This window comes from Flavobacterium jejuense (assembly GCF_006491595.2).
GTDB lineage: Bacteria > Bacteroidota > Bacteroidia > Flavobacteriales > Flavobacteriaceae > Flavobacterium > Flavobacterium jejuense.
In genome coordinates, this window is record NZ_VEVQ02000002.1 from 57,091 (window position 1) to 501,695 (window position 444,605).

Below are 444,605 nucleotides of genomic sequence, written 5' to 3' on the forward strand. Positions count from 1 at the left end.
ATAAAGAGGAAATAGGAGAAGAATAACTATTGTCTTCTTTGAGAGTTAAAAAACCATTATCAAGTAATTTGTAATTACTCATTAAGTATACCGCTTTGTTGTAATCGTAGTTGTTAGCGTATTTTTCATATTTAATAATCTCCTGATACTCAAAAATAGCATTGAAGAAATTATCAAAATTATAATCTTTTGGAATGAAAATTTTTGACACATTTCTACAGCCTAAACCAAAATATCTAAAAATGTCTTCTCCTAATGGAATCAAATCTTCTTTCGTTTCTTTTCCTGTTAAAATGGCAACCGAATTTCTGTTTTTTCTTATGATACTTGGTTTTTCTTTAAAATAATATTCAAAATAACGAGCAGTATTGTTGCTTCCAGTTGCAATCACAGCATCGAAGTTTTCTAATTTTCCTTCTGCAAATGTGATTTTTTCCTTTAATCTATTATCTAAAGAAATTAAGTATTTTGCTAAGAACTCTATTAAATGTTGGTCGCTTGATGAGGTTTTTATCACTACTTTATGACCAGATATTAAAACACTTAAAAAATCATGAAACCCTACTAACGGAATGTTCCCAGCTAATATCAGTCCAACATTCTTTTGTTTTACAGCACTAAAATTATAAGAAGAAAGCCATTTGTCTAAATTTTCTTTAGTTAAAGCATTAGCCAATGAGGCAATAGAGAAACAAACATTATCTTTTGTAAACCAACCATTGTGAGATTGAGATAATTCTATTAATTGAATAAAGTCGTCATGAAATAAGGTATTGTTTTTTACAGTCTCATTTTTTATATAATTTTCATTGGAAAACTGTTTTAAAAATCGACCCAATTCAATAAAAGATTCTTTTATTTCATTTTGTAACATTTGTTTTTTGTTTTTAAGTGGTTTACGTTGTATTTTTGCACAAAAATAAGTAATAAGTTAGAAAGTTTTAGAGAAAAAGTGTATTTCTTCCAACTTCTAATTTCCAAAACAAAATTTAACAAATGGCAATAAAAATAACAGACGAATGTATCAATTGTGGTGCATGTGAACCAGAATGTCCAAATACAGCCATATATGAAGGAGCTGATGACTGGAGATATAAAGATGGTACAAAATTATCAGGTAAAATAGTTTTGCCAGACGGAACTGAAATTGATTCTGAAGCTGCTCAAACTCCTTTATCGGATGATGTGTATTATATAGTTCCAGGTAAATGTACCGAATGTAAAGGATTTCATGAAGAGCCTCAATGTGCAGCAGTTTGTCCTGTAGATTGTTGTGTTCCAGATGAAGAACATGAAGAATCTGAAGAAACACTTTTAAACAGGCAATCATTTTTGCACAATGAATAAAAAAAACTCCTCTATTTTTAGAGGATTTTTTTTATAATGGATTTTTTTATGTAAATATCTATTAGATAAAGGATCGTTTTTAAATATTCTGTATTTTTAAATTTGCTTTGAAAAAATGTCGGAATAAATTATATTTTGCTGTTTTTACTACAAAAGACGCTTGGTTTAGGGAAATATTTTTATTTTTGTTAAAATTGTTATGTGTAATGAAGAGAATCTTTTTTCTTTTTTTAGTTATTCTATGTCTAAATAGTTTTTCTCAAGAGAAAGAACTTACTATTTTATTTAAAGATATTGAAACTCAATTACCTGTTGATGAGGTGACTCTTACTGTACTTAGGACTAAAGAAAGTTTTGTTTCAAATATTGACGGTGTAGTTAAAGTTTTATTAAAAAGACCTTCCTATTTAGAAGTGAGTCATTCTTCCTATAAAAAGTTTATAGTAAAATCAATTACATTAAATGAAGAAGAAAATGTTATTTATTTAGAAAATACAGTAAATAAACTTCCTGAAATTATTTTAACAAAAGATCATCCACAAAATATTTTAAAAGGATTAGTAGAAAATTCAAGAAATAAATTGTCAGTGCCTTCAAATTTGAGAGTTTATATTAGAGAGTTTTTTAAAAAGAATAACAAAAATATTTTATATAATGACGGATTAGTTAATTTTCAAATTCTTAAAGATAAATCTTCCATTAAAACGGATATACTAGTTGAACAAAATAGAGTATTGGGAATTCTTAATGAAAAAACAGATAAAGATATCTATGGTTATAATTTAAATAACCTAATGGAGAATTATTATAAATTTAAATATTTAGAAGAGATTTTAGATAGTAAGGTTAAGGATAAATACGATTTCCAAATTAAGTCTTATCCTGAAAACGAAGATTATTACCAATTACTAGTGAAACCATTAGAAGGAGAAGAAGGGTATTTATTTAATTATACTATTCTATATGATCATAATAAAAGAATCATTGTTGAAATTGATAATTTTATAGATTCAGAGAGAGCAGAGCGAAATTCAGATTATTCAATTTCGGGTAAGAAAAATGTATACAAGTCAGCTTTTAAAATGAGTTATAGGGTAAAAGGGAATGAAGAATATTATTTAGTTTACGCTAAAGAAGAAATAGGTTTTATAGCAAAACAAGATAAAGAATTAATTAAAACTGAAGTGAGAAACTACTTTGTAACAAATAAGTTTACCAAAAGACTATTCACTTACAATATTAAAGATATTTTTAAAGAAAAAACATTGTTAAATAGATCTAATACTATTTTAACAGACTTTTGGAATATTGATTCAGGTTTAGTTTTAACTCAAGAAGAACAAGATTTTATAGATAGTTTGACTGAAGTGGTAGAAGAATAAAAAAAGACCATCCTTTTTTGGATAGTCTTTTTAAAATTTAAAAAAAGGAGAGACTATTGTTGCTCTATCTTTTGACTTATTCAATAATTACTTTTGCAGTATATAGTTTTCTCGAATGAATTTTTATAATGTAAATTCCTTTAGCTAAATCTTGTGTTAGTAAGGAATATTTATTGTTGTTTACATTCTTAGTAGCATATAGTAATTGACCTTCAGTATTAAATAATTCGATTTCATCAATTGGATAATCGCATTGAATGAAAGTCTGCTTGTTGTTGCTAGTTGGGTTTGGATATAATCTAATTCCATTATCAATTTCAAACTCCTTATTTTTTAAAGGAGAAATTACTTCAAACGAAACCCTGTTTGAAACTTCATTATAAGAGTCGTTTGTGAACATAACAATAAAGTAATTGCCATCTTCTGTTGGCATATTTTGATTTTCAATTTGTGTGTTACCATTAGCCAAACCTTGAAAATATTGATAGCTGATTAAAGGTTGAATATTAGGGTCGTCTCCTTCATTATAAATACCTAGCCAGTCTTTGACAATTCCAGGAGCATCAGTCCAAGAAGCATTTATTTGTTCTCCAAGTTGATAAACTGGTTTGTCAATCCATAGTTCGGTAACAATATCACCAACTTTAAAGAAAGTTTTATTTCCTATATTATTATAACTATCTTGCAAGTAATATGACGCATAATAATATCCTTTTGGAAGGTTTTGGAAGGTCAACGAACCATTTGTGCTAGTTATATATTCATAAGCGGTAGATTGAGCATCTCCTGCGTTAATTCCCATTTTATAAATACCAATCCAATCATTTGATAAATTAGGACCATTTGTGAAAGAAACTATTACATCTGTTCCTAATGCATATTCAGTTTCATCAGTATTTAATGAAGGAACTGAACCTACATAGAAGTAGATTCTATCAGCCACTTCAGTGTACCCATTATTAACAAATAATGCTACATAATATCTACCACTATTTGCTAAACCAGAAGTAAAATTAATTGTTCCGCTTGGTGTTCCATTCGTATATTGCCATGTTTGAGACGATATTGCTCCTGGTGTTTGACCTTCTTTATAAATTCCTATCCAAGTGTTATTTGTTGTTGGAGCGTTTACATAGTTTACATTGATTGCTTGGTTTGTGTTGTAGGTATTGGTTGGACTATCAATAGATAAAGACACTGTACCTATATTGCTATTTATAATTTCAAAAGTAACAACATCACTCCAGTCAGACCATTCTAAATTTCTATCTCTGTATCTTAATTTAGCAAAGTAGATTCCATTATCTAATGAGTTTGAAGCGATTTCCATTTTAGTAATGTCTACTCCAAAATTGATATCTACAGTAGAATCACGTTGGGTAGCATATTTTCCAAATAAATTTTCATAATCTCTATAAGATTCTTTATCAATTATATTAAAATCTGAAAATTTAGAAACAACAAATTGAGAAGTGTTTAATAATTCCGATTCATTAGTTGTAAATGGACTACCTTCTAATGTGATAGGTAATTGAATTGGGTTTGAAAAAGTATTTGTAATTGACGGTTTGTTAGGTTTTGTTTTGTTTTTATAACGATGAAATTCATCCATCAATTGATTGTTTTTCCATTTATAAATACTTCCAATAGAATAACTTTCAACATCCATTTTTCCATTAGTTACATCTATATCTACAATTTGATACATCCAGTTACTAATCGTTTTTTGAACATCTTCAAAGTCTTGTTCAGTAGACATTGACCAATATTGATCCCAAGCCGTTCCACCAGAAATGATATTGTAGGTTGGAGTGTTTTTTAATTGACCTCTATGATATAAATGATGATGAGCACCAACATGCATGATGTATTTATCTGAAGTGGTTAAAAGTGGAACAGCTGTTTCTCTTACCCAATTTGAAATATCACCTACATATTGTTCTGCCTGATAAGGACGATGACTTAGAGAAAAAATCCAATCTACTGAAGTATCATTCTCAGCAGCAGTTAAAACTTGTTGTAACCAATTTAATTGAGTTGTTCCAGTGTGCTCTGAACTAAGGCTTATAAAAAGGACATTACCTGCTTGTTGTGCATAATAATTTTCAGAATTAGAAGAAATTCCTTGGTAAGATAATTCACTCATATAAAAATGACTATAATAGGAATTCATACCTAAGGTTCCATAAGTTTCATGGTTTCCTACAGTGGTCTGGATAGGTAAATAACCAGATAATGCTCTGTTTTTCTTAAAATGTACATTTTCATAATGGTCTAATGTTCCTACATCTACTTGATCACCGACCATGAATGTCATGGCAATATTGTCATCAGGAGAAAGTGATGAACCCCATTTTTCTTTGATTTTTCTTTTTGCAGCAGCAACTAACGAATCATATCTTGGTTCATTTTTTAATTGATTATCTCCCATGATTAAGAAACGTATGTGACCATCAGATGTAGCAGCTTCACCAGGATTAGGAAGTGTTTTAAAAGAATAAATCGTAGACGTTTCACTACCTGTTTTTATTTTGTAATAGTATTTAGTATTAGGTGTAAGGTTGGTTAATTTGGCAGAATGATAGTAGTAATTACTAGGATAACCTACATCTGTTAGAATATTAGTGTTTCCTGTAACAGTTACATTTAAATTTGTAGTATTTAAACCATATTCTACTATGGTTTCATTATTGCTACTTGTTTTCCAATTTATATAAATAGAGGTTGGAGTAACATTCTGTAAATAAGGATGTAATGTTTGCGAAAAGCTTAAATTAAAAAGCAAAAAGCTAACAAAAAGTAATAGTTTTTTCATTTTTACATGTTTTTGTTTAGTAACCACGAAACTACTTTTACTGTTTAATTGAAAGTTATTTTTAATGTTATAAATTAATAGTTAACTGTTAAAAAAAGGTTATCTAGTTTAATTGAAGTTTAACAGAATGAATAAAAAGGTTATCCATAACTTTATGAATAACCTTTTCCTTATACTAAAATAGTTAATAGCTACTTATTTTAAGCAATATTACTAATAATCAATTTTTGAAAAACTTGATTTTTTAGAATGCTCTATTGTAATTTTAGTAGGCTTATACTATTATTATTTTTCAATCATATATTTTTCCATAGTAATTTTATCCTTTTCATAATCATATGTTTCTAATATAAGATTTCCTTCGTTATCGAAATAACCAAAAGAAACTTTATCATTACTTCTGTAGATGTAATTGTTATTAGACGTTTTTCTTAGAATTCCAGCTTCTGCATCAGATGGATTTATCATAGAATATCCATTTCCTTTTTGAATTATTTGGTATTTATTTCCATTCGAGTTGTAATATGCGGATAAATCAACATCATAATATTTAGTTTCTCCATCAATTTTTACTTTTGTTGTTTTGGTAACATCTACTTTAGATTCTTCTTTAATAGGGATGTTTTTCCCTTTTTGCTCAGACATAGCAAGTTCTACATCCTGAGTTTCTTTAGTTTCTACAGTTTTAACAATTTTCTTTTTTCCTTTAGAATCTTTAATTGTAGTTGTAGTAGTTTCAGTTTCTTTTTGAACATTTTTATTTTGAGCCGTGATTTGTAAAGTGGCTAATAAAAATATTGAAGACAATAATAAATTTTTCATAATTCCCTGTTTTTAAGTTATAGTACAAATTTAGGGGCTATTATAAATTTAATGTTACAACATTTTGTCAGCTTATTACATAATTAAGACTTTATACGGCATGATATTTTTCTTAAGTTCTTTTATTTAGTCGTTTGTAATAAAAAAATCTGTTTATCTGTAATTGTAAATATAAAATAGAAGCTATGTAGTTGTTTTTTGTAATTCAAAGAATAAATCACTAAAACAATAGCAACTTTGAGACTTTGCAACTTTTAAAGTATATTTGCAAACTTTAAAATGAATTAGTTATAAAAAATATATCATGAAAGCAGGAATTGTAGGGTTACCAAATGTTGGAAAATCAACACTATTTAATTGTTTGTCAAATGCAAAAGCACAAAGTGCTAATTTTCCATTTTGTACCATAGAGCCTAATATTGGTGTAGTAAATGTACCAGATCCTAGGATTGCTCGTTTAGAAGAGTTGGTGAAACCAGAACGTGTTCAAATGGCAACTGTAGATATTGTTGATATTGCAGGTTTAGTAAAAGGAGCTAGTAAAGGAGAAGGTTTAGGTAACCAATTTTTAGGAAATATTAGAGAGTGTAACGCAATTATTCATGTCTTGCGTTGTTTTGATAATGATAATATTGTTCACGTTGATGGAAATGTGAATCCAATTCGAGATAAAGAAACTATAGATATTGAATTACAATTAAAAGATTTAGAAACCGTTGAAAAGCGTTTGGAAAAAACCAATCGTGCTGCAAAAACTGGAAATAAAGAGGCGCAAGCTGAAAAAGCACTTTTAGATAGAATTCGTGAAACTTTATTACAAGGGAAATCAGCTCGTACAGTTGTTCCTCAGAATCAAGATGAAGAAGAATTAATGGAAGAATTTCAATTAATTACTTTAAAGCCTGTTTTATATGTTTGTAATGTAGATGAAGCTTCAGCAGTTTCTGGAAATAAGTATGTAGAGCAAGTAAAAGAATTAGTAAAAGATGAAAATGCTGAGGTAATTATACTTTCTGTTGGTGCAGAAGCAGATATTACTGAATTAGAAAGTTACGAAGAACGTCAAGTTTTTCTTGAAGATATGGGACTGACTGAACCAGGTTCTGCAGTTTTAATTCGTGCCGCTTATAAATTATTAAACTTACAGACCTATTTTACGGCTGGTGTAAAAGAAGTAAGAGCTTGGACCATTCAAGTAGGAGACACAGCTCCAAAAGCAGCAGGTGTAATTCATACCGATTTTGAAAAAGGATTTATCCGTGCTGAGGTAATTGCTTATGAAGATTACTCAAGTTTTGGTTCAGAAGCTAAAGTAAAAGAAGCAGGTAAATTAAGAGTTGAAGGTAAAGAATACATCGTAAAAGACGGTGATGTAATGCATTTTAGATTTAATGTGTAGTTTTTTTTGAAGCAAGAAAAAAGAAACAAGAGAAAAGATAGAACCTGTAAAGAAATTTGCAGGTTTTTTTATTTATATTTGAGTCAATATGATTGAAATTTAGGTTTAAATGTTTCAATTCAAATTCTTTATTTAAATTGAATTGCATATGTAAGGCTTTTAAAGAAATAAATATTTTTAATTTAAAACAGTGAAAAATGAGAATAGTGCTAATTTGTTTTTCTTTATTTAGTTTCTTTTCTTTCTCCCAAGAAAAGAAAGTGGTTGACTTATTAAATAAGCAACTTATGAAAGAAATTAAAAACTTTGAAGACGAGGATTCTTTGAAAATTATTCAACCTTTTCACATTGATGAAAGTAAAAAGTTAATTCTCGAAGTCGAAAAATACAATAGTTATGTTGAACAATGGGAAGTAATACATGCAACAGTAGCTTTAGATAAAATTTCAGGTTTTATAAAGGATATTAATGTTATTTTTCTAACAGATGATAATGACGTTTTAGAAACCATTACATCATATGACAAAAACAGAGTACTTTTAAAGACCAATACCCATAAAACCAATTTGTTTTTTACTCAAATTAGTAAAGAAATTAATAATGAATCTTTTGGTAAGGCAATAGTAAAAGCACTAAAGAAGGCTGGTTTTGAAATTGATTTAGAGGTTTGGGCTGATTAATCCTTGCAAATGAAACTATCTAAAAGCAGAGAAAAATATTTGTTGCAAAAATATTTCAACACTAAAAATGATAAGAATATTCCAACTCACCTGAGTCAGTTTGGGATGCGTTCAGGTGATACAACTGATGAAGATTTGTATTTTGTTACCCAATATGTCACCGAAATAGATAGACTTTCTATCGGAGATTCTTTCGTAACTATTCATGGATTACAATATCTTAAAAAGCTTAAAAAAGTTATATATTTAGATTTAAGAGGTGTTGCTTTGAAAGATGATTCGCTAGATTGCATTCTTCATTTCGCTGAATTGGAATATTTAGATATTAAGGATTCAGAAGTTACTGCAGCTGGTATTTTGAAGATTTTAGTGTCTTTTCCAAAACTAGAAACATTAAGAATTGATATTCCTATTGAAGAGGAAGCACATTTAAATAGTTGGAAAAAGAAGTTTATCAATTGCGAATTATTGATAAACTTGAAATAAATGTATTTTTGTTTTATTTTTAGTCATCTATTATAAAATCGTTTCATGAAAGGAATAGGGGTCATTTTTTTATTAGTTTTTATTTCTTGTAAAAACGTCTCAGGAGATCTTGAAATCGCTGGAAACACTTTTTATTTTGAAGAGCCTCAACCTATTAATGATTTCGAATTAAAAACGTTTCCAAATAAATTTTTAGGGAGTTACATGAATGAAGATTCCATAAGTTTAAATTTTCAGAAAGATGTAATCTGCAGAGAATATATTTGGAAAAATAAAATACCAAATACTGATTTAGATTCGCTAAAAGTAGGATTTGATTTCACTGATGATAAAATAGTGTCAAAAGATGGTAGTTTTAAATTTTTATACAGACAATTAAAAGATTCAATTGAAATTTTTAATAAAAGAATTGATACTATATTTAGATTCTCAAATACGCAAAAAGCAAAGCGCATAAATGGGAATTTAGTTATCAGTAAAAAAGATTCTATTTTTTGGAATATAAAATTATATACTTTTGATAAAGAAAAACTAACGGTAAAACAATTATATTCTGATACTGATTTAAAGAAAATGGATTCGATTACCAAAGTAAAAGCTAAAATGCTAGATTCTTCTACTTATATAATTGCTCCATCAAGAGCAGAATTTAAGCAATTTTATAAGCTAAAAGATTTTGGTAATGACACTAATTATAAAAAAGTAAAAGAATGAAAATAGCAAAAAAAACATTTAAAACACTGCTAAAAACTATCTTAGGATTGCTAGCTTTTTTACTAATTTATACAATAGTCATTTTCTTTACTTCTATTATTTCGGTAAACGAAAATAATTCCGAAACCAATAAAACCATTCCCATTTATATTCTTTCCAACGGAGTACACACCGACATCGTTTTGCCCTTAAAAAACGAAATAAAAGATTGGTCAACTCAAATTTCGTATTTACATACTAAAGCAAAAGATTCCACCAGACAAAATCTAGCTTTTGGTTGGGGCGATAAAGGATTTTATTTAGACACTCCTACTTGGGCTGATTTAAAAGTTTCTACAGCAGCAAAAGCTATCACAGGATGGAGTTCTTCAGCCATGCATATTACTTTTTATGACAATCTCAAAGAAGATGAAAATTGTAAAAAGTTTTTTATTTCTGAAAACCAATACAAAAGCATGATTCAATATATCGAAAACAGTTTTGCATTGGATACAACAAATAAAATCCAACGTATTGGAACCCATTCCTATGGGAAACACGATGTTTTTTATGAGGCTAAAGGCAGTTATAACTTATTTTTTACCTGTAACACTTGGGCAAACCAAACTTTAAAAGCTGGCAATCAAAAAGCAGCACTTTGGACGGTTTTAGATAAAGGAATTTTTTATCATTATGAATAAATACTTATAACTAATGATTTTCTAACAATTATCGATTTCAAATTTCAAAATACCATTTTTGCGTTTTATAATAACAGGTATTTTTTCTAATGTACAACGAGGTTCAATAGTAAACTGAATATAACCTCCAACTGCAAAATCTTCTGTAGTTGTGATTTCTAGTTGCTGTTTGTAATGTGTATTTACACGAATCCAATCTGTCATGCCATTATCTGCTGTTTCGGAATTAGGTTCTCTAATAGTGAGCGGTGTTTCAACAAGATTGCTTTTTAGTGTAAAGAAATTAGTGTCATCCATAAAGAAAGTAAATTTACCCTTCAAACTTTTCTTAGTATTTGAAGAGGCATAATAAGCATTGTTGTAAAGTAACATTTGAATTTCTAAATCATAATTTCCGTTACTTAATTGATGTGTATTAAGTTTTAGTTCATAAGGTTTAGAGGCTAAATTTGGTCCGTAAACAGATTGTATATTATAAACGGAATCTTGAATTTGAGCTAAATTTGATTCGGGTTTTGGATGATCTACTTTACAACCTAGAGCAAATAATAAACAAAAGGGAAAAATGATTTTTTTCATTTTTTAATAATTTATGTGGATTTAAAAGTGACAACAAATTTTTAGTATTTGCTGACACTGTAAAACTACTATTCACTTCATCTCTAAGTGTCAAATGAATGTAAAAAAAGTGTAAATAGTTGTAAAATGTAATGTTTACCAAAATATTATTTGGTAGAAGTGTTATAATGTAAGGACAACAAAGTAGCCTATCCTATATTCCTTGTAGTGGAAGACAATTAAAAAAAGACAATTGTTTTATAAATGTAGGATTTACGAAAAAATAGCAATTATTCCTATTTATGGCTACTTTATATTTTCTTTTTTTGATTTTTTGTAGGAAGAAGTTTGGATACTTATATTTCAAAACTACGAATTAAATTAAAAGCCGATGAATCTGTCAAATTAATAAACATTCATGGAGTAGGGTATAAGTTGGAGATTAACTGAATAAATATTTTTTTTAATCTTTAAATATAATCAACGTTTTTTAAAGAGATTTATTTAATCTTGTACTTATTTAAGGGATGATTCTTACTTATTTCGACCCCTTTTCTATATTGTACTAGTCTGTTATCTAATTTAATAGCAATAGAATTTGACGATAAGTTTATTTTCTGAATTAATAAATTAGTTTTTAAATCAGTAACTCCAGCTTCAAGTATTTCTTCGAAAGGTTTTATTCCTCCTTTTCCATCATCAACTTTATGTATATTAATAAAAACTTCATTTGCTTTTTTATAGGATTTAGATTTTTTAAATAAAGTTTTAATGTAATGTTCTGAAACTTTATGATTAAAACTTATCGTATCAGTCGAATTCAAAAATTGTAGTATGTTTAATTGATTTATGCTATTTTCATCTGTAATTTCAACTATTTTTTCTTTTTTGTTTCCGACTTTATAAATTTCAGCATCATAAACTATTAGCATATAAGAATCATTAATAGGTAAAAACATTTGTAATCCTTTAGAACCATAACCACGTTGACTAACAATGTTCCATTTTCGTTTTTCTAAAAATTGATTGTACATAACAAGAGGATTGTCTGAAATTATAAAAGGAATATTTGTTGTGTTTTTTAAAAGTTTATATTTCAAATCTATTAAATCAGGTACAATTTTTACTGCTGTTTTTAATTGAAGTTTTTTTCCTTCTTCATTTTGTAAGTATTTTAAAGATTCCAACAACTCAGGAGGTAGATTTTTTTTTGTAATATCTGAATTAGTTTCTTTAATTAATTCTTCATAATCTCTAAGATTATTAAATCGTATAGGATTTCTTAAGTCAAGAATTATTAAAAAATGTAGCATTTCTAGTTGGTCTATACTCTCATATTCTGGTAAAACTTCTTTTTCCCACATTTTTCTAAAAATTGGAGCAGATTTACTCTCTAAATTTCCAAGCCAAGTTTCTAAATCACCTGATTTTCCATAAAGGAAATTGCTATACAATTGAGTCCTAATTGGAGTTGATGAAATGTAAAATTCGTTATTAACATTAAAAATGCCAATTGTTTTTCCATTATTATGATAGGAAAAATATTTTTGAAAAAATTGAGGCACAAAATGTTGTATTTTGGTTACTCCTGTTTTATCAGACATCAGAATTTATGTTCAAGTTACATTAATTTATTTATTAAAACGATTTAGTAATTTATATGAAACCAAATATACCAAAAAATTGCTCAAACTTTTATTCCAATTTTTCTTCTTTCAACTCAAACCCACAACATACAACCTACAACCTACAACCTCTTCACTCTTTTGTCAATAACTTATAAACCTGTCTCTTTTATTTTTTATAGAGAAATAGTATATTGCACAAAATCCGAAATCTGTTTATGCTAGAGCAAAATCAATACACCGAAGACAATATTCGTTCACTCGACTGGAAAGAGCATATTCGTATGCGTCCAGGAATGTACATTGGAAAACTGGGCGACGGTTCCTCACCAGATGATGGAATCTACATTCTACTCAAAGAGGTAATGGACAACTGTATCGATGAATTCGTTATGGGTGCTGGAAAAACCATCGAAGTAACCATTAAAGATAAACTAGTTACCGTTCGCGATTATGGTCGTGGTATTCCCTTAGGAAAAGTAGTCGATGTGGTTTCCAAAATGAACACAGGAGGGAAGTACGATTCAAAAGCCTTTAAAAAATCGGTAGGTTTAAATGGAGTGGGTACCAAAGCGGTTAATGCACTTTCCAATTTCTTCAGAGTAGAATCGGTTCGAGATAACCAACAAAAAGCAGCCGAATTTTCCGCAGGTAACCTAACCACTGAAGATGAAGTATCAGAAACTACAAAACGCAAAGGAACAAAAGTATCTTTCATTGCTGATGAAGCCATCTTTAAAAATTACAAGTATCGTAATGAGTACATCATTAAAATGCTTAAAAACTATTGTTATTTAAATCGAGGCTTAACGATTTATTATAATGGTGAAAAATATGTTTCAGAAAACGGATTAAAAGATTTACTAGACGAGAATATCACAGAAGAAGATATGGTGTATCCAATCATTCATTTAGAAGGAGAGGATATTGAGGTTGCCATTACACACAGTAAATCGCAATATTCAGAAGAATACCATTCGTTTGTAAACGGACAAAATACCACACAAGGAGGAACGCATTTAAGTGCTTTTAGAGAAGCCATTGTTCGTGCCATTAAAGAATTTTACAATAAAAACTTTGAAGCTTCTGATATTCGTAAATCGATAGTTTCGGCAGTTTCCATTAAGGTGGAAGAACCTGTTTTCGAATCACAGACGAAAACTAAATTAGGTTCAACGGATATTGGTCCAAATGGGCCTACGGTTCGTACTTTCGTAAATGATTTTATCAAAACCAAATTAGACAATTTCTTACATAAAAATCCAGAAGCTGCGGATTTGTTACTACGTAAGATTTTGCAAGCAGAAAGAGAACGAAAAGAATTATCCGGAATTCGTAAATTGGCCAAAGACAGAGCAAAAAAAGCGAGTTTACACAATAAAAAATTACGCGATTGTAGAGTACATTTGGCAGATGCCAAAAACCCAAGATGTTTAGAAAGTACGCTTTTTATTACAGAGGGAGATTCCGCTTCTGGTTCCATTACCAAATCACGTGATGTAAATACTCAAGCTGTTTTCAGTTTGCGTGGAAAACCTTTGAATTCGTATGGAATGTCGAAAAAGATTGTATACGAAAACGAAGAATTCAACTTATTACAAGCTGCGTTGAATATTGAAGAAGATATGGGTGATTTGCGTTACAATAACATTGTAATTGCAACCGATGCCGATGTCGATGGAATGCACATTCGCTTGTTATTAATCACTTTCTTTTTACAGTTTTTTCCAGAATTAATCAAAGACGGTCATTTATATATTTTGCAAACACCCTTATTTCGTGTGCGAAATAAAAAAGAAACGATTTATTGTTACAGTGATGAAGAAAGAGTAAATGCGATTGAAAAATTAAAACCAAAACCAGAAATCACACGATTCAAAGGATTAGGAGAAATTTCACCCGATGAGTTCAAACATTTCATTGGAGAAGACATTCGTTTAGATCCTGTAATGTTAGATAAAGCAACTTCAATAGAAACTTTATTAGAATTCTACATGGGTAAAAATACACCCGACAGACAAGAATTCATCATCAATAATTTGAAAGTAGAGTTGGATGTAATTGAGAAAGAGTAGTTCACAGCTTACAGTTTTAAGTGTACAGTTTTTTGTCAACTTGTAACTGTTAACCGTTAACCAAAAAAAAATGAAAGACGAAGAAGAAAACATAAACCCAGAAGAACAAAACGAATCAGGAAGTGAATCTCAAGAAACAGAAGGTTTTGATGATATAAAAACATCAGGCCATCATTTCTATGATAATAATGAAAATCCAGAAGATACGATTACAAAAGTAACCGGAATGTATAAGGATTGGTTTTTAGATTATGCTTCCTATGTAATTCTAGAACGTGCAGTTCCAGCGATTGAAGACGGTTTTAAACCGGTGCAACGTAGAATCATGCATTCCATGAAAGAGTTGGACGATGGTCGTTACAATAAAGTAGCAAACATTGTTGGTCACACTATGCAGTATCATCCTCACGGAGATGCGAGTATTGGAGATGCTATGGTGCAAATTGGTCAAAAAGACTTGATTATCGACATGCAAGGAAACTGGGGAAATATCCTCACAGGTGACAGTGCTGCAGCTTCTCGTTATATTGAAGCACGTATTTCCAAGTTGGGTCACGATATTTTATATTCTCCAAAAATTACCGAATGGGGAACTTCTTATGATGGTCGTCGTCCTGAACCTGTAAATCTTCCAGTAAAATTCCCATTGCTTTTAGCACAAGGAGCTGAAGGAATTGCAGTTGGGTTGTCAACCAAAGTTTTACCACATAATTTCAACGAATTAATCGATTCGTCCATAAAAATATTAAAAGGAAAACCTTTCACATTATATCCAGATTTTCCAACAGCAGGAATCGCAGATGTTTCCAATTACAACGATGGTTTACGTGGAGGAAGAGTTCGAGTTCGTGCCAAAATAAGTCAATTAGATAAAAATACTTTAGTTATTACTCAAATTCCGTTTTCCACAAATACATCAACCTTGATTGATAGTATTTTGAAAGCGAATGAAAAAGGGAAAATTAAAGTCAAGAAAATTGAAGATAATACGGCTGCTGAGGTTGAAATCTTAATTCATCTTACAGCTGGTGTTTCTCCAGACAAAATGATTGATGCTTTGTATGCATTTACAGCTTGCGAAACTTCGGTTGCGCCTTTGGGATGTGTAATTGAAAACAATAAACCTTTATTTGTAGGTGTTTCCGATATGTTGAAGATTTCAACCAATAGAACGGTTGATTTGCTAAAACGTGAGTTGGAAATTCAATTAGACGAATTAGAAAATAAATGGCATTTCTCAACTTTAGAAAAAATATTCATTCGTGAAGAAATGTATATTGATTTCAAATTGTATGGAGATAGAGAAAGTCTTTACGAATATTTATACAAGAAATTCGAACCTTTCAGAAAATTGCTAGTTCGTGATATTCATGATGATGATTTGCAAAAATTAACGCAAATACCAATGATTCGTATAACGCGTTTCGATTCAGATAAGGCTGATGATGCTATTGCAAAATTGGAAGCAGAAATGGAGCAAGTCAAACACGATTTAGAACACATTATCGACTTTACTATTGCCTTTTTTACCAAATTAAAAGAAAAATACGGTAAAGGACGTGAACGTCAAACCGAATTGAGAAGTTTTGAAAATATTGAAGCTACAAAAGTAGTGCTACGTAATATTAAACTATATGTTAATAAAGAAGAAGGTTTTCTAGGAACTGGATTAAAGAAAGATGAATATGTAGCGGATTGTTCTGATATTGATGATGTTATTGTTTTTCTACGCGATGGTCGAATGGTTATTACTAAGGTTGATGACAAGAAATTCATTGGAAAAGATATTATTCACATTGCTATTTTTGACAAAAATGATAAAAGAACTATTTATAATGTCATTTATAGAGATGGGAAAAGTGGTGCGACTTTTGTAAAACGTTTCAATGTTTCAGGTGTAACTCGTGATAAAGAATACCACATTACACAAGAAAAACCAGGATCGCAAATTCTCTATTTTTCTCATAATCCTAATGGTGAAGCTGAAGTGGTAACTATTTTATTACGCCAAGTAGGAAGTATTAAAAAACTGAAATGGGATTTAGATTTTGCAGAAATTTTGATAAAAGGAAGAAGTTCCAAAGGGAATACGGTTTCAAAATATCCAATTAAGAAAATCGAATTAAAAGAAAAAGGTATTTCAACACTTCGACCAAGAAAAATTTGGTTTGATGAAACAGTCCAACGATTAAATGTTGATGCAAGAGGAGAATTATTAGGAGAATTTAAACCAAATGATCGATTGTTAATCATCAATCAATCGGGTAAACTAAAAACTATTATTCCGGAATTAACTACTCATTTCGATCAAGATATGGTGGTTTTAGAAAAATGGAAACCCAATAAGCCTATTTCGGCTATTTATTTTGATGGTGAAAAGGAACGGTATTATGTAAAACGTTTTGTAATTGAAAATGAGAATAAAGAAGAAATTTTTATTACAGAGCATGAAAAATCACAATTAGAAATTGTATCAACAGATTGGAAACCGATGGCTGAGGTTATTTTTGCCAAAGTAAAAGGAGTTCAAAAAGAAACTTTACAAGTAAATTTAGAAGATTTTATTGCAGTAAAAGGAATTAAAGCATTGGGTAACCAATTAACGGCTGATAAAGTGAAACAAATTAACTTGTTGGAACCACTTCCTTTTGAGGAACCTGTAGAACCAGAACCTGAAAAAATGGAAGTTACTGATGAAGAATCGGTTTCTGATGATGTAAAAACAGATTTAGATGACGATGGTCAAATCACTTTAAGTTTGGATTAACCAAAAATAAAAAAGCTGTATCTCCTTGATACAGCTTTTTCTTTGAATTAGAATAAATCGTAAGCTGGAAATCCAGAAACTCCCTTTACTGCTGTTGAAATATCATTTAATAATTTACTAAGATTAGAATCATTGGATGGTGCATTGTTAACAATTATTGCTATGCTGTAACCGTCTCCTATTTCTGCTAACCATGATCTAGAACCTCCGTGTGCTCCATTGTGTCTTTGTTTATCACCTGAAATTGTCCAACCACAACCATAATTTGGTGACAATGGAGTATCTTGTGTTAATATTGCATGTGTGCTAGTTTTTATAATATCAGGAGGTGTATTGCTTCCATCTACTTTCCCTAAATACTTCACAAGGTCAATTGGTCTAGCAACCCAACCACCAAAACCTGCCCATAATTGCATGTTCTGTTTAGTTTCTGGAGTATAATGTGCTTCATTAGATTTCACACTACCATTAGCTAAACCAACATACATTCCTGAGCCAACTCCAGCTGGATTCAAAACGTTAGTTCTTATAAAGGTTTCATAGGATTGACCACTTATTTGTTGGATTACAACTGCTAAAATAAAATAGCCGGTGTTTGAATAAGAAGATTTAGTATTTGGTGTAAATTTTAGTAAATCGGATGATTTTAATAGCATTTTCATAGTATCATCATATGTTTTGTCTTTGTTCCAAAATTCTGATTCTCCATTGCAAGTTCGCAATCCTGAAGTATGATGTAATAATTGTGAAATTGTAATGTCATTTAGTTTCTTTTTATCAGATGGAGTAGCATATTTAGATCCTAAGATACTGTTTGGACCAAATACCTTTTGATTCATGCTAATTTTATTTTGTTCCAAAAGTTTCATGATTCCTGCAGCAGTTACGGATTTGGAAACACTCATAATTCTCATCGAATGATTGGGAGACATAATCTCATTTGCAGCCTTATCGGCATATCCATAAGATTTTGCAAAAACTAATCTTCCATTTTTAGTAACTGCAAAAGAATAACCATTCACACCTTGTGTAGACATGTAATTTTCAACTGCTGTATCCATTTTATTAATATCAGCATATTTCATTACCTTATTAACCCAAATAGCATTATAATTATCCGCTCCACTTGAAGCAAATGCATTTACAAAAACTGGTACATACCCTTGATAATATAAGTTGTCAAATGTGTGTTGGTAGTTTTTTCTACTTAAACCATGTTTAGCCATAGCTAATGGATAGGCAGATTTTTCCCAAATAGCTGCATACAAATCAGTACGTCCTTTTTGATAACCACTAACGCATTTTAAATGGTATCCTTTGCTAGTAAAGTCATTAAAAGCTTTTTGATAATCAGCTGAATTTAGATTGTGTCTAGCGATTATAGAACCAGATTTCTTTTCCCAAAAGGCTGCAAAATATTCTTTTCCATTAATTACATAGCCTGAAACTTGTTGTAATTGATAACCACTTCTACTATAATCATTAAACGCTTTTTGATAGTCAGATGCTGTCATATTGTGTTTTGCTTTCCAAGCTCCACCAGAACTTTTGTCCCAAACGGCTGCAAATTTAGCTTGATTTCCTACAGCATAACCTGATAAACAAACTAATCGATATCCTTTGCTTACTTTATCGTTAAAATCTTTTTGATAATCTGTAGCTGACATTCCATGTCTTGCTGACCATGCTGGTCCAGCTACTTTGTTCCAAATAGCGGCATACAATTCTTTTCCATTACTAGTATAACCTGAAAGAGATGTAACCCTGTATCCTTTAGCATTTAGATTGTTAAATTCTGTTTGATACTGTGACGGACTCATAGCATGTCTTGCTACAAATTGTGAAAACACGGTTCCAGTAATAAATAATAGTGCTGCTACTAGAATTTCTTTTTTTAATAATTGTTTCATTTTTTTCATTTTTATTTACCTGTTTAGGTATTTGTTTTTTTTAACGGGACAAAGGTATAGTTGCACCACATTCTAGGAAAGAGTAGTATTACCTTTTATTATGGGCATATTCCCCTTTTTTATTAGTGTAGTTTATACTATAATTAATAGGGATAAATTACTTTAAGTTTAGATTAACACATGGAAATTCTGCTTCGGTAGGTTTTTTTGTACCTTTGTTTTATAAATGAAGCATCCTTTTTACATAGTAATATTGATAATCATTGGATTTTTAATAAATCCAACAGAAAGTTACGGATGTTCAAAAAAGAAGTTTGATACAGAAAAAACATGTTGTTCTTCACAAAATGATTTAAATTTTCATAAAAAAGAGTGTTCTGATAAAGAAGAACAAAAATCTTGTGATGGAAGCTGTAATTCTTCAAATTGTAATTTTTCACCTATCTATTCAAGTATTATTACTGAGGAAATAGTTTCAATTTTTCAAAAAAATGAAATTATTCTTACAAGTGCTTCTAATTTTTTTTACTTAGAAAAAAATACTTCATTGAATTATTTTGCAATTTGGTCTCCACCAAAAATAAGCTGATTTATTTCTTTGTATAGCCAATTTTACGGCTAATTTTCATTAGTTTCTTTCTTGTTTCTTGAAGAAAGAAAAACTATTAAATCATTTACATTAAATTTATTAAAAATGAAATCAATAAATAACATATTGATGCTAACGGTTATGTTTGCATCATTCACATTAAGCAATGCACAAATTAAAAATCAGAAAATTGTTTCCGAAAAAATTTTAGGAAATTGTGGTATTTGCAAGAAAACGATTGAAAAAGCAGGAAATATGAAGAATATAGCAACTGTAGAATGGGATAAAGAAACAAAAATGGCAACTATTTCTTACGATGCTAAAAAAACAAATAAAGAGGAAGTGCTTAAAAGAATAGCTCTTGCAGGTTACGATAGTAATTCTTTTTTAGCACCAGATGTAGCTTACTTTGGTTTGCCAAATTGTTGTCAGTACGAAAGAGTAAGCAAAACAGCTATATCAGAAAAACCAAAAATGGAAATGAAAGCAATGATGAAAGAGAAAATAAAATCATCCGAGAATACTAAACCATTGTCAAACGTTTATTCAAATTACTTTGAACTTAAAGATGCTTTGGTAGCCTCAGATTCAAAATCTACTGCTGTAAAAGCCAATGATTTACTAGCTGCTGTAGAAAAAGTCGATATGAAAACATTAGATATGGATTTGCATATGGTTTGGATGAAAATTTTAAAACCACTAAAAGAAGAAGTTAAAGCAATTACAACTTCAAAAAATAGGGAAGACCAAAGGTTTCAATTTGTAGATTTATCGGAGAACATGTTCAAATTGATGAAATCAGATAAATTAGAAACTACTATTTATTTACAGCATTGTCCAATGGCTAATGATGGAAAAGGAGCAAATTGGTTGAGTAAAGAAAGCATTATTAAAAATCCATATTATGGTTCAATGATGTTGAGTTGTGGCAAAACAATAGAAACTATCAAGAACTAGTGATAACATTATAAATTTTATAATTAATTATGTAACTAGTTTTATATTTGGACGAATTACTTTTATAATCAATTAAAAATCAAATAAATATGAAAAATTTAACTTTTCTTTTACTAACAATTATGGTTTCTGTTTTGTTTTCTTGTAAACAAAATAACAATAATGAAATAGAACATGACAATCACATGCATCAAGATTCAACGATGATGCATGATAATAAACATATGATGAATTCTAAAGCAATGTACTCTTGTCCAATGCATCCTGAAGTTCACGGTCATAAAAGCGACAAATGTTCTGAATGTGGAATGGGTTTGACAATGTCAAATCATGAAACTTTGGAAAATAATAAATAATGTACCTTATTTAATGGATTTGAAAATTAAAACTAATTTATGACAAAGATTCATATAAAAAACATGGTTTGTAATCGGTGTATTTTAGTTGTAAAATCTGAGTTAGAGAAACTAGGATGCAAAATAGATACGATTGAATTAGGGGAAGTTATTGTAAGTAATGATATTTCTGAAAATGAAAAACAAATAATTGCAACTAAACTTGAAACTTTTGGTTTTGAAATATTAAATGATTCAAGTAGCAAAACCATTGAAAAAATAAAAACCGTATTAATTGACTTAGTTCATAATAAAAGTAATGACATTAATCTTACTTTATCTGAATATTTGATTAAAAACATACATCAAGATTATAGTAAATTAAGTAATTTGTTTTCTAATGTAGAAGGAATCAATATCGAAAAATATTTTATTAATCTAAGAATTGAGAAAGTAAAAGAACTGATTGTTTATGATGAATTATCGCTTTCTGAAATTGCAGATGTATTGAATTATAGTAGTGTAGCTCATTTGAGTAATCAATTTAAAAAAGTTACTGGTTTTTCACCAACTTATTTTAAGAAGATAAAGGAGAATAAGAGAATTGAACTCGATCAATTATAAATTTTGCAAAATCCTTCCATAATTGTGTAAGTTTTTGGATTTGCTATTTCCGAAATTTGTAATAAAGAAATTAAATCATGAAACATACTTACCATATTGAAGGAATGACCTGTTCTGGCTGTGAAGCGAAAGTTAAAAAAGACTTGTCTACTGTTGAAAATATAACTGATGTAGAAGTTTCAAAAGAGGATAAAAAAGCCAAAATCACCATGTCAAAACATGTTGAACTAAACGTTTTACAAGAATCTATAGGTGGAAAAGACAGTAAATACCAAATTTCGTTACCAAATAGTCATTCTAAAGAAGAAGTAACTCCAAATAGTTGTTGTTCAACGGATAAAAAAGAACAGTATTCACACCAACACAATCACCAACCAGGAAAATATTATTGTCCAATGCATTGCGAAGGTGACAAAGTCTATGATAAACCAGGTGATTGCCTTGTTTGCGGAATGGATTTAGTTCCAATGAAACCAACGGATTCTGAAGAAGATAAAACCTATGAAAAATTATGGCATAAAATGAAAATAGTGTTACTTTTTAGTATTCCTGTTTTCATAATTTCTATGTCAGATATGATTACAAATAATCCACTTTACAATGTAATGAGCTTAGAAAAATGGAATTGGGTTCAATTTGTGTTGACAATTCCAGTTGTATTTTATGCGTGTTGGATGTTCTTTGAAAGAGCTTGGAAATCCATTATTAATTGGAATTTAAACATGTTTACTTTAATTGGAATTGGAACTGGAGTTGCTTTTGTATTTAGTGTTTTCGGAATGCTTTTTCCTCATGTTTTTCCCGAACAATTTAAAACTGCTGATGGAACAGTACACTTATATTTTGAAGCAACGGCAGTAGTTTTAACATTAGTTCTATTGGGTCAATTATTGGAAGCCAAAGCACATAGCAGAACTAGTGGTGCGATTAAAGAATTATTAAAATTAGCACCAACAGATGCAACTGTAGTAATAGATGGAGAAGAAAAGAAAATTTCTATTCACGACATTAAAAAAGGAGATATAATTAGAGTAAAACCTGGAGAAAAAGTACCTGTTGATGGTACAATTACAGAAGGAAATAGTACCATTGATGAATCAATGATTACTGGTGAACCCATTCCAGTTGATAAAAAAGAGGAAGATGAAGTTAAATCGGGAACCATTAACGGAACCAAGTCATTTTTAATGGTCGCTGAAAAAGTAGGTTCAGAAACCTTATTATCTCAAATAGTTCAAATGGTTTCAGATGCTAGTCGTTCCAGAGCACCGATTCAGAATTTAGTGGATAAAATTGCTAAATATTTTGTTCCAATTGTAGTTGTTATTTCAGTTATAACCTTTATCATTTGGTGGCAATTTGGACCAAATCCAAAATTAGTATATGCTTTTGTAAATGCGATTGCTGTATTAATAATTGCCTGTCCTTGTGCTTTAGGATTAGCAACTCCAATGTCGGTAATGGTTGGAGTAGGGAAAGGAGCAAAATCAGGTGTGTTAATCAAAAATGCGGAAGCCATTGAAAAAATGGATAAGATAGATGTTTTAATTACTGATAAAACAGGAACATTGACTGAAGGAAAACCATCTGTTGAGAAGATTGTAGTTAAAAAAGGTGATGAAAATGAGGTTTTGGGAAAAATTGCTTCATTAAACCAAAGCAGTGAACATCCATTGGCTACAGCCATAGTAACATTTGCCAAATCTAAAGATGTTACTTTTTCAAAAGTAGAAAGCTTTGAATCGGTTACCGGAAAAGGAGTGAAGGGAAGTATTAACCAAGAAGTAATTCTATTAGGAAATAAAAAACTGTTAGAACAAGAAGAAATCAAAGAGTTTTCAGCCATTGAAGAACAAGTGATTTTGGAACAAAAACAAGGTAAAACGGTTTCTTACATTGCTATTGGTAAAAAAGTGGTGGGTTATATTACCATTACAGATGCCATTAAAAAAACGAGTTTTGATGCCATTCAAGAATTAAGAAGACAAGGTGTTGCCGTAATCATGTTGACTGGTGATAACGAAAATACAGCTAAAGCAGTCGCATCAGAATTAAACTTAACCGACTTTAAAGCCAGTTGTTTACCTCAAGATAAATTAGAATACATTAAAAAGTTACAAGAACAAGGGAAAATAGTAGCCATGGCTGGTGACGGAATTAATGATGCTCCAGCTTTAGCACAAGCAGATATAGGAATTGCGATGGGGACTGGAACTGATGTTGCCATTGAGAGTGCAAAAATAACTTTAGTGAAAGGGGATTTACAAGGCATTGTAAAAGCTAAAAACTTAAGTCATGCTGTTATGAAAAACATCAAGCAAAATCTATTTTTTGCTTTCATTTATAATTCTATTGGAATTCCAATTGCAGCTGGAGTTCTATTTCCAGTTTTTGGATTGTTACTTTCTCCAATGATTGCCGCTTTGGCTATGAGTTTTAGTTCAGTTTCTGTAATTGCAAATGCTTTGCGATTGCGAACCATTAAAATTTAAAGAATGAAAAGAGTATATTATTTACTATTTACACTATTAATAACAACAACACTTTTCGGACAAAATGTAGTTCGATATGATTTACATGTTAGAGATTCCGTTGTGAATTTTTCAGGTAAAGAAAAAAGAGCCATTGCTGTAAATGGACAAATTCCAATGCCTACCTTAACTTTTACTGAAGGAGACATTGCTGAAATTCATGTGTACAATCATTTAAAAGAAGGAACTACATTGCATTGGCACGGTTTGTATTTGCCTAACAAAGAAGATGGAGTTCCATATTTAACACAATTACCAATTGAACCAGGAAAAGAACATCTATATCGCTTCCCAATCATTCAATCGGGAACACATTGGTACCATAGTCATCAAGGATTTCAAGAACAAATAGGAATGTATGGTTCGTTAATTCTGAAAAAAAAAGCTAATGATCCAACCTTCCGAAAAGGAATTGATGATATTCCTCAAGTTCCAATTGTTCTTAGTGAATGGACTGATTACAATCCAAAAAATGTTCATCGATTATTACACAACGCATCCGATTGGTTTGCCATAAAAAAAGGAACTACACAAAGTTATGCTGAGGCAATTAAAGCGGGACATTTCAAAACCAAAATCAATAACGAATGGAAACGCATGTTGGCCATGGATGTTAGCGATGTCTATTATGATAAATTTCTAATCAACGGACAAAATGAAAGTCAATTATCCCAATTTAAAGCAGGTGATAAAGTACGATTACGAATAGCAAATGGTGGTGCATCGTCTTATTTTTGGTTAAAATATGCTGGAGGAAAAATGACAGTGGTTGCCAATGATGGAAATGATGTTGAACCTGTTGATGTTGATCGGTTAATCATTGGAGTTTCTGAAACCTATGATGTAATTGTAACGATTCCAGCGGAAAATACTTCGTATGAATTTTTAGCAACTCCAGAAGACAGAACGAAATCTACATCTATTTATATTGGTGAAGGAATCAAGCAATTAGTAAGTCCAATGCCAAAGTTGAAGTATTTTGAAGGTATGAAAATGATGAATGACATGATGAACATGGACGGAACCATGGATGATATGGGAATGGAAATGAGTTTTCAAAAAATGGATATGAATGCGGTAATGTATACTGAAATTAGTGGAAAAAGCGAAAAGTCAGAAGTGAAAAGTGATAAAGAAATGACTATGAATGCTGACATGGACATGAAAAAAATGAATTCGGATATTGTTACTTTAAATTATGCGATGTTAAAATCACCAACAAAGACTACTTTACCAAAAGATGCTCCTGTTCGGGAATTACGTTTTGAATTAACAGGAAACATGAACCGTTATGTTTGGAGTATGGATAATAAAGTGTTGGCAGAAACGGATAAAATTTTAATTAAAAAAGGAGAAAATGTTCGTATCACTTTATACAACAATTCCATGATGCGTCATCCAATGCATTTGCACGGACATGATTTTAGAGTTTTAAATGGTCAAGGAGAATATGCTCCTTTAAAAAATGTATTGGATATCATGCCAATGGAAACAGATGTAATCGAATTTGAAGCGAATGCTGATGGGGATTGGTTTTTTCATTGCCATATTTTGTACCACATGATGGCTGGAATGAATCGTGTGTTTAGTTATGAAGATTCAAAACCAAATTCTTTGATTTCGGATAAAGTGAAAGCTTACAAAAAACTACAAGCAGAAAGTAATCAATTTCATTTTATGGCAGAAAATGATTTTGCAACCAACGGAAACGATGGTAAAGCGATGTTGCAAAACACACGTTGGAGTTTTGGAACTGAATGGCGATTAGGTTATCATGACGAACACGGATATGAATCAGAAACACATATTGGTCGATATATCGGAAGAATGCAATGGTTTATGCCGTTTATTGGTTTTGATGCTCGTTATCGAAAATTAGATTCAGGTGAAGTAGAAGAAAATATTTTTGGACAAAAAAGTACAAAAGACAAACGTATTCAAGCTAGTTTGGGTTTTAATTACACATTGCCTATGTTGGTTATTTTCCAAGCCGAAGTGTTTCACGATGGAAATGTTCGTATGCAACTAATGCGAGAAGATATTCCAGTAGCAAAAAGGCTACGAATGGCTTTTATGGTGAATACAGACAAAGAATATATGGCTGGTTTCAAATATATTGTTGGTAAGAATGCTGCTTTAACGACGCATTATGATAGTGATATGGGGATAGGTTTAGGTATAAATTTTAATTATTAATTTCTTAAAAATTAAATTCATCTTTTCTTAATGAAAAGTTAAGATAGTAACCTTTTTGTAACCTTTTCATAATTTATAGGTATAGGTATGATAATGGTTGATTTACTTTTTGTTTACAATTGGGGTTTAGTTTTGTTCAACGAAATAAACAACCAATTATTTATTATGAAAACAAATTTTAAATCACTTTTTTTAGTTGCTTTATCTTTTACAGTATTCTCTTGTAATGATGATGATACAGCAAGCGAAGTAGAAACAACAGAAAAAGTTACACTTAAAAATCATTCTGTAACTAATGCTTTTTTGAAAAAGAAAACAGGCTTTGAAAATTTAGAAATCTATTCTTTACTAAGTTCTGAAGATCAATTGTCTGAATCTCCAAATTTTGTTTATGGATCTATGGCTGACGGAATGGGATTAATGAAAATGAGTGATGGTACATTTACTTTAATTAATAATATAGAAGCACATTATTCTATTGCTAGAATTTCATTTGATAAAACCTTTAAGCCAGTAAAAGGAGAATATATATTAAACTCTTTAGCAACAACTGGTACAGCACAATGTTCAGGCTCTTTAATCATGCCAGAAGAGCATGGATTTGGTCCTTTATTTTTATCTGGAGGTGAATGGGATGGTTCTTCGCAAGGAGTTTTTGCAACAGATCCTTTTAAAAATGCTGATGATGCAGAATTAGCAACGATGCTTCCTGCTTTAGGACAATGGTCAACCGAAAATGCTGTAGTTATAGGTAAGGATGCTTACCCAAGTAAGACAGTTGCATTTATTGGAGATGATACAGGTGATAATACAACACCATCGGGACAATTAGCAATGTATGTTGGAAACAGAGGTGATTTAGCAGGAGGAAAACTTTACGGATTAAAAGTAACTACAGCTGGAATTGATTTTGAAATGGATATGGCTGAAGGTACTACGTATCAAGCCGAATTTGTTGAATATACAGAAAGAACTTTAGATGCTTTAGAGCAAGAATCTAGAGATAAAGGTATTATGGGCTTTTCAAGAGTAGAAGATATAGATTATAGAAAAGGTTCAGGTAGTACAAATAGAGAAGTTTATTTTGCAGTAACAGGTAGAAAATCAACTGCATTAATGGGGAAAGGTACTATTTATGGAAGAATTTATAAAGTGGTTTTAGATGCTAATGACCCAACTATAGCAACAATTACGTGTGTATTAGATGGTGATAAAGCTACTGGTGTAGCAAAACAATTCCATAGCCCAGATAATATAGTAGTAACTAAAGATTATGCTTATATTCAAGAAGATCCAAATGGGTATCCTGACAATGCAGACAAGACTCATTATTCTTATTTATACCAATACAATTTAAATACAGGAGCCTTAAAAGTGGTTTTAGAATGTGATCAAGTTGCTGCTGAAGCTGCAGGTGTAGGATCTGCATCAAGTATGTGGGAATTAACAGGGATGATTGATGTTTCTGATATCATAGGAGTGGAAGGAAGTTTCTTAATTTGTACACAAAATCATGGTTGGAACAAAGATGCTTTTGTGGATCCAAATGCAATTTTAAACACTACAAGAAAAGAAGGAAGTCAATTATATCTTATCAAAGGTTTAGAAAGATAGTATGTATAAAGTAATGAAAATTAAAAACTTAAAGGCTATATTTTTATATGGCCTTTTGGTTTTTTTAGCGTTTGGTTGTAAGGATAAAGAAGAATATAAAGAAATAACACCTTTAGAAAAATTAGAAAGTTATTTTAAAGAAAATTTGTGGAATGCTTCAGTAGCTTTAGATCAACTTAATAAGACAAAAAATATTGAAGAAAAAAAAGAATTCTTTTTAAAAGCAAGAATGTTCTTTAAATCAAGTGAATCTATTTTGGCTTTTGTTGATGCAAGTAATTATGGATATTTAAATCAACCCAATATTTTAAAAATTAAAGAAGAAGATTTTACAGATGTTAAAATAGATCAACCAGCTGGATTTCAAGTAGTGGAGGAGTTGCTTTATGATGATGAAATGGATTCTATTATTTTAAATAAAAATGTGGAAATTATTTCGAGTAGACTAAAATTAATTCATAAAAATCAAACCTTACAGTTTTTAAAAACACACCATATCCTTTGGATTCTTAGAGACGCCATCAACAGAGTGGCTTTAACAGGAATCACTGGTTTTGATTCTCCTGTTTTAGAAAATTCATTGGAAGAAAGTAAAACGGTTTATAAAAGTTTGAAGGAGATACTTACTATTTATGAAAATGAGTTTAAAAACAAAGAAATTTATAAGAATTGGCTTAGCCAAATTGAAATTAGTTTAACTTTTTTAGATAGTGCCAATTTTGAAAAATTCGACAGATATACTTTTATTAAAGATCACACGCATAAAGCACTTGAAATTTGGAAGGAGACGGTAAACGATTGGAAAGTTGAATTTCCATTTAAACAAGCTATCAATTATGAAGTAGCTAATTTGTTTACCAATGTTACTTTCAATATCAATTATTTTACAGATCAAAAAGGAAATCCTGTAGCAACAGATAAAGTAGCTTTAGGAAAATTATTATTTGAAGATAAATCCTTATCCAATGATAAAAGGATAAGTTGCGCTAGTTGTCACAAACAAGAATTGTATTTTACTGATGGTGTGTCTAAATCACCAAAAACTACTAGAAACTCTCCTACTTTGTTCTACGCGGCTTTGCAAAAAGGTTTTTTTCATGATAAACGAACGGGTAGTTTAGAAGGACAAATTGTTGATGTGGTAAATAATCCAAATGAATTTCATTTGTCTTTGAATGATTTAGAAAATAGAGTTTTAGAGAACCCTGAATATGTGAATGCATTTAAAAATGTATACCAAAAAGAAATTGACAATCATTTAATACGTAACGCTATTACCTCTTATATTATGTCTTTAACTCCTTTCAATTCTAAATTTGATTTGAATATGCAAGGGAAAGAACAATCCTTGAGTGAAAGAGAAATTAATGGTTTTAATCTTTTTATGGGGAAAGGGAAATGTGCTACTTGCCATTTTGCTCCTTTATTTAATGGATTAGTTCCCACACAATTTAAAGAATCTGAATTAGAATTAATAGGTGTACCAAAATCAAAAGACACTATACACGCTGTGATAGATGACGATTTAGGACGTTACAATATATATAAAACTGAAGAGAGAAAATTCTTTTTCAAAACACCAACGGTTCGTAATATTGAAAAAACAGCTCCTTATATGCATAATGGAGTGTATACAACCTTAGAAGAAATTGTTGATTTTTATAATAAAGGTGGTGCAAAAGGATTAGGTATTGAATTGGAATATCAAACCTTGCCTTTTGATAAACTCAATTTGACGAATAAAGAAAAAGAAGACTTAGTACTCTTTATGAAAACACTAACTGATAAGTTTTAAAAGATTTTTTTTGATTTCTATTACATTTCTAGAAATTCAAAACGTCTTTTCTAGCCCTGATAGGAACGGCATCCTTTTCTTTTTTCTATCAAGGAAAAAGAAAAGATATAGTGGATAGCAGGACTATTTTTCTATAGAAGTACTGTTTTTGTGCTCCTAAAAATAAAACTCAAGTTAAAAGCAAAAAAAAACTCCCATAATTTGGGAGTTTTTTATATCGATTGGTGTGATAATTAATCTAAAAAATCATCATTTTTCAAATTTTCATCTACAATAGTGCTGTTTTTTAATTGAACAGGTTTTCTGTTTTTCTTCATTTTTAAATTTAAGAATTCAACAAATAAAGAGAAGAAAATAGCAAAATACAAATAGCCTTTTGGAATACTATGTACTTCAATGTCATTACCAAATCTAAAGTTTGCTAAATGAGAACCTTCTGCTAAAAGCATTACGCCAATTAATATTAAGAATGATAACCCCAAAATTTGGATAGTTGGATGTTCGTTTACAAACTTGCTAACAGGACCAGCAAAAGCAAGCATAACAATAATGGATAAGATAATAGCCATAATCATAATTTCTATTGCTCCAGCAGGACCAAAACCAGCAGGCGGTTCTGCTGAACTTACTAATCCAATAGCCGTTAAAATACTATCAAACGAGAAAACAATATTTAATAACGCTATTTGAATGATTGCAGCCGACAAACCATTACTTGCTTTTCCAGATGTGCTTTCTTCTTCTCCTTCTAATTTATGATGTATTTCTGAAACTGATTTGTATAATAGGAATAAGCCACCTCCAAAAATAATTAAACTTTGTCCTGACAAACCTCCTGAGAAGAAGCCAAAATCAAAATCATAGAAAGATTCTTTTAAACCCATTACCCAAGTGATTCCAAAAAGTAAAATAATTCTAAAAACCATTGCTAATAACAATCCTATTCTTCTGGCTTTAGGTTGATCTTCTTCTCTTAATTTTCCAGAAACAATAGATAAAAAAACAATGTTATCAATTCCTAAAATAATCTCTAAAAAGGTTAAAGTTAAAAGTGCGATCCATGCATCTGGATTGGTTAATATTTCCATAGTCTGTAAACGTTAATTGGTTTTGTGTTTTAAAAGTAAAGTTGTTAAACGTAAATTATTGCTTTTTTGTTACAGTTCCACGTTGTTTTTTTGTTGTTCCTACAATGTTATACTCAAAAGTATAACCATTCTCAGTAGTAGTAAGGATTTTTATTTGAACCGCATTTTTTTCGCTCATCGATTTTGGATTCACCTTTTTTAGAATAAATTCGCAATCATTTACCCATCGTACTGTTGAGGTGTCTCTTTTTTCTCTAAAAGTTTCAATTTGTAAGGAGTCGTTTCTTTCAAAATAAGAGGTTTCCATTTTTCCATCTATTTCTCTTGTAAACTCAAAATTTCCAGTTTTGTAATCGTTGCAGTTTCGTTCTTGTTCGTAACAAGAAATTAAAAATAAAGGCAATAAAAAAAAGAAAATTTTATATTTTTTGGTAAACATTTGAAGTTATTTTTTTGAAATTGAAATTGATTTTTGAAATAACTATTGAAGTTTCTTAAGTTCGTCATCTGTAAAATGCTTCAAGCTTTTCTCTTTGGCAAACTTATCTGCATTATAACTATTCGATTTGTTTTTAGGTATAGTTAAACTATTCCAAGCTGTTTGTTTGAGCATTTTAGCATAAAACACAATTTGTCCTACATGATAAGGATAATGTGCTAGTTGACGATTAATAGCATCTAAAGCCGTCTGACCTTCATTTCTGATGTAAATAATTTTAGATAAGTCTTCGGGTTGCAATGTGTTTAAAGTATTAAAAAAGCAATCCCAACCTTCATTCCAAAGTTGGAGTAAGTTTTCCTTATTTTTTTCAGTAAAAAGCGCATCAAATTCACCATCTCGTTGTCTCCATTCTTTCTCTCCATCAGTAGTTAAAAAATCAGTCCAGCGCGAAAGCATATTGCCATGCATGTGTTTGATTATGGTTGCTATAGAATTGGTATCCTCATTTACTGTAATAAAAAGTTGATCCACTTCTAATTGATCAATTGCTTTTTCTGCTACGGTTTTGTAATAGAGCATTTGCTTTTTTACACTTTCTAGATAAATGTTACTTGTTTCCATCGAATAAACTTTTCATTATAATATTAATTCCTTTAAAACCGAGATAAACTGCTGTGCAACAAATTATAATTCCTATAGTTAGTACGTAAGGATATAAAGGTCTGCCTTCATTTTTAAACGAACTATTAATCACTATTGGTCCAATTGCCATTAAGGGCAAACAACCCGATAAGTATTTAATGCCTTTAGCTAATAATTTTCTGTTTGTTCCCATGTCGTTATTGTATTGGAGGTGGAGGAGGTGGTTCGGAAATTCGATTTCCTACTCCAAGATAAATACTTGATTCTTCTCTTTTTATTGCTTCAGTTTCTTTTTGGGTAAGTTCGCAAATTGGTTTTCCAAATTTTTGTAAAGCTATTTCTTCATAATACAATTGGTATCCTTTTTTTATATCGATAAAAGCCTGTTCTATAGATTCTTTATTTGTGGTTAAATCCCAATCTAGCATACAATTTTCAACGTAATTATAATCTGAATCTGATTTCTTTAAAAATTCATAAATATAATTTGCTAAAGAATCACTTGCAATAGGTCTTTCATTAACTAAAGCCAAATTATCTCGATTGATTAAAACACGAGTAAATGAATACTCACCACAAATAACACCACAACTTCTACAATAATTGAAAAGTGTTACATTCACCATTTCATTAGTACTCAATTTCAATAGGAATTCATTTTTTTTACAACAGGTTTCTTTATTTAATTTTATTGTAATTTCTTCTAAAATATCATTTCTATAATTGTTATAATTAATTTCAATTATAGGTAACGAATCATGAATGCCTAGCAAATAATTTTCATTGGAACAATATTGAAACGTTTTATTGGAAAATAAAAAATAGCCACTTACTAAAAAGATAGTAAGTAATGCAGCAAAAAGAAAGCCTTTGCTGTTGTAGTATTTTCTTCTTTTCCTCAAAATTTAAAAGGTTATATTCAAACCTATTCCATTGGTATTTGTAATCACTTTCATATCAAAATTATATCCTAATGTAGGAGTGTTCCCTTTTACACTTTCATTATATAATTCAATACTTTTATTACGCATTCTAGTTCTTCCAGAAAGTATCGGAATAGAAACTGCTACTAGACCAGCACCTACATAAGTAAAACCAGAAGGATAATCGGCATCAGAAACTAAGCCTTTCACTATATCTCCAACAATTAAACCAATTCCACCTCCTAATAAAAGACCTCCAACCGATTCTTTAGTTCGCGATTTTTTATATAAGTTTAATGCTGCTGGATTGGCTGCTAATGTTTTTGTGATTTCATGTTTATATACTAAATTATCATCGATATAAAATTTATTGTCTCTAACTTCAATTTGTTGCGAAAAAACGAAACTAGTAATCAATAAAGTAAGTAGTATAACTATTTTTTTCATTCGTTTGTTTATTTAGGGTTTATAATTGGTAACAGCATTTCTAACACTGCCATATTGTAGTAACAATTTTTTTGCCAGTTCATAATCAACTGTAATCTCATCCATTATCATTTTTGTGCCTCGATCGACTAATTTTTCATTGCTCAATTGCATATCGACCATTTTATTGCCTTTTACTTTACCCAATTGAATCATCGTTGCTGTCGAAATCATGTTTAATACCAATTTTTGAGCGGTTCCTGCTTTCATACGACTACTTCCAGTAACAAATTCAGGGCCAACGACAACTTCTATTGGGAATTTTGAAGTCAATGCTAGCGGACTTCCAGCATTACAAGTAATACAGCCAGTACTAATTCCATTCTCATTGCATTTTTCTAGGCCTTTAATTACATAAGGAGTGGTTCCGGAAGCAGCAATTCCTACAACTACATCATTTTGATTGATATTCCATTCTTTTAGGTCTAACCAAGCTTGAGTAGTACTGTCTTCTGCATTTTCTACCGCTTTTCTAATGGCTAAATCTCCTCCAGCAATAATTCCAATGACCAAATCAAAGGGAACTCCAAATGTGGGTGGACATTCAGATGCATCCACAATACCTAATCTTCCAGAAGTTCCTGCTCCAATATAGAAAAGTCGTCCGCCTTGTTTCATTTTAGTAACAATTTCAGAAACTAAAACTTCAATTTGTGGCATCGCTTTTTCAACCGCTAATGGCACAGTTTGGTCTTCTTTATTAATATTGGTCAACAAATCCTGTATCGACATTTGTTCTAAATGTTCGTATTTGGAAGATTGTTCTGTCGTTTTTGTAAAGCTCATTATTAGATATTGAAAGAAGCTAAAATACGAAGATTTATTTTGGAATATAGAATTTTAATATTGGAATTTATCCTTTAAATAAAATAAGCCAAAATAATTCCCAAAACAATAACTGAAAGCTTTGCTAAATTAAACTTATGACCTTCACTACTTTCAAAAATAATAGTAGAAGAAATATGAAATAAGATACCAATCACAATTCCTGAAATTTGGGTGTAATATTCTTGTAAAAAGTGAAGATTATCCGCTAAAAAGGTTCCAATTGGAGTCATAAAAGCAAAAATAATCATGAAAAATAAAATGGCTTTTTTGTTTAAATGAGCATTAATAAAGAAAGTAGTTAAAATAATAGCAATAGGAAAGTGGTGAATGGCAATTCCATAAGCCAAATGATTTTGTTTACTTATTGGCATTCCTTCCAATAATGCATGTAAACACAAACTAAAAAATAACAACCATGGAATTTGATTTAGGGTTTGATGACCGTGAACATGACCATGTTCGGCTCCTTTTGAGAAGTATTCTAAGATGATTTGGAATACAATTCCAATCATTATAAAAATACCTATAGCACTATTATGATTGTGATGATGGGCATGATTGTGATGTAAGTCGGTTTCGTAGACTTCTGGTAACAAATGCATTACTGTTAATGACAATAGGAAAGCTCCACTAAAAGCAAGCAGTAATTTTAAGTTTTTTTTGCTTTTTGGACGTAAAAAAAGAGCAATAAAATAGCCTATCAATACAGATAGCAAAGGTAAAATATAGATACTGTAATCCATTATTTGAATATCATAATTAAACGTTCCGATTCGTTTTTAAAGAATTTTTGTAATTTATAGTTACCAAAAATATCTAATAAGTAAATGCCTGCTTCCTCCATCATTTGTTCAAAATCAGTCAAGCGTAAGGCTTGTACTTTTTCTGTAAAATGATAGTCTTCTCCTTCAGCAGTAAATCGAATTTCCTTATAAATATGGTTTTGCTTTACATATCTTTTTATATGAAAGTCAATGTTTTCAACAGTTTTTACTTCTTCTGGAACTAAATTAGCAATTACATAATCCACATTCATAAAATCGATACAAGCAAAACCAGTCTCAGTAAGACTATTATGTATGGCTTTTAGTGTGGTTAAATTATCTGCATCATTTTCAAAGTACCCAAAACTGGTAAAAAGGTTAAATATGGCATCATATTTTTCCTTGCAAGTATCACGCATGTCGTGCACTTTAAAATGCAAAGTTTCATTTGCTGCTTTTGAAGCTTCTGCGATACTGTTTTCTGATAAATCTGCACCAGTAACATTATAACCGAGCGAATTTAAATAAATAGAATGTCTTCCTTTTCCACAAGCTAAATCTAAAATTTTAGCTTCTTCGGGTAAATTCAAATAACTCGTTAAATTATCCATGAAGTGTTGGGCTTCATTGTAATCTCTGTCTTTATATAATATGTGGTAAAATGGGCTATCAAACCATGAAGCATACCATTTTTGTGTACTTAAATTTTTATTTTCAGTCATTATTCTTTTGCTCACCAAATTAATTTTGCAAAATTACATATTTTTTTCCTCTCAAAGGGACATATCTGCTTTCATTCTTTTCAAATAGAAGAAATGCTACATTTAGAATAAAATTAATGTATTTTTGCACTTTAAATCTAAATATTTTTTTAGATATTGGTTTTAAAAGTATTTCACACATTTGCAATTGGTTTTTTGCAATTGAAATTGATTTTTGAAAATGGAAAATTTTAAGATGGTTGCCAAAACCTTATTTGGATTTGAAGAATTATTAGCTAAAGAATTAGTGCAATTAGGAGCTCAAAAAGTGGAGCAAGGAATTCGAGTAGTGAGTTTTATTGGTGATAAAGGGTTCATGTACAAGGCTAATTTAGCTTTGCGCACAGCTTTAAAAATATTGAAGCCAATAAAGACATTTAAAGCTTATAATGATAAAAGTTTGTATGATGGGATTCAAAAAATAGATTGGTCAGATTATCTTACCGAATATAAAACATTTGTGGTAGAAACGACTTTGCATTCGGAACACTTTAATCACAGTCAGTTTGTGGCTTTAAAAACGAAAGATGCTATTGTAGATCAATTTAGAGATAAAACAGGAAAACGACCTGATATAGATAAAGATTTCCCAGATGTACGTATTCATGTCCATATTGATAGAGATGTAGTAACTGTTTCTTTGGATAGTTCAGGAGAATCTTTGCATAGAAGAGGGTATAAAACGGCTACAAACATTGCACCAATAAATGAAGTGCTAGCAGCAGGAATGTTGTTGCTTTCTGGTTGGGACGGAACCACTCACTTTATTGATCCTATGTGTGGTAGTGGAACAATTCTAGCAGAAGCGGCAATGATTGCTTGTAATATTCCTGCCAATATTAATCGTAAAGAATTTGCTTTTGAAAAATGGCAAGATTGGGATAGCGAATTATTCGATAAGGTTTTAGAATCTTTATTAAAGAAAGCGCGCGAGTTTCATTATACTATTACTGGTTATGACAAAGCACCAAGTGCTGTAGCTAAAGCCAAAGATAATATTAGTAATGCTAATTTAGATGAATATATTTCTATTCGTCAAGCGAATTTCTTTGAAACTGAGAAAATGACAGAAGGACCACTGCATATGGTTTTTAATCCACCTTATGGAGAACGTTTGGATATTGAAATGGAACGTTTTTATAGAGAAATAGGTGATACTATGAAACAAAAATATCCAAATACAAATGCTTGGTTTATTACAGCTAATTTGGAAGCTTTGAAGTTTGTGGGTTTAAAACCAAGTCGAAAAATTAAATTGTTTAATGGAAAATTAGAGGCGCGCTTTGTGAAATATGAAATGTATGCAGGAAGTAAGCGAACAAAATTTCAAGTTGAAAATCAAGATTAAAATATAAAGTATTATGAGTAAAAAAACGAAAGCATTTTTATACAACCTTTTTGGTTTTTCCTTTTTTTATATTCCAGCTTATTTGTTGATAATGACCTTTACCACTTTAATAGGTTTTTGGATTGCAGGACCAGCTTTTATCGTTTCATTAATTCTTTCTCCAAAATTTCAGTATATGAAAACCAATGATGGAGAAAAGATATTTATGAAATGGATATTTAGAAAAGGAATTAGGGAAATAGAATAGCATTTTATAATTCAGTTATTAAAATAAAAAATCACCAAAAATGGTGATTTTTTTGTTTTAGAAAAAGGTGATTTTTGCTAGAAATTAATTAATAAATAAAATAAAATGATTTTAAAAAAAATTAAAGCAATTTTACTTTGCTTTTCAATGGTAGTATTGTCGAGTTGTTCTGTTGATGATGGAAAAGACGGTTTAAACGGAGTTGGTTTTGATGAGTTAACAAAATTTGGTTCAGTAAAAATGACTTTTTCTGGAACAAGACCAGATGATGTAATTTTTACAAACACTTCTGACTTTAAGTTTACTTCTGTAGAAGGTTCGGATTATAATAATAGTAATTCTGTTCAAAGTAATGGAGATGATTTAGCATTTACAGTTTTAAGATTTTTAAGTTCTCCAGATGATGTTTACCAAGAATCTACTGTGTCTTTTAGATTGAACGTTACCGATGCAGGATTAGAAACCCAGTCTTTAGCTTTAAATTCATTTCGAATCGAAAATTTTGCTGTAATAGGTGATGATTTAAAATATTTTGTACTTTCTGATAGTTATAATACAACCAGTACAAGTGCTAATTTCCAAATTTTAAATTATAGTTTTAATGATGAAACAAATAAATTAGAATTTACATTCTCATTTGATGTTCCAGCATCAGATAATGATTCTGGTAATGATATGACTGTGAAGGGCGAGGTTAGTGTTGTCGTTCTAGAAGAAATATAATACAGATACAGATATAAAAAAAAGACCTCTTACTTAAAAAGAGGTCTTTTTTTTATATCTTAATTCCAGGAGGAAGCATTTCTTGGTATCTTCTGTTCTTTCTAAAAAACTTGATTAACTTTAAATGAGTTGGAACAACTTTTAATTTTCGTTCTTCAGCAATTGCTAAAACATTTTTGATGAACTCTTCATGCAATTCTTCATCTGAATTTTCGTTTTCGCAAAATTTAGTTAAAAAGATTTTACGTTCTTGTAACGAGTATTCGATAGATACCAATCCTGTGTCAGTACTAATTTCAAATTGTCTTAATAACTCATTGTCTTTAATTTCCATCGGTTAATGCTTTTAGTTTTAATTTTAACAATCAATAAAAATATATTGATTGGGTATAAGTATACAATGCAAAGTTAACGATTTGACAATCAATTTCAAATAAATTTAACTTTTATGATTTTTTATTCTTAAAAGTTAAATAGTTGTCGAATAATAAAAGAAATATAGTACTTTTACTAGGATTAAAGTTAACCACTGTTACAATGTCTAGAATACCTGTTTACTTCATGCCTGGTTTGGCAGCAAGTCCTATCATATTTGAAAATATAAAATTACCCGAAGACGAATTTGAAATGTATTTCTTAGAATGGTTTGTTCCAAAATCAAAGGAAACTTTAGAAGAATATGCGTTAAGAATGACTAAAGAGATTAAGCACGAAAATCCAGTTTTAATTGGAGTGTCTTTTGGAGGTATTTTAGTCCAAGAAATGTCAAAATGTATAAGTACAAGGAAGACTATTATTATCTCTAGTGTAAAAACAAATAAAGAGATGCCAAGTCGAATGAAGATTGCAAAAAAAACTTTGGCTTATAAATTGATACCAACTAGTTTGTTAGCCAATGTAGAAACTTTAGTCAAATACGCTTTTGGAGAAAATATTATATCCAGTAGATTGAAGTTATATGAAAAATATTTGAGTGTTAGAGATAAAAAATATTTGGATTGGGCGATAGAAAGTGTAATTTTATGGTCTAGAGACCAAGTTGATGAAAAAATAATACATATTCATGGTGATGCTGATGAAGTTTTTCCAATACAAAATATAAAAAATGCTATTGTTGTAAAAGGCGGAACACACATCATGATTATTAATAAATACAAGTGGCTTAACGAAAATTTGCCAAAAATGATTTACTAAACCGAAAAGAAATTAATTATGAAGAAGGATGTTATTAAAAGAATCGTATTAATTTGTGCTGTAATCTCAATCAGTGCTTTGTTTATTTATGCTACAAAAACTAATGTTGTACAAATAGCACACGTAGATTATCCTACACAAATGAATTTTGCTCAAGAAGAAGTACCTACCTTTATGGCGGATGTGGAAGAGCGTTTGGATAGAGAAATGGTTACTAATATGAATTACCATACCAATACTACATTAGTGATTAAAAGAGCGAATAAAGTATTTCCTGTAATTGAACCTATTTTAGCTAAAAATGGAATTCCTGATGATTTTAAATACTTAGCAGTTATCGAAAGTAGTTTAGTGAATGCAGTTTCACCAGCAGGAGCTAGAGGTGTTTGGCAATTTATGCCTACAACAGCTAAAGAAAAAGGGATGGAAGTAAATGATTATGTAGATGAACGTTATGATCTAGAAAAAGCAACAGAAGCAGCTTGTGCTTATTTGAAAGAAGCTTATTTAAAATTTGGAAATTGGACCTTAGCCGCTGCTTCCTATAATGGAGGAATGGCTGGTGTACAACGTCAATTAGAATCTCAAAAAGTAAACAGTTATTATGATGTTCTATTAACAGAAGAAACGGCTCGTTATGTATACCGTATTTTGGCTTTAAAAGAAATCATGAAAAATCCTCAAAAATACGGTTTCGAAATACCAGCTCATGCTTTGTATTCTGAAATTCCTGTTAAGAAAATAGAGGTTGATTCAACCGTTACTGATTTAGCTGATTTTGCCATTTCTCAAGGAATTAATTATAAGATTTTAAAAATTCACAATCCTTGGTTGAGAGATAAATCATTGCCAAACAAATCAAAAAAGAAATATCAGATTGCTATACCTACATCAGGATATTCAAAGTAATACTATAAATTTATAAACACAAAAAAAGCACTCATCGAGTGCTTTTTGTTTTTATTATAGTGAAGAACAATTAGATTTTCTTCATTTGATCTTTCATCATTTTAATTTGATCTTTCAACATACCGTGTTTGTCTAATTTTTTAGCTTCCGTTAGTAAGTTGTTTGCTTCCATTTTACGTCTTTTCGTCATGGCAATTCCGGCCAATTGTAATTTAGCTAAAGCCAAATCTTGATCCATTGACAATCCTAATTGAATGGCTTTCTTAAAAAACTTTTCAGCAAGTGTTAGATTAGTTTGCGAAACCATAATTCCGTTTAAATAGTTGTAATATCCTTGTTGTTTTTGAATTAAAGCACTCTCTGGATTTTTAATTTTGTCTAACCATTTTTTAGCTCCATCCATATCTTGCTTTCTCAATTTTAAAAAAGCCAATAAAATCATTTCATTTTTAAAATATAAAAAGATAAAAATAGTTGATAATAAAATAAGGAAAATTCCATTCCCTATATTACTTTCTATAAATTGATAGATTCCAAAAGCGATGATTAAACCAGCTAGAACTAATTTGATATTTTTATTGAACATAATTATTTTTTTAGTGTTGCAAAGGTAATAAAATCAATTAAAAATATTTTTAAAAAAGTACTTGCGAATGAAAAAAGTCTTTGTATATTTGCACTCGGTTTTACAGGAAGGTAAGCCAAGTGATAAAAATTCGATTTATTTATAGATTTTAAAAATAAAAGTAATGAGCAAAAGAACATTTCAACCATCGAAAAGAAAAAGAAGAAACAAACACGGATTCATGGACAGAATGTCTTCTCCTAATGGAAGAAAAGTTCTAGCTAGAAGAAGAGCTAAAGGTAGACATAAATTAACTGTTTCTAGCGAACCAAGACATAAAAAATAATGATTAGTTTCTAATCAATATTAAGCCGTTACTTTTATTAGTAGCGGCTTTTTTTTAAACTTGTTTATAAAATTTAATAAGTTTTTGGAGCTATTTCCTGCTGTTCGTTGCAATCTTTATTATTTTTATACCACTATAGCAATAAGTTAGCGTGCACGTTATAAAAATAAAAAAGGATTTCCACTGCCATCAGGGCTAGGTTTAAACAATAAAAACAACCATACATAACTACACAACAATAACTACAAAATGCCAAAAGACAATTCTATTAAATCGGTTTTAATTATAGGTTCAGGTCCTATTGTAATTGGTCAAGCTTGCGAATTTGATTACGCAGGTTCACAATCTGCTCGTTCTCTTCGTGAGGAAGGTTTAGAAGTCATTCTTATCAACTCTAATCCTGCAACTATAATGACAGATCCATCAATGGCCGATCATGTTTATTTATTACCCTTAACCACAAAATCATTAATCCAAATACTAAAAGAACATCCACAAATAGATGCTGTTTTACCTACAATGGGTGGACAAACTGCTTTGAATTTGTGTATCGAAGCCGATGAAAAAGGAATTTGGGATGATTTTGGAGTAAAAATGATAGGAGTTGATGTTAACGCTATTAATATTACTGAAGATAGAGAAAAATTCAAACAACTTTTAGAAAAATTAGGTGTTGGAGCTGCACCAGCAAAAACGGCTACTTCTTTTTTACAAGGAAAAGAAATTGCTCAAGAATTTGGATTTCCATTAGTAATTCGTCCTTCATTTACACTTGGTGGAACTGGAGCAGCTTTTGTACATACTAAAGAAGAGTTTGACGAAAAACTAACCTACGGTTTAGAAATGTCTCCTATTCATGAAGTGCTAATTGACAAAGCACTTTTAGGATGGAAAGAATACGAATTAGAATTATTAAGAGATAAAAACGATAACGTAGTCATTATCTGTACCATCGAAAATATGGACCCTATGGGAATTCATACTGGAGATAGTATTACAGTGGCACCTGCGATGACTTTATCGGATAAAACGTATCAAAAGATGCGTGATATGGCTATCTTAATGATGCGTGCTATTGGTAATTTCGCAGGAGGATGTAACGTTCAGTTTGCAGTTTCTCCAGATGAAAAAGAAGATATTGTTGCCATCGAGATTAATCCTCGTGTGTCTCGTTCTTCTGCATTGGCTTCAAAAGCTACTGGTTATCCTATTGCAAAAATTGCTACTAAATTGGCTTTGGGTTACAACCTAGACGAATTACAAAATCAAATTACAAAATCGACTTCGGCTTTATTTGAACCAACATTAGATTATGTAATTGTAAAAATACCGCGTTGGAACTTCGATAAATTTGAAGGTTCTGACAGAACTTTGGGTTTACAAATGAAATCAGTAGGTGAAGTTATGGGAATTGGACGTTCGTTCCAAGAAGCGCTTCACAAAGCCACACAGTCATTGGAAATCAAAAGAAATGGATTAGGAGCAGACGGAAAAGGCTACAAAAACTACGAGCAAATCATCGAGAAATTGACTTTCGCGAGTTGGGACAGAGTTTTTGTAATCTATGATGCGATTGCGATGGGAATTCCTTTGAGTAGAATTCATGAAATTACTAGAATAGATATGTGGTTCTTGAAGCAATATGAAGAGTTGTTTATTTTGCAAAAAGAAATTGCTAACTTCACGGTAGATACTTTACCAAGAGAATTGTTATTAGAAGCCAAACAAAAAGGATATGGTGACCGACAAATTGCTCACATGATGGGTTGTTTGGAAAGTCAAGTCTATAAATTACGCCAGGAGCAAAAAATTAATAGAGTTTATAAGTTAGTAGATACTTGTGCTGCGGAATTCAAAGCATTGACGCCTTATTATTACTCTACTTTTGAAGCTGAAATTGAAAAAGCAGACGGAACACGTTATGTTCACAATGAAAGTATCGTTACTGATAAAAAGAAAGTAATTGTTTTAGGTTCTGGACCTAACCGAATTGGACAAGGAATCGAATTTGATTATTCTTGTGTGCATGGTGTTTTAGCAGCAAAAGAATGTGGTTACGAAACCATCATGATTAACTGTAACCCTGAAACCGTTTCAACTGATTTTGATACGGCTGATAAATTATACTTCGAACCGGTTTTTTGGGAACATATTTACGATATCATCCAACACGAAAAACCTGAAGGGGTTATTGTACAATTAGGTGGACAAACCGCTTTAAAATTAGCAGAAAAATTATCGAAGCATGGTGTAAAAATCATTGGAACTTCTTTTGAAGCTTTAGATTTAGCTGAAGATAGAGGTCGTTTCTCTGATTTGTTAACCGATTTGAAAATACCTTTCCCACAATTTGGAATTGCTGAAAGTGCGGAAGAAGCTTCACAATTAGCTGATAAACTAGACTTTCCATTATTAGTACGTCCTTCTTATGTATTAGGAGGTCAAGGGATGAAAATTGTGATTAACAAACAAGAACTAGAAGAACATGTAATTGATTTATTAAAATCGATTCCTGGGAATAAATTGCTTTTGGATCATTATTTAGATGGTGCCATAGAAGCAGAGGCAGATGCCATTTGTGATGCTGATGGCAATGTGTATATCATAGGAATTATGGAACACATTGAGCCTTGTGGTGTGCATTCTGGAGATAGTAATGCGACTTTACCTCCTTTCAACTTAGGAGAATTTGTAATGCAACAAATAAAAGACCACACGCATAAAATTGCAAGAGCGTTGAAAACTGTTGGTTTAATCAACATACAATTTGCGATTAAAGACGATACGGTTTACATTATTGAAGCGAACCCAAGAGCGTCTCGTACCGTTCCTTTCATAGCAAAAGCATACAAAGAGCCTTATGTGAATTACGCCACAAAAGTAATGTTGGGTCACAATAAAGTAACCGACTTTATGTTCAACCCACAATTAAAAGGCTACGCGATTAAGCAACCGGTATTCTCTTTTAGTAAGTTCAAAAACGTAAACAAGGCTTTAGGACCAGAAATGAAATCAACTGGAGAAAGCATTTTGTTTATAGACGACTTAAAAGACGACCAGTTCTACGAGTTGTATTCTAGAAGAAAAATGTATTTGAGTAAATAGTAGAAAGTAACCAAAAGAAATGTCTATATAAATGACTGACGAAATCTTATTGATTCCTGATAAAATAGATATTGAGCGTGATTCAGTTGCGGAAATTTGGAAAAATAATGGTGGTGAAATTAAACGGATTGGGAAATTTTGGGAACAACCTGATATTGATTTGACAAAAAGAATTACAATATATGGTATTGATACCTTTAGTTTAGTTTTAGCACAAATCGTGGGAGTAAAACTAGTTGAACCGAAAGATGAAATGATAGGTCAACTCGATTTTGATTGGATTAAAAGAAAAATTGATATTTTAAGAATTTATGACGTTAATGAATCTTTGTTTCCAGCTTTTATAAAACCAGTTAAACCTAAAACTTTTAAATCAAAAGTGTATGATGATTTTACTAGCTTTTTAAAAGAGGTAAACGGAATTGATCAAGCTGAAAAAATAATAAAGTCTAGTATAATTTCTATAGAAAGTGAAGTTAGAGCCTTTATTTTGAATGAAGAAATTCTTGATATGGCAATTTATGAAGGTAATTCTGATTTGATTTCAGCAAGAAAATTTTTAAACGATTTTTTAAAAATCTATTCTATTGATTTACCTAAAACTTATGTTGTTGATTTGGGTTATAATAAGGTTGATGGGTGGTTTATTATTGAGTTTAATTCTAGTTGGGGAGCAGGACTAAATTTATGTGATCCAAGTAAAATTATTGATGCAATTAGAGAAGCTACAATAAACTAGTAAATTTGGTTTAGAATCAGAATTGTATCTCTTGTTATACGTTTCTTTAATTAGATGAAATAGAAATCCCAATCGAGAGATTGGGATTTTTTTATGGTTTTTAAACTCATACTTAATACTAAGAATTTTTTAAGAGTTGCTATAGTTATTAGTTTTTATTCCGTCATAAAAATAATCTAGGATATAGTTATCAAATTCATCTAACATAGCATTTTTTTTAATTTCATTTTTATCCAAAGAATTAAAAATATCTATCACGCTGTGAATTGTTAATTCTTGATTATAAAAATTTATTATTCCTAATTTATGAATTTTTTTTGAAATCATTCTTGGTAATCCATATTCTTCAAGTTGAAAAACTACAGTCGGTAAAAAGGCGTGAGAAATGTAGGCAATAAATTTAGATATGTCATAATTTTTACCTTTAAGTAATTCTTTTTGAAGTACATTGACATCTTTTAAAAGAGACGCAAATTTAAAAGTTACATTTTTTTCAAGTTTAAAAAACTCATCAATACTAACATCGTATGGTTCTAAATCTTTTAATAATTCTGGAATTGATTTAAACCAATTATTACGTAAAATTTTAATGAATTCCACAAATGTATTATTTTTCGTTTCCCAGTTACCAGGCTGTAAATTGATTATTTTGTATAATGATTTATCCCATTGACTTCTATTTTTAGAATTTAAATAAGAAAGACCGTTCCAACTTTCAGGATTTATCGACATATCAATTGCAATAGATTTTATCAATTCTGAATTGCTAGATTGGAATACAGATTCATCTTTTAGTCTATTGTACACTTCTACACCAAGAATTCCTTCCATTTCATCTTTATAAAGGATTAGTTTTGCAACTTGTTCTTTAGTCAACAGTTTGTCATATTTTTGACTATCTAAATCTCCTAATATTTCTTCTGGAAATTCGATATTCAAAGCAGTTTGTGTATTCACAGGTGGTTTGTCTAATATGTAGACTTTACCAATGAAATGTTGAAACATTCTGCCACTTCTACCAATAATGTTTCTATATGTAAAATCATTTAAGTTTGAACTACCATTTTTATTCATCCAAATTATTACATTTTCTGCTGATGTGTTAACTCCTTCAATAATAGAAGATGTAGAAATTATATTGCTTATTCCTTTTTTATCTTCAAATAATTTAACTTGTATTTGACTTAAAGAGCGATGCAACCTGCCGTTGTGTATTCCAGTTCCTCTTTTTATAAGATTTGTTAAATTCCAATTGTAATCGTAATTCTTACCTAACCAATTTGCAAATTGGTCCAGTAGTATATTATTTTTTTCTGAATATGTAGTTAATATTAGATTAGATATGTTCTCTATATTTGTATATGTACCAGCATATATTAATGATTTTGTTTGTTTTTGGTTTAAAATATTAATTAAAAATTTGCTTTTTAACTCTATATTTTTATTTATTTCTTTATAAAGTTCATGTTTTTCCAAAAAAACTGTATTAAAGTCTAGTTGTATAAATTCCATATCTGCTGTAAATGGATTATCTTCTAAAGTTGATATGTTGGGAGCTAAAAAATATTTTTGTTTGGATTTACTGCCAATTTTTATAATTGCTTTAACTAGACTTGGGGATCTTACTTTATCAAATAAACTACTTGCTTTATAAAATTCATCAATAATCATTATATCAAAGAATTCAACTTTTTCCAAATAATTTATAGCTCTTTCTTGTGGAAAAATAAAAATGTTCTTTTCTGCAGGTTCTACTTCGGTTGTAGTAATGATTTTGTATTCGTTAGCGAATTTTTTATATAATCTCCTTCTAGTTTCATCTGTCAACGCAATTGTTGGAACAATTATTATTACATTTTTTGGTTTTTTGATTTTTATAAAAGCATCTATAACAAAACTTTTTCCAAAACTTGTTGGTGCGCTCACTGCTATGTTTTTGCCTTCTAAAAGTTTTTTCAATAAAAAAGATTGCTCGCGATGTAATGTAACAGGTTTTTCTTCTCCAATATTAACTTTGAAAATTTCATAAATATATCTTTCTTCCCAATTAGAAGTTTCTTGTTGTAAGTATGGAAATAAGCCAGTTTCTCTAATTAAATGATTTACTAACGGTGTGTATTCTAACTTTTGTGTTTTATGATAATCTAAGAGTTTAATTAGTTCTTCTCTTGCTTCATTATCTTTGTTAGAAATTAGTAAGTCGTTTATTTTATGACAATTATCAAATATTATATCTTCCATAATTAATTTCTATATACTTGTGCTTTCTCAATAAATTTATCAACTATTGGTTTTTTTTCAGGAACTGGAAAAAGAATGATATGAAACTTAATTTCTGAATATAAATCAACCTCGTTGCATTTATTTATTTGTCTTTTAAAGTATTCAGTTGCTCTTTCTTTATGATGATTTATTATCTGGGTTTTATATTCTTCTGTTAAATGAGTTGTTTCTTTTGTGATGCTACATTCATATAATAATAGGATTGGTATATTTAAAATTGGCTTTATTGAATCTATAGATTGTTCTTGTGAAAGAGATTGGATAATTTTTGCTCGTAATTCTGTAGAAATCTCTTCAAAATCATTTATATCTGAAAGATTGGTAATTAACATATTTTCTTTCTTTATTTTTCTCAATGTCAAAGAGTCTTTTACAGAATCAATGATTACATCTAATCTTGCATTTTCAATTGAATTATAAAATTTAGATTCGCCAAACCATAAGGAAAATTCATTTTCATTTTCAATTACAATGTGAACACTGTCAGCACCTTTTGCATTATCTTGTGTATTTTGTTTGTAGAAAATTTTTGGAATTATTGGTAAAGCATGATAATATTTTTTCATTATTCCATAAAGTAGAATTTCAGATATTTCACTTCCTCTACCAATATCATTTTCACTTTCTGAAAGCCTTAAATTTATTGCTGCTTCTGTTAATAATGAGTCTTCGCCTTCTATAGCCAATGAATTTCTTTCTCTATGATTTAATGCAGTTTCTTTTATGTTATTCCATATAAATTTTTGAAACTTATTATAGTTCCAAAAGCCATTTTCAAAAGTATTTATTAAACTAAGAACCTTTTTATTAGTAATTGGATTTAGATCTTTATCATTAGTGATAACTGAAAAAGCATCATTAATTAGAACTTCAAAATTTATCATGATTTATCTTATTCAATTTTATTTTAATAAAATGTCTTATTTAATAATTTGACTTTATTATTCTGTCAAATCTAACCTTTCCAATCCACTTCCACAATACGTATAAATACGTATTTTTCATGGTTTTTTGTACGTATTTATACGTAGTTTTTGTTTTTGAGGGGCTTATTTTGGTAAAAATAGGAAGACGGTTTTTGTGTTTTTTACGGGAAAACGTAATTTTTTAAAATAGTTTTTAAATAGACGCGTTCTCGATACACTGTTTCTAAAATTGCTGTTCGCTTTTTAAAAACAGCACTCGAACTGACGGTTTGAGAGATAAGTAGGTTTTCAATACATAATCCACGTCACTTCGAGTTTTTTCAATAGAATGCAATGGAATTGAAAAAGCCTGTTCGCCTCTGGAGGATATCGAGAAGTTTATGTTTAAAAATTGTTTTCAGAACTAGAATTTGACATTTTTTAATTTTATTACTAAAAATCTTGTCTACCAATTATAGTAATAATTTCTATAGTATCGGCTTTGATATTGTAATAAATAGTGTCAACTCCACAAACACAATAACGTTCTGCATTTTTATAATTTGAAACTACTGGAAATAGAAAAGGATTCGATGCAATTTTGCTAAAACAGTCAAATAACATCTCATAATATTTATTTGCTTGTAATAAGCCAAATCTTCCTAAACCATATTCAAAAATTCTTATAATATCTTCTTCTGCTTCAAAAGATAGCTTATAATTAAACATTTAAACGATTTTTTATTTCGGTTAAAAGTTCTTCTTTAGTTTTTGTGCTAAAACCACTTTTCAAACCACGATCAATTTTTGCTTGTACAAATTCGTGATAGTCTTCACGATCTCTTGCTTGTTTGATTAAATAATTAACAACTTCACTTTTGCTTGTGAATTCTTCTTTCGCTACTTGTTCTTTTAACCATTCATCATTTTGATTGGCTAATGTGATGCTTTGTCTTGACATAAGAAAATCATTTAGTGATGTAAATTTACACCAAATAAATTAAAAAATCAATTTCCCAGATAGATGTAAAAAAATATTTTTCCTTCAAATTGGACTTTTATAGCATTAAAAATGCTACAACATCCTTGCAATTCCATAATTTTGTAGTGTATTACATAATTCAATTTCCTAATCAAATATTATGAGCCATACATTTTCTGAAAGCAACCAAATTGGAAAAGTATCGAGTTTTGAGGAACTGGTACAAACGGATTTTGAGGGAGATAGAAATGCCTTGTGTTGGTACAGAAATTTGGAAGGTGATTTTAAAGAGATTGTAACCCAACTGCAATTAAAGGAGGATATAACAGAAGTGTATCCTGAAGATTTAGTAGCACTCCAACTATCGGAAAAGGGAAATGTAGCAAGAGCCATTATTTTAGAGGATTTTCAATTATTAGCGGATTACGGAGCTTCTCCAACGCTTAATTTACTGAAATGTTATGAACGAGATGATGTCTTTGATTTCATAACTACGGATGTGTATTCCTTTCATGTGGATCGTTCACCTGTTGCTACAGATACTTTTTTATGCACCTATTATGGAGCAACGAGTGAGATTATTGCTAATGTACAAGCGCAACAAAAAATTCTAATTCCAGAAATTAGAGCAAAGCTTAACGAGTTACATGATGGTCCAGCGGATGAATTTGAAGATTTTTTAACCGAAAATTATTTTGATTTGCATTATGAAGTCCAACCTAATGCAATTCCTATTTCTTTAGGAGTAGGGCATCTTTGTCGCCTCGCTGTAGATTATCCGGAACAGCAGGTGTTGCCTTGTATTCACAGAGCACCCGTAGAAAATGAAGGGGAATATCGTTTGTTGTTGATTTGTTAGAAAGAATTTTGGTGTGAAGTTTTTGTTTCCAGCAGACGAGTTCTCGATACATTTTTTATTCCATTGTATTCCATAAAAACAATCGAACTGACGGTTTGATGGTTATATATTTTGTTGGCATGAGCTATATCACTTCGAGTGGCCCCGAAGCTTTGGGAGTATCGAGAAGTTTTGTTTTTAATTACTAGGTTTTTGTTTTTTTCTGTAAAACAGAAAATTTTTATTTATACTTCTTAATTCCACATTTTATCATATAACTTTGGGCAAATCGCTTTCATGGTTTCTGGTTTTTCTTCTTCCCAAGTAAATTCAAAATCAGGATAATTACCTTCGTTAGTTTTAAAATCATCCGCTATGTAGTCGTATAGGTCTTTACCAGTTTTGTTTTCAAAAGCAGTTAAAGCTACGTACCAAAATCCTTCAAAATCATAATATTCTTCTTCTTCGATATATTCTGCAATCAGACTATCTGGATTTTCTTTAGCTTTGTAATACGTCTCTTTGCCTCGAGAGATAATCCAATTTCTAAAATATTCAAAACCATCATCAGAACAACCTCCATTCATGATATAACCAGCACACCACATTTCGGAATTATAAGTATCAAAAAGTAGTTTGTCAGTTCGTAACCTAAAACCAATTATTTCTTTAGGAGATAGTTTTTCGATTTCTTTTACCAAAACAATTTCTTGTTCTTCTTGAGTTTTACTCTTCTTAAGGGATATGTCAATAATACTCCAAAATAGCGCTTCATCTAATGGCTCACTAGTCTTTTCAATTTCTTGACTTTTATTAGAATTTCCTTTTCCGAAAAATTTGTCAAATAGTCCCATTTGATTCTTTTTTTTTTTGATGATGAATTACAAGTTTTAATTAAAAATGATGTTATAATTAGGTTCATTTTTAACTATTGATTTTTTTATTGTTACAGTCTTTATTCTTGCAAAGTTAACCTTTACATTCAACTTCAACAATATGTATTTATATTTACTTTTTGTTTTTGAGTTTTTTATTTGTGTGAAAAGAGGAAGATGTTTTTTTGTTTTTTACGGAGAAACTTATTTTTTTTTGTTATTTATCTATAACTTTTCAATCAAATCTATTAATTTATCTTTAGAAATAGGTTTAATGAGATAATCGGTAACTTCGTTAATGGATTTTGCTCGGGTAATGTCGTCCTGAGAAATAGAGGAGGAGCATATGTAAATAGTGATATTTTTCCCCATTTTAGGATTTAGTTTGGTGTACTCCTCAAGAAATTGCCAACCATTCATTATAGGCATACTAAGGTCTAAAAGAATAATTTCAGGTAGCACATCAAAGTTGTTTTTATTTTCTTTCAAAAAATTTAAAGCATCTACTCCATTACCAAAAACCCTAATTAAGCTTACAAGGTTGGTTTTTTCAATGGTTTTTTTAGTTAAGAAAACGAAAACATCATCGTCATCAATAAGTGTGAGGTTTTTTACATGTTTCATATAGTTTGTGTTTTAAATTCTATGAAAAAAATACTGCCTTTTTTGGGTTGGCTTTCAGCCCATATTTTTCCATTCATTGCTTCCACCTGTGTTTTTGTCATGAACAAACCAAATCCTTTTGCATCTGGATGTTTGTGAAATGTTTTACGAATTTTGAAAATCTGATCTTTATGTAGCACTAAGTCAATACCTAATCCATTATCAGCTACCGATAATACTACACTATTTAGCTCTTTTTTTGTTTTTATTGTAATTACAGGTTTCCTATTTGGCGATTTATATTTAAGGGCATTGCTTATTAAATTGGATAAAATACTTTCGATATTTTTTTGAGGAAAATAAATTGTTGATGCTTGTTGTAAATCGATTTGAATAGTTGCATCGTACTCTTGAATTTGGGTTTCAAAACCTCTCAAAACCTTTTCTAAACAATCTTTTAAAATGATATGGTCTGCTTTTATTTCAGTGTCTTGTTTTATTTGTATCGATTCTACTAATTCATTGAAAACATCCATTAAATGATTTACTACAGGTTTAATTTTTGTTAGCACTTCCATACGTTCCTGTTCCTCTTCACTTTGTTCTACATAATCTACTAACATAGAAATATTGATTAATGGTGCTCTTAAATTATGGGAAACAATATTGCAGAAATCTACCAATTGGGTGTTTTTTAATTCTAATATTTGAGCATGTTCAATTGCTTTGGCATTATTTAACTTGATTTGTTCTTCTCCTTCTTTTCTTTCTGTAATATCGGAACGAATGGCGACATATTGATAGGGTTTATTTTCTTGGTTTAAAAAAGGAACAATCGTAGTGTCTACCCAATAAGTAGAACCGTCTTTTGCTCTGTTTTTTAGTTCACCTTTCCATACTTTGCCATTTGCAATAGTTTTCCAAAGTTCTTTAATAAATTCTTTTGAATGATACCCTGAGTTTATAATGCGATGGTCTTGCCCAATTAATTCTTGGGTAGAATATTTGGATATTTTACAAAAGTTATCATTTACATGTGTAATGAATCCTTTTTGGTTTGTAATGGCAACAATAGCCGATTCGTCAAGTGCATATTTATAATCAGAAATCTCTTTTAAAATCTTTTTAAGTTCTTCTTCACCTTCTTTTCTTTCTGTAATATCGGATCGAATGGCAATATATTGATAAGGTTTACCTATTTGATTTAAAAAAGGAACAATTGTAGTGTCTACCCAATAAGTAGAACCGTCTTTTGCTCTATTTTTCAGCTCACCTTTCCATACTTTACCATTTGCAATAGTTTTCCAAAGTTCTTTAATAAATTCTTTTGAATGATACCCTGAGTTTATAATGCGATGGTCTTGCCCAATTAGTTCTTTAGAAGAATACTTTGATATTTTACAAAAGTTATCATTTACATGTGTAATAACTCCTTTTTGATTTGTAATGGCTACAATAGCCGATTCGTCAAGTGCATATTTATAATCAGAAATCTCTTTTAAAATCTTTTTAAGTTCTTCTTCACCTTTTTTTCTATCTGTAATATCGGATCGAATGGCGACATATTGATAAGGTTTGTTTTGTGAATTTAGAAAAGGGACTATTGTGGTGTCAACCCAATAAATTGTTCCATCTTTCGCTTTATTTTTTAATTCTCCTTTCCATACTTTGCCATTAGCAATAGTAGTCCAAAGTTCCTTAATAAATTCTTTCGAGTGATGTCCTGAATTTATAATGCGATGATCTTGTCCAATTAGTTCTTCTGCAGTATATTTTGATATATTACAAAAGTTATCATTTACATAGCTAATGATTCCTTTTTGGTTGGTAATAGCAATAATTGACGATTCATCGAGGGCATACTTATAGTCTGCTATTTTCTCCATGTCAATTATATTTAGCATTAATTAATTTACTGGTCAGCTAAAATTATTTATAGTATTCCTTTTTAGCTGAATCATTAGCCCTAATTTTTTGCTTTAGTCAGTTAAGTAAATTTAAGACAAAAGATTACAAGAACAAAGCTCATTTTGCATTTTTGAAGAAAATTCTTAACAAATCTAATTCTAGTAGCGAAGAACAGTAGGAATATTTTTTATAGGGAATGTAATTTTTTGAAATTATGCCTCTGAAGTAGTGTGGTTCTCAATACATGTTTATTTGAGTGTATACTGACTGTATAAAGAAGTTTTTGCTTTAGGTAGTTAAAAAAATACAAATTTAAATATTGACTTTTTTGTGGCAATCTAATTTTTTTATTTTGGATTGCCACAAAAGTGTGGTGTTTTTAAAAAAAAAATTTAGATTGCCACAAAAATGTAGTAAATTGATTTTTTTTCAGTTTACCACAACTAATAAGTTTCATTTAGTAAAATAATAAAAGATGAAAAAGCGATCGGTTTTCAACAAAAAACTATTAATTACATATGACGAAATGGCTATGTTGTTACAGACTACCAGAACACAATGGTCTATGTTTCAAATCAGACAACGCAGTTTACCAGACAAATCTATGGATAGACTTGTAGCACTTGTAATTTTGTCCAACTCAATTTCAGTTGATAGTAGTAGTAAAAAAGAAGAGGTTCTCAAACAAGAGGCAACTAAAAAGAAGTTGTTGGAAGTCGATTTAAAAGAGGTATTATACAAACAAAAAAAGTTTGAAAGAAAATTGAATCAATCAAAAGAAAAGTATGAAGCCGCTATGAATACTTTAGACTTTGTAGAAGTAGTGCAAACCCAAAAAGAAAATGATTATTTTGAAGCTGGTGCATTAGGTATCATTAAAACGAATGCCATAAGAACTTTAAAAACACATAGCTTGCTTAAGCTAACTCAATTAGAAATAAAACTAGCGTCTTTACAACTAGAGAAAGAATTGATTGAAAAAGCTATAGAATAGTTTAATCCACTGAATGAACAAAATGATTAAAGATTTTTACAATTTCATCTGCATCTTTAACATCAGTAAATGTAAGACAATCAAAAGCATAATCTAATTTATTATCTTTAGTTCCTTCAATTGTTAAGGGTCTAGAATGTAAGATGGCAACAAGATTTTTATTTTTAAAGACAAGTCCAATTCGCATCATTGGAGAGGGATCATCTATCCAGTTTTCATAATTGTAATAAACTGTCATTCCTTCAAATTGAGTTTCTTTTTCTAATTTAAAGTTGGTTATAAAACTTTTAAAGTCCTCTAAATTTCTTTTGTTCTTTTGCTTTTTGAAAAGATCCATTAAAATATTTTCAATGATGGAATGGGCTTTTATGTTTTCTTTATGAGTATAACCAATTAACCCCATAGATAACTCAACGTCTTTTTTAGTTTCTCCAACGATTTGACCATCTACTATGATTTTAACTCCTTTTTTTAAGTGGTCGTTTTCAAAATCAGATTTAGGATTTGTTGGTAGTATACCAATTTTATTCCAGTCATTTTCTTTAGGTGTACTTTCTACAAAAGTATTATCATATAGTGTGAAAAGAACTTCACCATCAATGGTATCTCTAACATTAGCTGGGCCATCGATTCTTTCACCAATGATTGGTTCTGTTTCTTTTGGAGTTGTTATTTCTTCTTTAAGATTAGTATTTTCTTTTTCTTGTTCCTCTTCTTGTTTCTTTTCTGAGAGACAAGAAATAAAGCAAAAAACCATTAAAATAAGGCTGTATTTTTTCATTTTTATTTCCATTTTTATATTATTCGACTACTTTAAATTCTGTATCTGTCCAAATTTCTTGACTTACTTCACAGTACGCACAAACTTTAATTAGGTTTGTAATTGTATCTAACGCACCAATATTCTTAATAATCATTCTACTGTCTTTCTTGAATTTTGAACCAAGAGATGTACCATAACCACCATATATTTTTCCGGTTTTTCTGTCAACAAGAACTCCACTTTGACAAGGTGAACCACAACCCCAAGTAATTAAAGTATAATGTCCGGCAAAGTTGATACCATTAGCACACTCTTTTTTTATGTTTGTTTTAAATCTTTTAGCTTGTAAATTAGTTGAAAAATCGGGTTCGGATAACTTTCCTTTATAAATTGCTACTTTATAATCTTCAAAAAAAGTTTTTGGATTGTTTTTTCTATATATCTCAACTTCATTAAAACTAATTTTCTCTGCTATTATTACATCATCTCGATAACCAATTAAAACTTCATAAGTTGGAAAATCGTCAATTTTATCTTTTTGTACGACTTTTACTTTAGTTGTTTTCTTGCCAAGAATTAAATAGTCATTTGTGTTTAATAAAGTATCAAGCTGATTCTCGTTTCTTCCAATTTTATTTATAACAGGATCTCTACTTTCATTTTTACAAGAAAAATAGATTAATAAAACCAGTAAAATAGATAAGTGATTTCGTTTATCTCTCATGATGTAAAATAGTGATTACTAGATTTTTTAGATTCCTAATGTTATTAAGTGTTTTACGTTATGATAGGTTAGCGTAGCTTTGATACATTCTTTTAATGCATTTTTAGGAATTTTTTGATTGGTTTGAAAGAGGATTGCTCGGTTTCCTTCATATTCAAATTTAGTTCCGAAAACCAGTCTAAATGTTGTAACTAGCCTACTTGAACATTGAAAATAAATAGCATATTGATTAGGTGTTTTTTCTTTCCAATCCATTCGTAAAGTACTTCCTTTTTTGGTAATAAAACTAGGTTCTCCCCATTTTAAGGTTTCTTCTATATGGGAAATTTCTTCAATCTCTTCAGCAGTTTCAATTACTAATTCTCGAAGCTGTTGCATTTTCTCCTTTACAAAGTAGGGATAATTAGCAAAGACCGCATCTACTTTTGGGTTTGTTGTTACCTTCAATTCTCCCATTCCATTGTTTTTTTACTAAATTAAGAATTATTTAGTTGTTTAAAGAGGTATTGCTTTTAGTTTAATCGTTTAATCCTTTTCCTTCAAGAATTTTTGGAATGCATTTTTGTACTCTAGATTCACGAGTTTTTGATTGTTTGGCTTGTGAAAAATATAACAAATAGCCTCTTTGTCTTCTAGGTGTAAGTGACTGAAATGCTGTTTTAAGGTTGGAATCATCTTCTAAAACTTTTTTGAATTCATCGACCATGGTAAATTCATCAGTCTTTTTCATTTTTACTTCTAAACCTGCTTTTTCAACTTCAATTGCTTCATAAATATAAGCTTTAATGGTTTGTTCTAAATCAATTATTTCCTGTAAGTTGGTAAAACGAATTTGACGAGCTGATTGAACATTTTCGGTTTGCTGAATTAAAATAGTATCAGTGTCTTTTAATAACGCACCTTTATGGATTAGAAGAGCACAGTAATCCTTAAATTCATGAATTAAAACAATATTTTTACCTTGATAAGTATAACAAGGATGCATCCATTTAAATTCTTCAGTTAGTAAGCAATCCAAACAAATTTTTCTTAATAATGTCATTTCATCTTTCCAGTTTTTGGCTCTGTTCAAAAACCTATCAATAAGTTTCGAATTCATGTTTATGTTGTTTATTGAAATTCATATTTGTCTCTCAAAATTAGTTTTTTTTAATTACGTAACTAAGAATTTCAAATTAAAAAGGGGTGAATTTTATTTTATAAATGGTTGAATAGGAAATAATTTACTGATAAATAGTCAATTAAACTACTGAAACTACCTAAAAACGGATTTTTTTAGACTATTCCTAAACTAGTTGATAGCATGCCGTAATCTTAAATAAAATTTTAAAAGGAGTCTATGAATTAGTAGTATTACTTGAATTGTAAATCCTCTAGTTGTAATTTTATGGTGAACTAAAATAAATAGTATTTCATAATTTAAAAACTTATTTTATGTGTAATTGTTATTTTTTTAGCTTTAAAATGTTATTTTGATTAAAAAATATCTAAAATTATTTATAAATTCTTTTTTTTATATATTTACTAATCAAACATTTAATTAGAAATATAATGAAAAAAAATTATTTTAATTTTATGGGTGTTTATTTAAAAACCCTTGCTTTATTTAGTTTGTTTTATTTTTTAACTGGATTTTCTTCAAAAGAACATGAAAATTCCAACACTAATAAACCTGTTAGAGCTCCTTCTTTAATTTTTGATCCAGCCAGTTATATGGCACTCACCATTAACGGATTCAATGCTGATGTTATAGCGAATGGATTAGGTGATTTAAGTGCTACATCAACCAACGATGTTGATGGAGCTAATTTTTGTTACTTGGCTCAAGGAACACAAATTACAAGTGGTGCTACACCTATTACATATGGTTTGCCAACCAATGGAGTATTGCCAATGGCTAATAGTGATTTGTTTTTTAATTTAGCTTCTTATGATAGTAATAATTCTTTGCGAATTGAGACTAATGGAGCTGCAGGTCTATCTGCAATTACTTTTGCAGAAAATGAATCTTTTGAAACGCTTTCTTTAGCTGTTACTTCTGGAAGTGGTGCTTCGAGTGTTACAATAACTGTTACTTTTTCAGATGCAACTACACAAGTTTTTTCAGCTTTAAATATACCAGATTGGTTTAATTCTAATGCTTTACCTACTATTATTTCGGGTATAGGTAGAGGAAGTAGATCTGATAATGGTTTGGAAAACCCCAATAATAATCCAAGAATTTATAGATTAGATTTAGCAATTGATGCTGCAAATCAAACTAAATTAGTATCGGGAATGTCTGTTGAAAAAAGTAGTGGAGGTGTATTTAATCTTTTTGCAGTAAGCGGGAAGTTAGTACCAGATTGCACAGGACCAACGAATATTGCTAGTACAGCAGTAAATGCTTTTGATGCTTCCATTTCTTGGACAGCTGCTAATGTGACTGATACTTTTGAAGTTGCTCTAGTAGCTTCAGGAGCTACTATACCAGCTACAGGAGAGGTAAGTGCTACGAATTCATTTAATTTCTCAAGTTTAACTCCTGAAACAACTTATGATGTGTATGTCAGAACTATTTGTGCAACTACTGGTTATAGTTTTTGGACAGGTCCATTTACTTTTACAACAACTGTTGCTTGTGTGGCGCCCACTGGAATAGTTTTTTCTTCGATAGGGACAACATCGGCAACTGTAACTTGGAGTGCTGGTAGCAATACGAATTGGGAATTTGCTTATGTTTCTTCAGGAAGTCCAGCACCAACATCTGGAACAGCTTTAACAACAGCTACTACAAATCTTTCATCGTTAACACAAAATACAGTTTATGATGTCTATATCAGAACAGATTGTGGGGCAAGTGGGTATAGTTCATGGTCTATGGCTTCTTTTACAACTGCTTGTACTACTGGTATAAGTATTAATGAAGATTTTGAAGGAACTACTATAGGAGAAATTCCAAATTGCTGGTCTTTAATTAATGGAGGAGATGCGAATACTTGGGGTGTTCAGAATAATTTTCCGAATTATCCTCATTCAGGAACCAAATTCGCTAGAATAAATTATAGTTCTACTGCCCATAATGATTTTTTAATCACACCTCCTTTCACCGTTACAGCTAATGTAAGTGATATCATTAGTTTTTGGTCAAGAAATTATAATGCTACTTATATTGATCGATTCAATGTCTTAGTTTCAACAACTGGAAATCAAGAATCTGATTTTACTAATGTATTAGCTTCTAATGTAGGTCCATCAACTACTTATACAGAGTATACCTATGATCTTTCAGCATATGTGGGACAAACTATTTATTTTGCTATACAAGCTATATCTACGGATCAATATTATCTGTTTATAGATGATTTAATGACTTCTGGAATTCCAATTTGTGATGCACCTACGAACTTAACCGCATCTGATATAACTGAAACTACTGCAGTATTGTCTTGGGATGGTGCGACTGCTTCAGAATGGGAAATTGCTGTTCAGAGTTTAGGTGCTGGAGCACCTACAACAGGAGATGTTGTAGCTTCTACTACCTATAATGCTACTTATACTGCTGGCACTACTGTAGAATTTTATGTGCGTACCGTTTGTGATAATAATAGTGGTTATAGTCCATGGTCTGGACCGTTTGTCTTTGGAGGTTATTTAAATTTAGAAATAAGTTCAGGTTTAACAGATGATGTAATCGCTAATGGAGTTGGTCCATCTGCTAATTCTACTACAAATGATATTGATGGGGGTAATTATGTGTATTTATCTAGAGATTATAAGTTAAATTCAACAGATGCTGATTTAACGTATGGTTTGCCAGTAAATGGGGTTATTAATAGCTCAAGTTTACCTGGATTAATTTTTAAAATGAATCCTTTAAATACACCATATGATGGAAATAATTCTTTACGTATAGCTACCGCTGGTGCTGCTAATGCTGGAACATTAACATTTGAAACTATTTATCCAGCTGAGAAAGTTTATTTTTTAGTTACTTCTGGAGGAGGAACAAGTACTGTTTCTGGAACGATTCATTTTGATGACGGTTCAAGTCAAGTAATTCCAAATACACTTATACCAGACTGGTTTAACCAAACTAGTTTACCGGTGGCAATTTCTGGAATAGGGAGAGTGAATACTACTAATAATGTATTAGAAAACCCTAGTGGAAATCCTCGTATTTATGAACTTTCTGTAGCTATTGATGTTGCCAATCAAGGAAAAACATTTTCTTCAATAGATTTTCAAAAAGAATCAGGTACGGGTGTTGTTAATATTTTTGCAGCAAGTATTAAATTTCCATCAACACCATTATCTACTGATGGATTTGTTAAAGAAAATAGTATAAAATTCTATCCAAATCCTGTTAGTTCCATTTTAAATTTAGAATATAATGCTGAATTCTCAAAAGTACAAGTGGTTAATTTAGTAGGGCAAATTCTTATTGATAAAGTAGTTAACAATGAGAGTTCCACTCAAATTGATATGTCATATTTAACTTCTGGAGCTTATATGGTTAATGTGACAATTGATGGAAAAGTTGAAACAATAAAAGTGATTAAGAACTAATAAAAATCTTAAACTATCATTTTTATGAAAAAGGCTCAATTTATAATCCTTTTTGTAAGTGTAATTTTTAGATAAAAAAAACGGAGAAAATTTTCTCCGTTTTTTAATTAATTCTTTTTCAATAATATTTTTTCTTGTGTTAGTTGATATGCAGCATCTAAAAAGGCAATCATTTTTTGCCAATTTGCAACGGGTTCGTAGGAGTGACTGTATTTTTTAGTAGCTTCCAAATGTAATTTGCTATCAATTATACTAGCTTTACTGATAAAACTTCCTGTTTCATTTTCAACCGTTTTGTTTAATTTTTCTAAACCTGTAACGGAGTAACCTTCAGGAATTGAAAACTCAATTTTGTAGTTAAATGCTCTTGGAAAAGATGTATAAATATTATTTTCTCTTTTGTATTCTTTCTCTTCAATTTCAACTTGAGAATCTATTAATTTCCCTATTTCAATAATAAAATTTGGTCCAGCTTTTTTAATGAAATCATCTTTAATTGTAAAGTTTTCTTTATACTGAAAGGGTTCGGTTTCTCCATATCTACCAGTATTAACTATTTCAAAAGAAAAATCGTCTACTTTAACATTGTATTCTCTTTCAGCAGCTTTTTTAAGACTCTCTTTTTGTTTGTCTTTCATTTTTTGCAATAAAGCATCATACTCCTTTCTGTACTTTTCTTTCATTTTTTTATTTCGAACTAAATCTAATAAAGGAGTTGTCCCATATTTTTCATAATCTTCTGTTATGTAATCATAAAAGTTCATTTTGTCAGATTGTTCAAAACTTTTATTATTTCCAAAAAGGGAAGTTTCTTTATTGATTTTTAAGGTATTTAAAGTAACATCAAAAGCAACATTTAGTGCTACTTTTGAAACATTATCGTCATTTGTTGAAGTAGGTAGCTTTACTTCTTCAATATCTGTTACTTTTTTGTTTTTAGACACTTTCAACGCGTAAGCATTTGTGTTTTCCAAAGAGGTATCAAACTGATTCGGTAATGAATAAGGAGTGAAAATACCAAAGTATATAGGTTCTGCAGTATTTATTTTTAATAAAACTCTAGCATTCTGTTGGATTAATATATCTTTTATAGGTCCATTTTCTCGTCCTGTAGCTACAATGATATCATAATTTATATCATTTTTTTTCAAATAGGCCATGAAGTACCTAATAAATTGTTCTTCTGAATTAAAAAATATTGGATAAGAATCATACAACGCATAAGGATAAGACATAATTTTTGTTTCGCCTAAAATATAGGCTTCAATATATCGAGTATAGAATTGATGACGTGTAAAGTAGTAAATTTCTTTAATTTTTTCTTCATCAGAACTAAATGATTTTCCTTTTAAGAAGTCGTTTACATCATTTAGATTTCCGCTTGGATAAAATTTGGTATTATAGTAATCAAGTATATCTTCTTTAGATACAGTTTTTTTAATGTCACTTTCTTTATCTGATAGAAAGGCATCAGCTCTTTGTTCAAATTTACCAGATCTTGCAAAAAATACTTGGAATTTATAACAAGGCAATTCTACCAGAGGTAAAAACCATCTTGGAAAATCATTCTTTGCTACATCAGATGCTGAAAGGACATATTTTCTTTCGTTACTTTTTTTAGTTTCTATTTTTTTTAATTCTGGAGCACCATTATACGAATTAAAATTTACAAAGAAATCGTTTTCAGTTTCAAATGTAATTTTTAAATCTAAAATAGGGTAACTTTCTCCTAAAGTTGTTTCAACGGGTTCAAAACCAAATTCTAAAGAGGATTTAAAAGGTTCGACCGAATGGTAGTAGAAATCAATAATATCACCTACTTCTAAGTTGGAAATAGCTACTTTCTTAGATTCGTCTTCTTCAACAGATTCTTTGTTCACATCTATCTCTATTTCTTTCCCGTCTGGTTTTATAATTTTAATACCTAGTGTAATTGTTCCTTTCTTAAAAGAAAAACCTTTGTTGCTATAAAAGCGGTCTTTGAAAGAGAATTCTGAAAATTCAGTTACAGCTGCTTGGTCTTGTAGTTTTATTCTTTTTCTAACGGAAGAAGTGTAGGTAACGCTTTTTCCAAATTTATGAAAATCATAGTTTTCATTTTTGTAAATTATAACGGCTGATTCGTTTTTATACTTTTCTGGTACAGCTACAATAGTGCCGAATTCGTCATTGGTATTCCAAAAAAGATTTTTTATTTCTTCTTTTTTTTGTGCATTAGTTATTGAAAAACAAAAAAGCAGCAGGAATAGGTAATTGTATTTCATAAATGTAAAATTTAGTTTTTTTTCAAAAAAACTTTTGTTAAGGGCTATTCTATAGGGTTATTTGGTTAAGACAATTTGTTCAGCATAAAGGTTTTTAATATTCTCAAAATTTTTCTTAGCTGATTCAAAATCATTTTTGTTGATGGTTCCGTTTTTAAAATTGAAAACTTTGTGATACGAAATACTATTATTTTTAACTTCAAAACTTAATGCAATTTCATAATCATCAGTTTTGATGTTGATGTTTTCAGGTAATTTTTTAATAGTGAAACCTGATGGAATTTCTAAGGTTATAGTAACATCGTCATAACTTTTGTAACCAAATACTATATTCTCTTTTCTTTCGGAAAAATCTAGATAATTATATTCTTTATCATAATCTAAATCAATGTATATTTCATTGTCAAATGAAGAAACATGGTTGTCTAATGCTACATCATAACTGATTTTTACATTTTTATCTCTGTTAGATAAATCAGAAGTGATTATATTACTAACATTATAATTTTTGTTTCCAGAGTTGATGTACCATTTTAGGGCTTCTTCTTTTTTATCGTTTTTAATACTGTTGTAAGTGTATAAAAAAGAAGCTCTACTTTCACCAAAAAATTCTTTGTTCACTTTTCCTTTTAAGGTTTCATTTTCTAATTTATAGTTTACTGTATAAATTTCTTTATTAGAAACCGCATCATGAGTCGGAATCTTGTCAATAATAAATTTATCTCCATCTTCAATTAAGACTTCTTTTCCTTGAATTCTATCAGCATATTCTTTAAAGGAATTGAATTTTTCGGTTCCATCTAAGAAGTATTTCTTACCTTCTTTTATAACCACACAAATCATGTGATTGTCCACAGACAAAGAAGGAATACTATAATTATAAGCAATGTGTTTTGTTCCAATCCAACATAATCTTGCATCAAAACCAGCAACTTTTAGCATTTGTTTGGTAAGGTTTGCCATTCCTTTACAATCACCATATCTTTTAGTAAATACATTTTGAGAATCATCAGGTTTAAATCCAGCAATTCCATCTTCAAAAGCGATGTATCTAATGTTATCTTGAACCCAATAATAGATGTTTTTTATCTTTTCATCATCCGTCTTAGCTTCTTTGGTTAATTCTTTTACTTTAGCTTCAAAAATGGAAGGATCATCTTTCATGTCATTTACTAATGATTTGTACCATTTATACAAGTCTGCAGTTTCATTAAATAAAGTAGTTTTTTCATTTTTAAATGTAAACGATTTTGCTACAAATAAAATATGTGGATAAATATAACTTGGTCCAGGAGCTAATTTTTCTCTAGCAATAGGAGGCATGTTTTTAATAGTATATTTATATACTATTGCTTCAGCATTTTTAGTCTCGGTTTTGGTAATTTCAAAGCCATCAAAATTAAATTCTTTAATCTCAAGGTTTAACCATTTTGGAATAGTTATTACTATTTCTTTGTTGATTACTGGGAACTCATCGTTAAAATAGATAGAAGTAAAGTATTTTACATCTTTAATTTTTTTCTCTAAATCATATAAATAAGTATATCCTTGAATAGGAAAATCCAAATCAAAGTATTTCACTCTAGCATCATTGTAGAACAAATCATTACTTTTATAAAATTCGTCTTTAGGATAAATGTTAGCAGGTTTATTATTTTTATATTTTAAAGAAAAAGTATTTATTAAAGACTGACTGTCATAAAACTCATATTTTTGAATATCAGCTCTATGGTTGATATTTAGTAGTACTTCAGAAATGGCATAGTTAACTTCTACATTTTTTTTATCTTTTGCTATTTCAAAGCTCACATTTTCAGTGCTTTTTAAAATAGCAACATCCGATTTGTCAAATTTTTCTCTTAATTCTTTGGCTGTTTTAATTTCAGTAGGAGAGGGCTCTGTGTTTTTTTGACTCCACATATTTAGTGAAATTAAAAAAACGAAAAGTAGGTTACTTTTTTTCATTCTTAAAATTTGTGCAATATTAAATAAAAATATGTTTATTTATGTGTTTTTTATATAAAATATTGTTAGACAGTTTTTTAGCTTGTATTTCTATTGTTTCCTAATGTAAATATGTTTCACATTAGGATTATTAGTATCTCTTACGTCAATATCAAATTTTTGCATACTTTTTATTAATGGTAAGAGTTTGCTGAATCCATAATTTCGTGGATCAAAATCGGTTTTCTTTTTTAAGATTAGATTACCTAAATCACCCAAAAAAGCCCAACCATTTTCATCTTCTAAATCATCTATACTAGTTGCAAAAAGTTTGATAATTTTAGGATCGATTTTACTTAATGGTGTTTTTTGTTTAGAAACATTAGTTTTAGTTGCTTTTTTGGAAGAAGTTTCTGTTTGATTTTCAGAATCATCTTTTTTCAATATTTCTATATAAATAAACTTATCGCAAGCTGTTATAAAAGGTTTTAATGTTTTCTTTTCACCTATTCCTATCACTGTCATACCAGCTTCTCGAAGACGAGTAGCTAATCGAGTAAAATCAGAATCACTAGAAACGATGCAAAAGCCATCTACTTTTCCAGTGTATAAAATATCCATTGCATCAATTATTAAGGCACTATCACTTGCATTTTTACCAGTTGAATAACTATATTGTTGAATAGGAGTAATGGCATTCTCTAACAGTACATTTTTCCAACCAGAAACGGTAGGTTTAGTCCAATCGGCATAGATTCTTTTAAAGGTTGGTGTTCCATATTTTGCTATTTCTTCAAACATCTCTTTTACATTAGCATAGGGAACATTATCGGCATCAATAAGTACGGCTAATTTTAAGTCTTTTTTAATTTCCATTTGCATTTTGTTTCATAATAGTAAATGTACTACAAATGATTGATGATGCATAATTAATCTTACCTTTGATAGCTAATAATATTTTATAGATTTGTAAAAAAATAAAAATGGCATTGTTTAAAACGATAAATTCTAAAGCTAAAACGATAAATTCTTCAGGTTTTGGTACTAATGCATCCAATTATGGAGGTCGTTTTGTAAATAAAAATGGAGATGCAAATGTCAAAAAAAAAGGAATTGCTCTTTTAGAAAGTATTAGTTGGCATCACTTTATGCTAAATATTCCGAGATGGCATTTTTTAGGAGTAATAGTGTTATTTTATTTTGTAGCCAATCTTTTTTTTGCATCGATTTATTATTGGATTGGGGTAGAAAATTTAAACGGAATTGTTGCCAATACTAATTTGGAAAAATTTGGTCAAGCTTTCTTTTTTAGTATTCAAACCTATACTACTGTTGGTTATGGACATATTAACCCAACAGGCTTTTGGGCAAGTTTTGTTTCTTCAATAGAAGCTTTGACAGGTTTGTTAACTTTTGCTATTGCAACAGGTTTGTTTTATGGACGCTTTAGTAAACCACAAGCTTTTGTGAAATTTTCTGAAAATGCAGTAATTGCACCTTATGAAAATGGAACTGCTTTAATGTTGAGAATGACACCTTTTAAGAATGCTAATTTAACTGATGCAGAAGCTCGACTTACTCTTGGTTTAAGTGTTGAAGAGAATGGTATTATGGTCAATAAATTTTATCAATTGCCTTTAGAATTAGACAAAGTTAATGCGCTAACGTTGAGTTGGACATTAGTTCATCCTATAACAGAAAAAAGTCCTTTGTATAATTTTACGGCTGAGGATTATGCGTCAATTGAAGGAGAAATATTGGTGTTTATAAAAGTATTTGATGATATTTATAGTACACATTTGGTAAAACGAACCTCTTATATTTTTAAAGAGGTGGTTTATGGAGCCAAATTTAATATCATGTATAATAGAAATGAAGATGATAGTAAAACTATTTTAGATTTACAAAAATTGAATTCATTTGAAAAAGTAACTTTACCTTAATATTATTTTTCGTAAAATTCAATAGGTAATCCATCTGGATCTTGAGTAAATGTGAAACGTTTTTTGGTTATTTCATCAATTCGAATAGGTTCCACTTCAATTTGATATTGATTTAAATGTGCAATTATGGTTTCTAATTGTGTTACTTCAAAAGCTAAGTGTCTTAAACCAGTAGCTTCTGGTCTTGAAGTTCTTTTTGGTGGATTAGGAAAAGAAAATAATTCAACACAATAGTGACCGTTTATAGCAAGATCTAATTTATAAGACATTCTTTCAGCTCTATAAGTTTCTTTAAGCACTTCTAAGCCTAAAATATCAATATAAAATTTTTTTGAAACTTCATAATTGGAACAAATAATGGCAATATGATGAATTTTATTAAGCATTTTATGAGTTAAAGTTTAGTATTTAGTTTTTAAACAACAAATCCTCATTTATGCAATGAGGATTTGTTTATAGGGTAATCAATTTATTTTCCGTCTTTGTCTACTACTATTCTTTCGTCTCTATTAGCTAATTCCCATGCTAAAGTGAAAGCTAATTGTGCTCTTTTGGCCAAAGCATCATATTCAATTTTATCAGGTGTGTCTGACGCTTTGTGGTAATCAGCATGAACACCATTAAAGAAGAAGATTGCAGGAACTCCTTTTTTTGCAAAATTATAATGATCAGAACGATAATAAATTCTTTCAGGATCATTACGATCATTGTATTTGTAATCTAAAGTTAGATTGGTATATTTTTTATTTGCTTCTTCATTAATTGTATGCAGTTCAGAACTTAATCTATCAGAACCAATTACATAGATATAGTTATTGGTGTTTGGGTGTAGTGTATCTCGTCTTCCAATCATATCAATATTAATATCTGCAATGGTATTTTTTAATGGGAATAATGGATTTTCTGAATAAAATCTAGAACCATGTAATCCGTGCTCTTCACCAGTAACATGTAAGAAAAGAATTGAACGTTTTGGACCAAAACCATCTTCTTTAGCTTTTTCGAAAGCTTGAGCAATTTCAAGTAATGCAACAGTTCCAGAACCATCATCATCAGCTCCATTGTAAACCTCACCATTTTTTGTACCTACGTGATCGTAATGTGCTGAAATGACTAAAATTTCTTCTGGTTTTTCTGATCCTTTTATGAAAGCCCAAATGTTTTCTGAATCATTTAATTTTGGAGAAAATCCTTTTGCCATAAATTCAGAAGGTATTTTTTGATACCAATCACCCGCTTCAGCTGGAAAACTCAGCCCATTTTTTTTATATTGTTCAATAAGATATTTTCCTGCTTTTTTCTGACCTTCGGTTCCAGTATCTCTCCCTTCCATTTCATCAGAAGCTACAATGTGTAAATGTGTACTTAATTCGTCAGAAGTTATTGTATTCATATATTTGGAAACATTCACCTCTTTTTTTGCTTTGGGAACCGAATTACAACTTACTAAAAATAGGGTTAGTAGTGCTCCAGAAATTAATTTTTTCTTCATTTTATTTGAACTAATTTTGTTGAATAAGTTAGTAAAAATAGGCTATTTATTATAGAATGTAAATAACTGTTAACATTTTTTTATAACTAGAGAACCTCTTGAAACGTATTTGTTTTTATAAGTTGAAGTAAGTTTTATTTCAATACCTTTACTGACTATTTTAAGATTTATGGATTTTCAATACGAGTATTTACTTTTAATTCCTGTTGGTTTTATTGCTGGTTTTTTAAACACTGTAGCAGGTGGAGGAACATTATTGACATTACCTACTTTGATTTTAATGGGTTTGCCAGCTCCTTTAGCGAATGGAACAAATAGAATAGCAATATTAGTTCAAACTTTTACAGCAGTTAGAGGTTTTAAAAGTAAAGGTGTTTCTTCTTATCCATTTAGTTTGTATTTAGGTTTATCAGCTTTGGTAGGATCTTTTATAGGTGCTAAATTAGCTATTGATATAAAAGGAGAATTATTTAATAGAATTCTTGCAGTTATTATGATACTAGTTTTAATAACAATTCTATTTAATCCAAAAAAGAATTACACAGAAATTATAGAGAAAACATCAGGAAAACCTTTATATATTTCTTTGTTTATTTTCTTTTTTTTAGGAATTTATGGTGGTTTTATAAATGCAGGAATTGGTTTTTTAATGTTATTAATTTTACCTTATGTAAATGGTTTGTCTCTATTAAAATCTAATGCAACAAAAGTTTTTGTTGTATTTGTTTATACAATAGGAGCAGTAATTGTTTTTGCTTTAGAAGATAAGATTAATTACACATTAGCACTTACCTTAACTTTAGGAAGTGCATCAGGAGCTTGGTTTGGGAGTCGATGGTCTGTAAAAAAAGAGGATAAAGTAATTCGATTGTTTCTTGTAATTACTGTATCCTCTCTTGCTATTAAATTATGGTTTTTCTAATTAGTAATTTACATATTCTGTAATTTCTAAACCATATCCTATCATACCTACACGTTTAGTGTGGTCTGGATTATTAGATAATAATTTTATTCTTGAAATATCTATGTCATGAAGAATTTGAGCACCTATTCCAAAATCTTTTGAATCCATTTTTACTTGAGGAGCTTTAATAGTACCTTCTTCTTGCAATTTTTTCAATTCGGATAATCTAGATAATAATTCTAATGATTTTACTTCCTGATTGATGAAGACTATAGCACCTTTTCCTACTTCATTAATCTTTTTAAACATAACATCTAACTTTTTATCCGCATCATTTGTTAATGTGCCTAAGATGTCATTATTGACTTGAGTTGAATTGATCCTAGTATGGATTGATTCACCATTACTCCAAGTCCCTTTTGTTAAAGCCAAGTGTACTTGTTTGTTTGTAGTTTGAAGATAAGCTCTTAATCTAAAGGTACCAAATCGGGTTTCTATTTCAAAATCTTCTTTCTTTTGAATTAAGCTATCATGCTGCATTCTGTAAGCTACTAAATCTTCAATAGAAACTAATTTTAAATCAAATTTTTTAGCTACTTCTACCAATTGTGGTAAACGTGACATGGTTCCGTCTTCATTCATGATTTCGCAAATAACACCTGCAGGAGTGAAGCCAGCTAATCTAGCAAAGTCAATAGCTGCTTCGGTGTGACCTGTTCTTCTTAAAACACCACCTTGTTTAGCGATTAAAGGAAAAATATGTCCAGGTCTTGCTAAATCAAAAGGTTTTGTTTCTTCATCAACTAGTGCTAATACTGTTTTAGCTCTATCTGCAGCAGAAATTCCGGTAGTAACACCGTTTCCTTTTAAATCTATGGAAACAGTAAAAGCGGTTTCCATATGGTCAGTGTTATTTCTCACCATAGCATGTAAATCTAAATCTTTACATCTGCTTTCTGTAAGAGGCGTGCAAATTAAACCTCTACCGTGGGTAGCCATGAAGTTAATCATTTCTGGAGTACATTTTTCAGCAGCAGCTAAAAAATCACCTTCATTTTCTCTGTCCTCATCATCGACTACGATTATAATTTTTCCTTGACGGATATCTTCTATGGCTTCTTCAATGGAGTTGAGTTGTATGTTTTTTGACATTTTTAAATGGTAGTTTATTTGTTAAACTCAGATAAAACTTCTTTAAGTTTTGATTTATTATATAAATAGATAAAAATATAAAATGGAAAACCAGCTGTTAATTCTAGGAAAGGACTTAAAAAAAGATTTTTATTAATCATTTTATCAATTTTTGAATGACTTTGAGAAGCTTTATAAATGTTTATATATAAAAGTATAATATTGATTATACTTAAAAATATTAAGATTATATTTTCAGTTATTTTTATTGAAATGGAAAAGATAAAAGCTATTATATATAATAAAAGGGCTGTTTTACTGAGGCTTTTAAATTCTTCAATGTGAAAATTTAGTTCTAAATATTCTTTGTTATATAGGTTGTTCTCTAGTAGTAATTGTTCTTGATTAATTCCTCTTGTTTCTAATATTTTTAAAGCCTTTATTCTTGATTCACTTGAGTATCCAAATTGATCAGCATTTTTTACTATATTTTTTAAAACTGAATCTTCTTTTTCTTCAAAAGATAAATATTCTTTATCTGTTTTGTCCAAATTAAGGGTATCTAGTACTATAATATCTTTAGAAAATTTAATTTCACTTGGCTTTTTAAATATCTTTTTGAAAGGTGTGGTCAACCAATCAAAATTAATCATGATTCCAATGTCATTTGTTGCTCTATAAGTTAAAAATAAGGCTAAAGGTGTTAAAAGAATAGAGGATAACCACATTCCTAAAACGATAGGAATAGTATCTTCTTCGGCTAATTTTTTTCCAAAAGTATTTGTGAAATGAAAACCAATAAAAATGACGATAGCAAAGACTATGGGTAAACCAATACCTCCTTTTCTAATAATAGCTCCTAATGGGGCACCAATGAAAAACATTAGTAGACAAGAAAAAGCTATGATGAATTTTTCGTGTACAACTATCCAATGTGAATTTAAATTTTTCTTTTTATAATCTAAATCATTTTGACTATTTTGAACACTAAATTCAGAACTAGAAGTATTGCTTTTAGCCATTTCTAGTATTTTTTGTTTTTCCTTATTGTTGAAAATAGATAGTAAATCGTTGACTTTTTTTTCTTTATCAATTTTTTGAACTCTATTTAATTGGAAAACATAGTCATTTCTTTGAACAGTATTTTCAGCATAGGAAACAATGTCTTTGTTATAATTGCTTTGTAGTGAATCTATAGTATAGTTTAATTCGCTTAACGTTAGCATTTTTTCTGAGGTAATATCTGAATTATCACCTGAGTTTTCATCTAGTTTTGTTAAATCTATATTTAAAGTATATTTCTTAAAACTACTTTTTGCAAAAGGGTATTTATTTCTGTCTTCATATTTTTTTGGAATTACATTTTCATAATAATTACCATCTAATAATTCTAATTGAAGATAATTTGAATTTTCATCACTTCTTAAAATACCATTTTTTGCTTTAATAACAGTATTTGCCCCTAATCCTGCATTTGTATTTTTAATATGCATGGTCACATCTTCAAGAAACTGACCATTTGCTCCAGTTTTTTTCTCTACTTTAATATTAATAGTAGATCCAATAGGGTTAAATTGTCCTTCTGCAATAGCCATAGCTGGTCTTTGTTGCACAATTGTCTTTCTTAGATTTAAGAATTTGTATTGCGCTTTAGGGATTACATTATTAGCAAATACAAATGAAATTATACTTAAACCTACAATGAATAGTGTTAATACTCGCATGGCTCTTTGTAAAGAAATTCCTGAAGATTTCATTGCTGCAAACTCATAATTTTCAGCAAAACTACCAAAAGTCATTATTGAAGCAAGTACTACAGATAAAGGCAAAACGAGAGGGACGATTGTAGGGGCGTAAAAAGATAAAAATTTTATTATTGTAAAAAAATCTAAATCTTTTCCAGCTAATTCAGAAATGAATAACCATATTCCTTGTAAAACAAAAATAAAAAAAAGGATTACAAATACCGAAGTAAATGTAATCATAAATGATTTAACAATGTATTTGTCTAAGATTTTCACCCTTTAGTCTAGTCTATTGATATAGTAATTTGGATATTTTGACTCTGTAAAGGTAAAATGATTATCTGACAAAGGTTGGTTTGTTTTAAAAGAATTAACAGTTAATGTTGTTCTTGTTCCATTTTTTCCTGTTTCTATAAGGTTATAAATGTTTTTAGTTTGAACATCTATGCCTAAAAGGATTTCTTTTCTTTGGTCTTTAGAACTTATAGGAATTAATTTTATATATTGAATTTTTCTACCTTTTATGTCTTGTAAAATATCCCAAGAATATTTGTAACCAGAATTAAAGAAGGTAAGCATTTTAGAAGGAGTTACAGCACTTTCATCTTTGTCATCAAACTTTGAAATAGAGATTTCTTCATCTTCTGGAACAATGGTATATACTTTTTTACCATCAAAAATTTTGGTAACACCCATAAAGTTTAGATTGTATAAATTTCCTTTTAGTGTAACATTTCCTTTACTCTCTTGATTGATGTTTTCTGTTGGATTATTTAAAGCATACTTAAAATCAATAACGATATTTTCATATGTTTTTACTTTAGTTGATACTTCATCTAAAAGGCTTTTAGCTTTGGCAGCATCTTGCGCTTGAATTGAAAAACCTACTAAAAGAAAACTTACTAATTTTAAAAATTTACTCATCTTATTTACTTATTATTTTGTTCATTGTTTAAAAAATGTTCGAGTGCCACTAAGTCAGTAATTAAAACTGATCTAGCTTTACTGCCTTCAAAAGGGCCAACTATACCAGCTGCTTCTAATTGGTCAATTATTCTACCAGCTCTATTATATCCTAATTTTAATTTTCTTTGAATTAATGAGGCACTACCTTGTTGTGCTGTTACAATTACTTCCGCAGCTTCTCTAAATAAGGTGTCTCGGTCTGAAATGTTAATATCAAGAGTCGTGCCACTTTCTTCACCTACATACTCTGGCAATTGATATGCTTCAGGATAAGCTTTTTGGCTGCCAATAAAATCACAAACTTTCTCCACTTCTGGAGTGTCAATAAATGCACATTGCACGCGTACCATATCATTCCCATTGGTATATAATAAATCTCCACGACCAATTAATTGATCAGCTCCACCAGCATCTAAAATGGTTCTAGAATCTATTTTAGACATTACTCTAAAAGCAATTCTAGCAGGGAAATTGGCTTTAATCATACCTGTAATTACATTTACAGAAGGACGTTGTGTTGCAATAATTAAGTGAATTCCTATGGCACGAGCTAATTGTGCTAAACGAGCAATAGGTGTTTCTACTTCTTTTCCTGCGGTCATGATCAAATCGGCAAATTCGTCTACTACTAAAACAATATAGGGTAAAAAACGATGTCCATTTTCAGGATTCAATTTACGCAATTTAAACTTATCGTTGTATTCTTTTATGTTTCTAACCATAGCATCTTTTAATAAAGAATAACGATTGTCCATTTCTATACACAACGAATTTAAAGTGTTGATTACTTTAGTGTTGTCTGTTATGATGGCATCTTCTGTATCAGGAAGTTTTGCTAAGTAATGACGTTCAATTTTATTGAATAAGGTTAATTCTACTTTCTTTGGGTCAACTAAGACAAATTTAACTTCAGCAGGGTGTTTTTTGTATAAAAGAGATGCTAAAATAGCATTTAGTCCTACTGATTTTCCTTGTCCAGTTGCACCTGCCATTAATAAGTGTGGCATTTTTGCTAAATCGACCACAAAGGTTTCATTAGAAATAGTTTTCCCTAATGCTATAGGTAATTCCATTTCTGCTTGTTGAAATTTAGGAGAACTAATAACACTTTTCATCGCTACCATTGTAGGATTGTTATTAGGTACTTCAATACCAATGGTTCCTTTACCAGGAATTGGAGCAATAATACGAATTCCTAAAGCGGCTAATGATAAAGCAATATCGTCTTCTAAATTTTTAATTTTAGAAATACGAATTCCTGCGTCTGGAACTATTTCGTATAAGGTTACTGTTGGTCCAACAGTTGCTTTTATTTGAGAAATTCCGATACTGTAGTTTTTTAAAGTTTCTACAATTCGGTTTTTGTTTTCTTCTAATTCTGTTTGGTTAATGGTAATGCCACCAGTTGTATATTCCTTTAATAAGTCAACAGGTGGAAATTGATAATTAGATAATTCCAATGTAGGATCAAATTCTCCGAAATCTTGTACTAATTTAGTAGATAAATTTCCTTCTAAAATTTCTTCTTCTTCTACTTTTTCTATCACAAAATCATTATCTGATTCGTTGTTTGTTTCAGAAGAATTAACCTTTTCAGTAATACTAAAAGAGTCTTCTTTTTTAGATTTTGGATCTAAATTTAGTTCAGAAGCATTTGAAATAGTAGGTTTTAAAGAATCTTTATTAATTTCAAAGGAGTTGGGTTTTAATTCAATTTTTGAAATAGCCTCTTCATCTTCTCTTATTGTAAAATTGTCTTCTTCGAAAGAATTAGTAGTAGTAATTTTATTTAAACTTTCTTTAGTACTATCTTTTTCTAATTTATCTGTAATTAATTCTTCTTGAAAAGTCTGGTTTGATTTTTCGAAAACATTTTTAACAGTATCTGGAGAAATCTTAATTTTAAAAATTAAATAGATTATTATACCAAAAAGTAATATTAGAGCAGTACCAATTTTGCCAATGTAATCTTGTATATACGAATTAACTTCAAAACCTATAGTTCCTGCTAGTTCAGGAAGATAATCCCAAAAGAATCCAAAAATAACGGAAAGAATGATGATAAGGTATAAATCCCAAAAAAGGGTTCTTTTAAGTTTTCTAATACTAATGTCTAATATTAAATATGTCCCTGTTAAGAATAAAATTCTAACAAATAGAAATGAAGCTACACCAAATCCTTCGTATAAGAAAAAATCAGCCAAGTAAGCTCCAAACTTTCCAAGCCAATTCTTTGTTTGAATAGCTCTATCGAAAAGATCATTTACTTGACTTTGGTCGTAATTTCCTGTAATAAAATAGGAAACAAACGATAACAATAAAGCAACAGAAAGTAAAACTAGTAAAACACCAATAGTAAACTTTTGCTGTCTTGATAGTTTCAACGATTTCTTTTCTTTTGAAGGTGTCTTATTTTCAGATTCTTTTTTACTTTTTCTAGCCATGTAGGATACACTATTTTACAAAAATAGAGAATTTAAAATAAATAGGGAATATATATAATACAACCTATCGTAATTGCAGTTAATGCAGCGAAAAATACTGCACCAGCAGCAATATCTTTTATAAAACCAATTTTTTTATGATAATCAGGATGAATAAAGTCTGCAATTTTTTCTACAGCTGTGTTTATTCCTTCAATACCTAATACTAATCCTGTTGCTAAAGTTTGAATAAGCCATTCTTCTTTTGTGATGCCAAAATAAAAACCAGCTATGACTAAAGTAAATGCGATACTTAATTGCACCATCACACTATGTTCAGTAGTAGCTAATTTGAATGCTCCTTTAACAGCAAATAAAATACTCTTCAATCTTCCTTTTACGAAAGTATTATCTTTTTCAAAACTCATATGCTTATAAAGAAGCTAAGGCAGATTCATAATTTGGTTCGTCAGCAATTTCAGCAACTTGTTCTGTATATGTAACGGTACCGTTTTCATCTAAAACAATTACAACTCTTGAATGTAATCCAGCTAATGGGCCATCTGTAATTTCTAGACCAAAATCTTTTCCAAAATCTCCTGTATTGAAATCCGATAAATTTATAACGTTCTCTAATCCTTCAGCACCACAAAAACGTTTTTGAGCAAAAGGTAAATCACGAGAAATACATAATACTTTTGTGTTTTCTAATTTACTTGCTTTTTCATTGAAAGCTCTTACAGATGCAGCACATGTACCAGTATCAACACTAGGGAAAATATTTAAAACTAACTTACTTCCAGTAAAGTCAGCTAAAGTAGTTGTACCTAAGTCAGTTTTAACTAATTTGAAATCAGGTGATTTTGTTCCTTTTTTTGGTAATTCTCCTGAAGTATGTATTGCGTTTCCGCCTAATGTTACTGTTGCCATGATGTCTTTTTTTTATGAAGTTCAAAAGTAATAAATATTATTGAATTGCTATTTATCTATTACCTTCTTTTACTTTTTTTATTTTTTTTTACTTTTTTAAAACCAAGATTCAATTTTTCTCGTAAATGCAATTATAACATGTAACATAACATAAAAAAACTTAAAAATGAGAACGAGAAAAATTGTAGCAATTGCATTAGTAGCTTTTAGTCTTTTAGTAGGAACTGAAATTCAAGCTCAAAAAAAAGAAAAAACAGTTGAAGTAGGTGGAGCACCTATGTATCCTAGTAAAAATATTATTGAAAATGCTGTAAATTCTAAAGATCATACCACGCTAGTTGCTGCGGTTAAAGCAGCAGATTTAGTAGAAGTATTGTCATCTGAAGGTCCTTTTACTGTTTTTGCTCCTACAAATGAAGCATTTGCAAAATTACCAGCTGGTACTGTTGAAACTTTGTTAAAGCCAGAAAATAAAGAGATGTTGCAAACCATTTTAAAATATCATGTAGCTGCAGGAAAATGGAGTGCTGCTGATATAGTTGCTGCTATTAAAAAAGGAAATGGAAAATATGCTTTCAAAACTGTAAGCGGTGGAACTTTAACCGCTTGGATGAAAGGTAAAGACATATATATTACAGATGAAAAAGGAAATAGCTCAAAAGTAACCATTGCTGATGTTAACCAATCAAATGGAATTATACACGTGGTAGATACTGTTGTATTACCTCGTACATAGTTGTTTAGTTTTAGTTTGTTTTTTTTAAGGAAAGCTCTACTAAATTGTGGGGCTTTCTTTTTTGTCTAAAAGTATCTTTTCAACGACAGAATATACTACAGCTGTGTTCCAATCGGAATTGTATTCTAAAATTAGATAAACATTTTTATTGGTTTTAGAAAATAAAGAATATTTATTGTGATATTGCTTAGAGGTTAAATCTTCCCAAAGTATTATTTTGTTGTTTTTTAACTGAATACCTTCTGGTAAAAAATGAATAGACAAGAGTGTGAATTTTTCATTTTTTTTAAATTGATTGAGATAATTTTTAGAGATATCCATAAAATGGAAGTCAAGTAATTGATCAATTATAGTAGCATATTTATGATGCAATTCTTTTTTTCTGATTCCATAAATAGACTTTAACCTTAATTTTATTATTTTACCTTCTTTATTTTTGATATCTATACTATAAATTCTTCCAAAAGTAAAAGAATAGCCATTGAGCCATTTTACTCCAAATCGAAATGATTCTATTTCTTCTTTAGTGAATTTAGTATTTTGTCCATTAACCAAATCATTGTCTTCAAATTCAATACAATCTTTTGTGATTGTTAGCTTTCTTTTTCTGTCATAAAAAGCAGATTTTATAAAACAATTAAAACTTTCCTCCAAAATATTACTTCGTTTGTTCTAGCCAATTTTTAAAATCATAAAAGTTTTGTGGAGCTACACCATGTCCTATAGGGTATTCTTTGTAGACTACTGGAAGACCTAAGTTTTCTAAAAAAGGTTTTGCTTTTCTTGCCCAATCAATAGGAATTACTTGATCTACTGTTCCGTGTGAAATGAAAAACTGTAAGTGTTTGTAGTCCTTTTCTTTGAAGTTTTCTGCTATAATTTGTTCGTTTAAGTAACCACTTAAAACGACTACTTTTGCAATTTTTTCTGGATAAGATAGGGCAGTGGCATAACTTAAAATGCTACCTTGACTGAAACCAATTAGTGTAACTTTATTTTTATCAATAGGATATTTAGCAACCAAATCATCAATGAAAGTAGCGATTAAATCTCTTGATTCTCTAGCTTGTATGTCATCTGAGAATTTATTTTCATCTGAATCAAAATGAATGGCATACCATGCATGACCATACGGTTGTAAATCATATGGTGCTCTAACAGAAATGACATAATATTCCTCTGGTAATTCTGTAGCGAAAGAAAATAAATCTTCTTCGTTGCTTCCGTAGCCATGTAATAAAATTAAAACTGGATTTTGTGCTTGTTGTATTTTTGGTTCCCGAACGAGGTAGTGTAAATTCATTTGTAGTGTATTCTGATTATTTTTTTCAAAATTATCACTAAATTTTAATTTATTCGATTTTGAAGTAATAATTTTAAAAGTATATCTTAGTTGGAATCAATAAAAATGAACTACTATTTTTTAAATTTTCTTATATTAAATTAATTTTCACTCCTGTTTTAGAAGATTTATAAATGGCTTCTATAATTCGAATATCTTTTAAACCTTCTTCTCCTGGCACTATAAAAGGTTTGTTATTGATAATAGCTAAAGCATCATCATCCATCTGTTTGGCTTGCTGGTTTTCAATGTATTGATTTAAAAGTTGGCCATCGCTAGTATTTCCTTTAACACCATTATACATAGAGAAAGGAGCTAATTGATACCAACCTTTTTCACAATCCACATGTAAAAGATGCATGTCTTTTCCTACACTGGTTTTTCCATGTGCAATAGCTCCAGAGGGGAATTCTAGTGTAAAATGAGTGGTTTCATCGGTTTCAGTAAAAATGTCAGGACGTGTGGTCTTTTGTTTGGCCACTACAGAAATAGGTTCTTCTCCAGTAGCATATCTTGAGGCATTTAGTGCATACACTCCTAAATCATACATAGTTCCTCCTCCTAATTTTGAGTCTAATCGCCAAGATTTTTCTAGATTGGTTACATCATATCCTATTTCTGCTTGAACTTCTTTAATTTTTCCATATGGTTTTGTATTAGCCCATTGCATCACTTGTTGGGTATTAGGTTCATGATGCATGCGATAGCCTATGGCTAATTTTACTTTATTTTTTTGACAAGCAGCTATGATGGATTGGCACTCTGCTACTGTTTTTGCCATTGGTTTTTCGCACCATACATGTTTTCCTGTGTTGGCAGCTTTAATTGCATATTTTGCATGTAAACCTGTTGGTAAAACTATATAAATGACATCAATATCTGGATTGTTGGCTATTTGATTCATATTGTCATAATTGTAGACATTTTTATCTTCAATACCGTATTTTTTTTGCCACACTGCTATTTTGGAAGGAGTACCCGTTACTATTCCCATTAATTTACAATATTTTGTAAGTTGGAGTGCTGGAGCGAGTACTGTTGCACTGTAGTTTCCTAAGCCTACTAAACAAACCCCTATTGGTTTCTGATTTTTTGCAGAAAATAATTCTGAAAGTGGGAGTGCGCTATAGCCTAAAAAAAGCCCCGTGTTTTTTATAAAATTTCTTCTATCTAATGCCATTTTGTATCTACATTTATTTATAAGTCTTTTTATAATTAGTTTTGTTGCAGCTAATTTAAATACAATTTTAAATAAAGATACTACTTTTTATTTGTTGGGTTATAAATATCTTTTGGTTGCTAAAAGTAGCTACATCTAAAGACTTGTTATTTACACTAAGGGTTCGATAGAAAAAAAATCGATTTTGGATTGTTTGAAATTTCTTATTTTATTTAAAACCGCATTTCCATTACTGGAACCATCTGAATTGGTGTTGCCTTCTATCGTTTCAATTACGTCTCCATTGACTCCTATGACAATTCCTGTGTGGTACCAGTCATAAGTTGATTTTTGTAATAAGAATAAATCACCTGGTTTAATTAAAGATGGGTTACTTCTTGCTGTTTGGTAACGTGTAAGTATTCTTTTTTGTAATCCAGTGGTGCCAATGGTGTCGCAACTGTAAGATAAAGGCATTAAGTTCTTAAAGTTTTTTCCTTGTAAAGATGCGGCTTGATCTATTATTGTTTGAGCAAAACCCATGCACCAATACCAAGAAGTTCCTTCATTGCCATCCATATAAGCGCGAACCCATGGCCCAGTGTTGCTTTGGTTTCTGATGACTAGTTCGTATGGATTATTTTCTGCATGATTTTTGGCCACATTGACTACTAATTCTCTTAGGTTATTACCTATACTATTATTTTCAAAGGCTCTTTTCATTGGAGTTATTAACGCATCAAATAAGTAATAATCTACTACTCCATTTTGAGGTAAGCCTTTTGCTTTTTGGAAATTAATTACAGCTTGTTCTGTAGCTGGACCAAAATCACCATCGATACCTGTGGCTGTTCCTGCATTTGGATTTTGCATGGCATAGAGTGTTAACCAAGCTTGAATCTTTTCAACATCTTTTTTTACATTGGTACCAAATCTTTTTTGGGTGTTGCTAATGCTAATTTCTTTAAGGTATGATTTTTTTTGCATGACGCTACATTTTAGAGTATAAAAGTAGCCATCGATTTGTATATTGTAAAGGGGGAAAATCCTGTTTTTGAAGGGTAATTATACTGAAAATGAAGTTTTTATTTGTTTTTTTTATTCTTTGTTTATACTTGCAACTGTCTTTTTGAAAGTTCCGTATGTCTTTTCGAAAGTTTCGGATGCGTTTTTGAAAGTTTCGGATAGCTTTTTATTACTTCAGGATTTATTTTTGAATATTTCGAATGTCTTTTTTGAATATTTTGGATATCTTTTCGAAAGTTTTTGATGTGTTTTTGAAGATTGCGGTTATCTTTTTGAAAATTGAAGTAGTCTTTTAGGTGTTTGAGGATTTGTTTTCGGGAATTGTAGTTCTCTTACCAGTAATTTACTGTGTTACTTGTTTTTTATGGATTATCTCTACCAATAAACCGTTCTTTGCCTAATAGAAAATTGATGGCTTTTTCAGTATTTTTTTCCAATGCTTTTTCTGTTTTTAGATTAGTCAAATATTTTACAATCTCTGATTTTCTGGATGCTGGTAGGTTTTCAAAAACGATTTTAGCTTCTTTGTTTTTTGTTAATGCTTTTACAAAAAGTTTTGGAGGTTTAATTTCTCTGCTTTCTGGGTCAAAACTTACTGTGATTTCGATGGTTTCACCGATGCGTTTAGGTGAATTTTTGAGCATAGTTGTATTGATATACAAACGCCATTCTCCATTATATCTTACTAATGTTTGTTTGTAGAGGTTGTCGTTAATTGTTCCCTTTATTGGAATATGTCTTTTGGTTTTACCAGCATCTTCGAAGATTTTTTGAAGAATGTTTTCCGGTACAAAAACAAATGGATTGATTCCTATGACTTCTATTTTTGCTTCAAATTCATACATTATTTGTTAATTTAATGTTCTAGTTTAAAAGGTACTAATTAGATGTCTTATATAATATAAGAGGTTTGTTATTAAATATTTATGGTTGAATTTTATATATCATCCCTAAAGGGATTTTTTGGAATAAGTTTTATTCAAATACTTTTTCGTAAATACCCATTTCACAACCACTACAAGTATTTAAGACAGAGTTGCGATTTTTGATGTTTGCAATTAATTTTTTTTCTAATTCTGTTACTTGTATTCCTTTGTTTTTCTCTAGATAAAGTAGGGCATCTAAACCATAAGTTTGTAATTCAGGGTTAAATGATTTAAGCCAATTTGTAAAGGTTTTTCTGTTTTTTTTCTTGTTAAATTTTAAATTATTGTATTCAGGGACTTTAGTAATTGTTGCTCCATACCCACAATAGTAACTATAGATAAGGTTCTCTAAAACTTGTGATACAAAGTCGGTTGTATTAAAGTTAGTTTGATAGAAAATATTATGAAATTGTAAATAATCGTCTAGTTTTTCTTCCTCAAAATATTGGTTTTTCTTTTTTCTGTGAGCATCATAATTTATTAAACCAAAGATGCTATTATTTTTCTTAAAGATATGAACCTTGTACTCTTTATCTTTGAATGAATGCTCATCTACAAAGTTTATTACAATGTTATAAATTGATTCTTTAATTCCTCCATCTAAAACGCGTTCAAATTCAAAGTCAGTTCTTAAAGATTCAATTTCTTTCACAGCTTTAAATTTCTTTTTTTTTAGCGAATCTAAATTGAATTCAGAATAATTTTTAAAATAGGTTTGCATTTCAAAATCTGCTTCAATTTCATTTTTACTTTGCGAAAATGACATAGTATTTGAAATTAGGAGTAGAAGTATGGATAAGTAGCGCATTCTTTAAAATTATTTTTTTGAAATTAATTTTTCAGTTTGATGATTAAAAATACGAATGAAATTTTCACTATGATGGTTTTTAAAGCATCCACTTTCATCAAAGTTTAAGGTTGTGATAATTATTTCTTTTTTTAATTCTCTCATTATTAATTTGGCGTTGTCATAATTTAAATTAATAGTGTTAAGGATAATTGGTTTTTTTTCTAGAAAAAAAGAAAGAGCTAACCGTTTGACTTGTTCTTCTAACCATTGTCTTTCATTTAGGTTTAATAAGTCATAGAGGTTAAAGGCGTTTTTTAATTTCCAAATTGAATTCAAGTCTGTTTTTACTATTTTATTATGCCATTTGTTTTCTAAATCATTATTGAATTGTATTGGAGTATAATTTAATAGTTCGAAATATTCTTTTTCAGATTTTGAAAACGTTTCTTCCTTTTGCGCTGCGCAAATGGTATTTAAAAGTAAAACGAATAGGAGAAGAATAGTTTTCATTCAAGAATCTACATTGGAATTAATTGTTAAATATACGAATGAAACTTTTTATATATCATTCCTAACGGGATTTTTGTTCTTCGTAGTTTTTTTTGGTAACCAATATATCATCCCTAATGGGATTTTTTGTTCTTAGATTCTTATTTTGTTACCGATATTTTATCCCTAACGGGATTTTAGAGTTGGGCCCTTCTTTTTTATTGAGTATAAATTTCAAATTAAAATTGTTGGTTTTTGTGTCAGTATCTTTCAAGATATTTTAAATCCCTTTAGGAATTTAATATTGGTTGCTAATTTTGTAATCTTTATGATGAAATTCCTTTAGGGATGCTATTTTTTATTTTATTTATAAAGAGTTTTTTTGTTCTTCTAACCAATCTAGTTGAGATTCAATTCTTTTTGGGATTCTTTCATCTTCATCACCATGAATGTCTCTAATTTCATATTTAGGATTTATAAAGTCTTTTCTTTCTTTGAATTCGTTGATTCTAAGGTTAAAAAGTGCTTGCCCAAATCTTATATCTTGATTTGCATTTAGGTAATTAGAAATATGTTCAATAATCTTTTGATGTTCTTTTTTTATTTTTTAGAGCAGAAGAATTTATGAATGCTATCAGTGTTATTTTTTATTGTTTTTAATATGTTTTTTTGGTACGGATTATAAATTAGAGTTATCTGAGTTTAAAATAAAAAACTCCTTTTGAACTATGTTATTGTATGATAGATCTTCTGAATAACGATTAAATTCATCAATAAAAAGGTTAATATCATTATAGCGTTCATTTTCTTCAAAATGAAAAATAGGTATGCTTATTGATTCATTAACTATAAGTACACAACCTTGTACTAATTTCTCTTTTGTAATTCGTTTACAAGCTAAAATTATTCCTCCATTATCAGAACCGATATTTCTGAAAATATTGTAGACTTTTATTTTCAACTAACTTAATCTGTTGTTTATGATTGATAAATCAATTTTGATGCTTTCCTAGGTTTTTGTTAACTTCAAATTACTTTCCTTTTCTAAATAGATTTGTAACTTCTTTTTTAAAGACTCATTATTTACTGAAGTAATCTCTTTTTTATAATTATCTTTTAAAACTACGAATTTGTAAACGGGGTATTTGAACTCAGCAACGGCATTTTGTAAATTAATGTTAGTGTTTTGTTTAGTAAAATTTTCTTTAATAATTATAAACTTTTTATAATTATTGGGTACTACTTTTTTCTTGAAGAGTATTTTATTCTTAAGTGTATAAATAGTATATATGTTTTTTTGATAATCTGATGCTAATGAAACTTTTACAAATGGAATTACTAATAATAAGATTATTATTAGTAAACTAAAACTAGTTGTTGCTAGATCTAAAAACTCATTATTGTTATTAAAAGCTGTATAAATAGTGTTTAAAAACAGTGCTAAAGGAAAAAGTAAAAGAACTATAAATATTCCTTTACTTTTTAGTTTGATTAAATCGTTTAAAATAATTTTAGATTTTATATTATATTTTTTATAGGTTTCCATTTACAAATTCTTAAAGAACTGTTGGTAAAAGTCGCCTACTAAAGGCACAATTTTCTTTTCTCCGTTTAGCATGCCTACAAAACCATATACCCAAAGGACAAAGATAAACACCCAAAAAGCAGAAGAGACCATCCAACTATTGAAATAACCAATAGGATAGCCTAATAAAAAGAAGGTTAGAAATATTCCTAAGGCTTGACGGATGTGAAAACTAGCAAAGTCGCTTTTTTTCTCGTCCTGATTCATAAAAATAGCAATTACACTTCCTATTATGGTTAAGTAGGCTACTAAGGCTGCACTTTTTCCTCTTTCGATATCGTTGTTCATGGTTTTTTTTTTTTTTATTATTGGTTATCTTTTTTGTATTGCGTTTATAAAGTTTGGGTTTTTATCCATTTTTTTGTGGGTTCTGTCCAGTTTTTTAACGGTTTGTATAAAAATCCGTGTCCTAAGTTTGTTTTTAGTTCTAGTTGTTCAAACTTTGTGGTGTTGTTTTTTTTGTTTTTCCAATGGTTGTAATTCTTGCCTGCAATTTCATCTGATAAATCGTAGATACATAAAACTTGTCCATGGAATTTCCAATCGTTATTGGCTTCTTGGTAGTCATTATTTCCAGCTAATAAAACATAGTTAATAGCATTAGTATTTATATCTGAAATATTGGAAGCAATTATAGCTCCTTTTGAAGCTCCAATAACTGTAATATTAATTGGCTGAACACCATTTTTAACTAAATTATCAATTTTTTTTGAAATTTTAATAGCATATTTTTTTGCATCTACATTTTCATTTCTTATTTCAGCATGAACCGTTGAATTATCGACTTTAATAGCTTCAATAATACTATCGAATTCGTATTTTCCGAATTCTTCACTAACAGCATTTTTACCTTGAATTTCGATTATTCTGCCATGAATGTAGAAAATGTGCTTTTTATTATATTGTTTATAGGGTTTTGAATTCCAACTCAATAAAATAGTTGTGAGTAAAAGAAGGGTTGCTATTTTTAAATTGGTTTTCAATTCTCGGTTGTCTGTTCTATGTTGTAAGTTTTCGGTTATCTTTTTCTTAAATCACCAATTTCCCATTATTAAAAATTCCGTATGCTTTTCCTTTTGTTTTTTGTCCTAGGAAAGCGGAATTTTTGGATTTGGAAAGGATGTTTTCTTTGGTGAATGTTCCTTCTGTTTTAGGTGAGAAAAAGGTAAGTTCTGCTGTTGAATTGACTTCTATTTTATTTTGGGGTAACCCAAAGATAGTTTTGGCACTCGTTAATTTTTCAATCACTATTTCTAGAGGTAAAACGGTTGCTAATGCTCCAAAAGCACTTTCTAAACCAATCGTTCCATCTTTTGCCATGTCAAATTCTAGTTTCTTATGTTCGATGTCCAAAGGATTATGATCGGAAGTGATGCAATCAATAGTTCCGTCGATTACTGCTTCTAGTAAGGCTTTTCTGGTTGCTTCATCTCGCAATGGTGGTGCCACTTTATATCTCGAATCGAAACCTGATAAGATTTCTTCGTTTAAAACTAAATGATGTACTGTTACGCTACACGTTACTTGTAATCCTTTGGCTTTGGCTTCTTTAATTAATTGTATGGCTTTTTGAGTAGAAATGGTTGGAATGTGTAATTTTCCACCTGTATATTCTAATAGAAATAAGTTACGAGCGATGTGTAATTCTTCGGACAAGGTTGGAATTCCTTTTAAGCCTAATCGAGTAGAAGCAATGCCTTCGTTTACAACTCCTTTTCCTTTTAGTGAATTGTCTTGGCTATAACTAATGACTAATCCGTCGAAATCTTGCACGTATTGTAAGGCTATTTTTTGAATATTCGCATCTTGAATGGCTTTGTTGTAATCTCCAAAAGCAATGGCACCAGCATTTTTCATGTCGAATAATTCGGCTAAATCTTGTCCGTCACTGTTTTTTGTTAAAGCTCCAATAGGAAAAAGAGTTGTTGCTTGGTCTTTGGCTTTGTCTAAAACAAATTTTATATACGATTGGTTGTCGATTATTGGAGTACTATTGGGTTGCAAAGCTATAGTAGTAAAACCACTTTTTGCTGCTACTTGTAAACCATTCGCAATAGTTTCACGGTCTTCGTAACCTGGTTCTCCAAAAGAAACTGATGAGTCAAACCAACCTTGAGAAACATGAAGGTTTTCTTTTTCAACAACCGTTGCGTTTTCAGGTGTGGCAATTTCTTTTGCAATTTCTGTAATAATTCCGTTTTCTATTTTAATGTCAACGGTTTGGTTGTGAAACGAACTGTTTTTATCTAGTATAGTGGCTTGTTTAATTAAAACGGGTGTCATTTTACAAATTTTTGGATTAGTAGTTCAATCAATAAAAATAGGAGTGTGCCTATGATAAACCATTTCCATAAGGCGGTGTCGGTTCGTTTTGATTGTAAATCGTTCAAAACGGTTTCCACGTTGGTTACAGTAGTGGTTTTATCAAATAAAGTTGTGTTTGCGTTGCTTAAATCGCTTTCTGTTCTAGGATAATTGAAGCTAATTTCCTGAATGGAATTTTTGGCTTGCTTGACATTATAATTTCCTGATTTTGCTGGAAAATCTCCAAACGCTAGTTTTACTTTGGTATTCACAATTTGTTGTTGTGGAATGAAACTACTTTCAGTATTAGTAACACTTACGACTTCATCTTTTGATAAAATAGCATCAATAATAAGTGTTTCGTTTTCACCAATAGTAAAGGTGTTGGTTTTCGAATTATTTTTGGCTTGAGCCATATTATAAAACGTTGGTACAATTAAAGGAGAATTCTGAAAGTTGGAATTTTGTTTGTTGATTGGAGCAGTAAAAATATACAGATTTCCAATTTTATTTGAAATTGAAAAAGTAAAATTTGTTTTGTCTTCAAACTGTAAGATTGGCAACCCATTTCCAGAAATAGTAAAGGATTTGTTTACTTTTGGATACTGAAAGTTACTCACATTTTTTTCAAATACATTTTTATACAAAGGATGATTGAAACTGATTTTTGTGATTTGTTTTTCGGAATCATTCAGTCCTGAAAACTGAAAAGAGCCAAAGTTTTTGCAAAAGCTATTTAAGTTTTGAAGGCTATTTTCTTGAGAAGGAATCAAAATTATGCTACCACCTTTATTATAAAAAGAAAGTAGGGTAGTGCTTAAAGCTTGTGGAATTTCTACTACTTCGTTTAGAACAATTGTTTGTTGGTTTTCAATACTATTATAGTTTAGTTGGGCTAATTCCGTATTGGTTACAACAAATTCATTTTCAGTTAAAATCTTATTTAAGAATTTATTTTTTTCGGGTGTGCCTATGATAATTACGTTTTGTTTTTTAGGTTTGGAAATACTAAAATAAAAGGCATTGTCATATTGCAAACTATTGTCTTGTAAGATTACTTTTCCATGAAAAGCAGTTTTTGGGATATTGATTTTTAGTTGTTTTTCTGTTCTGTCGAAAGTGACTTGCGATTTGGCAATTAAAGCTTTCTTATTATAAACGGCAACTGGAATTGCTTCTGTTGTTTCACCGTAGGATTTTAAATCAATGGTAATTTCGTAAAAAGCATCTAAAACTTGACTTAAAGTTACTTTTTCAATGCTAATGTTGTTTTTGTTTTCTGCTTTAGGATTGATGAAATAAACCTCATTTTGCTTGCTTATATCTTCTATTTTTTTGGAATTCGCTCCAATAGCATCTGTGATAATGATATAATCTTTTTTGGTATTTGGTTTTTTTGAATCGACTTGCGTAAGTAAATAATCTAATTCAAACGGTAGTGCAGCATATTCTAATTTTTGTAATTCGCTTTGAATGGTTTTGCTATCGATATCCCAAAAAGTGGCATCATTGGTTACCAATGAAAAAGTTTGGTTTTCAGGAAACGATTCTAGAATTTCTTGGATGCTTCTTTTTAATAATTCACCACGACTTCCTTTGGCTTGCATGGAAAAGGAGTTGTCTAAGAGTACAATTAACTCGTTGTCTTTACTTTTAGTTTGTTTTGCGTTGAAAAAAGGTTGGGCAAAAGCCAAAATAAGTAACGCTAACAATAATAAACGCGTTGCTAATAGCAACCATTTTTTAATAGTGCTACTTTTTCTAGTTTGTTGTTGGAGTTGACGAAGGAGTTTTACATTAGTAAAATACTCTTTTTTGAAGCGACGTAATTGAAATAAATGGACTAAAATTGGTATGACCAATAGGAACAAAAAGTATAAAATCTCAGGATGTTTAAACTGCATGTATTTTAGGTTTATTTCAAGACCATGAATTTACGGTGTTCAAAAATACAAAAATGAAATGGTTTTTGATAGAAAGAGTGTTGTTGATGTTAATTATTTTTTTTAGGAAATTATTAATTCAATTTTTCATTTATGAATTCAGTAACAATTTTTAATTCTTTATTTTTGTTTGCGAAGTTTAATTCTAATTCTGTAGTTAATTTAATAGGTATTTGATGATTAGTGTAAAATCTAATCTTTGTATTTACAAATTCACTTTTTTTAAGTACATGTTTTCTTAAAACACCATCATATTTTTTTGAGTTTTCATTTCTTGAGATTTGGATAATTGGATAATTTTTAATTATTAAATCTCCAAAAAATGATTTCTTTAATAAAATAAATAGATTTCCTTCAAATAGTATAATTTCTGAAATGTAAAATTTTGTAGTAACAGACATTTTATTACTAGAGTAAATTTCAGTTTCAATATTTTTTATTTCTACGTAATCTCTATTACCAATTTCATTGAATAATAAAACTCTTTTATTTTTATAATAAAAATGGAATCCAAAATTACCAATTATAAATGTGCATAAAAATATTATACCAACTAATATCATTACTCTTTCGGCTTATTCTTTCCGTTTTTGAAACGTACTTTTTCTACCACAGGTTCTTTTTTAGGAAATGGTTTTTTCTTTGGTTTGAAACCTGTTTCTGCTTTTTTAAAAGTAGTATTTTTTGGTTTTTCTTCTTTTCCTTGATTTCTATCACTTCCAGGATAGCCGTCTTTTGGAGGTGTGCTTTTATGACTTTTAATCACTTCCATAGGATTTTTTGGTTCCTCTTTTGTGCCTCTTAAATGAATCACTAAACCGTTTAAGAAGTTACGTAACAATTGGTCACCGCATTCTACATAATTAGGATGCTCTTCATTTCTAAAAATGTTTCCTAATTCTCCTTTTGAAACTCTAAAGTTAACTAGTTCTAGGATTTCTACTATTTGGTCGTCTCTTAATTGTAAGGCAACACGTAGTTTTTTGAAGATATCGTTATTTGTCATTTTTTATATATTGTAAGCTACTTTTAATTAGAAAAGCCAAAGATACGCTTTTGCAAATTCTTTTGCCCAAAGTTTTTCATTGTGTTTGCCATTTTCTACAATGTGTTTTTTGTGCAAGTGTAAACAATCGCATCGTTTTTCTCTAATAAGTTGGATCATTTGGTTCATTTCATCGACCATATCTTCGCTTTCGCTGTCACCACACATGAAATAAAATTTAGTATCCATTTTTTCTGTTGCTTCCGTTAAGGTGTAAATTTCATTGGAAAACCAAAAAGAAGGAGAAAAAACACCTACTTTACCAAACACCTCTGGATATTTTAAACTAGCATAATAAGAAGTTAAACCACCTAATGAACTTCCCATGATTCCCGTGTTTCTTGTATTCTTTTTTGTTCTATAAACAGAATCTACATAAGGTTTTACAGTAGAAACAATAAAATCTAGGTAAGCATCTGCGTTTCCACCACCGTATTTTGAGTTTTTATAAGGAGTTAATTCGCTAAGTCTTTTGTTATTTCCGTGTTCGATTCCTATGATAATTATTTTTGCTTTTAAGCTATCTAGTGTTTCGTCAATTCGCCATTCTCCTGCATAAGAAGATTTTGCATCAAATAAATTTTGAGCATCATGCATGTATAAAACGGGATATTTTTTAGTAGAAGTATCATAATCTAAAGGTAAATAGACCCAAATTTTCTTTATAGTGTCTAATTGTGGAGCTTCCATTTCAAAGGTGGAATAGCGTTTTTGAGCTTGTGTGATATTGGGTAAACAAAAAAAGATAATGAAAAGAAAGCCAAGTTTTTTCATTTTTAATTATATTTGGATGATATTAATCTTCATAAAAGTACTATTTTGATGGAAACCTACCAAGAAAAAATTAGCTTATTGCAAGAAATGATTGCCTTTGCATTGATAGATGGAGAATTGCATGATAGGGAATATGATTTTATAGAAATGGTCTCATTGGAACTTGAGATTGAAAAAGAAGCCTTTCATAAACTTTTTGAAAAAAGAACAGAAGTTAAGGTAATTAAAGATGAATTTAATAGAGTTTGTCAGTTTTACAGATTGGCTTTATTAATGCATTCTGATGGTGTTTTACATGAAAAGGAACAAATAAAAATAAATGAAATAGGCATTAATATGGGGTTGAATCCTTATGCTATGAAACGTGTATTGCATTTGATGAAGAAATCACCTAATCGTATGATTGATGGACAGACTTTATTATCTGTTTTTGCGGAACAGCATAATTAATAATCTGAAATTTAGTCAGTTATGTATTAAATAAATCTTAAAAAAAAGTCAAAATGTCTTTTCTTAAACAAATAGAAAGGACATTTTGACTTTTTTTTGTTTTGGAATATTGTTTGCGTTAAATAATGCAAATAATTGTTTAACTAAAAATTTATAGATATGAACTTAGTAAAATCAAATCCAAAATTCTTTTTTCCTTCAGTAATGGAAGAATTGTTTAAACCTGATTTTATGGGTGGTGTTCAAGGTTTTTCTAACTCAACTGTACCAGCTGTAAATATTAAAGAAACCGAAACCGAATTTAAAATTGAGTTGGCTTCACCAGGGTTAAAAAGAGAAGATTTCAAAATTGAAGTAGATGAAAATGTATTATCCATTTCTTCTGAACGAAAAAATGAATTAGAAGAACAAAGTGAAAACGGGAAATATACTCGTAAAGAATTCAGTTTTTCCTCTTTTAAGCGTTCTTTCACACTTCCAGAAACGGTAAATGAAGACGATATTAAAGCTAGCTATGAAAATGGAGTATTGTATTTGAGCCTTCCAAAAAGAGAAGAAGCTTTGCCAAAGCCAAAACGTTTTATAGAAATTGGCTAAGTACTTAGTTGTTATAAGAATAAAAAGCTTAATTGTAGACATGCCCCAAAAGTTAGACATTATTTGGGGCATTTTTTATGGAAAGTAATAATTTATTTTTGAAGTAATTAAAAATAGGTGATAAACTGTTTGTAGTGCTATGTATTTTTTAGTCAAGTAATATGCACTATCTAAATTCTGTATTTGATTGTAAAAGTTTCTAGCTTTATGTAACAGAATTAAAGTGTTCTTTATTTGCTGTGAAAATACCGAATGAAAGAATAGTAGAGTGAATAGGTAAATTAAACAATTTTACTATGAATATTTTTTATTTAGTTTAACTAATGTAACAAAATTGCTGTTAGATATATTTAGTAATGTATTATGTATCCAGGTTCTGCATCTACTTTGTAAGCAATTTTAAAAGTCTTTTTTTCTTTTAAATCTGAAAATCTATCTAAGTAAATAGGTGTTGTTAAGCCACTTTCATTAAATTGAATCATTTCATTTTCAAAAACTGTAATTCTTGTAGTAAGCATTAATGTTTCGTATAATTTTACCATTTCTGGATAAATAGTTATTTCTTTTTCAGCTAGAACTTGCGTAGTAGTGTCATTTAGAGAATAATGGAGTTCATCGTTTGACTTATTATTAATTTCAATTAATCTATCAAGAACGATACAATAGTCACTTTCAATTGTTTCTAAAGTTTTATTCTCAAAAGCATTGTAATTTATTAAACAAACATCTAGAGCTACCATTTCAGGAATTAAAATGGTGTTTTGAGGAACTTGATTTAATAAATTAATAGTAATAGGTACTTGTTGTTCTCTGACTAATCCACATTGTAAAGTTTCGCTGACAATAATATCAATAGGAAGTTTAGAACTGATTTTTAGGGTAGTTGCATCTTTATTTTCATAATTTACAACATGTCCATCGAATCCTAGTTTTTTAATGATTTGTTGCATGTTGTTAAAGCTTTCTTTATTGATTTCAACTAAAGTCACTTTTACTTTTTGCGGTGAATATGTAGCTAATATGGGTAAAAGTAAGGTAGCAAAAGGTCCAGTTCCAGCATAAAGAATATGTATTGGTTTTTTTCCTTTTTTTTGAAGAGATGCAATAGCTTTGAAAATACTCTTTATAAAAATTTTTGTTCGTAAGATATCGTTCAAACACATCGCTGCCCAAGTTGTACCTATGGCTTTTCCATTATTAAAATAAAGATCTTGCTTATTGTTTTCGTTGTTGTTATCTAATGAAGACAATTCGTGTACTATAGATTTGTATTGATTAATTGCTTCAGTATGTTCGAGAAAATCATTGTTATCATTAGTGAAAATTTTACCTATTTTTTGAAGATTTTCAATATGATTAGACATGAATTTAAGTAAAATTAAAGGGGTTAATATTTTAAATGTAATTATAATTCTTTAAATTTTATTTTAAAAGAACACAATTCCCTAAAGCTTTTTGCCTATTTGCTTGATTTTTCATGGAGTAGATTTCCAATATAAAATTGGGAATTGTGTTAAAGTATTGTAATTACAATAGCAAAAGTAATTAAATTTTTAAAAGTATAACCCCGTATTTTTACCTGTTTTAAGTAAATATAAAAGCTACTTAATTTAAGTAGCTTTTATTAGTTATATGTTCAATTGAACTATTTTTATCTAAATTCATCATATAACCTTCTCAAAGAAGCCAATTTCCAAAATTGACTCCTCTTAAGGTTATAGGGTTTCCATCTTTTAGTATTTTACCTTCTGTAGCAGAAACGGTTAATTGTTGTGAAAAACTTTTACAGATAGTTGCATTTGATATAATGAAGCGTAAACTAACTATTTTTAATCCATTTAATTTTTTTCATACTTTTTTTATTTTTAATGGTAAGTTAATTAAGCAGTAACTATTTTTTTGTTTTTCTAATTTTTAATTAATCAATACACTTTGAATTCCATGTGCTGGGATTTGTAAATTAATTTCTTTGTTAGATATAATAATTTTGTAATCTATTGGCTCACTTGTTTTATTCATAACAACAGAGATTAATTGTTCATCTTTGTTTTTAAATGTAGTACTTTCTATTGTACTTCTACTTGTTGATGTGCTTACTCTTTTTGCATTTGGTTTAATGAATTTTGAAAAGTGACCAATGTAGTAATAAGAGGGAGTATAAATCAATTCGTTCTTTGTCAAATCGGCATGAATAGGAGCGAAGCAAAAGTTTTGAACATGATTTGGCCCACCGTTTTCATTTAATAAGATATTCCAATCTGTCCAACCAACTGTTCCATTATTGAAATCATTAATCATAGCATTGCCATAGCGTTCTGCATTACTCCATTTTTGATAGTTTTCTTGACTAAACTCTTCTTGACAACCTTCTGTGAAAAGTAGATTTTTTGTAGGGAACGATTGATTTACTGTTTTAACGTTATCAAATTTTGGTTCACCACCAGTCCATGTTTCGTACCAATGGAAACCAATTCCCCAAGCATATTTTGCAGCTTCTTTGTCACTAAAGATTACATTAGCTCTATGAGAAATTAGGTCTCTATTATGATCCCAAACCACTATGTTTTTTTCGGAAAGACCTTCTTTTTCCATTATTGGTCCTAAATGATTTTTTAAAAAGTCCCTTTCTTCAGCAGCAGTATAAATACAAGATTCCCATTTTTGAGTTGCCATGGGTTCATTTTGAAGTGTAATTCCCCAAACAGGAAGTCCTTCTTTTTCATATGCTTTAATGAATTTTGTATAATATTTAGCCCAAGAATCATAATATTTAGGTAATAATTTACCGCCTTTAAGCATGTCTTTATTACTTTTCATAAATGCTGGAGGACTCCATGGACTTGCATAAAAAACTAAATCTTCTTTTATTAAATCAGCAGCTTTTTTAATTAATGGAATTTTAAATCTTTTATCTACTGAGATGTCAAAACTGTTTAATTCTGTATCACCATCTTTAATATAGGTGTAGCTTTCTGTACTAAAATCGCAACTATTGATATTAGTTCTTATGATGTTATAATTAATTCCTTCGTTACTATAGTAGGCATTTAAGAATTCTTCTTGTTTATCAGGACTTAATTTCGCAAACACTTCCGCAGATGCATCGGTTATAGCGCCTCCTATTCCTAAAAATTCTTGGAATTCTTTTTCTGGATTAATAGTAACAAAAATTTCAGTTTCTAAAGGTTGGTTAGTATTTTCAAATGTTAATGAGTTAGTTACAGTTAATCGTAAAGTAGTATTTTCTGCAGTTGTATAGACATTTGCAGTTTTATATTCTTTGGTTTCAATTTCAGGAGAGACATTGTTATTAATTGTACCAGAATTTTTCTCTGATTGATTACAAGAAATTAGAATCAATAGGAAAATATGTATATATATTATTTTATTCATTTTACCACACATAAGTTGCTACAGAACCAGCAGGAAGAATTGTTGATATAGGTTCATTTGCTGCATTAATATTAAAAGATTTTTGTGAATCAGTATTATTCAAGACAATAACTACGATTTTTCCTTCTGGAGTTTTGTAAGCCACATTTGGAAGTTCTGTTGAGGTATTTGATTGTATTCTAACGGATCCTGTTGGTACAAATTTAGATGAGTGTCCAATAATATAGTAAGCAGGATTTCTTTCTATTGAGCTACCGTTAATTGTTACAGCACCTAGACATTCAGTACATCCACCTGGAGTGTGAGGAGCATTATTAGGATCAGCAGCTAAATTCCATTGTAGGACAGTTTTACTCCAGTTTCTTGGAGCACCTATCATTAGTTCTCTAAAGTGCCATTTAATATCTGAAGCAAAATTTCCAGGAGACTGAATCCATTGTTCTGTGAAGTATACATTTTTATCTGGGTAGGCATTATGAACTAAACTCATATTGTCAATTTGTCCAGCATATAAATGAAATGCAGAGCCATCTATATAAGCACTTGCAGCATTATCATTTAAAATAGAAATAGGATAGTTAGGATGATCTAAATTATGATCAAAAATGATAATTTTAGTTTGAATGTTATTTGAAGCAAATGTAGGTCCTAAATTATTTTTGATAAAATCGGTTTGTTGAGGAGCAGACATCAACATACTTGGATTATTGTATGGGTTTTCTGGTTCATTTTGAATGGTAATTGCATCAATTGTAACGCCATTAGCTTCCATAGCTTGAATATATTTCACAAAATAATTGGCATAGGTTGCATAGTAAATGGTTTGTAACTCTCCACCAATGCTTGATTCATTAGTCTTCATCCAAGATGGTGCTGACCAAGGAGAACCTACTATTTTTATATTTGGATTAATAGATTTTATTTGCGTTAATACAGGAATAAGATTAGCCAAATCTGGTGTAATTGCAAAATTATTTAAATTTACATCTGTTTGTCCAGGAGGTAAATCATCATAAGAAAATACAGAAGCATCAAGATCAGATGCTCCTATACTTATTCTAAGATAACTAACCCCAATACTGTTTTCGCCTTGTCCAAAAAGTTCTTGTAATAAATCATTTTTTGCAGAAGCGGACATATTGTTTATTAATTGTGCACTTCCTCCTGTTAATGTATAACCAAAGCCATCCATTGTTTGATAGGTTGTGCCTTCAGAAACTGTAATTGTAAAATTATTGTTTTCGGAATAGGGTGATATTCCATTGCTTTGTAATGCTAATAGGCTTGATTTACTAGGTGTAGTTAAATAAAAATCAGTATTAACAGAACCAATAATAGGAGGAGGATAATATGACATGTTTTTATTATCACAGCTGTAATCTATTGAAGTAAGTAATGTAATCAATACTATTTTGAGTGTTTTTGTTGCCGTTTTGGTAAACATAAATATATTTTTAAAAGTTATTGTTGAACAAAAGAATAAGTTCCTGATTGATAAGTACCATCTAAAACAATTGTGACTAAATAATTTCCGTTAGTAGCTACATTAGTTATGTTTGAGCCTGAACCATTAGTGATGTTTCCTGTTAATCCATTAGGAGAATTGCTTCCCATATCAAAGTCCCACGGACTTATAAATTTCATTTCGTAACCTCCATTGATTGGAGTAGTAATTGTATAAGTATTAGGGTGTTGATAAGTCATTACAAGTTCATCTCTATCCTCCCATACTTGCCAATGAAATAATTTAAAATTGTAATATTCCCAATTTAGTGTTGCTTGGCTAAAATCGATACTAAGTTTTAAACCTCTGTCATTATTAATTGTAATATTGGTAGCATTCTCTACTATTGTATTGTTGCCAGTTACTTTATCTCCATCTGGACTTGAAGAAACACCTAGTTGTCCATTTATAGAGTAACTAGTTCCAGTGCCATTAGCATCCGAATTTAAACTATAATTTACAGAAGATTGAAACGGAATAAATTTATCTAAACTAAATAAATCTCCATTTTTACTAAATTCTTCGATCATAGTTCCATTAGCTAGTAAAAACAGTTGATTTGGAGTAGCAATTGGATCTGGAGCACTTGTGTCAATTTGTATAGTATAAGTATAGCCACTTGAAGATAAATTTAAAGTAATCAAATAGTTGCCAATGTTTGATGAAGGTATATCTTCAAAAGTGATACCTTGAGAAGTAGCATCACTTTCCATTACTAATTTGTTAGTGGAGCCTTGAATTCTCTTTAATAAGTATGACCAATCACCATTTGCTCTGAAAACAAAGTTTCCAGTATTTATTAATTGTACAGAAGACTTCCAAATTCCACCACCTTGATATGTTAATGGAGTATCTCCACTCCAACCTCCATTGATTGGGTCTCCTACTATGCTCCAATTGTCAATTTTTAAGAGGTCGTAAGTATTGTTTTCTAAGTCAACAGATATTCTATATTGAGCAGTCTCAGTAATTACTATTGGGTTCCCCGATTTTATTAAATCACCATCATTATTATTTCCATATTGATGGCATGGTAGCGTTTTTTCACTATAAAATTTGAAGCTATTCCCAGCTGTTAATGTTGTAAAAATTTCATGTTTGTTTGATGGATTCCCATCTGAATTATTCAAACGTTTCATTTCAATAGCTGTACTCAAAACAGTATTGTTTTCAGTTGCAGTACCAGACACATAAAGTTTTGTTGGAGTTAATTCTGTAGAAAATCTCTTAAATGAAATATCCTGACTTGCGTATGCCACTTTGTCTAGGCATTTTGCTTTTACAGCCCAAGTAATAGTTGCAATTTCATTTGCAGGATAACCACTATAGGATAAGTATTCATTAATTGTACTATTTGAAATTCCTAATGATAAGTCTTTTCCGTTATTTGCAGAAGATAATTCTAAAATAGGTGAATCAAAGGAAGTTGAACCAATAGTGTCAAAAACTATAGAATATTTTATAGTATAGTTTGCTGTTGAAACAGCAGGTAACCAACTAAATGTAACTGTCTCGTTAGGTGTGAGTTCATCTAATTCGATTGTTGTATTATCAGAAGGTAATTCAATTGTAGCTGGTTTTAATTCCCAATTTCCTAAAGGGTCTAAATTGTCTTGTTCACATGAAAGAAAAGAACATGTTGCAGTAAAAAGTAGTATAATTTGAATATATTTTTTCATAACAGTAGTTTTATAATGGATTTTGAACTAAAGCAGGATTTCTGTCCAATTCTTGTTGAGGAATTGGTAACAAAATTTTTGCTTGAGTCATATTATAATTTACAGGGTTTCCGTTTCTTAAATCAATTTCAACTAAGTTATTCATAGTACTAACTAATTGATTAAATCTTGCTAAATCATCCCATCTATGACCTTCTTGAAATAACTCTAGCCTTCTTTCTTTTAAAATAGTTTCTCTTAATACTTCTTTAGAACTTTTTTGTGATGCAGTTAAATTAGGTAGATTTACTCTATTTCTTATTCTATTTACTTCTGTAGCAGCAGGCTCTAATTGGTTTAATTCGTTTAATGCTTCAGCTTTGAGCAGAACTAAATCACCATATCTAAGTAAATATTGACGATTTGAACTTGCAAAACCACTAGCATTTTTCCATTTATAACTAAATGGAATAGAACTGCCAGTAGTATTTCCCCAATATTCATCTACCCATTGAACACTTTCAAATTTGATACTTGTATTTTTTCTTACATTGTCAGATTGTTCATCAAAAGCAGCTATTAAATTATGTGAGGGTGTAATAAATTTTCTCCAAGAATCACCAGTTAAAGAAGGAGGTAATAATAATTGAGGTCCATAATTACCTTCGTTTGCCCCTAAGAACTGCACTTCTATAATAGATTCTTTGTTGTTGTAATTATTTCCATCAAACAAATTATTATAATTAATTAATGCATAGTTAGCATCGCTATTTTCAAGTGCTACTACATGATCTATAACTTTTTGATAGTTAGGATTTGGTTTTTGAGCATAAGCTTTAGCTATCAAAGCATGTGCTGCACCAGAAGTTGCTCTAGCTTTATTAACAGTATCGTCATTTCCATAAGTGTCAGGAAGCAATAATACAGCTTGCTCTAAGTTATCAATAATAAAATCATAGACTTCTGAAACTGGTCTTCTAGGTATATTAACATCTTCTGGAGCTACCGAAGTTGAATAAGTAGTAACTAATGGTACATCACCCCAAAGCTTTACTAATGTAAAATAATGGTATGATCGTAAAAAAAGAGCTTCACCTCTTATTTGCTGTCTTCTTTCTTGTGTTAGTAAAGGGTCATTTACTCCATCAAGTTTAGCTAAAACTAGATTAGCTTTTGAAATTGCATTGTAAAGATTTGACCAATTTTTAAAAATTCTAGAATTTGTAGGTGTTACCTCTAATTTGTCGATAGAAAAAACTTCAGGATTATCACCACCAGCATAAGCATTATCTGCTCTTACATCTGAAAATAAAATATTATCCCAAACATAATATTCAGCTGATTGAAAGGATTCGTATGCACCTACAAGGGCTGATTCTATTTGACCTGCTGTATTGTATCCATTACCACTTGTTTCTTCAGAGATAGGTTCTAAGTCTAAAAAGTCATCACAAGAAGTTATAGATAAACTTAGTATTGTTAACGATATGATAAGTATTTTTTTCATGAATATATTTTAAAATGTAATATTAAAGCCAAATAGTATTGTTCTTGACTGTGGATAGGTTCCATAATCTATGCCTTGAACAGTATTACTTCCTCCAAAGGCATTTACTTCAGGATCAAAACCTGAATAATTGGTTAAGGTTATTAAATTTTCACCAGTGACATAAAAACGTAGATTAGATAAATTTAATTTTTCCAATGTATTTTGGTTAAAATCGTAACTCAATGTAATCGCTTTGAATCTAAGGTAGGATGCATCTTCAATGAAACGAGTTGACAATCTTGAATTGTCTGTGTTACCAAACGAAGCTCTTGGAATATCTGTTATATCTCCAGGTTGCCTCCATCTATTTAATACTTCTATGCTTTGATTTTTAGGATCAGTCATGCCTTCTGTTTCAATTCTTGTTGCATTTAGCATGTCATTTCCATAAGTTCCTTGTAAAAATATTTGTAATCCAATTCCTTTGTAAGAGAATGAGTTATTAATAGAGTATATGAAATCTGGGTTAGCATCACCAATAATAACTCTATCATCTTCACTAGGATTGAATGTTGACGCACCATTTTTGTCAATATAGTATGCATTTCCACTTGTAGGATCTACACCACCATAAACATAGCCAAAGAAACTTCCTAAGGGCAGTCCTTCTTTAACTAAAATGGCTCCTCCTCTTCCAGCAATATCTCCTAAGTACAATTCTTCTCCAACTAAATTAATTACTTCATTTTTATTGAATGAAATATTAAAAGTAGAATTCCATTTGAAGTTGTTAGTATCAACGTTAACTGTTTTTAGACCAAGTTCAAGTCCTTTGTTTTGAACTTCTCCAATGTTTTGTACAGCTCTATCAAATCCTGTAGTTGTTGGTAAAGGAGCTTCTAATAATAAATCTTTTGTGTTTTTTATATAGGCATCCGCAGTTAATTGGACTCGATTATTTAGTATACTAAAATCAATTCCTATATTTTTTTGAGTAGATTCTTCCCATTTTAGATTGAAGTTTTCAATTGTACCTGGATAAGTTCCTGGTTGTGCAGAACCTCCAATAGGATAATTAGCACCAGAACCTATAATTCCCAAATAAGCGTAATTTCTAATTTGGTCATTACCAACAATTCCGTAGCTAGCTCTTACTTTTAAGTTACTTATTAATGTATTCTCTCTTAAGAAATTTTCATTAGAAATTTTCCAACCAACAGATACTGAAGGAAAATAACCCCATCTTTTATTTGGTCCAAAAACACTTGAACCATCAGCTCTGAAGTTAGCAGTTAATAGATATTTATCATTAAAACTATAATTTAACCTGCTGATGAATGCAGTATTAGATTTTTCTGATTTAGAAGCTGTTGCTGCGATTAGCTCTGAACCACCATTAGGTGTTGTAATTGTTGCACTTGCAAAATTTCTGGTTTCCATGTTTGAATTGTCAAACTTGAATTTTTGAATAACTGAACCAACTAAGCCTTCAACTTTATGATTTCCTATTGTTTTTGAATAAGTAATGGTGTTATCAAAAATATAGTAATCTGTTGTATTAGTCGTTCTTATAGCTTGTCCTTTAATAGCTCTACCATAACCAGTTCTATTAGGATCTAAAAAAGACTCATATACTCCGTTTGAGTTATCAATGCCATAGTTTGTTTTGAATTTAAAATCTTTTAAGAATTTAGCTTCAAAAAATAAGTTTGCTAAAAATCTAGTGTTATTATATTCTCTTTCCAACCCGTCAGTACTTGCTAATGGGTTTTCCCAGTTTTGAAATGGGTTACTTGTAAAACTTCCGTTTGCATTATATACACCAATTACTGATGGAGTTGTTAAAGCACCAAGTAAAACACCACCAGAATTAACACTTGTATTATCTTTAACATCTATATCTGAATATTTTGTATATGAAATTCTTGTGCCAGCAGAAAGCCAATCATTTATTTTTTGGTCTAAGTTAATCTTAAAATTAAGTCGGTTTAATTCAGCGCTTTTTACAGCTCCTTCTTGCTTTATGTTACCAGCTGAAACATAGTAATTTGTTCCTTCTGTTTTTCCTGAAAAAGAAAATTGATTATTAAAAGAATACCCATCTTGAAAAATTTCATTTTGCCAATCTGTATTCTTGTTGTAAGTATTCCAATCTGTAGTTAATCCTAATTCTCCCATTAAATCTCTGTACTGTTCACCATTTAATACTTTTAATGTTTTCCATACTTGAGATACACCTATGTAGGAGTCATATGAAACTTTTGGTTTAGAAGTAGTACCTTTTTTGGTAGTAATTAAAACGACACCATTTGCACCATTTGCACCATAAATAGCGGCAGATGCAGCATCTTTTAAAACAGAAATACTTTCAATATCAGAAGGGTTTATTGATCTTGTATCTGTTGTAGGAACTCCATCAACAACATACAAAGGTTCACTTCCAGACAGTATTGAAGAAGTACCTCTAATTCTTATACTTAATCCCTGAGAAGGTTTTCCAGAGCTAGTTAAAACTTGTACACCAGTAGTTTGGCCTTGAATTAGGTTTCCAATTTGACCAGTTGAACGTGATTCGAAATTATCACCATCTATAACACTAACAGCTCCAGTTAAATCACTTTTCTTTTGTGTACCGTATCCAATTACTATAATTTCTTTAAGTGATTCAACATTGTCTAATAGCGCAATAGTTATGTAAGTTTCATCACCTAAAGGTACTTCTTGTTCTATCATTCCTACATAAGAAATAACTAAAATAGCTTTCGGATCAGTATTAATTTGTAATTCGAATAAACCATTAAAATCTGTATTAGTACCAATTTTTGAATTTTTTATAAATACTGAAGCTCCAGGAATAGGAAGTCCATTTTTATCTGTAACTTTTCCTTTTATAGTTTTAAGTTGTCCAAATGACAATGCAGTAAATAGAAAGAAAATAATAAAAAATCGTGTACTTTTTTGATTGAGTAAAATCATAAAAAACTAAATGTTAGTTAATATTTGTAATTTTTTGTTATCCAATTAAATTTACTAAATCGTTGTAGCGACTTGTTAATTTATTGTTAATTCAAAAGTAGACAAATGTTTAACCTATCTGATTTAGAGTAGAAAAAAAGTAGATTTAAATTAGTTTTTTTTAAAATTAATTAATTGATAATCAAATTTTTAGTATAAAATTTGTTTTTAAAAAAAGTAGTTAAAAATATAGATTTTTATTGATTTATATCAAAATAAATATCTTAAAAATGTAATTTTATTCTATTTTTTTTACAGCATCTTCAAAATTATCTCTATTAATTGCGCTATTTTTAATTTTAACTCTATAATTATATATAGTATTTACTGAATATCTTAATATTTTAGATATTTTAGCACTATTTGTTATACCTAAACGGATTAATGCATAAATTCTCAATTCAGTATTTAATAGTTCTTCACCATTTTTAAGTAGAATTCTTTCTTCTGGTTTTAATAATTCATTAAACTGAGAAATAAAATTAGGGTAAATGTGAAGAAAGGATTCATCAAAATTTTTATAGAAGATTTTTAATTCAGTATCAATAACATGTTTAGATTTAGTTAATTCTAACAATTCATTGGTTTTATTAGTTATAATATATTTTGTTACCGATTTTCTGTAAATGTCTAATTTATCAATATACTCAGAGTAAAGATTTAGAAACATAGCGATGTAATGTTCTTTTATATCGTTTGATTCAGATAATAATTGATATAGTTTACTTAAATCTTCATTTGTGAAATTAAGTTCAGTATTAAGTCGGTTTAATTCTTTATTAGCTTCATTTAATCTGTTTCTTGCACTTGATATTTTTTTATTTTGTTTGAAAATATAGAATAGTACAATTAGTAAAATAAGACTCAATAGACTAATCAAGATAATGAAGTTCTTTAGTTTAGTTTTTTGTTCGTTGCTTCTAGTTTCATAAGCATTAGTTATTGCTGGTAGAATATTTGAAATATTTACAAATCGTAAAGGTGAATTATAGAATTTAGCATCTTCCATTGAAAATGTAATAAAATTATGTGCTCTATCAATATCATTTTCTGAGTACAATAACATTGCTAATTCTGTTAAAGAAGCATTGTCTTTAACATTGGCACGAATATCAGAAATAGCAGATAATATCAGAAACTTCTTTTGATTATCTAAGTCATTATTCAATTGGTACAATAACGATCTTTCAAAAGTAACCATAGAATAAGCTCTATTGCCTATTTTTGTGTTTTGTAATCTTTTGGAATTAATAGCTAAAGCTTTTTTTAATTCTCTATTGTCTCTGTATTTTTTTTCTAATAAAGACAATGTTTCAGAAGAGGAGTTTGCTAATTTTTCGGATAAAGAATCTTTGTATTTTGCATATAGTAAATCATATTCCGATTTACTGTTCTTTACCATCGTATAAAAACTTAGGCCTGAATATGCTTCTTTATGAATAAAATAGAAGTTATTAATTAATTCAGATTTTAGATTTTTAGATTGTATTCCTTTTACTAAATCTAATGACTCTTTATATCTTCCAGAATCTACGAGTAGTCTTCCTAACTTTAGCTTAGATTCAGTTATTTTAAACTGATCACTTAACTTTTTTGCTACTTCAAGATTTTTTTCTGTGTAAAAGAGTGCTTTATCGAAGCTATAATATTGGTATTCATCAATTATTTTTGAAATAATAAAATATTGATTTGCAAGATTTGCCTTTTCGTCTTTTAATAGCGATTCTAAATTTTGTATTTTATTTTCTTTATTTTGAACGTAAGTTTTACTATTTACAATCTCTTTTTCAAGAGCAACAATTAAGGAATCTGTTTCAGTATTTGCAAAACAATATTGAAGTGATAAAAAAAGACTAATTAATAAAGGTAGTTTGGATAGCATGTTGAATAGTACTTTTAAAGACAAAATTTAAAAGTACTATATTTTTTTGTTTTTTGAGAATCTAAGTTTTAAGAATGCAATTTACTTATAATCAAATTCAGTTTGGTTATTCTTAATATAGCTAACAATTAAGGAAACAATATCTTCTTCTTGCTCGTCATTAAAAAAGATTTCATCTAAATCTTCCCAACCAGAAATTACTTTTTCATCTAGTTTAGCAATAGCTTTCTTTCTTTTTTCGATTTCGTCATAATAATTATTTACTCCAAATGAACCAATAGCTTTTGCTATTATATTGGCCGTTTTTGGAGCACCAATTTTTTTATATGCTTCTAAAATTTCTCGTGCATAATCACCAGCTTCTTTTTCAAAAAAGAACGAAAAACCTCCTTCATTCATAGCTCCTTCAAAAATATCGATGAGTACAAAATAAGTTTCTCCTTCAGTAAGTGTGTCGTCTTCTTGTTTTTTATCCCAAATAATGGTTCCTATGGCTTCAATAATTTCGACTTCGTCAGTCAATTGAAGGATTTCTTTTGTATTTTTCATTTTAAGAAGTTATAAGTTTTATGTTATAAGTTGTAAGCACTGCTGAACAAAAAGTTAAAATTATATTTTTTCTTGTAAAGCTTTAATTTCATCTCTTAATTTAGCAGCTTGCATGAAATCGAGTTCTTTGGCTGCTTTTTCCATGGCTTTTCTTTTATCTCGAATTTTCTTTTCAATTTCGGGTTTTGATAAGTATTCGCTTTCAGGCTCTGCAGCTTTGTATTCTAAATTATCGTAATACTGAGTAGATACTGAGTTACCACTCAAAGCATTTCCTAAACTTTTATTTAAAGCTTTTGGTTCTAGACCGTGCTTTGTATTGTAAGCCATTTGTTTTTCCCTCCTGTAAGTAGTTTCGTCAATCGTTTTTTGCATACTATTGGTAATCTTATCCGCATACATAATCGCTTTTCCATTTACGTTACGAGCAGCACGACCAACAGTTTGTGTTAACGAACGATGACTTCTTAAAAAACCTTCTTTATCAGCGTCTAAAATAGCTACAAGAGAAACTTCAGGTAAATCTAATCCTTCTCTTAATAAGTTTACACCAATAAGTACATCAAATAACCCTTTTCGTAAATCTTGCATGATTTCAACACGTTCTAATGTGTCCACATCACTATGTATATAACGACAACGAATGGCAACTTTAGTCAAATATTTGGTTAATTCTTCTGCCATTCTTTTGGTTAAAGTGGTTACCAAAACCCGTTCGTCTTTTTCACAACGCAATTGAATTTCTTCAATTAAATCATCTATTTGATTAGCACTTGGTCTAATTTCAATCACAGGATCTAATAGTCCAGTTGGGCGAATCACTTGTTCTACATAAATCCCTTCCGATTTTTGTAATTCATAATCAGCAGGTGTAGCAGAAACGTAAACTACTTGGTTTTGTAAACTTTCAAATTCTTCAAACTTTAAAGGACGGTTATCCATTGCAGCAGGTAATCGGAAGCCATATTCTACTAAATTTTCTTTTCTACTTCTATCGCCACCATACATAGCATGCACTTGAGAAATAGTAACGTGACTTTCATCAACTACCATTAAAAAGTCATCTGGAAAATAATCTAAAAGGCAGAAAGGTCGTGTTCCTGGAAGTCTTCCGTCAAGATAGCGTGAGTAATTTTCAATTCCAGAACAATAGCCAAGTTCACGAATCATTTCTAAATCAAAATTGGTACGTTCTTCTAAGCGTTTTGCTTCAAGGTGTTTCCCAATTTCTTTGAAATACTCCACTTGTTTGACCATGTCTTGTTGGATTTCCCAAATAGCAGCTTGTAACACATCTGGTGAGGTTACAAACATATTCGCTGGATAAATATTTAGTTTTTCATATTTCTCAATTACTTTTGAATCTCTAGCATCAAAGGCTTCAATTTCTTCAATTTCATCTCCAAAAAAATGAATTCGGAAAGGTTCATCAGCATAACTTGGAAAAACTTCAACCGTATCTCCTTTTATTCTAAAAGTACCAGGAGTAAATTCAGCTTCTGTACGGGAGTATAAACTTTGAACTAATTGATGTAATAATTTCGTACGTGATATCACTTGATTTCTTTCAACAGCAACAATGTTTTTTTGGAACTCAACAGGATTACCAATACCATACAAACAGGAAACAGAGGAAATGACAATAATGTCTCTTCGACCAGAAAGTAGGGCAGAAGTAGTACTTAGTCGTAATTTTTCTAGTTCTTCATTAATGGATAAATCCTTCTCTATATAAGTTCCTGTAACTGGAATGAAAGCTTCTGGTTGATAGTAATCATAATATGAAACAAAATATTGCACTGAATTTTCAGGAAAGAATTGTTTGAATTCAGAATATAATTGGGCAGCCAACGTTTTATTATGAGCTAAAACTAAAGTTGGTTTTTGCACTTCCTGAACCACATTGGCAACAGTAAAAGTTTTACCAGAACCAGTAACACCTAATAGCGTTTGATATTTTTCACCATTAAGAATCCCTTTTGAGAGTTTTTCTATGGCTTGTGGTTGATCTCCTGTAGGTTTGTAATCAGAAACAACTTTAAATTTCATAGGTTTAATTTTTGTTTTTAGTGCTGTATATGAAATTAGCTTATACTATCATTTTTATTTGCTTTCGCAAACTTTTTATACTTAATGATTTCATATAATTTTGCTAAAAAACAAAGATAGTGAATTGTTGACTTTTATCTTATTTTAACAGAATTCTATTTTGAATGCGTTATTTTTGGATAACATATTAAAAACAAACAGATGAGAGTGAATTTTTTTATTGCAATAACTACTACGTTGTTAAGTTTTCAATGTTTTAATGATTCAAAGGTTGAAAAACAAAAAACAAAGTCAACTGAATTAGAATTAGTAGGAATTCAACCAGAAAAAGAAACAGAAGAAATAGTAAAAATAGAATCTTCAAAAGAAATAGTTAATAGGGAAGAATTGGTAGCTTTTGCCAAAACTTTTATAGATGTACCTTATGTTTATGCTACTCAAGATCCCAAAAAAGGATTTGATTGTTCCGGATTTGTGAATTATGTTTTTAAGAATTTTGATATTGTTGTTCCTAGAAGTTCTAGTGGATTTAAAAACTTTGGTAAAAAAATAGATGTAGATGCTATTGCTTTAGGAGATGTTTTAGTATTTACAGGATATCAAGACAGTACTTCAATTGGTCATCTAGGAATTGTTTGCGAGGCAGATGGGTTCAATTCCAAATTTATTCACGCTTCTTCTGGAAAAGCAATGAAAGTTACTATTAGCGAATTAAATTCGGCACATTATTCGAAACGATTTTATAAAGTGGTTGATGTGATAAATAAATAGAAGTTTATGAGATATTATATAATCATAATAGTATTATTTTGTTTGCAAACGAACGCACAAAATAAATTTAAACTTAATATTGATAGTTTCTTGTTAGGAATGTTTGATGATTATAATGGTAGATATATAGCTTTGGATAATACTGAAAAAGGAACATATTTAGCAACTGTAAAATCAGAGCTTTCAGATGTTTTTTTGGATACTTTAACTAAATACCATAAAATTCCCAAAAATGAAATTAAAAAACTTAATTTTTCATTTTACAATAAGCAATTAGCAGAACATTTCAATAAATATTATAAAATAGAAATTGAACCTGATTATGAATATATTGATGAAAAAGATGGAAAAGAATATAGTATTTATAATTTGAGTTTAAATGAACAAAATTTCGATGAAAATAATAAAAAAATATCTTTTTTAATTGGATTTTTTTATAAATGTGGATTCTTAGAAAGTGGAGAGGTAACTTTAAAGACAGCTAATTCACCTGCTTTCGAGAATGCTATTCATTTTATAAGTCAATTAGGATTTAGATATTGTGAACTAGAAAGACCTGAATATAATATACCAACTGTTCAATCAGTAACATTTAAGCCAACAGAAGAATATATAGAGTATTTCAAGTAAATTGTTAGTATGAAAATCACATAAGAATTTTAAGTGCTTTTTTCTAATTGTTGTTATTTAGTTTATTTATAATTGTCTGAAATTATATAATTATTTTTGTACTATTCCAGAGAACTTTATAATTAATCCCAACACTCCATCAGAAGTAAATCTCCAGATTCGTGCGTAATCATAACAATTCCATCTTCAGAAGCATGATTGCTACTTCCAGTTCGGTAACCAATGGTTAAAGAGTCATTTTCTAAAGGATAAAAAAGATTTTTGGAATGAATATTGGATACTTCACCAATTGGAATTAATGAAATGATACTGTTTTTGGGATACCATTTTTCAAACTTTTTAGGTAACAAAAACACTTTCGAATGATCATCTAAAATCACAATTTTCAATTGATTTCTGAATCGAACAATATTGGTAATATTAGTAATCGTATGATCTGCTCTTTTTCCTGTTGCCCAAACTACGTTTACAGCTGGAATTTTTCTATTAATTAGATAGTCAAAAGCTTTTTCTAAATCAGTTTTATCTTGATTAGGAGTATGTGCAATTTCAATTGGATACTGACTTTCTTTATAATAATTGGCATCAAAATCTCTATCAAAATCTCCCAATAAGACATCTACTTTAATGCCTAATTCCAAAACACGTTCAATAGCTGAATCTAATACTATTACTAAAGGAGACCATTCAAGCAATTGTCCTAATAATTCTTCACTACAAGCAGCTCCGTTTGCAATTATTAAAGCTGGTTCTTGGTCATCGCGAACAATATGATGTGAAGACATAGTAGTTTTTTTAAAATAAATACGAATATAAGAAAATGATTATAGTTTTATTGAATTACATAATCTTGCGTATCTATTTCTCCTAAACTAAAATAACCATAGGGGAAATTATCTGGATTAGTTTCATTTACAATATTTCCTCTTAAAGTAGCAGGAGCAGTCGAAAATGGATTTCCTCCATCAGTACCAGCAATATTCAGTAATTTATCCATGTAATTAGCATATCTAAAAGAAATTCCCTGAAGCGATAGAGTAAGTTGGTCGTTAGCTTGTAAATCATCTATATACAATCCAAACATTTGATTGCCTTGAAAAAACTCATCATCAACCACACCATATTCAGGAAAGGAAACAGTACTGTTTTTAAAACCAATTAGATAAAAATTATCTTCAGCACCATTGTCTTGATAAAAGAATTTCACTTGAACATTCTCTTCGCCACCAAATCCTGTGGTTACAGTTTGTTCTACGGATTCAATATCTGGTGTAGGATATAACTTATCAGTTGCGTTATAGATTTGTCCGTTGTAAATGACTGTTAAAGTATAATTTCCATTCAAAACAGGATTAAAGTTAGTACAAATGTAATTTCCTGTGCCAATATCTTCAATAAAATCATAAACAGTAGATTCATCTGTTATTGAAACTGTAGCTCCAGTAACTTTAGGAACTTCATTTGTATAGAAGTTACTAGTAGTTGTTAATCGGATAGTTTGCTCATTTCCAGTTGTTCCTTTCTCCCATTTAATAGCAGCATCAATTACTAGTTTTGGAGCAGCTGTATCTAAGTCAACATTAACTACATCTTCGCAAGCAATCATTGTTATCAAAGTTATGATTACAATCGATATTTTTATTATAATTTTTACCATTGTATTAAAATTTAAAATTATAGGTTATACTAGGAACAATTCCAAAAATAGAAAGTCGAACAGCTTCATTGTTTCCAGAATCAGCATTTTGTCTGAAATTAATTGAGGCTGCATTTTTTCTACTATACAAGTTGTAAATACCAAAAACCCATTCGCCTTTTATCTTTTTAGTAGCATTATTTCTAGGAGATAAAGTAGCAGAAATATCTAAACGATGATATACTGGTAAATTATTAGCATTTCTTTCTCCATAACTAGGAACAGAAATACCTTGGTAAACATATTGACCATTTGGATAGGTTACTGGCTGACCAGTTTGTAATGAGAAAATACTTCCAAAACTCCATTTGTCATTTAATTCATACATTGCTGTTACTGATAAATTATGGGTTTTATCCCAACCGGTTTTGTACCAATTTCCATTATTTATTCCAATTTCTTCTGGAGTTCGACCAGCAGTTTTTTGTTCTGAACGAGATAAAGTATAGGATATCCAACCGTTTAATTTTCCTTCGTTTTTTCGAGCTAAAACTTCTAATCCATAGGCTCTTGATTTTCCGGCTAAAACTACTTGTTCAATAGCGTTGTTGGCAATTAAATCCGCACCATCAATATAATCTAAACGATTTCTTACATATTTGTAAAAGGATTCTACTTCAAAAGAATATTTGCCATTTTTTGTGTTTTTTTGGTAACCAATGGCATATTGGTCTAGAATTTGTGGTTTTAAGAATTCATCACTTGGAGCCCAAACATCTAAAGGAGTAGGAGATTGCGTATTAGAAATAAGATGTAAATATTGTGACATCCTATTATAACTAGCTTTCACAGATTGATTCTCATTTATAATATAAGCCATTGATAATCTAGGTTCCAGATTACTAAAATTAGCTATTACTTCATTACTTCTATATTTTTTTGTACCAATAGGTGTTGCTTTTTCATATATATTCAGATCATTATCGTAAGAAACAGCTTCATTATTTGCATAAACGTTAATTTCTTGTGCTCCTAAACGGTAGAATAAACTGTAACGTAAACCATAATTGATAGAAAACTTACTAGATAGTTTTTGTTCAGCATCAATATATAAAGCAGGTTCAAAAGCATACTTTTTATCCAATTGATCTGGATTTATTGTGGAACTCTCATCACTAGGTTCAATTTTTCCTGGATTAAAATCATAATAAATAGCGTTTACTCCATACGTCAATTTTGTTTTATCGTTTAAATAGTGTTTGAAATCATATTTTAGATTATAATTTTTAATACCACTGTCCCAATTAAACCCTATAAAATCAAGTGTTAATCCGTAATAATAGTCACTATAAATAAAAGATAAATTTGAAAATAATTTATCATCAAATAAATGATTCCATCGTAAATTTAAAACGGAATTACCATAAGTATTTACAAAACTTTGATTTAAGCTAAAAACATCTCTACCGAAATAACCAGAAAGATATAAGTTGTTGTTGTCGTTTAGTTTGTAACTTAATTTAGTATTCAAATCATAAAAATAAGCAGAGTTTTTATTATCTGTTAACTTCAAAAATAAATGAGCATATGAACTTCGTCCAGCTACTAAAAAAGAACCTTTATCTTTTACGATTGGTCCCTCTGCCAAAATTCTGCTGGAAATAAGCCCAATTCCGCCACTAGCATGAAATTTTTTACTATTACCGTCTTTTTGATAAATGTCTAAAACCGAAGCGACCCTTCCTCCAAATCGAGCAGGAACACCACCTTTGTAAAGTTTTAAATCTTTAATAGCATCAGCATTAAAAACCGAGAAAAAACCAAATAGGTGAGAAGAGTTATAGATAGTTGCCTCATCTAATAGAATTAGATTTTGGTCTGCTGCACCACCTCTAACGTTAAAGCCAGATTGCCCTTCACCAGCATTAGTTACACCAGGCAAGGTTAATATCGATTTTAAAATATCCGTTTCACCAAGAATTACAGGCATTTTTTTGATTGTGTTTACCGAAATTTTATTCACACTCATTTCTGGTTTTTCGATATTTGGTTTTTCAATATTTTCTGAAACTATAATTTCATCTAATTGAAAGTCACTTTCTTTAAGACTAATATTTTTTCTAATATTTTCTGTAAGGCTAACTTTCTCAATACTATCTTGAAAACCTATATAAGTATAACGAACGGTATATTCTCCTTTAGGAAGCGTTATGGAGTAAAAACCATATTCATTTGTTGTAGTTCCTGTTTTTAATTCTTCTATAATTATAGTTACACCAATTAAGGTTTCATTTGTGTTTTTATCTGATAGTGTTCCACTTAACGAGAATTTTTCTTGTGCGTAATTCTGATTTAAAAAAGATAATGCTACAAATAGTAAAACTAATTTTATAGATTTGCTCATGGTATGATTTTTGTTGTACAAAAGTGACAAAATATTTTTGTACTTTGAGTATAAAAATTGTTAATGTATGGTTAATTATTAGGCAGAATTGTAGACTAAATTATAGGTTTGCTGTAAATGAATTTGTAAGATGAAAAAAGTAATATTGTTGTTTGTTTTGTTTTCTGTTAGCTTGTTTTCTCAAGTTGATAAAAAGAAACAAGTTTTTAATTTACAACTAAGTAACCCTTTTGAAACCAATACTGCACCTTCACCTTCATCACTTCCTTCTTTACAGTATAAAAGTGTTTTAGATAAAGATGAAAATTATTTAAAAAAGTATTCCGATTTAAATAAAGCAAAGCCGACAAAAAGTGTATTGGAGTTAGAAGATAATAAAAAATTCATTAATCTTGGAGATGAAGTAAGAGATAAACTGAATAAAGAATTAGCTAAAGAAGGAAATTGGGAGGATGTTTTTTTTGGTAAATATAAAGTTTCTACTCCTATTATCAAGATTATGACACGTGATTTTGCTGATCCTGATGGAGATAAAGTACAAATAATATTAAATAATGCAATTTTGGTTTCCAGCATTATCTTGGGAACTAGTTATAAAACCAATTATGTTGAACTAAGAGAAGGAGATAATTTATTAGATATATTAGCTTTGAATCAAGGTTTATCAGGCCCTAATACAGCTACTTTTGCTATTTATGATGATAATGGAAATTTAATAACGATTAATGATTGGAGTTTAAACACAGGTGTTTCAGCTAAATTTATTATTGAGTATATAAAACCGATAGAAGAAGGTAAATAATAGCTTATTAATGCTTTTGATAAACCTACTATATTCAACAAAAAAGCGACCATTTGGTCGCTTTTTTGTTGAATTAAATAATATATATATATTAATTTAATTTATCTAAAATAGTATTTAATGTAATACTAGGACGCATTGCTTTGTCAGTAGCTTCAAAATTAGGATGATAATAGCCACCAATTGCTTGTGGTTTACCTTGAGCTGCTATTAATTCTTCATTTATTTTAACTTCGTTCATATTTAAATCTGCAGCAATAGGACCGAAGGTTGCTTTTAATTCAGTATCTTTATTTTGGTTAGCTAATGCATTTGCCCAATATAAAGCCAAATAGAAATGCGAACCTCTATTATCAATGCTTCCAATTTTTCTAGCTGGAGATTTGTCATTTTGTAAAAACAATTCTGTTGCTTCATCTAAAGTTTCTGATAGAATCAATGCTTTAGGGTTGTTAAATACATTACCTAAATGTTCATATGAAACACCTAATGCTAAAAATTCACCTAATGAATCCCAACGTAAATAGCCTTCTTCTATAAATTGTTCAATATGTTTTGGAGCTGAACCACCTGCACCAGTTTCAAATAAACCACCACCATTCATTAAAGGAACAATAGATAGCATTTTTGCTGATGTACCAACTTCCAAAATCGGAAATAAATCAGTTAAATAGTCACGTAATACATTTCCAGTTACAGAAACTGTATCTAACCCTTTTACAATTCTTTCTAGAGAGAATTTAGTAGCATCCACAGGATTCATGATACGAATATCTAAACCATTTGTATCGTGATCTTTTAGGTATAAATTTACTTTTTCGATAATTTGTCTGTCATGAGCTCTATTTTCGTCTAACCAAAAAACAGTTGGAACACCAGTTGCTCTAGCTCTGTTTACTGCTAATTTCACCCAATCTTGAATAGGGGCATCTTTCACTTGACACATTCTAAAGACATCACCTGATTCTACAGTTTGTTCCATTAAAACAGTTCCATTAGCATCTTTTACTAATACAGTACCATTAGAAGCTATTTGGAAAGTTTTGTCATGTGAACCATATTCTTCTGCTTTTTGAGCCATTAAACCTACATTTGGAACACTTCCCATTGTTTTTGGGTCTAAAGCTCCATTTTCTTTACAAAAATCGATAGTTGCTTGGTAAATTCCGGCATAACATCTATCTGGAATAATTGCTTTTGTATCTTGTGATTTTCCAGCAACATTCCACATTTGACCAGAATTACGAATCATTGCTGGCATGGAAGCATCAATAATAACATCAGAAGGAACATGTAAGTTGGTGATTCCTTTATCAGAATTTACCATTGCTAAAGCTGGACCGTTTTCGATAGCTGTAGTTAAAGCATTTTCTACTTCAGCTTGTTTAGCATTTCCTTTAATTTTAGCATAAACATCACCTAACCCGTTACGAGTATCTACTCCTAATTCTTCAAAAAGAGTTGCATATTTCTCAAAAACATCTTTAAAATATACTTCTACAAAAGCACCAAATAATAATGGGTCTGAAACCTTCATCATAGTTGCTTTTAAATGAACAGAAAATAAAACTCCTTTTGCTTTTGCATCAGCTACTTGTTCAGAAATAAATGATTTTAGTTTGTTCATGTTCATTACAGACGTATCTATAATCTCATTAGCTAGTAATGGGGAACTTGTTTTCAAAATTTTAGTCGAACCGTTTTCATCAGTAAATTCGATGGTAAAACTTCCAGCATCTTTTACTGTAACTGATTTTTCAGTACCATAAAAATCCCCATTTGTCATGTGTGATACATGTGTTTTTGAATCTTTTGACCAAGCACCCATTGAGTGCGGATGGGCTTTGGCATAATTTTTAACCGCTTTAGGAGCTCTTCTGTCAGAGTTTCCTTCGCGAAGTACAGGATTTACAGCAGAACCTAATACTTTTGCATATTTAGCTTTAATAACTTTCTCTTCTTCATTTTGTGGTTCTTCTGGAAAACTAGGAATAGCATAGCCTTGAGATTGCAATTCTGTTATAGCTTCCTTTAATTGAGGAACTGAAGCAGAAATATTAGGTAATTTAATGATATTTGCTTCTGGTGTAGTTGCTAATTGACCAAGTTCAGTTAATGCATCAGCTATTTTTTGATCGTCCTTTAAAAATTCAGGGAAATTGGCTAATATTCTTCCAGCTAAAGAAATATCTCTTGTTTCTAATGTAATGTTAGCTGGTTTTGAAAAGGCTTTTACTATAGGTAAAAAAGAGTGTGTAGCTAACATAGGGGCTTCGTCAGTAATCGTATAAATGATTCTTGGTTGGTTTGACATGAATTATGTGTTTTATTTTAATTAATTTTTAGTGAGACAAATATAAGAAATTCAGACCTTTTTTTTCTGTTTTCAATCGAAAACGTTTGATTTTGTAATTTGATAATTAATCAGGTGTATTTTTACGAATTCATTATTTTAATTGTAAAATCGAGTTGTTTTTTTGATGTTGAACTGTCCTAGTTCTTTAAAAATAGATAAAAACGCTTTTGAGTAAAAAATAATATTTGCAATTGATAAAATAATATATGCTAAAATGATAAAAGTAAGGAACTTAGTTAAGATGCGTTTTGTATATTTGCCGAATATTATAAATTAAATATAATTTTATCGATAATGAAAAGAACATTGCTATTAACCATTGCATGTTGTTTTACTAGTTTTTTATTTTCTCAAGTAGGTATTGGAACCACAACTCCAAGTGCCTCTTCTGCATTGGAAATAAAAAGTAAAAATTCTGGATTATTAATTCCAAGAATAAGTTTATTGTCTACTACAGATACTACTACTATAACTAGTCCGGCAACAAGTTTATTAATTTACAACACAGCTACAGCTTCAGATGTAACTCCTGGATTTTATTATTGGGATACTGTTTGGAAAAAAATAGGGAGTTCAGTAGCCTCTGCTACTGGATCTATTAGTGGTTGGGATTTAACAGGAAATACATTATCAACAGGTAGTGAATATTTAGGTACAAATAATTATTATCCATTACTATTTAAAGTTAATAATTCTAACTTTGGAAGATTTCATCCTAACGGGGGTCTTGCTATAGGAAGTGGTGCTACTTCAAATGATAATAATTCAATTGCAATTGGTACTTCTGCAAATGCATCTACTTCAAATGAAGCTGTTGCAATTGGTAGGTCTTCGATAGCTAGTGGATTTCAATCTTTAGCATTAGGACTTAGTTCTTCAGCTACAAATAATGAAACGGTAGCCATTGGTAAAGTTTCTTCTGCTACTGGTTTTAAATCTATAGCTTTAGGGGTAAGTGCTACTTCATCTAATAATAATACTCTAGCTTTAGGAAATTCAGCAATAGCTTCAGGACAACAAGCAACGGCATTAGGAACTGAGGCGAATGCAAGTGCTCAAAATGCAACTGCAATAGGTTATCAAGCTACAGCTACACAAGCTAACTCTATTATTTTAGGTAGTACAACCAATACTAACAATAAAGTTGGAATAGGAACAAATACACCAGATGAAAGATTACATGTTAACGGTTCAGTAAAAATTGTTGATGGTACACAAGCGAATGGAAAAGTATTGGTTTCAGATAGCCACGGAAAGGCAAGTTGGTCTGATTTAAACGAGTTGAAATTATATGGAGAAATTTATAGAAATTCAGATACAGCTTTAATTTCTGGTCAAATTACTTTAGGTACAAATGGTGTTGTAAGCGGAAGTACAATAGTGCTTGGAACAAATAACATTCAAGTGCAAAAAACAGGATTATATAGAGTATCATATACAATTTCTTTAAAGAAAAATTCAGGAGGTACTATAAATCCAGAATTTTTTTTAGGTATATATGGAACAGAGATTCCTGGTACTAGAACTTATGCAACAATATCGAATGGAGATACTAGAACAGTTTCTTTTGTTAAACTTGTTAATTTAACAGCGTATCAACCAGTAGCTATTTATTCTTCATTAGGTGATTCGAATACAAATATATTAGCTAATGGTTGCAATTTAATTGTAGAGTTAATTAAGTAGATTGTTTTTTAAAATTGTAATTTTGGGTTTTTAAATTATAATTTTAAAATTTGAGAACAGCTATTACAAAATATATTTCAAACCCTAAAGATTTTAAGCAACGTCTTCTACATTGGTCTAGCCAATTTAGAGAGGTTGCTTTTTTAGATTCTAATGAATACCAACAAAAATATAGTACTTTCGATTGTGTTGTTGCAGTTGAAGCTTTTACATCTATTGTAACAGATTATCATAATGCTTTTGAAGATTTGTACCAATATCAATCACATAGTAAAGATTGGTTATTTGGCTATTTATCTTATGATTTAAAGAATGATACAGAAGTCTTACAATCTAAAAATAAAGATGGTTTAAATTTTTCTGAGTTGTATTTTTTTCAACCTAAGAAATTATTTTTCTTGAAAGAAAGTGAATTAGAAATTCATTATTTGAATATGTGTGATGATGAGGTTGAAGGTGATTTCATTGAAATTTCTAATTTTCAAATCTCAGATATCACTTTTAAAACTCCACAAATAGAGCAACAAATTCCTAAAAAAATGTACCTTGAAAAAGTGACTAAAATGTTGGAATATATTCATCTTGGATCTATTTATGAGGCTAATTTTTGCATGGAGTTTTTTGCAAAAGAGGCAATCATTGATCCAGTCGTTATTTATGAAAAACTAGATGCTATTTCAGAAGCTCCTTTTGCTACTTTTTTTAAGAATAATGATCAGTATTTGCTTTCGGCTTCTCCTGAACGGTATTTGAAAAAAGAAGGTGATAAAGTAATTTCTCAACCCATAAAAGGAACAGCAAGAAGAAGTTCTGATTTGGAACAAGATACTTTTTTGAAAGATGAATTGGCTAAAAATGAAAAAGAACGTTCCGAAAATATTATGATTGTGGATCTAGTTCGAAATGATTTGTCACATACGGCTAAAAAAGGCTCGGTTGTAGTTGAAGAATTGTGTGAAGTGTATACTTTTAAACAAGTGCATCAACTCATTTCTACAATAGTTTCTAAGGTAGAGAATACCCTTTCACCAATAGAAATTCTAAAAACGACTTTTCCAATGGGAAGTATGACAGGAGCTCCAAAGATTTCAGCTATGAAGATTATAGAGGAACTTGAAGAAACTAAGCGAGGTTTATATAGTGGAGCAGTCGGTTATTTTACTCCAACAGGAGATTTTGATTTTAATGTGGTCATAAGAAGTATCTTGTATAATGTTAAAAATCAATATGTGTCGTTTTCTGTTGGTAGTGCTATTACATCACAATCTATCCCTGAAAATGAATATGAAGAATGCTTATTAAAAGCCAAAGCGATGTTTGAAGTGTTGCAAAACAATTAATTTCTTATTTTTGGCTATGCTAAAAAAAATCCAAAACCATTTAAATAAAAATTTCTCTGATTTAGAAGACAAACGCTTGCTTCTTGCTGTAAGTGGAGGAATTGATAGTATGGTTCTGTTAAATCTTTGTAAAAAGTTATCATTTGAAATAGCAGTGGCACATTGTAATTTTCAATTGAGAGGAAAAGAAAGTGATGCAGACGAAAATTTCGTAATTGAAAAAGCAACCGAATTACAAATTCCTTTTTTTATTCAAAAATTTGATACTGAGGAATTTGCTAATGAGAACAAACTTTCTATTCAATTAGCAGCTCGAAAATTACGATATGATTGGTTTAATAAAGTATTAGAAAATGAAAACTATGATTTTCTTTTAACGGCACATCACTTAGATGACCAAATTGAGACGTTTTTAATTAATTTGGCTAGAGGTACTGGTTTAGATGGTTTGATAGGAATTCCAGCTCAAAATAATACTATTATCAGACCAATGTTAACAATTTCGCGTGAAGAAATTGAAAACTATGCTAAAGAAAATAAAATATTATGGAGGGAAGATGCTAGTAATGCATCTGATAAATATGTGCGAAATAAGATTAGACATCGAGTTGTCCCAATTTTAAAGGAATTGAATCCTAGCTTTTTGAATAGTTTTCAAGACACATTGGAACATTTAGAAGAAGCCAATACTTTAGTTGAAGATGCTTCTAAATGGGTATTTGAAAAAGTGGTTACGACAAAAGAAGATATTATTCAAATTGATTGCAAGTTATTATTGACCTATACAAATTATAAAAGTTATTTGTACCAATGGTTGAAAAGATATGGATTTACTGCTTGGAATGATATTTATGAATTAATACAAGCTCAGTCTGGAAAACAAATTTTTTCAAATACACACCTGCTTTTAAAAGATAGAAACTTTTTGATTCTTTCTCCAAAAATTATTTCAGCAGAAGAAGTTTTTTTTATTGATAAAAATACTAAAAGTCTTAAATTTCCCTTAAATGTTGCCCTTTGTCAGACAGATGACATTTTAGAACCGACTAACAATGTTATCTTTGTGGACCAGGAAAAGTTAGTTTTTCCATTGCAATTAAGAAAGAGAAAAGAAGGAGATTATTTTTATCCTTCAGGAATGGAAGGTAAAAAGAAGTTGAGTAAATATTTTAAAGATGAAAAATATTCGCTTTTAGATAAAGAAAAGCAATGGTTGCTTACTTCAAATGATAAAATTGTTTGGATAATTGGTAAAAGAGCAGACAAACAATTTTTGGCAAACACAAAAACTAAGAATATATTAAAAATAGAATTAAAATAATGAAGAAATTACTTGTTGCTATCGTATTTCTATTTTCATTTTTCGCACAATCTCAAATTGTTGATGTGGTAAAATGGAAAACCAAACTAGTTCAAAAAACCAATACTGAATTTGAACTGGTTATGGATGCCCAAATTGAATTTGGTTGGCATTTGTATGCTTTAAACACACCCGATGGAGGCTCGCAACCTTTAGTTTTTACTTTTAAAGAAGCTGGTAAAGACTATCAATTAGTTGGAGATACTAAACAAGGAAAATATCAAAAAGAGTATAGCGATGTTTTTGAAGTAGATGAATATTTTTTCACCAATACAGCTCAATTCAAGCAATTGATAAAGGTTACGAATCCTAAACTGAAAGAAATTAAAGTTTTATTGGAAGGACAAACTTGTATAGACGGAAGATGTGTGCAAGAAGATGATAATTTGATTTTTAAACTTCCTGAGATTCAAGTAGAGGAGAAGGTTGAGACAAAAAAGGAAGAGAAAAAAACTGAGATAGTTTCACTAAGTAATAAAGAAGAAAAAAATATTGATGAAGGAGCTACAACTCTAGTTGAAGAAGTAATAATTGATCCTGTAAATACTAGTGCTGAGGAAGTTGAAATAACAAAAGAAATAGTAAAAGTAGCTGATCAGGAAAAAGAGACAATTTTTGAACCAAAGGAAGAGATGAGTAATTGGACATTATTTTTATTGACTTTAATAGCTGGAATATTTGTCACTTTTACTCCTTGCGTCTTTCCAATGATTCCAATGACGGTAAGTTTTTTCTTGAAGCAAAGTGCCAAAGGAGATAAGAAAAAAGGCCGATTCAATGCTTTAATGTATGGTGTTTTTATAGTATTAATTTATGTTTTAATTTCGTTGCCTTTTCATCTATTTCAAAGTTTAAGTCCAGATGTGTTTTATGAAATTTCTACGAATCCTTACTTAAATGTATTTTTCTTTATAGTATTTGTAGTATTTGCTATCTCGTTTTTAGGAGCTTTTGAAATAACAATGCCTTCAGCATTAGCAAATAAAGTGGATAATGCTTCTAATAAAGGTGGTTTTGTTGGTATTTTCTTTATGGCATTGACATTAATAATTGTCTCATTTTCGTGTACTGGTCCAGCATTAGGAGCGGTTATTGGTGGCGTTTTATCAACTGATGGTGGAGCTACTTTGTTAACCATTGCTATGTTAGGTTTTGGATTAGGATTGGCTTTTCCTTTTATGATTTTTGCTCTTTTTCCAAGTATGATGGGTAATTTGCCAAAATCAGGAGGATGGTTAAATACAGTTAAAGTAGTATTTGGATTTATTGAATTGGCATTAGCATTCAAGTTCTTATCTATGGCTGATTTAGTAATGGATTGGCATATTTTAGAACGAGAAGTGTTTATTGTTATTTGGGTTGCAATTTTTATTGGCTTAGCCTTGTATCTTTTTGGTAAAATTATTTTGCCTCATGATAGTCAATTATCTCATATTTCAGTCGGTAGATTGCTTTTAGGATTGTTGTCACTTTCATTTGCCATTTATTTAATTCCTGGTCTTTGGGGAGCACCTTTGAATATAATTAGCGGTTTTCCGCCTCCAATGAGTTATAGCGAAAGTCCTAATGGGGTTGGTTTTAAAAATGAAGTAATTATTGCTAATGTTTCAAAAGAAGCAGATTTACCTGAAGAAGCGCATTATGGACCACATAAGATTGTAACTTTTCATGATTATGACAAAGGCTTAGCTTACGCAAAAAAAGTAGGAAAACCTGTTATGATTGACTTTACAGGGAAAACTTGTGTGAATTGTAGAAGAATGGAGGAATTAGTTTGGGCAAAACCTGAAATACTTTCCATACTTAATAAAGATATAGTATTGGTTTCTTTATATGTAGATGACAGAACTGAATTACCAGATGATAAAAAATACATTACTGCCAATGGTAAAGAAATTAATACATTTGGTCAGAAATGGAGCGATTTAGGAATTACTAAATACAAAGCCAATATTCAACCGTATTATATTTTAATGGGACATGATGAGGAAAATTTAAACAAACCAGTGGGTTATACACCAGATATTCAGGAATACAAAGCTTGGTTAGAGCAAGGAATTGCTAATTTTAATACAAAATAAAATTAATCTAGATATCTTTTTAAATTATATGAAAGCCTTAATCTTTATGGATTAAGGCTTTTTTTATTCCACTACTTTCTCTATATAATCAGAATTTAATAGATAAAGAGCACCCATATATTGTAATTTAAATGTAACTACATCACCAACTTTGTATTTCTTTTTAGAGTTACTAATATCTATAACAGTCATGTCCGAACTGGAATCTATTATAGTTATAGTCTCATCATCTGAATTTAAGTATTGTGGTTGCATGTCTAGTAAACCAAAATCTAAAATAGCTCGTAATGAAGTTTCACTTAAATCTACATTTTCATCTACTTCATAAGTATTTCCAGCTACATTTTCACCTAATTCACCAATAGGGCTATTTGATTTTTCTGTAATTTCTATGATTTCAGCATACAATTTAAAAACATCATTATGTAGGCCTACAATTGTATCATTGGTAAACAAATCTTTACCAAAAAACAAAGCTTCTCCAATTCTAAAATGATTCACTGCCATAGGACGTGCATTTTTAAGCATCAAAGGAATTGCTACAGAAGTTCCTCCTGAAACCCATGGTATTTTCACATTAAACTTGGCTTCAATAAGTTGTTTGTATAAACTTAACTGAATCAATTTATCTTGTGTAGGCATCACACCACTTAAACAATTTAAATTGGTTCCTATTCCAGTAATTTCTATATGAGGTAAACTAAATACTTGTTCGTAAAAATTTAATAATTCTTCTCCTAAAACACCTTCACGCAAATCGCCCATTTCTATCATAATCATAACACCATGCACCTTACCTTGTCTTTTGGCTTCTTCAGAAAGCATTTGAATGGTGTAAATTTCGGTATTAAAACTTACATCTGCATATTTAACGATGCTTTCAATGTTTCGTTTAGAAGGGGGTTTAATATATACGGTTTGAATCTCAGGGTTTAGTTTTTTTATTTTTTTTAGATTACTAATTCTTGAATCATGCATTTCGGTTACGCCTAGTGCTATGATTTCTTTTAAATAAATAGTATTTCCACAAAGCAATTTGGTAACCACACCCCATTCTATATTTCGTTCTTTAAATAAATTATCTAAAAACTTATAGTTCTCTTGTAATTTTTTACGGTATAATTTTATAAATGCCATTATTGTATTATTTTTCTAGGAATAGTCTTAGATATACGTGTTAATAATTCGTAGTTTAATTGATTACTAAAGTCACTAAAAGAAGACACAGTAATAGATAAATTTTTTTGTGTACCAATTAGTGTTACTTCATCTCCTTTTTTAACGTGTTCAATTTCAGAAACATCAATAGTTAACATATTCATATTGACAGTTCCAATGACCATGCAGCGTTGTCCATTTATTAGTACACGTCCTTGGTTACTCAAAGAGCGACTGTAACCATGAGAGTATCCTAATGGAATGGTTGCTATTTTCATGTGTTCTTTTGCCATAAAACTTGTGCCATAACCAATAAATTCTCCTGATTTAACACGTTTTACACTCATAATTTCGCTTTTCCAAGAAATAACGCGTTGTAAAGGGTCATTTTTTGTCTTTTTTGCATTTAGGAAAGTTACGAAAACTTCTGGACTAGGCCACAATCCATACTGAAGAATTCCAATACGAACTAAATCCATTCGGGTTTCTGGAAACATCATCGAGGCAGCTGAACAAGCCGAATGCCTAATTTCTGGTTGTATTCCAAATGATTTTATAATGGATTCTGCTTTATTAAAGAGTTCAATTTGTTTAGACACTCTGTAATAGTTGGAAATACTTTCAGCACCAGCATAATGAGTGCAAAGTCCCTTGAAACGAATATTCTCTTTCTCTTTAATAAGATATTGTGCTACTTTAGCAATTGTTTTAACTTCAAAACCTGTGCGGTTCATGCCCGTTTCTACTTCAATATGAATAATTGCTTTTTGCTTTAACTTTTTGGCTACTTTAGCTGCTTTTGCTAATCTATAACGTTCAAAAACAAAGAACTCTATTTTGTTTTGAATTACCCATTGCATATCATCATCAGCAACAAAACCCATTATTAATATAGTAACAGTACTCTTTAAAGTATCAAAAACAATTTTTGCTTCTTCCACATCAAAAACCGAAAAATGATTCACTCCATTATCAAAAGCCATTTTAACAAATTCGGCTAATCCATGACCATAAGCGTTTCCTTTTACTACAGAAGAAAGTATGACTTTTTTTCCATAGGTTTTTCTTAGAAAATCGATATTCTCTTTATGTGCCTTTTGGCTAATCTCGATCACCGAATTTTTATGCATCTAAAGTTTTTTTAGCAATTTGGTAAAATAAAGAAATACCAGTGGTTATAATTTCATCAGGGAAATCATAATCAGGATTGTGGAGAGCAGGTGTGTTTTCACCAGAACCCAATCCTAACATGGCTCCTTTGAATTTTTGAGTAAATAAACCAAAATCTTCTCCAAAAGTAAAAGGCAATTCTTTTTCTAATACGTTTAAATCGAGATTTGAAGCAGCTTTTCTAATGTAATTCACAGCTTCCAAATTATTTTCATTGGCTTGAAAGCTTTGTGTCCAATGTATATTTGTTTTCAAATTGAATTTCGAAGCAATTTTTCGTACATTTTCTTCCAAATTGGATTCAATGATTCTCATATGTGCATTACTATTACTTCTTATAGTAAAATGAACTTCTCCATAGCCTGCTGAAACACCATACGCTTTTTCACCCATATTGATATGAATAGGAGTAATAAGGCAATATGCTTTAGAAGCAACATCAGTACATATTTTTGAGTTGAAAAGAGTAAGCATTTCGGCTATAGCCAAAGCTGGATTGATGCCGTTTTCAGGTTCGCCCGCATGAGACGTTTTTCCTTCTAATTGAATAACCATACTGTTAACAGCACAAGTAAAAGTAGCTTCTTTAATAACAATTTGATGTTTTTTATAACCAGGAAGATTGTGTAAGGCAAAAGCGAAATCAGGTTGAATGCCTTCAAATTTAGAATCCTTTAAAACTCTTTTAGCTCCATTTCCATCTTCTTCTGAAGGTTGAAACAAAAGTAGTACTGTTCCTTTTTCTATTGGTTTTTCATGTAGCTTTTTAGCTAAACCACACAAAATAGCCATGTGACCGTCGTGACCACATTTATGAGAAACGCCTTCATAAACCGATTTGTAATCAAATGAGTTAATTTCGGAAATAGGTAAAGCATCTAATTCACATCGAAATAATACTGATTTACCAGTTTCTTTTCCTTTATAAATAGCTAAAATACCTTCACCTCCCAAATTTGTAATCATTTGATCGGGTTTGTATTTTGATAGAAAATCTAAAATGCGTTGGGCTGTCTTAGATTCATTGCCTGAAATTTCAGGATATTGGTGTAGTTCTTGTCTTAACTGAATAAGTTCTTCCAAAATGTATTATTTCGTTAAACGCATTTCCAAATATTTATTGGTAAACCCTAATTTCTCATATAAGATTTTAGCAGGATTATCAGGTTCCACATGAAGAGCGATATCACCTTTTACTGTTTCAATCGCTTTTTGCATTAGTTTTTTACCAAAGCCTTTTCCTCTTTGACTATTATCAACTGCGATGTAAACCAAAATATTTTCAGGAATAAAGCCACCCATTCCTGTATTGTTAAGAATAACCACTCCTACAATTTTTTCTTTATCTAAACCTACAATTATACTACCACCTTTTTCAGGATTCATAGCATAAGCAATGCATTTTAGAATGTCTTCCGTTTTGTCACCATATTGTTCTAAATGCGTAAATAAGAAGTTGGCAATAGTTTGGTGTGAATAGGTTTTATTTTCTCCTGTTTCAGGAGTTATGATTTTAAATTCCATTGTTGTTTTTTTTATAATGATAATTAGATAATAAAATGAATGTTATTAAAGATACGCTAATTCCAAAGATATTGGCATCTAAATGTTCGGGTAACGAATAATTTAACGGTAATTTATTACCAGAAAGTATTAAACCTATTGTGGTAGAACCACCTAAAAGCATGCTCCAAAAAGCAGCAACAGGATTGCTTTTTTTCCAAAACAAAGCACCTAAAACAGGTACAAATAATCCCGAAACCATAAAGGCATAGGAGTAGAGCATTAATTCCAATACATTTTGCATTTGGGAAGCCAAAAGAATAGCAAAAACGCCTACAGAAAGTGTCACTATTTGAGAAATTTGCAACATTTTCTTTTCTGAGAATTCTTTTTTAGAGAATTTCGAAATGATATCCGTTACAATATTTCCTGAGGCTGCCATCAAACAACTATCAGCAGTTGATAAAATAGCTGAAAAATAGGAAGACAACATTAATCCCATTAATCCAATAGGCAAAATGGTACTTAAAAGGATTGGTAATCCCATTTCGCTATCCATGGCTGAAGCATCTGTAATACCATCAAACATGCCTTGAGTGGCAGCCACTTTAGCTAACATTCCTAGAATTACACCCATGAAAGCCATTATAGGCCATTCGAATAAACCTGCAATAAACCAAGCTTTTTTTGCCTCTTTTTCATCTTTACAAGCATAAATACGTTGGTACAAAGTCATTCCAATAAACCAAATGGGAATAATGGTTACTGCCCAATTTAGAAGTTGGTGCCAAGTTACATTTGTTAAGGATAAATATTCTGGAGCTAAAGTAGCTTTAATGACATCATAACCACCTACAGCATTGTAAGCAATAGGAATTCCGATGAAAACCAAACCAGCAATTAGGATAATCCATTGAATGGTATCCGTGTAAATTACAGCTTTTAAACCACCAACAGCAGTATAAACCACAGCAATTGCTCCCATAATTACTAATGCCCATTGTAGATCTAAACCATCAATAGTAGCTGAGGCTAATTTGGCTCCAGCCAAAACTTGCGAACTCGTAAAACCAATATATCCTATTGCAGAGATAATCCCTGCTAATAAGGCTACTTTGGCACTATAAAAATGATTGAATATTTGTGGGAAAGTGAAAAATTTATGTTGGTGACCCAATTTACTTACTTTAGGAATTAAAAACACCGCACTTAACCAAGCACCAATTAATCCTGTAAAAAGCATCCACGAACCTGAAATTCCCATGGTGAAACCGAGTCCTCCTAAACCAATGGAAAAACCACCACCTACATCAGTAGCTACCACTGATAAGCCAATGTGCCAACTGCTCATGTTGCGTCCGCTAACGTAAAAATCTTCTGAAGAGGTGTTTTTTTTGTAAAAATAAAAGCCTACACCTAGCATGGCTAGCATGTAAACCACAAAGATTAAATAATCTATCGTGTGCATTATATTCTTTTTTCAAATTAAGTAAGCCCGTACCGGAATTTTTCCAAAGGCTTGATGCAGTTTACTGCAAATCGAATGATCAAAATGAAAGATTTTATTGAAAAAATCTTATAGCTACTAGTTAGATAAACCAGTTATGAAATCATAATAACGAGCGCAAAGGTAAGAAAAAGGAATGGAAATGCCTAATTGGGGTTGATGGTTGTAGGTTGTCAGGTTGTCTGTTGTCTGTTGTCTGTTGTCTGTTCTCTGTTGTAGGTTGTAGGTTGTGGGTTGTCCGTTGTCCGTCCCTGATATAGGTTGACCAAAAAAGTACATTTATACGAAAACTAATTTAAAAACGGCCCACTTTATACAGGGATTGACAAACATACAACCTACAACAGAGAACAGACAAAAAAAAATCCTATTACATTTCATAATAGGAATTGAATTTGCAAACACTTTTGTTTACTGAAAGAAACTAGTTGCCACTTAATATTTCTCTTTTTGAAAGCCCCAGTCTCTTAATTCTTGTTTGTAAGTATCAGGATAATTGGCTTTTAAAGTATAAATAATGGCATTTAATCCTTTTTTTAGATTTTTCTTTAGGATGTTTTTATCACCTACTTTAACCGAAACCTGACCATCTGTGGTTGTAGCTTGTTTTACTAAAACACTATATTGTTGTTGTAATGAGGTCCAGAAAGCCAACCCAAATTCTTTGTCTTCAAACCCGTGTTCTGTTAGTGCGCTAATCATTAATTTCAAGGCTTCCACTCTTTTGTTTTTATCTGTTGGTAACAGGTAGCGGTTGCCTTTGTGTTCAATACCAAAAGTTGCAAAATAGCTGGTACTGTTTTCTTTTTTATATTTGTCTGTAAGGTAACCTTTTACATAAGACAAATGCGTATCCATTGTTTTTTCTAAGGTCTCTAGGGTTTGTGTAATTTGTGGTCGCGTAGCCCCTTTGGATAATCTAATAGATAGGGTGTCGTTATAATTCGTTGCATCCGCCTGAAATTGCGCAACGGTTAACCATTTTAATGTTAGCCAACTAGAAGCGGCCCATTTTTCGCTTACTGTTGTAATGACATTGCCGAAGTTAATATCGGCTACTGGAACATTTCTAGTCTTACTAGGTTTTCCATTTTTTGAATTGTTTGCATTTGTTTCCATAAGTACTAAATTTTAGTTTAAATTAACATTATATCGTGTGATAATTTAAAAACTTAACAATAATAATGCCAAAAAATCAGTTAAAATTGTAGTGAATTTTTGAATAGGAGTGAAGTAATGAACTACATTGCATTTTTGTACAAAAGTAAAAAACAAAAAGCAGGTGCTACCGATACTAAAACATTGCGTTTGGTGTCGGTAGCAACTGCAGTCGATACTAAAACACTGAGTTTAGTGCAGGTAGCAGGTGTAGTTGGTACTAAAACATTGCGTTTAATATTGGTTACAGGTGTAGTTGGTAGTAAAATAGTGCGTTTGGAGTAGGTTGCAGGTGTAAACTGTGTTGATTGACTTTGTTTAAGAGGAGTATAGAATTTGGTAGGTTATTGTATTATTTAAAGATATGAGACTATGCTTAGCTGGTTATGAGTTTTCTGTTGTTGGGTTGTCAAAATTAGTTTATTTTAATAAGTTCAGGATCAAATTTAGTCGTCTCTGATATGTTTTGAATGATTGCATCCATTTCGGCTAGAATTTTAGAATAAGTATCAATAGTGAATGCAGCAGTACCGTATTTCTTTTTAGCAAATTCCTCACCTAATCCTATTGGACTAATGGTATAACGTTTGTTTATTTTATCATTTTTAGCCAACTCTAATAAAGATGAAATAGGAATGTTTTTTTCTTTTGAAGATAGTTCTATTTGTAAATTGATTCCTGAGCCCCAAGTTCTTTTTGTTATTGTACTTTTTAAAGTATCATTTTCTTCCTTGAGTAAAAGAAATTTATAGTTTAAAATTATGTTTTTATTTTTACTGTTTGTTAAAAATAATTTACCATTTACTTTATTTATCGGATGATTTGAAGTTAAAAAAACTTTACTCTTATTATCAAAGTCTTCTATTTTTTCTGGTTTCTCCGAATTTGAATCTGCATTTTTTAAATCGAATATATTTGTAGAATCTATAATTTCAAAATTTTCATCACTTATGTTTAGATTTAAAAAGTAGTTTTTGCATAAATCAGATAAATTATGAATCTTTTTTTCAGTAGCTATTGTTTTAAAGGTATTTTCTAAATCCATGAGTAAAGCTTCTACATCATTTTTTGTATTATCGATATCAACTTTTATAAGTTCATTTTCTTTACTAAATGCATCCAATTCTTTTATTCTTTCCTGAATATCTTCATTTAGTTGTTTGTTTTCTCTTTTTAATTGTTCGTTAATTTTTTTCAATTCTTCACAGGATTGCGAATAACTGGATATAGAAACAAAAAGTAGGATTATGTAATAGATTTTCATAGTGTAGAGAATACAATTTTTATAATAGTTTTTTAATACAGAGATATTCAAATAGGTTCCTTTTTGAATTATTTAATCATTTTGTTTTTTAAAGTATTGACAAATAGTACATTTCCTATGGCATCATATTGATTAAATTGTTCAATCCCTTTTGTTTTAATACTACTTTCATGGAAACCAAGAATGGTTAAATCGGCCATTTTAGATTTCTTATTAATCAATTCCACTTTATCGATAGATTCATCAATAGGAATTACAATGATATTATTGGAAGAAATTGGTAAACGACCAGTAGAAGTTAATTTTATTAAACCTGCTTTTTCAGTTTCAAGATTAGCTTTATCTACTGCTGCAAATATTTTTATTTCTGCTTTTTTCCAGTCGGGGTGCCCCAAAATGATATAAGACAACAAAATCATTAAATTGGCATTTTCATAATCTTCTTTTTTAATCCAAACATGAATTTCGTTTCTGTAACCAAAATTTCTATCAGAACTAGCTAAAATACACAAATCATAATTTGCAGAAGCTATTAAGTTATAATTATCAACAACATCGGTAAGCCATTCGGTTGTCCCTTTTTTAAATTCAAACAGCATCATATTGTTTTCATGACCAGAAATTCCTGGTTGTTGTATTGCTTGAACAATTGCACCCGTATTAGAAGGGTTTATGATAGTTTCTAGAAATACATTCGATTTTGTTGTGTTGGCCATTTCAATAAGCTTGTGTAATTTTTGATCGGCTTCTTGTTTGATAGCTTTAGAAAAATACCCTTTTTCAAAATGGATAAAAGTTCCAAAACCATAGCGATAAGAAATCCATTTCATGATATCAAATGCTGCCAATCGCTCAAAACTATCCTTATTCAAACAAATTACGCCTGGTCTCCAGTAGTCATCCGAATTTTCTTTATCACTTTTTTGAAGAAATACTTGTAGATTTCTATTAAATTGATGGATAACACCCTGAAAGATATTGGCCATCCCTTTTTTACTTGAATTGTTAAAAGTGATATAAAAGTAAATGGCTACCATTAGTAAAATTGAAGCAATAGCATAAACGGTATTTACTTTAAACATTAAATACACACATAAAATAGCTCCTAGAAGTGATAAATACCATTTCGATTTAAAAGAAGGTCGGTAAGATGGATCTGCTGCAAAGTGTTGCATGAATGAAATTAAGCACAAAGAACCGTAAGTGACCATAAAAAACATAGAAATCACCTCTGCAACTGCATTTACATCGCCCATTAAGACAAATACTAAGGCGATTACACTAGTTATTATAGTGGCATTTTTAGGTTCGTTGTTTTTTGCTGTTCCTTTAGAGATAAAAGTATTTACTTTTAGATTTGGTATTACATTATCAGCACCAATAGCTTGTAAAGTTCGTGGAGCAACCATAAAAGAACCTAAAGCAGAAGAAATAGTTGCAGCGGCAAGACCTAGTGGAATTATAGGTCCCCAAAGTGCAATTTTACTCATAATTAGCTGGTCTGAAATTAGATCAGAAGGAGAAGCTGAATAAGAAAGTTTCAAAGCAATAAACACATAAATAATCATACCAATTATGGTTGCAGCCAGTGTTCCCATTGGAATGGATTTTTTTGGATCCTTTAAATCACCAGACAAACCTACTCCTGCTGTCATTCCAGTAAATGCGGGAAAAATAATAGCAAAAACAAAGAAAAAACCTTTTCCAGAATCGATATTTTGAAATAACAAAGAGCTATCAAAAGTGCTAGAATAATCAGTTGACCCTAAGAAAAACATTACCAAAGAGACAAATAATATTGCAACAACAATATATAAGGCTTTCATTCCTAAATCGGCTCCTTTTGTAATCATTAGCCAAATTAATACTAATAAAGCAGGAATACTAAATATTCTATTGTCGGTAATTGTATAACCAAATTCTGCACTTATCCATGGTTTTATAGCTTCAAAGGATTCTGCGAATGCAATGACATAAAAGGCAACGCTGATTGCTTGCGAAAGATAAAGTGCTAAACCTATTGAGGAACCTATATTTAAACCAAAAGAGCGAGAAATTATAAAGTATTCTCCACCACCTTCTACTTTTTGATTGGTTGCAATTTCAGCTAATGCCATTGCTGTAGGTATAGTAACCAAATGTCCAATTAAGATAATTAAAAGTGTTCCCATGAAACCTACTTCGCCCACAGCATAACCAAATCGTAGAAACATTACGGCTCCAAGAATGGTTGAAATGGCTGTTAAAAAAACAGGAAGCGTTCCAAAATTTGCTTTAATCGATTGTAATTTGTTTTCCATGTATCAATAAATGTCATGCAATTTAAAAACAAAAGACTTAAAAAGGAAGGTTTTATCTATTTCTTTTGGTTTAGCAATATTTGGAATAAAACGAATTCAAATCAAAAACTTTTCTATATTTGTATTTATATAAGCCAATTTTTAAAAGTACAAGCCATGTTAGTAAAAGTATTCGGAAGTGCCGTTTTCGGTGTGGAAGCGACCACCATTACCGTAGAAGTAAATATTGATAAAGGAATCGGCTACCACTTGGTAGGATTACCAGATTCTGCGATAAAAGAAAGTAGTTATCGCATTGCTGCAGCGCTCAAAAACAACAATTATAGTCTTCCAGGAAAAAAGATAACCATAAATATGGCTCCTGCCGATTTGCGGAAGGAAGGTTCTGCCTACGATTTAACCCTTGCTGTTGGTATTCTTGCAGCATCTTCCCAAATAAAAACCGACAAAATCACAGAGTACATCATCATGGGTGAATTATCACTTGATGGTGGTTTGCAACCTATAAAAGGAGCTTTGTCTATTGCTATAAAAGCGAAAGAAGAAGGTTTTAAAGGGGTTATTTTACCCATTCAAAATGTAAAAGAAGCTGCTGTTGTAGATGGAATCGATGTGTATGGTGTTGAAAATGTGTTACAAGTCATAGATTTTTTTGATGGAAAAGAAGGCTTAGAGCCAACAGTTATTGATTGCCAAGAAGAGTTCAATAAAAATTTAGATTTTCCAGAATTTGATTTTTCCGATGTAAAAGGGCAGGAGAGTATTAAACGGTGTATGGAAATTGCAGCTGCTGGTGGTCACAATATTATTTTAATTGGGCCACCTGGTTCAGGAAAAACGATGTTAGCGAAACGTTTGCCCAGTATTTTACCACCCATGACGATGCAAGAAGCTTTGGAAACTACTAAAATTCATTCTGTTGCTGGAAAAGTGAAGGAAACGGGTTTGTTAACGCAAAGGCCCTTCAGATCACCCCATCACTCTGCTAGTTCGGTTTCATTAGTTGGAGGTGGTAGTTATCCACAACCAGGCGAAATATCTTTAGCACATAATGGTGTTTTATTTTTAGATGAATTACCTGAATTTAAACGAGAAGTTCTAGAAGTCATGCGTCAACCGTTAGAAGATAGAGAAGTGACTATTTCGAGAGCTAAGTTTACCATTACTTATCCATCCTCTTTTATGCTGGTTGCGAGTATGAATCCAAGTCCAGGTGGCTATTTTAATGATCCTAATGCTCCAGTTTCTAGTTCGCCAATGGAAATGCAACGTTATTTGAGTAAAATTTCTGGACCATTGTTAGATCGTATTGATATTCATATTGAAGTAACACCTGTTCCTTTTGAAAAATTATCTGATACTAGAAAAGCAGAAAGTAGTTCAGAAATACGAAAAAGAGTCAACCATGCTAGGCAAATTCAATCCAATCGTTTTAATGAATTTAAGAACATTCATTATAATGCACAGTTGAGTAGTAAATTAATACGTGAATATTGTGTTTTAGACGAACAATCACTACAATTATTAAAAACTGCAATGGAGCGTTTAAATTTATCCGCTAGAGCGTATGATAGAATTTTAAAAGTTTCTAGAACAATTGCCGATTTAGAAGCCTCTAAAGATATTCAGTCATATCATATTGCTGAAGCTATACAGTATAGAAGTTTAGACAGAGAAGGTTGGTTGGGATAATAAAAACCCAATCCTTTCTTTGAAATATATGATAAGTAGTTTTAAGCGGTTTGACGTTGATGTCTTCTGTGGTAAAAATCCATTACAGTTACATTTACATCTTTTAATTCTGGTGTTAAGATACTTTTTACACCTTTATAATTGTTGGTTAATTCTAGACCGCAGCATTTACATTGGTATTCTTTGATGTGGTTAGTTATGTCTTTGGTTGTTACTAGTTTATGACCAAACACTTTGCACTTTATTTTTTTAGTAAAAAAACTGCCTTGTAGTAGTATATTCATAATCAATAGTTTAGTTTGTTTTGCTAAATTACTAAAAAAATCGACAAAAGCAACAAAAAACCGATAAAATGTAATTTGATTTATGGAATTAAAAAAAAACTGTTAAATTTAAGTTGTAAAAACGTTAGATAACCATTAAGTGGTGGTGTTTTATGATTAAAAAAAATATAAATATCTTTTCAAAATAAATGGAAGAAATTAGTCAATATCTATTATTTTTTTGTGTTTGGACCAATATGGTGTTCCATAACTACAAAATATTTCTTCACCTTGTTTTATTTTTTTGGTTGCTATGATACATATTTTTTTGTTTTCATCTAATGAAATGATAGCATTATTCTTAAATTTAGTAGTAGCAATTCCTTTAGCATCATTGGCATATTTTGCAAAGCAATCGGTATGCATACTGTCTAGAATACCTCCTTCAACTCTGTTGATAAAATACTGGTCTTGGTTAGCGGCTTTTCGTTTTTCAATTTCTGAATCGGTAAGTATTTCTCCATCAAAATACGAAATAATCTCATCTTTATAGATAGTAATAGCTGTGAACAAACCATTGCCTGCGTTAGGTAATTGAGAAGTTTGTACATATAAATAATCAGATTCAAGTACTTCTATGGTATTGTCTTTATTTGACATGCTTAATTTTGGTATTATTTTTTACTTAGTTTTTTGCTCCAGTAGATAATGTAAATGGTTCCAATAAAAGAAGGTAAAAGCCAACTAATTATATTTCCTAATCCTAAACCAGCTACAATAAATGCAGTTATTGAAGCGATAAGCGCACCTACCATTTTTCCAACATGGTTTTGCAACCATTTACTTTTATTGGTGCTTCTAAAAAACTGAAAATCTTTAAGAGTCATAAACAAGCCAAAACTACCAAAAAACACGTATAAAACACTATTATTTAAAGAATTTATCAACCCATAGAACCCTAATAGAAGCATGAGGATTGAAAAAAAAAGCATACTTCCAGATAATAGAAGGTCAATGGAATCAACTTTTACTTTTGATTTGAAAGTTAAGGCTCTGTTTCCTGCTAAAACCAAATAAATTGTAAATAAACCAATTAGAAATAAAAATAAATTTTCATGATTAGGCATCCAAGCTATTACTAACGAAATTAGACAACTTCCTAGCATACTTATAGAAAAGAGTTTACCCATTTTTTTATGAGGTTTACTTCCTTTTTTTAATAAAATACTTCCTAAGCCTGAAATTAGGCCTATTCCTCCTAAAAAAGCATGAATACAAATCGCTATTGTAATTACTTGTTCCATATTATTTGTTTTTAATAAGATAAAACTAAATAAAAAGTGAGGATTAGTTTTTTTTATGTTACCGAAGTGTACTTTTTTTAGGATGAATTGTTGCTTAAATATCCTTTTTTAAGATTTTATAAATGGTATCTGTTATCTCATGAACATTTCCGTTTTTTTGATTGGTTAAAATAACTATTGTAATTCCATCTTGATTGAACCTACTAACAAGGCATTCATAATTTCCTGATGAACCATGATGAGCGTGCTTTATTATGGTATTATTTTTCCAAGTGCAACTTCCTAAAGGAGATTGAATGTTATCACCCGTTATCACTGTTTCAGAAAGTGTTTTAATAGACTCTTTATTTATGATTTTATAAGTATCTAATTGTTCAAACCAGCTTGCTATATCTCTTGCAGTGGTTGTTAGTATTATATTTTTGATGGCTATTTTATAATTGTCTTCTTTAAAGTGGGTATCAAAGGGAATAGCCATTTTATTTTTGTCTATAAAAGGATATTGTTCTTTTAAAATTATATTTTTTAAGTGAAAAGGAATACAGATATGTTTTTGTAAATATTCTTCAAACTTCATATTTGAAACATTTTCAATTATTTTTATTAATAAAATAGGATTGTTATTCGAATATAGATAATTAGTTCCTGGTTCAAATTGCAGCGTGTCTAATGCTTGTAAGTCTTTAAAAACATCTTCAAAAGTTACATTATTTCCTTTACTAAAATATTGATTCCAATTGATTAATGGTAATCCACTTGAATATTGTAGCAGGTTTTTTAGGGTTACTTTTTCTGACCATTGTGGTAAATCTGGAATGTATTTGGATACTTTATCATCTAAATGAATAAGTTTATTCTGTTCTAATTGCATAATAGAAACCGCAGGAAATTCTTTATATACGGATCCAATATTAAACTTATACTCTTTACTTAGTTTTGTGTTTTTTGATCCATCAGTATAACCAAATGATTTTTCATAAAGGGTTTTACCATTTTGAATGATTAGTACATTTCCATTGAGTTTTTCTTCCTTATGGAGCGTATTTAGATAAGTATCGATTGTGTCTTTATTTTGGTTTTGGTAACTCAAAAAAGAAATAAGTAGATTTAGTAAGTAGATTTTAATCATGATTTTTTAAATTTTGATTGAATTAAAGTGATGATTATCTATTAGATGACGCTATTTTTATCTCTTTGTTACAAAAAATAGAATTAAAGCGATAGCTTGTAATTGGTTTAATTACTAGAAGATTGATTCTCATTTGCTTTCTTTTTCTCTAATTTTATCAATATATTCTTTTTCTAACTGGGTAAGTATAATGTCTTCCATTTTTAAATTAGGATTAGGTACATACCAGCCAAATTGTGAAAAATACGCTTTGAGATCAGATGCGTTAAATTCGTATCCATATTGTGCATATATGGTATTTCTTAATAAGCGTAATTCTTCTTTAGAGTAATTGGCTTCTAACCCCATTTTACCTATACTAATGACTTTTCCTTGTCTAATTTTTTCATAATAAACAGGATATGCAATAAAGGAAAGCTTATTTATAATGCCAAATTCAATATTTTTTGTAGGTTGAAAGTTGGTGCATTTAATTTGAAGGTAGCCATTTAAGATGCGTATCATTCTACAAAAATCTTTGTCAATATAATCGAATTTTTCATGAGTTACTTTTCCAGTTCCAATGATAGACCAATCCGCTTTTTGTCCAAAAATATCATTCACATAGAAATAAGTATTGGTTCCCATATCAATAGTAACCGTTAAATCATTTATTTTTCCTCCAGCCCATTTGGAACCAGTAGTTAATATGTAATTATAGAATTCATCCATAGAAACATTACTACTTGAAGGAAAGTTATAACTGTGATTGATTTGATTTAATCCAGGTTTAAAAGTAATTTCAAAAAGAAAGACAAAGATTCCCATTTCAGACTGACTGAATTGTATTTCGTTTTGGTTTTTTAGCTCACAATCTTCACATTCTGCCACTTTTAGTTGATAAGGTAGTATTCTATCGTTTTGAAAAATAGTAAAATCATTGATTTGGTTGCGATTACTTTGTTCATCAGAAACATCTCCTGTAGCTGTTGGAGCTTGAAAGCCAACTAGTAGTTTTCGTTCTCTATTTTCAGGATTATTGAAGGTAAATTGGATATTTACATAAGCAATGCCATCCTTTACTATAAAAGAAAGGATTTCTTTATCTAATGCTATTTTCGTTTCTTTGGTGGGGTAAATAACACCTCCATGGGTTAAATAGGAACCGTCATTTGCGTAAGAGAGATTAAAAAGTAGGATTAGTAGGAATAATAATTTTTTCATTTTATTCTAATTATGATTTCTTAAATCTTATTCAGCATTCTTCGTCTCATTTTTTTCATTGTGTAGTTGTACAGTAGGAATTTTCACAATTTCAAAAGTTGCTGAAGCTAAGATAACCTTTCCATTAGTAGCTTGAATTAGTTTGCCAATTTCTTCGTTTAGGATGTGTTTTGTATGTCTTCTTTTTTTGTAATCTACAATGTATCTTAAGTTGAATTGTATCCAATTATCTGTCATAGTGATGGCAAGAGTAGGATCTACTTGGGCATCTTCTATGTAATATTTGGTAACTACCTCTTTCCAATCGGCAATCGATTCTTGTACGTAATTCGCTAGGTGTTTTTGGGCTACAGAAATTACTATGGATTTAGCTAATTCCATATCGGAACCATAACGAATGGGTAAATTGAATTCATCCCAAACAAAAGGAAAATCTTGCGAATAATTGTAAACAGGACCTTTAAAAACGAAGGCATTGCTTAATTTTACAATTCGACCACTATAATTATCACTAGAAACCCATTCGCCTATTTCCATCATAGTAGTGTAAATGCTATCAATATCAATTACATCTCCTTTTATTCCATTGATTTCTATTCGATCTCCTGGTTGGTACACTTTGACAAAAAAGATATAAAACGAACCCGCAATGCTTAGTATTAATTCCTGAAGGGTTATGGTGATTCCTGCGGTGAGTAAACCAATAGCTAAACCGAAATCTTTTATACTTCCCGTGAAATAAGTGATAGTGACAAGCACTACAATGATATAGCCTATTATTTCAACTCCTTTTTGGGTTTTATACTTGGTGGCATTGTCAGGAAGATGTCTTTTTAAAGCTCTTCTAATCCAACCAATCAACAAAAATAGGAGTACTATCCACATCAAATAGATTAGAATATTTGTTGTAATTGGATGTTCTGTAAACCAAAGCTGTATTTCTGTTAGCACTTTCTTTTTAGTATTAATAAAAGTTGTCTAAAGATACGGAAGTCTTTTGAAAAAGAAAGAAAACGAATTTGTAGATTGATTCTTATTTCAGTTAAAAGTACTTTTTTACTTTTATACTGAATTTTTTTTTAATTAATGATGGGAAATATAGAACAAAAGCTATTGTTGAGATAGTTGTAAAGTATTGTTATGCTAGTCATTTTTGATTGGGTTTCTTTCTTCTTTTAATTATACCTTCTTTCTTGATGCTTATAAATATAACGCAATACTATAAACAAAATAAAGAGCGCAATCAGTATCCAAATAACACCAATTACTAAACTTGGAATACCTGTTAAATCAGCAATACTATCAGCATCACTTCCTATATTGGTTCTGTCTATTATATCCTCTTTGATGTCTACTATTACGTACAAACAGGAAGTAATGCCTATGAATTTCAACCACAAATCGTGAAATATTGGACTAAAGTATTTCACAGATACCAACATAAATAGTCCTAATCCAGCAGTCATAAGCGTTCCAAATACTTCTCCAGATTGTAAGACAAAGTAGGAGAGTCCTAATAAAACAATTCCAATAACCAAAGTAATGTATTTGTCTTTTATGGTTTTAACTGCCGCTATTAAGATTAACGAACCCCATACAAGACTTCCTAAATAACCTGCACTGGCTGTCATAAAACTTCCCCAAAAACTAGGTTCCATTGTGTATTGACAATAGCCACCAATTTGGGAATCAATTTGTATTTGAATAATACTACCTCCAAAAGCGAGAGCCATAAGTCCGTGACTCATTTCATGTAGCATCACCACAAATAATTTAATAGGATAAATGAATAGGGTGTTCCAAAAAGCAAAGGCTAGTAGTAGCATTATTGCTAGATATAGTATTTGAAATTTACCATTTGTACTATTCATGAAAGATTGGAGTTTGTTTTAGTTTCAAACAAATATAGTGAAGTTTTGATTGTAGTAACAGCTTGTAAAATTGTCAACTATTTATGTTATTGTAAATACCAATCTTGAACTACTCTACTAATTCCATAACCATTTTTCTGCTTCCAAAATCAATCTCTTGTTTTAGTATTTCTCTTGTGGATTGATCAATATAATATGTGCTTATTGTAACGTTGTTTGAAATATCATCAGTAGTCTCAACTTTCCAAACTTGTCTTTTCTTTCCATTAAAAGTATAAGTAGTTTCTTCGGTTTTTCTAATTGTTGCTTTAATTACTCCTACTTTTGCTTTAGGATTATAGTCAAAAATAGAGATAGTGTTAGAATATCCCTCTTTTAAAGGAAGTGATCGTATTAATTGTGGATAGAAATTACTATCAAAGAAAGACGAGTTGGTTTTTTCAGAAATCTGTGTTTTACTGCCCGCTTGTTTATCTAAATAATACCCAGTAGTTTTTTTCCCAAATTGCAATACCATTTCTCTTTGTTGGTTAAAAGAGGAATGATATATTGGTTTAAAATGTTGTACTTCCACAATGGTGCTATCGATCCATTTAGTAGGAGACTGTTTCATAACCACTGTTGTTATAATGTATATTTTTTCTTTCTCTTTTTGAATTTGGGTTTCAAGGGTTCCTATTGGAATTTTAAGAGAATCTTTAATCATAAACCAAGTCATTTTAGAGGTTTCAGACTTTATAAGATTTGTGTTTGCTGGATTATTTAACGGACTTATACTTAATATGGGTGCTTCTTGACTAAAAATAGGTGTAAAGTTTCCCAAAATAACTAGTAATACCAATACTAAATTTTTCATTTGTTTAATGCTTTTAATGGTATTAGTAATCAATTTAAACTTTTGTTACATTTTTGTGTAAGTCTTTTTAGGACAAGACAAAATTAGATACAATGTTTATGTATGTGGAAAGTTGCCGTTTCTTATGCAAGGGTTTTTCGAAAGGAAATCAGAAGTTAGAAAATTGCAAGAATTCTTGATTAAGCAATAAACTAAGCGTTATTTTTATACGACTTAAGTTTACATTTTTTTTCTTTGATTATATTTTCTTTTAGTCTTTATTATTCTATATCTTAAATCATCATAAAATAAACTAATGAGTAAAATTAAAGCACCAAAAATCAAAGTGTTTAATTTTAAACCAAGTTTAGAATAAAAATAACCACCTATTAATCCACCACCAAAAAAGAACAAGATAATATAAATTCGTAGTTTAATATTAGCTTTGAGTTTTTCTCTATTTGTATGCAATTTTGGAAAGAATATATGTGAAATATCAATTCCTAAGTCTGTAAAAAGTCCAGTGAGGTGTGTTGTTCTTACTACAGCATTTGAAATTTTGGTTACAAAAGAATTTTGAAGTCCCATTGCAAAAAGTAGAAAACATACTATTAAATTGGAATAGTTCATTTCGACAAAATTGCTTATTAGACCTATTGATATTAAAATAAAACATTCAATTAATGTTGGTAGAAAGTAAATATTTAGTTTTTTATTTTCTCTAAATATTTCAATTAGAAAACTAGATATAAATGAACCTAAGAAAAAAGAAAAAATATAAAGAAAATATATTGTGCCTTTCCAAAATTTAAAATAAGCTACATCATTTATAAATAGAGCAAAATGACCAGTAACATTTGTTGTTAACTGTTTAAAAGATAAGAATCCTGTAACATTTACAATACCTGCAACAAAAGACAGAATAGTTGCAATCTGTAAATTATGTTTTAAAGTTCTGTTTTTGCCTTGATGTCTAAACATTTAATTTTTTCATTTAGATCGTTTTTTTTAATTGGACACAATATTCCGCGGCTTGGATCTGTTAGCTCCAGATTGAATAATCTATTTCTTGCTAATATAAGTTTTCCGCTGGAAAATCGAATGTGTGTTTTATTGGGATGAGCTATTGTGCTAAACCTTTGTGGCTGTTTTACACAGTTTTTTAATATACATTTTCCATAGTTTTGTCAATCTAATTTATTAGGTTTTTACATTTATAATTTGGGTCAGATTCAATTCCGTTTAAGTTATGGTCAAAAATAACTATTGGATATCCAGATTCAGAAGCTCTATTGTCAAAACACCAAAAGGTTACATTGTCTTACCTGAAAGGTGTTAGATATCTAGGGGAATTTTAATTCTGCGTAATCTTTCAGAACTTTCTCCAAATTTATCTTTTTTTAGTTAGTTATGTATGCGAACTGTACGTTTATTGTGAATCAAAAATAGTGAAAAAGAGAATAGAAATTGGGAAACTTATTTTTATTATGTCATAATAAAAGCTAATCTTGTGATTGGTATTATTATTACTACTATTTTATAGGATATGATCTAGAGAAGCGCTGTTTGGGGCTATTTTCTTTTGGTCAATAAATCGGCATAGTGTTTTCTTACTGCATTAAGTACATCTAGCGATTGGTTAAACTCTTCTGTGTCTTTACTTTTATCTATAGCAAGAACATAGGTTGCCATGGCGGTGTAGGTGGTTTTTAAATAGGAACGCAATTTTTTCATTTTATATTGTTTTGAATACTTGTTAAACTAAAATATTTATTTATTCTGAGAAGTAAAAAATGGTATAAAAATTTTAATAGTTCAACCTAGATTTTCAAAATCCAGTTAGAATGGAATGCGTTTCTACTCAGATTTTCAAAATCTAGTTAGAATGGAATGCATTTCTACTCAGATTTCCAAAATCCAGTTAGAATGGAATGTATTTCTACTCAGATTTCCAAAATTTAGTTAGAATGGAATGTATTTCTATTCAGATTTCTAAAATTTAGTTAGAATGGAATGTATTTCTATTCAGATTTCTAAAATTTAGTTAGAATGGAATGCATTTCAATTTATATATTTTTAGAGATAGGTATTCATACAGTAGTTGCTTTTTAAATAAGCTCAAATTTTCCATATTCTAGTACGGAATAAGTATCAAAATAACTTCTTATGGTACAAAATCAAAAATGTTACGACTGTTTATTTGAAGTAGTAGATCTTCTTTACAACTTTGTATTTTACATGTTTCTGGATCACTTGGAAATACATCAATTTCAAAATCAGCTTTATGGTTTGCTACAAAGCGTTCTAATGTCCAAGAATAAAAAATTCGATTTTTATTTTTTCGGTTGTTTTTATTTGGAATCTCTGGAATGTTATTTTTTGATAGTAGTAGTATGTTTTCTAACATCTTTAGGTTACTAATTCAGTTTATAGACTGTTGCGTTTTGCTATTTATTGATTCCGATTATTTCAGTCAATCTCTTGATTCCCTTTTGTGAAACAATTCTAAATCCTAGTTCAATAAAGATAAATTTAAGGACAAGGACAGCTAAGATATATTTAAGAATGTCTTCCCATCTATTGTGAATTATTGCTGTAAGCATTGCAGAAATAGAGATTACAATCATTACAACAAAACCGATTTTAATAACTTTACTAGTATGTATTTGTACAAATGCTTTTTGGTTTTCTAATTTTCCTTTCAATACACAAAAATTGCCATACAATTTTTTTGATAGTTTAATTTCAAATACATGGTTCTCTATTTTTCCAATGAATGCTTGCTTGTCCCAATCGGCAACGAATTGTTCTTTTGATAAAGTTTGATCTTTTAATTTTGAAATGGCTTGCTCACTATTATTGTTTAATTCAATTATACATTCTTTTTGAGGAAATAGTTGCATTTGGTTTAGCATTTTATGCTTACAAATCTAAACTATCCTTTTTACTTTAACAATACCTTTAAAAAGTTCTCTAACTGACCTGACGGAGTGCTAATAATATGAAACATTTATACACAAGGTAGGTCACTTTAAGAACGAAGCGTATCGAGAAGTTTTGTTTTCAGTAGAAATTTTTGATGCTATTTTGGCTTCATTGTATGAAGTAAGAGCGAACTAGCATAAAGGTTGTATCTTTTTATTATAATGAAGAGTTTGGATTAACTACATGAAAAAGCCGTCTTAAAATTTGAGGTTTGTCATAGTGATGAAAATGACAAGTTGCACACTTTTAAGACAGCTTTTTTAAATGTATGTTGCAAATTTAGAAGACTTTGCAGTGTTTTAGTCTATTCTTTTACCGTCGATAGACCAAGTAGAAAGTCTAAACAGTTTAGTGCTAAATTTTCTTTCTTTAATTTCTACACTTATTTCTGGGGCTTTGTTTTCCTTTTTGTCTATAACTATTGAAGAGCAGTAGGCTGTTTCTGCATTAGCTTCTTTCTTAAATTCTTCTGTGGCTTTAGCGACAATTTCTCTTAAGGTGTCGAAGTTAATTTCTTTGGCAGAAAAAAGAAAAGGTTTGTAAGTGTCATAACTATTAGACAATGTTTGATTGACAATATCTCCAACAGAAATATCTACATTGTTAGTAGTTAATCTTCCTTCACTATCTACACCATATGCTATAATGTAATCTTTATTGTCTCCTCTAACAATATTCATAGTAATAGAGCTAGATAATTCATCGCGTTGTGGGTGAATGGAACCACTATACGAAAATTCCATCACTTCGATATTGTCTTTTAAATCTGGAAAGTGCGAATAGATGTAATCAGTAAGTTTTTCATAGCCAGTATTGTCTTGAATCAAATCATTTGGTAATTGTACTTGGTTGCATGCAGTTGTCATGGCTACTAGGATAGAGAAAAGAGTAATTTTAATTAGTTTCATGTTTATGTTTAATTAATTCTAATGTTACTTTGTTTGCGAATAGGGCATTTACCACTAGCTTTTGTAGAGGTCAAATACCATTTGTTTTATTTTGGACAAATGTAAACCTAATCTTACAGTATTGCAATACGTATTTATACTGATTTTATACTGTTTTTTGTACGTGTTTATACGTATAAATGAAGTTTTTAATATAAATCGCTTTGAAATCCTCTTGAGAAGTTTTGTTTTCAATTCAAAAGTTTTCGACATCCGTCAGACAGGTACTTTATATTCTATTGCATAAAAAAAAACTGCCAGAAACGACAGTTTTTTGTTTATATAATAAATAGGAGAACTATAGTGCTTAATGGATTACTAGCTTTTTTTGTTCTCCATTGAAATGTAAGATGTAAATGCCTGTACTTAGGATGGTCATATCCGCTTTTTGTGAACGCCCTGTGGCTACTTTTTTACCAGTAAGATTGTAAACGCTCCATTCGTATTCTTTGTCAAAGTGAATATAATCGGTTGTTGGGTTTGGGTAGAAAGAGCTTGAAGATGTTTTTTCTGAAACTAAACTTTCTCTTGCACTAGAAGAAGTGCTGAAGTTGAACCAGTTTAAATTAAATCCAGATTGTACTACTTCCAACTTCAGTTGGTGCGTTCCTTGAGGTAAGCTAATAGTAGTGTTATAAGTTTGCCAAGTTTGCCATCCACCAGTAACTGGTAAATCGATTGTTTTCTTAATTTGGTTGTCTACTAAAACATTGATCCGACCATTAGAAGAAAGACTGGCTACTCTAATAGCAAAATTGTAATTAGCTGTTGCTGTAACAGTAACCGTGTATTCTAAAATGTCGTTTGTGTCTAAATAGCCCACATTTTGTCCACCACCAGTATCCGAAGTGTTTTCCAATTCTGTTCCAAAAGTAGATGCATAGTTTTCTGCTTCAATCTTTCCAGGAATCACTAACCCAGACGAGTTGGAAGCCACGAAATTGAACCAGTTGATATTGAAGCCTGGAGTGGTAACTTGTATTTTGATAGTATGTGATCCTGCTGGTAAATCGATATCTTCTGTAATAGTTTGCCAGTTTTGCCAACCATTTGTTGCAGGAATACTAATCGTTTGGTTGTATTGGTCATCAATATAAACGTTTAGTGCTCCATTTTGACTCTCACCAGCAACACGTAACTCGAAAGTATAAGTAGCGGTTGAGGCTACATTTACTTTATAAGTTGCCCAATCGTTTGTATCTAAGTAGCCAATATTTTTTCCTCCTCCAGTATCGGAAGTATTTTCCAATTCTATTCCCACTTGATTGGCATATTGTTCCGCTTCTATTTTACCAGGAATGGCGTGCGTAGTAGGACTGGGAGGATTGTTTTGATAGGCATACTGCACTTCTGCTACGATAGGATAATGATCTGAAGCTTTAGGATTATCAATAACCCAAGAGTTTTGTGATGTATATTGGGTACCTTTTGGACAATAGATATAATCGAATTTAGTTTCAAAACCAGTGTTTACAGGGCCTGTTGGATAAACATCTCTATAAGTATCTCTACATTTAATTGGATTATCAGATCCATTTTTCATCCAATTGGTAACAATATCTCCTTCGGTTGAATTGAAATCACCAGTAGCATACACTGGATCTGTTAGTATGGCTCTAGTAGCCATTCGCTCTGCGAGTAGTTTCATGCTATTGAGACGTGCGGTAGTGAAATTTGAAGTAGGGAAGTGGGCGTTAAAAACATAAAATCCTTTACCAGTACTGTTTTCAATTAAATGGACATACGTGCAAATTCGATTGTAAGAACCCTCAAAAGCAGAAGGCACATTAGGAGTATTTGACAACCAAAAGTTACCAGAATTAGCTGTGTCTATTGTATATTTATCTCCTTTATAGAATATCCAAGAACCTTCTCCATTGTCGCCACCATCACGACCCGTTCCAAACCAAGCATAACCTGTTTGTTGTTGTAAATAATCACGTTGGAAATTCACGGCTTCTTGCGTGCCAATCACATCCGCTTGGGTGATGTTGAAGATATAAGCTGCATTTGTTTTTCTGCCCTCCCAATTAGTACCACCAAATGGTTGTTGGACATTAAAAGACATCAATTTGAGATTCAAATTTTGAGCTTCTGTCAAAGTAATTTTGCAAAGGAGCATTACTAAAAGAAGGATTAGTTTTTTGTTTGTTTTCATGTTTGTTTAAATTAATTTGTTGGGGTCTAAAGTACTACATAAATTTTGTACTGCTATAAAAAAAAAGAGGTATATCAATTGAATTAATCTTTTAATAACTATATTGAATAGTTTGATTTTTAATGTTTAGGAATTAAGTCTTATGGGATTTACTAGTACTTTATTTGAAAGTTTTTCGAAGTAGTAAAGGATTGAAGAAAATTAGATTTTAGGACTTTTTATACGCTCTATTCCTATTTCATTGCTTAAAAATTACTTGAACTGATGAAGTTGTTGTGTGATTTTACAATGACTGTAGTTTGAAAAGATTGTAATTTAGTTTATGACTTTTATATAAAAACGCTCACTTACATTAGCTCATTAGTAATTGATCACTTTTAGAACATAAATAGAATTTAAATTAATACAAATCATTTTTTGAAATACCATTTTCTGTCCATTCGGATAAATTAGAAATGGTTGTCTCTGCAATGCCTTGCAGAGCTTCCTTAGTTAAAAAAGCCTGATGTCCTGTTAGTAATACATTAGCATAAGAGCGTAATTTTTCAAATAATTCATCATGTATGTTGGAACTAGAAAGGTCTTTAAAATAGATTCCTTTTTCATTTTCATACACATCCAAGCCTGCTGCTGCAACTATGCCATTATCTAGTGCTTCCATCAAATCTAAGGTATTTATAATTCCACCACGCGCTGTATTGATAATGATAACTCCTTTTTTCATTAGCTGGAAAGCTTTTTTGTCAAGTAAATAGTTGGTAGCGTCATTTAATGGACAGTGAATGGATATTACATCGGATGATTGACATAGTTCTTCAAAGGAAGTATATTTAATGTTTGTTTGATTTATTAATGCTTTGTTTTCCAAAATATCATAGCCCATTAATTTACAACCGAAGCCGTGCATGATTTTAGTAAATACGGTTCCAATGGTTCCTGTTCCTATAATGCCTATTGTTTTTCCATGTAAATCAAAGCCAACTAATTCATCTAATCGGAAGTCATTCTTATACATTAATTCTTGACTTAGGAGTATCTTTCGATTTAAGCTTAGCAATAAGGTTACTGCATGTTCGGCACTTGCGTAAGGAGAATAATTCGGTACATTAGCTACTTTGAGTTCTAACTGTTTGGCTTTTTTTAGATCTACATGATCGTAACCAACAGATCGTAGTGCAATATATCGTATTCCATTTTTATGCAATAGTTCCAATGTTTCTTTGTTGGCTTTATCAGCTGTAAAAAGGGCAACGGCTTCAAACCCATTTGCAAGTTTTGCGGAAGTATCATTTAATGGAAGCTCAGAAAAAGTCAGTTTGTGTTTGTTCTTAGCTGCTTTTTTCAGAAAGGATTTGTCAAAATCATGAGTGCTGTATACTAGTGTTTTCATTTTTTTAGCATTGATGGATTAAGTTCAATTAAGAATTGTTCATTATACATACAGATTATCATTTGTAAATTAGAACTTTTGTTAGTTGTATGCTATTATTTGTTTTTGCTTATCATTCTTGTTCTTAGTTTCACTATTTCGTACCAAATAACTGATACAAAACCTATTCCAATGCAAGTGGATAATTGCTTGATAGTTAATGTTTCAAATTCAAAGAAATTAGTTAATGGAGGTATAAATAATAATAAACCTGTAATGCTAACAGTTATGGCTATAATGAGTGTGACCATGTTGTTTTTGTATCGTAAGGTAGTAAAGATGGAATAATAAAAGGAACGATTTATAAGTGTTAAAAAGATATTTGCAGCTATTAAGACTGTGAAAACCATTGTTCGGGTATGCGTTTCATCTAGACCTTGGTAAATGGAATATTGATAAGTAAAAAGGGTTCCTATTGTAATTATTAAACCTTGAATAATACTAGTCGTAATTTCTTTCCAATTGAAAAAAGTCTTGGTTAAAGGTCTGGGTTGCTGTTGCATGGTGTTTTTTTCCATGGGTTCGTTTTCAAAGATGATAGAGCAAGTGGGACCCATTATTAATTCTAAGAAAATGATGTGTACGGGGGAGAAAATATTAGGATACACCCAACCCAAAGCTAGTGGAATAAAAACGGTAAGTATAATAGGAATATGAATAGAGATGATGTATTGAATTGCTTTTTTTAGGTTGGTATAAATTTTTCTGCCCATTGCTACGGCATCTACCATTTTTGATAAGTCATCTTCTAATAAGATTAATGAAGCGGCTTGTTTGGCTATTTCTGTCCCTTTCTTTCCCATGGCAATGCCAATGTGTGCTGCTTTTAGAGCAGGTCCGTCATTTACTCCATCACCAGTCATAGCTACTATTTGGTTTTGCTCTTTTAAGGCTGTGATGATTCTTAATTTTGCTTCGGGAAACATTCGAGTAAATACATTGGTATGCATCACTTTTTCTTGTAATTCAGTATCTGATAATTTCATCAATTCATCACCAGTTAGGCTATGCTCATGACCTTGAAATGCTATTTGTTTGGCAATAGCAATTGTTGTTGCTGCATTGTCGCCCGTTATGATTTTTACTGCAATACCAGCTTGGTAAAAATCCTCTAATACTTTTTTGATGTTTTTCTTTGGAGGATCGTAGAAGGCTACAACTCCTTTAAATTTAAATTGAAATTCTTGTTGGATTTCTGGATAATCGCTACCCACAAAATTACTTTCGGCAACAGCCAAAACTCTATAGCCTTCTTGTGTAATAGTTTGTATTGCTTCCACTATTTGCTTTTTTTCTTCAGTTGATAAATTAGAAATACCTATTAAAGCTTCTGGAGCTCCTTTTGCAGCTATAATTTTTTTTCCTGAATTGTTTTCAAAAACATGTGTCATCATAGGAGGTTTACCACCTAAGAGGTATTCGTGAACGAGTTTGAAATTTGGTCGTTCGTCAATACTATGTAATTGGCTATATGCATTATGTAAAGCTTCTTCCATAGGGTCAAACGGAATAGGTTCGCTTGCCCACATGGCAGTCTTTATTACTTCTTTTTCATCTTCATTGGCATCGAGAGTATTAACTATTTTTTGTGAAGACAATGAAAATACTTTAGCTAAACTCATTTTGTTTTCGGTAATCGTTCCTGTTTTATCGGTACAAATAATAGTAGCTGAACCTAAGGTTTCTACTGTTTTCATTTGCTTGACAATAATTCCCATCTTCATTAATCTCCAAGCACCAATTGCCATAAAAGTGGTAAAAGCCATTGGAATTTCTTCGGGTAAAATACTCATGGCTAGAGTAAGAGCTTTTAGTAAACTATCTAATACGTTATGCGAATTAAAATAGTTAATTGCCCAAACTATTAGAAATACTATAGCTCCGGTAATCACTAGTTTTTTTACGAAATTATTTATTTGAATTTCTAATGGTGTTTTTTCTTCGTTAATGCTCTCTAGGCTTTTCCCAATTTTTCCTAATTTGGTTTCATTGCCAATCTGTGTTATGCTAATAATAGCTGAACCACTTACTACAGTTGTACCTTTAAAAACATAGGGTTCGTCTTTATCTTTGTCTTTAAAAACGGATAATGATTCTCCTGTTAAGATGGATTCGTTTACCGAAAAATCATTAGAGAGAATAATTTTTCCGTCAGCAGGAATTGAAGTACCTTCTTCTACGATTAGATTATCACCAACTACAATTTCTTCGCTTTTTAGGTCTAAAGTTTCACCATCTCTAATTACTTTACAATGCGGTTGTGTTAGATTTTTTAGTTTTTGCAACGCATTTCTACTTCTAGAATCTTGGAATAAAGCAATTACTGAAACTATTATGATAGCGGATGAAAGAAAAATCCCATCTCCAATTTTTCCACTTACAAAATAGATGAGTGCTGCTACGAGTAATAAAATTATCATTGGCTCTTTTACCAAATTTTTTATAGCATCTAAAACAGTATTTTTTTGCTTATATTTCAATGTGTTTTCTCCAAATTTTTCTCTGGAAAGAAGCACTTGTTCATTGGTAAGACCTTTTATGTCGTAATTATTTGAAGGCATAAATTAAATTATTTAGTAATCTTACTCATTGTAAAATGTGCTTTGTAGTATTAAAGATACCATAAAAATAAATTAGGCATCACTATTTTTTTCTAATGTTAATCTGGCTAATAGATAACTGACAGTACTTTCTGCTCCTTGGTTGAGGTTGACTTGATGCTCTTCTAATCCATCGTAGCAACCACCTGTTATAGGATTGTAAATGATTTGATGTAAATGATTATCGCCTAAAAACCAATTGAAAGCAATTTTCATTTTATTTAAGTATTCTTCATTTTTATAGATTTTATAAAATGTATTTAAAGCTAAAATAGTATAGGCTATTTCAATGGGTTGTTCTCCAAAATGATTTTTATTTTTGCCTTTATGATGCCAACCTCGATTTGAAATGACCTTTATGTTTTTACCTTGGAAAGTGGTTTCTAATAAGAAATGGAAGGTTTTATGTGCAATATCTTTGAACAGTTCACTTTTAGTACATTCAGAAGCCAATAACATAGCTTCTGGAAGTAATGCATTTCCATAAGTAAGGTATTCTTCAAACCATTGCCATTTTTTATCAGAAACACCTCTGTATTTGGATACTAAATTATCAGCTAGTTTTGTGATTAATTGTAAAACCATTTCGTTTTTTTTAAAATGATAATAGTAACATAAGCCTTTTATACAAAAAGCGATGGCACGTGGAGATTGTATGTTATGAATGGTATGAATTGCTTTTTCGAAAGTATTTTCTACTGCTGTTTGTAAATTAAAGTCGAGTAATTGTTTTAGAGATAGGAATTCGCCTAAAGCCCAAATGGCTCTTCCATTTGCATCTTCTAGATTTTCATCATTATTCTTGTAAAAAAAGTGTTTGTTAACTGTCACATAATTCTGGAAAGAGCCATCTTCTTGTTGGCAAAACATTATAAATTTCAAATAAATAATGATTAAAGGTAAATCGCTAAATTTGCCCGTTAATTCAAAGTGCTTGGCTACAGCGACTAAAGCTCTTGCATTATCATCTAAGGTATAGCCTGTCCTTAAGTCTGGGTCGGCTATTTTTGCAAATTGAATCATTCCAAAATGAGTTGTCATCCGATTGATATGCTGTAAATTTATTACTGGAATTTGATACTCCAGTTGCAATTGATTTTTTGTAAGGAATGTTTTAGTTAAATCCATGTGAGCAATGGCTGCATTTTGCCAAGCAGTAGGACTGATTTTATGTAAGGCATTCAATCGCATGTTTTCCATCATTTCTGGATTTGAAAGGACTAAAATGGCAGCATCCGCTAATTGAGAGGCATTTCCAAAATCAAAATTAAGACCCGCACCATCTAATAATTCTAGAGAATGAGGAATAGGAGTGGAGATGACTGGACAAGCAGCTGATAAAGCATAGACTAAAGTACCGCTTACTGCTTGTTGTGGGTCTTTTGAAGTAAAAAAGTACAAATCAGTGCGTTGTAAATATTCTAATAAAATATCTAACGAAAGGTATTTATTGATAAATAGTACATTGTTTTCAATTTTTAATTCTTTTACTTTATCTTGGAGGAAATTTCGGTATTTTTCTCCTTCGTTTTTAATCACTTCTGGATGTGTTTTCCCTATGATTAAGTATAAAACATTGGGGAATTTAGCTTTAATTTCTGGTAATGCTTCTAGAGCTGTTTCAATTCCTTTGCCTTCGCTAATTAGACCGAAAGTAGAAATGATGATTTTGCCCTTAAATGGAATAGTTTCATTTAAATTAAAAACCATTGGTTTAATAAGATGTGTTCCATGAGGAATCGTTTTGATTTTTTCTGCTGGTATTTGATATTCCTTCATTAAAATATTGGCAGAAAGTTGCGTCATTACAATCACTTGACTTGATAAGGTCGCAATTTTTTGAACTATTGCTTTTCTTTCTTCGTTTGGATTAGTTAGGACGGTATGAAAAGTCGTAATCACTGTTTTTTCAATAGTATTTAAAAATTCGAGTATATAATCGCCCAATTGACCACCGTATAAGCCAAACTCATGTTGTAAATAGATTATTTTAATAGCATTGTCTGCATTTACAGTTATAGCTAATTTTTTATAGTCTTCTTTTACATCTGATTTTAAAAAATACTTTACTTCATTAGGATATTGTAACTCGATATCCATTTTTTGTAGCGCACAAACTTTGATAGTAAAACTATCTCTGTATTTATCTTCAATAGCTTTAATTAGGTCTTGGCTATAAGTAGCTATTCCACATTTTCTAGGCGGAAATGAAGTTATCATTAGCATTTCATTCGTAGTCATTTTTAGATTTTAAATTGTAATAATTCCGCAATTAATTCTTCTAAATTTACTGAAGCAGCAGCAATTCGCTTGTCGGCAGCACCATAATAAATGTATAATCTACCGTCAAAAAACGAAGTTCCTGTTGGGAAAACTACATTATTTACATAACCTGAAAGCTCCCATGGTAATTCTGGTTTAAACAAAGGATAAGGTAATCGTGCGATTTCTTTTTTAGGATTTTTTAAATCGAGTAATGCAGCACAAGCTGAATACACATAGCCTTGAGCTGTATCATGAACTCCATGATAGATTAGTAACCATCCCGCTTCAGTTTCAATAGGAGGACAACCACCACCTATATAACCAATTTCATGTTCGTGAATTGAAGTCATCAAAATGTGTTCACTAAAATTTAGTAAATATTCTTTCCAAAACCCTTCCGTTAGGTCTTTCATGCTTTTTACGGCTGCGATTTGAATATCAGGTCTTATTCGGTGTAAAAAAGTATACTTACCATTAATTTTTCTTGGAAAAAAAATTAGATTTTTATCCCAAAGTAAGCTTTCTTTATTTGGATTACTTTCTATATTATTGTGCACATGAAAACGCTCGTATTTTTCATTTAAATGTCCTGCACATTCTGTTAGTCTACCAAATTCTTTGTAGTTTACTTGAGGTACAATTACTCCTTGCTTTTCAAAGTGAATTAAATCTAATGAAGTTGCAAATGAACCTAAAGCATTTCTACCATCATAAGCACAATAGGTTAAATAATAAACGGAATCAATTTTTACTATTCTTGGATCTTCAATGCCATGCACTTCATCTTCCGTTGAAGGAATGATTAGTGGTTCTTTTTTTCTTTTAACTACTTTTAGTGGACCTTCTAATTTGGCATAGCCAATAGTAGAATAATTACCTCTTCTAACTGCTCGATACAGTACATGAACTGTGTTACCTTCTTGAATAATCGCAGGATTTAAAACCCCATCATTTTCAAATTCTAAATCCGTTTCTGAGAGTACTATGCCTTCTTTTTTTACTGTAATCATTTTGTTTATTTTTAATTTTATTGATTAGTCTCTTTATGATTCTTAAAATCAAAAATGAATCTTGTTTCTATGCATGAAAAACTATTAAATTTTAGATGGAACAAGTCAGTCAGAATCTACCTATTTAATCTAAGCAGGTTATTTGACTTTTAAATCTATTTTTTGCCAATGTTCTATTATAGCTAGCATTATAATTTAGTTTTAACTTCTTGACAATTTCGTATTATGGTTTGACAAATTTCATCTATTGGCACTGAGGTTTTATTTTCTTCCAAAGGATCTCCATATAAATTAGCCAATTTATTTATCGTTAAAAAGAGTGTACTAACAATTGCAAACAGAGGAATACTTAATAATTCTAAATTACTTTTTTCACCTCCAATATCAAAATCACCAATAATGAAAGGAATCATTATTACATATATTAGTACCGTTACTCGAGTAAAAGCACTATATATTTTTAAAAAAGGGGTATTATTAATGCGTTCGGCTTTACCTTGAATAGTATAAAATTGATTTATGTGTTGCATTAAGTCACTTTTTTCAATATTTGCTTGTTGTGAAAAACTAGTTTCTATCTTAGAGGCTATTGCAATTAAAATCTCATTACTAACCTTATTGCTAAAGTTTACGGAATAACTAGTGAGGAGTAGCTGTGCTTCTTTTTTGAAATGAGGATGTGCTATTTCGTGTATTTCATTTTTTAATTGCCAGATATAACTACAGGTTAAATCAATTATGTCCTTAGCTATAACTTTATTATTTCTTTCTGCGTCTTCTAATAGGTTAGAAGAAGATTGGAAATAGATATAAATTTTTGCTGAAAAGCTTCTTGAAGTATTGGTTAATTCTCCAAATATTTTACGAGCTTCCCACCATCTATCATAGGCAGAATTCATTCTAAAACCTAAAAAAAATGCAACAGCAAGACCAAAAACAGAACCAATTTGTGTTGAAAATTTAAATATGTGGTCGCCATATTGTTCCTCAATAATCAATACTAGTGATGCGTACAAAATACTAAAAACAAAGTAAGGTAATGCGATAGTAATAAGTTCAAAAAAGCCCTTTTTTTCAGTTTTAATCATAATTAATTATCTTTTAGGTATTTGATTTCTATCACTTTAAAAACTTAAGCTATCAAATCTAATTTTATTAGTTTAGAACTTTTTTGGTATATTATATTCTACTTCAGTTATAATGAATTTAGCATAACTAAAATCTCCTTTATATAATCTCCATAAGACGTCAAATTCTGTTGGCATTAGTATATTGTTGAATTCTTTATAATTTGTGGGTTTTATTATCCAAGTTTCTAAATTAGTTTCACCCATATATCTTTTTGTCTCCATCTCTGTTATTTCTCCTAGCACATTGAACTTGATTTTGAAATAAAGAGAAAGACCATTGTAATTAAATTTAAGTTCAGCAGTATTGGAATCAATTGGAAACCAACTCAACCTTTCATTAGGTAAAAAATTGGTCGGATAAAGTATGCTTTCCCCAAACCAACGTAGTAATTCCCCTTTATCGTATTTTTTATTTTCTTTTGTATTTACTATATTGAAAGTAGAAAAAAGACTTACAATTAATTTCCCTTTATTAGAAATATACAGATCTCTTGCTACGAACATTTTTGTAGTTCCTTTCCATATAAAGCCAGGTTTTTCGGTCGTGACATACTGCTCACCGGTAATATTCATCCAATCCTTGTCAAGGTTTGCTTTGAATTGCCCAATGTGTTTAATTCTTGCATAACTAATATAGGGTTGTCCTTCCTTTAAGATATGGTTGAAGTATCTTTGAACCGGTTCAGGTAAACTATCTAATTGCTCTATTTTAAAAATTTTATTGGAAATGTCTTTTGATTGTCCAAAAAGAACTTTTACTTGTTTGCTGAATTTTATAGCTAAATTTATTTTTCCAATATTAAAAATTAGAAGAAATAGAGCAATAATAGATAGAATGGTAATCATGCTATTTTTGTAGTTCAATATGAAAATTTACAAAGTAACTTTGATGAATAGTTTGGAATCTGTCATAGAAATTTCACAACGACTAGGGGCTGTTGTTGCATAAGTATTTCCGCAGGTTGGACACAAGTAGTAAAGTTTAGCTAAGTTTTTATCTGTACCTGCTTTAAGAGCTGCTAAAGCTTCAATATAAAAATCGCGGTGTTTTTTTTCTACTTTATAAGCATAAGTCAAACTAATTTGAGCCATATAGTTTCCAGCAGTATTGGCATTTGTGATAAATTCTGGATACATAGTATTAAATTCATAACTTTCTCCTTCTATAGCTTCTTTTAAATTTTCAGCAGTTGTCATTACTGTAAACTCAGGTGTGATTTCTGGAATTGATTCCCCCATTCTAATCAAAACTACTTTATGATTATTTGCGTGAATTAATTCTGCACCAGAAGCCGCTTTAAAAAGTAACCCTATTTCTTGGTGACCTTCTTCAATTGCTTTTTTACTGTAGGCTGCATATTTAAAATGCGCAGTGGTTTCCCCTTTGTAAGCATCTTGCATGTTTTGAATAATTACTTTCTGCGGATCTTTTTCTTTAGTTTCAGTATCTGTAACTATTTCTTTTTTTACAGCATTTACATCTTTGACTTGGGTGTTGTCAACTGTTTTATCATTACAGGATTGAAATAATATTACTAATATGAATATTCCCAAAAAGGTTTTTAAAATTGATTTTTTCATGTTGTTTTTTTAAGTAATTATATGTTTTTATTAATTGAATTCACCCTTTTGGTTGGTCTCCAAAATCGGGTAATGCTAATTCTATTCCTGCGCCATGTTTAAAAACTAATTGTCCACCTAGATATGCAGTTCTTGTTACTGAAATGACTAAGACTGTATAGAATAGGAAACTCGACCATTTTAACCAAGTTTTCTCATATTTTAGAGTATGAAAAGCTATGCTTACAATGGAGGTTAAAACGGCAAGCCAAAGCGTCATAAACCCTGCTTCTTCATGTAATTCAATTGGTTCTTGGAGAATCCCATCTGTCATGCCATCACCAGCAGAGCTACCACTTACATAAGCAACTATAACACCAAGTGTTCCGAGTAATAGCAGGTAAAATGAAGATTTATTAAAAAAAATATTTTTGCTAAAGACTCCAATAAGTCTTGATAAGAAACCTGTCATTAGTAGTGCTATTGGAAAATGAATTACCATAGCATGAAGGTGTGGTGCGGTTATCATATATAATTTTGTTTAATTAATGAAACTAATTTTCAAGAAATTTTCTCTTCAGTTTTTTAGAAAGAGATAATAATAATTCAGCACAACTTTAAAAAACAGATTAGTCTTGAAAATGATCTTTTACAAAAGCATCTTTTTCATTATCCGTCATTTTATCGGCAGCTTCAATGTCAATTTGTATGTCTTTAAAATGTAAATCTTCATTTAAGTAATTGTGTAATTCTGTTTTGGCATTTGTGGGTCCAAATAATAACACATGATTGTATTGTAAAATTTTATTAGCAATTTCTTTATAGTAAGCTTCATGCATTTGTTGTCTTTTGTTATGCATACTTTTTTCACTTCTATTCAGTGCTTCTTCTTTTGTGTTAAAAGTAAATTTTGATGTTATGACATGACTCTTTTTTTTCGAGTTTAAATCAATTAATTCTGCATTTGAATGATCCATCCAAATACCTAAGTTTTTTTGTGTTTCCATTGTTTCGTTTTTTTAAGTAATTAATTAAATAATTGTGTGATCTCCTAAAACTTCACTAACAGTTAAGCCCCAATGTGGTATTTTGCCACCAAGTGTGTAATACATTTCTTTAAACTCCATTTTAAGAGCATAGGGTGTAATTCCCATCTCTAAATGGCTTTCTGTTCCGCCCCACCATTCATTAGTTCTCATATAGAATCCTTTAATACCGCCCATATCTCCCATGCACAAGAGTTCAAATTCCATAGGTTTAATTTCCTCATTAATGATGCCTAGTTCTTTTGCTAAAGTATTGGCTAAAACTTCCGCTTCCATGTGTCCTAAAGAGCCTATTTTTGGAACAGTAATGGATGCAGCATCACCAACAGCAAAAATGTTTTGGTAATCTGGGTTTCGCATATATAAATCTGTAATTACAAAACCCATATCATCTGTGAAGGGCAATTCTTTTAAAAAATCATGAGCTTGCCAGTCAGGAAAGAGGATTGCAATTTCGGCTTCTTGAGTACTTCCATCCATAAATTCAATACCCCCTTTGTGTACCTTTTTAATTCCGTTAGTATTAGCCTGATAATTATAGCCCATTTCATCCATCATAGGAACTAATTTGCTTAATATGGTTTCTCCAGCATCTTCTGCAATTACTTTAGCTGGTGTAGAAAGAAAAAAAGTAGTTGCATCTCCTTTTTTATTTTTCTCTAACCAATGTGCCAATGAAAACGCCATTTCCACTGGTGGTCCTTCGCAAGCTGTTAAGGCAATAGGCATATCTTTTGGTAATTTATCACTCTTACCTTGATGAAAAACATCGGATGTTATGGCTATTGGACCTCCTTTATAGTCTTTATGCAGGTAATTACGTAAACGGTTTCCAAGAAATACATCGGTTACACTATGACCGTTTTCACTAAAACCATCAATTTTATCAAAAGCCAAACGATTCCCAAGTGCTATAACTAAATAATCGTAGTTAATTTTACGAACAGGATGTCCCAACCGTTCATTAGGTTGATAAAAAACAGTATTCGTTTCTGGATCAATTGTAGTAATTTCTGCTTGAATGAAAGCACTACCATCACGCTCTAGAAACTTCATGAATTTGTACTGTAAGTCTATTGCTGGATTAACATTTGCTAAAACCTGCATAGGAATATTTGGAACAAAAGTTAGCAAAGACTTACGGTCTATTATGGTAATATCGGCTTTATCCTTAACTGCTGCATGAATATATCTTGCTGTTGTTAAACCCGCAAAATTGCATCCAAGAATAATGATATGTGGCTTTTTCATTTACTTTCAATTAAAATGGGTTTTACTTGTATATTTATTTCAGTGGTTATTTTTGACCTAATGGAACGAGATATTAAACAGGCATTTTTAGCTTTTTTTACAATTCGCATTGCCTTATTAAAGTGAATTTCATTTTGGATAACCACTACAGGTTTAAGAAATATTTCACTAATCATTAATTTGCCCTCTATCATTTCAAGTTTTCCTTTTGCGTGACAACTAAAACTCGTAAAATCTAAAGTGGAATTTTCTGCAATAGCTAAAAAGGTAGTCATTAAACAACCACTAACGGCTGCTATGAATAAGTGTTCAGGTGACCAAATACCAGCAATTCCTTTTGGAAATTCTGGAGGTGTAGCTACTTCAATACAAATACCATTTTTAGTACTCAATTCTGGGGAACACATAATTCCTTTTCGGCTGTTTTGCCAATTGATATCGACGTTATAATAGTGTGATTCCATTGTATGTTCTTTAATATTGTTAGTAATTTTCAACGATTGTATGGAATAATTTTAATAGGCTCTTTTTCTATATTTAGATTTTTTTTTAGTACTTATTTTAAAGAGAAAATAGAGTGGGCAAAAACTGAATAAACTTGTTGCAATTAATACACCTAATACAAGTAATAGAATTAATGCAAGAACACCAGTGATATAATCTGTTAGATATAAAGTAGCTATAATTATAGCTATTCCAACTCTTATCATTTGGTCTACAGCTCCTATATTTTTTTTCATATGTTTATTTTAATTATTTTTACTTGCTATGATAGCCTTATTTCTCAATTAATTCTTTTTTTTCTAAATAGTCTTCCTTACTTATTTCACCTAAAGCTAATCGCTTTTTTAATATCTCTATTGGTGTTTCTTTAGTTGTTTTTTTGTCACTGTTTTTAAAAGATTTATATAAAAAAAAGCAAATCAGTAGCACTATTGCAATGCACCACCAAATTAGATGCAAACCCATAAAATGGTAATTATTGTTCATCATAATCAGAATGTTTAGTTATTTTATATTTAATGCTCTTTTGCATAGGAAGCTATTAGTTCAATTAATGAGTTTAAGTATTCTTTTAAGTCATTATTATTAATTCCTTTATGGTTAAGGGATGCATAATTTTCAGGAATTTCAGTGATGTATTTCATTAGTTCAGGATATTCCTCCTGAATTCTTATAGTTGTTAGTCGAATTGTTTCATTAATGTCATCATAAGTTTCCATAAACTGCTAGTTTTAAAAAGTAAAAGCATCTATTCAGATGCTTTTACTAAATAGTTAGGCTCATTTTTTTTTCTCAACCTGTTCTTTTGCAGTTTCTCTTTTATTATTCTTATCTTTTTTTTGATTTTTACCAATTGGATTTTTTGATTTTTCTTTTTCCGTTTTTATTAGTGTATTTTTCATATTGTTTCTTTTTAAATTAAGTGTGTAATTGTATTAATTAACAAATGCATAGTAATAATCTACTGCTAAGTCATTTTTTACATGCCAAATACCAGGTGTTTTCCAAGCAATACGTTCTGCTTCTTCTTTTTCATACCAAGAATTTACTATTCCTGAAAGTGTAACAGTTGTTCCAGAAACTTTAACTCTAATATCAGAATTATCTATTGACCAGCTTCTTGCAATTGCATTTTCAACTTCTTTTTGTTCGATCTCATCATTAGATTCTGATTTAATTTTAATGCTATTGGTTACTCCTTTAACACCACGTAAATGATGTATTGCATTTTTAGCATCTTCTCTTTGATAATTCCAAGGAAGTTCACCACTTAATGTTACCCAACCATTTTCTACTTTTACAGTCACTTTATTATTTGGTACGGTCCAACTTCTTTTTAGGGCTTTTAAAACTTCATCCACTACTTCTGAATCTGTTTTGCCCCATTTGCTAGGAAATTTTACTTCAATTTTTTCAATTAGAGCTTTTACACCAATTACTTTTTTAGCGGCTGTTTCTGCTTCTATTTTTTTAGCATAGCTATCTACTTCACCCGTAAGAGTAATCACACCGTCTTTTGCAGTTACTCCTATTTCAGCAGCATGTAATAAAGGTTCCCATTTAATAGCATTTTGAACATCTCTTTGTAATTCTGCATTGTTTTTCATCTTGTATATTTTAATACAATGAATAGATTTTCATTGCTATACAAAGGTGAAGGATTATTGATTTAATCTGTTACACAATTAGTTATTAGAATTACATGATTAGGAAAATAGAATACTATTGCAGATTTTCTAAAGGTTTGCGTTTCTTGTTTTTTATATTTTTGAAGAAAGTAGGAGTAAGACCCGTAATTTTTTTGAATTGATTGGATAAATGTGCTACACTGCTATAATGCAGTTGATATGATATTTTTGTAAGACTTAACTCATCATACATAATTAATTCTTTTACCCTTTCGATTTTATGAAGAATAATAAAATGTTCTATAGTAATCCCTTTTGTTTTAGAAAACAAATTAGATAAACTATGATAATCTTGGTTTAATTTATTGGTTAGAAAAATTGAAAAATTGACAGGAGGTACTTCGTCAGAATTATGAATCATGTTTACAATAATGGTAACTATTTTTTCTACTAATATTGCTTTTTTATCATCCATTAGTTCAAGACCATATTCATGAAGTACATTTTTTAGGTGAGTTCTTTCCTTTTTTTTAATTGGCTTAACTAAACTTACTTCACCTAATTCAAGGTTATAGTAATTCAAATCCATTTTTTTTAGTTCTGAAGCAACTGTCATTTTACAGCAAAGACATACCATATTCTGAATATAAAGCTTCATTTATAATTTTTTATTAATTAGCTATAACTTTTTCATTATTAATGAATTATGTATAGTATTATAAAAGTAAGCATATTTTACTCTTTAAGCTATTTATAGTTTCTTTTTTTAACTAAAAGTTCTCTTTTTAATTTGTAAAATGAAATTACAATAGAGAAAGCTATTTTTTTAAGAAAATAGGGTATTTAAGAATGATGAAATAGTTTTTTAATGTTATTTAGGTTCTTAATTTATATTGAGATTACGATTATTTTACCTGAAATAGAACAGGATGATTTAAGAGTGTTAAAAATGGTTCCAAAATTTTCAATATTTTTTTTTAGTAAATTAATATTCAAATTTTTGTCTTCACTGTAAATTGTTAATTCGTAATTGATTTCATCTAGTTTAGGAGGTTTTTCTATACGTATTGCATTGACAATTATTTCGGCATTTGAATATTCGAAATGCATTAGATTAGAAAAACGTTCCACATTTTTAAGTACACAAGCTGAAAGTGAACCTAATAGTAATTCGGCAGGGTTTACCAAAGTATCAGCCGTTTCAGGAGTAATTCCAAAAGCAATTTCAGCTTCCTTAATTTTTATAACAGCTTTGTTTTTAGCAGTAGAATGTGCTTTTGCAGTGTATTTCATAATTTATGGATGATGTTAATTTGATTGCCAAAAAACAGTTGACTTTTATAACTAAACTACTTTATTTTACTTTCAAAAAGATACCTTCGACTGTTGCATTGTGACCAAATTGACTGTTGCAATATTCTTGGGTGTAATTGATGGTTATGAAATCTTTATAAATTGTAACTTCAAACTCACAATCTTCAGTATTTGCTATATTATATATGAAAGAATTAGATGTTAGTAGGATAGTATCTCTCTCAACAACAGCCATATTTCTAGAAGGTTCACCAGTAACACTAAAAATTTCAAAGACTACTTCATTTTTATTTATTTTTTCCATTGAAAAATCACCTTGATAGCCTTCTTCGCTATATTGATAATGATATTTTCCAAACATTTCGTCTGTATCGGGTTTAATACTAGGTGAGACTAATGTGGTGTCTTTCGCAGTTAAGTTTAAAGTGAAATTTTTGCTATTTTTAGGTGAAAACCAATCTCCAGTAAAATGATTGTCATTTGTGATTTTTCCAGAAATAATTCCAGTAATGTTTCCAGAGGATTCAAATTCTAATAAACGGAAATTCCCTTCATTGACAGTACCAATTACTTTTATTGGAAGTTTTTCTTTGGTATTGAGATAGATGATTTCACCCACAGCAATTTTATTTTCAATCTGGTAATGCAAATATATCGGAATTGATTTATTGATATAGCCTTTCCAAAAAGTCTCTTTTTTGAATGTTTTCTCAGATACTGCAACAGTTTCATTAAGTGAGTCTTTTACTAGACTAGGCTTTGTTTCATTTTCTTTTTTGGATTGGCAAGAAAGTAGTAAAATGGTTAGAATTAAAAGAAGTTGTTTCATTTGAAGACTAATTTATTAGCTCAATATAGCATTTTAGATTTACATATTGTTATTGGCAATAAAGAAAAACCCTCAACTTTGCATTTGAGGGTTTGATTTAGTTTATTTGATAGGAAATTAAAATCCGTTTACAATTGCTAAAAAATCATCAGCTTTTAGGGAGGCACCTCCAATTAAGCCACCATCTACATCTGGTTTTGAGAAAATTTCTTTTGCATTATCTGGTTTTACACTTCCTCCATACAAAATAGTAAGATTATCAGCAATGTCACTTCCATATACCTTTGCTACTAAATTTCTAATGAATAAGTGCATTTCTTGAGCTTGTTCAGGAGAAGCAGTTTCTCCTGTTCCAATAGCCCAAACAGGTTCATATGCTAAAACAATCTTTGCCCAATCTTTTTTTTCTAAATGAAATAAACCGTCTCTTAATTGGTATTCTACCACATTGAAATGATTGTCTATTTGACGGTCTTTTAATTCTTCACCAAAGCAAAATATAACACGCATATCGTGTTTTAAAGCAGTATCCACTTTATTAGCTAATAAAGCATCTGTTTCATGGAAGAAAGCACGTCTTTCGCTATGTCCTAAAATTACAGTTTTAACACCTATATCAGTTAGCATATTAGCAGCAATTTCACCAGTAAATGCACCAGCTTCTGTTTGATGCATGTTTTGTGCTGCTACTGTAATTCCTTTTCCTGCTATTTTATCTACAGCTGCTTTTAAGTTTACATAAGTAGGAGCAACTATAATTTCAGTTGTTGTGTCTTGTTTTTTAGCTAGTATTTCGTCTAGCAAAGCTAAGGTTTCTGTATGCGTTTTATGCATTTTCCAGTTTCCTGCAACAATATTTTTTCTCATTATTGTAAAGATTTTAGAGTTTCTATTAGTTTGTTATCGTCAGCTTCAATTACTTTAAATAAAGCTATTTTTCCTGTTTTATCGATGACCATATATCTTGGAATCCAATCTAATTTTATCGATTTTCCAAAAACACCTTTCATTCCGTCTGATGTTAGATAATGTTCTCCTTTTACTTCATATTTTGCGATTCCCTTGATCCAAGCCTCGTAATTTTTATCCATAGAAATGAATAGATAAGTGGCTTCTGGAAATTGTTCTTGTAATTCTTTTACTTTTGGCATTCCTTTTATACAATCAGGACACCATGAAGCCCAAACATCAACTACAACTGTTTGTCCTTTGTATTGATCTATAATTTCTTGAAAGGTAATTGACTTGTTTTCTGTTGTTGTCATTACATTTTCTAAAGCTTCTTTTTTAAATTCGGTATCTTGAGCGTTTGAACAAGAAGTAATGGATAAAGCTAAACCCAATAGTGCAATTATTTTTTTCATTTTGTTTCTTTTGTGTTTCAAAATTACGTTTTCTATTTTAGATCTTTCTTAATTAAAAGTAAAAAACACTAATTGGTTAGCCAACTAACGTTTCTAATAGTACTACTAATAAAATCTAAAAAACTAGATGATACATTTGGTAATTCACTAAATGTAACTTTTCTAGTCTTGAAAGTTGTAGAAATACCTAGTGATAAATTAGAATCTAGACATCGTCTATGAAATAATTCTAATTAGAACCATTTTGAATTTCTACTATTATGAAATCTTCATATTCTTGCAAAAAAAGTGTTTCTTAAGTTGTTTTTATCTTCTATACAAGGTTTATTTTTAAAGGCAATCTACTACAGATTCACAACTGACTAGAAGAAAAGCAAGTAGAAAGATTCCTTTTTTTAAAAGAGTCATTACTTTAAAACTACTTTGTCAATATCATTAAAATGAACCTTTTGAACAATAGTTCCTTTTTCTAATACAACAATTCCAGGATTTGCTCTTACAATAGTTTTTAAAGTAGTTGGGTCACAAAAATAGTAGTCAAATGTTAGTCCAAATTCATTTTTGAAAGCTTCTGAAATAGAAAGATCTGATGCAGTTAATCCAATTACTTGATAGCCTTTTTCAGTTGCTTTTTTATTGAAAGCTTCTAGTTTTTTCATTCCTTTTGCTTTTGATTTACTTAGATCATAAGAAATTAGAAAAATAACTTTTGGCTCATCTAATACACTATCAATATAGTTAGAACCATCTTTTTCGATAGTAAAATCATGAATAGGAGGAATGTAACCTTCTACAATAACTTTGTCTTTTCTGTCTATAAATTCAGCTCCTTCAGGTACTTTATTTGCCATAACATCGGCATAAGGAATTTCAGTTTCTACTCCGTTTACCTTATAGATAAAAACCATTTCATATTCACTTTTAGTAGCTCCTTTTGGAATTTCCATTCCTTTTCTAATATTCGAACCTATTTTGTATGCTCTAAAATCTTTAATGGGTAAATGTTGTAATACATAAAAAGCCATAAATAAACATAACGAATAGGAAGCAAAAACAGTTAGATTAAGTGCTGTTTTTCCATACAAAGGTTTGATGAATTTTTGATTGAAGAACAGTACTAAAATGAGTCCTAATAAAATTAAATCTTTTATAAATGATTCAAAAGGACTCAGTTTTAAAGCATCTCCAAAACAACCACAGTCTTTTACTTTATCAAAATACCAGGAATAGAAAGTAAGGAAAGTAAAAAATACAATCATTACCAGTAAACTCCAAACTGTAAATTTGGTTTTAAAACCAATTAGTAACATGACACCCAAAACGACTTCAAAAACGACAACGAAGCAGGCAATAATTAAAGCATAAGGAATTAAAAACTCCATATTTAATACATTAGCATTAAAATATTCTTCCAATTTATAAGAGAACCCTAAAGGGTCATTTAATTTAATTAATCCTGAAATAATGAATAAAAAACCTACTAAGATTCTTGCTGCTTGTGTAACTATGTTTTTCATAAAAAATAATATTTTCTCAAAAGTACTTTTCTTAAAAGTTTTAAATTGTAAATAAGATGTTAATTAGTTGTTAAGCTAAATTAATCAGCTTTTCCTAAATGAATCAATGCAAAAATAGAATAGTTAATCATATCTTGATAATTGGCATCAATTCCTTCTGATACTAACGTTTTTCCTTTGTTGTTTTCTATTTGTTTTACACGAAGTAGTTTTTGTAAGATTAAATCGGTTAGGCTACTTACTCGCATGTCTCTCCAAGCTTCACCATAATCATGATTTTTGTCTTCCATCAACTTTTTAGTTAAAGCTATTTTTTCCTCGTATAAGGAAAGAGCATCATCATAAGATAAATCAGGTTGAGTTGCAATGCCTTTATCAATTTGTATTAATGCCATAATACAATAATTGATAATTCCTATGAATTCAGAAGTTTCGTCTTCATCTACTTTACGAACGTCGTTTTCTTGTAAACCACGAATGCGTTGTGCTTTAATGAATATTTGATCTGTTAAAGAAGGCAAACGTAATATTCTCCACGCTGTTCCATAGTCTTTTGTTTTTTTTGTAAACAAATCGCGACAAATGGTAATTATAGCATCATATTGTTGTGAAGTATTCTTCATTTATTCGGTATATTTGTATGAAATTTTTTCAAAAATAAAGAATATAGTATTAAGATTGAAGTATTAAGTACAAAGATTTTTTGATTTTATTTTTTAAACAATCAACAATAAAGCCTAAACTCATTTATGACGATAAACTGTAAAGGTAATTTAATTGATTTGAGTATTCCTAAAGTAATGGGAATCTTAAATATTACACCTGATTCTTTCTACGATGGTGGAAAGTATAAAGAGGAATTTGTTATTTTAAATCAGGTTGAGAAAATGTTGAATGACGGAGCTACTTTTATTGATGTAGGAGCGTATTCATCTAAACCAGGTGCTGAATTTGTCTCTGAAGAAGAAGAATTAAATAGAGTGCTTCCTGTAATTGAATTAGTTTTAGCAAAATTCCCAGAATTGATTCTTTCAGTGGATACTTTTCGCAGTACTGTAGCTGAAAAAGCAATAGAGTATGGAGCTGCAATAGTGAATGATATTTCTGCGGGAATGCTTGATGAAAAGATGCTAGAAACAGTTGCTTGCTTACAAGTACCTTATATTATGATGCATATGAAAGGAAATCAGCAAACGATGCAATCTTTGACTGATTATGATGATTTGGTTAAAGAAATGATGTTTTATTTTTCCGAACGCATTCAAAAAGCGAGAAATTTCGGTTTAAATGATATTATTATTGATCCTGGTTTTGGATTTGCAAAAACGTTGGAGCATAATTATGAATTGCTTCAAAAATTAGACTACTTTAGTATTTTAGAATTACCAATTCTTGTAGGGCTTTCGAGAAAATCAATGATTTATAAATTTTTAGAAATTTCGCCTAAAGAAGCTTTGAATGGAACTTCTATTCTAAACACTATAGCTTTACAAAAAGGAGCTTCTATTTTAAGAGTTCATGATGTAAAAGAGGCAGTAGAATGTTTGAAATTAAGTGAAATGTTTAGAAAAAAAAGAAATTAAAATAATTTAAAATGAAGATAAGTATAAAAGTTTTGCTAGTTAGTGTTCTTTTGTTGCCCATTTTACAATCCTGTAAGAAAGAAGATGTTTTGTTGCCTCAAACAAATGTTTCTGTGATGACAACTATTGAAGACCATTCTCCAATATATCTATTTTATGAAGCAAATGGCAAAGATACTTTGGTTGAAGTAAATGCTAAAAATAGTATTAGCACTACTAATTGGATTTTTAATATAGATAAGCGTTTGTCATTAGGCTTAATTATTCCAGAAATAAAAGTGTTACAGTCTAAGAAGAAAAGAAGTGGTCATACAAATGAAGAAGCTATAAATGTGTTTTCTTATTCAGATAGTATTACTAAAAGTTTGGCTTTTTTACCTTTTACTGATGTGCAATATAAATATGATAAAGATTTTTCAAAGTTTTATATTAAAGAGCATACTGATTTATATATTGATTATTTTAATTTAACGGTTAATTTTAATAAACAGAATCAGATTACAGTAGATGGTAATGAGATTGAACGTGAAGAGTTTGTGGCTTATATTAAAGATTTTGCAGATTTTATGAGTAATGGTAAAACAACCATTATTCATTTGAATTTTGATAAGCATTTGTCTTATAATGAATATATTCAGAATAAAGTTTTAGCTTGGCAATTAACGTCGGATAAAATTCAATTGTCTTCTTATGAGTTTATTTATGATAAAGAATTATTACCTGAATGTGGTTGTACTTTATAATAAAAAAGGGTCTCAAAATTTTGAGACCCTTTTTTATATATAATTCGAGTTTTTTTCTTATTTGAATTCTGACATCACATCGTCAGCTTTTTTCTTGTTTTTACTATTTCCTTTTTTTTCAAAAAGTTTGTCAATTTGACTTAAATTGAAAGCTTTAGAAACACCAGTAACTTCGTTATTTTTATTTTTACTCATGAATTGTACAAAAGTGCGATCTAAGTTTTTAGAATAATGTAACCAAACGAACTGATTAGGTAATTCTAATTTTACATCTAATAAAGGATCTGCATTAAAACCAGAAACGATGATTTCTTGTAATTTAGCAAAGTCATTATCTAAATCTTTAAAAGAAAAAGATCTAGTATTTGTTTCTTCTTCTTTTTCAACATTTTTGTAGAAGAAAGTATATTCGTTACCTTCATTTTGTATAAACATATCATTTTGGCCGATAGAACCTAATCTCACAACTGGAGTAGTTTCAATAACTTTAATTTGTGCAAATGCAAGACAATTCGAGATTAATGCAAGGGCAATAATGACTTTTTTCATAACTTTTATTAGTTTGGGTTAAGTGTTATATATTTTTGCTAAATATATGTTAAAAAAAAATAATGGCAAAAAAAAATTAAATGAAAAGGGAATTAATGCCTATTTCATAACTATTTGTAAGAAATAAAAGATAGTTATTAGGAATTTAATTTAAAATTTGAATTTATTGATGGTGATAGGGTTCGTTCCTTAAAATAGTGAAACCTCTATAAATTTGTTCTATGATGAATAATCGTACCATTTGGTGAGAAAAAGTCATCTCAGACAGCGAAACTTTACCTATTGCTTGTTTATAAACCGATTCACTAAAGCCATAAGGACCTCCAATTACAAAAACCAGTGTTTTGATTCCTGCATTCATTTTCTTTTGTAAAAAGTCAGAGAAACCTACACTAGAAAATGTTTTTCCGTTTTCATCTAGTAAAATTAAATGATCTGTTGGTGTTATTTTGGAAAGAATTAGTTCTCCTTCTTTTTCTTTTTGTTGGGTTTCACTTAAATTCTTAACGTTTTTAATATCAGGAATAATTTCTACATCAAATTTGACATAAAAAGACAAACGTTTGGTGTACTCATCAATTAAAGATTGTAAGTTTTTGTTGTCTGTTTTTCCGATAGTTAGTAGTTTGATGTTCATTGGGATAATATGTCAATTTGTTTATGTGACAATTAGTCAATTAGAAAATGTGCTAAATAATTCAATTGTTGACATTACTTTGATTTTGATGTGGCAATTATTTTGTTTGTGATTTTTAATATTTCGAAGATGTCTTGTAATAAATTTTCACAATTTGGATAGTTTTCTAAGTCATTACATAAAAATAACCAAAATTCAGTCTCTTCAGCTTCTTTCATAGCAATTTTTAGTTTATGAATAAAATCTGCTTTACTTTCTGAATTTTGTGCCTCCTTAATATTTGCACCAATGGAAGTACCAGACTTTAATAACTGGTTTGCTATTACAAATTTGCGCTTGGACTCTAATATTTCACAATAGATGACGACTTTCTTAGCAAAATCAAAAGATTTCAAAAGAATTAAATTGTTTTTATATTTCTCTTCAAATTTGATCATGTAATAGTAAATTATTAAAGTATCAAAAATTGACTTATTGGCATATTTCCAAATTGACAGATTATCATAATTTTTCCGCTAAATACTTTCCAGTTATCGAATTCTTATCTTTTGCTACTTCTTCTGGTGTTCCAAAAGCCATTAGTTTTCCACCATGTTCTCCACCTTCAGGTCCAATATCAATAATATAATCGGCACATTTGATTAAATCCAAATTGTGTTCGATTACTATAATGGAATGTCCTTTTTCAATTAAGGCATCAAATGATTTTAATAATTTTTTGATATCATGAAAATGCAAACCAGTTGTAGGTTCGTCAAAAACAAATAAAGCTTTGTCTTTTATGGTTCCTTTTACTAAGAAAGAAGCTAGTTTTATACGTTGGGCTTCACCACCAGAAAGGGTAGAAGAGGATTGGCCTAATTGTACATACCCTAATCCGACATCTTGTAAGGGTTGAATTTTTTGAGTGATTTTAGTTTGTTTGTGTTCACTAAAAAAAGCAATAGCATCATCAATGGTCATTTTTAGAATGTCATCAATGTTTTTGCCTTCAAAAGTCACTTCCAAGACTTCTTTTTTAAAGCGTTTACCATTACAAGTTTCACATTCTAAATGCACATCGGCCATGAATTGCATTTCGATAGTTACTTCACCATCTCCTTTACAAGTTTCACATCTTCCACCATCAACGTTGAAAGAGAAATGTTTTGCTTGGTAATTTCTTAGTTTGGATAAATTTTGTTTGGAATACAAATCACGTATATCATCATAGGCTTTAATATAAGTAACAGGATTAGATCGCGAACTTCTACCAATTGGGTTTTGATCTACATATTCGATATGTTTAATGTTGGAAAAATTTCCGGCTAATTCTGTAAATTGGCCTGCTTTTTCGCCTACACCTTCTAATTTTTTTTGAATGGCCGGAAATAATATTTTCTTTACCAAGGTACTTTTTCCACTTCCAGAAACTCCTGTGATAACTGTTAAGCAATCTAAAGGAAAAGTAAAATCTTGATTTTTTAAGTTGTTTTCGCGAGCACCAATTACATCAATATGATGTTTGAATTTTCTGCGTGTTTTTGGAACTGCAATTTCTTCTTGACCATTCAAATATTTGGCTGTTAAAGAATTGGCTTTTAAAATTTCTTCATACGTACCTTGCGCTACTAAATGACCTCCTAAAGTTCCAGCTTCTGGGCCAATATCGATAATCATATCGGCAGCTTTCATAATGTCTTCATCATGTTCCACAACAATTACTGTATTTCCTAAATCACGAAGATTTTTTAAAACTTCGATTAGTCGTTCGGTATCTTTTGGATGTAAACCAATACTTGGCTCATCCAAAATATACATAGAACCTACCAAACTACTTCCAAGTGAAGTGGCTAGATTAATACGTTGTGATTCTCCACCAGAAAGCGAAGCTGAATTTCGATTTAAGGTTAGATAACTCAACCCAACATTTGCTAAAAATCCTAAACGATTATTGATTTCAATAAGCAAACGTTTAGCTATTTTTGCATCATATTCATTTAATTCTAATTTTTTAAAGAATTCAATAAGATTAATGATAGGTAAGTCTACTAATTCTGTAATTGTATTATTGGCTATCTTTATGTTATTGGCTTCAGGTCGAAGTCGCTTTCCTTTGCAAACCGTACATTTTGTTTTTCCTCTGTAACGAGAAAGTAATACTCTATTTTGTATTTTATAATTCTTTTCTTCTAATTCGCTAAAGAAATCATTTAGTCCTGTAAAATATTTATTACCATCCCAAATGAGTTGTTTTTGTTCTTTAGTAAGTTCAAAAAAAGATTTATGTATAGGAAAATCAAATTTGTAAGCATTGTTTACCAATTGATCTCTGAACCAACTCATACTATCACCTCTCCATGGGAAAATAGCATTTTCATATATAGAAAGCGAAGTGTTAGGAATAACTAATTCTTCATCAATTCCTATAATATTGCCATAACCTTCACATTTTGGACAAGCTCCATATGGGTTATTGAAGCTAAATAAATGTACATTTGGCTCCAAAAAAGTAATACCGTCTAATTCAAAATTAGAACTAAAATGTTGTCTTTTTTGAGTGTCTAATTCTTGTAGATAACATTCTCCTTTCCCTTCATAAAAGGCAGTTTGGATAGCATCTGCTAAACGATTGTAGAATTCCTCCTCTTCTTTAACAATAATTCTGTCAATGATTAATAAAATATCTTTATTGTCTAATGAATGTTGATCAATTTCATCTAAACGAATCATTTCGTTATTAACCAATATTCTAGCAAAACCTTGTTGTAATAATACCTTAAGTTTATCTTCCAATGGTCTTCCTTCTTCTAAATGAATAGGAGCGAGTAATAACCATTTCGAATTTATTTCAAATGACTTTACTTCATTAATAACATCAGAAATAGTATCTTTTTTAACTTCTTTTCCTGATATTGGAGAGTATGTCTTACCAATTCTAGCAAACAATAACTTTAAATAGTCATAAATTTCAGTAGAAGTACCCACAGTAGAACGTGCGTTTGTTGTGTTTACTTTTTGTTCGATAGCAATTGCAGGAGCAATACCTTTTATGTATTCCACCTTTGGTTTATCCAAACGGCCTAAAAACTGTCTAGCATAGGAAGATAAACTTTCCACATAACGTCTTTGTCCTTCTGCGTAAAGAGTGTCAAAAGCAAGACTTGATTTACCAGATCCAGACAAACCAGTTATTACAACTAGTTTGTTTCTTGGTATGGCTACATCAATATTTTTAAGGTTATGCAATTGAGCTCCTTTAATAAGAATGTTTTTTTTAGGTTCTAGTTTTGAAAAATCAGTTTTTATCATAGCAAAATGTAAAGATTTGCAAAGATAATTAATCTAAAATAAGTTATGGGTGAAGTTTGTGATACATTTTGTAATTAATTGTTTTTTTAAGCATATCTAGGTTTTAAAATGTAGTATTAAAATCATTTTTTAGAATAAATACCTTAACAATACCTATACGAAACCGTTATAATTAATCCTGTATATGCTTGTATGAAATGAATTGATCTTCCTTGATATATTGATTTTACTATAGTTCTTTTGATTACTATTTTTTTTAAAATTAAAATTGATTTGTATAGTTTCTATATCATTAGTTTTTGTAAGTGTTTTGTTTTAGTGATTAAATTTAATTATTATTAATTTTTAACTTATTTAATTGCATATTATGAAAAAAAATACTCTTTTAATTTTGTTTTTAGGAATGTTTAATGGGTTTTCTCAATCTTTTCCTCTTGATTTTTCGGATCCATTGGATTTGATGACAGGTTATGATGGATGCAGTGTAAGTCTTGTTGATGATGCAGGTAATATGGTTGCACAAGTAGTTGGTGGAGGTCAATTATTTGATACGGCACAATTAGATTTGTCTGAAAATCTTGATTTATCTGACGATGCCAACAATACAATTACTTTTATGATTAAGCCAGTTGCAGGAACCACTTCTGGGAATCATTTATTGAAATTTGAAGGAGGAGTAGGAGGAGCAGCTATTGCAGAACTACCTTTTACAACTTCAGGAACTTCTTGGCAACTCATAACTTTAGATTTTGGAGTTGGATTGGGAAATTATTCTAAAGTTGTGTTTTTTACTGATTTTAATAATTATGAAACAGATACATATTGGATAGATGATTTTTCTGGTGGAACAAATGTGGCACCACCACCACCATTGCCAACTCCAGCAACACCTGCTCCAGTTCCAACAGTAGATCCGGCAACAGTGGTTAGTATGTATGGAGAAACTTATCCTAATACTTATCAATATTCATTTGGGACAGCTACTGATATTGATTTAGATTTTGGAGCGGGAGTTAATAATGCATTAAAAATTGATTTTGCAGTAGCTGGTTTTGGAGCAGGTTATACGCAAACTGATGTTTCAACAGCACAATATGTACATTTTGATTATTGGACTAGTAATGCAACTACTTTTGGTCTTTATTTGATTTCAGATAGTCCAATAATGGAATATGTATATAGGTTGCCTGAACAAGGAACTATTGTTCAAAATACGTGGAAAAGTGTCACTATTCCTATGTCATTCTTCACAAACCAAGGATTTAATGCAACTACTTGGTTTCAGTATAAATTTGATGTTTTAGCAGCAACGGCTGGTACTGTTTATTTTGATAATGTGTATTTTACTACAGAAGCTTTGGGTTCTGATAGTTTTGAAATTTCGAATGTTAGCATGTATCCTAATCCTTCTTCTTCTAGATTAAATTTTCAATCAAAAGAAGCAATTGAATCGGTTACTATTTATAATGTATTAGGTCAAAAAGTGTTAGATAGTGCTATTAAAAATACTGTTTTTTCATTAGATATATCTGAATTGAAAACAGGACAATATTTTGTTAATTTGCTATCACAAGACGAAAAAACTACCAAAATGTTTATTAAAAATTAATTCTTTTTTTATTTAAATTTGAAAAAGGTATGCCATGCATGCCTTTTTTTTTACTTTTATGAAGTTATATATAAATATGAATTAGTAATTTTATTAATAGCTAAAAACTACACGTATTTTGAAACTCAAATTCTATTTTCTTTTTTTATTAAGTACTTTATATTCTTACTCACAAGAATTACCTCCTATTGTAAAATATCCACAAAGTGCTTATATAGCAGGAAATCAAAATTGGATGATAACGCAAGATAAGCAACAATCTGTTTTTTTTGCAAATAATGAGGGACTTCTTGAGTTTAATGGAGCAAATTGGAATTTATATCCATCTCCAAATGAAACTATTATTAGATCAGTCAATGTTATTGATGATAGGATATATACAGGTGCCTATATGGAATTTGGCTATTGGATAAGAAAAGATACAAAAGAATTAGAATATAAATCTTTAAGTAGTAAAATTAAAGATAAATTAATTGATGATGAACAATTTTGGAGTATTTTAAACTATGAACAATGGATTATTTTTCAATCCTTCAATCGAATTTATATTTATGATACTAAAACGGATCAATTTAATATTATTTCTGAAGATTCTCCAATTTTAAAAGCATTTGTAGTGCATAATGGGATTTATTTTCATGTAATTAATAAGGGGTTGTATGAAATTGAAAAAGGGAAAAGTAAATTAATTTCTAACGATCCTGTATTTTTAAATAATAAGATTATTAATTTATTTTTTATTGATGAAGATCTGTTGGTTCAAACAGAATCTTTAGGTTTTTTTAAATTTAATAATGGGAAATTAAATAAGTTTCCAATGGAGGCTGATACTGATATTTCAACTAATAATGTTTATAGTAGTTTGTTGTTATCTGATGGAAATTTTGCGATTGGTACCGTTTCTAATGGAATTTTTATCCTTACGAATAAAGGTCAAATTAAATACCATATTACGCAAAATACTGGTTTAAGTAATAATACTGCTTTATCCCTTTTTGAAGACGCAGATAGAAATTTATGGATTGGTTTGGATAACGGAATTAATTGTGTCAATTTACAATCTCCTATTAAAAGTTTTTCTGATGATACAGGGATACTAGGAACAGTTTATGCTTCAATTGTTTTTCATGATAATTTATATGTAGGAACAAATCAAGGATTGTTTTTTAAGAAATTACAAAGTGATTCCACTTTTCAATTTGTAAAAGGAACTAAAGGGCAAGTGTGGTCATTGTTTGAAAATGATAATAATTTGTTCTGCGGACATAATCTTGGAACTTTCTTGATTTCTAAGAATGAATCTAACTTGATTTATAATGGATCTGGAACATGGAAATTTGAAAAAATACCTAATAGAGAAGATATATTAATTCAAGGAAATTATATTGGATTATCTGTTTTGAAAAAAAGCAATGACACTTGGCAGTTTAGCCATAGAATAAAAGGTTTCGAGTATTCTTCTAAACATTTTGAAATAACAAATGATTTAGAAGTGTATGTAAGTCATGAATATAAAGGCGTTTTTAGACTTCAATTAAATAACGATATTACTAAATCTAATTCCTTTTACACTTACGACTCGCCTACTAAAGGAAAAAATTCAAGTTTGATTATGTTTAATAATACTATTTATTATGCTTATAAAGATGGTGTTTTTAAATTAAATCAAAAGACTAAAAAATTTGAAAAAGATAAAGTATTGAGTGCTGTTTTTGAAAAAGACGAATATACTTCTGGTAAATTAATAGTTGATAATTCAAATAGATTATGGTTGTTTTCAAAAAATTACATTCATTATTTTTCATTAAGCAAATTGAGTAACCAATTAAAAGAAAATGTAATTCCTATTCCAGCTTCTTTGACTAATTCAATGTTAGGTTATGAAAATATTACTCAATTATATAATTCAACTTACTTGATAGGTACTACTGATGGTTATTATACCATTAATTTAAATGATTTAAAATTTAAGAATTATAAACTATCAATAACAAATATTGCTATTAATAAATTAAATGAGAAACTAATTAGTTGTTCTATTAGTGATAATGGGATTTTTAAACATAATGAGAATAATATTATTTTTAGTTATTCAGTACCTGAATACAATAAATATATTAATGCAGAATATCAATTTCTATTAGAAGGTTTTCAAAATGACTGGAGTGAATGGTCAGCAAAAACAAGTTCTAATTTTAAAAATTTATCACCTGGAGAATATACATTTAAAGTGAGAGCTAAGATTGCAAACTCAAAGCCAGATGAAACGGTTTTGTATAAATTTATCATTTTAAAACCTTGGTATACAACTAATACGGCTCTTTTAATTTATACTTTTCTATTTTTGGTTTTGGCTTATTATATTCATAAGACTTATAAAAATTATTACAGACAAAAAGAACAGAAATTAATAGAAGAGAATAATTTATTATTAGAAATAAAAGAATTAGAAAATGCTCAACAGCTTATGAAAATTAAAAATGAGCAGTTAACACAAGATGTCGATAGTAAAAATAGAGAATTGGCTGTTTCAACAATGAGTCTGATTAAAAAGGATGAGTTATTAACTCTAATAAAAGAAGATTTAAAAAATACTCCTGAAATTACAAATAAAAGCGTTAAATCTGTTATTAGTACTATAACAAAAAATATAAATAAGGAAGATTCTTGGAACATTTTTAAAGAAGCATTCGATAATGCTGATAATGATTTTCTTAAGAAAATGAAACATGATCATCCATCTTTAACTCCAAATGATTTAAGGCTTTGTGCTTATCTAAGATTGAATTTATCTTCTAAAGAAATTGCTCCGTTGCTAAATATCTCAGTAAGAAGTGTTGAAATAAAAAGATATAGATTGCGTAAAAAGATGAATTTAGATCATGAACAAGGTTTAGTAGAATATATCTTATCTTTCTAGCACCTATACAATGTTGTTTCTACCTATACATTACCACAACATAAACGTTTTCGCTTGTTATTCTGTTTGATTTTATTGATTGTGTAATACTTAAAAATAGGCTGTTTTTTTATTAAAAATTTAATTAATTTATGTTTTTTTTATGATGTATATTTTTTGTTGAGGTTGTTTTTAACTTAATATTAAAACTATCCTCTACTTTTAACATTATAAACCAAAACAAATTATGAGATCAAATTTTTTACTAATTGCATTTCTTTTATTAACATGTATGGGTTTTTCTCAAACTGTAGATATTTCAGGAAGTGTTTATGATTCAGGTACAGGAGAGCCTATACCTAGTGTTAATGTCTTTGCAAAAGATTATAAAATTGGGACAGCCACAGATTTTGATGGTAATTTTACACTATCAAAAGTTCCAATTGGTGTTACTTTAATATTTAGTTATGTTGGTTATACTGATTATGAGTATAAAGTGACAAAAGGAGAAGTCATTAAAATAAATATGCTTCAAGATTTGAAAGCGCTTGAAGAAATTGTAGTAATAGGTTATGGTACAAAAGCTAAAAAGGATGTGACTGGATCAATAGCAGTTGTTGATAGTAAAACTATAGAAGATTTAAGACCAATTAAAGCAGAACAAGCATTACAAGGTACAGTAGCAGGGGTTTATGTCTCTACAAGTTCTGGTGCTCCTGGTTCTAGAATTGATATTAGGATAAGAGGTATTTCTTCTAATGGTGAGAATGGCCCTTTAGTTTTAATAGATGGATATCAGGGCGATATGGAATTGTTGAATCCTTCTGATATAGAATCTTATACAGTTCTTAAAGATGCTCAAGCTTCTGTTTATGGTGCCAAAGGGGCCAATGGTGTAATTTTGATTACAACTAAACAAGGTAAGAGAAATACTAAAACAAAGGTTTCATTCAATTCTTACACTGGTTTTCAAGAGTCAACAAGAAAATTGAGCCTATTAAATGCTACTGAATATGCTTTATTACTAAATGAAAGTTATGCTAACGCAGGTTTGACTTTGCCTTATCCAAATGTGGAAGGATTAGGTGTAGGTACAAACTGGCAAGATAAAGTTTTTGAAAAAGCACCAATAATAAATAATGATATTTCAATTTCTGGAGGTTCAGAAACAATAACATATTCTTTTAGTGCTTCAAAAATAAACCAAGAGGGTATTGTTGGTTTAGAAAAATCAGGTTTTGATAGAGGTACTGCAAGATTAGCCATTGGTGTAGATTTATCAGATAAAGTAAATTTAAAAACGAATTTGATTTACACGGATTTCAATAGACAAAGTTTAAATGAAAATGGTTTAGGATCTGTTTTATTTAATGCAATAAATGTTCCTTCAGTTTTTTCAGTTTATGATACTAATGGAAATTATACTTTAGTGCCAGACACACCAGGTTATGGACTTGAAGTTATCAATCCATTAGCTCAAATTAATAATACTTATAATAGTTATAATCAAGAGCGACTAAATGGGTCAATAAGTTTAGAATATAAAATGTTTAAAGATTTAAAGCTTACTTCTAGGTATGGTTTTCAAAGATTTAATAGCGTTGAAAAAAGCTTTAGTATGTTAATTAATTATGGTGCAGGTAAAGTTTTTAATAACGTAGATCAAAGTACAGTTTCACAAAACACTCAAAAAATCAGTAATTATACTTTTGATTTTTTTGCAGAATATGAAAAAACTATTTTTGAAGAACACAAATTTAAACTTACAGTAGGAGGAACATTATATGAAGCAAATAGTGAAGGATTATATGCAACGGGTTATAATGTCCCTTATAATTCTTGGGAATATGCAGATATTGCTCTTGCTAATGGATTACCTACAAATCCTATAAAAACTAACGGTTCATATAAATCTACACCTTACAAAAGGCCATCTTTGTTTGCTACTTTAGATTATGACTTTAAAAAGAAGTATTTATTATCTTTTATAGCAAGAAGAGATCAGTCTTCAAATTTTGGTCCAGATTTTAGTGTGGCATATTTTAAATCTGTTTTAGGAGGTTGGATAATTTCTGATGAAGATTTTTTCAACAATGAAAGCTTAGTTAACTTTTTAAAGTTAAGAGCTAGTTATGGAACATTAGGGAATGACGCTATACCAGGCGATGCATACAGATCATTATTAACAGGAGAATCAGAATATATTTTTAATGGGAGTCTCCAATCTGGAACAGCAGTTGGTGTCTTGACTAACCCAAGTGTGAAATGGGAAACAGATACTAAGTTTGATGTTGGTTTTGATAGTAAAATGTTTGATAATAAGTTGGAAATAACAGCAGATTACTATAACAATACAAGAAAAGATTTATTAATAAGAAACACACCAGTTACAGGTACTGCTGGAGGTAGTGCACCTGGTTCGGGCAACCCAACAGTTAATGCAGGTACAGTAAAAAATAATGGATTTGAATTAGCTTTAAATTATAAGGATAATGTAAAGGATTTTAATTATAGTTTAGGTTTTAATATAACTACAATTAATAATAAAGTAACACAAGTAAATAATTCAACAGGTTTTATAGAGAGTGGAGCTTTTGGAATTGGTCAACCATCACCAACTAGAATGCAAGTTGGTGAAACTATAGGATCTTTTTATGGATATGAAACTGACGGAATTTTTCAAAATCAAGCTGAAGTTAACGCACATCCTTCTCAATTAGCATTAGGAGCACAGGCTCAACCTGGAGATATTCGTTATAAAGATAGTAATGGAGATGGAGTTATCAACTCAGATGACAGAATTTTTATAGGTAAGCCTATAGCTGATTATACATTGGGTTTTAATATAAATTTAAAATATAAAAACTTTGACTTTGTAGGTTATTCTTATGCGTCAGTTGGTAATGATATGATTCGTAATTATGAGAGAACAGAGAATAAATTGAATAAATTAAATTATATATTAGGGAGATGGACAGGAGAAGGAACTTCTAATGATGTACCAAGGGTAACTGCAGGAGCTTCATCTAATAATGTTTTTTCTGACTATTTTGTTGAAGATGCTTCCTTTTTAAGAATTCAAAATATTCAATTAGGATATTCATTACCTTCAAGTTTGATAGAGAAGGTTAAACTTACAAAAGTTAGATTGTACGCTTCGGTTAATAATGTATACACTTTTACTAAGTATAGAGGTTTTGACCCTGCAGCAAATAGTGGTGACCCAATTTCTGGAGGTATTGATTATGGGTTTTATCCCAATCCAAGAACTTATATGTTAGGTTTAAATGTTAATTTCTAAAAAAGCAACTATGAAAAAATATACAATAAAAATAGGATTAATAGTGTTAGTAATACTAACATCAATTTCAGCTTGTTCAGATGAGTTTGTAAATGAAGATCCACCATATTCAATAGATTCAGAAAATTATTTTAATGGTAAAGAAGATTATGAGAATGCACTAATTGGAGCATATGATTTATTACAATCTTCTTATGTTAATGTATTGTTAGGAGAAATAGCTTCAGATAACACACTTTCGGGAGGTGAAAGTGCAACAGATGTTGTAGGCTTTCAGCAAATTGATGAAATGATTCATACACCTGTAAATTCAAATTTGAAAGATATTTGGAATTGGATGTTTGCAGGAGTTTATAGAGCGAGTTATATTTTAGAATTTAAAGATAAAACCGATTTTGAAGGGAAAAATCAAATTATAGCTGAAGCTCGCTTTTTAAAAGCTTATTATAATTTTGAATTAGTGAAATGGTTTGGTCCTATTCCTATAAAAGTGGATGAAAGATTTGGGGTAAAAGATGTAGAGACTATACCTCGTTCTCCTATTTCTGAAGTTTATGCTAATATTGAAAGTGATTTATTATTTGCTATAGATAATTTAAGTCCAACAGCTTCACAACAAGGAAGAGCAACAAAAGGAGCTGCTCAGGCTTTATTAGGTAAGGTGTATTTATATCAAGATAAGTTTGTAAATGCTTCTAACGTTTTAGAAGATCTTATTTTAGATGGCAACTATTCTTTAGTAACGGATTACAATACATTATTTGAGAATTCACAAGAAAATGGTTCTGAATCTGTTTTTGAAGTACAATATTCTGATGCTCAAGGTGCTGGTTTTGAATGTTTGCAATGTAGTGAAGGAAATGTTGCTGTCGGTTTTAATGGTATTAGAAACTATAATGGTCCTTTGTTTGATTCTGGATACAGTTTCAATGTACCTACACAACAAGTTTATAATGCTTTTGAAGTGGGAGATAATAGAAGGGATGTAGCTATTTTAAATATTGTAGATTGGGCTGCTTCAACAGGTGCTACATATGGAGAAGGGTATAAACATACAGGTTTTTTTAATAGAAAATATTTACCTCGTCAAGGAGATTCGAATGTAGGTGATCAAAACCTAACCAATCCTAATAATTATAGAGCTATTCGTTATGCTGATGTTTTATTAATGGCTGCTGAAGCTTTTAATAGAGGAGGAATAGATGATGGAAAAGCGAGAACATATTTAAATTTAGTTAGAAGAAGAGCTTTTGGAGATACCAATCATGATATTGCCGCTTCAGGTGCTGCTTTAACTGATTTTATCTTAGCAGAAAGAAGATTAGAGTTAGTTGGTGAAGGACATAGATTCTTTGATTTAGTAAGAACCAATAGAGCTATGGGAACTATTCCTGGTTTTACTGCTGGTAAGAATGAAATTTTCCCAGTTCCTTTTGAAGAGATTCAATTTTCAAATGGAAATTGGCAACAAAATCCAAATTATTAAAATAAAAGGTATGAATAAATTAAGAATAATAATAGGTTTATTTGTTTTAACATTTTTTATAGGATGTTCTAACGATGATGAAAATGTAAATTTAGACAGTATCAGCGTACCGAAAAATATTTCGGCACTGATGACAATCAAACAAGATAATTCGGGTAAGGTTACTATTTTACCAAGCGGAGAAGGTGTTACGCAATATGAAATCTATTTTGGTGATGGAACTTCTGAACCAGCTTATGTTAATCCAGGAGCATCAGTACAACATATATATACAGAAGGAACATATCAGGTAAGAATTGTAGGGGCAACATTAGACGGTCAAAAATCAGAAGTAACGCAATCATTAACAGTTTCATTTGTCGCTCCTGAAAATTTGAATGTTACTATAAGTCCTGTTGCAGGGGATAATCTTTCAATAGCAGTTCAGGCAACTGCAGATTATGAAACTTTTTTTCAAGTTTACTTTGGTGAAGACCCTAACCAAATTCCTGTAGATTTTATGGAAGGAGAAACAACTACATTTACTTATGCAGATGTAGGAACTTATACTGTAAGAGTAGTTGCATTAAGTGGAGGAGTTGCAATAACCGAGTATACTGAAGATGTAACTATCACAAATCCAGTATTATTACCAATTGATTTTGAATCGACAACTTTAAACTATGCTTTTACAAGTTTTGGAGGAGCAAATACTATAGTTGTTCCTAATCCTAGTATTGATGCTGAAAACGGAAGTAATAATGTAGCTCAGTTGACAAAAGGAAATGGATCTGAAGTTTGGGCTGGATCTTTTATTGAATTAGGAGAAGCCATAGATTTTAGTTCAATGCAAAAAATTAAGATCAAATCATGGTCTCCTGAAGTAGGAAAAACTATTAAAATGAAACTAGAAAATAGTACGGATTCTAATATTTTTTTAGAAGTAGATTTAATTACTACAGTGGCAAATAGTTGGGAGGAATTGGTATTTGATTTTTCAGGAGTAAATTTGGCAAATGAATACCACAAAGTGGTTCTTTTTTATGATTTTGGAAATGCTGGTACTGGAGCAAATTATTATTTTGATGATATTGAATTGACTTCTGGAGCACCATCAGTAGTGTTACCATTGGATTTTGAATCTACTACACTTACCTATTCTTTTGATAATTTTGGAGGAGCTAATACAAATGTAGATGTTAACCCAGATGCTACTGGAATTAATGCTTCAGCAAATGTTGGAAAATATGTTAAAGGAAATGGATCAGAAACATGGGCTGGATCTTTTATAGAATTAGGTAGTCCTATCAATTTTTCTACCATGCAAAAAATTAAAATGAAAGTTTGGTCTCCTCAATCAGGGATAATTGTGAAGTTGAAACTCGAAAATTTGTTAAATGGAAATACAATCAATATAGAGTTAGATGCTATGACTACTCAAGCTAATACTTGGGAAGAACTTACATATGATTTTACAGGTATTAATAATGCAAATAATTATCAACGAGTTGTGGTGTTTTTTGATTTTGGAAATGCAGGTACAGGGGCATCTTATTATTTTGATGACATTCAATTATCTAATTAAAAAAATAAAATAAAATGAACTATATAAAAAAATATATTTTGCTATCATTGACACTTATTTTAGTTATAAGTTGTCAAGAAGAAGATAAAGACTTTGGAGATTTAAATGCACCATCAAGTTTAGTTATTCAAGCTGATATACAAGGTCAGGATACAAGTAATCCTTTTGGAGACGGGTCAGGAATAGTTAATTTAACTGCTCATGCAGATGATGCTATATCATATAAATTTATTTTTAGTGATGGAACTTCTCAAAATTCTCCTTCTGGAATTTCTCAAAAACGTTTTACACAAACAGGAATAAATGTGTATAATATAACTGTTGTTGCTTCTGGAAAAGGAGGAGTTGCAACAAATGCTACTATAAGTGTGGAAGTTAGAAGTGATTTTACAGATGAAGAAGCTATTACATTTTTAACAGGAGGAACTACTAAAAATTGGTATTGGTCAGCATCTGAGCCTGCTCATTTAGGAGTAGGTCCAAATAATAGTAATGAAGAACAAAATTATTATGGATTCTATTATCAGGCTGCTCCTTGGGAAAAAGCAGCTAGTACAGATTCGGATTGTTTATATGAAAATGTATTAACTTTTACAAAAGATGGAGAGATATTAAAATATGAGTTAAATAATGGTGGAAGAACTTTTTTTAATTCTGCTTTTAAAAATGTTGGAGGAGGAAGTAATGGTGGAGATGACTTATGTTTGAGTTTTGATGCTTCTGGTGAAAAGATAGTTTCCTTAAGTCCATCAGAATCTGTGGTAACAATGAATGCTAATGCAAGTACACAAACAAGAGGTACATTAATGAATTTTTCAGATAATGGCTTCATGGGGTATTATATTGGACAAAGTACGTATGAAATTTTATCTATTACTGCTAATAGAATGGTTGTAAGAGCTATTATGGGTAGTGACCCATCTCTTGCTTGGTATCATACTTTTACAACTACTCAGCCAGTACAAAATCCACCAGTAGACTATACTAATTTAGTTTTTTCAGATGAATTTGATATTGATGGAGCTCCAGATGCAACTAAATGGAGTTATGATTTAGGAACTGGTGATAATGGTTGGGGAAATGATGAAAAGCAAAATTACACTAGTGCTACAGCTAATGCTACAGTTACTGGTGGAAATTTAGTGATAACGGCTATAAAAACAGGTTCAACTACTTATACGTCAGCACGATTAAAATCTGAAAATAAATTCGAATTTACTTATGGTAAAGTTGAAGTGAGAGCAAAGTTACCTACAGGTGGAGGAACTTGGCCTGCAATATGGATGTTAGGAGAAAATTATGATGCAAATACTGGTGTTGGATGGCCATTTTGTGGTGAAATAGATATTATGGAACACAAAGGAAATGAACCTAATGTTATTCATGGTACACTACATTATCCCGGAAATTCAGGTGGAAATGGGAATGGAAACACTACTACAATAGCTGATGCTAGTTCACAATTTCATGTTTATAAAGCAATTTGGAGCCCTACAACAATTCAGATTTTTGTAGATGATGTATTATTTCATTCTGTTCCTAATTCAAATGCAGTTCCATTTAATCATGATTTCTTTTTAATTCTTAATGTAGCTATGGGTGGAACATTTGGAGGAGCAATTGATCCTTCTTTTACTCAGTCTTCTATGGAAGTTGATTATGTAAGAGTGTACCAATAAATTTTAATTACAAAAAAAATAATTCTTTTATAATTTTATTCAATTTCACAAAGGGTATCACAATATATTCTTTGTGAGACTTGAATAACTATTACTTATTTCAAATGAAATTTAGCCCCTTAAAATATAGTTTTATCATTACACTACTGTTTCTGATTATCGGATGCAATTCAAAAGAAGCAAAATCAATTTCCTCAAATGAAAAAGATGTAATTGATATAAAAGTAGATTCGATATTAAAATTGATGACTTTAGATGAAAAGATTGGACAAATGAATCAATATAATGGGTTTTGGGAAATTACAGGCCCAGTACCTAAAGAAGGTCAGGCAGCAAAAAAATACGAAGACTTGAAAAAAGGATTAGTAGGATCAATGTTAAATGTTAAAGGAGCTAAAGAAGTATATGCTTTACAAAAAATAGCCGTTGAAGAAACTAGATTAGGTATTCCATTATTATTTGGTTTTGATGTTATTCATGGTTATAAAACTATCAGTCCAATTCCTTTAGCAGAAGCGGCTAGTTGGGATTTAAAAGCAATCAAAGAATCTGCTGAAATTGCAGCTGAAGAAGCTTCTGCTGTTGGAATAAACTGGACATTTGCACCTATGGTAGATATTTCAAGAGATGCTAGATGGGGAAGAGTAATGGAAGGTGCTGGGGAAGACCCATTCTTAGGAAGTAGAATTGCAGAAGCACGAATAAAAGGTTTTCAAGGTGATGATTTGTCCTCTAAAAAAACAGTTTTGGCTTGTGCCAAGCACTTTGCAGGTTATGGTTTTGCTGAATCTGGTAGAGATTATAATACAGTTGATATAAGCGAACACACTTTGCAAAATATTATTTTACCTCCTTTTAAAGCCTCAGTAGATGCAGGTGTAAGAACCTTTATGAATTCATTCAATGATTTAAATGGAGTTCCAGCAACAGGAAATAAAATGCTACAACGTGAAATTCTTAAAGGCGATTGGCAATTTAATGGCTTTGTCGTTTCTGATTGGGGTTCAATCAATGAAATGATTGCTCATGGTTTTGCTAAAGATAGTAAAAATGCTGCTGAAATAGCTATTAATGCGGGTTCGGATATGGATATGGAATCCTATGCTTATATCGAAAATTTGAAAGAATTGGTAGAAGATGGAAAAGTAAAAGAAGCAGATATTGAAGATGCGACGAGACGTATTCTAAGAACAAAATATGAGTTAGGATTATTTGATAATCCATATAAGTATTGTGATGAAGTTTACGAAAAAGAAACTGTAGGGAAAAAAGAATTCCATGAAGGAGTTTTAGATATGGCTAAGAAATCTATCGTATTGCTTAAAAATGAGAATAATCTTTTGCCATTAGTTAAATCAGGTAAAAAAATAGCATTGATTGGAGCACTTGCAAATGATAAAACAAGCCCTTTGGGAAGTTGGAGAATTGGAGCTGATGATGAAAGTGCCGTTTCTGTCTTAGAAGGTATGAAAGCTTATGAAGGGAACCAATTAACGTATTCAAAAGGAGCAGATGTTACAACAGGTAGAACACAATTTATGTGGGAAACTAAAATTAATACTACTGATAAATCAGAATTTTCAAAAGCTGTAGAAGTTGCTAGAAAAGCTGATGTGGTAATCATGGTTTTAGGGGAACATGGTTTGCAAACTGGCGAAGGGAGAAGCAGAACAGAATTAGGCTTACCTGGTGTACAACAAGAATTATTGGAAGCAGTTTTTAAAGTAAATAAAAATATTGTTTTGGTTTTAAATAACGGAAGACCATTAGCTATTCCTTGGGCAAAGGAAAATATTCCTGCAATTGTTGAAGCTTGGCACTTAGGAACTCAATCTGGAAATGCAATTGCTCAAGTGTTGTATGGAGATTATAATCCAAGTGGGAAGTTACCAATGACTTTTCCTAGAAATGTAGGTCAAGTTCCAATTTATTATAATTATAAAAATACAGGAAGACCTATAATGAATGAACCAGAAAGTGTTTTTTGGTCACATTATATTGATGAAAAAAACACTCCTTTATTTGCTTTCGGACACGGATTAAGCTATTCTAAATTTGAATATTCTAAATTGTCTTTGAATAAAGAAAATTTTAATGCTACTGAAAACATTGAAGTTTCAATTACATTAAAAAACAATAGTAATGTGAAAGGGAAAGAAGTGGTCCAACTATACATAAGAGATTTGATTGCAAGTTATACAAGACCTGTAAAAGAATTGAAAGCTTTTGAACTAGTTGAATTAAACCCTCAAGAATCAAAAGTAATTACTTTTAAAGTCGATGAGAAAATGCTTGAATTTTACACAGCTAATCATAAATGGGAAGCTGAATCTGGAGAGTTTAAAGTTTTTGTTGGAGGTAGTTCTGATGTTACGATGGAAGGAAGTTTCGAATTTATAAAAAAATAACATAATGAAACATTATTTGGTTTTACTACTGGTTTTTAATTTTGGTTTGGCACAAAATAATTCTAAAAAATTAGTTTGGGAAGAAAATTTTGATGGCAATGCATTAGATGAGAAAGTTTGGAATTTCGAATTAGGAAATGGTTGTCCAAATATTTGTGGATGGGGAAATAATGAATCTCAAATTTATACGAATGAGAATCATAAAGTTGCGAATGGTTTTTTAACAATTACAGCAACTTATGATGGTAAAACTTATGCTTCAACAAGAATAACTACTAAAGGTAAAAAAGAATTTCAATATGGGCGAATTGAAGCTAGAGCTAAATTACCTCAAGGAAAAGGTTTATGGCCAGCATTTTGGATGCTAGGTTCTAATATTTCTGAAGTGGGTTGGCCAAAATGTGGTGAAATTGATATTTTAGAATATATAGGCAAAGAACCAGGGCAAGTTTTTACTTCTTTGCATACTCAGGACAGTCACGGAAACACTATCAACACAAAAAAAACAAAGATTGAAGCTATTGAAGAAGGTTTTCATATCTATGCTATAGATTGGAACAAAGATGCAATAGCTTTTTATGTAGATTCTAATTTGGTATACACATTTAAACCAGAGGTGAAAAATGAAAATATCTGGCCTTATAATCAGCCGTTTTATTTTTTAATTAACATGGCTATTGGTGGTAATTTCGGAGGTCCTTCAATTGATAATGCTATTTTTCCACAAGAATTTAGTATCGACTATATAAAAGTATACCAATAATTATTTTAAAAAAAAATGAATTTTTTATGTAAGAGTTAAACTATAATATAAACAAAAACAAACAAACAGATGAAACAAACTAAACAATTTATCGCTAGAGGATGGAAATTATCTTTCTTCTTATTAATTTCTATTATTGGCTACAGCCAAGGACCTATTCCCTTCGAAATAAAAAATAATTCGACATTCAATGATTCTGAATTATATGTAGCTATCGTAGGAATAAATTACAATACAAATCAACATGTTTGGGTAAACCCAAAAACGAGTCAGGTTTTACCTATGAGTCCATCTTACAATACAGTTACGGGACCAACAATAGGAGGAAATACTGGACCAGGTCAAAATTCTAAGTATGCCAATTGCTTTGCAAAACTCAGTGAAATACCTAATAAAACCTTTACACTTCCTCAAATAGCTGGATGTAGAGTTTTTATTGCTAAAGGTCAGCAACTGTATTTCTACTTTTTTGGAGCTAGTGGAGCACCATCTGGATATACTTCACCAAATCCTTTAAATGCAACTGATCCAAATCAAGGAATTTTATATGAAATAATTGAGCTTACAAATAATCAATATGGTTTTTTTGGTAATCCTTCTAGAGTTGATTCTTATAAATATCCAATGGGATTAGAATTAATTGGGGCAAATGGATACCAAAAGAAAGTAGGAGAATTAAAATCACATTCACAAATTGTAGCTGATTTTAAAGCAAATGTACCTGCTGAATTTCAAGGATGTGTTAATAATGCAACTGGTGAAATAACAGCTCCTTCAAAAACTCCAGCTTTTGCAGATGGAACAGGAGGAACATCTGTTGGACCTTATGCGAATTATTTAAAATCGTACATTGACGCTATTTGGAACAAATACAAAAACCAAGATTTAATTTTTTATGCTGGAGATGCTGGTGTGTTTAAAGGTAGAATTTATGGAGAACAATTAGAAGTTGTAGGTCAATCTGGTGGTTTTACAGGAAGAACAGGAAGAGTACAAAATAGACCAAGTACGCAAGAAGCATTAGAAGGAAAAGGAGTTTTAGACAGACGTTTAGTTGATGGTGACTTGGATCTGGTTATTCAAGCACAGTTAACTGCTGCTATTAATAGACATATGGTAGATGTTATTAGTGCAAATCCTGGTCAACAAAATTGGTATAATAGTGCTCAATTTTATCAAGCTAATCCTACGAATCACTATTCTAAATTTTGGCATTTACCAGGAATAAGTGTAGATAATTTATCTTATGGATTTGCTTATGATGATGTTGCTGATCAATCACCTTCACTTCATTCACCACAACCAACAAAGGTTATTGCAACTTTTGGAGGTTACTATGGAATAAATACAAGTACAGGAGTAGCTACAGTTTATAAAGATTGTAATTATGGAGGTTATGCAGTAAACCTACCAGCCGGAAACTATACATTAAGTCAATTACAAAGTAGAGGAATTTTAGATAACGATATTTCTTCTCTAAAAGTACAAAGTGGTTATGAAATGGTTCTTTATGCTAATGATAATTTTACTGGAACTTCAATTATTGTAAATTCTAATGATACTTGTTTAGTAGATAATAATTTTAATGATGTAGCAACTTCGTTACGAGTTAGAACAGTCACTAATAGTAGTTCAGTACTTATTCAAGCTGAAGATTATTCAGCAATGAATGGTATTCAAACCGAACCAACAACAGATTCTGGTGGTGGTTTGAATGTTGGTTATGCCGATACGGGTGATTGGATGGCATATAATAGTATTAATTTTCCAACAACGGGTTCTTACTTAATAGAATATAGAGTGGCAAGTGCTGTAAATGGAGCAGTAATTTCTTCTGATTTAAATGCAGGAGCAATAGTGCTAGGAAATGTAAATATTCCAAATACTGGAGGTTGGCAAAATTGGCAAACGGTTTCTCAAACTGTTAGCGTTAATGCTGGAACATATAATTTTGGAATTTTTATTCAGAATTCAGGTGTGAATTTAAATTGGATAAGAATTACTAAAGTCAATAATGCCTTAAAAATGACTTCTACAAATACGGAGGAAGTTTTTACACTATATCCTAATCCTGCTGAAAATACTTTGAGTTTTACTGTAGATATTGATGATTATAAAATTCAAATTATTGATTTTCAAAGAGGTATGTATTTGAAGGTGCCAAAATCTAATGGTAGAAGTCTAGATGTTTCAAGTCTAAAACCTGGTATTTATTCAATAATGTTGGATAAAGATGGTAAAAAAATAGAAAGAAAGTTTATAAAGAAATAGAGATTAATCACTTAAGATAAAAGCGCAAATCCTTATTGAAGTAAATAGTATCAAATTTGATACTATTTACTTCAATTTATAAATTCTTTAAAAAAAACAATCATAGTTTTTGATTTTTACTAAAATAATAGGGATTACTTAATTAAAAATAATATAAGAATAAGTGTTTTTATTAAAAGTTACTTATCATTTATTGCATATTATTGATTGATTGATGTTGTTTGTTGAAATATAACAAGCGTTCGTTTAATTTATTTTTTTATAAAATATTATAGAAATAAATTTATATGATTTAAAATATATTTTAAATCATATAATTTGGAATTTCTTGTATTGAAAACTATTTGACTTAAAATAAAATAAAAAATATGATGTAAAAACAAAAGAATATCTTAAAAACAAAACAAACACTTAAACAAACAAAAAATGAAAAAAAGAATCTACACTACAATGGTAGTAATGATTGTATTTTGCAATCTTACTATGTCTCAAACTTCTTTAGGATCTAATAAAACTTTTCTAAAGAATTTAAAAAATAATTTGGCTCTCAATTCATCTAAAGGAATTGAAAATGATATTGTATTAAAAGTATCAGAAAATAAAAGTTTATTGGGAAAAATAAATTTTCAAAAATCTAGTGGTTCAAGTGAATATTTAATTGGAGAAACTAAAAACAATAAAGGCTCTTTTTATATTAATGTAACCACTAAATCTCTTGAAGGTCATATTATAATTAAAGAGACAAATCAAGCCTTTAAATATTATTCAGATGATAATGGAAACGCATTCGTAAAGTCTGTTGATATAAATAGTTTAATATGTGTTAACTATGAAAATGTTCCAGATAAAGAGCAATTAAAAAAAGAAAATAGAGTAGCAGAAGCTGTTGAAGCACCTATTGCACAAGCACTTTTAAATTTGCAAAGTTTGCCTGGAGCTGCTGGCTGTGTTTTATTAGATTTTGACGGCTATTACATGCCTGCTGGGAATTTATGGAATAATGGTAATGCAATCAATGCGGCTCCATCTGGAATGAGTGATGCAGCTGTTCAACAACATTGGGAAGTGGTGTCTGAAGATTATCGCCCTTTTAACTTGAATGTAACTACTAACGAATCTGTTTTTAATTCTTATCCAAGAAATAGAAGAATGAGAGTTGTTGTAACACCAACTAATACTGCTGCACCAGGTGCTGGTGGTGTCGCTTACATTGGATCTTTTAATTGGGATAATGATGTGCCATGTTGGGTGTTTATCACTTCAGGTAAATCTGGAGGAGATGCGTCTTCTCATGAAATTGGTCATACTTTTGATTTAGGACATGATGGTCGTACTAATCCAAGTGAAGGCTATTTCTTAGGAATAAATGGTACAGCATGGGCACCAATTATGGGTGCAGGATATTACAGACCAGTGGTACAATGGAGTAAAGGAGAGTATAATTATGCAAATAATTTACAAGATGATGTAGCAACAATAGCTGGTTCAAAATTTGGAATTGGATATAGAGGAGATGATTATAGTAATGGAACTTCTGGTGCAGCTAGTTTAAATTACAATGCAAATGGAACAATTAGTCAGAAAAATGGAATTATATCTAGTGAAGCAGATTATGATTTTTTTACTTTTACAACAGGTGGAGGAAATGTAGTTATTAATGCAAATACAGTAAGTAGAGATGGAAATTTGCATTTATTAATTCGATTATTTAATGCTTCGGGTACTCAAATTGGAACCTATTGGAATTCGGATCCTTTTGCTTTAAACGCTACAATGAACGTTAACCTTGCAGCAGGAAAGTATTTTATAGGTGTAGACGGAAATGGAGCTGGTGATCCAGGCTATGGTGGATATTCAGCTTATGGTTCTATAGGTAGTTATTCTATAACAGGAACAATCCCTCCAGACAATGGTGTAGCAACAGTTTATAAAGATTGTAATTATGGAGGTTATGCTGTTAATTTAGCAGTAGGAAATTATACATTAAGTCAATTACAGGCAAAAGGAGTAGTAAACGATGATATTTCATCACTAAAAGTTAATAGTGGTTATGAAATTGTTTTATATAATAATGATAATTTTTCAGGCTCTTCAATTGTTGTTGGAGGTAATGATACTTGTTTAGTTGATAATAGTTTTAATGATATCACATCTTCTTTAAGAGTTAGAGCTACATCAAATTCAGTTTCAATATTTATACAAGCCGAAGATTATTCAGCAATGAGTGGCATTCAAACAGAATCAACAACTGATTCTGGAGGTGGTTTAAATGTAGGTTATGCAGATACTGGTGATTGGATGGCTTATAATAGTATCACTTTTCCAACTACAGGATCTTATCTAATTGAATATAGAGTTGCTAGTGCCGTAAGTGGAGCAGTAATTTCTTCTGATTTAAATGGAGGGTCAATTATATTAGGAAATGTTAATATACCAAATACTGGTGGTTGGCAAAATTGGCAAACAGTTTCCCAAACAGTAAATGTAAATGCTGGAACCTATAATTTTGGTATTTATATTCAAAATACAGGACTTAATTTAAATTGGATAAGAATCACTAAAGTAAACAATGCTTTAGCAAAAGAAGTTTCTTCTGAACCAAAAGAACAATTTGTAGTTTATCCTAATCCAGTTGAAAATACTTTGTTCTTTAGTACTTCTGTTGAAAATACTAAAATAACGATTGTTGACTCTCAAACAGGAATTTTTATAAATGTTCCAAAAAGTGATGGTAAAAGTGTAGATGTGTCTAGTCTTAAGCCTGGTGTTTATTCTATTCTTATGAATAAAGAAGGGCAAATGGAACAAAGACGTTTTATAAAAAAATAATTCAAAAAAGAACCTTAAAAATATTTTTTTTAAGGTTCTTTTTTTACTTAATTATCATTATCATGACAAAATTTCAACAACTATCGTATAAATTTACTTTTGTTCTATTTTTAGGAATTTTAAATTTTTCTTATGCACAAAAAAAGGTAATAGGTTATATTCCTAATTGGATTGATTTAAATACTTTTTCAAATAGTATCCAATATAATAAACTGACACATATAAATATTGCATTTGAAAATCCAGATGCTAACGGGAATTTATCATTTCAATCAGGAAATAATGCTATTATTCAAGCAGCACATGCAAACAATGTAAAAGTATTTGTTTCTATTGGAGGAGGAGCCATCTCTGAGGGAGGAGCAATAAGAGATAATTTCTTCAATCAAATAAGTGCTGGAAACAGAGCTTCATTCGTACAAAAACTAAAAAATTACGTTATAGCACATAATTTTGATGGTCTAGATGTAGATTTAGAAGGACCAGCAATAAATGGTGACTATGGGAGTTTTATAACAGATTTAGCAGCAAGTTTGCATGCAAATAACAAACAAATTACTGCAGCTTTGTCACAAGGTTATGGTGGTGCCAATGTACCTTCTTATACTTTTTCTTCTTTTGATTGGATTAATATTATGGCTTATGATGCAACTGGTCCTTGGAATCCAAGTAGTCCTGGGCAACATTCACCATATAGTTTAGCAGTTCAACAATTCAATTATTGGACAGGAAGAGGTTTGCCAGCTAGTAAAGCTATTATTGGATTACCTTTCTATGGTTATGGTTTTGGAAGTTCAGCTAATCAAGGTATTTCCTATGCTGATATTGTTGCTACTTATCCAGGTTCTGAAAATGTGGATCAAGTTGCCAATACAATCTATTATAACGGAATTCCTACAATCAAGCAAAAAACAACTTTCGCTATTCAAAATGCTGGAGGAGTCATGATTTGGCAGTTAGCTCAGGATGCAGTGGGACCGAAATCTTTATTATCTGCTATTAATGATGTAATAAATGGTACGCAGCCTCCACAAAATGGTGTTGCAACTGTATACAAACATTGTAATTATGATGGTTATGCTGTTAATTTATCTATAGGTAACTATACATGGAGTCAATTGCAAGCTAAAGGTGTATTAGATAACGATATCTCTTCTTTAAAAGTGCAAAGTGGTTATGAAATGGTTCTTTATGCAAATGATAATTTCACAGGAACATCAATAATTATAAACGCAAACAATGCTTGTCTAGTTGCTAATTCTTTTAATGATGTAGCCACTTCTGTAAGAGTTAGAGCTATCACAAATTCTTCCTCTATACTAATACAAGCAGAAAACTATTCTAATATGAATGGTATTCAAACGGAACCAACAACTGATTCTGGAGGTGGTTTAAATGTAGGTTATGCAGATACTGGTGATTGGATGGCTTATAATAGTATCACTTTTCCAACTACAGGATCTTATTTAATTGAATATAGAGTTGCTAGTGCTGTAAGTGGAGCAGTAATTTCTTCTGATTTAAATGGAGGGTCAATTATATTAGGAAATGTTAATATACCAAATACTGGAGCTTGGCAAAATTGGCAAACCATTTCACAAACAGTAAATGTAAACACAGGTACTTACAACTTTGGTATTTATATTCAAAATAGTGGTGTTAACTTAAATTGGATTAGAATCACTAAAGTAAGTAATGCATTTTTTAAACAAGTTGTTAGTGAAGAAAAAGAAAGTATTCTTGTCTATCCAAATCCGGTAGAAAATAGTTTAAACTTTTCTATGGCTTTAAAATCTGTAAAAACTCAAATTATTGATTTTCAAAGAGGTATTTATTTAGAATTACCTATTGTAAACGACAAAACACTTGATGTATCAACTCTTACACCAGGAATTTATGCAGTTGTTTTTGAAATTGATGGAAAGACCATTACCAAAAAATTCGTAAAAAAATAGACAGATAATCAAATCTAAAAACATGAAAACAAAAAATATAAACATATTCTACACTGTTACTTTGTTATTTTTTATTAATACAGCTTTTTGTCAAAATTGGCAATTAGTATGGCAAGATGAATTTACTAATGGAATTGGTTCAGATTGGGTTTTTGAAACAGGAAATAACGGTTGGGGAAATAATGAATTGCAATATTATAGAAGAGAAAATGCAACGGTTGAAAATGGAAATTTAGTTATTACTGCCAAAAGGGAATCATTTGGAGGGTCCAACTACACTTCGGCAAGAATGAAAACTCAAGGTAAAAAATCTTGGAAATATGGAAAAATTGAAGCTAGAATTGCAATGCCTTCATTTCAAGGAATATGGCCTGCTTTTTGGATGTTAGGAAATAGTATTAGTGATCCTAATGTGGGTTGGCCAAAATGTGGAGAAATTGACATAATGGAACATGTCAATACTGGAAATCAAACATTTGGAACCATACATTGGGATAATAATGGCTATGTGTCTTATGGAGGAAATACTAGTGTAAACAATATTACAAATTATCATACTTACACTATCGAATGGGATGCAAATCTGATTAAATGGTTTATTGATGGTGTAAAATTTCATGAAGTTAGTATTGCCAACAATGTAAATAGTACAAATGAATTCCATCAAAATTATTTCATACTATTAAATTTGGCAGTTGGAGGAAATTGGCCTGGATTCAATATTGATAATAATGGTTTTCCAACAAAAATGCTAGTGGACTATGTAAGAGTTTACCAAAAAACTACTAGTGTTTCTTCTGTATTCATTCAAGCAGAAAATTACTCTGCTATGAATGGTGTACAAACAGAACCAACAACTGATTCTGGAGGTGGCTTAAATGTAGGCTATGCTGATACGGGTGATTGGATGGCTTATAATAACATTAATTTTCCTATTTCTGGTGCTTATTTAATTGAGTATAGAGTGGCAAGTGCAGTTAATGGAGCAAAAATATCTGCAGATTTGAATGCAGGGAGTATTCAACTAGGTTCTTTAAATCTTCTAAATACTGGTGGTTGGCAAAATTGGCAAACCATATCACACACTGTAAATATAAATGCAGGTACCTATAATTTTGGAATTTATATACAAAATAGTGGTGTGAATCTAAATTGGATAAGAATCACAAAAGTTAATAATAGTGTAGCAAGAAGCTCTGTTTTAGAGAATGATGAAGACCTAGTTGTATATCCAAATCCAGTAGAAAATATACTTAATTTTAGTATTGATATAACTAATTCAAAAATTACTGTAATCGCTACTGAGACAGGTAGAATTGTTGATTTACCTAAGCAAGTTGGTGAAAGTTTAGACGTATCCAATCTAAAACCAGGTATTTATTCCATTTTAATTGAAAAAGAGGGTAAAAGTGAAGAAGTGAAATTTGTAAAAAAATAAGTAGGAATAAATTATTTGTAAGAAAAACAGCATCAATATTGGTGCTGTTTTTTTATAAAGATTCATTAGTTGTTTCAATTATTTAAAATTTTATTTTTAACATCTTTTCCATAATTTCTACCAATAGGTAATTTGTGTGTAAGAATTTGAATTCGGTTGCCTTCAATAGATTTTATTTTATCAATTGCTATAGTAAAGGACTTATGAATTCTAATAAATTTATCAATGGGTAATTCTTCCGTTAAAGAGGTAAGTGATTTAAGTGTAATGTAAGATTTATCAGTAGTCACTACTTTAATGTATTCTTTCATACTTTCTATAAATAAAATATCATCAATCAATATTTTAATCATCTTTTTATCTGATTTAATAAAAATATGATGATCTGTTTTTAAATTTTCTGGTTTAATATTATTTTTCAAATCAAATTCGGCAGTGATTTTATTAATAGATTTTATAAACCTAGGAAGAGGAATAGGTTTAACAAGATAATCTAATACATCTAAATCATAACTTTCTGCTGCAAACTCTCTAAAAGCAGTAGTGATTATTACTTTAGTGTCGATTAATTTGATTAATTCAAACCCATTCATCATTGGCATATTTATATCTAGAAAAACAACATCTACAGTATTATTCTTTATAAAATCTAATGCTTCTATTGAATTGTAAAATACACCAATAACTTCAAAGTCAGGAAAATTAACTAAATAATTTTGCAGTACTTTTACTGCAAGGGGCTCGTCATCTACTAAAACACATTTAATCTTCATAAATTGGAATTTTCAAGATAATTATAAAATAATCAAATTTTATATTTTGTTTTAAAATAAAGTTGTCTTTAAAAAGCAATTTTAGTCTACTTATAGTGTTTTGTAAACCTATTCCTTTATTTGATTTGGGCTTTTGTGAAGATACAAAATTATTTATTATTTCAAAATTTAACATAGAGTTATCCTCTATATTAATATTGATTTTTATTCTTAAGTTTTTGTTATTTATTCCTCCATGTTTAAAAGCATTTTCAATGAATGAAATAAATAATAAAGGAGGAATTTTTACAGAATCAACATTAGAATTTATATTAAATTTTACATCAATATTTTCAAAGCGAAGTTTTTCAATTTCAATATAGTTTTGAATATAATCTATTTCTTTAATTAAGGATACAAATTTTGTTTCTTTAATATCATATAATACATATTCCATTAATTTTGAGAGTTTTAAAATAACTATTGGTACTTTTTCAGATGAAGCTAATGATAAAGAATATAAATTGTTTAGAGTGTTGAAAAAAAAATGAGGTTGAATTTGAGTCTTTAAATATTTTAATTTAATTTTATACTGACTTTCCGTTAAGGCTCTATTTCTTTCTCTTTCTTTTAGCCAAGTAAGAGTGAAATAAACTGATGATGCCATAGAAATAACATACAATTCTCCTATACAAACTGCAACAATATGGTTAATGTCAAAAGGTTTGTACTCTCTATTCGCTTCTGGCCATATGTTTTCAGAGATTAAAAAATAAGTAAGACTCGTTTTTAATAAATAAATAACAAAGAGACTTAGTAAAAGAGCAATTCCATACTTTAAATACTTTGATTTTAAAACATATTTAGGAACTAAAAAAAATAAGTTAAAATAAACTACAGGAATATGTAAAGCAAATTCAATAATATTAGATTTAAAAGAATACTCATAATCATTAAAATAAGCACCCCAGCGAAATGTATTTAAGATAAAATACATCCCCCAAAAATAAAAATGGTATCTAATTTTTATTTCAAAATTTATCTTTTTCACATTATTCTTTATTATTGAATTGATAAAACATATATTTAAATTATTTTACAATTTTAGTTAAATTATTATATAAAAAATTATTTTTTGTAAAAATAATTAAATATTTAATTATTATGATAACAGTTATTTTTGATAGCAATTAAAATGGTATCACTTTTTTAATGGATTAAAAAAACATTTTGTTGACTGAATTTTGTCGTTTGTTGAATGTAATGTACCGTTTGTTTAATATATTTTTTTTTGAAATTGTATAAGAATAAATTTACAGTATTAACTAACAAACAAACTTATTATTTTAATGAAAAAATTTATTTTACTTATTATGATTATTTTTACAACGCAATTTTCTTTTGCGCAAGTAAAAATAATCAATGGTACAGTGACAGACCTTGGAGGTATACCACTACCATCTGCTAATATTATTATTAAAGGTACAACTAGAGGAACAGATTCAGATTTTGATGGAAAATTCTCTATTGAAGCTAAAGTTGGAGAAACTTTAATGATTTCCTACATTGGATATGAAACGCAAAGTATTTTAATTGGTACGGAAACTATTATTAAAATACAGCTTAAAGAATCAAGTACTACTAATTTAAAAGAAGTTATTGTTACTTCTTTAGGAATAAAGAAGACTAGGAGATCATTAACTTATGCTGCTCAAGAAATAAAAGCTGAAGAACTTACTAGGGTAAGAGATGTAAATATTGTTAATACAATTGCAGGTAAAGTAGCTGGTGTAACAGTTACAAAAAGTGCAGGTGGAACAGGTGGATCTACAAAAGTAATCATTCGTGGGAATTCTTCCGTGAGTAATAATCAACCCTTATATGTAATTGATGGTATTCCTATGTTAAATTCAGGTTCAGGTCAGCCTAATGATACATTTGGTAGTTTAGCTGGTGGAAATAAAGATGGTGGTGACGTAATATCTTTAATTAATCCAGATGATTATGATGGAATGACTGTGCTTAAAGGAGCAGCAGCTTCTGTTTTATATGGTAGTCAGGGTGCTAATGGTGTAATATTACTTTCCTCTAAAAAAGGAAAAATTGGTAAAGTAAATGTAACAGCATCATCAGTAACAACTTTTGAAACAGCTGCTTATTTACCAGAATTTCAAACGGATTATATAGCTTCACCAGGAGCAGATGAAAGTTGGGGAGCTGCACAAAAAACAAACAATCATGTTAAAGATTTTTTTGAAACAGCTGTTACTCAAACTACATCATTAGGCTACTCTATGGCTTCTGAAAATTCTTCAACTGCATTTTCTTTTGCTAATGTAAGTGCTTCTGGTATTATACCTGAAAATAATTTAAAGAAAAATAATTTTGGTATTCGACAAACATCAAAAATTTTCAAGGATAAACTAACTTTTGCAGCAAATGCAAATTATACTTCACAAACTATAATTAATAAACCAGTTAATGGTTTTTACTTTAATCCACTTACAGGAGTTTATTTAATGCCAAGAGGTAATGATTTTAATTATTATAAAGATAATTTTGAAATTTTTGATCCAACAAGAAATCTTATGGCTCAAAATTGGATGACTAATAGAGATATTATGCAAAATCCATATTGGGCTATAAATAGAAATAAATCCGAAGATGAAAACCATTTTTTTAATGGAGCAATTGCTTTAACTTATAAAGCAACAGATTGGTTGAGTATTGCATCTAGATATAGTTATAATAGAATAACAAGTTCTTTTGATAAAAAAATATATGCAACAACACAAGGAACACTTTCACATCCAAATGGAAGATATATCAATGAAGACTCATTTAGTGCACAAAGGTATGCAGATTTGATAGCTACCATTAATACAAAAATTAATGAAAACTTCAGCTTTAATGCTAATATTGGTACAAGTATAACTAATACATTAATTAATCAAAGAACAAGCTTAGATTCAGGAATTAGCGCAGGTTTACAATATGCTAATTGGTTTACTTTACATAATTTCAATAATAATAATGGAAATTATCAAACAATAGATTCTAAAAAAGAGATTCAATCGGTATTTGCAGCAACAACTTTTGGTTATAAAGACAGACTTTTTTTAGATCTTGCAGGAAGAAATGATTGGTCATCTACTTTAGTAAATTCAGATAATATTGGTTTTTTCTATCCTTCAGTTGGATTAACAGGAATATTAACTGAAATGGTTGAGATGCCAGAATTTATAAATTTCGGAAAAGTCCGTGCCACCTTTGCTCAAGTAGGAAACGATATATACCCATTTATTACTTCTCAAACTTATTATTATAATACTGGAATTAGTGATCCTAGACCAAATGCAGGACCAAAAACAGGAACTACTTTAAAGCCAGAATTAAAATCTGAATATGAATTTGGTACAGAATGGAGAATGTTTAATAATAGATTAAATTTTGAAATTTCATACTATAGTTCGGAGACTAAGAATCAATATTTGCAAGTATTAGCACCAGTTGGTAATAGAGAAGGAGTTATTTATTATGGATTCAATGCTGGAAATATAGAAAACAAAGGTATTGAAGCAATTATTAAAGGTGGAATTATAAGAAATGAAAAATTCTCTTGGGACACTACTATTAATTTTTCAAAAAATAAAAATAGAGTAAATGGAATTCCAACTGAACTTGGTGGTAGATTAAACTTGACAGAGGCAGGTGTAAATAGTTATAGATACGCTTTGATTGAAGGAAGACCTTTTGGTGTTATAGAAGGAATAAATTTTAAAAAGGACGATCAAGGAAGGATATTATTAAATGATGACGGAACATTTCAGAGAACAGATTTTGAAGAAGTTGGTAATTCAAATCCAGATTTTATGTTAGGTTTTTCAAATACATTTAAATTAGGGTCTTTTACAGCAAATGTGTTGTTAGACGGTCGTTTTGGTGGTGATGTAATGAGTTTGACACAGGCTCAAAATGATGCTTTTGGAGTTTCAAAAGCCTCTGGAGATGCTAGAAATGCAGGAGGAGTAGCAATAAATGGAGTAAGAGCAAGCGATGGTGTTCCAGTAACTAGTGTAGATGCTCAATCTTATTATACTCAAGTTGGAGGAAGAGCAGGAATCTCGGGAGAATATGTATATGATGCAACAAATGTTAGTGTTAGAGAGGTGTCTATTGGATATAATATAAATCCCAAATTATTTCCTTTTATTGAAAAAGCAAGTGTTTCTCTAATTGCAAGAAATCTATTCTTTATTTATAAAGACGCTCCTTTTGATCCTAATATTGCATTAAGCACAGGTGAAGGATTGCAAGGTGTTGATATTTATGGTTTACCTTCTACAAGAAGTATAGGACTTAATTTAAATATAACTTTCTAAACAAAACAAAATGAAACTTTATAATATAAAAAAAACAACTATAATTATTTCGCTTCTTATTATAGTAAGTTGTACAGATAATTTTGAAGAGATTAATACGAATCCTAATGGCATAACACCTGAACTTTTTGAACAAGATTTTAATCATATTAAAGGAGGATTTGCTCCTATGTTTAATAATATTCAAGTACTAACACCAGAATGGGTCTATCAACTGCAACAAGGACTAAATTGTGATATTTGGTCTGGTTATATGGCAACTCCAACTCCATTTGCAGGTGGTGTTAATAATACTACATACTCATTAGTTGACGGTTGGAATGGATTTATTTGGGATTATGCTTATAGAAATGTTATGTTTAACGCTTATGATATTGCTAATAAAACCAAGGATAAATATGATCAATTTTATGCGCTATCTCTAATTTTAAAAGTTGAAGGAATGCATAGAGTCACAGATACTTTTGGTCCAATAATTTATTCTGATTTTGGTTCGCAAGCAAGCATAATAGAATATGATTCTCAAGAGGATGTTTATAATTTAATGTTTGAAGAGCTAGATTTTGCAGTTGCAGAATTGACAACTAGATATAATGCTGGTGAAGAATCAACATTTGTTTCAACAGACTTATCAGGATATAATGGTGATTATAAAGCTTGGGTAAAATTTGCAAATACATTGCGTTTAAGATTAGCAATGAGAATTGTTAAAGTTAATCCAGTTTTAGCAAAACTAGAAGCAGAAAAAGCAATTGCTCATGAATTTGGTGTAATGACTGTAAATGAAGATCTTTTTAAAATTGTATCACCAGTGTATACAAATCCAATTGCAACAATAAGTAATTCATGGTTAGACATTAGAATGTCTGCAGATATGGAATCTATTTTAAGAGGTTATGAAGATCCAAGAATAGCATCATATTTTAACATTTCTTCTCAATTTCTAGGAGAGTATAAAGGGGTACGAACAGGTATAGAATTAATAGCAAAAGCTGATCATCAAGATTTTTCTGGAATAGGCGAGGTTGTTAGTTCAAATGAAATTGTTTTAATGACTACCGCAGAAGCTTATTTTTTAAGAGCAGAAGGAGCTTTAAGAGGATGGAATATGGGAGGAATAGCTCAAGATTTCTATGAGCAAGGTATAGAAATGTCTTTTAATCAGAGAGGAGTTTCAGGTGCAGCAGCTTATAAAGTAGATAATGTAAAAACACCTATTGCTTATGTAGATCCTAATTTTTCTGTAAACAATTCAGCTCCAGTTAATAATGTAACTATAGCTTGGAATGATTCGGATTCTAATGAAATTAAGTTGCAAAAAATAATTACTCAAAAATGGATAGGTGGTTTTCCTGAAGGACAAGAAGCTTGGTCAGATTACAGAAGAACGGGATATCCAAAACTTTTTCCTGTATTAGTAAACTATAGCGGTGGTACTATTACAACTCAGTTTGGACCAAGAAGAATCAATTTTGTACAATCTGAAAGAACGAATAATCCTGGTGGTGTAGCAAGTGGAGTTTCAAAATTGGGTGGACCAGATAATGGAGGAACAAGAATATGGTGGGATACTACAGGTCCTAATTTTTAATAAGAAGGTATAGTTTACAAGGAATATAAAAATATGTATAATAATATTACATAAAATGAAAAGTGCTGTGGAAATAAAACGGGATATTAGCTATAAAAGCGCTGGTAAATTTGAAGAAACAAGATTTGAGAAAATTCATTGTGAAATTTTTAAAAATTCTTTTGATGCGTCTAAAATTGTAGCTCAAGAAATTGCTCAATTAATTAAAGCTAAAAAAGAGAAAGGTAAAACATGTGTACTAGGTTTAGCTACAGGTTCTTCTCCTATAAAAGTATATGAAGAATTGGTAAGAATGCATAGAGAAGAAGGGTTGAGTTTTACTAATGTAATTACTTTTAATTTGGATGAATATTATCCAATGAGAAAAGAGAATAAGCAAAGTTATCATTATTTCATGCATGAACATTTATTCAACCATATTGATATTAATCCAGAAAATATCAATATTCCAGACGGAACAATACCTATTGATGAATTGAATCAATACTGTATTGATTATGAGATGAATATTAAAAAGGCAGGTGGACTCGATTTTCAATTACTAGGAATAGGAAGAACAGGACATGTCGGTTTCAATGAACCTGGTTCTCACATTAATTCAGGAACTAGAATAATCACACTCGATCATATTACAAGATCAGATGCATCTTCCGATTTTAATGGTATAGATAACGTTCCAAAAAGGGCTATAACAATGGGAGTTTCCACAATATTGAGATCAAAAAGAATTGTTTTGATGGCTTGGGGACAAAATAAAGCATCAATAATAAAAAGAACAATTCAGGGTGAAATTAGTTCCGAAGTACCAGCAACTTTCTTACAAAACCATACTAATGCTACTTTTGTTTTAGATCAATCTGCAGCATTAGAATTGACTCGATTTAAAACACCATGGTTAGTTGGAGAGTGTATCTGGACTCAAGAATTGAAAAGTAAAGCCATTGTTTGGCTTTGTCAAAAAACGAAACAATCTATTTTAAAATTGACAGATAGGGATTATAATAATAACGGGATGTCAGATTTATTGGCTCAAGAAGGTTCAGCTTATCATTTGAATATTAATATGTTCAATATTTTACAGCATACAATTACAGGTTGGCCAGGTGGTAAACCGAATACTGATGATACTTATAGACCTGAAAGAGCTTATCCAGAAAAGAAAAGAGTTATTTTATTTAGTCCACATCCAGATGATGATGTAATTTCTATGGGAGGTACTTTTTCAAAATTAATTAAACAAGGTCACGATGTTCATGTTGTTTATCAAACTTCTGGAAACATAGCAGTAACAGATGAAGAAGCATTAAAATTTGCCGAAGTTTGTAACGATTTTGTAACCGAAGAAAATTGTAATATTAATTTTTCTAAAATCATCTCATTCTTAAGTTATAAAAATGAAAACCAGATAGACATATCAGATGTTAGAAAGCTTAAAGGACTTATTAGAAGAAGAGAATCGTATGCTGCAACTAGGTATATTGGACTAAAGGATGAAAACATTCATTTTTTAGATCTTCCTTTTTATGAGACAGGTCAGATAAAGAAAAATCCGTTAGGACAAGAAGATATAAATATTGTAAGTAATATTATTAAAAAAATAAAACCACATCAAGTATTTGCTGCTGGAGATTTAGCTGACCCACATGGAACACATGAAGTTTGTTTGAATGCAATTTTTAAAGCAATGAAAGATTTAAAATCCCAACCTTTTATGGATGATTGTTGGTTGTGGTTGTATAGAGGAGCATGGCATGAATGGGATATTCATGATATAGATATGGCCGTTCCTTTAAGTCCAGATGAGGTACTTCTAAAAAGACATGCTATTTTATTTCACCAATCTCAAAAAGATAGAGTAATGTTTCAAGGCAATGATTCTAGAGAATTTTGGGTTAGGGCAGAAGAAAGGAATAAAAGTACTGCTAAATTGTATGATGAATTAGGGCTTGCAGAATATGAAGCAATAGAGGCTTTTAAAAGATTTGCCTATTAAAAAATATTTTATTTGAGTTAAGGAAGAGAAGTATGAAGAGAGTGAGTTTTTCATTCTCTTCTTTCTCATTTTAAACAGTATTTGGTATTTAAACCACTATAAACAACAAGACAATAAAATAAATAATTTAAATTTAAAAGTAATTGATTAACCCAAGTAATAAAAAAATGAATTTTAAAAGCGCTATAATACTGATTTTATTTTGTTTAAAGACTTTTTCTCAAACTAAAATAGAAGATCTTAACCTAATGCCTTGGCCTCAAAATATCACCTTGAATGAAGGTAGTTTTACTTTGAGTAGTAGTTTTAAAGTTACTATTTCTGGAATTGTTAATCCTAGAATTTTTGTAGGAACAACTAATTTTTTAAGAAGGTTAGATGGAAGAACGGGAATGTTTTTTAGTCAAGGTTATATAAAAGATATTAATGAAGATCCAAGTGCACAACTACAAATTAATAGTCTTAAAAAAGGTGTTGTAGGAATAAATCAAGATGAAAGTTATAAAATTGAAATTACTTCAAATAAAATTACAATTGATGCTACTACTGATATAGGTGTACTACATGCTTTGGAAACATTATTGCAGTTATTACAAAATAATGGAGACTCATTTTATTTTCCAAATGTTATAATTTCAGATTTTCCAGCATTTACTTGGAGAGGTTTAATGATAGATGTAGCAAGACATTTTCAACCAGTTGATGTTATAAAAAGAAATATTGATGCTATGGCAGCTGTAAAATTGAATGTTTTTCATTGGCATTTGGTAGACGATCAAGGCTGGAGAATTGAGTTAAAGAATAAAAAAAAGTTAACTGAATTAGCCTCTGATGGAAATTATTATACACAAGAGGAAATAAAAAATATTGTAGAATATGCAGATCAAAGAGGGATATTAATTGTACCAGAAATCGACGTTCCAGGACACGCTACTGCTATTTTAACAGCTTATCCTGAAATTGGTAGTAAATATCTAAAGGAACCCAACGAACAAAAGCAATCTCAATATAAGATTGAAAGAAATTCTGGTATTTTTAGACCAACATTAGATCCTTCAAATCCTGAAACTTACAAGTTCTTAAGTGAAGTTTTTGATGAGGTCTGTCCACTATTTCCAGCAAAATATTTTCATATTGGAGGAGATGAAAATGAAGGAAAAGATTGGGATGCTAATCCAGTAATTCAAAAATTTAAACAAAAAAATAACCTTAAAACCAACCATGAATTGCAAAGCTATTTTACCTTAAAGTTAGTACCAATGTTAAAAAAACATAATAAAGAAATAATGGGTTGGGAAGAAATTATGAATGATAAAATGCCTAAAGGAACAATAATTCATTCATGGAAAGGTTCAAATGAAGGTTCACCAGCAGGAGAATCATTAGTAAATGCAGCAAAAGAAGGGTTTAAAACGATATTATCAAATGGTTTTTATATTGATTTAATGCAAAGTGTAAATGATCATTATCTTTCTCCAATTATTCCAAAAGAAACAGTTTTATCTAAAGAAGAAAAAGATAGGATTTTAGGTGGTGAAGTTACAATGTGGAGTGAGCTTGTTACTTCTAAAAATATTGATTCTAGAATTTGGCCTAGAACTGCTGCTATAGCTGAGGTATTTTGGTCTAATGAAAAGGATATTAATTTAAAGAGTATGAAAAAGAGACTTCAATTTGTTTCCAATAGATTAGAAGAACTTGGAATCAATCATATTAAAAATAAAAAGATGATTTTGAGAAATATTAGTAATTATCAAGATGTTTCTTCATTAGTAGATTTATCAAATATTTGCGAACCTTTAAAAATTTACACAAGAAATAAAGGAGGAACAGAATATCAAACTTACTCTCCATTTACTTTATTTGCAGATGCTTGTACTTCGGATGCTTCAGATGCTATTGATTTTAATGAAGTGGTTGATAATTATTTGCAAGACAAAAGTCCAAAGAATTTAAATAGAGTTACTGAATATTTTAAAAAGTGGATCTTTATGCATTCAGATTTAATTAAATTAAGTGAGAATGCTCCATTAATTAAGCCTATTTTGCCACTTTCTCAAAGTCTAAGTGAACTTTCTACTGAATTGTTAGCGGTTTTAGAACTGAATAAGTCAGCCGATAAGTCTTTATTTAATAAACTATTGATTAATTGTAACTCAAGGAATCATGCTGATGTTGAATTAGTAATAGGCGATAGTTTTAAAAAAATAATAGATAATATTAATTAAAAATATACTTTTTTATTAAATACATAATATTGATAGATTTATGCTGTTTGTTTAATTTTTTATGCGTTTGGTTGATTTATTTTTTTTAGCTGTTTTTTAGGTTGTAAATTGACATTAATTGTAATTTTTACAAGTAACAAACAAACGATTTACTAACAAAAAACAAACAAAATGATTAGAAAACTTTATTATTTGTTAAGTTTCTTATTGATTTGTCCATTGCTAATGCAAGCACAACCAAATCATAACAAAAAGGTGATTGGTTATTATGCACAGTGGGCAATTTATGCAAGAGATTTTAATGTTTCTAAAATTGATGGAAACAAATTAACGCATCTAATGTATGCCTTTTTTGGAACAGAATTTGACCCAGCAAATCCTCAAAGTGCAAAAATTAAGTCATTAGACACTTATGCCGATTTTGAACACACTGAAGGAGGAGCTCCGTGGAATGCAGTTCCTAAAGGGAATTTTTATGATTTAATGCAATTAAAGCAAACTTATCCACATCTGAAAATCTTAATATCTATTGGAGGTTGGACAAAATCACAAGATTTGCCAGGAATAGCAGCTTCACCAATAGCGAGAACTGCTTTTGCGCAAAATATGGCCAACTTTTTAACAACATATCCGTTTATTGATGGATTTGATATTGATTGGGAGTTTCCAATTGTTGGAGGAATTGATGGAACAGAAGTGATAGGCGGTATTACTCCACCAGCTCAACCTCATACACCAAATGATCATAAGAATTTGGTGTATTTATTAAAGGAAATGCGTTCGGCTATGCCTAATAAGATAATATCTATTGCTGCAGGGAACAGTGTAGTTAATGTTCCTAATCAATTTATTGGACCTGGAAATAAAGCACAATTCGGAATGACAGACGACATCACTACCTATTGTGACTTTATTACTTTTTTTGGTTATGATTTAGGAGGTAATTGGTATGATAAAACTTGTTATAATGCACCATTGTATGGAAGCGGAAATACAAATGATCCATTAAATACTAATAATGAATCTTTAGATCATTTAACAAATATATATTTAAATACACTAGGAATTCCTAATAATAAATTAGTAATGGGAATTCCTTTCTATGGAAAAATGTTTAATTCAGTAGCTAATAATGGAACTATTCCATCATTACCAGGACTTTTTGTTTCAGCTCCTAGAACAACTGGAAGTTGTGTAAACCCTCAGGCACCACAAGGAACTTGGGATAATGGTTTTTGTGAATTTACTGGAAGTATAGAATTTTGTGATATTGCTGGGAATAGTGGAACAACAGGACATCATTATCTAAATCCGTCAAATCCAGAAAACCTTTTACCTGCTTCTTTAGGAGCTGGCTGGAATAGATATTGGGATAGCACAGCTAAAGTCCCTTATCTCTATAACGCTACAACACATCAATTTATAACTTATGATGATAAGAAATCGATTGATGAAAAAGCAAAATATATTAATTTAAAGAATTTAGGTGGAGCTATGATTTGGGAACTTTCTCAAGATACTAGACCAGGAAGTCCTGAACCTGCTGCTCTATTAGGTCAAATAAACACTACTTTTTCGGGTATTACACCACCACCTCCTACAATTGTTAACGTAAAACTTACATTTAAAGATCAATCAAATAATGCTATATCTGGTGTTTCTACAGTATTAACGAAAACTTCTGATAACTCAATAATAACTGTGGTTTCAGATGCCAATGGAAATGTACAATTTCCAAATACTGCTACTAATTTAGCATATACTATAAGTTATAGTAAAAACTCATTTACTTTTTCACCTCAAATAATTGCTATTGCTTCAGGAAGTTTAACTTCGGATGTAACTTATAGTGTTGTTGGTTCAACACAATCTAATGTAACACATACTATCTCAGGAATTGTTAAGAATGGAACAACAGGATTGCCAGGTATTACAGTCACCTTGACAAAAAATGGTGTAACAAGTACAACTACTACTAGCAGTACAGGGAGTTATTCATTTGTAAATTTGGCTCCAAGCCAAAATTATTCCGTAGCAGCTTCAAATAGTGGTCAAACATTTTTACCAGCTTCAGCATTGTTTACTAATTTAAGTGCTAATCAAACTCAAGATTTTACACTTCAAGTTACAAATTCAACTTATTTAATTAGTGGAACAGTAAAAGATGGTACAGTTCCAGTTGCTGGTGCAAAAGTAGATTTAGTTTTACCTTGGACAGATAATACACACAATTGGATAAATTTATCAACCTTGACAGATGCACAAGGGAATTATCATTTTGAAAATTCAGCATTAAGTGGTTATACTACTTATTCAAGTTTGAAATTAAATGCTTGGGAAAATAATGATGTTACATATTTTCCTTCATATCCTCAAGCAAATCTTCCAACAACACCTCAAGTTTTTAATTTTAATACTCAAAATGTCGTTCAAACTACTCCAGTCGTTTCAATTACAGCACCTACAAGCACTACAGTTTCTTTAAATTTAGGAGATTCAATTAATTTTGTTTCTATTGTAGGTTTAAGTGCAAATGATGGAACAACTATCTCTACAGTTGTATTTAGTTTAGATGGTCAAAATTTAAGTGCTACAAGTTCATCAAATAATTATAGTGCTAGTTGGACACCAGTTGCTAATCAATTTTCTGGTAATCATGTTCTATCAGTAACAGCAACTGCTTCAAACGGAACAACAGCAACTAAGACATATAATTTTGCATTAAATTGTTCTGGACCAAATTGTCCTAATCAAACACATACTATCTCAGGAATTGTTAAGAATGGAACAATAGGATTGTCAGGTATTACAGTCACCTTGACAAAAAATGGTGTAACAAGTACAACTACTACTAGCAGTACAGGGAGTTATTCATTTGTAAATTTGGCTCCAAGCCAAAATTATTCCGTAGCAGCTTCAAATAGTGGTCAAACATTTTTACCAGCTTCAGCATTGTTTACTAATTTAAGTGCTAATCAAACTCAAGATTTTACACTTCAAGTTACAAATTCAACTTATTTAATTAGTGGAACAGTAAAAGATGGTACAGTTCCAGTTGCTGGTGCAAAAGTAGATTTAGTTTTACCTTGGACAGATAATACACACAATTGGATAAATTTATCAACCTTGACAGATGCACAAGGGAATTATCATTTTGAAAATTCAGCATTAAGTGGTTATACTACTTATTCAAGTTTGAAATTAAATGCTTGGGAAAATAATGATGTTACATATTTTCCTTCATATCCTCAAGCAAATCTTCCAACAACACCTCAAGTTTTTAATTTTAATACTCAAAATGTCGTTCAAACTACTCCAGTCGTTTCAATTACAGCACCTACAAGCACTACAGTTTCTTTAAATTTAGGAGATTCAATTAATTTTGTTTCTATTGTAGGTTTAAGTGCAAATGATGGAACAACTATCTCTACAGTTGTATTTAGTTTAGATGGTCAAAATTTAAGTGCTACAAGTTCATCAAATAATTATAGTGCTAGTTGGACACCAGTTGCTAATCAATTTTCTGGTAATCATGTTCTATCAGTAACAGCAACTGCTTCAAACGGAACAACAGCAACTAAGGCATATAATTTTGCATTAAATTGTTCTGGACCAAATTGTCCTAATCAATTACCTGTTGTTACATGGAATAGTCCGTCTAATACAACTATAAATCAAAGTTCGTTTCAAGTGGTACCAATTTCAGTTTCTGCAACAGATGTTGATGGTTTTATATCTGAAGTAACCATTACTATCAATGGAGCAACTCATGCAATGACAGTTGGAGCAAATGGAATTTTTACTTATAACTTCTTGCCAACAGCTTATCAAGCTTATCCAGTTGTTATTAAAGCAACAGATAATTTGCAAGCAATTTCTAATTTAAATAAAACTATTACAATATCTAATATCTCAAATAATAGATTTATTCCATTGCCTTCTAAGGTAGTTTTAGGATATGCTCATTCTTGGGAAAATGCAGAAGCGAATTTTATGTATTTTAATCAAATGATTGGGAGTAAATTTAATGTTGTTGCTTATGCATTTGTAGAAACGGTTAATCGAGATGGTTATACACCCGTATTAACAACAAATGATAATAGATATTTATCAAATGGTGTCTTTGATAAACAATTATTAAAAAACGACATTCAAGCGTTAAGAAATAGTGGAATTCCCGTAATTGTTTCAATTGGAGGTCAAAATGGACATGTAGTTTTACAAACAGTTACTCAAAAAGATATATTTGTTACTGGATTAAAAAATATAATAGATGAATATCAATTTGATGGTGTAGATATTGATTTTGAAGGTGGATCAATGGATTTTGGTGCAGCTGGTTTAACCGATTTTTCATATAGTGGAATTTCGGCATATCCTAGACTTAAAAATATAGTGGATGCATTCAAAGAACTTAAACAGTTTTATGGACCAGGATTTATTTTAACATCTGCTCCAGAAACATTTTATGTTCAAGTTGGTTATCAAAGTTATGGAGGAACAGCTGGTTCATTTTTACCAGTATTACACAATTTAAGAAATGAATTAGATTTATTGATGGTTCAATTGTATAACACAGGTCCTGTTGGTGGTTTAGATAATCAAAATTATTTTTCAGCTACACCAAATTTTATAACTTCAATGACCGATATGTTACTGAAAGGGTTTAACGTTGGTACAACAGGATTCCATTTTGATGCTTTACCACCTTCAAAAGTAATTGTTGGTTTACCAGCTTGTCAAAGAGCAGCAGGAACAGGGTATTTGCCTCCTACAGAAGGTGTTAAGGCATTGAACTATTTGCGTTTTGGAACAAACTTTTCTGGAAGAACTTATACCTTGCAATCAGGTGGTCCATATCCAGATTTAAGAGGTGTAATGACTTGGTCTGTAAATTGGGACGCAGCATCTTCTTGTGCTTCTGCTTATGAATTTTCAAATACATATGGTTCTTATTTTTTAGCTTCGCCAATTGCATCTAATTCTTTAAATAGAATTCAAGAAGTATCTGCAAAAGGGTTTCTTTATAATAGTAAATTAAAGGTGGAAACTAAAAATTCCCTCATTCAGCAAGTTAGAGTTTATAATCTTTTTGGTCAGTTAGTTATTTCTCAAAATTATGATGGAACAGAAAAAGAAGCTGTAATTTCACATGATTCGTTTGCAAATAAACAGGTTTATATCGTTAAAATTATTGATAATGATGGACTTGTTACAGAAGTGAAAGTATATTAATTTTCTCAATATTTAAATTTAGTTTTGTTAAAATCCCGTAATATCATTAGATATTACGGGATTTTTTATTTAAATAACACACTATTTTTTGTTAAAACTGATTTTTTTTTAACTCTATTGTTAATTTTTTATTGTGTATTTGCTTATTAATAAAAAAAAATGTTAAATTTGGAACTTAATAACCACTAAAAAACTAAAGCTTATACAATAAAAATACTTTTAAAAATACTAACCCAAATTAATTTAAAAGGTATTGTTATGGCTAATAGTTTAATTTCAGATGCACTTCTGGTAAAAAATTATATTGAAGGAGAAGAATCTGCCTTAGGTATTTTAATAGAAAGACACCAATCGAAAATTTACGGATTTATCTATACAAAAATTCAGGACAGAGATGTTTGTGACGATGTATTTCAAGATACATTTATTAAAGTAATAAAAACATTAAAGTCTAAATCGTATAATGAAGAAGGAAAATTTCTTCCTTGGGTTATGCGTATTGCTCATAATTTAGTAATTGATTATTTTAGAAAATCTAAAAAAATGCCAATGCAGAGAGATAACGATGAATATTCCGTTTTTTCTTATTTAACAGATAATAACTTAAATATTGAAGACCAAATTATTCTTGACCAAGTTGAATTTGACTTGTCTAGATTGATTGAAGAACTTCCTGATGATCAAAAAGAAGTGCTACAAATGCGTATATATCAAGATTTAAGTTTTAAAGAAATTGCAGATTCAACAGGAGTTAGTATCAACACTGCTTTAGGAAGAATGCGTTATGCTCTAATGAATCTGAGAAAGGTTATTGAGAAAAATCAAATTATTTTGACCAATTAATAATAAAACTTTTTTTTTGTCGTTATTAGATTATTAATAAAATATAGTAATTAATGGCAAAACTTTACTCTAAAGAAAAATTAGCATCACAAAACATGTTACCTAAAAAGGAAACAATTGCGTTTATACTTAATTATTCAAAAGCTTTAAGTATTAAAAAAATTGGTAAGATGTCTTTTGAGATTATTGCTAATTAATTGGAATGCTTCATAATATTTTATGAAGCATTCTTTTTTTGATATTCTTCTAAAACAGATTTTCTACCTATTGTTCTAGTAATAATGTCTTTTTCTAAATTCCAACCTCTTGCAGGAGAGTATTCTCTGCCATACCAAATAATTTGTAAATGTAAATCATTCCAAACTTCTTCTGGAAATAATCTTTTTGCGTCTTTTTCTGTTTGCTGTACGTTTTTTCCATTACTTAGATTCCATCGATACATTAATCTATGGATATGTGTATCTACAGGGAATGCAGGAACACCAAAGGCTTGACTCATAACCACGCTTGCTGTTTTATGTCCTACAGCTGGTAAACCCTCAAGAGCTTCAAAACTTTGTGGAACGTCTCCATTATATTTCTCAATAAGAATTTCAGATAAACCATGAATACCTTTTGACTTCATAGGAGATAAACCACATGGCCTAATGATTTCTTTAATTTCTTCAACACTCATCTTTATCATGTCATATGGATTGTCTGCTTTAGCAAATAATAAAGGAGTTATCTGATTTACTCTTACATCAGTACATTGTGCAGAAAGTAAAACAGCAATTAATAAAGTGTAAGGATCCTTATGATCTAATGGTATTGGTATTTTAGGATATAATTCGTTTAACGTATTTATAACAAATGTTACTTTTTCGTTCTTAGTCATTTTTGTACTTTTAGAGTCTAATATTAACTTTAAAGCAAAGTTAAACTTTTAACACAGTAAAATAAATAAAATGACGACATTAAAAAAAGGAGATAAGGCTCCTAATTTTTCAGGATTAGATCAAGAAGGTAAAAAACATACTTTAGCAGATTATGAAGGAAAAAAATTAGTAGTTTTCTTTTATCCAAAGGCAAGTACTCCAGGTTGTACAGCTGAAGCTTGTGATTTAAGAGATAATTTTGAACGATTTAAGACTAATAACTATGAGTTGCTTGGAGTAAGTGCAGATAATGCAAAAGCTCAAGTAAAATTTATTGAAAAATATGATTTACCATTTCCATTAATAGCTGATGAAGATAAATCAGTTATTCAAGCATTTGGAGTTTGGGGACCAAAGAAATTCATGGGTAAAGAATATGATGGTATACATAGAACTACTTTTGTAATTGATGAAAAAGGAATCATTGAAGAAGTTATTGAAAAAGTCAAAACAAAAGAACACGCTGCTCAAATTTTAAAATAAAATAATAGCCCAGTTTTACATAAACTGGGCTATTATTTATAGTTTTATTTCGTTGTTTCCTTTGAAACAGGCTGGTATCCAAATAGTTGATGTTTTTTTATCAGTTCTGCATTACCTTCAGGAAGCATATCTTCCCAACCTTCTTGACCATTTCCTATCATTTTTAAAACTTCTCTTGAAAAGATATCCAAGTTTTTTTCGTCAAAATCAGTAATGTCAACTACTTTTCCGTTGAATTTGAAGAATTTGTATAATTCTTTCATTCTAGGATGTACTTTCAAGTTTTCAGAATTGATTAAATTACCTTCATCATCTTTCATTGGATACAAATATACTTTTAAATCACGATAAAATAATTTACCAAAAGCTTCTAATATACCACCAGATAGATGTCTATAGTATTTTTCATCAAAAATATCTACAAGGTTGTTAACACCCATTGCTAACCCCATCCTAGCTTTTGTGTAATTAGAGAAATATTCTACAACTTTATAATATTCTTGGAAATTTGAAATCATTACAGTTTGTCCTAAAGAGCATAATAATTCTGCTCTATCTAGAAAATCTCTTTCATCAATTTCACCTTCAGCTTTTAAATTAGAAAGTGTTATTTCAAAAACTACAAATGTATTTTCTACATCTACTTTTTTCTCTTCAATAAACATGTTATATGATTTCATATACATATTCATGTTTACTTTAGTTACAGGTCTAAAACTACCTCTTAAAGCTAAAATGTTTTTTTTGTAAAGTACAGCAGCTGGTAAAATGTTATTTCCATCAGGACCAAACATTACGGCATCTGTCATTCCATTTTTTACTAATTGTAAACTCATTAATCGATTGTCTACTTCAGCAAATCTTGGACCTGAAAAATTAATAGTATCAATTTCTAATTGGTCTTTATCTAGATGATCGTAAAGATAACGTAGTAATTTTTTTGGATTATTATACTTGTAAAAAGCACCATAAATTAAATTTACTCCTAAAACTCCTAACGTTTCTTGCTGTAATTTAGCATCAGTTTCTTTAAAACGAATATGAAGGGTTATTTCATTATAATCTTCATCTGGTTCCACTTGATATTTAATACCGACCCATCCATGTCCTTTATATTGTTTTGCAAAATCTATTGTAGCAACAGTATTAGCATAACTAAAGAAAATTTTATTAGGATGTTTATCTCTTTTTAATCTACTTTCTGTAAGTTTTGTTTCGTGTGAAAGCATTTTTTTTAACCTACTTTCAGTAACGTATCTACCATCTTCTTCTACACCGTAAATAGCATCACTAAAGTCTTTGTCATAAGCAGACATGGCTTTCGCAATTGTTCCAGAAGAAGCTCCAGCTCTAAAAAAATGTCGTACTGTTTCTTGGCCAGCACCTATCTCTGCAAAAGTACCATATATACTTTCATTTAAGTTAATACGTAAAGCTTTGTCTTTAATTGAGGGGATTTGTTCAATAACTTTATCACCTCTCACTTTTATGTCTGTAACAATACTTCTCATTAAATTTATCTTTAGGAAAATAGCAGTTGTAAATTCTAATTATGCAAAGTTAATTAAAATGATAAAAACTACTGCAATTATTATTATTTTTGTACAATATGGAGGGTATAAAAATTTATTTCTTAGGAACTGGTACTTCTCAAGGTATTCCTGTTATTGGGAGTAATCATTCAGTATGTCTTAGTAATGACAGTAAAGACAAGCGGTTAAGAGTTTCAGTTTGGGTTTATTCTGAAGATTTTTCAATTGTAATTGATTGCGGACCAGATTTTAGACAGCAAATGTTAATATCTAAATGCGGATATATTGATGCTTTGTTAATGACACATGAACACGCAGATCACACTGCAGGACTTGATGATATTCGTCCTTTTTATTTTAAACAGGGTGATATTCCTATTTATGGACATAAACGAGTTTTAGAAAATTTAGAAAAAAGATTTGATTACATTTTTAAAAATGAAAATAAATATCCAGGTGCACCCTCAGTAATTCCAATCGAAGTAAAAGAGAATTTTAATTTTACAATCAAAAACCAAATTATAGTACCTATTAATGCTACACATGGAGATTTACAAGTTTTTGGTTATAAAATAAGTGATTTTGTATATTTAACAGATGTAAAGACAGTAGAATTAACTGAAATTAATAAAATAAAAGAGTGTAAGGTTTTGGTTATAAATTGTTTAAGGGAAGAATCGCATCATTCGCATTTTAATTTACAAGAAGCTTTAGATTTTATATCTTTGGTTCGGCCAGAAAAAGCCTATTTAACTCATATAAGTCACCTTTTTGGTTTTCATGAAGAAATTCAGAAAAAATTACCAGAAAATGTTTTTGTAGCTTATGATAATTTAGAAATTTTAATTTAATAACATGAAAAATACATTTTTATACTTATTTATTCTTTCTCTTTTACTAAATATTTTTCAATATGTAAACTCTAATAAAATATTAGATGCTAAAGAAGAACAAGTTCAACTGACTAAAGAACGATTAAAAATTGCTAGAGATTCTATTTCAATAGTAGGCTATAATGATTATTTTGATATTGAAAAAGATCAGGATGCACAGGATTATTTTTATTCTAATAATTTAGATTATTTAAAAGTGATGCAAAAAGTAAATGAGGATATTTTAGATTTAAATACGAAGCCTAATGGAAATCCTTTAATTCCTTATGAACCTATTGACGGTAAAAATTTCATTATCAATAAAGCAAAAGTTTTAAATCATAGATGGATTATTGCAGAGTTTTCCAATACAGAACTTTGGGGACAAATTTTAGTGAAATATTTTCATAATGAAGATAAACCAACTGATTTCGAAACGGTAGAAACAATTCTTTACGAAAAGCAAAAAGTTCAATAATAAAAAAAGCTCCTCAATTGGACATGCTCCAAAAAGTTAGACACTATTTGGAGCTTTTTTTATTAGATACTTATCTCTATTTTTGCAAGACACAACTACTAACTATGTATAAGCTAATTATTAGACCCATACTTTTTCTATTTGATCCAGAAAAAGTGCATTATTTTACTTTTTCCTTTATTCGTTTTCTAAATAAAATAGGATTTGGTTCTATTTCTAAAAGTATTTATGAGGTAAAAGATAAGAGATTAGAAACGGAAGTTTTTGGTCTAAAATTTAAAAATCCTGTAGGTCTTGCAGCAGGTTTCGATAAAGACGCTAAACTGTATAAAGAACTTTCTAATTTAGGTTTTGGATTCATAGAAATAGGAACATTAACTCCAAAAGGTCAAGAAGGAAATCCTAAAAAAAGATTATTTCGGTTAAAAGATGATCAAGCTATTATTAATAGAATGGGATTTAATAATGGAGGAGTTTTTGAGGCTGTTGAAAGATTGAAGAAAAATAATGATGTTTTAATTGGTGGTAACATTGGTAAGAATAAAATTACTCCAAATGAAGATGCTGTAAAGGATTATGAAATTTGTTTTGAAGCACTTTTTCCACATGTTGATTATTTTGTGGTCAACGTGAGTTCACCAAATACTCCTAATCTAAGAGAATTACAAGATAAAGAACCTTTAACGGCATTATTGCAAACATTACAAAACATGAATTTGGCTAAGCCAATTCCAAAGCCAATATTGCTGAAAATTGCACCTGATTTAACTAACGAACAGTTGATTGATATTATAGAGATTGTTAATGAAACAAAAATAGCAGGAGTAATTGCTACCAATACTACAATTTCAAGAGAAGGATTGCAATCAGAAAATAAAGAAGAAATAGGTGGTTTGTCTGGTAAACCTTTGACAAATCGTTCCACAGAAGTAATTCGTTTTCTTTCTGAAAAAAGTAATAAATCCTTTCCTATAATTGGAGTAGGAGGTATTCATACCGTAAAAGATGCTCTTGAAAAGTTGGAAGCAGGTGCCAGTCTAGTGCAATTGTATACTGGCTTTATTTATGAAGGACCAAAGTTAATTAAAGACATAAATAAAGCTATTTTAAAAGCTAAAACGATTTCGTAAAATAGAATTCTTTACTATCTTTGGCTACTCATGAAAAACGTCAAAATAATAGAATGCCCTAGAGATGCTATGCAAGGCATTAAAGATTTTATTCCTACCTCTAAAAAGGTACAATACATTCAGTCGCTTTTAAGAGTTGGTTTTGATACAATTGACTTTGGAAGCTTTGTTTCTCCCAAAGCTATTCCGCAAATGCAAGATACAGCTCAGGTTTTGGCTCAATTAGATTTATCTAATACAGAAAGTAAATTATTAGCTATTATTGCTAATACTAAAGGAGCAGAATTAGCATCAGTTCACCCTGAAATTAAGTATTTAGGATTCCCATTTTCTATTTCTGAAAGTTTCCAAATGAGAAATACACATAAGACTATAGCTGAATCTATAGTAACTTTAAATGAAATTTTGGAAATAGCGGATACCTCTAATAAAGAAGTTGTAACTTATATTTCTATGGGATTTGGAAATCCTTACGGAGATCCTTGGAATGTAGAGATAGTAGGTGAGTGGACAGAAAAATTAGCTAAAATGGGTGTTAAAATTTTATCTTTATCAGATACTGTTGGAAGTTCTACACCAGAAGTAATAGACTATCTTTTTTCAAATTTAATTTCGAAATATCCAAAAATAGAGTTTGGAGCTCATCTTCATACTACACCAGATGCTTGGTTTGAAAAAATTGATGCTGCATACAAAGCAGGCTGCAGAAGATTTGATGGAGCAATAAAAGGGTATGGTGGTTGTCCAATGGCAAAAGACGATTTGACTGGTAATATGCCAACAGAAAAAATGTTATCTTATTTTACTGCAAATAAAATTGAGACTAATTGTCATGCTATCAGTTTTGAAAGTGCGTATAATGAATCGTTAAAAGTATTTGATTATTATCATTAATGACTAATTTTAAAACAATATAAATTTGTCTCGTCTTGCTCATTACTTAGAATATATTGGATTATATAAAGTCCTTATACCTATATTTTTATTTCTTTTTTTTGTACTATTTTGTACTATAATATATTGTAAAGTAAAAGGGCCAAATTCGACTTTGGCTAACCTATCATTTTATATACCTATGATAGGTTCAGTAATTTTGGGAATTCTTCTTTTTTATACTTCTCATTTTTGGATCACACTTTTTATTTATGTAATAGTTTTTTTTCTCCTTAATTTTGTTTCTTTTTCTGCTTTAGAAAAAGCAATAGAGGATAAAACTGGGCTTGGTGTCACTATGTTTTCAGGTTTGATTAGTATGTATATTTTCTTTTTTTGTGCGCTTTTATGTTTTATTATATCCTTGTTTAATTGACTTATAAAGTAATGTTGAATTTTATTTTAACTTATTCTAAATAAAGCTTTGCAGTTCTGAAATTTGTTTTTATTTTTGCCGCGTTAAATTATTTTAAATAAATCTAAATAAATAATAAAATGCGCTCTATTTATTTTGTACTAGGAATTTTTTCAATTGCTTTTTTAAGTTCTTGTTCAGATGATGATACTAATATTACTGAGGAAACTTTAACAATACCTCAAGCTTATGATTTCAATAGAAATAATGCAACTACAGTAGATTATAGTGGTCAATCCAATAGATTACTAATGTTGCAAGAACTAGGAAATTATATTAAAGAACAAGGTGTTGCTGGTAATGTTGTTGACATTGCCATTTTAGATGATATGTATACTAATGCTAATAATCCATTTTCAATAATGGAATTAAATACTTCTGGAAAACAACTAAAAGACAAAACTGCAGCCTCAAAAGATTATTTTGTCAATTTAGGTGGAGGAGGTTCTATATCAGAGCAATCTGAAGTAAGAAGTTTTTTTGAAGCGCAATTTACAAATGCAAATAGTGCTAGTCAAGGAAATGATGCATCACAAGGAGTTGCTGGAAAATATTTGGATGGTTCTTCTGTTAGACTTTTTGCTGCAAATGGTTTAGAGCCACAACAGGTTTTATTAAAAGGAATGATGGGTGCTTGTTTTATGGATCAAATTGTAAATAATTATTTGAGTACTACAGTTTTAGATGAAGCAAGTAATAAGCAAAATAATTCTAATAAAGTTCTTGAGTCTGGAAAGAATTATACTAAAATGGAACATTTGTGGGATGAAGCTTATGGTTATATCTATGGTGCAGATGGTGGTAAATATTGGGATAGTTATATAAACCAAGTTAATGCTGATATAGATTTTAATACGGTAAAAGAAGAAATTGAATTAGCCTTTAGAAAAGGTAGAGCAGCAATTGTAGCCAATAATTATACAGTTCGTGATGAGCAAATTAAAATTATCAAAAGTAAAATAGCACTTGTACCTGCTGTTAGAGCAGTATATTATTTAAAAGATGGTAAAGGGAAATTAATTACTGATAGCGGTGCAAAAGCGTTTCATGCACTTTCAGAGGCTTATGGATTTATAATGTCGTTACGTTATACTAATAACCCAGAAACTAACGCACCTTATTTTTCTAAAGCTGAAGTAGATACTATTTTAGGCGAATTAGTAGCAGGAACAAATGGATTATGGAATATAGATTATTTAAATACTAAGTTAGATGATTTAGCTATAACAATAGCATCTCGCTTTAATTTTACTGTTGCTCAAGCAGAAGCGGTTAACTAAAATCAGGAATTTCTAAAAAAGATTAAAATGAAAAAAATACATTTACTAATCACAATATTTTTTGTTATAGTTTCTTGTTCAAGTGATTCAAATTCAACAAGTGGTGATAATTACAATAGAACTGAATTATTGACAAATTGGGCTGATAATTTAATTATTCCAAGATATGAAAATTATCAATCTAAAGTTGGTATATTGCAAACAAATGCTACTACTTTTACAGCTGATCCAAACCAAACTAATTTAGATGTTTTACGGTTAGCATGGTTAGAAGCTTACAAAGCGTATCAATATGTTGGGATGTTTTCTATTGGAAAGGCAGATGAAATTAACTTAAATAGTACAGTAAATATTTATCCTACAAATCAAACTGGAATTCAAACAAATATAAGTTCTGGAACTTATAACTTTGCTTTATTATCTCAATATGACAAACAAGGTTTACCTGCTTTAGATTATATGCTAAATGGGTTGGCTACATCAGATTCTGAAATTATAGATTTTTATGTAACAAATTCAGATGCTACAAAATATAAACAATATTTAACCGATTTAGTAAATCAATTAAAAGTAAATATTGATTTAATAGTAGCTGATTGGAATGGTTCTTACAGAAATCTATTTATTAGTAGTAGTGGAAATTCGGTAAGTAGTAGTACTAATAAAATGGTGAATAACTTCATTAAATATTTTGAAAAAGACATTCGTTCTGGAAAAGTTGGAATTCCAGCTGGAATTTTTTCAAATGGAACTTTATATCCAGAAAAAGTAGAAGCTTATCATAAAAATGATGTCTCAAAAGTACTTTTAAATGAATCTATAATAGCTACTCAAGATTTTTTTAATGGGAAATATTTTAGTAGTACAACTGAAGGTTCAAGTTTAAAATCATATTTAAACTATTTAGGAACTGTAAGAGATGGTCAAAGCTTGAGTACTATTATTAATACACAATTTGGTACTATAAATACTGTAAATGCTAATTTAAATGATAGTTTTTCTTCTCAGGTGAATTCAAATAACAATGCTATGCTTTCAAGTTATGATGCTATGCAACAAAATATAGTTTATTTAAAACTAGACATGATGCAAGCTTTAAATATCACTGTTGATTATGTTGATGCTGACGGAGATTAATTGATATTTTAAATTGATAGAAACGTATTTAAATAAAAAATCAGAGTCCATAACGCTAGCTTTTTTTAGGTTAGCGTTTGGTTTGATGATGCTTTTTAGTCTCATTAGATTTACTAGTTATGGTTGGATTGAAAAGTTGTATATTCAACCTAACTTCCATTTCACTTATTTTGGCTTTAATTGGGTTAAACCATTAGGTAATTATACTTATTTATTATTTTTTATATCTGGTTTGTCGGCCTTATTTGTGACTATTGGTTACAAATATAGAATAGCCATTATAACTTTTTTTTTAAGTTTTACCTACATCGAATTAATCGATAAAACAACTTATCTTAATCATTATTATTTTATTTCTATTGTTAGTTTTATCTTAATTTTTCTTCCAGCTAATTGTAACTATTCAGTTGATGCTTATCAAAATAAAAGTTTGCAAAGCAATGATGTTCCTAGTTGGACAATAGATGTTTTGAAGCTTCTTTTAGCAATAGTTTATTTTTATGCTGGATTGGCTAAACTGAATTCAGATTGGCTTTTTGAAGCAATGCCAATGAAAATTTGGTTACCCAATCAATCTAATGTTCCTTTAATAGGTAACTTATTTCATCAAACTTGGGTACAATATACTTTTAGTTGGGTAGGAGCTATATATGATTTAGCTATTCCTTTTTTACTTTGGAATAAAAAAACAAGAAATTTTGCCTTCTTTTTAGTGGTGATTTTTCATATTTTAACCAAAATTTTATTTCCAATAGGTGTTTTTCCTTATGTGATGATTATTAGTACCTTAATTTTTTTCGATGCTAGTTTTCATAAAATAATAATGAATTTTATTTTTAAATTAGTTAGAATAAAAGCATCAATTTTTAATACAGATAATCAATTTAAACAGGATTTTAATGCTTTAGGAACTAAAATTAGATTGTTATTTTTAGCTTTTTTTATGGTATTCCAATTGACTTTTCCTTTTCGCTACTTGCTTTATCCAGAGGAATTATTCTGGACGGAAGAAGGTTACCGATTTTCTTGGAGAGTTATGCTAATGGAAAAAGCGGGTTATGCCCAATTTTACGTAATTGATGCCCAAACTAAGCAAAAAACATTTATAGATAATAATCGTTTTTTAACTCCATTTCAAGAAAAACAAATGGCCTTTCAACCCGATTTTATCCTTCAATATGCTCACTTTCTTCATGACCATTACAAACGAATTGGAATGAATAATCCTATAGTAAAAGTTGATAGTTATGTAGCCTTAAATGGAAGACTGAGCAAACGATACATTGATCCTAATATAGATTTAGCCAAACAATATGAATCATTCCAACATAAAACTTGGATTTTACCATTTAACGATGACATCAAAGGTTTTTAGTTTACTTATTTTATTACTTTCCATTAGTAGTTTCGCACAAAAAAGCGTTAAAGGATTGGTTACAGATACCAATCAAAAAGCACTTGAAAATGTAGAAATATATAACAAAACTACTTATAAAAATTATTTTAGTAATGCTAATGGTGAATTTGTGATAAATGCTTTCGCAAAAGGGAAAAATACTATTGTTTTTTTCTTGCGAGGCTACAAAATAAAAGAAGTAATCATTGATGAAGATTTTGAAAGTTTTACTGTTTCTTTGGAAGAGTTAACGACTTCACTTTCGGAAGTAGTAATTATAAAAGAGAAGGAAAAGCAATTTGCCTTAAACAAACTAAAAGATATTGAAGAGACTGCAATTTACGCAGGAAAAAAAACAGAAGTTATTTCACTAGATAAAATTACAGCAAATAAAGCAACAAATAATCCTCGTCAGGTTTATGCGCAAGTGGTTGGATTAACCATTAACGAAAGTAATGATGGTGGGTTGCAATTATCAATAGGAGGAAGAGGGTTAAATCCTAATCGGACATCAAATTTCAATACGCGTCAAAATGATTATGATATAAGTGCTGATGTTTTAGGATATCCTGAAAGTTATTATGCGACACCAACAGAAGCTTTAGAATCAATACAAATTGTTAGAGGTGCAGCTTCTTTGCAATATGGTACACAGTTTGGTGGATTGGTAAATTTTAAAATTAAAAGACCAAGTTTAAAACCAATAGAAATTGTAACTAGAAATACGATAGGTTCTTATAATTTGTTTACCAATTTTACAAGTATAAGTGGAACAAAAAATAAATTTAGTTACTTTTCATTTTATAATTTTAAAAAAGGAGATGGGTTTAGACCTAATTCTAAATTTGATTCAAAGTCATTTTTTGTAAATTTAAATTATCAGTTTACCAAAAATACTTCTTTGCATTTTGACTATACTTTTTTTGATTACCTAGCTCAACAACCAGGTGGATTAACAGATGTAATGTTTGAGGAAGATCCAAAACAAAGCAATCGAGCCAGAAATTGGTTTGATGTAAACTGGAACCTTTTTGCATTACGTTTTAAACATCATTTCGAAAATAATGCCGATTTTTCTTTACAGTTATTTGGATTAAATGCATCAAGAAAGGCTTTAGGTTTTCGTTCTAATAGAGTTTCTAGCCAAGATGTTGACGGAACTGTTCGTGATCTAATTATTGGTGATTTTGTCAATTGGGGAGCGGAAGCACGTTATTTAAAAAAATATACTTTTTTTGGTAAAACTAATGCTTTTTTAATTGGAGCCAAATATTATCAAGCTGAAAATTCAGGTGAGCAAGGTCCAGGAAGTTCTGGAAAAGAGGCCGATTTTAATATAGCATCAGCTGAATTTCCGAATTATGCCAACCAATCTAAATATACTTATCCTAATTTAAACTTTTCCATTTTTGGAGAGAATATATTTAAACTTTCGAAATCCTTTTCAATAACTCCGGGATTTAGATACGAAAATATTAAAACCCAAGCTAATGGTTTTTACAGAAAGATAAATACAGATTTAGCAGGAAATGTATTGTTTGATGAAACTATTACAGAAGAAAATGTAAAAGAAAGACAATTTTTTCTTTTTGGAATAGGGTTAAGTTATAAAATGAAAAATGGATTGGAATTGTATGGTAATGTTTCTCAAAATTATCGTTCGGTAACTTTTAACGATATTCGAACTGCAGCACCAAGTTTTGAAATCAGTGAAGATATAACTGATGAAAAAGGCTATACTTCGGATATTGGTGTAAGAGGAAAAATCTTAGATAATGTATCTTTTGATGCTAGTATTTATGCTTTGTATTATAATGATAAAATAGGAGAATCATTTATTTTAAGTCCTACTCAAGCCGTTCCTGTACGTTTTCGTGATAATATAGGAACAGCTCTAACATATGGTTTAGAATCTTTAGTCGATTGGAATATAGGAAAAACATTCTTTAGAGATAACGATAACTTCATTTGGACAGTTTTTTCTAATTTTGCTTTAACAGATTCTGAATACATTAAATCAGAACTAGATGCGGTGAAAGGAAATAAAGTAGAATTTGTTCCTAATTATAATTTAAAATTAGGAACAGGAATTGGTTATAAAAATTTCTTATCTAGTTTACAGTTTACTTATGTTTCATCGCAGTTTACAGATGCATTAAATAATAAGAGTGACACTAATGATAATACATTTGGTATTTTTGGTGAAATTCCAGCTTATCATGTATTGGATTTTTCTACTTCATATAAATGGAAAAAATTAAAATTTGAAACAGGAATAAACAATGTGCTGAATACATGGTATTTTACAAAAAGAGCAACAGGTTATCCAGGTCCAGGAATTATTCCATCAGAACCTAGGGTATTTTATGCGACCATCGAGTTTAAATTTTAAACAATATATTATGTATAAGCTTAATACACTTGTTACAATTTTACTAGTATTTTTTTTTAATCAATTTAATCAGACTCGGTTCAAAATATCTGAAACAAAACCAAAATATAATATTCTATTCATAGGAAATAGTCTTACTTATACAAATGATTTGCCAAGTCTCGTAAAGAATGAAGCGAAACAAAAAGGGATAAAAGTTAATGTAGAAATGGTTGCATTTCCTAATTATGCAATAGAAGATCATTGGAATGAAGGAATCGTACAAAAACTAATTGCTAGCAAAAAATATGATTTTGTAATTATTCAACAAGGCCCTTCATCTCAAGATGATGGTAGAAAGATGTTGGTAGAATATGGAAAAAAATACAGCACATTATGTGAGTTAAATAATGCTAAACTATGTTATTTCATGGTTTGGCCAGCTGTAAACTATTATCAATCTTTTGAAAATGTTATCCAAAATTACAGAGATGCAGCAACAATGAATAAGTCTATTTTACTTCCTGTAGGAGAGATTTGGAAAGAATATATAGATAGAACTAATAGCTTTGAATACTTTAGTGCAGATGCATTTCACCCATCATTAGAGGGAAGTAAAATCGCATCAAAAGTAATTGTTGAATATCTATTTCCGGTACAAAAAGAATAATCTCTATATTTTCCTTCAACTTTTAGGAATTTTATATCATTAAATAAATCGAAAATTAAACTTGTTTTATTTGTATTTAATCTAAATAATAATAATTTTGCACTAATTAATAATCAATAATGTTCAAATGAAAAGAGTTCTTTTTTTTAAACCATTAATTTTAGTTACCACTATAGCTTTAGCTTTCAATTCTTGTCAAAATGATGATGATGCAATTCAAAGAATATCTAAAGAGGAAGTAATTAAAAATTATACTGAAATAGTACATGCCAATTATCTAAATGCTTATAATGATGCGGTTGCATTAAAAACTGCGATTACTAATTTTACAGCAACACCTTCACAAACTTTATTTAATGAAGCTAAAATGGCTTGGCAGACTGCTAGAGAAAGTTATGGGACTACAGAAGCTTTTCGTTTTATAGACGGACCAATTGATGATGAAAACGGACCTGAATCGTTATTAAATGCTTGGCCCTTAGATGAAAACTTTATCGATTATGTTGACGGAGCACCTACTGCTGGAATTATAAATAATACTGCAACCTATCCTACACTTTCTAAGTCTTTATTGGAAAGTTTAAATGAAGATGGTGGAGAGAAAAATATAAGTGTGGGGTATCATGCTATAGAGTTTCTTTTATGGGGACAAGACTTAACAGCTCCTTCTGCTAATTTACCTGGACAAAGACCTTATACTGATTTTGTTGATGGTGGAACAGGAGCCAACCAAGATAGAAGAAGAGAGTATTTAAATATTTGTGCCGATTTACTTACTGATCATTTATCATATTTAGTAAACCAATGGAAACCAAATGCAACATACAGAAACTATTTTTTAAATTTAGATCAAGATGTAGCTCTTAAAAAAATATTTACTGGTGCTATTGTATTAGTATATTCAGAATTAGCGATTGAAAGGGTTAATGTTGCTCTATACAATCAAGATCAAGAAGATGAACATTCTTGTTTTAGTGACAATACACACAGAGATATCCGTTTAAATTTACAAGGTGTAATAAATGTTTACCAAGGTGATTATGGTACTATTTCTGGTGTTTCTTTAGAAAATTTAGTGAGAGAAAGTAATTTCAATTTAGCAAATGAAGTGAATGAAGCTATTGTTGATGCAAAACAAAAAACCAATGCGACTTTAATTCCTTTTGATATGGCTATTCAAGATGGGCCAACTTCAATTGAAGGTGCAAAAGTAAAAGCAGCTGTGGAAGCGATGCAATTAATGGGATCTAATTTGAATGCTGCTGCACAAAGTTTAGGTATAACAATAGATTAATTATTTTGGTATGAATAAGCACATAATTAAAAGAATTTATTTATTATTATTGTTTTTTACAAATTGTATTCTTTTTACATCTTGTTCATCTGATCAAGATAGTGGAGAATATCAACTCAAACCTGAGGAAGACGAACAATATTCTGGTGGTAAAAAAGGGACGTCTTTTAATACTTCAGAAGAAGCTTTTGGTTTTTTCTCTACACATTTAACAGCAGAACAACAATCTGATTTTGGGATTGGAAATTCATTTTTTAGGCAAAGTTGGGTTACAGCACCTGCAAGCGCAACAGCTCGTGATGGATTAGGACCATTTTATAATGCTATTTCTTGTTCGAGTTGTCACTTTAAAGACGGTAGAGGAAGACCACCAATGTATGCTGGTGAATTAGGAACAGGTTTACTGTTGCGTCTCAATTTACCACAAACCGATGTGCATGGTGGTTATTTACCTGAAACAACGTATGGAAATCAGTTACAGGATGTAGCTATTTTAGGACAGGACAAAGAAGGAGAATATACTATTTCCTACCAATACTTTTATGAAACTTATGCAGATGGAACGCAAGTAGAGTTAAGAAAACCAATTTATACTATTACTAATCTTAATTATGGAGCTTTATCAGGTTCAGTAAGTATTTCTCCTAGAATTGCCAATCAAATGGTAGGTATGGGATTGTTGGAAGCCATTCCTGAAGCAACTTTATTGAATTATCAAGACATTTCAGATGCAAATGGAGATGGAATTTCAGGAAAAGCTAATTATGTATATGATGTAGTTTCCCAAACTTCTAAAATGGGTAGATTTGGTTGGAAAGCCAATCAACCAAGTGTAAAACAACAAGTTGCAGGAGCTTTTTCAGGTGATATAGGTATTACATCTTCTTTATTTCCAAATGAAAATATTCCAAATGGATATGATGGTTCGTCAATACCAAATGGAGGTTCTCCTGAAATAACAGATCAAACATTAGATAAGGTAGTTTTGTATTCAAGTTCATTATCTGTACCAGCTAGAAGAAATTATCAGGAACAAAATATATTAAAAGGGAAACAATTATTTGAAGAAGTAGAGTGTGCTAAATGCCATATTTCTAAAATAACAACCAGTTCAACTTATTATATTGAAGCTTTTAGAAATCAAATAATTCGTCCTTATACAGATTTGTTGTTACATGATATGGGAAATGACTTAGCAGACAACGCTCCAGATTATTTAGCAGATGGAAATGAATGGAGAACTCCACCTTTATGGGGAATAGGTTTAATACCTACAGTAAATAATCACACTTATTTATTACATGATGGTAGAGCAAGAAATGTTGAGGAAGCTATTTTATGGCATGGAGGAGAAGCTACTACAGCAAAAAATAACTTTAAGAACCTTTCACAAAGTGATAGACAAAAAGTAATAGATTTTATCAATTCGTTATAATTTATTTGTATCTAATTCTAGACCTAGTATTCCTTATATGAGTGAATACTAGGTTTTTTTATTTAGTAGGTTTAAAGAAATAAATTTTTTATTTCTAAGTTTCTTTAAAAAAAAGGGCAATTTCCCCCATTTTATTTAGGTTTGTAAACTAATAGTTAAGCCTACTAGAGGTTATAGATTTGTATCATAATTTAAAAACAATATTATGATAAACAACAATTGGATTTTTGGAAAAAACGCAGGATTAGATTTTTCAACATCAATACCTACAGCAACACAAGGTAATGCAATAGACACATTTGAAGGATGTGCTTCCATTTCAGACAAAAATGGGAACCTATTATTCTATACAGATGGAACTAGCATTTGGAATAGTAGTAACACTCTAATAACAGCAGGACTACTTGGTGATAATTCTTCCACTCAATCAGCAATCATCGTTCCAGATCCTAGCAATTTGGATCAATACTATGTGCTAACAACTGATGGTTCTTCAAACGCAGCACCACCTTTCAACCATTTTAATGGAATCTTATTAAATGTACTTACATGGTCGTTCTCAACAATATCATCATTAACAACTTTACCAAGTACTAGAGGTTTTTCTCCAGCAGAAAAATTAACAGCTATACAACATAAAAATTGTAAAGATTATTGGGTAATAACCATTATGCAAAGAGGAAGGGATGGAAACACAACAGGAAGTGGCATAAACAATGGTGCAGGAGTATTTCGAATTTTTAAAATTGATTCTACAGGAATCCAACATCATACTGATATTCCTATGGAAATTGATGTTCACGAAGTAGGTTATTTAAAAGCAAGTACAAATTTAGAAAACATAGCAGTTGCTAATGGAGATAACAGAAATGTTTTGGTTTACCCTTTTAATAATACAAGCGGTTTAGTGGATATAAGTGGACTTAAAGTAATTAAAACAAAAGAACCTGTTTATGGAGTTGAATTTTCACCAGACAGTAAATTACTGTATTACGGAACAATATCTCCTAGTAATGGTACCGGAACAGGTTATGTTTATCAAGTAGATTTAAGCGTTTTGAGTTTAATAAAAGTGGGTACTTTTAAAAATAAAGGTGGTCATTATGCTATTGGAGCACTACAATTAGGAATAGATAATCGTATTTATATAGCAAAATCTGGTGAAAACTCACTTGGAGCTATTGAAAACCCTAATGTACCAGGCATAGGTTGTACGGTTACTAATGATTTTATTACACTTCCTAAAAATGCAATATGTAAACTGGGTTTACCCAATATATTACCAAATGCATGTAAAGATCATGATTGCAATTGTGGATGCACAGGATGCAATGAAGAGGCAGAAAAATTAAATGCAGAGTTAATAGAAAGAGCCAAACAAAAATACAATGTGGTACTGTCACATGACGATTGTAAAGAACCATTTATTGACGCTTGTGAAAAAACAGCAATTAATGGCCAACAAAGTTTCGAACCTTGTTTCTATTTTCATTGGGGAGACGGTATAAATGATCAAATTGAAGAACACGATACAGAAATTTTCTACATCACAGTTTGTAATACTTTTAAAGATATTATTTACAAAGGGCTAAGGATTACCAAAGTTACTGTAATGCCTAACAGTGCTCCACTCGATAAATTACAAATTGTACCCGATCGACTAATCAATTTTGATTGTTTATCACCATGTAGTTGTCAAACAAGAGAATTTGCCATGATTACTAGAGCAAATGATATTGCAGGAAACTATTCTTTAGAAGTCGAATATTGTTATGAAGAAATAGCCATTCATTCAAGTGCAGCAAATGGAGTAATAAAATTTCCATTTACTATAACGGAAGATTAAAAGAGCCATTTAACAAAACAAAAAATCCCAGTTTACAGTAGATTGGGATTTTTTTATATAGTTAACTGTATTGACTAGTCCTAAAAAATCGATACTGATTTATTAAACAAAAAATAGTTAATTAAACACTTGTAAAACAAATACAAAAACACAGTTACGAACAACCATCTATAGCAATTATTAGGTATGGCTTGAATTCAGAATTTTCTCCGAAAATTCAATGAGTAGTTTTGTACTTGCAAATTTTTTGTTATAAATTTACGAAACAGCTATAAGCGTCAACGCATCATTGTAAGCAATTAAAAGAAACATTCTGCTAACCGAATATTCCATATCAGAAATAATAACCTCAAATCCAAAGGAACAGTTTTACTATGTTGGAACTTTTGAGAATACCGAAAATCCAAATGTGGATTGGCCACACAGACACGATTTTTTTTCACTTGTTTGGTTTACCAAAAGTTCAGGAATAAATGTCATCGACTTTGAGGAATACGAAATCAAACCCAATAGGCTTTTTTTTATGCAACCCAAGCAGGTTCATAATTGGTCTTACTCAAAAGAATCACAAGGCTATATTTTGGTATTCGATGCACATTTTATAAGTGAAATTCCATTGGAGATAATGAACATCACATTTTTCGATCTGAAACCAAATAGCATCAAACTTTTAAAAGTGTTACTTGAAAATTTAATTGAGGAATCAAAACTGAACGACAATTTGAGAGAGAAATCAATTGTTTCAGGAATTAATTTCCTACTTCTTCACTTAACGAGAATAACAAAAGATTTAGAGCTTAACAAAAAATACAAGCCAATAACATTGCTGAAATTTTCAAAATTGGTAGCAGACACAATTTCAAAAAACCTTACGGTAAAAGATTATGCTGACCAACTTCATTTAACTGTGGAAAAACTCAATGAACTTTGCAAGGAAAATTATGGACAAAATCCAAAGAACATTATCTTAGAGAAAAAAATAACTGAGGCAAAACGGCTTCTATATTTCACGGACTTGTCGATAAAAGAAATTGCGTTCCAATTGGGATTTGAGGATAGTTCATATTTCTCTAGAATTTTTAAACTAAAGACCAAACTTTCTCCTTCGAACTTCAAAAGTACCTGATTAATCGTAAGAAGTCCTACAATAACTTTGTTGTTACTATCTATTTTTGTAGAAAAATTACATGAAATATTTAACAATTTTAGTAATCCTATTCCTCGCAATCAAAGGATATGGACAAACAGAAAAGCAAGTAAAAATGGACACTACAAAAACAGAACGTTTTAACAAAGGTTGGGAAAAATTAAAAGAAATTGACGGACAGGCAGGAGTCAACGTTATTGAAAGTTTAAAAGATGTATCGCCCGATTTAGCAAAATACACCATCGAATATCCTTTTGGAGATGTTTATAGCCGAGATATTTTAGACAACCAAACAAAAGAAATTGCAGTCGTTGCGGCTTTAGCGGCAATGGGAAATGCAACACCTCAATTAAAAGTACATATTAACGCTGCTCTAAACGTAGGAGTAACATCCGAGGAAATTTCTGAAGTTATGATAATAATGTCAGTATATGCAGGTTTTCCTTCAGCATTGAATGGGACTTTGGCATTGAAAGATGTGCTGAAAGAACGAGTATCTCAGGAATAATTGCTTGTAACATTGTATAAAAATAGTAGCGGCCTTGGTGTTTAATCAAAGTCGTTTTTTTATATTTATGGCCAGTCGTAAAACGCTAAGTAATATCCTAAGCAATACTTTTGCTAAAAAAAAATCTGATGAATTACCAAATTTTTGAAGTAGATCCAAAATTAAAACCACTTGTCAAATGTTATTGGACATTGGAAAATACAGAAAAAGTAAAGATTGAAAGGCAAACTATAGTTCCAGACGGTTGTATGGAAATGATTTTCCACTATAGAGATTTATACAAACAATATCTTGAAAACGGGAACAGTATTATCCAACCAAAATGTTTTGTAATAGGACAATTAACAAGACCGCTCGAAATAGAACCAACAGGTAAAACAGGTATTTTTTCTGTTCGTTTTCAGCCTAACGGATTTTTGCCTTTTACAACCGTTCCTATAAAAGAAATTGAAAACACAGCAGTTTCATTAGAAAAACTATTCGGAAAAGACGGAAAAGAAATCGAACAAAAAATTTTAAGAGCTCTTTCAACTTCAGATAGAATAAAACTCATTGAAACATTTTTATTCAATCGATTAACTAATACAGAAACTTTTGATCGTATTATAAAAGCAACAGTTGAAACTATTTTGACGGCTAACGGAAAAATTTCTATTGATGAGCTTTCCAAAAAGATGAATATCAACCGTAGACAATTGGAACGTAAATTTTCATCAGCCATTGGTTTAAGTCCGAAACAACTTTCAAAAATAATAAGACTTCAAGCCACACTCAAAATGTTGTTGAATAAAAAATTCACAAACCTTACTACTTTGGCTTACGAAAATGAATATTATGACCAAGCTCATTTTATCAAAGATTTTAAAGAAATGACAGGATTTACACCAAAAGAATTTTACGGAAGTAATTTACAGTTGTCATCACTTTTCTATGGAATAGATTGACCTTGTCGTATTTTTACAATTTTAGATTTTAAACTCATTGTAACTTTGTCTTCAAATAATTTAATAATAGAAAAAATGAAAACAAAATTCTTTATTACGATGGTAGGTATGATGGTACTTTGTGCTTATACAATGAAAGAACCAAATGACATCAACAAAGCAAAATGGCTAATTGGAACTTGGGAAAATAAAACTCCGAAAGGAATTATTTACGAAACTTGGAATAAATCAAATGACAGTCAATTTTCAGGAAAGAGCTATATCATAAAAGAAAAAGACACGATTATTTTTGAAAACATACAATTAGTTCAGAAACAGGACGGATTGTTTTATATTCCAATTGTTAAAAACCAAAATAGCGGGTTGCCAGTTCGTTTTGTTAGCAAAATTATTTCTGAAACAGAATTAGTTTTTGAAAATCTGCAACACGATTTTCCTCAAATTATTTCTTATAAAAAAATCAATTCAGACTCATTAGTAGCAGAAATTTCAGGAACTAAAAATGGACAAAAACGTAGACAAACTTTTCCAATGAAACGAGTAAAATAAGTGACGACCGTATGCAAAGTATAAAGCTAATAGCGGTTTGAACAGATATTTGAATCGTTTTTGCTTCATATTAATCATATTACTATCTTTAATTCACAACTGTTATTACACATAAACGTTAATAATAGGATACTTATATTTCAAAAAATGAATTTGAAATACATAATGATAGTTTAATAGTAATTACACTTAACAGTCCTCAAACAATTCTATTAGCTCAAATATATTTGAAAAGAAAATTAATAAAAAACGAATTAATCTATAAACCAGATTGGTAATTAAATTAGTAGTAGAGCTAACAAAATTTTACACAATAGTTTGTGTTAGAAATTTCTCCGAAAATTCCACGAGAAGTTTTGTAAAATGTAATCTTTTATTCTAAATTTATGCAACTGCCACAAGTGGTAAAACGTTGTAAACATTTGAAAATTAACAAATCTTCTTGCACCTTCCACGAGAGAGACTTTAAACAGTTAATTAAACACACTCAATCCTAATAATCCTACGGAAGCTCTATCAGAACACACGGAAACCAAATTGGAATTGGTGGAAACGTAAGTGTAAGACAGAGAGTTATTCATTTGTAATAAAGGAAGCTTTACAAGAACACACGGAAGCTTATTTGTAATACAGAGTTATTCTACCGACACACGCGGAAGAAAAAAGACAGACACGGAAAATAGTACAAAAAAGAAATTAGTACTATCAGAAATAAGCATTCATAAAGAAACCTCTTTTATCTATTTAGTAAAAGAGGTTTGTTATTCACTTCTAGTAATTCGTAGTAAAGAACTACTAATCCACAACCTAAGTAGAAGGAGTATTAACTCTTAGTTTTTCAATTTCAAGTTGATGTAATTGAGCAGCTAAGTCTTCCTTAATAGCACTGTAATCAGGATCATAAGCTAGATTAGTATATTCAGAAGGATCGTTTACTAAGTCATACAACTCATATTGCAGAAAATAAGCATTAAAAGCATCAAAATAGTAAGCATATTTCCATTTTTCAGTACGAATACATCTAATGCGATTAGCCGCTCTAATTATGTTCCAATTGCTATTGGATCCTGCTTTAATATCATCATAGGTAAATAGCATACTCTCTTGTACTGCTTTTCCCTCTTCAATAATAGGAAGCAAACTAGTACCTGCTAAACCAGTAGGTGCATTAGAAATATTAGCAATCTCTAGAAAAGTAGGCATAATATCAACTAACGTAGCTAATTTCATAGAGTTTTTCGGGTCAGATGAATTAAATAAAATAGGGTTAGACATAACTAAAGGAACACGCAAAGCTTCTTCATAAGCCACAAACGTTTTTTGACGCAAACCACCATGAGCCAATCCCATTTCTCCATGATCGGAAGTAAAAGTTACAAGAGCACTATCAGCTAATCGCTTTCCGTCTAAATCTTCTTTGTATAATTCGTCAATAAAATGCCCAATTTCATGATCCACTTTCTTTAAAAGCGAAGCATAAAAATTAATGTAATTGAGTTTGTCTTCAGTAGAATGAATTTCTCCTAAACTAACAGCCATGTTCAATTTAATTTGTTCTTGAGCCATTGGTTTTTTATTCAAAAGCAACTTTTCATCTATCGTATCCGGAAGTCCAACTTCTCTACTCAACCAACTTTCAGGATAATAACCAGAAGTAGCAGCTGTCTTTGGGTAAGCCAAAACATCATGAGGGTTTACAAGAGAAAGAATTAACAAATAAGGTTGATGATCTCCGTTTTTACGTCTTTCCTTTACTTGTTTTAAATAGGCAATAGCTTGAGCCGTATACTTCGCATCATGATTAGCAAAACCACCACCAAAATTAAGAGGATTTACATCTTCTCCTGCATCTGGAGCAACCCAACCCATTGCACCATATAAAGAAATATCTTCTGCGGTTAAATCTTCATAGTTGGTTTTTGTACCATTTGGAGCAACTCCTTTACTCATGTGCCATTTTCCTCTATATTGTACATCATAACCATCAGCCCAAAGCGTATTCATCATATTGGGTAAAGACGTATCAAGTGTGGGTTCTTGTGGAGACAATAAACCTCCTTCAGTAAGTGTTTGACTTACTCCATGTTTTGCAGGATAAATCCCAGTAAATAGAGTAGTGCGACTTGGAGAGCACATGCAGGTATTACAAAATGCTCGGTCGAAACTAAAACCATTTTGTTTAAGAAAAGTAAGCGTCTTGAGGTTTTTTTCTTCCCATCCAGGAGGAAAATGTTGAGTAGCTCTTTGCTCATCTGTAATAATAAGAATTAAGTCTGGTTTTTTACCAATTTCATTTAGTTTTTGTTTAAAATCCATCATGTTTATGTATTAAATGTTTGTAAATTAGTTTTTTTGAATGTTGTAAAAAAGTTTTGAATGCTGGTTTTACAAACGTAAATTTCCAATAAAATAAATTGGTATAAAAGAGTAGAAATACCTGTTTTTAAAAAAAACAAAACTAAATTAGCTTTAAATTATTACAATATTATCTAATCGAATTAATCCAATGAAAATTATAAAATACTAGTAACAGTTTTGTACTTGTTATCTTTTATTCTAAATTTACGCAACTGCAAAAGCCATCGCCCTTTACTTACAATTATGAAAAAAAGAGAAACACAACTAATTTTACTTGCAGTAGTAATCATACCATTCTTAGGATTTACACAAGAAGTATCATTTTTCAATGCTGATGGTTTTTTTTCAATTGGAACCCAATCAAACCGAACAGCTTCCATAACGCTATTTGATATTGATCAAGATGGTGATTTAGATGCACTTGTAGCAAACGGTAGACATTGGGCAGAACAAAATTATATTTATTATAATGATGGAAGAGGAGGTTTTAAATTAGCTCAGCCCATTGGAAGATTTCTTGATGCCTCTTATGTTATGAAAAGTGCTGATTTCAATAACGATGGATTTATGGATATTGTAGTGGCAAATGACAACATTCCAAATACCATCTATTTTGGTTCAGCAAATCAAGTTTTTGCTAAAGAAGCTTCTTTTGGTGCAATAGCTCCTTCAAGAAATCTTGAAATAGCCGATATTGATAATGACGGTGACTGGGACATCATACTCTCTAATAGAAAAGCTGTAAACGAAATTTGCTTGAACGATGGTAAAGGAAATTTCACTAATAGCATAACTTTTGGTAATCCATCCGATCAGACAATTCAAACAAGAATAGTAGACATTAATAAGGATGGTTTTTTGGATTTGATTACAGCAGAGAGACAATCTAAAAATAAGATTTATCTAAATAATGGAAAGTTAGACTTCTCAAAAAGCATCGAATTTGGCAATGAAGAAGAAGAAACCCGTTCTATTGATGTTGGTGATTTTGACCAAGACGGGTTTTTGGATATTGTAACTGGGAATTTGGGCTCAAAAAACAGCATTTATTTTGGAGACAAAAAGTTACTCTTTACTAGAATTTTTGATTTCTCAAAAGGACATATGACTTCCTCCATTAAGATAGCCGATTTAAACAAAGATGGCTATTTAGACATCGTTGAAGGAAATTCGGAAGAACGAAATTTTGTTTATTTAGGGCAAAAAAAGGGAAACTTTAAGGAAATTGGTTTGAGAGAAGAATTAAAAGATGATACCTATGCTATTGAAATTGGAGATGTAAATAAGGATGGATTTCCTGATATTGTGGAATCGAATTCTGGAAATTGGAATTTATATTATAAAACACAAGTAAAATGAATAACAACAATAAAGCGTATCATTTGTTGTGAATTAACAAAGATAGCTACATTACTAACAAATACTCACTCATTATCAAGTAACCATTTTCTGTGCTTATAAATCAAGAAAGTATTATAGTAGATAATTAATCCCAATAGAAGTTTTATGAGAGTAATCTTATGAATTCATTCGAAAAATTCTACGGAACTTTCTAAGTTATATTTTTATTTAATAAATTAAACGGAAGCTTTTCATGTTCCTATTTATGCATAAAAACGCCTATTTACTATAATTTAATTTTGAATAGTTAACTTTTTATGATATTTTGCATTTTTTTAACAAGAATATAATACTAATTTATATTCTTTAAAACTTAAAAATGAAAAGTTTTTTTCTTTTATTCCTTTGTTTTTCAACTTATTTATGTGCCCAAGAAAGCTCTTCAATTGAAACAGAATCCAACAGATTAGTGGCATTATGTAAAAAAAACGGTAATAAGCCAGATAGTTTATCCTTTTATGGTCATAAATTATTAAAGTTGGGTAAAGAAAACAACCATTACAAAGCCATTGTTGAGGGTTATTTTGCACAAGGTTATGCCGCTTCAATGACTAAAAATCAAGATATTTTTATCACTTATTTAGATAGCGCTTTACTTTATAAAGAAGAAATCATTGATGATCATTTTTCTGATGTAGCAAGAATCATGAGAAACAAGGCTATTGCTTATACCAAAAAAGGTGACTTTAATGAAGCAGAAAAAGTTTTCAAGGAAATTATAGCAGCCTGTTTGGAAAGAAATGATATTCCATCAGTTGCTTACAATTATAATAGTCTTGGAATACTTGAAAAAGAAAGAGGAGATTTTAAAAAGGCACTAAAATACTATGATAAAGCATTAACCATTTGGGATAGCATAGGAAATGAAAAATCAAAAGCAACTGTTTTTTTAAATATAGGTGTTTCACAATCTAATTTGGCTAACTACAATCAAGCTATAACAAGTTATCATCATGGTTTATCTTTGGCTAAAAAGCATAACATTCAAAAAGAAGAGTATCGATTTTATAACAATTTAGCTTCTGTCTATATTGCTATTGAAGAAAATGATTCCGCTAATTTTTATCTAGAAAAAATAATTCCTTATTATTCAAAAGCTAAAAATAATTATAGTTTAAGTTTGGCTTACATGAACTTAGGTCAGGTAAAACTAAATGAACAAGACCTGGAGAATGCTTATTTATTATTAACCCAATCTTTGGAAGGCTTAAAAGCTTCTCAGAACGCTAAATCTATTTCTCAGAATTATAGGTTAATTGCTAAAACCCTTTATGAACAAAAAAAATATGATGATGCTTTAATTTATTTAGATTCAGCAAATACTTTATCAAAAAAACACCATCTAAAAGTCAATTTTGACAAAGAGCACGATTTATATGCTAAACTATTTGAAGCACAAGGAAATTTTCAAAAGGCAAACGAAAGCTTAAAAATAAAAGATTCCATTCAAAAGAGACAATATGTCTCGGAAACAACAAACAAATACAATCAAATTTTAGTAGCGCAAAAAGTTAAAAATAAAGATAATACCATTACTACATTAAAAGAACAAAAGACTTTTTACCAATCCAATTTATTTTTTTCATTTTTAATTGTTTTGATTTTAGCGATAATTGCTTTCTTTCTTTTTAAAAGATATAAAAGTCAAAAAACAGAAGTGATAGCGTTACAAAAGCAATTGGATTCTTTTAACGATAACTTTTCCAAAACTCAAGAAGAAGCAATTCCTCCAAGTGCCATTTTAAAATTAAAGAGCAAAGCTGTTTTAAATACTACCGAAATTTTATACATTAAATCAGATGGTCATTATGCAGAAATTTCTTTAGAGGGAAGAGAAAAACCAGAAATTGAAAGAGCATCTTTAACAAGTCTTTTAGAACTATTACCAAAACAAGATTTTGTTCGTATTCATAAATCTTATGTGGTGAATATTCACAAAATTAAAATCATCAACTCTACAGAGGTAATGTTAGAAAATGGGGAATGGATAAAACTATCCCGTACCTATAAACAATTACTAAAAGACTTACTGAACAAAAGTAACTAATCCTTAAAATCAAGTAAACAAGCCTACTTTATTCATGTCATTCATGTACAAAAACAAGTCAGTGGTGACAAATTTTTGTTTTTAAGCCAATTAAAAGGGATTTTAGCACAATAAATATGAAATAAATATTATGAAAAAAATCAGTACCCTTTTACTTATTCTTGTTACTATTTCTTTTGCCAATGCTCAAGAGATTACTGGATTTAAAACAGAAACTTTTTTTAATGAATACGGTAATTTTCGTTTAAAGATTACACCCAATACGTTTGATGCTACTAAATCAAAAATAACTAAGACAAAAGGAGTCTATGGTATACGAATTTGCTATACACAAAATGGAGCGAAAAAAGCTGTCCTTAGAGATATGACCAGTAAAATTGTAACCAATGCAGAATTTATTTATGGCGAATGGGGCTCTGGAAAAGGAATTAAAGTTACGGATATTACTTTTTTTAGAGCCGATAAAATAACAAAAGAGCAATGGCCAAGTAAAAGCGATTGTCTATAAATTATAAACTACTAAATTAAATAATGATTTTATGAAAAGAATTCTATATACACTCACTCTTTTTTTTACAGTAACAGTATTCACCTATGCTCAAGAAAAAGTAAGTGATGCGACTTGGGAAGAAACTATAGACTTTATAAATTCTAAAAAAGAATATTTTAAATACACAAGGAATTTTGGTGAGAGAAAAATTAAGATTAATAGTCAAAATATAACTTCAGAAACTTATTGGTCTGGTGGTATGTTAAGATATAATAAACCTTATATGTGGGAAAAAGCTATACAATCTGCACCACTTAAAAACTTGAAAGAAGTGAGAGATTTTAAAGAGTCCGAACAACATATTTATTTATCATTTACAGGTAATTATGTTACAGAAAAAATATATGAAGCAAAGGATGATGATTTTACTATTTACAGTTATAAAGGAAGTAAATATACCTATAAAAAAACAAAGGAAGAGGATACATTTTATGGCTTATACGTGCCCGATATTGAAATGCGAGAACGAATTATAAAAGCTTTTCAACATCTAACCTATTTAGCAATCAAAAAACGAGAAGCAGAAAGAAAAGCTTCTGGAGATAAATTTTAATAAAATAAATAAAAAAAGATGAAGACAACACTATTAAAAATGATAACCTTCGTATTTATAGCCATGTTAAGTACAGGTTTTAGCACAGCAGACAAAAAAACAAATAGCAACACGGTAACATATTACTATTTTGCTTACGCCACTACAGGAGTAAATTATGAAGTGTATAACAAAGTTTGGATAACACCTTTAAAAACCATAACTATTAACACCGATTCGCATTATGATATTTCAGAAGCAGGAATAGCCAATCAGTTAAGAGACTATATGAAGGCAGAATACAATCTTAAAGGTGTATTAGGCACTGAAGGGAAAGTTTATGATGTTGACACCTTTAGTGAAGCCGAAGCTACTAAATATTACAGAAGCACCTTGGCAAGATATAAAACTAACACAAAATTATACGATTTCAAGTATCTTCCAGAGCGTCGTTAATAATAAACTTCATGAAAAAATTATCCATTGTATTTCTGTTGTTTTCTTTTACGGTCTTAAACGCCCAATCAAGAACTTGTTATGTGTTTATAAAAGAAAAGTCAGGAGATAGTTGGTATTGTCCAAAGCAAGATGAGAGTTATGAAATACATACCATTAGTGAAAAATTAAACTACACAAAAACACAAAAAGTACTAAATGAATTTAAGGAACGTTTTAAAGCAGGTGATAAAAAAAGCAACATAAAACAAGAATCGGTAACTATGGATCAAGAGGATTATTTAATCATCTATGAATACAACTATGCCTATAGTGAAAAAATACACGAAAAATGCAAAACCAATATTGCCAGAAAAATTCAAGGTTTTGCTGTTTCTAACCTAAAAGAAGTTGACCAAAAGTTAACTGAAAGTATAGAAAAAGCACGTCTAAAAAAGAAATATGTAAGTCATAGAATTATAGACATACACCAACCCTATATCGTAAAGAATAAAGGGGGTATAAGTGCGTCAAGTGAAAAATTGTTACAACTTCTAGAAAAACAAAAAGACTCTATAAATACACATAACAAAGCAATTGGTGTTGGTGTAAGAGGTTAAATAGTTTAAAAAAAGATATTAAGTATGGTTTATTATAAACTTGTAACCCTTACAACTTACTTCATGAAAAATTTTAGTTATATCCTAGTAGTACTTCTGTTTTCTAGTATGCTGAACGCACAGCTAAACGTTTCAGACAAAGAGATTTTAAAAGGTATGAAAGCTAAAGAGATAGAATGGATACCCAATCTAGATAATTTAGCTAGAGTTAAAATGAAGTCCACTAAAAAATGGGGAGTTTACCGTATTGATGCTTATGAAAATTCCGATGAGGATATTGAAGAACTTCTTTTAGATAAGTTTGAAATAAACTTTGAAGAGGTTGTTGCACCCAAATTTGATTCTATTGCATGGTTTAAAGACATGGAACCATTCATTATTGTTAAAAATAACAAAAAGTACGGTGTCTTAATGAACCCTTATGAAATTAATGATGCAGCAGATAAAGCCCAATGTAAATACGATGCTATTAAAATAAAGGAAGTTGAAGGTCGATTCTATACACTTGTAAAAGAAGGAAAACTTTGGGGATTGGTTGATTGGTTTGAAGACATCAGTTTAGTAGATCCTTCATTTGAAGACCCAGAAGACGTTCCTTTAATTTGGGTTGAATCTTGGGCAATAGACACTTTTAAAGAATCAAAAGAAAAATTAAATGCTGATATTCTAATTTTTGATGAAGGTAATGGTGACGGTGTCTTTAAGGCAAGAAATAAAAAAACTAAAAAATGGGGTATGTATCAATCTTTAGGTTCCAGAGGGTTGACAACACTTATTCCTGCAAATTACGATAGAATTACTTTTTTCCCATTTAATAGCAATTATACAGTTGTTTATAACAATGATAAAGTAGGTGTTTATCTGTCCTATTGGAGGTATGAAGCTAAAGCTGTAGAAACGGTTCCTTGTATCTATGAAGATTATAAAAGGTATGATGCAGATGGAGTTCCTAAACTAGCCCTAAAAAAAGCAGGGAAATGGGGTTGGGTCAACTGGTTAACGGGTGAAGAACAATCAGAGTTTATTTATACAACACCAAAAGACCTTCCTTATCCTCATTTTAAACAAGATATTTGGATTGAGGAATAATCTGTTTTTAAAATGATTAAATAAACTGAATATAAATTTCGAGTAAAAGACCAATGAACCTTCAACCTTTAAAAATCCCTTCTGGGTGGACAGTAGCATGGAATTTATTTACCCAAACAGATTCTACAGTAACTACTATTCATGAATTTTCTGGGAGTTTATTACTACTAAATTCTCCAACGAGATTGAAAGCCATTGAGGTAGAGTGGAAACCAGAAGGAGATCTCAATGGAGCATATCATTTACAAGTCATTTGTTTGTTGCCAAGATTTAATTCCAAGACCAACGAAATGGAATACGAAGGTTTGTGGGAAACTCCGGAGTTAGAATTTGCTACCAATAAACGCTTAGAATTAGTAGACAAAATTAACGAACTACTTTTTTATTTAAAACCTTATAAAGATAGCCGAATTGTATTACAACCAGGCATAGTAGATGAACCCAATGAAACCCTTAGACAAGAACTGCTTTCCAATGGTTTAACTTCAGAACTGATTACTAAAATGTTAGCATCTAACCATAAAGTACTACAAGGTTTACTTTTGGAGCATAAAAATATTGATAAAAATACCGTTGAAGTATTAGCGCGAAAAGGTGCAAGTAAAGGGGTTAGGAATAAAGCAAAACAGTTGTTACAACACTATTCATAATGCATTGCCAACTCCAGTCTACTTACAAAAAGCCTCTTAGATTTTCTATTCCATTTTTATTTGCTAATTTTATTTGCTGAAATACACAAAGAAATCATACACAAAACCGTTGTAAAACATTTGAGAAATGCCTATTATACGTTGTATAGATCAATCAAATTCTAATCAAACACTAATTGAGTTTTATAAAGAAATTAAAAAACACAATAATGCAATATCTGAAAGTATAAGCAGTAATATGCTCAAATTAATTGAGACCCTTAATTGTTTTTTTGACAAATCTGAAATTTATGCTTTGACTTCAATGTATAGTTTAGTATTACTTTCTGATAATACTTGGAAATCAAAATGGGTACTGAGACTACTTACAAACGGAACTGAATATGTGATTTTTGAATCGGATAAAAAAACGGGTGAATTTAACAAACGAACGGTTTACTCTAATGAAAATGAATTTATTAAAAACAGTATTGCTTTAATGAAAACTTATGATTATTGGAATGGAATACCAGAATTGGAATACCAGAATTGGAATAAAAAACTACCTATAAAAATGCATTGCTAGTGCAAGTCTACTTAAAATTTAGCATGCACTTTAATAAAAGATAACTATGAAACTGAAATTTATAATAGGGACAATTTTAGTTTGTATCTCTGCTTGTAAGAAACAACAGAGTGAACTCCAAATAAATGCAATTCCTACAGAGGAAAAATTTGGAGAAGAAGAATTGAATATATGCAAAGAACAATCTGAAAACGGAATTACATTTGAAACCTGTCTTAAAAAATACTACTTATTTACTCTCAAATCATCAAAAGGAGACGTATTGTATAAAAACGACAATAATCCTTCAGATTATAAATTCATAGATTTTAATGAAGATGGTTTTTTAGATATTCAACTGCACTTTATGACAAACGTTCCCGGTGTGAACGAAATTCTTATTTTCAATCCCAAATCAAAATCTTTTATTGAAATAGAGAACTTTTCAAATTTTCCTTCAACAATCAAAATTAAAGCAACAGACTTTTATTACTCGTATGAAAGAAATGGTTGTGCTGATAATAATTGGAATAGTGATTTGTTCAAAATAATTGATAATAAAGCTATCCGATTTGGTAATATCGAAGGTATAGGGTGTGAAGGATTTAAAAAAACTGGAATTTATATTAATAAAGTTAATATTGACGAAATTACCAAAATTAAATTCATTGCAAGAGAAGAAGGTTATTGGGATGGAAAATGGGATTTCATAGAAAAGTATTGGAATGAAAATTATAATAAATTTGAATAGAAATATGTGTGGTAACTTTGGATATTAAAAAGCATATTTACAAACACTTTATCCTTTACTACGTATAAATACGTACAATAAAACAAGAAAAATACGTATTTATACGTATTGTATGATTAAAAGAGATAGTTTAAATTTGTGAGGATATAATAAAATAAATAATCAAAAAACCATCATAAATGCTTGTATATGTGCTATAAAGTAGCAGGTAAATACAGATTGTACACAATCTGAAACAACAGTAAATCTAACAATTAAACAATGGTGCCAATGAATAAAATTAAAGAACAATAAAAAAATTAACAAACAGAACAAAAGTAGCTTTGATAATTCTTTGTTACTTAGTGGTTACGCTATTTTTTAATAGTGGTAAAGCTGATGACACTCAACCCAACTGTGGTTGTAATTCTGAAAAATAAAACAACAATTCCTTAATCTGTAAATTTGATAGGAAAACTGTTTTTTTAAGAATGATTTTAATGAAAATAAATATAGTAATCAAAAACATTGGATAGTTTATATTTAGGAAAACGGTGTGAATTGTGTCCATAAATTTAGTGTACTGATGATTTTTTGAACTCAATTTTCAATATTCCAACTTTTTCAAATGGCAATAATAGTATTGTAAGAGTAACTAAATTGGAACATGCACTTAATGTAAAATATTAAGGAGATTTAAATATATTTTTGCTCCAACCGATTACTTTTATAACAAGTTATAGTACTTCAAACAAACAAACAAAACAAAAAATGAAACAAAAAATACTGATAATCAATTTTTTAATACTAACATTTTTCATGCAAGGGCAAGAAAAAATGACTTATAAACTTCATGATAAAGTCATAGAGTTTATTATTTCTCAAGAAGAAATATATGTAGAATTTGCTAAAAATAATAAATCATCAATACAAAGAATTTCAGATGTAGGTTTTGAAGAACTATCTAACAATTCTGCAATTTTGAAAACGTCAAATTTACAAGGGACATATCAGAACCGTAAACAAACCTTACAAGATAAATCCTTAACAAAGTTTAAACGAATTGAGCCAGTATTAATATATAGTGACGGTACTCGTCAAATTGCAAAAGGAGAGTTGAACATTAAACTTAAATCAGATAGTTCAATTAATGATTTGCTAAAAGGCAAATCTTTCACTGTAAAAGTAAATGAATTTGTGAAAGACTTGTACTTAGTGAAACTCGATTTAGAAACTTCTGAACTAGTAAAACTGGTAAATCAGCTTCAAAAAAATAAGCATGTAGAATTTATTGAACCTAATTTCATAAGAATGATACAACCAAATACAAATGATCCAAATTTTGCATCCCAATGGGCAATAAAAAATCAAGGATATTTGGGAGGTACAGTTGATGCAGATATGGATGTAGATGAGGCTTGGAGCTATACTACAGGGACTGGAATAAAAATCGCAATTATAGATACTGGAGTAGATTTAAATCACCCTGATTTACAAAGTAATCTACTATCAGGTTATGATGCAACTGGAGGAGGTAGTAATGGAAATCAAACTGGAAATGCTCATGGAACAGCATGTGCAGGTATTGTTTCAGGTGTTGCAAATAATAGTATTGGTATAGCTGGAATAGCGTATAATGCCAAAATAATTCCGGTAAAAGTATTTCCTACGGTTGGAAGTCCTACAGATGCTATGATTGCAAATGGAATCAACTGGGCATGGCAAAACGGTGCAGATGTATTGAGTAATTCATACGGTGGTGGTTCCTATTCTAGCACTATTGCAAATGCTATAAATAGTGCCGTTAGTAGTGGTAGAAACGGTAAAGGCTCTGTTGTTTTATTTTCTTCTGGAAATGATAATGGAAGTGTTAGCTTTCCTTCAACAGTGGCTAGCGCTATTTCAGTAGGAGCAAGTTCTATGTGTGATCAAAGAAAAACTCCGAGCTCATGTGATGGTGAAAATTGGTGGGGAAGTAACTATGGTACAAGTTTAGACCTAGTTGCTCCTGGAGTAAAAATCTATACAACAGATATTTCAGGTTCAGCAGGTTACAGTTCTGGAAATTACACAGCTAATTTTAATGGAACTTCCTCAGCTTGCCCAAATGCAGCAGGTGTTGTCGCATTAATTTTATCAGCCAATCCAAATTTAACACAACAAGAAGCTAGAGAAATTCTAGAAAGCAATGTAGATAAGGTCTCTGGATATAGCTATACCACTACATCTGGTCAGCCGAATGGAACTTGGAATAATCAAGTGGGATATGGTAGGATAAATGCAAAAAAAGCAGTTGTAGAAGCAGTTAGCACAGTATGGATTGGAGTTCCACAAATCATAGTAGAGTTAGATCCTCTAGGAACAAATTATGTAGCAGTGCACATGAAAGGCGCTAACGGAACAAATATCAATCATCAAGGAATTACGGCTACAACGTGGCAAACAATATCAAGTAGCGGAGGTTGTACTGCTAGTTTTGGAGGAAGCGGTTTTGATGGTTTAGGTCATGGAAATTGTAATACATGGAGCGTGTATGCCAAAATAACTGCCACTAATTCTTATGGTACAACAACTATATACAGAACAATTACACCTCCTGCTCCTGGTCCTTGTGACAAGAACTATAGAATTGCAACGATTGCTAAAGACAATTATGAAATTCAAAAAATCATAGAACCTTGTGATAGAACTTCAAAGAATATGCAATCAGAAAGCTTACCAATAAATAAAAAAACTTCAATAACTGTATTTGATTTTTATGGAACAAAAGTATTAGAATCAAATAATAGCCATTTAGATGTCTCTCATTTGAAAAATGGAAGCATGTATATTATCAAAGCCAATATTAACAATGAAGAAATGGTAACGATGAAGATAATAAAATAAAAAGGGTGTAAAACACAGTATTTATAAATAGCAGTTAAGTACAAACTATAAAAGGATGTACTTAATTGCTTTTTTATTTTAAAGTTATAGTATTTTTACGCTACAGCTTTTCATATACCAACCATTCCCCATAACATGAAAAAACAATTCATTCTACTATTCTGTTTAACCATTAGTCTTTGCTTTTCGTAAACAAAAACCACCCTAAAAAGTGTAGTTACAAACTAGTTACCCTTTACTACGTATAAATACATATCATAAAACACGAAAAATAAATATTTATTCGTAATTGCAAGGGTAAAAAGAATAGTTTAGATTTGAAGGGATAAAAGATATTGAGACATGTTAAAAGACTTATCTTTCTAAATGTAGGTATAGGCCTGATTAAGTCTGATATATAAATAACATACTACATATTTAAAAATAAACACTTGAGAAAAGCGATAAATAGTATAACAGGTTTTATTATTGGACTTGCACCTTTAGCGGGAACAACAATAATTGGAATTGCCATTTATGCTTCGCTTCCAAATACGATAGGATTAATAATTGTAGGATTTTTGGTAGTTTCATCCCTATGGCTTGGACTAAAAATGTTCAAAAGAGTTCAAATCGTAGGACCAATAGAGTTTATGACTTCCGTTCATGCTTCACCTGATCTTGACAACCTTGAACCAACAAATGACAGCGAGACAAAAAGAAGAAACCCTGAAGAAATCGTTGAACGAATAAAAAACAATGACCATTTATTTAAGGGCGGTACTTTTAGAATTTACGGAGATTGGTTTGGAAAGCCATATGATAACTATCACGAATTAAAATATGCCGAATTTGATAAGCAATTAAATCGACTGACTTTGGTCTTTAAAGAAAACGAAAGACTCGAAATTTACAATCCAAGACACATTTTTGAAGCTTCGACTTTTTTGAAAGTGGTTAATGCAGACAGGATTACATTGACATGGTTTTATCTTGGGAAAACTCATGTAAAAGAGAATCAGTATTATCTTGATTATAAACGGAACAACAATAAAATAGTAACACAAACTGATGTGGATTGGTACAAGCCAACTTTTGATGTCTCATTGGGAGAACCTGCATTAATAATTTACGGATAAAAGCAATAAAAACGGATGATAACAACATAAACCATTACACAATATACTAGCAATCACTTATTTTTTTTAGTCTGAGTGTCAAACTTGTTTTTAGAGAATTATTTACGAATGGACTTCCCTAAAACTATCTTTAAAACCGAAAATGAAGCCTTCCATTTAGAGTCATTTATAGAAATGTTACTACAAAGCAAGAAGAATTTAAAAAGATAGCAAACGATAAAGTAAAAGCGACTGTGGAGCTACAATACTAAAAAGTGAAGTGGAAACTTTAAAATAAACACCCTTTACGGAAAACCGTAAAACCTTTTTAAAAAAGCTTCCTATTTTTACAAAAACAAAACACACCCTAAAAAAGGAAATTGACAAACATTTTACCTTTTACTACGTATAAATACGTACAATAAAACACGAAAAATACGTATTTATATGTATTGCATGTGAAAATAGAATAGGTTAGATTTGTAAGAGTAAAAAATAAAAAAAATGACGTTTGTCATACATAGCTACCTTCTTTTGGATGGCTTTGTATGATTTTGTCATATATATAAACAAGTTGTGTTTAATGTAAAAAAACCGAATGGAATACGAATTACCAGAAGATAAAATCCCGATTTTCAACTCGAATTTTGAGAAAGGAAATGAATTGGCTAATGGTTTGACAATAATAAAAGGGCAAGGAAATTCAAAACTTGGATTTTGGAATAAAAGAAAAGCCAAAAAAGCAATCAAACATTATTCTGAATGCTTATCTATTATACCAAATCATTGGCAGACAAATTGGTTAATTGCCAAAGTTTATCAAGCAATGTCTGAAAATAAAAAAGCTTTGGAGCATTTCGCAAAAGCAGTTGAAATAGAAAAGGAAAATCCTGATTTACCAAGAGAAGCTTCGATTTCCGCAATGGACTCTGGGAATGTAAAACTTGCTGTGGAATACTCTCAAGAAGCAATTAAACGTGAATTAAATGACGCTGGACTTTATTGCAACCACGCTGTGAATTTAATGGTTTTAGGAAATGATGACGAAGCTAAAACCTATATTCAAAAAGCAATGGAAATGGAACCAAATGATGAAATAAATAAAAATGTTTACTCTTTGATAAATGCTGTTGCGACAGGGAAGAGAAAAAGACCGAAATACAACGAACTGAATTAAAAAACACTAAACACAACAATGGCTATAAGTAATTGCTTGTTCTCGTCTACTTCTGAAAATCCTCGCGGATTTTCAGTTTGGTGTGTACTTGCAAAGTTAAGTGCTAAACCACGCAACTACTCATAGCCGAGACCGTTGCCCACAATATGAAAAAACTGCTCACGATAATATTTAGTTTGACAATTAGTCTTTGTTTCTCGCAAACAAAAGAACAGCTGATTGATTCAATTATTAAAGTAAATAGAGTGGAATCTGATTGTGTTGGAATTGGTTGTATGGTAAGTCCACAATACACAAGATTTCAAAAATTAAAGAAAAAACTAACCAACAAAGAATTAATCGAATTATCAAAACACGAAAACCCAACAATTCGGACTTACGCTTCGATTGAACTCATTCAGTCTAACAAAGGAAACGTTTCTGAATTACTATCAACAGAATTAGAAAAAAATGAAATGGTTGAGACTTTCGAGGGTTGTATTATGGACGTTGAGCCAATTTCATCAATCATTTATCACGAATATTGGAATAAAGTTAGAATTGACGCTTCGAGAAAAATCAAAGGAAATAATTACGAGCAAGATTTAGCAATGCAAAAAGCACTTGCAACTGACTTGACAATGGAAAAATTGGATAGTATAATAATCTATTCAGAAAAAGAAATTTATTGGTTACTTTATGACAGAACCTTTGAGAATAGAAAACACAAAGACAGTTATTTGCCTCGAATTAAGGAATTGGCTTTTAGTAAAAACAATGCTTATGCATTTGATTATTTAAAAAAATATTACTCGTCTGAATACTCGGAGGAAATGGAAAATTATTTAAAAAACGACTTTCCGAAAGCTAAATTTCAAACCGAAAATGAAGTTTTCTATTTACACTCATTTATAGAAACATTATTGGAAAGTAAAAACGAGGAATTTAAAAAGATTGCGATAGATAAATTGAGAGCAGATGAAGTTTGGAAAGATCGAAAAGGTTGGTTTAATACGACTTTAAAAAAACACGGAATTGAACTCTGAAAATAAAATACTGTGGGCAACACCGTGTATAATTAATGGCTGGTTCTCGCCTACTTACGAAAATCCTCGCGGATTTTCTATTCGGTTTTTATTTGCTAAATTAGTTGCTTAACCACGCAACGCACCATATACAAACACGTTACCTGCAATACATAAAAACCAAATAATTAATAATGAAACAACTATTTACAATTTTAGCTTTAACATTTTTTACAACATTTTTTGGACAAACTGCCGATGAATATCTAAAAATGGGTATTGAAAAGCATAATTCAAAAGACCTTGATGGAGCAATAAAAGAATATGGCAAAGCTATCAAGACAGACAAAAATTTAACTGTAGCATATTTAAATCGAGGTATGTGTGAACTTGCTTTACAAGATTATAAATCCGCTTTAAAAGATTTTGATAAAACGATTGAACTTAATCCTAAAATGGCAGACGCATATTATAGCAGAGCAACTGTTTTAATAAGTCAGAAAAAATACACTGAAGCATTACCAGATTTGGACAAAACAATTGAATTATTACCTACAACACCAAATGCATTAACACTTCGAGGTCAAATAAGAGCAAATACAGGAAACAAAAAAGGTGCTTGTGAAGATTTTAATAAAGCAAAACAAATCGGTGATAAGCAAGCAGAAAAATATTTAAGTCAATTTTGTGGCAACGAACAACAAGACGGAGAATCTCTAAAGTTACATTGGCCTGAAAGTGAAAACTGGAAAGTGGGAAGTAATCAAGAGAATGAAGAAATGACAATGCTCGAACTAATTCCTTCAAATGAGACTTTTGAAAATTGGACAGAAATTGGGACAATGATGGCAATAAAAGGTGCTAAAAATATTCCAATGGATAAAGCAATGAACATGATGTTTGAACAATCTAAAAAAAATTCGCCAAAAGCTAAATTGACATTTATTGAAAAAGACGAAAGCGTAAAATTTCCTTGGATTATATTTACAATCGAATGTCCAAATTTCAAAAATGACAAAAAACCTGAATCACAACTTTGGTATATTGTACAAGGTAAAACATCTTTATATACAAATTTTAGAGCAATCAAAAAATCAGAAATCCCAACAGACTTAAAAGAAAAATGGATTAAATTTTTTAAAACAAGTGAAATTATTTATCAATAGAAAACTTGTACTGCAGGTAACAGCGGTAGCTGTTGCACAACCTCTCCAAAAAGCTAAATTTTCTAAATAAATAAAAATATTGACCTCATTTAAAGTGATTTAAGCGAGGTTTCTTTTTTGACTAAAGGACAATTTTACAAAAATTGATAGGCTTAAAAAAGCTATTTTTAACTCATAAAATTGTGTTTTTAGAAAAGTGTGTACTTTTCCTTGTTCTATAATACAACTTGGGCTTTTATACTTGATTTTTTAACCACAAACTTCATGTATTTCTCCGCTCCTCCTGACTTTGAGGTATACTATTGCAACACCATCACTCTCCTTTTATAAAGGCAAAATCTTTGAAATTCAAAATAAATAACAAACAAAAACAAAACACTAACTTTCTAAACCTAAACAATTCAAAAAAATGCAATTGAAGAAAACCGTATATTTTATTATCTTTTTATCTCAAATTTTATTTTATAGTTGCTCTAAATGTGGAGACAATGAAAAAATGATTGGGCAATATGGAATTGAAATGAAAGGTGTTACTGTTAAGGATACCACAAAAGGAAAAGAAGCAATAAATTTTTTAACTCTTAATAGAGATTATACTTTTAGCTTAATAAATAGCTATGAAAAAACAGGAATTTCTGGCTCATGGAAAATACTTTCATGCCAAACCGTTAAAAATAATTTTGGAGAAAGAGTTCCAGAATCAATTTTAGAATTTAAGCTAAACAATAAGAAAATTAAAGCGACTTTTCGCGACTCAAGAATAACTTTTTGTATATCCTGAAGATTTATATGGTGCTAGATATAAAAATCTTCGGTATGTAAAACTCAACATAAACAAATAAAAGCAACTTCTGCTCTCCAAAGTACAAATCTTCAAACTCCTAACTTTCAATCATCATCTAGTTCCCTTTTTTAAAAACCTCACACAAAATTTTACCTCAAGAACATAAAATTTTATCTCAAAGACATAAAATTTTAAGTCAGGAACATAAAATTTTACGTCAAGGACCTAAACTTTTACGTTGGTAGACCTAAAATTTTACGTCAGGCACTTAAACTTTTATGTCTCCGACTTAAAATTTTAGGTTATTGTACCTTTTTTACCAGTAATTTACTGCCAAATTGTCTTTTTAGGCTGCTTTCAATTAGGTAATTACTGCTGTATTGCTTTTGTAAATAGTGTTGCTAGACTAAATTTCAAGCGGGCAAAGTATATTTTACCTTATAGTGGTACTAAGAATTTGTATGCAACTGAAAATATCAGATAGAAAAAACTTCTAACTTCTAACTCAAAACTCCTAAATTTTTCCTATATTTGCACGCAATTTAACTACAAATTGCAAGATGAAAGCACACTCAACTAAAATCATCGGAGAAGGTCTTACATACGATGATGTCCTACTAATTCCAAATTATTCTCAAGTGCTGCCTCGTGAAGTCAGTATTCAAACTAAATTTTCAAGAAATATCACGCTAAATGTGCCTATTGTTTCCGCAGCAATGGATACCGTTACCGAAAGTGCTATGGCTATTGCTATGGCGCAAGAAGGAGGTATAGGCGTGTTGCACAAAAACATGACGATCGACCAACAAGCTGCCGAAGTGCGTAAAGTAAAACGTGCCGAATCAGGCATGATTATCGATCCAGTAACTTTGCCTTTAACCGCTACTGTGGGCGATGCCAAAAGAGCCATGAAAGAGCACGGTATCGGTGGAATTCCAGTAGTAGATGCTACCATGACTTTAAAAGGAATTGTAACCAACAGGGATTTGCGTTTCGAAAAGAAAAACGAAAGACCGATTACCGAAGTGATGACTTCTGAAAATTTAGTAACTGCTCAAGTAGGCACTACTTTACAACAAGCAGAAGAAATTCTACAAGATCATAAAATCGAAAAATTATTAGTGGTTTCGGAAGGCAACAAATTAGCCGGATTAATTACTTTTAGAGATATTACCAAGTTAACGCAAAAACCCAATGCCAACAAAGACATTTACGGTCGTTTGCGTGTAGCAGCAGCACTAGGTGTTACGGCTGATGCGGTGGATAGAGCTACGGCTTTAGTCAATGCTGGAGTGGATGCTGTCATCATCGATACCGCTCACGGACATACGAAAGGTGTGGTGGATGTATTAAAAGCAGTAAAAGCTGCTTTCCCAACTTTAGATGTAGTGGTGGGTAATATAGCAACACCAGAAGCGGCTCAATATCTAGTAGATAATGGAGCAGATGGTGTGAAAGTAGGTATAGGACCAGGTTCGATTTGTACGACTAGAGTAGTAGCGGGTGTTGGGTTTCCCCAATTTTCAGCTGTACTAGAAGTTGCTGCTGCTATAAAAGGAAGCGGTGTTCCGGTAATCGCAGATGGTGGAATTCGTTATACAGGTGATATCCCTAAAGCCGTGGCTGCAGGAGCGGATTGTGTGATGTTAGGCTCTTTATTAGCAGGAACCAAAGAATCTCCAGGAGAAACCATTATTTTTGAAGGTAGAAAATTCAAATCGTATAGAGGCATGGGGTCGGTAGAAGCGATGCAAGAAGGTTCGAAAGACCGTTATTTCCAAGATGTAGAAGACGATGTGAAGAAATTAGTTCCAGAAGGAATCGTAGGTCGTGTGCCTTATAAAGGGGAATTGAATGAAAGCATGCAACAATTTATTGGTGGTTTACGTGCAGGAATGGGTTATTGTGGAGCAAAAGACGTGGCAACCTTACAAGAATCGGGTCGTTTTGTTCGAATCACTTCTAGTGGTATTGGCGAAAGTCACCCACACAATGTAACAATTACTAAGGAAGCGCCTAATTATTCAAGATAAGAAGTGATTAGTGAAGAGTGATTAGTCGTTAGTAGCAAGTACTATGGCTTGTATTACTTTCTTTTTTTATAGTATACAAAAAAACTTCTCGTTTTCGGGAAGTTTTTTTTTGAGGTTTTGGAATAGCACAGTTTAAAAATTAGGGATGCTAACTAATAGTGATAATAAAATATTACAGATGTTATTCAAATAAAATAAATTTTTCAGACCTTTGGGAGGCAGTAAACAATAACACTGCTTTGCAACAAATTAAAAAAAGAAACAGCTAAATGGCTCGATTTAAAGAAAATGATTTACCCAAATCAAAACTCAACGCAAGTACACTCAGTAAAGCACTTCAGATTTTTAAATATGCGGATACTCACAAATGGAAATTTTATTTAGGCTTAGTATTTCTGCTTTTAACTGGTGGAACGGCCTTGGCTTTCCCAATGTTATTAGGCATGTTGGTCGATTGTGTTACGAATAAAGATTTGGTGCAAGCCCAAAATATCGCTTTAGGTTTAATGGTGATTTTGTTGTTGCAATCGTTCTTTTCGTTTTTTAGATTGTCGCTATTCATTAATTTTACAGAAAATACTTTGGCCAATATTCGTGTAGCTCTGTATACCAATTTGGTAAAGTTACCCATGACCTTTTTCTCACAAAAGCGTGTGGGCGAACTAAACAGCCGCATCAGTTCCGACATTACCCAAATTCAAGATACCTTAACCACAACCATTGCTGAATTTTTAAGACAATTTATTTTAATCATTGGTGGTATTATTTTCCTATTGACTATCAGTTTAAATCTGACCTTAATGATGCTTTGCATTGTTCCTGTAGTGGCTGTTGCAGCTGTTGTTTTTGGGCGTTTTATTCGTAAGTTTTCTAAATCTGTTCAAGATCAAGTTGCCGAAAGTCAAGTTATTGTGGAAGAAACCATGCAAGGGATTTCTAATGTGAAAGCTTTTGCTAACGAATGGTACGAAATTGCGCGTTACAAAGGTAAAATCAATGAGGTGGTGAAATTGGCCATAAAAGGGGGAATTTATCGCGGTTATTTTGCGTCTTTTATCATTTTCTGTTTGTTTGGTGCTATTGTGGCCGTGGTTTGGTATGGAGTAACTTTGTGTATTAATGGCGAAATAAAAGATGTGGGTGACTTAATTTCTTTCGTCTTGTATTCTGCATTTATAGGGGCTTCTTTTGGAGGCATTGCCGAATTATATGCCCAAATTCAAAAAGCAGTTGGAGCCACCGAACGTGTTTTCGAATTGTTAGACGAAGTACCAGAAAATATAAAAGCAACTCAAACCCATTCGAAAGATAAAATAAAAGGAAATGTTAGCTTTAAAAACGTAGGTTTTTCGTATCCTTCACGTCCAGAAATTGAAGTGTTGAAAGGGGTTAATTTTACAGCTCAATTTGGTCAAAAAATTGCGCTTGTTGGTCCAAGTGGTGCAGGAAAATCAACTATATCATCCTTATTACTTCGTTTTTATGATATTGATAAAGGAGAAATTCTAATTGATGATAAAAATATTTATGATTATGATTTAGAAAATCTTCGTGGGAATATGAGTATTGTTCCGCAAGATGTGATTCTTTTTGGCGGAAGCATTCGAGAAAATATCGCTTACGGAAAACCCGATGCCACTGAAGAGGAAATTATAGTAGCAGCTAAACAAGCCAATGCCTTTGATTTTGTAATGGGTTTTCCAGAACAATTTGGTACGCTTGTAGGGGAACGAGGTATCAAACTTTCTGGTGGTCAACGACAACGAATTGCTATTGCTAGAGCGTTGTTGAAAAATCCAAGTATTTTAATTTTAGACGAAGCGACTTCTTCTTTAGACAGTGAAAGCGAAAAATTGGTACAAGAAGCTTTAGAAAATTTAATGAAAGGACGAACAAGCATCATTATTGCACATAGATTATCAACTATTAGAAGTGCCGATGCCATTTTAGTCCTAAACGAAGGGAAAATTGCCGAATACGGAACTCACAAAGAACTACTAGAAATAGAAAACGGTATCTATAAGAATTTGAGCAACTTGCAGTTTAGTGAGTATTAGAATTTTTTAGTTGGTGGTGTTCAGTGAATGATAGCATTATAAAAGTCCTCTTGATTGAGGATTTTTTTGGTTTTACTTTAAAAAATGTGCGAAAGTACATAAATGTCTTTTTTGAAATTGCACCTAACGTGTTTGCGTATGATTAGTTGCTTGGTTAAGCACGTAGTTTTTTTATTCGCTGTAAATTGTTAGTTCGACATCTCTTTTACTATATTCTAAAACAATTATTTTGTTGTCTTTTTTCCATTTTTGTTCAGTACCATTTTTGTCCGTTTTATAGTCGTTGGGTTCTCCGAATTTGCCTTTGAGGTAATCTGAAATCCAATCAAATTTTTGTTTGTAAAGTGTTTCTTCTTTCTCTTTATTTGACATTGATGCAACAACGTCAGCAATATTTTGATTTTTGTTCCTGTTTTCTCCCAATTCAAAGTTTATCAACTCAATTTTATTTTCATTTTTAGAGTAGTAATAAATTGTCAGTAATCTTAATTCGTCACTCTCGATTTTTCGGTAAATTCTTGGTGTTTCAACATTTCGACCATCAAGTCGATAAGTTGCAATTTTATGTTTTTGGGTGATATCCGTTGCATTTATCTCTTGCTCAACTTTATCTATTTGGTTTAAAGTCAATGTGCTAAAATTTGAATAATAATTGTCAAAGATATTTTTAATCCATTCATTCATTTTCTTTTCGCCAAATACTCGTTCTTTATAGATGTTGTTGAATTGGGTAACTTTAAAATCATTTTTGTTTATTTCTATAATTCCGTAAACAGAATCCTTGTCTGTTTGGAATTGAACCGATTGAAAGTTATTGTTTTGAATTGGGTTTCTCGTATCGTAATTCCATTGAAAAGGTCTGATTACAGATTTGAATTCGTAAAATGGAACTAACTTTTTGTTTTCTATTGTTCCAATTTTGGTAGAAATACTGTCTTTGTATAAATGATAGAGTTTTTCGTTAGCAATGAACGATGTTGCTAATGAAAATGTTGGATTGAAATAATCGTCATTTTCATATTCAAATATTGTTTCCGCTCCGTTTGTAGAATAATTACCTTCTCTGTGAAATCTTTCATCAAGTACTGCTTTCTGATATACATAAGGTTCTTCGCTTTTATCCAGCTTTTTTGGATTGTTAATTTTTAAAACAGATTTTCCTGCTGTTAAATAGTATGACTCTCCTAATTTATTTATAATCGGTGTAGTAGCACCAATCTCAAATTGTTTTTCCGTTTGTTTGTCTTTGAACCAAGTTACACCACCCCATTCTCCAAAATCTAGAGAATAAACTGAATAATCTTTATCATCGTAATATAAATCAATCCCTTTTTCTGTTTCTATCCAAGTGTTGTTTGTTTGGTCAAGATAAAAAGTGTTGTGGTCATAATATTCCGTTGTAAATATTGTATCGTTCTTAATGTATAAATCGTAATAAGAGGTTTGAAGTTTTTTAGGAACATCAATTTGAGATTTGATTTTACCGTCTTTGTCAAGAATGTAAAATTGATGATTAGAACCTGAACTAAATTTGTCATTGTCAGTTTTAAAATAACAATAAAAACTATCGTTGTATTGTAACCAAGGTCCTGGACTTCCAGAAATATTAATTTCAACATTTTTAATTTCCACATTCAGTTCTTGAGGTTGGCAATAAGCTGTTATGAATATCAAAATTATTATGTGAATTACGTTTTTCATAAATTGCGCACAACTTTTATATAGGTATTACTACATCATACAAAGCCACTCAAAATTGGTTAGAATGTATGTTAAACATCATACTTATTAGTTATTTCAAATATACTATAAATCCTGCTAAAACAACAAAACCAGCAATAATTTTACTCCATCAAATCCTTCCCTTTCAAACAACTACCTCTAGGTTGATTATTTTCCAGTAATACAATATCAGAATGTAAAAATTGTGCAGCTTCGGCTGAGTCTTTTACTTTTTTGGCACTACGTTCTAGCATTTCAGTTTCAAAATCTGTTAAGACACTTTTTCTAATTCCAGTGGCTTTCCAATTTGAAAATGGACCACAACCTTTGTAGATGCCTCGTGCCAAAGCCAATGCATCCAGCAAAGCTTGATTGGCTCCTTGTCCTTTAAAAGGACTCATTGGGTGTGCTGCATCTCCAAGTAACGTTATTTGTTTTCCTTTTTCTAGTAATTCAGTTGTCAATACTTCTCGATCATAAACAGGATAACCAGAAACTTGATTAGCTTTCGTAGCTTTTAAAATTTGAGGAATAGGTGAATGCCATTGCGTTCTAAGTAGGGCTTCTTCTTTTAAGGCTTCACAACCTTTGGCACTCAAAGCTTTTGCTTCTGCTTCTTCCATTGGAAAACTAAGTTGCCACATCACAGAATCGGATGTATAAGGCATAATATAGATGCGCTCATTACCATTACCCGTTTGAAATACCGTAGCCGAATCTAGTAAAGGACTATCAAGACCTTCAAGAGCTGACAAAGGACAAATGCCCAAGATTACAATACAATCGAGATATCGTAAAGGAGTAATAGCATCACCAATCAATAAGTTACGAACAGTACTTCGTATGCCATCGGCTCCAACTATAAGATCAGCTTTTGCCATTTGTATTTTTCCATTAACTTGAAAACTTAATTCAATCGTTTTATTGTCATTTTCTTTAAAATTGACTAATTGATGTCCCCATTTTAGTGAATCATGACCTCCAAGTTGTTCTAATAAAGCTAATCGTAAGGCTTGTCGTGCAATATGAATATTGGTTCTTTTAGTAACTTTTTGGTTTACAGATGACAACCACTTTCGCATGCCCCATTCTCCAATAACTTTTCCTTCTGGAGTATGAACCAAATGTCTCGTGGAAACAATTCCTTTCTCCAGAGAAAAAATACCAAAACCTTCAATAGCTTTACTGGCTTGTTGTAAGGTTAAGCCATATCCTTGCGAACGTGCTTCAAAATTGGTATCACGTTCGTAAAGTGTAAAAGGAATGCCTCGATGCAAACAAGCAACTGCCAATGCAACTCCACCAATTCCTCCACCTATAATGGCAATATGTGGATAGTTTTCGTTATCAACTTCGGGAAATTTCTCGCTTCGAATTAATCCAGAACCAGCACAGTTTATGCAAGAGTTTAAATGCGCTTTTGGACGAATAGGGGGAATTCCTTCTTTATTAGATTGCTCAAATTCTTCTAAGGCTTTTTTGTATTGAAGTCGGAATTTCTTTTGAAGTTTCTGACTTTTTTTGCCAAGTCCTTTACATTCTGGACAAATAGTCCAAGCCTTTTCATTTTCTGATTTTTTCAATTTGTATTTAGTTGACAGTGTAATATTCTCACTTATACTGTTTTGTGAAGGTATTTTTTCATAAGGTTGTTTCTTATGATTAGTGTTGTCCGTTGCAAATATAGGGAAAATGTTGTTTACAGCTGTTCTTCAATGCTTTTAGTAACTGCTGCTTGTACTGTTCCAGTATGTAAGGTGGTTTTGGTTTCCACTAACATGATTTTACATTCTTCTTCTGCAGAAATCCTATGGTTAACTCCTTTTTTAACCACAAATAAGTCATTTTGAGACATGGTAAAAGGAGGTTCATTTTCAATTTCCATAAGTAAACTGCCTTCTATGATGTAGAAAAGTTCGTCTTCGTTTTCATGATTGTGCCAAGGGATATCTTGCCCTTTAATTTTGGCAATTTTAACATATTGGTCATTGACTTCTGCAACTATTTTTGGAGAGAAGTAGTTGGTTATGGTGTCAAAAGTTTGTAGGAGGTTTTTCAATTTGCTTTTATTTAAATGATTTACTAGTTATAGTCACAGAAAAAGGTTGAAAATCGTAACTATAGATTCAAAGATAGTGGAATTATTTTTTATCAGTAGTACACATCTTACAATATTCACGCTTAATAATAGTGTTTCTGAGTACGTTTTTATTCTCGTTTTGCCATTCGCACCATGCTTTTTTATTCAAACGGTACACTTTCTTTAAAATATATTCTAAATCGGAATCAGAGCTTCCGTTGTCATCAATTTCTAAAGGATAGGTTTGTGCTAGTAATAAGGCTTCTTCTTTAGAAAATTCGGGTTTTTTCATTTGTTCTTTTAGTAGTTCTATTGTGGTAGAATACGAACTCCAAAAATTTAAAAATAAGCCAAGATTGACTCTGTCTTTTGGCGTTTTTATGTTGTTTTTAAAACTAGTATAAACTTTGCTAAAATAAAAGTTAAGCATTTCATAATCATTAGTATGATTAGCATAATACAAACCCACATAATTATAATTGGCAATCAAATCCAAATTCTTTTCAAAGGCTTCAAATTTATCCATTAAGGTTTTTGGTTTGGTAACATTGGCTAATTTAGTTGTCGAAACATCCCAACTTTCCAGTAATTCATCATTGGTAACACAATACAAATTCAGTAAATTGAATTGCGCGTTTTTAGTTAGTGTGTCAAACTGGGTCAACCAATATTTTAAAAAGCGAACAGTTTTAAATTGATTAATTCGGTGCGATTTGATTAAAACGGCAGCTGCATTTTGTACCAATTTCTCATTGGTCATTAATTCATTAAAAACGATTTCATCAAAAATCGCATAGGAATAGTCCTCTTCATAAATTTTGGCTAAAGCTAAATTAGCTCTAGTATAGTCTTTTTCATAAATTCCGGTTCGTAAATTAATTTCATATAAAAATTCTAAATAATACTTGTCGTTAGGATCTTTGGGTTTTAATTCACCATAATAATTGGCTATTAATTTAGAAACGCGTTGTTTGTTTAAATAGGCTTCCCATTGATCTCTATTCGTATTGATGTAACTTCTAATCTCTTCTTTCGGTTTTAGTGCTAATGCTCCAAAATTTTCCATTTCCAATTGGATATAGCAAGTTTCCCAATTTTCCTCTGCCACTACTTTGTCAGGTTTAATAAGAATATTGAGTTGCTCTCTTCCATATTTCTCTATTGATTTTACTCGTTCTAAATATAAATTTTTGTTTAAAGCTTCATTGCCTTCAACAGAACTATAGCTGTAAATTTGTGAAGAATGTATTTTCTCATTGATTATTTCAAAAGTGACCTCTTCACTAATTGAATCGGCTTCAGTTAGTGTATCTAAATTGTTGTTGTATTCAGAGAAACGGTTCTTTATTTCTGAGGCTATATTGGATTCATTTTCATTTGAAATCGTATCAAATGCTACTTTAATTGTAAAATTTGAAGTGTCATAGAAGTCAGAAGTATTCAAATAAGTTTCAGTGTTGTCTAGTTTTTCAATGGTTTCATTTCGTCCAAAAGCAAAAGAATGTTCTTCGGTTTTGATAATGCCTTTATTTGTTAGTAAAGTGTTTTTTGGAATTTCCAATATGGGTTTTACAGATAACAAGGAAAGCGTTCTAGAATCTACTTCTATAGGCGAACTATACGCACAAGCACAATTTGTAAAAATAAAAACAGTGCTTAATGTTAAGTCTTTGCCTCTTAAATGTTCGGGAATTTCACCTACTTTGGTAATCAATTTTAATTTGTTTTCGGCTTGATTATTCGCTAAAAGTTCATCTTTATAAATGGGTTTTGACAAAGTACCATCATAAATAGCAGAAACATCAAATTCATTTTTAGAACCACATTTAAATTGGTTACCTTCAATAAAATCGATAGCAATCGCATCGCTTCGTTCGTTGAAAATACGTTTGAATTTTTCAATATCATAATAGTATAATACCACATCATTTCCTTCAATTCGTAACCCATTTCCAATATGAATTTGGTCACTTACATTAATTTTTTTGCATAAAGTATTTTTTTCGGTTAAACCAAATGCATTTTCTGATAGTTGATTAGGAATAATAAATCCTTTGGCACCAAAAACATTAGTGGCGTATAATCTTTTTTGTTTTTTATCAAATGAAAAGGCAATGTCAGTAAATTCATAATTTTGATAAATGATATTTTTATAATGAGGTGGAGAATTTTTCCATTGCAGAAATAATTTCCTTGCTAGAATATTTATTTCGGCTTCATTATATTTTTTTAATTCGATGGAGGTGAATAAAATATTTTCACCAAAGGTATCAAACATCTTTCCTTCATAAAATTGGATTCTATCTTTTGGAAATTTTTTATCCGTATTCTTTTGTTCGTGAGATAAGATATTATTTTCAAGCATATAATTACTATGATCTCTAGCTGCTTTCAATAATATTAAATCTTTTTTTAATTCTTGTAATCGAAGGGTTTTTCGGTGTTGGTTAATCAATTCGATTACTTTATTGCCTAATTTGTTGTAATCGATATTGATTTCCTGTGCAGCAATACGAATTGAAAATAGGAACAAACAAAAAATAAGAGAATACTTCATATCGTTTTTTTGAAAAATAGAAACCTAAGTCATCATTCATAAATGACTAAATAATTAAGGAAAATGGTTAATGAGTTAAGACAATTAATCTCGTCTTTTGTTACCAAAAACGGTTGTAGCATATAAGCGTTTTGTTTTTGGATCATAGGCAAATGCCAAACTAGCAAAAGCGTACTCCTTACTACTCATGTTTTTATAATGAGGAGGTGATTCTTCCCATTCTAGATATATTTTTTTGGCTAAAATGGTAATGTCTTCTTTTGAATGCGTTTTGGGAGCAACGGTTAAGTACAAGACATTTTCACCATACACATTGAAATCTGTTCCGCCATAAAATTTTATTCGGTTTTTAGGATATTTCTTGGCTACAGTGTTTTGTTCGTGTGCCAACTTCTTAATGCTCAACATATAATCACTTTGGTCTTGCGCAGCTTTTTGTAGCACAACGTCTTTCTCAAGAGCAGTTAATTTTAAGGTTTTTCTATGGCCGTTAATTAATTGCAACACACCATCTTCTAAATCCGAATAATTAAGTTGTAGTTCTTGTGCTGAAAGTACAGAAAAGTTGAAAAATAGCACAAGTAAGGTGATTGTATTTTTCATGTTATTTTTTTCTAAAATGAATCAAATTTTGTGCCAGTTGTTAATGAGTTGTTAAGATAATTTGTAATTGCTATAAAAAAATCCTCAATCGTATTGACAATTGAGGATATTTAGTTTATATAAAATAATGACTTATTAAATCGTACTAACAAACTCTAAAAACACCTTTTTATGCAGTTCTAAATCCATGTCTGGAGAAAGCGCTACACGAGCAATATAATCTTTATCACCTTCTTTAGTGGTTCCTTGTGTTGATGTTGCTGGAATGGTCCAATAACATCCTTTTAATTGGCCATAACTCACACAATATTTACTTTCATTCGGAATTTTGGTAATCATTAAATCAATTAATCGAAGATTTAAAGCTCTTTTATAAGCTTCTCTTTCCTCATCAGTTGTTCCTTTTGTAGGTAAATCCAATGAAAAGACTGAAGGAGTAAATCCTTGACTTGCTAATGCTTCTGAAACGAAATTGATTTTTGCTGCAGGTAAAGTTTTGTGAATGAAATTTACAAATTCGCGAGTATTTTTATAAGCTTCTTGAATTCTTTGATTCATTGAAGGCAATTGTTGTGCTAATAGTTCGTATTGAAGTGGTGTGGCTTCATTATCGCAAAGTGTTAGATGTAAATCAATTTTATCCATTAAAGCATCTACTTTTGCATTACCCACCACATAACCTGCTGTACATTTTCCACCACTTGGGAATTTCGAACCACTAGCATAAGAAATAGCTCTAACGGTTGATAATATTTTTCCTTCACCTAAAAATAATACATTCGGACAAAACGTTTGATCTAAAATAAAGACTGGATCAATCGCTGTTGCACCAGTTGCAGTTTGTCTTTTTTTACTTAAAACAGCTTGTAATTGTACTAAATCAGGAACTTCAACTCTAGGATTGGTTGGAATTTCTGCTATGATATAGGGAATCGCATCTTCTTTCGCTACTGTATCTAAAATGCGATCAATACTGCTCACCATATCATTGTCTCCATCAACAGGTAAGTCTACTATTGTAACAGAGTCAAGACAAGCGGCTACTCTTCTTGCTTGGTCATTGGTACCTCCATAACAATTGGGTGGCACAATAAATTTAATGGCTTTTCCTTTGTGATTTTCAATCGCATCATGAATTAGTCCCATCATAATGGCATATTGAATGGATAAACCACTAGAACCTACTAACGGTTTTGAGGTGGTTCCTGTAATAGTTGTAATCGATTCTAAAACAACTGATTTATTATTTTTAATATCGTTTTTAGGAGTATCAAAAACTGTATTTTCTACAAGTGAATGTAAAGCAGTAAGACAATTAGAAGGAGTCATGGCTATTGTTTCTCTTCTTCTTACATGCTGAATTTCTGAAATATAATCTTCATTTTGTTCACTATTTACGACTAAAATACTTCCCAAATCAGCAAGATTGGAAATATAAAAATCAATAGTTGAGTCCAAATCAAAGGAAGGAATAGTGCTCTCTTGTGAAATAAAAATAGTACTACCTTCAAATTTTGAAAGGGCTGTTATATTGTCAACTTTTTGAATTTCAAATGGATAACCATAAATATATTGTATCATTTCAGCATTAAATGAATCGGGTAATTCATTGGTATAGACTATTTGAGTATTCTTTTTTGCTAAAAGATTTTTTCTCAAAATAGCTAAAATAGGAACTACCTTAGATGAAAAGCTAATTACGTTTTCTGGATTTAGCTGATTTATTTTAGCAATTCCCCATTCCAAAATACAAGATAGGGGATGTCCTAATCGAATATAATCGTAGGCAGTTGGTAATTTGCTTAAAGCAGTTGTTTCAGTATTGTTGGTTTTGTATAAGATTTCAAACTCATCTAAAAATTGGGTTTTAGCCTGTTCTTCCTCATAAATATCCAGTCTATGAGTTGTAAGGTTTAACCAATCTGTTGGTTTGTTCTTGAGGACTTCTTTTATATAATGTAGTGTATTAATAGTTTCCATTTTTTTCTTTTAAATAGGTACAAAGTTACATCAATTCAATTTGTTTTGAAAGAAGAATAGGAGGTTTTGTAATAGAGTTTAGGAGTACTTTTTGATTTTAATATCTAGGTTAACAAATAAATGTCATCCAAAAAAAGTAGCAATCTTTTTTCGATCACCCACTACCCAAACAATATCATTTTTACTCAAAATAAAATTAGATTCTGGATTTAAAATTCTTTTTCCATTGTGTTCTACACCAACTACTAATCCTTTTGTTTTTTCTCTTAACTCAGATTCTCTAATGGTTCTGCCAATAAAGTCTTGGTGCTCTAATTCAAATTGTTGTAAAATGATATCAGAATCTTCTTCTTCAATTACTTTTACTTCATGTTTTCTTAAATAATCTCCGAATTCCTTGACTTGAAGGTCAGTTCCAATGACAAAAATTTCATCGCTTGGATATAATTTTTCATATTTTGTAGGAATATTGATGTGTAAATTTCCACGCTTTATATAGGCAATATTTACTCCAATATCTTCTCTTATTTTAATTTCTTCTAAAGGTTTTCCGACCAAATCAGATTCGGGTACAATGATAAAATTTGCTAAGTGGCCATCCCAAGGTGATAAATTGTTGCGATTTATTTTCTTCACAGAAAGTTCTCTTTGATTGTAATTTTTGATAAACCTATTTTCAATTTTCACATAAAGTTTGTTGATTTTTTTAGGAAACAATAAGATTATAACGACAGCAACAACAAATGCTAGGACCGCTATTCCTGGTGAAAAGAAATTATTTAACATCATTCCAATAAAGAATAAACCAATAACCATTCTTATGAAAACTAAAACAGCAATTGGACCATAATGCTTTTTGTTTTTTAACAATTCTTGAACTTCATTAGGAGCAATTCTTCGCAATGATAAAGCCCATAAAAAAGGAGTAATAATTAGAAATGTAATTATAGCTGTTACAACATTTCCATAGTTATAATCATCCATCAAAGGCATCAAAAAACGTTTTGACATTTGAATAATAGCTACTAAAATAATGGAATGAATAGTAACTTGGAAAATATAATCTTTTATGACTTTTCTCCAAGTACTAACTGTTTTTATAGCTTGTGCATTGGCACTATAAACTTCAATTCTTTTGACCCATCTTTTTGGTAATTTCTTCTCAATATAACCCGCAGCAGGTGTTGCATATTTTATCATGAAAGGAGTTGTAAATGCTGTAACAGCTGAAACTGCTACAACAATTGGGTACAAGAAATCACTTGTAACATTTAAAGAAGCACCAAGTGTTGCAATAATAAATGAAAATTCACCAATTTGAGATAAACTCATTCCGGTTTGGACAGATTCTTTTAGAGGCTGTCCAGAAATGATAGTTCCAATAGTAGAAGTTATAGATTGACCAAAAATGGTTATTAAAGTAAGAATCATCACTGGGAAAGCATATTCTACTAATGTTTCAGGATTAATCAACATTCCGACTGAAACGAAAAAAACAGCACCAAATAAATCTTTTACTGGTTTTACTAAATGTTCAATGTGTTCTGCTTCATTGGTTTCCGCAATAATTGAACCCATAATGAAAGCTCCTAAAGCTGGAGAAAACCCAACACCAGCTGCAAAAATGACCATGAATAAACACAAGGCTAATGAAATTATCAAAAGCATTTCATCCGTAAAAAGCGGTTTTAGTTTTCTTAATAAAGTAGGAATAAAAAAGATTCCAGAGACAAACCAAATGATTAAAAAGAAACCTAGTTTAAATAAAGATTGAATCAGTTCTGTTCCAGAGAATTGTTGACTAACCGCAATAGTTGACAGTAAAACCATCATTAAAATAGCTACAATATCTTGAACAATTAATGCTCCGATTACGTTTCCTGTAAATTTTTGAGACTTTACACCTAATTCATCAAAAGCTTTTAAAATGATTGTCGTGGATGAAATTGACAAAATAACACCCAAAAAAATAGAATTCATTTCATTCCAACCCATGAATTTTCCAGCATAATAACCAATAATTATCATGGAGATAATTTGAGTTAATGCTGTTATAGAAGCAGTTCCACCAACTTTTAGCAATTTTTTGAAACTAAATTCGAGTCCTAAACTAAATAGTAAGAATATCACACCAATTTCTGCCCAAACTGTAATGCTATTCGTGTCTTTTACCGTTGGAAAAAAATGAAAATGCGAACTAGCTAAAAAACCAGCAACTAAATACCCTAAAACTAAAGGTTGTTTTAGCTTTCTGAAAATCAATACAGCAATAGCAGCTGTGATTAAGATTAAACCTAAATCATTAATTAAATTTGGAATGTGAACAGTAGTATTCGCAACTAATGGTAGTAGCATTTTTTGAGTTTTGTTAAAAATAATAATTTGCTTCTTTTAGTACAATTCATTTGTATAAAATTAACACACTAATATAGTAAAAAACGATGTTTTATTTATTATAGTGTCTTTCTTTTAATAAGAAGCAGCTATGGTACAAAAAAATGAACTTGTTGCATATGCTAATATATTATTTTTTAAAAAGTGATGATAAAAAAATCCTGCTAAATGAATAACAGGATTTTATTATTTTGATTTGAAAGAATTTATATTCCCAAATAATTGCTAGGTGTAATTTGTTTCAATTCGTTTTTAATATCTTCAGATACATTCAAAGTTTCAATAAATGCATGAATAGATTCTTTATTAATAACCGAATTAGTTCTAGTTAAATCTTTCAACGCTTCATAAGGATTTGGATACCCTTCACGTCTTAAAATTGTTTGAATTGCTTCTGCTACAACTGCCCAATTTTTTTCTAGATCTTCTGCAAATTTTGGTTCGTTTAATACTAATTTATTCAATCCTTTTAATGTTGCTTCAAATGCAATAATAGTATGACCAAATGGAACTCCTACATTTCTTAAAACAGTACTATCCGTTAAATCACGTTGTAATCTTGAAATTGGTAATTTAGCAGAAAGGTGTTCGAAAATAGAATTAGCAATCCCTAAATTTCCTTCACTATTTTCAAAATCAATCGGGTTTACTTTATGAGGCATTGCAGACGAACCTATTTCACCAGCTTTTATCTTTTGTTTGAAATAATCCATAGAAACATACGTCCAAATGTCTCTATCTAAATCGATTATAATGGTGTTAATGCGTTTCAAAGCATCAAAAAAGGCTGCAAAATGATCGTAATGTTCAATTTGAGTTGTTGGAAAAGAATGATGTAACCCTAAGCTACTTTCTACGAAATCAGTACCAAATTGTTTCCAATCTGTATTGGGATAAGCAACTTTATGAGCGTTATAGTTTCCAGTTGCACCACCAAATTTAGCAGCAAAAGGTACATTGAATAGCAAACGCATTTGTTCTTCTAAACGTTCTACAAATACTAAAATTTCTTTGCCTAATACAGTTGGAGAAGCGGGTTGGCCATGTGTTCGTGCAAGCATTGGAATACCTCGCCATTCAATACTTAATTCTTTTAATTTTTGGATGAGCGAAATTAAAGAAGGTAAATATACATTTTCAAAGGCTTCTTTTGTAGAAAGTGGAATAGCGGTGTTATTAATATCTTGAGAAGTCAATCCAAAATGAATAAACTCTTTGTATTTTTCTAATCCTAAAGCATCAAATTTACTTTTAATAAAGTACTCCACTGCTTTCACATCGTGGTTGGTAGTTTTTTCTGTTTCTTTAATCCAAAGTGCATCTTCTGTTGAAAACTTGGTGTACATTTCTCTTAAAGGAACAAACACTTTTGCATCAACATCAGTAAGTTGTGGTAATGGTAATTCACATAAAGCAATAAAATATTCAACTTCTATGAGAACTCGATATTTGATTAAAGCTTCTTCTGAAAAATAAGGGGCTAAGTTTTTTGTTTTACTTCTATATCTTCCATCAACAGGAGAAATAGCATTTAATTCTGATAATTGTGACATGTTGTAGTTGTGTTGTTTTTACAAAACGCAAAAATAGTTATAAGTTGTAACTTTTGAGTTATGTGTTTACTATTTTTTATTACTTTTTGTTAGATTCTTACTTATTTACTTTTGATTTGAATAATTATTAAAACAAAAAAAGCCCCAAATAGTGTCTGACTTTTTGAGGCATGTCTAATATTGACGCTTTTTTAATTATAATTTTTTTTAAACCTTTCCTAAAGTATATAACTGCTCTAGAGTAGGACTAACACTTCCACCAGCTGGTTCTAGAGTAATACCGAAAGCTTCTGCACCATCAGCTTTTTCCACTTTAAAGACTTTAGAATTGTTTGCAGTGAAGTTATCCAATAATCCAATACTTTGTGGTGTTAATGGGTCCAATTTTAACCCCCAAACTTGGTACACTTTTCCTTCAGGTGGATTTGGTAACCCGCTTGCATCAATGTATACTTCATTTGTTTCTTTATTGTAATAGGCTTTTGCATAAGCATTTGGTGCAACTTCTTGACCTCCTAATGCTACTTGTATGTTGTTATTGTCTCTTACAATAGCTAATACTTTTTCAGCTTCTTGTTTTTCAAATTCTAAATCAACAATTGATTCCTGCATTAGGCTTTTTTCTGTAGCTAATTTATCAATAGTTGTTTTAGATTCATCTAATTTAAAATATTGTAAACCAAATCCTATAACAAAAACAGCTGCAGCTCCCCAACCAATATAATTAGTCCATGATGATTTTCTATTTATTGAAATCACATCATTTTTACCTAATAATTTTGTTCTAATTTTTTCATAATTTGTAACCGATAAGTGTGGAGATACACTTTGTGAAAGGTTAATAATTGCGCTTTCGATTGCCAAAATTTCTTCTTGTACTTCAGAATATTTTTTTGACATCTCAATAACTTCTTTGTTTTCTTCTTCGGTTAATTTTCCAAAAACAAAGAGTTCTAATGTTCCTGATTCAATAATTTCTCTACTACTCATTAATCATTGTTCTTAATTCGTTCATGCAATTTCTATTCTGCGTTTTAACTGTGCCTAAAGGCATTTCTAACTCTTCGGATGCCTCTTGTTGTGTATAGCCTTGAAAAAATAATAATTCAATAATTTGTATACATTTCGGTTTTAATTTTTTTATAAACCTACTTATTCCAATTGCATCAATCTTGTTGACAGTCTTCGAATTGTCTTCAAGCATATATACGAAGTTATCTGCAGATTGGTTTTTTTGACTATTGTTATATCCTTTAGATCTTAACTTATCAATGGTAGTATTACGAGTAATATTTAGCATCCATGTATATAATCGTCCTTTGGTTTCATTATAAGTGTCTATATTGTTCCAAATTTTTACAAAAACTTCTTGAAGTACATCTTCTGCTTCTTCTCTGTTTTTAATTAAATTATAGATCACAGCATAAAGACTCTTAGAATAATTATCATATAGTAAAGTAAATGACTGATTACTTTTACTGAGTAATTCTTTAACTAGTTGTTCCTGTTCCATATTTTTTTTAAGTTATTGCTAATGTACTAAAAAAAAATATTTTATCATTTTTAAAACCAAACTTTTCTTTTTTTCGTAACTGTAGTTATAAATCATTTAAACACTAATAAAATGAAAAAATCAAAATTATTCTTAGGACTTTCTATACTAGGTTTAGCTTGTACTATTTTAGTTGCCGCTGATCATATAGATGCTCCAGCAGTTCAAGGAGGAACAGCAGACATTACTGATTTCTATTCTTTTCAAGGAGAAAATACTAGTAATCTAGTTTTTGTTGCTAATGTAAAAGGATTATTAAGTCCAACAGCTAGTGCTTCAGCATCTTTTGATGAAGGTGTATTAGTAGAATTCAACATTGACAATAATAATGATAATGTTGAAGATCTTGTTATTCAAGCTATTCCTAGAAATGGTAAAATGTATTTCTTTGGACCAGTTGCTCCAGGAACTGCTGGTACTTCTAGTACAATTAAAACTAATAACTTGCTAGGAAGTGTTTCTATTACTCCTTATGGTTCGCAAGCAATAACTTCTGTTCAGTCTGGCGTCAACCTATTTGCAGGTTTAAGAGACGATCCATTTTTCTTTGATTTCGGTCAGTATTCTGAAATTATTGCAGGAAATGCATCAAGTTTCAATAATCCAGGTACAGATACATTTGCAGGATCAAATGTGATGTCTATTGTTGTTGAATTACCAAAATCGATGTTAGGTGGATCAGGTACTTTGAATACATGGGTTGAAACTAAAAGAAAATAAACAAACAAATTAAATATAGATATTATGAAATCAATTCAATATAAAAGATTATTCGCTTCTCTTATTATTGCTTCGTTTATTGTAGGATGTAGTGATGATGATTCAGTAAGTTATGAGCAACCGTTAGACTTTAGTGGAACTTACACACAACAAGATCAAATGGGAAGACCAGCTATAAATACAGTATTTGTTAGCTCTGCAAATAAAGATGCTTTTAATACAACTACACCTTCTTCTATGAATGCAAGTTTTCAATCGGCTTTTGAAAACCAATTATTAGCTTTAAACCCTAATTATACAACCAATTTATTAGGTTTAGATGCACCATCTTTTACAGGAGTTTTAGCAACAGATGTTTTAGGTGTTTCAACTACAGGAACAACTACTTTTTATGACGGAAATAATGTTTTAACAGGTAGAGCTTTGGCAGATGACGTTATTGATGTAGAGTTAATATTAATTTTTGGAGGCCCAACTAATGCTGATAATGTAGGATTAACTTCTGATCATGTTGATGCAAATGATAAGGCTTTCTTGTCATCTTTCCCATATTTGGCTTCACCTTGGTAAAAAAATAGCTGCTATTGCTACATCTACTAGTGGAAAAGAGCATCATTTTTGGTGCTCTTTGTTTTAAAAAAATTAAACAAACTAAAACCAAAAACCATGAGAAATCAAACTATTAAACTTAGTATATTGTTATTATTTATTTTTTTTATTTTTAGCTGTAATTCTAAAGAGCAATTACATATAACAAAGAAAAAAGAGTATAAAGAATATTTAACAAATAAAAAAAATAGTAAGTTAGAGAATATAAAAAAAGATATAGCTTACTGGCAGAAGAAGTATAATGATGCACCTAATCAATATACTTACTTGATTACATTATCTGGATTATATGCTCAACTTTTTGAGATTAATGGTACCATAAAAGATTTATATTATTCAGAAAAACTTCTTTTAGATTGTAATAATAGGATAAAAGGTGAAAAAGCAGGAATCCATCGTTCTATTGCTAAAAATTATATTTCCCAACATCGTTTTAAGGAAGCTTTGTCTCATTTAGAAAATGCTTATGAACTTGGTGAAAATAAAAAAGGAACCAATAAGATGTTGTTTGATGTTCATATGGAATTAGGAAATTATGATTTAGCAAAAGACAAGTTAAGTGAAATTCTAGATTATAAAGATTTTGATTATTTAATTAGATTAGCAAAATGGAATGATCATAATGGAAATTTAGATAAAGCTATTGAAGTAATGGAAAAAGCTATGAAAATGGCAGAAGCTTCTAAAAATAATGAGTTGAGATTATGGATTTATTCAAACATTGCTGATTTTTATGGTCATGCAGGAAGAATTCAAGATTCATACAATTATTATTTGAAAACTTTAGAAATTGATAATAATAATATGTATGCCTTAAAAGGGATAGCATGGATTGCATTTTCACACGAAAAAAACACAAAACAAGCTATTGAAATTATAAATTATATTGAATCAAAACATTTGGTTCCAGATTTATATCTTTTGAAAGCAGATATTTATGATTATGAAGGTGATGCAAGAGCTAAACAAATAGCTTTAAACGATTATTTTAGGGTTTTATCAGAAAATGATTATGGAGATATGTATAACAAATACAATGCATTACTATTTGCAGAAACTCCAGGAGAAACAGATAAAGCTTTGATGATAGCTGAAAAAGAGATATTTAATAGGCCAACACCAGAGTCATATGATTTATTAGCATGGGTTTATTATAATATAGGTGATTATAAAAACGCTTACGATGTTATTTCTAAACATACATTAAATAAATCTCATGAACCATTAATAATTTACCATAACGAATTGATTTTAAAAGCTAACAATATGCTTAATGAGAAAAATTCTCATAAAGAGGAATTGTTAGAAAGTATTTATGAACTAGGGCCAAATTTAGAAAAACAAATCATCACTATTTAAAATTTGTTTTAAAGAAAGAAAAATCACACAAATTAAATACTTTTGCAAACTTTATTATTTTTATAAATCAATGAAATTATATTATTCAATACTAACTGTTTTTTTATTTGTAATAAATTCTTTTTCACAAGACATAAGTGGAAAAGTTACAGATATTTTTGGTAAACCAATTAACGATGTTTATGTATATAATGTGAATTCAGATTTGCATACTCATACAAATGAATTTGGTAATTTTAATTTATCTAAGGTTGCTATAGGTGAAACTTTAAAATTAACTAAATTAGGATATAAAACTGCTACAATTGAGATCACTTCTTTAGATTCAAAAGTGACTATTATATTAGAAGATGCAATTTTTCGTTTATCAGAAGTAATATTAAGTCCAACTATAAATATTAATTCAAATCTTACTAAAATTGATTTGTCCACTAATCCTGTTAATTCTTCGCAAGAAATATTGAGAAAAGTTCCTGGTTTATTTATAGGGCAACATGCAGGTGGAGGAAAAGCAGAACAATTATTTTTAAGGGGTTACGACATAGATCACGGAACTGATATTGCAATTTCTTCTGATGGAATTCCTGTTAATATGGCTTCTCATGCTCATGGTCAGGGTTATGCTGATTTGCATTTTATTATACCAGAAACTATTGATAAAATTGATTTTGGGAAAGGACCATACACAGCTTCAAAAGGTAATTTTGCAACAGCAGCTTATGTAAACTTTTCTTCTAAAGATAAATTAGAACAAAGTAAAGTTAGTTTAGAAGTTGGGCAATTCAATACTATTCGTACAGTAGGTTTATTTGATATATTGGGAAATCAAACAAAATCAAGTGCATATATAGCAACAGAGTATATTGTTACAGATGGTCCTTTTGAATCACCACAAAATTTTAATAGATTTAATTTATTTGGGAAATATACAACTGTTTTAGAAAACCAAAGTAAATTGAGTTTTATAGGCTCACATTTTAGTAGTAAATGGGATGCTTCTGGACAAATTCCAATGCGTTTAGTAAATGATGGAACTATCTCACGTTTTGGTTCAGTAGATGATACTGAAGGTGGTTTCACTTCACGAACAAACTTGTCAGCAGCTATTGATAAAATAATTGATGAGGATAGCTTCATTAAAACTAATCTGTTTTTTTCAAAATATGATTTTACACTGTTTTCTAATTTTACATTTTTCTTAGAAGATCCAATTAATGGAGACCAAATAAAGCAAAAAGAAGACAGAATGTTGTATGGCTTTAATTCGGAATACAATACTAGAAAAAACTTCGAAACTTTTAATTTAAAATTACAATCTGGAATAGGAGTAAAAGTAAATTCTAATAAAAATATAGAACTTTCTCATACTGTAAACAGAAATGAAGTCCTAAATTATATTCAATTAGGAGATATTGAAGAATCAGATTTCTTTGGATATATTAATACCGACTTTCAGTTTAATAAATTCACAATAAATCCAGCAATTCGATTGGAATATTTTAAATTTAATTACCAAGATAAGTTAAGTACAAATTATAAAACACTTTCAAACGATAAGGCGAAAATTTTACCAAAATTAAATTTTAGTTATGCACAAAATGAAAGAATAGTCTATTTCTTAAAAACGGGAATAGGTTTTCATTCAAATGATACTCGTGTAGTTTTACAACAAGATAAAGAAATTTTACCAAGTGTTTATGCAGCTGATTTAGGTATGATTTTAAAACCTAATCCTAATCTACTTATTAATACAGCTATATGGAGTTTGTTTTCAGATCAAGAGTTTGTATATGTTGGAGATGCAGGAGTTGTTGAACCATCAGGTAAATCAAGAAGACTAGGTGCTGATTTAGGTATTCGTTATCAGTTAAATGATTTTGTTTTTCTTGATTTTGACGCTAACTATGCTTTTGCGAGAAGTGTTGATGAACCAAATGGTGAAGATTATGTCCCATTAGCACCAAAATTAACTTCAGTAGGAGGAATTAGCATCCGTAATTATAAACGTTTTTCAGGAGGAATTCAATATCGATATTTAGGAGATAGACCTGCAAATGAAGACAACTCAGTAATTGCTGAAGGTTATTTTGTTACGGATATGAATTTAAATTATCAAGTATCAAGAAGTATTAATATTGGACTAATTATTCAAAATTTATTTGATACAAAATGGAACGAAACACAGTTCTTAACAGAATCACGTTTACAAAATGAAGCCCAAAGTGTCGAAGAAATACATTTTACACCAGGAACACCTTTTTTTACTAAAATAAAAGCAAGCTATAGTTTTTAATTTTCATTTGGTTTGCTAAATTTGACACCCATGAAGAATTTAGCATTATTAAACTATTTAGAAGGATTTATTTCTGAAAATAGAAAACAACGTTTTATTGATATTTTAACTAATAGAACCAAGCACTTTACAATTGCTGTTGAAGATGTTTACCAAATGCATAATACAAGTGCAGTGATGCGTAGTTGTGAAGTTTTTGGTATACAAGAATTAAATATAATTGAGCAAAAGTATAGTAAAACGATTGACAAGCAGATTGCCCTTGGTGCAGAAAAATGGGTAGATATTAACGAATTTAGTAGTAATAAATCCTGTATTGATACATTACGAAAAAAGGGGTATCAAATTATTGCTACAACTCCTCATAATGAGTCGTGTTTTTTACATGAATTTGATATTTCAAAGCCAACCGCTTTGTTCTTTGGTACCGAAAAAGAGGGTTTGTCTGAAGATGTTATGAATAATGCAGATGGTTATTTAAAAATTCCTATGGTAGGTTTTACAGAAAGTTTAAATATTTCAGTTTCTGCTGCTATTATTATTCAGGATTTAACCAATAGGCTTCGTAATTCTGATGTGAAATGGCAATTAAGTGAAGCTGAAATGATCGAAAAACGATTAGATTGGACTAGAAAAACGATTAAAGATATAGATTTTGTAGAAAGCCGTTTTTATGAATTATAATCCAATTTTCTTTTTTTAGGAGCACAAAAATTGTCCTTTGAAAGAAAATCACACCTGCTATTCACTAAATCTTTTCTTTTTTTGTTCAAAAAAGAAAAGGATACCGTTCCTATCAGGGCTACTTACTACGTTTCTATTTTCAAACTCCATTTTTTAGAAATTTAATTTAGGTTACTAATAGAAGTGTTTTAGTAGAATTTTGAATACTTTTCTTAACGATTATTTAAATCCTATTTAATACTTGTTTTTTAGATTAGCAATATTTTTGTACATTGCTATGAAACTAATCTTTTTTTTAAGTTTTTTGTCTTTTAATTTACTTTTAGGACAAAATATTAAGTTTAAACCTTTAACTACAAAAGAAGGTTTATCTAATAACTCAGTAAACGATTTAATAAGCGATGAATACGGTCGGTTATGGATTGCTTCTTGGGATGGGCTTAATGTATATGATGGTCATAAAATCACTAGTTTTAAACACCAACAAAATGACAGTTTAAGTATCGCTGGAAACGTAGTTAGAAAGTTTGTCAAAGATAAAAATAGTCAAATTTGGATGCTTACAGATAATAAAGCTATAAGCATTTATAAAGGAAATGCTATTTTTAAAAATTATTATTTTAATGAGCAACCTAAAGAAATTTTACTTTCCAAGAACGGTGATTTGGTCATCAAATTAAGAGACAAGTACTTTACTTATCAAAAAGAGAAGTTAATACCAATAGATGAAAGTCAATTACAGAGCTTAAATTCAATAAATACATTAGAAAATTATATTTTAAAAAAATATCCTAATCTAGTTATAAATGATATTCTCAAAGATAAAAATGGAAATATTTGGTATGCCACTCTAAAAGATGGTTTATACCTTATTCCAAATTCTACAGATAATGTTACTAACAATAATATAGAACATTACGTATACGATCAGTATTCTCCATACAGTTTTACAAGTAACGAAATCGTAAAATTATATCAAGACGATTTTGATAATATTTGGCTAGGTCATAAAGATGGAGGTGTAAGTATGGCTTATAAAGATTCTGAAAAAATTAAAACCATTATTCCTCATCCTATAAAATTTTCTCATTTACCTAATGAAGCTATAAGAGCCATTACTAAAGACAATGAAAGTAAAATTTGGTTAGGTTATTATACAAAAGGCTTGTTTTATTTTAGTAATACTACTAATTGTTATTTGCCTTATGTTATTTCAGAAGCAAAACAAAATAGTGATTTAAAACGTATTAGAAGTTTATTTACCGATTCAAGAGGAGAAATTTGGGTTGGTACTTATGGAGGTGTCATAAGAATTAATAAGCAAGGATACAAAATATATAATTCAGAAAGTATTGATTATTTTCCAGAGAATAGAAACTATTCGTTTGCAGAAGATGACCAAAATCATTTGTGGATTGCTTGTTGGGGAGGTTTGGCAAAGTTTGATTTAAAGAGAAATCAATTGGTTAGTTTTCCTCATCAAAATCAACTTACAAAATATCATATTCGTCATATTGAAGTTATAAACAATATAATTGCTATTGCTACAGAAAATAATGGCGTAATACTTTTTGATGTAAATAAAGGAGTTACTAAAATTATAACAGTTGCTAATGGTTTACTTGGAAATAGTATATTTAGTATTTATTACGATACACAAACTAAATATTATTGGATAGCTACATTAGGAGGTGTAAGTGTTTATGATTTAGAGAAAGGAATCATTAAGAATATTTCAGAATTAGAAGGGTTACCTAGTCATATGGTATATAGTTTATTGCTTAATGATAATAAGATTTGGATAAGTAGTACAAAAGGTATTGCATCAATAAACACATCAAATTATGAAGTAACACAACTTTCTCCTGATTTAGGATGGCAAAATGCCGAATTTTCAGAAGGAGCAGCTTATCAAGATCAAAAGGGAATACTCTATTTTGGAGGTATAAGTGGGTTAAGTTATTTTCAGCCTAATTTATTTAAAAAACAAGAAGAAGTACCTAATTTAAAGACAGTTGTTAATAATGATGAGAATTTTGATGATTATATCAAACTAAAATATCACAATAACGAATTAAAAATAAATATTACACCAGTAGGATTTGCTACTATTATGTCTCCTGTTTTTTATAAAATGGAAGGTTTGGATGAGTCTTGGAAAAGGTTGGAAAACCAAGAACTTTTTTACAGAAGTTTGCCTTCTGGAGAATACACTTTTTTTACTAAGATAGGAAATAATGATCGTACGATTAGTAAAGTTTTTAAACTTCAAATTGATAAGCCATTTTATGAAACCGTATTTTTTTATCTCATTTTACTAATGTTTTTTGCCATCATTATCATGGTAATAATTATTAGAAAAAATATTCTTTCAAAAAAACTGCAACAAAAATTAGAAGACAAAATACAAACTCGCACAGCTATAATAGAATCTCAAAAACAAGATTTAATTCATTTTAATAAAAATCTAGAAGAAAGGAATATCGAAATTCTTAAACAAAAAGAAACTTTACTAGCACTTCATTATCAATTAAAAAATCAGGATTTTGAAGTAGATAAGTTTAGAATGTTTGTGCTTTCTTCTTTTAAGCCCAAACTGTCTAAAATTCTTACTCAAATCCAACAACTAGATCAAGATTCGGTTAGAGATATTTTACAACAAGACACAATGAGTTTAGTGCAGTTAATATCTGAATGGGATTATTTAAACCAAATCAAAGATTTAGGAAATTTAAAACCCACACAGATTTTATTTAAGGGTTTAATAACTAATTTATATGAACAAGTTAACTCAGAAAGAATCAATGTAAAAACGACTTTTGGTTATCAAATTCATACCAAAACAGATTCTATTCAAATTGATGTTTTAAGGTTTCGATTATTATTTAAATATGTATTAAATGACATCCTGAAATATACTGAGGATAAAGATAAATTAATGGTGATTTGCGAACTGGTTTCTGATAAAATAATTATTCTTATTAAAGAAACTGGTAAATTATTAAAAGAACAATGGATAAATGTTCAAAAGTTCAGTCCATACTATAAAGCAGCTGAGACTTTAGTAAAAGATTTAGGAGGAGAATTAATTGTCGCTTTAGAAACTGATTTTCAACTGACTGTTAGTGTGCCTGTACTTTTACATACTTTAGAAACACCTTCGGGTAAAGTCATTTTAAAACACTTATACAATAGAGATGAAATAGAGGAAAACCTTCCTTTAGTTTTAGTCTTTTGCGAACTTGAAGATACAGACTTGGTTTACCAGATGTTGCAAAACAAAGAGTATCAATTACTTTTTGAACATGATGTGCAATCCATAGCTTCAGCTGTACAGCAATTGCCTTTGCATGCATTAATTATATACAATATTTCTTTTACTTTAGAAATAATTCAATTATTAAAAAAACAACGATTCCAACAATTTCCAACCATCTTTATTACTGAGCAAATAGATTTTGGATTACAAGAACAAGCGCTTGAAGCAGGTGTAAATACGGTAATACATCTTCCATCCAGTGTTAATTTTATTCATAAAAAAATTCATTCCTTACTTCGTCAATATCAGTCACAATATCAATCTAAAATTGAAGTGCTACATAAAAATATGGATAATAAACCCATTTTAAATTTAAATGAAAAATTAGTAAATAAAGCAATGGACATTGTAAAAGAACAATTAAGTAATCCTGATTTTAATGTGGATAAGTTAATAGGCATATTAGAAATTTCTCGTACGAAATGTTATCGTGTTTTTAAAGAAGTTATGGATCAATCTCCATCAGATGTAATTATAAGTCTTCGCTTGCAAAAAGCCGAGCAATTACTCGCTATTGCAAACTTAAATGTTTCTGAAATTAGTTTTGAATGTGGTTTTAATGATCCTAAATATTTTAGTCGTTTATTCAAAAAGTATTATGGAGCTAGTCCTAAATCATTTCAAAAACGTTTTAGCAAAGCAAACTTTCTTTAAGCCCAGATTATCCTAATGTTTCCTTAATATTACTGAAACAAAAATGCATAAAATATGTGCTTTTTAGCATTTAAAAAGTATCAAAAGTACACCTTTAAGAAACAATAGTCTCCCTTATTAGATTTAGTTCGGCATAGTTTAGCATCAAATTTAAAATGTTAAATAAATGAAAAAAATCAACTTAATTATTGTGATTTGTATCTTTAATATTTTTGGAGCTTTGGCTCAAACAAAAGTAAAAGGTATTGTTGTTTCAAAAGCTGACGGTTTTCCTATTGCAAGTGCTACTATTATTCCTAATGGAAAAGTAATAAAAGGAGCTTCAACTGATTTTGATGGAAAGTTTGAGTTAGACTTATCTTTAGAAAACGGGACAATTAAAATAACTTATTTAGGTTATAAAGAATTAGTAGTTTCTTATTCTGGCAATCAAACTTTAAATATTGTTTTAGAAGAAGAGACTAATTCTCTGGAAGAGGTCGTTTTAATTGGTTATGGATCTTCTAAAAAGGGAGATATTACAACTGCTATATCAAAAATAGAAGATATAAAATCAATAGCTTCAAGACCTGTTAATAATACAGCTGATTTTTTGCAAGGTAGATCTCCTGGTGTTACTGTATTGTCAGAAGGAGGAGATCCTAATGCAACTCCTAAAATAGTAATTAGAGGTATTGGTTCACTTTCATCAAATGAAGCTCCTTTGACGGTTGTTGATGGTGTACCTTATTATGGACCAGCGATAAACCCAAATGATATAGCTTCAATATCAATATTAAAAGATGCTGCTTCTGCTTCTATCTATGGGGCTCAAGCTGCTTCTGGAGTTATTGTTATTGAAACAAAGAAAGGAAGAATAGGAAAACCACAAATTAGTTTTGATAGCTTTACTGCTTTTCAAACAGCAACTAATTTACCTACACCTTTAAATGCACAACAACAAAATGACGTTTATAATCTTGCGGCTGATAATGGTGGAACTCCAAGACAAGACACATTTAATTCAGCTGTAAATACTTGGGGGCAAACAACAAGAACGAATTGGATTGATGAAGTATTTAGAACTGCTCCAATGTACAATGGGAATTTAAATATTAGTGGTGCAACAGATCATGTGAACTACATGACTTCTTTTGGATACAATAAAAAAGAAGGCGTTTTGATAGGAAATAATTTTGAAAGATATTCTTTCCGTGTAAAAACAGATGTAAAATTAACAGATAAGGTTACTGTTGGGGAAAATGTTTATTTTTCAAGAAGTGCTGCAAATGGTTTTGCTGAAACTTCAGGAAATACACAAGGTGTAATAACAAATGCAATGCAATTTCCTTCTGCAGCTCCAGTTTATGATTCAGATGGAAATTTTAGTGGTACTGTTCCTAGTGATAGACCAGATTTATTAACATATGCTGGTGCTTATGGTGATATATATAATCCTGTTGCTTTGTTAATAAGACCTACTACAGCTAGCCCAACTTCATATTTAAAAGCCAATACTTTTTTAAAATATAATATAATAGAGGGGTTAAACTTTACTACTACTTATTCTTATGGTTTAACAAATGAAAACTACAAACGATTTAAACCAAGAATACCAGAAATAGGAAGAACCAATACACAAAATTCTTTAACACAATCTAATGCAACTACTAATAGATGGATCTGGGATAATCAATTATCATATGTAAAATCATTTGGAAATCATAATATAAACGCTACGGCTATTTATTCAGCACAAAAAACTAATTATGAGTCATTTGGAGCAGTGGGTTATGATTTTGATAATGAAAGCAATTTCAATCAATATTTAGGAAATGCAAGTAATACTTCTCATGCTGCTGAACTTAGTTCATCTGTTTACAAAGATGCTTTAACTTCTGCTATTGGAAGAGTTATGTATAATTATAAAAATAAATACTTTTTAACAGGAAGTATCCGTAGAGATCAATCTTCTAGATTAGCAAAAGAAAATCAAGTAGGTTATTTCCCTTCGGTATCAGCTGGATGGTCAATTTCTGAAGAAGATTTTTTTAAGGTTGACAAAGTTAATAACTTAAAAATTAGAGCTTCTTGGGGGCAAATCGGTAATATTAATTCTGTAGGGTATTATTCTTTTGATGTGCCATTAGGTTCTAGACAGGTAATTATTAATAGTAATGGAGATTTAAATGCTCAAGGTATTTATTTGAGTCAGTTGTCTAATACTAATTTAACTTGGGAAACTTCAGAATCTTATGATTTAGGTTTAGATGCTACTCTTTTTGATCAAAAATTAGCATTGACAGTAGATTACTTTAAAAAGACAACAAAAGGAATGATCCTTCCTGGTTTAGAAGATAGTCATCAAGGTGCAGATGCTCCTTATGTTAACGCTGGTAAAGTAGATAATACTGGCTTAGAGTTTTCGGCTACCTATACAGATGCTATTGGTAAATTAAATTATAGTATTAGTGCTAACGCTTCAACACTAAAAAATAAATTAATAAACCTTGATGGTTATAATAATACTGGAATAGATTATGTAGCTCATAATGATAATTATAGAGATGTTTTATTACCATTTAGATCTCAAATAGGAGAACAATTATTTTCTAATTATTTAGTGCCTTATTTAGGTATTTTTCAATCACAAGCGGAAATAGATGCTTATACGAAAGATGGCAACTTAATTCAACCTAATGCTGTCCCTGGTGATTTTAAATTTGCAGATACTAATAATGATGGGAAAATAGACGTTAAAGACAAGAAAAGTATGGGAAGTTATTTGCCAAAAGTAACTTATAACTTTAGTCTTAATTTAGATTATAAAGGTTTTGATTTAGGTTTGATTTTTCAAGGCGTAGGTAAAGTAAATGTTTTTAATGCTTCAAAATATACCTTTTATAACGCTGGAAATGGAGGTTATAATTTAGAGAGTGGAGTTCTTAGTGCATGGACTCCTACGAATACGAATACAGATATTCCTAGAGTTTCTACAGCTGATCCTAATAATAACTTTCAAACGAATTCTTCTTGGTATTTGGAAAACGGTGCTTATTTAAGAGTTAAAAACATAACATTAGGATACACTCTTCCAGAAAATATTTTCCGTGGTACGAGTTTACGTTTATATATTTCTGCTGAAAATCTATTCGCTTTTACCAATTATTCTGGACTTAATCCTGAAGTAGGAGGTAGAGGATTAGACTTAGCTAAATATCCAGTACCAAGGGTTATTTCTACAGGATTATCTGTAAAACTATAAATTTTTTATAATATTAAAATCATAAAAAAATGAAAGCAAAAAATATTTTTAAAAGTGCAAGTATACTTATAATTCTAGTAATTACTTGCATATCTATAAGTTCTTGTAATGATGATTTTACTGATTTAGAGCCAATAGGTAGTTCTTCTTATGGTAATTTTTGGAAAACACAAGAAGATGCAGTTAAAGCCTCTAATGGTTTGTACTATTATATGCTAGATGAAGATATGTTTAGTAGAGGTTTTATGTGGTATATTAATGCTTCTGACGACATGATTACAGGACGTATAAAAGCTTATGCTGATAATACTAAAAACTTTATTTTAGACGGAAATGAAAGTGGTTTAAAATGGATGTATCCGCAAAGTTTTAAAATCATACGCAGAGCTAATGATATTTTATTAAAAGTACCATCTATGGATTTTGATCAGAATGTTAAAAATAGAATTTTAGGAGAAGCTTATTTTATGAGAGCTTTTCATTACCATTGGCTTGCTTATCATTATGGAGATGATAAAAGTGGAGGTATTCCTATTATTACGGTTGAAAATATGAACGATCCTGGAGGTAGTTTTACAAGACCAGCTAGCGTAGTTGAGAATTATAAGCAAATTATTGAAGATTTAAATAAAGCAGCTGATTTATTACCACTTGTTACTCAGTATGCAGATGAAGATAAAGGTCGTGCTAATAAAGATGCTGCATTAGCTTACATTGCAAAAACATATTTATATTGGGCACAATACGATAGTTCAAAATATGCTGATGCTGTTTTAGCCTGTGATGCAGTTACTAATTCAGGTTCTAGTAGATCTTTATTTAAAGTAGGAAATAATAATCCTTACGAAGATTATAGAAAATTACACAGTAATTTAAGCAATTGGAGTAGTGAATATATTTGGGGAGTTGATTCTGGTATCCAAGCAGGAAGTAAATTACCTGGAGTTATGTTAGAAAATAAAGGTTGGGGACTTTATAATGGTTGGGGATATTACCAACCAACTGAAGAATTATATGAAGAATTTGAAAATGGAGATCCTAGAAGAGAGGTTACTATTCTTAAATTTGGTGATGAGTTTCCTTATTTTGGAGTAACTAAAGAATATCAGTCTATTAATTCATTGTCTGGTTTTCAATTCAATAAGTACATGTATGAATATGCTGAAGAAGATTGTATTGGTAAAGATGTAAATTCTAATGGAGATTCACCTACTACAACATATAATGTGCCTATATTACGTTATGCTGAGGTTTTATTAATAAAAGCAGAAGCATTAATTATGCAAGGACAGAATGGTGATACACCTTTAAATTTGGTTAGAACTAGAGTTGGTTTAGCACCAAAAACAAATGCAACGATGACCGATTTAAAACATGAAAGACGAGTAGAATTAGCAGGAGAATTTGCAGATAGACATTTTGATTTGGTTCGTTGGGGAGATGCGCAAAGTGCATATAGCCAACCTTTACATGGTAGAATTCATTCAGATCGTTCAAATCCTAATTCACCTTATACTATAGAAGAAGTATGGCCTGCAAGAAATTTTGATCCTTCTTATATGAATGTATGGCCTATTCCTAATGATGTAATCAATTCATCAGGAATACCTCAAAATAAAAATTGGTAATTTTTTTCTCAGAGTGTTAGTTTTTTTTAAGGGAGCTATTTGTGGCTCCCTTTAACTACTTAGATTTAATCTTTCTTTAAAATCATGTCAAAAGTTTATAACGTTTTTTTATTTTTTTTATTTGCTAACTTAGTCGTTTCTCAAAACACAACCTATGTGCATTCTCATAACGATTACAGTCAAGCAGTTCCTTTTTGGAATGCGTTTTCTGCTGGAGCTAACTCTATAGAAGTGGATGTGTTTTTAAAAAACAATACACTTTACGCAACGCACAGCAAGGCCGATATTATTGAAGGTCGTACTATAGAAAATTTGTATTTAGAACCTTTGCAAAAAGTGGTTTCATTAAAGCTAGGAGACAATCAAAATATTCAATTGCTTATTGATGTAAAATCCGAAGCTTATAAAACGTTGGATAAGATTATTGAAATATTAAAAAAATATCCAGATTTAATTAAAAACAATAAAATAGGTTTTATTATTTCAGGGAATAGACCTAAGCCAGACGACTATAAAAATTATCCAGAATACATTACATTCGACTATCAAAGTTTAGATCCTATATCTGACGAGGCATGGGAAAAAGTAGCTCTTATAAGTTTAGATTTTGCACAATTTTCCTCTTGGAACGGCAAAGGACGATTAATAAAAGAAGAAAAAGAAAAAATTATAGCTGTTATTAAAACGGCTCACAGTTATAAAAAACCCTTTCGTTTTTCAAATAAGATGTTATTTCGTTTTTGGGGCACACCTGATTCAAAAACCGCTTGGAAATGTTTTGTAGACTTAGGAGTAGATTTTATATGCACCGACCATCCTTTTGCTTGTATTAATTATGTAAAAAGTTTACCTCAAAGAGTTTATACTAATCAAGTATTTTCAGAAGTATATACTCCTTCATTTCAGTATGATCAAAAGTCAAAACCAGTTAAAAATGTTATTTTACTTATTGGAGATGGGAATGGTTTGACACAACTTTCTTCTGCAACATTAGCCAATAAAGGTTCATTAACTATTACTCAATTAAAGAGTATAGGTTTTATAAAAACCCAATCAGCAGACGATTTTACAACTGATTCAGCAGCAGCAGGAACTGCATTAGCAACTGGACAGAAAACATACAACAGAGCTATTGGTGTTGATACTTATGGCAATCCATTAATAAATATTACAGAAATAGCTCAAAAAAATCATTTTAAAACAGGAATAATTACTACGGATGATGTTACTGGAGCAACACCTGCTGCTTTTTATGCACATCAAAAAGATAGGGGTGAAGAGTACAAAATAGCACAAGATTTATTAAAAAGTAATCTTAACCTATTTATTGGAGGCGGTAAAAATCAATTTAAAGATTTTGGGAATTTTGAAATCTTAGATTCACCAAAAATGATTAGTGAATCTAAAAGTAACAAAATAGGATTTTTTATGTCAGATAAAGCTGTGCTAGGAGTTTTAGAAGGAAGAGCAAATCTTTTAGCCGAGGTAACAGCAAATAGTTTGATCTATTTTAAAGCAAAAGAACAACCTTTCTTTTTAATGGTTGAAGGAGCGCAAATTGATAGTTATGGTCACATGAACAAGGTTAGCGGAATTGTAAGTGAAGGTATCGATTTTGATAAAGCAGTAACCGAAGCAATTAAATTTGCCGATGCTAATGAAGGTACTTTAGTCATCATTACAGCAGATCATGAAACCTCTGGGTTTAGCATTCCTCAAGGAGATCTAAAGAAACATCAAATAGAAGGTGGTTTTACTACTCAAGATCATACAGGTACACTAGTTCCTATTTTTGCCTATGGACCACATTCAGATGAATTCGCAGGTGTTTACGAAAACAATGAGGTCTTTCATAAAATACTTTCGATTTTAAAACTTTCAAAATAATAACGATTATGAACTATTTATTGTTTTTTACTCTAGCAATCAATTTTTTATGTACTGCACAGCCGAAAAATACAGTGAGAGGTAAAATTTTTGTAGATGCCAATAATAATCAAAAATGGGATATTGGAGAGCAAGGTTTATCTGCTATTTTGGTTTCCAATGGTAGAGATGTCGTTCTTAGTAATAAAGAGGGAATTTATGAAATAAAGAACATAAAGGGAAATTGCATATTTATTGTGAAACCAGCTCAATATTTATCTCCTCTAAAAGAAAATAGACCTCAGTTTTTTTACTCCAATACTGATGATAAAAAGACATCTTATGATTTTCCATTAGTAAAACATAATGAACCAGAGGATTTAAACATCGTTCTTTTAGGTGACCCTCAGGTTAATGTTATAGATGATGTTCATCATGTTAATAAATTGGTGACGGAAGAATTAGCAGGAAAAAAAATAGATTTTATAGTGCCCTTGGGTGATTTAACTTTTGATAATCATGATATGTTTAAACCTTTATCTTCAAGTTTGGGCTTAATTGGGGCACCTATTTTTAATGTTATGGGAAATCATGACCAAAATTATCAAGCTAATACTTTAAATGGGAGAGCTACCGATTATCAAAATTTTTTCGGACCTTCCTATTATGCTTTTGAATATGGTAAATCACTTTATTTAGTTTTAAATAATATTTATCCAAAAGAAGATAAAAATTATGTTGGAAAGATCGACGAAGACCAGTATCTATTTTTGAGTCAGATTTTGAAAATTATGAAAACAAAGCACAATACCCTTTATGTATTTATGCACATTCCTGCCGAAGAAATGGAAGATACGGAACAATTGATAAAATTATTTAAAGACTATAATAATGTTCTTGTAGCTACAGGTCATACGCATACTCAATATCAAAAAAGTTTTCCAAGAGAAGGTCTCCAAGATGTTAGAGAAATTGTAGCAGGTGCTGTGTGTGGCTCTTGGTGGCAAGGACCACACGATAGTGAAAATATTCCCTTTGCTTATATGTATGATGGAACCCCAAAAGTATATTGGTATTTGCAAACAAAAAACAACAAATTAACATATAAAGTCTCTGGAAGGTCACCAGACTTTCAGATGGATATTACAGTTCCAGAAATAAATGAATGGGATAAAGTCTTGAATGACTTAAACGAGCCTTATGTTTACGCTAATGTATTTGCCGCTAAAAATGATACCGATGTACAGATAAGTTTTGATGGAGAGCATTGGAAAAAGATGTATAAATATGATGGGATTGCTCCTAAATTAAAACAATTATATAGGCTTCAGGAATTAGGACGTTTTAGTTGTCAAAATAGTAGTGCCATGCCAAATCCTAAAACTGTAAGTACACATTTGTGGCGTTTTGGAATTCCAGAAAATTTACCTAAAAAAACATATTTAGTTCAAATTAAAGCAATCGACTCCTTGACTGGTTTAAATATTATTGGGAAACGGGTTTTAACCATAGAGTAAGATTCGTCTCTTATTTTAAACTCAATTTTGTTTTTGGAAGACCTAAAATTTTAACTTATGAAGTTTAGTTTCTATGGAATTAAGTTGATAATTATAAAGTCTTTACAACAGCGTGTGAAAAGTATGAAAGGAATAACAAGACAAGAACATGTCAAAAAGGAAAAACGATTAAAAATATGCCTAAACGCATGGAAGAAAGCGAACGCGAAACTAGAAAACTATTAAAGCTAGAAGAAAGAATTGAGCCCCAATATAAGGAATACCAAAAGCTTTTAGATAAACTTAGTATTTGTATCTACAATTATAAAGAATCGTGCGCAGCTGTTAGTAAGGTTTATAGACAATCGATGAGAAATCCAATTAAACTAACCGAGAAGGATTCTCGAGAGTTTGATAAAAAGGAGGATAGTAGTAAAGAGTTACTGCTAAGAGTGGTTTGAGAATTGAAATAGAAAAGTTTAAATGAACTTTCTTTTTTAAATTAAAAATAATTTAATATTAAAGAACAAATAAAATGAAGAAATTAACTGTACTAATGTTATGTGTTTTTAGCTATTTTGGAACTGTTGCACAACAAAAAAAAGCCGTGAAAAATCCAAAAATAGTTTTAATTACTTTAGATGGTTTTCGCTGGCAGGAATTGTTCTCTGGTGCAGATAGCCTACTTATTTCAGATAAAAAATATGTAGAAGATACTATTGGGCTAAAAGAAAAATTTTGGAGAAATATAGCTGTAGAGAGAAGAATTGCTCTGATGCCTTTTTTCTGGAATGAAGTGGCTAAAATGGGACAATTGCACGGAAATAGAAATCAAGGTAGTAATGTGAACCTAACCAATACGATGTGGTTCTCTTATCCAGGTTACAACGAGATTTTGACTGGTGCTGCTGATGACAAACACATCAATAGTAATGATAAATTAAATAATCCAAATGTTACGGTTTTAGAAAAAATAAATAAGCTTTCAAAATATAAAGGCAAGGTTGCTGCCTTTGGTAGTTGGGATGTTTTTCCTTTTATTATCAACGAATTACGTTCAGGGATACCTGTAAATGCGGGATTTGAGCTAGCTAAAGAAGGAAAGCTTTCTTCAAGAGAAGTCTTTTTAAATGAATTACAGCCTAAGATTCCTTCACCATGGGAAGCTGTTCGATTTGATGCTTTTACTTCTAATTATGCCTTAGAGTACATGAAAAAAGAACATCCAGAATTAGTTTTCATTTCTTACGGTGAAACAGATGATTTTGCTCATGATGGTAATTATCAGGCTTATTTAAATTCTGCTCATAATAGTGATGGTTTAATTCAGGAATTATGGAAATTTACTCAAGAGGATTCTTTTTATAAAGACAATACTATTTTTATTATTTCAACAGATCATGGACGAGGTACATTACCATTGGATCATTGGAGAGACCATGGTTCAGAAATAAAAGGATCTGATGAAGTTTGGTTAGTGGTTTTTGGTAATGGAATTGAAACATTAGGAGAGGTAACGAACAAAGAACAATTGTACAGTAATCAAATTGCACCGACTATATTACAGCTCCTTGTCCCTTCATCAAAAGATGATTTGATGAAAGGTAAACCAATAGAATTACTTTTAAAGTATTAGATTGCTTTACTTCTTTTAATTTGTAGTAATAAATCCGTTTATTGATCTCAGATTTACTAATTATTTTACTTTCACTTCTAATTACATTGTGTATAACTATTTCAGGACAAGGTATACTTATAAAAAAAATCAATACAAATCGTATTGATTTTTATTGATATCTATTAATAAGTAAATCATTTGTTTTTCTTCAAAATTTTATATTCTTCATAACAAGAACTAATGGCCTCTAGAATCTGTAAATCATTGGCAGACTTAATAAAATACTGTGAGTAATTACAGTTTTGAAGAATTAGTGGAATATCGTCTTTATCAATTTCTAAAAGAGCAGCTAAAGTTTCTCTGTCAAATTTAGTAGCAAGTAACTCTCTTATGGTGTCATCTTTTTTCATTTCTTTTAGCTTACGCATTTGTTTTGGTCGTTTACCAAAAGCGTTGTATAAGAAATCAGCTGGATTAAAAATAGCACCTAATACTTTTGTTACTGCACTTGGAGATTTGCTACCAGCTTCATAGCCAGCATCTAAGCCAGAAATACTATATCGGTAATCGCTTTCACTTACGGGTATAAGCTTAGTGTCTACCTCTACATAACCTGTTAAATTGTATTTTGAAATAATGACTTCTTCCAAGGCATATGCTTTTTCTGTAAGCGAAATTTTTGAGGTTTTATTTTTTATCCAGTCATTAGTTACTTTTACTTTAATTGTTTCAAAGCCTAGGTAAGAAAAAAGGAGCGTATCATTTGCTTTAGCGGCTAACTCAAAAAATCCATTACCATCAGTAATAGTTCCTCTAACTTTAGTAGTATTGATAACGTGAACATTATTCATAGGCAATTTGGTTTGACTATGAACAACAGTTCCTTGAATTTTTGTTACTAAAGTATCTGTTTGACCTATTGCAGAATGGGTCAAGAGTATAAATAAAAAGACTGTAAAATATCTCATGTGTTAAATATTGATTCAAAAATACGAATCAAAAAGAGATATTTTACAGTCTTTTAATTAATTTATAAGAAAATTAACGAATATGTTTGTTAACTTCTTCTAGATCGTTTTGCTTTGTCAAAGAATCCATTAGAATCACCACCTTCGTTTCTTCTTCCTCTTCTTTCACCATCACCAGATTTTCTAACTTCAAATTTACGATCGCCACCAGATCTTCTATCTTTGCCTCCTGAGCGTCCGTCTCTAGAACTTCTTTCACCTCTAAATCCTCCACCGCCTCCTGAGCGTCTTTCTCCACCACGACCATTGTGGTCTCTTCTTCTAGAGTTTCCACCACCACCTTCGTTTTTAGAAATTTCAACATTTATTTTTCTACCTTGTAGGCTAAATGCATTTAAAACTTCCATCACTTTTGGTGCTAATGAAGCATCTGTATTAAAGAAAGAGAATCCTTCTTTTACGTCTACTTTGAATACATCATCACGACCTAGGTCTAAAGTTTCTTTTAAGAAATCTTTTAATGTCATCCAATCGAAATTATCTCTAGAACCAATGTTTATGAAGAAACGTACAGCTCCATCTGTTGGAATTGTTCCAGACTCTCTTCTTGTTCCACCATCTGAAGATAAATCACTAGATTTTTTATAGTAATTAATGAAACGGTTAAACTCTACAGAAACCATTTTCTTAATTAATTCTTCTTTAGGTATGTCTTTTAAAACTTCTTCTATTGCAGGTAAGTAAGCATCAATTTCATGATCTACTTCTACATCTTTAATTCTATTTGCTAAATGGAATAATTGAATTTGACAAATTTCAATTCCAGATGGAATTGGTTTTTCTTCAAATTTCATTTTAATGATACGTTCAATCTGAGAAATTTTACGCAATTCACTTTTAGTGATAATAACTAATGAAGTACCAGATTTTCCTGCACGACCAGTTCTACCAGAACGGTGTGTATATGTTTCAACTTCATCTGGTAATTGATAATTGATAACGTGTGTAATATCATCAACATCAATTCCACGAGCAGCTACATCTGTAGCAACAAGCATTTGAATTTGTCTACCACGGAATGACTTCATTACTCCGTCACGTTGGGCTTGAGATAAATCTCCGTGTAGTGCAGCTGCACTATAACCATCTTCGATTAATTTTTCAGCTACAGCTTGCGTGTCTCTTTTTGTTCTACAAAAGATTACAGAAAAGATATCTGGATTTGCATCAGCTAAACGTTTTAATGCAGCATAACGATCACGAGCACTTACTAGATAAAATTCGTGAGAAACATTTTCGTTCCCAGAATTTTTATGACCAACAGTAATCTCTAATGGTTTTCTCATGAAATCCTTAGCAATACGAGCCACTTCTTGAGGCATTGTTGCAGAGAATAACCAAGTGCTTTTTTCTTTTGGTGTATCTGATAAAATTGCTGTAATGTCTTCATAGAATCCCATGTTTAACATTTCATCAGCTTCATCTAATATACAATAGTTGATGTTTTTAATATTAACCATATTACGGTTAATCATGTCTTGCATTCTCCCTGGAGTTGCAACAATAATTTGTGCGCCTCTTCTTATGTGACTAGCCTGTTCAGTAATACTAGCACCACCATAAATAGCGACAGTATTTAACCCTTTAATGTATTTAGAGTATAGTTTAATCTCATTTGTAATTTGAAGACATAACTCTCTTGTAGGCGATAAAATTAATGCCTGAGTATCTCTGTTTTCAGGATTAATTTTTTGAATAAGTGGAAAACCAAATGCAGCAGTTTTACCCGTTCCAGTTTGGGCTAATGCTACAATGTCGGTGTCTTTTTCCAATAATAGGGGAATCGCTTTTTCCTGTACTTCCGATGGACTTTCAAATCCAAGGTCCTTGATCGCGAGCAGAAGCGATTCGTTTAGACCTAATTGTTCAAATTTATTCATAAAATATTTTAAATTGGGTGCAAAGGTAGCTTTAATTAATCGGATAAACTAATTTGTTTGTAATTGATTTACAAATGATTGCGTTTTTAATTAAGGGTATTGAGAATAAAAATTGACTTACAATATAGAAATATTAATTTTAAATGTTATTTATTGGGTATTTTTGTCAGAAAATAGTATATGATTGAATTTATTGATATAATTGGAACATTAGTGTTTGCAATATCTGGAGCTTTAACTGCTATTTATAAAAAACTAGATTTATTTGGAGTGTATTGCATTGCTTTTGTTACCGCTTTAGGTGGAGGAACCTTGAGAGATATTTTGATTGGAAATGCACCAGTAGGATGGATGCTGGACTTGAAATATATTGGGATAATTTTTATAGGTTTTTTACTTTCGATTCTGTTTAATAAATATTTAGAAAAGTTAAGGATTTCCTTATTTTTATTTGATACAATTGGTTTTGGTGTTTTTACATTGATTGGAATTGAAAAAGGGATTGAATATCAATTACATCCAGTAATTTGTGTTGTATTAGGTACTTTAACGGCTACTTTTGGAGGTGTAATTCGAGATATACTTTGTAATGAAATTCCAGTCTTATTTCGTAAAGAAATTTATGCTACCTTATGTATTTTGGGAGGGATTTTGTTTTTTATATTGCAAGAATTAAATGTGAATCAAGATGTATTGTATTTGGCTACTAGTAGTTTTATTATTAGTATTCGAATGATAGCGTTTAAGTTTAATTGGAGTTTGCCTACTGGGAATGCTTTTCTAAAAAAAGGATAAGTTGATTAATTGCTTTTGCTCTATGACTATAAGTGCTTTTCTCTTTCATACTTAGTTGAGCGAAGGTTTTATCTAATCCATTTGGTTGGAATATAGGATCATAACCAAAACCTTGATTGCCAGTTTTTTCTTTTGTGATTATACCTTCAGCAATTCCTGTAAAAAGATGTTGATTGTTATTTATATTTAACGCTATAACTGTTTTGAAATTAGCTTTTCTATTGGATGAATTTTCAAGACCTTCTAGTAATTTCTTCATATTGTCATCAGCATTTTTTTGTTCTCCTGCATAACGAGCAGAATAAACTCCAGGGTCACCATTTAAAGCATTTACTTCTAATCCAGTGTCATCAGCAAAACAATTGTATCCAAATTTTTCTGTTACATAATTGGCTTTTAAAATAGCATTTCCTTCAATTGTAGAAGCGGTCTCGGGAATATCTTCATAGCAACCAATGTCTTCTAAACTCAAAATAGAAATAGTATTGGGAAGCATTTGTTGAATTTCTGCTATTTTATTTTTATTATTTGAAGCAAATACGAGTTTCATTATTTTTTATTTTTTTTATGTTTCCAGCGTTTGTGAGTCCATAAGTAATATTCTGGAGCTTCGTAAATTTGTTCTTCTATTTTTTTAATAAATGCTTCAGATATTTCATAATTAGGTACAGATTTAGCATCTTCTGTCATTATTTCTATGGTACCCTCGTAATATCCTCGTTTTATTTTTTTTGTTTTTAAAAAAACTACATTCATATCCAGTCGTTTAGCTAAAAGTTCAGCTCCTACATGTATAGGTGTTTCAATACCCATGAAAGTAAACCAATGCGATTTTAAAGAAGACTTGGGTGATTGATCACTAGCAAAGCCCCAAATTCCTAAAATTCCCTCTCTATGATTTTGCTCGGCTATGGAAATAGTTTCTTTGGTTGTGATTAAAATTGCTTTGAATTTCGAACGTATGTCATGAACTAGTTTGTCAAAATACTTATTAGCTATTTTTTTATAAATCCCATATCCGTTAAAAGTGATGTAGTAGTTCATTGAAATAACCCATTCATAACTTGCATAATGTCCGCAAAGCAAAGCAATACTTTTTCCTTTTTTTTCTAGATCTAATATTACGTCTAAGTTTGTGAATTTATAATGTTTTTCAATTTCTGATCTTGATATAGTCATAGTTTTTATCATTTCTAAAAACATATCACACATATGTGAATAAAATTTCTTCTCAATTTGTTTTCTCTCTTCGAATGATAAATGAGGTAATGCCATTGCTATGTTTTCTCTCACTGTTTTTTTTCTGTAACCAATAATTCTATATACCAAAAAACAAACAAAATCAGAAAAAATGTAAAGTAAACGGAATGGTAAAATAGATATTAGGAATAGAATGGGATATAATAAAAGATATACGATTAATTGCATATTATTTTTTTTACAAATATACTTTTTTAAAATAATAAGGAAATACCCAAAGTATTATTAAATTTACAAAAAAATAAAAAATTAATGGATATACTTTTAATAGCTGTAATTGGAATAACAGCATTAGTTAGCTACAAAGGATTTAATGATAATGATTTTTTTAGAAAATATGAGTTTCATATTGGTAGAATTAGATCAGGAGAACAAATTAGAATGATTACTTCTGGTTTTCTTCACTTAGATTTTATGCATTTACTTTTTAATATGTTTACCTTGTATTTTTTTGCTCCAATAGTTTTGGATTATTTAGGTAATATTTATTTTTTGTATATTTATTTAGGAAGTATGATTGCAGGAAGTTTACTTACTTTATATATGCATAAGAACGATTATTCTTACAGGGCTATTGGTGCTTCTGGTGCTGTAACAGGAATTATTTATAGTTCAATTTTATTGTATCCAGATTTGAGTTTGTATTTTTTCTTTATTCCAATTCCAATTCCAGGATATATTTTTGGAATAGGTTATTTGTTGTATTCAATTTATGGAATGAAAGCTAAGAGAGATAATATTGGACATACAGCTCATTTTGGAGGAGCAATAGGAGGTTATTTAATAACTTTAATAAGGCAACCTTCATTGTTTGAATCTAATACTAAAATGGTTGTTTTATTAACGATACCTATTGTAGTTTTATTTTATATGCATAAAACAAATAAACTTTGATTTGGCACGTATTTTGATTTGAACTATAATAAAAATTTTAAAAACCATGAAAAGAACAATTTTAACATTAGTAGTAGTACTTACAACGATTATGAATCAAGCACAACAAAACAATATTAATTCAATAGCACAAGTTACCGTTTCAGGTGAAGGAAAGATTAAAGTGACTCCAGATGAAGCGATAATTACTGTTGGTGTAGAGTATACAGGACAGGATGCTACTGAGGTAAAAAAGAAAAATGACGAGACGGTAGATCAAGTAATTAAAACAATTAAGAAAAACGGAATTCCAGTTTCAGATTTTCAATCACAGCGAATTTCGTTGTATAAAAACTATGATTATCAGACTAAAAAGAACAACTATGTTGCGAGTCAAACTATTTCAATTCATTTAAAAGATTTATCAAAGTATGAAGCTTTGATGGTGGATTTAGTAAATAGTGGAATTAATCAAATACAAGGAGTAGAGTTTAAGAGTTCTAAATTGAAACAATATGAAACAGAAGCGAGAAAAAAGGCTGTTTTAGATGCTAAAATGAAAGCTGAGGACTATGTAGTTGTTTTAGGACAAAAAATAGGTAAAGCCATTTTAATTTCAGATACGACTCAATCTAGTTTTCCTCAGCCTATGTATAGAAATGTAATGGCAAAAAGTTTAGAAATGGCAACTCCTAATGAAACTTTAGCTATTGGTGAAATTGATGTAATGGCTAATGTTACTATTAGTTTTCTATTACAATAAAAAAAATAAAAAGGTGGAATAAAAAAAAGCATCAAGATATTGATGCTTTTTTTGTGGGGAGAGCAGGATTCGAACCTGCGAAGTTTTCACAGCAGATTTACAGTCTGCCCTCGTTGGCCGCTTGAGTATCTCCCCAGCCTGCCGCTATTTTGACTTAGCGATGGCAAATATACTATTGTTTTTTATATTCCCAAATAAAAATTAAGCTATTTTTTTAATTAATTTGTAACTATTTGTAAATGAAAAGTATAAAAAAATCTCCCTAAGGAGATTTTTTAAATTTTATCTAAATTTAGATGAATTATTGTCCTAATAGCTCAATGATTTTAGCTTTAAGTTCATCACCTCTTAAGTCTTTTGCTACAATATTTCCCTTTCCATCTAGTATAAAAGTAGCAGGAATAGATTTTACATTGTATTGTTCTGCGATAGGATCTTGCCAAAACTTTAAGTTAGAAACGTGATTCCAAACCAAACCATCATCTGCAATTGCTTGTTTCCATTTATCTGCGTCTTTATCTAAAGAAATTCCAATGATATTTAAACCTTTTTCATGTAGCTCATTGTACATTGCTACAACATTTGGATTTTCTAGACGACATGGCTTACACCAAGAAGCCCAAAAATCTATAATTGTTACTTTTCCTAAAGATTCTTTTAAAGAAATTGTTTTTCCTTCTGGAGATGGAGCACTAAATTCTGGAGCTGGTTTTCCTATTGTGATAGCAGTAGCTGCTTCAATTGCTTTTTTGATGTTTTTTGCATGTTTATTCTCAAGTAGAGATTTGTCTAACTTGTCATAACTCTTTTGAACTTCATCAATTTCTGCTGTTTGGTTATTGATAAAGCTTTCAAGTAATAAAAGTGAAATGTATGATTTTGGGTTGTTTTTTACAAAATCTTTTGAAAAAGTATTCATTTCTTCTTGAACAACTTTGTATTCTTTCATAATTTTGTTAATAACGACAGTGTCTTGTGCTTGTTGAGCAGCTTGCATTTTTTCGTTATTATCTTTTTGAAATTGCATCATTTTTTTCCCAAAAGAAGCAGATTTATCATTAAATTCTTGGAATTTTTCATTATTGTAAGTACCACTAATTTTTGATTTTTGTAAACTATCTTTATCAAAAGTAATTTCAGTTTTACCTTCTTCAAATACAAATGGAATACCTTGTTGAGAGCCTTCTAATTTAATAATTGCAATATCGAGGTCTTTTACTTGTCCTTTGAATTCAAATTTCCCATTCTCTACAATAGCAGTATCTTTAGAGATAGGTTCTCCCATTTCTCCTTGTAATTCGATAAACATTTTTTTTCCATTTTCTACACCTTTTGCAGTTCCGGTAACAATGTATTGATTTTCTATAGCTTTTTCACATGAAATAAAAGCAAAAACGCTAGCTACTAATACTAAAATTTTCTTCATTTATATTTTTTGTTTAATTTGTTCGCAAATGTATTTAATTTATAACATTTTAGATGTGATTTAAGATTAAAATTTTCATAAAAAAGTCAGGCATAAGACCTGACTTTTGCTAAAAATAGATTTTTAATCCTTATTTTAAAGTAGAAGGACAAACATAATTAGTCAAAGGAATATTAGTATGTCTTATACCAGACATTCCTTTTTCTACATTTATCATGTTGTGATAACCTCTGGATTTCATTATTGAAGCCCAAATAACAGATCGATATCCACCAGCACAATGTACATAAAATGGTTCGTTTTTTGGAATTTCAGCTAAATGTTCATTTATGAAGTCTAATGGGATATTTATGGCTTTTTCCACATGTTCAGCCGAAAATTCTCCAGGTTTTCTAGCATCAATTATTTTTGCTTCTTGGAAAACTTTTGCAAACTCTTCTGGTGTTGTTGAATTAATGGAATCGATTTCATAACCTGCTTTTTTCCAAGCTTCGATTCCACCTTCTAAATAGCCTAAAGTATTGTCAAAACCAACTCTTGAAAGTCTAGTTACAGTTTCTTCTTCTTTCCCTTCTGGAGTAATCAATAAAATAGGTTGTTTCACATCTCTAATCAAAGCACCAACCCAAGGTGCAAACTGACCATGTAAACCAATAAAGATTGAATTAGGGATGTGTTCTTCTATGTAATCATATTCATTTCTTACATCTAAAATTACTGCTTCAGTTTGATTTGCAATTGCTTCAAATGTAACTGGTGTTAATGGTTTGTTAGCTTTTTCTTTTACACTATCTAAACTTTCATAACCTTGTATGTTCATCATTACATTTTGAGGAAAATAGGCTGGTGGAGGTAATAATCCGTCTAATAATTCAGTTTTGAATTCTTCCAATGTCATATTTTCTCTTAATGCATAATTCGTTTTCTTTTGGTTACCCAAAGTATCAGTAGTTTCTTTACTCATATTCTTACCACAAGCACTTCCTGCTCCGTGATTTGGATAAACTATTAAATCATCGCTAAGAGGCATTATTTTATTTCGGAGAGAATGAAATAAATACTCAGCTAATTTATCTTGTGTTAAATCCTTAACTAACTTTTGAGCTAAGTCGGGTCTTCCTACATCACCAATGAATAAAGTATCACCAGTTATAATTCCATGGTTTTTGCCATTTTCATCTGAAATTAAATAGCAAGTACTTTCTAAAGTATGCCCTGGAGTATGAATGGCTTTTATAGTATAATTTCCAACCTTAAATTCTTGATTATCTTCAGCAATAATGGCTTTAAAGTTAGGTTTTGCTGTTGGACCAAAAACAATATTTGCTTCTGTTTTTTCGGCCAAGTCTAAGTGTCCAGAAACGAAATCTGCATGAAAATGAGTTTCGAATATATATTTAATTTTTGCATTGTCTTTTGAAGCTCTATCAATATAGGGTTGGACTTCTCTAAGTGGATCAAATATAGCTGCTTCACCATTATTTTCTATGTAATAGGCAGCATGGGCAATACAACCTGTATAAATTTGTTCTATTTTCATTTCAAATAAATTTTATGATACAAATTTACAAATAATAAACTTTAAAGGAAGTAACATGCGTTACATTAATTCTTTAAATGTGATTACAAAAGCCATTAGTAGTACGAAATAAGCGAATCCTTTTTTTAATTGCACTTCATTAATGTATTTACTAATGTAAGTACCGGTAAAAATACCTATCATAGAAATTATAGAAAAGGGAAGTAGGAATTTCCAATCGATCTGAATGTTTTGTAAATCACCTAAAAAACCAATTAATGAATTCATTGCTATTATAAACATAGAAGTACCTACTGCCTTTTTCATAGGTAATTTCGTAATTAATAATAAAGAAGGAATAATTAAAAAGCCACCACCTGCACCAACTAAACCTATAATAATACCGATAGTAATATTTTGAATAATTATTTTGGCTAAATAATGTTTTCTCGTTACTTCTTTTAAATTTACTTTAGGTTTTTTTATCATCGATAATGCAGCAAATAACATAATAATAGCAAACAAAAGCATTAAAAAAGTATTCCTTGTTAAAGTTAGAGTGTCATTCTGAAAAATTATATTTGGAATATTTGATACAATGTATTTTCTAGTCACAAAAACACCAATAAAAGATGGAATTGCAAATAGAAAACCAGTTTTAATATCAACTAATTTTTTTCTGTAATTTAATGTAGCTCCAAAAGCTGAAGAAGTACCTACAACAAAAAGGGAATAAGCAGCACTTACAACTGGGTTATAACTCATTACATATACTAGTAAAGGAACCGTTAGAATTGAACCACCACCACCTGTTAAACCTAAAATTATTCCTATAAAAAAAGCTCCTATATATCCAAAAATTTCCATTAAAGTGCTACTATTTCTATTTTGTTTCTATGTAGTTTTATTTTACCTTGTATTTCTAAACTTTTTAATAACCTTGAAATAACCACTCTAGAGGTATGCATATCATATGCAATTTGTTGATGTGTATTATTGATTTCTGTATTTCCAATAACTTTAGCTTTATCTGTAAGGTACTTGTACAAACGTTCGTCTAAGTTCATAAAGGCTAATGTGTCAATTGCTTCTAACATTTCATTTAAACGGATGTTATAACTTTCAAACACAAAATTTCTCCATGTCTTGTATTTGGTCAACCATTCTTCCATTTTTTCAACCGGTATCATAAGCATAGCACCATCATTTTCAGCAATGGCTCTAATTTTACTTTTTGATTTTCCCATACAACAAGTTAAGGTCATAGCACAAGTATCGCCTCTTTCTAAAAAATAGAGTAGTAGTTCGTCACCATTTTCATCTTCTCGCAAAATTTTTATAGCGCCATGAAGTAAAAGAGGCATTGATTTGATGTAATCACCTATTTCAATTAAGTACTCTTCGGCTTTGAATTCTTTATATATAGCAACTTTTTCAATTTCAAGTAATAAGGCTTCTTCGAAGATATAACCGTAGGCTTGTTCTAAAATTTCTTTCATTACAGATTTTTGGTAAAGATACGTTTAATATAAGGTTTAGGTATGTTACTTTTGTTACACAAAAAGCCTAATTCCTTTAAATAACGAAATTAGGCTTAAAATTTTAAAAACAATAATTTTTTATAAAGATTACAAGTTTAATGGTTTCACATCACCATTTGCAGTCACTATATAATAACGATTGTTTCTTATGATTGTATTTTTTGGTAATTGATCTTCTTTCAATTTAATTCGAATCGTTAAATCATAGAATATTTGAATTGTTGGTTCAGTTATGTCAGCATTTACAACAAAAGTGTGTGTTTTTGATAAGGCTGAATCGTAAAATTGAGTATTATTTTTTCGAATATTATTCACAGTACTAGTTGACTCAAAATTTATGCTAGCTTGGCTGTAAGCCGAATAACTTCTATAACTTTCCATTGGGTAAACCGTATTATAACCTTCTGTTAAAGATTTTTCTTTTTTAAACAAATCCGTATTCATTATAGTAGAATAATTCGTTAGCATTTGTTTGTATTCTTCTGCTGCTTTTGTTTGTAAAACATCTCTAATATGATCTAAATTACTAGTTACATAGTCAACTTTTGCTAAGTCATATATTTCTTGTTTGGCACAGAAATTCATGATAGTATTCAAGTCATTTGTTTTTTTGAATTTTATAATTAGATTTTTTTTCAGTTCAAAGCCAGAAGGTTTTTCATTGTAGGTTTTTGGATTGAAAATCTTTTTTTGAATTTCATAATCATACATCGGAACAAATGAAATCATGTCTATAATGATCTCTATTTCTGGATTGAATGCTGTAATCGCTTTGGTAACGGCTTCTAATCTTGTATCCATCAAGTTTGTAGTTTCTTCTGCTGTTTTACCAATTTGAAGCACACTAAAAACCGCTCTTTGTGAAGTAGCTTTTTCATTATAAATACCTTTGATAGTAATATACATTTCATTTTCATTACCGGTCGTGGTTTGAATGGTACTGACTTGATTATTTTGGTATTGATTTTGGTAATTGTAATTACCACTTGCCATTTTTGTAGCCGATTCAGCGTTTGCATTTCCAGAATGTTGAGCAAAAAGTGTTGTGTTTAATAACAATACAAGAGCAAAAAATGTATTTGAAGTTTTCATAATATGGAGTTTTAAAAATTTATAATGATGTATCTAATTTGTAGGTGATTGTAAGAGTCAATACATATTGAATTCCAATTTCTGAAGCTGATTGGTTAAAAACTATATCAATAGCATCACTTTCAACTCCTTCATAATAATAAGTTGTATTCTTGCGAGTCATTTTTTTTATAAAGTTTTGATTGGAATTTCTATAATTGGTCTCTATTTCAGAAGTATCAAAAGCTTGGTATTTCTTGTATTGTGTTTTTGGAAAAAAAATAGAGAAGTCTTCACTCGCATTTGGTGTTCCAACTATTCGTTTTCCAAAAGTTTTTAAATACAAGTCTTTTTTAGAATCAGCAATTTTTATAGCTTCTTCAAATAAAAAAGTATGTTTTTCTAAGACATCATTATTACGATATTCAACTGTAATAATATCATAGATTTCAAATTTAGAAGCAGTAGTGATAATTTGTTCAATACTAGCACTTTGATTACTTGTAATAATGATATTCTTTTTTATTTCAAATCCTTTTTGGAACTCATCTGCTTGATTTTCACCAACAGTATAATCGTACACTTTTGTTTGTGAAATAAAATCAATATAAATGTTTTCTTTTTTTATTTTTAGTTTCTGAATGTCATTTATAAAACCGTCTATTCTTTTATTAATTAAATTATTACATTCAGCAACAGTTTGTGCTTCTTGATTGGTGCCAATTACTAAAGTAAAAGAATCTGCTTTTTCATTTAATAGTACTTTCACTTGCATCGTTAAATGATTGTCGTTTATTGAAATTGTATTTCCAATTGAGGTTCCATTTTGTTTTCCGTAACTCTTATTCGTATTTGTCGAGAAGACTTGATTGCCACTAATTTGAGCAAAAGTCATACTCTCAAAAAGAAGTAAAAGATAAAATAACTTTGTTTTCATTTTATATTTTTTTAATGATTATGAAGCAAACCTATAGCTATGTTTAAAATGAGTTTTAGTAAAACCACTGTGTAGTAGATGTAATGATTTTTCAGTACTTTTACAGTCGTTTTACAGTAATAAATAGAAGTGTAAAACTAATTTTGCTAAGTATAATTATGACAGATATTGCTGTTTTTTATGAATTAAAAAAAAGTGTTTTAGAACGCTATAAAAAACGCTATCCGTATTTTGATGGAAATTGGAAAACCTTCTCTGCACAAGATATTTTAAATCTTATAGATGATGTTCAAGAGGAAACAAAAAATAGTGTTAGTGAAAAATGGATTTATACCCATTTAAAACCAGAAACCAACGAAAAGTTACCTAGAAAAGACCTATTGAATATCTTTTCGCAATATGTAGGAAAAAGTAGTTGGGACGAATATAAGTATGAATTTGGGAAACAAAAACCAGAATTTAAAAAAAGGGTTTCTAAACCAAAATTTAAAAACAATATGTACTGGTTTTTAGGATTGTTACTTGTTTTTATTCTTGGATTTGTTTTTTGGAAGTTTGTATTACAATCAGTTAATACCAAAACCATTCAATTAAAAGAGCAATATACAAATGAGCATGTAAATGAAAAAACTACTAAAGCTTTTGTAATAGAAGATTCCTTGGAAACTGAAATTCCTATTGAAAATTCAAAAATTAAAGTAAAAGAAAATTCAAAAATTATTGTAAAAAACCCTCTTTTTAAAGATAAAAAAGTTGATTTAGAAAAAAATCCTAAAACAAATACAGTTTTACTTGAACCAAACGATTATGCTTCTATCTTGCAAGGATTTATTAAAAGTGATATTAAAGATTGGCAAACTAGAAAAATACAATTGCAAAAAATACTCCATGATAACGTTGAAGTTATTGTGATGTTAAAAAATAATCTAGGAGCTGAATATTTTAATAAGGAAGAGTTTTCTCAGAAATTAATTATTCCAACAGCTTCGTTAAAAAAAATGCAAATTGTAGAAGTAAAAAATGACGCAACGAATCAAATAACATTCATCCGCTTAATTCAAGAATAATGAAAAAGAGTTTGTATATCCTTATATTTTTTCCATTTTTTTTGATAAGCCAAAATGCGAGTCAAAATAAAGAGACTGTTTCTGAAAAGACTACTAAACTATCAGTTATTGAAAGGCAATTTTCAAAACCAGTAGTTTTGGCTTATCAAAATCAAGCTATCAATACTATTAAAGATTTTTATAATTATATTAATTTATATAAGGAAGTAGAACGTTCTTTAGCTTTAGAAAAAGAAATAGATCAAAGTATTGAAAATTTATTTTTGAATACAGCAATTACCTTAAAAAATGTATTTAAAGATGCTGATAAAACTATTCCCTTAAATGAATTCCTAACAAAATGTAAAGCACAATCTGTTTCTATATTAGTTAGTGATTTTCAAGAAAACAATACTGTTTCTGATACTTTTTTTACATTTCAATATAAAATGAATGTAACGGTAGATAACAAAACCACTAACTATATTGTCAATCAAAAAGTATATTTTTTTCCAAGTGAAAAACAATTTGGTAAACAAAATAAACAGGTTTGGCAACTAAAATTAGGTGAAATGTAATGCGATACAACAAACATAATTTTCATAAACATACCTTTTGTGAATTTCAAGAAGTAAATGCTTCAGATATAGAAAATCTGAAATTAAATTTCAAAAGTAAATCGGGAAGTAGTTATTATTTTACAGAAAAAGGTTTGTATCGTTTATCAAATCATTGGGGAAGAGCAGCAAACTGTAGATGGAGATTGAAACCAATTTCAAGTTCAAAAACAAATAACTCAGATGCTAAAATTGGATATGCAAATTGGACCGATTTCTATCCTAATAATGACAAAGAAAAATTATTTTATGTCGAAGTAAATTGGATTACCAATGAAGTTATTTTTCAACACAAAAATAATCCCAATTTTCAAGAACATTTTATGGTTAGAGATGCTTTGGCTACAGCCAAAAGAATCCAAATTATAAGAGAAGTACTTTTAGAAACCAATTGGTCAAAATACCTTACTTTTACAGATTTAGAAGTATTGCGTAAAGAAATAGTAACTTTATTGCTAACGACAGACGAAACATTTATTAAAATCAAACAAAATTTTAACCAAAATGGGACGAAGAAATGAAACCAACAGACAAGCACACAAAAAGAAAGTGGTTGCCAAAAAGAATCGAGAAAACGAAGCAAAACAACTCCTAAAAGAAAAACGAAAAGCCATTATAACACAATTTAATCAAAACCATAATGAATCAGGAACAACTGACACAACTACATAACGAAATTCAAACTATAATTGATGCTATGGCTGTAAAAGAACTTAAAACGGCTAATACTAAATTGGTAAGCGTAAGTGATACTATTGATGACTTAATTGACACTACAGAAGATGATGAAATGTTAGTCGAATTAGGAAAATACCAAGTAATGTTAAATCATTTGCATATCAAATTGAATGCAGCTGAGTAAGATTTCAATGTCAAAAATCAATTTCAATTTCAAAAAGAAAACCATCAACTAAAAAAACCTTTAACTAAAAATTAATATTCGTTACTTCAATTGGCTTTGTAAGTTTTCATACCTTTATGTCAATGAAGAAGAACGATTACACCAGTGGGTTTCAGTTTACCAAATTTGAAGCACCCTTTCAAACTCCTTTTGAGAAATTATTTCCCATTTTTAAGGAATTAATCACGCATACCTCAGGTGATTTTGATGAAGCCATTGATTGGTTACGCCAATTGGATGTAGAGTACCAATTAACCACACCTGAATATACAATTGATGATTTTATTGAAGATTTAAAGAAAAAGGGATACATCAGAGACGAAACAAAACCAGATGGTTCTGGTGGAATGGCAATTACTGCAAAAACTGAGAGAGCGATTCGGCAACATGCTTTGGAACAAATTTTTGGTAATCTAAACAAAGCAGGTTCTGGAAATCATAAAACCAAACAATCTGGAAAAGGTGATGAACAAACAGGTGATTTGAGAGAATTCCAATTTGGAGATTCAGTAGAACAAATTTCTTTAACCGAAAGCCTTAAAAATGCACAAATTAACAATGGAGTAGGTGAGTTTATGCTTACCGAAAAAGATTTGGTAGTAGAAGACCATCACCATAAATCCCAAATGAGTACGGTGTTGATGATTGATATTTCACACAGCATGATTCTCTACGGAGAAGATCGAATTACTCCAGCCAAAAAAGTAGCCATGGCTTTAGCGGAATTAATCACCACTCGTTATCCAAAAGACACTTTAGATATTTTAGTTTTTGGTAACGACGCTTGGACCATTAAAATCAAAGATTTACCTTATTTACAAGTCGGACCTTATCATACGAATACGGTTGCTGGTTTACAATTAGCAATGGATATTTTACGAAGAAAAAGAAACACCAACAAGCAAATTTTCATGATAACAGATGGAAAACCGAGTTGTGTGCGCGAAAAAAATGGTGAATATTACATGAATAGCAACGGTTTAGACCAATATATAGTTGATAAATGCTATAACCAAGCCGCTCAAGCTAGAAAATTACATATTCCAATTACTACTTTTATGATTGCCAAAGATCCTTATTTGCAAAAATTTGTCAATTATTTCACAGAAGCCAATCAAGGAAAAGCGTTTTATACTGGTTTAAAAGGATTAGGAGAAATGATTTTTGAAGATTATGAGAGTAATAGGAAGAAGAAGCTTCGTTGAGGAAGTGATTAGTATTTAGTTGTCGGTTTTCAGTTTTCAGTTCGAGCGGAGTTGCAAATAATAAATTGAAAACCAAAATTTTAAAAATTTTCATAATTTCTTAAATCAGTGTTCCAAAAAGAAGATTAAATAATACAAGATAAAATTACATATGAAAGATATAAAAACATTAGGCGAATTAAAAAAATCAGGGTACCAACCTAAAAATATAAAAGACGAATTACGAACGAATTTACGCAACAAAATAAAAGCAGGTGATACTACTTTTGAAGGCGTTCACGGATTTGAAAACACGGTAATTCCTGAATTAGAAAGAGCTATTTTATCGCGTCATAATATTAATTTACTAGGACTTCGTGGTCAAGCCAAAACCAGACTAGCTCGTAAAATGATTGAATTGCTAGATGAATATATTCCAGTTGTGGAAGGTTCGGAAATTAATGATGATCCATTAAATCCTATTTCTCGTTTTGCCAAAGAATTGATTGCAGAAAAAGGGGATAAAACTCCTATAACTTGGTTGCACAGAAGTGAACGTTTTTATGAAAAATTAGCTACACCTGATGTAACTGTTGCCGATTTAATTGGTGATGTTGATCCTATAAAAGCAGCCAATCTAAAATTAAATTATGCTGATGAAAGAGTGATTCATTTTGGAATGATTCCTCGGGCGCATCGATGTATTTTTGTCATCAATGAATTACCCGATTTACAAGCACGTATTCAAGTAGCATTATTTAATATTTTACAAGAAGGTGACATTCAAATTAGAGGTTTTAAATTGCGTTTGCCAATAGATGTGCAGTTCATTTTTACAGCCAATCCTGAAGATTATACCAATAGAGGAAGTATTGTAACTCCTTTGAAAGATAGAATTGGTTCCCAAATTTTAACACATTATCCTGAAAATATTCAAATTGCAAGAACAATTACAGAACAAGAAGCTAAATTTGATAGAGACCAAAGTGAAACAGTTTATGTACCTAGTTTAGCAAAAGACGTTCTGGAACAAATTGTATTCGAAGCTAGAGAAAGTGAATTTGTAGATGTTAAAAGTGGTGTTTCTGCCCGATTAAGTATTACTGCTTACGAAAATTTAATTTCAACAGCTGAAAGAAGAGCTTTATTAGCAGGTGAAGATAAAACAACGGTTCGATTATCAGATTTTATGGGAATTATTCCAGCAATTACGGGGAAAGTTGAATTGGTGTACGAAGGAGAACAAGAAGGTGCTGCAACGGTGGCTCAATATTTAATTGGTGATGCTATTAAAACTTTGTTCTCCAATTATTTTCCAAAAATTGAAAAATTAGAACGTGAAAGAGAGAAAAATGCTTATACGGAATTATTAGAATGGTTCTTTGCTGAAAGTGGTTTTGAATTACTAGATAATTTTACCAATAAAGAATATCAAAAGACTTTAGATGAAGTAAAACCGTTAGAAGATATCATTCAAAAGTACCAACCTGAATTTGCAAAAGAAGACAAGAATTTCTTAAAAGAATTTTTACTTTGGGGTTTAGTCGAACACGAAAAATTATCTAAAAATCGTTTGCAAAAAGGCTATCAATACAAAGATTTATATAGTAATTTTATTAGTAAACTATGATAAAAGTTTAGTTGTAAAATAATATAAAAGGGTAGTCTAAAATTTGTACTACCCTTTTTGTTTTACTTGAAAATTATTAATTTACATAATAAGCAGCAACTCTTATTTCATGTGCCGATTTTTCATTTATAGAAACAGTATATTTTTGGCTTCCATTTTGAAAATCCCAAAAATAGGATGAAGCTGGTATTGCCCAAAAATAATGACCATTCACTCTTTTTCCATAATCTGCTCCTACATAACCTCTAAAGTTCACAGGAACTGACCAAGTACTATTTAAGGGTCTCCATCTTTCTTCTAAAACAAATCGAACGCTTTGACCAGGAGCAACATTAATATTTGGTGTTCTATAATTCTCTGTAAATGTGGTGCTCTTTGATTCACCACCACCAGCAGTAGTAGATAAACTTACTTCAACACTTCCTTCCGTGACAAATGGAATGCCAACTTTGCCAGCAATCTTTAATCCAGCTGTTGCAGATACATTCCAATTAGAAGTAACAGTTCTTATACTAGAATATAAAACAAAACCACCAAGATTTTGTGTAGTATTTGTATAGTTAGTTTCCACTCTAGCGGCATATCCACTTACTTGTTGCCAATTTGTATAAGGTCCTGCTGCACCAGAATAACCATTACCTACAAACCTACGTTCAGTAACCCAATTTTGTCCTTGATTAGGATTTGTTCCACTTCCTAGTTTTACATCATTAACACTTACGTTTTTAGGAACATCATTTATACTAATTCGATCATTAAATCTTTGCTTAGCAAAACTTTCATTGAGAAATTGTCCTAAATTAGATAAGTCATTTCGTGTAACCACAGTCCAATCAGAATAAGCAGTTTTAGAAACTGTAGCAACCTCATTTGCCTTTCTTCTAGAAATGTAGGTTTCGCTTACAGCAGAAGGGCTTGTTTGTGCATTTTCTAAATCTTCATTTTTTTCACAACTTACTATAAGAATAGAAGTAATTCCAAAGAACAATAATTTAATTTTTTTCATGATTAATTTGTTTGTATTTGTTAGCCAAAATAATTTTATTTTTAGGAATAGTAGTATACAAAATCTATACATTTTGTTAAACTTTTTAGGTAATATTAAATGATTTTTATACTGATTTTGAGTAATGAATTTCAAATTATTTGAGTCATTTTATTCTATAGATACTATTTATAATAAAAACTAATTTTTAATTATTTTTTCAAATAAATAGATGCTTTTAGTTATCTCTTGTAGATTATATAAAAGAATTTAATAAAATTAATAGATATGTTTTCAATTCATTTTATTATTTTTGGGTAACAACAAAGGAAACATGACTGATAAAAAAGAATACCGCCAAAGAATTTTTCAACACTTAGACGGATTGGTAACAGCTCCTTCAGCTTTTACATTATTTAAAAAGAATATTTGTTCTTATATTCTAGACACACAGCATGTAACTTTATCTGAACTTTCCAAACAATTCAAAACCAATGAAGGCTATTTAAACATTGCTTTACGAACACTTGCTTCTCAAGGTTTCTTAGAATATAAAGTTGATAATGTAACTAATGTCGTTACTGTCGAAACAAATGAGAAATCAGCTTATGCTTTTTCATTATTCCCATTATATGAAGATGTGGTTCGATTATTAGAAGAAACCCAACTTTTTACTTCCGTAAGAATCGCTACAGATTTTATAACCGAATTGAGTGCTATTTTTTCAAAATACAAAAACAATTTTGGAATTACTTTTTCTAGTAATGAAACAGAAAGAAGTATTCAACAACAAATTTTAGTACATATTGAAGGCTTTTTGGTTGGTCCAATTGTAGTCAGTTTGGGTATGACTGGTATGTTTCATAAATATTTTATGGAAATTTCCTTTCGAGCTGAGGAGTTTCATAGAGAACCGCAAGTTTTTAAAGTGATTCTAGATTTTTTTACTTTTTTAGGTTGGTTCACTGAAAAAAATGGCAATTATCAATTTACCGATGTCGGTTTGTTTTTTGCAAAAAGAGCTACAGCTTATGGGGTTACAGTTTCTTACTTGCCTTTATTTAAAAATTTAGAAACCTTATTATTTGGTAACCCAAATTCCTTACGTGATATTGCAAAACATGAGGATGAAATTCACGTCAATAGAGAAATGAACGTTTGGGGAAGTGGTGGTGCTCATGCAACTTATTTTAAAGTGATAGATGATATCATTATAGAATTGTTTAATAAGCCTATTAATGAACAACCGAAAGGAATTTTAGATATGGGTTGTGGAAATGGTGCTTTTTTACAGCATATTTTTGAAGTAATTGAAAGACAGACTTTAAGAGGGAAAATATTAGAAGACCATCCTTTGTTTTTGGTGGGTGCCGATTATAATCAAGCGGCTTTAAAAGTTACTAGAGCGAATTTAATCAAAGCGGATATTTGGGCAAAAGTAATTTGGGGCGATATTGGAAGACCAGATTTGTTAGCGAATGACTTAGCTGAAAACTACAATATTGACTTAAAAGATTTACTAAACGTAAGAACTTTTTTAGATCATAATAGAATTTGGGAAGAACCTCAAAGAATTAAAGAAGATCGCATTAGTGTTTCTACAGGAGCATTTGCACATAGAGGAGAGCGAATTTCAAACAATAGAGTAGAAGACAATTTGTTACAACATCTTACAAAATGGAGTCCTTATGTTCAAAAATATGGCTTACTTATTATTGAATTGCATACGGTTTCTCCAAAATTAACCGCTGCTAATTTAGGAAAAACTGCTGCTACAGCTTATGATGCTACTCATGGTTTTTCAGACCAATTTATTGTTGAAATAGATGTGTTACATAATGTAGCAGCTGAAGCGGGTTTATTTCCTGATCCTGTTTATTTTAAAAAGTTTCCAGATACAGCTTACGCAATAGTAAGTATTAATTTACTAAAAGGTTAATCTCATTATATCAAAAAATTATCAAATATTTCCCAATGGATATCAATTGCTATTGTAAATCGGGTTTGTTATTTGCAGCTTGCTGTGAGCCTTTCCTTTTTAAAAATAAAAATCCAATTATTGCACTAGAATTAATGCGTTCAAGATATACTGCTTATGTACTTCATAATGCAGATTATTTAATACAAACCACACATGTTTCACAACGAAAACAGTATTCGAAGAAAGAAATTTTAAATTGGGCAAAAGCCAATACTTGGTTAAAGTTGGAGATTATTCAGGCAAAAGACGCAATAGTTGAATTCAAAGCTTATTATTTGGATGAAAAATTACAAGCGCATGTGCATCATGAAAAATCTACTTTTAAGTTAGAAAAAGGAATTTGGTATTATTTAGATGGATAATTTTATTAAAACTTACGATTAATTTTTCTTTTAGGAGCACCAAAGCAGTACTTCGTTAGAAAAACACACCCGCTATCCGTTATATCTTTTCTTTTTTCTCTAAAAAAGAAAAGGATGTCACTGCTATCGGGGCTACAAAAGACGTTTCATTTTCAAAACTCCTTTTCAAATGGTGTTTAGAAATTAAAATTTCAAAATAACATCATAATACTGATGGTGCTTTTTAAATTCTTTCAATCCATCTTTAAAACTCAAATAAGGGTTGTTGTATTCTTCATGGCTAATTTTACTAATTTCATACATATAATGAAAATGTCTTGTTAATTCTTTCCAACCATAAAGTAAAGAATGTTTCGGGTCATAGATGTGTGTAGGTTCACTCAAAGCACCATTGATTTCAATGATTTCAAAATTCCTTCCTTCAGCTAAAGCCTCATAACTTTCAAACATAATGTCCATTCGGCCAAAATAAAAACCATCAATTTCCTGACAAATTTGATTAAATGTCTCTGTTAATTGAGGAGTAATGTAATGGCTAGTGTCTATAAACTTAGAACCTCGGCAATGATTTCCATAAGGAACAAGATTCAATTGTTCTCCTTCTTTTAAAACCTGATATATTTTTTCTTTCAATTCTGTTTTTAAAACAGGTATTTGAAAAGCAAAACGAGGATTTTTTAATAATAATTCTTCCATAGTACTTTTTCCATCACCAGTTATAATTAAAAATTCTTTTTCAACTATACCTGTTATAGTACCTTCTTTTTGATTTGGATAACGAACATAAAATAAACCTATTTCTTTGGAGTAGGGAATAAGGTTTTGGATTAAATAATTAAAATTAGCTCTATTGTGATAAGCTTTTAATTCTTCCTTATTAATTATTTTTTTTACTGCAGTTCCTCTTAAACCTACATCTGGTTTTGCAATTAAAGGGAAAATAATATTTTCCAAGTGACACTTTTCGAGAATTGTATTTACAGTATCAGATTTGGAAATTAGTATGGTTTTTGGGTAATATTTTTGAGGAATTAAGTCATAAATTTCCTTTTTGGATTCCATTAAAAAACCTCCATTTCGGATAGTTGGATTGGAGGCATTAAAATAAAAAAAAGATTTTGTACGCAAAACATAATACAAATACTGAAAATATATTGGGAAATATACAATTTGATAAGGCCAATATTCCCAATTTGTTATTTTATGATAGGCTAGTTTTATACTATTCATTTGCTAGTAAATCTATGTATTTTATTTTTGAAACTCCATTAGAAGTAATCATTTGGGTGATACTAACGGTTTTTAAAATGTTGTTACGGTTAATTTGTAAACCAAAATCGGAATTTTCATTCTCTGTAAATTGATGAAAATCCATTAATTGATCTGCTGAAAGTATTTTTGTATCCTCAATAAATTGAGAAAACCATTCCTCTCTTTGTTTTCTAATTTCTTTTGAATATAGTGTAGAAGAAGACCATATATGTGGTACTTTTATATCTAATTCTTTGGTGCTTTTAACTGCTTCATTCCACTGTAATTGATACAATTTATGGTTTACATAAAGAATAATTGTGAAAGGTTCTATATTATTCAATTCAATAATACTCCATGTTGTTAAAACATCTGGAGAAGCAATTAAATCAAGAACAATTAACCCTCTACTTTTTCTATAATTAGTTTTAGGAATATGTTTTTCTGCAGCTCCATTTAGTAAAACTAATGTAGCTTCTGTAGATTGAGCAAACCAAGTACCTCCAGCTTTTTTATCTTTAGGAAAAGTAATGATTTTATTATTGACACTATATTCCTTAGGAGGAATAGCTTTTGGTCTAGCTATTTGTTCGTCTCTATTAGAAGTAATACAAAAGCCATTAGATAAAGGCACATAAGTTACTGTACACATTTTGATTTAAATTCTATAGTAGATTTAGCAATTCCAAAATTTTCAGGAAGACAAATATCCTGATATTTTAAAACAGCTACTTTTATTAAAGCTTGATGATGGATACTGTGTTCCAAATTGTAAAGTAATTCTCTAAAATAATTAGTTTGAATTGTAAAGTTAGTTTTTTGCACACCATCTTCTAATTGCAATTCTTTATTTGGAAGATCAATTTTTGCTAAAATAGATTCGATTGCTAAAATAGCTTCATTAATTGAAGTTTGGATGACTATATTTCTTTTGCGTTTATCATAATTAATAATTCCTGAGTCATAATGTTCAATTAAAGACTGATATAATTCTATGATATGACGTATATGTTCACCAATAGTTGCATTACTTAATTCTGGATTGCAAAAGGTGTATTTTTTAGAGTCTAATTGATTCAATAACATTATTGTTTCTAAAAAATTCTTTTGTATGGCAGTTATAAGCATATAGAGTATTATTTAGTAGGAATAAATTTTATAGAAACAGAATTAGTACAATAGCGTTGTCCAGTAGTTTCTTTTGGTCCATCGTCAAAAACATGCCCTAAGTGACCACCACATTTTGCACACATTACTTCAGTTCGTATCATTCCAAAACTAGAATCTTTCTCATAAATAACGGATCCTTCGATGGCTTGGTCAAATGAAGGCCAACCACAATGTGATTCAAACTTTGTATCTGATGTAAATAAGACATTTTCACAAGCTGCACAAACATACTTTCCTTTTTCAAAGTGATCCCAATATTCACCTGTATAAGCACGTTCAGTTCCTTTGTTTCTTAAAACTTCATATTGTTGATTTGAAAGTTTTGCTTTCCATTCAGCATCTGTTTTTTTAATTTCTGGTTCCATGACTTTTTTGGTTTGAGATAAGAGCAATTGCGTTGTAAACAAAAGTAATAAAATTAATAACTTTTTCATATTCTTATTTTTTGAGTTTTTTATATCCTATTTTTTAGTAATTGTCTTCCAGTTTTTATCCGCATTGATTAATAAAGTAGTTTCTTCCTTATTCCATAATTTTAAAGTGTTAGTTAAAAATTTATTATAAAAAAGATATAATTTATTATCAATAATTTTAAATGTTTTAGGGTCTATTTCTATTTTTTCTCCAGTTTTACCAATGGCATAAGCGCACCAACCTCCATATTGGGGTTTGTATAAAGTACTATTTTTAGTAAAAATATCTTTATGATTTTGGCTTGAAAAATAATAAGTAATTCCATTATCTACTACAACAAAGTTTTTATTTCCTTTTACAGCAGTATTGTCTTTAAAATAAGCAACAACATCATATCCTTCAACAGCAATTTTAGTTTTATCTACATTTAAATTTTTAGTATCATTCTGAGCTAGTATTTGAAAACTAGAGGTAATTACCAACATTAAAAAGAGTACTTTTTTCATAGCTATAAAAATTATTTGTTTTTAAGTCATATATAGTAATATCTTTTTATTTATTACAAATTTCTTGTAAGTGAAAATCTTACTAATGACTAATTTATTAAATTCTTTACAAATATATTTCTAATACGCTAGTTGTAATGTCAGCTAGATAACATAAAGCAATTTTTAGGTATTTATTTCTAAGTCTTTCAGATAGTCTTCATACTCATAGAAAAAGCGTTCAAAGGCATCCATCTTCTCATAAAAGAAATCAAAAGTTTCTGGCCAAGTACTTTTATTATTAGTACTAACACCTTTCTTTTCAACCCATATGCGACTTACTTCTTTACCATTATCTAAATAAAAATGACGTTCAAAAATAGCATCTTCAATAAAATCATCTATGAGTATTGCTTTTAATGATTCTACTTTTTCATAATAAATAATACGTTTTTCATCATCTTTTGGTTCAATTTCGAGTAAGACTTGTGCTTTTTTATTATCAATATAAAATTTAAAACTAAAGTCTTTTATTTTAGTATTGTACAAAAGCCACTTTCTAGGATATGCTTCAGCAAAAGCTGTCCAAAATGCTTTTTTTATATGTAATGCTTCTTCTTTACTGTACATTCTTTATTAAAAATTTTATTAAAATTGAAAAAATTAAAGTAACTTTATAAGTTCTACAAAAACAAAAAAATGATATGTTATTTAAGGATTTTATAAAATATGTTCCAAAAATAGAAAAAGAAAAGTTGCTAGCAGCAGATGCTCATGCAAAAATGGCTCCATTAGAACGTATTTCTTTTTTAAAAGAAATGAATTATGAAAATAGAAACCCAAGAGAGGCTGCAGTTTTAATGTTGTTTTATCCAAAGAATGAAGTTGCGCACTTAGCATTAATTGTGAGAAACACTTATCCTGGTGTACATTCTTCACAAATAGGTTTTCCAGGAGGGAAAGTAGAAATTGAAGACAAAGATTTAGAACAGACCGCTTTAAGAGAAACACATGAGGAAGTAGGAATTCCACCTCATAAAATACAAATTATAAAACCTTTTAGTAAAGTATACATTCCGCCAAGTAATTTTTTAGTTTCCCCATTTATGGGAATTTCACATGAAGAATTATCATTTATACCAGACTTTGATGAAGTGAAAAGTGTACTGGAATTTCCGCTTTTTTCATTTTTAGATGAAAAATCAATAACAAATGTAAAAATGACTACCTCATATGCTACTGATATAGAAGTGCCAGCATTTATGGTTGAAAAATATATTGTTTGGGGAGCTACAGCAATGATGATGAGTGAGTTAAAAGAAGCACTTAAAAACGCAATGGGTCATAAATAGTCTTTTATTAAGTTTTATTAAATTTTTAACATAAAAAAGATAGGTTTTACTACATTTGTAGCCCTATTTTTATTTTAAATCTACAAGACATATGGGATTGTTAAAGAGAAATCCTTTTGGACATATATTATTTTTGAAAAAATGGTTAATTCGAATAGCTGGAAGTTTTACACATAAACGCTATAGAGGATTTAACAGTCTTCAAATTGAAGGTTCTGAAATCATACGATCTTTACCAGATACTAATGTGCTATTTATTTCCAATCATCAAACCTATTTTGCTGATGTTGTTTCCATGTTTCATGTCTTCAATGCTTCTTTAAAAGGAAGAGAAGATACTATTAAGAATGTAGGGTATCTCTGGAATCCTAAATTAAATATGTATTATGTAGCAGCTAAAGAAACTATGCAAGCAGGCTTATTGCCAAAAATATTAGCGTATGCAGGAGCCATTACAGTTGAACGAACTTGGAGAGCTGAAGGAAAAGATGTAAAAAGAGAAGTTAACCCAAATGACACCGAAAATATTAAAATTGCCCTAGAAGATGGTTGGGTAGTAACTTTTCCACAAGGTACCACACGTTCTTTCAAACCTGTTAGAAAAGGAACTGCACATATTATTTTACAGCACAAACCCATAGTAGTTCCCATTGTTATTGACGGTTTTAGAAGATCATTCGATAGAAAAGGACTTCGTATAAAAAAGAAAGGAATTCTGCAGTCATTTGTAATTAAGCCACCATTAGAAATTGATTATGAAAATGATACAGTAGAAAGCGTAGTTGAAAAAATTGAATATGCAATAGAGCAACATCCTTCTTTCTTAAAAGTAATTCCAGCAGAAGAACTGGAAGAACAAGCTAAATTAGATCAAGAAAGAATGTGGAAGTATTAATTTCAAAGTTTAAAACGGAATTATTATTATTTTTAGGAGCACAACCCAAGTATTTCAGTTGTAAATCTCACCTGCTATTTGTTCTATCTTTTCTTTTTTTGTCACTTTGAGCGGAGTCCAAAAGAAAAAAGAAAAGGATGCCACTACTATCAGGGCTAAAATAGACGTTATTAATTTTAAACACCAATTCAATAGAAATTAAATAGCATACAATTCTAATGATTTTTTAGCATTCATGAATTTTTAAATAAGTAACTTTACTTATGCTCGACAAGTTATATATACAAAAGTTCCACGAAGACAAGATAGAACAATACGGCTCAGAAAGTGCCCAAAGTTTAGCTTGGTTTTCAGAAAAAGACCAATTGAAAAGGTTTGAGATTTTAGCTCAAATAGGAAATTTGAATACTAAATCTATTTTAGACATTGGTTGTGGAAATGGAGATTTGTGTTATTATCTATCCCAACATTTTACCAATTTTTCCTATCATGGTATCGATATGATTGCTACTTTTTTAGACAATGCTATTGAAAAAAACAAAGACATTCCTAATGCTACATTTTATTTAGGCGATTTCATGCAAGGGAATTTACCAATAACAGATTATATTCTTGTTTCTTGTTCCCTAAATTATAAGAATAGCGACTCTGATTTTATTTTTAAAGCCATAACTCATTTGTATGCCCATTGTAATATAGCTTTAGGCTTTAATTTATTAAGCAAAACTCTAAATCCTAATGGTATTTTGATGGCTTATTATCCAAAAACGATTACCGATTTTTGTAAAACGCTTTCCAATACTGTAGTTGTAAAGGGAAATTATGTTGAAGGTGATTTTAGAGTGATGATGTATAGGTAGTTTTTGTAAATTAAAGTTAATTGATTTTATATGATTTTTTTAAACTATTCAGCTAAAAGTGCTTCATATAAATTATCTAGTTGTTCATCTGAGAATTCAAACTCTCTTTTTTCCAGATAATTATCGAAATCTTCTTGACTCCCTTTATATGTTGTGGTAGCTTGTACCATTGCTTTTTCATAATCATCCATACTTGTGTCAATAGAAGCAACTTTTTTTTGTCTTTTTTCAGCAGCGGCAGCACTTTTTTCTTTACCGCGGGCATCACCTCTCATTCTACTTGCTGAAAACATTGTGGGATCGTCATGTGCTTTCATTGTATCTCGTTTCGCCTTATTAATTACCATAGCATTTCTCCCTTGATGATCAGTTCCTCCTCCTCTTCCTGTTCCTTTTTTAGTATGTGGTTTTGCTTTTGGTAATTGATCTACTAAACTTGCCCCTTTTCCCATAGCTTTAGCTAATTCCTTATTTGCTTGAGAAGAGCCTCTGCTCATTTGAATCGGTTCGGAATGATTTTTTACAGTACTATTTGTGTCTTGTAGTTTCATTTGAGTAAGAGTTTCTGGTCTGTTATCCACTAATTGTAGTGTAGATTTACCGTCTCTATGTTTTTGATAAACTGAATTAGGTACTGATTGATTTTTATTTTCTTTTTTTTGTTCAGCTTGTGTTTTCATGATTTTCTTTTTTTAATCAATTTATATTCGAGTGGGGCTTACTCCACGTTTACTTCTATTGGGTTCCCATTTAGCATTAATTTTTTGCTTTTTCTTTGGGTTATATTTTGAATGTTGAGTTTTAAGTTTTTCTCTTTTTTTATGTCCTGAAAATGCTTCTGAATATTTTCTCTTTACATTACTGTTTTTAGCAAAGGGTGGTTGTGCACCAGAATTTAAAGTAAATTCTATTGCTCTGTCCTGCATTTCTTTTATAGTTTTTCCTTCTTTAACATGTTTTGCTCTAGCTCTATCCCATCCAGTATGCCCAATCCATCTTGGGTTTCCTTTTTTTGTTTTCTTAGTTGTGTATACTACTTTGTCTGGGCTCGTGGGATGAACAAATTCATAATGTTTTTTTCCAGTACCTGATACATTATGTCCCATTTCATGAGTTGGATGTCTAGTTGCGTGTGATACCCTTAAAAACTCTCTCATTACTGATTCGTTTGATAATCGAGATCTAGCTTGAGAAAAAGTGACATCACAACTTATCATTTCATCCATACCAGAAGCAGCTCTTCGAAATATATTTTTAAATTTTTTCTTGTCATTTTTTTTCACCGCATCAACCAAACTATTTTCAGTTTTCTTATTTAGTTTTTGTCTTTGAATTACTGAATTTGATAAACTAACTTTTATATTACCTAGACTTTTCAGTTTTTTCAATTGCAAAGGAGACCTAATCATACTTAAATTTGAAAGTCCGTTAATTGTTATTTGTAATGCTTTCGCACCCATAACATCTGCCTCTTTTTCTAATCCCGTATCATCATTCACATTCACTTTACCTTTCATTTGCATTGTTGGTTTTACTCTTCCTTGCTTTTGTTGTACTACATGCCATGCTTCATGGGGTAAATGTTTTTCTTGTCCAGAAGCTAGGTGTATTTCTGAACCTTGTGCATAAGCATGCGCATTAAGTTGAGCAGGTTTATCGGAATTGTAATGTACTTTGACATCGTCCATAGCATGACCAGAAAGGTTTTCTATTCCTGATTTTAAGTTATCGGGTAAACCTGTGTTGTTTGTTTTTTTTTGGATTGATTTAAAAGTAGATTCCTGACCAATAGCTTTTTTATGAAGCTTTTTTTGTACAGTATGAGATTCTCTGTTATCTTTTAACTGGACGGCGTTAGTAGCGACATTAGCTGCACTAGTTTGTGTTTTGTTTTGAGATAATTTTTCCTGATGCTGTGCCATTTTTTTTTGTTTTTAGGAATCTACTTTTAAATTTATTTTACTCAGTTTGTCAAGCTTAGATTAACTTTTCTTGTAATTTTTCACTACCACATCATATAGAGGTGTAGGAATTAATTTATTTACAGTAAGTGGTACATTCTTGCCACCATCCCAATGTGTAAAATCTTCTGGGACAAAGTTAATTGTACACATTATGTCATTGCCTTGAGTATTTGCACCATGCGAACCTTCAGTAGTTCCTGGAATCCAGACTTTGTCAGCAAATTGAAAGAAGCAGACACCCAATAATTTAGTTGGGTTTTTAGCAGCATACTCAATGCTACCTGCCAATTGTCCGTCTACAACTTGTTGATAATTAGGTTTTAATCTGTCGAATCCGATTTCAGTAAATATAATTGGCTTTTGATATTTTTCGTACGCTATATCAACATAACCTTTTCTGGATGATTCGGCATTTTCAAATAGATATTCACGTTCATTATAAGTTTGAGGAGCGAGGAATAAGCGCTTGTTTAAGTTTTTAGTTGTTTTTTTGTCCAAGACGGCAAATAAAGGATCCCAAAAACCAAAGCAAGGAAACTTAGCCCCATATTTTGCAAAATCAACCGGATGTCCAATTAATACTTCCCTGTAGTTTGCATATTTTGCTGCCTCAATATCTGCCCATGATGTTGTAAAATCAATACAATTTTGAGCATTATAATTATTTCTTTCAGGTTCGTTTCCAATAACAATCCCCACAACAGCACTATGATAATCTGTTTTTTCTCTGTTAGAAAAAGAATCTATTAATTTAGGAATCTGCACATTTCTATCCTTTAACCCTTGATCTGGCCTCACAAAATAACAAGAAACAGATACCAGAACCTTTATATTAAATGAATTGCAGTAATCCAGAAACTTTAAATGATTATTTCGGGGTTCCCAATCGTACAATCTAATAAGGGTAACCCCCATATTAGCCAATGTTTGAATATCATTTCTAGCCTTATTAGGACCTGTCAAATTGCAGGAACTTCCGCTTTTCGAAGTATATTCTTTTCCCCATGCAGGAGCCATACAATCATAAGATACATCACTTCCAAAGAAGATTAATGTAGTATTCGCAATTGATGGATTATACCCATGTGGATAGGGGGCATAACAAATTCCGTTAAAATTTTTGTTCATAATGGTTGTTTTTTAATGGTTAATGAATAAATTATTTTTATTTGTTTAATAGCATTAATTTTCAAGAATTTTTCCTGTAGAGGATATGCGTCTTAGGATTATCTTTATTTATTAGTTTGGTTAGATTGGTACATGTATGCTGCTGCACTAATTGCCAGAAGCGAACCACCTATCAATGCTTTTTTACGTGTTGGTTTAAGATAAGATGCATAATAGTGCACTTTTGCTAGCGTTATCGTTCTTTGTATATTATTTTGTAAAGTATTAATGTCAGTTTGAAGTTGATGTGCTAAGGGTACAATAGACAAATCAGTATTATTAATACGAGTATTTAAAGGTGCAAAATATGTAGGTCCAATATAAGTCCTCAAATAAGGAGGCACTGTTGGCACCATTGCATAAATATGATCTAATTGTGCCGACATATTAATGCGGTTAGCTGTTGCGCGTGCTGAATCTATTGTGGCATGGTATTTTCGTTTAGGCATATTGTGCTCAAGTCTCACAGGATTTTCTTCTTGAGTAATGTTCTTGTACTCTTCAGGATTAGACCATTTTCCTTGTTCATCATCACGACCATGAAGTGGATTTTGAGCAGGAACACCATACCATGCGTTTTGTTTTGTTTTACCTCGCAAGTTGTGTCTTGCATGTCCTAATTCATGTGCTAATGTTATAAAATTTGGAGCAAAAATAGGCTCACCATGGGTTCCACTTTCATATTCTCCCATTGTGGCAGGTGGATTAGTATTATGAATTTGAACAAATGAACCAGTTCCTACACCATTTTCCGCATCTTGATTATCATGTCGGATATTTCCAATAGAAGATGCCCAAGAACCAGTATCATGTTGTCCAGCTTTTCCTGCCAGCGTATAATTAGCAAGGTGATTGTCAGAAATAATAATATTATGGTCAGCGGTTAGCTGTGGTTTATTCATTTCTTTCAACATACCTCTGCCGTGATTTCCTCTCAGCATGTGGAGATATCCAGACATTGCTTGACTTCTAAATGCAACGCTGCCCTCAACCTTCATATTACCCGAATCTGTGCGTAGCGAATGCCATAAACTCTGGGTTTGTCTTTGTTTTTTAGGACTAAGATTTGTATTACCTAACCACATATCATGACCGTGGGCAGCCAATCTTCCGCTGAGCGCAAGATGCAACGTTTCGGTTTGCCTTAAAACATTAAATAATTCCGAACGTTCAGTATTAGATATAGTAGTAGCATTTGCAGTTAAAAATGTATTTATTCTAGTTTCAAGATCATGAATCATTTTAAACTGTGCGTGCAATGCTACTTTAGTGTTTCGGTGTTTTTTATCATAAGTATTGAGTTCATTGATTTTTGTTCTTATAAATTTCTTTGTTCCATTAGGTAAATTCCTTCTGTTAAAGGCGATTACACGCTGAATTGCTGGATTCTTAATAAAAGGAGTTGTTTTTATAGGAATAATTTCTTTTTTCTGTACTAGCGCTTTTGCACCCATCACATCCGCTTCTTTTTCTAAACCATCATCATCATTAATATTCACTTTTCCTTTCATCTGCAAAGTAGGTTTTACTCTTCCTTGTTTTTGTTGTACTATATGCCAAGCTTCATGAGGTAAATGTTTTTCTTGTCCAGAAGCGATATGAATATCGGTTCCTTGTGCATAAGCATGCGCATTGAGCTGTGCAGGTTTATCGGAATTGTAATGTACTTTAACATCGTCCATAGCATGACCTGAAAGGTTTTCTATTCCTGATTTTAAATTGTCAGGTAAGCCTGTGTTGTTTGCTTTTTTTTGTATAATAGATGATGGTCGATTGTCTTGTAATTCTACTGCTTTCTTTTGAATAGTTTTGTTAGCAAAGGAGGAAGCAACAGATTTTGATTCTAATTCGTTTTTTTTTTTATAATCGTATTCCATAGTTTTTTTACTGTTTTACAAATTGGATCTGACTTCTTGTAATGCTGTTTCTAATTTTTCTATTTCTTTTTTAGAAATATTACTTCCTGTATGTAAGGGTTGAAAATTAGCTTCACCTTGTGTTTGTTTACCACCATTTTTCTTGTATAGAATCCATGCAATTCGTATCCATTGGTAAGCATGTTTTTGAACTCTGTTAGTTACAGACCATTTTACATCTAATCTAGAATATTTAGTTTTATTATTTCCTACTGCTGTTGCCAAAGTTCTAATATTGGATTCAAATGGTATCATTTGTGTATTGGCATCTCTTGTACCTGCAACAAGATTCGTAGAGTCTGTGGCTCCTCCAATACCAGCTCCTCTTATGTGTAACCATTCCCAGCGTTGGCTCAATACTCCTGGGATTTCTGCCAACCAAGCATAACCTGTTGCATTAGTATTATTCATATTAGCATACTGTCCAAATCCTCTATCTTTACCCACTGGTGTATTGGTAAATGATTTGTCTTGTGGAGTATCTATTGAAGACAAACCACTATCTATATTTGCTAGTAATTGAGCCTTATTTAGTATTGAATTTGTTGCATAATGTTGCCCCATGATTTGTAGCGAACCTGCTTTTTCTTTAGCTACTTTTGGTGTGCTTTTGAAAACATTTTGATTATTTGTATTTCCATCTATAGTAATATTTTCTACAAAATGGTTATCTAATACTTTTCCGTTTGGAACATCATGGCTTGTTTTTGCAACAAATGCTGTATCTATTCCATGTGCTCTTCCTTTGGCACCAAATCCACCACTATGAGTAGGGAAATAAAATCTTAAATTTCTAATGATTGAATTAATTTTTTTCCGTTCAGTAGATAAATTTTCAGTATTTGAAGTGTCGATTGTGTCTAATTCATCATTGTACTCATTAATTAAAGCAATATCATCATCATCATCTAATTGTTTTGAAATAGTTACTATATACTCTTTGTACTTAATTATATCTTTTTCTATTTCATTTTTTCTATTTATATCGCTAAACCAGTTATCTTTAAGTGCGTTTATTTCGGATTTCCTAATTTTTTGTGGTTTTCTTTTTGTGGTTTTCTTTTTTGCTTTACTAATAGTTGTCTTTTGGATTGAATAAGGTTTCTTTTTTTTGGGAATAAAGTTGTTAGTTCTTTTAGCCAATTGAAATACATTTGTGTTTAATTCTTTCTTTTGAATTGTTTTTGTATCTCTATTATCACTTAGTATTTTTCCTTCTCTCCCAACAGCATTAGCTACTGCTTGAATTGTACTTATTCTATTCTGTTGTGTCTCTTTCTGCTCGTTCATAGTAAGGTGTATTAAAAGTAACCGAGTGTTCTTTATTTTTTAACAATGGTATTCCTTATAAATTTTCTTAATTCTAATCGGTTACCATTAAAAATATCAAAATCGAAGTTGCTATCTTGAAAAGAATAACTGTCAGAACGTTGCCAGATCATCCATCTATCATCCCAAGCAATCGGGATATTAGAGGTAGTAAGATCATTTGTATAAGCAGCAAGCCATAAATGATATTTTGCAAAAGTACTAGTGTTTAAGAATCGATCTCCAGTAGATTTGTTGGTATAAATCATAGGAATACGACCTGTTATTTTTTCTACTTCTTGTAAAAAAAGCAGTATGTTATTTTGAGCCATTTTTAAATCTCCACAGTTAGTATCCATACTGCTATTTTCTATGTCCATTACTGGAGGTAAATGCCCAATATTTAAAAAATTATTTTCCATGATAATTTTTGAAAAATGTTGCGCTTGTTCAATAGGATCAAACTCACAGAGATAAAAATGATAAGCACCTCTTACAATGTGTTTTTGTTTTAGTATTGTGCTGTTCTCTTTGTATTTGGGATCGATATAACTCACTCCTTCTGTAGCTTTACAAATGACAAAATAAAGAGAGTCTTTTCTTTTATTTAATGTGCTTATAAGATCACCTTGATAATGTGAAATATCTAACCCATAGGTAATAGAGTCTTTTAGTAATAATTTTCTAACTAAATTTATTGGTCCTTTTTTTAGTGAATCTTTTGGTATTGAATGATTAGCATCGTCTTTACTGTTTTGTTTTGTGATCTCTTTTACTGGAATTTCTGTATTTAATTCCGATTTTAAAAAGGGTTTTATTTTTTCGGTGTAAGCCCATTCTACTAAAAACCATAAAGCAAGTGCTAATACTAAATTTTTTAACATAGTTAATTATTTTAAAAGTATGGTTTTGTTCTCTTTATTAAATTCTCGTTTTATACCTTTCAATAATTCGTTTTTCAATACAACAGAATCATTTCTACCAATAGCCGCTAAAGCACAATATCGTAATACGTTAATAATAGCACCTCCTGCCAACTCATAGTCTTCCGCAATTTGATATAAATCAATTTCTTCTGATAAGGAACAAATACCTGAAAAAGCATTTTGCCATAATTGATAACGTTCTTCAATTGAAGGCATATTAAAGTGAATAATAGCCTGAAATCTTCTAGTAAAAGCTTCATCCATATTAGCTCTTAAATTAGATGCTAGAATAACAACACCTGGAAAATCTTCAATGAGTTGTAAAAGATGAGCAGTTTGTTGGTTCGCATGTCTGTCATTTGAAGAATTAGCAGCTGTTCGTTTGCCAAATAAAGCATCAGCCTCATCAAAAAATAAAATCCATTCTTTATCTTTAGCAATATCAAATACTTTAGATAGGTTTTTTTCAGTTTCTCCAATATATTTTGAAACAATCATTGATAAATCAATACGATACACCTCTTTATTAGTTGCTTTTCCTAATAAAGTTGCAGTTAACGATTTACCTGTACCAGGCGGACCATAAAATAAGGCACGATATCCTGGTTTTATTTTGTTATTTAAACCCCATTCATTTAAGAGAGTAGTTCCGTGTTCTAGCCAAACAAGTATTTCGTTAACCTGTTCCATTACGATAGGATCTAGAACAACGTCTTCCCAGTTTAAAGGGCTAGTTATTTTTTGTGCAGGAAAAGAGGCACTTTGTGCTACACTAATTTTTTCATGGGTTATAAAATAATGAAACCAATTAGGATGTAAACTAATAACACCATTTAACTTAGGTATAAAGTCTTCTGTATCTGCTAATTGTAATACATCTTCTTTGATGAGTATGTTTTCTTTACTAACTATTTTGTGTACTTCATTTCTTAATTCTTTATGAGTAGCAGTTATAAGGAAAGCTAAAGTTTGACCTGTTGGAATAAAGCCACTATGGTTTTTATCAATAACACCTCCAAATTCTGTAAAACCTCTATCATAGATTCCATTTTTTCCAAAGAAAATATCTAATAATTCTGGTCTGAGATGAGGTGCTAAACAAAGTGCCATAGCTAAACGTTCATACATATTTAGACTCCATTCGTTTACCAATGTTGCATATGAACCATTTTCCATTGATAAATCTGGTAATGGAATATCATGCCAATCCTTTTCATGCCCTTCTTGTAATAGATAGCTACTAATAACTTGCTGTATTACTTTATCAAGCCAATCCAGTTCTTCATGAAGAATTGTTATGTTCGTTTTAGATTTCATAGTTGACAAAAAGTTTTTCAATATCATCTAGAGAAGTATCAACCCATTTAAAATAAAGCAGTGCTGTATTAGGATTAAGTTGATTACCAGGTAAAAGGTCTAGAATACTTATTTGAGCATTATTCAAATTGTCTATATCATGTTCATGATTAGCATTCAGGTTGTACTTGTAAAAATCTTTCCCCCATCTATTCAGTAGAGTGCGCTGGTAAATAAGTTCATCTATAAATACTTGTAAGGTTTCATTTTGTTCCACTAATTTTTTTGCTTTAAAAAAACTAGGTTTTCTTTCCGATTGTCTATTGTAATATTCAATATCTTTTGACTGAATTGTTTTTGAAGAGGAATGTCCAAAAATATCTACTAAGCCAAAGTTTTCTGTATCTACAGCAATTTCTAATTCTCCATTTTTTGAACTAGAAATAGCTAATGTCCAATCTGAAGTACTAGCTGTTTCTGTAATTAAATAAAGCTCTCTGAAGGAAAAATAGGTTTGTGTGAGTTTGATTATTAACTCATTTTTTAGTTCACTCCAATTCTTTATTTTAACAGCTTCAGGCTCATTGCTTGTAAAAAAGAAACTTCCACAGGATTCAAAAGCTAAAATTTGTTTGCTAAATTCAAATACTCCGTCAATGGCATTATTCCCTGTTCCTCTTCCAGAATATGGTTTGGTAACACCATCACTAAACTTCCAAGAATCTATATTTAATTTGACATTGTGATCAAAATCTATAGTCTTAGTATCTACAATGTTAGCACTAAAAATATTGCCAAGAATAATCATTTCACCATTAATAATATGGAAAAAGTCTCCAGGGAATAATGTTTTGTTTAACGGTTTTGAAGGAATATAATTAGTTCTTGTATAGAATGTTCTATAAAATTTCTTGTAAATACTATTCATGTTTTTCTTTTTTAAGGAAATTTCTTGTTTTTACTCACAGTTCTTAAAGTATACTTAAAAACTGTGAGTATAGACTAAAATGGTTAGTAACCTCTTATGATGCCAATGCAGCAGCATTTGCAGCAGCTAAACCAGCTTGCAATGATTTTAAATTAACTTGTGCCTTATTTAAATCGGCTGTTTTTAAATTCAACTGGTTTAAGGTTTCATTATAAGCATTTTGTATTTTATTAAATTCTAAAACGGTAGTATTATAAGCATCATTTAATAAAGTATTTAAAGATAAATGAGTACTGTTAGTTTTTTTATCGTTAGTTAGTTTATTATATAATTTGATAGCTTGTAAACTTTCTAAAGCAGCTGTGTTTTGAACTTCCTTATTTGTTGATTGTGCTGTAAATGCTGCATTTAGAGCTACTAGAGATAATGCAACGGCATTGTTTGCATTAGTTCCAGCTGCTGTTATCATAGTTATTAATTGATCAGAAATAAGTGGGTTTTGTGCTTTTTTCCTAACAATTAAATTAGCCAACTTATTTATCATCTCAGCTGTATAAATCAGTTTATTAGTAACATTTGTTGTTTTTTTAGCTACTTTTTCAGTTTTTCCATTGGCTTTTACCACTTCTCTTAAAGCAACTGCAGAATTATCTCTTAAGTTCAAAGCATTTTTTATAACGCTGTTTATTAAGGTAAGATTATTTTGTGCTTGTGTTTTATTAGCATCAGCTTGTGTTAAAAAGCCTTGGTAAGTACTTAATTTATTTGTGAGAGAACTTACTATCGCTTGTAATTGAGATACTTCATCTGTTGCATTTAAAACCTGAATAGTTAATGAGTCTAAGGTTCTTTTTTTACTTTCGGTAACGCCATACTTTGATGGATTCAGTGTTATTGTTGTCATATCTGTTGTATTTTTAATTGTTAATTATTTTCTGATGTTGTATTTTTTGTAGAATAGTTAAAAGCTTCTGTGTTTTTAAAATCCGAAATTGAGTTTGAATACTGTAGACTTAATTTCTTAGGGCCAGAAGCCACTGTTAAAATAACTGGAATGTATTCATTTCCTTCAATGAGAGGGTTTCCAAAATTATCTGTAGTGTTGTCTTGGATAGGAAGGACTACAGTAGTTGTGTCTTCTGTTGTTTGGATTTGATCTATAGAAGGTACTGTGTAATTTCCATCGGTAACATTTTCTGCAATCAATTGGTTAAAAAAGAAACCTGGTTGTGGAGTTTTATTTTGACTATTTATATTTCCTTTTGAAATTGCTGGGTTAATGTCTCTTAAATCAATAGATGTTAATTCCTTAATTCTAGCATTTAATTCACTAATCTGAGTGTCCAAGTCTGTAGTGTCTTTTTTTGATTTCTTTTTGACATCTGCATCATCTGCATCATTAGTTTGATTTAAAGCTTCTTTCTTATCTGTAAGAGTTTTAAGTTTGTTAGTTAAACTGTGCAGTAAGTTTTTATTATTGTAAGCCTTAATTTCGTCTGCTTCATCTTTAATGTTATTTATTTCCGCATTAATTTCTTTCAAAATTTGATTTTCAACAGATAATAAATCTTCTGTTTTAAACATTTGATTAACTAAGGTTGAATTATTAAGTAAAAACATGCATCGATATTCAACATTTTTACTCTCTTGATTTAAGTTAAATTGTAATACTTGAGTAGTTACATTATCTGGATTTTCATCAGCCGCTAAAAAATTAACCTTTATATTATCAGTACTTGGGCTGTTTAAAGGAGTTGTTAGAACAAATGAAGAAGAGGCTGCGGTTAAAAAATCTTCAAAATTATTTAATGATTTTTTATAATCTACCGTAAATTGAACTAAAACAAATATGACATAGTTTTCTCCTAACACTAAAGTGTGATCACTTGAATCTTTTAAATCAGCCATGGAGATAGTCTGCGAAATAGTTTTTGCATCAAGACCTTCACCATTTATTGGAAAAGCTATTTCAGGATTAGTTAGTAATCCTTCTGCAGTAGTTATCGAAAAAATGGATTTTTCACTTTCTTTAACTACAAAAACATAATAATTTTCTACAGGACTAGTATTGTAGGGTGAAGTTTCTGAACCAACATAAAATGGATTCTGGTAAGTATTAAATTGTACCGTAAAGTCTGTATTAGTTTTATCAGTAACTTGTAAGTTTAGGTTAAGTTCATTAATACTTGATAAATAGGTTGCATTAGCTGCATCGTATTCTACTCTAGCATCAATTAACTCTCCTTCCGCCTTTTTTTGAGCAGTAGCTGCAGCAGTAAAAGCTGCATTTTCAGTAATCTCCAAGGCAGAAATAGTTTCTAATTGGCTATTTAAAATACTTAATAAATTAGTGACAGATGCACCTGTAGTAGTTGCCATATCTGCAACAGTACTAGCTGTTACTTCAGCGGTTAAAGAAGAAGCTTCCATTGCTTTTTGAGAGGTTACTTCAGCGTTGTAAGCAGTATCATTCATTAATTTGTTTACAGCAAGTGCTTGTTCATAAATTTGACTACCATAATCTGCGGCATTTAAAATACTCACTATACTACCCATATCGCTTGCTAAATTGACTATAGCATTAGTAGCAATTTGAACATTAGCAGCTGCTACCGCAGTATTAGAAACGGATTGTAAGTTAAATTCTTTTTCTTGATTAGCTGTTGCAATTACATTTGTACTAAGATTATTATCACCCACAGCTTCTTCTTTAATTATTTCTTGAGCAGAGTACTTTTTCTCCGTTCTTTTTAATTTTTCTTGAGCTGTTATCTTTGCATCTTCTGCATAATACAGCGTAAACATTCCTGCATTTAGTTTAGTTTGTGTATTATTTAATTTTAATTCTTGTGCTTGCAAGGATGACACTACACTTGCATTTAGATTTTCATTGTAGGAACTCATAATTTTTTGATTTTAATGTTTATGTTATTTGTTATTTTTCTTAAATAATAATGAAATTACTAACTAGTATTCATTTTTTGTTTTTGTCTTTTTTTTGTCATAGATCTTTTTTTTAAAATTAATAGGGCCATATTACATGTAAAGGTTTTTCCATCCATGGGTATTTAATAATAGAGAAAGAAAATGGAGATTTGTGTAGTAATAAATCATAGACTCTTTTTTCAACTGTTAATTCCCATCGTTCTTCTTTTTCAATAAGTAAACCATCTCTTACTAACCAATTTCCCCTAAAACCTAATATGGATGTATCACCAACTGATGGCCAATGTGAGATAGCGGCTGAAATAAGTCCGTTGATTAACTTTTTTTGATCCTCAGTAATGACAATACTTTCCATAACTGGAGTTGTCAATGATAAACCACATAATACTTTATTTAAAGGGAGTAAATATTCTTCTGTTTTAGTTAATCCTGTAATAACATATTGCAAATAATGAACGGCATTTAATTGTAAACTAATGTCTTTAAATCGTTTCTCATCTAGTAAATCTAATCGATTCATTAGCATTTCTATGTAATTGTTTAATAGAACAATACCAGCGTTTTTGACAGTTATTCCACCAATATTCTTTTGAAGAGAAAGTGTCTTTAAATCTATTTCTTTTTGAAATTTTGTTGCTGTATTTTGTATGCTTGTTCCAGCATTTGATTTTATTAATTGAGCTAAACTTACTTGTAGAGCAGCTGGTAGACTGTACTTTATTTTATCTAATGCAAGAAGTATTTCTTTTATTGCAATATTTTTTTTCTGACGAAGTTCCCACAATAATTCTTGCCAAATACTAGCAACAGAAAGAATAGACCAATTGTTTTCTGTCCATGCAATAATTATTTTTTTAAATAGGATAGCTTGTATTTCTTTTGAAGTAACTCCTTTTATAGACAACTGTCCTAAGGAATTATAAAGACGTTCAATACTATAAAGTTGTTGTTTGTTTTTATCATTATTTTTAATTACTGCTATAGTTTTTTTAAAATCCATCCAATCTTGTAATTGTTGTTTTTGTAACTGTGGAATTTTATTTTGTTTATAAACAACAATAAAAGGAGTAGGATTGTATTCTAAAACTTCATGAAACAAATCTATTACAGAAGTGTTTTTAGTATTTGTATACCAAAAAGGTATTTTCTTTTCAACTATTAAAGCAACATAAAGAGATTCAAGTAAACCTTGTTTTTCACAAAGTAATATATCTTCATTTTGAACTGTTGTTGATGTACTGATTAGATTTGAAAATGAAGTGTTGTATTGCATTAAAATATTTTTTAGTAATGGACTAATGAGTATTTCATTTGTATTAACTGTATTTATAATTTCATTAGAGTCTATAAGTTCTTGTTTTATCATTTCGTTAATCCAATATTCTATAAATGGTTTTCCAATTGATTGAATCCCTTTATTTTGTTGAATCATCTCCCAAGATGTTTTCCAAAAAGAGTGTTCAATAAGCGTTCTGTTTTTGGTATCCATAAAGAGCATTATGAAATCATAAAACGACCTAAGTGTTTCCATAGCTTCTTTAAGTATTGTGTTACTTTTTGAAATCCACAAACTAAAAATTAGCCAATCTGAATTACTTTTTAATAGTTTAATTCGTTTATCGGTTATGGTACTATTTGAAAGTATTTTTCTCACTTCCTCTGGATTGATTTCTAGAGCCATTTGTAGCAAATCTTTTAATTGAAACTCATGATTGTTTCCAATAATTTTTGAAGATTCGTTGTCAATACTTTTCTTAAGCCATTCATTTAAATTTTGAATAGTTATAACTTGTCCATTAATTAAAATACTTTCTGTATGTATTTGAATAGGTATCTTTTTGGCTACAAAAGAATTGATTTTAAGCTCTTTATCGCTTATTAGCTGAGGTGTTTTATGAAATAATTTAAATTGTATTTGCTCCAAATTACTTGTTGCAGCTATTACGTTTTGTATTTTTTCATGTTGAAATAAAAGAGCTACAAAAGCATCAAAGTTTGGTTTTTGTGAAGGTGTTATCAATTTTAAAAGTTTTTCTAAAACAGCTTCTAAAAAGCGAATAGTAGTGTATTCAGTATGTAATAGTATCAATTTCACACTTAGTAGATAAAGATGGTCTAAAAGAAATGAGCTAAAATTTCCAGAAATAGTATTTTGGCTACTTTCTTTTATAATTTTTTCTAGTGTTTGTACTAAATACAATTTTGGATGGTTTCCTTTATTTACAAATAAATGGGTGCTTTTTTTGTTTAAAATATAGGGGAATAACATCTTTATAATTCCTCGGTCTTTATACTGTAATAAGGCGTTGAAGGATTGTGTTGGATTAAGAAAAAGGTATTCAATGACTAATTTTTGAAGCGCTATAACAGATACTGATCCTATTTTGTTTGTTTTTATTTGTTCACTTAATTCGGTTACTAAATCAGTAAAATTAGTTTCGTCATAAAGTGCATTTTTTTCTGAAACTTCATCATTTAAAATTGAAGTCAGATTTGTATATATTTCTAAAGTAGCAATAGTTTTTGATGAAGAAGGAACACTTACATTGGTTAGCCTATTCACTATATTCTCTTTTAATTCATTATTTTTTTTACTTAATTCCTTTAGCGTAAAATTTAGAAATATTTTATTGTCAAAAGGAGTGTTTTTATATTGTATAAGGAATTGTATACCAATTTCCCACAATAAAGAAACCTCTAATTTTTCATTCATTTCTTTGTAAAGCTTCTCAATAAAATAAATACTATCAATTAGCATTTGAGATTTCATTGGAATGACAGCATGGAAAATATTTTCTAATGCTTCATTTTTTAGATCAGGAACAACTGCATTCCAAAAAAGAGTAGAAGTATCTAGGGATGAAAAAAGAGTACTAAATTTTGTTTTGTCTTCTTTTGAAAGAACAATTATTAATTCATTAAATTCTCTTTTCTTGCCACTGTCTTTGCGAAGTGATGTCGAATTAAAAAGGAGTGTAAGATTTGTCCAATAATCTGTTTTTTCAATTATAGTAGATTCTTTTCTTGTTTTTGTGAGCTCATTTTCTTTGGTTAGAAAATTTAGAATTAGTATAAAGTCTGCTTTAGTACTTGCAGTTACATAAATATTTTGGATAGCTAATTCAATCATATTTAGTAATTCTGCATAAGATATATTATAATGATTGGACATTTGTTGAATACTACTTTTCATAAATGCCACTTTATTAAAAATAGTGCCTCTATCTGTAAATAAATAATTTAGTATCCAAAACCATAGGTTTTTTTTAAAGTCATTTTCATTAGCTGGAACTAATGTTTCTTGTTGTTGAATTTTGGTTAATTCTTCAGAAAATTTAATAATTTGATTGTGATTACTGGTTTCTAAACCTTCAATGATTTTTAAAATAATTGATTCTTGTAATTGCCAAGCCATTCTTTTTCTAACATTCTCATCTGTTTTTCCAACTTCAGTAAGCATTTTGAGTATTGCTTCTTTATTGTTCTTAAATTGAAAAAGCATCATTTTATTCAAAGAACTATCGTTTTTATGGTTCCAAGGCATGTTTCCAGTTAAAAAATAATGACTTAGCATGCCTATTTGAGAAGTATCAGTATTAGAAATTTCAATGATATCACTTCGCTTTTCAGCATTTACAATAATATCTACAAGTTGTTCATTTAATTGATGAAATAGTTTTAGTGCTAATTCTTCTTCTAAAGTGTCATAATCAATAACACCTAAATCTAATGTTAACGATTGGATGCACCAAGTTTGACTTGCAGGACATATCCTATCAAAAATGCTAGCTATTTCTTTTTGCATTTTTGTATTGCTCCAATTGCTGATGCGTTGTTGCAATTCGTGAGCTATTTCTTTCTGGTCAAAAGAATTTTCCCACTTAAATTTAGATATGATATGATTTACCTGACTTGTCATACACTTATTCTTTAGGTATTTTATTCATAATGTTACTCAATACACTAACTACTTCTGTTGTTTTTTTATAGGTTGAATTGTTAAATACTAAATTGTTGTGCCAATCGATAAAAGCTGGAATGAAACGGTTTAAGTTTTCCTGACTTACAAAACGATAGCTATAGGAAACTTCAATTGGTAAGGTGTTTTCCAATAATGTATCCAATCGATTCTTAAAATAATCCGTATTGAAATACGGAATATAATCAGGGAAAAGTAAAGTTATGGTTTCTATGGTTTCAGCATTTTCAGGACTATTTTCAGAGCTAATTCCAAAAAAACAATTAGATCCGATAGTAGCTACTTGTTCCCAATTTATATTTTCTACTGTTTGTGTTGTTTCAATGAGTTCATAGGTAGTTGTACCATTAATAGTAAGCTCAATTCCATTAGAATTTGTATCAATAGTACAGCTAGTTGCGTTTGCTAGTAAAGTGTTTAAAACTATGGTTTCAGTATAGCTTAGGAAATTCTTTATTTTATAATATGGACCATTTTTAGTAGATTGAGTTATTACTATTGAGTTATCAAAAGGGTACAACAAACAATTTTCAATACAAACCAATCCTCTTCGTTCTTTTAAAAACCACAGACATTGTTGTATTTGCTCTAGCTGATTCTTGCAGTCTTGGCATTTTTCACTTTGCGATTGTGTATGTTCACATAGAATACATTTTTTTTCTTCTAAATTATTTAATGTATTTTCAAGGTAATTTATATAAGGTGTTTTTAAACTCAGTAAAATATTCAGTTGTAATTCTAGTGCAGCATAATTAATAAAGTCTTGTTTTCTTATTTTTTCAATTTGATCTACTTTGTTGGTATTGAATATGAAATCATTTTCAAACTTTTCATTTTTAGGAATAATGATGTCTTTTTCAGATTCTAAATAAAAACGAACAGAAGAAACATCTATTAATAATTGCTCTAGATTTAATGGCAATTCAAGTTCTATTTTTTCAATTTTTTTAGCACCTAGATAGTTGTACCCTTTAAATCTATAATAAGAAAGTAATCCTAAATTTTGGAGGTACAAGCTTTTAATAATTATTTTGTCTTTATCACTATTTCCTGTATAGATAGAACCTTCAATAACTGTATTTATTAATAATGGAGATTCTCCATGTCGTGCTAGTAAGTGATCTAACATTTCATTCCTTCTAGTCAAATTAATAGTTTCGTCTTCTACAAGATCTTGTAAACCTCTTATATAGGAATTGTAAGGATCATCTTTGAATTTTTTCCAACTCATTTCTTCTGCAACATTTTTAGTTCTTGTTTCTAAACTAAAATTGAAAACATCATTATTTTTAAGTAATGGTTTTATATTAGGAATAGTATATAAAGGTTGATAAAAATAAGTAGGAGAGAAGCTCAAATAGGGTACTGGGTATTTAAGATGCTCTTTTTCATCAGATGTTTTAGAAGTATAGAAGTTTTTTAATTCGGAAGGTGTACCAGTTATTCCATTTTTAAACGAAAAGAGTTGAGGTACATTAGCCAATTGAGAAAATTGATTCGCTAGTATTTGATCAAATAGAGTAAGGTATCCTTTTAATTGGCGAGATTGTGCAATTTGAAAATCACTTGCATTTGAGTTTATAGCATTTTCTCCTACCGCATATATTTCAGGAAAAGTATTTTGTATGGAATAATAAGAATTAATATCTCTATACTTTCCTTTCGGTAGTTTTTCCTCGTTATTTGATGCAGTGTCAAAAGATAAATCAGGTAAAGAAAGTGCATTCGTTTTAGTAGTTGAATTATCATTTTTAAGATTAGTGTAAGTAATTTCCAATTTATTCAAATCAAAGGAAAGTAATTGACTGGTTGTTGAAGTTACAAAGTCACTATTTTTCGCACCACTAATTTGAAGTTCCTGAATGTTAATTACACCTTCAATTGAGAGTATAATATTAATAAGATTTCGAGTAGTTATAGTGTCTTTCTTTTGACCTAAATTGGCATCACTTATCCATCCATGTCTCATTTCTGGACCATTATAAATTGTGTCTGTGTCTTCACCATCAAGAAGCAATTGGTCATCTTCTTCTTGAATTGCTTTTGGAAAAATATAAGTATTAATCTTATTTTCTATTAAAGAAAGTGTTTTGGAAACTTCCACTTCATTACTAATTTGAAGCTTACCATTTAAAGTATAAGTTATTTTTTCTAAGGGTAAGGGCATCATAAACAATTCTCCCATGTTTCTACGCTTGTTTAAACGATAGAATGTAGTGCGACAAATAGTTGTAATTTCAATAGGTTTTTTTACAGTAGAAACAATTGACAAATACACGATGTAAACCCCTTTTATATAGGATAGATTACTCTGTATAGGAAGTAACACTACATTTTCAACTTCATTTACCTCATCTACAATATATTTAATATAGTCGTTGCAAGTAATGGGTGAAGTTGTTAATATTTCTTTAGGTAAATAAAATTGATCTTTTAAAATAAGTTTATCATCAGAATTGGTTAAGATATCACTTATTGGAAAATCATTACAATAGCCTAGTTCTGTTAAGGCATAACAAAGTTGATCTAGTATGGTAACACCTGGATCACTTGGATTTAAGTTGGTCCATTCATTGCCACTTACTTTTTGTATATGAGCAAGTCCTTCCTTCTTTAAAGATTTGAAATCCTGAGTAATAGGAAGTGGTAGGTCTATTATGTAATTAATCTCTTTCATTAATAGTATGATTTATATTGGAAGCGATTATTAATTCTGGATTTTGATTTAATTGTATTAAAGTAAGGTCTGTTTGTATAATAGGTTCTCCATTTGGTGAAAGTTTAGTCGTATTGAACGTTAGTTTATCCACACTACTGACACCTTCTATAGTTCTCATAAAGTAGATTACATCATCAGCGCTCAAATTTTCACCTATAGTAATTTGTGGACTATCTGTCACAATCCAAGGAGATAAAAAGAGTTTTAAAGCAGCTGTAACTGTTTTTTGAACACCTGTAAATTCATAGCCATTGGAAAGGGTTATAGTTGTGTCTATGGTTACAGTTAAGTATGAAAAATTAGAAACAGTAAGTGTTGTAAATGGTGAGGTTCTTTCTTTTAAATATTGCTGTATTTTTTCTTCAGCACAAACCGTAATCATAGGAGTTAAGGCATTATAATCGCTTATGCTTTTACATCTTTTTACAACAAAAACAGAAACTTTCTTATTCTTATAAACCGATTTGGAATAATAGATATCATTAAATTCTTCTTGAATAACACTGTAGTAATCTGTTAGACTAACAATTCTATCTTTTGTTTTTAATCTATTACTTACTCTTTTGTTTTTAATAGTATCATTTTCCATTGCTTTTCCACCAAAAGAGGCAAAAGGTTGCACAATATTTGCAATTTCTGGAATTGCAATGTGAGATTTGGTAATACTATCACTATTTATTTTTGGTTCAGTTGTATCAAATAAGTATTCGGTTCCAGAACGAGTTAGTAAAACACCATTTGTTTTTAAAAAAGTAATTTCCGGATAATTAGAGATATCACTTTTAGTAGCTAAGCAAATCCAATAATTTTCGCTATTCATTAGAGAAGTTTTATTACTGATATTTTTTGGTAAGTTAAAAGTGATAATTCCAGAACAGCTCAAGTTGTTCGTACCATCAGAAAGAAGAGGTAAAAGTTGCCAACCAGAAGTACTCAAATAATAATAATCAGGTTTTGTATCTGTTGGAATGTTACCTTCTTTTCTGCCTAACTCCACATAAAAATTGATTTCACTTGGAGCTATTACATCTTTTAATTCAATGTATAAAAAACCTTTATAATTGTATGTAGAAGAAACAAGAGGAATGCCAGTAGAAGCTTGAGAACTAATTATTTTGGCATCACCCACATTATAATTGTAAGTTGGAACAGTACCTAATGCATCATAGGTTAAATAGTTTATAAAAGGAGCATAAGTATAACATTGCAAAGGAAAATCTCCAGTTTTTGTCAAATCATAGGATTGTGAAGCCGAATAATTGGCTACTATTGTTTTTAGTTTGGGAGCAAAAGGTAATTTAGCTGATGGAATTAATTTTTTAGCGTTTTTTGAATCTTTTGAAATTTGAAGAGCATTTTGCAAAGCAATACTACCTACAATTTCTGGATATATTTGAGAACCAAACCCATAAGGATTAGGACCAGATAAAACCATTTTTATAAATCCCGATGTACTTTCAGCAGTAAAAAGTAAAGGGGAGTTTTGAATAGTAGGATTAGCAGTAAAAGTAGTAACCATCTTTTCAGTTGTTGAAACAGGACTTACCTCGGTTGTTGTTGCTGTTTGTTTTGCATTTTGATTTGATGAAGCTAATGATTTGAAAGCACTTGATAAGGCAGTATAACTAAAGAAGCTTTTAGGAGTTAATTCACATTCTTGAGCTGTATTATCTGTACTAAATAATAGATTAGAAGAATTATCTACTGGTGGTACACAGTATTTATTAACAGTATAAGGAATAGGTGTTATTGTGCCATCTTCAGCAATTGCTATTCCTTGTTTAACAATGTCAATCTTTTTCCAAGTAGCATTATTTAAAATTTCAAAATCAACGGTAAAACAGGTATTATTGAAAGGTGTTGTGGCTTTTGGATCTACGATACCTAAAATATCTTTTAACAGTTGTAGTATTTCTTTTAATAATGCTATAATCGTATCTACTGCTTTTTTTACAACATCTTTGACCAATTTTACTCCAGCTTTGATAATATTCTCAATTTTTTGCAGGATTCCATGTGATTTTGATGTGTCTGGCACCAATTGTTTTTGAGTAGTAGTTATTGTGCTAGAAATGTAAGTATTGTATTCTTGGTAATAGGTTTGAAAATTTTTAGGTAAAGTATCCCAAGTCATATCAATTTGAAGTGATTGTAGTGGTTTACTAAATATTTCATTACTTCCTATTATAAAACTACTATTTATCAATGGAGTAGGACCAAACAATTCAAAAGGTTTTTTGGAATCTAAAGCACCAAAATCATTATACAATTGAAGAGTAGTATTATTTTGTACAGTTACGTCAAATTGAACAGTATTTATAACAGGAATAGTAATTCCAGCAGAAATGCTATTAAATTGAATTTTTAGCATAGGCCATTGAGAATCATAACCATCAGGATTCTTAATAAAGGCTTCAATAGCAGGTTCAGAAGCTTCTAATGTTATACTTAAAGTCACTGATAAACTAGAATCATTAGTTTCATTAATAGAAACAGGAACAGAAAGCCAAGTTTTTTGTGTACTTAGAAAATAAGTAGCGTTATTTAAAAATGTAGTTGCACCTTTTTCATTAAAAGTTAATGTTACATTAATTGTTCTATTGCCTTCTTTCAGTAATAACATAGGAGATGCAAAGGCAAAGCCCAATGTTAAAGTTGAAGAAGTAATAGTAGGGTTATTGTCACCAAAAATAGGCCAACCTTCAATTTTTCCAGATTCATTTTTTTGTAAAAGCGATGGAGTGGCAATATTTTCTAAATAAAGTTTAGTAGAAGTATTTTCTATAGTTGCTGCAGCAATTGTTTTTGCACTTACAATAGTTGCTGGATTAAGAGTTATGTTTTCAGTAGAAGAAAAAAGTATTGGTTCTTTTTGGGTATCTACACCTGCATCAAACAAGCTTCCTTTAGGCAAAAGAAAAGAAGTATCTTTCTTGCTCAAGGCGATAGCAATAAAAACACTGTCTGGAAGTGCATTTTTTATTTTTTGTTGTAGGATATCAGTATAATAAAAGTTCAAATGTTTTTGAGATATTCCATTTAATTGATTGCGATGATGCATTAATAATTGGATAAAAGTTCTCATTAAAATAGTGTCAGGAAAATGACTTCTTGTTTCTTTTAATTTATCAAAAGCTACTTTTGCATGTTGCGTAATAGTATTGAAAAAAGTAAATAGTTGATCTCCAGAATTTTTTATAGCTGTAATAAAATCTGAAATCTTATTTTTAAAAAAAGAGGAATTTAAATGGAGAATTTCCCAATAGTTTTTTTTGTCTTTACTCTGTTTCCAAATGGTTGGATCTGCATTTTGAAAAATAGAATACTCAATGTTTTCTACTTTTGCCATAATATTGTTTAAAATTAGCTGTCTGCGTAATGATAATAAAGCCCATAATTGACCACTATAAATGTGCTCCACTTGGTAAAGAATATATTTTTTAAGACTAAATTCTTGATCTGATTTTAACAGAAAGCGAATCCAATGTTCTAGTTTTATAAACAATTGAAATATTTGATCAAAAAGAGAACTGATTAGTTTACCAATGTTAGTATTGTTTTCGTCCTTTTGAAATAAAGACTCTATATGAGAACAACTGTGAAGAAAAAGAACCTGTTTTTTAACAACATTAGTCTTAGAAATAGAAGCTAAAATGATGATAGGATCTTTAAATAGAAAAGGAGTCCAGTTCCCGCTTAGCTGATTAGAAGCATCATAAAAATTGATAAGCGAAGCAAAATCAGCTATAAAACTTAGCCAGTCGCGTTCTGTTCTACCATCAATCAAATTCGATGATGGAACCAAAGCTTCTTCTACTGAAGTTAATATAGTATTTTGGTTCAATATATTCATTTATCTACTTCCTAAATTAGTGCCTTCTTTTATGAAAAAAGGAAAAACATAATTGTGTCTAGTATTGGTTTGATTAAAAACGTATGCAATTCTTATTTCTATAAGTCCAGATAAAATATCAGCATATACTACTGTAATTTCTTGTAAACTTATTCTAGGTTCATTGTGCAATAAAGAGAATCTAATTACATCAGCAATTTCTCCCTTTAATGTTTCATCCATTTTTCTAAAAAAAAACTGCTGAAGTCCAGAACCAAATCTCGAATTTAAATAGCGTTCACCAGTATTTGTAAGAAGAATAATTCGTATTGATTCATTTACATTCTGTTCATAACCAGAAAGGCTCAACTGATGATTTCCTGCTGAAAAAGTAACAGGAAAAGACCATCCAGAACCTAAAAAATGATTCTCTTCTTTCGTTATTGGTTTGTTATTATCCACCTATCATTACATTTAAAGCTCCTAATACAATACTTCCACCGTGTGCCGTTGAGTCTCCCATTCTAGCAGCAGGCATACCACCAATCATTACAGTTGATGAACCTTTAACAATAGAATCTGGTGGACCAACACATACTAGCATATCACCAACTCTTGCAGCGGGTAATTTGCAAATTAAAACTGTAGGTTCACCAGGACCAATTATAGGTCCACCTACATGAGGAATAGGTGCTGGCACGGCAGGAGTCTGCATGGGACATTCGTGAAAATCTGTTAATCTTGCTGCAGGAGGCATATTTTTATATTTTAAATTATTATTTAAGTAGTCTTGTATTCTATAAATAATCACTCTCTTTCTACTTTCTACTTTTTACTTTTTACTTTCTACTTTTTACCTCTTAATTTATCATCACCATAGCACCTTTAAGAACTAATTGTGCTCCTCCTTGTACTTCTGCATTTAAATTCCCTTTTGCAGTATACTGACTTTGAGCTGTTTCTTTAATATTGATGCCACTTGTAGCTACGTCACCACCGGAAGCAGCAACTGTAACTCCTTGATTCCCTTTTATATTTACTTTTTGAGTTGCTTCAATATTGATGTCTTTGGCACTTTTTATAGTGATACCACTACTAGACATTACTATACTATTCTCATTTTGATCTTTAATAGTAATTTGTTTGTCTTTATCGCTAACAATGATGGTGTTTTTATTAGGAGTAGCTAGTGTCCAAACGACATTTTCATCATCAAATTCAATAGCTATTTTGGATTTTGAAACAATAGCTTTAATACTGTTCTTTTCATTTGGTGTTAAACCTTCAAAGGGTTTTAATTTGGAACTACTATACAAACTCCCTAAAATAATAGGGTAGCGAGGGTCTTCATTTAAAAAACCAATAACAACTTCATCACCTACTTCAGGTAAAAAGAAAGCACCAGCACCATTTGTAGAGTAGAAATTAGACAATCTAGCCCAAATACCTTCTCCATTAGTATCAAATAAAGGAACAGTAATTAAGATTCTATACTGAGAATCAGGATCACTGTCTATTTTTTTTACGGTTCCATTAAATAACCCTCTTGCTCCAGGTAATAAGCCTGAGGCTGGAGGAGCCATAACATCGGGTTCTTCTGTAAACCAAATTGGAGTAAGACCAATATTAACTTCGGTAATCCAATTTCCTTCCGAAATATCATGGGTAACACTAGAAATAAAATGATCTCCATTAAATCGATCTCCAAGGCCTCCTAAAGTGATATAATTACCAGGATTCACTAAATTGGTACCTTGAAATTTTGCTTCTCCTTGTATTTTTGAGTACTCACTTTTTATTAGTTGAGCTTTTGTCCAATTTGTTAAATCTGCATTTTCAAGAGAACCAGATGTTTGTAGTTGATAGTCTGACAAACTCACAACCTCTGAAAGTTTTTTTGAAGAGATATTTCCTGGACCAGGAACATTATTAGTAGATTGCATAGATGCAATAGCCTGATTTTTATAGTCCCAAGTACTGGCTTTTACAGTATCTATTTGTGTAATGGAATTCATAATTGCATTAAATTGCATCAGTTCATTACCATAGGATACACTTAAAACAGGGCTTGTATTTGCGTCAGGTGGAGCCACTGTAACCGTACCGTTGAGAGTGGTAATTAACATTCCATTGCTTTCAGCACGAGCCATAATATAATCCCAATCACTTACATAGTATTGTACTTGTTCTGGCCAAGTTGTAGTCGTTGCGGTCACTTTTGCTGTTAAACCAGAATAGGTTCCAATGATGGAAGTCATGATATCACTATCTTTCTTTTTGTTAAAAGTTAAACTTTTTCTACCTACAATCATTTTTATGGCTTCATCCCTACATTCAACTTCTAGTGCGGAACCAACAATTTCGTCTATGCGAATGGATTGGCTTGTAATGATACCTTGAAAAACAACCTGATTTTTTGTATCATAGCCACATTCAATGGTCACTTTTGCACCAGGAACAAAAGTGGAAGAGGAACTAGCCTCAAACTTCCCTGTGGTTGATTCTCCATCGAGTATCGTAAATTTTGCAGCAGCTATTCTATTCACTTCTTTAGTTATGTGTACAGAGAGCACATTCAATTCACTAGGAATTGCTGAGCCATCAACTTTGACAGTAAATGTTACTATATCACCAGAAGCTATTTTACTTTGGGTTGCCATTATTCAGGTTGTATTATAGGAGGGAAAATTAATTTTTGACCTCCTTTTAGATTTCTAAACTTATTAAGATTGTTGTACTGTGCCACTTGTATATAATAGGAATTGTCGTTCCAAGTTTTTTGACAAAGCTGTGGAAGCGTATTTCCTTCAACTACACTTACCAAGTGAGTAATATCTGGTGATTCATTGCCTTTTAGCTGTTCTTCATCTTCGGGTGAAATATATTGTGTAAAACCTAAAGATAATTTAGCTCTTAAGGGACTTCCGTCAGGTTTAAAAAGAGTATAAGATATATCCATTGATTTTAATACACCTTTAAAAACTAGACTTTTACCCCATTGTACTTTAACAAAATTGGGACGATGAATTTTACCATGATAGGTATATACAATATTTTCTAAAGTGCTAATTTCCTTAGCTAAATCGGTTCTTTTAGAATCCACTACACCAGTACAGTCTATTGTGATATCAAAATTTAATTTTTCAACAGGTGTACTTTTATATTTCTGTGATGGAGTACTTGTATTTGGCGCTTGTTGTTCATTATAATCGATTCCTCTTTGCCATTTTATCGTGTCTGGATTAATCATCACAGTATAAGGTTGTCCTTCAAAAGCTTGTTGGAAGTTTTCATCTGTATATCCCGTTATTTTCATCAGTTCTAAACTTGCTCCCATTGTATTTTATCTTTTATAGCTGTTTTTTTTAGTTTTTTCTGCTATCATTCTTCTACATTCTTCAAGTAACTGTTTTTTTAAAAGATGTATTTCAGTCTCTTTAACTGAGTTGTCGATGAAACTATCTCTTGAAGATATTTCCGTTTTTATGATTAATTCTCTTATTTCTATTGGCATACGCTAAGCAAATAAATCAGCAATTGAAGTGTCTGGTGTAATCACAAAATAGGTATAAGCTAATTCAATGGATTCTATTACAATCTCATTTTCTTGTGATTTTAAATCCGATACGGAATACTTTACAGGATAAGCATTGTAAAACGTCCACATAACCGAAACGGAACCATCAGAATTAAACAAGCTAACAGAAACATCGTGTGTGCTTATGGCACTAGCTAAACCTTCGTCTAATGTACTCGCACACCAATCTATTAATTTAGAACCTTCTGGAATAAGTGCTCTTTTAAGCACAAGGTTCTGACTGGTGGTAATAGTAGGGAGTCGATATTTAAATCTATTCTCCCCACCACATACTACTTCTTCCATACTCAATTCTTTAGAAATTCCAGATACCTCTTTGAAAGCAGCATCTTCTCCTTTAAAAGAGAGTTGAAAGTAAAACCCTACGGGATAACTATTTGCCATTAGTAATTACTAATTGTTCATGTGCAATTTCTATAGTATCTACCGCTACTTCATTACCATCAGATTTTAAATCGGTACTTGTAATTTTAGTAGGCCAAGCATTGTTTAATTGCCATTGCATGGTAGTTCCTCCTTTTTCATCTAATAATCGAATGATAACCGTTCTTCTTTTGATGGTGTTCATGGTTATTTGTGCGTGCCAATCCCAGAAAGAATTGTCATTTACAAAAACACCTCGTTTCATAGTAACGTTTCCATATTTTGTAATACCTGGCATTTTTTCAGTTGAAAAAAGCGGACTATTACTTTTTCGATATTCAATGATTTGATTTTCAACGTCCATTCCAGATACTTCCTGAAAAGCTACTTTTGTTAATTCAGTTCCTAAATCTACTTCAAATCGGAACTTTGGCATGGGCCATGTTGCGCCTTCTACGCTTCCGTCATCTGCTGCCATAATATTTTATTTTTTAGAATTATTAAAATTGTTCATTATTGTGTTTATTTATTAGCTAGAAGTAGCCATTTGTTGCTGGAAAGTAAGGACTATAAATTCAGCTGGACGTACAATAGCTACCTTAATAGTAACTTTCATAAAGCCATTTAAAATATCTTCGGAAGTCATCGTTGTACCTAGACCACAAGCTACTGAAAAGGCATCTGAAGCAGAAGCTCCTTGAAGTCCTCCTTCTTTCCAAATGGAAGTTAAAAAACTACTGATCATAGCTTTTACAGCTTCCCAAGTATTTTTGTCATTTGGTTCAAAAACATAAGCATTAGCTGCTAATTTACAAGATTGTTCTAAGAAGGTCATCGTTCTTCTAACAGGAAGATATTTCCAATCCAAACTATTTCCATCTAATGTTCTTGCTCCCCAAACTAAAATTCCTAATCCATTAAAGAAACGAATAGCATTAATGGATTTTCCAGAAACAGCATCTATATTTAGACTGCCTTGTTGTGTTTCTGATAAACGAATTGGTAAGGAAGAAACTCCCACAATAGAAGTGTTTGCCGGTGCTTGCCAAACTCCTTCTTGATTATCAGTTGTAGTAATAACACCAGCCATTCCGCCACTTGGTGGCAAAATGTTAGCATCAAATAATATATGCTTAATCATAAGACTATACGTTTTACTAGCATTTATCAAGGCATTATTATTTTGGGTAACAGTAAGTCCAGAAGATGGATTATTGATATTACTCATAATACTTGCCACACTTGGATTTGGATTATCTGCAGGATTTAATAGTGTTTCAAGTTGTTTCGTATCACCACCAAATAAATTAGTATAATCGATATCCTGATTTTGCATTACTGTTGTTCCTATGAAAGGGTAATAAGCAGTACCATAATTTAAACCTTGAGAACCAGTATTGTTTCTAAAAGTTTCAATATCATTTGGATACATGATAGGGTCAGGATTTCTACCGCCTATAATATCAAAAATGGCAACAGCAGTCTGCATTTGAGTACATTGTAATAACATTTCTTGCATTAAGGTACCGTTGTTTTCTACAGTAAGTAATGTTGCTTCTGGACAGATATACATAGTTGGTTCCTGCTCATTTAAAAGTAATGATAAACCATTCTTTAAATCGGCTAGTTGAACGTTAGTATTAATAATTTGTTCTCCTGGTGTCATAGGATTTTTTGAAGGAGCTCCATAGGATCCTACAGAAACAATGTAAGCATCACCTCCACCATTTTCATAAAACAACTTGATACTGTTGTACAAGTAATAGATTGTATTTGGATCTGGAACGATAGAATAATAATCGTTATCAATCAGCATATAGTCTCCTTTTTCGGGCTGACTTTTTTGTTTTACCAAATAGTATTCTGGTGCATATTGTTTAGCAGGGCTAGCTGGTGGTGCTGGATCTGGAAAACAATAAATGGCCTGGAATTCAGCAAAAGAAGTGATCTTTTGTGCCACATTTTTGTATGATTTTCCTTCATACGATGCTGTGGGTGTGTACCCTATAAATGCTGGTACTGCGGTTGCAACAGGAACTACCGAATTAGGAAATGCATTTAATTCGTTAATGTAGACACCTGGTGATTTAATGTTAGATTCAATCATGGTTTTTCATATTTGTTTTTATTAATTGTTTATATATACACATAGATAGGCGATGTAATGAATTTTTTACCATCTTCAATCTCTAAACCTATGTTTTTAGGACTTGGATTTGGTAATCCTTTAAAAATTATTTTCTTTGTCAAATTTGTGGTATTTAATTGGTCAACTAAGTCAAATTTATATGTGGAAACTTCACTTATTTTTAAAAAATTTTTACCAGAAGAAAAGAGTAGCGCTTCTTTACCGTTTGGTATAGTCACTGTTGTAGGTTCTTCAAAAGTAATGGGGTTTTTACTATTTAATGAAGGGTTGTTCAGCTTTATTTTACTACTATTTATAATATAATAACGCCATTGAGTAGCTCTAGATTCAAAAGTAATTAGATACTGACAAGGTATATTACTCTTTAGTAATACTATTAAATCTTTAAAATAAACTTTAAGAGAACCTATCTGAGCAACGCTACTACCACTAGAATAAGTTGTTGTTAGTACTCTTTTTTCATTTTTAACCTTCATTTTGGAACTTGAAAAACTGAGTTGACCTATCCAATCTATCGGAATTGCTGTATAATCCATGAAGTTAGGGTCTGTTAAAATAAGATCAAATTCAAAATAGGCTTGTTGACTATTTGTTGCAATATAATTTAAGTACTCTATGCTACTTCCGTTTGTATTGGTATAAAAATCGAATCCATTAGTAACTATATTCCTTTTAAACCCATACCTTTTAATAAGATTCATTGTTGCTGAATTGGGTTGAAATATGAAACTCGAGCATATTCCTTCTTTGAAGTAATCATGAAAAACATGAAGTGAAAAAAGAAGATGGTATTGATTGTTCATAATTCAGTTACATTAATTGTTTTCAATTTGATTGATGGCTGTTGTAAAGCCTTCGTTGTCATTAGATTGAATAGTTATCAATCGAGTCTTATAAACAATTGAAGGCTTGTATTTTGCACCCATTGCAGTCCATAAGCTATGCATTTGATTGTAATTCAATTTTTCAATTTCAAATTCGAGTTTGCTTAAACCTGTTGGAATAGTTGAAAAATTAGTTGCGTCTAATACAACATGAGATTGGAAAAATTGAAGCACAGAATTTAAAAATTTCAAAGACTCATCATAATCGTCAAAATAGGAGGTTATCAATAAATTTAGATTAAATCTTAATGAAGGATTTAGATCACCGTAATTCCCATTAGCTAACTTTTGATTGCGCACATAGAAAGGTTGTAACGTTTCTTGTTCAATGTTAATTAAAGAGATAACTACCTTATTTTGATTTTTTACAGGTATTGTTCCATTGTCGTCTATAATATTGTTTAAAATCACTTTGCTTTCATCCAACTGGTATTTATTCTTGATATATTGATCAAGTACACTAGTCGTAAATTGGAGTGATTTCATTAACATATAACTTTCTTTTATAATCTAATCTTCTAAAAAGTATTTTTAAGTACTTATTTTTGAATGAAGTAAAGTTAAACTAGTTATTTAAGTAAAGGATGGTTTTACTATGTACCTTTCGTGGACAGATTAAAAGAAGCTGTAGACAAACCGTAGACATATTACTTTATAGTAATGAAATTATAGCAATAGTGGTTAAATTTAAAAGTGTAGCAGCTCTATCAAAATATTTGGTAGAATAGTAAATCTAAAAATAAATAGAGGAGAGAAGAGGAAATGAGTGTTTTGGCTAGAATTTGTTCAATTAAATAGCTTTTAAATAGGTATACAAATCTAAATCTTTTTGTAATCTCATTTTTTTCTTTAGACGGTATTTGTGAGTTCGTACACTTTCTTGATTGATGCCTAATAAACTTCTAATATCATCGTTAGACATATTCATCTTTAAGTAACAACAATATTTTAAGTCTTTAGTGGTTAATTTAGGGTGTCTTTCTGCGAGTACAAACAAAAAATTAGGATTTGTTTTTTCGAAGTACAGTTTAAAGTCATCCCAAAGCTTTGTATCATAAGCTGAAGTCTTTATGGCATTTACAATTGATAGTAATTCTAGTCTTGTAGTAGTATCTACTGTTGGACACAAAGTTTTAATGCGTTCTTTTACAGTATGCAGTACTTCTATTTTTTGATCTAATTCTAGTACGTACCGACTCATGTTTCTATCTGAGTTTAAAAGATCTTTTTCGATAGTTTGGCTAGCAAGTGATTTTGTATTGGAATGTACGGTTTGATTTTTTAATAAAAATATAGAATGAATAAGAGAAGTGAAATGCGTTTTATTCGTCATGTTTTCAATTGGGAATGTAAAAATAATATTCTTACTGTTTAACGAGTCAAAATCACTATCAAAATTTTTAGTAATACAAAGTATAGGAGTTTCAGGTTTGTTTACAAATTGATTAAAATTATTAATAGCAATTTGATTACTTCTGAAATTGAAAACTAATAATGCAGGATGAATTGATTTAGAAATATTTAATAAATCTGAAATACGAGAAACAGTAATAATGTTGACTAAAAAGTCGGGAATCTTTTTTATCAAACCTACAATATCTGTGAGTATCTCAGTTTGATCACATCCAATTATAATAGTAGTTTCTTTGTTCATTGTTTTTGTCGTAAATATTTATTGCCAATTTTTTGAATTGGGTCTATTATAATATTTATGAATTTTGTTCTAAAATTTTTCAAATGAAAAAGGAATAGCACTTTCTAAACAAAAAACACAGCTTTTATTTTTTCTTAGGTTGTTTCAAATTTATTTCAAATACTTGAAATAAAATTACGTATAAATACCTGTTTTTTAAAAAATATTTTATTTTTTTAGGGACAAAAAATAAAAATAAATTGAATTATTCTTTTTAATAATGTAACTAGTGGTAACAAATTTATTTTAATTTGGTTAAGTCCATTTTATTCCAGTTCTGAGTTACTTATAAACTAGAATATTTCTAAACTTTTAAACTCTCTTTAGCTTCAATCAAATGTATATAAAAAAGATATGCTAAAAAGAAGAGAGGCGGAATCTCAACTTTCTAGCATATACAAACAAAAAACAAACAAAAACTATAAAGTAACTAGCGTTACTTACAGTTTTTTTTTAATCTCAATAAGAGGTTTTTTTTAGATCTTCATAGTTGTTTTAAAATAGAATCGGAAAGATAACAATCTATTTCATTTTTTAAAACATTTTAATTAATTTTATTTTGTTTGAACAACAGTAGCTTGTTTCCATCTCATAATATCTCCATAAACATGACTCAAATCAGTTGGTTTTAAACCATTATTATTAGAGTGACATAAAAAGCAAGAACCATTTTCATTATAACCTGTGCCATTTTGGATATATGTTTCCATAGTTGAATTGGCTAACTGACTTGTACCTATTGCAACACCACTTCCAGAATTAGTAGTAGAATAACTACTTCCATTTGGAGCCAATCCACTGTCTGTCCATGTTGATCCTATGAAAAAGTAATTTTTTCGAATATCATTTCCTACTAATTTAGAATGAATAGAATTATTAATAGAAATTACTTGGCTATTAGATGCTTCTACACTTGCATTTTCAGGATTTGGAACTCCAGCATTTGCAACACCCCAAGGTTTAGTTCTAGAAGAATTACTTGGACTAACAGTATTGTTGGCAGGTGCTCCTTTGAAGTTAGCATAAATACTATCCGCTTTAAATTTCATATGAGAAATATTGATAGTAACAGTATCATTTGCATTCGAATTTAAAATCCAATCACTACCAGTATTAGCAGCTACAGTTTTTATAGCATTATTTGTATCTAAGTAGCTATAACTTAATGCAGGTGCTGTTTTTTGATGTTCAAAAGTAGACCAAACCATTTCAGGATGTCCGGCAGTACTTCCTACAATATGAACTCCTAATAAAGCTAATTTTACTTGTATAGTTTTATTCAATATAGTCCATTTGGTAGGTGTTTTTTTATAAGTAGGAATGTATGCATCAATGATAAGATAATTACTTAACTCCTTTGGGTTAATAGTACTAGCTTCTACCCATGAAGTTTTAAGTTCAAGAGCTAAAGCATTTGCATCTGGAAGTACCATCTTATTCATTTTAGCATAATTTACGATACTGTCTAATTCTGCTTGTGTTGTAGGAAATTGTTTTCCACCCATTTTTCCTGCATTCACGGCAGAAAGAAATTGAGCATACACATCGTTAACCATTGTAATGTAGTATATCATAACACTATCTTTAGACATTAAAGCATCACCAGTAGCTTGTCCTTCTTCACTATCATTACTATCTTCATTGATACTTTTTTCTAAAGTAGGCATAGCGCTTAATAGCATTCCAGGAGTGTGTGGAATTAATTTTCTTTCATTATTACCAAATTCTGAAGAAACTGTATAGAATACTGGAGATTCAAAAACAGTTTTACCAGCTACTTTACTGGGTGAAGTTATCCATAAAAACATTTGTTCAGACCATTTGTAAAAATCACAATTGTCTTTGTGTCCAAAAGTCACACTATTAGCAGCATTAACAGTTCCATTTTCTGTAGCTTTTCCAGACTCAAACCAGGAATTAAATTCTGTTGAATCTATTACACAAGAAGGCAAAACATCTTGAGGCAAAGTACTAGTTACAACAGCTAAATCTAATTCTTGCTCAATCTTGTCTTCTTCTTTGGGCTTACACGAAACACAAAAACTTATCCCGAGTAGGATAAGGATACTAAATTGTACTACTGTTTTTTTCATTGTTTGTTTGTTTAGAAGTTTTTTAATTGGTATTCCAAAGATACCAATTTAACAACAAATAGATATAGGTAAAAATACCTGTTTTTAAAAAAAATAGTAAAACAAAAAATTAGAAGTGAGGAGACTTCAAAAAATCAAAAACACTGTTAATCAGCTTTATCTGTTTTATTATGGAGCAAAAGCAACTTTTAATTAAATACTTCTTCCAAGTACAAACATAGTATCCTGATTGCTATCAATGATAATTTTACTAATATCATTTTGCATAGCAATATCTAGAACATCTTTTGCAGGAATAGAAACAAAAGGTTTCGTTTCTTGCGCCCATATCATTAAAGTTTGTTGAGAAGTAAAAGCACCTAATACTTTTTGACCTTCAACTTCAAAAACTGAAGTAAAAGTCATTTGTCTTCCCTTCTCAATGGTACTCCAGCCATTTTCATCTTTGTTTTCTCCCATAACAGGCTCAGCTGTTGGTACAATTAAAAAGGCATTTTCTCCTTGTAATTCGTTAAAAACAGCCATAAAAGTTTCTTGTTTCTGATTATTTTGAAAGGCTTTAATGTTTTTTAAAAGATTCGAATTATCAGGAGTAAAATTGTCAGACATCATTTTTATTTTTTAGAATGGCAAAAGTAAGAATTAAATTAAAATAGAGAAAAGAGTTATAGAATGTTCTTTTTAAAATAATCAGTAAGATTAAAATAAACTAGTTTGAATCCCTTCATTAAAACCTTCATTTTTAAAATAAAAGGTATTTATAATTTCAAATTGTTTTACTTCAAGGTTAAGTTTTCTTAAAGAAATACTATTGCAATTGAAGGAAAGAGGTTTAGACGTTAGAAGTGAATTTGCGATAGCTAGTTTTTGACTATCTAGTTTTCGGGCAATAGATAAATGAGGATCATTACTTTTGTAGGGATTAGGTACTTTTAAACGAGTAGTAAATAGTTTCATTATATCTTTTAGTTCTTGCTTTGAAGCTTTATTTGGACTTATAAAAAATGCTCCGTTTGGATAACTATCAAAAGATTCTAGAACAGCTGTTACAGGTTTTATACCGTTTGCAATTTGTATTATTTGTTGTTCAATCATTGGAAGAGCACTTTCTTCGATTTTAAACTCACAAACTGTAATATGTGCCATGGCATTTTTACTATGAAACCAGCCAATTTCTGTAGCCAATTTCTGTTTCATTTCTTTTACAAAATCAATAATAACCTTATTAGGTATAAAAGCTAGAGAATAAGTTTGAATCATATTAGTAACGTATTGAGAATAAAATAGATGCCAGGTTTATTTAAATAGGAGTAAAATTGGTACACAAAAAATACAAATTTAAGTAAAGAAAAATAGAGTAGCCCATAAAGTTTTTATATATTTAGATGCCATAATCAGTATAAAAATAAGATTTAATGAGTGATAAAATAGGTTTAAAAGAAGCGATATCCATTGGAATAGGAGGTATGGTTGGTGGAGGCATTTTTGCTGTTTTAGGATTAGCCGTTTCTTTAAGCAAAGGAGGAACACCACTTTCATTTTTCATTGCAGGAATTTTAGCTTTATTAACTTCTTATAGTTATGCCAAATTATCCTTAATTTTTCCAGATAGAGGAGGAACTGTAAAATTTATAAATGAAGGCTTTGGGAAAACCGTTTTTAGTGGAGGAATCAATAACTTGCTATGGGTTAGTTATATTGTTATGTTGGCCTTATATGCTTCCGCTTTTGGTTCATATGCACCTAATTTGCTAAAGCTTACTTCAAATACCCAATTCGATTTTCATATTTATCTTTCTGCAATAGTTATTGTAGCTACTATAATTAATTACTACAGTGTGGCAATTGTTAGTAAAATAGAATCTTATGCGGTCATTATAAAGCTCATTATTTTACTTGGCTTTGTGGGATTAGGAGTTTATGGATTATTTGGTAACCCAAATGTTTCCCAGCTAGCCCTTACAAATTGGGAAACACCCTTACAACTGTTGACAGGAGGAATGGTCATTTTTGTTGCCTATGAAGGATTTGAACTAATAGCCAATGCAGTTCCAGATATAGACAATCCAAACAAAAATGTACCAAAAGCCTATTACTACTCGGTAGGTTTTGTAATGCTTTTATATATTGTTATCGCAATCGTTACGGTTGGTTCTTTACCGTTTGCACAAATAGCAGAAGCACAAGATTATGTGCTAGCAGAAGCAGCAAAACCCATGATTGGTAAAATAGGATTTACTGTCATAACTATTGCAGCACTTATTTCTACTTTTTCAGCTATTAATGCTTCTTTATACGGAGGAACAAGAGTCAGTTATGAAATTGCTGAAGATGATGAATTACCACATCACTTAACCAGTAAATTATGGAACCAACCAATAGGATTATTAATTACAGCAGTAATTACTTTAATTTTAGCCAATACACTTAACTTAGAGAGCATTTCTACAGCAGGTAGTGTTGGGTTTCTATTAATCTTTGCTATTGTCAATTGGATTGCTTTTCGTTTGGCTAAAAAGATTAATGCCAATAAATATATTCCACTTATTGGGTTTGTCTTATGTGCTATTGCTACTATTGTACTATTAGTGCAACAATTCCAAACTAATATATTAGGTGTATTGGTATCGCTTGGATTAATTTGCATTTGTTTCCTAGCGGAATTCATCTATAAAAAGCAAGAACAACACTAATTAATTTTAAATAAAAATACCGCATACAGTTATGTATCCCGATAAATATATATACTGCCTTGAAGGAGTAGCAGATGTAGATAGCTCTACTACGACGGCTATTTTACCAGCTTTAGAAAATTTAGCTTTTCAATACGGAATTACCAATATTTATAAAACTTGCGATACAATTGAAGGCTTAGAAGAAAGCTTGAGTTTGTTACTTTATGAAGATCGCAATTTTAAAGATTATGCTATTTTATATCTAGTTTTTGATGGAGATGGCAACAGAATAGAACTCGATGATTACTATTATACACTAGAAGAAATTGCCGAATTTTTTGAAGGCAAACTTACTGGAAAGATCATCCATTTTGCTAATTTAATGCGACTCGATTTAGATGAAGAAGGAGCGCAGTACTTCTTAGATGTAACAGGTGCAAAGGCAATTTCTGGGTATAGCAAACAAGTACCCATTTTAAGTACGATTTTAGATACGATTTATTTTGCTTTGTGCCAAGAGTACGATGATGTAGTAGAACTAGTTGAAGAATTATATGAAAAGCAATATGCCTTGTGTAGTACTATGGGATTTTTATTGTATTATTAAATATTTTATTTATAATAAAGTTTAATTAACTACCAGTTTATAGCCAACACCTCTTATGTTTACAATTTTAAGAGTAGCGTCTGCTTCTATTTTTTTGCGTAATTTAGATATGAATACATCTAATGTTCTACCAATATAATCTCCTTCATCACCCCAAACAACGTTTAAAATCACATCACGTTCAACCGTTTCATTTTCAAATTTTTGTAAAATAGCTAATAAATCAGATTCTTTACTAGATAGTTCAATGATTTGGTTTTGGTAGGTAAGAGTCATATTTCTTTTGTCAAATAGAAAACGGCCTAATGGTATGCTTTCAGAAACTTTAGAAGAGGATTTATTTCTTTTAAAATATATAAAATAAGCTAGTGCAATTAGAATAAATAGTGCTAATCCTAATATGGTAAAAGTTGAAATAGAAAAAGAAGCTTCAGTATTTTCTCTTTCTTTTATAGCATTATTTGAATTTAAATTCTCATTGCGTGTAGGATAAAGTTCTAGAATTGTTATATATAGTGCGTAACAATTTTTTGGAGGAACTCGTTCTCTGCATGGAACTAATTCAATAGTATTATGCCAACCCATTTGGTAACTATATACAATCTTTTTAGTTTCACATTCTTCTACTTCCACTAAATAGCTTTTGGCAATTTTATTATTTTTTATAATACTATCAATATTATTTACAAGATAGTTTGGGTCAAATTGTAAGTCTGTTTCAAAATGAATTTTGTAACGTTCATTTTCTTTTTCAACAGGTAAAACAAGAGAGGTGCTATCATTAGAATGCAATAACAATTGATGGCCAATAACTCTAAGGGTTGCTTTCATTTGGCTATCCGAAGGCATTTCTTGAGAAAATCCTATAGTCAAATTAAAAAACAAACCAATATAGAATAGTGTAATTATTTTTTTAAAAGAGAAATTCATTTCGCAAATGTATTTAATAAATGAAGTAGCTACTATCTTTTACAGTGTAATTTACATTATTTTACACTTCTTAAACTTAAAAAAAAGCGAATACTCCTAGCTTTGAATTTCAAATTAATAAATAACAGTATGAAAAACAAGTTATTCGGTTTTATTCTTTATTCTTTGATGATAGTGTCTTGTAATGGGCAAAAAGAAAATTCGCACTCAAAAAGTAAGCTTGCTATAAGCAGTAACACAACCACTACAGAGAGCCTTCAAGAAATTGAAGACAAAAACTTTGAATATTGGTATGGAGAAAAGTATTCTAGTCGACCTGATCGATTTTTACAAATAAGCGAGTACATTAGAAAAATTTTTCAAGACAAAAAAGGCAATTTATGGTTTGGCACCAACTACGATGGAGTCGTTAGGTATGATGGAGAAAAAATAACCTATTTTTCTACAAAAGAAGGTTTGGCAGGTAACCAAATAACAGGAATTACAGAAGATAATGAAGGTAATATTTGGTTAGCAACTAATGAAGGCATCTCTAAATTTGATGGTAAAATATTTTTTAATTACAGAAACAGCAAGGATTTATGTAGTAGAAAAATAATGAGTATTTATAAGGATAGAAAAGGACAAATCTGGGCAGGAACTTATGGAGGATTAAGCATTTTCACTGGCTCTGAATTTATTCCAGTGCATGTTAGTCAAGATTTTAATAGTTCGGTGATTAGTTTTGCAGAAGATTCAAAAGGCAATTTATGGATAGGAACTAATTACTCCTATGCTTATAAGTTTAATGGTATAAGTTTCGAACAGTTTATTCCAGAAGGAAGAGAAAAAGACAAAAGTGTTACGAGTATTTTAGAAGATTCAAAAGGAAATCTATGGTTTGGTTCTATGGAGAGCGGCATCACTAAATATGATGGTAAAACTTTTACTGTTTTTGATACCAATAGTAATACAATTGGAAATAATGAAGTTTGGACCATTTATGAAGATCAAACAGGAAACATTTGGTTCAGTTCAGAAGGTTTTGGCATTTATCGTTATAAAGACAGTACTTTGGTTAATTTTAGTAAAAAAGAGAAACTACCTCTTCATGCCGTACAATCTATTTTTGAAGACCTACAAGGACGTTTATGGATAGGAGGAGGCAACGGACTTTATCGAATGGAAAATAACACCTTTGTAAATATTACGAAGAAAGGACCTTGGGGATAAAGTAGAAACTACCTCTATTTTATTCCTTTATAAAACTCAAACTTAAAAGATGGAAAAGTATCACCAAATAATTGAGGTAAATCCGTTTACTTTTGTTTGATATAGCTTTTCAATCCTCACCAACTTAAAATCGTTACTGTAATTTGCTACTTGTTAGTAATTAATTAGTTAGTGGAGAAATACCCCTAAATAAAAGGGACTTTTCTTTGCTAAAATGGGCGTTTCTCCTCTGTTGTTTTTGAACTATTCCCAATAGTTTTGTATCATAAATAACAAATAATGGAGTAAGCCAAAAATCCGTAAATAAAGAGTAGGCAAAAAAACAAGTAAAACATGAGTTATACATTTAAAGGAAATCTTCGCGGGCAAATTTGTGAAGATTGTTATGAAACACTTTTTGGTATAGAGGTAGTACTTTATTTACCATGGAGAAGAGGAAACGAAACCAATGAGCAGGCACCTTATGGGAAAGACATTCGTATAGTAACGGCAGAAGAAGCCAATAAGAGAAAAGATTTATTCGTTGCAAAAACAACAACCGATGCAAATGGTAATTTTGAGTTTTCAATTGACGATAAGTATCAAGAATACTCTTTTGATATAGATGTAATTATTCCAACAGTTCCATTTGCTAAAAAAAGAGACAAATCCATAAGACCTGTACAATTACATTTAGCAACAGTTTATCCACAGCAATTAGATATTTGGAACTATGTTATTCCATTTAAAGTATGGTGTAACATACGTGGGAAATATTTTGATGCATGGGTTATTTGTGGGCAATTGTATAATTGTGAAACGAACAAACCTATTGAAGGAGCAACTGTTACTGCATGGGACGCTGATTTTATAACAGATGATAATTTAGGATCTGCTACAACCGATTCTAATGGACATTTTAGAATAGACTATGATTCCTTGACGTTTAAGAAAACCTTTTTATCACCATGGATTAATGTAGAAACGGATCCAGGTTTACCACTTCGCTTTCAAAACGGACCTGATGTTTATTTTAAAGCTACATTAGCTGGAGAAAAATTAGTGGATGAAACTAAGGCAGATGCTCGTAAAAATGTAGATTATTGTCTCTGTGTAAAATTATGTTCCGAAATTAATGTAATTGATGAAAATGACACCTTTGACAGTGCTTGGACAGGATTCGGTGATAGCTTCAGTGCTTCTTTTGGAACAGGAGTACAAGATTTTGATGCAGATGGTTATGCTGGTGCAAACAAAAATGTATTATACAGTACTGTGGCACTTACAGGACAAGCTCCTTTAAAAGCAACTTCTGGCAATCGCATTAAATATCGCTTTCTTATTAGTGATGTTACCACACCTAATGGTACTGCAAGTCCGGCAGATGCTAATTTTACTAAGATTATTGGAGTAACACCAGGCTTATTTGCAGCAAGTATAGTAATAAAACTAGATAAAAAAGTACCTACAGGAACGCTTGACACATTACCAGTTATAAGTAATCAAGCTGATTTTGATGTCGAAGGTTGGTTTGATGTTACTAATGCCATAGAACGCACTCTAACTAATAATGGCTATGCTACAAGCGACTTATCCTTATTTAAGATAATTGATACAGACACCTTAATTTCCTTAAACACTGCTTCTTTAACATCACAGCCTAACGTTCCAGACACACCAGCAGGTGTAGCCATAAATCCAGCAAATCATATACAAATAGAAAAATTTGCTATACGTTTTCAAATAGGAGAATTGTTATCAAATGGAACAATAAGTATTCAACCTACAAATGGTAAAACATTGAACTCAGTAATTATGAACAACAATAGTCTATTTATGATATTAGCCATTAAAGAATTAGAAGAAACTACGCTTTGTAGTCCTATAAGTGGAACGGTTCATGCTAAATACACGGTATACCATCCTTATTTACAATCCTTCAGACTGAATTTGAACAACAACAGTCTATCTGTAAATAGAGGTATTAATGATGCTCCTTTTATGCCATTAAGTGCCAATACTGATCCCACAAAAACAGGTCATGCTAATTTGAGTTTACCAATAAACAACCCACCTGCAGATATGGAAAAATGTACCTATGCACTAAAACTATACGCACAAACCCGTTTACATAACGGAAGAAACCAACAATCGCAAGTAGGTCCAGTAGAGCAATTGTTCTTTTACGATATATAAATGGTAATAAATCATTTTCAAGTTAGTTAAGGTTGTCTGAAAAGGCAACCTTTTTATTGCTACTACTCGTTAAATTACTATTAAATTTAGTAGAACACTCTCCTAAGCCATCATCTTACAAGAGAATTTGTGTATCTTTGTCCTTCCCTTTAAAAGAAGGCAAATCCACTGTTATTATCCCCTTTTTGATGCTAGAAATAAGTAACGAGAGCCATAAAATTAAAGTAATTGTAACCGATTTAGACGGCACATTACTCACTCCAGAACATACCATTTCAACGTATACCCAATCCATTTTTAGAGCACTACACCGTCAAGGATATAGTATTATTGTAGCCACGGGAAGACATCATAAAGATGCGATGCATATCACAAAAAGTCTAGATGTTCCCATTTATTTAGTTACTTCCAATGGTGCCCGAATTCATACACCAGAGAAAGAACTATATTATGCTTTCGATATAGAAAACGAAGCTATAAAATCGGTTTTAGCACTGGATATTGATACAGCCATTACTACCGTATTATTCAAAGAAGAAGTTTGGTTAACCAATAAAGAAAACAAAAAGCTAAACAGTTTTCAAACAGAAATGCATTACCCACCACAAATAGTAGATTTTAAAACAGAAACCGACTTGAGTGCTATAAAATTACTTTTTGTAGATGACGATCATGAAAAATTACAGCAATTAGACCAACTAATTAAAGCACAACCTCATAATTATTTTGAAACTTGTTTTAGTTTACCCATTTGTCTTGAATTAATGGACAAGCGTATTGATAAAAGTTATGCTATTGCCAAAATTCTAGAAAAAGAGAATTATACTTTTGAAGAAGCAATCAGTTTTGGGGATGGCTTTAACGATGAAAAAATGTTACTAGCTACACAGAAAGCCTTAATTATGGGCAATGCACCCGATAAATTAAAAAACAAATTAGCCCACCTTGAAGTAATTGCTTCTAATGATGAAGACGGTGTGGCCAAATACATAGAAACTAATATCTTACATAAGGTAGCAAAATAAAGATTATAATTTTTTAAAAATCGCTTTAATGAGTTATCAACTAACCACAAACGAAAGCCAATCACTCTTTACTAACAACTACAACCTATCGCCTCATCTCTCGAATAACCCTATTCGTTCTTCTGTCTTCATACATTCTATTTAATGCCGTATAAGCCCACAAAAATGCTGGAATCCAACCTATAATAGTAATTTGAAGAATCAAACAGATAATTCCTGATAAAATTTTTCCCTGTAGAATCAGACTCAACCAAGGAAAGAAAAAGGCTAAAACGTAACGCATGATCTAATAATTTAAACGGTTCTAATAATTATAAGTAGCTGTTTTTTAAGATTTGTTACTAAGAATAGCTAAAAACCTTTAAAAAAATGAAGAGTGGGGTAAGTTTCAACTTCAACTTCAATATCAAAAAGCAATGTCAACTTCAATATTAATGTTAAAAATCAATATTCCTAATTATCCATAAACTTGGAAACCCACAACCCATAACAGACAACAAAAGCCTACTTCATCCACTTTCTCAACTTTCTCGTTGGTTTACAATTATTCGATTCCTCTTTGCAGTACGCTACTAGCATATCCCTTACTTTATTGTGAATGACATCATCAGATAATTTAGTTTCACTTTCTAAGACCACCTTTGCCATACCTGCCATATACATGGTAAACAAGGCATCATTTCCTTCAGTTAGTTCCGTTGCTTTTGTGTCCACACTAAAAGTGTAATCGGTACCAGTCATCCATAGGATAATAAATTTATTGGCTTCTAAGCGATTTTTATCTTCCTTAGAAACAGGAGTACTGAATAGATAATCTACACATTCTACTACTTTTGGTTCCGCTTTTTTATAGTCATCTATAGACTTTAATGGATAATTTTCTAAATCGGTTATCTCTTGTCCAAAAGAAGCCACTGAGACCACACTAAAAAGAAGAACAACTAAAAATGATTTCATAAATAAAGAATTAAGTACGTTAGTATTTAAAATACGGTATCGCTAATATATTAAAAAAAAGTTATTATTGATATATTGTCTCTACGAGACTTCAAAGTACATTTAAAATTTAACCACAATCTTCATCCACAAGCTTGTCATGCTGTAAGCATCGCATTAGTAACTCCGCAAACCACTTCTACAATCAAACGCTACGCACAATCTTGTCATCCCGACGTAGGAGGGAACTCACAAGCAACACCACAAATCAATTTCACAAACCAGAACTGAAAACTAAACATTGACCACTAAAAAACTTTTCCACCATCTTGCCATGCCGACGACAGGAGGTATCCCACTCGTAGCTCCACAAACAAAATCATTTTTTTTCAACGGTTTGGAATACGTTGTAATTATATATCATCTTTACATTTCAACGGATTAAAATCGCAAAGTTTCATTGTGCCATTATTCTTTAATAATTCCATTACAGGAACTCGCAAATCATCGTGTTTAGGTATTGCCATATATTATTTTACTTAACTTTTTTTTTACTTGTTACAGTACTTCCTTAAAGTATCTCATTATAAAATTCATTGAAGAAAGAATACATTTGTTAATGACTTCCACAAATTGGTTTTAATTTTTTAGCAAATATTTTTTCCAAAATATACAAATACTCATCAGGACAATCAAATAAAGAATAAACATGAAGTGTTAAGTCAATATCTAAAGAATTAGCATAATAAGCTAGTTGTAAACCTTGTGTTCTTCCTTCTTTATAAAATCCAAGATGCTGAACCATTCTTCCAGAAATATTTGTGATTTTCTGTTTTTTTGCAACACTTCCTTTTCTAACTCCAACATAAATAACTGTTGAATTAGTATTTATATTCTCAGCAGGTAAAATTCTGCATTTTTCTTTTTCTTCACTGAATAACTCAACTTTTTTAAGAGAGATTATTTCCTTTAATTTATTTGCATTTTCTATTGAGTTAGCAGAAAACCAATAAAGACAATTTGTTTTAACACTCTCTAAAGTTGTAAACATTTTTTCAAATTCTTTGTGCGTTCTTATATCAATTTTATGAGTATATTCTATAACATCTGGCAATTGAGATGTATTAAATTCAAATTTGAAATAATCTGCTTTTATTTCTTCTATTTCTGTTTTGAATTCATTAATAAAGTTATTGATTGTTTCTTTCAATTTGTAAAGCTTGTTTTATTAAACTCATTATATATTCTAAATTATTTGTATCAGAAACAATTACTTCATAATCTCCATTACATTTTGTAAAATCTCCACATTGTACACACGATGCCATATTGTTTTTTTTTAAATTTATATAAGATGTTATCTAAATGATTTTTACTATTTAAAAAATACTTTTTATTTTTTTCCTATTAATGGTTTTAGTTTTTCTCTTACTTTTTGCTCAATTGTAGTAATTATAAACTGCTTTACTTCTTGAGAGATATTAGGAACATTTTCTAAACACCAATGACCTATATAGAAATCTTCAATTTTAAAATTATTTCTAGTATTTAACTTCATTCCATAAGTGGAGTGTGTTTTATGATGATTTAAATGTTCATCAACTCTTGTTGAAAGATGTTCTGATTTTCCAATATAAAATGGATAAAAACTATTTTCAGATTTACATTCATTAAAATTCTTTTTAATTGCTTTAGGAAATTTATCTATTCCTTCTTCCTTCCATATAGTTTCTAATTCTTGAAAAGTATTAAAGTTTAATTCTCTTTTTAAGAAAAAGATATAAACACCAAATGCATCAGGTAAAACTAAATTATTGATTGGTGTTTTGTTTTCTTTAACCAAATTAATAATTTGAGTTATTGAGTTTTCATCAAATGTGTTTTTGAAATTAATATCAAGTTCTTTTGCGAATTTTTCTAAATGCATTCTTTAGTTTTAATTTTAGAATTATATGGTCTTTTTATTTTCATATCCCAATTCTATTAATTTTGAAAGAATTAAATTTCTTTTAGGTTCTAATTCTTCAATTTTTTTACTCAAGAAGGATTCAAAATTATTTAAATCTTCATCTTCTAAAGAATAACATACATAACCAAGATGAGCATAATTCTTATTTTGTTTTTTAGTATCAATAAAAGTTGTATCAAATATAGTATCTTCTCTTAATTTGTTTATCAAGCTATCATAATGCTCCCTTGCTCGTCCATCAATTTCTATGACAATTTTTAGAATTTTATCTTTTAATATCTCATTTGGAAATAAGGTGTAGAAAACCCTAACATCATTTTTTTGATCCCAAATTTGCTTGTAGTTTAAAGTGTTGCCATACACTTCCCAATTATATTTAGATGCTACATTACTTATTGAACCATTTATATATCTAGTAGCTTCCTCTTTAAATTGAAGTATTTGTTCAATTTTTTTAGAATGATCTAGATAAAATTTTACATTATCGTTCATGTTTTTTTGGTTGGTTATATATTTTATATTGGTAATAAAATCTTCTAAATGAATTTTCTCTCTTACACTTATCTTACTAGGATCAATTAGACTTTCAACTTTTGATATCCATTCTATATGGGAAATAGATATAAAGTTTGGATTATTGCTTGGTAAATTGGTTAACGCTAATACAATTCCTACTTTGTTTTCTTCTGAATAATAATTAAAAGTATCCCAATAATTATTTAAGTCATTGCCTAACCAATGGTATATTTTATTCTCAATTATAATTACTGATTTACTAATAAAGGATTCTATAACAATATCAATTCTTCCTTTATTTTCTAGGCTTGCATGTTCTAAAAAAACGACGTACTCTATAAGGTTTAGTTTTTTATTTGATTTTTCCTCAATTATTGCTAATAAAGATGAAATGAACCAATTAGATATTACAGGTGATTTTCTAAAATCTAAATAATAAGCATAAATTTTACTAATAGTATTTTCTTTTGTTTGACTTGTAATAATATCTAGATAGGTAATATCATATTCCACATTCATTGGAAATGATAAACTCATAAAATCTTCTAATTCTTGTGTTGTGTTCATTTTTATAATTATCTGCCTACAAATTTTTCAATTGCAAATTTTGGCATTGTTGATGATTAATCGTCTTTTAATAAACATCTATCGAGTATACTAAATAATTGTGATTTTGTTCTTTATTATACATCGCTAAATATAAAATGCTCTTTATTTAATTGATAATATTTGGAATTACTTTTGATTCAATATATAGTATAAAAAAAAGATAAATATTATTATTTATGTTTTCTTTAATCATTTTACAAATTTCAATTAAATGAATTTTATATAAAGTCAAATTTTGTGTTGCTAAAGCATAAATAAATTCAAATAATCCTTCTCCTTGATCAGTTTTATAATTTTTTATCATTGTAGATAATATATCTAACATTTTTTTACTTAAATCATAATCAAGACTATATGCTAATTCATCTTTATTTGCTATTCTTAGAATAGAGGCTTGAATAATTCCATCATTGAACCTATTAAAATTTCCTGGTTCAATCATATTTCTAACATATTCAGTTTGTTTTAAACATCTATTTAAGTCATTAGAATTTCTTAAATGGTTAATAATTGAACTAATAGTAAAATAAACATCTGATTGACTTAAATCATTAAAACTTAAAAAAGCAAAGTTCTTTCTTAATTTTAATTCTTCTTCTTTTATAAAATTAGGATAAAATATTTGATTTGACATTCCTCTAGATTGATCGTTCATACCATTTTCAAGGTAATTAATTCGAGAATTTAAAAAATTAAATATTTTTTTATCATTATTTTTTTCTTCATTGAAAATTTTAAGATTTCTCAAAAACTCTATTTCTCTTAACCATGTAGTATCTATAGACTGATTAATCATGTAAAAGTTATATACATTTATAAAAGTATAAGTTTCAATACCATATCTGCCTTGTTTTAAATTGCTTTTTAGGAAATTTAAATGTTGTTCATTTATAGTTCTGGTTAAACCTATAAAATATATAATTCTTAACCCATCGATAGGACGTAAAGATCTGCTCAAATAAAGTAAATTTTTACCATTTGAGATACATGAAGCGACTACTACAACTGAGCCTATATCTTTAGGGTTTATTTTATCCAATTCATCTTGAGAAATCATTTCAGGAAGAAATTTCACATTGTAATTGTGCTTAATCTTATATAATATTCTTTCAGCTAAAATTTTAGATCCTTCATCATTTAAATAAATTAAATATTTGGTATTACTTGGTATATATTGATTTATATAATTATCTAATTTAGATGAAAATGCTTTATATTTTTTATTTTTAATATCTTTAATGACTTCTAAAAAATCAAAATAAATTTCATACTTTTTGTTAATTTCTCTTTCGTTTTCTTTGTATGAAACTTTAAAAATATTATTTTTTGATAGTTCAACAGATTTAAATTCGTAAACAAACTTGCTTAAATCTTTAGGAACATCTCTAACAGTTAAAGTTATCGGATTAATTTTGGGTTTTTCTAATAAAAAAACATCTCCCATAACATTTACTGGATAGGAACCAGAGTCACAATGTATACAGTCACTAGAATCATAAGTGTCATAATAATCTATTCCTGTTGGATTATAAACATCATTCTTTGTTAAATTACAAAGAATATTGTTTTCATTTTCTATATAAGCTTCTTCATCGCCTAAATAAAAAAGAATTATCATATTTTCTTTTTTGGCTAATCTGTTATTTTTTTTTATTTTTTTTAAAATATTGCCAGAAGTTGATGCAGAAATTAAAATTAATGCTTTTGGATAATTAATTTTCTTAGAACTCTGTAAGCCAGTATATGAAGAAAAACTTTCTATTGGAATTGATTTAAAATTTTCACTACCAATTAGCCTTCTTTTCAAATCAATTAGTGAAAAAGCAATTGTGTTTATTGAGGATGTATCACAATATATTTGGTTGTGTTTTTCAACATTATAAAATTTAAGTAAAGTGAATCCAATAAAATATATTTCAGAACTATGTAAAAGAATATTACCTGTTCTTAAAAATTTATTACAGTGTTTGCCTGAAGGAAAAACAAAATGATGTGCTCCTTTTGATTCAACAAATCCTCCTCTATTTATAAATATATTTTGTGAGCCTTCATTTAATATTTTTTTCTCAAGATTATCAGAAATTGTCTTACTATTTAAAGGAATCAAAGAGCCATTTGCATTGAATGCAAATACAAACAAATGAGAAGCTAAATAATCTTTATCAACTTTATGTAGATACTTAAAAGTATCACTTTGATTAGTAATAAAATTTTCAATCAATTCATCTTTAATATTATTACCACCAATAACAATTATTTCATCAGTATGATGATATTTTTCATAAAATAATCTAATCTCAGTTTGAAGGTTTGTATTGTTTATACTTTCTCCAGGGCAGAAAATTACTGTTGTAGAAGAATCATAATTTTCTCCATTTTCATTATTTTTTTTATGCTCAAAACGATATATATAAAAACTATTCATTAGCTTAAAGTTATTGGATATACAATTGTAAAACTTGTACCTACACTTTTGTGATTATAGGTAAAATGATTACTTTCAAATGTGTAATAATCAAAAAGTTCAATTTCATATTTATTTTGAGTTTGGACATAAGGATTTTTTTTCATATTTCTAAAAACAAATACATTGTTTGTTTTCAAAATGAAAACTCCTTTTTTATCTAAAACAGTCATAATTTTATCTAGTCCAATTCCTTTATTTTCTTTTTCAATTGTTTTATCTGATGTATTATGCTTTATGAGACAGTCTTTAACAATATTAATTTGTTCATCTATATTGGGTAATGCATCACTTGAAGTAAAACGGTTTACGTAACCAATTCCACTATCGAATACTGAAATTTCAATAAAATACAACTCATCTTTTAAATTAGTTGAAAAACTATCAAAATAGCTTTTCAATCCATTATGGTTTTTATAGTTTTCTATATAGTTTTCTTTTGTTTTTTTAACAAATTTCATTAACAAGCCTCTGTTATTTGGATTAAGCATTTTTGAATTATTATCAGTTCTTGCCCAATCATGTGTGTTTTTCATTAATTCAAAAATTATGCTAACTAAATCTTTTTTTATTGGAAGTAATTTTTCTCTAGCAGATTGATTAAATGTTAATACATAATTTAAAGTATCTTCTAATGAATTCATTAAATATTCATCTGAAGGAATAAAACTATTGTTTAAATAAAAACAATCTAAATATCCCTTCTCTTTTGGAAGATGGTCAAAGCAAGTAAGTAATGATTTGAATCCTTTTTGTTGCTTGAATTCTTTATTCATTAGAGGGAAATTTTCTAGTGATTGCATTGAGTCAGCAATTTCTTCATTAATAGGTTTAATCAAATGTTTTATATCATTCCCTTTTAAATCAAAAATTCCATTGTCCCATGCCATTATAACACATGGAAATACATAGTCCTGATTTATAACATCTTGTAAATCTGAATAATCTTCTTTGGTTTCTATAATTAAATTTCCAGACCTAAGCCTTAGCCATGTATTTATATATTGAATTAAAAGAGAACTTATTCCAAAATCATAACTTGAAATACTATTTGGTAGTAACAAATCAAAAGTTTTAGTGTCTCTATATAATTCATTATATAGTTCATTTATTTTTTCTACTGTTAAAGTCTTTGGTATTTTTTGCATTTTAAATAATTATAATATTGAAGCAGTTTTTTATTGTTTTATAAAACACACTCAAAAACCCCGATCACTTTCAAACTACTTAACTCATCTTCTTCCAAAATAATATCTTTATATGCTGAATCAAATGAGAGCGGTTTTAAAATAATAGATTCATGACTCCATGTATCATTTTCAATATTTTTTTTACTTCTGTATTCTTTTACTGTATATCCTGAACCGAAGTCAGGGTCTTGAATATTGGTGTGTTCTACCAATACAATTTTTCCATCTCTTGAACCACCAGTATATTTTCTAAACATACAAATGGAATCGTTTGGAATTATTTTATTCATAGATTCTCCAATCACTTGACAAGCAAATAAATCATTTGAGGGTTTGTAAGTTTTTGGTAAAGCTATCCATTGGCAATCATCAATGGTTTGTAATTCGCTAAAATTTCCTGCAGCGACTTTTAAATCATAAAGAGGAATGCTATTAACATAAGGAGTAACTTTTTCTTCTTCTAAAAACACAGACTCTTTTTTAGTCTTGAATTTTGGCATAAATTGAGAAAAATACTCTCTTAGGTTTTTATCGCAAACATAGACATAAGTACCTTTTATCCCTCTAAGCATAATGGTTTTGTATATGTTCAAAATAAAATCTTTTAATTCCTCTGGGTCAACAATAGATTGTTTTCCATTGACATCGTAATAATTTTCTTTTAAAATTTTAATCTCATTAGTTTCTTTATCATAAGTAATTTCATTTCCGAAAATTATTCCTGTATAATTTAAATCATAGCCTTGAGTAGTGTGTATGCAACCTACTTCGTCTCTTGAATTCTCAGAATTCACCCAGTCAATATTGGTACTATTCCATTTTAATCGCGTGTTTTCAATTTCAATATCATAGTCTTGTTTAGCCTCCTTTTTATTGGTCATCCAAGGCCAAGAATAGCCAGCAACTAATCTTGAAAGATCATTTTCTTTATCTCTAGATTTTATTTCGTTTAAAATATCTTCAATAGAATCAAACAAGATAAACTCATAGTCTTTAGAGTTATAAATCGTATCTAATTTTGCTAATTTACATTGCAATAAATTAGAAATATAATTAACATATTCATTTCCTCCTCTTGATCGAAATTGTGATTTTAAATATTCTATTTTGGTTAAACTATTTACTTTCAATTTATCAAAATCTTCCTTTTTTACATCAGAAGGTTTAATAGATTGGTTTTCATCATAAAAATATATAGCACTTTCAGATTGTTTTGTTATCCAATCTAATTCATTACATGTATGTTTGTCTAAATTCAACTTTTCACAAACCACATCAAAAGCTCTAAAATAAGCTCCTAAATTAACACGTCTTCGTAAACGATGTGATTCATCAACAATCACTATATCAAAAGTATCTTTTACAATTTCAGCTGGTCCAATAACCATATTAGCATTTAATCCTTTTATATTTTTAAAGACTTTTTTCAAAGTAGTTCTAAAAGAGGACATCGGTACGACTAATGCCATTTTAGGGTTTGGATATTTTCTTTTTAATTCAAATACAAGATCCATGAACTGTAATTCATCATCTCCAAATTCTTCAAAATTAAAATCTTCATTGGAAGTATTCAATAATTTAAATAAGAAGATTGCTAAAATTGTTTTTCCTGTTCCTGCACCACCTTCTACAATAATATTTTTATAAGTATTGTCTAAAAGATTCTTCATGATAACTAATAGACCACTTTTTTGTTCAGAGGATAAAGTCTTATAAGGAGAGTATTTAAATAAATCAGAATTATCAATAAAATCAATAGGATGCTTAGCAATTCCAACAGCTCTTAAATTATCCCATATGGATTTGAAGATATCCCAATACACTTCTTTTTTTTGATAGTAATTGTGATTGGCTAAACCGACATTTCCATTAATTAATTTGTATTGACCATCACCAGAAATGTATTTAATAAGATTTGATTCAATATCTAATGTTGCCGATTTATTAAATTTATCACTCAGAATTAAATGTACTGCGGTTAGCTTCTTTTTAATATTGTTTTTTAAATGACTACTCATTCTAGCATAAGCATCAGTAGTTTCACCTACATAAGCTTCATTAACACTTTCATCACTTAAAATATAAACAACAGGCCATAAATCTTTTACTTGATGAATAGTATTAAATTCATTAACTAGGTTAAAATCAAAGTCAAATTTTTTGATGGAGAAGTCAGGGCTTTGATTCATAGTTCGTTGTATTTCTTTGCAGTTCCTTTTGCTTTATCAACAGGATATTTTTCTGCGTTTTGTTTTATTTTTTCAAGAACTATATCAAAAATATTTAAGTTATGTTTTTCTGCTAATAAAAACGAAAAGGATAGAACATCTGCTAATTCCTCTTTTAATTTTTCAATTTTTACATTTTCAGTTTCATTATCTTTTTTCCATAAAAAAAGTTCATTCAGTTCGGCAGCTTCAATAGAAATAGCCAATGCTAAATTCTTAGAATCATGGAATTGTTCCCAATCTCTATCGTTTCTAAACTTAATTAATTCTTCTATTACTTTTTTGTACTCTTCCATTATTTCATTCGTTTACTCAAACCTACCAAAAATAAACCATTTCGGCAATAGTCATACAGGTATTTCTACCTGTTTTTACAAAGATAAAAACCGCAAAACAAATTGTTTTACGGTTTTCCGTAAGGGATATAAAAATATATTTGTTCGATGCCTTTGGAATGGTACCCCAATTTTGTTTTTTAAATTATCATCCGTAGAGGCGCCATGCTTGGCGTCTCTCTTATTTCGTTTCCCATTTGTTTCAATCATCATATAAGACGCATTGTAATGCGTCTCTACGTCACGTTTCACACATGCATTTCACACATACATTTTAACCATTTATTTCAATCATATTTTGAGACGCATTGCAATGCGTCTCTACGTAACGTAATACAACCCAATACATCATTTATTAAATGCATCCAAATTCCATTTTTTTGGATTATCAATAATATATTGTGAAATGTTTTCATACGCATTTGGATTTCGGATGATGTGGTCGTGAAATCCGGCCTGCCAACCAAAATCAGGATCAATACGTCGTGCCTGAACGGTAACGGCCGATTTGAATCCACGAATAATGGATGCCAAATTTTTGGATTGTGGACCAAATTGGTTTTTGTATTCATCATCGGTTTTATCCGTTGAAATGGAATGCGTTGTAGAGACGCCATGCATGGCGTCTCTACAACGCATCGCGTCCATTCCCATTTTTTCATTATTATACGCATTGTTGCCAATAAATATAATTCCATGAAAATGATTGGGCATTACGATAAATTTCCCTAATTCTATATTCATATCGGGTCTTATTTCCGGTGTTTTCATCCATTCATCTGCAACGATTTTTCCGATTTCGGATGGCACCATGCGTTGTTCAGACGTGATGCCCTGTTGAGACGCGATGGGTTGAGACGCGATGGGTTGAGACGTGATGGGTTGAGACGCCATGCATCGCGTCTCTACAATCGTACCAAAAAAATGTTCCCTGTTTGCGGTACAAATGGTTATAAAATACACCGCCTTTTGCCCATAATTCCAATGTTGCAATCGTGTGGAATCTATTCTATATTTGTTATTGAATTTTGTCATTAAGGTTTGTTTTCTAACCTTTTAAACTTTCTTCTAAATTTCTGCTCCATTTTATTTCATTAGTTGTTGTAAAACCTAATGACAGGATAATTGTTAAAATTAAAATAATTATTTTTTTTCATTTCTATCATTTACCTGTAATGTCTATTTTTAACGATCAACTATTTGCATCCGTTTAGGGTATTTAAATAGGTCTGAAGCTACTGATCCGCGGTCATCTCTTTTTCCCTGAGAAATATAAACGGTATGTCCTTTTAACCAACCGATAAGTCCATTGCCTGAAGCATTTCTATACCATTTTTTGCCGTAATAGTTATTTTCTAAGCCTAATTTTTCTGGTAAAGTTGGAGTATTAGCACCATCATTTAAAGCAATAAGTGCTTGTTCAAAATCGTTTTTACCTGCACCAGCTTCACCTATTTCCATAACCCGTTTAACCATAGCACACAAAGCAATATTTGCATAGTCCATTATAGCTTTATTAAGTGCTACTTTTCCTGGATCACTAGCATTAATAATTAAATCGGCCACATAAGTACTTCGTTCTAATTCTGCATCTGTAAAGCTTACTGTATGATTGTTTTTGAAGGTCACACTATAGGTTTCATTGTTTTGTTGCAAATCAAAAACAGCATACAAACCAAAGATTTCAATAGCTGCTTTAATTAAAGCGATAGAAGCACAATTTCCTACTGAACCTTGTATGCCAGGCAATTTGACTTTGCCTTGTGCAAAAGCCTCTATTAGTTCAATATTTGTGGGTTTATAATTTGAAAAATCTAAATTTAATTGGATCATAAGGATTTGATTTATTGATTAAAAATTATTTCACTTTTGCTTTATTAGATAGATTAAATAAAGGAATATCGACAGATAGAAAAACATTCCATTTCCAGTATGGATTGCTAATTTCTGTGGTGCTATCTTCACTAATTTTAGAAAGACCTGGACCATATTGCCCACCAAAGCCTAATGATAGAGGAATATTTGCACCAAAACCATACACAAGATAAGCTCCTGGAGAAAATATTTGCCCCAGTTTAATCGTATAGTCTTTTGATTCTAATGACTCATTAGCAGTTCCTTCATTCTCGTATTTTAATTTATAGTCAACAATAGCACCTAAATCTAGAATGGGTGCAAACAATGTGATGGCACCCCAATTGTTGTTAAACCCGTGACTTATACTTAAACCAATAGGAGCAGAAATGGCAAATGTATCATTCCAAGTATTTTGTATAGCTGTTTTTGGGTTTGTGAAACTCAAACGAGCTCCCAAGTAAGATTGAACATTGAAGTTGAAAATAGAATGCTTTTTAATAGAAGAACTACCTACAGGCAGTATAACGGCATCTAAAGCAGCTTTGACTTCTTTTTCATCTTTTGCTTCAATCATATTTGCCATGAAAAGGGCATAAGGTTTTAACTTTTGTATAATATCCAAAAAGCTTTCATACATTTCCTTTTGTTTTTTATCATTATCATTGTTATTTTTAAAATCTTCAATTTTGTTTTTTAAGTCTTGGTTAGTTATTACAGCTACCAAGTTGTTTATTTCTGTTGCTTTAGTTTCAAAACTATCTTCTTTTAAATCCTTAGCTATTTTTAATAAATCTTTATCTTCAGTTATTTTTTCAATAGCATTAAACTCCTTTTCATTGATTTTATATTTATCGTTCTTAATAGCTATAATTTTTGAAAATAAATCGATAGAGTTACTTATTGCAGCATTGTACTGTTCTTCATAAACGTTTTTATAAATAGCATTTGAAAGTCTTAATATTGCAACATATTCATCTGAAACTTCTATTGATTTATCAAAATAATCATAAAGAGAAATACCATATTCAATGACATCAATTGAAACTGTCATGTATTTATTTAAATCTTCATTAGTTGTTTTATTGGCTTTATCTTTAATTTCTTTAATTGTTTTTTTAAGAACTAAATTTAAATCTGTAAATTCTTGTATCTTGTTTTGAAAAAAAAACAAGTTATCCTTTTGATTCTCTAATACTGTTAAAAAAGGTATTGAAGTGCCGTTTGTTTGAATAAAAGCTATAGGGTTAGTTGTATTTTTTTCTTTTTCATATAACAAGCCCATATAAATTTTAAATACTACTTCATCTTCAAATAGTTTTGCTATTTTCTCAGATTCATGCCATTTCAATTCACCTTCTTCTACATAACTTACACTATTATTGAGAGTATTGGCTACTTTTAAAGCGTTACCAATATTTTTAAATTTATTGGAATTAGATTTATTATTCCATTCACTAAAGTTGGACATGACATTTAATACACCCGCTGCATTTAATCCTCCAGTTTCTAGTTGATGGACTAGTCGTAAACTTCGAATAGCTAGTGTGATTTCTGGATAGTTTTCTGTTAATAACTGGTATTTTGGCAAGGCAAAAACATCGTCTATTCTAAAGGCTATCATCCTAATATCTTCATGAAAAACTTCACGTAAAGCTTTAATCATTTCAGGATATTTATAACTCAGGAGGTTTTCTAATTTATCAGTCGTTTTTGGAAATAAAATTCTAAATTCTTCATGCTCGTTAATAAAATTTTTAAACCGATTAAAAAAGGCAATGGTAAGTTCTTGTTTTGCATGGTCTATCATTACATCGGCCAGAGCATTCGCGTATTTTGTTACATCAACACCAGCTAGTCCACCACTTTGAATACCTGTAATGGATGAATTATAATTTTGTTTTAAAGTACCCGTTAAAGAACCGACACTTTTTATTACAAACAATTCATTTTTTGCATTATTGTCATTTTTTATAGAAATTAAATCTTTTAGATAGGGGTTTTCATTTATTAATTCTTTTAAAGCATCTAAGCTTAGTTCTTTATTAGCATAAAAAGATAGAATGTCTATTACTAATTGTTCATTATCTTTTGCGTTTTGTAGTGCAATGGCATCGTCAATTATATTTCCTTTTGCGAGGGATATTTTATTAATACTAATCTCAATAGCTTCTGACTTTTTTGCATCATTCTTATCGGTTCTAATAAAAGTGATTTTGGCAACATTTTTTTTATTAAATTCATTTCTAGGTAATTTATAATTGATGAAGTTTTTATCACTTTTTAAAAGATTAGTAAGCGCTATAGGTGTATCATTGTCTAATTGATAACTAAAAATGTAATTATTTGGATTTGTTACTTTAAAGGTTATCATGATATCTTGATTGCTAGGTATAGAATTATCCATTAAAAAATAATTAAAATCATTTTCAATGGTTATTACTGTTTCTTTTTCTTGTGAAAAACATAAGTTATTTGTTGTAAAAATAATTGCTAATAAACACAAGAGATTGATTTTTTTTAAGTTGTTTAGCTTCATAATAATTCTAAGTTTAGTTGATTAAAAATGGTTTCAATAGGTATAGCATAGGTACTATAATCATTACCTCCAACAACAATGCCTATTACATTATTGTTTTCATCTAATAGAGCAGATCCAGAATCTCCTTCTTGAGAAATAGCACTTCCATAATTAGAGACAGAAATTAAATCATAAAGTCCCCAGTTTTGTTTTCGACCATTAGGTAGTGTATATTCTATATTTACATAATTATGCAAAGAATCAATTATTCCCATACCTGTATCTGAATTGCTTTTATATCCATATATTCTAACAGGAATTCCTTTATATAGTTCCTCATTATTTATAACTCTTATGTCATTTATAATGGAACCATTTGGCAAAATATTTGAAATAGAAATGTTATTATCAATATCAATAATTGCCGCATCTATTCTATCATTTCTTATGGCCTGTCTTACTCTTCCTACTGTTGCATCTTCATCATAGTAAGGAGATACTATTTCATCTCTTTCTGTATATTTAAAACTATAGAAATCATCTCCATGACCTATAATCACATGATAACAAGTAAGGAGCATTTTATGATTACTGCTACCATTTTTAAATTTTACAGCTAATCCAAAAGAACCATAATTAGAAAGTCGTCCTTGATTGGTAATGTCACTCTTAAAAGAAAGGTTACCATGTGTTACTATTGTTGAAGATGTAATTATTTTGACAGGATAATTTCGAATTGTATTATTGGGGAGTTGATAAGTTAAGTAAGAGGGAATCTCTGAATGATTGTTTGAGGTGGTCGTTATCTCTATGTATTTATTCCTAGCATCCTGACCAATGCCCACAGCAATAACATCTTTTATATTTTTTAGATAATCTAAATTGTCATTGAAAACTTTCTTAATTATTTCATTTTCTGAAAGACTAATCCAATCTTCTATTTGTTTTAGATTACTCATTTCATAGGTTGCTTTATCCACTAATTTCTCTTTGAGGTTTTTAGCATAAAATAACATATCAAGCATATCATGCCAAAACTTTGAACCCAAACTGATAAAGCAAGCTGTTAATGCACACCCTACTAGTATTTGAATAAATTCTACTATATCGAAAGTTCTAGAAAAATTCCATCCTAAAAGGAATTTTAAATCCGTACTATTAGAATAGGTAAACATATTAAATAAACTTGCTTTGCTAATTAAAGCTATACATAGAGAAATCGTTAAGTTTATGGCTAAAATAGCCTGCTCTCTTTTATTTTCTTCTTCTTTATCGTTAGATTTTATTGAAGTATCTAATTCTTTAGAAACTATTATAAAGAGAAAACTGTTTCCTTTTACGCACCATAATTTAAAGAAAGTTACTAGTCTTTCACTAATCATACTTAGAATAAAAAGCATGATAATTACTGTAATTAATTTTTCATACATGTTTTCATAATTTATTTAGAAAGTAAGTAGCTATAAATTATAAAAACAATAAATAGAGTAAGTGTTTTTTCATGTTGTCCTTGTTTTTTAGTTAGTTATAATTTTAAGCACTACTAATAATTTTAGTTACCCTATAAAAATACCCCTTTTTAAAACACTAGTCAATAGGTATTTATACGTATTTTTTGCTCTTTTTTATACGTATTTATACGTATTTATACGTAGTGTAGTCTTTTTTTTGTAAAAAAGGAATAGAGAAACGTATAAAAAACACTACTGTAAAAAAAGATAGTGGCAGATTTAATTTGTTTCGAGATAAAGTCATACAATTAATTGAATACTACCCTTCATAAAGCAACTTGTAGTTACAAGTTTGTATTATTGTAACGAGTTTGTAAAAACTAAAAACTAAAAAGTTTAAAGTAAATCTTACCCAAGAATTTCGACAATAGGAGTAAAAGTATTTCTATCAGTTTTATGGGAAACCGTATTCTTGAGTGATTAGTTGTTAGTCCTTAGTTTCCAGGTAATTTTTATTGGTTTATTCTTTTAACTTTCTCCTTTCAATTTTCAACTTTTGACTTTTGACTTTCCTCATCTATTTCTTGGGTTTAGTAGCAGTCAAGTAGCAGTTTGGTTCGGACGTTGTTGCGAAAAAGTGCGTGTTTGGTACGGCTTTACCGCAGCTTTTCGCTACAAGCTCCGAACAAAGGCCTTATTTAACCCCTTGAAAGCAGTCAAAAGCAGTCAAAAACAGTCAAATGCGGTCAAAACCAATCAAAACCGTTCACGAGGCTTTATTTTAGGAGTTTTGGCAGAGTTGTTGGATTTAGGTAAATAGTCTCTTTAGTCCTTAGAGGTCAGTACTTAGCCATCAGTGGTTAATCATAACCATTTACTAAGTACTAGATGCTGAGGACTAAGAACTAAAAAAAATGTATAACTTTTAAATTTTGACCTTATGGGAACGTACAACAAAGGCATTTTAGGTGCCTTCTCCGGAAAAGTTGGTCCAGTAGTAGGTGCTAACTGGCGAGGTAAAGAAGTATTGCGTTCTTTACCAAGAAAGAGTAACAAAGCAGCCACTCCAGAGCAAGCGCTGCATCGATTAAAATTTGCGTCGGTAATTGGGTTTTTAGGTCCTATTTATCCTATTTTAAGTCGGTATTATGGTGCAAACCAAGGTGAGAAATCGCGAGTGAACCGTGCCATGTCGTATCACATGAAAGAAGTGATTGTGTATGCCGATCCTGATTTTACTTTTGCTTACAACAAAGTACAATTGGCCAAAGGGTATTTAATTGGGGTAGAAGCAGGTGCCATCAGTACAGCAACTACTAATACTATTGATTTTTCATGGAACGACAACTCTGGTCAAGGAGAAGCGGTAGCCACAGACAAGTTGGTAGTAGGGGTGTATGATGCTGCTACAAAAAACTGGATCTACTCGTTAGGTGTTGCCGATCGCAGTGCTACTACAGGCTCTTTATTGCTACCCATAACGCTAAGTGGTGCTACAGTTGAAGTATGGGCATTATTTGCCTCTGCTGATGGGAAGCGCAATTCGACTAGTACGTATTTGGGGAATGTGGTGGTTAGTTGATTGTTAATTATTAATTGTTAATGGATGATGATTGATTATGGGGATTTTTAAGACACAGAGTTTCGGCTTTGTGTCTTTTTTTGTCCGTTGTTTGTTGACTGTTGCGGGTTGTGAGTTTTTTGTTTTCTGTTGTGTTAATGTAGTTGCAGAGAGGACAAAGAATTACAACAATTTATCCAATTTTTTCAACCAGTGTTCCAAAAAAATAGAGCGTTGAATGATTGTAATAAATTATCATTTTTTTAACAGATTTATCTTATAAAGTGGAATGATTTTAGTAAGTGTTTTTTATAGTAAAACTTTTATGCCATGAAGAAAGAAATTGAACATTTAAAAAAAGAAGTTGCCCAGTTGAAGGTTTTACTTTTAGAGTTGCATCCGCCTAAAGAAGAGGATTGGCTGGACAGTGCGGATATTAAACAGCGTTTTAATTTTAGTGATAGTAAATTATACCGATTGCGTAAAGCGAATGCGATTCCTTATGCTAAAATAGGGGGTCGGTATCATTATCCAAAGAGTTTTTTTAATCAGTATTTGCTAAATAAAATATAGTAGTAGATGGCTTTTACTTACTGTTCTTTGTTCCGGTTATCAATATTGTAGGTTTTTAACTTTGAAATAGCCATTGAAGTTGTCATTGTCATTTTTCCACCATTAAATCCCACTTTTTAAATTATTTCAATACAAAAGCTACAAATAGGATAGTATCTTTTTAAAAGTTTTTATTTTTACAAAAACAAAACAAATGAAAGTAAAGCTTTTATTACCGCTATTGCTAGTTTCAATAAGTATTTTTGCCCAAAAAGAAAATGCCGAACAAAAGAAAAAACAATTAGAAACCGCTATTCAAAAAGCGCAAGGAGCAAAACGTCTTAAATTATTGGATAGTTTAGCGAATTATATCTATCATGATACCAATTTGGAGTGTGATTCCATATTAAGAGCTACTATGTCTTATGCCATAGAACTAGATTCGGCAGATGTAGCCACCAGACAAGCGTCTAACCTGATTGATTACATAGCTTATACCTCTAGAAAGTTTGAAGAAGGAAAACAAATTATAGCTACTATGAGCCCTTTGCTTGAAAAAGTATCAGCCCCTAATATACTAGATAATTATTATACTAATGTAGCCAATATGTATTATTATGCAGGAGATTTTGACGCTTCTATTAATGCTTATGATAAAGCTGCTTCCTATGCTACTCAATATAATTCGACTACTCTAGGTTTTATTGCATTTCGAAAAGGAATTGTTTATGTTGATAAGGGAGAATTTGGAAAAGCATCCCTAGCACTTACAGAAGCCATAAATTCTTTTCAAAAAGAAAAAGATACTTTAAAATGGATTGATGCCAAAGGATCGATGTCCATTTTATATAGTAAAAGCGGGTTTTATAAAGAATCTAAAAAAGAAAGGGAAGAACAAATAGAATTAGCCAAGAGATATAAACCCTATTCCAATATAGGTGTCATTTATTTCAATATGGCAGCCGATTATAATAAAGTGGGTTTACAAGCGGAACGCATTGCTAATTTAAAATTAGCGCTTAAAAACAATGAAACATCACAGCATAAAGTTTATTTCGAACCTATTTTTAGATCAGCTTTAGCTGTTGCTTATGCAGAAAATGATAGCATTGCATTAGCTGAAAAAATAGTGAAAGAGTTAGAAGCTAATCCTGAACAATACACAACCCACTATAATGAGGCTTTTTATTTAGAAGCTAAAAAGAGTCTTTTATTTTCTAAAAAAGAGTATAAACAAGCTATTGCTTATGGCGATACCTATTTAAAATTAAAACAAAAAGGCAAACAATTTGAGGAAATACAATTGGCTGAAAAATTCTTATATGATGTGTATGAACAAATAGGAGATAAAGAAAAAGCACTCTATCATTTTAAAAATTATACGCATATTAAAGACTCTATAGGTTCGATTCAAAAAACAAGAGTATTGGCTTATTATCAAACGTTATATGAAACAGAGAAAAGAGATTTAATCATTGAAAATCAAGAAGCTAATATAGCTTTATTGGACTCTAAAAATAAAATCATGAACCAATGGCTTTTGTTTGGAGGATTAAGTTTACTGACTCTTTTTGGCTTTCTATCCATCATTCGTTCTCGTAACTTTGCCAAAAAGAAACAAAAAATTCAAGAAAAGTTTACCCAAGATATTATAAACGCACAAGAAGAGGAACGCACAAGAGTAGCCTTGGAATTACACGATAGTGTAGGGCAGCAGTTAATGCTCATAACCCGTAAATCGAAGAATAGCAATGATACTAGTATAGAGGCTTTGGCCAAAGATACTTTGCAAAATGTAAGAACCATTTCTCAAGGACTACATCCTGTAGTATTAGAACGATTAGGTTTTACAGCAGGTATAAATGATTTAATCACAACAATTGATACTAATACAGCACTTTTTTTTACAACTGAAATAGAGAATGTTGATGCCTACTTGAATAATAAAGAAGCCTTACATCTATATAGAATACAACAAGAAATTTTAAATAATATAGTAAAACATGCAGAAGCAACTGCTGTAAGTATAGACATTCGAAAGGAAAAATCTACAATTGAGATTATTGTAGAAGATAATGGTAAAGGGTTTGATTATGAAAAACAAATGCGATTTTCTAAAAGTTTAGGTATGAAATCATTATTAGAAAGAAGCAAAATACTTAAGGCTAATCTAACCATTAATTCGATACTGAAAAAGGGAACAATAACGCAAGTAACCTTTCCTATTGGATAGCTAGTTACTATATTTTTTAACTTTTTAAAAAAAATAATAATTTTGGAACAGCCGTTTCAGAAAAAGTTTTATATTTGCATAGAAATTTTATTTATATGGCACGCTGTGTAGAATTTAACGAGGTTGAAAAGATTGAAAAAGCAATGAATGTCTTTTGGGAAAAAGGATATAATGCAACTTCAATGCAAGACCTTGTGGATGCTATGCAAATCAATAGAAGTAGTTTATACAACACTATTGGCGACAAACATCAATTATTCATGAAATGCATTCGTAATTATTTTGATAATGCAATGCTTGAACTAAAAGAAAAAGTTGCCCAACATGAATCAGCTAAAGAAGCACTGATTAAATTAATTAGCGATAAAGCAGATTGGATTGTATCTTGCGATAAAGGTTGCCTAGGAATGAAAACCATTTTTGAAATTGCTCCAGATGATTGCGAAGTTCGAAATCAAATGAATAAGAACAATGATGTTTTTATCGATTTTTTAGCCATCACTGTTCAAAAAGCTATGGATGATGGAGAAATGGATGATACCGAAGATGCCGCTTTAATGGCAGAATACATTGCAACTTCTTTTACAGGTTGGAAGCAATCGTACATTCTTCACCAAAATCCAATAAAAATCAAAAAAATGTCAGAATTCCTGATTAAAAATATATTTAAATAACCCTTTTTTTTACTTAAATTCTGAAACGATTATTTCAGAAATAAAAACATAATACACATATTCATTTTTAAATTACAGCACTGATTCTGAAACGATTATTCCAGAATTAACACTTTACTAGAAACACAAATTTTAATTAAAAACAGCATGAATTCTGAAACGATTATTCCAAAAACAATGACAATAGTAAATACCCAATTAAAACCAAACCCAATTATGAAAAAAGTTACTTTATTGAGCTTAATCACACTATTTTTAATTAGCTGTGCTGATAAACAACAAGCACCAGTAGCAGTAGCACCTGTACTACCAGTTCTTGCCATACAAAATACGAATGCTGTTACTGATGTAGAATACCCAGCTTCTATACAAGGAACAGTTGACGTTGAAATTCGTCCACAAGTAAGTGGTAATCTTGAAAGAGTTTACATGGATGAAGGAGCCTATGTGACTAAAGGCCAACCCCTTTTTAAAATTAATGAACGTCCTTTTCGTGAGCAATTAAATACTGCTTTAGCTAATCTTCATGCTGCGGAAGCGGCTTTAATTAATGCTCAGTTAGAAGTAGATAAGTTAACTCCCTTAGTACAAAACAAGGTTGTTTCTGAGTATCAATTAAAAACAGCTAAAGCTTCTCAAAAAATTGCTACTGCTAATATAGAACAAGCCAAAGCAATGGTGGCTTCGGCAAGAATTAATTTAGCCTATACTAACGTAACTGCTCCTGTTAGCGGCTACATAGGAAGATTGCCTAAAAAACAAGGAAGTTTAGTTTCTGCATCAGATATTGAACCATTAACAAACCTTTCTGATGTACACGAAGTATTTGCTTATTTTTCTTTAAGTGAAACCGATTTTATCAACTTTAAAGCGCAATATGCTGGAAGTACTATTGGTGATAAAATCAAGAATTTACCTCCAGTAACTTTAATTCTTGCTGATAATAGTGCCTATACACAATCTGGAAAAATTGACATGGTCGATGGTCAGTTTGATAAAAACACGGGTGCGATTACTTTAAGAGCTACTTTCCCAAATGCAAACGGTACGTTACGATCAGGAAATACAGGAAAAGTCCATTTGGGAATCCAACATGAGGATGCTATTTTAATTCCACAATCGGCAACTATTGAAATGCAAGATAAAGTATTTGTTTTCATAGTCAGCAAAGACAATAAAGTCAGTAAAATGCCTATCAGTATTATTGGAAAAAGTGGAACCAATTACCTAATTAAAGAGGGTGTACAAGCAGGAGATCAAATTGTATTGAGCGGAATTGATAAGCTACAAGAAGGTCAAGAAATTCAGCCTGAAAAAACAAAAGCAGCAGTGACACAATTAATTAACAAAAAATAATTTTTCAAAAATGTTCAAAATATTTATTCAAAGGCCTGTACTGGCAACGGTTATCTCCATTTTGTTGGTGATACTAGGAGTACTTGGACTTAACAAATTACCACTACAACAATTTCCTGATATTGCTCCACCTTCTGTTTTGGTGACGGCAGTATATCCAGGAGCCAATGCTGAAACTGTACTACGCTCAGTTGCTCCATCATTAGAAGAATCTATAAATGGAGTGGAAAACATGACGTATATGAGTTCTACCGCTAGTAATGATGGTACTTTAGCGATTACTGTTTTCTTTAAGTTAGGTACCGATGCCGACCAAGCAGCGGTTAACGTTCAAAACAGAGTGGCACAAGCTACCAGTCAATTGCCTGCCGAAGTAGTGCAACAAGGAGTTATCACAGCTAAACAACAAAATAGCTTTATCATGGCAATTGGTATGTATACCGAAGATGAATCGAAATACGATCAGACTTTTGTTGCCAATTACGCTCAAATTAATATTATTCCAGAAATTAAACGTATTCCTGGAGTGGGTTCTGCCGCAATTTTTGGAGGAGTAAAAGATTACTCCATGCGCGTTTGGTTGAATCCCACACAAATGGCAACATACAATGTAACGCCTAATGAAGTAATGACTGCTATTCAAGACAAAAGTTTGGAAGCTGCTCCAGGGAAATTTGGAGAACGAAGTAAAGAAGTTTTTGAATACGTAATCAAATACAAAGGAAAACTTACTAAAGCTGAAGACTATCAAAATATTGCCATTCGTTCGAATGCTGATGGTTCTATACTTCGCTTAAAAGATGTTGCCCGAGTAGAGCTTGGTGCTTATTCATATAACAGTTTAACACGTTTAAATGGTAAAAAGGGAATTGTAATTGGTGTTATTCAGTTAGCAGGTTCTAACTCGAATGATATTCAGATTGCTATTAATGAATTGATGGAAAAACAAGCTAAAAGTTTTCCAGCAGGTATTAAGAAGAATATTTTTTATAGTACAAAAGTTTCTTTAGACCAATCAATTGATCAGGTAAAGCATACTTTACTAGAAGCATTTCTATTGGTATTTATCGTGGTATTTATCTTCTTGCAAGATTTTAGATCTACTTTAATTCCAGCCATTGCAGTTCCAGTTGCGATTTTAGGAACCTTCTTTTTCATGCAGTTATTCGGATTTTCGATTAACTTATTGACCTTATTCGCTTTAATCTTAGCCATTGGTATTGTGGTCGATGATGCGATTGTAGTGGTCGAGGCCGTGCATGCCAAAATGGAACACAAACATTTGTCTCCAAAAGTTGCCACTCACGAAGCGATGCACGAGATTACAGGTGCTATTATTTCGATTACATTAGTAATGGCAGCGGTATTCTTACCTGTTGGTTTTATGGAAGGTTCTACGGGAGTTTTCTACCGTCAGTTTGCTTTTACTATGGCTATTGCTATTGTAATTTCGGCAGTTAATGCTTTAACTTTGAGCCCTGCACTAGCTGCTTTGTTTTTAAAAGACAATCATGTTGTTAAAGATGACGATGCACCATACAAGAAAAAAGGGTTTAAAGAAAAATTCTTTAGTGCTTTTAACAGCAGTTTTAATTCGTTGACCAATAGGTATGTTGGTGGTTTAAAATTCCTAATTCGTAGAAAATGGTTGAGCTTAGGTGGTTTAGCTTTAATTACGATTGCGACAATTATCATGGTAAAAACCACTCCTGCAGGATTTATTCCAACAGAAGATCAAGGTTTTATAGCCATTTCAGTAAGTACACCTTCTGGAACTTCATTAGATGGAACACAAAAAGTAATGACTCAAGCAGAAGATGTATTGAGTAAACTGGATGCTTCAAGAGACGTTACTGCTATTTCAGGTTTTAATTTATTGACCAATTCTACCAGTCCTTCTTCAGCAGTTGTTTTTGTTTTGTTAAAACCAAATGAAGAACGTGGTGAAGTGAAAAACATAGACGATATCATGAACCAAGTTCGTGGTCAATTATCTGTAATTTCGGGAGGAAGTTTCTTTGTCTTTAGTTTTCCCACGGTTCCTGGTTTTAGTAATGTGGAAGCTTTAGACTTAGTATTACAAGATAAAACTGGAGGAAAGCTGGATAAATTTAGTGGTATTTCTCAAAATTTCATTGGCGAATTAATGAAACGCCCCGAAATAGCCGTAGCCTTTACAAGTTTCAAAGCCGATTATCCTCAATTACAATTGGATATCAATGATGAAAAAGCCGATCAATTAGGGGTAAAGGTCAAAGATATTTTACAAACGATGCAAGCTTATTTTGGTAGTGCTCAGGCATCAGATTTTAACCGTTTTGGTAAATATTATAGAGTAATAGTTCAAGCTGATGTTGATGATAGAGCTGATCCTTCGTCAATAGACCGAGTTTTTGTGAAAAATAATCGAGGAGAAATGGTTCCCATTAATACTTTGGTAAAACTAAGTCGTATTTATGGTTCTGAGACAGCTTCAAGATACAATTTGTTCAATTCTATTTCGATAAATGCTATTCCTACTCCTGGATTTAGTTCAGGTGATGCCATCAAGGCCATCGAAGAAGTAGCTACACAGCAATTGCCTGCGGGTTATGCCTTTGAATTTTCGGGACAAACTAGAGAAGAAATTTCATCAGGAGGTCAATCGGCAATGATATTCCTACTCTGTTTAATCTTTATTTATTTCTTACTAGCAGCGCAATATGAAAGTTATATTTTGCCATTAGCCGTAATTTTCTCTATACCAGCAGGAATCTTTGGAGTTTTTGTAGCCATCGGTTTAACTGGAATTGAAAACAACATTTACGTACAAGTAGCCTTGGTAATGCTTATTGGACTACTAGCAAAAAATGCCATCTTGATTGTGGAATTTGCCGTGCAAAAAAGAAAATCAGGGCAAGCGTTGGTCAAAGCATCCATAGACGCAGCCAAATTACGTTTGCGACCAATTATTATGACTTCATTAGCTTTTGTTGTTGGTTTAATTCCTATGATGAGTGCCAAAGGACCATCGGCTCAAGGAAATCACTCTATTAGTATTGGTGCAGCAGGAGGTATGATTTCAGGAGTAATTCTTGGATTGTTTATCATTCCTGTTTTGTTCATCATATTCCAATATTTACAAGAAAAGGTTTCAGGAAAACCAATAGCTGTAATTCATAATGAGAAAAAAGCGGAACATTAATTTTGAGCCAAAATAAAATCAAGAATAATATGATAAGAAATAATATATATAGAGCCATTGTACCGTTGATAATGACATTTAGTGCTATGGCTCAACAAAAAGAAGTAACAACAGTGGCTATTCCTCAAAACTATAGAAACGTAGTTGCTATTGATACTACATCTATTGCTACTATTAAATGGAAGGACTTTTTTGTGGAACAAGATTTAGTTCACTTAATTGATGAGGCTATAGCAAAAAACAATGATTTGCAAATTGCTGATAAAAATATTAGTATAGCCAATTTACAGTTCAAACAGTCCAAATGGAATAATGTTCCACAAGTGAATGCTTTTGCAACAGCGACTATGACTAGACTTTCTGAAAATAGCCTAAACGGACTCAGTACAGGTACATTTTTGGGCAAGAATCATATTGAAGATTATAATGCTGGACTAAATTTATCATGGGAAGCTGATATTTGGGGCAAATTTAGAAATCAGAAAAAGAAAGCCTTAGCTTCTTATTTGCAAACCACAGAGGCTAAAAAGGCAACACAAACTGCAGTTGTAGCTACTATTTCTAAAGGTTTTTATGATTTATTGATGCTTGATGCACAATTAGAAATTGCTAAAAAGACTTTAGCTTTGAATGACAGTATTCTGTTTATGGTGAATTTGCAATATGAAGCAGGTCAAGTTACACTTTTGGCCAAACAACAAACAGAAGCACAGCGTTTAATTGCTGCCAAATTAATTCCTGAGTTAGAACAAAATATCCAATTGCAAGAAAATGCGATTAGCGTTTTAACAGGAACATTTCCAGAAGCAAAAACAAGAAGTAGTAAGCTTGATGAGTTGATAGTTAGTGAAGGTTTTTCAGCAGGTATTCCTGCTCAATTGGTTAGTAAAAGACCAGATGTGAAAAGTGCAGAATTAGCGCTACAAGTAGCGAATGCAAATGTAGGAGTAGCTAAAGCTTATTTCTATCCAGCCTTAAATATTACGGCTTCTACTGGAGTAAATTCATTTCAATCAAGCAATTGGTTTAATATTCCAGCGTCTCTATTTGGTTCGGTTGCTGGAGGATTAACAGCTCCACTTCTAAATCGAAAAAGCATAAGAACCCAATATAAAATAGCTAAAGTACAACGAGAACAAGCTGTAATTCAATTTAGACAAACAGTGCTTGTTGCTGTTAGTGAAGTATCAAACGCACTTGTGAAAATTGAAAAAAGTAAAGAACAATTTGAGTTGGCCAATGAAAGAGTAGCAACTCTTCAAAGAGCTGTTGGAAATGCAGATTTATTATTTAAAAATGGATTAGCAACTTATGTCGAAGTCATCATTGCTCAAGGTAATTTATTGCAAGCCGAATTAGAATTAGCCTTGCTTAAAAAAGATAGGTTATCAGCTAATGTTGAGCTATATCGCTCTCTTGGAGGAGGATGGGAATAATATAAATTAGAATTGCTCTTGCTGGTAAATAGGCAAGAGCAATTTATAACATTTGAAATGTAAGATTATGATAAAAAAAATACTTTTAGGATTGCTATTATTTTATACTACTGGAGACCTTTTTGCTCAAGATAGTTTTATAGGAAAATGGGAAACTAATGAAGGGAAATTGTGTCTTGAGATTTATCAAGAAGGTTCTTTTTATTATGGTAAAATTAAAAGAAGTGAAAAGAAGGACAACATGAATCAAGTAGTGCTTATTCAAATGATAAAAAAGTCAGCTACTAAGTTGTATGGGGGTACTTATTATGATGACAAACAAAAATCGGAATATGAAGCTAAATTAAAATTAATAGACAACGATACTATGTGTTTAAAAATCTTAAGTGGATTATTTAATAAAATTATCATTTGGGAAAGAGTCAGTCCTATGCCCTAGATAACTTTTTTATCGCTTTTACTTCTAGAAATAAAATAAATAAAATAATAAAAATATAACAAAAACTAACAACTAAAAAAAATATAGTTATGAAAAATAAAAATATAACACTTAGCGAAATCGGTTTATTCTTATCTTGTTTACTTATGGTATTGGCTATTATTTATATTAGAAGTAATTGAACAATTAAAATTGCATAAAAAGAATTAATTACAATTATTATGATTGGTATATTATAACAGAAGTGTTTTTTAGCCTAGTATCTGTTTTTTTAATTATTTTTGGGTTTTAGTAAAAATAAAACCATGCAAAAAACAGTTGTTTTCTTTTTCTTCTCCCTTTTTTCTTCTTTTGTTTTTACTCAAAACTACGATTTCAAATCCTACAGTACTAAAGAAGGATTAGCGCACAGTCAGACTTTTTCTATTATACAGGCAAAAAATAAAAAAATATGGGTAGCTACTGTGAATGGAGTAAGCTGTTTTAATGGTAAAGACTTTAAAAATTTTACTGCAAAAGAGGGATTGCCTTCCAATATTTGCTCCACAGTTTTCGAAGATTCAAAAGAAAATATTTGGGTGGGTACTTTTAAAGGCATTAGTATTATTAAAAATGATAAAGTCAGTACACCTACTTCCATAGATTTTAAAAAATTTGGATCCATCAATGATTTTCTAGAAGCAAAAGATGGAAGCATTTATATTTTTAGTAATAGAGGAATAATACATTATAAAGATAAAAAGTTTACTATCCTGTACTATAGTAAAAATAATGAAAACATATTTTCAACTAGTGCCGCTTGGTACGATGATAACACTATCTATACAGCTTCTATAAAAAATGGTGTTAAAAAAATAACTTTAAATCCTTTTCAATTTGAAGTTATAGATGGTAAAAGTCATAAGATTAATGACATTTGTTATAAAGTAGTAATAGATAAAGAAAAGAAAGTTTGGATAGGTTCTTATGGTGTTTTGTATTGCCTTGAAAATAATAAGATTAAGGAGTTTGTTCCTGATATGAATGCTATTAATGATAATAGAATTTTTAGTATTATTCAAGAAGAGGATGGTATTACACTAGGACTTAGTTTTGAAGGAAATGGAATAGGTTTTTTTAATAAAGAGAAAGGCACTTTCGATTTTATAAATACGAATAATGGTTTGCCTTCCAATTATATTTATGGTTTCATAAAAGATACTGAAAATAATTATTGGTTGGCATCTTACAACAAAGGAATAATTAAATTCAAAGACAAATCCATGCAATTGTTTACAGCAAAGCAAGGGTTACCTTCAGAGATAATTGTAGATGTAGTAGATTGGAATAATAAATTATATTTAGCTTCAGAGAAAGGAGTAGTAATTCTTAAAGATTATAAGATTGAAAAAATACTTTTTCCAGATACTAAAATTCATAGAATAGTTAAGACATCACAAAACACCTTACTTATAGCCATCGATGAAAAGGTTGTAGAAATGAAAGAAAATGGTATGACAGAAGTTATTCGTGAAGGAACCTATTTAGATATTTACAAAGATGATAAAATAACATTTTTGGCCATTGATGATGATTTAAGAGTATTCACCAAGGATAGTTCATATATTATTGAAACTAGAAAAACATTTAAGATCTTTCCTTTAGGTGACCGTTATATTCTAACTAAGTTAGCTGCTATTTTACAATTTAAAGACAATAAAATTGCTATTATTCCGGGTTTAAACCCTTCCGATCATGATATTTTTGCTTCTATTGATACCATTAATGAAAATGAATTTGTGGCACTTAATGATAAATTTATTTTTCATGTGAGTTTGTACAATGGAATGTTTAAAGTAAAAAAATATTCTATTGACCGTTTTGGGAATGACTATAAAGCCTTGAAAGTACATAAAAATGATTTGTGGCTGGCTTCTAAAAAAGAAATTAGTAAAGTTAATTTTACCTCATTAGTTGAGAAAGATTCAGTTAGTATTAAAAAGTACAAAATTGGAGATAATTTTATTCCAAATGGTATTTTAGATAATGGATTAAAAATAACAGATGATGGGACTCTACTAGCGAGCACTTTAAATGGTTTATTCGTTTTTGATGAAAAACAGTATGTTGAAAATAATAAAGCACCTGAATTAGATTTAAATGATGTATTGTTATTTTCAGAATCTATAAAAGACAAAATAGAAAACAGGTGTATTAATCTTTCTCATAGTGAAAACTATTTAACTTTTGATATGGAAGCCGTTAGTTTTTCTAACTCAGATAACATAAAATACAAATACCGTTTAAAAGGCTTACGAGATGGAAATGAATGGTCAATTCCCTCATTAGATACTAAAGCGGTCTTTTCTTATATTCCATCAGGAGAGTATCAATTTGAGTTTACTGCCGATGACGGAAATGGACTTTGGCAAGCAGAACCCTTTGCGATTGCGATTCGTATTAAAAATCCATTTTGGAGAATTTGGTGGTTTTGGCTTCTTTCTATTTTTAGCCTTGGTTTTGTTATAATAGTTTATTTAAATCAAAAAAATAAAATAGCCTTAAAACGGCAAGCACAAATTACCCAAGATATTATTAATGCGCAAGAAGATGAACGTACACGAGTGGCTTTAGAATTGCACGATAGTGTAGGACAGCAGTTGATGCTTTTAACACGAAAATCAAAAAGTAGCAATGACTCTAGTATGGAAGCTTTAGCTAAAGATACGTTGCAAAATGTAAGAACTATTTCCCAAGGATTACATCCCGTTGTCTTAGAACGATTAGGTTTTACTGCTGGAATAAATGATTTAATCCATAACATAGATGCTTCTACTACACTTTTTTTTACACTTGATATTGAGAACATAGATCCTTTCTTGGATAATAATAAAGCCTTGCATTTGTATAGAATACTTCAAGAACTTTTAAATAATGTTGTAAAACATGCTGAAGCCACTTCAGTAAGTATAGATATTCATAAAATAAAATCAACTATTGAAATAATTGTAGAGGATAATGGTAAAGGTTTTGATTATGAACAACAAATAAAGTTTTCTAAAAGTTTAGGCATGAAATCATTATTAGAAAGGAGCAAAATAATTAAGGCTAAATTGACTATTAACTCCTTAATTAAAAAAGGAACAATAACACAATTAACTTTTCCTATTTGATAGATAAGTTGTATTTTGCCTTACTTTTAAATCCAACAGGAAAAATGAATAAAAGAAACATTTCTTTAATCATAGCAGACGATCATCCTATCATGTTGAAAGGACTGGCAGAAGAACTTGAAAACGCAGGGTATAACATTGTGGCTACGGCTAATAATGGTGCAGCAGCAGTAGAAATAATAGCATTACATAAACCTAGTATTGCTTTATTAGATATTGAAATGCCTTTTTTTAATGGTTTTGAAGTAATAAAAAACTGTCAAGCATTGCAATTGGATACCAAATTTGTGGTGATGACTTATCATAAAGAAAAAGGATTTATAGTGCAAGCGAAAAAAGTAGGTACTCACGGGTATTTGTTAAAAGAAGACAATCTCGATGAAATCGAAGCCTGTATAAAAGCTGTTTTATCGGATGAATTTTATTTTAGCAAATCCTTTCAGGAAGATATCAAATATACTGTAGATAATGAACTTAGAAAAGTAGGATTACTTACTCCGTCGGAAAGAACTATTATTCGTTTGATAGCGCAAGGTAAAAATTCAGCAGAAATTTGTGAGATACTTAAAGTCTCAAAAAGAACTATAGAAAAACACCGTGCTAATATTATTGCTAAACTAGAATTAGAATCCTCTCTAGATACTTTAACGCAATGGACAATGGATTACAAAGAAATTATAATGTCTTTATAATTTAAAAAAGAGATTTAACTAAGTAAACTACGTAATATTTGCGTCTAATACGTATGGTTTACTATTGCGGTTTACAGTAACATTGTATTTTAAAAAACAAATTAAATTACAATGAAAAAAAACTATCTTTTATCCGTTCTATTGGCTTTAATACTGTTGCTCTCAGCTAGTATTTATTCACAAAATATAGTGTCTACTAATCCCACTATGAATGCTATAAATGTACCTGTAAATGCTAATTTATCGATCTCTTTTGATGCTCTTATTACTCCTGCAGTATTTAACTCTGCGACTATTGTTGTTACGGGTTCTCAAACTGGTAGAGTTTTTGGAACTTTTTTAGGAATATATTCTAGCGTTATAATCTTTAATCCACAGCAAGACTTTAAACCAGGAGAAATTATTAGTATCACTTTGAGTACTAGTACCAATAGAGCAGTAGCTAGTTTTACCACTGCGGTAAGCACCAATAGTGCAGGAACTTTTGATTATGGACAAAATATAATTACTACTAATGCTTCAGACGCTTTTACTGTATTTTCTGCCGATTTAGACGGAGATGGAGATTTGGATGTACTTTCTGCTTCTATAGATGATAATAAAATTGCTTGGTATGCCAATGATGGTTCAGGCAACTTTGGCTCCCAACAAATTATTACCACAAGTGTAGATGAGGCTTGGGAGGTTTATGCTGCTGATTTAGATAATGATGGAGATATGGATGTAATATCAGCTTCAGCGGGAGATGACCGCATTGCGTGGTATGAAAATGACGGAAGTGGTAATTTTGGTTCTCAACAAACCATAACCACTCATGCCAATTTAGTAAGAAGAATACATGTTTCAGATATGGATGGTGATGGTGATTTAGATGTAATTTCAACATCTATTAATACAGGACACATTTATTGGTATAAAAATAATAGTAATGGTAGTTCTTGGACAGAAGAAATCGTTTCTAGTACAGAAGCTACAGGAAGTGCGGTAAATACAACAGATTTTGATAATGATGGAGATATAGATGTACTGGCAAGTTCAAATGGCAATATTAATTGGTATAAAAATAATGGATTTGGAAACTTCACTACTGCTCAAAATATTGCTACAGTAAGTAATTCTGTTTTTGGGTTATATGCAAAAGATTTAGATTTAGATGGTTATCAAGATGTATTGGCTGCTATAAATGGTATAGGAATAGTATGGTACAAAAATAATGGTGATGGAACTTTTAGTTCCCAACAAGTAATTGCCACATCAGCACTTGTGCATTATGCTTATGCTGTTCATGCGACTGATTTAGATGGTGATGGAGATATGGATGTCCTATCGGCATCATCAAATGATGATAAAGTGGCTTGGTATGAAAATGATGGAAATGGAAATTTTGGGACACAACAAATTATAACGACTAGTGCTGATGCTGTTAGAAATATTTATGTTGCCGATTTAGATGGTGATGGAGATATGGATGTTTTATCTGCTTCTGGATATGATAATAAAATTGCGTGGTATAAGAATGGGAGTACTACCTTAAACTTAAATGATAATGAACTTAATAATGAATTGTCTATCTATCCAAACCCAACGAATAATCAAATAAATATTAAAGTAAAAAATGGATTAGCTATTCAAAAAATAGCCATCTATGATCTTACTGGACGCATAATAAAAGAACAAAATATAGAGCATAATTTAGAATTAATACATATTGATATGCTACCCTTAAAACAAGCTAATTATAGCATTAAAATAACAACAGATAAAGGAATATTAACCAAAAAAATTATTAAAATGTAAGTTATTAGTAATTGGTTTCCTTACTTAATAAGACCTTAACACGTATCGTGTTTAAGGTCTTTTTTGTTTTTTATACTTCTTAGTATACGTAGGTTACTATATAATTGCTTAGTCTACGTATTTTATGGTGTTTATAAATATTTGATATTGCATTATGATTAAAGCAGTGTTTTTTTTCAGAAGAATATTGTTTTACAGAAGTATGTAATTAGAATATATAAAAGAAATTACTAAAGTGATTTTAAGAGTTCAAGTTGAGATTAAATAATTGATTAACTACCTAATCTCTCTCAAAAACAATTAGTAAAGAATAACAAGTAATTTAAAAACAAATAGATATGAATGATTTAAAACAAAACCCAGAACAGACTACAGCTTTTAATGCATTAATTAAAAAAATTTTAAGTGGTAAAATGTCAGATAGTGAAATTGAGGACTATATCCTTAAAAGTGGTAAGTTATTAGACCCTATAGGTGCAAAAATTGAATTTAATATGTTAGGTATCGATGGACGATTTATGTGTACGCCAAAAGATTCTAAAGACCATCCTTATGTTTGGGATCATAGAGTATATGGTTTTGGAGTAGCAGATATTAAATGTGATGGAAACCTTAGCACAGGTTATGCAGATTGGAGTGGTTTATGGAAGAATACAACATCTGTAGGAGTAACATGCGGAGAAATAGGAATAGGTGTTGTAGCAGCTGTTTTTTTTAGAGAAGACGGAATGCCTATTGGTGATTTTAGAGGAGTTCCAACAGGTGTTTTAGCATTTGCAGGAGCAGGAGGTGAAGGAGGCTGGAAGAAGTAATAACTCATTTCTGCCTAGTCTTACTTTACATGAGTTTCTAGTATTTTAATTAGTATAAGACCTTAACACAAAATTGTGGTTAAGGTCTTTTTTATTTTATAGAGTACGTATGCTACTTAATATTTACCATTCTTACGTATGGTTTTTAGTCCTTGTTTATTATAATATTGTATGCACAAACTAAATCACAAATGCGATGAAAAAATATTACTTAGTATGGATGGCAATTACAGTGTTTTTTTTGAATGACCATAATGGGTTTGCTCAAAACTTAATTGACACAACTCCTTTAAGAAACACAACTAATATTCCAGCGAATACGAATATTGTCCTAACTTTTGATACGACTACAGATGCAAACACACTAAATGCTAGTACTATTCTTGTATCTGGTTCACAAACCGGTTTGATTGCTGGTGTTTTTTCTGGTCAGGGAACACCTGTTGTAACCTTTATTCCAAATGCAACTTTTAAACCTGGAGAAGTGATTACAGTAGTAGTTACTAATAACCTTACTCTAGGAAATGTTGCGTTAGCAAATCCTACTGTTTTTTATTTTACGATTATTTCAAATTCGGTCGCTGCTCCATTAGGCTTTTTAAAAAGAGAAATATCAACTTTAGAAAATTATGCTACAGATCTCTATACTGCAGATATTGATAATGATGGTGATTTAGATGTAGTAACTGCTGCTTCAATTATTAATACTATTGCTTGGTATGAAAATGATGGAACGGACCAACCTACTTTTACCAGACATGTAGTAACAAACACAGCAGATTTTGCTACAGCTGTTTTTGTTGGCGACTTAGATAATGATGGTGATTTGGATATTTTATCAGCTTCAGCCGAAGATGATACCATTGCTTGGTATGAGAATGATGGGGCAACTACACCCTCTTTTACAAAGATAGTCGTTTCGAATACTGCCGATTTTGCAACAAGTGTCACTGTTGGTGATATGGATGGTGATGGCGATTTAGATATATTGTCGGCTTCCTTATTTGATGATGTTGTAGCTTGGTATGAAAATGACGGTGCAGCAGATCCAACATTTACTCGAATTGTTATTACCACAGCCACAAATGGAGCTTATACATTGACTATTGGTGATATGGAAGGTGATGGGGATTTAGATATCTTTTCTACTTCTAGATACGATGATACAATTTCTTGGTTTGAAAATGATGGAGGAATAGATCCCACGTTTACAGAATGTATCATCAGTACTTCAGTTAATAATGCTACTGATATTTCATTTGGTGACTTAGATGGTGATGGCGATTATGATATTGCAGCTTCTTCCAGAGACGATGACTCTATTTTTTGGTTTGAAAATAATGGAGGTTCTAATCCAACATTTACAAAAATTGTACTAACCAACACAGCAGATGGAGCGAGACGAGTTTCTATTGATGACATTGATGGAGATGGAGATTTAGACATATTTGCAGTTTCAAATTATGATGATACCGTTTCTTGGTTTGAAAATGACGGAGCAATAGCACCCAGTTTTACGGAGCAAATAATTACAAAAACAGCTGATGGGGCTAATAGTATCAGTGTGGGGGATGTTGATGGAGATGGTGATTTAGATATATTTGTAGCCTCAACAAATGATGATACGGTTGCTTGGTATGAAGCCACTACAGAACTTCAAATTACAACAAGTTCTCCTGTAGCTCAATCCACTAGTGTTCCAGTGGATAGCCCTATTATAATAAATTTTACTACAACTCTTGATGCTACTACAATTAATTTAAATTCTATTTTGATTACAGGTGCACAAACAGGTATTATTGAAGGTGCATTTACTGGAGGGGGTACTTCCACATTAGTATTTAACCCTTTAAATAGTTTTAAACCAGGAGAGCTTATTACAGTGGTATTGACTACTAACTTATCGTCGGAAGAAGGTTATTTTCTGCGTAATCCCTCCATGTTTAGTTTTGTAGTAGAAACAGCTAGTATGCCTTCACCAGTTTCATACATGGATCACACGGTAACAACAGCATTAGATTATGTTACAAAAATTAGCCTAGCAGATATTGACAATGATGGGGATTTAGATATTGTGTCTTCATCTGTTAATGATGATACTATTGCTTGGTTTGAAAATAATGGAGATCCTGTAAATCCTATTTTTACAAAAAACACCATTACGATAACAGCTAATTCTGCAACAAGTGTAGTAGTGGCTGACTTAGATAATGACGGTGACTTAGATGTTGTTTCTTCGTCTTCTCAAGATGATACAGTAGCTTGGTATGAAAATGATGGTAATGCAGACCCTATGTTTACAAAAATCATTATAACAACTACAGCAGATTGGGCTTATCGTTTAGCAGTAGGGGATTTAGATAATGATGGTGATTTAGACATTATTTCAGGTTCTCAAAGTGATCAAACTTTGGCTTGGTTTGAAAATGATGGTGCTTCCGATCCTAGTTTTAGTCAGAATATCATTAGTACTACTGTTAGTGGTATACATGATATTGCTGTGGGAGATCTTGATAATGATGGTGATCTAGATATGTTAGTTGCTTTACGATATAGCAATACAGTATCTTGGTATGAAAATAATGGTGCGCCCAATCCGACCTTTATTAATAATATCATTACAACAAATGCCATGACAGTAAAAGCAGTTTCTTTAGGAGATCTTGACAATGATGGCGATTTAGATGTTTTGTCTACTTCTACAGCAGATAACACTATTGCTTGGTACGAAAATGATGGCGCAACGAATCCTACTTTTACAAAAACAGTAATTTCATCTACTGTAAGTGATTTACTAACAGTGAATGTGGGTGATGTGGATGGCGATGGTGATCTTGATGTTTTGGTAGCCAATGTAAATACCTTCGATTATTATGAAAATGATGGTGCTTCAAATCCAATATTCACAAAGGTTTTAATAACATCCAATTCCAATAGTGCTTCAAGTATTACTACAGGAGACATGGATTATGATGGTGATTTAGATATCGTTGTAGGGAAGTTTAGCGATAGAATTTCTTGGTATGAAGCTTTTGATCCCACTTTAAGTACAGCTAATCTTTCTCTTGAAGAACATTTTGCAATCTATCCTAATCCAGTAAAAGATAAGCTAACGATACAATCAAATTCAGATAACAGTATACAAAGTATTGCAATTTATGATCTTTCTGGACGTTTGGTACAAAAGAATATTCTTGAAAATAATACGATGACTTCCTATGTTTTAGATATGAGTACCTTAAATACGGGTACTTATCTTCTTCAATTATACAGTACTGAAGGAACTATTCTGAAGAAAATAAGTAAAGAATAATACCAATAATAATTTTTTTAAATAAGCATTGATTCTAGTCAATGCTTATTTTTTTTACGTACTCTACGTAATATTTACATACCCTACGTATTTTTATAGTAAAATAATAATAATAACTTTGGTGACATTAAAATATCAATCATGAGTATAAAAAATACTATTACCACAGTGTTCTTTTTCCTTTTAGGAATTGTAATACTACAAGCACAAACTATACCGGATGCCGCATTTACTGCAAGCCCAGTAGTAGGAAATTCAACACCACATACTGTTTTTTTTACAGATCAATCAGTTATTCCAGATACTTGGCTATGGAATTTTGGAGATGGTGGTACATCCACAGCTCAAAATCCAATTCACAGTTATACTTCTTATGGTGAATATACAGTAAGGTTAACCATAGAAGATACGATGACTGGACTTTCTGATTTTGAAAACAAAGTGGCTTATATTAAAATATCTAAACCAGTAGCTGATATAGATGCACCAACATTTGGATATTTTGGTTGTGCGCCTTTAACAGCCAATTTTATTGATGCTTCTGTAGCTAACGGTGCACCTATTGTTAGTTGGCTATGGAATTTTGGAGATGGTACTACTTCTACTGACCAAAATCCTTCACACATTTACAATACTCCAGGTAGCTATACTGTTTCCTTAACTGTTACGGATAGTTTTGGTAATACCGATACGGGTGTATTTACGAATGCGGCACAAGCCGTTGGACCTAATACTAATTTTCAAGCCAATCAAACATTATTACAGCCCAATACAAGTGTTACTTTCACAGATTTAACCACTTTCGGTGCTCCAATTACTAGTTGGAGTTGGAATTTTGGAGATGGTAGTACTTCTAGTGTCCAAAACCCTACTCATACATATACAACTTCAGGAGATTATACAGTGAGTTTAACGGTATCAGATCTTGATGGTTGCTCTAGAACGCTTACTAAAACAGCTTATATTAAAGTGGTAGCTTGTCCTGCAAATCTTACAGTAAATAATGATGCTGGACAATGTGAAGCCAATGTAGTACTTCCAGATTTTGAAGGCTTCACTAATGGAAATGCTATAGATTTAGATGGAACAAATGACTATATTGCAGCGCCACTTCCTACCGTATTCAATAATATTGGTGCAAACAGTTTTACCGTTGAAATGTGGGTCACTAGAGAGTCTCCGACTACTACTAGTAGATTGTTTTTTGCACAATTAGATTCAAATAATTTTGCAACTATATTAGTAAGCTTATCAGGGGTGCCTTATTTATATGTAAATGATAATTCCACTACTTATAGTTTAGATACTCGAACAAGTATCCCTGTGAATCAATGGACACATTTGGCTTTTAAATGGAATGCCACTTCAAAAACAATTACTGTTCTTATCAATGGTGTTGAGCTACAAAATACAGTTAGTGGAGGTACAAGTAGTTGGGGAAATGATAATCGTATGACTATTGGTTCTAGAACCGATAGCGCTCAATTCTTTAATGGTAAAATAGATGAATTACGAATTTGGAACCAAGAAAGGAATAACGCAGCTATAGTGGCTTCAATGAACACTTGTGTTTCAGAAACTGATGCTAATTTAGTTGCCTACTATCGTTTAGATGAAGCTTCTGGAAGTACTATTGCAAATGATGCCACTGGAAACGGTTATACTGGTACTTTAATCAATAGTGATGTAAGTACAGCTTGGACTTATGGAGCTGTTTCTTGTAACGGATATGCGACTAACGATTTCACAAACACGAATAATGCATCGGGAGTTTATCCAATAGGAAATACCACAGTAACATGGACTGCAACTAATCCTGCAGGAAATACAGCAACTTGTACGCAATTAATAACAGTTGTAGATGCAGAAAACCCAGTGATTACTTGTCCAACATCAATTTCACTCAATACAGATTTAGGAAAATGTACGTCAACTGCTTCAATAGGAACACCAACAGCCACTGATAATTGTGGTGTACCAACAGTAACAAACGATGCGCCCACAGCTTTTCCAATAGGAGATACTACAGTAACATGGACAGCAACAGATAGTGCTGGAAATACAGCAAGTTGTACGCAAATAGTCACCGTTGTAGACGCAGAAAATCCAGTGATAACATGTCCAACAGCAATTACAATAAATACAGATTTAGGACAATGTACATCAACGGCTTCAATAGGAGTAGCTACAGCCACTGATAATTGTGGAGTGCCAACAGTAAGCAATGATGCACCAACCGCTTTTTCAATAGGAGATACCACAGTTACATGGACAGCTACAGATAGTGCAGGTAATACAGCAATTTGTACACAAATAGTCACCGTTGTAGATACAGAAAATCCAGTGATAACATGTCCAACAGTAATTACAATAAATACAGATTTAGGACAATGTACATCAACCGCTTCAATAGGAGTAGCCACAGCTACTGATAATTGTGGTGTACCAACAGTTACTAATGATGCACCAACACCTTTTCCAATAGGAAATACAACAGTTACATGGACAGCAACTGATTCTGCTGGAAATACAGCAATTTGTACACAAATAGTTACCGTTGTAGATGCAGAAAACCCAATAATTACTTGTCCAACAGCAATTACCATCAATACAGATTTAGGTCAATGTACATCCACTGCTGCCATTGGTGTTGCAACTGCTACAGATAATTGTGGTGTACCAACAGTTACTAATGATGCACCAACACCTTTTCCAATAGGAAATACCACAGTTACATGGACAGCTACAGATAGTGCTGGAAATACAAATACTTGTACCCAACTTGTCACAGTAATAGATGCAGAAAACCCAGTGATTACGTGTCCAACAGCGATTAGCATCAATACAGATTTAGGACAATGTACATCCACTGCTGCCATTGGTGTTGCAACTGCTACAGATAATTGTGGTGTACCAACAGTTACTAATGATGCACCAACACCTTTTCCAATAGGAAATACAACAGTTACATGGACAGCTACAGATAGTGCTGGAAACACAAACACTTGTACCCAACTTGTCACAGTAGTAGATGCAGAAACTCCAGTGATTACATGTCCAACTGCAATTACACTCAATACAGATTTAGGACAATGTACATCAACCGCTTCAATAGGAATAGCCACAGCTACAGATAATTGCGGATTACCAACAGTTACTAATGATGCTCCAACCGCTTTTCCAATAGGAGCTACTACAGTAACATGGACAGCTACGGATAATGCTGGTAATACAACTACTTGTACACAGCTTGTCACAGTTGTTGATGCTGAACTTCCAATAGTGCAAACTCAAGATGTTACGATTGCTTTGGATACTTCTGGAAATGCATCTATTACTCCAGCAATGGTTGATAATGGTAGTACAGATAATTGTACTATTGCTACTATGACTTTGGATATCACTTCCTTTGATTGTTCAGATATAACTAATCCAGTTGTGGTTACTCTTACAGTAACTGATGCTAGTGGAAATACAGCTAATACAACAGCGTTAATAACTGTTGAAGATACTACTAATCCAGTAGTGATTACTCAAGATGTTAGTGTAGCATTAGATAATTCCGGCACAGCTACAATTACTCCTGAAATGATAGATAATGGAAGTTATGATGCTTGTGGTATTCAGAACATATCCTTAAATACTACAACTTTTAATTGCCCAAGATTAGATGAGGTACAGTTGGTAACACTAACAGTAACCGATAGTAATGGGAATAGTAATACTGCTGATGCATATATCTCTTTTACAGGTTTTGATTTAGATTTAGATAATATTGCAGATCCTTGTGATACTGAACAAAATCCAGATGTTACTCCCATTTTAGGTATTTCACCCAATAATGATGGTCAAAATGATACATGGGTTATTGAAAATATTACCAATTTCCCAAAAGCTAAAATTGAAGTCTTTGATAGAAATGGAGTTTCGGTTTATAACGCTATCAATTATCAAAACAATTGGTCAGGAAATAGAAATGGATCAGGAGAATTAGTACCAGTTGGATCCTACTATTTTAGCATCAATATTTTTGGAGATGGTTCCTTATTTATTAAAGGATGGTTATACATTAATTACTAATTGTTTATAAAAGATAAAATGAAACTATATAAAATATTTTTTTCGACACTATTCCTTTTAATCATTTCATTTAATGGAATCGCACAAGTAGAACCTAGTTATTCTTTATATCGGTATAATACAAACTTTTTTAACCCAGCAGCTTTTGGTAGTGATGATAAGGTAACTATTAAAACGAACTTTAGAAGTCAATTTTTAGGAATTGATTATGCTCCTGAAACACAAAGTATTAGTTTGGGTATTCCCATAAAAGATAAAATGAATGTAGGTGTTATTGTTATAGCTGATAAAGTCTTTATTGAACAAAATACTTCTTTGTTTGCTAGTTTTTCATATAAAATTCAAGTTGCAAAAGCAACCGATTTATTATTTGGAATTCAAGCAGGAGGTTCCTTTGTAAATATAGATTTTGAAAAGTTACATTTACCAGCAGATCCTTTTCTTTCTCAAAACACTAATTATTTTAATCCTAACATAGGTGTTGGTTTTTATTTAAAAAATGACAACTATTTTGCATCACTATCCGTTCCTAGACTTTTTGAAACCGATCGTGTAGCAGATGAAAATGGAGTTGCTACTCAGGCTAATAACAAAGCTCAATTGTATGTAAGTGGAGGTTATCATTTCAATTTATCAGATGCTATTACATTTATACCTTCTACTTTGGTACGCGTATCAGAAGAAGAAATTATTACAGACGCTACAGGAACTTTCGAATTCTTTAAGAAATTTGATGTAGGTGTAAATTATAGATGGGATAGAGCCATTGGAGGGCTTCTCTATATTACCATTAAAGACCGACTTAAGTTAGGATATGCTTATGAATCCAATAGTAGCGATATTAATAAATATGAAAATGGAACGCATGAGTTTGGACTAAGTTTTCAATTTTAATAAAACCTAGGAATATTTTTCTCATAAATAAGCAGATTAAAAAACAAAACCACTTCAATTGAAGTGGTTTTGTTTTTTTTGATACATTTATACCCAATATAAGTAACAAGAAAAGTTACTTAAATTAAAAACTTATTTTACTTTAAAAACTGTAGTAGTATGCTTTTTAATTTTAATAGAAGTGACTCATTGTAATTGATGGAGAAGAGCAAACTAAGTAAAAAAACATTATTAAATTAATTAGAGAGTATTTAAAAATAAATTATGGAATTATACAATAAAATTTTTCAAAATAATCAAGATTGGATTGCGAGTAAAAAAGCCTCAAATATAGATTTTTTTAAATATTTAGCGGAAGGTCAATCTCCAGAAATTTTATATATAGGTTGTAGTGATAGTAGAGTTACAGCGGAAGAAATGACAGGTATAGAACCTGGTCAAATGTTTGTACACCGGAATGTGGCTAATTTAGTTCCAAACAATGACAATAACTCAGCATCAGTAATAGAATATGCTGTTGCTCATTTAAAAGTGAAACATGTAGTGGTTTGTGGTCATTATGATTGTGGAGGTGTAAAATCAGCTATGCAAGCAAAAGATTTAGGAATTTTAAATCCTTGGTTGAGGAACATTCGTGACGTGTATCGTTTGCATATAAAAGAACTAAATGCCATCAATGGAGAAGAAGAACGGTACAGAAGATTAATAGAGTTAAATGTAGAAGAACAATGTATCAATGTAATTAAAACAGCAGTTGTACAAAGACATTACCTAGATACAGGTTTTCCTATGGTTCACGGTTGGGTTTTTGATATTCATACAGGAAGGTTGATAGATTTAAAAATTGATTTTTATGAAAAATTAAAGGAAACACAAGAAATATATAATCTTGGAACTGAAAAGTAGTATAAATACAACACAAATTATAATCGAATAAAAACAATATTCTTCTCTTACATTAAAAAATACAGTTTGTATACAGAATTGATTCTCAAATTTGAAAAATAAAATTTTCAAAATAATGTATTACAAAATTAGAATAGTATTTTTTACAACTTTCTTAGTATTAGGAATTAAATCTATAGCACAAAATAAATGGGTTACCATTTCTGGGACTATTATGGATAAAGAGAAAAATAGCTTACCCTATGTAAATGTAACACTAGAAAATAAAGCAGATGCTACTTTTATAAGTGGAACTATAACTAATGAAAATGGTATTTTCTCTATGAAGGGTATCACTAAAGGAGATTATATTCTTAAATGTTCTTATTTAGGTTTTACAACCAATGAAACACCAATATATGTAGGAGAAGTATCTGATTATTTAGATGTTGGTAAAATAATTTTGCAAGAAGATATTACTTCTTTGAAAGGAGTGGAAGTGACTTACAAAGCGGATGACATAAATGATAAAATGGATAAAAAGTCATTTACAGTAAGTGATAACATTAGCCAATCTGGAGGTTCTGTTTTACAAATGATGCAAAATTTACCTGGAGTAAGTGTACAAGAAGGTAAAATATCTTTAAGAGGAAATGATAAAGTCGTTATTCTAATTGACGGAAAACAAACTGCTTTAACAGGCTTTGGTAACCAATCTGGTTTAGATAATTTAGCAGCTTCTTCTATTGAAAAAATTGAAATTATAAATAATCCCTCTTCAAAATTTGATGCCAATGGAAATGCAGGAATCATCAATATCATTTATAAAAAGAATAAAACGGATGGCTTAACAGGTAAAGCGGGTTTAACCTCTGGCTTAGGTTCTCTATGGATTCGTAAAGAAAATTTGCCAACTATTCGTCCGCAATATACTACAACGCCTAAAATAAATCCTTCCCTGAATTTGAACTATAAGAAGAATAAGATTAATGTTTTTTTTAATGCCGATTATTTGTATACAGAAACATTAAATAAAAATGAATTTGTTACTAGGACTTATACAGATGGAACTATAATTAACCAACAAACCAAACGTAATAGAAATACACATTTCTTAACCCTAAAATCGGGAATCGATTGGGAAATTAATGAGAGAAATAACTTTACTTTTTCTACAGTGTATGGCTTAGAAAAAATCATTGATAATGGAGACGAGCCTTTCTTTAATGCTGATTTTTCCCAAAGACTACGCTTGTGGCAGTTTTTAGAAGATGAAGTAAAAACCACCTTTATGACATCAACTTCTTATGAGCATAAATTTAGAGAAATAGGAAGTTCGTTAACTGTTAATTTTAACTTTACATTTCATAGAGAAGATGAAAAGTACTTTTTTGATAATATCTTATCATCAGGAACTAGTAAAGATGCTTTTAAGCTGCTATCAGATGAAAAAGTATCCGATTTAAATGTTGATTATATTAAACCTTTAAAACATGGAAAATTAGAATCAGGATTAAAATTGAGATATAGAGAGATACCCACAAATATGCAATTTTTTCCAGGTTCTAATTCTGTTATAGATGCTAATGCTGGAGGTAAAGCAACCTATAAAGAAATTATTCCTGCCATTTATTCTAACTACAATTATGAAAATAATAAAATACAGGCCGAACTTGGGTTAAGGATTGAGTATGTAAATTTAAACTATTATGTCAATCCTAATCACCCAACATATAAAAGCGATGGATACAATTATTTTCAACCTTTTCCAAACCTTCGTTTCTCTTACAAGATAAATAAAGACAATAAAATCTCTATTTTTTATAATAGAAGAGTAGATCGACCAAATGAAGTAGATATTAGAATTTTTCCAAAATATGATGATGCAGAAATTATTAAAGTAGGTAACCCAGCTTTAAAACCTCAATATACTAATACTATTGAAATGGGTTATAAGAAAAATTACAATAAAGGTTATTTTTATGCAGCATTGTATCATAAAATGATAGATGCCACTATTACCAGAATAGCCACAACAGATTCAAATAGTACGATATTATACAATGTGTTTCAAAATGTAGGGAAAAGTAGTAACACAGGAGTTGAGTTTATTTTCAATAATAAAGTCAATGATTGGTATACCTATAATTTAAATACCAATTTTTATTACAATCAAATAAATGCTTTTAGCATAATAAATTTATATCCTAATCCCTCAGTTTATGCTTCAGATACACAAACTCTTTTTTCTGGAAATATAAAATGGAACAATATTTTTAAATTCAATAAAAATTATTCAGGACAAATTTCTAGTTATTATTTAGCACCAGAAATTATCCCACAAGGCAAACTAAAATCTAGATATTCAGTTGATTTAGGAATTAAAAAAATGATCCAAAATGGAAAAGGAGAATTGTTTTTTAATGCCACGGATATCTTTAATACACTTGTTTTAAGGTCAACAATAAATGGAGCCAATTTTAATTATACTAGTAATAATTATGCAGAAACACAAGTAATTCGATTGGGGTACAATTATAAATTTTAAAGTTTAAAAATGGACTAAATAAATAAAATAATGGACAAACTAAACAAAGTAGCGGAAATAACAATACTGTTTTGGTTAATGAAAATTGTAGCCACTACACTTGGTGAAACATTAGGGGATTATTTGTCAATAACTCTAAACTTTGGTTATTTGACAGGAATAGCGATTACTTTTGCATCTTTTTTAATTATGCTAACTATACAATTAGTAACAAAACGATATATTCCTATATTTTATTGGTTAGTTATTATTGCTACAACGACATTAGGAACAGAAATTTCAGATTTTATTGATAGAAGTTTACAACTTGGGTATACATTAGGAAGCCTAGTTTTATTGTTTGGATTGCTATTAACCTTATTATTTTGGTATAAAAAATTCAAAACATTACTTGTTTACCCAATTTTATCAAGAAATAAAGAAATTTACTACTGGATTGCAATTCTATTTTCTAATAGTTTAGGAACTGCTTTTGGAGATTATTTAAGTGATGTTATTGGGCTAAGTTACCTAAATGGTGCGATGGTTACTGCTGTTATAATTTTGATAGTTTTTTTATTGCATTATTTTACCAAAATAAATCAAGTGCTTTTATTTTGGATTGCATTTATTTTTACGAGACCTTTTGGAGCCACTTTTGGAGATTTTTTGACAAAGCCAATAGCAAGCGGAGGATTAGATTTGGGAACTTTAAGATCTTCAGTAGTTTCTATTGTAATAATGCTAATTCTAATTTATGTATCACATATACAGTTAAACAACAAAAAGCATGATTAATATTCCAAAACCGACAAAGACTTATTGGTTTTTAATGATAATTGCTACAACCATTGGGGAAATTGTTGGAAATTATATATCAAGAGATCTAGGTCTAGGTTATAAAATGGGTTCAATAATTTTAGGAACTCTATTTTTAGCTTCAATTTTTTACACTTTATTTTCTAAAAACAAAAATGCTATTTTATATTGGTTATTAATTATTATAGGCAATATTGGAGGAACAAATATTGCTGATTTGATTTGTATAGACTTAAATCTTGGAACAATTAATGGTTCGTTATTAGTTCTTGGAACTCTTTTACTTTTGATATTTTTGATGAAATTAGTAAAGAAAGAAAATTTTAATATGCAATTATTTTTATATTGGATGGCCATTATTGTTTCAAGCACCTTTGGAACAACTTCTGGAGATTTTTTAACTAATGACACTCCATTAGGAGCATTTGGAGGTTCAATATTTTTATTTGTTTTATTACTTATATCAGTACTTTTAGTAAGCCTAAAAAGAATATCTTCCACCTTTTTTTATTGGACCGCACTAATTATAATACATCCAATAGGAGCGACAATTGGAAACTATATTTCAAAACCAATAGGACTGAATTTAGGAAATATATGGACAAGTGTTTTTTTAATTGTATTATTTATATTGTTATTTGTTTACGATAAAAAAATGTTTTACCCAAAAAAAGTATCTCAAAAATTATAGTTTAGATAATAAACAAAATAGGTAAGAATATAAATATAAGTAGTAAATTAGTATTTTAACCATTTTCAAAATATTATAGTAAAGCCGAATCAAATTAGTAGTGAGTCGGCTTTTTTATTTAAAATGAAAATTGTTTTATAGATCTATTTTTTAATAAACTCTCCATTACTATCAAAAAGCAAATCGGTATTTTTAGTATCTATTTTTAATTCAATTTCATATGTTATTGTACCATTTGCATCAGTAATTTTAGCCGTTTCTTTTATTTTTTTATTAGGATAATTTTTTAGAACATATTCTAATGCTTTTTTAGGTAATTCTTTTTCTTCAATCTCAATTTCTGTTGCCATTTTTTTTCCGTTTGAAGAATAATTTTCCGAGGCATCTTTCCCATTCATTTTAAACTCAGCTTCAAAACCCTTTTTCTCAATATCCCATGATGCTTTTACATTTGGATGCTCTTTCTTGAATGCTTTTATAACAGCATCTGGAACTTTTTTTTCTTGAGCCTGTGATAATGCCATTGATGAAATGGCTATTATCACTGTAAATGATAATTTTTTCATAATAAAAATAATTAAAGTTATAGTCAAAAGTAGATTAGGAATCTATTTGGATTCTATTCTTTTGTGTAAGTTTGAAAAAGTGCAATTCATTGGTATAAGAATATTCAATTGCAATAGTATTTAAATCGGCTATTTCCTTTACTAAAGAAAGCCCTAAGCCTAGTGATTTTTGATCATTTGATTTTTTAACAAACCTTTCAAAAATTAAAGATTGATCAAGTTCTTTTTCAATACTTGTATTACTTATTACTAGTGTTTCACCTCTAGTTGTGAGGATTATTTTTCCATTAGTAAGATTATGTCTTATTGCATTTTGAATTAAATTGCTTAAAAGAATATAAGCTAATTCTTCGTTTAATAAAAGAGAGAAATTAGATTCAATAGTGTTTTCAATAAAAATGTTTTTACTTAAAATAAGATCTTCCTTTTGAAATATTATTTTATCTATTATAGGTCTAATATCTATTTTTTTATTGTTTTCAAACTGACCATTTTCTATTTTAGATAATAATAGCAAGGATTTATTTATTTTACTTAAACGATTTGCTGTATCATCTATAGAAGCTAGTAATTTCATTTCATTTTCGTTTATGTTTTTTGATTGAAGCAATAAATCAACTTTAGATTTAATAATAGCTAATGGTGTTTGAAATTCATGGGATGCGTTTTCAGTAAATTTTTTTTGATTGGAGTAATCTAAAACCATTTTTTCTGTCATCATTTCAATTGATTTATTCAACTCTTGGAATTCAGAAATCGAGGTATCTTGAAATTGTAAAGCATTTTTGTCAGATACTTTAAAGTTCTTAATACTACTAACGGTGTGAAAGAAAGGTGCCCATATTATTTTAGAAATTCGAATGTTAATATATACAATAGTGAGTAGTAACAAGACCAGAATACTGATGAAAACATAAAATATTATTTCTAAAATTTCATCAAATTCCAATGAACTTTTCCAAACTTTTATGAAGTAATTTTTGGTATCAATCTGTATACTTTTTTGGAGTATTTTATTTGAAATATATTCTTTTTGTATCTTAGAATAAATTAAAGTATCTGTTATTTTTTGAGGAATAGTTACATTTGTATCAATTTCTTTAATATATAACTCATTATTCTCTTGAAAAACAGCAAGAATTAAAGAATCTCCTTTTATAAGGTGATTTTCAATTACTTTTACTCTAGAAATTAAAAGAGACTCGCTACTCTCTCCTAATTCATGCAACATAAACCAATAGCAAAATAATGCGGAAGCTAAAAGTACTGGTAAAGTAAGTAGAATGTAATACCTACTGGTTTTGTTAATTAGTTTCATATTTCCGTTTTAAAAGAATAACCTATTCCGTATATCGATTTTAAATAATCGGTACAATTAGCATCTAATAATTTTTTTCTTAAGTTTTTTACATGATTGTAAATGAAATCGAAATTGTCGAATTGATCTGCATTATCGCCCCAAAGATGTTCTACCAATGCGTTTTTTTGAATAACTCTATTCTTATTGATAATAAAATACTCCAGTAAGTCAAATTCTTTTGTAGTTAAATTAATAACAGAACCATTTACTAAAACCTTTCTTTCTTCAGGAATAATTTCAATTTCATTCAACTTAATAGAGTTTGTACCTTCAAAATTATTTCTTCTAATTAATGCTTTTATTCTAGCATTTAATTCTGCTAAATAAAAGGGTTTTGGTAAATAATCGTCAGCTCCTAAGTTTAACCCATCAACTTTATCATCAATTGAATTTTTTGCAGAGATAATGATTATACCTGTTTTTGGTCTTGTTGTTTTAATTTCTTTAATTAAATCTAAACCAGATCCTTTAGGTATAGTTATGTCAATTAAAATACAATCATATTCATAAAGATGAATTTTTTCATAAGCTAGTTCATAATCAGAAGCATACTCAACCAAATATTTTTCAATTTCTAGATATTGGTAAATACTATCTTTCATTTCTTGTTCATCTTCTACAATAAGTACTTTCATTTTAATAAAAAAATTTGTTGAAGTAAAATACGATACCAATTCTGTTTTAATTCTGTATAAAAAATAGATTCTATCTCAAAAATACAGATTTACTACAGAATTAGAACTCAATTTTGTGTATTAAATTAGGATATATGATAAAATTGTTAGTTTCAAAAAGTAGATATGCTCTGTTGAGAGTTTTTAACTTATGGTTTTTACTTTTTTCGTTTTTGCTAAGACTTGTCTTTTTTATTTGGCATTTTGATGAAGTTTCATTAAAAATTTCTGATGTATTACTTACTTTCTGTCTTGGTTTTGTTTTTGATACAGGAGTCTGTTTCATGATTTCTTTGCCGTTTGTCATATACCTTTCTATTTTTCCTAATAAATGGATTGGTAGTTTATTTGATAAAATAATAATTTACTTTTTTTCAACATTAACTTTATTTACTCTAGTATTTACATTTTTAGCAGAAATTACTTTCTGGGAAGAATTTAAAAATAGATTTAATTTTATTGCTGTAGATTATTTAATTTATACCTATGAAGTAATTTCAAATATTAAAGAATCCTATAATCTTACTTTACTTATTGGAATAGTTCTATTCATTACCCTATTGCTATTGTTTTTATTTCATAAGAAAAAGGCTTATTCAAATACTTTTGCCCAAAAGATAACAGTAAAGACACGATTATTAGTTTTTTTTACTTTTAGTTTTATAGTGCTTTTTTATATAAAGTTTATTCCTAATACTCTTGCAGAAAGAATGGGAAATAGATATAATGACGAAATTTCAAAAGCAGGTATTTATTCTTTTTTTGCAGCTTTTAGAAACAATCAAATGAAATATCAAAAATTTTACACCACAATAGACAATGATAAAGCTTTTGCTATTATAAAGCACAAGTTAGAAGAGCCCAATTCTAAATTTAATTCCAAAAAATATCCAATACATAGAAAAGTAAATGATAATGGGCAAATTAACACTAAAGGAAAAAATGTTGTTTTTATTTTAGTTGAAAGTTTGAGCGCTAGTTTTTTAAATAAATATGGCAATCAGGAAAATATTACTCCATTTTTAGATAGTTTAACTACCAAAAGTTTTTTTTTTGATAATTTATATGCAACAGGAACAAGAACTGTAAGAGGAATGGAAGCTGTAACATTATGTATTCCGCCTACACCTGGACAAAGTATAGTTAAAAGACCAGAAAACCATAATTTATTTACTATTTCTAATGTTTTTAAATCAAAAAAATACAAAACTAATTTCTTTTATGGTGGGGATGGTTATTTTGATAATATGAATTCTTTTTTTGGAGGGAATGGATTTGATATTTATGACAGAGGTAGAGGTAGTATATTAAATGATGAAATAAAAACAAATAGATATAATATTGAAGATAATGAAGTAACTTTTGAAAATGCTTGGGGTATTTGTGATGAAAACTTATTTGACAAAATGATTACTGTAGCTGATAAATACCATAATGAGAATAAATTATTTTTCAACTTTGTCATGACCACATCTAATCATAGGCCTTATACCTATCCAGAAGGCAAAATAGATATTCTCTCAGGGACAGGCAGAAGTGGAGCTGTTAAGTATACCGATTATGCTTTACAACAATTATTTAGGAAAGCAAAGCAAAAAGAATGGTATAAAAATACTATATTCGTAATCATTGCAGACCATTGTGCTAGTAGTGCTGGCAAGAATGAAATAGATATTGCTAATTATCATATTCCTGCATTTATAGTTAATGCTTCTGAAATTGAGAATCAAATAATTACAAAGCAATGCTCTCAAATTGATTTGTTTCCTACTTTATTTGGGATTATGAATTGGAGTTACGAATCTGATTTTTTTGGAAAAAATGTTTTGAGTAATTCATTTGAAGAAAGAGCACTATTAGGTACTTACAGAAAGTTAACACTAATGAAACAAGATAAAGCAATGATTCTCTCAGATCAGAAGAAACAAACTTTTAATAAATGGGATAAGGAATCAAATAATTTAACTCAATTGCCTATGGATAATGCCTTTTTAGAAGAAACGATTGCATGGTACCAAACAGCCGATTATTTGTTTACCAATAAATTATTAAATTAATGCAAAAGCTCCATTTCATTGTTAATCCTATTTCTGGAAAAGGAAACCATTTGATTACAGAACAACTGGTAAGAAGTTATTTTGACACATCGGAATATGAAATTCAAGTTAGTGCTTCCAAATATGAAAAACACGCTATAGAACTAACTCAATTAGCTATTTTAGATAAACCAGATGTAATTATAGCCTGTGGTGGAGATGGAACAATTAACGAAGTAGCCAGTGGTTTGGTAGGTAGTACTATTCAATTTGGAATAATACCCGTTGGATCTGGTAACGGATTAGCATCTAACTTGAACATTCCTAGAGATATTAAAAAGGCTTTTGAAATAATAAAAAACAAAAATACAAGCACAATAGATGTTGGTAAAATAAACGAGAAGTATTTTTTTAGCAACACAGGTATAGGTATTGATGCAGCTATAATAGAAAAATATCAAAAATCAGGTACACGAACCTTAATTTCTTATGTTAAGGCTAGTATTTCTACTGGTTTACATTACAAACCTAATGTTATTAAGTATTCCATAAATAAAAAGATTGAAAATTGTAAATCGCTATTATTTTTTATTTCAAATTCAAATGAAATGGGATACAATATGTCATTGACCCCTAAAGCTTCTTTATCAGATGGATTTTTAGATTTAATAATTGTTACTAAATTAAACCTTTTAGATAAAATAAGATTAGGAATTGCTGTATTAAGAAATAAGGTAGATCAATTAAAATCAGTAAATCATCAATTAATTAAAAATGTAACTATTGAAATAAGTGATGCTTGTACTAGTTTAGCTCAGATTGATGGAGAATCTTATATTTTAAATACAAACATAATTGAAATTCAGATAATTGAAAATGGGTTAACTATATTGATTTAATACTAGTATGAAAAAAGCACTTTTTTTACTCCTTTTTGTTTGTTCTTTTTTGCAGGCTCAAGTTCGTGTAATAGATTCTACAAACCAACATTATAAGCTAAAAGCTAAGGCTTTACTTATTCCTGCAGTCTTAATTGGATATGGAGTCATAGGAATTGAAAGTGATGGAGTTAAAGGTTTTAATACTGAAATTAAAGAAGAAGTAAATGAAAGTATTGATGAAAAGATTACTATAGACGATTTTAGTCAGTACTTACCAGCAGCGAGTGTTTATGGCTTAAATGCAATAGGTATTAAAGGGAAGCACAATTTTAAAGACCGTTCCGTAATTTTAGCGACTTCTTATTTATTAGTTTCAGCAAGTGTTTTATCCTTGAAAAGTATTACTAAGATAGAACGACCAGATGGTTCTTCTTTCAATTCTTTTCCCTCAGGACATACAGCAACAGCTTTTGCAGGAGCTGAATTTCTTTGGAAAGAATACAAAGACCAATCCATTTGGTATGGTATTTCTGGATATTTAGTAGCAACAGGCACAGGAATGTTTCGTATTTATAACGATAGGCATTGGTTAACCGATGTAGCTGCAGGAGCAGGAATAGGTATTCTGTGTACCAAAGCTGCGTATTGGTTACAACCTAAAATTCAAAAACTCCTTTTTAAAAAAGAAACTACTACTAGATTAGTTACGGCACCATTTTACAATGGGAAAGAACTAGGAATTGGGTTGGTTTGTATGTTTTAGATTTATTCCATTTCAATAAAGGGTAAAAAAGATATTTTTATTTCACCATCATTTTAATTTACAAATCTGAGACTGGAGATAATTTTGTAAACTCACAAAATTATCTCCAGTCTCTATTTTTTTACCCAGATTTCCAAAATCTAGCTAGAACTGAATGTGTTTCTACTTGGATTTCCAAAATCTAGTCTCAAGAGAATGCTTTTATTGCAAACGAGTGTTGTTAATTTTAAAAAATTAGGAACTAATTCTTACAGTAATTATTTCCCGATACAATATCTTTTTTCTCTTTATTCATAAAGGTTTAATAAGGTAGAGGTGTACAAGAGCTGTTTAGAAAAAGAATTAAAAATTATTTTTGATTACCTCTTCAAAATCTTCTTTTATAAATTCCCAATACTTTCCCTTGAAGCAAATAGGGTCAAAATCATCATCTGCTTGATCAAAATTAGTAAAATTTTTAATAATCAAATCTTTATCATGTGCATAGGGATAACGTTGCTCGTGCAAATCTAGCATTTGTGTGATATTGTAAGATTCTAATAAGTCGTGTAAATCCCAAAAATCCTTTTTACGACCAACTCTTTGGATAACATCCACTTTCATTGCAATAATTTCTTCAATAGATGCCATTCGTATTCCTTCCTCTTCAATATAAGGTTGAACAAACGGATCTGTGTAAAAAATATCTAATTTAATGGTATTATCCTCATTATCTCCAATAAAGTAGGACTTACCCAATGCAGGTAGAATATCTAATGAGTCGACATAATTAAAAGTAGCTTTTAAAAAGGAATCAATTTGTTCAAAATTAATGGAACCATAATCTGCATCACTAAATAAATCGATATCGATAGATTCTCTATGTCCTATTTGTAAACTGAGTGCAGTACCTCCAACAAGTCTAAAATTATCAAAAATACTTGCGTTCATTACGGTTATGAGCGTATTTTTTAATAACTCATTTACAGTATTGTAATAAAGCATTATATCTTTTGTTTATTTTGATAGATGGTATAGGGTTTTCGCTCTGTATTTCGAAGTGCAGTTCTAATTTTAGTGGGTCCATAAAAAGTTTCTAACTCTTTTTTCTCTAATTCATTACCACGTTCATATACACGTTGAATAATCGCTTTATATTGTTTGTCCCAATTAATTTTAGAAATATCGGTATCCCAAAAAAGAGATTTTCGTAGATTAGATAGGTTAGGAGTACGAAGTGCTTTCTTTTTTATTTGAGCAATTTCGTAATAGGTCTGAAGAAATGCCAATGCTCCTTCTTCTAAATTTAGAGCAGCTTCGATTTTTAAAGCTAATGCAGTATTAAGGTTTCTTCTCCCTTTTGTAATAGCATTAATAGTTTGTGGATGTTCACCTATAGAAATTGCAAAAGGACGCTGAGCAATCTCTTTTTTAGCTAATAAACGCTCTAAAATGATTCCTGGATGTATGCCTTTGTATTTTTCTAATTGAAAATTCATAGTACAAATATAAACAAATTTGTTTATATAAATATAGTATAAACATAGTATAAAGTATAGTCTTGAGTAAAAAGGAAATTTAGGAGTAGTAAATCTTAAAATTATGTGATTTATATTATAAAAGTTTGTTAAAGAGTATGTTATGGTATACAAATTGTTTTGGGAAAAGTATTGTTAAATTTTAAAACTATAAAAGATGAGTACAAAAAATCAAATTAGTATCGAAATTCCTCAAGTAGTAATTGATACGGTGACCCAAAAGTTACAAGAATGTAAAACGGCTTTAGCTCCTTTTTTACAAGGACTTACCGCAGAAGAACGAGTATCGTTGTTTAAAATGGGAGACAAAACAGTTGCCACAGTGCAAAAAACAAAATCCTATGTAGAAACCAATCCAGAGTTTGTACCTGCTTACATGGATAAAACAGAATTTTTAAAAGACGAAGCCGTTGTTTCTATCTTAAACCCATTGACTAATTTAGCCACACAACTGACTTCAGATTTAAACGACACTATCATGTTGGCCGGTAGTGAAGCTTTACAAGCTTCTATGTTGTATTACGGACAAGTAAAAGAAGCTCAAAGCAAAGGAATTGTAACCGCAAAACCTATTTACGAAGATTTAAGCCAACGTTTTGCTAAAAGAAGTAGAAAACCTACTGAAGAAAAACCAGAATAAGTTTAGTGATTTTTAATAATAGAGACTCCAGCAATGGGGTCTTTTTTTGTTTTATACCTAAAATACTCAAATTATAAGCTAAAAGAGATTATCGATAATCTAAAAGACTATAATTATAGTCTCTAACATTATAATTAGAACCTAAAAGGTATTAATTATACTCTCAAAGCTATTAATTAATAGCAAAAAGATATTAATTAGAATATTTAATAGGGTAGCGGTTTTGAGTTGCTTTTTGAGGGTTGTTTTATTATTGCTATCATCTTTTTTTTAACACAAAAATTTTAGCCACAATCTTGTCATGCTGTAAGCATCCCATTCGTAGCTCAAAAATGAAGTATAAAACTTAATGAATATGAAAACAGGTAGAAATACCTATACTAATATTGTTGAAATGGTTTATTTTTGGTAGGTTTGATAAATACTAGTTTTTTAAATCTATATAGGTAAAAATACTATTAAAGCCGATATTAATTTTGAACAATAACTTGGAAAGTAGTTAATGAATTGCGTTGTGTAGTAGTTGAAAAATCAATGCAAAGACTTTGTGTTGCTGATGGTTTTCTTAAAGCACTTATGTTGTACACTATGAAATACTTAAAATACCTAAAAATGGTGCTTTAGGAAAAAGAGGGAATTGTGAAGAAGAGAAAAACAAGATTGCAAAGTAACTCTGGGTATTTATTTAGGTACAGAAGAAGTTAGAGATGATGGTATTTTGTTTGAATATAAAATGGCTGTTTTACGAGCTACTTTGCAAGTACAGTTTGCAAGAGAATCCTTTCAATAAAAGATAATAGAGAATTTTAAGAAGTTGTAAATGAAAAAAAAATACATAAAAATTTTAGAAAAAGATATTAAAAAATCTTTCACTATAAAAAGAATTATATTAAACCTTATCTTTATTATAACTGTTTTTATATATAATGATTTTTTTAGTAATTTTATTAATAATTATTTTACACCTAAAGTCTTTCCAAATAGCTTTTTAGTAATTTCAATCTTTATATTAATACTTTTTTTAAGTTTTATAGGTATTTCTTATAAAATATTAAAAAACAAATATAATAACTCAACAAACGAAATTAATTTAATATTTCTTATTTTATTTTTAGTTTGTTACTTTAGTTATTGGATTCCTGAAAACAAATGGACTTTAGTAAAATTTGAGTTTGGAGGTTTAAATGTTTTTTATGTCAATCTTATAATAATTATTTTAATACTTACTCTATTTGTTATTTTCATTAGATATCTTGATTATTTGGGTGAAAATAAAGAAATAGAATCAGCAAATAACATATTATTAGATGATAGTCCAATTTTAATAAAAGCTGATGATAAATTAGATTATCAGGAAACGGTTAAGAATTTAACCGATATTTTATATAACGATAATCACAAGAAATCATTTACAATTGGTTTAGTAGGACCATGGGGTAATGGAAAATCCAGTGTATTGAAGATGGTTGAAAAAGAATTAGAAGAAAAGATTTGTATGAATAATTCTCCATTTATAATTTTTAATTTTCTACCTTACTTAAATCATAAAGAAAATGATATAATAAATGAGTTTTTTACTTGCTTAAGTAATGAACTAAAACCTTACAGCGGAAAATTATCTGATCTAATAACAGAATATTCTTCAACAATTACTGATATTTACGAAAATAAAAATATTCTTGGTTTCATAGAAAGCCACGTAACTGACTTCAAGAATTCATCAGCAAACGAACTATATTCATTGATTAACGATATGCTCTCGGATGTCAATAAAAAAATAATCGTTTTTATTGATGATTTAGATAGACTTAATAAGGATGAAATTCTTCAAGTATTTAAGTTAATTAGAAATACTGCAGACTTTAGAAACACAACATTTGTTGTGGCAATGGATAAAGAATATGTATTAAGAAGTCTCAAAAAAAGCAAGAAGATATTTCATTCAAGTTTCATTGATAAATTTTTTCAGTTAGAAATTTACTTACCAGAAATTGATAAATCAAAATTAAAAGAACGTTTTCTTTTAGAATTAAATTCTTCCATATTAAACGGTGGTTCTCCAGATTTTGGGTATAAAATTATGGAAGCAATTGATAACGAAGGAAATTTATTTAATGATTATGTAAAAAACATAAGAGATGTCAAAAGATTGGTTAATCAAGTGATTTATGATTTTCCAAGTACTGGTGGTGAAATTGACATGAAAGACTTTTTAAACTTTACCTATTTTAAATTAAAATTTCCAAATTTCATCTATATTCTAAAGCAAGGAATTGGTGATATAATAGAATTAGATGATCAAGGAAAATATAATCTAAAAGAAAAAATAGACGGTAATGAAAACAATAGTGAATCATTTAGTAGTGATAAAATTTTTAAAATTTTATCAAAACAACAATCTTTTAATCCTAAAAAATATGAGCTCTATAACGAAGAATTTTTTAATAATTGTTTACTAGAGGATCAAACTATTGATTGTGAAAATAAGTATTTATTGCTGAAAACATTAGCATTTATGTTTGGGATTGAAAACACTAATAATGATGTAAGCTCAATTAAAAATGAGAATAATTTAAGAATATTATTAGAACAAAAAGTACCTAAAAATAGACTTATAAATAATGAATTTACGACATTAATAAATTCTGAATTAGAAAACATTATTAACATAATAGATGAGTTTTATAAAAATAATAAATTAGAACAATTATTGTCGAGATTTAATTTTTTTACAGCTTCCAAAAATGAAAGTGAATATAAAAATTCAATTTTAGCATTAGTATATATTTTTGAAAAAAGAAGAGATTTTTCAATTTACGAGGCTAACATTATATTACAAATTAGTGTATTTGCACATAAATTAAATGATGAAGAGGAAGGTTTAAATATAGATTTAAAACAGTGGTCTTTAGAAAATATTTTTCAAAATAAAACTTTTAACATTGAAACAAGAGTTCTTCTTTTAGGACATTTAAGAAATGGTGCTTTAGGTAGTAAATTTAAAGTTACTCTTTGGCGTTTTAAACCTCTTGAATTAAATGAATTAATCTTAAAATTATTCCAAGAATATCTAGAGGATTCTGCAAGTTTAATAAGTAATCCAAATAATTATTCTTTATATCATGTTTATCATACAATTAAATCTGGAATTAAAAATGAAGTAACAAAAAAAATAATTGAATTTTGGAGTACTAGTAATTTAGAATTGCTGTGCGCTCAAATAACTGATTTAGATTCATGGCCATCATCATCATTTAAAATTGCAGATGTGATAAATGAATTTTTTAATTCAAAAATAAATTTCATTCAATTTGTTAAATCTCATAAAGATTCAAATAATTCTGAAATCGAGGAATTTTTAGCCTTATATAATCTTCTTCAAATCTCTGAATTTAAATATACTTGTATGTTTAAATTTGAAAAATCAACTTTGATGTTGGCAAAAATTGAATATTTAAAACAATTTAAAATAGGTAAAGATGAAAATCAAGGGCTGACACAACTTGTTCTTGAAACAAATAGCTTAAATTTTATAGAAGGTCTTCATAGTCAGAAAGATCTTGAAAGAAAATATGGTATAAGAATACATGAATATAATTTCTCGAATAATGTAGTTTATTATATGTTCGTATATCTAAAAGAAAATTTAGGTAATAATCCAGTATTATCTTTTACTCAAGAATTATATCGTTCAATTCTACCATTCACAGATTGGGAAAAAACAGCTTTTGTTGCAAACAATATAGATAACGGTAAAAATTTAATTCCACAAAAGAATAATAATTATTACCTAAAAGTGATATCAATAGAACCAAGAAAGAAACAATAATATAAATTACGAAGTAAATTAAATGCCAAACAACCAGAAATTTTAAGCCTTATACGTTTTCTTACTCTAAGAATGTAGGTAAAAACTATAAAATTAGATAAACTGATATTCAGTTAATCGTTGTTCTCCAAATTTAGTTAAAAGTTGTTGTTCAACCGCCCATTTTAAATCTCTACTGGCAGTTGGTGCTGATATATTTTTAAAATGTTGCATATAGTCTTTTCTGCTAAACGTATTCTTGCCTATTTTCGCTGCAAATAAGTGTATTCTATCTTCTGTATGAAGTGTTACGGATTGCGATTGTAAAAGTTCGTTTAATGAAGCTGAAATGATTTCCAACATAAACTCTATAAAAGGTGTTGAATTTCCTTTTTTATCGGATTCGGATAAGGTGTTGTAATAGTCACTTTGCTTTTGCTTAATTAGTGATTCCACAGGTAGAAATTCAAAAACAGGATATTGTTGCATTAGAAGTAAGGTTTGCCACAATCTGCCCATTCTTCCGTTTCCGTCTAAAAAGGGATGGATAAATTCAAACTCATAATGAAACACACAACTTTTGATTAATAGTAAATCGTTGTCTTTTTTCAGATATTCAAAAAGGTCTTTCATTAATCCGTTTACCATTGATCCATTTGGTGCAATATGTTCTACTTTTGAGCCTTTTACAATACCCACATTGGTTGTTCTTAATTTTCCAGCATTGTCAATTAATCCATTCATTAAAATGGTGTGCGCTTTTTCTAAATCTTTTAATTGATAAGGATTGAAAGTATTGAGTTGCTCATAGACCTTAATAGCATTCTGAACTTCTAAAATATCTTTTTGAGGAGCAATGATTCTTTTGTTCTCTAATAAAGCAGTGATTTGTTCTTCGGTCAATGTATTACCCTCGATTTCTAAAGAAGATTGAATGGTTTTAATTCGGTTTTTCTTTCGTAATTCGGTGGCAGGTTTATATAAATGAGTAGCGTTAATTGCTCCTATCTTTTCTGAAATAGAAGCTACTAACGCTAAAATTTTTTCTGTGATATTATAAGGTGGTTTCATCCGTTTTTGATTATTTTTCTAATACTGTCGGATGCAATCTCGCAAACTCGATTTTATTTATGATAGTATCATTTGATAGTATCAAAGATAATAAAAGTTATTTCCCGATACAAAAATTAGCAAAAATATTCCCTAGCAACTCATCATTAGTAACTTCACCAGTAATTTCTCCAAAGAAGAATAACGCTTGTCGAATATCAATAGCCATTAAATCAGAAGATAAACCAGAATCTAAGCCCCATTTTACTTTTTGTACTTCTTCCAACGCTTTTAATAACGAATCGTAATGACGTGTGTTTGTTACAATCGTTTCATTATTACGTAACGCTCCTGTGTTTACAAAAGAGAGTAGGGTGTTTTTTAGTTCGTCGATGCCTGTTTTTTGTTTGGCGGAAAGGGTTATCAGTTTTCTGTTATTGGTTGTCTGTTGTGCGTCATCTATTAATTCGTTAGTGAAATGAGCAATTGCTTCAGGAGCTAATTGATCCACTTTATTTAAAACAATAACTAATGGTTTTAATGGAAATTTATTGCTAATTTTTGCAATTTCAACTTTCACATTTGATAAACTGTCAACCGATAACTGAGAACTGTCAACTAAAAGTAATACTACCTGTGCTTGTTCTATCTTCTCGAAAGTTTTTTGAATACCAATGCTTTCTACTACATCTTTGGTTTCACGAATACCTGCTGTATCTATGAATCGAAAACCAATGCCTTCAATGACTAATTCATCTTCAATAGTATCACGAGTGGTTCCTGCAATGTCTGAAACAATGGCTCTTTCTTCATTCAATAAGGCATTCAATAAAGTCGATTTTCCCACATTGGGTTCACCCACAATAGCAACAGGAATTCCGTTTTTTATTACGTTTCCTACTGCAAAAGAATCAATCAAACGTTTTAATACAAATTCAATACGACTTAATAAATCATTAAAAGCAGATCGATCCGCAAACTCTACATCTTCTTCTGCAAAGTCTAATTCTAACTCTATTAAAGAAGCAAAGTTCAATAGTTCTTCTCTTAGCTTGGCAATTTCATTAGAAAACCCACCACGCATTTGTTGCATCGCTATTTGATGACTCGCCTCGTTATCCGATGCAATCAAATCGGCCACAGCTTCTGCTTGTGATAAATCTAATTTTCCGTTTAAAAAAGCACGTAAGGTAAATTCACCAGCCTGAGCCATTTTTGCGCCTTTACGAAGTAATAACTGAATAATTTGTTGTTGAATAAACGTAGAACCATGACAAGAAATCTCCACTACATTTTCTCCTGTATACGAATTAGGACCTTTAAAAAGGGACATCAAAACTTGATCATAGATTTTATTTTCATCAACAATATGACCTAAATGAATAGTATGTGTTTTTTGTTTGCCAAGGTTTTTCCCTGAAACCGATTGAAATATTTCGGAAGCAATGGCTATCGCATCTTGACCCGATAATCGAATAACAGCAATAGCTCCAGCACCAGATGGAGTAGCAAGGGCAACAATTGTTTCTTGTGGAATCATTTTTATTAAATATGCTGCAAAGATAGGGGTTTTTGATGAATAAGTGAGTAGTGAATAGTCCTTAGTAATTAGCGAAAAATACTTTGTTATAATCCTTTTTATTTATCGAAAGTATGATTTAATCACTACGTACTAAAAGGCTATTTAACAGCTAAAAACGCTTTATTGTTGAATTTCATTTTACTGTTTAAACTCCAGTTGTATTCTAAATAAGAAATAATTGCATTGTCTTTAATTTTTACTTCAGAATACTTATTAATATAGGCAATTATAGATTCATTATTTTTCAAGAAATGTCTAGAAAACCAATCAAATAGTTTCGATAGTTTTACTTCTCTTTTGGTAATATAGTTTTTAGACATATCGTTTACAAATGCTTTAGCAGCAGCGTCTAATTGCATTTCAATGGTATCTCCATAAAAAGGAGTTCTATTGATGTTAGGACAAGAAATGGAAGCACAATTGATGGCAAAATGGATTCTTTCATCAAGTGTTTTACTTATTATTTCTTTTTCAATATAATTTAATGAAATAAATTGGTTATTATAAGGTATAAACCGTAGATCAAATGAACCGACTACATCTTTTATGCTATTTATGGGAAAATTGTCAATGATGAGTTTCATAGAATAGACATTGTATGTATTAATCCAATAGGATAACTTTTGGTTTTTACTCCAATTGTCATATACATCAATTGATTGAAACCTTTTGATGACTTGTTGTAAATCAATTTGGTTCTCATAAATGGCATCATAATCTACATAACCTTCTTCTGAAACATACTTGTTTAAAAAGTCCTCATAAAATTGGTAATTGATGTATTGGCTAAAAGCTACCGATTGGATGGCAAGCATAAGGATGAGTAAGATTCTTTTTTTCATAACATTTTTTTAAATTTTTCTTATTTCAAAACTACCTACTATTGAATAAAAAAAATGTTAGTTTGATGACACTAGCTGATTTTAAGATAATTATAACATTTCAGGGTATGAGAATCGTTGTAAAAATCAAATCACAAAAAATAATCTATCGGAAGCCTTATATTTGCACCTAAATAAATGCTATGGACATGTATACATCAATTATTACAAATAAGGAAATCGAGCTAAAAAAACTAAATCAAGAGCTCAATGTTTTAAGCTTTTTACGGTTTTTGACAATTGGTATTGTTTTATATTCTGGTTATGCACTTTATAATGATTTTGGCTCATTCTATTTGTATCTAGGAGGAATTGCTATTTTCGCTTTTCTTTTTCTATTGCGTTATTATGATAAAAAGTTCCATATAAGAAAGCATATGGAAGCTATAGTTGCTATTAACAAAAATGAATTGGCCTTTTTAGATGATCGAATAAATTCTTTTGACAACGGAATAGAATTCAATAATCCACATCATGAATATGCTTATGATTTGGACATTTTTGGGGAGAATTCGTTATTCCAAAATTTGAATAGAACAAATACTTTCATTGGTAAAAAAACGTTGGCAAATGCATTATTGAATCAGGTTTCTAATGAAGAATTACTTGAAAATCAAGAAGCGATTAAAGAATTGGCTTCTAAAATAACATGGAGACAAGATTTTATGGCTCATGCTAAAATGAGTAATGATTCCGAAAAATACTACAAACAATTAATAGATTGGAGTAAATTTAATAATACAGCTTTGTCTAAAATTGCAGTTTTGTTTTCTTATGTATTACCAACTGTTTTTATTGCATTAGCTTTTGCACACTATTTTAGTAATTCCAATGAATGGTTTCCTTATTTAGTGACTTCTTTTTTAGTAAATGTAGCGTTTGCCTCTAATTTTTTCAAACGAATTAAATTAGAAAACGAATATTCATCAGATATTGATAAAATCGTAAAGCAATATGGATTGATGATTGCTACTCTTGAACAAGAATCGTTTACATCAAAAAAACTAGTCACTTTACAAAATGATTTGAAGACGAATGCTATAAAAGCGAGTGTTTCTTTACAGCAACTATCTCGATTATTTGCTATTTTGGATAGTGTTGCTAATCCTTTAGTATCCATACTTTTAAATGGCTTTTTTTTATATCATGTACATGATTTTAGAGCGCTTTTGCATTGGAAAACAAAACATGTTGGCAATGTTGAAAAATGGTTGGCAGTTATAGGCGAGTTTGAGTTGTTGCAAAGTTTAGCCAATTTCTCATATAACAATCCAGATTTCATTTTTCCAATATTGAATGATACTCATGAAGTTTCTTTTACGAAAATGGCTCATCCCTTATTAAATGTTAAAAGTAGAGTTGCCAATACAATTGATTTCCAACCACAATCCTTCATTATTCTTACAGGCTCAAATATGTCAGGAAAAAGTACTTTTCTTAGAAGCTTAGGTGTGAATATGGTTTTAGCCCGAATAGGTTCGGTTGTTTGTGCTTCTGAAGCAAATATACATCCAATGCCTATTTTAGTTTCTATGCGATTATCTGATTCATTGTCTGATAGTGAATCTTATTTTTATGCAGAAATTAAGCGATTAAAACAGATTATGAATGCTTTAGAAGAGCAGCAATCATTTGTACTTTTAGACGAGATATTAAGAGGAACCAATTCTGATGATAAGCGTTCAGGTACGGTAGATGTAATTAAAAAAATGATTGGTCAAAAAGCAATAGGAGCTATTGCCACTCATGATATAGAAGTGTGTTTAACTGCTGATGAATACCCAAATCAACTAATCAATAAATGTTTCGAAGTAGAAATTAATAAGAACGATTTGCATTTTGATTATATTCTACGTGATGGCATTTGTAAAAATAAAAGTGCTACTTTCTTAATGAAGAAAATAGGCGTTATTTAATACTAAAGTTATCTAAAATAAAAAAGCTACACCAGTCTAAAAGTGTAGCTTTTCAGTCTAACAAAGTAATTAATTAAAAAAGTGAAATTATTGTAAGGCTAAAAATTCTTTAGTTGTAAATTTAACTTGGCTATTTAAACTCCAGTTGTAATTTAAATATTGAATTTCAGCACTATCTTTTATACGAGTATCAGAGTATTTATTGATATAGTCTATTACAGTAGCATTGTTTTTTAAGAAATCTTCTGCAAACCAATCGAATATTTTAGAAAGTCTTACTTCTTTTCTTGAAATATCATTCTTGGTTGTATTATTGATGAAATTTTTAGCAGCAACTTCCAGTTGGTTTTCAATAGTGTCTGCATAAAAAGGAACTCTATTAATATTTGGACATGAAATAGAAGCACAATTAATTGCAAAATGAATACGTTCGTCCAATGTTTTACTTAATATTTGTTTTTCAATATAATTTAGAGAGATATATTGTTTGTTATAAGGTATAAAACGTAAATCAAATGATTGGCTAATATCTTTTATACTATTAATTGGAAAGTTATCTATAATAAGTTTAATAGAATATATATTATACACATTAATCCAATGAGATAATTCCTGATTTTTACTCCAATCGGAATACGTTTTTAGGGATTCAAAACGTTTGATTACGTCTTTTAAATCGGTTTGATTGTCATAAATAGCGTCGTAATCAACATATCCTTCAACGGAAACATATTTTGTTAAAAAATCTTCATAAAATTGATAATTGATATATTGACTAAAAGCAAGTGTTTGTGATAAAAGAAATACGGCTAATAAGATATTTTTTTTCATAATGTTTTAAATTCTTAGATTTATATACACTTACGGAAAAAAAATAGTATTGGTTTTAATTTAAGCTATTAAATAATAACTGTCTTTTTATAAAATAAAAAACCGCAATAACTTTTCAGTTGTATGCGGTTTTTTGGGTTAAGGTTGGTTATAGTATTTTAAATTTAGACTGCTGAACTTAGAATAAATTACTAGTCTAGTTTTTAATTTCAGCTCATAAATTAGTTGCTAAGCATTACAGGCATTACTAACATGGTTACAGTTTCACCATCGTCTAATCCATCAACAGGAGTAAGGATACCTGCTCTGTTTGGCATAGACATTTCTAATTGGATTTCATCACTTGTAAGGTTGTTTAACATTTCTGTTAAGAAACGTGAGTTAAACCCTATTTGCATGTCATCGCCTTGGTAATCACAAGTCAATCTTTCATCTGCTTTATTTGAGTAATCAATATCTTCAGCAGATATATTTAATTCAGTTCCAGCAATTTTTAAACGAATCTGATGTGTAGTTTTATTAGCAAAAATAGCAACACGACGTACAGAGCTTAAAAACTGAACTCTATTGATTAATAATTTATTTGGATTCTCTTTTGGAATTACAGCTTCATAGTTTGGGTATTTTCCATCAATTAAACGACAAGTTAATACATAATTTTCGAATGAGAAAGTTGCATTAGCATCGTTATATTCAATTTTTACTTCAGCATCAGAAGCAGCTAAAATACCTTTTAAAATATTTAAAGGCTTTTTAGGCATAATGAAATCGGCAACTTGCGAAGCTTTTACATCAGCACGAGCATATTTTACTAATTTATGTGCATCGGTAGCAACAAAAATTAAACCTTCCGGAGAAAATTGAAAAAATACACCGCTCATCACTGGTCTTAAATCATCATTACCAGCTGCAAAAATAGTTTTGCTAACGGCTGTTGCTAATACTTCTGCAGGAACAATTGTAGAAGAAGGATCTTCTAAAGCTACTGCTTTAGGAAATTCTTCACCTGGAGCGTAAGCAATTGCGTATTTACCAGAATTAGAACTTATTTCAACCGTATTGTTTTCTTCAACAGTAAAAGTTAAAGGTTGCTCTGGAAATGTTTTTAGAATATCTAATAATAACTTAGCAGGAACTGCCACACTACCTTGACTAGTAGAATCTATTTCTAGACTAGCTGACATAGTAGTTTCTAAATCAGATGCAGAAACAGTTAGCTTGCTGTTATCTAATTCAAATAAAAAGTTATCTAAAATGGGTAACGTATTACTACTATTAATAACACTTCCTAATACTTGAAGTTGTTTTAATAAATATGAACTCGAAACTATGAACTTCATTTTCTTATATTTTAAAACCGTTTGTGATTTTAGTTGCACAAATATATTCTAAATTATTAGCAATCACAAAAACATTTTATTAACATCTATTTATGATATACTCTTTTTCTTAAATAAGTAAATAAAAAACCAAATATAGCTAAAATAACAATTGGTAATCCGACAGTTATCATTTGTGCCCAACTATAATTTTGATATACTTTTTCTTTATCTAATAAAGGTAAATTAACATCTTTACTTCTAATGTTGATAAGTCCAGTGTCATCTAAAAGATAATTTGTACAATTCATTAAGAATTCTTTGTTGCCATATAGATTATTTGTCCATTTATCAAAACCTAACTCAAGAGGTATTCCTTTATCAATTTGATTTTTAATTACATCTCCATCTGAAATAACAATCATTTTATTGGGAGCACTTTCTTTTTTAAAGGATGCATCTTTAAAGGGCAAAACACGATTGGTGTACATAGAATTAAATTGACCTTCTAAAAGAACGGCAACAGGCATCAATCCTTTTCCTGTATATTCTTCAGGTTTTGTTTCTTCTGTGACAATGTCAAGTGAAATTTGTGTTGGTGTTCCAATAGGTCTAGAATATTCTGAACTACTTAGTAGAACTGTTTTTTTTATGGAATTATTTAAGAGTTCAATTGGTGATGCAAACTCAAATTTTATTCCTTCCATATTTTTAACTAAAGGATGATTCGTAGAAGGGTATACAAAAGGAGAAAATTTCCAGAAATATTGTTGGTATTGCGTATTACTTCCTTGTTGCCCACTAGCTAGTTTTATTGGAATGGCTTGTTCGTCTTTTATTAATAAAGGGTTAATACGAATTCCATATTTGAAGAATAATTCGGTTAAGTTTAAATCATTTTGTTGAGCCAAAACACTACCTGTTTCACTATATAAATCTTCATAATTAGCATGAACATTGTCTAGTAACCATAATGTTTTACCTCCATTTATAATATACTGATCTAGTACCTGTTTTTCTTCATCTGTGAAACCTTCAGTTGGTTTTGCTACAATAGCCAAATCATATTTTTCTAAAGCAGTTAATGTTTCTTTTGGTTTTGATGCTACAGAATCTAAAGTAAAAGGAGCTAAAAAATAACTTTCTCTTACAGTTTTCAAAAAATCAGCAATATAAATATCTTGTAACTCACCATTTCCTTTTATAATGGCTATTTTTTTTTGCTTTTCTTTAGTAATTTTATTAAAAGCTTCAGCAAAAGCGAATTCCAAATGTTGCACTGAACTGATTACTTTTTGTTCGGTTGAAGCACCCATTAAGTTTTTAAGTAAGGCTACTTTAGCACCTTTATCTCCGTAACTAGCTACAGCCCATGGGAAAACTACTTCTTGTGTTTGTTTTCCTTTATCATCTACAGTAATGTTTAAAGGTTGTAATCCTCTCTCATGAAATTTCTTCATCACTTCAACTACTTCACTCTCTTTTTCAACTGGATTAACAAATTGGAAAATGATATTAGGATTGTAAGCTGAAAATTCTTCTAGAAGTTGTCGAGTTTCATTTTGCAAACGCTTAAAATCTGGTGGAAAATTTCCTTCTAAGAAAACATCAACCATTAATGGACTATCAATATTTTTGATAATTTCTAAAGAAGTTTCTGATAGAGTATAGCGTTTGTCTTCGGTTAAGTCAAAACGTTTAAAATAATAATTACTGATTACGTTTACAGCAATTAAAATGAGAATTATAATTGCTACTGATTTTATATTTTGTTTTCTTGAAGTTTTCATTATCCTTTCAATCTTTTAAGTTGGTAAACAGTGATGGATAAAAACAAAAGAGTGATGCTTAGAAAGTAAATAACATCTCTTGTGTCAATAACACCACGACTCATACTCTTAAAATGAGAATCCATTCCAAATGAAGTAATTATTCTACTATTTTCCTCAAATAAACTTGCAATTCCTTCAAACCCAAAGTAAAAAATAAAGCAAATAAAAACAGCAACTATAAATGCAATGATTTGATTATCAGTTATGGAAGAGGTGAATATTCCAATTGAAGTATAAGAAGCAACAAGAAAAAGGAGACCGAAATAAGATCCTAATGTGCTTCCCATATCGATATTTCCAGGTGGATTACCAAAGTATGAAATCATCCAGACATAAATGTAAGTAGGTAATAAAGCGATAACTATTAAAAGGAAAGCTCCAAAAAATTTTCCATTTACAATTTCCCAAATCGATAATGGTTTAGTAAAAAGGAGTTCGATAGTTCCTTGTTTTTTTTCATCAGAAAAACTTCTCATAGTAACCGCAGGAATAAGAAATATTAAAATCCAAGGTGCTAATTTAAAAAACGGTCCTAAATCGGCAAAACCTGAATTTAAAATATTGAATTCACCATTAAAAACCCATAAAAATAATCCGTTGAGTATTAAAAATATGGCTATCACTAAATAACCAATAGGTGAACCAAAAAATGATTTTATTTCTCTTAAAAGTAATGCTTTCATATATTTTATAAAATTCAAAAAAGTTTAAAATGGTTTCATCTAATTTAAGATACTCACTATGCAAATGTAGTATATTACTTTAAAAATGAAATAATTTAATAAATTAAAGCCTTGAACAATTTTAAATATCTAAATAAGCGATGCTATTTTATCTACACTCCAAGCTTCTGGCTTATCGCTAAATAGTTTTTTAGTATAATTCCAAACTTCTTTAAAAAGTACAGAATTTCTATAATTTTCTAAATTTTCTTCTGTTTGCCAATAACTATAAGTAAAAAATATTCTAGGATCATTTTTATCTTGATACAATTCTAAAAAAGCATTGCCTTCAAAACCTCTAATTTTTTCCTTTACCTGATTAAAATTAGTCAAAAAAAGATCAATTTTATCCTCTTGAAATCTCATTTTTACAATTCGTACAAACATTTTTTTATTCGTTAAAAGTTATTGTTACTACATCTCTAAACTTTAAACCCAAAAGAGTAGAAGCAGAGCCTACTGTTTTAGGGTTACTTTTATAAATAGCTATTTCTAAATAACCATTTTCATTAAAAAGCGCTAAAGCATTTCCTTCAAAAGTCTTTAAAGAGTATTTATCGATATTTTTAAAATCTGAATAATACCTATGAATACGTTCTAATTTTTTATTATGAAAAGAAATGGTGTATGGGCGTTTAATTGCTACTTCTTCAAATATTTTTTTGGAGATATTGGTCACACAATTTCCAAATTGGTCAATATATATAATACTACCTTTTATGAAACTAGCATCATTAGAAACTATCGGAGTTAATTCATTAACTACTTTTAATTCGTTAATTTCTTTACCAATGACATTTAGCAAACCACCTCTAGTAATGTGAGAGGCCACTGCAACAAATACATTCATAGGTGTTGCTTCTTCTTGTAAGCGATCATGAATAGTTATAGCTACTACTTTTTGAGGTATTTTCTTTTGAATCAGAGAGCTTAAAATACCATTGTCAGCACAAATAAAATATTGATCTTCCCATTGCATAGCAATATGCTGCGTGTTTTGTGTTTTTTCACTATCTACACCAATAATATGAATAGTCCCTTTTGGAAAATTATTATAGGAAGCTGCAATACAGTAACTAGCTTCTAATGTGTTGAATAAATCAATGTCATGGGATATGTCAACTATTGTAGGATTTTCAATAGTAGAAATTAACTTACCTTTTAAAGCACCCACAAAATGATCCTTTAATCCAAAATCGGTAGTAAGAGTAATTATTGACATATTTTTGTTTATAACTTATTCAAGATGCAAGCGGTGTTTTTCTTAAATTTGAGGTTATAGTTTACTTCCTATTTTAAAAAATAAAATAAAAATGAGATTCTATAAATTTTATAAAAAAAACAATAACTATCTTAAATAGTTTACAAAGCTAGCATAATTTTAGTACAACAAAAATAATTTAAAAAGAAAGCCTTTGAACGAGAGAAACATTGAATTAGTAGAGATTACTCCAAAAGATTTTTGGGGTGCTCAAGATGTTCATTTAGAAGCCATTAAAAAATATTATCCGAAATTGAAATTTGTGGCCAGAGGAACAACTCTTAAAGTATATGGTGAAGAAGAAATTTTAGAAGAATTTGAAAACAAATTTAAAAGATTAATGCTTCATTTCACGCGCTATAACAATATTGATGAAAATGTTGTTTCAAGAGTTCTTGAAAGTGATGCACAAGAAACACAATATATGCATGATAGAGACAAAATACTTGTGCATGGTGTAAGCGGTAAGTTAATTAAAGCGATGACACCTAATCAGCAGAAGTTGGTTGAGACTATTATGAAAAACGATATGGTTTTTGCAATTGGTCCAGCTGGAACTGGAAAAACCTATACAGGAGTTGCTATGGCTGTTAAAGCATTAAAAGAAAAACAAGTAAAACGAATTATTTTAACGAGACCTGCTGTAGAAGCTGGTGAAAATTTAGGTTTTCTTCCAGGTGATATGAAAGAAAAGTTGGATCCTTATATGCAACCTTTATATGATGCTTTGAGAGATATGATTCCTTCTGAAAAATTAGAAGATTATATTTTAAAAGGTATTATCCAAATTGCACCATTAGCTTTTATGCGTGGAAGGACTTTAGATAATGCTTTTGTTATACTAGATGAAGCTCAAAACACTACACATAGTCAAATGAAAATGTTTTTAACTCGAATGGGGAAAAATGCTAAATTCATGATAACAGGAGATCCTGGTCAAGTAGATTTACCTAGAAGAACTATTTCTGGACTAAAAGAAGCTATCTTAATTTTGAAAGATGTTGAAGGTATAGGCGTAATTTATTTAGACGATAAAGACATTGTAAGGCATAAATTAGTAAAAAAAGTAATTGATGCTTATAAAAGTATAGAAAATCACGATTAAATTTTATTATTCCTGTCTTAAAAGTCAATTATTCAGTTAATTGGCTTTTTTTGTTATGACTAATTTTTTAAAATCATAGTTTTTTTAATGATTTTGAATTATTTATTAACACGAAAACGTTTTCGTTAATGAATTCTTATTTTTACAATGTAATTATTGTGATTTTTACATTAATTTAGGTGTAAAATTAAATAAATACTAAAACATGAAACAAATTAGTCAATTAAGAATTATGGCATCTTGTTTAATTTTTTCATTCATTTCTTGTGATAAGGATGAAACTATTAATGAAAATCAAGAGACGTCAAGAGATTTTAAAACAATTCAAGTAACAAATCATGACGGTCATCCATTTAATACAGGTGATGATAAAGCTAATTTAAGCAGTAAATATGTCGCAAATGCTGGTGGTGGAGTTATGATGCAAGGATTTTATTGGGACGTTCCAGCAGGTGGAACATGGTGGAATGTAGTTAAAGGTAAAGTAACTGCTTGGGGAAATGCTGGTATAGATGCTGTGTGGTTGCCACCTGCTTCTAAAGCACAAAATGGGCCATTCTCAATGGGTTATGATCCAACAGATTATTATGATTTTGGAGATTATAATCAAAATGGAACTACAGAAACAAGATTTGGTTCTAAAAGTGAATTAACTAGTTTAATTACCACTGCTCACGAACAAAATATGAAAGTATATGCAGATATAGTTATCAATCATAATAGTGGTGGACAATCGGAGTACAATCCTTTCACAGGTTCTAATACATACACTAAGTTTAATGTAGCTTCTGGTAAATTCAATCGTACTTACAATGATTTCTATAAAAATTCTTATGGAAATAATGATGAAGGAAGTTTTGGTGGCTTTCCAGATTTGTGTCATGCAAATCCTTATGTGCAAGATTGGTTGTGGGGAAGATCTGATGCTGTTGGGAAATATTATAAAAATACTATGAAATTTGACGGATGGAGATTTGATTATGTAAAAGGTTTTGGTCCTTGGGTTGTAAACCAATGGAATGCTAATGTAGGTGGTTTTTCTGTTGGTGAATATTGGGATGGAAATGCAGCTACTTTAGAATGGTGGTGTGATAATGCAAATAGTTCAGCTTTTGATTTTGCTTGTTATTACAAAATGGATGAAGCCTTTGATGGTAATGATTTGACAAAATTAAGTTCTGGTGATATGCTTTGGAAAAGAAGACCTTTTAGAGCAGTAACATTTGTTTCAAATCATGATACTGATCAAATTTGGAAAAAAACATTAGCTTATGCATATATCTTAACTCATGAAGGGTATCCAACAATTTTTTACAGAGATTACGAAGAATGGTTAGATAAAAACAAACTAAATAATTTAATTTGGATTCATAATAATAAAGCAACAGGTAATACGTCTATTTTATATGCAGATAATGACGAATATTTGGCTAGAAGAAACGGTTATAATGGGAATCCTGGTTTAGTAGTGTATTTGAATAACTCCGATTCATGGCAAGAAAGATGGATTCAAACGAATTGGTCAAATACAACTATAAAAGATTATACTGGGAATTCTTCTTGGCAACCTACAACTCAAGGTGATAAATGGGTTAAAATACAATGCCCACCTAATAGTTATTCTATTTGGTCTACTTTATAATTTTTATTTATTGAGTTATAATTTGATTAGATGCTGTGCGAAATGTACAGCATCTTTTTTTGTTATTGTCTTTTAAATAAACTTTATTTGCAATGCTAAAAAAATAAAAATTGAAAAACATACTCATTACTGGAGCATCTGGTGGATTAGGAAAATTAACTTCAAAATACTTTGCTGAAAACGGATGGAATGTTATAGCTACTATGATTGATATTAATTTAGCGGATGGTTTTATAGACTATCCAAATATAAAATGCTATGAATTAGATGTCACTTCTTCAGCAAGTATTGAAATAGCAAAACAAAATATTTTAAAAGAGTTTAAGACAATTGATGTAATCATTAATAATGCAGGACTAGGATACAGAAGTTTTGTGGAACTTTCAGAAGATTCAAAGATTGATACTATAGTTGATGTTAATTTAATTGGTGTTATTAAAGTTTGTAGGGCTTTTATTCCTGTTTTTAGAGAACAAAATAAAGGAATGTTTATAAATATCTCGTCAGTAGCAGGTTTAGTAAACTTACCTTTAGGAAACTTTTATCATGCTACAAAAAGAGCGGTTGAAAGTTTTTCTGAATGTATGTCTTATGAATTACTTGATTTTAATGTTGGTGTTTGTACGGTTCAATTTGGTAATGCTCCAACAGACTTTCAAAAAAATGTAACCAAATGTGAGGATACAAAAATCACGTCATATGAGGATATGATGTGTACTATAAATTGTATTCTAAAAAAGAAAACATCTAAAAATAAAGACTTAACAATAAAAATAGTTACTAAATTATTTAATATTGCAAGTAATCCTAAGAAAAGTTTCAGAAGATATACAATTGGTTTTGATGCTAATTTTATGCGCTATTTGAGAAAAATTTTAGGATATCGATTGTTTAATAAAGTAATCAAAAGAATGGTTTTGAAAAAATAAAGAATATACTCATGAAACATTTTTTTAAATATGAGAAAGGATTTGTTAATATTGATGCTGAAAATCTTTACCTAACTCAATCAGGCAATTGGTCAGAAACGGATTCGCTTTCAGAGAAATCTAAAAAATCGAAAAGTCAGAATACTAAAAAGAAAATTAAAACATACAGTTTTTATGCTATGTTACTTTCTTTTTCTTTGTTGTTGTTTTTTAACCTTAATAATGGTAAGAATGGTAAAATGATGTTACCAATAGGTATTATATTATTGTTTTTATCAGCATATTATTATATAAGAGCTGCTTCAGGTAGCCAATATAAAATTCCCTTTTCTAAAATTACTAAAATGGAACATTCATTCAATAGTTTAAAAATACATTTTAAAAATTTTGATGATAAAGAGGATTTTGAAAGATTAGATGCTATTGATAAAAAAGGAATTCAAATTTTGAAAGATTTAAAATTAATTAAATAATTGTTGTACAGTGTTTTATATTTAGTTTACTTTTTATATGTTGAATTTTTTTTTATTACTAAACCCATTGAATGCTACTTAATAGCTTTCTTTTTTCTTTTAATTATGTAAATTATTACGAAAATGATGTAATTCATTTGGTAAATGGTTTACCGAGATTTGTATCATAATATTTAAAGAAAAAGAAACATGAAAAAATTAGTTTTATTTATCGGTTTATTAGGATTAAGTCCAATATTTGCACAAGAAACAGAAATAGATATCACACCAGACAATTCTTGGTTGAAAGCAGGATTAACTGCGGGTATTCCAGTTGGAGATGCAAGTGATGTCTCTTCATTTAATTTAGGTGTTGATTTAAGAGGACAATATTTGTTTAATCCAAATCTTGCTATTGGTGTAGCTTCTGGTTATAGTCATTATTTTGCAAAAGAGAATTTTGAAGATTTTGGAATGATTCCAGTAGCAGGATTCCTTCGTTACTACTTTACACCTAATGGTTTGTTTTTTGGCTCTGACTTAGGTTATAGCTTTTTAACTAATGTAGAAAATAATGATGGTGGTTTATATTTAAATCCACAAATAGGATATCATAATAGAGATTGGAATATTTATGCTTTCTATCAAAATATATTTGCAGAAAATGATGTTGATTTGCAATCTGTTGGAGTAGGAGTTACCTATAATATCCGTTTTAAATAATAGAGTTAATAGATTTAAATAAAAGAAGGGGAAAAGTAATTTTTTCCTTTTTTTATTTTTGATATTGTTTGGCATTGGTAAACAAATTACATTTGCATTTCAACAACACAACATTAAATGAATACAATTACAACTACTAATTTCAATTTTCCTAACCAAAAATCAGTTTACCACGGAAAAGTAAGAGAAGTTTATAATATTAATGATGAGCTTCTTGTAATGATTGCAACTGATAGACTCTCTGCTTTTGATGTAGTTATGCCAAAAGGAATTCCTTACAAAGGGCAAATTTTAAATCAAATTGCAACAAGATTTATGCAATTGACAGAAGATATTGTTCCTAATTGGTTAATTGCAACACCAGATCCAAATGTAGCGATAGGTCATTTATGCCAACCTTTTAAAGTAGAAATGGTTATTAGAGGCTATCTATCTGGTCATGCAGCTAGAGAATATGCACTTGGTAAGAGAATACTTTGTGGGGTAACTTTACCTGAAGGCTTAAAAGAAAATGATAAATTTATAGAACCAATAATAACTCCAACGACAAAAGCTGATATTGGAGTGCATGATGAAGATATTTCTAGAGAAGCCATTTTAGCCAATGGTATTGTTACTGAAGAAGATTATTTAGTATTGGAAAAATATACTAGAGCATTATTTCAAAGAGGTACAGAAATTGCAGCTTCTAGAGGTTTAATTTTGGTAGATACTAAATATGAATTTGGAAAAACAAAAGATGGGAAAATCGTTTTGATTGATGAAATTCATACCCCAGATTCTTCTCGTTATTTTTACTCAGAAGGTTATCAAGATAGACAAAATAATAATGAAGCTCAAAAACAATTATCTAAAGAATTTGTTCGTCAATGGTTAATTGCTAATGGTTTTCAAGGCAAAGAAGGACAGCAAATACCTAAAATGACAGAAGAATATATAAAGTCAGTTTCTGAGAGATATATTGAATTGTATGAAAATATTTTAGGAGAAAAGTTTATAAAAGCTGATATAACGGATATTCAAAAGCGTATTGAGGAAAATGTGTTAAACTATTTGAATAAATAACAATACATATTTTGTATACTTTATTAACCACGATTTACGTGGTTTTTTTGTTTTTGTTTTTTAAATTATTAAAACTGAAAATGTTAAAGAAATGTTATTTATTAAAAATTCAGTAACTAAAAGTATTTTCAAGCGTCTACTAAATATAAATCATCAATCATTAAAAATTATTTATCATGAAAAAATCAATCAGTTTTTTTAGTTTAGCTTTAGTAATGTTAGGAAATGTTGCAGTAGCTTCAAATTTAGTAAACGATCCATCTGTAATTTCATACACTTATGAATCATCAGATGTAAATCCTTTGTGTTTAGCAATTAGTAAAGGAGATATCGACAAGGTTAAAGAAATAATAGCTTACGGAGTAGATGTTAATGATACAACTATTAGAGGCACGACCCCTTTAATGTATGCAGCTATTTATAATCAAGTTGAAATAGTAGAATTATTACTTGATAAAGGAGCAGATTTAGAAAAAGAAGACAAAACAGGACATACAGCTTTAGATCATGCAAAACTTAATAAATCAGATTTAGTGATTCAAGTACTAAAAGAAGCTAAAAAAAGAAAATAAGAAGTACTTATTTTAACAAAAAGAGACTATTGCAAGAAAGTAATAGTCTCTTTTTTGTTTTATAATACTTTTTCAATAGAAAAATTAGTTGATAAAGAAGTTCCAGTTGAACCTGTATTATGAGATTTTAATTTAGCATCTCTATTTGTGTTGGCTTCATAATCAGTAAAAATTCTAAAACCATATGAATGACTTTGAAGTAGTTGTAAATAATTTGTAATACCATAACTTTCATTTCTACCAGAACCTAAACCTGAATTATTGTTGTCTCTATGTTTAAAAGTTCTTCTAAGTACCCATTTGTTTGCAGTAAAATCCCATAAACCAATGAGGATATCTAAATCATTTGAACTATTGGTATAATTACCAATATCAAAATCCATAGATATTTTATAATAACCATCAATGCTTGGGGAATATCTGCCTGTGGTAGTATTGTATTCATTTAAAACATCAAGAAGTTCATTTGATAGAACAATATCCTTAAAAGTAAAATCTAGGTTTAATGATAAATCGGAGGATAAAAAGCCTACAAATTTAATTCCTGGAGCAGTAACATTATTTAAACTTGTTACTAAAGTTCCATCAGCTGTTACCGATACAGGATTTGTAGTTCCTGAATTATTTGAAAGCCCTCTTATTCTTACATCACCATTAACATCAAGTTCTTTCGTTGGATTAGTTGTGCCTATACCTACTTGTGAAAAAATTAAAAATGGGAAAACTAAAAGTAATAATACTATTTTTTTTGGATTCATAATTAAGTATTTGGTTAATAAAACTGAAAAGCAAATTGTTGATTTTCAATTCAGCAATGCAAATCTTAAAATTAAATCTTAATGAAACACAAACAAATCGATAACTAACAAATAAAAACGGCAAAACATCATTTTTAGTTAATTAAATGTAAAAAAAATAGCCGTTAAACGGCTATTTTTTATTTAAAGTAAGAAAAATCATGATTATTTTCTATTTTTAATAATGATTCGTAAATCAGTTTAATAACATTTTCTACATCATCTCTATGAACCATTTCAACTGTTGTATGCATATAACGAAGCGGTAAAGAAATTAATGCAGAAGCTACACCACCATTGCTGTATGCAAAAGCATCAGTATCTGTACCAGTAACTCTAGATGAAGCATGTCTTTGAAAAGGAATCTTATTTTCAGTTGCAGTATCAACTATCATTTCACGCAAATTGTTCTGTGTAGCAGGTGCATAAGCAATAACAGGTCCTTTGCCCATTTTTAAATCACCTTCAATTTTTTTGTCTATCATAGGAGTAGTAGTATCATGACAAACATCTGTAACAATTGCAACGTTTGGTTTTAGTGTTTGTGTTATCATTTCTGCACCTCTCAAACCTATCTCTTCTTGAACAGAGTTTACTATGTATAATCCAAAAGGTAGTTCCTTTTTATTTTCTTTTAATAATCGCGCTACTTCAGCAATCATAAATCCTCCCATTCGATTGTCAATTGCTCTACATATAAATTTATTTTCATTTAAGATTTCAAAAGTATCAGGATAAGTAATTACACATCCTACGTGAACACCAAGTTTTTCAACCTCTTCTTTGGTTTCACAACCACAATCTATAAAAATATTGTCAATTCTTGCAGGCTCTTCTTTTGATTTATTTCTAGTGTGTATAGCCGGCCAACCAAAAACACCTTTAACAATTCCTTTTTTGGTATGTATGTGTACACGCTTAGAAGGAGCAATCATATGATCACTACCGCCATTCCTTATTACATATATAAGACCATCATCGGTAATGTAGTTGACATACCATGAAATTTCATCACTGTGACCTTCAATTACGACCTTAAATGGAGCGTCTGGATTTATAACACCCACAGCTGTACCATAAATATCTGTTATAAAAGTATCAACATATGGTTTTAAATAATCCATCCATATTTTCTGCCCTTCAGATTCATAACCAGTTGGAGAAGCATTATTCAAATAATTTTCTAAAAAAGTCATAGAAGACTTTCCTAATATCGATTTTGAACTCATAAAATTTATTTTTTTGCTAAATTATAAAAATGCATCAAGACTTATCTATTATTTATTTATTTTTGATTATAATTTTAAACTATGAAAAATTATATCATCCATATTTTCTGCCCTTCAGATTCGTAATTGGAAAACAGGCCTCTTGCCCGGATTAAAAACTTTAGCTTTGCCCCTACCGCAGAGACAGAAGCGATAACCGTAAATTATCCCGTTGAGTTTGTTCCTTCGTAATTCTTACAACAGCTAACAGAGATCTAAAACTAGATCTTTAGGTGGTGGAGCAATAACCTTCCCCTGAAGCCAATCCATGGGGTCCATATCGTCGGGAAAACCATCCAGAGAGCTACGCCTTCAACCAGGGTTGTATTGCTTCATAATATAGAAGTGCATTTTAAAAACATCACTTAGAATCAACAGTGGTGACGCATCACCACTCCGAATAGTCTTCGGTTTTAAGAAGCTCAACGCCAACCAGCATATCGGTTTGGTCAAAATAGTCCTTTAACTCTTGATTAATTATTACCAATGTGGGGTCACTATATAGCCTGAAAATTTTTGCTCCATTAGTTTTTGACTCGTCAATTGCCAAGGACTGAATCTCAAAATCGCTCTCATCAATATCAGAGGGGGATCGCTTAATTTTGCTTTTCTCCATATCAATGCAGTCAATACGGCCGATAATGTTAGCGAGAAAATAGCCATCTTCAGTAGAGTCGGTATTTTGATCCCTAATTCGCACTGGAAAATAGGCAATATTGTCTACCCCCAGATGCGTTAATGCCTCCTTTAACTGGCGATGATACAACGTTAAAAATCCATCAATGATATGCCCACGATAGTCGCCACTTTCCAATGATAAATCTAATACCAAATTCTCAGCGGGTGCTGGCATTATTTTACCTTGAATCCATTCTAACGGATCCATACTATCAGGCACTCCATCCAGCGATCGAGCTCCATCAATTAAGGTATCTTGTATCATAATATAAAAGCTCATATTCTTCTCCAGCACCTCTATTCTTTACTTAAAGAATTTTTTACAATTTTCTTCGGAAGCCCCTCACCAGTTGGAGAAGCATTATTCAAATAATTTTCTAAAAAAGTCATAGAAGACTTTCCTAATATCGATTTCGAACTCATAAAATTTATTTTTTTGCTAAATTATAAAAATGCATCAAGACTTATCTATTATTTATTTATTTTTGATTATAATTTTAAACTATGAAAAATTCTATTATCTATATTTTCTTATTTTTTGGTATTTCTGTGAAAGCTCAAGTTCAAGATACGCTAAGAGTCACTGCTCAAGATTCAGCAGTTCTATATTCTATAGAATTAAATGAGATAGTAGTTTCAAAAAATAATGTTGTAGGATTAGATGATGAAAAGAAAAAATTATTGATATTAAAAAGAAGAGTATATAAAACTTATCCATATGCAAAATTAACATCAGAAAAATTATTGCAATTAAATGCAACAATGAATAAACTCAAAACTAAAAAGGAAAAGAAAAAATATTTTAAAATAGTAGAAAAATATTTGCAAGAAGAATTTGAGCCAAGATTAAAGAAGCTTTCTAGAAAAGATGGTCAAATTTTGGTTAAACTTATTAATAGACAAACAGGAGAAACAACTTTTGATTTAATCAAACAATATAAGAGTGGGTGGAAAGCTTTTTGGTCAAATAATACTGCAAAGTTATTTGATATTAATATTAAAGAGGAATACAAACCTTATGATAGATTGGAAGATTTTCATATTGAAAGTATATTAGTTACTGCTTTTCGTCAAGGACATCTTGTAAATCAAGAACCAGCTAAGTCTATAGATCTAAATCAACTTGCTGCTACTTGGAGAGAGAATATAAAAAAAATGAAAGAAGAACGACTTTCTAAAGAGGTTAATTAAGAGTACTTATATAGGTATAGATATTTTAAATAATTATTAGCAGATATATATAGTTATAAAAGACAATTATTCCTGCTTTTCGTTCTATCTTTTTATTTTATTCTAAAATAAAAAGGATGCCACTACAATCAGGGCTAATCTAGGCGTTAGTTATTTTAGTAGATAAATAAAGTACTCCTTATATATAGTATGTATCAATTTTCACACAGTATATTCTTTCATCTTTGCTCTTTCATCTTTTTTCTTTCTCTGTAAGTTATTCAAAATCAAACAGAAGAAAAAAAGATTAAAAAATAGTTATAAAAAGGTTAGGATTGTAACAAAAAGGTATTAGTTTTGCACCCGCAATGAAGCAGAGTTCTTATTACATTTTGAAAATATAACACGAGTTATAAGGCTGACAAAAAAAGAAAAATTTTTTTTCAAAAAAAGCTTGTCAGTTTCAAAAAAAGAATTACTTTTGCA

The 444,605-nt window shown here is 30.2% G+C and carries 370 protein-coding genes, 1 tRNA gene and 1 pseudogene (1 of these 372 running past the window's edge); 163 read left to right on the top strand and 209 right to left on the bottom strand.

The window, feature by feature from the left end; all coding sequences use genetic code 11:
* Positions 1-874, bottom strand: the 5' portion of a protein-coding gene (locus tag FIA58_RS03045; RefSeq protein ID WP_140959928.1) for an acyl-CoA reductase. 185 nt of this gene lie to the left of the window's left edge; only the first 874 of its 1,059 coding nucleotides appear in the window; the start codon lies at positions 872-874; its stop codon lies off the left edge, out of view.
* Between the two features lie 122 nt (positions 875-996).
* Here FIA58_RS03045 and FIA58_RS03050 point away from each other — a divergent pair, with 122 nt between their 5' ends.
* Together FIA58_RS03050 and FIA58_RS03055 are read left to right on the top strand one after the other, a co-directional pair.
* A complete protein-coding gene (locus tag FIA58_RS03050; RefSeq protein WP_140959930.1) occupies positions 997-1,347 on the top strand; it encodes a 4Fe-4S dicluster domain-containing protein in 351 nt (116 codons plus the stop codon).
* Positions 1,348-1,553: 206 nt separating this feature from the next.
* On the top strand, positions 1,554-2,729 hold the full coding sequence (locus FIA58_RS03055) for a hypothetical protein (protein WP_140959932.1): 1,176 nt from the start codon (positions 1,554-1,556) through the stop codon (positions 2,727-2,729).
* A 76-nt stretch (positions 2,730-2,805) separates the two neighbouring features.
* Here FIA58_RS03055 and FIA58_RS03060 read toward each other — a convergent pair whose 3' ends face one another.
* A complete protein-coding gene (locus FIA58_RS03060; RefSeq protein WP_140959934.1) occupies positions 2,806-5,544 on the bottom strand; it encodes a fibronectin type III domain-containing protein in 2,739 nt (912 codons plus the stop codon).
* 285 nt (positions 5,545-5,829) lie between these two features.
* Positions 5,830-6,366: a hypothetical protein gene (locus FIA58_RS03065; RefSeq protein WP_140959936.1), complete on the bottom strand. Its 537-nt coding sequence runs from the start codon at positions 6,364-6,366 to the stop codon at positions 5,830-5,832.
* 304 nt (positions 6,367-6,670) lie between these two features.
* On the opposite strand from FIA58_RS03065, the gene ychF reads away from it, so the two are divergent.
* From ychF to FIA58_RS03090, 5 genes are all read left to right on the top strand, one after another.
* The gene (gene ychF, locus FIA58_RS03070; protein ID WP_140959938.1) at positions 6,671-7,765 is read left to right on the top strand and encodes a redox-regulated ATPase YchF; all 1,095 of its coding nucleotides are present in this window, start codon (positions 6,671-6,673) and stop codon (positions 7,763-7,765) included.
* A gap of 197 nt (positions 7,766-7,962) precedes the next feature.
* Positions 7,963-8,445 (top strand): hypothetical protein, encoded by a 483-nt coding sequence (locus FIA58_RS03075; protein ID WP_140959940.1) that lies wholly within the window; start codon positions 7,963-7,965, stop codon positions 8,443-8,445.
* Between the two features lie 9 nt (positions 8,446-8,454).
* Positions 8,455-8,931 carry a hypothetical protein gene (locus FIA58_RS03080; RefSeq protein WP_140959942.1) on the top strand — a complete coding sequence of 159 codons (477 nt, stop codon included), beginning with the start codon at positions 8,455-8,457 and terminating at the stop codon, positions 8,929-8,931.
* 45 nt (positions 8,932-8,976) lie between these two features.
* Positions 8,977-9,645, top strand: coding sequence for a hypothetical protein (locus FIA58_RS03085; protein WP_140959944.1), 669 nt, complete (start codon positions 8,977-8,979; stop codon positions 9,643-9,645).
* The gene (locus FIA58_RS03090; RefSeq protein WP_165928840.1) at positions 9,642-10,325 is read left to right on the top strand and encodes a TIGR02117 family protein; all 684 of its coding nucleotides are present in this window, start codon (positions 9,642-9,644) and stop codon (positions 10,323-10,325) included. The genes FIA58_RS03085 and FIA58_RS03090 overlap by 4 nt, the downstream gene beginning before the upstream one ends.
* A 21-nt stretch (positions 10,326-10,346) precedes the next feature.
* Here the strand turns inward: FIA58_RS03090 and FIA58_RS03095 are convergent, their stop codons facing one another.
* Positions 10,347-10,904, bottom strand: coding sequence for a hypothetical protein (locus tag FIA58_RS03095; RefSeq protein ID WP_140959946.1), 558 nt, complete (start codon positions 10,902-10,904; stop codon positions 10,347-10,349).
* A 327-nt stretch (positions 10,905-11,231) separates the two neighbouring features.
* Between FIA58_RS03095 and FIA58_RS21705 the strand changes: the two genes are divergently transcribed.
* Positions 11,232-11,333, top strand: coding sequence for a helix-turn-helix domain-containing protein (locus tag FIA58_RS21705; RefSeq protein WP_317167863.1), 102 nt, complete (start codon positions 11,232-11,234; stop codon positions 11,331-11,333).
* Positions 11,334-11,383: 50 nt separating this feature from the next.
* Here FIA58_RS21705 and FIA58_RS03105 read toward each other — a convergent pair whose 3' ends face one another.
* On the bottom strand, positions 11,384-12,487 hold the full coding sequence (locus tag FIA58_RS03105; protein ID WP_140959948.1) for a DUF4238 domain-containing protein: 1,104 nt from the start codon (positions 12,485-12,487) through the stop codon (positions 11,384-11,386).
* A gap of 239 nt (positions 12,488-12,726) precedes the next feature.
* Here FIA58_RS03105 and FIA58_RS03110 point away from each other — a divergent pair, with 239 nt between their 5' ends.
* Complete coding sequence (locus FIA58_RS03110; RefSeq protein ID WP_140959950.1) at positions 12,727-14,583, top strand: DNA topoisomerase IV subunit B; 1,857 nt, start codon at positions 12,727-12,729, stop codon at positions 14,581-14,583.
* A 70-nt stretch (positions 14,584-14,653) separates the two neighbouring features.
* Positions 14,654-17,350 (top strand): DNA gyrase/topoisomerase IV subunit A, encoded by a 2,697-nt coding sequence (locus FIA58_RS03115; RefSeq protein WP_140959952.1) that lies wholly within the window; start codon positions 14,654-14,656, stop codon positions 17,348-17,350.
* Positions 17,351-17,397: 47 nt separating this feature from the next.
* On the opposite strand, the gene FIA58_RS03120 is transcribed toward FIA58_RS03115, so the two are convergent.
* Entirely contained in the window at positions 17,398-19,260 is a 1,863-nt protein-coding gene (locus FIA58_RS03120) for a serine hydrolase (protein ID WP_165928841.1), read from the bottom strand.
* Positions 19,261-19,486: 226 nt separating this feature from the next.
* Here FIA58_RS03120 and FIA58_RS03125 point away from each other — a divergent pair, with 226 nt between their 5' ends.
* The 8 genes from FIA58_RS03125 (at position 19,487) to FIA58_RS03160 (ending at position 29,901) form a co-directional block, all read left to right on the top strand.
* Positions 19,487-19,849 (top strand): hypothetical protein, encoded by a 363-nt coding sequence (locus FIA58_RS03125; RefSeq protein WP_140959957.1) that lies wholly within the window; start codon positions 19,487-19,489, stop codon positions 19,847-19,849.
* A 105-nt stretch (positions 19,850-19,954) separates the two neighbouring features.
* Positions 19,955-20,806, top strand: a complete 852-nt coding sequence (locus FIA58_RS03130; RefSeq protein ID WP_140959959.1) for a DUF3347 domain-containing protein — start codon at positions 19,955-19,957, stop codon at positions 20,804-20,806.
* 89 nt (positions 20,807-20,895) lie between these two features.
* Positions 20,896-21,162: a heavy metal-binding domain-containing protein gene (locus FIA58_RS03135; RefSeq protein WP_140959961.1), complete on the top strand. Its 267-nt coding sequence runs from the start codon at positions 20,896-20,898 to the stop codon at positions 21,160-21,162.
* 39 nt (positions 21,163-21,201) lie between these two features.
* A complete protein-coding gene (locus FIA58_RS03140) occupies positions 21,202-21,765 on the top strand; it encodes a helix-turn-helix domain-containing protein (RefSeq protein WP_140959963.1) in 564 nt (187 codons plus the stop codon).
* Between the two features lie 77 nt (positions 21,766-21,842).
* Positions 21,843-24,257, top strand: coding sequence for a heavy metal translocating P-type ATPase (locus tag FIA58_RS03145; protein WP_140959965.1), 2,415 nt, complete (start codon positions 21,843-21,845; stop codon positions 24,255-24,257).
* 3 nt (positions 24,258-24,260) lie between these two features.
* On the top strand, positions 24,261-26,492 hold the full coding sequence (locus FIA58_RS03150; protein ID WP_140959967.1) for a multicopper oxidase domain-containing protein: 2,232 nt from the start codon (positions 24,261-24,263) through the stop codon (positions 26,490-26,492).
* Between the two features lie 165 nt (positions 26,493-26,657).
* A complete protein-coding gene (locus FIA58_RS03155) occupies positions 26,658-28,106 on the top strand; it encodes an alkaline phosphatase PhoX (protein ID WP_140959969.1) in 1,449 nt (482 codons plus the stop codon).
* Positions 28,107-28,119: 13 nt separating this feature from the next.
* On the top strand, positions 28,120-29,901 hold the full coding sequence (locus FIA58_RS03160) for a cytochrome-c peroxidase (RefSeq protein WP_165928842.1): 1,782 nt from the start codon (positions 28,120-28,122) through the stop codon (positions 29,899-29,901).
* Positions 29,902-30,134: 233 nt separating this feature from the next.
* Here FIA58_RS03160 and FIA58_RS03165 read toward each other — a convergent pair whose 3' ends face one another.
* From FIA58_RS03165 to FIA58_RS03205, 9 genes are all read right to left on the bottom strand, one after another.
* Entirely contained in the window at positions 30,135-30,989 is an 855-nt protein-coding gene (locus tag FIA58_RS03165; RefSeq protein ID WP_140959973.1) for a TerC family protein, read from the bottom strand.
* Positions 30,990-31,044: 55 nt separating this feature from the next.
* The gene (locus tag FIA58_RS03170; protein WP_140959975.1) at positions 31,045-31,428 is read right to left on the bottom strand and encodes a DNA topoisomerase IV; all 384 of its coding nucleotides are present in this window, start codon (positions 31,426-31,428) and stop codon (positions 31,045-31,047) included.
* Between the two features lie 42 nt (positions 31,429-31,470).
* Positions 31,471-32,052: a DUF1572 family protein gene (locus tag FIA58_RS03175; RefSeq protein WP_140959977.1), complete on the bottom strand. Its 582-nt coding sequence runs from the start codon at positions 32,050-32,052 to the stop codon at positions 31,471-31,473.
* Complete coding sequence (locus FIA58_RS03180; RefSeq protein WP_140959979.1) at positions 32,039-32,266, bottom strand: DUF6095 family protein; 228 nt, start codon at positions 32,264-32,266, stop codon at positions 32,039-32,041. Before FIA58_RS03180 ends, FIA58_RS03175 begins: the two co-directional genes overlap by 14 nt.
* Positions 32,267-32,270: 4 nt before the next feature.
* On the bottom strand, positions 32,271-32,975 hold the full coding sequence (locus FIA58_RS03185) for a hypothetical protein (protein ID WP_140959981.1): 705 nt from the start codon (positions 32,973-32,975) through the stop codon (positions 32,271-32,273).
* 3 nt (positions 32,976-32,978) lie between these two features.
* On the bottom strand, positions 32,979-33,443 hold the full coding sequence (locus tag FIA58_RS03190; protein WP_140959983.1) for a hypothetical protein: 465 nt from the start codon (positions 33,441-33,443) through the stop codon (positions 32,979-32,981).
* Between the two features lie 12 nt (positions 33,444-33,455).
* Positions 33,456-34,268, bottom strand: a complete 813-nt coding sequence (murQ, locus tag FIA58_RS03195; protein ID WP_140959985.1) for an N-acetylmuramic acid 6-phosphate etherase — start codon at positions 34,266-34,268, stop codon at positions 33,456-33,458.
* A gap of 74 nt (positions 34,269-34,342) precedes the next feature.
* Positions 34,343-35,053, bottom strand: coding sequence for a ZIP family metal transporter (locus FIA58_RS03200; protein WP_140959987.1), 711 nt, complete (start codon positions 35,051-35,053; stop codon positions 34,343-34,345).
* The gene (locus FIA58_RS03205) at positions 35,053-35,796 is read right to left on the bottom strand and encodes an SAM-dependent methyltransferase (RefSeq protein WP_140960659.1); all 744 of its coding nucleotides are present in this window, start codon (positions 35,794-35,796) and stop codon (positions 35,053-35,055) included. The genes FIA58_RS03200 and FIA58_RS03205 overlap by 1 nt, the downstream gene beginning before the upstream one ends.
* Before the next feature lie 220 nt (positions 35,797-36,016).
* On the opposite strand from FIA58_RS03205, the gene FIA58_RS03210 reads away from it, so the two are divergent.
* The 3 genes from FIA58_RS03210 to FIA58_RS03220 all read left to right on the top strand — a co-directional run bounded on the left by FIA58_RS03210 (position 36,017) and on the right by FIA58_RS03220 (position 38,153).
* The gene (locus tag FIA58_RS03210; RefSeq protein ID WP_140959989.1) at positions 36,017-37,183 is read left to right on the top strand and encodes a THUMP domain-containing class I SAM-dependent RNA methyltransferase; all 1,167 of its coding nucleotides are present in this window, start codon (positions 36,017-36,019) and stop codon (positions 37,181-37,183) included.
* 13 nt (positions 37,184-37,196) lie between these two features.
* Positions 37,197-37,430, top strand: a complete 234-nt coding sequence (locus FIA58_RS03215) for a hypothetical protein (protein ID WP_140959991.1) — start codon at positions 37,197-37,199, stop codon at positions 37,428-37,430.
* Positions 37,431-37,535: 105 nt separating this feature from the next.
* Positions 37,536-38,153, top strand: coding sequence for a hypothetical protein (locus tag FIA58_RS03220; protein ID WP_140959993.1), 618 nt, complete (start codon positions 37,536-37,538; stop codon positions 38,151-38,153).
* A gap of 52 nt (positions 38,154-38,205) precedes the next feature.
* Here the strand turns inward: FIA58_RS03220 and FIA58_RS03225 are convergent, their stop codons facing one another.
* Positions 38,206-38,487 carry an N-acetyltransferase gene (locus FIA58_RS03225; protein WP_140959995.1) on the bottom strand — a complete coding sequence of 94 codons (282 nt, stop codon included), beginning with the start codon at positions 38,485-38,487 and terminating at the stop codon, positions 38,206-38,208.
* A gap of 203 nt (positions 38,488-38,690) precedes the next feature.
* On the opposite strand from FIA58_RS03225, the gene FIA58_RS03230 reads away from it, so the two are divergent.
* Positions 38,691-39,347, top strand: a complete 657-nt coding sequence (locus FIA58_RS03230) for an alpha/beta hydrolase (protein ID WP_140960661.1) — start codon at positions 38,691-38,693, stop codon at positions 39,345-39,347.
* 18 nt (positions 39,348-39,365) lie between these two features.
* Positions 39,366-40,256 (top strand): lytic transglycosylase domain-containing protein, encoded by an 891-nt coding sequence (locus tag FIA58_RS03235; RefSeq protein WP_140959997.1) that lies wholly within the window; start codon positions 39,366-39,368, stop codon positions 40,254-40,256.
* 70 nt (positions 40,257-40,326) lie between these two features.
* On the opposite strand, the gene FIA58_RS03240 is transcribed toward FIA58_RS03235, so the two are convergent.
* On the bottom strand, positions 40,327-40,842 hold the full coding sequence (locus FIA58_RS03240; RefSeq protein ID WP_140959999.1) for a DUF2892 domain-containing protein: 516 nt from the start codon (positions 40,840-40,842) through the stop codon (positions 40,327-40,329).
* A gap of 163 nt (positions 40,843-41,005) precedes the next feature.
* Between FIA58_RS03240 and rpmH the strand changes: the two genes are divergently transcribed.
* From rpmH to FIA58_RS03255, 3 genes are all read left to right on the top strand, one after another.
* Positions 41,006-41,167 (top strand): 50S ribosomal protein L34, encoded by a 162-nt coding sequence (rpmH, locus tag FIA58_RS03245; protein ID WP_057669770.1) that lies wholly within the window; start codon positions 41,006-41,008, stop codon positions 41,165-41,167.
* 249 nt (positions 41,168-41,416) lie between these two features.
* Positions 41,417-44,272, top strand: coding sequence for a carbamoyl-phosphate synthase large subunit (gene carB, locus FIA58_RS03250; protein WP_140960001.1), 2,856 nt, complete (start codon positions 41,417-41,419; stop codon positions 44,270-44,272).
* Between the two features lie 31 nt (positions 44,273-44,303).
* Complete coding sequence (locus FIA58_RS03255; RefSeq protein ID WP_140960003.1) at positions 44,304-45,011, top strand: ATP-grasp domain-containing protein; 708 nt, start codon at positions 44,304-44,306, stop codon at positions 45,009-45,011.
* A 129-nt stretch (positions 45,012-45,140) separates the two neighbouring features.
* On the opposite strand, the gene FIA58_RS03260 is transcribed toward FIA58_RS03255, so the two are convergent.
* The 4 genes from FIA58_RS03260 to FIA58_RS03275 all read right to left on the bottom strand — a co-directional run bounded on the left by FIA58_RS03260 (position 45,141) and on the right by FIA58_RS03275 (position 49,160).
* Positions 45,141-47,252 (bottom strand): DEAD/DEAH box helicase, encoded by a 2,112-nt coding sequence (locus FIA58_RS03260; RefSeq protein ID WP_140960005.1) that lies wholly within the window; start codon positions 47,250-47,252, stop codon positions 45,141-45,143.
* A 2-nt stretch (positions 47,253-47,254) separates the two neighbouring features.
* A complete protein-coding gene (locus FIA58_RS03265) occupies positions 47,255-48,178 on the bottom strand; it encodes a HamA C-terminal domain-containing protein (RefSeq protein ID WP_165928843.1) in 924 nt (307 codons plus the stop codon).
* A gap of 474 nt (positions 48,179-48,652) precedes the next feature.
* Positions 48,653-48,928, bottom strand: a complete 276-nt coding sequence (locus FIA58_RS03270) for a type II toxin-antitoxin system RelE/ParE family toxin (RefSeq protein ID WP_140960007.1) — start codon at positions 48,926-48,928, stop codon at positions 48,653-48,655.
* Positions 48,921-49,160 (bottom strand): ribbon-helix-helix domain-containing protein, encoded by a 240-nt coding sequence (locus FIA58_RS03275; protein ID WP_140960009.1) that lies wholly within the window; start codon positions 49,158-49,160, stop codon positions 48,921-48,923. Before FIA58_RS03275 ends, FIA58_RS03270 begins: the two co-directional genes overlap by 8 nt.
* 181 nt (positions 49,161-49,341) lie before the next feature.
* Here FIA58_RS03275 and FIA58_RS03280 point away from each other — a divergent pair, with 181 nt between their 5' ends.
* The gene (locus FIA58_RS03280) at positions 49,342-50,040 is read left to right on the top strand and encodes a DUF1826 domain-containing protein (RefSeq protein ID WP_140960011.1); all 699 of its coding nucleotides are present in this window, start codon (positions 49,342-49,344) and stop codon (positions 50,038-50,040) included.
* A 233-nt stretch (positions 50,041-50,273) separates the two neighbouring features.
* On the opposite strand, the gene FIA58_RS03285 is transcribed toward FIA58_RS03280, so the two are convergent.
* The 3 genes from FIA58_RS03285 to FIA58_RS03295 all read right to left on the bottom strand — a co-directional run bounded on the left by FIA58_RS03285 (position 50,274) and on the right by FIA58_RS03295 (position 53,383).
* Positions 50,274-50,873 (bottom strand): DUF4240 domain-containing protein, encoded by a 600-nt coding sequence (locus tag FIA58_RS03285; protein ID WP_140960013.1) that lies wholly within the window; start codon positions 50,871-50,873, stop codon positions 50,274-50,276.
* A gap of 246 nt (positions 50,874-51,119) precedes the next feature.
* Positions 51,120-51,518, bottom strand: a complete 399-nt coding sequence (locus FIA58_RS03290) for a response regulator (protein WP_140960015.1) — start codon at positions 51,516-51,518, stop codon at positions 51,120-51,122.
* The gene (locus FIA58_RS03295) at positions 51,515-53,383 is read right to left on the bottom strand and encodes a PAS domain-containing sensor histidine kinase (protein WP_208022746.1); all 1,869 of its coding nucleotides are present in this window, start codon (positions 53,381-53,383) and stop codon (positions 51,515-51,517) included. The genes FIA58_RS03290 and FIA58_RS03295 overlap by 4 nt, the downstream gene beginning before the upstream one ends.
* A 497-nt stretch (positions 53,384-53,880) precedes the next feature.
* On the opposite strand from FIA58_RS03295, the gene FIA58_RS03300 reads away from it, so the two are divergent.
* Positions 53,881-54,399: a hypothetical protein gene (locus FIA58_RS03300; RefSeq protein WP_140960019.1), complete on the top strand. Its 519-nt coding sequence runs from the start codon at positions 53,881-53,883 to the stop codon at positions 54,397-54,399.
* 1 nt (position 54,400) lies between these two features.
* Here the strand turns inward: FIA58_RS03300 and FIA58_RS03305 are convergent, their stop codons facing one another.
* The 4 genes from FIA58_RS03305 to FIA58_RS03320 form a co-directional block, all read right to left on the bottom strand.
* On the bottom strand, positions 54,401-55,180 hold the full coding sequence (locus FIA58_RS03305; protein ID WP_140960021.1) for a hypothetical protein: 780 nt from the start codon (positions 55,178-55,180) through the stop codon (positions 54,401-54,403).
* A gap of 19 nt (positions 55,181-55,199) precedes the next feature.
* Positions 55,200-55,886 (bottom strand): hypothetical protein, encoded by a 687-nt coding sequence (locus FIA58_RS03310; protein WP_140960023.1) that lies wholly within the window; start codon positions 55,884-55,886, stop codon positions 55,200-55,202.
* A 27-nt stretch (positions 55,887-55,913) separates the two neighbouring features.
* Positions 55,914-56,342: a DUF1801 domain-containing protein gene (locus tag FIA58_RS03315; RefSeq protein ID WP_140960025.1), complete on the bottom strand. Its 429-nt coding sequence runs from the start codon at positions 56,340-56,342 to the stop codon at positions 55,914-55,916.
* Positions 56,343-56,403: 61 nt separating this feature from the next.
* Positions 56,404-56,985 (bottom strand): YdeI/OmpD-associated family protein, encoded by a 582-nt coding sequence (locus FIA58_RS03320; protein WP_208022747.1) that lies wholly within the window; start codon positions 56,983-56,985, stop codon positions 56,404-56,406.
* Between the two features lie 452 nt (positions 56,986-57,437).
* Between FIA58_RS03320 and FIA58_RS03325 the strand changes: the two genes are divergently transcribed.
* Positions 57,438-60,434: a T9SS-dependent choice-of-anchor J family protein gene (locus FIA58_RS03325; RefSeq protein ID WP_140960030.1), complete on the top strand. Its 2,997-nt coding sequence runs from the start codon at positions 57,438-57,440 to the stop codon at positions 60,432-60,434.
* A gap of 107 nt (positions 60,435-60,541) precedes the next feature.
* Here FIA58_RS03325 and FIA58_RS03330 read toward each other — a convergent pair whose 3' ends face one another.
* The 3 genes from FIA58_RS03330 to FIA58_RS03340 form a co-directional block, all read right to left on the bottom strand.
* Positions 60,542-62,698, bottom strand: a complete 2,157-nt coding sequence (locus tag FIA58_RS03330) for a DUF3857 domain-containing protein (protein WP_140960032.1) — start codon at positions 62,696-62,698, stop codon at positions 60,542-60,544.
* A 57-nt stretch (positions 62,699-62,755) separates the two neighbouring features.
* On the bottom strand, positions 62,756-64,663 hold the full coding sequence (locus FIA58_RS03335) for a transglutaminase-like domain-containing protein (RefSeq protein WP_140960034.1): 1,908 nt from the start codon (positions 64,661-64,663) through the stop codon (positions 62,756-62,758).
* A 90-nt stretch (positions 64,664-64,753) separates the two neighbouring features.
* The gene (locus tag FIA58_RS03340) at positions 64,754-65,524 is read right to left on the bottom strand and encodes an NYN domain-containing protein (RefSeq protein ID WP_394352402.1); all 771 of its coding nucleotides are present in this window, start codon (positions 65,522-65,524) and stop codon (positions 64,754-64,756) included.
* Positions 65,525-65,625: 101 nt separating this feature from the next.
* On the opposite strand from FIA58_RS03340, the gene FIA58_RS03345 reads away from it, so the two are divergent.
* A complete protein-coding gene (locus tag FIA58_RS03345; RefSeq protein ID WP_140960038.1) occupies positions 65,626-66,585 on the top strand; it encodes an ion channel in 960 nt (319 codons plus the stop codon).
* A 2-nt stretch (positions 66,586-66,587) separates the two neighbouring features.
* Here the strand turns inward: FIA58_RS03345 and gloA2 are convergent, their stop codons facing one another.
* Both gloA2 and FIA58_RS03355 read right to left on the bottom strand, forming a co-directional pair.
* Positions 66,588-66,971, bottom strand: a complete 384-nt coding sequence (gene gloA2 / locus FIA58_RS03350; protein WP_140960040.1) for an SMU1112c/YaeR family gloxylase I-like metalloprotein — start codon at positions 66,969-66,971, stop codon at positions 66,588-66,590.
* Between the two features lie 83 nt (positions 66,972-67,054).
* Positions 67,055-68,077, bottom strand: a complete 1,023-nt coding sequence (locus FIA58_RS03355) for a M28 family metallopeptidase (protein WP_140960043.1) — start codon at positions 68,075-68,077, stop codon at positions 67,055-67,057.
* Positions 68,078-68,246: 169 nt separating this feature from the next.
* Here FIA58_RS03355 and FIA58_RS03360 point away from each other — a divergent pair, with 169 nt between their 5' ends.
* Positions 68,247-68,999, top strand: a complete 753-nt coding sequence (locus FIA58_RS03360) for a sulfite exporter TauE/SafE family protein (protein WP_140960045.1) — start codon at positions 68,247-68,249, stop codon at positions 68,997-68,999.
* On the opposite strand, the gene ribB is transcribed toward FIA58_RS03360, so the two are convergent.
* Genes ribB through tpx form a run of 6 tightly spaced genes read right to left on the bottom strand, consistent with a single transcriptional unit; the run spans position 69,000 to position 76,176 of the window.
* Positions 69,000-70,133, bottom strand: coding sequence for a 3,4-dihydroxy-2-butanone-4-phosphate synthase (ribB, locus tag FIA58_RS03365; protein WP_140960047.1), 1,134 nt, complete (start codon positions 70,131-70,133; stop codon positions 69,000-69,002).
* A 14-nt stretch (positions 70,134-70,147) separates the two neighbouring features.
* Positions 70,148-72,133 (bottom strand): LptF/LptG family permease, encoded by a 1,986-nt coding sequence (locus tag FIA58_RS03370; protein WP_140960049.1) that lies wholly within the window; start codon positions 72,131-72,133, stop codon positions 70,148-70,150.
* Positions 72,134-72,136: 3 nt separating this feature from the next.
* Complete coding sequence (locus FIA58_RS03375) at positions 72,137-72,781, bottom strand: LolA family protein (RefSeq protein WP_140960051.1); 645 nt, start codon at positions 72,779-72,781, stop codon at positions 72,137-72,139.
* 5 nt (positions 72,782-72,786) lie between these two features.
* Entirely contained in the window at positions 72,787-75,267 is a 2,481-nt protein-coding gene (locus FIA58_RS03380; protein WP_140960053.1) for a DNA translocase FtsK, read from the bottom strand.
* Positions 75,268-75,299: 32 nt separating this feature from the next.
* A complete protein-coding gene (locus tag FIA58_RS03385; RefSeq protein ID WP_140960055.1) occupies positions 75,300-75,674 on the bottom strand; it encodes a diacylglycerol kinase in 375 nt (124 codons plus the stop codon).
* Between the two features lie 4 nt (positions 75,675-75,678).
* Positions 75,679-76,176, bottom strand: a complete 498-nt coding sequence (tpx, locus tag FIA58_RS03390; RefSeq protein WP_140960057.1) for a thiol peroxidase — start codon at positions 76,174-76,176, stop codon at positions 75,679-75,681.
* Between the two features lie 166 nt (positions 76,177-76,342).
* Between tpx and FIA58_RS03395 the strand changes: the two genes are divergently transcribed.
* Positions 76,343-76,912, top strand: coding sequence for a fasciclin domain-containing protein (locus tag FIA58_RS03395; RefSeq protein WP_140960059.1), 570 nt, complete (start codon positions 76,343-76,345; stop codon positions 76,910-76,912).
* Positions 76,913-76,951: 39 nt separating this feature from the next.
* Here FIA58_RS03395 and FIA58_RS03400 read toward each other — a convergent pair whose 3' ends face one another.
* From FIA58_RS03400 to FIA58_RS03475, 16 genes are all read right to left on the bottom strand, one after another.
* Positions 76,952-77,566 carry a hypothetical protein gene (locus tag FIA58_RS03400; protein WP_140960061.1) on the bottom strand — a complete coding sequence of 205 codons (615 nt, stop codon included), beginning with the start codon at positions 77,564-77,566 and terminating at the stop codon, positions 76,952-76,954.
* A 4-nt stretch (positions 77,567-77,570) separates the two neighbouring features.
* Entirely contained in the window at positions 77,571-78,215 is a 645-nt protein-coding gene (locus FIA58_RS03405; RefSeq protein ID WP_140960063.1) for an alpha/beta hydrolase, read from the bottom strand.
* Between the two features lie 130 nt (positions 78,216-78,345).
* On the bottom strand, positions 78,346-79,434 hold the full coding sequence (locus FIA58_RS03410) for a Gfo/Idh/MocA family protein (RefSeq protein ID WP_140960065.1): 1,089 nt from the start codon (positions 79,432-79,434) through the stop codon (positions 78,346-78,348).
* Between the two features lie 150 nt (positions 79,435-79,584).
* The gene (locus tag FIA58_RS03415; protein ID WP_140960067.1) at positions 79,585-80,400 is read right to left on the bottom strand and encodes a peptidoglycan-binding protein; all 816 of its coding nucleotides are present in this window, start codon (positions 80,398-80,400) and stop codon (positions 79,585-79,587) included.
* 401 nt (positions 80,401-80,801) lie between these two features.
* Positions 80,802-81,284: a DUF1905 domain-containing protein gene (locus tag FIA58_RS03420; RefSeq protein WP_140960069.1), complete on the bottom strand. Its 483-nt coding sequence runs from the start codon at positions 81,282-81,284 to the stop codon at positions 80,802-80,804.
* Positions 81,285-81,414: 130 nt separating this feature from the next.
* Positions 81,415-82,131: a hypothetical protein gene (locus FIA58_RS03425; RefSeq protein ID WP_140960071.1), complete on the bottom strand. Its 717-nt coding sequence runs from the start codon at positions 82,129-82,131 to the stop codon at positions 81,415-81,417.
* A gap of 51 nt (positions 82,132-82,182) precedes the next feature.
* On the bottom strand, positions 82,183-82,665 hold the full coding sequence (locus tag FIA58_RS03430) for a hypothetical protein (RefSeq protein WP_140960073.1): 483 nt from the start codon (positions 82,663-82,665) through the stop codon (positions 82,183-82,185).
* A 658-nt stretch (positions 82,666-83,323) separates the two neighbouring features.
* Positions 83,324-83,605 (bottom strand): hypothetical protein, encoded by a 282-nt coding sequence (locus FIA58_RS03435; RefSeq protein WP_140960075.1) that lies wholly within the window; start codon positions 83,603-83,605, stop codon positions 83,324-83,326.
* A gap of 48 nt (positions 83,606-83,653) precedes the next feature.
* Complete coding sequence (locus FIA58_RS03440; protein ID WP_140960077.1) at positions 83,654-84,190, bottom strand: hypothetical protein; 537 nt, start codon at positions 84,188-84,190, stop codon at positions 83,654-83,656.
* Positions 84,191-84,517 (bottom strand): DUF4870 domain-containing protein, encoded by a 327-nt coding sequence (locus FIA58_RS03445; protein ID WP_140960079.1) that lies wholly within the window; start codon positions 84,515-84,517, stop codon positions 84,191-84,193.
* 44 nt (positions 84,518-84,561) lie between these two features.
* Positions 84,562-85,212, bottom strand: coding sequence for a hypothetical protein (locus FIA58_RS03450; protein ID WP_140960098.1), 651 nt, complete (start codon positions 85,210-85,212; stop codon positions 84,562-84,564).
* A 46-nt stretch (positions 85,213-85,258) separates the two neighbouring features.
* Positions 85,259-86,512 (bottom strand): dihydroorotase, encoded by a 1,254-nt coding sequence (locus FIA58_RS03455; RefSeq protein ID WP_140960099.1) that lies wholly within the window; start codon positions 86,510-86,512, stop codon positions 85,259-85,261.
* Positions 86,509-88,437: a vWA domain-containing protein gene (locus tag FIA58_RS03460; protein WP_140960101.1), complete on the bottom strand. Its 1,929-nt coding sequence runs from the start codon at positions 88,435-88,437 to the stop codon at positions 86,509-86,511. The genes FIA58_RS03455 and FIA58_RS03460 overlap by 4 nt, the downstream gene beginning before the upstream one ends.
* A gap of 113 nt (positions 88,438-88,550) precedes the next feature.
* The gene (locus FIA58_RS03465; RefSeq protein WP_140960103.1) at positions 88,551-89,039 is read right to left on the bottom strand and encodes a hypothetical protein; all 489 of its coding nucleotides are present in this window, start codon (positions 89,037-89,039) and stop codon (positions 88,551-88,553) included.
* A complete protein-coding gene (locus FIA58_RS03470) occupies positions 89,039-89,482 on the bottom strand; it encodes a DUF1456 family protein (RefSeq protein ID WP_140960105.1) in 444 nt (147 codons plus the stop codon). Before FIA58_RS03470 ends, FIA58_RS03465 begins: the two co-directional genes overlap by 1 nt.
* Positions 89,483-89,509: 27 nt before the next feature.
* Positions 89,510-90,295, bottom strand: coding sequence for an alpha/beta hydrolase (locus FIA58_RS03475; protein ID WP_140960107.1), 786 nt, complete (start codon positions 90,293-90,295; stop codon positions 89,510-89,512).
* Between the two features lie 48 nt (positions 90,296-90,343).
* Here FIA58_RS03475 and FIA58_RS03480 point away from each other — a divergent pair, with 48 nt between their 5' ends.
* A complete protein-coding gene (locus FIA58_RS03480) occupies positions 90,344-90,745 on the top strand; it encodes a TerB family tellurite resistance protein (protein ID WP_140960109.1) in 402 nt (133 codons plus the stop codon).
* Positions 90,746-90,904: 159 nt separating this feature from the next.
* A complete protein-coding gene (locus FIA58_RS03485) occupies positions 90,905-91,342 on the top strand; it encodes an Hsp20/alpha crystallin family protein (RefSeq protein ID WP_140960111.1) in 438 nt (145 codons plus the stop codon).
* A gap of 350 nt (positions 91,343-91,692) precedes the next feature.
* Here FIA58_RS03485 and FIA58_RS03490 read toward each other — a convergent pair whose 3' ends face one another.
* The 9 genes from FIA58_RS03490 to uvrB all read right to left on the bottom strand — a co-directional run bounded on the left by FIA58_RS03490 (position 91,693) and on the right by uvrB (position 106,881).
* Positions 91,693-92,706 carry an SAM-dependent methyltransferase gene (locus tag FIA58_RS03490; RefSeq protein ID WP_140960114.1) on the bottom strand — a complete coding sequence of 338 codons (1,014 nt, stop codon included), beginning with the start codon at positions 92,704-92,706 and terminating at the stop codon, positions 91,693-91,695.
* 550 nt (positions 92,707-93,256) lie between these two features.
* Complete coding sequence (locus tag FIA58_RS03495; RefSeq protein ID WP_140960116.1) at positions 93,257-94,735, bottom strand: glycoside hydrolase family 30 protein; 1,479 nt, start codon at positions 94,733-94,735, stop codon at positions 93,257-93,259.
* A 1-nt stretch (position 94,736) separates the two neighbouring features.
* Positions 94,737-96,179 carry a glycoside hydrolase family 30 protein gene (locus FIA58_RS03500; RefSeq protein WP_208022749.1) on the bottom strand — a complete coding sequence of 481 codons (1,443 nt, stop codon included), beginning with the start codon at positions 96,177-96,179 and terminating at the stop codon, positions 94,737-94,739.
* 17 nt (positions 96,180-96,196) lie between these two features.
* On the bottom strand, positions 96,197-97,918 hold the full coding sequence (locus FIA58_RS03505) for a SusE domain-containing protein (protein WP_140960118.1): 1,722 nt from the start codon (positions 97,916-97,918) through the stop codon (positions 96,197-96,199).
* Positions 97,919-97,928: 10 nt separating this feature from the next.
* Positions 97,929-99,404 (bottom strand): RagB/SusD family nutrient uptake outer membrane protein, encoded by a 1,476-nt coding sequence (locus FIA58_RS03510; protein ID WP_140960120.1) that lies wholly within the window; start codon positions 99,402-99,404, stop codon positions 97,929-97,931.
* A 9-nt stretch (positions 99,405-99,413) separates the two neighbouring features.
* Positions 99,414-102,362, bottom strand: coding sequence for a SusC/RagA family TonB-linked outer membrane protein (locus FIA58_RS03515; RefSeq protein WP_140960123.1), 2,949 nt, complete (start codon positions 102,360-102,362; stop codon positions 99,414-99,416).
* Between the two features lie 277 nt (positions 102,363-102,639).
* Positions 102,640-104,283, bottom strand: a complete 1,644-nt coding sequence (locus FIA58_RS03520) for a DUF6377 domain-containing protein (RefSeq protein WP_140960125.1) — start codon at positions 104,281-104,283, stop codon at positions 102,640-102,642.
* An 81-nt stretch (positions 104,284-104,364) separates the two neighbouring features.
* Entirely contained in the window at positions 104,365-104,832 is a 468-nt protein-coding gene (locus tag FIA58_RS03525; protein ID WP_140960127.1) for a DMP19 family protein, read from the bottom strand.
* A 60-nt stretch (positions 104,833-104,892) separates the two neighbouring features.
* Positions 104,893-106,881, bottom strand: a complete 1,989-nt coding sequence (gene uvrB, locus FIA58_RS03530) for an excinuclease ABC subunit UvrB (RefSeq protein WP_140960129.1) — start codon at positions 106,879-106,881, stop codon at positions 104,893-104,895.
* 201 nt (positions 106,882-107,082) lie between these two features.
* Here uvrB and FIA58_RS03535 point away from each other — a divergent pair, with 201 nt between their 5' ends.
* Together FIA58_RS03535 and FIA58_RS03540 are read left to right on the top strand one after the other, a co-directional pair.
* A complete protein-coding gene (locus tag FIA58_RS03535; protein WP_140960131.1) occupies positions 107,083-107,652 on the top strand; it encodes a C40 family peptidase in 570 nt (189 codons plus the stop codon).
* 6 nt (positions 107,653-107,658) lie between these two features.
* Positions 107,659-108,282, top strand: coding sequence for a hypothetical protein (locus tag FIA58_RS03540; protein WP_140960133.1), 624 nt, complete (start codon positions 107,659-107,661; stop codon positions 108,280-108,282).
* Positions 108,283-108,404: 122 nt separating this feature from the next.
* On the opposite strand, the gene FIA58_RS03545 is transcribed toward FIA58_RS03540, so the two are convergent.
* From FIA58_RS03545 to FIA58_RS03555, 3 genes are read right to left on the bottom strand one after another with little or no spacing between them, the layout of a single operon-like run.
* Positions 108,405-109,067, bottom strand: a complete 663-nt coding sequence (locus tag FIA58_RS03545; protein WP_140960135.1) for a thiamine diphosphokinase — start codon at positions 109,065-109,067, stop codon at positions 108,405-108,407.
* Between the two features lie 47 nt (positions 109,068-109,114).
* Positions 109,115-109,939, bottom strand: a complete 825-nt coding sequence (locus FIA58_RS03550) for a DUF4249 family protein (protein WP_140960137.1) — start codon at positions 109,937-109,939, stop codon at positions 109,115-109,117.
* 4 nt (positions 109,940-109,943) lie between these two features.
* Positions 109,944-112,322: a TonB-dependent receptor gene (locus tag FIA58_RS03555; protein ID WP_140960139.1), complete on the bottom strand. Its 2,379-nt coding sequence runs from the start codon at positions 112,320-112,322 to the stop codon at positions 109,944-109,946.
* 130 nt (positions 112,323-112,452) lie between these two features.
* On the opposite strand from FIA58_RS03555, the gene FIA58_RS03560 reads away from it, so the two are divergent.
* Complete coding sequence (locus FIA58_RS03560) at positions 112,453-113,124, top strand: hypothetical protein (protein WP_140960141.1); 672 nt, start codon at positions 112,453-112,455, stop codon at positions 113,122-113,124.
* Between the two features lie 91 nt (positions 113,125-113,215).
* Here FIA58_RS03560 and FIA58_RS03565 read toward each other — a convergent pair whose 3' ends face one another.
* On the bottom strand, positions 113,216-115,438 hold the full coding sequence (locus FIA58_RS03565) for an NADP-dependent isocitrate dehydrogenase (RefSeq protein ID WP_140960143.1): 2,223 nt from the start codon (positions 115,436-115,438) through the stop codon (positions 113,216-113,218).
* A gap of 336 nt (positions 115,439-115,774) precedes the next feature.
* Between FIA58_RS03565 and FIA58_RS03570 the strand changes: the two genes are divergently transcribed.
* Genes FIA58_RS03570 through FIA58_RS03585 form a run of 4 tightly spaced genes read left to right on the top strand, consistent with a single transcriptional unit; the run spans position 115,775 to position 121,947 of the window.
* Positions 115,775-117,166: a hypothetical protein gene (locus FIA58_RS03570; protein ID WP_140960145.1), complete on the top strand. Its 1,392-nt coding sequence runs from the start codon at positions 115,775-115,777 to the stop codon at positions 117,164-117,166.
* A gap of 50 nt (positions 117,167-117,216) precedes the next feature.
* Complete coding sequence (locus tag FIA58_RS03575) at positions 117,217-118,506, top strand: anthranilate synthase component I family protein (protein ID WP_140960147.1); 1,290 nt, start codon at positions 117,217-117,219, stop codon at positions 118,504-118,506.
* Positions 118,507-118,522: 16 nt separating this feature from the next.
* On the top strand, positions 118,523-119,827 hold the full coding sequence (gene tilS / locus FIA58_RS03580) for a tRNA lysidine(34) synthetase TilS (protein ID WP_140960149.1): 1,305 nt from the start codon (positions 118,523-118,525) through the stop codon (positions 119,825-119,827).
* Positions 119,827-121,947: a protein-disulfide reductase DsbD family protein gene (locus FIA58_RS03585; protein WP_140960151.1), complete on the top strand. Its 2,121-nt coding sequence runs from the start codon at positions 119,827-119,829 to the stop codon at positions 121,945-121,947. The genes tilS and FIA58_RS03585 overlap by 1 nt, the downstream gene beginning before the upstream one ends.
* A gap of 63 nt (positions 121,948-122,010) precedes the next feature.
* Here FIA58_RS03585 and FIA58_RS03590 read toward each other — a convergent pair whose 3' ends face one another.
* From FIA58_RS03590 to FIA58_RS03615, 6 genes are all read right to left on the bottom strand, one after another.
* Positions 122,011-123,084 (bottom strand): alanine/ornithine racemase family PLP-dependent enzyme, encoded by a 1,074-nt coding sequence (locus tag FIA58_RS03590; protein ID WP_140960153.1) that lies wholly within the window; start codon positions 123,082-123,084, stop codon positions 122,011-122,013.
* The gene (gene alr / locus FIA58_RS03595; RefSeq protein ID WP_140960155.1) at positions 123,084-124,235 is read right to left on the bottom strand and encodes an alanine racemase; all 1,152 of its coding nucleotides are present in this window, start codon (positions 124,233-124,235) and stop codon (positions 123,084-123,086) included. The genes FIA58_RS03590 and alr overlap by 1 nt, the downstream gene beginning before the upstream one ends.
* On the bottom strand, positions 124,228-125,358 hold the full coding sequence (locus FIA58_RS03600) for an amidohydrolase (RefSeq protein ID WP_208022750.1): 1,131 nt from the start codon (positions 125,356-125,358) through the stop codon (positions 124,228-124,230). The genes alr and FIA58_RS03600 overlap by 8 nt, the downstream gene beginning before the upstream one ends.
* 6 nt (positions 125,359-125,364) lie before the next feature.
* Entirely contained in the window at positions 125,365-125,799 is a 435-nt protein-coding gene (locus tag FIA58_RS03605; protein WP_140960159.1) for a GNAT family N-acetyltransferase, read from the bottom strand.
* Positions 125,789-127,246 (bottom strand): sodium:solute symporter family protein, encoded by a 1,458-nt coding sequence (locus tag FIA58_RS03610; RefSeq protein WP_140960161.1) that lies wholly within the window; start codon positions 127,244-127,246, stop codon positions 125,789-125,791. The genes FIA58_RS03605 and FIA58_RS03610 overlap by 11 nt, the downstream gene beginning before the upstream one ends.
* A 474-nt stretch (positions 127,247-127,720) precedes the next feature.
* On the bottom strand, positions 127,721-128,404 hold the full coding sequence (locus tag FIA58_RS03615) for a hypothetical protein (RefSeq protein ID WP_140960163.1): 684 nt from the start codon (positions 128,402-128,404) through the stop codon (positions 127,721-127,723).
* A 117-nt stretch (positions 128,405-128,521) separates the two neighbouring features.
* Between FIA58_RS03615 and FIA58_RS03620 the strand changes: the two genes are divergently transcribed.
* Positions 128,522-128,728, top strand: coding sequence for a hypothetical protein (locus FIA58_RS03620; protein WP_140960165.1), 207 nt, complete (start codon positions 128,522-128,524; stop codon positions 128,726-128,728).
* A 130-nt stretch (positions 128,729-128,858) separates the two neighbouring features.
* Here the strand turns inward: FIA58_RS03620 and FIA58_RS03625 are convergent, their stop codons facing one another.
* On the bottom strand, positions 128,859-129,707 hold the full coding sequence (locus FIA58_RS03625; RefSeq protein ID WP_140960167.1) for a hypothetical protein: 849 nt from the start codon (positions 129,705-129,707) through the stop codon (positions 128,859-128,861).
* Between the two features lie 68 nt (positions 129,708-129,775).
* Complete coding sequence (locus FIA58_RS03630) at positions 129,776-132,007, bottom strand: APC family permease (protein WP_140960169.1); 2,232 nt, start codon at positions 132,005-132,007, stop codon at positions 129,776-129,778.
* Between the two features lie 156 nt (positions 132,008-132,163).
* Between FIA58_RS03630 and FIA58_RS03635 the strand changes: the two genes are divergently transcribed.
* Positions 132,164-133,699 (top strand): YifB family Mg chelatase-like AAA ATPase, encoded by a 1,536-nt coding sequence (locus FIA58_RS03635; RefSeq protein ID WP_140960171.1) that lies wholly within the window; start codon positions 132,164-132,166, stop codon positions 133,697-133,699.
* A gap of 41 nt (positions 133,700-133,740) precedes the next feature.
* Here FIA58_RS03635 and FIA58_RS03640 read toward each other — a convergent pair whose 3' ends face one another.
* The 36 genes from FIA58_RS03640 to FIA58_RS03810 all read right to left on the bottom strand — a co-directional run bounded on the left by FIA58_RS03640 (position 133,741) and on the right by FIA58_RS03810 (position 166,464).
* Complete coding sequence (locus FIA58_RS03640) at positions 133,741-133,983, bottom strand: hypothetical protein (protein WP_140960173.1); 243 nt, start codon at positions 133,981-133,983, stop codon at positions 133,741-133,743.
* A 198-nt stretch (positions 133,984-134,181) separates the two neighbouring features.
* Positions 134,182-134,622 carry an SET domain-containing protein-lysine N-methyltransferase gene (locus FIA58_RS03645; protein WP_140960175.1) on the bottom strand — a complete coding sequence of 147 codons (441 nt, stop codon included), beginning with the start codon at positions 134,620-134,622 and terminating at the stop codon, positions 134,182-134,184.
* A gap of 14 nt (positions 134,623-134,636) precedes the next feature.
* The gene (locus FIA58_RS03650; protein WP_140960177.1) at positions 134,637-135,266 is read right to left on the bottom strand and encodes a hypothetical protein; all 630 of its coding nucleotides are present in this window, start codon (positions 135,264-135,266) and stop codon (positions 134,637-134,639) included.
* Between the two features lie 94 nt (positions 135,267-135,360).
* Complete coding sequence (locus FIA58_RS03655) at positions 135,361-136,395, bottom strand: serine hydrolase domain-containing protein (protein WP_140960179.1); 1,035 nt, start codon at positions 136,393-136,395, stop codon at positions 135,361-135,363.
* A 129-nt stretch (positions 136,396-136,524) separates the two neighbouring features.
* Complete coding sequence (locus tag FIA58_RS03660) at positions 136,525-137,598, bottom strand: YARHG domain-containing protein (RefSeq protein WP_140960181.1); 1,074 nt, start codon at positions 137,596-137,598, stop codon at positions 136,525-136,527.
* A gap of 27 nt (positions 137,599-137,625) precedes the next feature.
* Positions 137,626-138,549: a mechanosensitive ion channel family protein gene (locus FIA58_RS03665; RefSeq protein WP_394352404.1), complete on the bottom strand. Its 924-nt coding sequence runs from the start codon at positions 138,547-138,549 to the stop codon at positions 137,626-137,628.
* Between the two features lie 224 nt (positions 138,550-138,773).
* Positions 138,774-139,469 (bottom strand): M50 family metallopeptidase, encoded by a 696-nt coding sequence (locus tag FIA58_RS03670; RefSeq protein ID WP_140960183.1) that lies wholly within the window; start codon positions 139,467-139,469, stop codon positions 138,774-138,776.
* Between the two features lie 109 nt (positions 139,470-139,578).
* Complete coding sequence (locus FIA58_RS03675) at positions 139,579-140,325, bottom strand: DUF3108 domain-containing protein (RefSeq protein ID WP_140960185.1); 747 nt, start codon at positions 140,323-140,325, stop codon at positions 139,579-139,581.
* 219 nt (positions 140,326-140,544) lie between these two features.
* The gene (locus FIA58_RS03680; RefSeq protein WP_140960187.1) at positions 140,545-141,285 is read right to left on the bottom strand and encodes a YoaK family protein; all 741 of its coding nucleotides are present in this window, start codon (positions 141,283-141,285) and stop codon (positions 140,545-140,547) included.
* 1,183 nt (positions 141,286-142,468) lie between these two features.
* Complete coding sequence (locus FIA58_RS03685) at positions 142,469-142,711, bottom strand: hypothetical protein (protein WP_140960189.1); 243 nt, start codon at positions 142,709-142,711, stop codon at positions 142,469-142,471.
* 40 nt (positions 142,712-142,751) lie between these two features.
* Positions 142,752-143,207 carry a hypothetical protein gene (locus tag FIA58_RS03690; protein WP_140960191.1) on the bottom strand — a complete coding sequence of 152 codons (456 nt, stop codon included), beginning with the start codon at positions 143,205-143,207 and terminating at the stop codon, positions 142,752-142,754.
* Between the two features lie 381 nt (positions 143,208-143,588).
* Complete coding sequence (locus FIA58_RS03695; protein WP_140960193.1) at positions 143,589-144,197, bottom strand: hypothetical protein; 609 nt, start codon at positions 144,195-144,197, stop codon at positions 143,589-143,591.
* Between the two features lie 346 nt (positions 144,198-144,543).
* Positions 144,544-146,394, bottom strand: coding sequence for a carbohydrate-binding protein (locus FIA58_RS03700; RefSeq protein ID WP_140960195.1), 1,851 nt, complete (start codon positions 146,392-146,394; stop codon positions 144,544-144,546).
* A gap of 400 nt (positions 146,395-146,794) precedes the next feature.
* Positions 146,795-147,784: an NAD(P)-dependent oxidoreductase gene (locus tag FIA58_RS03705; RefSeq protein ID WP_140960197.1), complete on the bottom strand. Its 990-nt coding sequence runs from the start codon at positions 147,782-147,784 to the stop codon at positions 146,795-146,797.
* 95 nt (positions 147,785-147,879) lie between these two features.
* Positions 147,880-150,384 carry a cation-translocating P-type ATPase gene (locus tag FIA58_RS03710; protein WP_140960199.1) on the bottom strand — a complete coding sequence of 835 codons (2,505 nt, stop codon included), beginning with the start codon at positions 150,382-150,384 and terminating at the stop codon, positions 147,880-147,882.
* Positions 150,385-150,456: 72 nt separating this feature from the next.
* Positions 150,457-152,664: a glycosyltransferase gene (locus FIA58_RS03715; RefSeq protein WP_140960201.1), complete on the bottom strand. Its 2,208-nt coding sequence runs from the start codon at positions 152,662-152,664 to the stop codon at positions 150,457-150,459.
* Between the two features lie 2 nt (positions 152,665-152,666).
* Positions 152,667-153,698, bottom strand: coding sequence for a glycoside hydrolase family 130 protein (locus FIA58_RS03720; RefSeq protein ID WP_140960203.1), 1,032 nt, complete (start codon positions 153,696-153,698; stop codon positions 152,667-152,669).
* 188 nt (positions 153,699-153,886) lie between these two features.
* The gene (locus tag FIA58_RS03725) at positions 153,887-154,786 is read right to left on the bottom strand and encodes a bestrophin (RefSeq protein WP_140960205.1); all 900 of its coding nucleotides are present in this window, start codon (positions 154,784-154,786) and stop codon (positions 153,887-153,889) included.
* A 72-nt stretch (positions 154,787-154,858) separates the two neighbouring features.
* The gene (locus FIA58_RS03730; RefSeq protein WP_140960207.1) at positions 154,859-155,674 is read right to left on the bottom strand and encodes a DUF6920 family protein; all 816 of its coding nucleotides are present in this window, start codon (positions 155,672-155,674) and stop codon (positions 154,859-154,861) included.
* Positions 155,675-155,701: 27 nt separating this feature from the next.
* Positions 155,702-156,409, bottom strand: a complete 708-nt coding sequence (locus FIA58_RS03735; protein WP_140960210.1) for a rubrerythrin family protein — start codon at positions 156,407-156,409, stop codon at positions 155,702-155,704.
* Between the two features lie 40 nt (positions 156,410-156,449).
* Entirely contained in the window at positions 156,450-156,917 is a 468-nt protein-coding gene (locus FIA58_RS03740) for a DUF2231 domain-containing protein (RefSeq protein WP_140960211.1), read from the bottom strand.
* A 100-nt stretch (positions 156,918-157,017) separates the two neighbouring features.
* Positions 157,018-157,395, bottom strand: coding sequence for a hypothetical protein (locus tag FIA58_RS03745; protein WP_140960213.1), 378 nt, complete (start codon positions 157,393-157,395; stop codon positions 157,018-157,020).
* Positions 157,396-157,419: 24 nt separating this feature from the next.
* Entirely contained in the window at positions 157,420-158,685 is a 1,266-nt protein-coding gene (locus FIA58_RS03750; RefSeq protein WP_140960215.1) for an NAD(P)/FAD-dependent oxidoreductase, read from the bottom strand.
* Complete coding sequence (locus FIA58_RS03755; protein WP_140960217.1) at positions 158,682-159,149, bottom strand: OsmC family protein; 468 nt, start codon at positions 159,147-159,149, stop codon at positions 158,682-158,684. The genes FIA58_RS03750 and FIA58_RS03755 overlap by 4 nt, the downstream gene beginning before the upstream one ends.
* A 51-nt stretch (positions 159,150-159,200) precedes the next feature.
* A complete protein-coding gene (locus tag FIA58_RS03760) occupies positions 159,201-159,425 on the bottom strand; it encodes a YgaP family membrane protein (protein ID WP_140960219.1) in 225 nt (74 codons plus the stop codon).
* Between the two features lie 37 nt (positions 159,426-159,462).
* Positions 159,463-159,678, bottom strand: a complete 216-nt coding sequence (locus FIA58_RS03765) for an SHOCT domain-containing protein (protein WP_140960221.1) — start codon at positions 159,676-159,678, stop codon at positions 159,463-159,465.
* A 26-nt stretch (positions 159,679-159,704) separates the two neighbouring features.
* Positions 159,705-159,908 (bottom strand): hypothetical protein, encoded by a 204-nt coding sequence (locus FIA58_RS03770; protein WP_140960223.1) that lies wholly within the window; start codon positions 159,906-159,908, stop codon positions 159,705-159,707.
* Between the two features lie 60 nt (positions 159,909-159,968).
* Positions 159,969-160,091, bottom strand: a complete 123-nt coding sequence (locus tag FIA58_RS21610; protein ID WP_262887654.1) for a hypothetical protein — start codon at positions 160,089-160,091, stop codon at positions 159,969-159,971.
* Positions 160,092-160,124: 33 nt separating this feature from the next.
* A complete protein-coding gene (locus tag FIA58_RS03775) occupies positions 160,125-160,796 on the bottom strand; it encodes a BON domain-containing protein (protein ID WP_140960225.1) in 672 nt (223 codons plus the stop codon).
* Positions 160,797-160,911: 115 nt separating this feature from the next.
* Positions 160,912-161,475 (bottom strand): helix-turn-helix domain-containing protein, encoded by a 564-nt coding sequence (locus FIA58_RS03780; RefSeq protein ID WP_140960227.1) that lies wholly within the window; start codon positions 161,473-161,475, stop codon positions 160,912-160,914.
* A 230-nt stretch (positions 161,476-161,705) separates the two neighbouring features.
* Entirely contained in the window at positions 161,706-162,110 is a 405-nt protein-coding gene (locus tag FIA58_RS03785) for an OsmC family protein (protein ID WP_140960229.1), read from the bottom strand.
* 61 nt (positions 162,111-162,171) lie between these two features.
* Entirely contained in the window at positions 162,172-162,960 is a 789-nt protein-coding gene (locus FIA58_RS03790) for a hypothetical protein (RefSeq protein WP_140960231.1), read from the bottom strand.
* 117 nt (positions 162,961-163,077) lie between these two features.
* Positions 163,078-163,827 carry a triose-phosphate isomerase gene (gene tpiA, locus FIA58_RS03795; protein WP_140960233.1) on the bottom strand — a complete coding sequence of 250 codons (750 nt, stop codon included), beginning with the start codon at positions 163,825-163,827 and terminating at the stop codon, positions 163,078-163,080.
* A complete protein-coding gene (locus FIA58_RS03800; RefSeq protein WP_140960236.1) occupies positions 163,827-164,324 on the bottom strand; it encodes a TlpA family protein disulfide reductase in 498 nt (165 codons plus the stop codon). The genes tpiA and FIA58_RS03800 overlap by 1 nt, the downstream gene beginning before the upstream one ends.
* A 407-nt stretch (positions 164,325-164,731) precedes the next feature.
* Positions 164,732-165,841: a BT_3928 family protein gene (locus FIA58_RS03805; RefSeq protein ID WP_140960238.1), complete on the bottom strand. Its 1,110-nt coding sequence runs from the start codon at positions 165,839-165,841 to the stop codon at positions 164,732-164,734.
* Positions 165,842-165,921: 80 nt separating this feature from the next.
* Positions 165,922-166,464 (bottom strand): DUF1599 domain-containing protein, encoded by a 543-nt coding sequence (locus FIA58_RS03810; protein WP_140960240.1) that lies wholly within the window; start codon positions 166,462-166,464, stop codon positions 165,922-165,924.
* Between the two features lie 126 nt (positions 166,465-166,590).
* Between FIA58_RS03810 and folP the strand changes: the two genes are divergently transcribed.
* A complete protein-coding gene (folP, locus tag FIA58_RS03815; RefSeq protein WP_140960242.1) occupies positions 166,591-167,424 on the top strand; it encodes a dihydropteroate synthase in 834 nt (277 codons plus the stop codon).
* Between the two features lie 11 nt (positions 167,425-167,435).
* The gene (locus FIA58_RS03820) at positions 167,436-168,167 is read left to right on the top strand and encodes a hypothetical protein (protein ID WP_140960244.1); all 732 of its coding nucleotides are present in this window, start codon (positions 167,436-167,438) and stop codon (positions 168,165-168,167) included.
* Between the two features lie 57 nt (positions 168,168-168,224).
* Here FIA58_RS03820 and FIA58_RS03825 read toward each other — a convergent pair whose 3' ends face one another.
* From FIA58_RS03825 to uvrA, 4 genes are all read right to left on the bottom strand, one after another.
* Entirely contained in the window at positions 168,225-168,716 is a 492-nt protein-coding gene (locus tag FIA58_RS03825; protein ID WP_140960246.1) for a hypothetical protein, read from the bottom strand.
* A gap of 163 nt (positions 168,717-168,879) precedes the next feature.
* Positions 168,880-169,353: a 23S rRNA (pseudouridine(1915)-N(3))-methyltransferase RlmH gene (rlmH, locus tag FIA58_RS03830; RefSeq protein WP_140960248.1), complete on the bottom strand. Its 474-nt coding sequence runs from the start codon at positions 169,351-169,353 to the stop codon at positions 168,880-168,882.
* 74 nt (positions 169,354-169,427) lie between these two features.
* A complete protein-coding gene (locus FIA58_RS03835) occupies positions 169,428-169,790 on the bottom strand; it encodes a four helix bundle protein (protein ID WP_140960250.1) in 363 nt (120 codons plus the stop codon).
* Positions 169,791-169,854: 64 nt separating this feature from the next.
* Entirely contained in the window at positions 169,855-172,644 is a 2,790-nt protein-coding gene (uvrA, locus tag FIA58_RS03840) for an excinuclease ABC subunit UvrA (RefSeq protein WP_140960253.1), read from the bottom strand.
* Positions 172,645-173,011: 367 nt separating this feature from the next.
* Between uvrA and FIA58_RS03845 the strand changes: the two genes are divergently transcribed.
* The 12 genes from FIA58_RS03845 (at position 173,012) to FIA58_RS03900 (ending at position 196,846) form a co-directional block, all read left to right on the top strand.
* Positions 173,012-174,253: a T9SS type A sorting domain-containing protein gene (locus FIA58_RS03845; protein ID WP_140960255.1), complete on the top strand. Its 1,242-nt coding sequence runs from the start codon at positions 173,012-173,014 to the stop codon at positions 174,251-174,253.
* A gap of 118 nt (positions 174,254-174,371) precedes the next feature.
* Positions 174,372-177,173, top strand: coding sequence for a triple tyrosine motif-containing protein (locus FIA58_RS03850; protein WP_317167866.1), 2,802 nt, complete (start codon positions 174,372-174,374; stop codon positions 177,171-177,173).
* Positions 177,174-177,399: 226 nt separating this feature from the next.
* On the top strand, positions 177,400-180,453 hold the full coding sequence (locus tag FIA58_RS03855; RefSeq protein WP_140960257.1) for a SusC/RagA family TonB-linked outer membrane protein: 3,054 nt from the start codon (positions 177,400-177,402) through the stop codon (positions 180,451-180,453).
* Positions 180,454-180,463: 10 nt separating this feature from the next.
* Positions 180,464-181,939 (top strand): RagB/SusD family nutrient uptake outer membrane protein, encoded by a 1,476-nt coding sequence (locus FIA58_RS03860; protein WP_140960259.1) that lies wholly within the window; start codon positions 180,464-180,466, stop codon positions 181,937-181,939.
* Positions 181,940-181,949: 10 nt separating this feature from the next.
* Positions 181,950-183,503 (top strand): hypothetical protein, encoded by a 1,554-nt coding sequence (locus tag FIA58_RS03865; protein WP_140960261.1) that lies wholly within the window; start codon positions 181,950-181,952, stop codon positions 183,501-183,503.
* A gap of 14 nt (positions 183,504-183,517) precedes the next feature.
* Positions 183,518-185,182 (top strand): glycoside hydrolase family 16 protein, encoded by a 1,665-nt coding sequence (locus tag FIA58_RS03870; protein WP_140960263.1) that lies wholly within the window; start codon positions 183,518-183,520, stop codon positions 185,180-185,182.
* 104 nt (positions 185,183-185,286) lie between these two features.
* Positions 185,287-187,590 (top strand): beta-glucosidase BglX, encoded by a 2,304-nt coding sequence (bglX, locus tag FIA58_RS03875; RefSeq protein ID WP_140960265.1) that lies wholly within the window; start codon positions 185,287-185,289, stop codon positions 187,588-187,590.
* Positions 187,591-187,594: 4 nt separating this feature from the next.
* Positions 187,595-188,353, top strand: a complete 759-nt coding sequence (locus FIA58_RS03880) for a glycoside hydrolase family 16 protein (RefSeq protein WP_140960267.1) — start codon at positions 187,595-187,597, stop codon at positions 188,351-188,353.
* Between the two features lie 69 nt (positions 188,354-188,422).
* Complete coding sequence (locus FIA58_RS03885) at positions 188,423-190,624, top strand: beta-1,3-glucanase family protein (RefSeq protein WP_140960269.1); 2,202 nt, start codon at positions 188,423-188,425, stop codon at positions 190,622-190,624.
* Positions 190,625-191,050: 426 nt separating this feature from the next.
* Entirely contained in the window at positions 191,051-193,453 is a 2,403-nt protein-coding gene (locus FIA58_RS21385) for a carbohydrate-binding protein (protein WP_243754629.1), read from the top strand.
* A 62-nt stretch (positions 193,454-193,515) separates the two neighbouring features.
* On the top strand, positions 193,516-195,408 hold the full coding sequence (locus tag FIA58_RS03895) for a glycosyl hydrolase family 18 protein (RefSeq protein ID WP_140960271.1): 1,893 nt from the start codon (positions 193,516-193,518) through the stop codon (positions 195,406-195,408).
* Positions 195,409-195,430: 22 nt separating this feature from the next.
* Complete coding sequence (locus tag FIA58_RS03900) at positions 195,431-196,846, top strand: carbohydrate-binding protein (protein WP_140960273.1); 1,416 nt, start codon at positions 195,431-195,433, stop codon at positions 196,844-196,846.
* Between the two features lie 74 nt (positions 196,847-196,920).
* On the opposite strand, the gene FIA58_RS03905 is transcribed toward FIA58_RS03900, so the two are convergent.
* The gene (locus FIA58_RS03905) at positions 196,921-197,619 is read right to left on the bottom strand and encodes a LytR/AlgR family response regulator transcription factor (RefSeq protein WP_140960275.1); all 699 of its coding nucleotides are present in this window, start codon (positions 197,617-197,619) and stop codon (positions 196,921-196,923) included.
* Entirely contained in the window at positions 197,609-198,649 is a 1,041-nt protein-coding gene (locus FIA58_RS03910) for a sensor histidine kinase (RefSeq protein WP_317167867.1), read from the bottom strand. Before FIA58_RS03910 ends, FIA58_RS03905 begins: the two co-directional genes overlap by 11 nt.
* Before the next feature lie 298 nt (positions 198,650-198,947).
* On the opposite strand from FIA58_RS03910, the gene FIA58_RS03915 reads away from it, so the two are divergent.
* From FIA58_RS03915 to FIA58_RS03945, 7 genes are all read left to right on the top strand, one after another.
* Complete coding sequence (locus tag FIA58_RS03915; protein ID WP_140960277.1) at positions 198,948-201,980, top strand: SusC/RagA family TonB-linked outer membrane protein; 3,033 nt, start codon at positions 198,948-198,950, stop codon at positions 201,978-201,980.
* A gap of 10 nt (positions 201,981-201,990) precedes the next feature.
* Positions 201,991-203,571, top strand: coding sequence for a RagB/SusD family nutrient uptake outer membrane protein (locus tag FIA58_RS03920; RefSeq protein ID WP_140960279.1), 1,581 nt, complete (start codon positions 201,991-201,993; stop codon positions 203,569-203,571).
* A 55-nt stretch (positions 203,572-203,626) separates the two neighbouring features.
* The gene (gene nagB, locus FIA58_RS03925) at positions 203,627-205,564 is read left to right on the top strand and encodes a glucosamine-6-phosphate deaminase (RefSeq protein WP_140960281.1); all 1,938 of its coding nucleotides are present in this window, start codon (positions 203,627-203,629) and stop codon (positions 205,562-205,564) included.
* Positions 205,565-205,731: 167 nt separating this feature from the next.
* Positions 205,732-207,792, top strand: coding sequence for a beta-N-acetylhexosaminidase (locus FIA58_RS03930; protein WP_243754630.1), 2,061 nt, complete (start codon positions 205,732-205,734; stop codon positions 207,790-207,792).
* Between the two features lie 171 nt (positions 207,793-207,963).
* On the top strand, positions 207,964-213,027 hold the full coding sequence (locus FIA58_RS03935) for a glycosyl hydrolase family 18 protein (RefSeq protein ID WP_140960283.1): 5,064 nt from the start codon (positions 207,964-207,966) through the stop codon (positions 213,025-213,027).
* Positions 213,028-213,285: 258 nt separating this feature from the next.
* Entirely contained in the window at positions 213,286-213,870 is a 585-nt protein-coding gene (locus tag FIA58_RS03940) for an RNA polymerase sigma factor (RefSeq protein ID WP_140960285.1), read from the top strand.
* Positions 213,871-213,923: 53 nt separating this feature from the next.
* Positions 213,924-214,067 carry a hypothetical protein gene (locus tag FIA58_RS03945; RefSeq protein WP_165928844.1) on the top strand — a complete coding sequence of 48 codons (144 nt, stop codon included), beginning with the start codon at positions 213,924-213,926 and terminating at the stop codon, positions 214,065-214,067.
* Positions 214,068-214,087: 20 nt separating this feature from the next.
* On the opposite strand, the gene FIA58_RS03950 is transcribed toward FIA58_RS03945, so the two are convergent.
* Positions 214,088-214,747, bottom strand: a complete 660-nt coding sequence (locus FIA58_RS03950; RefSeq protein WP_140960287.1) for an endonuclease III domain-containing protein — start codon at positions 214,745-214,747, stop codon at positions 214,088-214,090.
* 70 nt (positions 214,748-214,817) lie between these two features.
* Between FIA58_RS03950 and bcp the strand changes: the two genes are divergently transcribed.
* Positions 214,818-215,270 (top strand): thioredoxin-dependent thiol peroxidase, encoded by a 453-nt coding sequence (bcp, locus tag FIA58_RS03955; protein WP_140960289.1) that lies wholly within the window; start codon positions 214,818-214,820, stop codon positions 215,268-215,270.
* 44 nt (positions 215,271-215,314) lie between these two features.
* Here the strand turns inward: bcp and FIA58_RS03960 are convergent, their stop codons facing one another.
* The gene (locus FIA58_RS03960; protein WP_165928849.1) at positions 215,315-216,772 is read right to left on the bottom strand and encodes a TonB-dependent receptor; all 1,458 of its coding nucleotides are present in this window, start codon (positions 216,770-216,772) and stop codon (positions 215,315-215,317) included.
* A 116-nt stretch (positions 216,773-216,888) separates the two neighbouring features.
* On the opposite strand from FIA58_RS03960, the gene FIA58_RS03965 reads away from it, so the two are divergent.
* The 16 genes from FIA58_RS03965 to FIA58_RS04040 all read left to right on the top strand — a co-directional run bounded on the left by FIA58_RS03965 (position 216,889) and on the right by FIA58_RS04040 (position 235,207).
* Positions 216,889-217,653, top strand: a complete 765-nt coding sequence (locus FIA58_RS03965) for an MBL fold metallo-hydrolase (RefSeq protein WP_140960677.1) — start codon at positions 216,889-216,891, stop codon at positions 217,651-217,653.
* Positions 217,654-217,657: 4 nt separating this feature from the next.
* Positions 217,658-218,152, top strand: coding sequence for a hydrolase (locus FIA58_RS03970; RefSeq protein ID WP_140960293.1), 495 nt, complete (start codon positions 217,658-217,660; stop codon positions 218,150-218,152).
* A gap of 104 nt (positions 218,153-218,256) precedes the next feature.
* On the top strand, positions 218,257-219,282 hold the full coding sequence (locus FIA58_RS03975) for a quinone-dependent dihydroorotate dehydrogenase (RefSeq protein ID WP_140960295.1): 1,026 nt from the start codon (positions 218,257-218,259) through the stop codon (positions 219,280-219,282).
* A 30-nt stretch (positions 219,283-219,312) separates the two neighbouring features.
* Positions 219,313-220,176, top strand: coding sequence for a hydroxymethylglutaryl-CoA lyase (locus tag FIA58_RS03980; RefSeq protein ID WP_140960297.1), 864 nt, complete (start codon positions 219,313-219,315; stop codon positions 220,174-220,176).
* Between the two features lie 534 nt (positions 220,177-220,710).
* A complete protein-coding gene (locus FIA58_RS03985; RefSeq protein ID WP_140960299.1) occupies positions 220,711-221,910 on the top strand; it encodes a DUF4856 domain-containing protein in 1,200 nt (399 codons plus the stop codon).
* Positions 221,911-221,937: 27 nt separating this feature from the next.
* Complete coding sequence (locus FIA58_RS03990; RefSeq protein WP_140960301.1) at positions 221,938-223,047, top strand: imelysin family protein; 1,110 nt, start codon at positions 221,938-221,940, stop codon at positions 223,045-223,047.
* Between the two features lie 85 nt (positions 223,048-223,132).
* Entirely contained in the window at positions 223,133-224,422 is a 1,290-nt protein-coding gene (locus FIA58_RS03995) for an HTTM domain-containing protein (RefSeq protein ID WP_140960679.1), read from the top strand.
* Positions 224,403-226,835 carry a TonB-dependent receptor gene (locus FIA58_RS04000; RefSeq protein ID WP_140960303.1) on the top strand — a complete coding sequence of 811 codons (2,433 nt, stop codon included), beginning with the start codon at positions 224,403-224,405 and terminating at the stop codon, positions 226,833-226,835. The genes FIA58_RS03995 and FIA58_RS04000 overlap by 20 nt, the downstream gene beginning before the upstream one ends.
* A gap of 10 nt (positions 226,836-226,845) precedes the next feature.
* Positions 226,846-227,484, top strand: a complete 639-nt coding sequence (locus FIA58_RS04005) for an SGNH/GDSL hydrolase family protein (RefSeq protein ID WP_140960305.1) — start codon at positions 226,846-226,848, stop codon at positions 227,482-227,484.
* Positions 227,485-227,611: 127 nt separating this feature from the next.
* Complete coding sequence (locus FIA58_RS04010) at positions 227,612-228,778, top strand: imelysin family protein (protein WP_140960307.1); 1,167 nt, start codon at positions 227,612-227,614, stop codon at positions 228,776-228,778.
* A 10-nt stretch (positions 228,779-228,788) separates the two neighbouring features.
* Positions 228,789-230,213 carry a di-heme oxidoreductase family protein gene (locus FIA58_RS04015; RefSeq protein WP_140960309.1) on the top strand — a complete coding sequence of 475 codons (1,425 nt, stop codon included), beginning with the start codon at positions 228,789-228,791 and terminating at the stop codon, positions 230,211-230,213.
* Positions 230,214-230,418: 205 nt separating this feature from the next.
* Positions 230,419-232,059, top strand: coding sequence for a YncE family protein (locus FIA58_RS04020; protein ID WP_140960311.1), 1,641 nt, complete (start codon positions 230,419-230,421; stop codon positions 232,057-232,059).
* A 343-nt stretch (positions 232,060-232,402) separates the two neighbouring features.
* Positions 232,403-233,185 (top strand): AraC family transcriptional regulator, encoded by a 783-nt coding sequence (locus tag FIA58_RS04025; protein ID WP_394352405.1) that lies wholly within the window; start codon positions 232,403-232,405, stop codon positions 233,183-233,185.
* 61 nt (positions 233,186-233,246) lie between these two features.
* Positions 233,247-233,714 carry a carboxymuconolactone decarboxylase family protein gene (locus tag FIA58_RS04030; RefSeq protein ID WP_243754632.1) on the top strand — a complete coding sequence of 156 codons (468 nt, stop codon included), beginning with the start codon at positions 233,247-233,249 and terminating at the stop codon, positions 233,712-233,714.
* 128 nt (positions 233,715-233,842) lie between these two features.
* A complete protein-coding gene (locus FIA58_RS04035; protein WP_140960315.1) occupies positions 233,843-234,658 on the top strand; it encodes a helix-turn-helix transcriptional regulator in 816 nt (271 codons plus the stop codon).
* 75 nt (positions 234,659-234,733) lie between these two features.
* Positions 234,734-235,207, top strand: a complete 474-nt coding sequence (locus FIA58_RS04040; protein WP_140960317.1) for a DUF6265 family protein — start codon at positions 234,734-234,736, stop codon at positions 235,205-235,207.
* An 807-nt stretch (positions 235,208-236,014) separates the two neighbouring features.
* On the opposite strand, the gene FIA58_RS04045 is transcribed toward FIA58_RS04040, so the two are convergent.
* A complete protein-coding gene (locus FIA58_RS04045) occupies positions 236,015-237,526 on the bottom strand; it encodes a sulfatase-like hydrolase/transferase (RefSeq protein WP_243754633.1) in 1,512 nt (503 codons plus the stop codon).
* Positions 237,527-237,808: 282 nt separating this feature from the next.
* On the opposite strand from FIA58_RS04045, the gene FIA58_RS04050 reads away from it, so the two are divergent.
* From FIA58_RS04050 to FIA58_RS04135, 18 genes are all read left to right on the top strand, one after another.
* Positions 237,809-238,924, top strand: coding sequence for an FG-GAP repeat domain-containing protein (locus FIA58_RS04050; protein WP_140960319.1), 1,116 nt, complete (start codon positions 237,809-237,811; stop codon positions 238,922-238,924).
* Between the two features lie 361 nt (positions 238,925-239,285).
* Positions 239,286-241,013 (top strand): tetratricopeptide repeat protein, encoded by a 1,728-nt coding sequence (locus FIA58_RS04055; RefSeq protein ID WP_140960321.1) that lies wholly within the window; start codon positions 239,286-239,288, stop codon positions 241,011-241,013.
* 130 nt (positions 241,014-241,143) lie between these two features.
* Entirely contained in the window at positions 241,144-241,521 is a 378-nt protein-coding gene (locus FIA58_RS04060; RefSeq protein ID WP_140960323.1) for a hypothetical protein, read from the top strand.
* A 31-nt stretch (positions 241,522-241,552) separates the two neighbouring features.
* A complete protein-coding gene (locus tag FIA58_RS04065) occupies positions 241,553-242,116 on the top strand; it encodes a hypothetical protein (RefSeq protein ID WP_140960325.1) in 564 nt (187 codons plus the stop codon).
* An 18-nt stretch (positions 242,117-242,134) separates the two neighbouring features.
* On the top strand, positions 242,135-242,551 hold the full coding sequence (locus FIA58_RS04070) for a hypothetical protein (protein WP_140960327.1): 417 nt from the start codon (positions 242,135-242,137) through the stop codon (positions 242,549-242,551).
* An 11-nt stretch (positions 242,552-242,562) separates the two neighbouring features.
* Entirely contained in the window at positions 242,563-243,150 is a 588-nt protein-coding gene (locus FIA58_RS04075) for a hypothetical protein (RefSeq protein WP_140960329.1), read from the top strand.
* A gap of 63 nt (positions 243,151-243,213) precedes the next feature.
* On the top strand, positions 243,214-244,239 hold the full coding sequence (locus FIA58_RS04080; RefSeq protein WP_140960331.1) for a WG repeat-containing protein: 1,026 nt from the start codon (positions 243,214-243,216) through the stop codon (positions 244,237-244,239).
* Positions 244,240-244,292: 53 nt separating this feature from the next.
* A complete protein-coding gene (locus tag FIA58_RS04085; RefSeq protein ID WP_140960333.1) occupies positions 244,293-244,889 on the top strand; it encodes a hypothetical protein in 597 nt (198 codons plus the stop codon).
* 127 nt (positions 244,890-245,016) lie between these two features.
* Positions 245,017-245,454, top strand: a complete 438-nt coding sequence (locus tag FIA58_RS04090; RefSeq protein WP_140960335.1) for a hypothetical protein — start codon at positions 245,017-245,019, stop codon at positions 245,452-245,454.
* Between the two features lie 46 nt (positions 245,455-245,500).
* Complete coding sequence (locus FIA58_RS04095; protein WP_140960337.1) at positions 245,501-246,184, top strand: hypothetical protein; 684 nt, start codon at positions 245,501-245,503, stop codon at positions 246,182-246,184.
* A gap of 750 nt (positions 246,185-246,934) precedes the next feature.
* Entirely contained in the window at positions 246,935-249,049 is a 2,115-nt protein-coding gene (locus FIA58_RS04100) for a S8 family serine peptidase (RefSeq protein WP_140960339.1), read from the top strand.
* Positions 249,050-249,480: 431 nt separating this feature from the next.
* The gene (locus FIA58_RS04105) at positions 249,481-250,167 is read left to right on the top strand and encodes a hypothetical protein (RefSeq protein WP_140960341.1); all 687 of its coding nucleotides are present in this window, start codon (positions 249,481-249,483) and stop codon (positions 250,165-250,167) included.
* 577 nt (positions 250,168-250,744) lie between these two features.
* Positions 250,745-251,323, top strand: coding sequence for a tetratricopeptide repeat protein (locus FIA58_RS04110; protein ID WP_140960343.1), 579 nt, complete (start codon positions 250,745-250,747; stop codon positions 251,321-251,323).
* A 245-nt stretch (positions 251,324-251,568) separates the two neighbouring features.
* Positions 251,569-252,348, top strand: a complete 780-nt coding sequence (locus tag FIA58_RS04115) for a hypothetical protein (RefSeq protein WP_140960345.1) — start codon at positions 251,569-251,571, stop codon at positions 252,346-252,348.
* Positions 252,349-252,521: 173 nt separating this feature from the next.
* Positions 252,522-253,493 carry a tetratricopeptide repeat protein gene (locus FIA58_RS04120; protein WP_140960347.1) on the top strand — a complete coding sequence of 324 codons (972 nt, stop codon included), beginning with the start codon at positions 252,522-252,524 and terminating at the stop codon, positions 253,491-253,493.
* 415 nt (positions 253,494-253,908) lie between these two features.
* Entirely contained in the window at positions 253,909-254,274 is a 366-nt protein-coding gene (locus FIA58_RS04125) for a hypothetical protein (protein ID WP_140960349.1), read from the top strand.
* A 563-nt stretch (positions 254,275-254,837) separates the two neighbouring features.
* Positions 254,838-256,310, top strand: coding sequence for an IMP dehydrogenase (gene guaB / locus FIA58_RS04130; RefSeq protein WP_140960352.1), 1,473 nt, complete (start codon positions 254,838-254,840; stop codon positions 256,308-256,310).
* Between the two features lie 269 nt (positions 256,311-256,579).
* Positions 256,580-258,367, top strand: a complete 1,788-nt coding sequence (locus FIA58_RS04135) for an ABC transporter ATP-binding protein (RefSeq protein WP_140960354.1) — start codon at positions 256,580-256,582, stop codon at positions 258,365-258,367.
* 171 nt (positions 258,368-258,538) lie between these two features.
* On the opposite strand, the gene FIA58_RS04140 is transcribed toward FIA58_RS04135, so the two are convergent.
* From FIA58_RS04140 to FIA58_RS04185, 10 genes are all read right to left on the bottom strand, one after another.
* Positions 258,539-260,068 (bottom strand): hypothetical protein, encoded by a 1,530-nt coding sequence (locus FIA58_RS04140; RefSeq protein ID WP_140960356.1) that lies wholly within the window; start codon positions 260,066-260,068, stop codon positions 258,539-258,541.
* 143 nt (positions 260,069-260,211) lie between these two features.
* Positions 260,212-261,672: an FAD-dependent oxidoreductase gene (locus tag FIA58_RS04145; protein WP_140960358.1), complete on the bottom strand. Its 1,461-nt coding sequence runs from the start codon at positions 261,670-261,672 to the stop codon at positions 260,212-260,214.
* 116 nt (positions 261,673-261,788) lie between these two features.
* Positions 261,789-262,148, bottom strand: a complete 360-nt coding sequence (locus FIA58_RS04150) for a cupin domain-containing protein (RefSeq protein ID WP_140960360.1) — start codon at positions 262,146-262,148, stop codon at positions 261,789-261,791.
* Between the two features lie 82 nt (positions 262,149-262,230).
* Positions 262,231-264,726: a CAP domain-containing protein gene (locus FIA58_RS04155; RefSeq protein WP_140960362.1), complete on the bottom strand. Its 2,496-nt coding sequence runs from the start codon at positions 264,724-264,726 to the stop codon at positions 262,231-262,233.
* A gap of 84 nt (positions 264,727-264,810) precedes the next feature.
* Positions 264,811-265,329 carry a CAP domain-containing protein gene (locus tag FIA58_RS04160; RefSeq protein WP_140960364.1) on the bottom strand — a complete coding sequence of 173 codons (519 nt, stop codon included), beginning with the start codon at positions 265,327-265,329 and terminating at the stop codon, positions 264,811-264,813.
* 135 nt (positions 265,330-265,464) lie between these two features.
* The gene (locus FIA58_RS04165; RefSeq protein WP_140960366.1) at positions 265,465-267,309 is read right to left on the bottom strand and encodes a PLP-dependent transferase; all 1,845 of its coding nucleotides are present in this window, start codon (positions 267,307-267,309) and stop codon (positions 265,465-265,467) included.
* 123 nt (positions 267,310-267,432) lie between these two features.
* On the bottom strand, positions 267,433-269,664 hold the full coding sequence (locus tag FIA58_RS04170) for a cation:proton antiporter domain-containing protein (protein WP_140960368.1): 2,232 nt from the start codon (positions 269,662-269,664) through the stop codon (positions 267,433-267,435).
* A gap of 245 nt (positions 269,665-269,909) precedes the next feature.
* Positions 269,910-271,256, bottom strand: coding sequence for an adenylosuccinate lyase (gene purB, locus FIA58_RS04175; protein ID WP_140960370.1), 1,347 nt, complete (start codon positions 271,254-271,256; stop codon positions 269,910-269,912).
* 207 nt (positions 271,257-271,463) lie between these two features.
* On the bottom strand, positions 271,464-272,246 hold the full coding sequence (locus tag FIA58_RS04180; protein WP_140960372.1) for an anti-sigma factor: 783 nt from the start codon (positions 272,244-272,246) through the stop codon (positions 271,464-271,466).
* The gene (locus FIA58_RS04185; RefSeq protein ID WP_140960374.1) at positions 272,239-272,769 is read right to left on the bottom strand and encodes an RNA polymerase sigma factor; all 531 of its coding nucleotides are present in this window, start codon (positions 272,767-272,769) and stop codon (positions 272,239-272,241) included. Before FIA58_RS04185 ends, FIA58_RS04180 begins: the two co-directional genes overlap by 8 nt.
* A 111-nt stretch (positions 272,770-272,880) precedes the next feature.
* On the opposite strand from FIA58_RS04185, the pseudogene FIA58_RS21390 reads away from it, so the two are divergent.
* The 11 genes and pseudogenes from FIA58_RS21390 (at position 272,881) to FIA58_RS04245 (ending at position 292,316) form a co-directional block, all read left to right on the top strand.
* Positions 272,881-274,098: pseudogene (locus tag FIA58_RS21390) on the top strand (DUF4331 family protein).
* A 96-nt stretch (positions 274,099-274,194) separates the two neighbouring features.
* A complete protein-coding gene (locus FIA58_RS04200; protein ID WP_140960380.1) occupies positions 274,195-275,496 on the top strand; it encodes a tetratricopeptide repeat protein in 1,302 nt (433 codons plus the stop codon).
* Positions 275,497-275,566: 70 nt separating this feature from the next.
* On the top strand, positions 275,567-277,789 hold the full coding sequence (locus FIA58_RS04205; protein WP_140960382.1) for a TonB-dependent receptor: 2,223 nt from the start codon (positions 275,567-275,569) through the stop codon (positions 277,787-277,789).
* 30 nt (positions 277,790-277,819) lie between these two features.
* Positions 277,820-278,473, top strand: a complete 654-nt coding sequence (locus FIA58_RS04210) for a TrmH family RNA methyltransferase (RefSeq protein WP_140960384.1) — start codon at positions 277,820-277,822, stop codon at positions 278,471-278,473.
* 277 nt (positions 278,474-278,750) lie between these two features.
* Positions 278,751-282,446, top strand: a complete 3,696-nt coding sequence (locus FIA58_RS04215; protein WP_140960387.1) for a two-component regulator propeller domain-containing protein — start codon at positions 278,751-278,753, stop codon at positions 282,444-282,446.
* Between the two features lie 166 nt (positions 282,447-282,612).
* Positions 282,613-285,690: a SusC/RagA family TonB-linked outer membrane protein gene (locus FIA58_RS04220; protein ID WP_140960389.1), complete on the top strand. Its 3,078-nt coding sequence runs from the start codon at positions 282,613-282,615 to the stop codon at positions 285,688-285,690.
* Between the two features lie 29 nt (positions 285,691-285,719).
* Positions 285,720-287,318 (top strand): RagB/SusD family nutrient uptake outer membrane protein, encoded by a 1,599-nt coding sequence (locus FIA58_RS04225; RefSeq protein ID WP_140960391.1) that lies wholly within the window; start codon positions 285,720-285,722, stop codon positions 287,316-287,318.
* 84 nt (positions 287,319-287,402) lie between these two features.
* The gene (locus FIA58_RS04230) at positions 287,403-289,205 is read left to right on the top strand and encodes an alkaline phosphatase (RefSeq protein WP_140960393.1); all 1,803 of its coding nucleotides are present in this window, start codon (positions 287,403-287,405) and stop codon (positions 289,203-289,205) included.
* Between the two features lie 8 nt (positions 289,206-289,213).
* The gene (locus FIA58_RS04235; RefSeq protein ID WP_140960395.1) at positions 289,214-290,701 is read left to right on the top strand and encodes a calcineurin-like phosphoesterase C-terminal domain-containing protein; all 1,488 of its coding nucleotides are present in this window, start codon (positions 289,214-289,216) and stop codon (positions 290,699-290,701) included.
* A 176-nt stretch (positions 290,702-290,877) separates the two neighbouring features.
* Positions 290,878-291,141, top strand: coding sequence for a hypothetical protein (locus FIA58_RS04240; protein WP_140960397.1), 264 nt, complete (start codon positions 290,878-290,880; stop codon positions 291,139-291,141).
* 74 nt (positions 291,142-291,215) lie between these two features.
* A complete protein-coding gene (locus tag FIA58_RS04245) occupies positions 291,216-292,316 on the top strand; it encodes a sulfatase-like hydrolase/transferase (protein ID WP_140960399.1) in 1,101 nt (366 codons plus the stop codon).
* A gap of 176 nt (positions 292,317-292,492) precedes the next feature.
* Here FIA58_RS04245 and FIA58_RS04250 read toward each other — a convergent pair whose 3' ends face one another.
* Both FIA58_RS04250 and FIA58_RS04255 read right to left on the bottom strand, forming a co-directional pair.
* Positions 292,493-293,266, bottom strand: coding sequence for a carboxypeptidase-like regulatory domain-containing protein (locus FIA58_RS04250; protein WP_140960401.1), 774 nt, complete (start codon positions 293,264-293,266; stop codon positions 292,493-292,495).
* 89 nt (positions 293,267-293,355) lie between these two features.
* Positions 293,356-295,206 (bottom strand): DEAD/DEAH box helicase, encoded by a 1,851-nt coding sequence (locus FIA58_RS04255; RefSeq protein WP_140960403.1) that lies wholly within the window; start codon positions 295,204-295,206, stop codon positions 293,356-293,358.
* Positions 295,207-295,386: 180 nt separating this feature from the next.
* Here FIA58_RS04255 and FIA58_RS04260 point away from each other — a divergent pair, with 180 nt between their 5' ends.
* Positions 295,387-296,001, top strand: a complete 615-nt coding sequence (locus tag FIA58_RS04260; protein ID WP_140960405.1) for a trimeric intracellular cation channel family protein — start codon at positions 295,387-295,389, stop codon at positions 295,999-296,001.
* Here FIA58_RS04260 and FIA58_RS04265 read toward each other — a convergent pair.
* Positions 295,970-296,551 (bottom strand): non-canonical purine NTP diphosphatase, encoded by a 582-nt coding sequence (locus FIA58_RS04265; RefSeq protein WP_140960407.1) that lies wholly within the window; start codon positions 296,549-296,551, stop codon positions 295,970-295,972. The two genes, FIA58_RS04260 and FIA58_RS04265, sit on opposite strands and share 32 nt — an antisense overlap.
* Positions 296,551-297,429 carry a lysophospholipid acyltransferase family protein gene (locus FIA58_RS04270; protein WP_140960409.1) on the bottom strand — a complete coding sequence of 293 codons (879 nt, stop codon included), beginning with the start codon at positions 297,427-297,429 and terminating at the stop codon, positions 296,551-296,553. Before FIA58_RS04270 ends, FIA58_RS04265 begins: the two co-directional genes overlap by 1 nt.
* An 84-nt stretch (positions 297,430-297,513) precedes the next feature.
* Between FIA58_RS04270 and FIA58_RS04275 the strand changes: the two genes are divergently transcribed.
* Together FIA58_RS04275 and FIA58_RS04280 are read left to right on the top strand one after the other, a co-directional pair.
* On the top strand, positions 297,514-298,155 hold the full coding sequence (locus FIA58_RS04275; protein ID WP_140960411.1) for a rhomboid family intramembrane serine protease: 642 nt from the start codon (positions 297,514-297,516) through the stop codon (positions 298,153-298,155).
* A 46-nt stretch (positions 298,156-298,201) separates the two neighbouring features.
* Positions 298,202-298,897: an SIMPL domain-containing protein gene (locus FIA58_RS04280; protein ID WP_140960413.1), complete on the top strand. Its 696-nt coding sequence runs from the start codon at positions 298,202-298,204 to the stop codon at positions 298,895-298,897.
* 54 nt (positions 298,898-298,951) lie between these two features.
* Here the strand turns inward: FIA58_RS04280 and FIA58_RS04285 are convergent.
* The 7 genes from FIA58_RS04285 to FIA58_RS04315 form a co-directional block, all read right to left on the bottom strand.
* A tRNA-Tyr gene (locus FIA58_RS04285) sits at positions 298,952-299,032 on the bottom strand.
* Between the two features lie 166 nt (positions 299,033-299,198).
* On the bottom strand, positions 299,199-300,323 hold the full coding sequence (locus FIA58_RS04290; RefSeq protein WP_140960415.1) for a redoxin domain-containing protein: 1,125 nt from the start codon (positions 300,321-300,323) through the stop codon (positions 299,199-299,201).
* Positions 300,324-300,453: 130 nt separating this feature from the next.
* The gene (locus tag FIA58_RS04295) at positions 300,454-301,863 is read right to left on the bottom strand and encodes an MBL fold metallo-hydrolase (RefSeq protein WP_140960417.1); all 1,410 of its coding nucleotides are present in this window, start codon (positions 301,861-301,863) and stop codon (positions 300,454-300,456) included.
* 60 nt (positions 301,864-301,923) lie between these two features.
* On the bottom strand, positions 301,924-302,709 hold the full coding sequence (locus FIA58_RS04300; protein WP_140960419.1) for a sulfite exporter TauE/SafE family protein: 786 nt from the start codon (positions 302,707-302,709) through the stop codon (positions 301,924-301,926).
* Entirely contained in the window at positions 302,709-303,341 is a 633-nt protein-coding gene (locus FIA58_RS04305) for a Crp/Fnr family transcriptional regulator (protein WP_140960421.1), read from the bottom strand. The genes FIA58_RS04300 and FIA58_RS04305 overlap by 1 nt, the downstream gene beginning before the upstream one ends.
* Positions 303,342-303,470: 129 nt before the next feature.
* On the bottom strand, positions 303,471-304,475 hold the full coding sequence (locus tag FIA58_RS04310; RefSeq protein WP_140960423.1) for an SIMPL domain-containing protein: 1,005 nt from the start codon (positions 304,473-304,475) through the stop codon (positions 303,471-303,473).
* Between the two features lie 19 nt (positions 304,476-304,494).
* Positions 304,495-305,391 carry an SIMPL domain-containing protein gene (locus FIA58_RS04315; RefSeq protein ID WP_140960425.1) on the bottom strand — a complete coding sequence of 299 codons (897 nt, stop codon included), beginning with the start codon at positions 305,389-305,391 and terminating at the stop codon, positions 304,495-304,497.
* A gap of 143 nt (positions 305,392-305,534) precedes the next feature.
* Between FIA58_RS04315 and FIA58_RS04320 the strand changes: the two genes are divergently transcribed.
* The 7 genes from FIA58_RS04320 (at position 305,535) to FIA58_RS04350 (ending at position 310,769) form a co-directional block, all read left to right on the top strand.
* Positions 305,535-306,458, top strand: a complete 924-nt coding sequence (locus FIA58_RS04320; protein ID WP_208022752.1) for a hypothetical protein — start codon at positions 305,535-305,537, stop codon at positions 306,456-306,458.
* The gene (locus FIA58_RS04325; protein ID WP_140960429.1) at positions 306,458-307,015 is read left to right on the top strand and encodes a hypothetical protein; all 558 of its coding nucleotides are present in this window, start codon (positions 306,458-306,460) and stop codon (positions 307,013-307,015) included. The genes FIA58_RS04320 and FIA58_RS04325 overlap by 1 nt, the downstream gene beginning before the upstream one ends.
* The gene (locus FIA58_RS04330; protein ID WP_140960431.1) at positions 307,015-307,575 is read left to right on the top strand and encodes a hypothetical protein; all 561 of its coding nucleotides are present in this window, start codon (positions 307,015-307,017) and stop codon (positions 307,573-307,575) included. The genes FIA58_RS04325 and FIA58_RS04330 overlap by 1 nt, the downstream gene beginning before the upstream one ends.
* The gene (locus FIA58_RS04335) at positions 307,559-307,726 is read left to right on the top strand and encodes a hypothetical protein (RefSeq protein WP_165928845.1); all 168 of its coding nucleotides are present in this window, start codon (positions 307,559-307,561) and stop codon (positions 307,724-307,726) included. The genes FIA58_RS04330 and FIA58_RS04335 overlap by 17 nt, the downstream gene beginning before the upstream one ends.
* Positions 307,695-307,916: a prefoldin domain-containing protein gene (locus tag FIA58_RS04340; protein ID WP_140960433.1), complete on the top strand. Its 222-nt coding sequence runs from the start codon at positions 307,695-307,697 to the stop codon at positions 307,914-307,916. Before FIA58_RS04335 ends, FIA58_RS04340 begins: the two co-directional genes overlap by 32 nt.
* Positions 307,917-308,038: 122 nt before the next feature.
* A complete protein-coding gene (locus FIA58_RS04345; protein WP_140960435.1) occupies positions 308,039-309,160 on the top strand; it encodes a vWA domain-containing protein in 1,122 nt (373 codons plus the stop codon).
* A gap of 151 nt (positions 309,161-309,311) precedes the next feature.
* Positions 309,312-310,769, top strand: a complete 1,458-nt coding sequence (locus FIA58_RS04350; RefSeq protein ID WP_140960437.1) for a sigma 54-interacting transcriptional regulator — start codon at positions 309,312-309,314, stop codon at positions 310,767-310,769.
* A gap of 76 nt (positions 310,770-310,845) precedes the next feature.
* On the opposite strand, the gene FIA58_RS04355 is transcribed toward FIA58_RS04350, so the two are convergent.
* Positions 310,846-311,775, bottom strand: a complete 930-nt coding sequence (locus tag FIA58_RS04355; protein ID WP_140960439.1) for a hypothetical protein — start codon at positions 311,773-311,775, stop codon at positions 310,846-310,848.
* A 313-nt stretch (positions 311,776-312,088) separates the two neighbouring features.
* Here FIA58_RS04355 and FIA58_RS04360 point away from each other — a divergent pair, with 313 nt between their 5' ends.
* Positions 312,089-313,693, top strand: coding sequence for a class I SAM-dependent methyltransferase (locus tag FIA58_RS04360; protein WP_140960441.1), 1,605 nt, complete (start codon positions 312,089-312,091; stop codon positions 313,691-313,693).
* A gap of 35 nt (positions 313,694-313,728) precedes the next feature.
* A complete protein-coding gene (locus FIA58_RS04365; protein WP_140960443.1) occupies positions 313,729-314,097 on the top strand; it encodes a YchJ family protein in 369 nt (122 codons plus the stop codon).
* Positions 314,098-314,280: 183 nt separating this feature from the next.
* Here FIA58_RS04365 and FIA58_RS04370 read toward each other — a convergent pair whose 3' ends face one another.
* The 6 genes from FIA58_RS04370 to FIA58_RS04395 all read right to left on the bottom strand — a co-directional run bounded on the left by FIA58_RS04370 (position 314,281) and on the right by FIA58_RS04395 (position 318,047).
* Positions 314,281-315,327, bottom strand: coding sequence for a D-alanine--D-alanine ligase (locus FIA58_RS04370; protein ID WP_165928846.1), 1,047 nt, complete (start codon positions 315,325-315,327; stop codon positions 314,281-314,283).
* Positions 315,320-316,000, bottom strand: coding sequence for an NRDE family protein (locus FIA58_RS04375; protein ID WP_140960445.1), 681 nt, complete (start codon positions 315,998-316,000; stop codon positions 315,320-315,322). The genes FIA58_RS04370 and FIA58_RS04375 overlap by 8 nt, the downstream gene beginning before the upstream one ends.
* Positions 315,988-316,476, bottom strand: a complete 489-nt coding sequence (locus FIA58_RS04380; protein ID WP_140960447.1) for a DinB family protein — start codon at positions 316,474-316,476, stop codon at positions 315,988-315,990. The genes FIA58_RS04375 and FIA58_RS04380 overlap by 13 nt, the downstream gene beginning before the upstream one ends.
* Before the next feature lie 8 nt (positions 316,477-316,484).
* On the bottom strand, positions 316,485-316,952 hold the full coding sequence (msrB, locus tag FIA58_RS04385) for a peptide-methionine (R)-S-oxide reductase MsrB (protein WP_140960449.1): 468 nt from the start codon (positions 316,950-316,952) through the stop codon (positions 316,485-316,487).
* 27 nt (positions 316,953-316,979) lie between these two features.
* Positions 316,980-317,438: a YHS domain-containing (seleno)protein gene (locus tag FIA58_RS04390; protein ID WP_140960451.1), complete on the bottom strand. Its 459-nt coding sequence runs from the start codon at positions 317,436-317,438 to the stop codon at positions 316,980-316,982.
* A 165-nt stretch (positions 317,439-317,603) separates the two neighbouring features.
* Positions 317,604-318,047, bottom strand: coding sequence for a DUF4268 domain-containing protein (locus tag FIA58_RS04395; RefSeq protein ID WP_140960453.1), 444 nt, complete (start codon positions 318,045-318,047; stop codon positions 317,604-317,606).
* Positions 318,048-318,121: 74 nt separating this feature from the next.
* Here FIA58_RS04395 and FIA58_RS04400 point away from each other — a divergent pair, with 74 nt between their 5' ends.
* The 3 genes from FIA58_RS04400 to FIA58_RS04410 all read left to right on the top strand — a co-directional run bounded on the left by FIA58_RS04400 (position 318,122) and on the right by FIA58_RS04410 (position 320,524).
* Entirely contained in the window at positions 318,122-318,769 is a 648-nt protein-coding gene (locus tag FIA58_RS04400) for an NUDIX hydrolase (RefSeq protein ID WP_140960455.1), read from the top strand.
* A 91-nt stretch (positions 318,770-318,860) separates the two neighbouring features.
* Positions 318,861-319,664, top strand: a complete 804-nt coding sequence (locus FIA58_RS04405; RefSeq protein ID WP_140960458.1) for a lysophospholipid acyltransferase family protein — start codon at positions 318,861-318,863, stop codon at positions 319,662-319,664.
* 263 nt (positions 319,665-319,927) lie between these two features.
* On the top strand, positions 319,928-320,524 hold the full coding sequence (locus FIA58_RS04410; RefSeq protein WP_140960460.1) for a class I SAM-dependent methyltransferase: 597 nt from the start codon (positions 319,928-319,930) through the stop codon (positions 320,522-320,524).
* Between the two features lie 44 nt (positions 320,525-320,568).
* Here the strand turns inward: FIA58_RS04410 and FIA58_RS04415 are convergent, their stop codons facing one another.
* From FIA58_RS04415 to FIA58_RS04545, 27 genes are all read right to left on the bottom strand, one after another.
* Positions 320,569-321,204, bottom strand: a complete 636-nt coding sequence (locus tag FIA58_RS04415; protein ID WP_140960462.1) for a hypothetical protein — start codon at positions 321,202-321,204, stop codon at positions 320,569-320,571.
* Between the two features lie 21 nt (positions 321,205-321,225).
* Positions 321,226-322,446, bottom strand: coding sequence for an eCIS core domain-containing protein (locus FIA58_RS04420; RefSeq protein WP_140960464.1), 1,221 nt, complete (start codon positions 322,444-322,446; stop codon positions 321,226-321,228).
* 60 nt (positions 322,447-322,506) lie between these two features.
* A complete protein-coding gene (locus FIA58_RS04425; protein ID WP_140960466.1) occupies positions 322,507-323,616 on the bottom strand; it encodes a hypothetical protein in 1,110 nt (369 codons plus the stop codon).
* Positions 323,617-323,720: 104 nt separating this feature from the next.
* Positions 323,721-325,532 (bottom strand): eCIS core domain-containing protein, encoded by a 1,812-nt coding sequence (locus FIA58_RS04430; RefSeq protein ID WP_140960468.1) that lies wholly within the window; start codon positions 325,530-325,532, stop codon positions 323,721-323,723.
* Positions 325,533-325,547: 15 nt separating this feature from the next.
* Positions 325,548-326,861 (bottom strand): hypothetical protein, encoded by a 1,314-nt coding sequence (locus tag FIA58_RS04435; RefSeq protein ID WP_140960470.1) that lies wholly within the window; start codon positions 326,859-326,861, stop codon positions 325,548-325,550.
* Positions 326,862-326,893: 32 nt separating this feature from the next.
* Entirely contained in the window at positions 326,894-327,763 is an 870-nt protein-coding gene (locus FIA58_RS04440) for a glycoside hydrolase family 25 protein (RefSeq protein ID WP_140960472.1), read from the bottom strand.
* A gap of 6 nt (positions 327,764-327,769) precedes the next feature.
* Positions 327,770-329,122 (bottom strand): ATP-binding protein, encoded by a 1,353-nt coding sequence (locus tag FIA58_RS04445; RefSeq protein WP_140960474.1) that lies wholly within the window; start codon positions 329,120-329,122, stop codon positions 327,770-327,772.
* Entirely contained in the window at positions 329,112-330,029 is a 918-nt protein-coding gene (locus FIA58_RS04450; protein WP_140960476.1) for a hypothetical protein, read from the bottom strand. Before FIA58_RS04450 ends, FIA58_RS04445 begins: the two co-directional genes overlap by 11 nt.
* A 94-nt stretch (positions 330,030-330,123) precedes the next feature.
* A complete protein-coding gene (locus FIA58_RS04455) occupies positions 330,124-330,933 on the bottom strand; it encodes a hypothetical protein (RefSeq protein WP_140960478.1) in 810 nt (269 codons plus the stop codon).
* Between the two features lie 20 nt (positions 330,934-330,953).
* Positions 330,954-332,933 carry a hypothetical protein gene (locus tag FIA58_RS04460; protein ID WP_140960480.1) on the bottom strand — a complete coding sequence of 660 codons (1,980 nt, stop codon included), beginning with the start codon at positions 332,931-332,933 and terminating at the stop codon, positions 330,954-330,956.
* Between the two features lie 118 nt (positions 332,934-333,051).
* Positions 333,052-336,894, bottom strand: a complete 3,843-nt coding sequence (locus FIA58_RS04465) for a contractile injection system tape measure protein (protein WP_140960482.1) — start codon at positions 336,892-336,894, stop codon at positions 333,052-333,054.
* Between the two features lie 4 nt (positions 336,895-336,898).
* A complete protein-coding gene (locus FIA58_RS04470) occupies positions 336,899-339,631 on the bottom strand; it encodes a hypothetical protein (protein ID WP_140960484.1) in 2,733 nt (910 codons plus the stop codon).
* Positions 339,618-343,526, bottom strand: coding sequence for a hypothetical protein (locus FIA58_RS04475; RefSeq protein ID WP_140960486.1), 3,909 nt, complete (start codon positions 343,524-343,526; stop codon positions 339,618-339,620). The genes FIA58_RS04470 and FIA58_RS04475 overlap by 14 nt, the downstream gene beginning before the upstream one ends.
* A complete protein-coding gene (locus tag FIA58_RS04480; RefSeq protein ID WP_317167870.1) occupies positions 343,527-343,967 on the bottom strand; it encodes a GPW/gp25 family protein in 441 nt (146 codons plus the stop codon).
* Positions 343,960-344,262: a PAAR domain-containing protein gene (locus tag FIA58_RS04485; protein ID WP_140960488.1), complete on the bottom strand. Its 303-nt coding sequence runs from the start codon at positions 344,260-344,262 to the stop codon at positions 343,960-343,962. The genes FIA58_RS04480 and FIA58_RS04485 overlap by 8 nt, the downstream gene beginning before the upstream one ends.
* 103 nt (positions 344,263-344,365) lie before the next feature.
* Positions 344,366-346,165 (bottom strand): type VI secretion system tip protein VgrG, encoded by a 1,800-nt coding sequence (gene vgrG, locus FIA58_RS04490; RefSeq protein ID WP_140960490.1) that lies wholly within the window; start codon positions 346,163-346,165, stop codon positions 344,366-344,368.
* Complete coding sequence (locus FIA58_RS04495) at positions 346,165-346,842, bottom strand: CIS tube protein (protein ID WP_208022753.1); 678 nt, start codon at positions 346,840-346,842, stop codon at positions 346,165-346,167. The genes vgrG and FIA58_RS04495 overlap by 1 nt, the downstream gene beginning before the upstream one ends.
* Before the next feature lie 6 nt (positions 346,843-346,848).
* On the bottom strand, positions 346,849-347,019 hold the full coding sequence (locus tag FIA58_RS04500) for a DUF5908 family protein (RefSeq protein WP_165928847.1): 171 nt from the start codon (positions 347,017-347,019) through the stop codon (positions 346,849-346,851).
* A 3-nt stretch (positions 347,020-347,022) separates the two neighbouring features.
* Complete coding sequence (locus FIA58_RS04505; protein ID WP_140960492.1) at positions 347,023-347,487, bottom strand: phage tail protein; 465 nt, start codon at positions 347,485-347,487, stop codon at positions 347,023-347,025.
* A complete protein-coding gene (locus tag FIA58_RS04510; RefSeq protein ID WP_110305362.1) occupies positions 347,477-347,944 on the bottom strand; it encodes a phage tail protein in 468 nt (155 codons plus the stop codon). The genes FIA58_RS04505 and FIA58_RS04510 overlap by 11 nt, the downstream gene beginning before the upstream one ends.
* Before the next feature lie 51 nt (positions 347,945-347,995).
* A complete protein-coding gene (locus FIA58_RS04515) occupies positions 347,996-349,573 on the bottom strand; it encodes a phage tail sheath family protein (protein ID WP_208022754.1) in 1,578 nt (525 codons plus the stop codon).
* A gap of 29 nt (positions 349,574-349,602) precedes the next feature.
* Positions 349,603-350,418, bottom strand: a complete 816-nt coding sequence (locus FIA58_RS04520; RefSeq protein ID WP_140960494.1) for a hypothetical protein — start codon at positions 350,416-350,418, stop codon at positions 349,603-349,605.
* 12 nt (positions 350,419-350,430) lie between these two features.
* On the bottom strand, positions 350,431-350,985 hold the full coding sequence (locus FIA58_RS04525; RefSeq protein WP_243754634.1) for a DUF4255 domain-containing protein: 555 nt from the start codon (positions 350,983-350,985) through the stop codon (positions 350,431-350,433).
* 304 nt (positions 350,986-351,289) lie between these two features.
* A complete protein-coding gene (locus FIA58_RS04530; RefSeq protein WP_140960498.1) occupies positions 351,290-352,153 on the bottom strand; it encodes a helix-turn-helix transcriptional regulator in 864 nt (287 codons plus the stop codon).
* A gap of 593 nt (positions 352,154-352,746) precedes the next feature.
* Positions 352,747-354,285: a hypothetical protein gene (locus FIA58_RS04535; protein ID WP_140960500.1), complete on the bottom strand. Its 1,539-nt coding sequence runs from the start codon at positions 354,283-354,285 to the stop codon at positions 352,747-352,749.
* Positions 354,286-354,477: 192 nt separating this feature from the next.
* Positions 354,478-354,894 carry an SseB family protein gene (locus FIA58_RS04540; protein WP_165928848.1) on the bottom strand — a complete coding sequence of 139 codons (417 nt, stop codon included), beginning with the start codon at positions 354,892-354,894 and terminating at the stop codon, positions 354,478-354,480.
* 90 nt (positions 354,895-354,984) lie between these two features.
* Positions 354,985-355,545 carry a 2'-5' RNA ligase family protein gene (locus FIA58_RS04545; protein ID WP_140960504.1) on the bottom strand — a complete coding sequence of 187 codons (561 nt, stop codon included), beginning with the start codon at positions 355,543-355,545 and terminating at the stop codon, positions 354,985-354,987.
* Between the two features lie 155 nt (positions 355,546-355,700).
* On the opposite strand from FIA58_RS04545, the gene FIA58_RS04550 reads away from it, so the two are divergent.
* Both FIA58_RS04550 and FIA58_RS04555 read left to right on the top strand, forming a co-directional pair.
* Positions 355,701-356,978 (top strand): APC family permease, encoded by a 1,278-nt coding sequence (locus tag FIA58_RS04550; RefSeq protein WP_140960506.1) that lies wholly within the window; start codon positions 355,701-355,703, stop codon positions 356,976-356,978.
* A gap of 31 nt (positions 356,979-357,009) precedes the next feature.
* Positions 357,010-357,567: a DUF6642 family protein gene (locus tag FIA58_RS04555; protein ID WP_140960508.1), complete on the top strand. Its 558-nt coding sequence runs from the start codon at positions 357,010-357,012 to the stop codon at positions 357,565-357,567.
* Positions 357,568-357,588: 21 nt separating this feature from the next.
* Here the strand turns inward: FIA58_RS04555 and FIA58_RS04560 are convergent, their stop codons facing one another.
* Entirely contained in the window at positions 357,589-358,497 is a 909-nt protein-coding gene (locus tag FIA58_RS04560; protein ID WP_140960510.1) for a winged helix-turn-helix domain-containing protein, read from the bottom strand.
* A gap of 129 nt (positions 358,498-358,626) precedes the next feature.
* Between FIA58_RS04560 and FIA58_RS04565 the strand changes: the two genes are divergently transcribed.
* The 3 genes from FIA58_RS04565 (at position 358,627) to FIA58_RS04575 (ending at position 362,909) form a co-directional block, all read left to right on the top strand.
* The gene (locus tag FIA58_RS04565; protein ID WP_140960512.1) at positions 358,627-359,709 is read left to right on the top strand and encodes a ligand-binding sensor domain-containing protein; all 1,083 of its coding nucleotides are present in this window, start codon (positions 358,627-358,629) and stop codon (positions 359,707-359,709) included.
* A 333-nt stretch (positions 359,710-360,042) separates the two neighbouring features.
* Entirely contained in the window at positions 360,043-361,884 is a 1,842-nt protein-coding gene (locus tag FIA58_RS04570) for a transthyretin-like family protein (protein ID WP_140960514.1), read from the top strand.
* 188 nt (positions 361,885-362,072) lie between these two features.
* The gene (locus FIA58_RS04575) at positions 362,073-362,909 is read left to right on the top strand and encodes a Cof-type HAD-IIB family hydrolase (RefSeq protein WP_140960516.1); all 837 of its coding nucleotides are present in this window, start codon (positions 362,073-362,075) and stop codon (positions 362,907-362,909) included.
* A gap of 85 nt (positions 362,910-362,994) precedes the next feature.
* Here the strand turns inward: FIA58_RS04575 and FIA58_RS04580 are convergent, their stop codons facing one another.
* From FIA58_RS04580 to FIA58_RS04645, 14 genes are all read right to left on the bottom strand, one after another.
* A complete protein-coding gene (locus FIA58_RS04580; RefSeq protein ID WP_140960518.1) occupies positions 362,995-363,192 on the bottom strand; it encodes a YqaE/Pmp3 family membrane protein in 198 nt (65 codons plus the stop codon).
* 221 nt (positions 363,193-363,413) lie between these two features.
* The gene (locus tag FIA58_RS04585) at positions 363,414-363,866 is read right to left on the bottom strand and encodes a hypothetical protein (protein WP_140960520.1); all 453 of its coding nucleotides are present in this window, start codon (positions 363,864-363,866) and stop codon (positions 363,414-363,416) included.
* Positions 363,867-364,461: 595 nt separating this feature from the next.
* On the bottom strand, positions 364,462-365,055 hold the full coding sequence (locus tag FIA58_RS04590; protein ID WP_140960522.1) for a hypothetical protein: 594 nt from the start codon (positions 365,053-365,055) through the stop codon (positions 364,462-364,464).
* Entirely contained in the window at positions 365,036-365,173 is a 138-nt protein-coding gene (locus FIA58_RS04595; RefSeq protein ID WP_165928837.1) for a hypothetical protein, read from the bottom strand. The genes FIA58_RS04590 and FIA58_RS04595 overlap by 20 nt, the downstream gene beginning before the upstream one ends.
* Positions 365,174-365,238: 65 nt before the next feature.
* Positions 365,239-365,772 carry a hypothetical protein gene (locus tag FIA58_RS04600; protein ID WP_140960524.1) on the bottom strand — a complete coding sequence of 178 codons (534 nt, stop codon included), beginning with the start codon at positions 365,770-365,772 and terminating at the stop codon, positions 365,239-365,241.
* A 21-nt stretch (positions 365,773-365,793) separates the two neighbouring features.
* Positions 365,794-366,897 (bottom strand): PD-(D/E)XK nuclease family protein, encoded by a 1,104-nt coding sequence (locus FIA58_RS04605; protein ID WP_140960526.1) that lies wholly within the window; start codon positions 366,895-366,897, stop codon positions 365,794-365,796.
* A gap of 148 nt (positions 366,898-367,045) precedes the next feature.
* Positions 367,046-369,364, bottom strand: coding sequence for a hypothetical protein (locus FIA58_RS04610; RefSeq protein ID WP_140960528.1), 2,319 nt, complete (start codon positions 369,362-369,364; stop codon positions 367,046-367,048).
* Entirely contained in the window at positions 369,364-370,551 is a 1,188-nt protein-coding gene (locus FIA58_RS04615; RefSeq protein WP_140960530.1) for a hypothetical protein, read from the bottom strand. The genes FIA58_RS04610 and FIA58_RS04615 overlap by 1 nt, the downstream gene beginning before the upstream one ends.
* Positions 370,552-370,589: 38 nt before the next feature.
* Positions 370,590-372,782, bottom strand: a complete 2,193-nt coding sequence (locus tag FIA58_RS04620) for a DNA/RNA helicase domain-containing protein (RefSeq protein ID WP_140960532.1) — start codon at positions 372,780-372,782, stop codon at positions 370,590-370,592.
* Positions 372,779-373,117 (bottom strand): nucleotide pyrophosphohydrolase, encoded by a 339-nt coding sequence (locus FIA58_RS04625; RefSeq protein ID WP_140960534.1) that lies wholly within the window; start codon positions 373,115-373,117, stop codon positions 372,779-372,781. The genes FIA58_RS04620 and FIA58_RS04625 overlap by 4 nt, the downstream gene beginning before the upstream one ends.
* Positions 373,118-373,504: 387 nt before the next feature.
* Positions 373,505-373,966, bottom strand: a complete 462-nt coding sequence (locus FIA58_RS04630) for a transposase (protein WP_208022755.1) — start codon at positions 373,964-373,966, stop codon at positions 373,505-373,507.
* A gap of 375 nt (positions 373,967-374,341) precedes the next feature.
* Positions 374,342-374,989 (bottom strand): hypothetical protein, encoded by a 648-nt coding sequence (locus FIA58_RS04635; protein WP_140960538.1) that lies wholly within the window; start codon positions 374,987-374,989, stop codon positions 374,342-374,344.
* 25 nt (positions 374,990-375,014) lie between these two features.
* Positions 375,015-377,516 (bottom strand): hypothetical protein, encoded by a 2,502-nt coding sequence (locus tag FIA58_RS04640; RefSeq protein WP_140960541.1) that lies wholly within the window; start codon positions 377,514-377,516, stop codon positions 375,015-375,017.
* Between the two features lie 29 nt (positions 377,517-377,545).
* Positions 377,546-378,961: a hypothetical protein gene (locus FIA58_RS04645; protein WP_140960543.1), complete on the bottom strand. Its 1,416-nt coding sequence runs from the start codon at positions 378,959-378,961 to the stop codon at positions 377,546-377,548.
* Between the two features lie 961 nt (positions 378,962-379,922).
* Here FIA58_RS04645 and FIA58_RS21395 point away from each other — a divergent pair.
* The 19 genes from FIA58_RS21395 to FIA58_RS04740 all read left to right on the top strand — a co-directional run bounded on the left by FIA58_RS21395 (position 379,923) and on the right by FIA58_RS04740 (position 410,079).
* The gene (locus FIA58_RS21395; RefSeq protein ID WP_243754635.1) at positions 379,923-380,564 is read left to right on the top strand and encodes a DUF6266 family protein; all 642 of its coding nucleotides are present in this window, start codon (positions 379,923-379,925) and stop codon (positions 380,562-380,564) included.
* Positions 380,565-380,873: 309 nt separating this feature from the next.
* On the top strand, positions 380,874-381,116 hold the full coding sequence (locus tag FIA58_RS04655) for a helix-turn-helix domain-containing protein (protein WP_140960547.1): 243 nt from the start codon (positions 380,874-380,876) through the stop codon (positions 381,114-381,116).
* Between the two features lie 193 nt (positions 381,117-381,309).
* Positions 381,310-383,328, top strand: a complete 2,019-nt coding sequence (locus tag FIA58_RS04660) for a tetratricopeptide repeat-containing sensor histidine kinase (protein WP_140960549.1) — start codon at positions 381,310-381,312, stop codon at positions 383,326-383,328.
* Positions 383,329-383,423: 95 nt separating this feature from the next.
* Positions 383,424-384,002: a TetR/AcrR family transcriptional regulator gene (locus FIA58_RS04665; protein WP_140960551.1), complete on the top strand. Its 579-nt coding sequence runs from the start codon at positions 383,424-383,426 to the stop codon at positions 384,000-384,002.
* A gap of 147 nt (positions 384,003-384,149) precedes the next feature.
* The gene (locus FIA58_RS04670; protein WP_140960553.1) at positions 384,150-385,358 is read left to right on the top strand and encodes an efflux RND transporter periplasmic adaptor subunit; all 1,209 of its coding nucleotides are present in this window, start codon (positions 384,150-384,152) and stop codon (positions 385,356-385,358) included.
* A gap of 10 nt (positions 385,359-385,368) precedes the next feature.
* Complete coding sequence (locus FIA58_RS04675) at positions 385,369-388,542, top strand: efflux RND transporter permease subunit (RefSeq protein WP_140960555.1); 3,174 nt, start codon at positions 385,369-385,371, stop codon at positions 388,540-388,542.
* Positions 388,543-388,571: 29 nt separating this feature from the next.
* A complete protein-coding gene (locus FIA58_RS04680; RefSeq protein WP_140960557.1) occupies positions 388,572-389,978 on the top strand; it encodes an efflux transporter outer membrane subunit in 1,407 nt (468 codons plus the stop codon).
* A gap of 67 nt (positions 389,979-390,045) precedes the next feature.
* Positions 390,046-390,417 carry a DUF2147 domain-containing protein gene (locus FIA58_RS04685; RefSeq protein WP_140960559.1) on the top strand — a complete coding sequence of 124 codons (372 nt, stop codon included), beginning with the start codon at positions 390,046-390,048 and terminating at the stop codon, positions 390,415-390,417.
* A gap of 305 nt (positions 390,418-390,722) precedes the next feature.
* Positions 390,723-393,569 carry a sensor histidine kinase gene (locus FIA58_RS04690; protein ID WP_140960561.1) on the top strand — a complete coding sequence of 949 codons (2,847 nt, stop codon included), beginning with the start codon at positions 390,723-390,725 and terminating at the stop codon, positions 393,567-393,569.
* The gene (locus FIA58_RS04695; RefSeq protein ID WP_140960563.1) at positions 393,566-394,261 is read left to right on the top strand and encodes a response regulator transcription factor; all 696 of its coding nucleotides are present in this window, start codon (positions 393,566-393,568) and stop codon (positions 394,259-394,261) included. The genes FIA58_RS04690 and FIA58_RS04695 overlap by 4 nt, the downstream gene beginning before the upstream one ends.
* Before the next feature lie 111 nt (positions 394,262-394,372).
* Entirely contained in the window at positions 394,373-396,058 is a 1,686-nt protein-coding gene (locus FIA58_RS04700) for an FG-GAP-like repeat-containing protein (protein ID WP_140960566.1), read from the top strand.
* 338 nt (positions 396,059-396,396) lie between these two features.
* The gene (locus FIA58_RS04705) at positions 396,397-396,870 is read left to right on the top strand and encodes a hypothetical protein (RefSeq protein ID WP_140960568.1); all 474 of its coding nucleotides are present in this window, start codon (positions 396,397-396,399) and stop codon (positions 396,868-396,870) included.
* Between the two features lie 196 nt (positions 396,871-397,066).
* The gene (locus FIA58_RS04710) at positions 397,067-400,183 is read left to right on the top strand and encodes an FG-GAP-like repeat-containing protein (RefSeq protein WP_140960570.1); all 3,117 of its coding nucleotides are present in this window, start codon (positions 397,067-397,069) and stop codon (positions 400,181-400,183) included.
* Positions 400,184-400,324: 141 nt separating this feature from the next.
* Positions 400,325-404,263 (top strand): HYR domain-containing protein, encoded by a 3,939-nt coding sequence (locus FIA58_RS21710; protein WP_140960572.1) that lies wholly within the window; start codon positions 400,325-400,327, stop codon positions 404,261-404,263.
* Between the two features lie 18 nt (positions 404,264-404,281).
* Entirely contained in the window at positions 404,282-405,157 is an 876-nt protein-coding gene (locus tag FIA58_RS04720) for a PorP/SprF family type IX secretion system membrane protein (RefSeq protein WP_140960574.1), read from the top strand.
* Positions 405,158-405,421: 264 nt separating this feature from the next.
* Positions 405,422-406,063, top strand: coding sequence for a carbonic anhydrase (locus FIA58_RS04725; RefSeq protein WP_140960576.1), 642 nt, complete (start codon positions 405,422-405,424; stop codon positions 406,061-406,063).
* Positions 406,064-406,178: 115 nt separating this feature from the next.
* A complete protein-coding gene (locus tag FIA58_RS04730; RefSeq protein ID WP_140960579.1) occupies positions 406,179-408,590 on the top strand; it encodes an outer membrane beta-barrel family protein in 2,412 nt (803 codons plus the stop codon).
* Positions 408,591-408,620: 30 nt separating this feature from the next.
* Entirely contained in the window at positions 408,621-409,367 is a 747-nt protein-coding gene (locus tag FIA58_RS04735; RefSeq protein ID WP_140960581.1) for a COG4705 family protein, read from the top strand.
* On the top strand, positions 409,360-410,079 hold the full coding sequence (locus FIA58_RS04740) for a COG4705 family protein (protein WP_140960583.1): 720 nt from the start codon (positions 409,360-409,362) through the stop codon (positions 410,077-410,079). The genes FIA58_RS04735 and FIA58_RS04740 overlap by 8 nt, the downstream gene beginning before the upstream one ends.
* 143 nt (positions 410,080-410,222) lie before the next feature.
* Here the strand turns inward: FIA58_RS04740 and FIA58_RS04745 are convergent, their stop codons facing one another.
* Genes FIA58_RS04745 through FIA58_RS04755 form a run of 3 tightly spaced genes read right to left on the bottom strand, consistent with a single transcriptional unit; the run spans position 410,223 to position 412,640 of the window.
* On the bottom strand, positions 410,223-410,645 hold the full coding sequence (locus tag FIA58_RS04745) for a PepSY-like domain-containing protein (RefSeq protein WP_140960585.1): 423 nt from the start codon (positions 410,643-410,645) through the stop codon (positions 410,223-410,225).
* 34 nt (positions 410,646-410,679) lie between these two features.
* Entirely contained in the window at positions 410,680-411,963 is a 1,284-nt protein-coding gene (locus FIA58_RS04750; protein ID WP_140960587.1) for a sensor histidine kinase, read from the bottom strand.
* Positions 411,960-412,640: a response regulator transcription factor gene (locus tag FIA58_RS04755; protein ID WP_140960589.1), complete on the bottom strand. Its 681-nt coding sequence runs from the start codon at positions 412,638-412,640 to the stop codon at positions 411,960-411,962. The genes FIA58_RS04750 and FIA58_RS04755 overlap by 4 nt, the downstream gene beginning before the upstream one ends.
* 134 nt (positions 412,641-412,774) lie before the next feature.
* Between FIA58_RS04755 and FIA58_RS04760 the strand changes: the two genes are divergently transcribed.
* From FIA58_RS04760 to FIA58_RS04770, 3 genes are read left to right on the top strand one after another with little or no spacing between them, the layout of a single operon-like run.
* Complete coding sequence (locus tag FIA58_RS04760; protein WP_140960592.1) at positions 412,775-414,736, top strand: LTA synthase family protein; 1,962 nt, start codon at positions 412,775-412,777, stop codon at positions 414,734-414,736.
* A complete protein-coding gene (locus FIA58_RS04765; RefSeq protein WP_140960594.1) occupies positions 414,736-415,614 on the top strand; it encodes a diacylglycerol/lipid kinase family protein in 879 nt (292 codons plus the stop codon). Before FIA58_RS04760 ends, FIA58_RS04765 begins: the two co-directional genes overlap by 1 nt.
* Positions 415,615-415,621: 7 nt before the next feature.
* On the top strand, positions 415,622-416,359 hold the full coding sequence (locus tag FIA58_RS04770; protein ID WP_140960597.1) for a phosphatase PAP2 family protein: 738 nt from the start codon (positions 415,622-415,624) through the stop codon (positions 416,357-416,359).
* A gap of 342 nt (positions 416,360-416,701) precedes the next feature.
* Here the strand turns inward: FIA58_RS04770 and FIA58_RS04775 are convergent, their stop codons facing one another.
* Positions 416,702-417,343: a nucleotidyl transferase AbiEii/AbiGii toxin family protein gene (locus FIA58_RS04775; protein ID WP_140960599.1), complete on the bottom strand. Its 642-nt coding sequence runs from the start codon at positions 417,341-417,343 to the stop codon at positions 416,702-416,704.
* The gene (locus FIA58_RS04780) at positions 417,343-417,837 is read right to left on the bottom strand and encodes a helix-turn-helix transcriptional regulator (protein WP_140960601.1); all 495 of its coding nucleotides are present in this window, start codon (positions 417,835-417,837) and stop codon (positions 417,343-417,345) included. Before FIA58_RS04780 ends, FIA58_RS04775 begins: the two co-directional genes overlap by 1 nt.
* A 196-nt stretch (positions 417,838-418,033) precedes the next feature.
* Between FIA58_RS04780 and FIA58_RS04785 the strand changes: the two genes are divergently transcribed.
* Positions 418,034-418,516, top strand: coding sequence for a hypothetical protein (locus tag FIA58_RS04785; RefSeq protein WP_140960603.1), 483 nt, complete (start codon positions 418,034-418,036; stop codon positions 418,514-418,516).
* A gap of 820 nt (positions 418,517-419,336) precedes the next feature.
* Complete coding sequence (locus tag FIA58_RS04790; protein WP_140960605.1) at positions 419,337-422,345, top strand: KAP family P-loop NTPase fold protein; 3,009 nt, start codon at positions 419,337-419,339, stop codon at positions 422,343-422,345.
* A 93-nt stretch (positions 422,346-422,438) separates the two neighbouring features.
* Here FIA58_RS04790 and FIA58_RS04795 read toward each other — a convergent pair whose 3' ends face one another.
* From FIA58_RS04795 to FIA58_RS04805, 3 genes are all read right to left on the bottom strand, one after another.
* Positions 422,439-423,395 (bottom strand): Fic family protein, encoded by a 957-nt coding sequence (locus FIA58_RS04795; RefSeq protein ID WP_140960607.1) that lies wholly within the window; start codon positions 423,393-423,395, stop codon positions 422,439-422,441.
* Between the two features lie 97 nt (positions 423,396-423,492).
* A complete protein-coding gene (mnmE, locus tag FIA58_RS04800; RefSeq protein ID WP_140960609.1) occupies positions 423,493-424,914 on the bottom strand; it encodes a tRNA uridine-5-carboxymethylaminomethyl(34) synthesis GTPase MnmE in 1,422 nt (473 codons plus the stop codon).
* 140 nt (positions 424,915-425,054) lie between these two features.
* Entirely contained in the window at positions 425,055-425,798 is a 744-nt protein-coding gene (locus FIA58_RS04805) for a DUF547 domain-containing protein (RefSeq protein ID WP_140960611.1), read from the bottom strand.
* A gap of 182 nt (positions 425,799-425,980) precedes the next feature.
* On the opposite strand from FIA58_RS04805, the gene FIA58_RS04810 reads away from it, so the two are divergent.
* On the top strand, positions 425,981-427,753 hold the full coding sequence (locus tag FIA58_RS04810) for a MutS-related protein (RefSeq protein WP_140960613.1): 1,773 nt from the start codon (positions 425,981-425,983) through the stop codon (positions 427,751-427,753).
* An 87-nt stretch (positions 427,754-427,840) separates the two neighbouring features.
* On the opposite strand, the gene FIA58_RS04815 is transcribed toward FIA58_RS04810, so the two are convergent.
* The 6 genes from FIA58_RS04815 to FIA58_RS04840 form a co-directional block, all read right to left on the bottom strand.
* A complete protein-coding gene (locus FIA58_RS04815; protein ID WP_140960615.1) occupies positions 427,841-428,584 on the bottom strand; it encodes a DUF547 domain-containing protein in 744 nt (247 codons plus the stop codon).
* Between the two features lie 221 nt (positions 428,585-428,805).
* Complete coding sequence (gene dnaN, locus FIA58_RS04820) at positions 428,806-429,924, bottom strand: DNA polymerase III subunit beta (RefSeq protein ID WP_140960617.1); 1,119 nt, start codon at positions 429,922-429,924, stop codon at positions 428,806-428,808.
* A gap of 86 nt (positions 429,925-430,010) precedes the next feature.
* Complete coding sequence (gene gldG, locus FIA58_RS04825; RefSeq protein ID WP_140960619.1) at positions 430,011-431,693, bottom strand: gliding motility-associated ABC transporter substrate-binding protein GldG; 1,683 nt, start codon at positions 431,691-431,693, stop codon at positions 430,011-430,013.
* Positions 431,693-432,418: a gliding motility-associated ABC transporter permease subunit GldF gene (gene gldF, locus FIA58_RS04830; RefSeq protein WP_140960621.1), complete on the bottom strand. Its 726-nt coding sequence runs from the start codon at positions 432,416-432,418 to the stop codon at positions 431,693-431,695. The genes gldG and gldF overlap by 1 nt, the downstream gene beginning before the upstream one ends.
* A gap of 129 nt (positions 432,419-432,547) precedes the next feature.
* Positions 432,548-432,844, bottom strand: a complete 297-nt coding sequence (locus FIA58_RS04835) for a putative quinol monooxygenase (protein ID WP_140960624.1) — start codon at positions 432,842-432,844, stop codon at positions 432,548-432,550.
* A gap of 4 nt (positions 432,845-432,848) precedes the next feature.
* Complete coding sequence (locus tag FIA58_RS04840; RefSeq protein ID WP_140960626.1) at positions 432,849-433,679, bottom strand: SAM hydrolase/SAM-dependent halogenase family protein; 831 nt, start codon at positions 433,677-433,679, stop codon at positions 432,849-432,851.
* Between the two features lie 193 nt (positions 433,680-433,872).
* Between FIA58_RS04840 and FIA58_RS04845 the strand changes: the two genes are divergently transcribed.
* The 7 genes from FIA58_RS04845 (at position 433,873) to FIA58_RS04875 (ending at position 440,206) form a co-directional block, all read left to right on the top strand.
* A complete protein-coding gene (locus FIA58_RS04845) occupies positions 433,873-434,823 on the top strand; it encodes a PhoH family protein (RefSeq protein ID WP_140960628.1) in 951 nt (316 codons plus the stop codon).
* 205 nt (positions 434,824-435,028) lie between these two features.
* Positions 435,029-436,465, top strand: coding sequence for an alpha-amylase (locus FIA58_RS04850; RefSeq protein ID WP_140960630.1), 1,437 nt, complete (start codon positions 435,029-435,031; stop codon positions 436,463-436,465).
* A gap of 110 nt (positions 436,466-436,575) precedes the next feature.
* Positions 436,576-437,394: an SDR family NAD(P)-dependent oxidoreductase gene (locus FIA58_RS04855; protein ID WP_140960632.1), complete on the top strand. Its 819-nt coding sequence runs from the start codon at positions 436,576-436,578 to the stop codon at positions 437,392-437,394.
* Between the two features lie 11 nt (positions 437,395-437,405).
* Entirely contained in the window at positions 437,406-437,867 is a 462-nt protein-coding gene (locus tag FIA58_RS04860) for a hypothetical protein (RefSeq protein ID WP_140960635.1), read from the top strand.
* Between the two features lie 189 nt (positions 437,868-438,056).
* Positions 438,057-438,569 (top strand): hypothetical protein, encoded by a 513-nt coding sequence (locus FIA58_RS04865; RefSeq protein ID WP_140960637.1) that lies wholly within the window; start codon positions 438,057-438,059, stop codon positions 438,567-438,569.
* 117 nt (positions 438,570-438,686) lie between these two features.
* Positions 438,687-439,634 carry a phosphoribosylaminoimidazolesuccinocarboxamide synthase gene (locus tag FIA58_RS04870; protein ID WP_140960639.1) on the top strand — a complete coding sequence of 316 codons (948 nt, stop codon included), beginning with the start codon at positions 438,687-438,689 and terminating at the stop codon, positions 439,632-439,634.
* 176 nt (positions 439,635-439,810) lie between these two features.
* Positions 439,811-440,206, top strand: coding sequence for an ankyrin repeat domain-containing protein (locus tag FIA58_RS04875; RefSeq protein ID WP_140960641.1), 396 nt, complete (start codon positions 439,811-439,813; stop codon positions 440,204-440,206).
* A 59-nt stretch (positions 440,207-440,265) separates the two neighbouring features.
* Here the strand turns inward: FIA58_RS04875 and FIA58_RS04880 are convergent, their stop codons facing one another.
* From FIA58_RS04880 to FIA58_RS21620, 4 genes are all read right to left on the bottom strand, one after another.
* Complete coding sequence (locus FIA58_RS04880) at positions 440,266-440,964, bottom strand: hypothetical protein (protein WP_140960643.1); 699 nt, start codon at positions 440,962-440,964, stop codon at positions 440,266-440,268.
* 179 nt (positions 440,965-441,143) lie between these two features.
* Positions 441,144-442,232 (bottom strand): M42 family metallopeptidase, encoded by a 1,089-nt coding sequence (locus FIA58_RS04885; protein ID WP_140960645.1) that lies wholly within the window; start codon positions 442,230-442,232, stop codon positions 441,144-441,146.
* Between the two features lie 427 nt (positions 442,233-442,659).
* Positions 442,660-443,214 carry an imm11 family protein gene (locus FIA58_RS04890; protein WP_140960647.1) on the bottom strand — a complete coding sequence of 185 codons (555 nt, stop codon included), beginning with the start codon at positions 443,212-443,214 and terminating at the stop codon, positions 442,660-442,662.
* 32 nt (positions 443,215-443,246) lie between these two features.
* Positions 443,247-443,372 (bottom strand): hypothetical protein, encoded by a 126-nt coding sequence (locus FIA58_RS21620; RefSeq protein WP_262887657.1) that lies wholly within the window; start codon positions 443,370-443,372, stop codon positions 443,247-443,249.
* A gap of 81 nt (positions 443,373-443,453) precedes the next feature.
* On the opposite strand from FIA58_RS21620, the gene FIA58_RS04895 reads away from it, so the two are divergent.
* Entirely contained in the window at positions 443,454-444,140 is a 687-nt protein-coding gene (locus FIA58_RS04895) for a DUF4294 domain-containing protein (RefSeq protein ID WP_140960649.1), read from the top strand.
* The last annotated feature ends 465 nt before the right edge of the window (positions 444,141-444,605 follow it).

Coding starts and splice junctions, on each gene's coding strand:
- FIA58_RS03050 (WP_140959930.1), top strand. CDS start 997: ATGGCAATAAAAATAACAGACGAATGTATCAATTGTGGTGCATGTGAA.
- FIA58_RS03055 (WP_140959932.1), top strand. CDS start 1,554: ATGAAGAGAATCTTTTTTCTTTTTTTAGTTATTCTATGTCTAAATAGT.
- FIA58_RS03060 (WP_140959934.1), bottom strand. CDS start 5,544: ATGAAAAAACTATTACTTTTTGTTAGCTTTTTGCTTTTTAATTTAAGC.
- FIA58_RS03065 (WP_140959936.1), bottom strand. CDS start 6,366: ATGAAAAATTTATTATTGTCTTCAATATTTTTATTAGCCACTTTACAA.
- ychF (WP_140959938.1), top strand. CDS start 6,671: ATGAAAGCAGGAATTGTAGGGTTACCAAATGTTGGAAAATCAACACTA.
- FIA58_RS03075 (WP_140959940.1), top strand. CDS start 7,963: ATGAGAATAGTGCTAATTTGTTTTTCTTTATTTAGTTTCTTTTCTTTC.
- FIA58_RS03080 (WP_140959942.1), top strand. CDS start 8,455: ATGAAACTATCTAAAAGCAGAGAAAAATATTTGTTGCAAAAATATTTC.
- FIA58_RS03085 (WP_140959944.1), top strand. CDS start 8,977: ATGAAAGGAATAGGGGTCATTTTTTTATTAGTTTTTATTTCTTGTAAA.
- FIA58_RS03090 (WP_165928840.1), top strand. CDS start 9,642: ATGAAAATAGCAAAAAAAACATTTAAAACACTGCTAAAAACTATCTTA.
- FIA58_RS03095 (WP_140959946.1), bottom strand. CDS start 10,904: ATGAAAAAAATCATTTTTCCCTTTTGTTTATTATTTGCTCTAGGTTGT.
- FIA58_RS03105 (WP_140959948.1), bottom strand. CDS start 12,487: ATGTCTGATAAAACAGGAGTAACCAAAATACAACATTTTGTGCCTCAA.
- FIA58_RS03110 (WP_140959950.1), top strand. CDS start 12,727: ATGCTAGAGCAAAATCAATACACCGAAGACAATATTCGTTCACTCGAC.
- FIA58_RS03115 (WP_140959952.1), top strand. CDS start 14,654: ATGAAAGACGAAGAAGAAAACATAAACCCAGAAGAACAAAACGAATCA.
- FIA58_RS03120 (WP_165928841.1), bottom strand. CDS start 19,260: ATGAAACAATTATTAAAAAAAGAAATTCTAGTAGCAGCACTATTATTT.
- FIA58_RS03125 (WP_140959957.1), top strand. CDS start 19,487: ATGAAGCATCCTTTTTACATAGTAATATTGATAATCATTGGATTTTTA.
- FIA58_RS03130 (WP_140959959.1), top strand. CDS start 19,955: ATGAAATCAATAAATAACATATTGATGCTAACGGTTATGTTTGCATCA.
- FIA58_RS03135 (WP_140959961.1), top strand. CDS start 20,896: ATGAAAAATTTAACTTTTCTTTTACTAACAATTATGGTTTCTGTTTTG.
- FIA58_RS03140 (WP_140959963.1), top strand. CDS start 21,202: ATGACAAAGATTCATATAAAAAACATGGTTTGTAATCGGTGTATTTTA.
- FIA58_RS03145 (WP_140959965.1), top strand. CDS start 21,843: ATGAAACATACTTACCATATTGAAGGAATGACCTGTTCTGGCTGTGAA.
- FIA58_RS03150 (WP_140959967.1), top strand. CDS start 24,261: ATGAAAAGAGTATATTATTTACTATTTACACTATTAATAACAACAACA.
- FIA58_RS03155 (WP_140959969.1), top strand. CDS start 26,658: ATGAAAACAAATTTTAAATCACTTTTTTTAGTTGCTTTATCTTTTACA.
- FIA58_RS03160 (WP_165928842.1), top strand. CDS start 28,120: ATGAAAATTAAAAACTTAAAGGCTATATTTTTATATGGCCTTTTGGTT.
- FIA58_RS03165 (WP_140959973.1), bottom strand. CDS start 30,989: ATGGAAATATTAACCAATCCAGATGCATGGATCGCACTTTTAACTTTA.
- FIA58_RS03170 (WP_140959975.1), bottom strand. CDS start 31,428: ATGTTTACCAAAAAATATAAAATTTTCTTTTTTTTATTGCCTTTATTT.
- FIA58_RS03175 (WP_140959977.1), bottom strand. CDS start 32,052: ATGGAAACAAGTAACATTTATCTAGAAAGTGTAAAAAAGCAAATGCTC.
- FIA58_RS03180 (WP_140959979.1), bottom strand. CDS start 32,266: ATGGGAACAAACAGAAAATTATTAGCTAAAGGCATTAAATACTTATCG.
- FIA58_RS03190 (WP_140959983.1), bottom strand. CDS start 33,443: ATGAAAAAAATAGTTATACTACTTACTTTATTGATTACTAGTTTCGTT.
- murQ (WP_140959985.1), bottom strand. CDS start 34,268: ATGAGCTTTACAAAAACGACAGAACAATCTTCCAAATACGAACATTTA.
- FIA58_RS03200 (WP_140959987.1), bottom strand. CDS start 35,053: ATGGATTACAGTATCTATATTTTACCTTTGCTATCTGTATTGATAGGC.
- FIA58_RS03205 (WP_140960659.1), bottom strand. CDS start 35,796: ATGACTGAAAATAAAAATTTAAGTACACAAAAATGGTATGCTTCATGG.
- FIA58_RS03210 (WP_140959989.1), top strand. CDS start 36,017: ATGGAAAATTTTAAGATGGTTGCCAAAACCTTATTTGGATTTGAAGAA.
- FIA58_RS03215 (WP_140959991.1), top strand. CDS start 37,197: ATGAGTAAAAAAACGAAAGCATTTTTATACAACCTTTTTGGTTTTTCC.
- FIA58_RS03220 (WP_140959993.1), top strand. CDS start 37,536: ATGATTTTAAAAAAAATTAAAGCAATTTTACTTTGCTTTTCAATGGTA.
- FIA58_RS03225 (WP_140959995.1), bottom strand. CDS start 38,487: ATGGAAATTAAAGACAATGAGTTATTAAGACAATTTGAAATTAGTACT.
- FIA58_RS03230 (WP_140960661.1), top strand. CDS start 38,691: ATGTCTAGAATACCTGTTTACTTCATGCCTGGTTTGGCAGCAAGTCCT.
- FIA58_RS03235 (WP_140959997.1), top strand. CDS start 39,366: ATGAAGAAGGATGTTATTAAAAGAATCGTATTAATTTGTGCTGTAATC.
- FIA58_RS03240 (WP_140959999.1), bottom strand. CDS start 40,842: ATGTTCAATAAAAATATCAAATTAGTTCTAGCTGGTTTAATCATCGCT.
- rpmH (WP_057669770.1), top strand. CDS start 41,006: ATGAGCAAAAGAACATTTCAACCATCGAAAAGAAAAAGAAGAAACAAA.
- carB (WP_140960001.1), top strand. CDS start 41,417: ATGCCAAAAGACAATTCTATTAAATCGGTTTTAATTATAGGTTCAGGT.
- FIA58_RS03255 (WP_140960003.1), top strand. CDS start 44,304: ATGACTGACGAAATCTTATTGATTCCTGATAAAATAGATATTGAGCGT.
- FIA58_RS03260 (WP_140960005.1), bottom strand. CDS start 47,252: ATGGAAGATATAATATTTGATAATTGTCATAAAATAAACGACTTACTA.
- FIA58_RS03265 (WP_165928843.1), bottom strand. CDS start 48,178: ATGATAAATTTTGAAGTTCTAATTAATGATGCTTTTTCAGTTATCACT.
- FIA58_RS03270 (WP_140960007.1), bottom strand. CDS start 48,928: ATGTTTAATTATAAGCTATCTTTTGAAGCAGAAGAAGATATTATAAGA.
- FIA58_RS03275 (WP_140960009.1), bottom strand. CDS start 49,160: ATGTCAAGACAAAGCATCACATTAGCCAATCAAAATGATGAATGGTTA.
- FIA58_RS03280 (WP_140960011.1), top strand. CDS start 49,342: ATGAGCCATACATTTTCTGAAAGCAACCAAATTGGAAAAGTATCGAGT.
- FIA58_RS03285 (WP_140960013.1), bottom strand. CDS start 50,873: ATGGGACTATTTGACAAATTTTTCGGAAAAGGAAATTCTAATAAAAGT.
- FIA58_RS03290 (WP_140960015.1), bottom strand. CDS start 51,518: ATGAAACATGTAAAAAACCTCACACTTATTGATGACGATGATGTTTTC.
- FIA58_RS03295 (WP_208022746.1), bottom strand. CDS start 53,383: ATGGAGAAAATAGCAGACTATAAGTATGCCCTCGATGAATCGTCAATT.
- FIA58_RS03300 (WP_140960019.1), top strand. CDS start 53,881: ATGAAAAAGCGATCGGTTTTCAACAAAAAACTATTAATTACATATGAC.
- FIA58_RS03305 (WP_140960021.1), bottom strand. CDS start 55,180: ATGAAAAAATACAGCCTTATTTTAATGGTTTTTTGCTTTATTTCTTGT.
- FIA58_RS03310 (WP_140960023.1), bottom strand. CDS start 55,886: ATGAGAGATAAACGAAATCACTTATCTATTTTACTGGTTTTATTAATC.
- FIA58_RS03315 (WP_140960025.1), bottom strand. CDS start 56,342: ATGGGAGAATTGAAGGTAACAACAAACCCAAAAGTAGATGCGGTCTTT.
- FIA58_RS03320 (WP_208022747.1), bottom strand. CDS start 56,985: ATGAATTCGAAACTTATTGATAGGTTTTTGAACAGAGCCAAAAACTGG.
- FIA58_RS03325 (WP_140960030.1), top strand. CDS start 57,438: ATGAAAAAAAATTATTTTAATTTTATGGGTGTTTATTTAAAAACCCTT.
- FIA58_RS03330 (WP_140960032.1), bottom strand. CDS start 62,698: ATGAAATACAATTACCTATTCCTGCTGCTTTTTTGTTTTTCAATAACT.
- FIA58_RS03335 (WP_140960034.1), bottom strand. CDS start 64,663: ATGAAAAAAAGTAACCTACTTTTCGTTTTTTTAATTTCACTAAATATG.
- FIA58_RS03340 (WP_394352402.1), bottom strand. CDS start 65,524: ATGCAAATGGAAATTAAAAAAGACTTAAAATTAGCCGTACTTATTGAT.
- FIA58_RS03345 (WP_140960038.1), top strand. CDS start 65,626: ATGGCATTGTTTAAAACGATAAATTCTAAAGCTAAAACGATAAATTCT.
- gloA2 (WP_140960040.1), bottom strand. CDS start 66,971: ATGCTTAATAAAATTCATCATATTGCCATTATTTGTTCCAATTATGAA.
- FIA58_RS03355 (WP_140960043.1), bottom strand. CDS start 68,077: ATGAAGAAAAAATTAATTTCTGGAGCACTACTAACCCTATTTTTAGTA.
- FIA58_RS03360 (WP_140960045.1), top strand. CDS start 68,247: ATGGATTTTCAATACGAGTATTTACTTTTAATTCCTGTTGGTTTTATT.
- ribB (WP_140960047.1), bottom strand. CDS start 70,133: ATGTCAAAAAACATACAACTCAACTCCATTGAAGAAGCCATAGAAGAT.
- FIA58_RS03375 (WP_140960051.1), bottom strand. CDS start 72,781: ATGAGTAAATTTTTAAAATTAGTAAGTTTTCTTTTAGTAGGTTTTTCA.
- FIA58_RS03380 (WP_140960053.1), bottom strand. CDS start 75,267: ATGGCTAGAAAAAGTAAAAAAGAATCTGAAAATAAGACACCTTCAAAA.
- FIA58_RS03385 (WP_140960055.1), bottom strand. CDS start 75,674: ATGAGTTTTGAAAAAGATAATACTTTCGTAAAAGGAAGATTGAAGAGT.
- tpx (WP_140960057.1), bottom strand. CDS start 76,176: ATGGCAACAGTAACATTAGGCGGAAACGCAATACATACTTCAGGAGAA.
- FIA58_RS03395 (WP_140960059.1), top strand. CDS start 76,343: ATGAGAACGAGAAAAATTGTAGCAATTGCATTAGTAGCTTTTAGTCTT.
- FIA58_RS03405 (WP_140960063.1), bottom strand. CDS start 78,215: ATGAATTTACACTACCTCGTTCGGGAACCAAAAATACAACAAGCACAA.
- FIA58_RS03410 (WP_140960065.1), bottom strand. CDS start 79,434: ATGGCATTAGATAGAAGAAATTTTATAAAAAACACGGGGCTTTTTTTA.
- FIA58_RS03415 (WP_140960067.1), bottom strand. CDS start 80,400: ATGCAAAAAAAATCATACCTTAAAGAAATTAGCATTAGCAACACCCAA.
- FIA58_RS03420 (WP_140960069.1), bottom strand. CDS start 81,284: ATGTATGAATTTGAAGCAAAAATAGAAGTCATAGGAATCAATCCATTT.
- FIA58_RS03425 (WP_140960071.1), bottom strand. CDS start 82,131: ATGTCATTTTCGCAAAGTAAAAATGAAATTGAAGCAGATTTTGAAATG.
- FIA58_RS03430 (WP_140960073.1), bottom strand. CDS start 82,665: ATGAAAACTATTCTTCTCCTATTCGTTTTACTTTTAAATACCATTTGC.
- FIA58_RS03440 (WP_140960077.1), bottom strand. CDS start 84,190: ATGGAAACCTATAAAAAATATAATATAAAATCTAAAATTATTTTAAAC.
- FIA58_RS03445 (WP_140960079.1), bottom strand. CDS start 84,517: ATGAACAACGATATCGAAAGAGGAAAAAGTGCAGCCTTAGTAGCCTAC.
- FIA58_RS03455 (WP_140960099.1), bottom strand. CDS start 86,512: ATGACACCCGTTTTAATTAAACAAGCCACTATACTAGATAAAAACAGT.
- FIA58_RS03460 (WP_140960101.1), bottom strand. CDS start 88,437: ATGCAGTTTAAACATCCTGAGATTTTATACTTTTTGTTCCTATTGGTC.
- FIA58_RS03465 (WP_140960103.1), bottom strand. CDS start 89,039: ATGATATTAGTTGGTATAATATTTTTATGCACATTTATAATTGGTAAT.
- FIA58_RS03470 (WP_140960105.1), bottom strand. CDS start 89,482: ATGACAAATAACGATATCTTCAAAAAACTACGTGTTGCCTTACAATTA.
- FIA58_RS03475 (WP_140960107.1), bottom strand. CDS start 90,295: ATGAAAAAACTTGGCTTTCTTTTCATTATCTTTTTTTGTTTACCCAAT.
- FIA58_RS03480 (WP_140960109.1), top strand. CDS start 90,344: ATGGAAACCTACCAAGAAAAAATTAGCTTATTGCAAGAAATGATTGCC.
- FIA58_RS03485 (WP_140960111.1), top strand. CDS start 90,905: ATGAACTTAGTAAAATCAAATCCAAAATTCTTTTTTCCTTCAGTAATG.
- FIA58_RS03490 (WP_140960114.1), bottom strand. CDS start 92,706: ATGTCTAATCATATTGAAAATCTTCAAAAAATAGGTAAAATTTTCACT.
- FIA58_RS03495 (WP_140960116.1), bottom strand. CDS start 94,735: ATGAATAAAATAATATATATACATATTTTCCTATTGATTCTAATTTCT.
- FIA58_RS03500 (WP_208022749.1), bottom strand. CDS start 96,179: ATGTTTACCAAAACGGCAACAAAAACACTCAAAATAGTATTGATTACA.
- FIA58_RS03505 (WP_140960118.1), bottom strand. CDS start 97,918: ATGAAAAAATATATTCAAATTATACTACTTTTTACTGCAACATGTTCT.
- FIA58_RS03510 (WP_140960120.1), bottom strand. CDS start 99,404: ATGAAAAAAATACTTATCATATCGTTAACAATACTAAGTTTATCTATA.
- FIA58_RS03515 (WP_140960123.1), bottom strand. CDS start 102,362: ATGATTTTACTCAATCAAAAAAGTACACGATTTTTTATTATTTTCTTT.
- FIA58_RS03520 (WP_140960125.1), bottom strand. CDS start 104,283: ATGCTATCCAAACTACCTTTATTAATTAGTCTTTTTTTATCACTTCAA.
- FIA58_RS03525 (WP_140960127.1), bottom strand. CDS start 104,832: ATGAAAAATACAAAAGAAATCCTTCAATTGACTGACGAAGTCGAAATT.
- uvrB (WP_140960129.1), bottom strand. CDS start 106,881: ATGAAATTTAAAGTTGTTTCTGATTACAAACCTACAGGAGATCAACCA.
- FIA58_RS03535 (WP_140960131.1), top strand. CDS start 107,083: ATGAGAGTGAATTTTTTTATTGCAATAACTACTACGTTGTTAAGTTTT.
- FIA58_RS03540 (WP_140960133.1), top strand. CDS start 107,659: ATGAGATATTATATAATCATAATAGTATTATTTTGTTTGCAAACGAAC.
- FIA58_RS03545 (WP_140960135.1), bottom strand. CDS start 109,067: ATGTCTTCACATCATATTGTTCGCGATGACCAAGAACCAGCTTTAATA.
- FIA58_RS03550 (WP_140960137.1), bottom strand. CDS start 109,939: ATGGTAAAAATTATAATAAAAATATCGATTGTAATCATAACTTTGATA.
- FIA58_RS03555 (WP_140960139.1), bottom strand. CDS start 112,322: ATGAGCAAATCTATAAAATTAGTTTTACTATTTGTAGCATTATCTTTT.
- FIA58_RS03560 (WP_140960141.1), top strand. CDS start 112,453: ATGAAAAAAGTAATATTGTTGTTTGTTTTGTTTTCTGTTAGCTTGTTT.
- FIA58_RS03565 (WP_140960143.1), bottom strand. CDS start 115,438: ATGTCAAACCAACCAAGAATCATTTATACGATTACTGACGAAGCCCCT.
- FIA58_RS03570 (WP_140960145.1), top strand. CDS start 115,775: ATGAAAAGAACATTGCTATTAACCATTGCATGTTGTTTTACTAGTTTT.
- tilS (WP_140960149.1), top strand. CDS start 118,523: ATGCTAAAAAAAATCCAAAACCATTTAAATAAAAATTTCTCTGATTTA.
- FIA58_RS03585 (WP_140960151.1), top strand. CDS start 119,827: ATGAAGAAATTACTTGTTGCTATCGTATTTCTATTTTCATTTTTCGCA.
- FIA58_RS03590 (WP_140960153.1), bottom strand. CDS start 123,084: ATGGCATTTATAAAATTATACCGTAAAAAATTACAAGAGAACTATAAG.
- alr (WP_140960155.1), bottom strand. CDS start 124,235: ATGCATAAAAATTCGGTGATCGAGATTAGCCAAAAGGCACATAAAGAG.
- FIA58_RS03605 (WP_140960159.1), bottom strand. CDS start 125,799: ATGGAATTTAAAATCATAACTCCTGAAACAGGAGAAAATAAAACCTAT.
- FIA58_RS03610 (WP_140960161.1), bottom strand. CDS start 127,246: ATGCACACGATAGATTATTTAATCTTTGTGGTTTACATGCTAGCCATG.
- FIA58_RS03615 (WP_140960163.1), bottom strand. CDS start 128,404: ATGGAAACAAATGCAAACAATTCAAAAAATGGAAAACCTAGTAAGACT.
- FIA58_RS03620 (WP_140960165.1), top strand. CDS start 128,522: ATGAACTACATTGCATTTTTGTACAAAAGTAAAAAACAAAAAGCAGGT.
- FIA58_RS03625 (WP_140960167.1), bottom strand. CDS start 129,707: ATGAAAATCTATTACATAATCCTACTTTTTGTTTCTATATCCAGTTAT.
- FIA58_RS03630 (WP_140960169.1), bottom strand. CDS start 132,007: ATGGAAAACAAATTACAATCGATTAAAGCAAATTTTGGAACGCTTCCT.
- FIA58_RS03635 (WP_140960171.1), top strand. CDS start 132,164: ATGTTAGTAAAAGTATTCGGAAGTGCCGTTTTCGGTGTGGAAGCGACC.
- FIA58_RS03640 (WP_140960173.1), bottom strand. CDS start 133,983: ATGAATATACTACTACAAGGCAGTTTTTTTACTAAAAAAATAAAGTGC.
- FIA58_RS03645 (WP_140960175.1), bottom strand. CDS start 134,622: ATGTCAAATAAAGACAATACCATAGAAGTACTTGAATCTGATTATTTA.
- FIA58_RS03650 (WP_140960177.1), bottom strand. CDS start 135,266: ATGGAACAAGTAATTACAATAGCGATTTGTATTCATGCTTTTTTAGGA.
- FIA58_RS03655 (WP_140960179.1), bottom strand. CDS start 136,395: ATGATTAAAATCTACTTACTAAATCTACTTATTTCTTTTTTGAGTTAC.
- FIA58_RS03660 (WP_140960181.1), bottom strand. CDS start 137,598: ATGAAAAAATTATTATTCCTACTAATCCTACTTTTTAATCTCTCTTAC.
- FIA58_RS03670 (WP_140960183.1), bottom strand. CDS start 139,469: ATGAATAGTACAAATGGTAAATTTCAAATACTATATCTAGCAATAATG.
- FIA58_RS03675 (WP_140960185.1), bottom strand. CDS start 140,325: ATGAAAAATTTAGTATTGGTATTACTAGTTATTTTGGGAAACTTTACA.
- FIA58_RS03680 (WP_140960187.1), bottom strand. CDS start 141,285: ATGTTTAGACATCAAGGCAAAAACAGAACTTTAAAACATAATTTACAG.
- FIA58_RS03685 (WP_140960189.1), bottom strand. CDS start 142,711: ATGTTAGAAAACATACTACTACTATCAAAAAATAACATTCCAGAGATT.
- FIA58_RS03690 (WP_140960191.1), bottom strand. CDS start 143,207: ATGCAACTATTTCCTCAAAAAGAATGTATAATTGAATTAAACAATAAT.
- FIA58_RS03695 (WP_140960193.1), bottom strand. CDS start 144,197: ATGAAACTAATTAAAATTACTCTTTTCTCTATCCTAGTAGCCATGACA.
- FIA58_RS03700 (WP_140960195.1), bottom strand. CDS start 146,394: ATGAAAACAAACAAAAAACTAATCCTTCTTTTAGTAATGCTCCTTTGC.
- FIA58_RS03705 (WP_140960197.1), bottom strand. CDS start 147,784: ATGAAAACACTAGTATACAGCACTCATGATTTTGACAAATCCTTTCTG.
- FIA58_RS03710 (WP_140960199.1), bottom strand. CDS start 150,384: ATGCCTTCAAATAATTACGACATAAAAGGTCTTACCAATGAACAAGTG.
- FIA58_RS03715 (WP_140960201.1), bottom strand. CDS start 152,664: ATGACTACGAATGAAATGCTAATGATAACTTCATTTCCGCCTAGAAAA.
- FIA58_RS03720 (WP_140960203.1), bottom strand. CDS start 153,698: ATGATTACAGTAAAAAAAGAAGGCATAGTACTCTCAGAAACGGATTTA.
- FIA58_RS03725 (WP_140960205.1), bottom strand. CDS start 154,786: ATGATTAAAACTGAAAAAAAGGGCTTTTTTGAACTTATTACTATCGCA.
- FIA58_RS03730 (WP_140960207.1), bottom strand. CDS start 155,674: ATGATTACCATTCTATCTATTATTGCTCTATTTCTTCTAATTTTTAAT.
- FIA58_RS03735 (WP_140960210.1), bottom strand. CDS start 156,409: ATGAAAAAATCAATTTTAAAAACCTTTTTGGGAATATTCATATTAGTA.
- FIA58_RS03740 (WP_140960211.1), bottom strand. CDS start 156,917: ATGATAACCGCACCACACCTTCATGCTATGGTAATTCATTTTCCAATA.
- FIA58_RS03745 (WP_140960213.1), bottom strand. CDS start 157,395: ATGGAAACACAAAAAAACTTAGGTATTTGGATGGATCATTCAAATGCA.
- FIA58_RS03750 (WP_140960215.1), bottom strand. CDS start 158,685: ATGAAAAAGCCACATATCATTATTCTTGGATGCAATTTTGCGGGTTTA.
- FIA58_RS03755 (WP_140960217.1), bottom strand. CDS start 159,149: ATGGAATCACACTATTATAACGTCGATATCAATTGGCAAAACAGCCGA.
- FIA58_RS03760 (WP_140960219.1), bottom strand. CDS start 159,425: ATGAAAAAAAATATAGGAGCTGTAGACCAAATGATAAGAGTTGGAATA.
- FIA58_RS03765 (WP_140960221.1), bottom strand. CDS start 159,678: ATGATGAACAATAATTACCATTTTATGGGTTTGCATCTAATTTGGTGG.
- FIA58_RS03770 (WP_140960223.1), bottom strand. CDS start 159,908: ATGGAAACTTATGATGACATTAATGAAACAATTCGACTAACAACTATA.
- FIA58_RS21610 (WP_262887654.1), bottom strand. CDS start 160,091: ATGAAAAATACACTAATAAAAACGGAAAAAGAAAAATCAAAAAATCCA.
- FIA58_RS03775 (WP_140960225.1), bottom strand. CDS start 160,796: ATGAAAAACAATGCAGAATTACAAAGAGATGTTCAAAATGCTATTAAA.
- FIA58_RS03780 (WP_140960227.1), bottom strand. CDS start 161,475: ATGAAGCTTTATATTCAGAATATGGTATGTCTTTGCTGTAAAATGACA.
- FIA58_RS03785 (WP_140960229.1), bottom strand. CDS start 162,110: ATGAAATACACTGCAAAAGCACATTCTACTGCTAAAAACAAAGCTGTT.
- FIA58_RS03790 (WP_140960231.1), bottom strand. CDS start 162,960: ATGAAACAACTTCTTTTAATTCTAACCATTTTACTACTTTCTTGCCAA.
- tpiA (WP_140960233.1), bottom strand. CDS start 163,827: ATGAGAAAAAATATTGTTGCAGGAAACTGGAAAATGCATAAAACGCAT.
- FIA58_RS03800 (WP_140960236.1), bottom strand. CDS start 164,324: ATGAAAAAAATAATTGCACTATTGGGTTTAGCTTTATCCATTACTTCT.
- FIA58_RS03805 (WP_140960238.1), bottom strand. CDS start 165,841: ATGAAAAACATAGTTACACAAGCAGCAAGAATCTTAGTAGGTTTTTTA.
- FIA58_RS03810 (WP_140960240.1), bottom strand. CDS start 166,464: ATGAAGAATACTTCACAACAATATGATGCTATAATTACCATTTGTCGC.
- folP (WP_140960242.1), top strand. CDS start 166,591: ATGACGATAAACTGTAAAGGTAATTTAATTGATTTGAGTATTCCTAAA.
- FIA58_RS03820 (WP_140960244.1), top strand. CDS start 167,436: ATGAAGATAAGTATAAAAGTTTTGCTAGTTAGTGTTCTTTTGTTGCCC.
- FIA58_RS03825 (WP_140960246.1), bottom strand. CDS start 168,716: ATGAAAAAAGTCATTATTGCCCTTGCATTAATCTCGAATTGTCTTGCA.
- rlmH (WP_140960248.1), bottom strand. CDS start 169,353: ATGAACATCAAACTACTAACTATCGGAAAAACAGACAACAAAAACTTA.
- FIA58_RS03835 (WP_140960250.1), bottom strand. CDS start 169,790: ATGATCAAATTTGAAGAGAAATATAAAAACAATTTAATTCTTTTGAAA.
- uvrA (WP_140960253.1), bottom strand. CDS start 172,644: ATGATAAAAACTGATTTTTCAAAACTAGAACCTAAAAAAAACATTCTT.
- FIA58_RS03845 (WP_140960255.1), top strand. CDS start 173,012: ATGAAAAAAAATACTCTTTTAATTTTGTTTTTAGGAATGTTTAATGGG.
- FIA58_RS03855 (WP_140960257.1), top strand. CDS start 177,400: ATGAGATCAAATTTTTTACTAATTGCATTTCTTTTATTAACATGTATG.
- FIA58_RS03860 (WP_140960259.1), top strand. CDS start 180,464: ATGAAAAAATATACAATAAAAATAGGATTAATAGTGTTAGTAATACTA.
- FIA58_RS03865 (WP_140960261.1), top strand. CDS start 181,950: ATGAATAAATTAAGAATAATAATAGGTTTATTTGTTTTAACATTTTTT.
- FIA58_RS03870 (WP_140960263.1), top strand. CDS start 183,518: ATGAACTATATAAAAAAATATATTTTGCTATCATTGACACTTATTTTA.
- bglX (WP_140960265.1), top strand. CDS start 185,287: ATGAAATTTAGCCCCTTAAAATATAGTTTTATCATTACACTACTGTTT.
- FIA58_RS03880 (WP_140960267.1), top strand. CDS start 187,595: ATGAAACATTATTTGGTTTTACTACTGGTTTTTAATTTTGGTTTGGCA.
- FIA58_RS03885 (WP_140960269.1), top strand. CDS start 188,423: ATGAAACAAACTAAACAATTTATCGCTAGAGGATGGAAATTATCTTTC.
- FIA58_RS21385 (WP_243754629.1), top strand. CDS start 191,051: ATGAAAAAAAGAATCTACACTACAATGGTAGTAATGATTGTATTTTGC.
- FIA58_RS03895 (WP_140960271.1), top strand. CDS start 193,516: ATGACAAAATTTCAACAACTATCGTATAAATTTACTTTTGTTCTATTT.
- FIA58_RS03900 (WP_140960273.1), top strand. CDS start 195,431: ATGAAAACAAAAAATATAAACATATTCTACACTGTTACTTTGTTATTT.
- FIA58_RS03905 (WP_140960275.1), bottom strand. CDS start 197,619: ATGAAGATTAAATGTGTTTTAGTAGATGACGAGCCCCTTGCAGTAAAA.
- FIA58_RS03915 (WP_140960277.1), top strand. CDS start 198,948: ATGAAAAAATTTATTTTACTTATTATGATTATTTTTACAACGCAATTT.
- FIA58_RS03920 (WP_140960279.1), top strand. CDS start 201,991: ATGAAACTTTATAATATAAAAAAAACAACTATAATTATTTCGCTTCTT.
- nagB (WP_140960281.1), top strand. CDS start 203,627: ATGAAAAGTGCTGTGGAAATAAAACGGGATATTAGCTATAAAAGCGCT.
- FIA58_RS03930 (WP_243754630.1), top strand. CDS start 205,732: ATGAATTTTAAAAGCGCTATAATACTGATTTTATTTTGTTTAAAGACT.
- FIA58_RS03935 (WP_140960283.1), top strand. CDS start 207,964: ATGATTAGAAAACTTTATTATTTGTTAAGTTTCTTATTGATTTGTCCA.
- FIA58_RS03940 (WP_140960285.1), top strand. CDS start 213,286: ATGGCTAATAGTTTAATTTCAGATGCACTTCTGGTAAAAAATTATATT.
- FIA58_RS03945 (WP_165928844.1), top strand. CDS start 213,924: ATGGCAAAACTTTACTCTAAAGAAAAATTAGCATCACAAAACATGTTA.
- FIA58_RS03950 (WP_140960287.1), bottom strand. CDS start 214,747: ATGACTAAGAACGAAAAAGTAACATTTGTTATAAATACGTTAAACGAA.
- bcp (WP_140960289.1), top strand. CDS start 214,818: ATGACGACATTAAAAAAAGGAGATAAGGCTCCTAATTTTTCAGGATTA.
- FIA58_RS03970 (WP_140960293.1), top strand. CDS start 217,658: ATGAAAAATACATTTTTATACTTATTTATTCTTTCTCTTTTACTAAAT.
- FIA58_RS03975 (WP_140960295.1), top strand. CDS start 218,257: ATGTATAAGCTAATTATTAGACCCATACTTTTTCTATTTGATCCAGAA.
- FIA58_RS03980 (WP_140960297.1), top strand. CDS start 219,313: ATGAAAAACGTCAAAATAATAGAATGCCCTAGAGATGCTATGCAAGGC.
- FIA58_RS03985 (WP_140960299.1), top strand. CDS start 220,711: ATGCGCTCTATTTATTTTGTACTAGGAATTTTTTCAATTGCTTTTTTA.
- FIA58_RS03990 (WP_140960301.1), top strand. CDS start 221,938: ATGAAAAAAATACATTTACTAATCACAATATTTTTTGTTATAGTTTCT.
- FIA58_RS03995 (WP_140960679.1), top strand. CDS start 223,133: ATGATGCTTTTTAGTCTCATTAGATTTACTAGTTATGGTTGGATTGAA.
- FIA58_RS04000 (WP_140960303.1), top strand. CDS start 224,403: ATGACATCAAAGGTTTTTAGTTTACTTATTTTATTACTTTCCATTAGT.
- FIA58_RS04005 (WP_140960305.1), top strand. CDS start 226,846: ATGTATAAGCTTAATACACTTGTTACAATTTTACTAGTATTTTTTTTT.
- FIA58_RS04010 (WP_140960307.1), top strand. CDS start 227,612: ATGAAAAGAGTTCTTTTTTTTAAACCATTAATTTTAGTTACCACTATA.
- FIA58_RS04015 (WP_140960309.1), top strand. CDS start 228,789: ATGAATAAGCACATAATTAAAAGAATTTATTTATTATTATTGTTTTTT.
- FIA58_RS04020 (WP_140960311.1), top strand. CDS start 230,419: ATGATAAACAACAATTGGATTTTTGGAAAAAACGCAGGATTAGATTTT.
- FIA58_RS04030 (WP_243754632.1), top strand. CDS start 233,247: ATGAAATATTTAACAATTTTAGTAATCCTATTCCTCGCAATCAAAGGA.
- FIA58_RS04035 (WP_140960315.1), top strand. CDS start 233,843: ATGAATTACCAAATTTTTGAAGTAGATCCAAAATTAAAACCACTTGTC.
- FIA58_RS04040 (WP_140960317.1), top strand. CDS start 234,734: ATGAAAACAAAATTCTTTATTACGATGGTAGGTATGATGGTACTTTGT.
- FIA58_RS04045 (WP_243754633.1), bottom strand. CDS start 237,526: ATGATGGATTTTAAACAAAAACTAAATGAAATTGGTAAAAAACCAGAC.
- FIA58_RS04050 (WP_140960319.1), top strand. CDS start 237,809: ATGAAAAAAAGAGAAACACAACTAATTTTACTTGCAGTAGTAATCATA.
- FIA58_RS04055 (WP_140960321.1), top strand. CDS start 239,286: ATGAAAAGTTTTTTTCTTTTATTCCTTTGTTTTTCAACTTATTTATGT.
- FIA58_RS04060 (WP_140960323.1), top strand. CDS start 241,144: ATGAAAAAAATCAGTACCCTTTTACTTATTCTTGTTACTATTTCTTTT.
- FIA58_RS04065 (WP_140960325.1), top strand. CDS start 241,553: ATGAAAAGAATTCTATATACACTCACTCTTTTTTTTACAGTAACAGTA.
- FIA58_RS04070 (WP_140960327.1), top strand. CDS start 242,135: ATGAAGACAACACTATTAAAAATGATAACCTTCGTATTTATAGCCATG.
- FIA58_RS04075 (WP_140960329.1), top strand. CDS start 242,563: ATGAAAAAATTATCCATTGTATTTCTGTTGTTTTCTTTTACGGTCTTA.
- FIA58_RS04080 (WP_140960331.1), top strand. CDS start 243,214: ATGAAAAATTTTAGTTATATCCTAGTAGTACTTCTGTTTTCTAGTATG.
- FIA58_RS04085 (WP_140960333.1), top strand. CDS start 244,293: ATGAACCTTCAACCTTTAAAAATCCCTTCTGGGTGGACAGTAGCATGG.
- FIA58_RS04090 (WP_140960335.1), top strand. CDS start 245,017: ATGCCTATTATACGTTGTATAGATCAATCAAATTCTAATCAAACACTA.
- FIA58_RS04095 (WP_140960337.1), top strand. CDS start 245,501: ATGAAACTGAAATTTATAATAGGGACAATTTTAGTTTGTATCTCTGCT.
- FIA58_RS04100 (WP_140960339.1), top strand. CDS start 246,935: ATGAAACAAAAAATACTGATAATCAATTTTTTAATACTAACATTTTTC.
- FIA58_RS04110 (WP_140960343.1), top strand. CDS start 250,745: ATGGAATACGAATTACCAGAAGATAAAATCCCGATTTTCAACTCGAAT.
- FIA58_RS04120 (WP_140960347.1), top strand. CDS start 252,522: ATGAAACAACTATTTACAATTTTAGCTTTAACATTTTTTACAACATTT.
- guaB (WP_140960352.1), top strand. CDS start 254,838: ATGAAAGCACACTCAACTAAAATCATCGGAGAAGGTCTTACATACGAT.
- FIA58_RS04135 (WP_140960354.1), top strand. CDS start 256,580: ATGGCTCGATTTAAAGAAAATGATTTACCCAAATCAAAACTCAACGCA.
- FIA58_RS04140 (WP_140960356.1), bottom strand. CDS start 260,068: ATGAAAAACGTAATTCACATAATAATTTTGATATTCATAACAGCTTAT.
- FIA58_RS04155 (WP_140960362.1), bottom strand. CDS start 264,726: ATGAAGTATTCTCTTATTTTTTGTTTGTTCCTATTTTCAATTCGTATT.
- FIA58_RS04160 (WP_140960364.1), bottom strand. CDS start 265,329: ATGAAAAATACAATCACCTTACTTGTGCTATTTTTCAACTTTTCTGTA.
- FIA58_RS04165 (WP_140960366.1), bottom strand. CDS start 267,309: ATGGAAACTATTAATACACTACATTATATAAAAGAAGTCCTCAAGAAC.
- FIA58_RS04170 (WP_140960368.1), bottom strand. CDS start 269,664: ATGCTACTACCATTAGTTGCGAATACTACTGTTCACATTCCAAATTTA.
- purB (WP_140960370.1), bottom strand. CDS start 271,256: ATGTCACAATTATCAGAATTAAATGCTATTTCTCCTGTTGATGGAAGA.
- FIA58_RS04180 (WP_140960372.1), bottom strand. CDS start 272,246: ATGAGTAGTAGAGAAATTATTGAATCAGGAACATTAGAACTCTTTGTT.
- FIA58_RS04185 (WP_140960374.1), bottom strand. CDS start 272,769: ATGGAACAGGAACAACTAGTTAAAGAATTACTCAGTAAAAGTAATCAG.
- FIA58_RS04200 (WP_140960380.1), top strand. CDS start 274,195: ATGAGAAATCAAACTATTAAACTTAGTATATTGTTATTATTTATTTTT.
- FIA58_RS04205 (WP_140960382.1), top strand. CDS start 275,567: ATGAAATTATATTATTCAATACTAACTGTTTTTTTATTTGTAATAAAT.
- FIA58_RS04210 (WP_140960384.1), top strand. CDS start 277,820: ATGAAGAATTTAGCATTATTAAACTATTTAGAAGGATTTATTTCTGAA.
- FIA58_RS04215 (WP_140960387.1), top strand. CDS start 278,751: ATGAAACTAATCTTTTTTTTAAGTTTTTTGTCTTTTAATTTACTTTTA.
- FIA58_RS04220 (WP_140960389.1), top strand. CDS start 282,613: ATGAAAAAAATCAACTTAATTATTGTGATTTGTATCTTTAATATTTTT.
- FIA58_RS04225 (WP_140960391.1), top strand. CDS start 285,720: ATGAAAGCAAAAAATATTTTTAAAAGTGCAAGTATACTTATAATTCTA.
- FIA58_RS04230 (WP_140960393.1), top strand. CDS start 287,403: ATGTCAAAAGTTTATAACGTTTTTTTATTTTTTTTATTTGCTAACTTA.
- FIA58_RS04235 (WP_140960395.1), top strand. CDS start 289,214: ATGAACTATTTATTGTTTTTTACTCTAGCAATCAATTTTTTATGTACT.
- FIA58_RS04240 (WP_140960397.1), top strand. CDS start 290,878: ATGCCTAAACGCATGGAAGAAAGCGAACGCGAAACTAGAAAACTATTA.
- FIA58_RS04245 (WP_140960399.1), top strand. CDS start 291,216: ATGAAGAAATTAACTGTACTAATGTTATGTGTTTTTAGCTATTTTGGA.
- FIA58_RS04250 (WP_140960401.1), bottom strand. CDS start 293,266: ATGAGATATTTTACAGTCTTTTTATTTATACTCTTGACCCATTCTGCA.
- FIA58_RS04255 (WP_140960403.1), bottom strand. CDS start 295,206: ATGAATAAATTTGAACAATTAGGTCTAAACGAATCGCTTCTGCTCGCG.
- FIA58_RS04260 (WP_140960405.1), top strand. CDS start 295,387: ATGATTGAATTTATTGATATAATTGGAACATTAGTGTTTGCAATATCT.
- FIA58_RS04265 (WP_140960407.1), bottom strand. CDS start 296,551: ATGAAACTCGTATTTGCTTCAAATAATAAAAATAAAATAGCAGAAATT.
- FIA58_RS04270 (WP_140960409.1), bottom strand. CDS start 297,429: ATGCAATTAATCGTATATCTTTTATTATATCCCATTCTATTCCTAATA.
- FIA58_RS04275 (WP_140960411.1), top strand. CDS start 297,514: ATGGATATACTTTTAATAGCTGTAATTGGAATAACAGCATTAGTTAGC.
- FIA58_RS04280 (WP_140960413.1), top strand. CDS start 298,202: ATGAAAAGAACAATTTTAACATTAGTAGTAGTACTTACAACGATTATG.
- FIA58_RS04290 (WP_140960415.1), bottom strand. CDS start 300,323: ATGAAGAAAATTTTAGTATTAGTAGCTAGCGTTTTTGCTTTTATTTCA.
- FIA58_RS04295 (WP_140960417.1), bottom strand. CDS start 301,863: ATGAAAATAGAACAAATTTATACAGGTTGTATTGCCCATGCTGCCTAT.
- FIA58_RS04300 (WP_140960419.1), bottom strand. CDS start 302,709: ATGGAAATTTTTGGATATATAGGAGCTTTTTTTATAGGAATAATTTTA.
- FIA58_RS04305 (WP_140960421.1), bottom strand. CDS start 303,341: ATGAAAGAAATTTTAGAACAAGCCTACGGTTATATCTTCGAAGAAGCC.
- FIA58_RS04310 (WP_140960423.1), bottom strand. CDS start 304,475: ATGAAAACTTCAAATACATTTTTTGCTCTTGTATTGTTATTAAACACA.
- FIA58_RS04315 (WP_140960425.1), bottom strand. CDS start 305,391: ATGAAAACAAAGTTATTTTATCTTTTACTTCTTTTTGAGAGTATGACT.
- FIA58_RS04325 (WP_140960429.1), top strand. CDS start 306,458: ATGAAAAAGAGTTTGTATATCCTTATATTTTTTCCATTTTTTTTGATA.
- FIA58_RS04330 (WP_140960431.1), top strand. CDS start 307,015: ATGCGATACAACAAACATAATTTTCATAAACATACCTTTTGTGAATTT.
- FIA58_RS04335 (WP_165928845.1), top strand. CDS start 307,559: ATGGGACGAAGAAATGAAACCAACAGACAAGCACACAAAAAGAAAGTG.
- FIA58_RS04340 (WP_140960433.1), top strand. CDS start 307,695: ATGAATCAGGAACAACTGACACAACTACATAACGAAATTCAAACTATA.
- FIA58_RS04345 (WP_140960435.1), top strand. CDS start 308,039: ATGAAGAAGAACGATTACACCAGTGGGTTTCAGTTTACCAAATTTGAA.
- FIA58_RS04350 (WP_140960437.1), top strand. CDS start 309,312: ATGAAAGATATAAAAACATTAGGCGAATTAAAAAAATCAGGGTACCAA.
- FIA58_RS04355 (WP_140960439.1), bottom strand. CDS start 311,775: ATGAAAAAAATTAAATTATTGTTCTTTGGAATTACTTCTATTCTTATA.
- FIA58_RS04360 (WP_140960441.1), top strand. CDS start 312,089: ATGACTGATAAAAAAGAATACCGCCAAAGAATTTTTCAACACTTAGAC.
- FIA58_RS04365 (WP_140960443.1), top strand. CDS start 313,729: ATGGATATCAATTGCTATTGTAAATCGGGTTTGTTATTTGCAGCTTGC.
- FIA58_RS04370 (WP_165928846.1), bottom strand. CDS start 315,327: ATGAATAGTATAAAACTAGCCTATCATAAAATAACAAATTGGGAATAT.
- FIA58_RS04375 (WP_140960445.1), bottom strand. CDS start 316,000: ATGTGTACAGTAACTTATGTGCCTTTATCTAATGGCTTTTGTATTACT.
- FIA58_RS04380 (WP_140960447.1), bottom strand. CDS start 316,476: ATGCTTATAACTGCCATACAAAAGAATTTTTTAGAAACAATAATGTTA.
- msrB (WP_140960449.1), bottom strand. CDS start 316,952: ATGAAAAAGTTATTAATTTTATTACTTTTGTTTACAACGCAATTGCTC.
- FIA58_RS04390 (WP_140960451.1), bottom strand. CDS start 317,438: ATGAAAAAAGTACTCTTTTTAATGTTGGTAATTACCTCTAGTTTTCAA.
- FIA58_RS04395 (WP_140960453.1), bottom strand. CDS start 318,047: ATGTACAGTAAAGAAGAAGCATTACATATAAAAAAAGCATTTTGGACA.
- FIA58_RS04400 (WP_140960455.1), top strand. CDS start 318,122: ATGTTATTTAAGGATTTTATAAAATATGTTCCAAAAATAGAAAAAGAA.
- FIA58_RS04405 (WP_140960458.1), top strand. CDS start 318,861: ATGGGATTGTTAAAGAGAAATCCTTTTGGACATATATTATTTTTGAAA.
- FIA58_RS04410 (WP_140960460.1), top strand. CDS start 319,928: ATGCTCGACAAGTTATATATACAAAAGTTCCACGAAGACAAGATAGAA.
- FIA58_RS04415 (WP_140960462.1), bottom strand. CDS start 321,204: ATGAAAACACAAGCTGAACAAAAAAAAGAAAATAAAAATCAATCAGTA.
- FIA58_RS04420 (WP_140960464.1), bottom strand. CDS start 322,446: ATGGCACAGCATCAGGAAAAATTATCTCAAAACAAAACACAAACTAGT.
- FIA58_RS04425 (WP_140960466.1), bottom strand. CDS start 323,616: ATGAACAAAAATTTTAACGGAATTTGTTATGCCCCCTATCCACATGGG.
- FIA58_RS04430 (WP_140960468.1), bottom strand. CDS start 325,532: ATGGAATACGATTATAAAAAAAAAAACGAATTAGAATCAAAATCTGTT.
- FIA58_RS04435 (WP_140960470.1), bottom strand. CDS start 326,861: ATGAACGAGCAGAAAGAGACACAACAGAATAGAATAAGTACAATTCAA.
- FIA58_RS04440 (WP_140960472.1), bottom strand. CDS start 327,763: ATGTTAAAAAATTTAGTATTAGCACTTGCTTTATGGTTTTTAGTAGAA.
- FIA58_RS04445 (WP_140960474.1), bottom strand. CDS start 329,122: ATGAAATCTAAAACGAACATAACAATTCTTCATGAAGAACTGGATTGG.
- FIA58_RS04450 (WP_140960476.1), bottom strand. CDS start 330,029: ATGAATAGTATTTACAAGAAATTTTATAGAACATTCTATACAAGAACT.
- FIA58_RS04455 (WP_140960478.1), bottom strand. CDS start 330,933: ATGACAACAATAACACTGAATCCATCAAAGTATGGCGTTACCGAAAGT.
- FIA58_RS04460 (WP_140960480.1), bottom strand. CDS start 332,933: ATGAGTTCCTACAATGAAAATCTAAATGCAAGTGTAGTGTCATCCTTG.
- FIA58_RS04465 (WP_140960482.1), bottom strand. CDS start 336,894: ATGACAAGTCAGGTAAATCATATCATATCTAAATTTAAGTGGGAAAAT.
- FIA58_RS04470 (WP_140960484.1), bottom strand. CDS start 339,631: ATGAAAGAGATTAATTACATAATAGACCTACCACTTCCTATTACTCAG.
- FIA58_RS04475 (WP_140960486.1), bottom strand. CDS start 343,526: ATGAATATATTGAACCAAAATACTATATTAACTTCAGTAGAAGAAGCT.
- FIA58_RS04485 (WP_140960488.1), bottom strand. CDS start 344,262: ATGCCTCCTGCAGCAAGATTAACAGATTTTCACGAATGTCCCATGCAG.
- vgrG (WP_140960490.1), bottom strand. CDS start 346,165: ATGGCAACCCAAAGTAAAATAGCTTCTGGTGATATAGTAACATTTACT.
- FIA58_RS04495 (WP_208022753.1), bottom strand. CDS start 346,842: ATGGGAGCAAGTTTAGAACTGATGAAAATAACGGGATATACAGATGAA.
- FIA58_RS04500 (WP_165928847.1), bottom strand. CDS start 347,019: ATGCCAATAGAAATAAGAGAATTAATCATAAAAACGGAAATATCTTCA.
- FIA58_RS04505 (WP_140960492.1), bottom strand. CDS start 347,487: ATGGCAAATAGTTATCCCGTAGGGTTTTACTTTCAACTCTCTTTTAAA.
- FIA58_RS04510 (WP_110305362.1), bottom strand. CDS start 347,944: ATGGCAGCAGATGACGGAAGCGTAGAAGGCGCAACATGGCCCATGCCA.
- FIA58_RS04515 (WP_208022754.1), bottom strand. CDS start 349,573: ATGATTGAATCTAACATTAAATCACCAGGTGTCTACATTAACGAATTA.
- FIA58_RS04520 (WP_140960494.1), bottom strand. CDS start 350,418: ATGAACAATCAATACCATCTTCTTTTTTCACTTCATGTTTTTCATGAT.
- FIA58_RS04525 (WP_243754634.1), bottom strand. CDS start 350,985: ATGAAATCACTCCAATTTACGACTAGTGTACTTGATCAATATATCAAG.
- FIA58_RS04530 (WP_140960498.1), bottom strand. CDS start 352,153: ATGAACAAAGAAACTACTATTATAATTGGATGTGATCAAACTGAGATA.
- FIA58_RS04535 (WP_140960500.1), bottom strand. CDS start 354,285: ATGAAAAAAACAGTAGTACAATTTAGTATCCTTATCCTACTCGGGATA.
- FIA58_RS04540 (WP_165928848.1), bottom strand. CDS start 354,894: ATGTCTGACAATTTTACTCCTGATAATTCGAATCTTTTAAAAAACATT.
- FIA58_RS04545 (WP_140960504.1), bottom strand. CDS start 355,545: ATGATTCAAACTTATTCTCTAGCTTTTATACCTAATAAGGTTATTATT.
- FIA58_RS04550 (WP_140960506.1), top strand. CDS start 355,701: ATGAGTGATAAAATAGGTTTAAAAGAAGCGATATCCATTGGAATAGGA.
- FIA58_RS04555 (WP_140960508.1), top strand. CDS start 357,010: ATGTATCCCGATAAATATATATACTGCCTTGAAGGAGTAGCAGATGTA.
- FIA58_RS04560 (WP_140960510.1), bottom strand. CDS start 358,497: ATGAATTTCTCTTTTAAAAAAATAATTACACTATTCTATATTGGTTTG.
- FIA58_RS04565 (WP_140960512.1), top strand. CDS start 358,627: ATGAAAAACAAGTTATTCGGTTTTATTCTTTATTCTTTGATGATAGTG.
- FIA58_RS04570 (WP_140960514.1), top strand. CDS start 360,043: ATGAGTTATACATTTAAAGGAAATCTTCGCGGGCAAATTTGTGAAGAT.
- FIA58_RS04575 (WP_140960516.1), top strand. CDS start 362,073: ATGCTAGAAATAAGTAACGAGAGCCATAAAATTAAAGTAATTGTAACC.
- FIA58_RS04580 (WP_140960518.1), bottom strand. CDS start 363,192: ATGCGTTACGTTTTAGCCTTTTTCTTTCCTTGGTTGAGTCTGATTCTA.
- FIA58_RS04585 (WP_140960520.1), bottom strand. CDS start 363,866: ATGAAATCATTTTTAGTTGTTCTTCTTTTTAGTGTGGTCTCAGTGGCT.
- FIA58_RS04595 (WP_165928837.1), bottom strand. CDS start 365,173: ATGGCATCGTGTGTACAATGTGGAGATTTTACAAAATGTAATGGAGAT.
- FIA58_RS04600 (WP_140960524.1), bottom strand. CDS start 365,772: ATGCATTTAGAAAAATTCGCAAAAGAACTTGATATTAATTTCAAAAAC.
- FIA58_RS04605 (WP_140960526.1), bottom strand. CDS start 366,897: ATGAACACAACACAAGAATTAGAAGATTTTATGAGTTTATCATTTCCA.
- FIA58_RS04610 (WP_140960528.1), bottom strand. CDS start 369,364: ATGAATAGTTTTTATATATATCGTTTTGAGCATAAAAAAAATAATGAA.
- FIA58_RS04615 (WP_140960530.1), bottom strand. CDS start 370,551: ATGCAAAAAATACCAAAGACTTTAACAGTAGAAAAAATAAATGAACTA.
- FIA58_RS04620 (WP_140960532.1), bottom strand. CDS start 372,782: ATGAATCAAAGCCCTGACTTCTCCATCAAAAAATTTGACTTTGATTTT.
- FIA58_RS04625 (WP_140960534.1), bottom strand. CDS start 373,117: ATGGAAGAGTACAAAAAAGTAATAGAAGAATTAATTAAGTTTAGAAAC.
- FIA58_RS04635 (WP_140960538.1), bottom strand. CDS start 374,989: ATGATCCAATTAAATTTAGATTTTTCAAATTATAAACCCACAAATATT.
- FIA58_RS04645 (WP_140960543.1), bottom strand. CDS start 378,961: ATGTATGAAAAATTAATTACAGTAATTATCATGCTTTTTATTCTAAGT.
- FIA58_RS21395 (WP_243754635.1), top strand. CDS start 379,923: ATGGGAACGTACAACAAAGGCATTTTAGGTGCCTTCTCCGGAAAAGTT.
- FIA58_RS04655 (WP_140960547.1), top strand. CDS start 380,874: ATGAAGAAAGAAATTGAACATTTAAAAAAAGAAGTTGCCCAGTTGAAG.
- FIA58_RS04660 (WP_140960549.1), top strand. CDS start 381,310: ATGAAAGTAAAGCTTTTATTACCGCTATTGCTAGTTTCAATAAGTATT.
- FIA58_RS04665 (WP_140960551.1), top strand. CDS start 383,424: ATGGCACGCTGTGTAGAATTTAACGAGGTTGAAAAGATTGAAAAAGCA.
- FIA58_RS04670 (WP_140960553.1), top strand. CDS start 384,150: ATGAATTCTGAAACGATTATTCCAAAAACAATGACAATAGTAAATACC.
- FIA58_RS04675 (WP_140960555.1), top strand. CDS start 385,369: ATGTTCAAAATATTTATTCAAAGGCCTGTACTGGCAACGGTTATCTCC.
- FIA58_RS04680 (WP_140960557.1), top strand. CDS start 388,572: ATGATAAGAAATAATATATATAGAGCCATTGTACCGTTGATAATGACA.
- FIA58_RS04685 (WP_140960559.1), top strand. CDS start 390,046: ATGATAAAAAAAATACTTTTAGGATTGCTATTATTTTATACTACTGGA.
- FIA58_RS04690 (WP_140960561.1), top strand. CDS start 390,723: ATGCAAAAAACAGTTGTTTTCTTTTTCTTCTCCCTTTTTTCTTCTTTT.
- FIA58_RS04700 (WP_140960566.1), top strand. CDS start 394,373: ATGAAAAAAAACTATCTTTTATCCGTTCTATTGGCTTTAATACTGTTG.
- FIA58_RS04705 (WP_140960568.1), top strand. CDS start 396,397: ATGAATGATTTAAAACAAAACCCAGAACAGACTACAGCTTTTAATGCA.
- FIA58_RS04710 (WP_140960570.1), top strand. CDS start 397,067: ATGAAAAAATATTACTTAGTATGGATGGCAATTACAGTGTTTTTTTTG.
- FIA58_RS21710 (WP_140960572.1), top strand. CDS start 400,325: ATGAGTATAAAAAATACTATTACCACAGTGTTCTTTTTCCTTTTAGGA.
- FIA58_RS04720 (WP_140960574.1), top strand. CDS start 404,282: ATGAAACTATATAAAATATTTTTTTCGACACTATTCCTTTTAATCATT.
- FIA58_RS04725 (WP_140960576.1), top strand. CDS start 405,422: ATGGAATTATACAATAAAATTTTTCAAAATAATCAAGATTGGATTGCG.
- FIA58_RS04730 (WP_140960579.1), top strand. CDS start 406,179: ATGTATTACAAAATTAGAATAGTATTTTTTACAACTTTCTTAGTATTA.
- FIA58_RS04735 (WP_140960581.1), top strand. CDS start 408,621: ATGGACAAACTAAACAAAGTAGCGGAAATAACAATACTGTTTTGGTTA.
- FIA58_RS04740 (WP_140960583.1), top strand. CDS start 409,360: ATGATTAATATTCCAAAACCGACAAAGACTTATTGGTTTTTAATGATA.
- FIA58_RS04745 (WP_140960585.1), bottom strand. CDS start 410,645: ATGAAAAAATTATCATTTACAGTGATAATAGCCATTTCATCAATGGCA.
- FIA58_RS04750 (WP_140960587.1), bottom strand. CDS start 411,963: ATGAAACTAATTAACAAAACCAGTAGGTATTACATTCTACTTACTTTA.
- FIA58_RS04755 (WP_140960589.1), bottom strand. CDS start 412,640: ATGAAAGTACTTATTGTAGAAGATGAACAAGAAATGAAAGATAGTATT.
- FIA58_RS04760 (WP_140960592.1), top strand. CDS start 412,775: ATGATAAAATTGTTAGTTTCAAAAAGTAGATATGCTCTGTTGAGAGTT.
- FIA58_RS04765 (WP_140960594.1), top strand. CDS start 414,736: ATGCAAAAGCTCCATTTCATTGTTAATCCTATTTCTGGAAAAGGAAAC.
- FIA58_RS04770 (WP_140960597.1), top strand. CDS start 415,622: ATGAAAAAAGCACTTTTTTTACTCCTTTTTGTTTGTTCTTTTTTGCAG.
- FIA58_RS04775 (WP_140960599.1), bottom strand. CDS start 417,343: ATGCTTTATTACAATACTGTAAATGAGTTATTAAAAAATACGCTCATA.
- FIA58_RS04780 (WP_140960601.1), bottom strand. CDS start 417,837: ATGAATTTTCAATTAGAAAAATACAAAGGCATACATCCAGGAATCATT.
- FIA58_RS04785 (WP_140960603.1), top strand. CDS start 418,034: ATGAGTACAAAAAATCAAATTAGTATCGAAATTCCTCAAGTAGTAATT.
- FIA58_RS04790 (WP_140960605.1), top strand. CDS start 419,337: ATGAAAAAAAAATACATAAAAATTTTAGAAAAAGATATTAAAAAATCT.
- FIA58_RS04795 (WP_140960607.1), bottom strand. CDS start 423,395: ATGAAACCACCTTATAATATCACAGAAAAAATTTTAGCGTTAGTAGCT.
- mnmE (WP_140960609.1), bottom strand. CDS start 424,914: ATGATTCCACAAGAAACAATTGTTGCCCTTGCTACTCCATCTGGTGCT.
- FIA58_RS04805 (WP_140960611.1), bottom strand. CDS start 425,798: ATGAAAAAAAGAATCTTACTCATCCTTATGCTTGCCATCCAATCGGTA.
- FIA58_RS04810 (WP_140960613.1), top strand. CDS start 425,981: ATGGACATGTATACATCAATTATTACAAATAAGGAAATCGAGCTAAAA.
- FIA58_RS04815 (WP_140960615.1), bottom strand. CDS start 428,584: ATGAAAAAAAATATCTTATTAGCCGTATTTCTTTTATCACAAACACTT.
- dnaN (WP_140960617.1), bottom strand. CDS start 429,924: ATGAAGTTCATAGTTTCGAGTTCATATTTATTAAAACAACTTCAAGTA.
- gldG (WP_140960619.1), bottom strand. CDS start 431,693: ATGAAAACTTCAAGAAAACAAAATATAAAATCAGTAGCAATTATAATT.
- gldF (WP_140960621.1), bottom strand. CDS start 432,418: ATGAAAGCATTACTTTTAAGAGAAATAAAATCATTTTTTGGTTCACCT.
- FIA58_RS04835 (WP_140960624.1), bottom strand. CDS start 432,844: ATGTTTGTACGAATTGTAAAAATGAGATTTCAAGAGGATAAAATTGAT.
- FIA58_RS04840 (WP_140960626.1), bottom strand. CDS start 433,679: ATGTCAATAATTACTCTTACTACCGATTTTGGATTAAAGGATCATTTT.
- FIA58_RS04850 (WP_140960630.1), top strand. CDS start 435,029: ATGAAACAAATTAGTCAATTAAGAATTATGGCATCTTGTTTAATTTTT.
- FIA58_RS04860 (WP_140960635.1), top strand. CDS start 437,406: ATGAAACATTTTTTTAAATATGAGAAAGGATTTGTTAATATTGATGCT.
- FIA58_RS04865 (WP_140960637.1), top strand. CDS start 438,057: ATGAAAAAATTAGTTTTATTTATCGGTTTATTAGGATTAAGTCCAATA.
- FIA58_RS04870 (WP_140960639.1), top strand. CDS start 438,687: ATGAATACAATTACAACTACTAATTTCAATTTTCCTAACCAAAAATCA.
- FIA58_RS04875 (WP_140960641.1), top strand. CDS start 439,811: ATGAAAAAATCAATCAGTTTTTTTAGTTTAGCTTTAGTAATGTTAGGA.
- FIA58_RS04880 (WP_140960643.1), bottom strand. CDS start 440,964: ATGAATCCAAAAAAAATAGTATTATTACTTTTAGTTTTCCCATTTTTA.
- FIA58_RS04885 (WP_140960645.1), bottom strand. CDS start 442,232: ATGAGTTCAAAATCGATATTAGGAAAGTCTTCTATGACTTTTTTAGAA.
- FIA58_RS04890 (WP_140960647.1), bottom strand. CDS start 443,214: ATGATACAAGATACCTTAATTGATGGAGCTCGATCGCTGGATGGAGTG.
- FIA58_RS21620 (WP_262887657.1), bottom strand. CDS start 443,372: ATGAGTTCGAAATCGATATTAGGAAAGTCTTCTATGACTTTTTTAGAA.
- FIA58_RS04895 (WP_140960649.1), top strand. CDS start 443,454: ATGAAAAATTCTATTATCTATATTTTCTTATTTTTTGGTATTTCTGTG.